Origin of the sequence: Amycolatopsis sp. NPDC005232 (assembly GCF_040607795.1) — a bacterium.
Classification (GTDB): Bacteria; Actinomycetota; Actinomycetes; order Mycobacteriales; family Pseudonocardiaceae; genus Amycolatopsis.
In genome coordinates, this window is sequence record NZ_JBEXHL010000001.1 from 1 (window position 1) to 449461 (window position 449461).

A 449461-nucleotide genomic window follows, 5' to 3' on the forward strand; every position below is an offset into this window, starting at 1 on the left:
TCTCGATCAGGCGGTGCGATCGGCCCCCGGCCGATCCGACCGTCTGATCGAGACGCCGGCTCCAAGGCGATCTCGCACGCCTCGGCGGAGCCGAGGCCAACAAGCAGGGAACATCGACATGAGGCACCCTCACCCCGGTGCGCGCGGCGCGCACCAACACGGAGAACACGGTCGTCCCGCCTTCGGGCCCTTCGGCCGCGAGTTCGGCGACTTCGGATTCGGCCCCGGCGGCCCGATGGGTCGCGGCCGGCGTGGCCACGGTCCCGGCGGACGGCGAAGCCACGGCGGCCCGCGTCGCGGCCGGCGCGGTGACGTCCGCGCGGCGATCCTGACTCTGCTCGCGGAGCAGCCGCGGCACGGTTACGAGATCATCCGCGAGATCGGCGAGCGCAGTGGCGGCTTCTGGAAGCCCAGCCCCGGCTCGATCTACCCGACGCTGCAGATGCTGGCCGACGAAGGCCTGGTCGTGAGCAAGGACGAGAACGGCAAGAAGCTGTTCGAGCTCACCGACGAGGGCCGCGCGGCCGCGGAGCAACAGACCGGCACCCCGCCGTGGGAGCACTTCGCCGAGGACGTCGACCCCGTCGAGGTCGACCTTCGCAAGGCAGGCGCCACGCTCGCGGCAGCAGTCGTGCAGGTGATGCGCGCCGGCAGCCCGAGCCAGCAGGCTCGGGTGGTCGACGTGCTCAACGAGGCCCGGCGCTCGGTCTACTCGATCCTCGGCGAGGTCGAGGAAACCGACGAGTCGCCGGAAGAAGCCGAGTGACCCGGCAGGACGAGGCCGGTGGGCTTGACCCGCGTGTGCACGCGGTAGCCCACCGGCAGCGTCACCCCGTCGGCCGTGCTGACCGTGCGCTTGTGCACGTCGGCCACGGCCCGCGCGGCGACCTGCGCGCTGAACTCGATCTTCAGCACTGACTCCATGGCGGCGTGGTCGACGAACAACCAGCGCGTCGCCACGCGCCGGAGGCTGAAGCCCTCGCCTTCGAAGAACTTCTCGATCTCTACTGGGTCGTAGTGCGGGATGTCCGCCCGAAGCCAGCCGCCGTAGGGCTCGCTCGTCGCGTCGAGGTCCACGATCAGGATCGACCCGCCGGGCCGAAGCACGCGTTCCGCTTCACGCAGCCCCGGCTCGCAGCCGGGGCCGAAGAAGTACGCCGTGCGCGCGTGGACCACGTCGACGCTCGCGTCGTCGACCGGCAGCCGCTGCGCGCGGCCTTCGCGCACTGACACGTTCGGCAGTTCCCGCACGCGCTTCGCCGCGTCGCGCGCCAGCGGTGCGTACGGCTCGACGCCGAGCACCGAGCGCGCGTCGCGGGCGAAGCGCGGCAAGTGGAATCCGTCACCACAACCGAGGTCGAGAACGTCGCGGCCGGTCCAGTCGCACTCCTCGCGCAGGACGCGCCAGATCTCGCCGTCGACGTCCTGCGCGCGGTTCTCCACCTCGTAAGCCTGCTGGTAGTACCAGATGTTGGGGCTCGGCAGGACCTCCGTCGCGCGGGACGGGCGCGAGGAACGGGAGAAGAGACGCACGAACTCCTCCAACGTCGGCGGCCGCGGCCCGGTTCCGGGTTCCGGGGCTCATGGCGAAAAAATCACCGGCACCGCATAGACTTTCCCACTCACCGTGAGGAGGCCGCGATGACCGTCGGTTCGGCCAGTTCAAGTCCGATTCCGGCCGGCCTCCCGTGCTGGATCGAGGTCGCCTGCCGCGACGAAGCGGTGTCGCAACAGTTCTACACGGGCTTGTTCGGCTGGCAGTACGACGTGCGCCGCGACCCCGCGGCGCCCACCGGCCGCTACTGGATCTCGTCGCTCGCCGGCGAGCCGACGGGCGGTCTCTACCAAGCCGGGGCGCAGCGCGAGCCCGGCTGGACGCTGCACGTCTCCGTGCCGCACACCGCGAGCGCGGCCGAGTGGGTGGAGCACCTCGGCGGCCAGGTGACGCTGGGACCGGTCGCGATCCCCGATCGCGGCAACATCCTGCACGCGATCGACGCGGCGGGCGCACCCGTGGTCTTCTGGGAGGCGCCGCAGGACTGGCGGTTCATGACCGGCATCCCCAACACCTTCAGCGGCGCCGACCTCAACGCGCACGACGGCCCGGCGGCCGATCACTTCTACACCAAGCTCTTCAACTACGCGAGCCACCAGATCGGCGACGGCGAGAGCGTCGACTACGCGGAATACCTCATCGAGCACACGCCCGTGCTCTACCGCTACGTGATGGGCCCGGAGTACAGCCGCGACACTCCCCCGCACTGGCTCGTCTACTTCGAGGTCGACCCGGCGCGCGGCTGCGACGCGACGGCGGGGCAGGCGCTGATGCTCGGCGGGGACGTGGTGATCCAGCCGTACGACACGTCCTTCGGCCGCATGGCGATCCTCGCCGACCCGGACGGCGCGGTGTTCGCGGTGATCGACCACTCGCGCACGCTCGACGACGTCGGCCGCGCCGAGGTCGACGACCCTTACGACGACTGAGCTTCACGACAACTGAGCTTTACGACGACTGAGGCCGCAGCAACCCCGTCAGCGCCGCGATCGCGGCGTAACCCCCGGCGACGATCCACATCGCCGTGCCCGGCAGCAGCCCGCCGACGAGCGCGACACCCACCGCGCCACCGGTCTGGCGCGCCGCGTTGAGCACGCCCGCGGCGATGCCTGCCTTGCCGGGCAACGCGTTCATGGCCAGCGACGTCATCGCGGGCATCGCGAGCGAACAGAACCCGAAGACCAGCGAGAACACCACCAGCAGCACCAGCGAGCGCTCGTCCGGCAGCACCGCCATCCCCGCCGCGCCGGCCAGTGCCGTGAGACTTCCGACGACGATCGGCAGACGCGAGCCGAACCGGTGCGTGAGCCGGCCGCTGACGAACGCGTTGAGCCCCACCGCGAGTGTGAGCGGCACGAGGGCGAGCCCGGCGACGAGCGCGCTCAGGTGCCACACGCGTTGCAGGAACAGAGCGAGGCAGAACAGTGTGCCGTAGAGGCAGAAGTTGAACAGGCCGCCGATCGCCGTCGCCACGGCGAAGGCCCGTACGCGCAGCACACCCAACGGCAGCACGGGCGCGGCGATCGCCTTTTCCGCGACCACGAACGCGATCCCGGCTACGACGCCGACTCCGACGAGCACCAGCGTGGTCGCGTCCGCCCAGCCCGCGTGGCCGGCCTCGATGAGCCCGGCGACCACACACGCCAGCGCGGCCGTGCCGAGGACCTGCCCGACGCCGTCGATGCGGGTTTGCCGGCGCGGCGTGGTTTCGGTGACGTACCGGCGGGTCAACGCGATCGCGATCAATCCGACGGGGACGTTCACCGCGAAGACGAGCCGCCAGTCGGCCAGCCCGACCGCGAGGCCGCCGAGCATCGGCCCCGCCGCGAGCCCGACGCCGCTCATGCCGCCCCACACGCCCAACGCGCGGGCCCGGGCGCCGGCCTCGGGGAACTGGTGCACGATCAACGCCAGCGACGACGGCAGCAGCGCCGCCGCGCCGGCCCCCTGCACCGCGCGGGCGGCGACGAGCCACGGCAGGGAATCCGCTGCGGCACAAGCGATCGAGGCGAGCACGAACACCGCGACGCCGATCTCGAAGACGCGCCGCGAACCCCACCGGTCCCCGGCCTCGCCCCACGTGAGCAGGAACGCGGCGAGCGCGACGGTGTAGGAGTCGACCACCCACTGCAGCGCGGCCGTGGACGGTTCGCCGAACTCGGCGCCGATGGCGGGCAGCGCGAGGTTCACGATGGTCGCGTCGAGCGTGATCATCACGAACCCGAGGCACACCGCGGCGAGTGCGAGCCGGGCCGAGGAACGTTCGCGGGTCGAAGCTGGGGTCGAGGCGGTCATGACCTCGAGTGAAACGCGCCGACGCTTCGGTGGTCCACGAACCGTTCGCTACCCCTGGGAGGCCGAAGCTCCCAGCGCAGGTCCGCGGGTCGGGTCGATCAGGGGGGTCAGGCGCGTCACGCGGGGACGAACGCCGACAGCAGCAACCAGGAGACGACGGCCGAGGGCAGCAGCGAGTCGAGGCGGTCCATGATCCCGCCGTGGCCCGGCAGGAGCGTGCCCATGTCCTTGATGCCGAGGTCGCGCTTGATCAGCGACTCGACGAGGTCGCCGAGCGTCGCGGTGAGCACGATGGCCGCGCCGAAGACGGCGCCCTGCCAGGTGTGGCCGTGGAGCATGAGGCTGATCGTGAGGATGCCGGCGACGATGCCGGCGACCATCGACCCGGCGAAGCCCTCCCAGGACTTCTTCGGGCTGATCGTCGGTGCCATCGGGTGCTTGCCGCCGAGCACGCCGGCGATGTAGCCGCCGGTATCGGAGGCGACCACGGCGATGAGGAACGTGAGGACCCGGCCGACACCATCCTCGGGCGGCACGAGCATCGCGGCGAACGCGCCGAACAGCGGCAGGTACGCGCTCGCGAACACCGACGCCGAGATGTCGCGCAGGTAGCCGTCGGCGCCGCCGGGCAGCCGCCAGAGCAGGCAGGCGAGCACCGTGATGACGAACGCCGTGAGCGCGCCCGCGCGGCCGAACGGCCAGGCCAGCCAGATCATCGCCTGGCCGCCGACGAGCACGGGGATCATCGCGACCTTGATGTTCGCGACGCGCTTGAGCACGCCGGCGAACTCGAAGGTGCCGACCCCGATCGCGATCGCGATGACCCCGATGAAAATGAAGCGGACGGTGAGCAGGGAAACGATGATGGCCGCGCCGAGCAGCACGCCCACGCCGATGGCCGCAGGCAGGTTTCGCCCGGCCCGGGAGTCCTTCTTGGCCGGCTCCGGCTGCGCAGCGGGTTCCGGCTGTCCGCCCGGTTCGGGCTTGTCAGCCGGCTCTGGCTGTGGGGTGTGCTCCACCCGCTCTTCTCGTTCCTCGCTCACCTGGCTCATCAGACCTCGAGCAGCTCGGCTTCCTTGTGCTTCACCAGCTCGTCGACCTGGTGCACATAGGTGTCGGTGAGGTTCTGCAGCTCCTTCTCGGCGCGCGCGACCTCGTCCTCACCCGCTTCGCCGTCCTTGGCGATCCGGTCGAGCTCTTCCTTCGACTTGCGGCGGATGCTGCGGATCGAGACGCGGGCGTCCTCGCCCTTGCTCTTCGCGACCTTCACCATCTCCTTGCGCCGCTCTTCGGTGAGCTGCGGGATGACGATGCGGATCACGTTGCCGTCGTTGCTCGGATTCACGCCGAGGTCGGACTCGCGGATGGCCTTCTCGATGGCACCGAGCTGCGTCTGGTCGTAGGGCTTGATCAGCGCCATTCGCGCCTCGGGCACGTTGACACTCGCCAGCTGGTTGAGCGGGGTCATCGCGCCGTAGTACTCGACGACGATGCGCGAGAACATCGACGGGGTGGCCCGGCCGGTCCGCACCGACGTCAGGTCGTCCTTCGCGACGGACACCGCTTTTTCCATCTTCTCCTCGGCGTCGAGGAGGGTCTCGTCGATCACGGCTACTCCCGGTGTTGTGATTGTCGAACCTGTGCTGATCCCAGCAGGTCTAGGCCGACGCCCCGTCGGCGGGGGTGTTGACCAGCGTCCCAATCCTCTCACCACTCACCGCACGGGCGATGTTCCCCTCGGTGAGCAGGTTGAAGACGATGATCGGCATGTTGTTGTCCATGCAGAGGCTGAACGCGGTGGCGTCGGCGACCTTGAGGCCGCGCTCGAGCACCTCGCGGTGGCTGATCTCGTGGAACATCGTGGCGCTCGGGTCGGTCTTCGGGTCAGCGGTGTAGACACCGTCCACGGCCTTGGCCATGAGCACGGCTTCGCAGCCGAGCTCCAGCGCGCGCTGTGCGGCGGCGGTGTCGGTGGAGAAGTACGGCATGCCGACCCCGGCGCCGAAGATGACCACGCGGCCCTTCTCCAGGTGCCGCTCGGCGCGGCGCGGGATGTACGGCTCGGCGACCTGGCCCATCGTGATGGCGGTCTGCACGCGCGTGGGCAGGCCTTCCTTCTCCAGGAAGTCCTGCAGGGCCAGGCAGTTCATCACGGTGCCCAGCATGGCCATGTAGTCGGCGCGGTCACGGTCCATCCCTCGCTGGGACAGCTCCGCGCCGCGGAAATAGTTACCCCCGCCGATCACCACCGCCACCTGCACGCCGGTGCGCGCGACCGCGGCGATCTGGCGCGCAACGGAGTGGACGACGTCGGGGTCGACCCCGATCGAGCCGCCACCGAACATCTCGCCGCCCAGTTTCAGCAGCACCCTTCGGTAGCCACCGTCGACCCGGTCACCCATTTGTGTGTCGCCTCCCGTGCTCACTCGCCGCGGACCCCTTCGTGAGGGAGCATCCTCGGCCGGACCCGACTGTGCCCCGTCCCCGCACCGCGGAGACGGGGCACAGTCGCAGAACTTAGACCCAGTACCTCGCTCAGGCCTGGCCGACCTCGAACCGGGCGAACCGGGTCACGGTCACGCCGGCCTCGTCGAGCAGAGCCTTCACGGTCTTCTTGTTGTCCTTGACCGACGGCTGGTCGAGCAGGACGTTGTCCTTGTAGTACGCGGTGACCTTGCCCTCGATGATCTTCGTGAGGGCCTGCTCCGGCTTGCCCTCTTCGCGGGCGGTCTGCTCGGCGATGCGGCGCTCGTTCTCGACGATCTCGGCCGGCACCTCCTCGCGGGTCAGGTACTTCGCGCGCAGCGCGGCGACCTGCATGGCGGCACCGCGGGCGGCGTCGGCGTCGTCACCGGTGAACTCGACGAGCACGCCCACGGCCGGCGGCAGGTCCGAGCCGCGGCGGTGCAGGTAGGTGGCGGTCTTGCCCTCGAACGCGACCACGCGGCGCAGCTCGAGCTTCTCGCCGATGCGGGCCGAGAGCTCCTGCACGGTTTCGATCACGGGCTTGCCGTCGAGGTCGGCGGCCTTGAGGGCCTCGACGTCGCTGGTCTTGAGGGTCTTTGCGACCTCGACGATCTTCGCGGCGAGCTGCTGGAAGTCGTCGTTCTTGGCGACGAAGTCGGTCTCGGAGTCGAGCTCGATGAGCACGCCGCCATCGCCGGTGACGAGGCCCTCGGCGGTGGCGCGCTCGGCGCGCTTGCCGACGTCCTTGGCACCCTTGATGCGCAGGAACTCGACAGCCTTCTCGAAGTCGCCTTCGTTCTCTTCGAGGGCCCTCTTGCAGTCCATCATGCCGGCGCCGGTCATCTCGCGCAGGCGCTTCACGTCAGCGGCGGTGTAGTTCGCCATCGTGTTGAATCCGTCCGTTTCAGGTACGTGTGAGGTGATCAGCGCCCGGGCGGCCCTGCGCGGGCCGCCCGGACACGGTGGATCAGGAGTTGGCCGGGGCCTGCTCGGTCACGGCTTCGGGGGTCGCCTCGGTAGCGGCCTCGGTGGCCGCCTCCGTCGCGGCAGCCGCCTCGGTGGCGTCCGCGGCTGCGGTCTCCGAGCCGGCGAGCAGCTCCTTCTCCCACTCGGCCAGCGGCTCGTCCGACGCCACGCCCGGCTCCGGCTTCGCGTCGGCCGACGCGCCACCTCGGCTCGAACGGGCCATCAGCCCGGCGGCGGCGGCCTCGGCCACCACCTTGGTGAGCAGCGCGGCCGAGCGGATCGCGTCGTCGTTGCCCGGGATCGGGTAGTCGACCTCGTCCGGGTCGCAGTTGGTGTCGAGGATCGCGACGACCGGGATGTTCAGCTTGCGAGCCTCGCCGACGGCGATGTGCTCCTTCTTCGTGTCGACGATCCACACCGCGCTCGGCACCTTGGCCATGTCGCGGATACCGCCGAGGGTCTTCTCGAGCTTGTCCTTCTCACGGGTGAGCGTGAGGATCTCGCGCTTGGTGAGACCCGCGAAGCCGCCGGTCTGCTCCTGGGCCTCGAGCTCCTTGAGACGCAGGAGGCGCTTGTGCACGGTCTGGAAGTTGGTCAGCATGCCGCCGAGCCAGCGCTGGTTCACGTAGGGCATGCCCACGCGCGCGGCCTCGTTGGCGATGGCTTCCTGAGCCTGCTTCTTCGTGCCGACGAACATGATCGTGCCGCCGTGCGCGACGGTTTCCTTGATGAACTCGAACGCACGGTCGATGTACGTCAGCGTCTGCTGCAGGTCGATGATGTAGATGCCATTGCGCTCGGTGAAGATGTAGCGCTTCATCTTCGGGTTCCACCGACGCGTCTGGTGCCCGAAGTGCACGCCGCTGTCGAGCAGCTGCTTCATGGTGACGACGGCCATTGCCGGAATCACACCTTCTCTGTAGTCGCGCACCCCCGCGGTTCGCGCCGCGGACGTGCTCGTTCGGTTTGTCGCTCGCGGCCGGGTGACCGCTCGCCCTGGTGCTCGTGCCGGCATCCGGACCCCGCGGCTCTCACTTCCGAGAACCCCAGGGACCGCCGGGCGCCGTGCGACTCCTCCGTCCGGACCTCCGCTGGTGTTTCAAGCGGAACCGGCCGGGGCTGCGCGCACGAGCACGCGAAGTCAGCCCAGCGAGTGGGCTGCGGGAAAGATTCTACCCCCTGCCACCAGGGGCGCCCCCACCGGCAGCGCTCCCGCCCGGCGGAGTTGTCCACAACTCGGGCCACCTGTGGACAACTCGCCTTGTTGGCAGGGTGCCGGTCCGGGGGTGCCTCATGATCGAACCCGTGACGACGACCTCGTGTTCCTCGATGCGTTCCTCGATGCCGCGGCCGGGCTTTGCACTGGGGCGTGGCGGTTTGCGGCCGGTGCGTGTTCTGCGTGCTTCGGGCGTGGGCGCTTCTGCTGCGCTCGACGCTCCGGGTGTTCTGGCCGCTTCAGGCGCCTTGCCTGCTTCAGCCGGCGAGCGGGCTTCGGTTGCGCTGGGTGCTCTGCGGATGCCTTGGGTCTCCCGATCCGCTCCACCTGAGCAGTCTCCTCAGCGGGGGCGGCATCGGCGCCCTGCTCCACCGTTGTGGATGCGCTGGCTCGAGGTGCTGCACCGGGCCGTGGCGCGGACCCGGCTCGTGGTGGCCGCCGCGCTGGTGCTGCTCACCGTGTTGCCCGGCGCGTGGGCCGGACGGGCACTCGCGGACGTCCCACCTTCGCCGAATGTCGGCGCGCAAGCGGGACGGTTGGCCTGGCCGCTCACGCCCCGGCCGAAAGTCACCCGGTTCTTCGAACCACCCGCCACGGTCTACGGGCCCGGCCACCGCGGCGTCGATCTGGAAGCCGCTGCGGGGCAACAGGTTCTCGCGGCCGACATGGGCGTCGTGATCTTCGCGGGCCAGGTAGGGGGCCACGGCGTCGTCGCGGTGGATCACGACGGTGGCCTCAGCACGACCTACCTGCCGCTCACCCCGGCCGTGGCCATCGGCGACCAGGTGTACCGCGGCCAGCCGCTGGGGACCGTGGCCGCCGGGCACCCCGGCTGTCCCACCGCCACGTGCCTGCATTGGGGCGCCCGCAAAGGAGAGGAGTACATCGATCCGCTGGCCCTCGTCGGCACGCCGGGCCGAGTCCGCCTGAAACCCTGGGCCGACCCGCACTGACGGGCCCGTGCTCAGGTGCTCGGCTGCTCCGTGAGCTTCGCGCGCAGCCGCATCACGGCGCGGGTGTGGAGCTGGCTCACGCGGGACTCCGTGACGCCCAGGACCTTGCCGATCTCGGCGAGCGTGAGGCTTTCGAAGTAGTAGAGGCTGACCACGATCTTGTCGCGCTCGGTCAGCTGGGCGATGGCCTCCGCGAGCTGGCGGCGGTTGTCCTGGTCGACGAGGACGGCGACGGGGTCGACGGCGCCGTCGTCGGGGATTGTGTCGACAAGCGAGCCGCTGTCCTTGCCGGCCGCGACGAGGTCCTCCAGCGCGACGACGCTGGTGAGCTGGAGCTGGCCGTAGAAGTCGCGCAGGTCGTCGAGGCCGATGTTGAGCTCGGTGGCCAGCTCGGCGTCGGTGGGGGTGCGGTGCAGACGCGCGCCGAGGCGCTCGAGGGCGCGCTCGGCCTCCTTCGCCTTGCTGCGCACGGCGCGGGGCACCCAGTCCTGGGAGCGCAGATCGTCGAGGATCGCGCCGCGGATGCGCTGCATCGCGTAAGTCTCGAACCGCAGCCCGCGCGCGGGCTCGAACTTCTCGATCGCGTCGACGAGGCCGAAGATGCCGGACTGCACGAGATCGCCCACGTCGACGTGCGTCGGCAGGCCCGTGCCCACGCGGCCGGCGACGTACTTCACCAGGGGCGCGTAGTGCAGCACCAGCCGGTCGCGCGACGTCTGGTCCGGCTTGTCGGCGAACTGCTGCCACAAGGCCTGGATGCCCGCGTCGACGTCATGACCGGGGCGCCCGTCCTCGCTGACGGCGCCCTCGCCTCCGGCAGTGCTCACCCCGGCGTCCGTGACTTGCGGCGTGGAGGTCATTGCACGGTCGTTCTCGGCATGCGGCTCAGTATGGTCTCCGTGCTCGTGCGGATGCGCGTGCGCCGGTGGTTCGGCCCCGGGTTTTCCGGCCGAGCCGCCACCGGCCTCGTCAGGCCCGTGGGTGTGCTCGGTCATGGATCGCCTTCAGCCGATCGACGGTCACGTGAGTGTAGAGCTGGGTCGTGGCAAGCGTAGCGTGACCGAGCAGTTCCTGAACGCTCCTGAGATCGGCACCTCCTTCCAGCAGATGGGTCGCGGCCGAGTGACGTAGTCCGTGTGGCCCCATGTCGAGTGCTCCGGGTACCGCGGCCACTGCCTCGTGCACCACGCGCCGCGCCGCGCGCGGATCGAGCCGGCTGCCGCGAACCCCCAGGAAGAGGGCCTGTTCCGACTTCGGGCCGGCCAGTTCCGGGCGCCCCGCGTCGAGCCACGCGGCGAGTGCTTCGGCCGCCGGTACGCCGAACGGCACCGTCCGCTCCTTGTTCCCTTTCCCGATCACCGAGACGACACGCCGCCCGAAATCGACCGCGCCGACGTCCAGACCACACAACTCAGACACTCGGATGCCACTCGCGTACAGCAGTTCGACGAGCGCACGGTCACGCAGCGCAACCGGATCCCGCTGCTCGGCTCCCATCGCGGCCGCCTGCATCAACTCGTCCGCCTGATCGGCCCGCAGCACGCCCGGCAACGTCCGGTGCGCTCGCGGCGCCGCGAGCCGGCCGCCCGGGTCCGCCTTCAGCGCGCCCTGCCGGTGAGCCCACGCGGTGAAGGTCCGCGCCGCCGCCGCCCGCCGCGCCAACGTCGTTCGACCCGCCCCGTCGGCCCGCTGCCCGGCAAGCCACGCGCGCAGCAGCCCGATGTCGAGATCGGCGAGCCCGCGGCTGTCGTCCTCCGCCGCGGTCAGGAACCCCAGCAACGACACCACGTCTCCCACATACGCCCGCACCGTGTGCGGCGACAGCCCGCGCTCCAGCGTCAGATGCCGTTCGTACTCGGCCACCACCGCGCGCTCCGGCCCGGGCAACCCGTCGCGCACCGCCCGCAGATCCGGCCGCTGCGGGCCTTTCCGGTGCCCCGAGACGCGCGGGACCGCGTCCCGGCGGGCGCTCGCTGACGACATGGCGATCACGCTGCGCGAACCACCGCCCGAGGTCAAGCATCGCCACGCCGTTTTCCTCTGTGCCGCATGCACATTCCGCCGCCACGTGGGCTGTGCGCCGTCCGCCGAGCGCCGCGGTCGTTGCCGGTCACCGAGGTGCGAGCGGGTGGTGGGGCGCCGGCCGGGTGCCGCACCACGCGACCGAACAGCCTGTCCGGCGCCAATCAAGGTCCCGCGGACCTGCGCGGATACCGTGCGGGCGTGCAGCCAAGCGCTGCGGCGTCCGGCGCCATCCGGCATCGAGGGGTCCGGGGCCACCTACGAAATTCGGTGCCGTTCGCTGCGGATCGATCCGTGGCCACGCGTAGCCGCGCTCCGTGCGGCCGAGCGCGACGACAAGCGCCGTTCACTTCGGTGCCGCGCGGACGATGCGGCGCCACCCGGTGTCGCCGCGGACGGCGAAGCCGTCGATTTCCAGCTCGGGCAACAGGGCGCGCACGCGGTCGACCGGGACCCCCGATTCGGTGGCGACGTGGTCGGCCGAGCGGCCGGCACGGGGTACGAGTGCCTCGTAGACGCGGAGGGCTTCGGGGGCGAGGACGTCGGTGGGGCGGCGCGGCCGGGGGTTTTCCGGTTCGGCGGCGGGGCCGAACCGGCCGACGGTGTCGACGACCTCGTCGACGGAGGTGACGAGGGTGGCCTTGCAGTCGCGGATGAGGGCGTGGCAGCCGGCGGAGTTGCCGGACTGGACGGGGCCCGGCAGCGCCATCACGACTTTGCCGAGGGCGCCCGCGGTGGTGGCGGTGTTGCGCGCGCCGCTGCGGATGCCGGCTTCGATGACGACGGTGCCGTCGGTGAGACCGGCGATGAGGCGATTGCGGACGAGGAAGCGGTGGCGCGCGGGAGGGGTGCCGGGGGCGTACTCGCTGACGACGGCGCCGCCGTTGTCGGCGATGCGCCTCAGCAGGTCGACGTGTCCGGCCGGGTAGCCGATGTCGACGGCGCAGCCCAACACCGCGACCGTGACTCCCCCGGCGCCGAGGGCACCGCGGTGGGCCGCGCCGTCGATGCCGAGGGCGGCACCGGAGAAGACCGGGACGTCGCGAGTCGCAAGGCCGTGGCCGAACTCGGCGGAGTTGTGTTCTCCGTAGTTCGTCGCGAGGCGCGCTCCGACGACGGCGACCGCGCGGTCGGCTGCCTTCGCGAGGTTCGCGCCGCCGCGGACCCAGAGGGCGAGCGGGGCGGCGACGTTCTCGACTCCGCGGCCGCTCGCGACCGCCAGCGAGAGCAACGGCCACGCCGGCCACTCGTGGTCCTCGGGCACGACCAGACGGGCTCGGGTTTTCGCGGCCGTCTCCAGATCTTGCTCGGCCAGGTCGACTTCGCGTCGGGCCGCGGTTTCGCGGCGGACCTTGTCGGGGCAGTCGCCGCTGCGGACGCGGGCCGCGGCCTCGACCGGGCCGCGCTCGCCCACGAACGCGACCAACGCCGGCGCCGGCGGCTCGGCAACGCGCAGCAGGTAAGCACGGGCGAGGCGTTCTTCGTCGGTCGCGGTGGCGACGGGCTGTTCGGTGGGCAGGGCCGTCATGCCGCACCTCTCAGTCTCACGAGCGACAGCGGGCGCGGCACGAGAACGGCGCGGACGCGGGCGCGATCGCGTTCGGGCGGGTTGTGGGGATTCGGAATGAGACGCAGGTGGCGTTTCACGACGGATTCCTTTCGGGGGCGGGTCATGCGGCGGTCCTTTCGCGGAAGTCGAGCGCGGCGGCGACGTGGTCGGGGGTCGGGTGGGGCGTGGCGGACAGGTCGGCGAGCGTCCAGGCGATACGAAGGCAACGGTCGGCACCGCGGGCCGTGAGGAGGCCGCGGTCGAGGGCGCGGTCGAGCAGGGCGGTGGTGGGCGACGGCAACACGAATTCGCGGCGGAGGGCGGGGCCGGGGACGTCGGAGTTGGCGCGCCAGCCGTGCGTGCGCCAGCGATGGGCCGCGCGGTCGCGGGCGGCCAGGACGCGAGCGCGGACCGCCTCGGACGATTCGGGCTCCGCGGACTGGTGCGCGGAGATGGCGGTCAGCGGACGCAGGCGCACGCGGAGGTCGACGCGGTCCAGCAGCGGCCCCGAGATCCGCCCGAGGTAACGGCGCCGGACGATCGGCGAGCAGATGCAGTCGGTCTCACGCGGCGGCGCGCAGGGGCACGGGTTGGTGGCCAGGATGAGCTGGAAACGGGCCGGGTAGCGGACGGAGCCCTTCACGCGCGAAATGCGGACCTCGCCTTCTTCGAGGACGGTGCGCAGTGAGTCGAGGCGGTGGCCGCTGAACTCGCAGACCTCGTCCAGGAACAGCACCCCGCGGTGGGCCCGGCTGATGGCACCGGGCGTCGCGATGCCGCTGCCACCACCGACAAGCGCCGCGACGGTGATCGAGTGGTGCGGCGCGACGAACGGCGGCACGGTCACCAGCGGCGAAGCCTTCGACAGGGAGCCGTCGATGGAGTGGATGGCGGTGACCTGCAGTGATTCCTCTTGCGACAACGCCGGGAGCAGGCCCGGCAGGCGTTTGGCGAGCATGGTCTTGCCGACGCCCGGCGGGCCGGTGAGCAGCAGGTGATGCCCACCCGCCGCGGCAACTTCCAGGGCCCAGCGGGCTTCTGGTTGGCCGACGACGTCTGCGAGGTCCGGCACTTCCGGTGGTTCGGCTGCGACGGGTTCCGGACTCGACTCGAGTTCGCCTTCGCCCTTGAGCCACGCGACGAGGTCGGCCAGGCGCGAGACGCCGGCGACCTCGATGCCGTCGACGAGCGCAGCTTCGTAGAGCGACTCCGACGGGACGACGGCTCGCTCGTAACCGGCGGCTCGTGCGGCCAGGAGCCCGGGCAGTACTCCGCGGACGGGGCGGATGCGGCCGTCGAGGGCAAGTTCGCCGAGGAGGATGGTGCGGAGGAGTTTTGTCGCCGGGACGGCGCCGTTAGCGGCGAGCACCGCGGCGGCGATCCCCAAGTCGTAGCCAGAGCCCACCTTCGGGAGGTTGGCCGGCGAGAGACCGAGCGTGACTTTGCCGTCGGGCCAAGGCTGGCCGGAGTTGCGGACAGCTGAACGCACGCGATCTTTCGCTTCCCTCAGCCCAGCATCGGGCAGGCCGACCAGGGTCACCCGGCTGAGCCCGCCGCCCAGGTCGGCCTCGATCTCGATCACCCGGCCTTCGATCCCCAGCAGCGCGACGCTCCATGCTTTGGCGATGGGCATCAGGCCACCTCCGCAACGAACTCGGTGTGGCAACGCCCGACATCGAGCCGCCCGCAACACTGCATCTTCGCTGTGAGCAGCACGCGCTCCGTGGAGATATCCGCCCGAGGCGCCGGGGCTGGCGTGAGGTCGTGGTTTCGGGCCAGCGCAACGCGGGGCAACTTCGCGAGGAACCCGGCTCCACGTGAGTCGCGAGGCTCGTCGGAGTGGGTGCAGTGCGGGTTCTGCCGGCGTGGAACGCGGTGGGCAGAAGTGATGGGCATCAGAAGGCTCCCGCGATGTGGTGGACCTGTGGGTGGGCCCCGGCGGGGGCGAAGACGGTCACGACGTCGTAGCGGGTGCGGCACCAGCCGACGCGGTGGGCGCGCAGCCAGCGTTGGGCGGCGCGGTGGACGCGGGTGATCTTTTCGGCCGTCACGGATTCCGCGGGGGAGCCGTAGGCGTTGGTGGCGCGGGTTTTGACCTCGCAGAAGACGACCTTGTCGCCGTCGGCCAGTACTAGGTCGAGTTCGCCTTCGCGGCAGAGCCAGTTGCGGCTGAGCACCACCAGGCCCGCGTTCTGCAGGTGCCGGGCCGCCAGGTCTTCGCCCCAGCGGCCGAACGCGCGGCGCCACTGAGCGCCCGGGTCCGGGCCGTCGTTCATCGCTCCCCCTCGGCCGCGCCGTCGCCGGGCCTTTGCCGGCTGTCACGATGCGTGTGCGACCAACCGTCGCAGAGTGACGAGGGAAGGCGCCACTATCGAAAAGCCGAGCTGTGGACAACTGGGGGGTTGTGGATAACCGTGGCAAGCCTGACGGCAGGCGGCGTGAAAATGTCGGTGCCCGGTGCTAGAGCCAGGAACGCAAAATGGCCACCCGGGCGAACCCGGGTGGCCGGTGAAACCGAGAGGGACCTCAGCCCGAGAAGGGGCCGTCCTCAGGGAGGCGCAGGTCGGGTTTGTCGAGTTCCTCCACGTTGACATCCTTGAACGTGATGACGCGGACGTGCTTCACGAAGCGGGCCGGGCGGTACATGTCCCAGACCCACGCGTCCGACATGCGGACCTCGAAGTACACCTCGCCGCCGCCGTCGCGTACCTGTACGTCGACTGCGTTGGCCAGGTAGAACCGCCGCTCGGTCTCCACCACGTACGAGAACTGGCCGACGATGTCGCGGTACTCGCGGTACAGCGAGAGCTCCATCTCGGTCTCGTACTTCTCGAGATCCTCTGCGCTCATGAAATCCGCGCCCCTCCTCGCGTTCGTCTTGCTGCTCCGGCGGCGGAGCGTTCATTCTTACCCACCGAGCGGGCCAGGGCACGGACCGGCGCGCTCGGGTTTTCCCGAGAACCATTCTCCTCCGCGGCGGCTTCCGAAGCCGCGTTCTCCAGAGCAGCGTAGGTGAGCACGACCGGATGCGGTGGGGTGAGTCCGTGTGCGAGGGCCGCGGTGGCCACATTCGTGTAGGACCAGCGGTGCGCGGGGCTCGGACCGTGCTCGGTGAGAGCCCGCACGTGGTCGGCGGTGCTGTAGCCCTTGTGCACGTCGAAGCCGTAGTGCGGCAGCTCGCCGTGCAGGCCGGCCATGATGCGGTCACGCGTCACCTTCGCGAGCACCGACGCCGCGGCGATGCTGGCCACGCTGCGGTCGCCCTTGATGACCGCGACGTTGGGCGCCGGGATGCCCGGCACCGGGAAACCGTCGGTGAGCACATACCCGGGATGGTCGCGCAGAGCGGCGACCGCGCGCCGCATCCCCTCCAGGTTCATCACCCGGATGCCGAGCAGGTCGACCTGTTCGGACGGGATCACGATCACCGCGTAGTCGAGGGCACGCTTGAGGACCAGGTCGTAGACGCGGTCGCGGGCCTTCGCGGTGAGCAGCTTCGAGTCGGTGAGCTCCGGCAGCCGCGCGCCGTCGCCGGGGCGCAGCACGCAGGAGGCCACCACGAGCGGGCCCGCGCACGCACCGGCGCCGGCCTCGTCCACCCCGGCAACGGGGCCAAGGCCACGGCGTTCGAGAGCACCCTGCAGACCCCAGAAGAGCTCACCGCGCACGACGGCGCGCGGCGGCCGCAGGGGTTCGGCCGGGGTTCGGGGAGCGGGAACGGTCACTGCCAACCTTCTCGGGCGGGGCACCCTAACGGCGCGCCTTGCGCAGGCCCGCCCTCACTCGCCGGCCGACGAACAGCGTGGGCACGGCCGTGGCGAACCCGAGGCCGAGCGGCAAGCTCTCCTGCCACGCCGGGGCACCGAGGGCCACCGGCTGCGCGTTCGCCTGCGGATCGTGGTCCGAGACCCCGCCCCAGCGACCCGGCGGGAAGACGATGATCCGGGCCTTGCCGATCACGTCGCTCACGGGCACGGCGCCGTTGGCACCGCCCTGGCCCTGGTAACGCGAGTCGGCCGAGTTGTTGCGGTTGTCGCCCATCACCCACAGCGTGCCCTGCGGCACCTTGACCGGCGCGAACGAGTCCTGCATCGCGTGGTCGGGGTTCTCCCAGTGGATGTACGGCTCGTCGAGGGCCTTGCCGTCGACGATCACGCGGTTCTGCGGATCGCAGCACTGCACGGTCTGGCCGCCGACGGCGATCACGCGCTTCACGAAGTCGCGCTCGTCCGGCGGGGCGAAGCCCACCAGCGAGCCGAGACCTCGCAGGCCGCGGACGATGACGTTGGTGGATTCCTGCGGCGCGATCTCGTTCTCGGTCCACGCGGGCGGACCCTTGAACACGACCACGTCACCCGGCGAGGGATCCGTGAAGTCGTAGGTGACGCGGTCGACCAGAATCCGGTCGCCCGTGCAGCCGGGGCAGCCGTGAAGCGTGGCCTCCATGGACCCCGAGGGGATCATGAAGACCTTCGCCAGGAAGGCCTGGATCAGGATCGTGAGCACCAGGGCGATCACGATCAGGATCGGCAGTTCCTTCCAGAACGACCGCTTCTTCTGAGGCTTGCCCCGCCGGTGGGAGCCCCGACGCTCCTCGGAACGAGAGTCCTCCGAGCCGTCGGGGTCATCCTCAGCGGCGTTCTGGGGCACGGGGTCGACCACGTCGCCAGGCTACCGGGTACCGCCTTGCCACTCAGGAGGCAGAGGTGGTCTCGCGGTTCTCGCGACGCTCCTTGATCTTCGCCTTCTTGCCACGCAGGTCGCGCAGGTAGTAGAGCTTCGCGCGCCGCACGTCGCCGCGCTTGAAGACCTCGACCTCGGCCAGGTTCGGCGAGTGCACCGGGAAGGTGCGCTCGACGCCCACGCCGAACGAAACCTTGCGCACGGTGAAGGTCTCGCGGACGCCGCCGCCCTGGCGGCGGATCACGACGCCCTGGAAGACCTGGTTGCGCTCGCGGTTGCCCTCGATGACGCGGACGTGGACCTTGAGCGTGTCGCCCGGGCGGAAGTCCGGGATGTCGGAACGCAGGGAGTGCGCGTCCAGCGCGTCCAGGGTGTTCATCGGTGGTCCGTCCTCGTCGATTCGTGTAACTCGGGTACTTCTCCCCGGGCGCGCAGCAATGCTGCTGCAACTACACCAGGGGCTGATGGCGGGCTCGTGAACGAGGCGGTCCACTCACGCCAACCTGTCGATTATGGCAGAGGCGCTGGTGCTCGCTTCGCACGGGGTCTAGCCGAGGTCCTCGCCGAGCCGGTCGAGTACCTCGTGATCTCGGCTGTTCAGACTACCCTCCGGCAACCGGGCCAGGAGATCCGGGCGCCGCAGGGCCGTGCGCTCCAGCGCCTGATCGCGCCGCCAGCGCTCCACGAGCGCGTGGTTCCCGGAGCGCAGGACGTCGGGCACCGCCAGGTCGCGCCACACTTCCGGGCGCGTGTAGCTGGGGCCTTCGAGCAGCCCGTCGGAGAACGAGTCCTCGGCCGCCGACCGCGCGTTGCCGAGCACGCCCGGCAGCAGCCGGACCACGGCCTCCACGATCACGAGCACCGCGGCCTCGCCGCCGACCAGCACGTAGTCGCCGATCGACACCTCGTCCACGGGCATGCGGCGCGCGGCGTCGTCGACTACGCGCTGGTCGATGCCCTCGTAGCGGCCGCACGCGAAGACCAGGTGCTGCTCCCTGGCGTACGCGTGGGCCAGCTCCTGGGTGAACGGCTTGCCCGCCGGCGTCGGGACCACGAGCCGGGTCTCCTGCCCGCAGACCTCGTCGAGCGCCGGGCCCCAGATCTGGGGCTTCATGACCATGCCGGGGCCGCCGCCGTACGGCGCGTCGTCGACCGCGCGGTGGACGTCATGGGTCCACTCGCGCAGGTCGTGCACGCCGATCTCGATGAGGCCGCGGTCGATCGCCCGGCCCAGCAGCGCGGCGCGCAGCGGGTCGAGGTATTCGGGGAAGATCGTGACGACGTCGATGCGCACGCTCACCACCTCCGGTGCGGGGGGAACGGGATCACGTCAGTCCTCGTCCAGCAGGCCTTCGGGCGGGTCCAGCACCACGCGCCCGCCCGCGACGTCGACCGTCGGGACGATCGCGCGCACGAACGGCACGAGCACCTCACGGCCGTCGACGTCGAGCTCCAGCAGCTCCCCCGCCGGCGAGTGGACGACCTCGACGACCTTGCCCACGACCGTGCCGTCGGCCAGCTCGGCGCTGAGGCCGGCCAGCTCGTGGTCGTAGAACTCGTCGGGGTCGCCCGTCGGCGGGAGTGCGGCGGTGTCGATGAGCAGCAACGCGCCGCGCAGGGTCTCCGCGACGTCGCGCGTGGGGACCTGTTCGAAACGCACCAGCAGCCGCCCGCTGTGTTCGCGGGCGGCTGTAATGGTGAGATCCCTCTTGCTGCCGTCACGCAGCTGCGTCGTGACGACCGCACCGACGGCGAACCGCTGTTCGGGCGAGTCCGTGCGCACATCCACCGCGAGTTCCCCGCGGATGCCGTGCGCCTTGGCGATGCGGCCGACTACGACGTCCATCCTGACCGTCCGAGTTCCGCCGCGGGTCAGCGATCGGTGTCGACGACGTCCACACGGACGCCGCGGCCACCGATGCCGCCCATCACGGTGCGCAGGGCGGTCGCCGTGCGACCACCCCGGCCGATCACCTTGCCGAGGTCGTCGGGGTGCACGTGCACCTCGAGCGTGCGGCCACGGCGAGTGGTCAGCAGCTCGACCCGGACCTCGTCCGGGTTGTCGACGATCCCGCGCACCAGGTGCTCGAGGGAGTCAGCGAGAAAACTCACTCGGACTTCTCGCCCTCAGCGGCTTCGGCCTTCTCGGCCTCGGCCTTCTTGGGAGCGGACTTCTTCTTCGGCGTGGTGGCCTCGGCGGAGGGCTCCTCGCCGGCCGCGGCCAGCGCCGCGTTGAACAGGTCCTGCTTGGACGGCTTCGGCTCGGCCACCTTCAGGGTGCCCTCGGCGCCCGGCAGGCCCTTGAACTTCTGCCAGTCACCGGTGATCTCGAGGATGCGCTGGACCGGCTCGGTCGGCAGGGCGCCGACGCCCAGCCAGTACTGGGCGCGGTCGGTGTCGACCTCGATCAGGCTCGGCTCTTCCTTCGGGTGGTACTTGCCGATCGTCTCGATGGCCTTGCCATCCCGGCGGGTGCGCGCGTCGGCGACGATGATGCGGTAGTACGGCGCACGGATCTTGCCGAGGCGCTGCAGCTTGATCTTGACGGCCACGGGTGTGGGTACTCCTCAGTGCTGGTGCAGGGTGGGCGCTCGTCGACCGCGTGGGGACACGATCACAGGTGCCCCGAAACAGGAGCCCCCGAACGGCGAGAGGGTCCGGACGGAAGCGGGCAAGCGAACATTCTGCCAGATGGCTCGAAGTGCCTGCGCAGGGCCTCGGAACAGACCCGGAACGCACCTCAGAACGAGCTGACCCCGAGCGAGCCGAGCAGGATCGCGACCGAGGGCAGGAAGTTGTTCATCGAGTGCGCCACAACGCTTCCCGGCAGCCGGCCCGTGGCGAAGCGCGCGAGACCGATCGGCACGGCGATGACCAGCAGGAGCGTGGTCCGCAGTGGTTCGAGGTGGCTGGCGGCGAACACGGCCGTGGACAGCAGGAAAGCCGCCATGCGACCCCATCGTTCGCTGCGCCACTGCAGCCGCTCCACCGCTCCCCAGAGCAGGCCGCGGTAGATGATCTCCTCGCAGATCGGCCCGAGCAGCCAGAGGTAGACGAACGTCACGATGGCCGCGGACACCGACATCTTCCGGTCGTCCACCAGCGCGCTGATCGCCGACGTCGCGTCGGCCGAGCCCACGATCTCGGTCCACACCCAGGCGCTCAGCGACGTGAGCACCAGCCCGAGCAGGCCGAACTTGAGCCCGATCTTCACGTCGGACCAGCGCCACTCCAGGCGCAGGTCGATCTTGGGTCCGTTGCCGCGCACGACCGTGGCCAGCAGCGCGACGCCCGCGGCGATCATCGCGGGCAGCATCGTGCCCAGCAGCACCGTGCGGATCGGCAGCGGCTGCCCGGCCGGCGGATCGCCCAGCAACGCGCTCACGAACGCGGCCGACGCGATGAGCACGGCTTCCACGAGCAGGAACGCCCCGAAGCCCCACCGGTGCGGCGGGAACTCGCGCGGGGCGCTCACCAGGTCCTCCGGACGGATCGGCGTGGCACCCGGAATCGGTTCCCGGGGCTGGGAAGTAGTCACGCCCGCCCTCCGGTGATCGCTCGGCTCACCGGTCGAGCCTAACCGCCGAGGAGACTTCGCACAGTACTCGGGCGATCACCGGCGAAGGAGGTGTTTCAGCCGAAAACCGTGCCGCGCAGGACGATGTGCGACGGGTGGCGCAGCACCGCGAGGTCCTCACGCGGGTCGGCCGGGTACACGATCAGGTCGGCCGGGGCGCCGTCGGAGATGCCGGGGTGGCCGAGCCACTCGCGGGCGGCCCAGGACGCGCTCGCGAGCGCCTGCTCGCGCGTCATGCCGGCGCGGTGCAGCGCTTCGACCTCGTCGGCGATGAGGCCGTGGGCGACCATGCCGCCGGCGTCGGTGCCGGCGAACACGCGCACGCCCGCCTCGACGGCCGAGGACACCATGTCGGCGACGCCCGCATGCAGGGCCCGCATGTGGGCCGCGTACGTGGGGTACTTCGTGGCCTGGTCGGCGATGCCGGGGAAGTTCTCGATGTTGATCAGCGTGGGCACGAGCGCCACGTCACGGCGGGCCAGCTCGGCCAGCTGGTCGGGGTTCAACGCGGTGCCGTGCTCCAGGCAGTCGATGCCCGCGTTGATCAGCCCCGGCAGGGCGGCTTCGCCGAAGACGTGGGCGGTCACGCGGGCGCCGAGGTCGTGCGCGACGCCGACGGCCTCGGCCAGCACGTCGTCGGGCCACAGCGGCGCGAGGTCACCCTCTCCGCGGTCGATCCAGTCGCCGACGAGCTTGACCCAGCCGTCTCCGTCACGCGCTTGTTCCGCGACGGCCTCGGGCAGCAGCGCCACGTCGTCCAGCTCGATGGCGAAGCCGGGGACATAGCGCTTCGGCAGGGCCAGGTGACGGCCGCACCGGATGATCGTGGGCAGGTCGGCGCGCGCCTGCAGCGGCCGCACGTCGAGCGGCAGACCGCAGTCGCGGATCAGCAGCGTGCCCGCGTCGCGGTCGGTGGCCGCCTGTTCGGCGGCTTCCTCGACCGGCACCGCCCCGCGCGGGCCGAGGCCCGGGTGGCAGTGGGCGTCGACGAGGCCGGGCACCAAGAACCCGCCGGTCGCCAGCGTTTCCGCGTCGGCCACGGGCTCGAACGAGATGCGCCCGTCGGTGATCCAGAGCTCACGCGGCGAGCCGTCGGGCAGGACAGTGCCGGACAGGTGCAGGGCGCTCAATTGTCCGGCGCTCAATTGCTCTTGGGGTCCTTCGGCAGCTTGAACTTCGTCGGGTCGAAGCCCGGCACGTCGTTCATGCCGCCGAGCTGCGACAGGTCGGGCATCCCGCCACCGGTCGGCATGCCACCCGGGGGCAGCATCGGCATGCCGCCGGGGAAGCCGCCGCGGACCTTGGGCTGCGTGGGGCCGCGCCCCTTGCCCTTCTTCCCCTTCTTGCCCTTGCGCGTCTTGCTGCCGCCACCGCCGCCGAAGCCGAAGCGCCCGGCCATCTGGGCCATCATCTTGCGGGCTTCGAAGAAGCGGTTGACCAGGTCGTTGACCTCGCGGACGGAGACGCCCGAGCCGTTGGCGATGCGCAGCCGGCGCGAGCCGTTGATCATCTTCGGGTCGTCGCGCTCGGCCGGGGTCATGCCGCGGATGATCGCCTGCAGCTTGTCGAGGTGCTTGTCGTCGACCTGCGCCAGCTGGTCCTTCATCTGGCCCGCGCCCGGCAGCATGCCGAGCAGGTTGCCGATCGGGCCCATCTTGCGGACGGCGAGCATCTGCTCGAGGAAGTCCTCCAGCGTCAGCTGCCCGCTGGTCAGCTTCGCCGCGGCCTTCTCGGCCTGGTCCTGGTCGAAGTGCTGCTCGGCCTGCTCGATGAGGGTGAGCACGTCGCCCATCCCGAGGATGCGCGAGGCCATCCGGTCGGGGTGGAAGGTGTCGAAGTCCTCGAGCTTCTCGCCGTTGGAGGCGAAGAGGATCGGCTGGCCGGTGACCTCGCGCACGCTCAGCGCGGCACCACCTCGGGCGTCGCCGTCGAGCTTCGTGAGCACCACGCCGGTGAAGCCGACGCCGTCGCGGAACGCCTGGGCCGTGTTCACGGCGTCCTGGCCGATCATCGCGTCGACGACGAACAGGATCTCGTCGGGCTGCACGGCGTCGCGGATGTCCGCGGCCTGCTTCATCAGCTCTTCGTCGACGCCCAGGCGGCCCGCGGTGTCGACCACCACGATGTCGTGCTGCGCGTGCTTGGCCTCTGCGATGGCGCGGCGGGCGACGTCCACCGGGTCGCCGACGCCGTTGCCCGGCTCCGGCGCGAAGGTGACGACACCCGCGCGCTCGCCGACGACCTGCAGCTGCGTGACGGCGTTCGGGCGCTGGAGGTCACAGGCCACCAGCATCGGCGCGTGGCCCTGCTTCTTCAGCCACATCGCGAGCTTGCCGGCGAGTGTCGTCTTACCGGCACCCTGCAGACCCGCCAGCATGATCACCGACGGCGGGTTCTTCGCGAGGTTCAGCCGGCGCGTCTCGCCGCCGAGGATGCCCACGAGCTCCTCGTTGACGATCTTGATGACCTGCTGCGCGGGGTTGAGCGCCTGCGAGACCTCGGCGCCCTTCGCCCGCTCCTTGATCCGGGCGATGAACTCCTTGACCACCGGCAGCGCGACGTCGGCTTCCAGCAGCGCGATGCGGATCTCGCGCGCGGTGGCGTCGATGTCGGCGTCGGACAGCCGGCCCTTGCGAGACAGCGTCTGCAGGGCGGCGGTGAGCCGATCGGAGAGGGTGTCGAACACGGGTGTGCACGCTCCAGCTGGGTCGTCGTTCGCGTACCGGGCATCGCTGGGCGACCCCGGCAACCTCCCAGGGTAGCGGTCCGGGCTCGGCCGCCTCGCGGGTGCGCGAACCTTCGAGAGAAGGTTAGTACGCACATGCGTAATAACTCCATGGGACGTCCTGGGTCAACACAAGAAAATCGCTCGACTCGACGGCGCAAATCGGTAAACATCTGCGTATGACTTCAGCAACGACACCGCGTCCGACGCTGGCCGAACCGGAGGCGGACACCGACGAGAAAGTGCCGTTCAGCCGCATCGCCGCGCTGTTCCGGCCGCACCGGGGACCGATGGCCGCGCTGTTCGTGCTGCTGGTGGTGCAGGCGGGTCTCGGCGTCACCTCGCCGTTCCTGCTGCGCGCGATCCTCGACACCGCGCTCCCCCACCGCGACGCGCTGCTGGTGTCCCTGCTGGCGATGGGGATGATCGCCGCGGCGCTGGGCTCGGGCGCCCTCGGCGTGGCGACGACCGGGCTGTCGAACACGATCGGGCAGCGCGTGATGAACGAGCTGCGCGTGTCGGTCTACGGTCACCTGCAGCGCATGTCGCTCGGCTTCTTCACCCGCACCAAGACCGGCGAGATCCTGTCGCGGGTGTTCAACGACATCGGCGGCGTGGACAACGTGGTCACGACCACCGCGGCCTCGATCGTGCAGAACGGCACCACAGCTCTGGCGATCACCGTCGCGATCCTGATCATGGACTGGCAGCTGGCGCTGCTCTCGCTCGTGGTCGTGCCGCTGTTCCTGCTGTTCACGCTGCGGCTGGGCGGCAAGCAGCGCAAGCTCGCCCGCGGCCGGACCCGGCGGATGGCGCGGCTGACGACGATCGTCGAGGAGTCGTTGTCGGTCACCGGCGTGCTGCTGGCCAAGACCATGGGCAACGAACGGCGGATGCGGGAGCGCTTCGCCGAGGAGTCCCGCGAGGTCGCGGCGCTCGAACGCAGCGCGGCGCTGGCCGGGCGCTGGCAGCGGGCCTCGCGGGTGATGAGCCTGACGATCATCCCGGCGCTCGTGTACTGGGTCGCCGGGCTGGAGCTGGCCGGCGGTTCGGCGCCGGTGTCACTGGGCACCGTGGTGGCGTTCACGAGCATGCTCAACCGGCTGCTCGGACCGGCCACCGCGATGCAGACGGTGAGCCAGAGCGTGGGCGCGGCGAAGGCGCTGTTCGGGCGGATCTTCGAGGTGCTCGACCTGCGCGTGGAGATCGACGACCGGCCGGGGGCGCGGGAGCTGGCCGTGCGCGAGGGCGCGGTGTCGATGCACTCGGTGTCGTTCCGCTACGACGACGACGGCGCGTGGACCCTGCGCGACGTCGACCTCGACGTGGCGCCGGGGACGACCACGGCGCTGGTCGGCTCGACGGGCTCGGGCAAGACCACGCTCGCGTACCTCGTGGCGCGGCTGTACGAGGTGACGGAAGGCCACGTGACCATCGACGGCACGGACGTCCGGGACGTCACGCTCGCGTCGCTGGCCGCGGGAGTCGGGTTCGTGTCGCAGGAGACGTACCTCTTCCACGCGTCGGTCCGGGAGAACCTGCGCTTCGCGAAGCCGGACGCCACCGACGCGGAGATCGAGGAGGCCGCGAAGGCCGCGCACATCCACGACACGCTCGCGAAGCTGCCCGAGGGCTACGACACCGTGGTGGGGCAGCGCGGCTACCGGTTCTCCGGCGGGGAGAAGCAGCGGATGGCGATCGCGCGGATCCTGCTGCGCAACCCGCCCGTGCTGGTCCTCGACGAGGCCACGAGTGCGCTCGACAACCGCACCGAACGCTCGGTGCAGGCGGAGCTCGACCGGCTCGCCGCGGGCCGCACGACGCTGACCATCGCACACCGGCTGTCCACTGTGGAGAACGCGGACCAGATCGTGGTGCTCGACGCCGGCCGGATCGTGGAGCGCGGCACGCACTCGGAGCTGCTGGCGCTCGACGGCCGGTACGCGCGGCTCGTGCGCGGGGAAACCGCCTAATGTGGCGGTATGCAGACCGAAGCCGACACCCGCCGTGCCGACGAGCTGGCCGAGCTGGCCCGCCACGTCCGGGAGGGAGTCGGGCGGCTGAACTGGCGCATGCGCTCGGAGGCGGACTCGCCGTCGCCGGGTCCGACGGTGCTCGCGGTGCTGTCGCGGCTCTACCGCGCGGGCACGCACACGCCGAGCGAGCTGGCCGAGGCCGAGCGGATGCATCCGCAGTCGCTGACGCGGGTGCTGGCTTCGCTGGCGTCTCGCGGGCTGATCACGCGCACCGCGGACCCGTCGGACGGGCGGCGGTCGTTGCTCGACATCACGCACGCCGGGCGGGTGGTGCTGCGGGACTACTCGATTTCGCGGGAGCAGTGGCTGGCGGCGGCGATGGAGCGCGCGTTGAGCCCGACGGAACAACAGCTGTTGCGCATGGCCGCGGATCTGATGGTGCGGATGGCGGATTCCTGAACTCCCCCAGGGGTTCCGGGACGCGGCCGCTCCCCACGGCCGGCCCCGGAACCTAGGCGGAAGGGCTCACCTCCCCGGGAGCCTTCCGCCGCGTGCACGCCAGACGGGTACCCCGTTCCCCGCTCGCCAGACCCCCAGTACCGGGCGAACGCGTTCCGCCTTGCGTTGGGGAGAAGTCTGCCGGGGCACGGGCCGGCGGGGCAGTGTGAAGACCCCCAACCGGAGTTGCGTAGAACTACTCAAGCCGCGGTTCTTCGCCGCGCGCTCGGCTCGGGAACGGGCGCTCGCGGCCTTCTCGGCGGCGGCGCGGGCCGTGGCCGCCACGGTCCTCCGGTGGAGGGGTTTCAGCAACCCGGTGACGCCTTCGGGCTGTTCGCGTGCGGTGGTGTGACAGCTACAAACGGGTGTCGGGCCCCGCGGCTTCGCTCACGCATTCGAACGACGGCCCGGCCTCGGCCAGCGCTTCGGCCGAGCAGCCCACCGCGCACGCCGCCGCCTGGAGCACCTCGGTGACCACCTCGACGTCCACGGACGGCGCGGCCGCCAGGGCCCCGTTTCGCACGTCCACGCGCCGCGCGAGACCGGCCAGTGCGTGCGCGAGCGCGTGCTGCCCCGCGACGAGCTGGGTGACGACCTCGGTGAGCTCCCCCAACGTCGCCGCTTCGCCGTCGGTGCGCAACGAGCCGGCCAGCTCCTCCGCACACGACCTCAGGTGCGCCGCGACCACGGTGGGTGGCAACGAAAGCCTCGGCAGGTTCTGCTCGGACCCCAGCACCCCACACCCCGCCCTCCGCACAGCCGCTCCGGACCCGCGCCATATTGCCACCGGGGCCTGCCTTCGCCAGCGCGACACCCCGATCGTGTGACGGGCGGGTTGGGTAACGGGGCTGGTCAGCCCGTTACGTGCGGGGTCGGGGGTGGGTGGAGGTGTTTACGGGTGTGGACGGTCAGAAGGTCGGGTGATTCGGTGGGATGCGGTTTCTCGCAGGAGCGGCTCGCGTGGGGTGTGCACCCCGAAGCTGGATTGTGTTGACGGCCGGTGAGCCGTTGTCAAGGCGGGAAAGCGTGCCTTGACAACAGCTCGCCGGCCGCAAGAAGGCTTCGGATCGGGGTGCCGGGGCGGGTCTGGGTGCAGGGTTCCGTCGCGTGGATGGGCGGCGGCGGGGAGGGTGAACGCGGCCTGGGTGCGAGATGAGTTGAGCAGGCGGGCGGGGCTCGGGTGGGGGCCAAAGCGCCCCAATGTGGCGTTCGGTGCGTTGAACGCACCGAACGCCACATTGGGTGCGCTCAACGCAACCAACGCCGCATTGGGGCGCGGTCAGCAGGGCGTCAGGTGAGGCGGCGGGCGTAGCCGTCGAGGATCTCGTCGTCGGCAGCGGCGAAGGAACGGCCAGTGGCTTACGTGAGCAGGAGATGGGTTTCAGCGCGCTGTCAGGTTCGAGCGCGGATGGTCGGCCGGTGACGGGCCACAGGAAACCCGTGGCCCGTCTCCGGCTTCACGAAGCGGCAGCCAGGACGGCGTCCTCGACTTTGGCGCGCCAAGGTGAATCGATGGGGCCCGTCGACGGGCTGACGGCGAAGGAGTCCACGACGGCGCCGCCCAGGGTGGTGGCTTTGGCCCAGTGCACGGAGGCGCCCGAGCGGCTCAGGGCGCGGGCGACGCGGAAGAGCAGGCCGATGCGGTCGGTGGCGCGCAGTTCGAGGACCACGGTGTTGGGGCCGCTGGTTTCGTCGTCGAACCAGAGGACCTTGGGCGCGACCACGGACGACGTCATGGTGGCGTAGTCGCGTTCCTTGGCGGCGAGGCGTTGCGTCAGGGGCAGCGTGCCGGCGACGGCGCGGGAGAACTGTTCACGCAGCAGCGTCGAGTCGGGCAGGGAGCCGAATTTGGGTGAGGCGGTGAAGACGCCGACGCGGTCGCGCAGGACGGCGGCGTGGACTTCCAGCGAGTTGAGCGCCAGGACGCCCGCGGCGGGTGCGAGGAGTTCGGCGCGCGACGGGACCGCGAGAGTCACCGTGACGACCTTGCCGTGGGCGGTGATGCGGACCTCGCCGATCCCCGATCGGACGGCTTCGGCCATGAGCTCGCGTTGCGAACTGTCCAGGGGCTCCGGCGCGGTGAAACCCGTGCCATGCAAGGCTTCCTCGCCGGCGGCGACCAAGTCGGCGAGCAACCGGTCCTTCCAATCCGTCCAGACGCCCGGGCCGGTGGCCAGCGAATCGGCGCGCGTCAGGGCGTGGAGCAGGTCCAGCAGCACGACGTCGCCGTCCAGGGTTTTGACGACGCGGGAGACCGTGGCGGGGTCGGCGATGTCGCGGCGGGTGGCCGTGTGCGGGAGCAGGAGGTGATGGCGGACCATCGCGGCCACCGTTTGCACGTCGGCAGAAGGCAACCCGAGGCGCGCGGCCACTTGCGCGGCGATGTCGGCGCCCAGCTCGGAATGGTCGGCGTCGCGGCCTTTGCCGATGTCGTGCAGCAGCGCGCCGATCAGCAGCAGGTCGGGGCGCGCGACCGTAGTGGTCAGGCGGGCGGCCTCGACGCACGCCTGTACGAGGTGCCGGTCCACCGTCCACTGGTGCACAGGCGAACGCGGCGGGAGATCGCGGACCGCGCCCCACTCCGGGAACAGCCGGGCCCACAAGCCGGTGCGATCCAGTGCCTCGACCGCGTCGACCAGGCCCTCCCCCGCGCCGAGCAGCTCGACCAGAGCGTTGCGCGCCTCGTCAGGCCACGGCGCGCGCAGCTCGGGCGCGGAGTCCGCCAGCGTGCGCAAAGTGCCGTGCGCGATGGGTTTGCCCGTGCGCGCCGAAGCAGCGGCGACGCGCAACAGCAGAGCGGGGTCCTTCGCAGGGACGGCGTCGCGGGCCAGCGACACCTCGTCGCCGTGCAGCACCACACCCTCGGCCAACGGGGTGCGCGAAGGCCGACGACCGAACCGCGGCCGGGAAGGTTCCACAGTGGACCGCAGGGCGACGTCCACCGCATAAGCGATCGTCCGCCCCGCCCCGGAAAGCTTGCGCGCCAACGCGAACCGGTCCGCCAGTCCCAGCTCGGCGGCCACGACCTCGGCCTCCGGTGCGCTCAGCACGTCCCGTTCCCGGCGAAGCTCCCGACGCAGCTCTGTGCGCGCGTCGAGCAGCAACGCCTTGGCCGCCAGCAGCTCCTCGCCCGGACGCGCGGTGAGCTGCGCCAACGCCAACGCCTCCAGCACCCCGAAATCCCGCAGGCCCCCGCGGCCGTGCTTGAGATCCGGCTCCGCGGACTGCGCGATCTCGCCGCTGCGCCGCCACCGGGTGCGGACGGAGTCGGCCAGCTCGTCGAGCCGCTTGCGGGCCGTGCGCCGCCACTGATCGCGCGCGGCGGACGCGAGGCGCGCGGTCAGCTCGGCGTCGCCCGCGAGGTGGCGCGCATCCAGCAAGCCCAGCTGCGTCCGCAGGTCCTCCGAAGCGACCTTCAGCGCTTCACCCGGCGTACGCACCGAATGGTCGAGCCCCAGCTTCGCGTCCCACAGCGGATACCACAACGCGTCGGCGAGCTCGCCGACGCGCGGGTTCCCGTTGTGCACCAGCACCAGGTCCAGATCGGAAAACGGCACCAGCTCGCGCCGCCCCAGGCCGCCGACGGCGACCAGCGCGACACCGGGATCAGCGGTGTCCACGCCGGCCGCCGTGGCGCCCTTCGCCAGCCAGAATTCGTACAGGTCCACCAAGGCCGCCCGCAGCGCGGCCGGGCCGTGGCGACCTGTGAGCAGCTGCTCTCGAGCCCGGACCAGTTCACCCCCGTGAGTGCTCACCTAGAGCGCATCCGCTCCGCGCTCGCCGGTGCGCACCCGGATCACGGTCTCGACCGGTGTCACCCACACCTTGCCGTCGCCGATCTTGCCCGTGTGCGCGGCGGAGGTGATGGCGTCGAGGACCTTCTCGACGTTCGCGTCGTCCGTCACGACCTCGATCTTCAGCTTCGCCACGAAGTCCACGGAGTACTCGGCGCCGCGGTAGACCTCGGTGTGGCCCTTCTGCCTGCCGTAGCCCTGGACCTCGCTCACGGTCATGCCGAGCACGCCCAGCTGCTCCAGCCCGGAGCGGATGTCGTCGAGCGTGAACGGCTTGACGATCGCGGTGATGAGCTTCATGCCTTGGTCTCCTCGAGCTTCGCAGGGGCGATGGCGGACTTGACCGGGATCGTGGTCGGCTGGCCGAGCCCGCCGCCCATGCCGGTGAAGTCGTAGGCGCTCTCCGCGTGCTGCGCCTCGTCGATGCCGCTCACCTCGTCCTCGGTGCTGACGCGGAAGCCGCCCGCCTTCTTGATGACGAAGCCGATGATGGCCGTCAGAATGAAGGAGTACCCGAACACCGCGCCCGCCGCGGCCGCCTGCTTGCCCAGCTGGGCGAAGCCGCCGCCGTAGAAGAGCCCGTCGGCGCCGAGGGAGTTGACGCTCGTGGTGGCGAAGAAGCCGATGAGCAGCGTGCCCACGATGCCGCCGACGAGGTGGACGCCCACGACGTCGAGCGAGTCGTCGAACCCGAAGCGGTACTTCAGCGACACGGCCAGCGCGCACAGCACACCGGCGATGACGCCGATCGCGATCGAGCCGAGCGGGCTCACGAAACCACATGCCGGGGTGATCGCGACCAGACCCGCGACGGCGCCGGACGCGGCACCCAGCGTGGTCGGCTTGCCGAACTTCAGCTGCTCTACCAGCAGCCAGCCGAGCACGGCGGCCGCGGTGGCCACGGTCGTGTTGGTGAACGCGACGGCCGCGAGGTCGTTGGCGGCCAGCGAGGAACCGGCGTTGAAGCCGTACCAGCCGAACCACAGCAGCGAGGCACCCAGCAGCACGAACGGCACGTTGTGCGGCCGTCCGGTGTCCTTCGGCCAGCCCTTGCGCTTGCCGAGCACGATCGCGAGAGCCAGACCCGCCGCGCCCGCGTTGATGTGGACCGCCGTGCCACCCGCGAAGTCGAGGGCCTTCAGGTTGTTGGCGATCCAGCCGCCGACGGAGTTCTCACCGAGGAAACCGTTGAACGAGAACACCCAGTGCGCCACCGGGAAGTACACGACGGACACCCAGATCACCACGAACAGCGTCCAGCCCCAGAACTTCGCGCGATCCGCGATCGCACCGGAGATCAGCGCCGGCGTGATGATCGCGAACATCAGCTGGAACATGCAGAAAGCCAGCAACGGCAAGGCGTCCGGGCCTGGCCATGGGACAGCCGGAGCGGAGTCCGTGGCCGCCGCGGCGAAGCCGACCAGCTTGCCGAAGGTGTCCGACAGCCCGGCGAGGTCGAAGTTGCCGACCAGTCCGCCGAAAGCATCGTTGCCGAAGGACATGGAGAAGCCGAAGAGGACCCACAGCACCCCCACCACGGCCAGGGCGATGAAGTTCATCATCAGCATGTTCAAGACGCTCTTCGCGCGGACCATGCCGCCGTAGAAGAACGCCAGTCCGGGTGTCATGAGCATGACCAGCGCGGCGCCGGCCAGCACCCACGCGGTGTCTCCTGCGTTCAGCACAATCGTCCTCCCGTGCCCTGGGTAGATGACCCGGAAGTCTTGGTTCCGGGTGTTTCGCGGGGCGGCGCTGAAGGTTTCGTGGGCGTGAACTGTCGGGTCGCGGTTGTTACGGGAAGGTTTCCCGCCACGCGGGGTGGGGTGTCCGGTTGCGAAACGTCATGGTCGAATAGCCGCATGACGTCGGCCGGACCCGGAAATGACCCACTGCCACGGCGGGTCGTGGACGCACTCCGGTGTTCGGTATGCCTTGCCCCGGTCGAGTTAGCGGGCCGCACGGTGCGTTGCGAAGACGGTCACTCGTTCGACTTGGCGCGCCAGGGTTACGTCAACCTGTTGCACGCACGCATCCCCGCCGGCACCGCCGACACCGTGCCGATGGTCGAGGCGCGTTCGGCGCTCCTGAATTCCGGCGCGTACGCACCGCTGGCCGACGAGCTCGCGCGCGTCGCCGCGCCGGCTGCCACGGGCCTCGTGATCGACGCGGGCGCCGGCCCCGGTTACTACCTCGCGCGCGTGCTCGACGGCGCGCCGGAGGCGACCGGGCTCGCGCTCGACGTGTCCGCCGTCGCGCTGCGCCGGGCCGCCCGAGCGCACGAGCGGCTCGGCGCCGTGGTGTGGAACCTGTGGGAGCCGTGGCCCGTCGGTGACGGCGTGGCTTCCGTGGTGCTCGACGTGTTCTCCCCGCGCAACCCCGCGGAGTTCCACCGCGTGCTCGAACCCGGCGGCGTGCTCGTGGTGGCCGCGCCGCTGCCCGGGCACCTCGCCGAGCTGGGCGACCTCGTGCTGTCCGTGGACGAGCGCAAGGAAGAGCGGCTCGGAACGGCGCTGGGCGACCATTTCGCACGGGTGTCGCGAGTGGACGTGGTGCACACGGCGCCCTTCACCGCGCGCCAGGTGCACGACGTGGTCGCCATGGGTCCCGCCGGTTTCCACCTCGACCGCGACGGGCGTCGCGAACGCCTCGAAGCCGCCGAGGGACGGGACGTGACGCTCGCGGTGGGGGTGAGCGTGTGGCGGAGGCAGCCGTGACGCCGGCCGCGCTGCTGGCCGACGCGACGTGGGTGCGTGCTCGCATCGGCGGCGCCGCGAAGCTGTACGGCTGCGCGGCGCCCGAGGTGATCGGCACGATCTGGTGGTACTCGCTGTCGTCCGTGCTCGTCGCGCCGACGATGGAGTCGCTCGCCGCGGGCGGCGAGGTGCTGGACCCGTCACTGGACGCCGTCGAGCTCGACATCGTGCCCGACGGGCGGTTCCTGGGCTCCCGCTCGACGCGGGCGCTGAGCGGGCCGCTCGGCCCGGCACTCGGCGCCGCACTGAACACGGCCATCACGACCATCGCTTCGGTCACGGGCGCGCGGGCGCGCGCCCTGGGCGCCATCGCGACGGACTCCATCGCCAACCGGCTGTTGTGGGCCTCGGCGCCGCAACTGGCGGCCGACGTCGTGGCATCGACCGGCCTCGACCTGCCCGCGCCGCGATACGTCAGCGTCGGCCGGACGCAGGCCGTGAAACGGGCGTCGTGCTGCCTGATCTACGAAGTCGGCAACCCGAAGTGCGTCAGCTGCCCGCGGCAGACGCCCGAGGAGCGCGACGCCCGGCTGCGCGCGGCCCTCGGCGGATAGGACTCCCCCTCCGACTTGCGCCACAGCGAGTACCGGCTGCGAGAAGCATCGCCACGATGATCAGCACCTTGCGCACATCCGGCCCCGAGTCGAAGATCACCACGAACGGTAAGCGGCCCATCGCCGCGCGGCATCATCAGGAAGAACGGCCCGGGGTCCTCCGAAAGCGCGGCGACCACGCTTCGAGAGGGATGGCCGGTGACCTCCCGGCTGAGTAGCGTGGCCGCTGATGAGTGAACGCACCTGGGGCTTCCGCACCCGCGCCCTGCACGCCGGTGGCACGCCCGACCCCGCCACCGGCGCGCGCGCCGTGCCGATCTACCAGACCACCAGCTTCGTGTTCGAGGACGCCGCCGACGCGGCCAACCTCTTCGCGCTGCAGAAGTACGGGAACATCTACAGCCGCATCGGCAACCCGACCGTGGCCGCGTTCGAGGAGCGCCTCGCGAGCCTCGAGGGCGCCATCGGCGGCGTGGCCACGGCGAGCGGCCAGGCCGCAGAGTTCCTCACCTTCTCCGCGCTGGCCGAGGCGGGTGAGCACATCGTGTCCGCGAGCGGCCTCTACGGCGGCACCGTCACGCAACTCACCGGCACGCTCAAGCGCTTCGGCGTCGAGACGACGTTCGTCAACGGCGGCATCGAGGACTACGCCAAGGCCGTCACCGACAAGACGCGGCTGATCTACACCGAGGTGATCGGCAACCCGTCGGGCGCCATCGCCGACTTGGCCGGGCTCGCGGACCTCGCGCACTCGCACGACATCCCGCTGGTCGTCGACGCGACGCTGGCGACGCCGTACCTGTGCCGCCCGATCGAACACGGCGCGGACATCGTGCTGCACTCGGCCACGAAGTTCCTCGGTGGCCACGGCACCACGCTCGGCGGTGTGGTCGTGGAGTCGGGCCGCTTCGACTGGGGCAACGGCAAGTTCCCGCGCATGACCGAGACCGTCGACTCGTACGGCGGCCTCAAGTACTGGGAGAACTTCGGCGAGTACGCGTTCTGCACGCGCCTGCGCGCCGAGCAATTGCGCGACATCGGCGCGGTGCTCTCGCCGCACTCGGCGTTCCTGCTGCTGCAGGGCGTGGAGACGCTGCCGCAGCGGATGGACGCGCACGTGGCCAACGCGAAGGCCGTGGCCGAGTACCTGAATGCCGACCCGCGCGTGGCCTGGGTTTCATACGCCGGGCTGCCCGATCACGCCGACCACGAGCTGGCGCGCAAGTACCTGCCGGCCGGGCCGGGCGCGGTGTTCTCGTTCGGGGTGAAGGGCGGCCGGGCCTCGGGCGAGAAGTTCGTGGAGTCGGTGGAGCTGCTGTCACACCTGGCGAACGTCGGCGACGCGCGCACGCTGGTGATCCACCCGGCGTCGACCACACACGCGCAGCTGTCGGACGACCAGCTGGCGGCCGCCGGCGTCGGCCCGGACCTGATCCGGCTTTCGGTGGGGCTGGAAGACCTCGAGGACATCCTGTGGGACCTCGATCAGGCGCTGGAACGGGCGGCGGCCGGCAAGGGAGTGGCTTCGGAATGAGTACGGCGGTGAGTTACGACGTTTCGGCCGTGGAGCGGCGGCACATCCTCGGCCGCACGCGGTCGGTGACGGTGATCGGCGCGTCGGCCAACCCGGCGCGGCCGAGCTACTTCGTGGCGACGTACCTGACCTCGTCGACGCGGTATGAGGTCAACTTCGTGAACCCGCGCCTCGACACGCTGCTCGGCAAGCCGGTGTACCCGACGCTGGCCGACGTGCCGGGTGAGATCGACCTGGTGAGCGTGTTCCGCAAGCACGACGACCTGCCGCAGGTGGCCGAGGAGGTCATCGCGGCGGGCGCGCGCACGTTGTGGCTGCAGCTGGGCCTGTGGCACGAGCAGGTGGCCGACCGCGGCCGCGAGGCCGGGCTCGACGTGGTGATGAACCGCTGTGTGAAGATCGAGCACGCGCGCTTCGCCGGCGGCCTGCACCTGGCCGGCTTCAACACGGGCGTGATCAGCTCGCGGCGCCAGGGCGCCCCTTAACGGACGGCCAACGGCACCACGACCACCGCGGCGATCAGCACCACGAACCCGCCGATCGCCACGGGGTTGCCGAAGTTCAGCGTCCAGCCGAGGCCGAAGCGTTTCGGCACGAAGACCGCGTGGTCGGCGCGGTTGACGTAGAGCAGGCCGCCTTTCCAGAAGCGGTCGTCGTCGCGTTCGACGGCGTCGCGGGGCGGCTCTTCGTCGGTCTCCAGGCGGCTGCCGCCCTGGCCGTAGCGGACGGCGAAACCCAGCAGGCCCACGGCACCCACCAACGCCGGCAGGATGATCGGCACCACCGAGACCGACGCCGGGGCCGACCAGATCTGCCCCGCGGCCAGGGCGATCGTCAGGTTGACGCACGCCCCGAACAGCAGCAGCAGGCGCGGCATGGCCTCGATGAAGCGCCGGTGCTGGCCGGCACTGGCCTTCGGGCGCGCCGGGTCGAGGTCGGGCCGGAACCGCGGCGCGACGTAGGCCAGGGCGGAGAACAGCACCGTGAGCCCGGCCTGCACGAACACCAGGCCGAACGCACTGCCCACCGACTTCGCGGCGGTGCGGTCGGGGGTGCCGGAAGCGGTGTAGTGCAGCGTCAACGTCGCGGGCAGGTCCGGGTAACGCACCACGCCGACCACGACCGTCGCGGCGAGCACGAGGATCGCCGGGACCGCCCACAGCCACGGAAACGGCGGCCGCGTGACGCGGGAGGTGTCGGCGGTGACCGTCTGGCGCAGCCCCTGGTACCAGTCCTCCCGCCGCTTGGCCGAGCGGATCACGGCGCGAGCCCGCACGTACGCCGGCGTGACGACCCCCAGCAGCGCCACGACCACGAGCACCGGCACCAGGACCTTCTGCACGACCACGCCCACGATGAGCCCGGCGACCACCAGCGCGGTCCCGGCCACGCCCACCCACCAGCGGTAGATCCGCCGCTGCTCGGCGATCAGCGGGTCGGCCACCCGCGCCGCCGGCACGCGCACCCCGAACGGCACCGTCGGCTTCGCCACCGACGGCATCACCCACGCGCTGACCAGCAACAGCACCGGGACCAGCAGGTCCCGCAGGACGATCACCCCGATCACGCGCGCACCTCCTCGAACGCCCGCAGCGTCGTTTCGCAGTGGCCGAGGACCTCTCGTTCGGTCAGCCCGTGGGCGATCGCCTCGGCCAGCAACGTCTTCAGCCGTGCCTGCCAGTCGGCCGCGAAACCCGCGGTCGAGGCCCGCCGCACCACCGCGCCGCTTTTCCGGGTGATCAGCAGCAGCCCCTCGCGCCGCAGCTGGTCGTAGGCCTTGTTCACGGTGTGGAAGTTGATGCCGAGGTCCACGGCGAGCTGACGCGTCGAGGGCAACGGGTCGCCGTCGGCGAGCTCCCCGGCCGCGATCGCCTCGACCACTCGGTCGTGGATCTGCTGGTAGATCGGGACCTCGCTGGTGAGGTCGACGTCGAGGATCATCGGTGCTCCAGGAAGGTCCGAAGGGCGGTGACCACGCTCGGGTCGAGTACCTGGTCGTTGACCCGTGTGCCGGGCGCGTGCTGGAAGTGGTCCACGGGCAGAGGCCGCGGCAGCGTTCGCAGGGCGGCGGCCAGCGGCGACGTGGTCCAGCAGGGCACTTGGGTGTCTTGCGTTCCGCACGTCAGCAGCACGCGCGGGCCCGGCCGCGCGACCGACGGCGGGTAGACGGCATCGTCGCTGCGGACGAAACGGGTGTTGACCGGGCTGAAGATGGCCTGCTGGAGGAAGGTCGCGAGCTGCGTGCTCATCCCGGTGTAGTCGAGCTCGCGGCCGGCGCGGAAGTCGGTGATCACCTTGCTCAGCGCGGTCTGGTCGGCCGCGGTGACCTGCGCGTCGAGCTGGATCTTCAGCAGGTCCAACAGCCGCAGGTCCTGCGGCGCGAGCAGCACGAGGCTCTTCACGCGGACCCGCCGCGCGACGAGCATCGCCTGCAACCCGCCTTCGCTGTGCCCGACGATCGACACCTCGTCGCGGTCGACCTCGGGCTGCTTGGCCAGCGTCTGTTCGGCGGCGACGGCCTGCCTCGTGAACGTCGGCAGGTCCAGTGCCGCCGGGTCCAGCCCACCGAGGCCCGTGCGGCCGGTGCCGTACTTGTCGAACCGCAACGTGGCCACGCCGTCCTGGTCCAGGGCGTTGGCGAGCAGCTTCAACGTCCCCGGCGTGACCGTGGGCGGCTCGTCGCCATCGCGGTTCGTGGGGCCGCTGCCGGGGATCAGCAGCGCCGCCGGCACCCGCGCGCCCGCCCGGTGCGCGGGGACGTGGAGCGTGCCGTAGGCCGGCACGCCGTCGGACACGAACTGCACTTCCCGGTCGGACGCCGCCACCGTGCCGGGCGCGGCGGCGGTGGCGGTGCCGCCGCTCGCGACCAGTACGGCGGCGGTGAGGAACGCGGTGAGGATCATTGATCTGTTCTACAACTCATAGAACAGATGCGCAAGCCGCGCCGTCCATGCCTGCCTGCGCAGGCACGCCACGCCCGCGGAGGCGACACCTCGCGCAAACCTCGCCGGGTCCGAACACCGGAGATCTCCGCTCGGCGGCCGCCGCGGCTCGAACGCGCGGCCTCGCCGGTCGCCGGACCATGCCCGGCCCAGCCACCAACCGCACGCAACAGACCCGCGCGGGAACCTCACTCCCTCACCCGGCCCGACCCGCGTACGGCCGCGCAAGCCGCGCCGCCCGTCGCGGTCCGCAGCCGGGGCGCCACGGTCCGCGAAGCAGCTCGATCATGGCCAGTCCTGGCGCGAGGGGCTGGTCAGGCCCGTGAGAGGCTGGCCGCATGGCCAAGCCGACCCCGCTGCAAGTCCGGAACTCCCTCGCCGCAGTCCTCATGCTGGCTGGGTTCATCTGGAACGTCGTGACCGGCGGACCGTGGTGGCTCGGGACGATCTTCGCCGTCGGCACGCTGCTGTCGTGTGCCTCGATCTACCTGAACCGGCCCGGCGCGAACTCCTAGAACCTCAGGCCGTCGTTTCGGTGAAGCGCGTGGTGACGGCTTCGCGGCCGCGTTTGGTGAGCTCGCCGTAGAGGCGCAGGCGTGCTAGGCCGCCGTCCGGGTAGATGTCGAGGCGGGCATCGGTGATCTGCGGGCCGTCTTCGAGCGCGAAGCGGTGGCGGGTGTCCGGTTGCAGGCGGGTGCGGGGAAGCAAAGAAACCCAGTCGCCGTCGTCCAGGCGGCCGGAGATCGTGGCCCAGCCCGGCGCGTTGCCCTTGAGGTTGCTCGTGTCGACCTCGGCGAAGCGGACGATGCCGGCGCCGGCGAGGCGTACGGTCACCCAGTCGTTGCCGTTGTCGCGGCGGCGCGCGGTTTCCCAGCCCTCAGCCTGGTGCGCGGCGAGCCCGGGCGAGAACAGGTTGTTGGGCGACGAATAGAACATGTTGCTGCAGCCCGTGACGACGCCGCCGTTGGCCAGCGCGGCGAGGTCGAGCGAGCGCGGGTCCAGCAGCGTCGGGTCGGGCACCGGCGAGCCGTGCACGCGCAAGCGGGCCACGCCGCCGTCCGGGTGCTGCGTGAGGCGGACGTGGGTGAACCGCCGCGGCGAGGAGACCTTGAAGAAGTTCTCCGAGTCACCGACCACCGGTGCGTGGTCCACCAGCGCTTCCCAGTCCACTTCGGACAGTTCGGCGGCGCTCGGGTAGCCGGGCACAGACACCGCTTCCACCGACACGAACGGCGGGTAGTTGCCCTTGAAGAACGCCGTGTCCACCACCACGCCTGACACCACACCGGCGACGCCCAGGCGCAGCACGGCCTGGTCGTCACCCGGTTCGCGGTGCCGGCGCGTCTCCCAGCCGTCGTAGACCTGGCCCTTCGGCCCGAACGTCTCGGCCCGGTGCGCGGGGCGCCACGGGTTGACGAGGTTCTCCTTCTCGGCGAACAGCTCGTCGCTCGCCCACATCACCGTGCCCCCGAAAACGCGGGAAGCGAGGTCCGGCTGGGCTGTCCACTCGGGACGGTCGTGCGACACGTGGTCCTCCATCTCTAGCAGTTCCCCCTGGTCAACAGCTCTCCCCGCGGCTCGTCGCCGGTCACCGGCGAACCCCGCAGCCACGTACCGCGCACCACGCCGGCCAGCGGCCGCTGGTCATACGCGCTCACCGGATTGCGGTGCTTCAGCTCGGCGACGTCGACGACGAACGCCTCGTCCGGCGCGAACACGGAGAAGTCCGCGTCGTAGCCCACGGCGAGGTGGCCCTTGCGCGTCATCCCCACCTGCGCCGCCGGGCGCTCGGCCATCCACCGCACCACGTCGGCGAGGCCGAACCCGCGTTGGCGCGCCTGCGTCCACACCGCGGGCAGCCCCAGCTGCAGGCTGGAGATCCCGCCCCACGCGAGGCCGAAATCGCCGGTGTCGAAGCGTTTCAGCTCCGGCGTGCACGGCGAGTGGTCGCTCACGATCGTGTCGATCACGCCGTCGGCGAGCCCTTGCCACAGCAGTTCCCGGTTGGTCGCCTCCCGGATCGGCGGGCAGCACTTGAACTGCGTGGCGCCGTCGCGGATCTCCTCCGCGACGAAACTCAGGTAATGCGGGCACGTCTCCACCGACAGTGCCACGCCCTCGCGGCGTGCGCTCGCGATCAGCGGCAGAGCGTCCGAAGAGGACAGGTGCAGCACGTGCGCGCGGGCGCCGGTGCGCCGGGCCGCCTCGATCACGTGCGTGATGGCCAGGTTCTCGGCGCCGCGCGGACGCGAGCCGAGGAAGTCGGTGTACTTCTCTCCGTGCGGGTCCGGCGCGGCGTCGATGGCCTCGGAGTCCTCGGCGTGCACGATCATCAGCGCGTCGAACGAGGCCAGCTCGCGCAGCGCCGCGTCCAGGCCCGCGGGGTCGAGCGGCGGGAACTCGTCGACGCCGGAGTGCAGCAGGAAACACTTGAACCCGAACACCCCCGCGTCGTACAGCGGACGCAGATCGCTGATATTGCCGGGGATCGCGCCGCCCCAGAAGCCGACGTCCACGTGCGCGCGCCCCGAAGCCGCCTTGCGCTTCACCTCCAGCGCGGCGACGTCGACCGTCGGCGGCAGGCTGTTGAGCGGCATGTCGACGATCGTCGTGACCCCACCGGCGGCGGCCGCGCGCGTCGCGGTCTCGAAGCCCTCCCACTCGGCACGGCCGGGGTCGTTCACGTGCACGTGGGTGTCCACGAGACCCGGCAGCAGCACCTCGTCGGCCGAGAGCTCGACCACGCGAGTGCCGGCCAGGTCGACGATTCCCTGCTCCAGCACGACAATCCGGCCACCGTCGACCCCCAGCGTCGCGGGGCCCTCACCGGCCGCCGTCACCGCACGTGCGGCGCGCACCACGAGATCCATCTGCGGGCACACTCCTTCTCCCGTCGGCAGGACCGACGGGTTCTTTCACAGTACGGAAAGTATCTTTCGCCAACCGAGATTAACCACGACGCTCTCGCCTCGTCAACGCCTCGCCCTCCACGTTACGGTCACCAGGTGGAGCTAGAAGCCGAGTTCACCAGCGAACCCTTCCAGGGCGAGGGCGCCCCGCCGGAGCACGCCGTGCGCGCTCGGGACGCGGCCCGAGACGCCGGACTCGACACCGACTTCGGTCCACTCGGCACACTCGCTCGCGGCCCGGCCGACCAGCTGATGAATGCGCTGCCGGCCATCGCGCGAGCCGCTCTCGAAGGCGGCGCCACGCGGGTCACGGTCCAGCTGCGCCGCACGGACGAACCCGGGCCGACCCCGCCCGTCGAGCTCAACACCGCGTTGGCCCGGCTCATCGCCGACGTCGAGCGCGAGCTGGGCGCGAAGCTCGGCGACCTCGACCGCCCGGACAAGCAGCGGGCGGTGCGGCTCCTGCGCGAACGCGGCGCGTTCAGCCTGCGGAAATCGGTGTCCGCCGTGGCCGAGGCGCTGGGCGTCACACGCTTCACGGTCTACAACTACCTCAACCGGGAAGTGGACTGACCAGCGCGTTCAACAAAATGTTGACGCCGATGCGAGGGCGCCGTACCGTCGGCAGGCACCAGCTCCCCCGCAGTGAGGAGATCCCGTGCCACTCGCACTCGCCGAGTTCAACACCGCCGACGCAGCCGACGTGCGGCCCGCGCTCACGGCCTGCCTGGCCGTGCCGCGCTGGGTCGACGCGGTGCTCACCGGCCGGCCGTACGCGGACTTCGACGCGCTCCTGACCGCCGCTGAAAAAGCCACTCCCCTGCACCGCGACGAGGTAAGTGCCGCCATCGCCGCCCACCCGCGGATCGGGGAGAAGCCGACGAGCAAGGGCGCCGACGCCGAGTGGTCGCGCTCCGAACAGTCCGGTGTGGACAACGCCGACGAGTTCGCCGCCGCCAACACCGAATACGAAGCCCACTTCGGCCACGTGTTCCTCGTGTGCGCCGGCGGCCGCAGCGGCGTCGAACTGCTCGCGAACCTGCGGTCGCGGCTGGGCAACGACCCCGAGACCGAACTCGACGTGGCGGGCGCGGAGCTGGCGAAGATCGCCGCGCTGCGCCTGCGGAAAGCGATTGACACATGAGCTTGGTGACGACGCACGTCCTCGATACGGCAGCAGGCAAACCCGCCGCCGGCATCGCCGTGCGCTTCGAACGCGGCGACGGCACGCTCGTGGCCTCCGGTGTCACCGACGCCGATGGCCGAGCCCGCGACCTAGGACCCGAGACTCTCGAACCCGGCGTCTACCGGCTGGTCTTCGACACCGGTGCCTACCTCGGGCCCGAGGCGTTCTTCCCCGACGTCACCATCGCGTTCCGCATCACCGACGGTACCGCGCACCACCACGTGCCGGTGCTGCTGAGCCCGTTCGCCTACTCGACCTACCGTGGCAGCTGAAAGGGAGCTGACTGTGGGAATCTCCTTGGGCCCCAACCAGTACGGCAAGGCGGAGGTCCGCCTGGTCACCGTCCGCCGCGACGGTCCGGTGCACCACCTGCGCGACCTCACCGTGTCCACGGCCCTGCGCGGCGACCTCGCCGCGACGCACCTGACCGGCGACAACAGCGCCGTGCTGACCACCGACGCGCAGAAGAACACCGTCTACGCGTTCGCCAAGCAGCAGGACGTCGGCGAGATCGAGGACTTCGCGCTGCGCCTGGGCCGGCACTTCGTGGCCACACAGGAGGCGATCACCGGCGCGCGCATCACCGTCGCCGAGCACGCCTGGGAACGCATCCCCGTCGACGGCCGGCCGCACGACCACGCGTTCAGCCGCTCCAGCGGTGAAAGCCGCACCACCACTGTGACCGTGCACGCCGGCCGCGCGTGGGTGGTGTCCGGTGTGGACGGTCTGACCGTGCTCAAGTCCGGCGGCTCGGAGTTCCACGGCTTCCCGCGCGACGAGTACACGACGCTCGCGGAGACCGACGACCGCATTCTCGCCACCGCCGTCACCGCGCGCTGGCGTTACGACGGCGACCCGGCCGACACCGATGTCGATTGGGCCAAGAACCACCAGGAAATCCGGCGGACGCTGCTACAGGCGTTCGCCACGAAGCACAGCCTGTCGTTGCAGCAGACCCTGTACACGATGGGTGAGGCCGTGCTGCTCGCGCGGCCCGAGGTCGCCGAGGTCCGGCTCTCCCTGCCGAACAAGCACCACTTCCTCGTCGATCTGAGCCCCTTCGGCCTCGAGAACCACAACGAGGTGTTCTACGCCGCCGACCGCCCCTACGGCCTCATCGAAGGCACCGCGGTCCGCGACGAAGCCGAAGAGCCCGGCCCGGCCTGGACCGACGCCGTGCTCTAGCCCCGAATCCCCACCGGGAGAGCACGTGTCAGAACGGCCATCCCGTCATCCCGTCGATGTGCGCCCGAAGTGGCCACAGCTCGTGCTCGGCGGAATCCAGCATGTGGCGGCGATGTACGCCGGCGTGGTGGCCCCGCCGCTGGTGATCGGCGCGGCCGTCGGGCTCTCGCCCGGGCAGCTGAGCCTGCTCATCAGCGCGTCCCTGTTCACCGCCGGCCTCGCGACGCTCCTGCAGACGCTCGGCGTGTGGCGCTTCGGCGCGCGGCTGCCGCTGGTCAACGGCGTCACGTTCGCGTCCGTCGCGCCGATTCTCTCGATCGCACAGCAGCACGCCGGCAACGCGCTGGGCGTCGTCTACGGCGCGACGCTCGTCGGCGGCTTGTTCGTGGTGCTGGCCGCGCCGTTCTTCTCCAAGCTCACGCGGTTCTTCCCACCGGTGGTGACGGGGACCGTCATCACGCTCATCGGCATCTCGCTGCTGCCCGTGGCCGTGCAGTGGATTTCCGCGCAACAGCCGGCGGCACGGCCGAGCGGGCTGCTGCTGGCGGGCGTCACGCTGGTCGCGGTGCTGGTGTTCACGCGGTTCCTCAAGGGTTTCTGGAGCCGGATCGCGCTGCTGCTGGGCCTGGTCGCCGGGACGCTGTTGGCGTGGCCGCTGGGCGAAGTCGACACATCGACACTCAAGCAGGCGCCCGTGTTCGGCATCGCCACGCCGTTCCACTTCGGCGCGCCGGTGTTCGACATCGCGGCGATCGTCTCGATGCTCATCGTGATGCTCATCGTGATGCTCGTCGTGATGGCCGAGAGCACGGCCGACCTGCTGGCGCTCGGCGAGATCGTCAGACGGCCGACCACGAGCCGGACCCTGGCCGACGGCCTGCGGGCCGACGGGCTCGCCACCGCCGTGAGCACGGTGTTCGGCGGGTTCGCGTGCACGGCCTTCGCGCAGAACATCGGGCTGGTGTCGCTGACGCGGATGGTCAGCCGGTACGTGGTCGCGGCCGGCGGCGTGGTGCTGGTGGTGCTTGGCGCGCTGCCGGTGACGGGTGGGATCGTGGCGCTCGTGCCGCAGCCGGTACTCGGCGGGGCCGGGCTGGTGCTGTTCGGCAGCGTGGCGGTGAGCGGCGTGCGGACGCTGGCGAAGGCATCGTTCGAGCATCCCGGCAACGTCGCGATCGTGGCCGCGTCGCTGGGCGTGGGCCTGATTCCCATCGCGGTGCCGGGCTTCTACTCGGGATTTCCGGCGGCGCTGCAGGTGGTGCTGAACTCCGGCATCAGCGCGGGCTGCCTCACGGCCGTGGTGCTGAACCTGGTTTTCGACGAACGGTTGATAGAACGCTCTACCGCCCCGGAGCTATCCTCGGTGCCGTGACAGGCACGAAGGACCGCATCCTGGCCGCGGGCGCGGAGCTCTTCCGCCGCGGTGGCTACACCGGCACGGGCGTGAAGCAGATCGTCGAAAAGGCCGGCGCGCCCTTCGGCTCGCTGTACCACTTCTTCCCCGGCGGCAAGGAGCAGCTCGCCGAAGAGGTCATCCGCACGTCGGGGATGGAGTACGCGCAGCTGTTCGACCTCTTCATCGCCCCCGCGCCCGACGTCGTGAGTGGCATCGAAGCCTTCTTCGCCGCCGGGGTGACCACGCTGCTGGACACCGACTACGTGGAGGGCTGCCCGATCGCCACGGTGGCCTTGGAAGTCGCAACGACGAGCGAACCCCTGCGCCAGGCGACGGCCGACGTCTTCGCCGCGTGGATCTCGGTGGGCACGGCCGGGTTCGCCGCGTTCGGCCTGCCGGCGGAGCAGGCGCGGGTACTGACGATCGCACTGATCACCAGCCTGGAGGGCGCGTTCGTGCTGGCGCGCTCGATGCGGTCGCCGGAACCGATGGCGGTGGCGGGCGCCGCCGTGGTGGATGTGGCCCGCCGGATCCTCGACGAGCTCGGACACGACGGGAAGAAGCACTAGGGGTACTCGGGCGTCCAGCGGGCGGCGCGGATCTTGTCGGCGAGGTGGTCGTTCGCCGGGGCGACGCCGTCCTTCACGGCTTGCTCGGCGACGGCCGTGGCGATCCGCGTGGCGACCTCGGGCACGTCCTCCCACGCCGGCAGCAGCGGTTCGTCCGGGTTGGCGAGGGCGGGTGACGCCTCGCCGAGCGTCTTCGCGGCGACGCGCATCATCGCGTCGGTCACGCGGGTTGCGCCGACGGCCGTGACGGCCAGGCCGATGGCCGGGAAGATGTAGACGTTGTTGCACTGCGCGACGCGGTGCTGCTTGCCGTCGCGTTCCACCGGTGCGAACGGCGAGCCCGTGGCGACGAGGGCGCGGCCGTCGGTCCAGTCGTCCAGCTCCCGAGGAGTCGCCTCGGCGCGGCTGGTGGGGTTGGAGAGCGGGAAGATGATCGGCCGGTCGGTCTTGGCGGCCAGCTCGCGTACGAGGTCCTCGGTGAACGCGCCCGCCGCCGTCGAGAGGCCCAGTAGCACGCCGACGTCGACGTTGTGCACGACGTCGGCCAGCCCGGTGCCGGTCCAGCCGTGGGTTTTGGCGGCCGGCTGGGCGAACCGGCGCTGGCCTTCCGACAGGTCGGTGCGGTCGTCGGTGAGCAGGCCCGCGATGTCGACGACCCAGATCCGCTCGGCCGCCTCCGCGTCGGACAGGCCCTGCGCCACCATCTCCTGGCGGATCATCTCCAGCACGCCGATACCGGCCGAGCCCGCGCCGAGCATCACGATCTGCTGTTGCGACAGCGGCCGCCCGGCCACCTTCGCCGCGCCGTGAAGCGCCCCGACCGCGACGGCGGCGGTGCCCTGGATGTCGTCGTTGAAGGTGAGCAGGCGGTCGCGGTAGCGCTCGAGGATCGGCTGGGCGTGCGCGGTGGCGAAGTCCTCCCACTGCAGCAGCACCTCGGGCAGCTCTTCGCGCACCGCCGTGACGAAGTCCTCGACGAACGCGTAGTACTCGTCGTCGGCGATGCGCCGGCGGCGCCAGCCCAGGTACTGCGGGTCTTCGAGGCGCTCGACGTTGTCGGTGCCCACGTCGAGCATGATCGGCAACGTGCGCGCCGGGTCGATGCCGCCGATGAGCGTGTACAGCGACAGCTTCCCGATGGGGATGCCCATGCCGCCGATGCCCTGGTCGCCCAGCCCGAGAATGCGCTGGCCGTCGGTGACCACGATGACGTCGACCTCTCCGCGGGGCCGGTTCCGCAGCACCTCGCGCAGGTGCTCCCGGTCGGGATACGCCACGTACAGGCCCCGCGGGCGCCGGTAGATCTCGCTGAACCGCTGGCACGCCTCGCCGACGGTGGGCGTGTAGACGATCGGGAGGGTTTCCTCGAGGTGCTCGGCGAGCAGCCGGTAGAACAGCGTCTCGTTGCGGTCCTGCAACCCACGCAGGAACACGTGCTTGTCCAGGTCGGCCGGCTGGCGCGCGAACTCCTGGTAGGTGTGCGCCACCTGCTCGCCGATCGTCTTCTCGGCGAGGGGAAGGAGGCCGAGCAGGCCGAGTTCCCGCCGCTCGTCGTGGGTGAACGCGGTGCCTTTTGTGGTGAGTGGGTCGAAAAGGCGGTCGTGTCCGCGGTCCGGCATGCGCGCTCCCCCGTCTGATCCACATCGGACGTTCCGCGTCGGAGACTACGCCGGGTTCAGGTCCCCGTCAGGTGTTCCGGCCGGACCGGCACCCGGGTGAGCGCCAGGCCCGTCGCGGCGCGGATGGCGGCGACGATGGCCGGGGTGGAGGAGATGGTGGGGGGTTCGCCGACGCCGCGGAGGCCGTAGGGGGCGTGCGGGTCGGGGCGTTCGAGGACGTCGATGGACATCGGGGGCATGTCGAGGACGGTGGGGATGAGGTAGTCGGTGAAGGAGGGGTTGCGGACGCGGCCCGCGTCGACCTGGATTTCCTCCATGACGGCGAGGCCGAGGCCCTGGGCGGAGCCGCCCTGGATCTGGCCGAGGACGGCCTGCGGGTTGAGGGCGCGGCCGACGTCCTGGGCGCAGTCGAGCGCGACCACTTTCACCAGGCCCAGCTCCACGTCCACGTCGACCACGGCGCGGTGGGCGGCGAAGCCGTACTGCACGTGGGCGACACCCTGGCCGGTAACCGGATCCAGCGGATAAGTGGGGCGGTGGCGCCATTCGACCGTTTCGTCGAACGTCGAGGACCCCAGCACCGACGCGAGATCCGCCAGCACCACGCCGTCGGACGCGACGAGCTTGCCGCCGGCCACACGCGTCGACGAAGAAAGCCCGGCCTGGGATAGCAAGCGGGAGCGCACGGCAGCGGAAGCGGCCTGCACCGCGCCGCCGGTCACGTAGCTCTGGCGGGACGCCGAGGTGGAGCCGCCGTTGCCGATGGAGGTGTCCATGGGCAGCACGGTCACCTGCTCCACGCCGAGCTCGGTGCGCACGATCTGCTGCATGATCGTCACGAGCCCCTGCCCGACCTCGCACGCCGCGGTGTGCACGGTGGCCGCCGGTTCGCCGCCGACGAGCTGCAGGCGCACGCGCGCGGTGGAGTAGTCGTCGAAGCCCTCGGAGAAGCAGACGTTCTTGATCCCCACGGCATACCCGACGCCGCGCACCACGCCTTCGCCGTGCGTGGTGTTGGAGACACCGCCGGGCAGGTGGCGCAGGTCGAACGACCGCGAAGCGGGCAACGGCTTGGCGCGCAAGCGTTCCAGCAGCTCGGCGACGGGCGCGGCCGAGTCCACGACCTGGCCCGTCGGCATCACGGCGCCCTCGGTCATCGCGTTGCGGATGCGCAGCTCGACCGGGTCGAGGCCGCACGCGGCGGCCAGCTTGTCCATCTGCGACTCGTACCCGAACGCCGCCTGCACCGCGCCGAAGCCGCGCATCGCGCCACACGGCGGGTTGTTCGTGTAGGCGCCCCAGCAGTCCACCGCCACATTGTCCACTGTGTACGGTCCGACGCCGAGCGTCGCCGCATTGGCCACCACGGCGCCGGTTGACGACGCGTACGCGCCGCCGTCGAGGAACAGGCGCGCGCGGACGTACACGAGCCGGCCGTCGGAGGTGGCGCCGTGCTCGTAGTACATCTTCGCCGGATGCCGGTGCACGTGGCCGTAGAAGGATTCCTCGCGGTTGTAGACCATCTTCACCGGCTTGCCGGTGTGCAGCGCGAGCAGGCAAGCGTGCACCTGCATCGACAGGTCCTCGCGGCCGCCGAACGCGCCACCGACGCCGCCCAGCGTCAGCCGCACCTTCTCGACCGGCAGGCCGAGCGCGGCGACGATCTGCTGCTGGTCGACGTGCAGCCACTGCGTCGCGACGTACAGGTCCACGCCACCGACGGTGTCGGGCACCGCGAGCCCCGACTCCGGGCCGAGGAACGCCTGGTCCTGCATGCCGACCTCGTACACGCCGGACACCACGATGTCGGCCCGCACGTCCTCGGAGCCACGCCGGATCCGCACGTGCCGGACCACGTTGCCACCATCGTGCAACAAAGGCCCGTCGCCCCGCACTGCCGCCTCGGAACTGGTGACGGGCGACAGCTGTTCGTACGTCACCTTGATCCGCTTCATCGCCCGCCGCGCCGTCTCCGGGTGGTCGGCGGCGACGAGCGCCACGGGCTCCCCCTGGTAGCGCACGACCTCGTCGGCCAGCACCGGCTGGTCGGCGTGCTCCAGCCCGTAGCGGTTGACACCGGGCACGTCCTCGTGGGTCAGCACGGCGTAAACCCCTTGCACCGCAAGGGCTTCCGTGAGGTCGATCCCGGTGATCCGCGCGTACGGGTGGGGGCTGCGCAGGGTCGCGCCCCACAGCATGTCCTCGTGCCACAGGTCCGAGGAGTACGCGAACTCGCCGCGCACCTTCACCGTGCCGTCGGGCCTCGGCGCGTCGGCCCCGACGCCGTTGGTGGTGCCGGTGGCCTGCGAAGTGGTGGTGGTGGTGGTCGTCATCGGCCCTCCCGCAGCCGGGTGCTCGCGGCGGCCAGGTCGCGGGCGATCGCGGACTCGTCCTCCTCACGCAGCGTGCCGTGCTCCACCACGGTCCGGCCGCCCACGAGCAGCCGCGCCAACGGTGGGGTCGCGCCCAGCACGAGCGCGGCGACCGGGTCGGTGATGCCCGCGTACTCGAGCCCCGACAGGTCCCACACGGCGAGGTCACCGAGCTTGCCTGCCTCGATCGAGCCCAGTTCGGCGTCGCGGCCGAGGCAGCGCGCGCCGCCCATTGTGCCGAGCCACAGCGCTTCCCGGGTGGTCAGCGCGGTCGGCCCGCCGCGTTGCCGAGCCTGCAGCAGCGCCTGGTGCAGCTCCTCGCCGAGGCCGCCGGACTCGTTGGACGCGGCGCCGTCGACCCCGAGGCCCACGGGCGCGCCGGCGTCCAGCAGGTGCCGCACGGGGGCGATGCCCGCGCCGAGCCGGCCGTTCGACGTGGGGCAGTGCGCCGAGCCCGTGCCGGTAGCGCCGAAGCGGCGGATCGCGTCGGGCGAGAGATGGATGGTGTGCGCGAGCCAGACGTCACCCGCCAGCCAGCCGAGCTTGTCCGCGTACTCGGCCGGCGTGCAGCCGACCTCGGCGAGGCACTGGCGTTCCTCGTCGAGCGTCTCGGCCAGGTGCGTGTGAAGCCGCACGCCCTTGCGGCGCGCCAGGTCCGCCGCGCCGGTCATCAGCCGCTCGGTGACGGAGAACGGTGAGCACGGGCCGACCGCGATCCGCAGGTGTGCGTCGGGCGACGAGTCGTGGAACCGGTCGATGACCGCCTCCGTGCCGAGCAGCGCGGCGTCGGTGCCCTCGACGAGGTTGTCCGGCGGCAGGCCGCCGTCGGACTCGCCGCGGTCCATCGAGCCGCGCACGAGGTGCAGCCGCACGCCGACGCGCTGGCGGGCCGCGACGAGCGCCTCGACCTGGTCACCGCCGTCGCGCGGGAAGACGTAGTGGTGGTCGGCCACGGTCGTGCAGCCGGTCAGCGCGAGCCGCGCCAGCCCGGCAGTGCCGGCGGCGTGCGTGATCTCCGCGTCGAGGCGACCCCAGACGGGGTAGAGCGCGACGAGCCACTCGAACAGCGTGTGGTCGGCCGCCATCCCGCGCGTGGCCCACTGGTAGAGGTGGTGGTGGGTGTTGACCAGGCCCGGCGTGATGAGGCAGCCGGACGCGTCGACGTGCTCCTCGGCGTCGCCGGTGAAGGTGCCTTCGCCGACTTCGGCGATCACGCCGTTGTCCACTAGCACGTACCCCGAGCCGTACTCGGGGCCGCTGACGGTGGCGATCGCGGCGTTCTCGATGACCGTCCTCATGCGACACCACCGTTCACGGCGCCGCCCTTCAGGACAGCGGCGGCGCGGACGGCGTCGAGGATCTTCTCGTACCCCGTGCACCGGCACAGGTTCCCGGCCAGCGCCTCGCGGATCTCCTCGTCGCTGGGCTGCGCCACGCGGTTGAGCAGGTCGTGAGCCGCGACGACGAGACCGGGCGTGCAGAAACCGCACTGCACGGCGCCGTTGTCCACGAAGGACTGCTGCACGGGATCCAGCTTGTCGCCGTCGGCCAAACCCTCGACGGTCCGGACCGAGTGGCCCTCGACCTGGCCGGCCGCCACGAGGCACGAGCACACCGGCACGTCGTCGAGGTACACCGTGCAGGACCCGCATTCACCCTGTTCACAGGCGTTTTTCGAGCCAGGCAGGCCGAGCCGCTCGCGCAGCACGTAGAGCAGGCTCTCGCCTTCCCACACGTCGTCGGCCTCGCGGGCCTCGCCGTTGACGGTCACGTTCACGCGCACGTGCGCTCACTCCCCCGGTGCTCGTCCCAGGCCCAGGTCAGCGTGCGCCGAGCGAGCACGGCCAGGGCGTGTCTGCGGTAGTCCGCGCTGCCGCGGACGTCGTCGATCGGTGCGGCGGCCTCGGCGACGAGTTCGCCGAAGCGCCGTTTGAGCGAGTCGGCCAACGCCGTGGGCGCGTCCCACGGCAGCTCGGCGGCCAGGAACTCCTCGGCCGCGCGGGCCCGGCGCGGGGTGGGCGCGGCGGACCCGACGGAGGCGCCCACCTGGCGCTGCGAAGGCCGCAGGTTCACCGCGAAGGAGCAGACGGCGATCACCATCGCGTTGCGCGTGCCGACCTTCGCGAACTGCTGCGGACCCGCGTGCGCGGGCAGGTGGACGGCGGTGATCAGCTCGTCGGGCTCCAGCGCGTTGCGCTTCACGCCGAGGTAGAACTCCTCCGCCGGCAGCACGCGCGTGCCCCGGACGGACGCGACCTCCACGCGCGCGCCGAGCGCGAGCAGCACCGGGTGCGTGTCGCCGGCCGGTGACGCGGCGCCGAGGTTGCCGCCGACCGTGCCGCGGTTGCGGATCTGCGGCGAACCGACCGTGCGCGAGGCCATCGCCAACGCGGGCAAAGGTTCACCCAATTCCGTAATCACGCGCGAATAAGACACGGCGGCGCCGAGCCGCACCGTTCTGTCTGAAAGAGTGCTGCCCTCAAGAGTGCCGTCCGAAAGAGTGCCGTCCGAAGTGGACCACTCCGCCAGCTCCGCGACGCCGGTGAGATCGAGCAGCGCGGCCGGGCGGCGGTGGTCGAAGTTCAGCTCCACCATCACGTCCGTGCCACCGGCGATCGGCACCGCGTCGGGCCGTTCGGCCTTCACGGCCAGCGCCTCGGCCAGGTCGGCGGGTCGCAGGAAATCCACGCTCGAGCTCCTCCCCACGGGCTGATATCCCAGTACACGCCGAACGCGCCCGCGCGGCAACGGTGCCCCGCCATGAAAGCCGTCCCAGCGGAAGACCACCCGTTTGTGCTTTCCTACAAGCCTGATGACGACCGTGAGAACCCTGCTGGGCCTGCCCGGCCTGCGCCCGCACCCGAGCACCGCCGAGGACCTGCTCGACCACGCCGTCACGCGGATCTACGTGACCGAGCTGCCCGACCCGGGCCGCTACCTGACGGCGGGTGAGCTCGTGCTGTCCGGGCTGCTGTGGTGGCGCGCGCCGGGCGACGCCGAGCCATTCGTGGCGGCGCTCGCGGCCGGGGGCGCCGCCGCGTTGGCCGCGTCGGGCGCCGACGCCGGTGGCATCCCGGAAGACGTCATCGACACGTGCGCGCGCCACGGCGTCCCGCTGCTGGAAGTGCCGCCAGACCTGTCGTTCGCCGTGGTCACCGAACGCGTGGTGCTCGCACTCGCGGCCGCCGCCGACGGGGCGCGCAAACGCTTGCTCACCGCCGCCGCGGAGGACGCGCCGCTGGAAGACCTGCTGGCCCGCGCGGCCGAGGAGCTGGGCACGGCGTGCTGGGTCCTCTCGGGCGTGCCCCGGGTGGTGGCCGGCACGGCGCCGCTGCCGGTGTCGGCGGCCGAGCCCGTGCGCCAGTTCGCCGCCGCCCGCGCCCGCCCGACGGCGGCGGGCGGCCTGACCGTGCTGCCGGTGGAGAGCCGCCACGCGGTGCCGTGGCTGCTCGCCGTGGACGGACCGCTGAGCACCGCGCAGACCGAGCTCGCCGAGGAGCTGGCCGGGCTGGTCGGTTTGGCTCGCGCGCGGTCGCGTCCGTCGCCGGCGCCGCTCGGCGGGAACGTCCGCGCGGTCGCCCTGCGGACCGAGGACAGCGCGGAGGCCCACGACGTCCTCGCCGAACTCCTGGCCACCACCGGGAAAGCCGTCACCCCGACCGGCAGCCGCGACCACACGGAGGCGCTCGCCCTCGTCGCCGACGACGGTTCGTGGCCCGCCGGCTGGGCCAACGACGCCGTGACCGCTCTGTCCACAGTGGAACCTCTGCTGCGCGCGACGCGGATCCTCGCCGGTGTCAGCGATGCCGTGCCCGCGGCGGAATCACGCGGCGCGTTCGAAGTGGCGCGCCACGCGCTTTCCCTTGCGGCGGACCGGGAAGGCGACGTGGTGGTCGTGCCCGCCGCCGCGCTCGGCGTGCACCAGCTCCTGCTCGCCGGCGCGTCCACCGACCTGCGCGCCGCGTTGCGCCGGCGCCTGCTCGGGCCACTGCTCGACTACGACGCCGAGCAGCACTCGGACCTCGTGCGCACCGTGCGCGTGTTCCTCGAGTGCTCCGGCTCCCCCACGCGCGCGGCGAAAACCCTGCACATCCATGTGAACACCCTGCGTTACCGCATCGGCCGCGCCGCCGAGCTGCTCGGCGTGGACCTCACGGACTTCGTCGCGCAGGTCGACGTATACCTGGCGCTGGTTTCGGAGTCCTGAAGCCGGGAAGGGCCTCCGAGGAATTCCTCGGAGGCCCTTCCCGGACCTAACCGGCCAAAACCAGCCGACCTTTGCCAACCACGGCGCGAGATCGCGCCGGTTTCTTCCCGGCCGACATGGTCGGCCCGGGGGGCCGCCCATGTCGGCCGGGAAGGAGCCGGCTCCAAGGCGATCTCGCACGCGTCGGCGGAGCCGACGCCAAATTACAGAGCCTTCGCGGCCCGGTCGGCGACCAGCTTCAGGAACCGGCCCGGGTCGGCCAGCTCGCCGCCCTCGGCCAGCAGCGCCATGCCGTGCAGCAGTTCCGCCGTCTCGGCCAGCGAACCGTCCGCCGGGTTCTCCGCGAACGCCTTGCGCAGCCCGGAGACCAGCGCGTGCTCCGGGTTGAGCTCCAGGACCCGCTTGATCTGCGGCATCTCCTGGCCCATCGCGCGGTACATCTTCTCCAGCGTCGGCGTCATGTCACCCGAGTCGCCGACGATGCACGACGGCGAGGTGGTCAGCCGCGAGGAGAGGCGGACCTCCTTGACGCTGTCGGTGAGCGTCGCCGACATCCACTTGAGCAGGTCCGCGTACTCGGCCTTCTGCTCGTCGGACGTCTCGTCGCCGCCGAGGTCGACCTCGCCCTTGGCCACGGACTGGAACGACTTCTCCTCGAACCCGCCCACGCCGTCGACCCACATCTCGTCGACCGGGTCGGTGAGGATGAGGACCTCGTACCCCTTGGCGCGGAACGCTTCCAGGTGCGGCGAGTTCTCGATCACCGTGCGCGACTCGCCGGTGAGGTAGTAGATGTGCTCCTGGCCTTCCTTCATCCGCGAGACGTAGTCGCGCAGCGAGGTCGGCTTCTCAGCGTGGTGCGTGGACGCGAACGACGAGATCTCGAGGATGGCGGGGCGGTTCTCCGGGTCGTCGAGCAGACCCTCCTTCACCGCGCGGCCGAACTCGCGCCAGAACGTGGCGTACTTCTCGGCGTCCTCGGTCATCATCGTCTTGATCGTGGAGAGGATCTTCTTCTCCAGCCGCCGCCGGATCGCGCGGATCTGGCGGTCCTGCTGCAGGATCTCGCGCGAGACGTTGAGCGAGAGGTCCTGCGCGTCGACGACACCCTTGATGAAGCGCAGGTAGTTCGGCATGAGCGCTTCGCAGTCGTCCATGATGAACACGCGCTTCACGTACAGCTGCACGCCGCGCTTCGCGTCCCGCATGAACAGGTCCATCGGCGCCTGGGACGGGATGAACAGCAGCGCCTGGTACTCGAACGTGCCCTCCGCCTGCATGCGGACGGTCTCGAGCGAGTTGTTCCAGTCGTGGCTGATGTGCTTGTAGAACTCCTGGTACTCCTCGTCGGAGACTTCCGAGGAGGGGCGGGCCCAGAGGGCCTTGCGGGAGTTGACGGTTTCGAACTCCGGGTCGGTGCGTTCTTCGGAGCCCTCCTCGGCGCCTTCCTCCGCGGCCTCAAGGGGGCTGGCCTGCTTGGCCATCCGCACGGGCCAGGTGATGAAGTCGGAGTACCGCTTCACGATCTCGCGGACCTTCCACTCCGACGCGTAGTCGAAGAGGTGGTCCTCGTCGTCGGCCGGCTTGAGGTGCAGCGTCACGGCGGTGCCCTGCGGGGCGTCGGCCACCGGCTCGATCGTGTAGGTGCCCTCGCCCTCGGACTGCCAGCGCACGCCGTCGGCGGTGCCGGCCTTGCGCGTCACGAGGGTGACCTTGTCGGCGACCATGAAGCTGGAGTAGAAGCCGACGCCGAACTGGCCGATCAGGTCCTGCGAGCTTCCGTCTTGCGACTCTTTGAGCTTGCGCAGGAACTCGGCGGTGCCCGACTTGGCGATGGTGCCGATGAGGTTCACGACGTCGTCGCGGCTCATGCCGATGCCGTTGTCGCGGACGGTGAGGGTACGGGCGTCCTTGTCGAGGGTGAGCTCGACGTGGAGGTCCGAGGTATCGGCTTCGAGGTCCTTGTCGCGGTAGGTCTCGAGGCGGAGCTTGTCGAGGGCATCGGAGGCGTTGGAGATGAGCTCGCGGAGGAAGATGTCCTTGTTCGAGTAGATCGAGTGGATCATCAGCTGGAGGAGCTGGCGGGCCTCGGACTGGAATTCGAGGGTTTCGGGCTGTGCTGCTTGAGTCGCCGCTTCTTGAGACATGGTGTCGCGTTTTTCCTTTCCCACCCCACACCAGAAAGACGGCAGCGAGCCTACCTGGGGTGGGTTGCTGTCCTCGCAGGGCGTGTTGCGGGTGCAGGCCCTCGCAGGGGCGTGTTGTGTGGGGTGCAGGCCCTCGCGGGGCGGCTCGCGTCGGGTGAGCACCCCGAAGCTGGGTGCCGGGGCGGGTCTGGGTGCAGGTTCCGCTGCGTGGGTGGGCGGCGGTCGTGAGGGTGGACGCGGCCTGGGTGAGGCGCCGATTCGGGCAGGCGGGCGGCGGTGGGTGGGGCGTCAAAGCACCCCAATGTGGCGTTCGGTGCGTTGAGCGCAACCAACGCCGCATTGGGTGCGGTGAGCGCAACCAACGCCGCGTTGGGGTGCGTTCAGTGGGGCGTCAGGTGAGGCGGCGGGCGTAGCGGTCGAGGGTCGCGGCGTCGAAGGGGAGTTCGGCCGCTTCCAGGGCGCCGCAGTGGAGGCCGCCGAGGAGGTAGTGGGCGAGGGCGGCGGCGGTGGCGGGTTCGTCGAGGACGCCGGACGAGGTTTGGGAGGCGTAGTCGCTGAGGCGTTTTGCCGCGGTGGGGAAGCCTTCGCGGTAGAAGGCATAGGTGGCGGCGAAGCGCGTCGGCAGCTGGTTCGGGTGCAGGTCCCAGCCCTGGTAGAAGCCGTTTTCCAGGGAGCGGCGAACCAGGCGCAGGTGTTCGGCCCAGGCGCCGGGCAGGTCGTCGCCGATCGGCAGGCGGTTGGTGGAGCCGTCGGAGAGGCGTACGCCGGTGCCGGCGGCCGCGACCTGCATGAGGTGCTTCGCGAAGTCGGCGGCCGGGTGGGCCATGCTCTGGTAGGCGGCGCCGATGCCGAGGCCCGCGCTGTAGTCGTAGGTGCCGTAGTGCAGGCCCGAGCAGCGGCCGGCGGCGGCCTGGATGATGCGGGCCACTGCGACCGTGCCGTCGTGGGCGAGGATCGACTGCGCGGTCTCGATCTGTACCTCGAAGCGCAGCGTGCCTTCCGCCAGGCCGTAGGCGACCTCGAGCTGCCCGAGTACGTCGGCCGCCACCGAGACCTGCTCGACGGCGGTCACTTTCGGCAGCGTGACCACGAAGCCGTCGGGGAGGTTGCCGTTGCTGAGCAAACCGGTCAGGAACAGGTCCAGTGTGCGGATGCCGCGCCGGCGCGTGGCGGACTCGAAGCTCTTGAAGCGGATGCCGACGAACGGTGTGCCGCCCGTGGTCGCGAGGGTCTGCCCGGCGGCCAGGGCGGCGGCGTCCTCGGCTTCGTCGCCCGGGTTGCCGTAGCCGTCCTCGAAGTCGATCCGCAAGTCCTCGATCGGCTCGCTTAGGAGCTTCGCGCGCACGCGCTCTGCGACGTCCGCGTCGAGGCCGAGTACGTCGCCGCGCTCGACGAACACCCGCATGGCCTGCTTGCCCCAGTCGGCGACCAGGCGCGTGCGGTACTCCGACGCCGGCACGTACACGGTGTGCACGGGGCGGCGGCCCGGCGGCTCACCGGGGTACAGCGCCGCGACGCGCGCATCGGCCTCGGCCAGGCGCGCGTCGGCGGCGGTGTAAACGTCCTCGGTGAGCCTGCCGTCCCGCATTACTTGATGTGCTCGTAGGCCGGCAGCGTGAGGAAGTCCGGGAACTCGTCGGCGAGCGCGACCTGCTCGAACAGCTCGACGGCCGGGGTGAGCACGTCTTCCTTGACCTCGGCCGACAGCTCGCCGCGGACCTCGGCCACCACGCCGCGCACCAACTCCGCGGTGACGGTGTCGCCGGTGTCGAGCTGCGTGCCGTTCTTGACCCACTGCCAGATCTGCGACCGCGAGATCTCGGCGGTGGCCGCGTCCTCCATGAGGTTGTGGATGGCCGCCGCGCCGTTGCCGCTCAGCCAGGAGGCGATGTAGCGGATGCCGACCTCGACGGCGGCGCGCAGGCCGGCCGCGGTGGCGCTGCCCGGCGTCGAGGCGACGTCGAGGAGCTGGTCGGCGGTGACGCTGACCTCGTCACGGGTGCGCTCGAGCTGGTTCGGCCGGTCGCCGAGAACCTTGTCGAACTCCTCCTTGCAGAGGGCGACCATGCCGGGGTGCGCGACCCAGGAACCGTCGAAGCCGTCGGCCGCCTCGCGCGCCTTGTCGGCGTGGACCTTCTCGAACGCGCCCTCGTTGACCTTCGGGTCCTTGCTCGGGATGAACGCCGCCATGCCGCCGATCGCGAACGCGCCGCGCTGGTGGCAGGTGGCCACGAGCAGCTCGGTGTAGGCGCGCATGAACGGCGCGGTCATGGTCACCGAGTTGCGGTCCGGCAGCACGAACTTCTCACCGGCGTCGCGGAAGTACTTGATCACACTGAACAGGTAGTCCCAGCGGCCCGCGTTGAGGCCCGAGGCGTGCTCACGCAGCTCGTAGAGGATCTCCTGCATCTCGAACGCGGCCGGGATCGTCTCGATCAGCACGGTGGCGCGGACGGTGCCGTGCTCGATGCCGAGGGTCTTCTCGGCGTGGGTGAACACGTCGTTCCACAGCCGCGCCTCGAGGTGGCTTTCCATCTTCGGCAGGTAGAAGTACGGTCCCTTGCCGCGCTTGAGCAGCTCGGCGGCGTTGTGGAAGAAGTACAGGCCGAAGTCGACCAGCGCGCCGACACCCTGGCGGCCGCCGAAGGTGAGGTTGCGCTCGTCGAGGTGCCAGCCGCGCGGGCGGACCACGATCGTGGCGTGCTCGACGTCGTCCTTGAGCGCGTAGCTCTTGCCGCCGCTCTCCAGCGTGATGGTCTCGCGGATGGCGTCGGACAGGTTGACCTGGCCGGACACGACGTTGGCCCAGTGCGGCGTGTTGGCGTCCTCGAAGTCGGCGAGCCACACCTTGGCGCCGGAGTTGAGGGCGTTGATGGTCATCTTGCGGTCGGTGGGACCGGTGATCTCCACGCGGCGGTCGCGCAGCGCCGGCGGCGCCTCGGCGACCTTCCAGTCGCCCTCGCGGATCTCCTTCGTCTCCGGCAGGAAGTCGAGCCGGCCGGTCGCGCGGGCCTCTTCGCGGCGCTTGCCGCGGGCCGCGAGCAGCTCGTCCCGGCGCGCCGCGAAGGCGTCGTGGAGCCCCGCCAGGAAGGCGAGGGCTTCCGGCGTCAGGATCTCGTCGCCGCGCTCCACCGAGCCGCCGAGGACCTGGACTTCAGACATGCGAAACACCCCGAGTCGTACTTTGGATAACGTCCCTACGGTTTTTACCTGACGGACTATAGTTTCTGCATAGCGGAAGCTCAAACGCTCGGAAGAAGAGGACCTGTGAGGAGGACCACCGGTGGCAGCTGAGAAAGGCGGACGGGACGGCGGCGTCCAGTCCCTGCAGCGCGCGTTCGAGCTGCTGGAGCACCTCGCGGACACGGGTGGGGAGGCCAGCCTGTCGGAGCTCGCGACCCTGTCGGGGCTGCCGATGCCGACCATTCACCGGCTGATCCGCACCCTCGTGGATCTCGGGTACGTCCGGCAGAACACGAACCGCCGCTACGCCCTCGGCGCGCGGCTCATCCGCCTCGGCGAGAACGCGAGCATGCAGTTCGGCTCGTGGGCGCGGCCGCTGCTGGTCGAGCTCGTGGAGGAGGTCGGCGAGACGGCCAACCTCGCCGTGCTGGAGCGCGACGAGGTCGTGTACGTCGCCCAGGTGCCCTCCAAGCACTCCATGCGCATGTTCACCGAAGTCGGCCGGCGCCTGCTGCCCCACGGCACCGGGGTCGGCAAGGCGATGCTCGCGCAGCTGCCCGTCGACGACGTCGCGGCGCTTCTGGCGCGCACGGGCATGCCCGCGTACACCGAACACACCTTCACCGACCCTTCTTCGCTCGCCGTCGAGCTCACGCGCATCGCGTCGCAGGGTTACGCGCTGGACGAGGCCGAGCAGGAGCTCGGGGTCCGGTGCATCGCCGTCGCGGTGCCCGGCATGCCGGTGCCCGCGGCGGTATCCGTGTCCGGTCCGTCCGGCCGGCTGACCGCGGACGCGGTGGCGAGCATCGCGCCGGTGGTGCAGAAGATCGCCGACCGGCTTTCGCAGCAGCTGCCCGTCACCTGAGCTCGCCCGCCAGCAGGTCCATCAGCAGGCCGTCGTGGAAGGTGCCGTCGGGGCCGCGTTCGTACTGGCGCAGCAGGCCGACGGGCCGGAAGCCGAGCTTGGTGTAGACGTGCACGGCCTTCTCGTTCGCGGCGGCCGGGTCGATCGTGAGCCGGTGGTGGCCCCGGGCGAACAGGTGCTGCGCGAGCACGCGGATGGCCTCAGGGCCGATGCCGTGGCCGTGGTGGGCCGGGTCGACGGCGATGTCGATGCCGGCGTGGCGGTATTGCGGGTCGAGTTCTTCGGAGCTCTGGATGAGCCCGATGACGTCCCCGTCGCGTTCGATGGCGTAGCTGGAGTAGCCGGTATCCTCCTCGAGGAGGGTTTCGACCTCGGGCTCGGCTTCGCCCCACCACTGCGCGACTTCGGGCGTGGACAGGATTTCCTGGGCGCGCTGGCGATCGTCACGCGTGAGCGGACGCAGGCGGACGCGCGGGCCTTCGATGATCATGACCGGGTTTCCTCTCGTCGGGGGGTGTTCGGGTGACGAGGGGAAACGGGCGGTCCACGCGGGCGTCAATACACACCGCGAGTGTGCGCCGGCGGGGACCGGTGTGTCACCTCAATTGCTGATGACGTGGTCGTCCACCTTCACCGAGTAGCGGACGTCGCTGCCGTTGACGGTGTTGATGGTCGCTGTGAGGCCCGCCCTGGTCGTGCCGGCGCTCAGCTCGCAGCGCATCTGCTGCCCGACTTTCGCGTCGATCGGCCCTGGGCACGTCACCGTGTCCGGCCGCTGCCCTATCGAGCTCTGCAGCGCGTCGGCGATCCCCTTCTCCAGATCGGTCTTCGCCACCCGCCGCGTCACCTCTACGTGCGCGGAACACCCGGCCACCAACGCGATGCCACACACTGCGACCACCAAACGACGCACCACAGCCAGCCTCCTCTAGGCCCAGACGGAACGCGGAACCAAATCGAGCAGATCGCACCGCAAATCCAAGGCGGCGACGAGTTTTTCGGGGTCACGGTGATCGACGAGGCGGTCGTAGACCTCGAAGTTCGCGCCGAACAGGGAGAATCCCCGGAACTGGCGCGGGTCGGTCTTCAAGAAGTGGGTGACCTGCGGGACGAGTACCGCCTGCGCGAAGCGATCGTCGCCGGTGAGCACCTCGTAGCGTTCGTCGAACTCGGGGTCGCCCACTCGAAGGTCGCCGCGTCCGATCGAGTCGTTCACGCGGCTCTCGAGCGCCACTGCCGGGCCCACTTGCAGGGCAGGGCCGAGTTTCGGAGTGCGCACCCACACGGCCCGCGTGTAGTGGATGGCCACGCCGCGTTGGCGCACCTTGAACCTGGCGCCGAGGAAGGGTCGTCCCCGGTGCGTCCCGCTCACGATCTCGTGCGCCTCGAACGCCTCGGGCAGCCGCGCGAACGGATCGGTCGGTGAGAACAGCTCGTCCGCGAAGGAACGCTGCAGATAGTGGTCGCCTTCGTTGTAGTAGGCGCAGTAGGAGTCGTTGCGCTCCTCGTACCGCCAGCCCCGCCGCGGCGCTTCCTGGCCCAACCGCTGCAGCACCGCGGTTTCGGCGCGCTGCATACCGCGGTTGTTCCACACCACGAACCACGTCACCGCGGCCGCGATCAGGAGCGTGCCGCCGATGACGATCACGAGGATGAGCGCTGTGCTCACCGGGTCGGCTCTTGGTCGTAGACGCTGAAGTCGTCGAAATCGTCGTCCGCGGGCGCTGCTCGAGTCGGCTTCGGCGGGGCCGGCGCTGCCGGCCGCGGGGCGCCGAAGAGCTGCTCGTCGGAGTCGAGCACGCGGTCGAGGAACTCTGTACTCCCCAGGCCCCGTCGCACGACTTCGGCCTGCATCCGCGCCGCCGCGGCCTGCGCTTCGCCGATCGCTCGCAGCACGTCCGACGACAGCACAGCGGGATCCGTTTCCCGGGCCCGTTCGCTGAAGGTGACCGACGCGATCGCGCCGCCGGGACCGGCGACCACGGTGACCACGCCGTCCGGTGAGGTGGCGCTGCCCATCGCGTCTTTCAGTTCGTCGGCCACGCGCTGGTATGCCTCGGCCCGCAAGCGGTTGTCGGCCGCGGCCGTGTCGATCGCCTCGATGCGCGCCAGCAGCTGCCGTGCGGTGTCGTTCATGCCGCCTGCTCCGGTTTGACGGTGGTGAGGAACTTCTGGAAGTCGTCGATGACATGCTCGAACTGGTTTTCCAGCAGCGCGGACAGCACGATGTGCAAGACCGCACGCCGCTCCGGGTTTTGCTGGTCTCGCATGACCATGAACACCTGGAACTGCACGAGGTCCACCTGCTTGCCCTTGAGGCCGACGGTCAGCTTCACCGCCTGCGTGAGACCCGGGTTCTCCGCCGAGCCGACCTCGTTGCGTCGTCCGAGCTGCACGCCCGCGGCGCCCGCGCTCCGCAACCGCTCGACGGCCTCGTCACCGATGGCCGTGAGCGGCGCGTCGTCCTCGCGGAGCTCGCCGGTGATCGTGATGTTCGCCGTGAAGCCCTCGCGCGAACTGCCGGTGTTGAGCGCGACGAACGCGGCGTCCGGCGTGCCGACTTCGTCGGGCGGAACGGAACGCCATCCGTCCGGCAGCTCGAAGACGATCGGGACGGGGAGAGTGCCTGCCACTGTGTCTGCTCCGAATCTCTGGTGGTCAGAAGCCAAGGAAGTCGCCCACAGCGCCCGCGGCGTTCGCGATGCCGTGCCCGACGTCGGAGGCCACGTCGGCGACGTCACCGGCCACGTCCTGCACGGTGTCGACGACCTCACCCGGATCGATGCTGAGGTCGAACCCGACCTTGCCACCGATACCCAAGGCCACGCCGAGCGAAGCACCGACGTGGAACTTCCCGTCGTCGCCCATGCCGAACTGGGCGCTCGCCTCGGCCCCGACGCCGGCCCACGCCTCGCCGTGCGCACCGGCGGTGACACCGGCGACCTCGGCGCTCGCGTTGCCCTCGATGCGGCCGCCCGCGAATCCTTCTACGCTGCCCTGCATCCCGGACCAGCCGAGCGATCCCTGGGCGGACGCCTTGGCTCCGACCTCGGCCGAGGCATCGCCCTTGACCGCAACGTGGTCGCCGTAGTGGACCTCACCCTGGGCACTGCCCTTGGCCAGGTACGCCTCGGCGGACGCACCCGCCGTGAGACCCAGCGGGCCCGCACCGGCGTGCGCCTCGGCGCCGGCGCCGAGGGCCGCGCCCTCGATTTTGCCGCTGCCGCCGAAGGTTCCGTCGCCGAACTTCCCCTCCAGCGAGCCGTCGACGAGGTCGACACTCGCGGACGCCGACACGGTGCTTTCGGAGGTGTCGATGCCGAACTTTTCGAGGAGGCCGCCGAGTTTGTCGGTGAGCATGCCGTCGGACTGCGAACCGAATTCGCGGGAATAGTTCTTGCCGCCCTTGTGGTCCTGCCAGCCGCCGGGGTCCTCCTCGACCTTGACCCACTTCTTCTTGTCGGGGTCCCACTCCGTCTTCGTCTCTTTGTCGCGGTGCTCCGCGCCGAACTCGTGAGAATCCCCGAGATCCTTTTTGTACGTGCCGTCGGCCTTCTTCTCGAACCCGAGCTTCTCCGCCGTGGAGCCGCCGGCCTCCTCGAGAGCGGCGCGGGCGGCCCGCAAGATCTGTTCGGCCTGACGAGTCGCGCCCTGGCCAGGATCAGCAAAGGCCGGGACCGAGTACCCGCCGGTGAGGGCCTGGTAGGCGTCCACAATCCACTGCGAGGACGCGGCCCGCGTGGCTGCCTGACCCTGTGTGTACAGCTCGATCGCCCGCTGGGCTTCAGACTGGCTGCGAGTCAGGGCGTCGCCGTAATCGGCGAGGGCATTGGCCCCGGTGCCCAGGACGCCGATGGTGTCGAACCACTTCTTCGGCTCCCGGCCGAAGGTCTCGCGGAACCGGTCACTCGCTTCGCCGGACCACTGCTTCGCGTCAACGCCGGACAGGCCGTCGGAGATCGCGGCCATCTTCTGGATGTTGCGGACGAGATCCTTCAGGTCTCCCGAGATGAAGCGCGGCTCGCCGGGGACGAGGTCCTTCGGGTCGGTCGTATCCCCCAGTTCGGCGGCCATCAGAACACCGGTCCTTCGCGGTCCGCCTCGGTTACGGGGTCAGGGCACTGGACCTCGGACTTCGGACCGGGGAACAGTTCCCGGGAGCGCTCGGGACTCATCACGTCCGGCGGGAGTTCGTCGATCGACCCGCTGATGCGGCCGCTCGCGCCGCCGGTCCACGCGGGACCGAGCTTCTCGCCGTCGTCCGGCTTCGGGTCAACGGAGGTGTGCAGGACCTCGCCGAGTGGGCCGAAGATGCCGCCGCCGGAAGAGCCGCCGAACGCCTTCGCCGCGGTCTTCACGATCGAGTCGCTCGCGGTGTCGTCGGCGCTCGCGTAGCGGACCGCCGCCGTGCGCAGGTCCTCGCCGTGGCCGTGGGCCTTGCCGGTGAGTCCTTCGACGACGGACTCGATGTCCGCGATGAAGCTGCCCCAGCCCGCCTGCACGCCGGGGTGCCCGTAGTTGCCGCTCGGGCCCTGCCACAGCAGGCCCGCAGCGCCCCCGACGACGTCGCCGATCGTGTCGGCGGCGCGTTCGAGCTCCTCTGTTACGGCGTCGAACCCGCCCGTCATCCCCCGTGAACCCCTCGTCCGGCCTGCAACGACGAGTCCACGGTGGCAGAAACTCACGAGGGTTCTGCCCGCTTCGCCGGTTGATCACCTCAACGGGCGAATCCTGTCTCAGCCGAGCAGGGCGTCCACGAACGCGCCGGGCTCGAACGGCGCCAGGTCGTCGGGCCCTTCGCCGAGACCGACGAGCTTCACCGGCACCCCGAGCTCCTTCTGGACCTGGAAGACGATGCCGCCCTTGGCCGTGCCGTCGAGCTTGGTGAGAACGATGCCCGTGACGTCGATGACCTCGGAGAACACGCGGGCCTGGGCGAGGCCGTTCTGGCCCGTGGTCGCGTCGAGCACCAGCAGGACCTCGTCGACCTTCGCCTGCTTCTCGACCACGCGCTTGACCTTGCCGAGCTCGTCCATGAGGCCGGTCTTGGTGTGCAGGCGGCCCGCGGTGTCGACGAGGACCGCGTCGGCGCCTTCGTCGATGCCGCGCTTCACCGCGTCGAACGCGACGGCCGCGGGGTCGGCGCCTTCCTTGCCGCGCACGACCGACGCGCCGACGCGCTCGCCCCAGGTCTGGAGCTGGTCGGCGGCCGCGGCGCGGAAGGTGTCGGCCGCGCCGAGCACCACAGTGGAGCCCTGCGCGACGAGCACGCGCGCGAGCTTGCCGGTGGTGGTGGTCTTGCCGGTGCCGTTCACGCCGGCGACGAGCACGACGGCGGGCTGCTTCTGGCCGTCGACCTCGTGCGGCAGCGCGCGCACGGCGCGAATGCCGTCCGTGGACAGCGAAGCGGTCAGGACCTCGCGCAGCACTTCGCGCGCTTCGGCGGGCGTGCGCACCGCGCGGCGCGACAGCTCGTCACGCAGGCGTTCGACGATCTGGGTCGTGGTGGCCGCGCCGAGGTCGGCGATGAGCAGCGAGTCCTCGACGTCCTGCCAGGAGTCCTCGTCGAGGTCGCCGGCGCCGAGCAGGCCCAGCAGGCTCTGGCCGAACATCGAGCGCGACTTCGACAGCCGGCCGCGCAGGCGATCCAGGCGGCCGGCCGCGGGGTCGATCTCGTCGATCGGGAGGACCGGCTCGATCGGTTCGACAGTGCCGGCGACCGGCGCGGCCGCGGGGCCTTCCGACTCCGGCTCGGGCAGCTTGACGTCGCGCATCGTGCGCTGGTCGGAGTCGCGCGGCACCGCGGCGTCGTCGCCCACGGCGGGCTGGCCGTCGACCTCCGGGCGGTCCTCGACGGGGTGCTCGGCCGGCACCGGTTCCGCGGCAGGGGCAGCCTCGGCCTCACCTCCGGGCGCGAAGGTGATGCCGCCGGACGCGGTGTACCCGCCGCCCTTCGGCTTCTCCTCGACCTTGCGCGTCTGTTCGAGGCTGATCCGCCGCCGACGTGCGATGAGCAGCCCGGACACCAGCACGGCGACCAGGACGACGACGGCGACGATGACGATCCAGAACCAGGTACTCGACACGCACCCATCCTGTCATCTGCTCCGATGCTCCCCCGGACACCCCACCGCGCTGCACCCTTCAGGCCAACGGATCACACGTACAGTTCCGATTCGGCCAAGACTTCACGACGTGGGTTGCGTCACCGCTTCACCCCGACTAAACCACTCCGGATGAAAACCCACGGCTTCCGCGTCCTCGGCCTCCTTTCGGGGACTTCGGTCGACGGCATCGACGTCGCCGTCGCCGAACTGCACGCCGAAGACGGCACCGTGGTCCTCACCCCGCTCGGCGAACTCGACGTGCCCTTCACGGCGGAAACCCGCGAAGCCGTGCTGGCCGCACTGCCGCCCAACCCGAGCAGCGCCGAAGCGCTCACCGTGCTCGACACCCGCGTCGGCCAGGCTTTCGCCGAAGCCGCCGCGCGGGGCATCGCCGAGCACGGGCCCGTGGACGTGATCGCCTCGCTCGGCCAGACCGTCTACCACTGGGTGGAGAACGGCGTGGCGCTCGGCACGCTGCAGCTGGGCCAGCCCGCGTGGATCGCCGAACGCACTGGCACCCCCGTCGTCGCCGACCTGCGCATCCGCGACATCACCGCGGGCGGCCAGGGTGCGCCGCTCGCCAGCACGCTCGACGCGTTGTGGCTGCGTGGCCTAGCCGAGGAGGCGGGCAAACCCGTGGCCGCGCTGAACCTCGGCGGCATCGCCAACATCACCGTCGTCAGCGGCAGCGACACCGTGCTCGCCTACGACACCGGCCCCGCCAACGCGTTGCTCGACCTCGCCGCCGCCCGCGTGACCGGCGGCGAGCAGCACGCCGATGTCGACGGGAAGCTCGCGCTGGCCGGCTCCGTCCGCCGCGACCTGCTCGACCGGCTGCTCGCCGACCCGTACTTCGCCGCAGCACCACCGAAGTCCACCGGCAAGGAGCACTTCCACGGTGACTACCTCGACGCCGCCCTCGCCGGCGTGGCGCCGCTCACGCCCGAAGACCTCCTGGCGACGCTCACCGAGCTCACCGCCGCGACCGTCGCCGCCGAATGCCGGCGCCACCACGCGGCGACGGTCGTCGTGTCCGGTGGCGGCATGCGCAACCCCGCCGTGATGGCGGCGCTGGCGGGTAACCTCCCGGGCGTCACCCTGCGCACCAGCGACGACCTCGGCCTGCCCGGCGCTGGTAAAGAGGCGTACCTGACCGCATTGCTCGGCTGGCTGAGCTGGTGCGGCGTGCCGGCCACGTTGCCGTCCGCGACGGGCGCGCGCGGGCCCCGGCTGCTCGGCGCGCTCACCCCGGGCGCGCACCCCCTGAACCTTCCGGCCCCACTGGGGGGCACCGTGAACCGCTTGCGGGTCACGGAAGTTGGCGCACGACGGTAGGAGAAACCCCATGAACCCAGTCGATCTGGTGATCGTCATCGTGTACCTGGCAGCGATGCCGATCATCGGCGTGCTGGTCGGCCGCAGACAGAAGTCCGCGAACGACTACTTCGTCGGCGAACGCAGCATGCCCTGGTGGGCCGTCACGCTCTCGGTCGTGGCCACCGAGACGTCCACGCTCACCGTGATCTCGACGCCGGGCCTGGTCTTCGGCAGCGAGTTCCTCTTCCTCGAGGTGGCGTTCGGCTACATCCTCGGCCGCATCGTCGCCGCGTTCGTGCTGTTGCCCCGCTACTTCCGTGGCAACTACGTGAGCGCGTACGAGTTCCTCGGGCGCCGCTTCGGGCGCGGGCTGCAGGGCACGGCGTCGGTCACGTTCGTCGTCACGCGCCTGCTCGCCGAAGGCCTGCGGCTGTTCGCCGGCGCCATCCCGATCAAGGCGATCCTCGACCACTACGGCATCCACACCTCGTACTGGCACATCGTGGTGCTGCTGACCGCGCTCACGCTCATCTACGCGTTCGTCGGTGGCATCAAGTCGGTGATCTGGGTCGACGTGATCCAGTGGTCGCTCTACGTCCTCGGCGCGATCGGCGCGGTCGTCTTCCTCTCGACCAAGCTGCCCGACGGCTGGACGTCGATCGCCGCGAGCCAGGGCCGCTTCCAGCTCACCGACTTCACGTCCAACATCATCACCAGCCCGTACGCGTTCATCGGCGCCGTGGTCGGTGGCGCCTTCCTGTCGATGGCCTCGCACGGCGCGGACCAGCTGATCGTCGGGCGGCTGCTGTCGACCAAGAGCCTGCGCGACGGCCAGCGCGCGCTGATCGGCTCGTCGTTCGTGGTGTTCGTGCAGTTCGGCCTGTTCCTGGTGGTCGGCGCGATGCTGTGGGTCTACACCGGCGGCAAGACGGGCGCGACGGCCACGGCGGTCGCGGCCGGGAAGATGTCCGGCGACGACGTGTTCTCCAACTTCATCGTCAACGACCTGCCCGTGGGCCTGGCGGGCCTGCTCATCGCCGGCATCCTCGCCTCCACGATGGGCGCGCTGGCCTCGGCGCTCAACGCACTGTCCACTTCGACCATCGCCGACCTCTACCAGCGCTTCACGAACCGGTCGGTCGAGGACTCGAAGCTGCTGCGCCACGGTCGCATGTGGACGCTGATCTGGGCGGTCGTGTTCGCTATCTTCGCGTCGCTGTTCACCAACTCGAAGGACCCGGTGATCCAGCAGGGCCTCGGCATCGTCGGCTACACCTACGGCGCGCTGCTGGGCTCGTTCTTGCTCGGCCTGATCGTGAAGAAGGCGCGCCAGCCCGACGCGATCGTCGCGTTCGCCTGCTCGGTGGTGGGCATGGCGTTCCTGATCCTGTTCGTCAAGTTCGACAAGGCGACCACGGCCGTGCACATCCAGTTCGGCGCGGCCACGAAGACGCTCGTGCCGCTGGCCACCTACTGGTACACGTTCGTCGGTGTGGTGATCACGATGGTCGTCGGCGGGCTGCTCGCGCTGCGCCACCGCGACGCCGACCCGAACGCCACAGAGGTCGACCTCCCGAAGGAGGAAGTCACCGTCTGATCACCGCTGCGAGATTTTCCCCGATCGGGTGAACCGTCCCGGGGTGGGCGCTCGTGCACCTGACGAGCGCCCGCCACCGGATGGCGGGCCCGGATCAGGCGGGGACGATGAAGCGGATTTCTCTGGCACTGGCGGCGGGTTCGATGATCCTCCTGGGCGGTGCGACGGCGTGTTCGTCGGCCTCCGGGGCCGCGGCGGCCGACCCGGGCGCGGCGAACGCGGCGGCCGGGGCCCAGGCCGGAGCGCCGGCGCAGTCGCAGGCCGAGACCCAGGACGGCACCCCCGAGGTGATCGCGGCCCCCGCGCAGGTGCAGGTGCCGCCGGGCAACAAGCGCGTGGCCACCTTCCACGGCGAGGGCGTGCAGATCTACGGCTGCACCGACGGCGCGTGGACCCTGATCCAGCCCGCGGCCATCATGTCCGACAACGGCAAGGCCGTGGCCCTGCACAGCAAGGGACCGGTGTGGACGTCCACTGTGGACGGCAGCACGGTTGCCGCCACTGCCATGCCCGGCAAGGCCGTGCAGCACACCGACGCGATCCCCGAGATCCTGCTCAAGTCCGACCAGGACACCGGCAAGGGCGTGTTCGGCACCGTCACCTACGTGCAGCGGCTGGCCACGAAGGGCGGCCTCGCCCCGAAGGGCGCGTGCACCACGGGCCAGCAGACTTCCACGCCGTACTCGGCCGAGTACGCGTTCTGGGCCGCGAACTAAAAGCAACAACGGAAAAGGGGCTTCCCGGTCACCCCGGGAAGCCCCTTTTCGCACGTCCGCACTCAGCCCGCGGGCACCGGCTCCTCGTCTTCGGCGCGCAGGCGCTGCGAGATCACCTTCGTGATGCCGTCGCCCTGCATGCTCACGCCGTAGAGCGCGTCGGCGATCTCCATGGTCGGCTTCTGGTGGGTGATGATGATCAGCTGCGACGAGTCGCGCAGCTGCTCCAGCAGCCCGATCAGCCGGCGCATGTTGGTGTCGTCGAGCGCCGCCTCGACCTCGTCCATCACGTAGAAGGGTGAAGGACGGGCGCGGAAGATGGCCACCAGCATGCCCACGGCCACCAGCGACTTCTCGCCACCCGAGAGCAGCGACAGCCGCTTCACCTTCTTGCCCGGCGGGCGCGCCTCGACGTCGACGCCGGTGGCGAGCAGGTCGTTGGGCTGGGTGAGCACCATGCGACCCTCGCCGCCCGGGAACAGCACGCCGAACACGGTTTCGAACTCGCGCGCGACGTCGGCGTAGGCCGAGGCGAAGACCTCCAGGATCTTCTCGTCGACCTGCCGGATCACGGCTTCGAGGTCCTTGCGCGTGTCCTTGAGGTCCTCGAGCTGGGTCGAAAGGAACTTGTAGCGCTCCTCCAGCGCCGCGAACTCCTCCAGCGCCAGCGGGTTGACCTTGCCCAGCAGCGTCAGGTCCTTCTCCGCGCGCTTGGCGCGGCGGGCCTGCGTGTCGCGGTCGTACGGCATGGGCGGCGGCATGGTCACGTCCTCGCCGCGCTCCTTGGCCGCCTCGTACTCGGCCATCTCGCCCGCGCTCGGCGGCACCGGCACGTCGGGGCCGTACTCCTGGACCAGGTCCGCGAGGCCGATGCCGAAGTCCTCGGCGATCTTGGTCTCGAGCGTCTCCAGCCGCAGCCGCTGCTCGGCGCGCAGCACCTCGTCACGGTGCACGGCGTCGGTGAGCTTCTCGAGCTCGCCGGACAGCTCGCGGACCTTGGCGCGCACCGCGGTGAGCGCGGTCTCGCGGGTCTGGCGCTGTGCCTGGGCTTCATCGCGCTCGGCGGCCGCGCGCTGCACGGAGTGTTCGATGCGTTCCAGCGCGAGCTCGCCGGCGTTGACCACGGCGTTGGCGATCGCGGCGCCGCGCTCCCGCGCCTCGCGGGCCTTGGCGGCGCGTTCCCGGGCCTGCTGCTCGGCGAGCGCCGCGCGGCGCAGCGACTCGGCCCGCCCGGCGATGCTGCGCGCCCGCTCCTCGGAGGTGCGCTGCGCGAGCCGCGCCTCCATCTCCTCCTGGCGGACCACGGTCAGCTGGGCCACGGCCTCGTCGCGCTCGGCCGTGTCGGGATCGTCCTCCACCGGCTGCTCAGCGACTGCGGCGAGCCGCTCCTCGAACTCGGCCAGCTGCTCCAGCGCCTGCTCGCGGCTCTGCTCCACCTTCGCGCGCTGCCCGGCGAGGCGCTCGACCTCGGCCTGCGCCGAACGCGCGGCCTGCTGCATCCGGTTCAGCCGCTCCGACGACCGCGCCTTGCGGACCTTCGCGTCACCGAGGGCATCCTTGGCCTGGCCGACCTCTTCGCGCCGGGCCTGCTGCTCGGCGCGGGCGCCTTCCAGCTCGGCGGTGTGGCGCTCCAGCGCACGCTCGGCCGTGCGCAGCCGCTCGCCCGCCTCGTCGACGGCGGCCTGGACCTCGATCACGCTCTCGCGCGCGGCCGAGCCACCGGCGACCCAGCGGGCGCCGAACACGTCACCTTCGCCGGTGACCGCGCGGACGTCCGGGTGGCTCACGACGAGCTGCCGCGCCACTTCCAAGTCGTTGACCAGCGCCAGCTTGTCCAGCGCCTGCTCGACGGCCGGGCGCAGCTGCTCGGGCGCGGTCACGACCTCACGGGCCCAGCGAGCGCCGTAGGGCAGCATCGGCCACGACGACGTGTCCACAGTGGACCCGTAGCTGCCCAGCACGATGCCGGCTCGGCCGGAGTCGGTGTCCTTCAAGTACTTCAGCGCGGTCAGCGCCTGCTCGCCGCCGGCCACGGCCACGGCGTCGGCGACCGGCCCGAGCGCGGCGGCCAGCGCCACCTCGTGGCCCGGCTCCACCGTGAGCAGCGCGGCGACCGACCCCAGCAGGCCCGGCAGCTCGTGCGACGCGCCCAACAGCGCGCCGGCGCCGTCCTTGCGCTTGAGGCCCATCGACAGCGCCTCGACACGCGCCCGCTCCGACGCGATCTCGCGTTCGGCGGAGCGCTCGGCCTTCACCAGCTCTTCGACGCGGGCCTTGGCGGCATTGTTGGCCTCGACCGCGCGGTCGTGGCGCTGCATGAGGTCGGCGTCGTCGGACTCCTCGACGCCGCCCTCGGCCTTGGCCTCTTCGAGCTCCTCCAGCGCGATCTCCGCGCGCTCGGCGGATTCCTGCAGCGACACCGACAGGCGGTCGATCTCGTCGGCGGTGGCGCCGTTCTTGCTGCGCAGTGCCTCGACCTGGCCGGTCAGCTTCGCCATGCCCTCGCGGCGGTCGGCGATGGCGCGCACCGCGGCCCAGTGGGCGCGTTCGGCGGCCTGCACGCGCTGTTCGAGGTCCTCGCGCCGCAGCACCGTCTCGGCCAGCAGCTCCCGGGCCTCCATCACGGCCTCGTTGAGCTCCTGCTCGCGCTCGGCGACCTGCTCGGCCTCGGCCAGCAGCTCCTCGGGGTCGCGCCCGCCCGTCGGGGCCGAGACGTCGGACGACAGGTGGCGCTGGCGCTCCACGGCGAGCCGGACAGTGCCGCGCAGGCGCTCGGCCAGCGCGGAGAGCTTGTACCAGGTCTCCTGCGCGGTCTGCAGTTTCGGCGCGTCCTCGGCGAGCGAGGCCTCCAGCTCCGTCTCCTCGGCGGCCACGACCTCCAGGGCCTGCTCCACCTCGGTGCGGCGCTGACGCGCGGTGCGCTCGTCGGCCTCTTCGCGGGCGATGGCGCCTCGCTGGGTCACCAGGTCGTCGGCCAGCAGGCGCAGACGGGAGTCGCGCAGCTCGGACTGCACCGACTGCGCCTTGCGCGCGATCTCGGCCTGCTTGCCCAGCGGCTTGAGCTGGCGGCGCAGCTCGGTGGTGAGGTCGCCGAGGCGGTCGAGGTTGCCCTGCATGTTCGCGAGCTTGCGCAAGGTCTGTTCCTTGCGCTTGCGGTGCTTGAGGACGCCCGCGGCCTCCTCGATGAAGGCGCGGCGCTCTTCGGGCTTCGACTCGAGGATCGCCGACAGCTGGCCCTGCCCGACGATGACGTGCATCTCGCGGCCGATACCGGAGTCCGACAACAGTTCCTGCACGTCCATCAGACGGCAGCGGTCGCCGTTGATCTCGTACTCGCTCGCGCCGTCGCGGAACATGCGGCGCGTGATGGAGACCTCGGAGTACTCGATGGGCAGCGCGCCGTCGGCGTTGTCGATGGTGAGCGTGACCTCGGCGCGGCCAAGGGGGGCGCGGCCCGCGGTGCCGGCGAAGATGACGTCTTCCATCTTGCCGCCGCGCAGGTCTTTCGCGCCCTGAGTGCCCATGACCCAGCGCAGCGCGTCGAGGACGTTGGACTTGCCCGAACCATTGGGCCCGACCACGCACGTGATCCCTGGTTCGAACCGCAGCGTGGTGGCCGAGGCGAAGGACTTGAAACCCTTCAGCGTCAAGCTTTTCAGGTGCACGTGGTGCTGACCCTTCCGGCCGCGGGTACTGGCTCTACAGTCGGCCAAGGCTACCTGGGCACCCGCCGTGATCGTGGGAGGCCGCCCTCTCCCGGCGCGCCTAGCACAGAACGCAGCGCACCGGCAACCCCTTGTGTCCCACCCGTCACAGCGGTCACCCGGGCGGCGCAATGCGCCTGGCGCTGCCGCTCAGCGCTCGGCGAAGCCCGCCAGACCACCCTTCGCCGGGCTCCAGCGCTCGACGACGTGATCCACACTTCCGGGTGATTCTCCCGACCTCAGGGTGGCCAACAACCGCTCACAGTGGTCTCGACCACCCTCCGCTACCACCTCGACACGGCCGTCGGGCAGGTTGCGGGCGAAGCCGACCAGGCCGAGCTCCAGCGCGCGGCTCCGGGTCCACCAGCGGAAACCGACCCCCTGCACCTGCCCGTGGACCCACGCCGCCAGCCGGATGTGTGTTTCTTCCTCACTCACGCGTCCATCCTGCCCCACGCCACTGGCTGCGGACAGTGACGGGGCAAGTCCCGTACCTGCGCGAATGGGTCACAGGCGGTGATAACCTCCCGGCCGGGGTCCGCGTCCGGCGCCCCGATCCCCCGAACCACTCCGGGGAGCCGGACCGAACCGCGCCACGACTTCCGGCGTCGACCCGGGTGCCGACTCGTCTGTCAAAAGACTGCCGCACCCGACGACGCCGAAAACCGGCGACGACCCGACTGCCTCGACCCGTACAGCGTTGAACCGCATGTATGTAAGGAGCCTGCATGTCCCGTCCCGACGGGCCGGATCCGAGCTCACGCATCTCCGTCGCGCCACCGAAGGCCGCGAGCGGCCTCATGAACCGGGCCGGCTACGCCATCCTCGGCGTGAGCGGCCTCGTGGTCGCCACCGCCTTCGCCGCGGTCGCCGAACTGGCGGGCCCTGGCACCACCACCGCCACGTCCACCACCATCCCCGGCGGCGGCCAGGGCACCCTGCCGGGCAGCTCGCAGGTCGTTCCGGGCAACGCCGTGCCGGGCGCCCCGATGACCGTGACCGGCGAGCCGACCCCGGGCGACCCGACGTCGGTCCCCTCGAGCCCCACGACCGTGGTCTCCACGGGCGCCAACGGCGTGCCGACCACGTCTGTGGTCATCCCACCGCCGAACAACCCACCCGGTCAGCCGGGCAACCCGGGGCACCCGACGGGTGGCAACCCGGTGAGCCCGTCGACGACACCGCGCAGCGACCCGCCGCCGTCGACGCCGACCACCCCCACCACGCCGACGAAGCCGAGCGACCCGACGACCCCCACCGATCCGTCCGACCCGCCGCCGAGCAGCAGCGGTGGCGGAGGTTCGAGCAGCAGCGGTGAGCCGCCGAGCTCACCGCCGGTGTCGTCCTCTTCGGACGTTCGCACGACGGACCCCACCGGCCCGACGAGCTGACAACCGAGCCGGCACAACACGATGGCCGCCCCCGCGGGGGCGGCCATCGTCGTGTTCAGACCTCGAAGCGGTACCCCATCCCGGGTTCCGTGAGCAGGTGCCGCGGGCGTGAGGGCTCCGGCTCCAGCTTCCGCCGCAGCTGCGCCAGGTACACGCGCAGGTAGTGCGACTCCGTCTCGTACGACGGCCCCCACACCTCGTGCAGCAGCTGCTTCTGGGCCACCAGCCGGCCGCGGTTGCGCACCAGCAGCTCCAGCACACCCCACTCGGTCTTGGTCAGGTGCACCTCTTTGCCGTCGCGACGGACCTTCTTCGCCGCCAAGTCGATCGTGAAGGAACCCGTGTCCACCACGGCTTCCGCGCCGTCGGAGCCGGCCACGGTCGAGCGCCGCACGGCGGCCCGCAGCCGGGCGAGCAGCTCGTCCATACCGAACGGTTTCGTCACGTAGTCGTCGGCGCCCGCGTCGAGTGCCTGGACCTTGTCGGCCGAGTCGCCGCGCGCGGACAGCACGATGATCGGCACCGTGGTCCAGCCGCGCAGGCCGGCGATCACCTCGGTGCCGTCGAGGTCGGGCAGCCCGAGGTCGAGCACCACCACGTCGGGTTTGGTCTCGGCCACGGCCTTGAGTGCCGCGGTGCCGTCGTGCGCCGTGATCACCTTGTACCCGCGGGCGTTGAGGTTGATCCGCAGCGCGCGCACGATCTGCGGTTCGTCGTCGACCACCAGCACGGTGGCCGCCTTGTCGGGACTCACGAGCCCACTCCCTCCACAGCCTCGTCAGCGACTGAGCCGGCGGCCTCGTCGATCTTGAGGAGGTCCTTGTCCGGATTCTGCCCGGTGTAGGCGGGCAGCGAGATCACCACGGTGAGACCGCCGCCCGGCGTGTCCTCGGCCCGGATGCTGCCGCCCATCGCCTCGATGAAGCCCTTCGCGACCGACAGCCCGAGCCCCACGCCAGGCGTCGAGTCGCGGTCGCCGCCCAGCCGCTGGAACGGCGCGAACGCCGAATCCGCCGTACCCTTCTTCAGGCCGCGGCCGTGGTCCACGATCCGCAGCTCCACGTACTCGGAGTGCGCGCTCGCCCGCGCCGACACCACGCCGCCGCCGTGGCGCAGGGCGTTGTCCAGGACGTTGGCGATCACCCGTTCGAGCAAGCCGGGGTCGGCCAGCACCGAAGGCAGGCTCACGTCCACGCCCACCTTCACGTCGCGCGAGTTGTCCACGTTGGACAGTGCGTGGGCCACCACCTCGTCGTAGCCCACCGGCCGCAGGTGCGGCGTGACCGCGCCGGTGGCCAGGCGGGAGGAGTCGAGCAGGTTGTCGATGAGCCCGGCGAGCCGGTCGGCCGAGAGCTCGATGGCCTCGAGCAGCTCCCCGGTGTCCTCCTCGGACAGCGACAGGTCGGGCGCGCGCAGACTGCCGATCGCGGCCTTGATGGACGTCAGCGGCGTGCGCAGGTCGTGGCCGACGGCCGAGAGCAGCGTGGTGCGCAGCTCCGTCGCCTCGGCCTTGCGCTCGGCCGCCGCGGCGGCCGCGGCCATCCGCTGCTGGCGCAGCGCGAGCAGCGCCTGCCCGGCCACGGCGTCCAGCACCCGCCGGTCGGCCGCGGGCAGCGCCCGGCCGCGCAGGGTCAGGTGGACGTCGGCGGTCACCGCGATGTCCACGTCGGCCTCGTCCGGGTCGGCGCACGGGAACTGGCCGGCGATCGCGACCTTCTGCCACGCGCCGTTCTTCTTCTCCAGCAACGCGACCGACGTCAGGCCGAAGTTTTCCTTCACCTTCTCCAGCAGCCGCTCGATCGGGTTCGGGTTCGTCAGCACCGTGCGCGCGTACGACGCCAGCAGCGCCGCTTCCGTGCGCGCCCGCGCGGCCTGGCTGCCGCGCCGGGCCGCCGAGGCGACGACGAGGGCCACCAGCACGGCGACCACGATCATCGCCACGAGCGTGACCACGTTCTGCGGACTGTGCACGTTGAGCGTGTACAGCGGTGGCGTGAAGAAGAAGTTGAGCAGGCCCGCGCCGAACACGGCCGCGATCACCGCCGGGCCGAGCCCGCCGACGAGCGCGACGATCACCGTCGCGAGCACGTAGAGGATCACGTCGGTGGAGAACTCAACCGTGTCGCGCAGCAGCACGCCCAAGCCGGTCGCGAGGATCGGCAGCGCCAGGCTCAGCACCCAGCCCACCACGAGCCGCGACGGCGCCAGCGGGCTCGCGCCGAGGCGCGCCCGCAGCCGGCCGCCGGCGTAGGAGTGCGTGACCATGTGCACGTCGATCGAGCCGGACTGCTGCACCACGGCCGCGCCGATGCCCTCGTCGAACAGCCGCGCCACCCGCGACCGGCGCGAGGTGCCGATCACGAGCTGCGTGGCGTTGACCCCACGTGCGAAGTCGAGCAACGCCGTGGGCACGTCGTCGCCGACGACGGCGTGGAACGTGGCTCCGACCTCCTCGGCCAGCGTGCGGCTGCGCGCCATGGCCGTGGGCCCGAGCCCGGACAGCCCGTCGCCGCGCAGGATGTGCACCACCTGCAGCTCCGCGCCCGCGCGCGTGGCGATGCGGCTCGCGCGCCGGATGAGCGTCTCGCTCTCGGGGCCGCCGGTGATGGACACGACGACGCGTTCACGCGCCTCCCACGTGTCGGTGATCTTCTGCTCGGCGCGGTAGCGCTGCAGGGCGACGTCGACCTGGTCGGCGACCCACAGCAGCGCCAGCTCGCGCAGCGCGGTGAGGTTGCCGGGGCGGAAGTAGTTGCCCAGCGCGGCGTCGATGCGCTCGGCCGGGTAGACGTTGCCGTGCGCGAGCCGGCGCCGCAGCGCCTCCGGCGTGATGTCCACGAGCTCCAGCTGCTCGGCCTTGCGCACGACCTCGTCGGGCACGGTCTCCTGCTGCGTGACGCCGGTGATGCGCTCGACGACGTCGTTGAGGCTCTGCAGGTGCTGCACGTTGACCGTGGACAGCACGTCGATCCCGGACTCGAGCAGCTCCTCGACGTCCTGCCAGCGCTTGTCGTGGCGCGCGCCGGGCACGTTGGTGTGCGCGAGCTCGTCGATGATGACGACCTCGGGCGCGCGCTTGAGGACGGCTTCGAGGTCCATCTCGGCGAACTCGTGCCCGCGGTGGCTGACCGTGCGCCGCGGCACGATCTCGAGGCCGTCGAGCAGGTCTGCGGTCTTCTGACGGCCGTGGGTCTCCACGAGGCCCACCACGACGTCGGTCCCGCGCTCCAGCCGGCGGCGGGCCTCGCCCAGCATCGCGAACGTCTTGCCCACGCCCGGAGCCGCACCGAGGTAGATCCGCAGTTCTCCTCGGCGCGGCTTCGGGGTCGTACTCGGTGTGCTCACGCTGTCAGTGTGCTCCTGGCGCAGCGGAATGCGCGGCCAAGTTGAGCAGCAGCACGTTCACCCCGGGGACACCGATCCCGGCGCCCGTGGTGTTCGCCTCGACCAGCTCGCGCACCTTGTCCTCGCTCAGCCCCGTGTTCTTCGCGACACGCGGGATCTGCAGGTCGGCGTACGCGACGCTGATCGACGGGTCGAGGCCGGAACCGGAAGCGGTCACGGCGTCCGCCGGCACCTGGGCCGGGGCGACGTTCTCCCGCTTCGCGATGGCGTCCTTGCGCTCGGTGATGGTCTTCACGAGGTCCTCGTTGAACGGGCCCTTGTTCGACGCGCCCGAGGTGGACGGGTCACCGGGGCCGAGCGCGTCCTTCGACAACGCCGAGGGCCGGTTGTGGAACCAGGGGTCGTGCGCCGGGTCGGCCGCGACCGGGTCGATCCCGATCAGCGACGACCCCACGGCCTGCCCGTTCTGCGTGACGACCGAGCCTTCCGCGTTCGACTCCAGGCCCGGGATCCGCCCGATCGCCCACACGGCGAACGGGTAGATCAGCCCGAGCAGCACCGTCATCGCGATGATGACGCGCAGGCCCGCCCAGGTCTGCTTGACCAATGAGTTCATCAGATTCACCCGATTCCAGGGATGTGGCGCACGATCAAGTCGATCACCCAGATACCGAGGAACGGGCTCACGATGCCGCCGAGGCCGTAGATCAGCAGGTTCCGGCGCAGCAGCGCGGAAGCCGACGACGGCCGGTACCGCACGCCCCGCAGGGCCAGCGGGATCAGGGCGACGATGATCAGTGCGTTGAAGATGACGGCCGAGAGGATGGCCGACTGGGGTGTCGCCAGGTGCATGATGTTCAGCGCGCCCAGCTGGGCGAAGATGGACGTGAACATCGCGGGCAGGATGGCGAAGTACTTCGCGAGGTCGTTGGCCACGCTGAAGGTCGTGAGCGCGCCGCGCGTGATGAGCAGCTGCTTGCCGATCTCCACGATCTCGATGAGCTTGGTCGGGTTCGAGTCGAGGTCGACCATGTTGCCGGCCTCCTTCGCGGCCGACGTGCCCGTGTTCATCGCGACGCCGACGTCGGACTGCGCCAGCGCGGGCGCGTCGTTCGTGCCGTCACCCGTCATCGCGACGAGCCGCCCGCCCTCCTGCTCCTTCTTGATGAGCGCCATCTTGTCCTCGGGCTTGGCCTCGGCGAGGTAGTCGTCGACGCCCGCGTCCTCGGCGATGGCCTTGGCGGTGAGCGGGTTGTCACCCGTGATCATCACCGTCTTGATGCCCATCGAACGCAGTTCCTGGAACCGTTCCTTCATGCCCGGCTTGACCACGTCGGACAGGCGGATGACGCCGCGTACGAACGCGCGTCCGCCGGCCGACTCCGCCACCACCAGCGGCGTGCCGCCCTGCTGGCTGATCTCGTCGACGATCCGCTCGGTCTCGTCCGGCATCGCGCCGCCGCGCTCGCGCACCCACTGGCGCACGGCCGAGGTGGCGCCCTTGCGGACCTCGCGGTCGCCGAGGTCGACACCGCTCATCCGCGTCTGCGCCGTGAACGGCACGAACTCGGCGAGCTTCTCGCTGTCACCGGCCTTGTCGGGCAGGCCGTGGTTCGCCGTGATCAGCTCGATGATGCTGCGGCCCTCGGGCGTGCCGTCGGCGAGGCTGGACAGCCGGGCCGCGCGGGCCAGGTCGTCCATTGTGGACCCGCTGACGGGGATCAGCTCGGTGGCCTTGCGGTTGCCGAAGGTGATCGTGCCCGTCTTGTCGAGCAGCAGCGTCGAGACGTCGCCCGCGGCTTCCACCGCGCGCCCGGAGGTGGCCAGCACGTTGCGCTGCACCAGCCGGTCCATGCCCGCGATGCCGATGGCGCTCAGCAGCGCGCCGATCGTGGTCGGGATCAGGCAGACGAGCAGTGCCGTCAGCACGATCACCGACTGTTCCTTGCCCGAGTACCCGGCCATCGGCTGCAGCGCCACCACGGCGAGCAGGAAGATGATGGTCAGGGTCGAGAGCAGGATCGTCAGCGCGATCTCGTTGGGCGTCTTCTGTCGGGAAGCGCCTTCCACCAACGCGATCATGCGATCCACGAAGGACTCACCGGGCTTGGTGGTGATCTTCACGACGATCCGGTCGGACAGCACCGTGGTGCCACCCGTCACGGCCGAGCGGTCGCCGCCCGACTCGCGGATGACCGGCGCCGACTCGCCCGTGATGGCCGACTCGTCGACGGTCGCGATGCCCTCGACGACGTCACCGTCGCCGGGGATGATCTGGCCGGCCTCGACGACCACCAGGTCGCCGACGCGCAGGTCGACCCCGGGCACGCTCTCCTCCGAGCCGTCCTCGGTCAGCCGCCGCGCGACCGTCTCCTTCTTGGACCTGCGCAGTGACTCGGCCTGCGCCTTGCCGCGCCCTTCGGCGACGGCCTCGGCGAGGTTCGCGAACAGCACGGTCAGCCACAGCCACACCGCGACGAGGATCGCGAACACACTCGGCTCGACGATCGCGAACACCGTGGTGAGCGCCGAACCGGCCCACACCACGAACATCACGGGGTTCTTCAGCTGGTGCTTGGGGTTGAGCTTGCGCAGCGCCTCGGGCATCGAGAGCCAGAGCTGGCGCGCGTTGAACGCGCCCGCCCCGACGCGGCCCGCGTTCTCCGCGTGGTGCTGCTGGTCTTCCAGGGGACTTCGAGGGGTTTCGGTGACTGTCATGCCATCGCCTCCGCAATGGGCCCGAGCGCGAGCGCCGGGACGAAAGTGAGGGCCGCGACGAGGACGATGGTTCCGGTGAGCATCGTGGCGAACAGCGGCCCGGTGGTGGGCAGGGTGCCGGCGGTCTCGGGAACCTTCTTCTGCTTGGCCAGCGAACCGGCGAGGCAGAGGACCGCGATGATCGGGATGAACCGGCCGAGCAGCATGGCGACGCCGAACGAGGACTGGAACCAGTTGCTCGTGGCGGTCAGGCCGCCGAAGGCGCTGCCGTTGTTGTTGGCGGTCGAGGCGTAGCCGTAGAGGATCTCCGACAGGCCGTGGGCGCCCGGGTTGCCCAGCGCGCTCTGCGTGTCGGGCATCGCCAGGGCGATCCCGGCGCCGACGAGCACGAGCGTCGGCATCGCGAGCATCGAGATCGCCGCGGCGGTGACTTCCCGCTTGCCGAGCTTCTTGCCCAGGTACTCCGGCGTGCGCCCGACCATGAGGCCCGCGAGGAACATCGCGATCACGGCCATCACGAGGATGCCGTAGAGACCGGTGCCGACGCCGCCCGGCGAGATCTCGCCGAAGAGCATGTTCAGCAACGGCCCGCCGCCGCCCAGACCCGAAAGGCTGTCGTGCGCGCCGTTGATCGCGCCCGTGGACGTACCCGTTGTCGTATCGGCGAAGATCGACGTGAGGCTCAGCCCGAAGCGTTGTTCCTTGCCCTCCATGTTGGCCCCGGCGGCCAGCGCGGCCGGGCTGTTGGTGAAGGACTCCGCGGTCCAGATCAGGACCAGCATGGCGCCCCAGAGCGCGCCCATCACCGACAGCAGGACGTAGCCCTGCTTCTTGTTCCCGACCAGCTGACCGAAGGTGCGGGTGAGGCTCACCGGGATCACGAGGATCAGGAACAGCTCGATGAGGTTCGTCCACGCGTTCGGGTTCTCGAACGGGTGCGCGGAGTTCGCGTTCAGGATGCCGCCACCGTTGGTGCCGAGCTCCTTGATCGTCTCCTGGCTCGCCGCCGGCGCCAGCGCGATGGTGCTCTGGCTGCCGTCGGGGTTCGTCACCGCGACGCCGGAGTGCAGGCTCTGCACCACGCCCAGCCCGATGAGCACGATGGCGAAGACGAACGCCATCGGCAGCAGCACGCGGATCGTGCCGCGCGTGAGGTCCACCCAGAAGTTGCCGAGGCGGTCGGTCTTCGAGCGGATGAACCCGCGCGTCACCGCGATCGCGACGGCCAGGCCCACGCCCGCCGATACGAAGTTCTGCACGGTGAGGCCCGTCATCTGCACGAAGTGGCCCATCGTCGTCTCGGGGACGTAGGACTGCCAGTTCGTGTTCGCCACGAAGCTCGCCGCCGTGTTGAACGCGACCGAGGGCGACACCGCGCCGCGACCGAGGCTCAACGGCAGCACCGACTGCAGGCGCTGCAGCAGGTACAGCAGGATGATCGACGCGAAGGAGAACCCGAGGACCCCGGACGCGTAGGTCTTCCAGTGCTGCTCGGAATCGGGGTTGACGCGGACGATCTTGTAGAAGACCTTCTCGACCCGCCAGTGCTTCTCGTTCGAGAAGACCCGGGCCATGTAGTCGCCGAGCGGTTTGTAGACCACCGCCAGGGCGACGAGCAGTAGACCGACCTGGAGGAGGCCGGCGCCGACATCACTCATCAGAACTTCTCCGGCCTCACCAGTGCGATGAACAGGTAGACGATCAGGCCCAGCGCCAGCAGTCCGCCGACGATGTTGGCCACGGTGCCGGTGCCGCTCACAGCTTCTCCATCCCGCGCAGCGTCAGGGCTAGGACCACAAACACGCCGATCGTCAGCAAGACGTACAACAAGTCGGCCACAAGGCACCTCTCAAGACAGGTCACCCAGGGCGGGTGACCGTTGGACGTCGCAACTGTGCGGTTGTAGCGCTGCGTGATGGAGACGGTCTGACGCCTCCTTGACGCGGCCTCCTTGGCCATTTACGCGTTCTTGACGCCGGGTGACCCCCGCCACCGCCGTTCGCCTGGTACTCGCAGACGTTCGGTTGATCTTGGGTGGTAACTCGACGTAGTTGGTTAGTGACTGGCATCACAAGACGTAGTGGATCTACGACGGAGCGTGCAATTCGGGCAGACATGGCCCGCGGGTCTGTGTTACACCAGTGTTTCGAATAGTTGTATTACCTAAGCAAAATCACGGAGGCACGCGGATGTGCGGAATCGCCGGCTGGGTTTCCTACGACTCTGACCTGTCACAACGGCAGGAGATCGTCGACGCGATGACGGAGACGATGGCGTGCCGCGGCCCGGACGACCGCGGCACGTGGGTGCGCCGCAACGTCGCGCTCGGGCACCGCAGGCTCGCGATCATCGACCTGCCGGGCGGCCGCCAGCCCATGAGTGTGCGCACGCCCAACGGCGAGATCTCCATGGTCTACAGCGGCGAGGCCTACAACTTCACCGAACTTCGTGAAGAACTCACGAAGCTCGGGCACACGTGGGAGACCGACAGTGACACCGAGGTCGTGCTCCACGGGTACCTGCAGTGGGGCGACGCGGTCGTCGACCACCTGAACGGCATGTACGCGTTCGCGATCTGGGACGAGCGCGACCAGAAGCTCGTGATGATCCGCGACCGGATGGGGATCAAGCCGTTCTACTACTACCCGACGCGCGACGGCGTGCTGTTCGGCTCGGAACCCAAGGCGATCCTGGCCAACCCGCTGGCGAAGCGCGAAGTGGACAGCGACGGCCTGCGCGAGCTGTTGGCGTTCACCAAGCGCCCCGGCTGGTCGCTGTGGAAAGGCATGGCCGAGGTCGAGCCGGGCACCGTCGTCACGGTGTCGAAGGAAGGCATCCGCTCCCGCACGTACTGGAAGCTCGACGCGAAGCAGCACACGGACGACCAGGAGACCACCGTCGCGCGCGTGCGCGAGCTGATGACCGACATCGTCAACCGCCAGCTCGTGGCCGACGTGCCGCGTTGCGTGCTGCTCTCGGGCGGGCTCGACTCCAGCGCCGTCACGGGTCTCGCGGCAGCGCGGCTGGCCGAGCAGGGTGAGCAGCTGCGCACGTTCTCGGTCGACTTCACGGGCCAGGAGGAGAACTTCCAGCCGGACGAGATGCGCGACACCCCGGACTCGCCGTTCATCCGCGACGTCGCGAAGCTCGTCGGCTCGGCGCACCAGGACGTGGTGCTCAACCCGGGTGAGCTGTCCGACCCGGAGGTGCGCCGCACCGTGCTGCGGGCGCGCGACATCCCCGCCGGCCTCGGCGACATGGACACGTCGCTGTACCTGCTGTTCAAGGCGATCCGCGGCGAGTCCACCGTGGCCCTGTCGGGCGAGTCGGCCGACGAGGTGTTCGGCGGGTACCGCTGGTTCCACGACGAGTCGGTGCACGCCGACACGTTCCCGTGGCTGGCCTTCCGCTCGGGCCTGATGACGGAGCGGGAAGCGTTGCTGCGCCCCGAAGTCGCCACGCACCTGAGCCTCGGCGACTACGTGGCCGACCAGTACCGCACCGCCGTGGACAAGGTCGAGCACCTCGACGGCGAGTCGGAGCAGGACGCGCGCATGCGCACCATCTGCAACCTCCACCTGAGCCGGTTCGTGCGGATGCTGCTCGACCGCAAGGACCGCGCGTCGATGGCCGTGGGCCTGGAGGTGCGCGTGCCGTTCTGCGACCACCGGCTCGTGGAGTACGTGTACAACACGCCGTGGTCGCTCAAGACGTTCGACGGCCGCGAGAAGAGCCTCCTGCGGCACGCGACCAAGCACGTGCTGCCGGACTCGGTGCGTGACCGCGTGAAGAGCCCGTACCCGTCCACTCAGGACCCCGGGTACCCGGCCGCGTTGCAGCAGCAGGTGAAGGAAGTGCTGGCGGAGCGCGACAACCCGGTGTTCCAGCTCGTGAGCCGCGAGTGGCTCACGAAGGTGTCCGAAGTGGACCCGGTGACGATTGCGCCGACGCAACGGGTGGGGATGGACCGCGCGCTGGACCTCTACCACTGGTTCGACATGTACTCGCCCGAGCTGCAGCTGGATTGAGTTCCCTTGCTTGACGCCGTGGCCCGCCTCCCCCGCGTCCGGGAGGCGGGCCACGGCTCGTCTTCTCGGGTCGGCGGGTCAGAGTTCGAGGCTGGCGTCCACGTCGGCGCCGTGCACGTCGAGGTCCGCGCCGGTGCCGGTGAGCAGGCGGCGGGCGGCGGCGTTGTCCACGGTGGTCGAGGCGATGAACCTCGCCGCGCCACCGTCGCGCGCGGCTTCGAGCAGCACTTCCGTCACGCGCTTGCCGATGCCGCGCCCGCGCACCGAGCGGCCCAGCCACACACCGGCCTCCACCACGACGGACGAGGGCCCGTGCACGGGCTGCAGGCGCGCCGCCCCGGCCGCACGGCCGCCGACCTCAACGAGCCACGTGGTTTCGATCGCGGTGTCCGGGTCGAGGCAGCGCCGCCGGTGGAACGTGAGAAACGCCTGGCGCCGCTCGGGCGTCCAGCCCGGCGGGCCCTCCACCGGAGGCATCACCTCGAGGGGGTCGGCGTCGGCGACCGCGGCCTCGAGCAGCCGGTGCAAGGCCGGCTCGTCGAGGGGGGTCAGCACGATCTCGGAATCGAAGGCTCCGGTCACGCACGGAGCTTGGCACGAGGATCTTGGTCGCGCGACCCGGTAATACGGCTTACCAACGTCTTCCCGGCTTCGCGGAGCAACCGGACGTACGGGGACCACCGCGCCGGCGCCACGACACCGCCGGTCAGCACCCGTTCCGCCTGGTCGAGGCAGTCCTCGATCAGCGCGTCGTGCAGCGGCCGCCAGAACAGCGGCCAGGTGATCCGGGCGGCGCCGCGCAGGTGCGCCGCGAGCACGTGCCGCAGCTCACAACCGTCCGAAGTGTCCTGCACGAGGAACTCGTGGAAACCGTCGATCCCTTGCGGCGAAGTGAATCGGCAACGGAATGACCGTCCTTCGTGGAAGCTTTCCACGAAGTAGCGCACTGGCCCGTGGCCACCCGGGACACCGGGCGCGACCGGGCCGGCGAACCGCATCGGCGGCCACAGCTCGCCCGGCCACAGCCGATCGCCGGGCGCGCCGAGCGTGTCGAGCAGGGCACCCGCGTCGGCGGCGGACACGGGGAACTCGCGAGCGTGAACGTTGAGCACAGCCATGGGACAGCTCCGTTCTAGAGACTTTCCTCCATAACGTATTAGAGCATAGTCTCCACAACATGGGCAGGCCTCCGGCTTACACGACCGCGCAGTTCCTCGACGCGGCCACCGCACTGTTCGCCGGGGGCGGCGCGCGCGCCGTGACGATGGCCGCCACAGCGAAAGCCACGGGCGCCCCCAACGGCTCGATCTACCACCGCTTCGCCGACCGCCCGGAACTCCTGGCCGCCCTGTGGATCACGACGCTGCGCGACTTCCAGGACGACTTCATTGCCCTGCTGGGTCCGGCCCCCTCAGTGGACGACGCCATCGCCGCCGCCGCCGGCGTCGTCCACTGGTGCCGCCGCCACCCGGCCGGCGCGCACGTGCTGGACGCGGGGAAGCAGGCGTTCTCCCCGGCCGATTGGTCTCCGTCCGCGACCGCCGACCTCGCGCGCGCCGAGAACGAACTGAAAGCCGCGATCAAACACGCCACGGCGACGCTGCCGTCCTCCGTCGGCTGCACCGCGGAAGACGTGGTGCTGGCGCTCGTCGAGGTTCCACGCGCCGTGGTCCACCGCTACCTCACCGGCGGCCGGACGCCACCGCCGAAGGCCGCCGACCTGGTGGCCCACTCGGCCCGCAAGCTGCTCCGTCCCTGACCGCACTCGCTCGCAGGCACCCAATGCACCGAACCTCAGCCGCGTCCGGTTGAGGAAGATTTATCCCCTATTTGAGCCGTAACGACGTTTTGCCCTCATCGTCTTGACCCACATTGTGAACGTGTGCCCATAATTCGGGCCAACTTACCCGGGGAGCCGGGCGGACAGTGTGCAACGTCGCACGAGCGGACGGACAAAACTCTTATGTCGGACACGGCAATCTTGATCAACACGGCGGTCGCGATCATCGCGATCGCCGTGCTGATCGTCAGGTTCAAGCTGAACCCGCTGATCGCACTGGTGATCGGCTGCTGCTATCTGGGGCTCGCCACCGGGCTGGGCGTCGGGAAGACCGTCGACGCCATCAGCTCGGGCTTCGGCGACATCATGGCCGAGATCGGCCTGCTCATCGCCTTCGGCGTGCTCATGGGCGCGATCCTGCGCGATCTCAGAGCGATCGAGCGGCTGGTGGACCGCCTGATGCACGCGGTCGGGCCGAAACGGATCCCGTACGCGCTGGCGCTGACGATCTCCACTTTCCTGCAGTCGATCTACCTGGACGTGCTGCTGGTGATCGCCGCGCCGCTGGCCAAGGGCATCGCGCCCCGGCTGGGCAAGTTCGGCACCGCGCGGATGGCCACCGCACTGGCGATCGGGCTGGAGTGCGGCATCATCTTCACCGTTCCGGGCGTCGGCGCGCTCGCGCTCGCCGGGCTGCTGCACGTGCCCCTGGGCACCTACTTGCTGTACGGCCTGATCGTGGTCATCCCGACGGTCGTCATCGCGATCTTCGTGTCCACTTTCCTGCTCACGCGCGGCTGGTGGAAGCCGGCCATGGACGAGCAGGACGTCGCCGCCTCGGAAACCCCGAAGACCGAACCCGCCGATGACGATGACGATGACCGGGCTCCGACGGGCGCCGAGCCCGTCGCGGGTGGCGGCGCCACAGCCACTCTCGTCGAGACGCGGCAGCGGGCCGAGCCCCGGCTGTTCGTGCTCCTGGCCCCGCTCGTCGTCGCGTTGCTGCTGGTCGCCACCGGAGCCATCGCCGAGATGGCGCACTGGTCGAACCCGGTCGTCGCGCTGCTGTCCACGCCGATGGTGGCCCTGCTGATCGGGCTCGTCGGGACGTGCCTCGTCGGCCGCTGGTACGCCGGCCAGCCCCGGGTGGAGAAGGCGCTCGCGGCCGGGCTGCGCCAGAGCGGGCAGATCCTGCTGCTGAGCGGTGTCGGTGGCTCGCTCGCGGCCGTCATCAAGGCCGTCGGCCTCGGTGACATCCTCGGCAAGTACCTCTCGGCCGGCGCGTGGGCGCCGCTGCTCGTGGTCTGGGTGATCGCCGCGGTGCTGCACATCGCGGTCGGCTCGGTGACGATCTCCGCGATCACCGCCGCGGGCCTGCTCGCCCCGGTGGCACCGGCGCTCGGGATCAACCCGGTACTCATCGCACTCGCCGCGGGCGCGGGCTCGCTCTTCCTCGTGCACCTGACCAGCAACACGTTCTGGCTGCTGCAAGCACTGATGGGCCAGACGACGCGGGGCACGCTGAAGACCTGCTCGGTGGGCGTCTCGATCGCGTCGGTCACCGCGTTGGGCCCGATCCTCGCCCTGAGCCTGGTGCTGTGACCAATACGAGAGAGGACCCGATGACCCAGCTGCCGCTTTCGGGCGTGCGAGTGCTCGAACTCGGCAACTACATCGCCGGACCGACCGCCGGACGGCTGCTCGCGGACTTCGGCGCCGAGGTGATCAAGGTCGAGCGGCCCGGCCGCGGCGACGAACTGCGGAACTGGCGGCTGCACGCGGGCGACACCTCGATGCTGTTCCGCACGATCAACCGCAACAAGAAGTCCGTGGTGCTCGACCTGAAGACCCCGGACGGTCGCGCCGCAGTGCTCGACCTCGTCGGGCACTGCGACGTGGTGATCGAGAACTTCCGGCCGGGCACGCTCGAAGCGTGGGGCCTCGGCCCCGACCGGCTCGAGGAGGCGAACCCCGACGTCGTGCTCGCGCGCATCTCCGCGTTCGGGCAGACCGGACCGCTCGCGCAGCGGCCGGGATTCGCCGCGGTGGCCGAGGCCTTCGGCGGGTTGCGGGAGCTCGTCGGAGAGGCAGACCGGCCGCCGTCACGGGTCGGGGTGTCGATCGGCGACTCGATCGCCGGGCTGTACGCGGCGTTCGGTGTGCTGGTCGCGTTGCGCGAGATCTCGGTGCGGGGCAAGGGGAAGCGCGGCCCGCTACGGGACCGGGTGGTCGATGTCGCGCTGCACGAAGCGGTGTTCTCCATGATGGAGTCGCTCGTGCCCGACCACCTCGCCCACGGCGTGGAGCGGCAGCGGGTCGGTGGCCGGATGGAGGGCATCGCGCCCAGCAACGCCTACCGGTGCGCCGACGGCACGAGCGTGGTGATCGCCGGCAACGGCGACTCGATCTTCGGCCGCTACATGCGGGCCATCGACCGGCCCGACCTCGCCGACGACCCGGGGCTCGCGACCAACGCCGGCCGGTGGGCACGGCGAGACGAGCTGGACCGCGCCATCTCGGAGTGGACCGCCGAACGCAACCGCGAGGAGGTGCTCACGGCCCTCGACGACGCCGCTGTCCCGGCGGGTCCCATCTACACCGCCGCCGACATCTGCGCCGACGAGCAGTACCGCGCCCGCGCCATGATCCAGACGTTGCCGGTCGACGTCGGCGGCGACGAACCGGCCGACGTCGGGTTCCCCGGGATCGTGCCCGTGCTGGGCACACGGTCGCTGCCGGTTCGCTCGGTGGGCCCGGATCTCGGCGCGCACACCCGTGAGGTGCTGCGCGACGTGCTCGGCCGGGGCGACGACGAGATCGAAGCCATCGCGGGAGGACGGGCATGACGCTCCGGGACGTGACACTGCGGGACGGGTTGCAGCTGACGGGCAAGCCGCTCCCGACCGACCACAAGATCGCCCTTGTGCGCGAACTGCTCGCGCTGGGTGTACCCGCCGTCGAGGTGGGCTCGATGGCCCGTCCCGACCTCGTGCCGTCGCTGGCCGACACCCCCGAGGTGCTGGCCGCGCTGACTCCGGCGGAGCTCGCGCGTTGCTGGGTGTGGGTCGCCACGCCGCGGCACGTCGAGAAGGCAGCGGCCGCCGGCGCGGTCAACTTCCAGTACTGCCTTTCCGCTTCGGACGCGCACAACCGGGCCAACCTCGGCCGGTCCACCGAGGACAGTCTGGCGGCCATGCCGGCGGCGGTGGCGAACGCGGGCGGCGGGCGGGTGCAGCTGTGCATCGCCACGTCGTTCACGTGTCCGTTCCGCGGCGAGGTGCACCCGGAGCGGGTGCTCGCGATCGCCGACGATCCGCGGACAGCCGGCGCTGTGGACGTCGTCGTGTGCGACACGCTGGGGCAAGCCGTGCCCGCGCAGGTCACGAGCCTGGTCCGCGAAGTCGCGCGGCGGGGCCGGCGCGTCGTGTACCACGGCCACGACACCTGGGGGCTCGGCGTCGCGAACTCGCTCGCGGCGCTGGCCGCCGGCGCCGACGAGGTCGACGGCGCGCTCGGCGGCCTCGGCGGCTGCCCGTTCGCGCCAGGCGCCAGTGGCAACGCCTCGACCGAGGACCTGTTGTTCGCGCTGCGTCCCGAATGGCTCACGCCGTGCGTGTTCGCTCGCCTCGTGCGCCTCGCCGGGGACCTGCTCGACGAGCTGGGCGAACCGAACCGGTCGCGGGCCGGCCAGGGCGCGCGCACCAGTGCCATGGCCTTCCCGTGGGCACTCTGACCGGCGTCAGTCCGGCATGCGGCCGCCGAGCGCACGGGTGATGCGCTCGGCGTGCTCGACGACGAGGTCGACCCACTCGACGCACTTCTCGTACGGCATCCGCAGCGTCGGGCCCTGCACGACGACCGCGCCGACCAGGTCGGCGGCGGAGTCGAACACGGGCGCCGCGACACCCGACGCGCTGTCGACCCGCTCCCCCACCGTGATCGCGTACCGGTCGGCCGCGGTCTGCTTGATGAGCTTGCGCAGCTCGTCGCGGTCGGTGACCGTGCCGGCGGTCAGCTGAGGCAGCTCGTGGCCCAGCACCTGCTCGGTCAGGTCCGGGTTCCACGCCAGCAGGACGCGCCCCGACGCACCGACCGAGACGGGCGCGATCCGGCCGACCGACATCTCCCGGCGCAGCCCGTGGCGGGTCTCGGCGACGGCGATGCACACCCGGTGCTCTCCCTCCACCCGGAAGAAACACGCGGTCTCGCCGGTGACGTCACGCAGGTCCTTCAGCACCGGGTTGACCACCGCGAGCACGTCGACCTCCCGCGCGGCGGCGGCCGCCCAGTACGCCATCTTCACGCCGATCCGGAACCGGTCGTCGACCCGGTCGAGGAACCCGTGGGCGACGAGGTTCGTCACCAGCCGCTGGACCGTCGAGGACGGGATCCCGGTGGCCTGCTGGATGTCCCGCAACGTCAGCGACGGCTCCCGCAGGGTGAACGCGTTGAGGATCTCGGTGATCTTCCCGAGCACGAGCAGCGGTGTATGGCCGCCCGCGCCACCGGCGAGGCCGGCCTCGTTCTCGTCACGACCAGGCATGGTTCGAACATACGACACGGCAGGGGTGCCGTCCCACCGCGCCGGTTTCAGGGGCCGTTTCAGGGGGCCGTTCGAGGGGATGAGGTCAGAAGCCTGCGGGCAGGTGCGGCGCGTAGTTCTCCTCGAGCCGCTCCAGGTCCTTGTCACTCAGCTCGAGGTCCACGGCGGCGACCGCGTCCGCGACGTGGCCCGGCTTGGTGGCGCCGAAGATCGGGGCCGTCACGGCGGGCTTGTGCAGCATCCACGCCAGCGCGACCTGCGCCCGCGACACCCCGCGCTCCGCGGCGATCTCCGCCACCGCCCGCGACACCAGACGGTCGGCTTCCTCGGCCTGCGAGTAGAGCTTCTGGGCGAACCGGTCGCTTTCGCTGCGCTTCGTCGACTCGTCCCAGTCGCGCGTGAGCTTGCCGCGCGCGAGCGGGCTCCACGGCAGCACGCCGACGCCCTGGTCGAGGCAGAACGGGTGCATCTCCCGCTCCTCCTCGCGCTGGATGAGGTTGTACTGGTCCTGCATGGACACGAACCGCGTCCAGCCCCCGAGGTCGGCGACGTACTGCGCCTGCGCGAACTGCCACGCCCACATCGACGACGCGCCGAGGTACCGCACCTTGCCGGCGCGCACGAGGTCGTGCAGCGCCTCCATCGTCTCCTCGATCGGGGTGTTCACGTCGTAGCGGTGAATCTGGTACAGGTCCACGTAATCCGTGCCGAGGCGGCGCAGGCTGGCGTCGATCTGCGTCATGATGGCGCCGCGCGACAGGCCGGCGCCGCATGCGCCCGGGCCCATCCGGTTGTAGACCTTGGTGGCGATCACGACCTCTTCGCGCCGGGCGAGCTCCCCGAGCAGCTTGCCGGTGATCTCCTCGCTCGAGCCGTCGGAGTAGGTGTTGGCGGTGTCGAACGTGGTGATCCCGGCCTCCACCGCCTCCCGGAAGAACGGCCGCGACTCGTCGAGCCCCAGCGACCACTCGTGGCCTCCCCGGCCCGGGTCGCCGTAACTCATGCACCCGAGGATCACCCGCGAGACCTGCAGGCCACTCGATCCCAACCGGACGTACTCCATCGAAGGCCACTCCTGTCGTGTCGCCGAAAACCCTCGCCGGCGCAGCCTAGCGACGGACGTCGGCCACGGACACCGATCGGCGCTCGTGGCGGGAAAGCTCACACGCCTCGGCGATGTAGAACGCCTCCAACGCATCCGCCGCCGTCGCCGGGCTGGGGAGGTGGCGGGCGGCGACGGAGAGGAACGTCTTCAGCTCGGCCGCGTACGCGGGGCGGAACCGTTCCATGAAGCCCGGGTACGCGGGCCCGGGCAGCGGGGCGAAGCCGGGCTCGGCGGAGTGCAGCGGGGCGCGGTCGTCGAGGCCCACGATGGTGTTGCCGAGGGAGCCGAGGGCCTCGAAGCGGACGTCGTAGCCCGCGCCGTTGTAGCGGGTGAGCGAAACCGTGGCGAGGGTGCCGTCGTCCAGCGTCAAGGTGGCGGCCGCGGTGTCGACGTCGCCCGCGGCGGCGAAGAACTGGTCGCCGCGGTTGGCGCCCAGGGCGTAGACCTCGGTGACCTCGCGGCCGGTGACCCAGCGGATGACGTCGAAGTCGTGCACACCGCAGTCGCGGAAGAGGCCGCCGGAGTGGGGGACGTACTCCGCGGGCGGGGGTTCCGGGTCGAGGGTGGTGGCGCGGATCGTGTGCAGCCAGCCGAGCTCGCCGCTCGCGACGGCGGCGCGCGCGGCCCGGTAACCGGCGTCGAAGCGGCGCTGGAAGCCGATCTGCACCGGCACGTCGGAGCCGACGATGCGGTCGATCACCGCGAGCGTGCCCGCGATGTCCGCGGCCACCGGCTTCTCGCAGAACACCGGCAGGCCGGCGTCGACGGCCTTGACGATGAGTTCCGGGTGCGCGTCCGTTGCCGCGGTGACGACGAGGGCGTCGAGGCCGGCCGCGAACAACGCGTCGATCCCGTCGGCGACCTCGACGCCCAGCTTCGCGGCCGCCGAGCGCGCACGGGCCGGGTCGACGTCGGCGACGACCACCGAGGACACCTCGGCGAAGCTCTTCAGAGTTTCCGCGTGGGCGGTGCCGATCCGGCCGGTGCCCGCAAGTCCCAACCTCATCGTGGCAGTCCTCCTCGTTGTCGTGCGGGGAAACCTCGTGCGGCGAAACGCTCAACGGCGCCCGGTGGTCGAGCGGACCACCAGGGAGGGGTGCAACAGGTGCCGGACCGGCGTCGTACGCTCGCCGCGCACGCGCTCCAGCAGGGCGTCGAAGGCCAGCCGGCCCATCTCGGTACGCGGCTGGTCCACAGTGGTCAGTGAGACGTGCCGCAGCGAAGCCAGCGACGTGTTGTCGTAGCCGACCACGGACACGTCATCAGGCACGCGCAACCCGTTGTCCTCCAACGTGGAGATCGCGCCCACGGCGTTGAAGTCGTTGCCCGCCACCAACCCGGTGGGCAGGTCGGCCCCGTCGTACGTGCTCAGCAGTTCCAGCACGGCCTTCTCCCCCGCCGTGTCGGTGTGCTCGCTGCGCACCACGATCGGTTCGAGCCCGTGCGCCGTCATCGCCCGCCGGAACCCCCGCCGACGCGCGGCGGCACCGGCCGCTCCCCCGCCGTCGAGGTGCGCGATCCGGTGGTGCCCCAGCCCCACCAGGTGCTCGACGGCCAGCGCCGACCCCGCCTCACCGTCGTCGTTCACCGTGTCCACCCCGGCCGCGCGCGAAGTCCGCGACACGAGCACCACCGGACATTGGCGGGCCGCGGCCTCGATCGCCGAAGCGGGCACCACCGGCGACAGCAGGATCAACCCCGCCGGCCGAAAGGACAACAGGCTGCGCAACGCGGCGCTCTCCCGCGAAGGCACGCGCCCACCGGTGTTGAGGATGAGGTCGAACCCGGCCGCCTGCGCCGCCGCGTCGAGACCCTCGACCACGTCGGCGAAAAACGCGTTGCGCAGATCGTTCACCATCACGCCGAGCACGGTCGACGTGCGGCTGGCGAGCGAGCGCGCCATCACGTGCGGCGAGTAGCCCAGCTCGTCGGCCGCCTTCAGCACAGCTTCGCGACGCAGCGCCGAAACATTGGGCGCACCCCGCATCACGAGGGACACGAGCGCGCGCGAAACCCCCGCCCGCGCGGCGACGTCCTCCATGGTGGGCTTCACGATTCGCTTGCCTCTCCGCCGGAACCGGCCGGAAACCGGCCCTTGACTCGGGTGTGGCCGACGCTACAAGCTTGGAGCGCTCTAATCAATAGAGCGCTCCAACGCGCACTGAACGGGCCAACGCCAGTCACCGCACGGAAGTGGGCAGCCATGACCGCGAACATCCGCATCGCCGCCGCACCGATCTCCTGGGGGGTGTGCGAAGTGCCGGGCTGGGGCCGCGTCCTCGACGCGCCGACCGTGCTCGGAGAGATGGCGGAGCTCGGCATCACCGCCACCGAGCTCGGCCCGCCCGGGTACCTGCCACGCGATCCGGCCGAGCTGAAAAAGCTCCTCGGCGGTCACGGTCTCAACCTCATCGGCGGTTTCCTCGCCGTGGTGCTGCACGAAAACCCCGAAGCCGCGCTGGCCGAAGCCGAGGACTCCGCCGCGCTCTTCGCCGCGTGCGGGGCCGAGGTGCTCGTGCTCGCCGCCGCGACCGGGCTCGACGGCTACGACGAACGGCCCGCTCTCACCGACGCCGAGTGGGCCACCCTGATCACCACGGCCGGCCGGATCCGCGACGTCGCGGCCCGCCACGGCCTCAAGACCGTGCTGCACCCCCACGTCGGCACCCACGCCGAGACGCGAGCCGAGGTCGAACGGTTCCTCACCGACTCCGACCTACCGCTGTGCCTCGACACCGGTCACCTGCTGATCGGCGGCACCGATCCCGTCGAGCTGGCGCGGCGGCACCCGGACCGGATCGGGCACCTGCACCTCAAGGACGTGCGCGGTGAGCTGGCCGAAGCCGTCCGCAAGGGCACCGTCGGGTACACCGAGGCCGTGGGCAAAGGTCTGTACGTCCCGCTCGGTGAGGGTGACGTGGACATCGAAGCCATGGTTCGCTTCGTGCACGAAGCGGGCTACGACGGCTGGTACGTGCTGGAGCAGGACACGGCGCTCGACGAGCGCAGCCCCGTGGACCTGCCGAAGCGGGACGTGGCGACGAGTCTGGCCTGCCTCGGGGCGATCGTCGGCCGCCTGGCCGGCTGAGAAGACAACGAGGAAAACGCAGCGAGGAGAGACGACGATGTCCCATCGCTTGAGGCGCGGGGTTTTGAGGCGCACGGTGCCGAAACCGCGCTCGAGGGCCGCCCGGGTCGTGGCGGGGCTGCTGGCCACCGGCCTGCTGCTGTCGGCGTGCACCGGGCCCGCGGCCGAGCCGAAGGCCACGGCCCCCGCCGCGGCACCGGTCGAGTCCGGGCCGCTCAAGGTCGCCGTGATCACCCACGGCACCGCGGGCGACGCGTTCTGGAACGTGGTCAAGAACGGCGCCGAGCAGGCGGGCAAGGATCTGGGTGTGCAGGTCGAGTACGCCTCCGACGGTGACCCGGGAGCGCAGGCCAAGCTGATCGACAACGCCGTCGCCCAGCAGATCGGGGGCCTGGTCGTCTCGATGGCCAACCCCGAAGCCCTGCAGCCCTCGATCGAGGCGGCGGTGCGGGCCGGCATCCCGGTCATCACCATCAACTCCGGTGAGGACAAGAGCGCGGCTTACGGCGCGCTCACCCACGTGGGCCAGAACGAGTCCATCGCGGGCCAGGAAGCCGGCAAGAAGTTCAAGGACCTCGGCAAGAGGAAGCTGCTCTGCGTGATCCACGAAGCCGGCAACATCGGCCAGGCGCAACGGTGTGACGGCGCCAAGGCCGGCTTCGGCGGCGACGTGCAGACGCTGCAGGTGGACATCTCCAACCCCACCGACGCCGAGTCGCGCATCCGCGGCGCCGTGCAGACCGACCCGTCGATCGACGCCGTGCTGACCCTGAACTCGCAGGTCGCCGCGCGGGCCGTGAGCGCGATCAAGTCGGTGGGCTCGAAGGCGCAGGTCGGCACGTTCGACCTCAACTCCGACGTGGTGGCCGCCATCAAGTCGGGCGACGTGCTCTTCGCCGTCGACCAGCAGCAGTACGAGCAGGGCTACCTGCCGGTCATGTTCCTCAAGCTCTACCGCGACAACGCGAACATCGTCGGCGGCGGCAAGCCGGTGCTCACCGGCCCCGACCTGGTCGACAAATCCACTGTGGACAAGGTCGGCCAGTACGTGCAAAGGGGCACCCGATGACGACCCTCGACGAGCGGCTCGTGAAACCGACGCTCATGGACCGGCTGGTGGTCCGGCCGGAGATCGGCGCCCTGCTCGGCGCCGCCGTGGTGTTCCTGTTCTTCAGTCTGGTCACCGAGAAGTTCTTCAGCGCCAGCGGTGCGGCCACCTGGCTCGACGACGCGGCGACGCTCGGCATCATGGCCGTGGCAGTCTCCCTGCTGATGATCGGCGGTGAGTTCGACCTGTCGGCGGGCGTGATGACAGCATCGACCTCGCTGGTCACCGCGATCCTCGCGACCGAGGCGGGCTGGAACGTGTGGCTCGCGCTGCTGGCCTCGCTGGTGTTCGCGCTGGTCGTCGGCGCGTTCAACGGCTGGCTCGTGATGAAAACGGGCCTGCCGAGCTTCATCGTCACCCTCGGCACGTTCCTGGCACTGCAGGGCCTCAACCTCGGCGTGACGCGGCTGGTCACCGGCACCGTGCAGGTCTCGGGCATGCGCTCGACCGACGGCTACGCCTCGGCCGGGTTCGTGTTCGCCTCCACGGTGGACATCGGGGGCACGCCGTTCCAGATCTCCATCGTGTGGTGGATCGGGGTGACGGCGGTGGCCGCGTGGCTGCTTTCGCGCACGCGGTTCGGCAACTGGATCTTCGCCGTCGGCGGCTCGGCGGCCAGCTCGCGCGCGGTCGGCGTGCCGGTGGTGCGCACGAAGATCCTGCTGTTCATGGGTACGGCGCTCGCGGCGTGGCTCGTCGGCTCGATCAACATCCTGCGGTTCGCCAGCGTGCAGGCCAACCAGGGCATCGGGCTGGAGTTCCAGTACATCATCGCCGCGGTGATCGGCGGCTGCCTGCTCACCGGCGGGTACGGCTCGGCCGTGGGCGCGGCGATCGGCGCCCTGATCTTCGGCATGGCGCGCCAGGGCATCGTGTTCGCCGGGTGGGACAGCGACTGGTTCATGCTGTTCCTCGGGATCATGCTGCTGGCCGCGGTCCTGGTCAACAACGCCTTCCGGCGACGTGCGGAAAGGGTCCGGCGATGAACGCTCCCCTGATCGAAGTCAAGGACGTCGGCAAGATGTACGGCAGCGTCGTGGCGCTGCGCGACGTGTCCACAGTGGTCAACGCGGGCGAGGTCACCTGCGTGCTCGGCGACAACGGCGCCGGCAAGTCCACGCTCATCAAGATCCTCGCCGGCGTGCACCAGCACGACCGCGGCGAGTTCCTGGTCGAGGGCGAGTCCGTGCGGTTCACCTCGCCGCGCGAGGCGCTCGACCTCGGCATCGCCACGGTGTACCAGGACCTCGCCGTGGTGCCGCTGATGAGCGTCTGGCGCAACTTCTTCCTCGGCTCCGAGCCGACCACCGGGTTCGGCCCGTTCCGGATGCTCGACCGGAAGAAGGGCCGCGAGACCACCAAACAGGCGCTGGCCGACATGGGCATCGACCTGCGCGACGTCGAGCAGCCCGTGGGCACGCTGTCGGGCGGTGAACGCCAGTGCGTGGCCATCGCGCGGGCCGTGCACTTCGGCGCGAAGGTGCTGATCCTCGACGAGCCCACCGCGGCACTCGGCGTGAAGCAGGCCGGGGTCGTGCTCAAGTACGTGGCGCAGGCGCGCGACCGCGGCCTCGGCGTCGTACTGATCACGCACAACCCGCACCACGCCTACCCGGTGGCCGACCGGTTCCTGCTGCTCAAGCGGGGTGCCGCGCTCGGCTCGTACGAGAAGCCCGAGATCGGCATCGAGGAGCTCACGCGGCAGATGGCGGGCGGTGCCGAGCTGGAGGCCCTGGAACACGAGCTGCGCGCGGTGGAGACGTGAGTCTCGAGGCGCTGACCGTCGGCCGGGTCGGGGTGGACCTCTACCCCGAGCAGAGCGGCGTGCCGCTGGCCGAGGTCGCCACGTTCGCCAAGTCGCTCGGCGGCACCGCGACCAACGTCGCGGTCGCCGCCGCGCGGCTCGGCCGCCGCACCGCCGTGCTCACGAAGGTGGGGCCCGACGGGTTCGGCGACTACGTGCGCCAGGCGCTCACGCGCTTCGGCGTCTCACCGGACCACGTCGGCACCTCGCCGGACCTGCAGACGCCGGTGGTGTTCTGCGAGCTGAACCCGCCGGCCGACCCACCGCTGCTGTTCTACCGCTCCCCCATCGCGCCCGATCTCACGCTGACCGACGCCGACGTGCCGTGGGACGTCGTCCGCGAGGTCCCGCTGTTGTGGGTCACGGGCACGGGCGTCTCCACGGACCCGGCGCGCACGACGCAGCGCAAGATCCTCGAGGCGCGCGGCCGGCGGCAGCACACCGTGGTCGACCTCGACTACCGGCCGATGTTCTGGCCGGACGTCGAGAACGCGCGCGAGGAGATCGGCTGGATGCTCGACCACGTGACGGTGGCCGTCGGCAACCGCGCGGAAGTCGAGGTGGCCGTGGGCACGGCGGACCCGGAGGAGGCCGCGGACCGGATGCTCACCCGTGGCGTGCGGCTCGCGGTGATCAAGAAGGGCGCGGAAGGCGTGCTCGTCGCGACTCCCGAAGGCCGGGCGACGGTGAAACCGCAGCGCGTCGAGGTGGTGTGCGGCCTCGGCGCGGGCGACGGCTTCGGCGGTGCCCTCGTGCACGGGCTGCTGTCGGGCTGGGAGCCGGTGCGCCTCGCGGAGTACGCGAACGCGGCCGGCGCGCTGGTCGCGGCGCGGCTCGCATGCGCCGACGCGATGCCGACCGCCGCGGAGATCGAGGAGCTGCTGTGACGCCGTTGCTGACCGACGAACGCTGGAGCGAGCTGCTGCGCGTGCGGGCCACCGACCCGGGCGCCGTGCGGCGGGCGTACGCGTCGCGGCGGCGGCGCGAGAACCTGTTGTCGGACAAGGGAACCCTGTTCCTCGTCGCCGCCGACCACCCGGCCCGCGGCGCACTCGGCGTGGGCGGCGACCCGCTCGCGATGGCCGACCGCCGGTCGCTGCTCGAACGGCTGCTGGTGGCTCTGGCCAACCCGGCCGTCGACGGGCTGCTCGCCACCCCCGACGTCGTCGAGGAGCTGCTGCTGCTCGACGCGCTGCACGACAAGGTCGTGATCGGCTCGATGAACCGCGGTGGCCTGGCCGGCGCCGACTGGGAGATCGACGACCGCTTCACCGGCTACCACGCCGCGTCGCTCGTCGACTCCCGGCTCGACGGCGGCAAGATGCTACTGCGGCTCGTCGACGACGACCCCGGCACGGTCCCGACCCTGCAAGCCTGCGCCGACGCCGTCACAGAGCTCGCTTCCTACGGCCTCGTCGCCATGGTCGAGCCCCTGCCCTACGCCCGTGCCGAAGGCCGGCTGGTGCTGCAGAAGGACGCCGCGGCGCTGGCCCGGGCCGTCACGGTGGCCTCGGGCATCGGTGTGACGTCGGCGCACACCTGGCTCAAGCTGCCGTCGACCGACGACACCGCCGTGCTCGGCGCCACGACGCTGCCGGTGGTGATCCTGGGCGGGGTGCCCTCCGGCGACCCCGCCGCCGACCTGGCGTCGTGGGGCCGCACGCTGCGGCACGACGTGGTGCGCGGCCTCGTCGTGGGCCGTACCCTGCTCTACCCGCCCGACGGCGACGTCGGGTCCGCCGTGGCAGCTGCCGCGAAGATCCTGGAGGCCGCGAAGTGAGCGCACTGCACCGTCCACACGGGACACTGACCGACGACTCGGACCCGATTCTGCTGACGCCCGAAGGAGCCGGCTGGTCGCACACCGGCCTGCGGGTCCTCAAGGTCGGCCGCCGGCTGCCCCGGATGATCGAGACCGGCGAGTTCGAGGCGTTCGTGCTGCCGCTGTCCGGCTCGCTCACCGTGCGCGTCGACGACGAGGAGTTCGAGCTCGAAGGCCGCGATTCGGTGTTCTCGCGTGTCACCGACTTCGTCTACGTGCCGCGCGACGCCGAGGTCGAGCTGACCTCGGCCACCGGCGCCGAGGTCGCGCTGCCGATGGCCCGCTGCGAGCGCCGGCTGGAGCCGAGGTACGGCGCGGCCGAGGACGTGCCGGTGGAGGTCCGCGGGTCAGGCCAGGCGACGCGGCAGGTCACCAACTTCGGCGTGCCCGGCGTGTGGGACCACGCGGACAAGCTCAATGCGTGCGAGCTGATCACGCCCGACGGCAACTGGTCCTCCTATCCGCCGCACAAGCACGACGAGGCGAGCGAGTGCGAGGTCGTGAACGAGGAGATCTACTACTTCCGCATCGCCGGGCGCGACGGGATCACGCCTTCCCGTGAGGGCTTCGGCCTGCACCGCACCTACACGGCCGACGGTTCGCTCGACGAAGACGTGGCGGTGCGCGACGGCGACGTTTTCGTGATCCCGCGTGGCTACCACGGCCCGTGCGTCGCGGCGCCGGGTTACCCGATGTACTACCTGAACGTGCTGGCCGGGCCCGCCGAAGAGCGTTCGATGGCGTTCTGCGACGACCCCGCGCACGGCTGGGTCCGCGACACCTGGGCCACGCAGCAGCAGGACCCTCGGTGTCCCGTCACCGATTACGAAGGGCGAATCCGGCGATGAGGCTGACGACGGCGCAGGCGTTGGTGCGCTGGCTGCTCGCGCAGCGCTCCGAGACGCTCGACGGCCGCGAGGTGCCGCTGTTCCCCGGTGTCTTCGCGATCTTCGGCCACGGCAACGTTCTCGGCCTCGGCACCGCGCTCGAAGAGCACCGCGCCGAGATCCCCGTCTGGCGCGGGCACACCGAGCAGGGCATGGCGCTCGCGGCCGTCGGCTACGCGAAGGCGGCACAACGGCGCCAGGTCGGCGTGGTCACGTCGTCGATCGGCCCTGGCGCGCTCAACATGGTGACGGCCGCGGGGGTCGCGCACGCCAACCGGCTGCCGGTGCTGCTGCTGCCGGGCGACACGTTCGTCAGCCGCGCGCCCGACCCGGTGCTGCAGCAGATCGAGCCCTTCCACGACGGCACGGCGACGGTGAACGACGCCTTCCGCGCCGTGAGCCGCTACTTCGACCGGATCACGCGCCCGGAGCAACTGCTCGCGACGTTGCCGCAGGTCGCGCGCGTGCTCACCGACCCGGCCGACTGCGGTCCGGTGACGCTGGCGCTGCCGCAGGACGTGCAGGCCGAGACGTTCGACTTCCCGCCAACGCTCTTCGAGCCCGTGACGCACCGGCTGCCGCGCCCGCGCCCGGACCGGCGCGCGGTGACCGAGGCGGCCGGGGTGCTGCGCGCGGCCCGGCGTCCGCTGCTGGTGCTGGGTGGCGGCGTGCGCTACTCGGGTGCGGGCAAGCGCGCGCTGGAGTTCGCCGAGCGGCACGGGATTCCGGTCACGGAGACCACGGCGGGGCGGACGCTGGTGCCGCACACCCATCCGCTGTACGCGGGGCCACTGGGTGTCACTGGGTCGTCTTCGGCGAACGCCGTGGCCGCGACCGCCGACGTGGTGCTCGCCGTCGGCACCCGGCTGCAGGACTTCACCACCGCGTCGTGGACGGTGTTCTCGCCGGACATGCGGCTGGTCACGCTCAACGCGGCCGCGTTCGACGCGGTGAAGCACGGCGCGCTGGCCGTCGTGGGCGACGCCTACGCCGGGCTCGACGATCTGGCCGCACAGCTGGAAAGCTGGCGCGTCGATCCACAGTGGACTTCCCAGGCCGCCGAGGAGCGTGTCAAGTGGGACGCGCACATCGGCTCCTTGCGTTCTGCCGCTTCGGAGATCCCCAGCTACGCGCAGGTCGTCGGTGTGGTCAACGACCTGTCCGAGCCGCGCGACTACGTGATGACCGCCTCAGGCGGGCTGCCCGGTGAGCTGATCGGCGGCTGGCGCGGGTCCGGCGAGGTGAGCATGGACGTGGAGTACGGCTTCTCGTGCATGGGTTACGAGCTCTCCGGCGCGTGGGGCGCCGCGATGGCCCACGACGGCGGCCTCGTGACGACCCTGCTGGGCGACGGCTCGTACCTGATGCTCAACTCCGACCTGTTCTCCGCCGCCTTCGCGGGCCACCCGCTCGTCGCGGTGGTCTGCGACAACGACGGATACGCCGTGATCGCGCGCCTGCAACAGGGCCAGGGTGGCAAACCGTTCAACAACTTCTACGCCGACTGCCGCACCTCCCACGCCGAGCCGCCCCGCGTGGATTTCGCTCGCCACGCGGAATCCCTGGGCTGCGTGGCGTTCTCGGCCTCGTCGGTCGACGATCTCCGGGACGCGTACGCCAAGGCGCGCACGGCCGCCGTCGCCGAGAGCCGGCCCGCGGTGGTCGTGGTGCGCACGCTGCCCGCGGCGTGGACGGAAGCCGGCGCGTGGTGGGAGGTCGGCGTGCCCGAGCACCTGGCGGGCCGCCCGGACTTCGACGCCGCGAAGCCCGGGCAGGTCCGCTACCTGAGCCGCTAGGCCCAGAGCTTCGCCAGCGCGTCGACGTCGAGGACGGTGGCGAACTTCGGGAAGATCGTGCCGGTGAGGAACTCGTGGGTGCCCGGCTCGAAGTCGGCGGTGGCGTCGTCGAGGACGAGGATGCGGTAGTCGCGGTCCATCGCCTCGCGCACGGTGCTGAGCACCACGCCGCTGGTGCTGATGCCGGCCAGCACGAGGGTGTCGACGTCGCGCTCGCGCAGCTGGGTGTCGAGGTCGGTGGTGGTGAACGCGCCGACGCGGATCTTGCGCACCGAGACGTCCTGCGGCTGCGGGCTGAGCCGCTCGTCGATCTGGGTGGCCGGGGCGTCGGCGTGCATCACCGCGCGGCTTTCGGGCGCCACCATGCGGGCGAACACGCTGGTGGACGGGATGGCGTCGAACTCGGCGTCGTCGAAGCCGACGCGGACCCAGCCGACGTGCCCGCCGTGGGCGCGGACGTCGGAGATCGCGGTGCCGACGCGATCGACCAGCGCCTGGTCGTCGGCGACGCGGCTCACGATGCCGGCCTGGTAGTCCATGACGAGCAGGGCGGTGCGGGCCGGGTCGAGCTGTTCGGTCATTTCCGGGTGCCTTTCGGAGGGGGTGGATCGCGCCAGCGTCCGGTCGAGGACGTTGACGAGCAGGAAGACGACGCTCGCGATCACGAGGAACCACGCCAGGTGATGGAGGCCGCCGGTGTCGGCTCGTTGGCCGTAGAAGCCGCCTTGGGCGGCGGAGGAGACGATGGCGCCGAGGTAGCCGAAGGTGCGCAGCAGACCAGCGGACGCGCCCACGTCGTCGGGGTTCGCCTGCCCGTACACCGCGTTCTGGAGCGCGAGGCTGTTGAGCCCTTGCGGGATGCCGAAGATCAGCACGAGCCCGACAATCGTCCACAACGGACTGGCCGGCACCATCGTCAGCAGCAGCACACATGCGACGAGCTGCGCGACCGCAGCGACGAACAGCTTGCCGCGCAAGCCTTGCCGGCGTCCGGTGATCGCCGAGACGACGATGCCGGCGGCGAACATCGGCAGCGTGACCAGGCCCGTGGTGCTCGCCGACAGGCCACGGCCGTCCTCGAGCCACTGGGTGAAGCCGTAGATGAAGCTGTAGGACACGACGTACGCGAGCAGGGCGCGGCCGTACGTGAGCAGCAGCGGGACGTTGCCGCCGAGCACTCGCAGGTCGATGAAGGGGCGGGGGTGGCGCAACTCGTGCACTGTGAAGGCCGCCGCGGCGAGCACGGTGATCACGAGCAGGTACCACGAGCCGGCGTGCGGGTTCATGAGGAACAGCAGCAGCGCGACCAGCGTCGTCGCGAACAAGGCCATGCCGGGGAAGTCGAGGTTCAGCTTGCCCGGGGCGCGTTCGTCGCGCGGGAAGCGCAGCCACCCGAGCACGAACGCCACGACCGCGATGGGAATGTTGACCGCCAGCGTGGCGCGCCAGCCGCCGAGGCCGATCAGCAGCCCGCCCAGCGGCGGGCCGATCACGGCGATGGTCTGCGTGGCGATCGCCAGGATGGTGAGCACGCCGGCGGGGCTGTCCTCGCCCGTGCGGCGGCCCTCGTCGCGGATCAGCCGCATCGCCGCGGGATACCCGGCGCAGGTGCCGAAGCCGAGGATCACGCGGGCGACGATCAGCACCGCCAGGTTCGGGGCGAGCGCGCCGATCACGCCCGCGACCCCGACCAGCGCCGCCGCGGGGAGGAACAGCCGGCGCGGACCGTAGATGTCGATCAGGCGCCCGACCACGGGCTGGCCGACCGCCGTCGCGAGGTACAGCGCGGAGATCAGCCACGCCGTCTGCGAGGGCGGTGCGCCGAACGCGACGCCGATCGGCACCAGCGCGACCGAGACGATCGTGGAGTTGATCGGGTTCAGGATCGCACCGGAGACGAGTGGTGCGATGAGCTTGCGGTTGAACCCGTCGCCCGCGCCGAACCGCTCGCGTGGTTTCACAGGCGCGGTCATTCTTCGACCACGCGCTCCAGCAAGGTCAGTGCCTGGTCCAGGACCTGGCGCTCGGCCTCGGTGAAGCGCTGCTCGAACGCGTTGGCCAGCCACTCTTCCCGGCTCGCGCGGGCCCCCTGGGCGACGGCGCGCCCCTCGTCGGTCAGGAAAAGCAGCTGGCGTCGCGCGTCTTCGGCGTCGGCCTCGCGCCGGATCAGGCCCTGCTCGTGCAGCGCCGCGACCGTCTTGGCCATCGACTGCGGCCGGACCCGCTCCGCACCCGCCAGCTGACTGGCCGACGACGGTTCGGAAATCGCCAGCCGCGCCAGCGCCGACGCCTGCGGCGCGCTCAGTCCACGCACGGACGACGCGTCCTGCATCCGCCGCCGCAACCGGCCGACGAGGATCCGCAGCCGCTGGGCCACGACGTCGGGAGAGCTCTGTTCGTTCACGATAGACAGCCTATACTGATCAGTCTCGGCTGTCTATTTTCTTGATCTACGCCACGTGCTCGTCGAGCCAGGGACGCAGGATCGGGAGCACGACCTTGGCCTGCATGGCGCTCATGTGGTCGAGACCTTCGAGGAGCTCGACCGTCCAGCCGTCCTCTTCGAGGGCCGCGCGGTTCGCGACGAGGGGACCCGCGATGTCGACCGTGACACCACCCCAGCGTTCGCCGTAGTCGATGCGGTCTTCGGCGCCTGCGAAGCACAGGCGAGGACACGTCAGGTGGACGGCGTGGTCGTCGAAGCCTTGCAGGGCCTCGTAAAGCGTGACGAACTGGCGAGTCTGCGCCGTGGACATCGTGAAGTCGACGGAGTCCCAATCGCCCGGTGTCGCGTCGCCGCCTTCCGTGCGGGGCATCGCGTGCGTCGCCAGGGTGACGGCGAGCATCGCGTCGTACGGGCCGTCGAGGGGCGGGTAGCCGCCCATCACCAGGGTGGCGAGACGGTCGGTGCGCAGGGCGAGCTGCAGACCGGCGAGGGCTAGCCAGGAGTAGCCGTAGTAGGCGAAGCTTTCGGCGTTCACAGCTGACGCGATCGCCAGCAGGTCGGCCGAGATTTCGTCCGGCGTAAGGGTTTCCGGGCGTGGATGGGCGAGGGTGTGGCCCTCGTAGTCGAAGGCGATCACGCGGAAGCCCGCGAGACCGTCGATGAGCGAGCGACCCAGCGCGGGGTCGCCGCCCCACTGGCGCACGGACTCGGCCTGCTCGCCTTCCGGCGGGCGCGGATTCACAGGCAGCAGCAACGCGGGTCCGTCGCCGTGCACCTCGACGTCGATCGTGGTTCCGCCGGGCAGCGTGACCATGCGGGCCCCCATCTCTTTACGTTGTAAGCGATTGGAGCCGACGATACTTTACGTCGTATGGAGTTGTCGAGTTCAGAGGTCGAGATACCGGCGGATCTCCTGCACGGCGGCGCGCCCAGCGCGGTTGGCGCCGACGGTGCTGGCCGAGGGCCCGTAGCCCACGAGGTGCAGGCGCGGTTCGGCGACCACGCGTGTGCCGTCCAAGCGGATGCCGCCGCCGGGCGCGCGCAGGTGCAGGGGCGCGAGGTGGTCGATCGAGGCGCGGAAGCCGGTGGCCCAGAGGATCAGGTCAGCGGGTTCGAAGGTGCCGTCGGCCCAGACGACGCCTTCGGGCACGAGGTGGTCGAACATCGGCTTGCGGTCGAGGTACCCGGCGGCCTCCGCGGCCCGCACCTCGGGCGTCACGGCAAGGTCGGTGACGCTCACGACGCTCTGCGGCGGCAGCCCTTCCGCCACCCGCCGCTCCACCTTCGCGACGGCTTGACGGCCCCAGTCCTCGTTGAAGTCCTGGTCGTGCCAAATCGGCGGCCGGCGGGTGACCCAGGTCGTCGACCTCGCGACGGGCCCGATCTCCATCAGCAGCTGCACGGCCGAAGTACCGCCGCCGACCACGACCACGCGGCGGCCGCGGAACTCCTCGGCGCCGGCGTAGTCGGCGGTGTGCAGCTGGCGGCCGGCGAACGTCTCCTGCCCCGGGTAGTGCGGCCAGAACGGGCGGTCCCACGTGCCCGTCGCGCTCACCACGGCGCGCGCGGCCCACGTCTCGGCGGGGGTCTCGACCAGCAGGCGGTCGCCGGTTTTGCGCACGGCCGTGACGTCGACCGGGCGGTGCACGGGAAGGTCGAAGGTCTTCTCGAAACGGCCGAAGTACTCGGACACGACCTCGCTGGCGGGCTTGGTCGTGTCGGGCGTGCCGAAGGCCATGCCGGGCAGGTCGTGGATACCGTGGACCTTGCCGACGACCAGTGAAGGCCAGCGGTACTGCCACGCACCACCGGGCCGTTTGCCGTGGTCGAGGACCACGAAGCCCCTCTCGTTGGCGAGTCCCGCGCGGCGCAGGTGGTACGCCGCCGACAGCCCCGCCTGCCCGGCCCCGATCACCACGACGTCGGTCTCGTGATCCGCACTCATACAACGTTCAACAACTTGGCAGAGCGCGTATTTCGAGCGGTGACTCACACGGCGACGCGGTTGCGCCCCGCGTCCTTGGCTCGGTAGAGGGCGGCGTCGGCCGAGCGCAGCACCTGGTCGAGCGTGTCGCCCGCGTCGGGGTACCCGGCGACGCCGACGGACACCGACAGGCCGCTGACCTGCACGGTCCCTCCGACCACCACACCCAGCTCCCCCACCGCGACGCGCACGCGCTCGGCGATGGCGAGCACGGGCGTGCCGCCGGTGGCCGGCAGCAGCACCACGAACTCCTCGCCCCCGAACCGCCCGACCGTGTCGCTCTGGCGCACGGCGTCCTCGATCGCCACGGCGACGGCGGCGAGGACCTCGTCGCCGGTGAGGTGGCCATAGGTGTCGTTGATGCGCTTGAAATGGTCGAGGTCGATCATCAGGACGGCGAACTCACTGCCCGGCCCCCGCCTCCGGGCCCGGGTGAACTCGCGCGTGGCGAGGTCGTGCCACCCGGCAGTGTTGAGCAGGCCGGTCTTCTCGTCCGTGACGGCGGCGACCTGCAGTTGCTGCTTGAGCAGCAGGTAGCGGTGCAGCAGAAGCAGCGGCGCCACCACGAAGACGACGAGCACGGGTTGCGCCACGAGGGCGAGCGCGGCGAGGCCGCCGAGGCACAGCGTGGCGATCTCGAACGCGTTGTCCTCCCACGTGCCGAGGAGGTCCGTGGCCTGGCGGCTGCCCGTGTAGAGGTAGATCCCGGCGGCGACCAGCGCCATGTTGACCACCTCGAACACGGCCGCCGCCGCGACGAGGGCGAGCATGCCGTGCCACGTGTTGAGGGTCGCGTCGTTGAGGTGGTCGATGGTGAGCACGGAGGACGCCGCGAAGCAGCTGAGCATCGCCCACGCCGTGCTGGCGAGGAACCGGTGCGCGGGCCGCGTACGCACGCTGCGCCAGACCCTCAGCCACAGGTGCAGGTAGAGGACGAGCGCCAGCAACGCCACCCACGCGGGCGGCAACAGGAAAGCGCCCGCGAGGTACCAGACGGAGGTGACGTTGATGTGCGTCTGGCCGCTCATCCACCGGCGCAGCCGCTCGATCCGCCGCGACATCTCGGCCTGCGCGATACCCAGCACGACGAGCGTCGCGAACCACCCGACCTGGACTGTGCCCCCGAAGTCGGTCGCGAACCCGACCACCACGGCCGACACGGCGGCCAGCTCACAAGCCACGGCGTACGCGATCCACCTCCGCCGCGCCACCACCCACATCCCCCAGCGCGACGGCAGGCCGTCCCACTCCCGCCACGCCGCCAGCGCACCCCGGACGCCCCGGGGACCCGCTCCCAGCATCGTGACGCCCCTTCGGCCGACGAGGTGGCCCAGAGTAGCCGGTCAACCCTCCGCCGTCGCCGGACCGGGGGAATTCCCGGAGGTCCTCTGCCCTGCGGACATGGTGGGAGTAGAGCGGGTGGGCAAGGTCTGACTGAGGCCGGCCGTTTTGGCCGGGCGGAGTCGGACAGACCGAAGACGGACTCTTTGCGGTTGCTGGACCTATTACCCGCTCAAGCGGTACTGGACGTACCGCCTTGCGACATCGTTGAGCTGCGGAAATGTACCCTTGTACACCCAGGCCCCCATGATCAACACGGCGAAGGCGGTGACCGCGCGGTCCGGGGCGTCCCGGTACGCGGAGATCTGGTTCGCCCACTCCTCGGCTTGCGCCGGGGTGTGGCCCGCCGCGACGAGCCGCAAGACCAATGCTGCGGTATCGAGCCATGCGGCGCCGATGGTCGACCACGCCCAGTCGACGACCCTGGCTCGTTCTGACACGAGGATGTTGAGGGGGTGAAGGTCGCCGTGTACAAGACTGTCCCCGCGCACAGATTGGATCGCGTGGCGCTCCCATTCGATGAGCTGCTCGATGTGCTTTTGGTCCCACGGGTCGAGGTCGTCAAGCGTCGCCTTGGACAGGCGGCGCCAGGGGCTCATCCATGCCCACTGCTCGGAAGCTGTCTGAAGGTCGAGCCGGCATCGCGCCAGCGACGAAACCATCGCGGCTGCGGATTCGACAACCAGTGGAAGATCGGGTGATCCCGGCCGGAGTTCCGCATGCCGGCCGTTGACGTGCTCAAACCCCAGGACAGACCACCCGTCAGCCTCGACCTCCCACAGAAGACGCGGTGCAACAGCGTGGGGCAGGACAGCATTCACCGCCGCCTCGACCTGTTGCATCCGCGCCCTCCGCGTGCCGGCCACGACACCCTTGACGAAGAACTTTCCCCGTTCCGTCTGGAGAGTCGCCAAAAGATCGGAGTTCCGCCCGTTCGACGGCGACACGGCCGAAGAGACCGAGCCGGCCTCCTTCTCGACCGCGCGACGAACGGCGTCGGGAATTTCCTGCCAATCCTGAACGGCCATCACTATTCCTTCAGGCTAGTTCGACGTAGCTGCGGGCGGCGGATCGTCAGTGCAGCCGTTCTTGCACTGCGAGCACTTCGCGCATTTCCCCGACGAATTGAACCACAGATCACGATCGACCGCGAACCCGGCCGACCGGATGGCGGAGGTCGTGCGATCCATCATCTCGCGAAGGGGGATGCCGCTTCCGTCGGCATCTTCGTCGTCATTGGGGACGTGGTGGATGAAGCTCCCCGCGATGCGGTCGCAGAACTCAGCGTACTCGTGTGTGTACAAAATAAACGTGCGCCAGCCGATGTCGACAGTGTCGCTCGGGGCCAGCGACGCAGAGGTTCGAGCACATGCGCCAAGGAAAGCCAGGGCCTGATCCATAATGCGCGCCGCGTACGCGCGTGACACCACGTTCTCTTTGGCTATCCGATTGGAAAGTCGACCGAATAGATTTTCGGAAACTAGCCCCTGGCCAGTGATATCTTCAACGGCTATTGTCATTGCCATCTCCTCGTTTTGTGATTCTCCGAAATCGCGCAGCCAAGAGCGCGAGAGGCCCGGTCGACGAGCCGATGGAGGGAGTTCTCCCCGTTTTCCCACCGAGTTCGCCCACGTCGCCACTCCGCTACGGCCCGCATTGCGACGCCGATCACGAACGCGGTACCGAACAAGGTCACTACCGCGATCGCGAGCAGCACGCCTAGTAGGCCGAAGTCCACGTTCATCGCTGTCGCCCCCGTGTCGTTGAAGGGGCCGCCCCGGCGGGGGAATGTGCACCCGTTTTGCCGCCGCCCGGAACAACCCTCTCGGGTAGCGTGGTGCTCACAGCGCGTCATGGGAATGGAATCGCCGTCTACAGGCGTCTACAGGGTGGTGAGGCACATGAGCGACCTGGGCCGACGCCTCAAAGCCGCATGCGAGGACGCCGGTGTCAGCCTGTCCGCGCTCGCGAAAAAGACGCACTGGAGCAAGGCACAGCTGGGGCACTTGGAGACCGGCAAGCGTCATGTCAAGCGCGAACACGTGCTGGCGTACGCCCGCGCGCTCAACGTCCCGGTCGACACCCTCTACGGACGCCGACTGGATCCGCTTCGCGTCGCTCACGAGTGGCTGGTGGCCGACACCCCGATGGCGGCGCACAGCACGGCCGGCCGCAGAATCGGCGAGAGCCTGGTCTCCGAGATCGAGCAGCGCGTGATCGATCTTCGCCATCTGGATGACACAGTTGGCGGGGGAGACCTCGCGCCCGTTGTTCATCGTGAGTTGTCTGAGCTGAGGAACGTCGCGCACTGCGCGACCTACTCCGAGGAGATGGGGAGGCGGCTCCTCATCGCCGTTGGCGAGCTGTCGCAGCTCGTGGGTTGGGTGGAGAGCGACGCTGGGCACTACGAGGCCGCGCAGCACGTGTACCTGGATGGCGTCTCCGCCGCGCACGACGCAGGTGACGATGTGCTCGCCGGGCAGCTGCTGTCGTCGCTCTCGTACCAGATTGCGAACGTGGGAGATCCGTCGGACGGCGCGCTGCTGGCCAAGACAGCGGTGAAGGGTGCGGGTGGAGCGACACCCGTTGCGCGCACGCTCCTCCTTGAGCGAGTCGCGTGGGCCACCGCGCGGTCACGAGACGTCGAGAGTGCCCGGCGCGTGCTCGACTTGGTCGACGACGCCTTCGAGGAGCGCTCCGACGGGATTCCCGAGCCCGAATGGGTCTACTGGATGAGCAGGGACGAGATCGACGTCATGGCCGGCCGGTGCTGGATCGAGATGGGCCAGCCGGCGAAGGCGGCCCCGCTTTTGCGGCACGCGATCGAGGGTTACGACACCGACCACGCCCGCGAGATCGCGCTGTACCAGACCTGGCTGGCCGAGTCTTATGCGAAGGAAGGCCAGTTGGACGAGGCGCGGGACGTGATCCAGCGGGCACGCGAAGCCTCTGACCAGATCAACTCGGCCCGGCTCGGGCAACGGGTCGACGAGATCGAACGACTCGTCAGTTAGGGCAGGCGTTCGTCAGAGAGGGTGTCCCGCGAGAAGACGCGTACCCAACAGCTCAAGCGCTACCCGCCGAACGGACGGATTGCCGATGGTCACGAGGCGTCGGCGGCCCCGCCGTCGAATCACTGACCAGAGCAACGCGCGTCGCCCGCCGGCGGGGCGCGAGTAGCGACCCGCCGGCGCTCGTGGGTCAGCGGCGGCGCAGTACCCGGATGATCATGAAGACCACGAACAGCACCGCGGCGCCCGCGGCGACCGGGATGAGGCGTTTGGCAACGGACTGGCCCGCGTAGTCCAGGAGGTCGATGGGTTCGGTTTCGCCGGTCGAGCCGCCGGACGGGACGCTGCGAAGCTGGGGCTTCGAGGCCGGTGAGCCGGCTTCGGCGGTGTCGGCGGCGGATTGTTCGGCGAGGTCGCCCTTCGCGGCCGCTTCGGCAGCCGGAGCGGCCGCGGCCGCCGGCGCGGTCGAAACCGAGCCCGAGCCGGCCGACGCCGCGGCTGAACCAGCCGCACCAGCACTCGCTCCGGAGTCCGTTCGCAGTGAGTCGGCCAGGTTGCCGGCGAAGGTGTCCAGCAGTTTGCCGCCCACCTCCGAGATCAGGCCGCGTCCGAACTGTGCCGGGCGGCCCGTGATCGCGATGTCGCTGGCCACCGCGCCGTGGGTGCCGCCGTCGACGGAGCTCAGGGTCACCGTCACGGTGGCCGCCGCGGTGCCGCCGCCGCGGGAGTCCTTGCCGGAGGCCTTGATGACGACCTTCCTGGCCGCTTCGTCCTTTTCGAGGAACTCGCCGGAGCCCTTGTACAGCAACGAGATCGGGCCCAGCTTGACCTTCACCGTGCCCGTGAAGGAGTCGCCTTCCACCTTCGTGAGCGCTGCCCCCGGCATGCACGGGGCGACGCGCTCGGGGTCGATGACGGCCTGCCAGACCTCCTCGAGGGGCGCTGGGACGGTGAATTCGTGGTCGAGCCGCACGGGCCGACCTCCTCTCCTTCGTCAAAGCCGGTCTCGGCCGAAGCCGATGAGGCCCACCTTACGACCGTCGGCGATCGAAAGGTGGGCCTCATGGACATCAGGCTCCGACAGCAGCCGTCAGGGCACGGCCCGTGAGCACCCGCGCGAGGTGCTGCCGGTACTCGACGTCGGAGTTGCCGTCCGCTGCCGGGCTCGTGCCGTCGGCGGCGTGCGCGGCGGCCGCGCGGATCACGTCGGCGTTCGCCGAAGCGCCCACCAACGCTTGCTCCACGGCGACGGCCCGCACAGGCGTCGAGCCCATGTTCGTGAGCGCCACGCGGGCTTCCTCGATCACACCGCCCTCGGTGCGGACGGTGGCCGCGACCGCGACGATCGACCACGCTTGCGCGACGCGGTTGAACTTCTCGTAGTGCGCCCGCCAGCCCGTGTGCTTGGGCAGGCGAACCTCCACGAGCAGCTCGTCGGGCGCCAGCGCGGTGGTGAAGAAGTCCTGGAAGAACTCCTCCGCCGCCACCGTGCGCCGGCCGTTCGGCCCGGCGATGACCACCGAGCCGTCGAGCGCCACCGCCACGGCGGGCAGGTCACCCGCCGGATCGGCGTGTGCGAGCGAGCCGCCGAACGTGCCGCGGTGGCGCACCTGCGGATCGGCCACCTTGTCGGTCGCCTCCTTGGCCAGCGCCGCGTGCTCGGCGACCAGCGCGTCGCGCTGAACGTCGTAGTGCGTGGTCATCGCGCCGATCACGATAGCGTCGCCGTCCTCGCGCACGCCGCGCATCTCGGCGATGTTGCGCAGGTCCACGAGCGTGGTCGGGGCGGCGAGACGCATCCGCAGCACCGGCAGCAGGCTCTGCCCGCCGGCCAGCACCTTCGCGTCCTCGCCCGCCGCCGCGAGCGCCTGCACGGCCTCGTCCACACTGGACGGAGCCACGTACTCGAACGGGGCCGGGATCACTGGGCACCTCCGGAAGCGTCGATCGAACCGAGGCCGCCGCCGGCCTCCGAGCCGGGTCCGCCGGCTGCCGTGGTTCCGTGCTGGATGGCGTGCCACACGCGCATCGGCGTCAGCGGCATTTCGATGTCGTTCACGCCGAAGTGGCGCACGGCGTCGACCACCGCGTTGACCACCGCCGGCGTCGAGGCGATCGTGCCCGCCTCGCCGACACCCTTGGCGCCCAGCGGGTTCGTCGTCGACGGCGTTTCGGTGCGCGCCGTGGTGAACGACGGCAGGTCCGCCGACGAGGGCAGCAGGTAGTCGGCGAACGTACCCGTGGTGAGCGTGCCGCTCTCGTCGTGCACGGCCTCCTCGAACAGCGCCTGCGCGATGCCCTGCGCGAGCCCGCCGTGCACCTGGCCGTCGACGATCAGCGGGTTCACGACCACGCCGACGTCATCCACGCACACATACGAACGCAGCTTGATCCGGCCCGTCTCCGTGTCCACCTCGGCGGCGCACAGGTGCGTGCCGTGCGGGAAGGAGAAGTTCTCCGGGTCGAACGTCGCGTCGGAGTCGAGCGAGGGCTCGATGCCGTCGGGCAGGTCGTGGGCCGCGAACACAGCCAAGGCGACGTCCTGGATCGTCGTCGACGAGTCCGTGCCCTTGACCGTGAACTTGCCGTTCGCGAAATCCAGGTCGTCCTCGGCGCATTCGAGCATGTGCGCGGCGATCGGCTTCGCCTTCGCCACGACCTTCTCGGCCGCCTTCACGACGGCGACGCCACCGACGGTGAGAGAACGCGAGCCGTAGGTGTCCATGCCCTTGTGGGACGACTGCGTATCACCGTGCAGCACCTCGACGTCCTCGAAGGGCACGCCCAGCTGGTCGGCCACGATCTGGCTCCACGCCGTCTCGTGCCCCTGACCGTGGGCCGAGGCTCCGGTGGCGACCTCGATCTTTCCCGTGGGCAGCACCCGCAGCTGCGCGTACTCCCAGCCACCGGCCCCGTAGTCCAGCGAGCCGAGCACCCGCGAGGGCGCCAGGCCGCACATCTCCGTGAACGTGGAGATGCCGATGCCGAGCTGCACCGGGTCACCCGAATCGCGGCGCTGCTGCTGCTCGCGCCGCAGGCCGTCGTAGTCGAACAGCTCCTTGGCCTTCGCGGTGGCGGCCTCGTAGTTGCCCGAGTCGTAGGTCAGCCCGGCCACGGTGGTGAACGGGAACTCCTCGTGCTTGATCCAGTTCTTCTCGCGCAGCTCCATCGGATCCATGCCGAGCTCGTCGGCGAGCTCGTCCATGATCCGCTCGATCGCGAACGTCGCCTCCGGCCGCCCTGCGCCGCGGTAGGCGTCGGTGAGCGTGGTCGTGGTGAACACGTTGGTGCAAGCGAAGTGGTAGGCGGGGAACTTGTAGATCGCGTTGAACATGAACGCGCCCAGGATCGGCACGCCCGGGCCGACGAGCCCGTTGTAGGCACCCAGGTTCGCGATCAGCTCGACCTTCAGGCCGGTGACCGTGCCGTCGGCGTTCGCGGAGATCGTGATGTCCTGGATCTGGTCGCGGCCGTGGTGGGCGGTGAGGATCGACTCGGAACGCGATTCGTTCCACTTCACCGGTTTTCCGAGCTTGTTGGCCACCAGGACCGTCATCATCTCTTCGGGCAGCACGGCGATCTTGCCGCCGAAGCCGCCGCCGACGTCGGGCGCGATCACGCGCACCTTGTGCTCCGGCAGCCCCAGCGTCAGCGCCGTCATCACTCGCAGGATGTGCGGGATCTGCGTGGCCGACCACATCGTCATCTGCGCGCTCGTCGGGTCGACGACACACGCCCGCGGCTCCATGAACGCGGGAATGAGCCGCTGCTGGCGGAAGCGGCGCTTGACCACGATCTCCGACGACGCGATGGCGTCCTCGACGTTGCCGCCGGTGCCCGCCTCGGCCGAGTCGAAGATCCACAGCGCGTTCTTGTTGGTGCCCAGGTCCTCGTGCACGAGCGGCGCGCCCTCGGCGAGCGCCGCCTCCATGTCGAGCACCACGGGCAGCTCGTCGTACTCGACCTCGATGGCTTCGAGCGCGTCGTGGGCTTCACCGGCGCTGCGCGCCACGACCACGGCGATGCCCTCACCGGCGAAGTTCACCTGGCCATCGGCCAGCACGGGCCGGCGCGGCGCCTTCATGTCCGGCGAGATCGGCCACGCGCACGGCATGCTGACCGAACCGTCCGGGTCCAGGTCCCTGGCGGTGTAGACCGCGACGACGCCTGGTGCGTCCTTGGCCGCCGAAACGTCCAGCGACGTAATCTTCGCGTGCGCCATGGGGCTGCGCAGCACGGCGAGGTGCAGCATGCCCGGCAGCGTGATGTTGTCGGTCCAGCGCGTACGGCCGGTGATCAGCCGCTCGTCCTCCTTGCGGACACGGGCCTTTCCGACCTCGGGCTCGATGGTCGCGGTCATCACTCACCACCCACGCCGACGTGCTTGATCTGTTCGGCCTCGGGTCCGGCGCCCGGGCTCATGTGCTGTGCGGCGTCGCGCACGGCGCGCACGATGTTCTGGTAACCCGTGCAGCGACAGAGGTTCCCCTCGAGGCCTTGGCGCACGGCGTTCTCGTCGGGGTCCGGGTTGTCGGCCAGCAGGTCGATCGACGCCATGATCATGCCGGGCGTGCAGAAGCCGCACTGCAGGGCATGGTTGTCGCGGAACGCCTGCTGCACGGGGTGGAGCCGCCCGTCGCGGGCGAGCCCTTCGACGGTGGTGACCTCGCTGCCGTCGGCCTGGACGGCGAGCACAGAGCAGGACTTAACGCTGTGACCGTCGAGGTGGACGGTGCACGCGCCGCAGTTGCTCGTGTCGCAGCCGACGACCGTGCCCACCTTCCCGACGCGTTCCCGCAGGTAATGGACAAGAAGTGTGCGGGGCTCCACCTCATCGGTGTACTTCGTGCCGTCGACGGTGACGGTGATGCGCATCAAAGGCCTCCAAGAGCAAATGCCCGCCTGACCCGGGTGGGGCCGGCGGGCCGGTTCGGGAACGGCCAAGGTCGATCGTGATCGGCCTCACAGGCGAGCCTGCTACTCCTCTCGCGCGCGGACAAGTCCTGATGTCGTACATCCGGGCCGTGCTCCCGCATTTGCACGCTTATGTGCAGGACCATTCCGCAGATGCGGACCTCCGTTAGAGTGATTTTTCCACCCGGCGGCAAAACTCACCCAAGTCTCAGATGGACGGTCGCGACATGGTCGACTTCTACCTGGGCAAGGGGATTTCCGGTCATTCGCCCACTGCGCGTCGAGTCGCTTGAGAATTGCTCGCGGTTCACCGTACATCCGGGTCCACAGTGAATTTTTTACCGCAGATGCGGATTTTCCAGGTTATTGTCTCCGCAGGTGCGGACTCATGAGAAAGTCCCGCACACCATGGCGTGCGGGACTTTCTGAAAAACGCTCAGTTGTGGATCCGACCGGACAAGGCGGCCAATCGTCGTCCGGTTCCGCTCCAGCGCAGCGAAATGATCTCCGCCGCGATCGACACCGCGGTCTCCTCGGGCGTGCGTGCACCCAGGTCAAGGCCGATCGGCGACGAGAGCCGCTCCAGCTCCGGCTCGGTGATGCCGGCTTCGCGCAGCCGGGAGAACCGGTCGTCGTGGGTCTTGCGCGAGCCCATGGCTCCGACGTAGCCGACGTCGAGCCGCAGCGCGATCTCCAGCAGCGGCACGTCGAACTTCGGGTCGTGCGTGAGCACGGCGATCGCGGTGCGGCTGTCGATGCGGCCGGCCTCGGCCTCGGCGGCGAGGTAGCGGTGGGGCCAGTCGACCACGACCTCGTGCGCGTCGGGGAAGCGGCTGCTGGTGGCGAACACGGGCCGCGCGTCGCACACCGTGACCTGGTAGCCGAGGTAGGCGCCCATGCGCGCCATGGCGGCGGCGAAGTCGATGGCGCCGAACACGAGCAGCCGCGGCGGCGGTTCGAACGAGTTCACGAACACGGCCATGCCCTCGCCGCGACGCTGCCCGTCCGGCCCGTAGCGCAGGGTGCCGGTGCGGCCGCTGGCCAGCAGGCCGCGCGCGTCGTCGGCCACCGCGTCGTCCATGCGCGAAGAGCCGAGCGAACCCTCGACGCGGTCCGGCCACACGACCATGCGCTCGCCGACCAGGCCGGGCGCCTCGTGCTCGACGATCGTGACGATGGCCACGGGCTCGCCGCTGCGCACCGAGGCCACGACCTGGTCCAGCTCCGGCATCGACTCGCGGTCGAGGTGCTCCACGTAGATGTCGATGATCCCGCCGCAGGTCAGGCCCACGGCGAAGGCGTCGTCGTCGGTCACGCCGTAGCGCTGCAGAACGGGTTTGCGGTCGGTGACCACGTCCTGGGCCAGTTCGTACACGGCACCCTCGACGCACCCGCCGGACACACTGCCGGCAACGGTGCCGTCCGGCGCCACCACCATCGACGCGCCCGGTGACCGCGGCGCCGACGAGAACGTGGCCACCACCGTGCCCAGGCCCACCGTCTCGCCCGCCAGCCAGCGGCGGTACACGTCGTCAAGTACGTCACGCATCGGCAATCTCCCCGAGCAATCGTTCCAACGTCGCCAGGCTGTGCCCGGCCAGCAACCGGTCGATGTGGGGCAAAGCGGCCACGATGCCGGACTGGACCGGCGCGTACCCTTCCCGCCCCGCGTGCGGATTAACCCAGAATACGGCGTGCGCGAGCCGGCGCAGCCTGCCGAGCTGCTCGGACAGCAGCATTACGTCGCCGCGTTCCCAGCCGTCGGAGAACACGGTGACCACAGAGCGGCGCGCGATGCCGCGCTGACCCCAGCGGTCGAGGAACACCCGCAGCGTCTCGCCGAGGCGCGTGCCGCCGGCGAAATCGGGCACCGCGTTGCCGGCGGCGAGCATGGCCTGCTCCGGGTCGCGCTGCCGCAGCTGGCGCGACACCCGCGTCATGCGCGTGCCGAGCGTGAAGACTTCGACGCTGGCCGGTGCGGACCGGGTGAGCACGTGGGCGAAGCGCAGCAACGCGTCGGCGTAGGGGCTCATCGAACCGGAGACGTCGATGAGCAGCACCGTTTTCCGCGGGCGCGTGCCGCGGCGGCTGTGGATGAGGCGGATGGGTTCGCCGCCGTCGGCGAGCATGGCGCGCAGCGTGCGGGCCGGGTCCAGCCGGCCGCGGTGGGCGGGGCGGCGGCGCGCCGCCCGGCGTTGCGGCGGAACCGGTTTGAGGGTGGCCAGGAGCTCGCGCAGGTGCTCGCGCTCGGCCTTGGTGAGCTCGGCGAGGTCGCGGTGGCGCAACACTTCGTGGTCACTGGCGGCGACTTTGAGGCTGTCGAGCTCTTCGTCGCTTTCGCCGCTGCCGCCGGTGTCGGAGGTCAGCGGCGCGATGCGGGCGCGCTTCTGCGCGGGGGCGGCCTGGGTGCCGCGGCGGGTCTCGTCGCCGTCGAACCAGCGGGCGAAGGCTTCTTCGTAGCGCGGCAGGTCGTCGGGATCGGAGCACAGCGTGAGCCGGCCGGCCCAGTACAGCTGCGTGGGCTCCGCGATGTCCACCTCCGCGACGGCCGCCAGGTACGCCTGCACGCGGCGCGCATCGCACGCCACGCCCGCCTCGCGCAGGGCCGCCGCGAACCCGGCAAACCCGGCCAGCGGATCGGCGACCTCGGTGTCCATGCCCCCATTGTGCAACGGTTTCCCCCGCGGCGGGATTTCGCCTGCCACGCGCGGGCGCGCACGCCGCCCCTCCCCCGGGACGACGCGCGCGCTCGGCGGCTCCGCGCAGCGACCACCCAAGGTAGCGGGAGGGCGGGCGCACGGAGGCTTGGGGAAAGATCGAGAGCTTCGGGTGCTGGTGGTTCTGGGGCGCGGTTAGGCGCTTCGGTGCCGCGGTTGGCGCGGTTGGCGCGGGGCAGGGCCGGTTCGGTGCCGGAGTTCGGTGCCGGGGTATCAGTACCGGTCGGCTGCCAGGTCAGAGCACGGGGAAGACCGCGGCTGCGCGATCGATCTCGGTCATCCGCACGGTCTTCCTCCTCTCGACTGCTTCTGTCGCGGTGATGGGAAAAGCATGACTCGCGGGTAGTGGTCCGGTCAACGCAATTAACCGTGGGTCCACAGTGGACGGATCGGGCAAGTGCTGCACCACGTTCCCGGAACAGCGGCGCCACGGAAAGCCACTGCTCGCCTCGCGCGAGCACCACTGCGCGGCGCCACCCAACGTGGCAGGTGGCCTCGGCGCTGTCCGAACGCTGCGCCAGCGCAGTCGACGTTCGGGCGGGACACAACAACGCCGCTCTCGCAGAACGGCGCTAACCGCTTCGCGCGGGCATCACCACGCAACGCCACCCAACGCGGCGGGCGGCCTCCGCGCTGTTCGAGTGCTGCGCCGAGGCAGCCGGCACGGGTGCGGCAGGAGAATCGCCGACCTTGCGCCGTGCGGGGGTCACCGCCGCCGCGCACCGCCTGGCGGGCGGCGTGTGGAAGTGACCGTGCGCGAGCCGGTATCGCCGCCGCCGAGCACCCTGGCGAGCGGCCAAGCGGGCGGGCGGCGTCAGGAGAAGAGCGTGTCCAGTTTGGCGCGCACGCGGTCCATGTCCTCGCTGTACTTGAGGACCGCGCCGAGGGTGCGGGCGGCGGTGGCGGCGTCGAGCTCGTCGCGGTCGAGGGCGAGGAGGGCGCGGGCCCAGTCGAGGGATTCGGCGACGCCCGGGGGTTTGAGCAGGTCCATGGCGCGGAGGCGGTGGACGGCGTCGGCGACCTGGCGGGCAAGGGTTTCGCCGATGCCGGGGATGCGGCGGCGCAGAATGGTGATCTCGCGGGCGAGGTCGGGGTGCTCGAGCCAGTGGTAGAGGCAGCGGCGCTTGAGGGCGTCGTGGACCTCGCGCGTGCGGTTGGAGGTGAGCACGACGAGCGGCGGCTGCTCGGCGCGGACCTCGCCGTACTCGGGGATCGTGACGGTGTAGTCGTCGAGCAGCTGCAGCAGGAAGGCTTCGAACTCGTCGTCGGCGCGGTCGATCTCGTCGACGAGCAGCACGCACGGCGCGGTGGTCAGGGCCTGCAGCAGCGGGCGCGCGAGCAGGAACCGCTCGGTGTAGAGCGAGCGCTCGGCCGTCTCGGCGTCGAGACGGCCCCCGTCGGAGGCTTCGAGGGCGCGCAGATGCAGGAGCTGGCGGGGGAAGTCCCATTCGTACAGGGCCTGCGCGGCGTCGATGCCCTCGTGGCACTGCAAGCGCACGAGCGGCAGGTCGAGCGCGGCCGAGAGCGCCAGCGCCAGCGACGTCTTGCCCGTCCCCGGTTCGCCTTCGCAGAACAACGGGCGGCGCATGCGCAGGGCGAGGAACCCGGCTGTCGCCAGTCCCTCGTCGGCGAGGTACCCGGTGGCATCGAGCGCGGCGGTGAGCTCTTCGGGCGAGGCGAGGGACTCGGTCACGCTCCCGATCGTAGGGCTCCCAGCCGCGGTTGCGCCGGTCATCCCGCCGTCTTCGGGGTCCGCCCCAGGTCAGCGGGCCGGTCGACGTCCTGGCCGCTGCCCAGATCCCCGCACTCGACGAGCACGACGTCCTCGCGGCCCCGCAACCAGTCCCGCGCCCCGCGGTCCCCCTGCGCCGACTCGGCGACCTCGCCCCACCACCGCCGCCCGAAAAGCACAGGATGTCCGGGTACGCCGTCGTAGGCGGCCCGGGCGACCGCCGTCGGCGAAGCTCTCGCGACCACGCGCGCCAACGCCGCCGCCGGCACCCACGGCAGGTCCACCAGGTGCACGAGCACCGCCACGGGCGCGCTGTCGGCACCATCCGGGAACTGCCCGGCGAGCGCCGCCAGCCCCGCCTTCAGCGACGCACCCATGCCGCCTTCCCAGCCTTCGGCGTAGATCGCCTGGCTCGGGTCGGGCAGCAGCTTCGTCACGTCCTCCGCCGCGGCCCCCACCGCCACCCGCACAGGGCCGCAGCCGGCCTCGGTCAACGTCCGCAACGCCCGCCGCACCAACGGCTCCCCGTCCAGCTCGACCAGCGCCTTCGGCCCGCCGAACCGCCGCCCCGCCCCGGCAGCGAGCAGCAGCCCGGCCACGCGCGGAGCCGCACCGGTTCGTGGTCCGGCCGGCGCGGCCTCCGTGTCGCCGCGCGCAGCAATCGCCCGGTCGCCGGGCAAGCCTGCCAACGATTCGGTCGATCCACCGGCCGCCGCAACCGGCTCCGCAGTCGGCCGGCGAGCCACTGAGGCCGTTAGCTCGCCGCTCGCAACAGTTGCCCGGTCGGTTGGCCGGCCTGCCAACGATTCGGTGGATCCACCGGCCGCCGCAACCGAGTCCGCAGTCGGCCGGCGAGCCGCTGAGGTCGTTTGCTCGCCGCTCGCAACAGTTGCCCGGTCGGTTGGCCGGCCTGCCAACGATTCGGTCGATTCACCGGCCGCCGCAACCGAGTCCGCAGTCCGCTGGCGAGCCGCTGAGGCCGTTTGCTCGCCGCTCGCAACAGTTGCCTGATCGCCGGGCAGGCCCGCGACGAACTTCGGCGCATTGGCGTTCGTGGTGGCCGCGCCCGGTCGCGCGGTCACGAGTGCTGGAGCCGCACCGGTTCGTGGTCCGGCCGGCGCGGCCTCCGGGTCGCCGCTCGCAGCAATCGAGGCTGCCGGGGCGCTTCGCGCGGAGTCGGCCGGCTTGCGGGCGGCGGCACCCGGCCGGCCGAGAGGTGCGGCGGCGGGAGCGGTGGTGAGCGGGTCAGCCACGGACGGCCTGCGCGGGGCTCGAGCCGGCGAGGTCGGCGGCGATGGCGTGGGCCGTGTCGAGCAGGGGTGGCACCAGGTCTTCGCGGACGGAGTGGGCGGGGGTGCGGCTGGCGTGCGTGGAGATGTTCACGGCGGCGACCGCGCGGCCCTGGCGGTTGCGGATCGGCGCGGCGACCGAGCGCAGGCCCTCCTCGAGCTCCTGGTCGACCATGGCCCAGCCCTGCTCGGCGACCTGCGCGAGCTCGGCCTCGAGGGCGGCGCGGTCGGTGAGAGTGTGGGACGTGAGGCGGTCGAGGTCGGTGATCACGAAGTACGCCTCGAGCTCCGCCGCCGACATGTCGGCGAGCAGCACGTGGCCCATGGACGTGGCGTAGGCCGGGAACCGCGTGCCGACGTTGATGCTCACCGTCATGATGCGCGAAACCGCCACGCGCGCGATGTAGACGATGTCCGGCGGCTCCAGCACCGACACGGAGCTGGATTCCCGCACCAGCGCGGAAAGCCGCTCCAGGTGCGGCTGCGCGACCTCCGAAAGCGACAGGCTCGACAGGTACGCGTACCCCAGATCGAGCACGCGCGCGGTCAGCGAGAAGTACTTGCCGTCGGTGCGGACGTAGCCGAGATCCACAAGCGTGAGCAGGAACCGGCGCGCGGCGGCGCGCGTGAGGCCCGTGATCCGCGCGACGTCGCTGAGCGTCGGGTGCGGTGCCTGGGCGCTGAAGGCCTTGATCACCGCCAGCCCACGCTCCAGCGACTGCACGTGGTGCGCGCCGCGTTCGGCCGGTTCGTCGGAGTCCATGCGGCGAACCCTATCCGGCGTCGGGGACCTGCGCGGTGGGCTCGCCCAGTTCGGCCAGCGTGCGCTGGGCGATGCCCATCGCGGTGTTCGCCGCGGGCACGCCGGCATACACGCCGGTGTGCATCAGGACCTCACGGATCTCCGCGGCGGTGAGGCCGTTGCGGACGGCCGCGCGCACGTGCATGGCCAGCTCGTCGTGGCAGTGCAACGCGGTGAGCGTGGCCAGCGTGATACAGCTGCGCGTCTTGCGGTCCAGGCCGTCGCGCGTCCAGATCGAGCCCCACGCCGCCTCGGTGATGTACTCCTGGAACGGCTTGCTGAACTCCGTGGTCCGGGCCACCGACCCGTCCACGTGCTCGTCGCCCAGCACCTCGCGGCGCACCTTCATGCCCGCGTCGTAACGCTCGCCCGGAACGTCGACCATCACGCTGCCTCCGTGATCTGCTCGAGGATCAGCCGCGTGAACTCCGCGGGCTGCTCGTAGTTGCCCAGGTGCGCGGCCGAGGCGACGACTTCGAACCGCGCGCCCGGAATGCCTTCCGCGATGAGCTTGCCGTGGGGGCCGGGCGGTGTCGCGGGATCGTCGGCGCCGGAGATCACCAGCGTCGGCGTGGTGATCTTCGGCAGGTCGGCCAGCTGGTCCATCCGCTCGATCACGCCGCAGCAGGCCGCGTACCCCTCGTCCGGGCAGTCGGTCATCATCCCGCGCAGGAACGCCATCTCGTCCGGGTGCGACTGCGCGTACGCCGGCGTGACCCAGCGCCCCACACCGGCCTCGGCGATGGCGCCGGTGCCCTCGGCCCGCACCAGCTTCGCGCGGTCCGCCCACCCCTGCGGCGGGCCGAGCTTCGCCGACGTGCAGCACAACGTCAGGCTCCGCAGCCGCTCGCCCGCGTGCACACCCAGCCACATCCCGGTCATCCCGCCGAGTGAAAGCCCGACGAGGTGCGCCCGCTCCACACCCAGATCGTCCAGCAGCGCCAGCACGTCACCGCCCAGATCGGCCAGGTCGTACGGACCGTCCGGCACGGGCGAAGCGCCGTGGCCGCGCGTGTCGTACCGCACGACCCGGTAGCCACGCTCGACGAGCGGCGCCACCTGAGGCTCCCACATGCGGTGGTCGCTGCCGATCGAGTTGGAGAACACCACCACCGGGCCGTCGTCGCGACCCTCGACGACCCGGTGTACCGCCACGCCGCTCACGCCTGTACCTCCAAAGTGGACAGTGAACCGATCAGAGCGCGAAGAAGACCGTCTCACCCTCGCCCTGCAGCCGCACGTCAAAGCGGTAACCGTCTTCGGTCTTCTTCGCCACGAGCGTGTCCCGGCGCTCGGCCGGCAAGCTCGCCAGCACCGCGTCGCCCGAGTTGTCCTGGTCTTCGAAGTAGATCCGCGTGACGACCCGGTTGAGCAGCCCGCGCGCGAACACCGACACGTCGACGTGCCGAGCCTGCTCGCCCTGTTCACCGGGCAGGACACCCGGCAGCAGCGTGAGGACGCGGTACTCGCCGTTCTCGTCGGTGGGGCACCGGCCGAACGCGCGGAAGCCCGAATCGCTGCGGCCCCGCGGGTCGTCCGGGTGGTCGAAGCCGCCCTTCGGGTCGGCCTGCCAGGTCTCGATCATGGCGTCGGGCACGACCGCGCCCGCGCCGTCGGTGACGGTGCCGCGGATCCAGAACGCGCCTTCGGTGCCCTCGGGCACCACGAACGGCCCGTCTTCCCACGGCAACCCGATCGACAAGTACGGGCCGACGGTCTGCGACGGCGTCGCGAGCAGCTCGCCCATCAGTCCTCGTCCTCCTCGTCCTCGAACACCGACTGCTCACTGCCGCGCACGACGATGTCGAAGTCGTACGCCAGCGCCCACTCCGGCACCGTGCGCTCCAGGTTGAAGTGCGAGACCATCCGCTGCCGCGCCTTCTCGTCGGGGATCGAGTTGAAGATCGGGTCCTGCGAGAACAGCGGGTCTTCCGGGAAGTACATCTGCGTGACCAGCCGCTGCGTGAACGCCGAGCCGAACACGGAGAAGTGGATGTGCGCGGGGCGCCAGGCGTTGTCGTGGTTCTTCCACGGGTACGCACCGGGCTTGATGGTGGTGAACTCGTAGCGGCCGTCGCCGTCGGTCAGCGCGCGGCCGAGCCCGGAGAAGTTCGGGTCGATCGGCGACGGCCAGCGGTCGCCGGTGTGGCGGTAGCGCCCACCCGCGTTGGCCTGCCAGATCTCGACCAGCGAGTTGCGGATCGGGCGGCCGTCGCCGTCGAGCAGCCGGCCGGTGACGATGATGCGCTGGCCCTGCGGTTCGCCGTCGTGTTGGCGGGTGAGGTCGTTGTCGAGCTCGCCGAGGCGACCCGGGCCGAGCAGCGGCCCGGTGACCTCGGTGAGCATCTGCGGGAGCAGCACGAGCGGCTGCGACGGGTGGCGCAGCTTCGTGGAGCCGTACCCCGCGAAGTCCAGCGGAGCGTTCGTCCCCTCCGGCTCCCGCGGGTAGCGGGGCAGGCGGAGATCGGTGGGAGCGGCCACAGTTCCTCCGTATCCGGTCGGTGGTGTCGGATCAGTTTTCAGAACAGGGGTGTCACTGGCGTTCGAGGACGACGGCGAGCCCCTGGCCCACGCCGATGCAGATCGCGGCGACGCCGTAGCGCCCGCCCGTCTGCTGCAGCCGGTAGGCGAGCGTGCCGAGGATCCGGCCGCCCGACGCGCCGAGCGGGTGCCCGATCGCGATGGCCCCGCCGTGGACGTTCATGAGCTCGGGGTCGAGCTCCTTCCACTCCTTGAGGCACGCCAGCGACTGCGCGGCGAACGCCTCGTTGAGCTCCACGGCCGCGACGTCGCCCCAGCCGATACCGGCGCGCTCGAGCGCGATCTCGGCCGCACGGACCGGGCCGACGCCGAAGACGTTGGGCTCGACGCCCGCCGCACCCCGGCCGGCGATCCGGGCCAGCGGCGCCTTGCCGAGCCGCTTGCCGGCGGCCTCGTCGCCCAGCAGCAGCGCGGAGGCACCGTCGTTGATCGGCGACGAGTTGCCGGCCGTGACCGTGCCGCCGTCGCGCTTGAACGCGGGCTTCAGCTTCGCCAGCTTCTCGACAGTGGAGTCGGGGCGGATGCCCTCGTCGCGCGTCAGCTCGACGCCCTCGACCGGCACCACGTGGTTGTCGTAGAAGCCCTCGTCCCACGCGCGGGCCGCATTGACGTGGCTGCGCACCGCGAACTCGTCCTGCTCCTCGCGCGTGATGCCGTAGCGCTCGGCGAGGTATTCGGTGGAGTCGCCGTTGGAGATCACGTACTCCTGCGGCATGGCCGGGTTGACCATGCGCCACCCCAGCGCCGAGTTGTACAGCGTCTGGTTGGCAGCGGGGAACGCCTTGTCCGGCTTGGCCATCACCAGCGGTGCGCGGCTCATGGACTCCACACCACCGGCGGCGATCAGCGACGCGTCGCCCACCTGGATCGTGCGGCTGGCCTGCATCACGGCGTCGAGACCCGAGCCGCACAGCCGGTTGAGCGTGCCGCCCGGCACAGTCACCGGCCAGCCCGCGAGCAGCGTGGCCATGCGCGCCACGTTGCGGTTGTCCTCACCGGCGCCGTTGGCGTCGCCGAGCAGCACCTCGTCCACAGTGGACGGATCGAGATCGTTGCGCTCGACGAGCGACTTCAGCACGGTGGCGGCGAGGTCGTCGGGACGCACCTTCGCCAGCGCGCCGCCGTGGCGGCCGAAGGGGGTGCGGATCGCGTCGAACAGGAATACGTCGCTCATTCGCCGGCCTTCTTCAGAGATCGGAGCAGGGTCAGTTCTTCGTCGGTGGGCGCCGGGGTGGTCTTGAGGTCCGCCGACACCTTCAGTTTCCACCCGGTGGCCGCGATCGCCTGCTCGACCTCGATGCCGGGGTGCAGTTCGGTGAGTGTGAGCTCGGCGGTCTCCGGGTCGGGCCGCATGAGGCCGAGGTCGGTGACCACCAGCGTCGGGCCCGCGCCGGGGAGGCCGAGCTTCTCGCGGTCGCCCTTGCCCGTGCCGTGGCCGAACGAGGTGATGAAGTCGACCTTGTCCACGAACGCGCGCGGGCTCTGCCGCAGCACGATGAACACCTCCTTGCAGGAGGCGGCGATCTCGGGCGCACCACCCGCGCCGGGGAGGCGGACCTTCGGGTCGTGGTAGTCGGACCCGATCACGGTGGTGTTGATGTTGCCGAACTTGTCGAGCTGCGCCGCGCCGAGGAAGCCGACGTCGATGCGCCCGGGCTGCAGCCAGTAGTTGAAGACCTCGGGCACGCTCACCACGGCGTCGGCCGTGTCGGCCAGCTCGCCGTCGCCGATCGACAGCGGCAGCCGGGTCGGCTTCGCGCCAAGACAGCCGGATTCGTAGATCAGCGTGAGGTTCGGCGCGTGCGTGCGCCGCGCCAGGTTGGCGGCGGTGCTCGGCAGGCCGATGCCCACGAAGCAGGACATGCCCTCGCCGAGCGCACGCGCCGCGGCGATGCTCATCATCTCGTCGGCGGTGTACTCGCTCATGCCTTCACCCCGGTCAGCTCGTTCAGCCACTTGGTGAACTCGTCGCGGTCGCGTCCGATCAGGTCCCACGCCAGGTAGGCGGAGTTGTCACGCTCGTAGTAGCCCGCGGCGTACGACGGCTTCGCGCCACCCGGCACCTCGGCGACGGCGGTGACGGCCCACGTGGGCAGCACGAGCGCGCCCGGCTTCGGCTCCAGTTCGTCGACGACCTCTTCCACGGTGACCAGCGACCGCTTCGCCGCCAGCACCGCTTCCTTCTGCACGCCGGCGATGCCCCACAGCTGCACGTTGCCCGCGCGGTCGGCGCGCTGCGCGTGCACGATCGTGACGTCGGGGTTGAGCGCCGGGACCGCCGTGAGCTGCTCACCGGTGAACGGGCAGGTGATCGGCTTGATCGTGTCCGTCTGCGCCGGCAGGTCGGTGCCCGTATAGCCGCGCAGAACCGCGAACGGCAGGCCGGACGCGCCGGCGACGTAGCGGTTGGCCATGCCCGCATGGCTGTGTTCCTCGATCTCCAGCGGCACCGGCCAGCTGTGCTGCACGGCGTCGCGGAACCGGTGCAGGGAGCCGACGCCCGGGTTGCCGCCCCACGAGAAGATCAGCTTGCTCGCGCAGCCCGCGCCGATCAGCTGGTCGTAGACGATGTCGGGGGTCATCCGCACCAGCGTGAGGTTCTTGCGCCCCTGCCGGATGATCTCGTGCCCGGCCTCGACCGGGATGAGGTGCGTGAACCCCTCGAGCGCGACGGTGTCCCCGTCGTGCACCAGCTCGGCGACTGCCTCGCCGAGCGACAGCACCCTAGCCATCGCGAGCCTTTCCGTCCTGGATCTCGACCGCGCCCGCCAACACTAAGTGTTCGCATCGCGCACACAAGTTCTTGATATGAACATAGCACGAACCGACACCCCGACGCGAGGCCCCGAAACCCGCCCGAGAACACCCGGAAACACAGAAAGGCTCCTCCCCCAACGATCTCAGGGGAGGAGCCTTCAGCAGGAAATTCAGCCGACCGTGATCAACCGCGACCCGTGGGCCGGCACCGCGGTCGCCGTCCACGAACCCGAGAACGAGCCCAGATCCGCCCGCGCCACCAGGTCACGCACCGCGCGCGAACCCGACAGCCCCAGCGACGACCAGCTCACCGAGATGTTCGCCGCCGAAGAACCCAGGTTGTAGACCGCCACCGCCTGCTTCCCGCCGGGCAGCTGCTTCTTCCACACCTGCAGCGTCCCGCCCGCGACCTGCGCCGGGTACGTACCCGACTGATCGACGGAGATCACCTCGGGGTTCGTGAGGACGCGCACAGCCGAATCGTCCAGGAAGTACACGTCACCACCGACGTACAGCGGCGAAGACGCCATCGACCAGAACGTCATCACGCTCTGCCGCTCGGCGTCGTTCAGCCCGTCCTGGATCCCGCTCCCGGTGTTGTTCGAGATCGGCATCGAGTCCAGGTCCGGCCGGTAGCCGGCGTTGAACACGCCCTGCCACGCCGGCAGGTCGTCCCAGCGCTTCTTCACCGAGCTGTCCCACGAAGACACCGTCTCGCAGTAGCACTCCACATCGGTGTCCACGCGCACGCTGTTCGCGTACGGCGCCAGCCCCGGTCCCGCTTCGCGCGGCACCGGCCAAGCGCTGGCCGTCAGCCACATCGCGCGCCCGGAGCGGTCGATCGCCTTCGACCACGCGGCGATGTCGGGCACGTTGTCCGCCGTCGTGCCGTCGACCTTCAGGAAGTCCACGCCCCACGAAGCGAATTTCGCGACCACGGAGTCGTAGTACTTCTGCGCGCACGGGTTGCTGTAGTCGACCTTCCAGTTGCCGCCCCACATGTTCGACGGCGTGAGCGGCAGCACCACGATGTCGCGCGTGTGGCAAGAAGTCCCGACGATCGGCGCGTTCTTGTCGTAGACCTCCTTGTCGAGCCCGGTCGCCGCGTACAGGCCGATCTTCAGGCCCTTGCCGTGCACGTACGACGCCAGCGGCGCGATGCCGTTCGGGAACCGCCCGGGATCGGGGTCGGCGATCCCGTTGGCGTCGCTGTGGAACACCCAGTCGAAATTCGCGTTCCAGCCCGCGTCGAGGTTGATGTTCGTGTACCCGGCCGACTTGAGCTTGGCCGACACGGCGTCGGCCGCGTCGCGGATGTGCGAGTCGACCAGCCAGCCCGTGCCGTAGGTCGGCCGGGTGGACGACTGGACGCTCCAGCTGCTCCAGCCCATGAACGGCGTCACGAACGTGGTCTTGGCCTGCGCCGCGGGCGCGGCGAGGGTCCCGGTCAGGACGAGGACGGCGGCTACCGTCCACAGTCGACGGAGTGTGGACTTCATCGGTCACGCTCCCGGTGGGGTGGGGGATTACTCCTTCATCCCGCTCGCCGCGATGCCGCGGACGATGAACCGTTGCGCCACCAGGAACATCGCCACGAGCGGGGCGATGGTCACGAGCGCGCCGGCGAACAGGGCGGGCAGGTTGATCGTCTGCGCGGTGAGGAACGTCGAGAGCGCGATCTGGGCCGTCCACGACGACGGGTCCTGCCCGATGACCAGCGGCCACAGGAAGGAGTTCCAGCTCTCGATGAACATCAGCGCGCCGAGGGAGGCGATCATGCTGCCGGAGTTGGGCAGCACGAGCCGGCGGTACACGCCGAGGTACCCGAGTCCGTCGAGCCGGCCCGCCTCCTCGATCTCCGCCGGGAACCGCAGGTAGAAGTTGCGGAAGAGGATCACCGTGAACGCGCTGAACAGGTTCGGCGCGATGATGCCCCACTCCGTGTTCACCCCGCCCATGGCGCCGACGACCACGAACGTCGGCACGAACGTGACCGACTGCGGGATCATCAGCGTCACCAGCACGTAGGTGAACACCGCGCGCCGGCCCGGCACGTTGATGCGCGCCAGCGCGTAGCCCGCCATCGAGCCGAACATCGTGCCCACCGGCGCCGTGATGATGGCGATGACGAACGAGTTGAGCAGCGCATGGGCCATCGGCACCGACGCGTCGGCGAACAGATCGCCGAAGTTCAGCCACGACAGCGGGTCGGGCAGCCACGACCACTCGGGCGAGGCGACCTGCGCGCGCGTCATCAACGCGTTGCGCACCATGATGTAGAACGGCAGCAGGAAGATCAGCACGAGCACGGTGGCCAGCGCGTACTTCGGCACGCGGCCCCAGCCGGCCGGGCGGCGTTCCCGCACCTTCGCCGGCGCCTTGGCGGTCAGCACGGCCATGTCAGTCCTTCTTCCCGAAGCCCACGAACTTCCCCTGCAGCAACGTGATCGCCACGATGATCACCGTCAGCAGGAACGCGCCCGCGGAACCGACGCCGTAGTTCTGGTCGCCCAGCGCGGAGTCGTAGAGGTACACCAGCGGCGGCTTCACAGGCGCGGTCGCCGTGCCCGAAAGACCGGTGCCGAACAGGTTGTAGAACTCGTCGAACGCCTGGAACGCCGCGATGAGGATGAGCAGCAGCACCGCCACCGACGTGTTCCGCAGCTGCGGCAACGTGATGTAGCGGAAGGCCTGCCACTTCGACGTGCCGTCGAGCTCACCTGCTTCGTAGAGCGAAGGCGAGATCGCCTGCAGGCCGGCGAGGAACAGGATCATGTACAGCCCGACCTGCAGCCACAGCCGCAGCGTGACCACCGCGACCCAGTACACCGGCGGGCTCGTCTCCGACAGCCACGCCACGGGGTCGGCGCCGAACAGGCCGCCGATCACGTTCGCGACCCCCGAGGGCAGGCCGTTGAACAGCGCCATCTTCCACACGAGCGCGGCGACCACATAGGACACCGCGCCGGGGATGAGGAACACCGTGCGGAAGAACGCCCTGCCGCGGCGGATGCTGTTGACCAGCACGGCCAGCCCCAGCGACGCGACGAACGTGACCGGCACGATGAACACCGTGAACAACGCGATGATCAGCAGCGAGTCGCGGAACGCGGGGTCGGACAACAGGAACGTGTAGTTGTCGAAGCCGATCCACTTGCCCAGCGAGATCGTGCCGCGCGCGTCGTTGAACGAGAGCAGGAAGCTCCACGCGATCGCGACGTACTTGAACACGCCGAGCCCGATCACCACCGGGGCGGTGAGCAGCGTGAACGCGCCGACCGCGCGCCAGTCCACCTTCCGGCGGCGCCGCTTGGCGGGCGCCGCCGGGGTCCGGGTCGAAGGCGACAGGGCCGCCGGGGACGAGACGGCCATGTCAGTCGAGCTGCTTGTCGACTTCGGCCTGGGCGCGCTTCGCCGCGTCGCCGAGCTCGGCGGCGGGGTCGGCCTGACCGTTGGCGATCTTCGTGGCCGCCTGCAGGAACAGCGTCGCCGACGCCTTGTTCCACAGCCCCGAGTACGACAGCCCGTTCTGCTGCGAGATCGTGACGGCGTCCTTCGCCGCACCGCTGGAGAACTCGGTGGTCTGCGCCGCGACCTCCTTGCGCGCCGGGATGTGGAAGCCGTACTTGACGCACCAGTCCTTCTGCAGGTCGGCCTGCTGGACCCACAGCCAGTTGATGAACTTCTTGGCGGCGTCGAGGTTCTTGCTCTTCGCGTTGGCCAGCTGGTACCAGCCGCCGACGCGCGCGACCTGGCGGCCGGCGTCGCCGAACTTCGGCCACGGCACCACGCCGAAGTCGTCGCCGAGTGCCTTTTTGATGTCCGGCAGCGACCACAGGCCGCCCCACTGCATCGCGGTGGCGTTGTCGGAGAAGGCGCCGGGGTCGGACCAGTCGGTGGGGTAACCCTGCAGCAGGCCACCCGTGTCGTGCAGCTGCTTGAGGCCCGCGATCGCGGCGACGGCCTCGGGGGTGGCGAACGCGATCTTCTTGCCACTGGCGTCGAAGAAGTCGGCGCCCGAGGACCACAGCAGCAGGGTGGCGGCCTCGCCGACACCGTCGGTGCCGACGTAGAGGCCCTTCTGCTTGCTCGTGGTGAGCTTGCGCGTCGCGTCGAGCAGCTCGGCGAACGTCGTCGGGGGCTTGACCCCGGCCGCGGCCAGCACGCTCTTGCGGTAGTACAGCATCATGACGTCGTCGATCGTCTTGACGCCGTAGATCTTGCCCTCGACGGTCGCGGTGTCCAGCGCGGCCTTGGAGAAGTCGCCCTTGACCGGGTCGACGATGTCGTCGAGCGGGGCCAGCAAGCCGTTCTTCACGTTCTGGTAGCGAAAGTCGCCGATCTCGAACAGGTCGGGGGCGTCCGCGGTGAGCATGGCGGAGTTGAGTTTGGTCTCGTAGTCACCGGCGATCCAGCTGACCTTGATCGCGATGTCCGGATTGGCCTTGGTGAACTCCTGCGCGTAGCGCTGCACCGCCTGCTGCGTGCCCGATTCGCCGTACGCGTGGTACCACTGGTTGAGCGTGACCTTCGCCCCGCCCGCGGCACCGGAGTTCTTGTTCAACGGGTCGGAGGTGCAGCCCGCCAGGGCGGCTCCCCCGGCGAACAGCACGGAGCCGACGAGGAAGCTCCTGCGCGACAGGTTTGGGGACGGGGCCATGACTTCTCCTCACAAACGGTCGGACACGAAAAGACTCTGAACGGCGACAGCGGCGGCGCCCCGTGCCCATTCCTCGAACGGCAGCGGCCGGATCACCAGGCCGCACCGCGCGGCACTGCCGAAGGCCTGCTCCGCGAACGTGCGGCGGATCTGGTCCTCGAACAGGTCATAGGTGGCCACACCCTCGCCCGAGACGACGACCCGTTCCGGGCCGAAAAGGTTGACCAGCGCAGCGAGACCGAGCCCGATCGCGTGGCCCGCGGTCGCGAAGACGGCCCGCAACGGCTCGTCCCCCGCCCGCGCCCTCGCGACGGCCTCGTCCAGCGTCAGCGCCGGATCCCCCGCGACCCGGCGCGCACTCGCGACGATCGCCTCGGTCGACGCGATCGCCTCCACACAGCCCGTGCCACCGCAGTGGCAGGCCGGGCCGTCGGCTCCCATGCCGGCGACCGGGACGTGCCCGATCTCGCCGGCCACCCCGTGCGCGCCGCCGACGAGCCGGCCGTCGAGCACGAGGGCGCTTCCTATGCCGGTACCCACGGTGACCAGCGCGAACGACGAGGCGCCGACGCCTTCGCCGAACCACTGCTCGGCCACGGTGAGCGCCTTGACGTCGTTCTCGAGCGTGGTCGCCAGGCCCGTGCTCTCCTCCAGCAACTCGGCCAGCGGCACCTCACGCCAGCCGAGGAAGGGTGAGTAGCGCACGACGCCGGTGTCGCGGTCGACGTCGCCCGAAATCGCGACGCCCAGGCAGTAGGCCCGGTCGCGGAAGCTGGTGGCACCGTCGGGCGCCGAGCCGGCCAGCAGCTCGGCGACGAGGTCGACGAGCGCGCGCACCACGTGGTCCACGTCGTGGCTGGTCAGCGGGTGGTGTTTGGCCACGCGGATCTGGGCCTGCAGGTCGGTGACCACGCCGATCAGGTCGTCGCCGGTGATCTTGACGCCGATGAAGTACTCGCGGTCGGGCCGGATGGCGAGCGGGCTGGCCGGCCGGCCGGCGCCGGGCGCGGTGCGTTCGGCGGAAGCGAGCTCTTCGAGGTAACCGGCTTCGATGAACGGGCGCGCGGCCTTCGTGACGGCGGCCGAGGAGAGGCCCGTGCGGCGGGCGACGTCCACGCGGCTGACCGGACCCTGGGTCAGCACCGTGGTGAACACGGTGGCCGCGGCGGGACTCGTGATCGGCGCCCTTGCCGGTGCACTGCGTGGCATGCGCGGAACCGTACGACGGATAAATTAACTTCGTCAAGAATTTATTTTTCCGCTGGTCATCCCTACGCTCTGACCCATGTCCGTGGAATTCGACGTCGATCACCGGCTGTGGCTGCTGCGAACCCCCGAGTCGGCGTACGCCTTCCGGCTCGACGAAGTCGATCAGCCGCGGCAGGTGCACTGGGGCCCGCCGCTCACGCTGGAGCAGGCGGCGCAGATCGCGAGCCGGCGCAATCCCGTGGACTCGAGCTTCGACGAGCCGGGCGACGACCGGCCCGAGCTGGCGACCGAGGGCGGTGCGTTCTTCGGCGTGGCCGGGCTGTCGGTGCGGTTCGCGGACGGGACGCAGGCCGTGGAGTGGGCGTACGCCGGATACGACACCGCGCACGACGTTGGAGACCGGCTGGTCGTGCGGCTGAAGGATCGGCACTACGGCCTCGTAGCGGAATTGCACTACGCCCTCCGTGGTGACATCGTCGAGCGGCACGTGGTGCTGCGCAACACCGGAACCGAGCCGATCTCCTTGCTACGCACGGATTCCGCGGCCTGGACGCTCCCCCGGCGCGACGCCTACCGCGTCTCCCACACGACGGGTGCGTGGAGCGCGGAAGCCCGGCTGCTGCGGGAAACCCTGCCAGTCGGCGAGACGACGCTGACGAGCCGGCGCGGGGTTTCCAGCCACCAGGCCCAGCCCTGGGTGATGCTCGACGACGGCACCACCACCGAAACGCGCGGCGAAGTCTGGAGCACGGCGCTGGCGTGGAGCGGCAGCTGGCGGATCACCGTCGAGCGCTCGCACACCGGCCGCGTGACGTGGACCGGCGGGTTCGGGCACGAGGGCGTGCAGTGGTCGCTGAACCCGGACGAGACCTGGGAAACGCCCGTGTTCGCCGGGTTGTACGCGGCCGGCGGCTTCGGCGGGGCGAGCCGGCGGTGGCACTCGTACGTGCGCACGTTCGTCCAGCCACACCCCGAAGAGCTGCGCCCGGTCGTCTACAACTCGTGGGAGGCCACGGGCTGGGAGGTCGACGAGCGCGGCCAGCTCAAGCTCGCCGCCATCGCCGCCGAGGTGGGCGCGGAGCTGTTCGTGGTCGACGACGGCTGGTTCGGCGCGCGCACCGGCGACACCGCGGGCCTCGGCGACTGGACCGTGAACCGCGAACGCTTCCCCGAGGGGCTCGGCCCGCTCGTGACCGAGGTGCACCGGCTCGGCATGAGCTTCGGACTGTGGGTCGAGCCGGAGATGGTCAATCCCGACAGCGACCTCTACCGCGCGCACCCGGACTGGGTGCTGCACATGCCGCACCGCGAGCGGACCACGCTGCGCAACCAACTCGTGCTCGACTTCGGCCGGCCCGAGATCGCCGACTGGGCGTACAAGTGGCTGCACCGGCTGGTCGCCGAGCACGGCATCGACTACCTCAAGTGGGACATGAACCGTGCGTTCACGGAGGCGGGTCCCGGCCGCGTCTGGGTCGACCACGTGCGCGCGGTCTACGGCGTGCTCGACCGGCTGCGGGCCGACCACCCGGCGCTGCGGATCCAGGCCTGCGCCGGCGGCGGCGGGCGCACCGACCTGGGGATCCTCGCGCGCACGGACGAGATCTGGGCCTCGGACAACACCGACGCGGCCGATCGCGTCAAGATCCAGCACGGCTTCTCGCAGGTGCTGCCCGCGGGCGCGATGGCCGCGTGGGTCACCGACAGCCCGAACCCGGTGACCGGCCGCGAGACGCCGCTCGAGTTCCGCTTCCACGTCGCGATGGCCGGCGTGCTCGGCCTCGGCGGCGATCTCACGAAGTGGACCGACGACGAGCTGCGCCGCACCGCCGAGCTCGTGGCTCTGTACAAGGAGATCCGGCCCGTCATACAGCACGGCGAGGCCTACCGGCTGGCCGATCCCGCCGTCTCCCCGCTCACCGCGGTGCAGTTCGTGCTCGACGACGACGTCGTGGTGCTGTTCGCGCGGCGCCCGCACGACCACGGCCGGCCGATCGTCACGCCGGTGCTCCAGGGCCTCGACCCGGACGCGGTCTACCACGATGTGGGAACCGGAACCACGCACCACGGAGCCGTGCTGACGACCCACGGCCTGCTCATCGACCTGGCCGGCACTTCCGCCGCGAGCGTGCTCGTGCGGCTGCGGCGCGAACCTCGCTAACGGGCCGCTCCACCCATTAGGCTGCCGACGTGCCCGATCGCCCCCTCATCGCCGTGACGCGCTGGATTCCCGACGACGCGGTGAAGGTCCTCGCCGACGCGGGAGAAGTGCGGGTGTCCGAACTCGACCGTCCGCTCACGCCCGAGGAGCTGCGGTCGTTCGTGGCCGGGGCGTCGGCGATCGTCTCGATGCTGCACGACCGGATCGACGCGTCCGTGGCCGAAGCGGCCGGGCCACAGCTGGCCGTGGTGGCGAACGTGGCCGTGGGCTACGACAACGTCGACGTGCCGGCTCTGGCCGCGCGCGAGGTAACCGTGACCAACACCCCCGGCGTGCTCACCGACGCGACGGCGGACCTGGCGTTCGGGCTGCTGCTGGCCGTCACGCGCCGGCTCGGTGAGGGCGAACGGCTGCTGCGGGCGCGGCAGCCGTGGTCGTTCCACCTGGGGTTCCTGCTCGGTTCGGGGTTGCAGGGCAAAACACTCGGCATCGTCGGGCTCGGGCAGATCGGCCGCGCGATGGCCACGCGGGGAGCGGCGTTCGGGCTGCGGACCGTCTACTCGGGACGGTCGGCGAAACCCGACTTCGACGGCGAGTTCGTGCCGTTCGACGAGCTGCTGCGCCGTTCGGACTTCGTCTCGCTGCACTGCCCGCTCACGCCGGAGACGCGCCACCTGATCGACGCGGCGGCGTTGCGCGCCATGAAACGCACCGCGTACCTCGTGAACACCACGCGCGGCCCGGTCGTCGACGAGGCGGCGCTGGCCGACGCGCTGGAGGCCGGCGAGATCGCGGGCGCCGCGCTGGACGTGTTCGAGCGCGAGCCCGAGGTCGAATCGCGGCTGCTGGAGCGCGACGACGTCGTGGTCATGCCGCACCTGGGCTCGGCGACCGTGGAGACGCGCACCGCGATGGCCGTGCTGGCCGCCCGAAACGTGACCTCGGTACTCGCCGGGGAAGCACCGCTGACGGAGGTCTTGTGTTGATTGTTACCAATCCGACTACAGCCACGGCGGGAACAGTTGCCCGCCGCGGTGACGTCCAGCTGCGTACCCGCCTGCTTCCGGTCGGATTGGTAACGCCGTGACTCGTGTCGTCATCGCCCCGGACAAGTTCAAGGGCAGCCTCACCGCGGTCGCCGCGGCCGAGGCCATCGCCCTCGGAGTGCGCGACGCGCTGCCCGACGCCGACATCGCCGCCTGCCCCGTCGCCGACGGTGGCGAAGGCACGCTCGAAGTACTGGAGAACGCGGGCGGCGAGCTCGTGCGGCTCTCGGTGCGCGGTCCGCTGGAGGATCACGTCGACGCGCGGTACGTGGTGCTCGACGGAACGGCCTACATCGAGTCGGCGCGCGCGTGCGGCATCGAGTTCGTGGACCCGACGCCGGAGACCGCGATGGCGGCGCACACGTGGGGCGTCGGCGAACTGCTCGGCGACGCGCTGTCCCGCGGCGCTTCCCGGCTCGTGCTGACGGTCGGCGGCACCGCGAGCACCGACGGCGGCGCCGGCATGCTGGCCGCGTTGGGCGCCGGGGTCTTCGACGCGTTCGACGCCCCCATCGGCCTCGGCGGCGGCACGCTCTCGCGCATCGCGAAGGTCGAATTGGGCCCGGCGCGCGAACGGCTGGGCACGGTGCCGATCACCGTCGCGACAGACGTGACCAACCCGCTCGTCGGCCCGTCCGGCGCCGCCGCGGTCTTCGGCCCGCAAAAGGGCGCACGGCCGCACGAGGTGACGGAGCTGGACACGGCGCTCGGCCGCTGGGCTCAGGCCCTGGTCAACGCGGGCGCCCCGGACGTTTCGGCGATCCCCGGCGCGGGGGCCGGCGGCGGTGTCGCGGGCGGCGCCATCGCGGGTCTCGGCGCCACGGTCGCGTCGGGCTTCGACCTCATCGCCGGCCTCACCGGCGTCGACACGGCACTGGCCGGCGCCGACCTCGTCATCACGGGCGAAGGGTCACTCGACTCGCAGAGCCTGTCGGGCAAGGCGCCCGCCGGCATCGCCGCCCGGGCCGGTCGCGCGGGCGTGCCACTGATGGTCCTGGCCGGGCGCATCCAGCTCGACGCCGCCGGCCTCGCCAGCCTGGGCGTGGTCGGCAGCAGCGCGCTCATCGACCACGCCCCGTCCCTCGACCACGCCCGCACGCACGCGGCCGAACTACTGCGCGCCCGCGCCAGCGACCTCGTGCGCACCTGGGCTGTGTCTTCGGCCCCGGCTCCGCCGGGGCGGCGAGATCGCTGAGTTGTCTGCCCCGGCTCCGCCAGGGCGTGCGAGATCGCCTTTGAGCCGGCTTCCGGATGGGGCGGTCGGATCGGCCGGGGGCCGATCGCACCGCCCCATCCAGAAGCCGGCGCGATCTCGCGCTGTGGTCACCCGCGTGCCGCTTCGCGTATAAAGCTGAGTTGCTCGGAAGGTCGGTCTCGCCGCTCGCTCCCGACGCTGGCGCGATCTCGCCGCCCCGACGAAGCCGGGGCAAAAATGCCACCCGGGCCAGGTACCCCGCCGACCACAGCGCGAGATCGCGCCGGTTTCTTCCCGCCCGATGTGGGCGGCCCCCCGGGCCGAACATGTCGGGCGGGAAGGAGCCGGCTCAAAGGCGATCTCGCACGCGGCGGCGGAGCCGACGCCAAAGACACAGCGATCTCGCACGCCCCGGCGAAGCCGGGGCCAAAGATTCAGCTCTGCTGCGGAAGAACAGCAAAGGCCACGTCGCCGGTTTCGTCCTGCTGGACGTCGAGGACCTTGTCGTCCAGGAGGGCGGCGGCCTGGGGTTCGAGGAAGACCTTCGCGCCGGCGTCGGTGCCCACGACGCGGTCGCCGTCCTGGGGAGAGGGGGCGACGGAAAGCGCGAGCTGAGCGCCCTCGCCCTCCTGCACGCTCTGGAGGGCGAACCGCAGCCCGCTCTCCTCGGCGCCTTGTTGAGCCGTCAGCGCGGAGATCGCCTCGGCGGCGGCTTCGGTCACGGTCAGCATCTTCGGCCTTCCCTTCGTCGCGGTCGGATGCGATGGGTTTTCACGCTAGGGGCGCCCGTTCGGCAGCGCAGCGTGAGTGGCGCCCTCACCGGGCAGCCGTGGGACCGGTCACAAACACGTTTGAAAACCGGGCGTTCTGCCCACACGCGGGCGCGAGTGCGCGCGGACACCCAAAAACACGGAATAGCCGGCGCGCCGGATGGGCTGAACCAAAGGAGCGGAGTCCCTGTCAGCGGGATCACAAGTGTTCATCGGCTTCATCAGGTTCACAAGTTTGTGAAGCAGAGGTAGCGTCAGGATCATGACCACCACCAGGTGGACGCCCCGGCCGCCGCTTTTCCACCGGGACCCGCAGCGTCACCACGAGGACCACGAGCTCGGCGGACACGCCGCCTGGTACCTCGTCGCCGGCGGCGTCACCACGGGCCTGCAGGCCGTGCTCTTCCTGGTCTTGCGCCCCGAGCTCGGCTCGCAGTGGGCGAACCTGGTGGCCATCGCGCTCACCACGGTCGGCAACACCGAGTTCCACCGCCGCGTCACGTTCGCCGGGCGCGCGAGCAAGGCCGGCCAGCGCCACCTGCAGGACTTCCTCACGTTCGTCTTCTACGCCGGGTACGGCTCGATCGTCCTGGCCACCCTCGACGCGGTGGTCAGCCACCCGACGGCGTGGGACGAAACGGCCAGCCTGCTGGCCGCCAGCTTCATCGGCGGGGTCGTGCGGTTCGCCGTGCTGCGGTGGTGGGTCTTCGCCCACGCCAAGCCCGAAGCGCCCGCCGCGGACCACGACTAACGTCCGGGCAGTGTCGGAAGAGAAGCTCGACCCGCCCCACGGCGAACCACCCAGCATCGGCCCCCACAGCGGTGGCACCGAACCGGACTACCGGTTCACCCTCGCCAACGAGCGGACGTTCCTCGCGTGGCTGCGCACGGCCCTGGGCCTGATCGCCGGCGGTGTCGCGGTCCACCAGCTGGTGCCGAGGCCCGTTGCGATGAGCTCCGTGCTCGCCGGGCTGTGCGTGGTCCTCGCGGCGATACTCGCGGCCGGTGCTTACCCGCGCTGGCGGCGCGTGCAGATCGCCATGCGCGCCGGGCAGCCGCTGGCCCGCAGCTCGATGATCCTGGTGCTCACCGTGGGTGTGTTCCTGCTGATGGCGGCCGCCGTGGTGCTGGTGATCGTGTCGTGAGCCGGCCCTTCGCGAACGGCGCCCAGCCCGAACGCACCGGCCTCGCGTGGCGCCGCACCGCGCTGTCGGCCGCCGCGTGCGCGGTGCTGCTGCTGGGTGCCGCGGTGCGCAACGAAGGCGCGTGGGACATCGTCCCGGCGGCGTTCGCAGCCCTCACCGCGCTGGCGCTCGCGGGGGTCGGCCGGCACCGGGAGCGATCACTCCGCACCGACCCCGAGCCGCCCGCACTGAAACCCGTTCTACCCGCGGTGGTGGCCACCCTCTGTTGTGCAACGGCGCTGTCACTCTTGGTGACGTACTGAGTGGACAGTCCGCACATCCTGCGAGCAGCGAATCGTACTGTGCGTTGACTGGTCTCGATTTTATCAAGACCACTGCTGCTAACGGGGTATTCGTAGTTGAAATCTGGACTGTCGGCCCGCGAGCCGCATAGGGTTACGGAGCGTCGCAACGGGAGCGGCAACTACCTGATCATCCGGAGTAGCTGCGACCGCAACATCACAGAGTGTTGACCCCAAGACCAGCGACGGTCGCAGGGTCGCCGGGGAGACGACCATGACAGCACCGTCGAAGACGTCCCATACCGAAGCAGCCGCCGACGAAGCCGACGTGCCAGGCTACGTCACGCCGGAAACGCTGCCGAGGCCCGCGGGCCGCCTGACGAAGGAAGACCTCGACCCGCTCGTGATCGCCGCCGGCCGGGGAGACCAGCGCGCGATCACCGAGCTGCTCCACGTGCTGCGGCCTGTGGTGGCCCGCTACTGCCGGGCGCGCATGGGCGGGCGCGACCTGTCCTACCTCTCGGCCGACGACGTGGCCCAGGACGTGAGCATGGCCGTCCTCAAGGCCCTGCCCGACTACCAGGACCGCGGCGGCTCGTTCCTGTACCTCGTGCACGCCATCGCGGCCAACAAGGTCGCCGACGCCTACCGCGCCGTCGCGCGGGACCGGTCCGAGCCGGTGCCCGAGCTGCCGGAGCGGCCCCTGTCGGGAACCGGCAACGAGCCCGAGTCGTATGCGCTGCGGCTCGACCTCGGTTCCCGCCTGCAGGAGATGCTCACCCGCCTCGCTCCGCTGCAGCAGGAGATCCTGACCCTGCGCATCATCGTGGGCCTGAGCGCCAACGAGACCGCCGAGACGCTCGGCATCTCCGCCGGCAACGTCCGCGTCACCCAGCACCGCGCGCTCACGAAGCTGCGCGACATGGTGCAGGGCGAAGACTTCTGACGCGTCAACCGAGTCCGTACACGCGTTTCGCCGTGTACTCGAAGACGTCGAGCCGTTCCGGGTCCGTCAGCGGGCCTGTGAGGGACATGGCCGCGTCGAGCACGACCTCGTAGGCCGCCGCCAGCTCGCACACCGGCCAGTCGGTGCCGAACAGCACGCGGTCGGCGCCGAACGAGGTGAAGACGTGGTCGGCGTAGCGGCGCAGGTGGCCCACTTGCCACTGCTGCCAGTCGGCCTCCGTGACGAGCCCGGAGAGCTTGCACGCCACGTTGTCCCGCGCGCCGAGCGACGCGATCCCGTCGGCCCACGGCTGCCACTCCCGCGCCCCGATGGCCGGCTTCGCCGCGTGGTCGAGCACGAGCCGCAGCTCCGGCAGCTGCTCGGCCACCTTCCGCGCCGCCGCGACCTGCGCGGGCGCCACCAGCAGGTCGTACACCAGCCCCGCCGCCCCGACGGCCGCCAGGCCATGCAGCACGTCCGGGCGCAACAGCCACTCCGGGTCGTCCTCGTTCTCGACCTGGTGGCGGATGCCCACGAGCGGGCCCAGCTCCTTCAGCCGCGCCAGCCGGTCGGCGACGTCGGGCGCCGTCAGGTCCACCCAGCCCACCACGCCGGCGATCACCGGCTCGGTCGCCGCGGTGGTCAGGAACTCCTCGGTCTCACCCTGGTCGGGCAGCGTCTGCACCAGCACGGTGGCGTGCACCCCGGCCGCGTGCGTCACCGTGCGTAGATCGTCCACTGTGTACGGACGCCGGATCGGGTCCATCTCCGCGCCGGCGAGCCACGGGTAGTCGCGGCGGGTCGGGTCCCACAGGTGGTGGTGGGCGTCGATCACTGCGGTCCTCCAGACGTCACGGGCCGGCCGACGGCGTCCGCGCGCAGCAGGCCGGCGTCGACGAGGTCGGTCCACAGTACGGCGGGCACGACCTTGGCCGCGCGGCGCGCGTTCACCGCCACCTGCCCGGCGTCGTGCGCGCCGACGACCACCGACACCACGGCCGGGTGCGAAGCCGGCAGCGCGAGCGCGGCCTCGGGCAGTTCGACGCCGTGGCGGGCGCAGATCTCCGCGATCCGGCGTGCCTTCTCGACGAGTTCCGCCGGCGCGGCCGCGTAGTCGTAGATCGCGCCCGGTTCCGCAGTGGCGAGGATGCCCGCGTTGAACACGCCGCCCGCGACCACGCCGACGCCGCGTTCGAGGCACAGCGGCAGCAAGTCGTCGAGCGCCGGCTGGTTGAGCAGGGTGTAACGCCCGGCCATGAGCACGTGGTCGAGGTCGAAGCGGCGGACGAACTCGGTGAGCATCGGCGTCTGGTTCATCCCGGCGCCGACCGCGCCGATCACGCCCTGCTCCCGCAGCTCCAGCAACGCGGGAAACGCGCCGCTCACCGCTTCGGCGAAGTGGTCGTCCGGGTCGTGCACGTACACGATGTCGACGCGGTCGAGGCCGAGCCGGTCGAGGCTCGACTCCAGCGACCGCGACACGCCGTCACGGCTGAAGTCCCAGCGCCGCCGGTAGGTGGCCGGCACGTCGAAGCCCTGGTCGTCGCGCTCGCCCGGAGCCGCGGCGTGGGGTTCGAGCACCCGGCCGACCTTGGTGGAGAGCACGTACTCGTCTCGCGGGTACGCGGCGAGCGCCGCGCCGAGGCGCCGTTCGGAGAGCCCGAGCCCGTAGTGCGGGGCGGTGTCGAAGTAGCGGATGCCCTCGTCCCACGCACGCCGCACGGCCGCGGTCGCCGTGTCGTCGTCGATCGCCTGGTAGAGGTTGCCGAGCTGCGCGCCACCGAGCCCGAGCGGGGAGAGCTTCACGTTCACTCCTTCACCGGAAGTTCCCAGACGAGCCCCAGGGCCGTCGAAGTATCGGACCGGTCGTCGTCCGTGTCGAGCAGCCGGTTGATGCGGATCTGCCACTCGATGTCGGCGGGATCGTCGGCGAGCGCGGCCTTCATGGCGTCGAAGTCGTCGACCTCCACGAAGTGGAACAGGTCGAGTCCGCTGCGCCAGATCCGCCACGTGCGCACGCCGGCGCGCCGCAGCGCCGCGTCGAGCTCGGGCGGGATCACGGCGTGCACGGACTCGTACGCGGCTTCCTGCCCGGGCTTGAGCCGGGTGCGCAGAGCGACTCTTTCAGGGGCCGAGCCGTGGGTCATGAACCCTCCTGACGAGTTACGTGGCACTCTGTGTTCAGAACACCGAAACATCCGAGGTCTCTTGAGGGAGGGCGGTCTCGATGCCCGTCACCGATGTCGCGATCGACAAGATCAAGGACATGATCATCTCCGGGGAGCTCGCGCCGGGCGACCGGCTGCCCAAGGAAGCCGAGCTCGCCCAGCGGCTGGGGCTCTCGCGCAGCTCCCTGCGCGAGGCTGTGAAGGCGTTGTGCCTGATCAGGGTGCTCGACGTGCGCCAGGGCGACGGCACGTACGTGACCAGTCTCGAGCCGAACTTGCTGCTCGACGCCATGACGTTCGTGGTCGACTTCCACCGCGACGACACCGTGCTCGACTTCCTGGCCGTGCGCCGGATCCTCGAGCCGGCCGCCACGGCGCTGGCCGCGCTGCACATGAGCGAGGACGACATCACCGAGCTCGGCGCGCTGCTCGACGAGCTGGCCGACGCGCCGACGGTGGAGGCGCTCGTGGCCAACGACCTGCAGTTCCACCGCAAGATCGCCGATGGCTCGGGCAACCCCGTGCTCTGCTCGCTGCTCGACAGCCTGTCGGGGCCCACGGCGCGGGCGCGGATCTGGCGCGGCCTCACGCAGGAGGGCGCGGTCGCCCGCACGCGTGAGCAGCACACCGCCATCTACGAGGCCATCGCCGCCCGTGAGCCGGAGGTGGCCCGGTCGTGGGCGACCGTGCACGTCGCGGGGGTCGAGCAGTGGCTGCGCAGCACGCTCACGCAGACCGGTACGGACGCCGACAGCCCGGCCGACGACAGCCCCGAAGCCGCCGCCTCCTGAGCGTCGCCGAGGCTCTGTGAGGGGCCCCTCGAGGGACGCTGAATCCCTGAAGGGGCCCTTCAGGGAACGGCGAGAAGGTCGGATGATCACGGCCCAGGCGCCGATCAGGTCTGCGGCTTTCCGCCGGCGTAGCGGCTGATGATCAGGGCGATCAGGATGATGCCGCCGTAGATCGCCTTCAGCCATTCCGCCGGCACCTGCGCGATGCGCAGCAGGCTGTCCACCGACTGCAGGAGCAGCACCCCGGTCACGGCGCCGACGAGCGTGCCCTTGCCGCCGTCGAGCGAGACACCGCCGATCACCGCCGCGGCGAAGACCTGCAGGATCAGGCCGTCACCCTGGTCGGCGCCGAGCGCGCCGACGTAGCCGGTGTAGGCGAGGCCGCCGATCGCGGCCAGCACACCCGCGACGATGAACACCGCCCACGAGATCCGGTCCACCCGGATGCCCGCCGCGCGCGCCGCCTCGCGGTTGCCGCCGATCGCATACAGCGAGCGGCCGACGCGGTGGTAGCGCAGGCCGAGCCCGAACAGCAGGAACAGCACCGCCGCGAGCCACACCGACATCGGCAGCCCGGCGAACGTCGTGGTCGCCAGCGCCGTGAACGCGTCGAGCTGGTCGAACAGCGTCTTGCCGTTGGTGGAGCCGATCTGCGTGCCGCGCAGCACCGTGAGCATCGCCAGCGTGACGATGAACGCGTTGAGCTTGAGCTTCACGATCAGGAAGCCGTTCACGAACCCGATCAGCGCGCCCACCACGGGGATCGCGAGCAGGCCCAGCGCGGCCGGCCAGCCCGTGCCGAAGCCCGAGGACGTCGCCGGGATCACCAGCATCGCGCCGATCGCGGGCGCGATTCCCATCGTCGATTCCAGCGACAGGTCGAACTTGCCCGTCAGGAGCACCAGGGACTCGCCCAGCACCACCAGCGACAGCGCGGCGGCGGCCGAGAGAATGCTGATCACGTTGTCGAATGTGAAAAACGAGTCGCTGATCAGCCCGCCGATCACGAACACGACCACGAGCGCCGGCAGCAGCGCCAGCTCGCGCAGCCACAGCGACTTCCGCCGTTTCGGGGGCGCCGCGGGCAGCGCCGTCTGCGGATCGCTCATCAGCTCAGTCATGGAGCCCGACTCCTTCGATGTCGGCCACGAGGTCTCCGTCGGACCAGCCGGCCTGGTGTTCGGCGACGACGGCACCGGCGCGCAGCACCAGCACCCGGTCGGCCAGGCGCAGGTCGTCGAGCTCGTCGCTCACGATCAGCACCGCCTTGCCTTCGGCCCGCACCCGGTCGACGACCGCGAGCAGGGCCTCCTTCGACTTCACGTCCACACCCGCGGTGGGGTTGATCAGCACGACCACGCGCGGGTCGCTCTCCAGCGCCCGGGCCAGCACGACCTTCTGCTGGTTGCCGCCCGACAGGTCCGCCACCGGCTGTTCCGGCCCGGCCGCGACGATGTCGTACGCGGCCAGGGCTCGGGCCCCGCGGTCGTGACGCGCCTTGGGCGACGCGAACCCGGCCGGGCCCATGCGGTCGAGCACGGACAGCGTGGCGTTGTCCATGATCGAGTGCTCCAGCACGAGCCCCTCGTGGTGGCGGTCGCGCGGCACGCAGCCGATCCCGGCGTGCACCGCGGCCGGGATGTCGCCCGGGGGCAACGGTTTCCCGTCTACCGCCACGGTTCCCGCCGAAGGCAAGCGCAGCCCGTAGACGGTCTCGGCCACCTGGTGCTTGCCGCTCGCGTTGCTGCCGGCCAGCCCCACGACCTCGCCGCGGTGCACCCGCAGCGACACGTCGTGGAAGCCGTCGCCGGACAGCGCGTCGACGGTGAGCACCTCGGCGGCGTCCACGGCCAGCGGGTCGCGGCTCGCCGCGTCGCGCACGGACAGCCCACCCTGCTCGCCGGTCATGGCGTCGACCAGCTGTGGCCGGCTGACGTCGGAGACCGGGGCGGTGAGCACGTGCTTCGCGTCGCGCAGCACCGTGACGGCCTGGCACACCTCGTACACCTCGTGCAGGTGGTGGGAGATGAACAGGAACGTCACGCCGCTGCGCTGCATCTGGCGCATGCGCTCAAAGAGCCGCTCGATGGCCTGGCTGTCGAGCTGGGCCGTCGGCTCGTCGAGCACGATGAACCGCGCGCCGTAGCTCAGCGCGCGGGCGATCTCCACGAACTGGCGGTCCTCCACCGAAAGCTCGCCCGCGGGCGTGTCCACGTCCACGCGGACGTCCCACGAGTCGAGCAGCTCCCGCGCCTGCCGGCGCAGCTTGCGCCAGCCGATGGCGAAGCCGCCGCGCGCCTGCCGGTTGAGGAAGAGGTTCTCGGCCACCGTCAGCTGGGGCACCACCATGGCGTGCTGGTACACGCACGCCACGTGGGCCTTCCAGTCGTCCTGTTTGGACAGCGGCGGCGCGGGTACGCCGCCGAACTCGACGCTGCCGGTGTCCGGAAGGGACAGTCCGGTGAGGATCGACACGAGCGTGGACTTGCCCGCCCCGTTGCGACCGACCAGCGCGTGTGACTCGCCGGCGTGCACGGTGAGGCTCACGTCGTGCAGGGCCACGGTGGGCCCGTAGCGCTTGCCGACGCCGTGGGCACTCACCACCGGCGCGGCCGTCTCGGGGGCGGGCGCGCTCACAGGTTGTTACCCCACAACGCCTTGTCGTCCACGTTGTCCTTCGTCACGACCGGGGCCGGCAGCTGGTCCTCGAGGATGCCGGGGCTGATCTCGACGATCTGCGACCCGTGGTCGGTCGGGCCGGGCTGGAACTTCTCCCCCGCCATGGCCTTCTTGAGCCAGTACATGCCGTACTTGGCGTAGGCGTCGGCCGGCTGCGACACGGTGGCGTCGAGCTCGCCCGCGCGGATCGCCGCGAGCTCCTGCGGGATGCCGTCGTTGCTCACCAGCACCACGTGGCGCGGGTCGCTCGTCGGGAAGAACATGTTCTTGCGCTTGAGCGCCTGCTCGGTCGGCGCGAGGTACGTACCGCCGGCCTGCATGTAGACGCCCTTGATGTCGGGGTTCGCGGTGAGCAGGCTGTCAAGGCCGGAAGACGCCTTGTCGGCTTTCCACTCCGCCGCGATCTCCAGCACCTTGATGTCCGGGTACTTCTGCTTCATGCAGTCGCGGAACGCCGCCGAGCGGTCGCGGCCGTTGACCGAGGCGAGATCACCCATCACCTGCACGACCTTGCCGCTCTTCACGCGCTTGCCGATCTCCTCGCACGCCTTGGTGCCATACGCCTTGTTGTCGGCGCGCACGACCATGGCGACCTTGCCGCCCTCCGGCGCCACGTCGACCGCGACCACCGGCACGCCCTTGTTCTCGGCCTGCTTCAGCCCGGCCACGATCGCGGCGGAGTCGATCGGTGTCACGACCAGGCCCTTCACGCCCTGGTTGAGCAGCGTGCCGATGTCGGTGATGAGCTTCGCCGCGTCGTTGTCGGCGTTCACCGTCGGCAACGCGTCGAGGCCGGTCTCCTTGGCCATCTGCGGCACGTAGTTGTTGTAGGCCTGCCAGAACGGCGAGGTCAGCAGCGGCAGCGTGGCCCCGATCTTCCCGCCGGTGTCGCCACCGCCGCCCGCCGCGGCCGCCGGTTTGTCCTTCGTGGACCCGCACGCGGTCAGGACCAAACCACACGCGGCCGCCGCGGCAGCCAGCCGGATCACCTTCGTACGCACCGCATCCTCCTTGATGACATGCAAACGGGCACTAGTTCTGCACAGGTCCCCGCGGGCGCAGGCCGTGCATGCCGCCGTCGACCGCGAGCGCGGTGCCGGTAGTCGACGCGGACAGCGGGCTGGCGAGGTAGGTGATGGCGCTCGCGACCTCGTCGGCGGTCACGAGCCGGCCCATCGGCTGGCGAGCGGCCAGGGCCGCGCGTTCGGCGGCCGGGTCCGCGGCCGCGTCGAGCAGGCGCCCGACCCACGGCGTGTCCGCGGTGCCAGGGCACACGCAGTTCACGCGGATGCGGTCAGGCAGGTGGTCGGTGGCCATCGCGAGCGTCAGCGACAGCACCGCGCCCTTCGTCGCGGAGTACAGCGCCCGCTGCGGCAGGCCGGCCCACGCGGCGATGGAGCAGGTGTTGACCACGGCCGCCGAAGGCGAGGCCTTGAGGTGCGGCAGGGCGGCGCGCGTGACCCGGACCATGCCGACCACGTTCACGTCGTACACGCGGTGCCACTCGTCGTCGCTGTTGTCCGAGACGTCGCCGGCTGCGCCGATGCCGGCGTTGTTGACCAGCACGTCGATCCGCCCGAAACGCTCGGCGACGGCGTCGATCGCGGCCTTGACCTCGGCGTCGGCCGTGACGTCGCACCGGAAGCCGGCCAGCGGCTCGGGCACGTCGTCGGTCTTGAGGTCCAGCACGGCCACCCGCGCGCCGCGCTCGGCGAGCAGCGTGGCCGTGGCCAGGCCGATCCCCGAAGCGCCGCCGGTGACCACGGCGACCAGGCCGTCGAACTCGCTCACTGGGCGTCCTCCGTCCACTCTGGACCGTCCGGGAAGCGGAAGCGGCGCAGGGTCGCGTCGTGCATCCGCGCGGAGAACCCGGGTGCGGTCGGGGCCAGGTACCGGCCGTCACGCACGACGGCCGGGTCGGTGAAGTGCTCGTGCAGGTGGTCGACCCACTCGATGGTGCGGTCGGTGTCCTCGCCGGAGACGGCCACGAAGTCGAACATCGACAGGTGCCGCACCAGCTCGCACAGCCCGACGCCGCCGGCGTGCGGGCACACCGGAACGCCGAACTTGGCCGCCAGCAACAGGATCGCGAGGTTTTCGTTCACGCCGCCGACGCGCGCGGCGTCGAGCTGCAGCACGTCGATCGCGCCGGCCTGCAGCAGCTGCTTGAACACCACGCGGTTCTGCACGTGCTCGCCGGTCGCGACCTTGATCGGCGCCAGTGCTTTCGCGATGGCCGCGTGGCCCAGGATGTCGTCGGGCGAGGTCGGTTCTTCGATCCAGTACGGGTCGAACGGCGCGAGCTCCGTCATCCAGGACACGGCCGTGGCCACGTCCCAGCGCTGGTTGGCGTCCACGGCGATGCGGATGTCCGCGCCCACCGTCTCGCGCGCCAGCTTCATGCGGCGCACGTCGTCCTCGAGGTTGCCGCCGACCTTCAGCTTGATCATCTCGAAGCCGTCGGCCACGGCCTGTTCGGCCAGGCGCACCAGCTTCGCGTCGGAGTAGCCGAGCCAGCCGGGCGACGTGCTGTAGGCGCGGTAGCCCTCGGCTTCGAGCTTCGCGATCCGCTCCTCGCGGCCGGGTTCGGCGGCGCGCAGGATGTCGAGCGCCTCCTGTTCGGTCAGCGCGTCGGACAGGTACCGGAAGTCCACGAGCGACACCAGCTCTTCCGGCGTCATGCGGGCCGCGAACTTCCACAGGGGCAGGTCGGCCCGGCGCGCGGCGAGGTCCCACGCGGCGTTCACGACCGCGCCGATCGCCATGTGCGCCACGCCCTTTTCCGGGCCCAGCCAACGGAACTGCGAGTCGCCGATCAGGTCGCGCGAGAGCCGGCCGAGCGCGTTGGCGTCCTCCGGCACTTCGCGGCCGACGACGTGTGGCGCGAGCGCGCGGATCGCGGCGGCCTGCACGTCGTTGCCGCGGCCGATGGTGAAGGCGAGCCCGTAGCCGTCGGGGCCGAGGTCGGTGTGGAGCTCGACGTAGGCGGCCGAGTAGTCGGGGTCGGGGTTCATGGCGTCCGAGCCGTCAAGCTCCCGGGACGTCGGGAACCGGACGTCGAGCACCTCCATGCCGATGATCTTCGCCATGTCAGGCCTGCCTCAGGGTCTGGCGCTGGCGGCCGAGGCCGTCGATCTCCAGCTCGACGACATCGCCCTCGCGCAGGTACGGCTTCGGCTCCGGCTGCCCGAGCGCGACGCCCTCGGGGGTACCGGTGTTGATCAGGTCGCCGGGGCGCAGCACCATGAACTGGCTCAGGTAGTGGATGATCTCGGCGACGGTGAAGACCATGTCCTTCGTCGAGGAGTCCTGTACCTTTTTGCCGTTGACCCACGTGCGCAGCCCGAGGTCCTGCGGGTCGGGCACCTCGTCGGCGGTCACGAGCACCGGGCCGAGCGGGTTGAACGTCTCGCAGTTCTTGCCCTTGTCCCACTGCCCGCCGCGGTGCAGCTGGAACTCGCGCTCGGAGACGTCGTTGGACACGACGTAGCCGGCCACGTACTGCAGGGCCTCCTCGACGCTGTCGAGATAGCGGGCCTGCTTGCCGATCACGACGCCGAGCTCGACTTCCCAGTCGGTGCTGGTCGAGCGGCGCGGGATGAGCACGTCGTCGTGCGGGCCGACGATCACGTCGGGGGCCTTCATGAACAGCACCGGTTCCGTCGGCACGGCGGCGCCGGTTTCCTCGGCGTGCCGGCGGTAGTTCATGCCGATGCAGAGAACCTTGCCGGGCGAGGCCAGCGGCGGGCCGACACGCAGGCTCGCGGTTTCCGGGCCGGCGGCGGGCAGCTCGCCGGCTTCGAGCGCGGCGGCGACGCGGGCGAGGCCGTCGGCCGCGAGGAACGCGCCGTCGACGTCGGCCGTGAGGCCGGAGAGGTCGTACAGGGTGCCGTCTCCGGCACGCACGAACGGTCGCTCTTCTCCCGCGGCTCCGAGACGCACAAGCTGCACGGACGTTCCCCTCTCACCACAGCCACATCAAGACATCCGATGTATAGCGCATGGGCGGCGTGGGATCCAGAGGTCTGGAGGATTTGGTGTCAAAATTGATCGGATCTCCCTGGTGGAGACCTATCGCCGATGGTCCCTCCGCCCGAGTGTGGGTTCCCGCCCGTTTTTCCTTGTCACACCGTGTCTTCGGTACCGATTCGGCCGAACCCGTTGAAAACCGCGGCGGGTCGTGAATTGATGGCCCCCGACTCTTCGACCGATGAACGAGGTGCGGATGCCCAAGCGGATCGTGATCTGCTGCGACGGCACATGGGACTCGGCGGACATGGCGGACGTGGTCGACGGCCACACCCCGGCACCGACCAACGTCACGCAGCTCGCACTCGCCGTGGCGCCGGTCGACGAAGCAGGGACCGAACAACGGGCCTTCTACCAGTCTGGCGTCGGCACCAAACGGCAGAAGCTGCTCGGCGGCGCGTTCGGCGTGGGGCTCTCGCGCAACGTCCAAGAGGCCTACCGCTTCCTGGTCCGGACCTACGAACCCGGCGACGAGATCTTCTTCCTGGGCTTCAGCCGCGGTGCGTACACGGCGCGCAGCACGGCCGGGCTCATCCGCAACTGCGGCCTGCTGCGCCGCGAACACGAGCACCGGGTGAAGCAGGCGTACGGGCTCTACCGTGACCGTTCCGACAAGACGCACCCGCGGTCCACCGAGATGGCCCTGTTCCGCAAGACCTACGCGCACGAACCGCGGATCCGCTTCATCGGCGTGTGGGACACGGTCGGCGCGCTCGGCGTGCCGCTGACCGGGTTCTGGCCGTTCGACGTCTTCAACCGCCGGTTCCAGTTCCACGACACGGCACTGAGCTCGACCGTCGACGCCGCCTACCAGGCGCTGGCGATCGACGAGCACCGCAAGCCGTTCACACCGTCGGTGTGGGCGCCTCCCACCGAGGGCGTGACGCGCCACGTGGAACAGGTGTGGTTCGCCGGTTGCCACGGCGACGTCGGCGGTGGCGGACGGACCCAGCACGGCCTCGCCGACGTCACCTTGCGCTGGCTCGCCGACCGAGCGCGGTCGTGCGGCCTGGCGCTGGAACCCGGCCTCGCCACCGAACCCGACGCCCTGGGGCCGATCCACCCGTCCCGCACGGGCTTCTACCGCCTGCTGCCCTCCATGACGCGCGGAATCGGCACCACGGACCCGAAACACGAGTACGTCGCCTCCAGCTCCGTCACCCGCCACAAGCGCGCTACGGACTACGCGCCGCCGAACCTGGTGGGGTACCTGGCGCTGGACGGGCCGGTCATCCAGGTGGAGGTCTGAGCCTCACCCGGGTGCCGGCCCAGGCGGGAGCCGGTAGACCAGCTGCGGGAGCAGCCGGCCCGGAATGGATCCCGAGAGTACGGAGCCGATCCGGACCGCGCCCATCTTCCGGTAGAAGTCCTCGGCGAACGGGTCGGAGCCGATGATGAGCCGCTGAAAGTCCAGCGTGCGGGCCGTGTCCACCGCGTGCTGCCACAACCGGCGGCCGACGCCGGTACCGATGTGGTCAGGCTCGACGAAGAGGCAGGCGAGCTCACCTTCGGGTGCCTGACCGGCCAGGGTGTAGAACCCGACCACGTGCTCGCCGATCTGCGCCACGGTCGCTTTCCCCGCGACCAGGTCGTCGGGTCGGAGGGTCAGCTCGGTTCGGCATGTCTCCAGGAACGCCTCGTCGTAGCCCCAGTGGGCCTTCGACCGCAGCGTGAGCGCGCTGAGGTCGGCGGCTTCATGGCGCTGAGCGGCGCGAAGCAGCATGCCTTTCACTGTGCCTCCGGTGCCACTGGCGATCAAGCCATCACCCGATCTCGGCGAGGTTGCCCGACTTCAGGTCCTCGTCACGCACCTTCATGCGCCCGTCCACCAAGCGCTGCAACGCATCCCCGTCGTCCCACTGGTTCACGTTCATCGCGGCGTGCACCTCGCCCTCGGCGCCGACCCAGAACGCCGTGAAGTCGCGCGCCGCGAGGTCGCCGCGGACGACGAGTCGGTCGCGGTCGAGGTCGGCGAGGCCGCGGTACTCCATGCCGAGGTCGTACTGGTCGGAGAAGAAGTACGGCGAATCCAGGTAGGGCTCGTTCTCCCCCAACAGGTTCCCGGCCACGTGGGCGCCGTGTGTGCGCGCGGTCGCCCAGTGCTCGACGCGCACGCGGTGGCCGTAGCGGGGGTGGAAGTGCGACGCGATGTCGCCGACGGCGTAGACGTCCGGGGCGGCCGTGCGCAGGCCCGCGTCGACCGCAACGCCGCCGTCGTCCGAGAGTTCGAGGCCCGCCGTGTGGGCGAGTTCCACGCGCGGGGCGGCGCCGACGGCCACGAGGACCACGTCGGCGAGCAGCTCCTCACCGCTTTGCAGCCGCACGCCGCGCACGCCGCTCGGGTCGCCCGTGACCTCCGCGACGTGCTCGCCCAGACGCCAGTGCACGCCGTGTTCTTCGTGCAGGGACCGGAAAACCCCGGCCACCTCGGCGCCGAGGACCTTCCCGAGCGGCAGGCGCCCGGGCGCCACCACGGTCACGTCCGCGTCGTGCGAACGCGCGGCCGCCGCGGCCTCGGTGCCGATCCAGCCGGCGCCGATGACCACCACGCGCCGGGCGTCGACGAACGCCGTGCGCAGGCTGAGCGAGTCGTCCAGCGTGCGCAGCGTGTAGAGGCCCGGGAAGTTGCCGCCGGGCGCGGTCAGTGGACGCGGACGGGAACCCGTCGCGAGCACTAGGCGGTCGAAGAGGTGCTCGCCGCCGGCGTCGTCGAGCACGAGGCGCGCGCCGAGCTCCAGGCGGGTGGCGGTGAGTCCGGAGGTGAGCCGGATGGCGTGGGCGTCGTAGAACCCGGCCTCGTGCACCCAATCGGGTTCGTCAGTGGTGCCCAGCAGCACGCCCTTCGACAGCGGCGGCAGCTCGTAGGGCCGGTGCGGGTCCGAACCCATCAGCAGCACGTCGCCGCCGAAGCCCTTCTCCCGCAGGGCGGCGGCAGCCGAGGCCCCCGCGAGACCGGCCCCGACGATCACGATCTTGCGCGGCTGCGCCATCCCGGACATCCCGACCTCCCGCGTCCCCACCACCTGCCGCGTGGACGCTACTCCCGTTGCGCGGACGGCACATCCCAGGCGAACCCGCCACGACAACCCGTCGGTAGGCAATTCGGGTGAACCCGCGTAAGAGCCGCGTGAGGCGCTCGTCCCACCCCCGCACGAAGCACGACCGCAACGCGGAATCGGGAGGGCGAGAGCCGTGACAGACCGGGACGAGTGGTCGATCGGCTGCCGGGATCTGGCGGGCAGGCGCAGGGACGTGACGGTGTTCGTGAGCAGCGACGACAAGATCGTGCTCGTGGCGCCGCCAGGCGAAGCGGCCGTGCTCGGGCCCCTCGACGTCGGACGGCTGAGGGCCGCGCTGCGCGACGCCGTGGTGGCCGTGGCGCAGCACCCGGAGTGACTGTGTTTTCTGCCTCGGCTGTATTTTCTGCCTCGGCTCCGCCGAGGCGGGCGAGATCGCCTTTGAGCCGGCTTCCGGATGGGGCGGTCGGATCGGCCGGGGGCCGATCGCACCGCCCCATCCGGAAGCCGGCGCGATCTCGCTGGTGGGTCGGCCGGAGGGGATGGGTGGGTAGCAGGGCCGTGGTGGGTAGAGGGGGTGGGTGGCTCTGGGCGTGACGCGGTGCACGTCCGGGTCGCCCGGTCGGGTGGTCGGCAGCGCCGTGACCTGGGCGTTCGCCGCGAGGGGACCGTTCGCGACGGCGGGAATCGGAAACTGTCGGGGGTGCCGCGCATCATGGAGGACGTGGCAGCAGACGTCCTCGACCTCTTCTCCCCCGCGACCCGCACGTGGTTCGAGGGGGCGTTCGCCGCGCCGACCGCGGCGCAGGTAGGGGCCTGGCGGGCCGCGCACGCCGGGCAGCACGCCCTGGTGGTGGCGCCCACCGGGTCCGGCAAGACGCTGTCCGCGTTCCTGTGGGCGCTCGACCGGCTGTCGGTGGAACCACCGCCGGCGGAGCCGCGCAAGCGCTGCCGGATCCTCTACGTCTCGCCGCTGAAGGCGCTCGCGGTCGACGTGCAGCGCAACCTGCGCGCACCGCTCGCGGGGATCTCGCAGGCGTCACGGCGGCTGGGGCTGCCGGTGCCGGAGATCGAGGTCGGCATGCGCACCGGCGACACCACGGCTGCCGAGCGCCGGTCGTTCGGCAAGACTCCGCCTGATGTGCTGGTGACCACGCCGGAGTCGCTGTTCCTCATCCTCACGTCGTCGGCGCGGGAGTCGCTGGCGGGTGTGGAGACGGTGATCGTCGACGAGGTCCACGCCGTGGCGGGCGGCAAACGGGGCGCGCACCTGGCGGTGTCGCTGGAGCGGCTCGACGCGCTGCTGCCGAAGCCCGCGCAGCGGATCGGGCTGTCGGCCACCGTGCGGCCGGTGGACGAGGTGAGCTCCTTCCTCGCCGGCGGGCGGCCGGTCACGGTGGTACAGCCGAAGCTCGCGAAGACCATCGAGGTCCGCGTCGAGGTGCCGGTGGAGGACATGGCGAACCTCGACGGGCCGGCGCCGTCGCCGATGGAGCGGCTGGAGAACTTCACGTCGTTGTCGCAGCTGCCTTCCGAGGGCGGCATCGGCACGCAGGAGGAGATCGCGGGCGCCGAGGTGAAGCGGCCGTCGATCTGGCCCGCGGTCGAGGAACGGGTGCTGGAGCTGATCCAGGCGCACCGGTCGACGATCGTGTTCGCCAACTCGCGGCGGCTCACCGAACGGCTCACGGCGCGGCTCAATGAGCTGGCGGCCGAACAGACCGAGCTGCGGGCCGGCGACGCGTTCCCCGCCGAGGCGATCGGGCAGTCCGGGCTCACCACCGGTCCGGCGCCGACGATCGCGCGGGCGCACCACGGGTCGATGTCGCGGGAGCAGCGCACCCACGTGGAAGAGGAGCTCAAGTCCGGGCGGCTGCCGTGCGTGGTGGCGACGTCGTCGCTGGAGCTGGGCATCGACATGGGTGCGGTCGACCTCGTGGTGCAGATCGAGGCGCCGCCCACGGTCGCGTCGGGGCTGCAGCGGGTCGGGCGCGCCGGGCACCAGGTGGGGGCCGTGTCGTCCGGGGTGATGTTCCCGAAGTTCCGCGGCGACCTCGTGTCGTGCGCGGTGGTCGCCGAGCGGATGGCCGCGGGGGCGATCGAGGCCGTGCGGTACCCGCGCAACCCGCTCGACGTGCTGGCGCAGCACGTGGTGGCAATGGTGGCGCTCGAATCGTGGACGGTGCCGGAGATCGCGGCGCTGGTGCGGCGGGCGGCGCCGTTCTCCGCGTTGCCCGACGACGCGTTGCACGCGGTGCTCGACATGCTGGCCGGGCGGTACCCGAGCGAGGAGTTCGGCGAGCTGCGGGCGCGGATCACGTGGGACCGCGTGACCGGTGAGCTGCACGGGCGGCCGGGTTCGCAGCGGCTGGCGGTCACGTCGGGCGGCACGATCCCCGACCGCGGGCTGTTCACTGTGATGACGCCGGGAGCCGACGACAAACCCGGCTCGCGTGTCGGCGAGTTCGACGAGGAGATGGTGTACGAGTCGCGCGTCGGCGACACCATCCTGCTGGGCACGTCGTCGTGGCGGATCACGGACATCACCCACGACCGCGTGATCGTGGTGCCGGCGCCGGGCGAGCCCGCGCGGATGCCGTTCTGGAAGGGCGACGCGGCCGGGCGGCCGCTGGAGCTGGGGCGGGCGCTGGGCGCGTTCGTGCGGGAGCTGTCCACTTCGGACAGCGAGGCGGCGCGGGGCCGGGCCGCGGCGGCCGGGCTCGACCAACGGGCTTGCGACAACCTGCTGGCGTACCTGGAAGAGCAGAAATCGGCGACGCGACACGTGCCGAACGACCGGACAATCCTGCTGGAGCGCTACCGCGACGAGCTGGGCGACTGGCGGATCGTGGTGCACTCGCCGTTCGGGGCGCAGGTCAACGCGCCGTGGGCGCTGGCGATCGCCGCGCGGCTGCGGGAGAACCGGGGTGTCGACGCGCAGGTGGCGCACTCCGACGACGGCATCGTGCTGCGGCTGCCCGACGCGCTCGACGCCGAGGGCGGCGAGGTCACCATCGGCGCCGACGACGTGCTGCTGGACCCGGAGGAGGTCGAGCAGCTGATCGTGGCGGAGGTCGGCGGGTCGGCGGTGTTCGCCGCCCGGTTCCGCGAGTGCGCGGCCCGGTCCCTGCTGCTGCCGCGGCGCGATCCGCGGCGGCGGACCCCGTTGTGGCAGCAGCGGCAGCGAGCTTCGCAGCTGCTGTCGGTGGCGGCGAAGTACGAGCGGTTCCCCGTGGTGCTGGAGGCGATGCGGGAGGTCCTGCAGGACGTCTACGACGTGGGCGGGCTGCGGGAGCTGATGGCCGACGTCCGGGCGCGGCGGGTGCGGCTGGTGGAGGTGGAGACGCCGGCGGCGTCGCCGTTCGCACGGAGCCTGCTGTTCGGTTACGTCGGGATGTTCCTCTACGAGACCGACGCGCCGCTGGCCGAGCGGCGGGCGGCCGCGTTGTCGCTGGATTCCGGGTTGCTGGCCGAACTGCTCGGCACGGAGGCGATCCGCGAGCTGCTGGATCCCGATGCCGTGCGCGAGGTGGAGCGGTCGCTGCAGCGGCTCGATCCCGATCGGCATGCGCGTTCGGCCGAGGACGCGGCCGACCTGTTGCGGTTCCTGGGTGATCTGTCCATTGCGGAGGCTCTGGAACGAGGGATCCAGCCCGAGTGGCTGGAGGAACTGGAAGCCGCGCGGCGGGCGATCCGAGTGCGGATCGCCGGCGAGGAACGGTATCTGGCGATCGAGGACGCCGGGCGGGTGCGCGACGCGCTCGGGGTCGCGCTGCCGGTGGGGGTGCCCGAGGCGTTCACGGAACCGGTGGAGGATCCGCTGGGCGACCTGCTCGGGCGGTACGCGCGGATCCGCGCACCGTTCCCGGCTTCGGCGGCGGCCGCGCGGTTCGGGCTCGGTTCGGCCGTGGTCACGGGCGTGCTGGAGCGGATGACCGGGCAGGGGCGGCTGGTCCGGGGTGAGCTGAGCCCCGTCGGGCACCCGGACACCCACGGCGTGGGGCTCGAATACTGCGACGCGGCAGTGCTGCGGCGGCTGCGGCGAGCGTCTCTGGCAAAGCTGCGGGCGGAAGTCGAGCCGGTGGAGCCCGCGGCACTGGGCCGGTTCCTGCCGTCGTGGCACGGGATCGGCGCGCGGATGCGCTCGGCGCCGACGGCTGACGACGTGCTGTCGGTGGTCGAGCAGCTGGCAGGTGCGCCGTTGCCGGCCAGCGCCGTGGAGTCGCTGATCCTGCCGAGCCGGCTGCCGGGCTACTCCCCCGCGCTGCTCGACGAGCTCACCACGGCCGGCGAGGTCACGTGGGCGGGCTGCGGCGCGCTGTCCGGCGGGGACGGGTGGCTGGCGCTGGCACCGACGGACGTGGCCGACCTGCTGCTGCCGGAGGTCGAGGAGAACGCGCCGTCGAGCCCGGTCCACGAGGCTCTGGTGTCCACTTTGGAGGGTGGTGCACTGTTCTTCCGGCAGTTGGTGGACCGGGTTTCGCCACAGCTGGAGTCGCCGCCGAACGACGGCGACATCGCCGGTGCGCTGTGGGACCTCGTGTGGGCCGGGCTGGTTACGGGCGACACGCTGGCGCCGCTGCGCGCGCAGGTCGCGGGCCACGGCGCGCACAAACCGCGGCGGCAGGCTCCGCGCGGCCGGTATGCGCGGCTGCGGGCGGGGCGCCCGGCGATGCCGTCGCGCACGGGACCGCCGACGGTCGCGGGCCGCTGGGCTCTCACGCCGGCGCGGGAGACCGATCCGACGCGCCGGGCCCACGCGCGCACCGAGGCGTTCCTCGAACGGCACGGCGTGCTCACGCGCGGTGCGCTCGACACCGAACGGGTCACAGGCGGGTTTTCGGGGATCTACAAGGTGTTGCGCGGCATGGAGGACTCGGGCCAGGTCGTGCGCGGGTACGTGGTGGAGGGCCTCGGCGCGGCGCAGTTCGCGGCGAAGGGTGCGGTCGACCGGTTGCGTGCCCTGTCCGGTCCTGCGCCCGGCACGGACGGCTGGTCCGGTTCCCCGGCCCGGGCCGGCAGCGACCGCGCGGTGGTGCTGGCCGCCGCCGACCCCGCCCAGCCCTACGGCGCGGCCCTGCCCTGGCCGGCCGCCACAGGCGACACGAAACACCGCCCGGCGCGCAAGGCGGGCGCCCTCGCGGTCCTCGTCGACGGCGTCCCCGCCCTCTACGTCGAACGCGGCGGCCGATCCCTGCTCAGCTTCACCGAGGACCGCGCCCCTCTCCAAGCCGCGGCGGCGGGCCTCTCCACCGCCGTCCGCGAGGGCTGGCTGGGCCAGCTGGCCGTCCAACGCGCCGACGGCGAACAAGCCCTCACCTCGGAACTCGCCGACATCCTCCGCGAGGCCGGTTTCCGGGCGACACCGAAGGGGCTGCGGTTGCGCGCCTGAGTGCCGTGGGTCCGGACGGACGCCAAAGCCGCGGCAATGCCTGGCAGCCGCAGGCAAGAAGCCGCGACGCCGAAGGCCTGCCGGTGCGCAGTTGTGCTCCACGGGCAACGGCGAAGCCGAAGGCCCCGCTCAGCCTGACCGCCGCATGCGTCGGCCGGCCCCACGGAGGCTGTGGCCGGCCGGCCGCGTGGCGCGGGCTCTGGCCGGCGCCGAGGCGGCACCCGGCGGCGGACGTATCGCCGCGAGCGGCGGAAGGCGTCGAAGGGCTCGTGCTGCGGGGCTGACCAGCGCGGGTGCCGGGTGGGGCGGACCCGGTGGTCATTACACTTCGTCCGGATACCCGGCGGGAAGAAGGACGTTCGATCATGGCGATGCGCGCTCTGCGCTACTTCGGGGACCCGGTGCTCAAGACGGTCTGCGATCCCGTGACGACTTTCGACAAGAAGGTCGAGGCGCTGGTCACGGATCTCATGGACTCGGTGAAGCCCGACGGGCGCGCGGGGTTGGCGGCGCCGCAGATCGGGGTGGGGCTGAGGGTCTTCAGTTACGACGTGGGCGGCCTGACGGGTTACGTGATCAACCCCGAGATCGTCTCGTTGTCGGAGGAGAAGCACGAGATCGACGAGGGCTGCCTGTCGGTGCCGGAACTGTGGTTTCCGACCGTGCGGGCCAAGCACGCGGTGGTGCGGGGCGTCGACCTGCGCAACGAGCCGATCGAGGTCGAGGGGGTCGACGTGCTGGCCCAGTGTCTGCAGCACGAGACCGACCACCTGGACGGCATGCTCTACCTGGACCGCCTGACGCCCGAGCGCAAGAAGCAGGCGCTCAAGCAGGCGCGGGGCAAGGACTGGTTCTGGAACCGCTGAGCACCATCTGCGAAGTGTTCGCGGAAACGTTTTCCACGAACGGCACCACCGGGATTTTTTCACGCTCTTGAATATCGCAAGCGGAATATTCCGCTGAAATGAGAGAAAGGGCAGTGCCGGGGCGGTGCTGATGGCGGCACCCGCGATGGCCGCGCCGCGGGCCGGGGTCTGGCCGACGCCGCGAACAGTGGCCGACTCCAGGCCACCGAACACCTGCTCAGCGCGTTGCCGAGGTCAGTCGATCAAGCCGGAAAAGGCAGCGCGCTGCTGGTCAGTTTCCAGAGCCGGGCCCGGATGAACGGCGTGTTCGGGATCGCGGAAAACGCGAGCGTCGTGGAAATGGCGGAATTCGCCGCGCAAATGCCGCGGTACGGGGTGCCGTGGGTGTTGCGGACCAGGGGTGCCGCGACGCCGGAATTCACGGAGCTCGCGGAAAGCCACGGGCGCACGGTGCAGGATCAGCGTGCGCTTGCAGTTCTCGAGAAGAACACCCCACCATTCGACACAACCCCGCCCGGTGCGACAGTACGGCGCGTCGACGGGGCTCACGCGCAGACGTTCCTCGACGTTTCCGTCGCGGCCACGGGCGTGCTGGCCGACAGTGTGCGCGATCTGCTCAGCGCCGCCGTGCTCGATCTGCCCGCGGCGTCGCCGTATGTGGTCGAGGTGGGCGGTGAGGTCGTGGCCGTCGGGCTCGGGCTGAGGGGCGCGGACCTGGTCGCGCCGTACTTCCTGTTCACGCTGCCCGCACACGCCGGCCGCGGATACGACACGCTGGTGACCGCCCGAATCCTGCACGACGCGTTCGACAATGGCGCACGAGGCGGGCTGCTGGCGATCGACCCGACCAACGAGCAGCTCGCCCGGACACTCGGCTTCCGCACCGTGGACACCTGGACCACCGCCCACGCTTGATCACGCGGAGAAGCGGGTTCAGCCGAAGAACGCCCGAACCCGCTTCTCCCGCCCGGCAACCTCACCCGCACCAATCCGGATCGCCCGCCGCCATCAGTGCTCGACCGCCTTCTGCGCCAATGCGGCGAGCGTCGCGTCGTCGACGAAGGAGCCGTCCCAGACGGCGGTCGCGCGCGTGATCAGGCCGCGCGCGTCGAGCTCGAGCCCGGTGACGCCGTGGGGCACGGGGCCGCGAGAGGTCCACTCGTACCCGCCGCCGAACGCGCCGCCCAGGGTGTGGCGCACGGCCGAGCCCGGGCCGGCGTACGGCAGCAGGTCGCGCGCCGAGGTCAGGAACCGTGTGATCGCGGCCGGGCCCACGAGATACACGTGCGCCGCGACGTCCTCGAACACCGCGTCCTCCGCGAAGAACTGCCGCGGCGACGCGCCGGTGGCCAGCGCGCCGGCGAGGCCGTCGACCACGCGGCGCATCACGGGGGCGGCCGTCTCGCCGACGGTCCCCTCCTTGAAATCCGCCGGAAACGGCTCGCGCTTGCCGCGCACGTAGTCGATGCCGACGTGGCGCCCGTCCCAGTAGTCGACCCAGCGCGCGATCTTGCCGCCCTGCAGGTTGACCACGCCGGTGGCGCGGATCTCGCCGGGCGCGAACAGGCCGGGGGTGTTGGAGAAAAAGACGATCGCGCTGCGGTCGTCGCCAAGGATGCGCGTGGCGTAGGACTTCCCGTCGGCGGGCCACTTCGGCATGTTCTTCGCGAAGAGATCGTGCAGCGACTGCCACGACGGCCAGATCTCGCCGGTCACGGCGTCGAGGTAGTTCATCTGCGCGCGGTTGATCTGCGCCATGGTCGCTTCTGGTTGTTTCCCGGTTTTGGCCAGGAAGTATGCGCTGAGCACCCGCGAGACGCCGGGCGTCGCGTGGGAGGTGTCGACGACCGTGCCGATGCCGGGAACCTGCCGCACACCCCCACCCGAGCCATACCCCCGAGAAGCCGCGCCCGCGGTCCCCGCCGGCAGCACCGTCGCGACAGCCGCCGCGGCCCCGGTGATCGCGGCACCCTTCAGCAACGCCCGGCGACCCAGATTCCGCTCGTTCACCACTACCTCCTCGTGGGCCGCCAACACGGCCATCTCATTCACTTATCTGCATCGAGTTTACGAAAAGTGGACGAGTTGTCGAGGCGCGCCCGGGAACCATCGCCGTACACAAGGGCAGACCACGGCCCGCCGAGGCGGCTCACCCCACCGGGTCCGGCACCGGACCGGCCGTATAGTCCAGAACGTGGCAGCCCGGGAACCCGAAGACGACCGGCAGGGCATCCAGTCGGTCGAGATCGCGATGACGGTCGTGCGCGCCCTCGAGCAGGGCCCGGGTCCCATGAGCCTCAAGCAGGTCGCCGAGGCGAGCGGGATGGCGCCGAGCAAGGTGCACCGCTACCTGGTCAGCCTGTCGCGAGAAGGCCTGGTCGCGCAGTCGCCGAACTCCGGCCGCTACGACCTCGGCCCCGCACTGCGCCGCCTCGGCATGGAAGCGCTGCGGCGCATGGACGAGGTCGAGGTCGTCTCCGAGCACCTGCCGGGCCTGCGCGACCGCACCGGCCACTCCGTGAACCTCGCCGTGTGGGGCGACCACGGGCCGGTCATCGTCGGCTGGCACTACGGCGCCCACGTGCTGCCGATCACCGTGCGGGTCGGCGCGATCCTGCCGCTGCTGACCACGTCGGTCGGCCGCGTTTTCCTCGCCCACCTGCCGGAGACGATCACCGCCCCCGTCCTGCGCGGCGACTTCGACCCCGGCGCGGCACCCGAAGTCCCTTCGCCGGCCCAGCTCACGCGCGTCATCCGCGACGTCCGCCGCTCCGGCGCCGCGGTGACCACAGACGCCATGATCCCCGGCGTCACCACGGTCGCCGCCCCTGTGTTCTCCGAGGCCACGCCGCTGCCGCTGGCCGTCGCCCTCGCGATGCCCGTCGGCCACGCGAGCCCGGAGCAGGTCGCGAGCGCCACCGAGGAACTGCTGCGCACGACCACCGCCGCGTCGGCAGAGCTCGGCGGACGCGGCCCCGCCGCCGGCTGACCCCAGCCCGAATCCTCAGCCACACCACCCAAAAGCACGCCGGTCGTCGCCCGCGCGCGCCCACCCCTGGACACCGTCATCCACTTTTCGTAAACTCGCTCCACATAAGTGAACGAGCCGAAGGAGACTCCAGTGTCCACGCGCATCGTCGCGCCCCAGCCTGAACGCGCCGCGTCACGCGGCCTCACCGACCTCCGCCCGGACCGGGAGTGGTTCCGCTGGTCGGGGCGCCATCCCGTCGGCGCCTTGCTGGTCACCGCGTTCGTCGCGACGCAGATGGCCACGACGGCCGGCTACTTCATGCCGGCCATCGGCCTGCCGGAGCTGCCGTGGCCGTTGCACAACGGGCACGTCGCCGCGCCGGCAACCCCCGAGGGCACGGCCGCGTCGTACTTCGCCGGGCAGTTCATGCACTACTTCAACGGGATCGCGTTCGTGTTCGTCTTCGCGCTGCTCGCGTACCCGAAGCTGCCCTTCCGCGCCACGAACACCGGAAACCTGTTGAAAGCGCTCACCTTCTGCACGATCCTCGCCCTCGTCGCCGCGGGCCTGCTCGCGCCGCTGATCTACCGGCCGGGCACCGGGCTCGGGTTCTTCTCGTTCGGGCACGGCTGGAAGTTCCCGTTCGCGATCCTCGTGTGGCACCTGTTCTTCGGCGTCCACATCGCCGCGCTGCACAACCCCGTGCGCGTCAGGCAGATCCAGCTCGAAGACGCGCGGCGCGAACAGGCCTGATCCGGAAAGGACCTCCACTGTGGACGGCAAGATCGCCCTCGAAGAACACTTCGCCACCGAGGACACGCTCGGCGACTCCGAGCCCTACGCTCCCCCCGCGCTGTGGCCCACGCTGCGCGCCCGCCTGCTCGACCTCGACGGCCAGCGGCTGCGGCTGATGGACGCCCACGGCATCGAGCTGATGCTGTTGTCGCTCAACTCGCCTGCCGTGCAAGGGATCCCCGACGCGGTGAAGGCCGCCGAGCTCGCCCGGCGCGCCAACGACACCCTCGCCGAGCACGTCGCTGCGCGGCCCGACCGGTTCCGCGGGTTCGCCGCGCTGCCGCTGCAGGACCCGGACCTCGCGACGGACGAGCTGCGCCGCGCGGTCACTGAGCTCGGGTTCGTCGGCGCGCTCGTGAACAGCTTCACCGAGCTCGACGACGCCGGCACCGTCACCTACTACGACACCCCCGAGTACCTGCCGTTCTGGGCCGAGGTCGAACGCCTCGGCGTGCCGTTCTACCTGCACCCGCGCAACCCGCTGCCGCAGGACGCTCGCGTGTACGCCGGCCACGAGTGGCTGCTCGGCCCGGCCTGGGCGTTCGGCCAGCAGACGGCGGTGCACGCGCTGCGCCTGGCCGCGTCGGGGTTGTTCGACCGCCACCCCGGTGTCACCATCATTCTCGGTCATCTCGGCGAAGGTCTGCCCTACTCCCTTTGGCGGATCGACCACCACAACAAATGGACCAATGCCTCGCTCCCGTATCCCGCCGCACGGCCGATGACCGAATACTTCACCGAGCACTTCTACGTGACGACGTCCGGCAATTTCCGCACCCAGTCCTTGCTCGCCGCGATGTCGGAACTGAGCGCCGATCGCGTGCTCTTCTCCACCGACTGGCCGTTCGAAAACGTCGACCACGCGGCCGGCTGGTTCGACTCCGCACCCCTGAACGAACCCGACCGTCGCAAGATCGGCAGGGACAACGCACGAGCCCTGTTCCGGCTCCCCTAATGCAAGGCGACAGTTAACTCAAGGCAAGATCACGGTTTAACTCGGACAATCCACGAGTGTGACTTGTTTCGTCCGAGCCCCGTTCCCCGATCGTTCACCCGGCACCGGTTCGAGATTAATTTACCGTCCCTAAGTTCCTGACGCACGTTTCACGACGAAAGCAAAGGGACCATGGACACACCTCTGGCAGTCCGGGCTCGGGGAATCACCAAAAGTTTCGGCGAAGTCGTCGCGCTCGACGAAATCGATCTCGACGTCGCCCAGGGGCAGATCCACGGAGTGGCCGGGCCGAATGGCGCGGGCAAAACCACGCTGCTGGGTCTGCTGCTGGGCCTCGCCGTCGCGGACGAAGGCCGCCTGGAGATCCTCGACTCGCCCGTCGGGCGGACCCTGGACGCTCCCGGCGGCGTCGCCGGGTTCGTCGACGGCCCCGGCCTCTACCCCTCGCTCACCGCGCGGAAGAACCTCGCCGCGCTGGCCGCCCTGCGCGGCGGCGACACCCGCACCGCCGACATCGACGACGCGCTCGCCCAGGTCGGGCTCACCGACGTCGCCGACGACCGTGTGCGCGGCTTCTCCCTCGGCATGCGTCAACGGCTCGGCCTCGCCGCCGCCCTGCTCACCCGCCCGCGGCTGCTCGTGCTCGACGAGCCCGCCAACGGCCTCGACCCCGCCGGCAAGAAGCACGTGCACGGGGTCCTCAAGCGGCTCGCGGCCGAAGGCGCCACCGTCGTGCTGTCCAGCCACCGCATGGACGACCTCGAAGCGCTGTGCTCGGAGGTCACGATCATCGCGACCGGCCGCGTCGTCTTCACCGGCCCGCTGGGCAAGCTCTCTTCGGAGAGCCAGGAGCTCGACTACCGGCTCGTGACTTCCGATCGCGAGTCCGCGGGGAAGCTCGCCGCCGAAACCCCCGGCATCCGGCTCGGCGCCGAGTCCGGAAAGGACAGTGGCGTCCTCGTGGTGCGCGCGCTGGTGCCCGCTCTCGACGACCTCGTGGTGCGCCTCGTCCACGCGGGCGTGGCCCTTCGCGAGCTCGCGCCCGTGGTGTCCCCGTTGGAAGCCGCGTTCCTCGCCCTCACCGAATCCGAAGAGGCGCCCGAAACCGCGTCTCAGCAGCAGGAGTCCGCTCGATGACCGCGACCCTCACCGAACCCGGCACGCCGGGCACACCGGAAACCCCGACCGCACGCGAAGCACCTGCCTCGGTGGCCCGCGGCTACCGTTTCGAGCTGGTCAAACTCGTCTCCCAGTGGCGCGTCCGCCTGCTGGTGCTCGCCTGCTGGATCGCCCCGGCGCTGTTCGTCGCCGCGGTGAGCCAGCAGAGCGACCTGCCCGTGGACACCGTCTTCGGCCGCTGGATGAACGCCACCGGCTGGGCGGGTTCGCTCGTGATGCTCGGGTTCGCCGGCAGCTACGCGCTCCCCCTGCTCACGTCGGTGGTCGCCGGTGACGTGTTCGCGTCCGAGGACCGGCTCGGTACCTGGCGGCACCTGCTGGTGGCCGTGCGGTCGTACCGGCGGATCTTCGTGGCCAAGGTGCTGGCCAGCCTCACCGTGATCTTCGTACTCGTGGCCGGCCTGGCCGTGTCCAGCATCGTCGGCGGTGTGCTCGGCGCCGGCAACCATCTGCTCGTCGGCCTCGACGGGCACCTGCTCTCCCCCGGCGCCGCCGCCGGTCACGTGCTGCTCGCTTGGGTGTGCGCGCTGGCCCCGACGCTCGCGCTGGCCGCGGTCGGGCTGCTCGGGTCCGTCGCGCTGGGCCGGTCGCCGATGGGCCTGCTGCTGCCCGCCGTCGTCGCGCTCGGGATGGCGGTCGCTCAGCTGCTGCCGCTGCCGGTGGCCGTGCGGCTCGCGCTGCCGACGTACTCGTTCATCGCGTGGGAAGGGCTGTTCACCAGTCCCGCGCAAGCCGGGCCGCTGCTCGTCAGCATCCTCGTCTGTCTCGTGTGGACAGTCGTGGCGACCGCGCTGGCCTACTTCATGTTCCTGCGCCGCGATTTCACCAACCTGAGTTACGACGGCTCTGCCCGCCGCACGATCACCGCCGGCGCGCTGCCGCTGGTCGGGCTGATCGTGGTCGCCTTCGCGGTGATCGCCGTGGCCACGCCGTCGCTCGGCTCCGGCGTGACGCAGGACAAGGTGCAGCAGTCGCTTTCGACCACGTTCGCGCACCTCTACCGCCTGCAGACCGACGAACTGCACCGCCCCGCCGTGACCGAAGCCCAGCTCGGCGTCACGTCGGAGTGCCAGAAGGGCGGCGGCCTCGTCGCCCAGGAAGGACCGGGCAACGACTGGCGGTGTGTCGTCTCTTGGCATCTCCCCGGCGTCGAAGCGACTGGTCAGGCCATCTACCAGCTCGACGTCACCTCAGACGGGCGGTTCGTCGCCGACGGCGACGGGCCGAAGGAAGTGAACGGCTACTTCCAGGTGCGGACCCCGATCGGGGACCAACCCAACCCGCTGTGGCAGTTCGACGCCAGCGTCGAACTGCTGTCCAACACCCCGAAGGGATGACCCCATGCAGGTAACACGCCGCCGCAGGCGTGCAGGGAGAGCCAGGTCCGGCACCGGCAGATCGCGTCAGATCCGCCTGGTCACCGCCGGAACCGCCACGCTCGCCCTGGTCGTGACGGGCTCCGGCATCGGCACCGCGTCGACGCAGGAGTTCGGCCAGCAGCATGTCGGCCAGAACACCAAGGACGGGCTGGTCGTCTCGAGCGACCAGTACCTCGACCCGATCGGCGACCGGCTGGTCGTGAACGACGGCAAGATCATGGCGTCGAAGATCAGCCCGGACGGCACGCACCTCGCCGCGCTGACCACCGACGGCGACGCCGCGCTGACGATCGTGGACCTCAAGAGCTACAAGGTCCAGCAGCTGATCGGCACCTCGGCGAAGGTGAACCTCAAGATCGCCGGCAGCGACGTCGGCCAGGAAGGCCCGTCGTACTCCCCCGACGGCAAGTTCCTGTGGCTCGCCCAGACCGACGGCTACACCAAGTTCTCGGTGAACGCCGACGGCTCGCTCGCCAACCCCGTCTCCGTCAAGATCCCCGCCGACGGACCCAAGCACGCCCTGGTCGCCCAGGCGGTGTTCTCGCCCGACGGCGCCGTCGTGTACGCCGCCGTGAACGGCCAGAACCGCGTGGTCGCCATCAACGCGTCGACCGGCGCCGTCCAGCAGAGCTGGAACACCGGCATCGCGCCGCGCGACCTCGTGCTGGTGGGCAACAAGCTCTACGTCAGCAACGAGGGCGGCCGGATGCCGCTTCCTGGTGAGACGACGATCAACTCGTACAACACCCAGGTGCCGGCCGACCCGTTCACGGGTGCCTCCACCACCGGCACGGTTTCGGTGATCGACACCGCGAAGCCGGCCGCCGCCGTGGGGACCATCAACGTCGGGCTCCACCCGACAGCGGTGTACGCCAGCAACGGCACGGTGTTCGTCGCGAACACGTCGAGCAACAACGTGTCCGTGATCGACTCGGGCAAGGACAAGGTCACCCAGACCATCGCGACCCAGCCGTGGCCCGAGGCCACGGTCGGGTACGAGCCCGACGGCATCACGCTCACCAAGGACGGGCACCTGCTCGTGACGCTCGGCCGCGCCAACGCGATCGCCGTCTACAAGTACGCCAGCCCGAAGGAGCCGGCCAGCTACATCGGCCTGCTGCCCACGGACTACTTCCCGACCGCGATCGCCACGGTGGGCAAAGACATCGTCGTGTCCAACACCCGCGGCATCGACGCCCAGCGCCCGACCACGGCCGCCGGGCACGGCACGCACGACACGACGTCCAGCGTGCAGCGCTTCCAGCTGCCCGACGACCGGACGATCAAGTCGTACACGCCGAAGGTGTTCAAGCAGAACGGCTGGACGAACAACGCCGTCCAGGTGGCGAACGGCAAGAACAAGAAGCCCGTGCCGGTGCCGGCTCGCCTCGGCGACCCGTCCCCGATCAAGCACGTGTTCCTGCTCGTCAAGGAGAACCGGACCTACGACCAGGTCTTCGGTGACATCCCGCAGGGCAACGGTGACGCGGCGCTGGCACAGTTCGGCGAGAACGTGACGCCGAACCAGCACGCGCTCGCGCAGCAGTTCGGGTTGTACGACAACACGTACGACATCGGCACGAACTCCGCCGAGGGCCACAACTGGCTCATGCAGGCCGACGACCCGGAGTACACCGAGTCCTCGGCCGGCGAGTACCTGCGCAGCTACGACACCGAGGACGACGTGCTGGGCCACCAGGCCTCCGGCACGCTGTGGTCGGGCGCGGAGGCCGCGGGCAACACCGTCCGCGACTTCGGCGAGTTCCAGCAGTTCCTGACCAAGCCTTCGGGCGCGTCGTGGCAGAACCTGTACTGCGACAGCAAGAATATGGCCGCGACGGGTGAGCCCAGCGCCTACCCGCTCGTGTCGTCGTCGCCGATCCCGTCGCTCAACGACGTGTCGGTGCACGGCTTCCCGAAGTTCGACACCAGCGTGCCGGACGTCTACCGGGAGCAGATCTGGCAGCAGGACTTCGAGAAGAACGGTCCTGCGAACCTGAACATGTTCTGGCTGTCCAGTGACCACACCGGTGGTCCCGCGAACGCCGCCGCGCAGGTCGCGGACAACGACCTCGCCGTGGGCAAGATCGTCGACACGATCTCGCACAGCCAGTACTGGAAGGACTCCGCGATCTTCGTGGTCGAGGACGACTCCCAGGCCGGGCTGGACCACGTCGACGGGCACCGGGCGCCGATCCAGATCATCAGCCCGTACGCCCAGCAGGGTGTCGTGGACAGCACTTACTACTCGCAGATCACGATGGTTCGCACGATCGAGCAGATCCTCGGGATCCAGCCGATGAACCAGAAGGACAGCGCGGCCACCCCGATGGCGAGTGCGTTCACGAGCAAGCCGAACCTCACGCCGTTCAACGCAGTGGCGAACCGCACGTCGCTCACGGGCGGCCTCGCGACGCAGCCGTCGTGCGGTCCGGACGTGGTGGCTCCGCAGTTCGCGTCCGTCCAGCCCGACACCGCGGTGCCGGCGGACAAGCAGCAGGTCGCTTCGCAGTGGTCGGCGTGGCAGAAGAACCAGCGCCTCACCGGTCCGAACGCGACGGCGGACTACGCCAACCCCGCGCAGATGAACCACTTCACGTGGTACCAGACGCACGGGTTCAAGACCCCGTACCCCGGCGAGAACAAGGTCTTCTCGCCGGATCAGGTGCCGGGTGCGTACATCCCGTCGGCCGAGTCCGACGGCTGAGTCACTGATTGAGTCATGACACGGGCCCCTGGCCGGCATCACCGCCGGCCGGGGGTTCGTGCGTTCGGGACAGGAATCCCTGGCGATTCGGGCAGCCGTGCCCCGGTGCGGGCCCGGCGCTGGTAACGATGGGGGGATGACCGATCCCGTCGTCACCACCCCGTACGGCCGGGTGCGGGGCAGCGTGCGCGAAGGCGTCACGCGGTTCCTCGGCATCCCTTACGCGGCCGCGCCGTTCGGTGAGGCGCGGTTCCGGGCGCCGCGCGCCCGAGGCGTGGGACGGCGTGCGTGACGCGCTCGAGTTCGGGCCGACCGCGCCTTCGGTGCCGTTGCCGGGTTCGTTCCTCGCGGAGCCGGTGGTCGAGGGGCCGGCCTGTCTCAACCTCAACGTGTGGACGCCCTACCCGGACGCGGCCGGACTGCCGGTGCTGGTGTGGCTGCACGGCGGCTCGAACGTCACCGGTTCGTCGGCGATGCCGATCTACGACGGCGCCGCCTTCGCGCGGCGCGGGGTCGTGTTCGTGTCGGTGAACTTCCGGCTCGGCGCGGAAGGCTTCGCGCTGCTGCCGGACGCGGTCGCGAACCGCGCGCTGCTCGACCAGGTCGCGGCGCTGGAGTGGGTGCGCTCCGGCATCGCGGCGTTCGGCGGGGATCCGGACGCGGTGACGTTGTTCGGCACGTCGGCGGGCGCGGGCGCGACGCTGGCGCACGTGGCGATGGACCGCGGCCTGTTCCGGCGGGCGATCGTGCAGAGTGCCAGCGCGCGGGCCGCGCTTTCCGCGTCCGACGCGCTTCTGGTCACCGGCGAGATCGCCCGCGCGGCCGGCGTGGAGCCGACGGCGGCGGGGTTCGCGCGCGTCGAGCCGGAGCAGCTTGCCGCGCTGTCGACGGCGGCCGTCGCGGACCTCACGGCCGACCTCGACCCCGCTCGCTGGGGTGCGACGACCGTGGCCGCCGCGCAGCCGTTCCTGCCGGTGGTGGACGGGGAGGTACTGGCCGAACCGCCGTTCGACGTGGTCGTGCGCGGCGGTGGGGTGGATCTGTTGATCGGGACGAACGCCGACGAGCTGCTGGCGCTGGCCGGCGCGTCACTTCCGGGCGGTGTTTCGCACTCGGACGTGACGGAGCTGCTGGGGCGGCTGGGTCTTGCGGTCGAAGCCGCTCCTGAAGGGACCACGCCGGTCGAGCTCTACGCCGACGTGCTGACCGACTCCCTGTTCCGCCGTCCGGTCGCGGAGATCGCCCGGGCGCGGCCGGCTTTCGTGTACGAGTTCGCGTGGCCCTCGCCGTTGCCCGGAGTGGGCGCGGCGCACGGGCTGGAGCTGGGGTTCGTGTTCGGCAACCTCGGGTTGTCCGGTCTCGAAGGGCCGACGCCGCCGCGTGAGCTGGCGGATCGGGTGCAGGCGGCGTGGGTGGCTTTCACCACGACCGGTGACCCGGGGTGGCCGCGGCACGGCGAGGACGGAGGGGTGTTCGTGTTCCGGGCCTGACGGCCTCTGAAAAACCACGCGTTCGCGCGGGTGTGGATCGCCGTTACTGTCGGGTGCATGTCCGGCGCCGTGCTTCTCGCCGTCGACGAGAACGCGGATGCGCTGCGTGACGTCGACCGGGAACTGCGCGAGCGCTACGCGCGCCACTACCGCATCGTGAGCCTGGGCTCGGCGCAGGAAGCGTTGGCGCTGCTCGAAGAACTCGCCGCGGATCGTGAAGACGTCGCGCTCGTCCTTGCCGGTCAATGGCTTTCCGGTACGACGGGCAGCGAATTGCTGGCCCAGGCGCGCCGGCTGCACCCGCACGCGAAACGCGGGCTGCTGATCGCCTGGGGCGAATGGGGAGACCGGGCCACGGGCGAGGCGATCTTCGACGCGATCGCGCGCGGGCACATCGACCACTATGTGCTCAGGCCGCTGGCCGCGCCGGACGAGGTGTTCCACCACGCGATCTCGAACCTGCTGCTCGAATGGACCGAGCTGCGGCGCACGTCGCCCTACACGATCCACGTGGTCGGCGACTCCTGGTCCGGCCGGGCCTACCAGCTGCGGGAGGTCCTCGGGCGGTGCGCGATCCCGCACTCGTTCTCCCTGGCGGACTCGAACGAAGGACGTGCCCGCATCGCCCAGGCCGGGCCGGGCGAGCTCCCGATCGTCGTCTTCCCCGACGGCACGGTCCTGCGCAACCCCACCGACGCCGACATCGCCGTGGCCTCGGGCGCGCCGGTCAACCCGGACCGCATGGAGTTCGACCTCGTGATCATCGGGGCGGGCCCGTCCGGGCTGTCAGCGGCCATGTACGGCGCGTCGGAAGGATTCGGCACGCTGGTCGTCGACGAGGGCGGGCTCGGGGGCCAGGCGACGTCCAGTTCGCTGATCCGCAACTACCTCGGTTTCCCCCGGGGCGTCAGCGGCCGCCGGCTGGCGCAGCAGGCGTACGACCAGTCGTGGGTGTTCGGGGCGAAGTTCGTGTTCATGCAGCGGGCGGCCGAGCTGCGGCGCGAAGACGAGCTCTCGATCACGCTGTCCAACGGCACGCGGGTGCGGTCCCGCGCGGTGCTGCTCGCGCTGGGCGCCACCTACCACCGGCTGGGTGTGCCGGCCCTCGAGGCGTTGAACGGGGCCGGCGTCTACTACGGCGGTCCGGCTTCGGAAGCGCCCGGTGTCACCGACCGCGAGGTCTACGTCGTCGGCGGCGGGAACTCGGCCGGCCAGGCCGCGCTGTACCTGGCGCGGTACGCCGGCCAGGTCAAACTCGTGATCCGCGGTGAGTCGCTGGGGTCCGGCATGTCGCACTACCTCGCGCGGGAAATCGAGGTCACGCCCCGGCTCAGCGTCCGCCTCGCCACCGAGATCGTCGACGGAGGCGGCACCGGCTGGCTCGACCACCTCGTGCTTCGCGACCGCCGGACCGGCCGCTCGGCCACCGCCCCCGCCGACGCCCTCTTCGTCATGATCGGCGCGCACCCCCACACCGACTGGCTGCCCCCGGAGGTCGAGCGCGACGACCGCGGCTTCATCGTGACCGGCCCGGACCTGCGCGCCTGGCCGCTCTCGCGGGACCCGTTGCCACTGGAGACGAGCCTGCCCGGCGTGTTCGCGGCGGGCGACGTGCGGCACGGTTCGGTGAAGCGGGTGGCGTCGGCGGTGGGAGAGGGCTCGGTCGCGATCCAGCTGCTGCACCGGATGTTCGCGGCTGAGGCGTTGCGGCCGCGGGGACGTCCGCAGGAACCGGTGGAGCCGGTCGGGCGGTGAACCGTCTACTGTGGAGTGTTCCGCGCGGTGAATTCGCGGAACAACCGCACCAGCTCTCGCGGCTGCTCCTCCGGCACCCAGTGCCCGGCTTCGGCCACGACAGCGCCGGTGACGTCGTCGGCCAGCCGGGAGACCGACGCCTCGACCTCGGCGCCCCGGCCCCAGCCGCTCGCGCCACCGACGGCGAGCACCGGCACGGCGATCCGCTGTTCGGCGGCGCGCGCGGCGTTGTCGCGGGCGTCCTGGTCGATCGCGCGGTAGTACTCGAACCCCGCGCTCAACGCCCCGGGCTGCGTGTAGGTACGCAGGTATTCGGCGCGGTCGGCGGGGGTGATCACGTCGGCGCGGTGGCCGTAGTGGTCGTAGAACCAGCCGAGGTAGAGGTCTTCGCGCCCGGCGATCAGCGCTTCGGGCAAGCCGGGCGTCCGGTGGAACTCGTGGTGCCAGCGGCGGCCGCCCTGGTTGATGCCGGGACTGCCGTCGCCGGGGATCGCGACGTCGACGATGGTCAGGGTGCGCACGGGGCCGGGGAACTGCGCGGCGAGGGCGTAGGCCACGAGCCCGCCCCAGTCGTGCCCCATCACGTGGAACCGGCCGGCCCGCAGCTCTTCCCGCATCAAGCGGTCGATGTCCGACGCGACCGTGCGCGTGTCGTACCCGCCGGCGGGCCGCGAGGAGTCGCCGAGCCCGCGCAGGTCGGGGGCGACGATCGTGAAGTCGCCGGCGAGCAGGGGCAGCACGTGGCGCCAGCAGAACCACGTCTGGGGCCAGCCGTGCAGGAGCACCACGGGTTCCCCGTGCCCGGCCGTGACGTAGTGCAGGCGCACGTCGCCCAGGTCGGCGTGGTGGTGGGTGAGGCCGGTGGTCATGCGCGTTCCCCCTCGTCGGCCAGCCGGTAGGTCTCCGGTGCCAGCCGCAGCGCCACGAGCGTGACGACGGCCGTCAGCGCCACGAACGCCGAGATCGCGACCGTGGTGCCCAGGGATTGCAGCAGGGACAAGGAAAGCAGGGGCACGAGCCCGCCGAGCGCACCGGTGACCTGGTAGGCGATCGACGCGCCGGTGTAGCGCACCCGAGAGGGGAACAGCTCGGACAGGAACGCGCCCTGGGCCCCGTAGAGCACGCTCCAGGCGACGATGCCGGCGGCGAACGAGAGCACCACCGGCACCGCGGAACCCGTGTCCAGCAAGGGAAAGAACGCGAATGCCCAGCCGGCCATGAGCACCGCGGACACCGCGTAGAGCGGTCGGCGGCCCACGCGGTCGGACAGCGCGCCGGAGCCGAGGATCACCGGCACGGTGAGCACCGCGCCGATCACGGTGCCGTAGAGACCGTAGGAGCTGGGGATCTTCTTCAGGCTCACGTACGCCAGCCCGACGGTGGTGAAGACGTAGTAGCCGCCGAAGGACACCACCGTCACGCCGATCGCGAGCAGCAAACGTGCCCAGTGGCGGCGCAGGACCTCGGCCACGGGTGACTTCGCGGTGCTCTGGCGCACCTGCATCTGCTGGAACACCGGGGATTCCTCGACGGTGCGACGCAACACGACACCGATCACGATGAGCACGAAACTGAGCAGGAACGGGATCCGCCAGGCCCAGCTCGCGAAGCGGTCGCTGCCGGCGAGGCCGACGGTGCCGAGCACGACGCCGTTGGACAGCAACAAGCCCAGCGGTGAACCGAGCTGCGCGAAGCTCGTCGCCCAGCCGCGGCGGCCCTTCGCCGTGTGCTCTCCGATGAGCAGCACGGCGCCGCCCCACTCGCCGCCGACCGCCGCGCCCTGCAGCACGCGCAAGACCACCAGCAGTAGCGGCGCCCAGTACCCGATGGCCTCGTACGGCGGCAGGACACCGATCGCGACCGTGGCGCCGCCCATGATCACGAGCGTCAGCATCAACGTGCGTTTGCGGCCGATGCGGTCACCGAGGTGGCCAAACAACGCGGCCCCGAGCGGGCGGGCGAGGAAGCCGACGGCGAACGTCGAGAGCGCGAGCAGGGTCCCGACGCCGGGCGCGGCGGCCGGGAAGAACTGCTGGTTGAAGACCAGCGCGGCGACCGTGCCGTAGACGATGAAGTCGTAGAACTCCAGCGTGGTGCCGATCATGCTGGCGGCGACGACCTTGGCCGGGGCCGAGCCGGGCGGTTCGTCCTCGCCGGGTCTGTGTGGCGTGGGGGCCATGGAGGATTCGGGGTTCATGGTCGGTCTCCTCGTCGAGTACCGGCGATCTAGTGGGGGGTCGAATCGGAGTAGCCAGTGGTGCCGTGGGCGGGGTCGCGCATCGAGGCGAGCAGCTGGGCCGCGGAGTGGGCCATGATCTCGTCGAACGTGGCCTGGATCCGGGCGGGTTCGCGCGAGCGGATGGCGTCGACGAACACCAGGTGGTCCTCCGCGGCCATCAGCGGAAGGACCAGCGATTCGCCCATGCCGGCGTGGACCGAGAGCATCTGGGTCACGAGGTGCTCCCACGCCTGGGCGAGCGTGTTGTTGCCGGACAGCTTGCACAGCAGCCGGTGGAACTCGAGGTCGAGGCGGATGCGGTCTAGGAACGTGCCGGTGCGGGCGCGGTGCATCTCGTCGACGTGCCGCTCGAGCTGGTCCGCGTAGTCGTCCCACAGCGGTGAGCGCGCGATCGCCACGGCCGCGCGCCCTTCCAGCGCGGCGCGCACGTCGTAGATCTCGGTGATGTCGGCGGGGCTGAGCCGGCGCACGAACGTGCCGGTGCGCGGCCGCTGCACCACCAGACCCTGGTCGTGCAGCTCGCGCAGCGCCTCGCGGACGGTGCCGCGGCTGACCTGGAACCGTTCGCTGAGCGCGTTTTCGACCAGCGCGCTGCCCGCGCCCAGCTCGCCGGAGGCGATTTCGGCGCGGAGGCTGTCCACGAGCTGCTGGCGCAGCGTCCGCCGTTCGAGGAGCCCGCTCATCGGGTGTTCCCGTGGTAGGCGCTGTTCGTGTTGACGCTGTAACTCTTCTCCGCCGACCAGCCGCCGTCGACGGGCAGCACGGCTCCGGTGATGAAGCCGCTTTCCGGGCCGGACAGGAAAGCGACGGCGTCGGCGACGTCCCGGGCCGTGCCGCCCGCGCCGAGCGGCACGACGGCGGTGAGCGAGTCGACGAAGTCCTGGTCGTGGTAGTAGCTCTCGGTCATCGGCGTGCGGATCGTGCCCGGCGCGACCACGTTCACGCGGATGCGGAAGCGGCCCAGATCCGTGGAAAGGTTGCGGGACAGGCCGATGACGCCGTGTTTGCTCGCGGAGTAGGCCGGGCGGTTGCTGATGCCCGTGAGGCCGGCGACCGAGGCGATGTTCACGATGGCGCGGGGTGTTCCGTCCTTTTCGGACACCGCGCGGCGGGCGAACTCACGGCAGGTGAGGAAGGTGCCGGTGAGGTTGGTCGCGAGCACGTCGTCCCACTCGGCCAGCGTGATGTCGAGGATGTTGACGATTTCGCGAACGCCGCCGCTGTTCACGAGCGTGGCCACGGTGCCGAGCTCACTTTCGGCCTCGGCGAAGGCGGCGGCGACGGAACCTTCGTCGCGCAGGTCGCAGTGCAGGCCGAGGTGGCGCTGCCCCGGGCCGCGGGGCAGCTCGGCGGCGGCCGCGACGGCGTCACCGCGGTCGACGAGCACGACGTCGTCTCCGCGCGCTGAGAGGCGGGCGCCGATCTCGCGGCCGAAGCCGCCGGCTCCGCCGGTGACGAGGGTGACGGTCATTTCGCCTCGCTCTCGAACTCGGCGATGCCGAGCACGCGTTCGTATTCGGCCAGCGGCATCAGGGTGCTGAGGACGCCGCGAGTGGACCCCTCGTCGCGGATCGCCCGCAGGACCGTGCGGGCGGCCTGCGCGTACGCGAGCGTGGTGGACAGGCACATGATCGCGATCTTGTAACCCAGCTCGCCGAGCTCGGCCGTGTCCCGCAGCGTCCAGGGCCAGACCTCGAACGCGTCGAACAGCAGCGGGACGCCGGGCAGCAGCTTCGGCAGCCGGCGCACCTGGTCCTCGGACCGGACATCCTCCACCATCACCAGGTCGGCGCCCTCCTCGGCGAACGCCTCTGCCCGCCGGAGGGCTTCGGCCTCGTCGCCGAGGGCGAGCGCGTCGGTGCGGGCGATGATGAGGAAGTCGGGGTCGGTGCGGGCCTTCAAGGCCGCGCGCAGCCTCGCGATGGCGTCGTCGAAGGGGACGATCCGGACCCCCTCCATCGCACCGCAGCGCTTGGGCAGGTCCTGGTCCTCGAGGTGGATGCCGGCGACGCCCGCCGCCTCGAACTCGCGCACCGTACGCGCGACGGCGTGCCTGTCGCCGTACCCGGCATCGGCGTCGGCGAGAACCGGGAGCGCGACCGAACCCGTCACCCAGCGTGCCCGCTCGGTCATCTCGTGCCGGTCGGCGAGCCCGACGTCCGGCCGCCCGAGCAAGCCCGCGGAGGCCGCGTTGCCGGACAGGTAAACGGCCTCGAACCCCTCGTCCTGCGCGATCCGCGCCGCGAGCGCGTCATGACACCCGGGGGCCACCACACATCCGGGCCGCGCGAGGAGCTCTCGCATCCGCGCTCGAACGGCGCGAACTTCGTGATCACTGCTGGTCACCATGGGGCTCACTGTCATTGCTCGACGGTGAGGCAGTCAACTGTCGATTGTCGGACGATGGACATCGGCAGGGTGGTGACCGCGGAGGTGGTCAGTGGCGGCCGGTTTCACGCGTCGCCGCGGTTCCCAGGCCCTGTTCGTACGCGCCGAAGCCGAACCGAACTCCGTGTAGAAGTCCACGATCTCGTCCAACAGTGGCCGGTTGGCCGCGGGCTAACAAGCCCGCGCTGTATTGATCTTTTCTTCAGACGTGAGGAGTGAGCGAGTACTCGTTGCCCTCGGGATCCGTGGCGTCGGCGGGCTCGCTCGGCGCCGGCGTGCGCAGGGCGGGGCGAAGGCGGTTGCGGCCGCGTTGGGGCTCCGTCGAGAGCAGGAACTCGATCGCCGGTCCGCGGGCCGAGGGGCTGCGCAGGCCGGTGATCTCCGCGTGGGTCGACGTCACCGGCCATCCGATCAACGCCGACCAGAAGGCGGCGAGGCGGGCCGGGTCGTGGGAATCGACGACGAGCGCGGCCAGTGCGCCCGTGTCGGCGTACTCGGGCCGGGGCTCGAGTACGCAGAACTCGTTGCCCTCAGGATCGGCGAGGACGACCCAGGGCACGTCACCCTGACCGACGTCCAGGAGGCGCGCACCGAGCATCCGGGCGTGCGCCACCACCTCACGCTGGCGGTCGAGGGTGCGGCTGGACAGGTCGAGGTGGAGCCGGTTCTTGTGCGTTTTGGCGGCCGTCTCGGGGACGAAGGCGAGGGCGAACTCGCAACCGTCGGTGTCCGGGGGCCGTACGACCGGGCCGTCCTGGCGCCAGCCGAGCAGCGCGGCCCAGAACCCGGCGAGGGCGAGGGGCCGCGCTGCGTCGACGGTGAGGCGATCGACGGTGAAGCTGTCGACCGGCCGGCTGGGCGTGCTCATGAGCCGACGGTAGCGGCGACCACCGACAGGAACCGGGGAAGCTTCCCCACTTTCCGGTTCTAGCGGGTGGCCAGCCGCAGCAAGGCCCAGAGTTGGGCGGCCAGGTCGTGGCCGCCCGAGGAGACGACGGCGGTCGGGGCGGCGCGGCCCCACAGCCAGAGGTAGACGTTGGCCGGGTCGCCGCTGACGAGTTCGTCGGCGGACTGGGCCTCCTCGGGCGAGCAGCGCCACGCGTCCATGGTTTCGGGGCCGGCGCGGGCGATCCAGCTGTGCCCGCCGGTCCGGATGCCGACGGTGCCGTGGCGGGTGCCGGTGAGGCCGAGCAGGGCGAGCTTGTGGCCGAAGTACAGGGTGAGGGCCTCGTCGACGCCGTCGGTGGCGAGGTCGGCGGGCACAGCCGGGTGGTCGACGCCGGCGGCGCGCTCGGCGTCGACGCGGTGGACGAGCGTTTCGTGGAGCGTGCGACGGCGCCAGAAGCCGTAGGTCGGGTCGGCAGCCCACCAGGTGGCCGCGTGGTCGGCCGGGTCGTGGGCGGCCAGTTCGGCGATCAGTACGTCGCGGCCCGAGGCGTAGTACTCCGCGACCGTTTCGTCCTGGCGCGGCATGCGCTGCCACTGCGCGGGCTTGTGGCCCTCGCGCAGCCAGCCGAGGGTGACGCGGTGGACGCTGCCGACGTGGCGCAGCAGCTCCCCCAGCGTCCAGCCGGGGGCCGTGGGCACCGGCGCCTCGGCCGACGCCGCGTGCGCCACCTCCCCCAGCACGCGCGCTTCGATCTCCAGCGCTTCGAGCAACCGGCCGTGGTCGACCGGACCGAGCTCACGCGACATGGGCTTGGCCGGAGATGGGCAGGCCGTGGACGAGCCGGCGGACCAGCTCGAGGAACAGACCGGTGGCGCGCAGCAGGTTCGCGGCCGACTCGGCCGTGACCTTTCCGGTGATGCCGGCCTCGGCGGCCGCGCGCGTGGCCGAGTTGGCCGCGAAGAAGGCAGACCACTCCTGCAGCTCCGGCGCCACGGCGTCGAGCAGCACCCAGCCGCTGGCGGGACGGCCGCGGCCCCGGCGTGGCCGACCGCGCACGGCGAGCACCGCGGCCGCACCGCGCAGAGCCGAGAGGTAGGCGCCGATGAACCGCTCGGCGGGATCACGTTCGTTTTCGGCGTCGGCCAGACCACGCTTGGCCTGGGCGAGCAGGGTGGCCGCCGCCGGGGGTGCCGGCGGGCGCAGCGACAGGGGCAGCTGGGGCTGCCCGGGGTCAGGGGACACGACCGAGACGGACATGACGACCCTCCTCCCGCTCGGGCGAGTCCGGCAGGTACCCGGCTGCGGGGCGCTTCCCCCGCCCCTCGCCGGGCACCTGCCGGTGAACACTCACCGGATGTCGAACGTCTGTTCGAACGATTTCCAGAGTAACCCCCGGTGCCGCGTTCTCTCAACCCCGCCGGTGGAATCCGGGGACGTGGTGCGGGACACGGTGCCGTTGGCGTGATCTCATAACCGGATGAGCTCCCTCGACCATCCCGCCGTCGCCAAGGTCACAGCCGCCCTGAGCGAAGCAGGCCAGCAGGCCGCCGCCGAGGGTGTGCGCGTGCTGCCGGCCGAGGTCCGCACCGCGGCCCAGGCCGGCGAAGCGCTCGGGGTCGAGGTCGGCGCGATCGCCAACAGCCTCGTGTTCCGCGCCCGCACGGCCGGTGGCGAGGAGACGGCCCTGCTCGCCCTGACCTCCGGCGCGCACCGAGCCGACCCGGCCCGCCTGGCCGCGCTCGCCGGCCTCGCCGAGGTGGGCAAGGCCGACGCGGACTTCGTGCGTGAGCACACCGGCCAGCCCATCGGCGGCGTCGCCCCCGTCGGGCACCCCCGGCGGCTCGTGACACTCGTGGACACGGCCCTGCGCGCGTACGACGAGGTGTGGGCCGCGGCCGGGCACCCGAAGTCGGTGTTCCCGACGACGTTCGACGGGCTCGTCGAGCTGACCGGGGGCACCCCGGGCGCGCTCGCGGCGGGAGTGGAGGATGGACAGCCGTGACCGCCATGTCCTCCGGGTGTTCCCGATACGTGCAGTTGTCCGCGGACGAGTTCCGCACACGCCTGCCCGAAGCCCTGGCCATCTACGTGAAGGCCATGCAGTACCCCGAAGGCACGGCCGAGCAGCGTGCGCCGATGTGGCTCACCCACGCGTTGCGCGAGGGCTGGCGCTGCGTGGCCGCCCTCGACGCCGACGACGTGCTGCTCGGCCTCGCCTACGGGTACAAGGGCCGCGCCGGGCAGTGGTGGCACGAGCAGGTGCGCCACGGCCTCACCCGCCGCTCCGGCCCCGAGGAGGCCGAGCGGTGGATGAGCGACTACTTCGAGCTCACCGAGATCCACGTGCGCCCCGAGAGCCAGGGCAAGCAGATCGGCGAGGATCTGCTGCGCCGGCTGCTCGATGGCGTCCCGAACGCCCACGTGCTGCTGTCCACGCCCGAAGGCACCAGCCGGGCGTGGAAGCTGTACCGGCGCACCGGCTTCCTCGACGTGCTGCGCGACTACCAGTTCACGGGCGACCCGCGTCCGTTCGCGATCCTCGGCCGTCCGCTGCCGCTCGACCCGAAGTAGGTTCCGGGCGCCAGTAGCCGACGGCCAGCGCCGCGGTCAGGAGAGCCGCGCCGCCCCAGGCCTGCGGGCTCAGGTGCTCGTGGAGGAAGGCGACGGACAGGATCGTCGCCGTGAGGGGTTCGAGCAGCGCCGAGAGCGCGCCGAGCACAGGGTGGGCCGTGGTGAGGCCCTTGAAGTACGCGGCGTACGCGAGCGCCGTCGGCACGACGCCGAAGTAGACGGCGACGAGCAGCACGTCGGACCGGGCGGGCAGTGCCATGCCCAGCGTGAGAGCGGCCGGGGCGAGCAGGAGGCCGCCGGTGAGGCAGCCGTACGCGGTGGTGGCCAGGGGGTCGTCGACCGGGCGCGTGGTAAGGACGGCGAACCCGGCGGCCGCAGCGAGGGCCAGGACGATGGCTGCTTTGGACGTTTCGACGTGCGGCTCCCAGGACAGCAGCACCAGGCCGATCAGCGAGCCGACGACCGACAGCACGGTCCAGGACCGCGGTGCCCGGCGCTTCCGGATCGCCGTGGCGATGGTGAGCATGACAGGCGCGGCGCCGATGGTGGTCATGGTCGCCGTGGCGACCGACCCGAGCGCGACGGCGGCGAAGTAGGTCGTCTGGAAGAACGCGAACAACGCGCCGACGACGAGCACGCGCCTGATTTGCGTGCGCGTTCGCGGAATCCCCTTGCCGGACAACGCGATCGCCGCCGCACCCCCCAGCAGCAACCGATACGCGGCGACGGCCAGCGGGTGCAACCCGGCGAGCTGCCCGAGCAACGACCCGGCCAACCCCCGGTCCCCCACAACACCCCGGCGACGACGAGCGCGACCGACCCGCGGGCGCGCTCGGACAGGACAACAGACATGGACAACGCTCCAGCGTCGAAGGATTTCGGACATCGACGACACGGGGCGGTTTTTCGTGCAGTTTCGTGCAGCACTGATCAGCCGCGGAGTCCTGTGGCGGACTCACGCGGCGGACACCACCCCGCTCAGCGCGCGGGGGGCGGGGTGACGAGGAAGATCCGGTGCACGGGCGGGAGTCTAGGGGCAGCGGCGATGGTGGGGCCATGGGTTTTGGGGTGGAGGAAGGGAAGACGGCACTTGTAGCCCTATTGCAAGGCCACCACCCGCGGCGGACATCCCCCGCCCTCCCCGAGGGGGCGCGCCCATGTCCATTCTATCGGCCCCCGCCGACAAAACCCGGCGTCGAGCCGATCTGGGGCCGAGCTGTCCACAACTCGAGGCAGCTGTGGACAACTCGGGAACTCGTTACTGTGCAAGGAGAAATCCGACCGGCTGAATAGGGAAGACCAGCGATCGTCCGGCCCTGAGCCAGCCGCCGAAGTCAGCTCGTCGAAACCAGCCGCTCCCACAGCGTGTTCAGCTCGAGGAAACCGACTGCTCCCGCACTTCGCGAACATGCGCGGAGTGCGGGAGCGGGGAAGCGACTCAGTTCAGCAAAGCCAGCTGCTCCCGCAACGTGTCCAGCCCCATCCCGCCCATCTCCAGCGCCCGCGTGTGGAACTGCTTGATGTCGAACGCGTCCCCCAGCCGCCGGCGAGCGTCGTCGCGGGCGGCGAGCCAGAGGCGTTCGCCGAGTTTGTACGCGGGGGCCTGGCCGGGCCAGCCGAGGTAGCGGTCGATCTCGTCGCGGACGTGGGCCTGGTCGGTGATGGTGCGCGTGAGCAGGAACTCCAGGCCGAGGTCCGGGGTCCAGCGCGATCCCTCGTGAAAGCCCGTGCCGCGCGGGATTTCCAGTTCCAGGTGCATGCCGAGGTCGACCACGACGCGGGCGGCGCGGAACAGCTGCTCCGAAAGCATCCCCAGCAGGTTGCCGTCGTCGGAGAGGTAGCCGAGTTCCTGCATGAGGCGCTCGGAATACAGTGCCCAGCCCTCGCCGTGGGCGGAGATGAAGGTCATGAGCCGCTGGTACTTGTTGAGTGACGCGGCCTGGTTGACAGCCGTCGCGATCTGCAGGTGGTGGCCCGGCACGCCCTCGTGGTACACAGTGGACACTTCGCGCCAGGTGGTGAACTCGTCCTTGTCCGCCGGCAGCGACCACCACATCCGACCCGGACGAGTGAAGTCCTCGCTCGGCCCGGTGTAGTACGCGCCGACGCCACCGCCCGGCGGGGCGATGCGGCACTCCAGCGCCATCAGCCGGTCGGGGATGTCGAAGTGCTTGCCGCGCAAGGACTTCAGGGCCTCGTCGGACAGCGACTGCATCCAGGCCTCGAACTGCGGACGCCCCTGAACGCGGTAGCGCGGGTCGGCGTCGAGCGCCGCGGCGGCTTCCGCGACGGACGCGCCCGGACGGATCCGCTCGGCCACCGCGCGCATCTCGGTGTCGATGCGGGCGAACTCGTGCCAGCCCCACTCGTACGCCTCGCGCAGATCCAGCTCGGCACCGATGAAGTAGCGCGACCACAGCCGGTAGACGTCCTCGCCCACGGCGTCCTTGGCCGGGGCCCTCGGCGCGAGCTCGGCGCGCAGGAAGCCCGCGAACTCCGCGAACGCCTCGTCGGCCGCGCGGGCGCCCGCCCGCAGGTCGCCGGACAACGCAGCACCCACCTCGCCGGCGCTGCCCACGAGCCCGGTGAAGAAGCTCGGCCCCTCGCCGAGGCCGGCGTAGGTCTCGCACTGCTCGGCGACTTTGCCCACCTGCCGCAGCGCCGACACGCGCCCCGCGTCGGCCGCGGTCAGCAGCGAAGCGCGCACCCCCGCGAGTGCGTCGGGCACCTTCTTCAGGCGGGCCGCGATGTCGGCCCACTGCTCGGGCGTGTCCATCGGCATCAGGTCGAACACCATGCGCAGGTCCTGCACCGGACTCGCGATCACGTTCAGCGCGGCGACGTCGAGGCCGGCGTCGTGGATCTCCACGTCCAGGCCCACGCGCTCGGTGAACACCGCCTTCGCGACCCGCTCCCCCGCGTCGGCGGGCTCGGCGGCGGTGACCTCCGCGAGCGCCTTCGCCGCGAGCGCGGCCCGGGCCGCGTGGCCGGCGGGCGAGTAGTCGGTGAGCTGGTCGTCGTACCCCGCGACGCCGAGCATGGTGGCAGCGACCGGGTCCACGGCCGCGTAATCGTCGACGTACCGGTCGGAAATCCCGTGCACGCTGTGTTCGGTGGAAGCCATGGGCCGAACCGTACCGGCCTGGGCCCTGCCGGGGGTACGGACTTACGCGCGCGCCGGCACGAGCCCGAGGCGCGTCACCACCTCGCGCGTGGCCTTGGAGCGGTTGAACGTGTAGAAGTGCAGATCCGGCACGCCTTCGGCGATCAGTTTCTCACCCAATTCGGTGACAGCGTCGATCCCGGCCGCGCGGAACGCCTTCGGGTCGTCCGAAAGGGGTTCCAGCCGGTCGAGCAGCCGCTGCGACGCGGGCGCGCCGGAGAGCTTGATCGTGGTGTGCAGGGTGCGCAGCGTGGTCAGCGGCATGATGCCGGGCAGCACCAGCGCGTCGCAGCCCGCGGCGGCCACGCGGTCGCGCAGCCGCAGGAAGTCCTCGGCCTCGAAAAACAGCTGTGCGATGGCGAAATCGGCCCCGGCGCGGAACTTCCGCACGAGGTACTTGGTGTCCGACTCCAGATCCGGCGACCGCGGGTGGCCGTAGGGGAACGCCGACACGCCGACGCAGAAGTCGCCCAGTGAGCGGATGAGCTCCACCAGCTCCTCGGCGTAGGTCAGGCCTTCGGGGTGCGGCACCCAGTCGCCGTAGACCTCGCCGGCCGGGTCGCCGCGCAGCGCGAGGATGTTGCGCACGCCGACGGCCGCGTACCAGCCGATCACGTTGCGCAGCTCCGACACCGAGTGGTCGACCGCGGTCAGGTGCGCCATCGGGCAGAGCGTGGTCTCGGTGGCGACGCGGGCGATGCTGCGGATCGTGCCGTCGCGGCTCGAGCCGCCCGCGCCGTAGGTGATCGACATGTACGCCGGGTCGAACGGCTCGAGCTCCCGGATGGAGCGCCACAGCACAGCCTCGTCGGCCTCGTCGCGGGGCGGGAAGAACTCGATGGAGAACCGGGGCCCGTCCCCCTGCAACCGCTCGATCACCGACGTCATGAAAGGACATGTTAGTGGGCGGAACCGGACGCTGGGAGCCGCGGCGCGTGGCCTTGGCCACGGGTACCGTCGGACTCGCACCCTCCGGCGAGGAGCCAGTCATGAGCCGCGAAGACGACACCGCCTGGGACGAAGACGTGCGAGTGGCCGTGTACCAGGCCTTCGCCGCCCACGGACGCGCGCCCACAGCACCGGAGCTGGCCGACGCGGCCCACGGTTCGCTCGCCGTGGCCAAGCAGGCGCTGCACCGCCTCGCCGACGCCCGCCACCTGGTCCTCGACGAGTGCGAGCACGTGGTGCTGGCCCACCCGTTCGCGGCGATTCCGCTGGGTTTCTCCGTGATGGGCGAGCGCACGCTGTGGTGGGGCGGCTGCGCGTGGGACTCGTTCGCGATCCCGCACCTGGTGCGCGCCGAGCCCGAAGTGCTGATCGCCACGCGCTGCCCGTGCTGCACTGAGCCCACGGCCCTCGTCGTGAGCCGCGAAGCGCCGCCGGAAGGGCCGCAGGTCGCCCATTTCCCCGTGCCGACGGCCCGGATGTGGGACGACGTGCGCCACACGTGTTCCGTGCAGCGCCTGTTCTGCGGCGAGTCCTGTGTGGACGAATGGACCGAGCGCACGGGGATGGAGAAGGGCGCCGTGCTCGACCTCCCGGCTCTGTGGCGCCTGGCCGAAGGCTGGTACGCCGGGCGGCTGGAGTACGGCTACCAGCGCCGGGAACCGGCCGAAGCCGCCGCGTACTTCACCGCCGCCGGGCTGCCCGGCGAGTTCTGGACCGGCTGAGCGGGCCTGACGTCGCGACTCACCCGTTCGACCGGGTGAGCCGAGACCGCGGGCGGTTTCCGGCCGCGCTCGCCTGGCCCCGGAGATCCCGCATCACGTCGGCGGGCGGGACCCGGCCGCCGATGCCCACCACCAGGACGACGCCAGGCCGGGGGGCCTGAGCACACGCGGGCCCACCGTGACCGGTGCGAGGGCGGTCAGCCGCATCCGGCGTCTCGTGCGCCACATCGGGGGCACCCGGCGCGACCGGCCGAGCCCGCGCCCCGGAGAATGGCGGCATGGACGCGCCCGGTTTCGACGACGATCTGCCTGCCCACGTCGAGCGTGCGCTGACCGCGTTCCTCGACCGTGCGGGCGACGAGATCGTGCGCACGGAGCCGAGCGTCGCGGCGGGCATCGACGTGCTGTCGGGCTTCGTGATGTGCGGCGGCAAGCGCATCCGGCCGACGTTCGCGTGGTGGGGCTGGCGCGGAGCCGGCGGGGCGGCCTCCGGGGAAGCCGCCGAGGGCGCGCTGCAGGTCGTGGCGAGCCTCGAGCTGATCCAGGCGTGTGCGCTGATCCACGACGACCTCATCGACTCCTCCGACTCGCGCCGCGGCAACCCGACCGTGCACGTCGCGTCGGCCAAGGTGCACGCCGACCACGGCTGGCTGGGATCGCCCGCGACGTTCGGGCTGGCCACGGCGGTGCTCGTCGGCGACCTCGCGCTCGCGTGGGCCGACGACATGTTCGCCGAGGCCCCGCTTCCCGCCCAGACGCTGGCGAAGGCCCGCCCGGCCTGGCGCGCCATGCGCACGGAGGTCCTCGCGGGCCAGTACCTCGACGTCCGCACGCAGGCCGTCGGCGACGCGTCGCCCGAGGCCGCGCTGCGCATCGACCGGCTGAAGACCGCCGCCTACACCGTGCAGCGCCCGCTGCACCTCGGCGCCGCCCTCGCCGGGGCCGACGACCGGCTCGTCGACACGCTGCTCGAGTTCGGCGGCGACGTCGGCGTGGCGTTCCAGCTGCGCGACGACCTGCTCGGCGTGTTCGGCGACCCGTCCGTGACCGGCAAGCCCGCGGGCGACGACCTGCGCGAGGGCAAGCGCACCCTGCTCGTAGCCCTGGGCCTGCAGCTGGCCGACGAGCGGGGCGACCGCACCGCCGCCAAGGTGATCGCCGGCGCCATCGGCAAGGCCGACCTGTCCAACACGGCCGTCGACGCCGTGCGCGAAGCCCTGACCGGCGTCGGCGCCGTCGACGCCGTGGAACACCGCATCGACGACCTCACCGCCTCGGCGATGGCCGCCCTCGAGCGCGCGCACCTGGCCGAGCCGGCTCCGGCCGCGCTGGCCGACCTCGTCGGCAAGGCGACGCGGCGGACCTCGTGACCAAGACCGTCTCCGGACCCACCGACCACGTGGTGGTGGTCGGAGCGGGGCTGGCCGGTCTTTCGGCGTCGCTGCACCTGCTCGGCGCGGGCCGCCGCGTGACGCTGCTGGAGCAGGGCAAGGTGCCGGGCGGGCGCGCCGGGCAGCAGGACTTCGGCGCCAACGCCGTGGACACCGGCGCGAGCGTGCTGACCATGCCGGAACTGGTGGAGGAGGCGCTGCACGCCGTCGGCGAATCGCTGGCGGACACGTTGCCGCTCACCCAGCTCGACCCCGCCTACCACGCCCGCTTCGCCGACGGCAGCACGCTCGCGCTGCGCACCGACGGCGACGCGATGGAGGCCGAGATCCGCGCGTTCGCCGGCCCCGCCGAGGCCGCCGGTTACCGCGCGCTGCGGCGCTGGCTCACCGACCTGTACGCGGCGCAGAAGGACCACTTCATCGGCGCCAACTTCGATTCACCGCTCGACCTCGCGCGCCCGGAGCTGGTGAAGCTCGCCGCGCTGGGCGGGTTCGGGCGGCTCGGCCCGAAAGTCGCGCGGTTCCTGCGCGACGAACGCGTGCGCCGGCTGTTCTCCTTCCAGGCGCTCTACGCCGGACTGGACCCGGCGCGGGCGCTCGGCGCGTACGGCGTGATCGCGTACATGGACACCGTCGGCGGCGTCTACTACCCGCGCGGCGGCATGGGCGCGGTCGCGCGCACGATGGCCGCGGCCGCTGCGAAAGCGGGCGCCGACCTGCGTTTCGGCACCGAAGCGGCGTGGCTGGAACGCGTGTCGTCGCGGGTGCGGGCCGTGCGCACCCGCTCGGGCGAGCGGATCGAGTGCGACGCGGTGGTGCTCGCCACCGAGCTCGGCACCGCGTACCGACTGCTGGGCGCCCGGCCCAGCCGGGTGCTTCCGCTGCGTTACTCGCCTTCGGCCGTGGTCCTGCACGGGCGCGCGAAACGGTCGTGGCCGCAGCTCGGGCACCACACGATCTTCTTCGGCCGCGCCTGGGACCGGACGTTCGCCGAGATCGTGCGCGAAGGCCGGCTGATGAGCGATCCCTCGCTGCTCGTCACACGTCCCACCGCGACGGAACCGGGGCTGGCGGGCGACGGCGGCGAGATCGTGTCGGTGCTCGCGCCCGCGCCGAACCTGCGCCGCGGCCGCATCGACTGGCCGCGCGTCGGCCCCGCCTACCGCGCGGAACTGCTGCGCACGCTGGAATCCCGCGGGCTCACGGGGTTCGCCGACGAGTTCACCGTCGACGAGGTCGTGACCCCCGCAGATTGGGCCGCGCGCGGAATGTCCGCGGGCACACCGTTCTCGCTGGCCCACACGTTCACCCAGACCGGCCCGTTCCGCCCCGCCAACCTCGTGCGGGCCGCGGGCAACGTGGTGCTCGCCGGCAGCGGCACCACCCCCGGCGTCGGCATCCCGCCGGTGCTGATCTCCGGACGTCTCGCCGCGGAAAGGATCACCGGCCGGTGACAGAACTGGACGCCGCCGGCATCTCGGACCCCGGCCTGCGCGCCGCGTACACCGAATGCCGCCGCATCAACGCCCACCACGGCCGCACGTTCTTCCTCGCCACCCGGCTCCTGCCGGCGCGCGCCCGGCCGGCCGCGCACGCGCTGTACGGCTTCGCGCGCATGGCCGACGAGCTCGTGGACAACCCCGAACCCGGCACCGATCCCAAGGCGGCACTGGACAACGTGGCCGGGATGGTCGACGAGGTCTACGACGGGGGCGCGCCCGCCGATCCGGTACTGGCCGCGCTCGCCGACACCGTGCGCCGCTACGGCATCCGGCGTGAGCTCGTGGACGCGTTCCTGCACTCGATGCGGATGGACCTCACCGTCACCGAGTACGCCACGTACGCGGATCTGGCGGAGTACGTCCACGGTTCGGCGTGTGTGATCGGGCTGCAGATGCTGCCGGTGTTCGGCACCATCGGTCCCTTGGCGGAAGCCGAACCCGGCGCCGCGGCGCTCGGGGAAGCGTTCCAGCTGACGAATTTCTTACGGGATATCGGCGAAGACCTCGACCGCGGCCGGCTTTACCTTCCGGCGGAAGAACTTTCGGTGTTCGGCGTGGATCGCGAACTGCTGGTGGAAGCACGACGGAGCGGGCTGCCCGACCCGCGCGTGCGGCGCGCGCTCGCCGTCGCGGTATCGCGCGCCCGCGCGGTGTACCGGCGCGCCGAAGCCGGAATTCCGTTGCTGCGTCCCGAATCCCGGCCCTGCGTGCGGACGGCGATCACGCTGTACGAAGGCATCCTCGACGAGATCGAAGCGCTGGACTACGACGTGCTCAACCGGCGCGCGGTCGTCGGCAAGGGCCGCCGGCTGGCCGTGGCGTTGCCGCAGCTGCTCACCGTGTGGGCCCGCGGCCGCGTGCGTAGGCTCTGAGCCATGACTTCCGCTTCGAACCGGCGGCTGCGAATCGGGCTCCAGCTCCAGCCGCAGCACGCCGACTACGACACCATCCGCCGCACCGCCTCGGCGGCCGAGGACATCGGCGCCGACATCGTCTTCAACTGGGACCACTTCTACCCGCTCTACGGCGATCCCGACGGCATGCACTTCGAGTGCTGGACCATGCTCGGCGCCTGGGCGGAGTCGACGTCCCGGGTCGAGATCGGCGCGCTGGTGACGTGCAACAGCTACCGCAACCCGGAGCTGCTCGCGGACATGGCCCGCACCGTCGACCACATCTCGGGCGGCCGGCTCATCCTCGGCATCGGCTCGGGCTGGTTCGAGAAGGACTACGACGAGTACGGCTACGAGTTCGGCACCGCCGGCGGACGCCTCGACAACCTCGCCGAGTCGCTGCCGCGCATCGAATCCCGCCTGGGCAAGCTGAACCCGGCGCCGACGCGCAAGATCCCCGTGCTCATCGGCGGTGGCGGCGAGAAGAAGACCCTCAAGCTCGTGGCCAAGCACGCCGACATCTGGCACGGCTTCGGCGACCCGGAGGTCGTCGAGCGCAAGGTGAAGATCCTCGACCAGCACTGCGCGGACCTCGGCCGCGACCCGCTCGAGATCGAGCGCTCCTGCGGTGTGCAGGGCGACCCGGACGAGCTCGGCCCGAAGCTCGTCGAGCTGGGCGTGAGCACGTTCACGGTGGGCGTCGGCGGTCCCGACTACGACCTCACGGCCCTCAAGAACTGGGTCGCCTGGCGCGACAAGCAGAACGGCTGACACGCGAAGTTCGCCGAAGGCCTCCTCGCGCGAGCGGGGAGGCCTTCGGGCGTTTCGGACAGAACCTTCGGACAGCGGACACGGCGGCCGCCGGCAGGCCGTGATCGATCACCCCGCGTGGTCGGACCGGCGCGGAGCGAATCAGGCGAAAGCCTAGAAAGCCATGGCCTGGGCGCGCCGCTTCACCTCGGTGCCGTGGCTCGTCCGCAGCGCGTTGACGGGTGTCATGCCCGGCAGCGTGTCGTCGGCCGCGAAGAGCCAGCGCAGCATCTCGGTGCGGCTGAACCCCGAGTCCGCGAGCACCGTGATGGTGCCCGCCAGGCCCTTGACCACTCCGTCTTTGACGAAGAAGTCACTGGGCACGCACAGGTCGCCTTTGCGGCGCACGGCGATCAGATGACCGTCGCGCAGCATCTGGCGCACTTTGTTGGACGAGATCCCGAGCACGGCCGCCACCTGATTCAGGGGAAGGACGGTGACAGCGGAGTCGAGGACGTCATCGGCGACAGGAATCCCACTCACACGTGACACTGTGCCACATTCGACCGCTTCCCCGACTGGTACGCACGGGTGACCCGCCGCCTCACCTCACCCGTGCGGGCGTGGTTCCGTACGATAGCCAGCCGTGACACGCACGCACCCCAGCCTCGTCGGCACGCTGCTCGAACGCCGCTACCGCGTGGACAGGCTGCTCGCCCAGGGCGGGATGTCGTCGGTCTACCGGGGGATGGACACCCGGCTGGACCGCGCGGTCGCGATCAAGATCATGGATCCCCGCTTCGCCGACGACCGCTCGTTCGTGGACCGTTTCGTGCGCGAAGCGCGTTCGGCCGCCCAGCTGCACCACCCGAACGTGGTGGCCGTGCACGACCAGGGCTTCGACGTCCCGCCCGGCGAGGACGCGGGGCTCGCGTTCCTCGTGATGGAGCTCGTGGACGGCGGGACGCTGCGCGACCTGCTGTCCGAGCAGGGCAAGCTCGACGTCGCGCTCGCGCTGAGCATCGCCGAGCCCGTGCTGTCGGCCCTGGCCGCCGCGCACGCCGCCGGGCTGGTGCACCGTGACGTGAAGCCCGAGAACGTGCTCATCGGCCGCAGCAGCGGCGCTCTGTCGGGCGGCGTGGTCAAGGTCGGCGACTTCGGCCTGGTGCGCGCGGTCGCCAGCGCGGGCACCACGAGCTCGAGCGTCATCCTGGGCACCGTCGCCTACCTCTCGCCCGAGCAGGTCACCACGGGCGTCACAGGGGCCCGCGGCGACGTGTACTCGGCCGGGATCCTGCTGTACGAGATGCTCACGGGCCAGGCGCCCTACACCGGCGATACGGCCCTGTCGGTCGCCTACCGGCACGTGAACGACGACGTGCCGCGCCCCAGCGAGCTGCGGCCCGACCTGCCGTCCGCGCTCGACGACCTCATCCTGCGCGCCACCCGCCGCGACTCCGAGCTGCGCCCGGCCGACGCCGGCGTGTTCCTGGCCGAGCTGCAGGCCGTGCGCACGGAGCTGGGCCTGCCGGTCGTGCCGGTGCCCGTGCCCCCGCCGCCGGACGGCGACCGCATGTCCGACACCGAGCGCACCATGCCGCGCATCCCGGTGACCGAGCAGACGATGCCGGTCTCGGGTCCGCAGGGCACGCGCGCGCTGACCCGGGCGGTCCCGGTCGGGGCGCCGCCGTCGCCGCCCGCGGGCCAGCCGATGCCGACGCAGCAGGTCGCGGTGCCCCCGCCGGCCACCCCGCCTCCGCCGCGGCGCCCGCGTCCGCCGGCCGACGAGCCGAAACCGCGCGACCGGCGGAAGATGTTCGCCCTGATCGCAGTGGGCGTGCTGGTGCTGGGCGGGCTGATCGGGGCGTTCGCCTTCATCCTCAGCGAGTCGGCGCCCACCACGTCGGCCGTGCCGAAGCTCGTGGGCCTGACGCAGGCCGAGGCCGGCGACAAACTGCGCGCGGCGAACCTGACGCCGCAGTACAGCCAGGAGTTCAGCAACACCGTGCCGGCCAACACCGTGGTCAAGGTGACGCCGGTCGAGGGCACGCAGCTGGAGAAGGACGCGAACGTGTCCGTCGTCGTGTCCAAGGGCAAGCCGGTGGTGCCGAACATCCAGGTCGGCACCTCGCTGGCCGACGCGACGAAGGCGATCCAGGGCCAGCAGCTCAACGTCACGCAGGGCACACCGGCGTTCAGCGACACCGCGCCCCAGGGCACCGTCGTGAGCGTGAGCCCCGCGGCCGGCACGCCGGTGAACATCGGCGGCCAGGTCACCGTGGTCCTGTCGAAGGGCCCGGAACCGCTCCCGCCGGTGCCCGACGTCACGGGCCGGCCGAAGGACGAGGCGTTCCAGCTGCTGCAGCAGGCCGGGTTCCAGCCGGTGGACGGCGGCGAGGAGTTCTCGCAGACGATCCCCGCCGGCGGCGTCACCCGGACGGACCCGCCGGCGAACACGCCGGGCAGCAAGCAGGTGAGGGTCTTCGTCTCCAACGCCGTGCAGGTGCCCGACGTGCGGTTCAAGCAGTTCGACGAGGCCGAGAAGATCCTCAAGCAGGCCGGGCTCGACGTCGACAAGCAGGGCGGCGGCGGTGGCCGCGGCCACGGTGGTGGCGGCTTCAACTTCGTCTTCCAGCAGGACCCGCAACCGGGTTCGCTGGTGCCGAAGGGCACGAAGGTGAAGATCCAGGGCTTCGGCGGATGATCGGCAACCGAGGCCGCGTCACGGGCGCCGTCGGCCCCGGCCTGATCGGTGAGGTGCTGCTCAGCGTCCGCGGCGGCACCGAGGCCTTGAACGCCTACGCGGCCGACCCCGAGGTGAGCTTCCCGACCGGCACTCAGGTCCTTGTGGTGGATTTCGAACCCCCGCGAACGGTTTACGTGGAACGGTGGCAACCGCTGAAGCCTTAGCGGCGTCGAAGAGCTACCAACAACCGAAAATCGGGCTGCGAGGGGTTACGGAAATCTGGCTGATCGTCGTGATCGCGGCGGTAGCCGTGATCCCCGGCTTCCAGACCGCGCGGCGGCTCTCGCTGGACACACGCGGCGTCAACCTGCAGGTGTCCTGCGTGACCAAGCAGGGCCTGCCCGTGACCGTGCGCGCGGTGGTGAACTGCATCGGGGCGACGGCAGTTTGAACCAAGACTGCCTCCATCGCCAACGCCGCCCGCCGCTTCCTCGACCAGCAGAAGGGCATGAACGACACCATCCACGAGCTGTTCTCGGGCCACCTGCGCTCGATCGTGGGCGGGCTGACCATCGAGGAGATGATCCACGACCGCGACGCCCTCACCGGCGAGGTCCGCCAGTCGTCGGCCACGGAGATGATCAAGCTGGGCCTGATCGTCGACTCGCTGCAGATCCAGGAGATCGACGACGAGTCCGGCTACATCAACAACCTGGGCAAGCCGCACGCCGCGGCCATCGCGGCCTCGGCCCGGATCGCCGAGGCGCAGCGCGACCAGGAGGCCACGCAGGCCGAGCAGGTGGCCGCCGCGCAGAAGGCGGGCGCGATGCGGGAGAGCCAGATCAAGCAGGCCGGCTACCAGGCCGAGGTCGACCAGGCCAAGGCGAAGGCGAAGGCGAGCCAGTCGGGCCCGCTGGCCGAGGCGACGGCGCGGCAGGAGGTCGTGGTCCAGGAGACGCGGGCAGCCGAGCTGGAGGCGGCGCCGGCCGAGCAGCGGCTGCAGTCGCAGGTCCGCAAGCCGGCCGACTCGAAGGCGTACGAGACGCGCACGACGGCCGACGCCGACCGCGACGCCCAGATCGCCCGCGCGCAGGCCGAGGCCAAGGAGACCGAGCTGCGGGCCGCGGCCGACGCGACGGGCGTGAAGACGGCCGCCGAGGCGGAGGCGCAGGCCACGAAGGCCCGGGCCGAGGCGCCGGCGGGGGCCACCCGCGCCACCGGTGAGGCCGAGGCGGCGGCCGCCCAGGCTCGCGGTCTGGCGGAGGCGGAAGCCGCGAAGGCGCGGGGTCTCGCGGAGGCCGAATCGGCCCGGGCTCGCGGTCTGGCGGAGGCCGAATCCATCAAGGCGCGGGCCGCGGCACTGGCGGAGAACCAGGAAGCTGTGGTAGCACAGCAGCTGGCCGAACGTTGGCCGGAAATCGTCGAGGCCGGCGCGAAGGCGTTCGGTAACGTCGACCACATGGTGGTCCTGAACGGCGCGGACGGGATGTCGGACATGTTCACCAAGGCGTTGTCGCTCGGCGGAACGGGCCTCGGCCTTGCCCGCCGGCTGATGGACGCCATGGGCAGCCCCTCGAAGCCTTCGGCCACCACGGGCTCGGAGCAGGCGCTGTCCAACGGCGACCTCTCCCCGCGCGAGTAGCCCATGAGCTTCTTCACGGACGGTCCTCGTGAACGCCCCCTGTTCCCCGTGCGGGAGCAGGAGCTGTTCGGCTACGAGGGCCGTCCGTGGATGGGCCCGCCGAACGACCACATCGTCCCGGCGCTCCTGCCGTGGGCGCGGCCGCTCGGCCGTTCCGAACGCACGATCGTCGCCCTGCGCGGCATCGAGGTCTGGCCGGAAGCCCTGACGCTGCGCCTGGCGGTGTACTCGCGAGACAGCCTGCAGGAGGGCCGCAGCGGCTCCCTCATCGACCACCGGCGGATCCCGGACTACAACGCGCTGCTCGTCGGCGTGCTGTACCCGGACGGGAGCCGGGGCAGCTCCGAGTCGATCTCGGTGCCGTCGGCTTCAGAGCCCGCGCAGCCGGTCCTGCGCGCCGTGGGTGGCGGCGGGACGCAGTTCCACCTGGACCACCAGATCTTCTTGTGGCCATTGCCGGGGGACGGGCCGTTCACGCTGGTGATCCAGTGGCTCGACCGGGACATCAAGGAAACGCACACGGAGCTGGACGGGGCGGCGATTCGGGCGGCGGCGGCCGACGCCGGGGAGTTGTGGCCGGGGCTGCCGAAGCGGCCGGGTCATGGGGTGGCGTTGCGGCGCGCGGCGACGGCGTTGGCGGGTGAGGGTGGGGCTCCTCCTTCGGCTTCGGCGGACGAGGGTGTCCCGCCGGTGCGGTCAGCCGGGTCCGCCGGGTCGCTGCCGCGCCGTTCCGGCACCGGTTCCGACAGCGGCGAACCCCTTCCCCTCGGCGACGCTGCCGCACCTGGCGAGCCCTTCCCCAACCGCAACGCCTTTGGCGCTGCCGAGGGCCGCGGCCCGGCAGCCGCACCCCGCGCCGCCGGCCCTACCTCCAGCAGCGGTTTCGACAGTGTGGCGACCACCCAGCCCGTGACCGCACCCGGCGAGCCTTCGCCTCCGCGGTCTCCCTCGGTGCTGCTCCCGCACTTGGCCGAAGCGTCTCTGCTCCCCCGCCGCAACGTCGCCCTCGGTCCCGACCGCCCGACGCAGCGTCCACCGGGCACGGCCGCGCCCCTCCCCCGACGCACCCCCAGCACCCGCGCCGACAGCACGCCCACCGCACACCCTCCGGCCGGCCTCGCCGCGCTGCTGGCGCAGTCCGCACTCCCGGCAGGAGCACCTGAGCAGCCACCTCAGTCACTCGGCGAGCCCGCACCGCTTCCCCCACGCAGCACCGACGTCGGCGACAGCCCCACGATCGCGCTGGCCATTCCCGAAGCAGCCGGGCCGCTGCCGCAACCGGCACCCCCGCGCACGGCCGGTGAAGGCTCGCCACTCCCCCAGCCGTCCCAGCCGCCGATCCCAGCCGCCGAGGCGCCCACCGTGGCGCGCCCCTTGCCGTTGCCGCAGCCGTCCCGGCCTGCGAAGCAGGAGAAGCCGGCCCGGGGTGGGTGGGCGCGGCGGCGGGGTGCGCGTGACCCGGGTGAGTGAAACCGCGGGTCGTTAGCGCCCGCGAAACACGGTGACCACCCTCCCGTCATGTCAAGGTGGTGTCGTGGGGCGCATCCCACTCCTGCCCAGCCGCACGAGGACGGTCGCGATGGTTCGTACCCCGCTCAGCCCGCTCGACGTCGCGTTCCTGTGTCTTGAAAGCGAAACCGCGCCGATGCACATGGGTGCGGTACTGGTGTTCACCTCTCGCGGGCGAGCCGACGGCGCGGAGCTCGCGGCACTGCTCGCGTCGCGCGCGGAGAAAATGCCTCAGCTGCGCCGAAAAATGCGCACCGAGCTGTTTCCGCCCGGTTCAGCGACTTGGTCGGATGATCCGGATTTCGTTGCGGCGCACCACATCCACCACCACGAGCTGAGCACGCTGTACGACCCCGACCCGCTCACGGACTTCGCCGCGCAGTGGATCGCCGAGCCACTCGACACGAGCCGTCCGTTGTGGGATCTGACCGTGGTGACCGGACTGCCCCAGGGTGGTTTCGCCGTGTTGCTCAAGCTGCACCACGCCCTCACTGACGGCGAAGGCGCGTACGCGGTGACCGTCGGGCTGCTCGACGGCCTGGCCGTTGCGGACCGCACCCTCGCCCGTGCGTCCGGACCGGCGCCGATCCCGCGGCCACGTTCGGCGCTGCACAGCGTGAAAGACAGCGTGAAAGACACCCTCGCGCACGCCGGGCAGACGGCCGGGATCGCGACGTCGCTCGTCCGCGCGGCGCGGCCGCCCCTGTCGCCCGTGTCGGCGCCCCCGTCGGCCGAACGGCGCCTGGGGTTCGTGCGGCTGCCCACCGCCGACATCCGCCGCATCCGCCGCGCGCACGGCGGCACGGGCAACGACGTCGCGCTCGCCGTGCTGGCCGGCGCGCTGCGCGAGTGGCTGGTCAACCGCGGCAAACGCGCCGACGGGCGCACGCTGCGAGCGCTGATCCCGGTGAGCGTGCGCGGCCGTTCGGGCGGTCAGGTCGGCGGCAACAAACTGTCCGGCTACCTGTGCGACCTGCCGATCGGCGAGGACGACCCCGTCGAGCGCCTGAGCCTGGTGCGCCGCGCGATGACCCGCAACAAGGCCGCCGGCCCGGCCCGCGGCGCCGGCGCGTTCCCGCTGCTCGCCGACCGCGTGCCCACGGTGCTGCACCGCCTCGGCACCAAAACGGCCGGGCTGGCCGCGCCGCTGCTGTTCGACCTGGTCGTGACCACCGTGCCCCTGCCGGCCGCGCGCCTCACCCTCGCGGGCGCGCCCCTGGCTCAGGTGTACCCCTTTGTGCCGCTGGCCCCGCGCCACGCCGTGGGCATCGCCGTCGCCACCTACCGCGACGGCGTCCACATCGGACTCCAGGCGAACGCCGAGGCCGTCCCCGACCTCGGCGGCCTGCGCGACGCGGTGCTGAAGTCCACCGCGGTGCTGCTGAACACCGTTTAGGGACTCAGCCCCGCAGCATCTCCGCCACGAGGAACGCCAGCTCGAGCGACTGCTGAGTGTTCAGCCGCGGGTCGCAGGCGGTTTCGTAGCGGCCGGAGAGGTCGACGTCGGAGATTTCCTGGGCGCCGCCGAGGCATTCGGTGACGTCTTCGCCCGTGAGTTCCACGTGGATGCCGCCCGGGTAGGTGCCGAGCTTGTGGTGCACCTCGAAGAAGCCCTGCACCTCGTCGACGATGCGGTCGAAGTGGCGGGTCTTGTAGCCGGTGGATGACTCGTGCGTGTTGCCGTGCATCGGGTCGCACTGCCAGATGACCTTGTGGCCCGAGGCCTCGACCTTCTCGACGATCGCGGGCAGCACCTCGCGGACCTTGCCATTGCCCATGCGCGAGATGAGCGTGAGCCGGCCCTCCTCGTGGCGCGGGTCGAGGCGCTCGACGTACTCCAGCGCCTGCTCGGGCGTGGTCGTCGGGCCGATCTTGAGGCCGATCGGGTTGGACAGCAGCTCCGCGAACGCGATGTGCGCGCCGTCGAGCTGGCGGGTGCGCTCGCCGATCCACAGGAAGTGCGAGGACAGGTTGTACAGCTTGGGGTTGGCCGCGTCGGCGTTGTCCAGGCGCAGCAGGGCGCGCTCGTAGTCGAGCAGCAGGGCCTCGTGGCTGGCGAAGATCTCGGTGGACTGCAGCGACGTGTCGGTGACGCCGCAGGCGTTCATGAACCGCAGGCCGCGGTCGATCTCGTTGGCCAGTGCCTCGAAGCGCTGCGCCGCCGGGGAGGCCGACACGAAGTCCTTGTTCCAGTCGTGCACCTGGTGCAGGTCGGCCATACCGGCGCCGGTGAGGGCGCGGACCAGGTTCATGGCGGCACCCGCGTTGGCGTACGCGCGGATCATGCGGCCCGGGTCGGGCACGCGCAGCTCGGGCTTGGGCACCAGCGAGTTGATGATGTCGCCGCGGTACACGGGCAGGCCCAGCGCGTCGGTGGCCGCCGAACGGGGCTTGGCGTACTGGCCGGCGATGCGGCCCATCTTCACCACGGGAAGGCTCGCGCCGTAGGTGAGGACCACGGCCATCTGCAGCAGCGTGCGCAGGTTGGCGCGGATGTGGGGCTCGGTGTTGGACTCGAACGTCTCGGCGCAGTCGCCGCCCTGCAGCAGGAAGGCTTCGCCGCGCGCGACCATCGCGAGCCGGCTCTGCAGCCGGTCGATCTCGGCCGGCACGGTGATCGGCGGCACGCTCTCCAGCACGCCCCGGACGCGCTTGGCCAGCTCGACGTCAGGCCACTCGGGCTGCTGGGCGGCGGGCAGGGCCAGGGCCGCGTCGAGGCGCGAACGCAGCTCGGGCGGAAGCGGCGGGAGCTCGGGAAGCGTGTCGACGGGAACGTCCACTGTCCAGTTCACGGCTCCCAGGATAAGGTTCGCCGCCCGCGTGGTTCCGGGAGGGCGGCGCGGGTCACACGTCCGGTTCGTCCTGGCAGGTACAGCGCGACGGGCCGGCGTGACGAGAAATCTGCTTCACGTTTCGCTCGCCGCCGAGAGCGGGCTCCGGGAGAACGGGGACCCGTCCGCCCGGAGCTGGGCCTCAGCTGCGCACCGTCAGCTTCTCGATCGAGCCCGACGGCTTTCCCGTACTCGGCGACGTGCCGTGGTTGGCGATGTACACGTCGTCGCCGTCGATCGCGAGGCCGGTGGCCTGGGCCAGGGCGGCGGACGCGAGCACGGTCTTCTCGCCGTTCTTCTCGATCCGCGTCAGCACGCCGTCCGAGGCGCGGCGATGCCGTCCTTGGCGAAGGTCACCACGAGCAGCCGGCCCTCTCGACGGTCAGCGGAGACCACCGTGTGTGCCGGGAAGTTCACCCGCGCCAGGTCACCGGTGAAAAACAGGCCCCCAGCGCGCCATTGCGCTGGGGGCCTGCAGAACGTGGGGCCTGCAGAACGTGGGGCCCGGAGGACGAGGGGTCAGACCACCGCGAGCGGCAACGCCGTCGGGTGCACCGGCGCCGGCAGGTCCGAGTCGCCCATGAGGAACGCGTCCACGGCGTTGGCCACAGACCGCCCCTCGGCAATGGCCCACACCACCAGCGACGCGCCGCGGTGGGCGTCGCCGCAGACGAACACGCCCGGCGTCCCGGTCTGCCAGTCGGCGCCGCACGACAAAGTGCCGCGCCGCGTCAGGGAAAGGCCGAGACCGTCGAGCAGCGGCATCCGCTCCACGCCCTCGAAGCCGATCGCCAGGAGCACCAGGTCGGCGGGCAGCACCTCGACCTCGTCGCTGGTCGGCACGACCTCGCGCCGGCCCGTCTCCGGGTCCTTCATCACGCGGACCTGCTGCAGCTCGAGGGCCTTGACGTTGCCGGCGCCGTCGTCGACGAACCGCTTCACGGCCACGGCGAACTTGCGCTCGCCGGCCTCCTCGTGCGCCGGGTAGGTGCGCAGGATGTAGGGCCACGTCGGCCACGGCGAGCGGTCGTCGTCGCGGCTCGTCGGCGGCACGGGGTACTGGTCCAGCTGCGTCACCGACAGCGCGCCCTGGCGGGTGGCCGTGCCGTAGGAGTCGGCGCCGGTGTCGCCACCGCCGATCACGACCACGTGCTTGCCGGCCGCGTCGATCGGCGACGGGCCGTCGCCCTCCACGAACCGGTTGGCGGGCACGAGGTGCTCCATCGCGAGGTGGACACCACGCAGCTCCCGGCCCGGCGTGGTCTGGTCGTCGCGGCCGCGCAGCGCGCCCACGGCGAGCACCACGGCGTCGTACTGCGAGCGCAGGTCCTCCACCGTCAGGTCCACGCCGACCTCGCAGCCGGTGACGAACCGTGTGCCTTCCTTGCGCAGCTGCGAGAGGCGCCGGTCGAGGACCTTCTTCTCCATCTTGAACTCGGGGATGCCGTAGCGCAGCAGGCCGCCGAGGCGGTCGTCGCGCTCGAACACCGTGACCTCGTGGCCCGCGCGGGTGAGCTGCTGCGCGGCGGCGAGCCCGGCCGGCCCGGAGCCGACCACGGCAACGCGGCGGCCCGAGGACACCTCCGACACCTGCGGCTGCACGTATCCGGATTCCCACGACTGGTCGGCGATCGTCGCCTCCACCCGCTTGATGGCCACCGGCCCGCCCGACAGCGGCGAGATCGACAGCACGCAGCCGGCCTCGCACGGCGCCGGGCACAGCTTCCCGGTGAACTCTGGGAAGTTGTTGGTGGCGTGCAGCCGGTCGCTCGCCGCGGCCCAGTCGCCGCGGCGGACGAGGTCGTTCCACTCCGGGATCAGGTTGCCGAGCGGGCAACCCGAGCCACCGGAGTGGCAGAACGGGATGCCGCAGTCCATGCAGCGCGAGGCCTGCGTGCGCACGGTTTCGTTGCGCTGCGCCGGTTCGACGTCGGCGTAGACCTCGCCCCAGGAGGCGAGACGGTCCTCTTTGGACCTCTTCTTCGGCTCTTCGCGCCGGTTCTTCATGAAACCCGCTGGGTCAGCCACGAGCGGCCTCTGTTTCCCGCGGGATACCCGCACCCAGTCGGCCGTCGTGGCCGGTTGCACGATTATCAGCCACGAGCGGCCTCCATGATCGCTTCGTCGACGTCGCGGCCGTCAGCGCGAGCTGCCTTCGCCGCGTCGAGGACCCGCTGGTAGTCGCGCGGCATCACCTTGGTGAAGGCCGCCGAACGCCGCGTCCAGTCGCCGAGGAGCGACGCGGCCACCGCCGAGCGGGTCAGGTCGTGGTGCTGCTGCACGATCTGCTTGAGCCACGCCAGGTCCTCGGAACCCGGCACGGACAGATCCACCATGTCACCGTTGACCTTGGCGCGGTCGAGGTCGAGCAGGTACGCGGTGCCGCCGGACATGCCGGCCGCGAGGTTGCGGCCCGTCGGGCCGAGCACCACGGCGCAGCCGCCGGTCATGTACTCGAAGGCGTGGTCGCCGACGCCCTCGGCGACGACCGTGGCGCCGGAGTTGCGCACGCAGAAGCGTTCGCCCACCTGGCCCCGCAGGAACATCTCGCCGGCCGTGGCGCCGTACGCCAGCGTGTTGCCCGCGATCGTCTGGCGCTCGGCGGCGAACACCGCTTCGGGGTCGGGCCGCACGATGATGCGGCCGCCCGACAAGCCCTTGCCGACGTAGTCGTTGGCGTCGCCGACCATGTCGAGCGTGATGCCGCGCGGGAGGAACGCGCCCAGCGACTGCCCGGCCGAACCGGTGAGCAGCACGTGGATCGTGTCCTCGGGCAGGCCTTCACCGCCGTAGCGGCGGGTGATCTCCGAGCCCAGCAGCGTGCCGACGGTGCGGTTCACGTTGCGCACCGGCAGCTCGAGGCGCACCGGGTGCGCGTCTTCCAGCGCCGCCTCGGCGAGCTGGATGAGCGTGCGGTCCAGAGCGTGCTCCAGGCCGTGGTCCTGCGCCCGTACGCGCCGCTTCGCCCCGCCGTACGGAGTTTCGGTCGGCACCTCGAAGATCGGCTTCAGGTCGAGCCCGGCCGCCTTCCAGTGCGCCTGCGCCTCGGCCGTGTCGAGCACCTCGGCATGCCCGATGGCCTCGTCGAGCGTGCGGAAACCCAGCTGTGCCAGCGTTTCCCGCACCTCCTCGGCCACGAACTCGAAGAACTTCACGACGTGCTCGACCTGGCCGGTGTACCGCTTGCGCAGCTCGGGGCTCTGCGTCGCGACGCCGACCGGGCACGTGTCGAGGTGGCACACGCGCATCATCACGCAGCCCGCGACGACGAGGGGGGCCGTCGCGAAGCCGTACTCCTCGGCGCCGAGCAGCGCCGCGATCACCACGTCGCGCCCGGTCTTCATGGCGCCGTCGACCTGCACGGTGATGCGGTCGCGCAAACCGTTGAGCAGCAACGTCTGCTGGGTCTCGGCGAGGCCGATCTCCCACGGCGTGCCGGCGTGCTTGAGCGAGTTCATCGGCGAGGCGCCGGTGCCGCCGTCGTGCCCGGAGATGAGCACCACGTCGGCGTGGGCCTTGGAAACGCCGGCCGCGACCGTGCCGACCCCGAGCGAGGACACCAACTTCACGTGGACGCGGGCCTGCTCGTTGGCGTTCTTGAGGTCGTGGATCAGCTGCGCCAGGTCCTCGATGGAGTAGATGTCGTGGTGCGGCGGCGGCGAGATCAACCCGACGCCGGGCGTCGAATGCCGCGTGCGCGCGATCCACGGGTACACCTTGTTCGGCGGCAACTGGCCACCTTCACCCGGCTTCGCGCCCTGCGCCATCTTGATCTGGATGTCGCTGGCGTTCACGAGGTACTCGCTCGTGACGCCGAACCGGCCACTCGCGACCTGCTTGATCGCGCTGCGGCGCTCGGAGTCGTAGAGGCGCTCCGGGTCCTCGCCGCCTTCACCGGTGTTGGAGCGCCCGCCGATGCGGTTCATCGCGATGGCGAGCGTCTCGTGGGCCTCGGCCGAGATCGAGCCGTAGGACATGGCGCCGGTGTTGAAGCGCTTGAGGATCGCCGCGGCGGGCTCCACCTCGTCGAGCGGCACGGGCTCGCGCACGCTGTCGCGGAACTTGAACAGCCCGCGCAGCGCGCCGCCCTCGCGGTAGAGGCGGTGCACCTCTTCGGTGTAGGAGCGGTACACCTCTTCGCGCCCGGTCTTCGACGCGTGCTGCAGCAGGAACACCGTCTCCGGGGTGAACAGGTGCAGCTCGCCCTCGCGGCGGTAGGCGTACTCGCCGCCGGTGTCGAGTCCACGGTGGACACGGTCGGTCGGGTTGTCCGGGTAGGCGCGGCGGTGGCGCACCGCGACCTCCTCGGCCAACACGTCGAGCCCCACGCCGCCGAGCTTCGACGACGTACCGGTGAAGTACTCGTCGAGCAGGTCCTGGCTCAGGCCGAGCGACTCGAACACCTGCGCCGCCGTGTACGCGCCGACGGTGGAGATGCCCATCTTCGACATGATCTTCAGGACGCCCTTCACGAGCGCCTGCACGTAGTTGCGGATCGCCTTGCCCGACTCGATCCCCGTGACCGCGCCCTGGGCGATCATGTCCTCGATCGTCTCGAACGCGAGGTACGGGTTCACCGCGGCGGCGCCGTAGCCCAGCAGCACGGCGATGTGGTGCACCTCGCGCGCGTCGCCCGTCTCCACGACGAGCGCGACGCGCAGGCGTTCCTTGGTGCGCACCAGGTGGTGGTGCACGGCGGAGACCAGCAGCAGCGACGGGATCGGCGCCATCCGGTGGTCGGAGTCGCGGTCGGACAGCACGAGCGTGCGCGCCCCGGCGGCGATCGCCTCCGACGCCTCACGGCGTACTCGCTCGATCGCGGCGGCCAGCGCCTCGGCCCCGCCGTCCACTTCGAACAGTCCGGAAAGGACACTGCACGCGAAGCCCGGCAGGTCGCCGTCGTCGTTGACGTGGATGAGCTTGGCGAGCTCGTCGTTGTCGATGACGGGGTACGGCAGGTTCAGGTGCCGGCACGACGCGGGGCCGGGCGCGAGCAGGTTGCGCTCCGGGCCCATGATGCGCGCCATCGAGGTCACAAGCTCTTCGCGGATCGCATCGAGCGGTGGGTTGGTGACCTGCGCGAAGTTCTGCTTGAAATACTCGTACAGCAGCCGCGAACGCTTCGACAGCACGGCGACCGGGGTGTCGGTGCCCATCGAACCGATCGGCTCGGCGCCCTTGGCGGCCATCGGCGCCAGCAGGATCTTGAGCTCTTCCTCGGTGTAGCCGAAGGCGAGCTGGCGGCGCAGCACGGAGTCGTGGCTCTGCACCACGTGGTCGCGGTCGGGCAGCTCGGCCAGCTTCAGCAGCCCGGCGTGCAGCCAGCCCTCGTACGGCTGTTCCGCGGCCAGCGCCGACTTCACCTCGTCGTCGGAGACGATCCGGCCGGCCTCGGTGTCCACGAGGAACATCCGGCCCGGCTTGAGGCGGCCCTTCGCCACGACGTCGCCGGGGGCCACGTCGAGCACGCCGGCCTCGCTGGCGAGGACCACGCGACCGTCGACCGTCTGCCACCAGCGCGCCGGACGCAGGCCGTTGCGGTCGAGGACCGCGCCGACCAGCGTGCCGTCGGTGAACGTGACACAGGCCGGGCCGTCCCACGGCTCGATCAGGCTCGCGTGGAACTGGTAGAACGCGCGCCGCGCCGGGTCCATTGTCGCGTGGTTCTCCCACGCCTCCGGGATCATCATCAGGACGGCGTGCGGCAGCGACCGGCCACCGAGGTGCAGCAGCTCCAGCACCTCGTCGAACGACGCCGAATCCGACGCCTCGGGCGAGCAGATCGGGAACAGCCGCGTGAGGTCGCCCGGGATCAGGTCGGACTCCAGCAGCGCCTCGCGGGCGCGCATGCGGTTGCGGTTGCCGCGCACGGTGTTGATCTCGCCGTTGTGCGCCACGAACCGGAACGGGTGCGCGAGCGGCCACGACGGGAACGTGTTGGTGGAGAACCGCGAGTGCACCAGGGCGATCGCGCTCTCGAGCCGCTCGTCGGTGAGGTCGGTGAAGAACGCGGGCAGCTGCGCGGTGGTGAGCATGCCTTTGTAGACGATCGTGCGCGCCGACAGCGACGGGAAGTACGTGCCGCAGTCCGAGGCCACGCTCTCGTGCTCCACGCGCTTGCGCAGGCAGAAGACCAGCCGTTCGAGCTCCAGCCCGGCTTCCCCGCCCGGCGACGCGACGAACAGCATGGCGAAGTGCGGCATCACCGAACGCGCCGTGGGACCGATTCCGGCCCGGTCCGCGTCGACGGGGACCTCGCGCCAGCCGAGGACCTCGAGGCCCTCCTCGGCGGCGATGCGTTCGGCCAGCCCGACGGCCTTGCGGCGCTGCTCGGCGTCGCCGGGCAGGAACGCGATACCGGCCGCGTAGGCACCCGCTCGAGGCAGGGCGAAGCCGGCTTCGGCGCGCAGCAGCTCGTCGGGCAGCTGCAGCAGGATGCCCGCGCCGTCACCACTCGTGGGTTCGGCGCCCGCGGCGCCACGGTGCTCGAGGTTCGCCAGCGCGGTCAGCCCGTCGGCGACGATGCCGTGGGAGCGGCGCCCTTTGATGTCGGCCACCATGGCCACACCGCAGGAGTCCAGCTCGGTCGCCGGGTCGTAGAGACCCTGCTTGCCGGGAATGGCGGAGAAGATCATGGAAAAGGGACCTCCTTCGTCGTCTACGTGCGAGGCCGGCGGACCGGCCGTGGGAAGCGCACGGGACGACGATGGCCCGCTTGTTAGCGCGACTTTAACACCTGGGAAACACCGGAGCAGCACCTCAGAGCGCCCCGGACGGCGGTGAACGGTAACGATCTGGCTGCGCGGAACGACGTAATTCCTGATGACACCCAGGTCGTTCGCTTAGCTAACTATCGGATCTGGGCGGTTGCCGTCAAGTGTAACCGGGCTTTTACGCATCCGGCCTGACACAGCCGTTTCCGGCCGTTTTCCTGGGGTCTGCCCGGCTCGCGCGACCACCTGTGTGACCGATGCCGCTCGCCGGTGAAACGTGTTAGCGTCCGCCGCATGATCCTCGATCGGTTCCGCGTCACGGACAAGGTCGCGGTGGTCACCGGCGCCGGTCGCGGCATCGGCGCGGCCACCGCCGTGGCGCTCGCCGAGGCGGGCGCCGACGTGGTCATCGCCTCGCGCACCGAGTCCCAGCTGAACGAGGTGGCCGCCGGCGTGGCCGCGGCCGGGCGCCGTGCGCACGTGGTGACGGCCGACCTGTCCGACCCGGCGGCGGCCGGCGCGCTGGCTTCGGAAGCCCTGGCCGCTTTCGGACGGCTTGACATCGTCGTCAACAACGTCGGCGGCACGTACCCGAGGCCGTTCACCGAGTCGACGACGGACTTCCTCGAGGAAGCGTTCCGGTTCAACGTCGCGACCGCCCACGCACTGACCGTCGCCGCGACCCCGGCACTGCTCGAAAGCGGCGGTGCGGTCGTCAACATCTCGTCGATCATGGGCCGCGTGCAGGGCCGCGGCTTTCTCGCCTACGGCACGGCGAAGGCCGCGCTGTCGCACTACACGCGGCTGGCCGCCGTGGACCTCGCGCCGAAGGTGCGCGTGAACGCCATCTGCGTCGGCTCGGTGCTCACGTCGGCACTGGAACTGGTGGCGGGCAACGAAGAGATCCGCGTGAAGATGGAGAACGCGACCCCGCTGCAGCGCATCGGTTCCGCGGAGGACGTGGCTTCGGCGGTGCTGTACCTGGCTTCGCCGGCCGGCGCGTACGTGACGGGCAAGGTGCTCGAAGTGGACGGTGGGCTCCAGGCGCCGAACCTCGAGCTCGGGCTGCCGGACCTCTGATCGTCCTTTGTAGACACTTGTCCTATTTGTCGGATTTCGATTTCCTATCCGGTGGATTTCCCGAAACACCCCACGCTGGGTGATCACTTCCTGCCATAGTGTTCGTCGACCGACGATCACGGGGAGGGAATCGGTGTCGGACTTCGACGTACACACCGACGTCATGCGCGAGTACGCGGACGTCGTCGACGGGCTGCACGCCCAGGTCGGCAAGATCAAGGACTACATGCGCACCACCGCGTGCGACAAGTCGGGCTTCACCGGCCTGTTCGCTTTGCTGCAGCCCGTGGTGGACCTGGTGGGCAACCTCTACGGCAGCACCCTCGACTTCGGCGACAACCGGCTCACCTCGCTGAGCCAGGGCGTCCGCTCCGCCGCCGACTCCTACGACCACCACGACGGCCAGGTCGCCGCGGTCCTCAAGGAGTTCGGCATCGCGATCGACGAGGTCGGCGCGAAATGACCACCCACCACTGACTCCGACCACCACCGAGGGGGAACGACATGGCCAGGCACAGCCACCCGGGCGGGTCCGGCGGAACGACGCACCACACGCCGACGCACCCTGCCCCGCCGCAGCAAGGGCACCCGAACACACCGCCACAGCACCCGAGCACACCTCCGAATCGGCCGGGTTCGCCGCCGCAGCAGCACACCCCCGGCCCTCCGGCCGGAGGACACAGTGGCTCACCCCAACCACACGGTGAAGAGGATGGTCCTCGCGTAGCTCCCGGAGGTGGTGGTCCGTGGCCCCCGCCCAACCCTCCCCACGGCGGTTCCGGCGGTCCGCCCAACCCTCCTGGTCCCGGCGGGCACGGCGGATCCGGCGGTCCGCCTCCGGAACCGCCCGACGATGACGATGATGAAGAGGAAAAGCCTAAGAAGAAGAAAGAAGAGGACGAAGACGACGACTCGGACGACGACGACTCCGACGACGGGGGCGATTCCCCGTCGTCGTCCGGCGGGGATCCCGGCGCCGCGCCGGCAACGTCGCCGAGCGGGTTCGACGAGGGCAGCTCGATCAGCGAACAGCTCCAGCCGCCCGAGGACACGTCCGGCGAGGACATCCAGGACCTCGTCAAGGAAGCCGGCGTGGAGGTCATGGCGGTCGAGTGGATCTTCCAGCAGATCACCGGCCAGACGCTCACGCAGATGTTCATCGAGCCGATCACGGGTGACTTCTCGAAGATCTCCGCCGACGCCGAGGCGTGGCGCAACATCGCCGAGGCGATGAAGGCGTTCTCGACCGTGATGGTGGGGAACGAGAAGATCCTCGGCGACAGCTGGTCGGGCCCGGCATCACTGGCGCACAAGGCGTACGTGGACCTCGGGTGGCGTGCGGGGCTGGCCGCGGAGGCCGGGATCGCGGAGCTGATCGCCAAGGGGTTCGAGCTGCTGTCGGACACGTCGCAGAAGCTGGCGGCCAAGGCGCTCGACCTGTTGAAGAGCCTGATCGACCGGCTGCTGGTGATGGCGGCCGAGGCGTGCGTGCCGATCGCGGGGTGGATCGCCGACGCGATCACCGGGCTGTCGGAGATCCTGCCGCTCATCAACTCGCTGATCTCGATCATCGACATGATCAAGGACATCGTGCAGAAGGTCGGCGACCTGTGGAACTCGGTGAAGGACATCGGGTCGCAGCTCGCGAAGATCAAGGACGTCGGCAGCGTCTCCGACGTGATCGACATCGGCAAGGGCATCGCGGGCGACGTCGGCGACATCAAGGACAACGCCTCCGGTATCGCCGGCGACGTGGGCGACATCAAGGACTCCGTGAAGGACGGCGTCGAGGAGTCCCGCGGCAACCACGAGGACAACAAGGACTACTGGGACAGCCGCAAGAGCAGCCGGACCCCGGCGCACTCCGGCAGCGGCCGGATCAGCGGCCGCATCGACGACTGAGAGGACCCGCCGTCATGTCACGGCCCACCCCCGCGCAGGACGCGTGGAAGACGCCGGAGATCCGCGAGGCGGAATCGGCGCTCGACAGCACCGTGAGCAAGTCGCGGCAGTTGCTGAAGGACCTCGAGAAGATCCGCCTGAAGCCGCTGCCGCAGACCGACTCCCCCGAACGCATCGAGGCGCTCAAGACCGCCGCGTCGAAGCCCGACGCCCCGGCTGCGCTGCGCCTGGTCAAGCGCAAGGTCGACGCGGGCGAGCTGACGTGGAAGGACGTCGCGTCCGGCAAGGCCTTCGCCGACCCCGAGGTGCGTGCCCTGGCCGACGCCAAGCTCGGCGACGCGAAGGACATGTACGAGGAGATGCAGGAGGGCTTGTCGCCCGAGGAGGTCCTCGAAGCCCGCACAGGCTCGCGCGACTTCCTCGCCGACTCGAACCGCTCGACCTACCCGGCCGCCGCGGAGGAGCCGAAGGGCTTCTCGACGGACGACCCGCTGGCGAGCAGCGCTTCACCGTCGAGCCCGGCTCCGCCGCCGCCCGGCCGCCACAGCGCTCCCCCGCCGGACGACGACTTCGCCGACCCGCTGGCCGACCGCAAACCGCCGGCACCGCCCGCGCCTCCGGCACCGCCTTCGCCGCCTTCGCCCGGGCCGGACCAGGGCCGGCACACCGCACCCCGGCACGAGGACCCGCGCTCGCGCTTCACCACCCCGGACGACGACGAGTTCACCAACCCCCTCGCCGGCCGCGGCACCCCGAAGCGCCAGGACCCGCCCTCCCCGCGCCGCCCTCGCGGCGAAGACCGCTCCGCCGGAGACGACGACTACTTCGGCGGCTCCCCGCTCGGCTGACCCCGCCACGCACGAGGTCCCCGGCTCGACTTCGAGCCGGGGACCTCGTGCGTGGTGAAAAACCGAGGGTCAGGACTTCTCAGGCTTGTCCGAATCCGAACCGGAGGAAGCGGACCCGGCGTCGACTGTGATTTCGTCGCGGGTGTCCGCGTCGGGTTCGGACGGTGGGGCGGCGGTGTCCGAAGCGGACTCCGACGGGGAAGACTCGGCCGCTTCCGCAGAGTCCGCAGAGCCCGAAGCTTCAGCAGGCTCCACGACCGCGTCACGTTCGTCCCCGCGGCTGTGCAGCGTCTCGGGCAGCTCGCGCGGGCCCTTCTTCTTCGCCAAGATCATGAACGTCACCGCGCCCAGGAACACGAGGATCGCGACCCAGACGTTCACACGCAGGCCGAGGATGTGGTTGGCCGTGTCGGTGCGCATGAGTTCGATCCAGCAGCGGCCGAGGGTGTAGCCGGCCACGTACAGGGCGAACGCGCGGCCGTGGCCGAGCTTGAAGCGGCGGTCGGCCCACACGACGACGAGCGCGACGAGCAGATTCCAGATCAGCTCGTACAGGAAAGTCGGGTGCACCGGGCTGTCTGCCAGCGGCACGTGGCCTACGGCGACACCGGTGAGGGCATCGGGCAAGCCGGTCGCCGGGTCGATGCGCTGGTAGATCTCCAGGCCCCACGGCAGGTCGGTGTGCGCGCCGTAGAGCTCTTGGTTGAAGTAGTTGCCGATGCGGCCGATGGCCTGCGCCGTGACGATGCCGGGGGCGAGCGCGTCGGCCAGCGCCGGCAGCGGGATGCCCTTGCGGCGGCAGGCGATCAGGGCGCCGACACCACCGAGGGCGATGGCACCCCAGATGCCGAGGCCGCCGTCCCAGATGGCGAAGGCGTTCCACGGGTTCTTGCCGGCCGTGAAGTACAGCTCGGGGTCGGTGATCACGTGGTAGAGGCGGCCGCCGACGAGGCCGAACGGCACCGCGAACACCGCGACGTCGATCACGGTCCCCTTGGTGCCCCCGCGCGCGGCCCACCTGCGCTCTCCCCACCAGATCGCCACGATGATGCCGGCGATGATGCACAGTGCGTAGGCACGGATCGGGATGAACCCCAGGTGCCACACACCGCGGTCGGGGCTCGGGATCGTGGCCAGGAAGGCTGCCGAGGCGGAATACACGCGGTCACCGTAGCGCGTCAATGCTCCGGTGTGGTGAGGGCGCCGCCGAAGGGTTCGTGAAGGACCGGTCACGGTCCGGTCGCGACGATGACTACTCGTAGCCACCCGGCTGCAGAGCGGCGAGGTACCCGGCCATCAAGGCCCGCGCGACCTGGCCGACGGCGGCGTCCTCGGGCAGGAACACCTCGTCGTGCAGGCTGGGCGCGCCGGCGGTGTCGCCGAGGCCGACGAACAGCATCAGCCCGCGGGTACCGGTGCCGCAGTAGTGGGCGAAGTCGTCGGCGCCGAAGGAGCGGAAGTCCACGTCGACGTCGGCACCGCCGTCGAGCAGCCAGGTCTGGGCGGCCGCCGCGAGCGCCGGGTCGTTGACCAGCACGGGCTCGCACGGGCTGATCTGCAGGTCGGCGGTGCAGCCGTACGCGCGGGCGGTGGAGTGCACGATCTCGGCCAGCACCTCCAGCGCGTGTACGCGGTCGGTCGCGCGCATGAGCCGCAGCGAGCCGAGCGCGGTCGCGGTGTTCGGGACGACGTTGGCGGCCGTGCCGGCGTGGATGCGCCCCACCGTGCAGACGGCGCCGTGCACGGGGTCGATCCGGCGGCTCGCGAGCTGCTGCAGGCTCACCACGAGCTGGCTCAGCGCGAGCACCGGGTCGCGCACGAGGTGCGGGTACCCCGCGTGGCCGCCCTGGCCGTGGAGCACGATCTCGAACTCGTCGGTCGACGCGTTCACCGGACCGGGCGCGGCCGAGACGACGTTGTGCGCCAGCCGCGGCTGCACGTGGGCGCCGATGACGGTGTCGACGCCGAGCTCCTCCAGTGCGCCCGACTCGACGATGTCCAGCGCGCCCGAAGGCGCGGTCTCCTCGCGCGGCTGCAGCACCGCGACCAACCTCCGCGGCACGCCGACGCGCCGCGCCGCCCGGCAGACGGCGACCAGCGCGGCCAGGTGCACGTCGTGGCCGCACGCGTGCATCAGTCCGGAGTCCGAGGCCCACGCCGCACCCGTGCGCTCGACGATCGGCAACGCGTCCATCTCCGCCCGCAGCGCGACGGCTGGGCCGGCGTGCTCGCCGGGCAGCTCGACCAGGCGTCCGGTCTTGGCGACGCGCATGCCTTCGCCGGCGCCCAGCGCGGCGGCCGCCACGCGCGCGGTGTCCTCCTCGTCGCCGGACGCGCGCGGGTCGGCGTGGAGCCGGTGGCGCAGCTCGACGGCATCCGGCAGCTCGTCGGCGAGAGCGGCACGCCAGCGCGCGGCCAGGTCGGTCATCGGGGCTCCAGGCGGTAGATCCGGGTGGCGTTCTCGTGGCCGGCGAGGCGGACCAGGCGCTGTGCGTCTACTTCGGACAGTGCGCCGGCGGCCAAAGCGGACCGCAGGAAGTCGGAAAGTCCTTGGCGGAACAGGGTTGTGCCGAGGTGGTAGAGCTCCGCGAGGCCGAACGCGTCGGTCGAGAACAGCAGCTTGCCGAACGGCGCGAGCTCCAGCGTCTCGGCCAGGATCGCCGGCGCGCGGAAGCCGGCGTTGTGCGTGATGAGGCCCGTGTCCACGAAGACGTGCTCGAAGACCTGCGCGAGGTAGGCGGCGCTGCGGTGGAACGGGTAGTTGTGCAGCAGCAGGATCGGCACGCCCGTCTCGCGCGTGGCACGCAGGAATCCGGTGAGCAGCAAGGGATCGCACCGGTGCAGGTCCACGTCGGAATCGCCGTAGCCCACGTGGAACTGCACGGGCAGCCCGAGGTCGATACCCGTCCAGACGAGGTGGCGGTGCAGCACCTCGTCGGCCAGGCGCAGCCCCAGCCCGGCCCCGAAGCGCGAGAGCCACCGCCCGGCCGCGTCGACCACCTCGACGGCGTCGGGCCGCTCACCCGAGAGCCCCAGCCCCACCCGGTACGCGGCGATCGACTTCACCCCGACGGCGTGCTTCGCCCGTTTTTCCAGCTCCGCCTCGAAGTCCGCGGCGAACCGGCTCGCGGTCGTGCCGGCGCACACCACGTCCTCGGCGACCTGCTCGAGCCGCACCACGTCGTGGGCACGGGCGCCGGCGAGGCGGGCGAACTCGGTGGTGCCGGTGAGCTCATCGGGCTGGAAACCGCCGTCGAGTAGGAAGTCGGTGGTCCCCGTGCCGCGCAGGAACCGCCGGTTGACCTCCTCGGCTCCCAGCTCCGCTCGCCGTGCGAGGTACTCGTCGGCCGGCGCGTGCTTCGGCAGGTCGAGCACCGGCGCGCACCGCTCGCGCACGGCGAGCCCGATGAGCGAGTCGAACAGCGACGTTCCCAGCGGCGACACCGCGTCGGCCTCCGTGAGCATCCGCTCGAAGCCCTCGCGTTCCACCTCGCCCGTCACCACGCCGTGGCAGTGGTGGTCCACCAGTGGCGCCTCCGCGACGAAGTCCAGCACCTCGCTCATCGGCCTCCTTCGGTGACGCCCAGCCTTTCCCCCACCCTACGGGCGAAGCCGGGCGCCGCGAGGACCAAGACCACGGCCAGCACGAGCACCGCGCCCGCCGCGACGGGGAACCAGCGGGCCGGGCCCTCGGTCGGGTAGGGGACGACGTTGACGTACACCGTGTAGCCCAGCAGCGCGAGCGCGCCGAGAGGGAAGATCAGGTGCCACCACGGGACGTGCATGCGGCGGCGCACGAAGAGCAACAGGATGGCGCCGAGGGTGGTCAGCAGGTAGATGACCAACAGGATCAACGTGCCGATGGATCCCGACCACGCGAAGGTGTCCGCCGCCGTCGCGCCGAAAAAGACGGCGCACACGACGATGATCAGCGCGGCCGCCAGGGCGACGGTCGTGACGGCAATGACCGGTGTGCCCTTCGGTGACGTGCGGCCGATGCCGCGGCCGTCGAAGGCATCGCGGCCCAGGGCGAAGAGCAGGCGCGAGCCGCCGACCACGCAGGCCAGGCAGCAGCCGAACGCGCTGATCGCGGCGCCCACGCTGATCACGTCACCGGCCCACGAGCCGACGAACGTGCTGCCCAGGTCGCCGAGCAGGGAGGGCGAGTCGTGGAAGGCCTGGGCGTCGGAGCGGAACGCCATCATCTCCACGGCCGTCACGATCACGAAAAAGGCACCGCCGAAGATGGCCGTGCCGAGGATGGCTCGCGGGATGTTGCGGCGCGGGTCGCGGGTCTCCTCGCCGAGCGTCGCGGCGGCTTCGAAGCCCGCGAAGGACAGGAAGCCGAACACGGCGCCGAGGAACACGCCGGACAGGCCTATGTCCGGCGTGAAGGTGAACACGGACATCGTGAAGTGGGCGTCGTTGGGTGCGTTGCCGGCGATCAGGCGGACCAGGATCACGGCGGTGACCAGGAGGATCACCGCGATCGTCGCGCCCTCCACGGCGAGCAGCGTCGACGTGCCGCGGCGCGCGGGCGCCACCGCGAGCAGCCAGCTGCCGACGAGCGCGACGCCCGTGAGCACGAACGGCCCCCACCAGGGCGGGTTCGGCCAGATCCCCACCTGCGTGAGAAACGCCGTGCCGAGCGTGCCCGCGGCGGAGCTCGTGACCACGGCGTAGAAGGTGTACGTGCCGAGCAGCCCGATGCCGGACACCACGCCGGCGCGCGGGCCGAGCGTCGCGCCGACGAACGCGTAGACCGAGCCCGCGTGGTGGTAGTGCTGGCAGAGGCGGACGAAGCCGTAGGCGACCAGCAGCACGCCGGCGGCCGAGAGCAGGAAGGCCAGCGGCACGGCGCGCCCGGCGGCGGCCGCGGTCTGCTGAGGGTTGATGTTGGCGGCCATACTCGGCGCCATGAGCGCCACGGACAGGCCCACGGCCTGCCACACCGACAGGGTGCGCCGCAGCGCTGGACGGGTTTCGACGATGTCTGACACGATGCGCTCCTTCGTCCGGAAGCAGCAGGTGGTCCCACGGCCGCCGAGGACGACGGCGTGAACTACACAGTGAACATCGCGGGGGCAGGATGAGCCAGCTCGATCGGGTTGAACTTTCCAGGCGGGGTGCCGAGGAGGCTGCGCTGCTGGGCCGTTCGGGGGTCGAGCTGGTGGCGCTGACCTTCGTCGACAACTCCGGCATCTCCCGTGTGAAGGCGGTGCCGGTGAGCCGGCTCGCCGAGGCCGCGGCCTGGGGCGTGGGCGCGTCGAACTCGTTCGACTTCTTCCTGTGCACGGACACGATCACGTCGGGCGCGTACTCGCTCGGCCCCGTCGGCGACCTGCGGCTGCACCCGGACCTCGACGCGCTCACGGTGCTCGACGCGCAGCGGGGGTGGGCGTGGGCGCCGGCCCTGCGCTACGACCAGGAAGGCGAGCCGCACCCGCAGGACTCGCGGGCGCTGGCGGCGACGGCGGTGGCAAAGCTGGCCGGCCGCGGGTACTCGGCGCGGATGGCGTTCGAGCTCGAGTGGGTGGTCGCCGGGCCGGGCGGGGCGCCGGTGGCGGGGCCCGCGTACGGGTTTTCGCGGCTGGCCGAGCAATCGGCATACGTGCGGGATCTGGTGTCTGCTTTGGACAGTCAGGGCCTCGGCGTCGAGCAGGTGCACCCGGAATACGCGGCGGGGCAGTTCGAGGTTTCCGTGGCCGCCGACGATCCCGTGCGGGCGGCGGACGTCGCGGTGCTGGCGCGGGAGACGATCCGCGCGGTGGGGCTGAATTACGGGTTGAAAACGTCGTTCACGCCGAAGTTCGCGCCCCGCGGCGTGGGCAACGGCGGGCACGTGCACTGCAGCCTGTGGGAGGGCGAGCGGAACCTGTGCGCCGGCGGCGCCGGGGTGTTCGGGCTGACCGAGGTCGCCGAGTCGTTCGCCGCCGGGATTCTCGGGCGGTTGCCGGCGTTGCTGGCCGTCGGGGCGCCGTCGGTCGTGAGCTACCTGCGGCTCGAACCGCATCACTGGGCCGGGGTGTACACCGCGTGGGGCCTGGAAAACCGGGAAGCACCGCTGCGGTTGGTGCGCGGCCCGGCGGGGAAACGCGACACGGCCGCGAATTTCGAAGTGAAGTGTTTTGATCTCACGGCCAACCCGTATCTGGTCGTGGCCGCGTTGCTGTTCGCGGGAATCGCGGGACTCGATTCCGCCGTGCGGTTGCCGGAGCCGGTGGAGGTGGATCCGGGGACGTTGTCGGCCGGGGACGCCGCCGCCGCGGGAGTGGTGCGCCTCCCCCGCTCACTGGAGGAGGCCGTGGCCGCGTTCGTCGCCGACGACGTGCTGAAATCGGCCTTCGGCGCGGAACTGGCGACGACGTTGATGGACGTGCGCCGCGGCGAGATCGACGAACTGGGTGGGCTCGACGCCGAAGAGCTGTGCGACGTGATGCGCTGGCTCCACTGAGTTCAGCCGAGCAGGCCGGCGACTTCCGTACGCAGCTGCGGCAGCTTCGCGTAGAGCTTGTCGCCCGGGCATTCGGTGTTGTAGTAGTCGCGGTGACCCTTGATCTCCTCGACGGGGATGCCGTACTGCTCGCAGACGTAGGCGATGAAGACGACCAGCGAATCCCACTGCGCTTGCGGCGGTTCGACCGACGTGTACGTGCCTTCGTTCTCGATGCCGATCGCGTTGTCGTTCTGGCCCGGGCAGTGCGCGGCGCGCACGATCTGGTTGCCGTTGCGCAGCGCGTCGAGGCTGCCGTGGCGGCCTTCCATGCGGTAGCCGCCGCGGGAGATCGTGAAGTGCTGACCGGTGTCGGACCAACCGTTGTTGTCGATGTGGTCGGCCTGGTCGTCGCGCGCGACCTGAAACGCGTGGGCCAGCGAATAGTCCGTGCTGTTGGGGCACGCGATGTGGTGCACGAGCACGCGGTTCGCCGGGTGGTCGAGCGTCGTCAACGGATCGGCGGGCGGCCGGGCGCCCCATTCGGCGCAGCTGTAGATGCGCGGCTCTTGTTGTTGGCTTTGCCCGGCTGCTCGGGCAAAGCCAGGCAGGATCAGGCCCGCGGCGGTCGCTGCGGTGAGGCCGGCGGCGCCACGGAGGAACGAACGCCGAGGGAGGTGGGTGAAGGTCATGCCGCGAGCGTCGGCGGTTGGTGTACATGATCCGTACAAATGGCCGCCCGGCACAGCCCCCGCTCCCTCGTCAGCCGCCGCTCGTCACTGCGACCCCGTCGCCGCCACCGTCGCGCTGAGGGGTTCGAGTGCGGCGATCAGCTCGTCGAGTTCCGCGGGAGAGAGGGTGTCGTAGGGCGCAGCGGCGAGTTCGTCGGTGAGGGTTTCGATGCGTTGCTTGGTCTCGCGCCCCGCGTCGGTGAAATGGCCCTCCGCGTCGACGAGGCCGCGTGAGCGCAGGCCGGCCATGACCGCGGCCAGCCGAACCTTCGGCAGGTGCTGGACACGCCCGAAGGATTCCGGCGGGTGGATGCCCATGTCGAGCGCGGAGAGCACGTGGGCCTCCGCGCCGCCGATGCCCGCGCCGACGAGGGCGGCGATGTGGCCGTCACCGCGATGTTCGCGGAGCATGGTCGCCGAGTGCCACAGGCGGGCGACGGGATCGGTGGGCACCGGGAGGGCGCGCATGCCGGCGAACATCACGCGGCCCGCGGTGGGCGTGTTGACCGCCGCCTGGGTCGTCAGCTCGGCGGCGCGTACCAAGCCCGGCGAGGAAGCCAGCTCCTCACCGAGGATCCGGCGCAACGAGGCCGCGCTGCCTCGCTCGCGCGCGGCGAAGGAGGCCTCGGGCGGGATCGTCTCCCACGCACTCGGGATGTGCCGCGCGACCTCGCCGTCGGCGAAGTTGTAGAAGGCCGCGTGCACGACCTGCGCCGGCACGCGCCCCAGCGGTGCGGCGCGGCTGGCGAAGTAACCGTCCCAGTAGGTGCGGTGGCCGAGCGCGGCCAGCTCGTCGTTGCACTCGTCGGACAAGAAGGTGACCAGGCAGATCGGTTCGAGCAGGTCGAACATGCGACGGGCGGTGCGGGTCATGGCCCGCATCCTGCCAGCGGCAGGTGGCCCCGCGGAGCAGACCGCCGAAGTCAGGCCCGGGCCGGAGCCCGGCGCACGCCTTCCGCGAGCTCCTCCGCCAGCTTCCGCACCCCGTCGACACTGCCCTCGGCCGCGGCCGTGACCAGGGCCGACCCGACGATCACCGCGTCGGCGAAACCGGCCACCTGGGCCGCCTGGTCGCCGGAGCGGACGCCGAGGCCGACGCCGATCGGGAGGTGCGTGTGGGCCCGCGTGCGGCGGACCAGGTCCTCCGCGTGCACGCCCACCGCGTCGCGGGCGCCCGTGACGCCCATGACCGCCGTGGCGTAGACGAAGCCGGACGACGCGGCGGTGGTGAGCGCCAGGCGCTCCTCCGACGAAGACGGCGCCACCAGGAAGATCCGGTCCAGACCGTGGGTCTCGGACGCGGCCGTCCACTCGGCGGCCTCGTCGGGGATCAGGTCCGGTGTGATCATGCCCAGCCCGCCGGCCGACGCGAGGTCGCGCGCGAAGCGGTCGACGCCGTAGCGGTGCACGGGGTTCCAGTACGTCATGACCACGGCCTTGCCGCCGCGCGCCGACACCGACTCGACGACCTCGAAGAGCCGCTTGAGCTTGAACCCACCGGCCAGCGCCGACTCGGCGGCGGCCTGGATCGTGGGCCCGTCCATCACCGGGTCGGAGTACGGCACGCCGATCTCGAGCAGGTCCGCACCGCCGTCGATCGTGGCGGCCAGGAGGTCCTTCGAGCCGTCGACCGACGGGAATCCGGCGGGCAGGTAGCCGACCAGCGCGGCCCTGCCTTCCGCACGCGTCGCCGCGAACAGGTCGTCGAGCGCGCTCACTGGTCCTCCCCGTCCACGAGGCCGAACCACTTGGCCGCGGTGTCCATGTCCTTGTCGCCGCGCCCCGAGAGGTTCACGACGATGAGGCCCTCGGGCCCGAGCTCACGGCCGAGCACCAGAGCGCCGGCCAGCGCGTGGGCCGACTCGATCGCCGGGATGATGCCTTCGGTGCGCGAGAGCAGCCGGAACGCGTCCATGGCCTCGGCGTCGGTGACCGGGCGGTACTCGGCGCGGCCGGAGTCCTTGAGCCACGCGTGCTCCGGGCCGACACCCGGGTAGTCGAGCCCGGCCGAGATGGAGTGCGACTCCACGGTCTGGCCGTCCTCGTCCTGCAGCAGGTACGACATCGCGCCGTGCAGGTTGCCCGGGCTGCCCTTGGTGAGCGTGGCGCCGTGGCGGTTGCCGTCGATGCCCTCGCCACCCGGCTCGAGGCCGACCAGCCGCACCGACGGGTCGTCGTAGAAGCCGGAGAAGATGCCGATGGCGTTGGACCCGCCGCCGACGCACGCGGCGACGACGTCGGGCAGGCGGCCGGCCTGCTCCAGGATCTGCTCGCGCGCTTCCTCGCCGATGACCTTGTGGAAGTTGCGCACCATCATCGGGAACGGGTACGGGCCCGCGGCGGTGCCGAAGATGTAGTGCGTGGTCTCGGAGTTGGTCACCCAGTCGCGCAAGGCCTCGTTGATCGCGTCCTTGAGCGTGCGGGACCCGGTCTTGACCGAGACGACCTCGGCGCCGAGCAGCTTCATGCGCGCGACGTTGAGCGCCTGGCGCTCGGTGTCGACCTCGCCCATGTAGACCAGGCATTCGAGGTCGAGCAGCGCGCACGCGGTGGCCGTGGCCACACCGTGCTGGCCCGCGCCGGTCTCGGCGATCACGCGCTTCTTGCCCATGCGCTGGGTGAGCAGTGCCTGGCCGAGCACGTTGTTGATCTTGTGCGAACCGGTGTGGTTGAGGTCCTCGCGCTTGAGGAACACCCGCGCACCCCCGGCGTGCTCACCGAAGCGCTTGGCCTCGGTGAGCAGCGACGGGCGGCCCGCGTAGTCCTTGAGCAGGCGGCGCAGCTCACCGGTGAACTCCGGGTCGCGGCGCGCCTTCTCGTACTCGGCCGCGACCTCGTCGACGACGCCGATCAGCGCTTCCGGCATGAACCGGCCGCCGTACGGGCCGTAGTAGCCACGCTCGTCCGGGTCGTGCTTGCTGTGCTCCTCGGTCACCGCGACGGCCTCGGGCAGGCGGGGTGCGAACCGGCGGTGACGAGCTTCACCAACGCGCCCTTCGGGTCACCGGAGGCCACCAGGCCCTCGCCGACCAGCACGGCGTCGGCACCCTGGCCGGCGTAGGACATCAGGTCACCCGGGCCGCGGACGCCGGACTCGGCAACCTTGAACACCTCGAACGGCAGGCCCGGGGCGAGGCGGGAGAACACGTCCCGGTCGACTTCCAGCGTGTGCAGGTTGCGGGCGTTGACGCCGATCACCTGGGCACCGGCTTCGAGGGCGCGGTCGGCCTCTTCGGCGTTGTGGATCTCCACGAGGGCGGTCATGCCGAGCGACTCGACGCGGTCGAGCAGCGCGGCCAGCGCGTTCTGCTCCAGCGCGGCGACGATCAGCAGCACCATGTCCGCGCCGTGCAGGCGCGCCTCGTGCACCTGGTACGGGCTGACGACAAAGTCCTTGCGCAGCACGGGAACGTCGACCGCCGCGCGCACGGCGTCGAGGTCGGCGAGCGAACCGCCGAAGCGGCGCTGCTCGGTGAGCACGCTGATCACGCGCGCGCCGCCGTCCTCGTAGTCCTTGGCCAGGGAGGCGGGGTCGGGAATCACGGCGAGGTCGCCCTTGGAAGGGCTGCGCCGCTTCACCTCGGCGATCACGCCGATGCCCGACTCACGCAGGGCGGCCATCACGTCTCGGGGCGCCGGGGCCTTGGCCGCGCGGGCCTTCAGCTCGTCGAAGGGCAGCACGGACTCGCGCACGGCGAGGTCCTCCCGCACACCGGCGACGATGTCTTCGAGCACGCTCACCGGGCGCACCCGTCCGTCGGCGAATTCATCGATCCCATCGCAAGTTCGCTCACAAAAACCTTCCCCTTCCCGCCGAAACGATGCTAACCCCCGCTCGAAGACCGGCCCGTTCCGGGTGCACGCCTTGCTCCGAATGCGCTTCGGTATCCGGCGCTCACCTGCTCGCGGTGGGGTCCTCACCCTCGGAAAGCGCCTCCCACAGCTCGATGTCCGGATCACGCTTGGCGCGCTGGGCGCCCGGCGCCGCGTACCGGGTGCCGAGCCGCCGCGCGGCGCCCGCACCCTTGACTGCGACCAACCCCGCGACGACGAGGAGAATTCCGCCCAGCACGGCCAGCCCGCGGCCGAGAAGCATCTCCGTGACGGGCAATCCGGGCGCCCAGTCGCTGAACTTGACGCCGTTCACGCCGGTCCAGACGCCCGCGAGGCCCGCCAGCGCCAGCACCAAGCCCAGGATCCGCCGTGCCCAGCCGCCGGTCGCGATCACGCCCGCGACGCCGGCCAGCGCCAGCAACGCCAGCGGCACAAGCGCCGTGGCCCGCTGCTCGCCGTCTTCGGTGTAGAGCTGCGTACCGAGCACGCCGCCGTCGCGGAACTCGGCGAACCACGCGAGCTTGGAGGCGCCCCACAACGCGAGCGCGCCCAGCAACAGGCCGACGACGATCATCCACAGTGGACGGCGCGAGGGCTTGGCCTCGGTCTGTTCCGGCGCGGACTGCCGCGGGCCCGCTGGTTCCGGCACTGCTTGCTCAGACACCGGCGGAGTCCTCGGCTGGATCGAGCTCGCCCGCGGGGACCATGGTCTGGGCCGCCGCGACGGCCGAGAGCACCGTGCGCGCCTTGTTGAGCGACTCGGTGTCCTCGTAGTCGGCCACGGAGTCGGCGACCACGCCGCCGCCGGCCTGGACGTAGGCCACGCCGTCGCGCATCAGGGCAGTGCGGATGGCGATGGCCGTGTCGGCGTCGCCCGCGAAGTCGAGGTAACCGACGACGCCGCCGTACAGGGCACGGCGCACGGGCTCGAGCTCCTCGATCAGCTGCATCGCGCGCACCTTGGGCGCGCCCGAGAGCGTGCCCGCCGGGAAGCATGCGGTGACCGCGTCGAACGCCGTCTTGCCCTCGGCCAGCTCACCGGTGACGGTGGACACGATGTGCATCACGTGGCTGTAGCGCTCGATCTGGAAGAAGTCGACCACGTGCACGCTGCCGGGGCGGCAGACCTTGCCCAGGTCGTTGCGTCCGAGGTCGACGAGCATGAGGTGCTCGGCGCGTTCCTTCTCGTCGGCCAGCAGGTCCTTGGCCAGCTGCGCGTCCTCTTCCGGGTCGGCGCCGCGCCAGCGCGTGCCCGCGATGGGGTGCGTGGTCGCTCGGCCGTCGCGCACGGTGACCAGCGACTCGGGGCTGGAGCCGACGATGTCGAAGCCCTCCAGCCGCAGCAGGTACATGTACGGGCTCGGGTTGGAGTTGCGCAGCACGCGGTAGACGTCGAGCGCGTCGGCGCCGGTCTCGATCTCAAAGCGTTGCGAGGGCACGACCTGGAACGCTTCGCCGGCCTTGATCGCTTCCACGGCCTTGTCGACGGCGGCGTGGAAGTCTTCCTTCGTGCGGCGGCGCTTGAACTCCGGCGCAGGCCGGTCGAACGTCGCGACGGTGGGCGGCGCGGGCACGCGCAGCTGCTCGGTCATCGCCGACAGGCGCTCCAGCGCGCTGTCGTAGGCGGCGTCCACGCGCTCGGGCGAGTCGTCCCAGTTGACCGCGTTGGCGATCAGCGTGACGGTGCCCTCGTGGTGGTCGAACGCCGCGAGGTCGGTGGCCAGGAGCATGGTCAGCTCGGGGATGTCGAGGTCGCGCTCGGCGAGCTCGGGCAGCTTCTCCAGCCAGCGCACGGCGTCGTAGCCGATGTAGCCCACCATGCCGCCGGTCAACGGCGGCAGGCCCGGCAGCGGCTCGGTGTGCAGCGCCTCGACGGTGGCGCGCAGCACCTGCAGCGGGTCGCCTTCGGTGGGCAGGCCGACGGGCGGCGTGCCGGTCCACACGGCCTTGCCGTCGCGCACGGTCAGCGCGGCCGGGCTGCGCACGCCCACGAACGACCAGCGCGACCACGACTTGCCGTTCTCCGCCGACTCGAACAGGAACGTGCCGGGCCGGTCGGCACCGAGCTTGCGGTAGATCCCGAGCGGGGTCTCCCCGTCAGCGAGGACCTTGCGCACCACGGGGATCACGCGGCGGCCTTCGGCGAGGGCGCGGAACTCGGCGCGCGAGGGGCTGACCGGGCCGGGCCCGGTGGATTTGCCGGCTGCTGAGCTGACCATGGGCCCCATTGTGCCGCGCGGGCCTCGGCGGACCTTGGGCGGCCCTTGAATTCAGCACCTGTTGAATTCAAGGGGGCGACGAGTCATAGTGGACCCGTGAGCACCGAAGACACTACCTCCCGCAGGCGTGGCCGCCGGCCCGCCGGGCAGGACACCCGGACGGCCTTGATCGAAGCCGCGCGCGCGGTGTTCGCGGAACACGGCTACGAACGCGCCACCGTGCGCGCGATCGCCGCGCGCGCCGGCGTCGACGCGGCCATGGTCAACCACTGGTTCGGCGGCAAGGAGGGCCTGTTCGCCCAGGCCGTGCTGGAGCTGCCGTTCTCGCCGCACGAACTGCTCGCGACCCTGCGCGACGGCCCCGACGACAAGCTGGGCGAACGGATCGTCCGCGTCTTCGTCACCCGCTGGGACGGCGCCGGCGGCGACACGTTCCAGGCGCTCATCCGCAGCGTCGCGGGGCACGAGCTGGCCGCGACCGTGCTGCGGGACTTCTTCTCGCTGTTCTTCGCCGAGGTGATCGGCCACATCGGCTCCGACCAGCCCGGCCTGCGGACCACGCTGTGCGCCTCGCAGGTCGTGGGGCTCGGCATGGTCCGCTACATCGCCCGCTTCGAGCCGATCGCGTCGGCCGAGGTCGAAACGCTCGTCACGGCGATCGCGCCGAACCTGCAGCGGTACCTGACGGGCGATCTCGGGCTCTAGGTCCAGCGCGTGGACACCGCCTGCATCGAGACTGCCTCCGCTCCGGGCACGAACAGCACCATGCGGTTGCCCTCCCCCGCCAGGAAGCCGTACTCGCCGGCGTCCTGACCGGCGCGCAGCAACGCGTACTCGCGCGACAAGCCTCGCGATGGCCGCAGCCGCGGCTTGGTGCCGTCGGCGAACGTCGCACGGGTGACACCGGGCTCGCCGAAGTCGAGCGTCGCGGCACGCCAGCCGGTGCGGACCACAGCACGGCGACGGCGCCACCCCCGCACGGCGAACCCGGCCGACGTGAAGGAGCCGATCAAGCCGGCGACGACCAGCCCGTACTCGATGGTTTCCTCGAGCGGGTGGTGGGGAGCGTCCGGAAAGTACGCGGTGTCGGGACCGGCCGGGTCGTAGACGGCGACGTCCCGAGCGCCGGTCTCGGCTGCGGCCCAGTCCTGCGCCACGCCGAGCCCGCCGCCGCCCACGAACATCCCGAGGCACGTCACCGCGCCCGCGACAGCCCACGCCGTCCGCCGGATCAGGCCGGCGAGCACCCGCCAGGCACCGTCCGGACGAGCGTTGTCGCCGGGTGGCAGCCACGGCTCACCGTCCGCGGGCGCGGTCCGGGCCGACGGCCACGCCCGGGCCGCCGCCCGCCGCTCCCGCTTGCCGATGGGGCGTCCGCCGATCGGCCGGTCCCTCGGACTCATCGGATCGTCCGTTCCGACCGGTTCAGCGGGATCACGGCGGGTCGCGCCACCACCTCCACACGGCCGGGAAAAACCAAGCACACCAACGGATACACCTTCCGTTTGCAAGCAGCAGGAACACTCATCGCCATCGCGTGCTGACCGCCTGCACCACGACCCCGTCCGCCCCCGGGACGAGCAGGACCATGCGGGTGCCGGCGCCGGCCAGAAAGCCCCGGTGCTTTCCGGTGCCGAAGCGCGCGTACGTGCGAGACAGGCCGCGGACCGGCCGCAGCCGCAGGCGGGTGCCGTCGGTGAACGTGGCGCGGGCGACGCCGGGCTCGCCGAAGTCGAACTTGGCCGCGCGCCACCCGGTCTGCCGCACGGCGCGCCGGCGACGCCACCACAGTCCGGCGAACCCGATGGCAGTGAGCGCACCGACCATTCCGGCGAGAGTCAGCCCGTCGGCGACCCATTCCCCGGTGGGGTCGAGGAGGTCGTCGCCGGGGATCCACACGACGTCGGGGGCGTCCGGGCTGTAGGTGACCTGGACCCGGTCGCCCACGAGGTGGATGTCGCCCTTCCGCTGGTACAGCGCGACCCGATACTGGCCGCCCGGCTCGGGGTAGTCGAGCACGAAGTAGGTGTCATAGCCCTCTACGACGTTGCCGTAGACCGTGAGATCGCGTTGGTGCGCGGCAGCGGCGCGATCCTCCTCGGCGACGAACCGGTCCACCCCCGCGGCCACCGCGCCGACGCATACGACGGCAGCCCCGAGGAACAGCGCCACGCGCCCGGCCATCCGCTCGAGAACCCGTGCGCCGCCCTCGGGCCGCGCGTTGTCCCCGGGCGGCAGCCACGGCTCACCGTCGCCGGGCACCCCACGCACCACCGGCCACCTCGGCTCGCCGCGCCGCTTCTTGCCCGCGGGACGTCTGCCGGGGCTCATCGGGCTGCGGTCCGGCGCGAGCCGCGCGACACGCGCAGCGGGATCGCGTACGGCAGCGGACCGCTGGGGCCGTACGGCAACACGAGTACGAGCGCGCGGCCGGCGCCGGAGACCCACCCTTCGACCGGACGGGTTCTCAGGAATGAGTAGCGGCCACGGAGTGCCGCGACAGTTCGTGCGGCGAGGTGCGCGCCACCGCGGAAGTCGAGGCGCAGCAACTGATAACCACCCGAGGAGTCGACCACCGTCGCTGTGACGGGCTCCCACCCGTCGCGTCGCGCGGCCGTGCGCCGGCGGGCCCAGCACACCGCGAACGCCACCATCAACGGGCAAGCGAGCACGGCGACGAGCAGCGGGATAACGAGGACCCCCATCCACCCGTCGTCGAGGTTCTCCTCGTCGGCGGTCCGCATGTCCCGCGGGTCGGCCGGGTCGTAGAACACTCGCACGCGATCACCCTGGGCGTACGCGCGATCGGAGGAGCGGGCGACCACGGCCTCGTCGAGGACGTCGCCGACCTCGTAGTCCACCGTGATGGTGGGCGTTCCGTCTCCGCCGCGGGGCGTGTGCACGCCGACCACCGTCCCGGCCACCTCGGTGCCGTGGGCCAGCAGCCGGTCCGCGCTGACCGTGAGCACGGAAATCCCCGCGAAGGTGCCGGCCACCACCAGGAACCACACCACCGCGGCCACCGCCGCCCGCCGGAACCGGCGGCGCAGCAAGCGATTCCACGCTTCGGCGGCGGCCGGTTCGGGGTGGGGCCGGTCTTGGTGGGTGCGGTCGGGTTGGATTTGGTCGGGCTGGGTTCGGTCGGGCCCCCGCGCGGCGCGTTGCCGCCGGGCTTGTTCGCGCTGCGCGACGCGGTTGCGTTTTGCACGGGGCCGTCTCGCGGGTTGGTCTTCGGCGTCGTCGAGGGGCGGCCCGGATCCGTCGCTGTTTTCGGTGGTCATCGTGCTCGTTTCCTGGTCGAAGGGATCGCGGTCCAGCCCTTGCCGCCGATCTGCCTGATGGGGACGGCATACAGGCCCGCGGCGCGCGGACCGTGGTCCGTCACCAGCGTCATCTGCCGCCCCGCCCCCGCGATCCACCCCATCGTCTGAGGCTTGCCGAGGTACTCGTAACGCCCGCGCAGTCCCGAAACGGTCATCACGATCATGCGTTCGTGCCTGGAGGTGAGCAAAAGGGTCTCGTTGCCGTCACTGTTGCCCAACTCGAACGTCTTGGCGGGCCGCCAGCCCGAACGGCGTGCCGCCCGGAGCCGGCGGGTCCAGGTCACGGCGAACACGAGCGCCCACGGGCAGTAGATCGCCGCGAAGACGACCAGCAGGACCACGCCGTCGTTCCAGTAGCCGGCCCACCCTCCGTCCGCCGCCGCTGCCACGGCCACCGCCCACAGCGCGGCGGCTCCGAGGGCACGCCAGATGCGCAGCCGCACAACCCGGTTCAACGCGGCCGGGTCCGGTCCCCCGCTCATCGGTTGCGTTCCCGATGCGGCGAGGTGATCGGGGACCAGCCGGAGCTGCGGTTGAGGGGGATGGCGTAGAGGCCGTTGCCGCGTGGGGCCACGAGGACCAGGCGTTGGCCTTCGCCGGCTACCCAGGCGGAAACGGGTTCCTTGGCGAAGAACTCGTACCGACCGCGCAGCAGCGTGACGATGCGGGCCGAAGTCCGTTCGCGGCCGGCGTGGTTCAGGACGTACGTGCCGTCGCCCAGGGACGTGACCTTGACCGGTCGCCAACCGGAGCGGCGCGCGATCCGCCGGCGCCGGACCAGGACCACCGTGTACACGACGGCCCAGGAGAACGCGCCCAACTCGAGGACGACCACGACGATCGAACCCCCGGCCCAGGCGTCGTCGCCGTTGGGCTCGTCCGCGGTGCGTACATGCGACGGATCGGCCGGGTCGTAGTACACCGTCAAGACTTCGCCGACGTAGTAGCGGTTGCCGGAGTCGAGCTTGATCCCGCCTTCGACGCCCGGTGCCAAGTAGTCCACGACGATGTAGGGCCCACCTCGCGCGTCGTTATCCACGACGACCACTCGCGCGGGCACCTTCACCCCGCCGGTGAGCAGCCGGTCTGCCCGGCCGACCAGCAGCGCCACGCCGGCGAGGGACGCCGCCACCACGAGAGCCCACAGCGCGACAACGCCGAGAGCGCACCGGATCCGCGAGCGCACGGCACGGTTCAACGTCACCGGGTCCGGCTTCGTCGGCCGCCCGGTGCGGGCTAAGAGAGGTTCGTCGTCTTCTTGGCGCGGGGGGTCGCCCGCGCCGGTCATCCCCAGATCCATCAGGAAAGGGTACGACCGGGAAATCCCGTTCCACCAGGGAAAAAGCTGCGATGCAGAACACCGAGGGGGAAGGCAACCGAGAGTGCCGGTCGAGCGTGTTGACGGTCCCCCGGCGCGGCGTGGATCGAACGCCCGCAAGGCCACCACACGCGGCCCGCCACGGCGGGAACCGGTGGGCAGCACCAGAAGGAACAGCCGGCCCGACCCCGCGACCTTCGCGCCGGCCCGGCCGGCGGTTTCCGCCAGATCCACCAGGAGAGAGTGCGACCGGGTAATCGCGCTCCGCCACAGAATTCTCGTGAGTTCAGGCGAGCGTCCACTTCGTGTTGGACGTCAGGCGAAGCGGGATCGCGTACGGCTCGCCATTGCGGGGGCCGACGGGCAGGACCAGGACGAGCGTGCGGCCGGAACCGGAGACCCACACCTCTCGCGAGCCACGGCGGCGGAGGAACGCGTACCGGCCGGGCAGGACGGAGGTGGTCTTCGCCTCGATGGTGACGTGGCCGGGGAGGGCGAGTTTCAGCGTGTGGAACACCTCCGGGGCGTCGGGCCGCAGGTGTGGAGGCAGGACGATCGCCGTGGCGAGGTACCAGGGCGAGCCCCGGCGGCGGGCCCAGCCCACCGCGTAGGCGATCTCGATCGGGATGGCGGCCAGGCCCGTGACGGTGGTGAGGAGGAAGGCCCACATGGCCCAGTCGTTGAGGTTCACGTCGTCGCGCAGGCGTGCGGTGTGCGGGTCGGCGGGATCGTAGAACACCGGCACGGTCTCCCCGGCGACGTACTTGTGGTCGGAGATGTGGTCGATCGCGGCCCGCAAGGTCACGCCGGCGACCGCGTAGTCGACGGTCACGACCTCGCTGTTCACAGCAGTCACCTCGCCGTCCGTCCGGGCGCCGTGGGTCAGGAGCACTTCGCCGGGGAGGCTCGTCAGCGGGAAACCGACGCATGCGGCGAGCAGCACGGCCAGCCACGCCGCGGCGGTCCACACCGAACGCCGGAACCGGCGATGGACCACGCCGTCCCACTTCGCCCACTCACGTTGTTGCGCCTCGAGCTGTTTGGCCAGCCGGCGTTCGCGGGCGTTCCGAGGCCGCGCCGGCCCGCTCATCGGCGCCGCTCGACCCGGTGGAGGCGGATCACGGACGGCGTGGTGCGGTCCGTGCCACGTGGGACGACCACGACCAGGCGCTTGCCCTCGCCGGAGAACGGGCTGGTCTGGCCGGCGACGATCCCGTGCCCCGGGTCGTGGTGCACCAGGACGGATTCGCCCTCGGTGCGGGTGGTGCCGTCGTCGTTGGTGAGGCGGACCTGTTCGTGGCCGCCGTCCGCCGAAAGAAGCTGATCGTTGTTACCGCCGCGGCGTTCGCCCCGGTCGGTCCTCCCCAGGTCCATCTGGAGAGCGTACGGCCGGAAAATCGCACTCCACCAGGGAAAAAGCTGCGATCGAAAACACCGGCGCCGAAGGCAACCGAACGGGCTCCTCCGGCGTTTCCACTCAGCCGCGCAGGGCCACGGCCGGCACGGCGTAGGGCGCTTCGCCGCGGCCATGGCGGAACAGGACCACCGACGCGGACCCGGTGCCGCCCAGCCAGGCGGGGCGGTCGGTGTAGGTGCGCAGGAAGCGGGCGCCGTGGGTGGACGGCACGACGCGCAGGCGCACGGCCTCGCCGGAAAGCAGGCGCACGTGCAAGTACGGCGGGTTCACGCCACGGCCGGTGCTGGGCGCGAGGACGACGGTGGCCGTGCCCTCCTGCCAGCCCGTGCGGCGCACGGCGAAGGAGCGGCGGGACCAGCCGACGGCGCCCACCGCGGCCACGACGCAGCCCAGCAGGACCATGCCGAGGCCGACCCAGGCGAAGCCCAGGCCGTTCTCGCTCAGGCCGTCCTCGGTGGTCGTGCGGGCCCGCGCGCGGTCGGCCGGGTCGAAGACCACCGTGACGCGCTCGCCCGGGGTGTAGGCGTCGGTCGAGCTGCGGTCGACGCGTTCGGTCACCGGCCGGCCGTCTGCGCGGAAGGACACGTCGATCCAGCGCGTGCCCTTCGGCGGGGAGGCGACCGAAACGACCGTCCCCGGCACACGCGTGCCGGTCGCCAGCAGGGTGTCCGCCGAGTGGAGGACGCCCAGCACGGCGACCAGGCCGGCCGCGAAAGCCAAGCACCACAGCGCCGCGAGCGCCCACGCCCGCCAGGCGACAGCACGCAGCCGCCGCGTCTCGCGGATCAGGTCGGCGGTCAGCGCGCCAGCAGCACGAACACCAGCGCGAGGACGCCCGGCAGCACCTGCACCAGCAGGATCCGCTTCGAGGCCGTCGCAGCGCCGTACAGGCCGGCGACAATCACGCAGGCCAGGCCGTAGAGCTTGAACTGGAAGCCCGTCGGGTCGGTCGCGATGAGGCCCCAGATCAAGGCCGCCGCGAGGAAACCGTTGTAGAGCCCCTGGTTCGCGGCAAGCGCCTTGCTCTCCTGCGCGAACGCCTCGGTGGTGCCGAACGCAGCGCGAGCGCGCGGGGTCGTCCAGAGGAACATCTCGAGCACCACGATGTAAACGTGGATGAGGGCGACCAGCCCCACCAGCACGTTCGCGACAACCGTCACGGGGTGTTCTCACTCTCGTCGGCGAGGAGCAGGCGCTCCGCGGAGTCGAAACAGGTGTGGGTGCCCGTGTGGCAGGCCGGGCCGGTCTGGTCCACGCGCAGGAGCACTGTGTCACCGTCGCAGTCGATCCGCACTTCGCGCACATGCTGGACGTGGCCCGAGGTCTCGCCCTTCACCCACAGCTCCTGGCGGCTGCGGGACCAGTAGGTCGCGCGCCGGGTGGTGAGGGTGGATTCCAGGGCCTCGTCGTTCATCCAGGCCATCATCAGCACGTCGGACGTCGAGTGCTCCACGACGACGGCCGCGATCAGGCCGTCGGAGTTGCGCTTGAGCCGCTGGGACAGGTCCGCGTCGAGGCTCATCGGACGACGACCCCGCCTTCGCGCAGGGCGCCCTTGACGTCACCGATCTTCAGCTGTCCGAAGTGGAACACGCTCGCCGCGAGCACCGCGTCCGCACCGGCCTCCACCGCGGGCAGGAAGTGGTCGACGGCGCCCGCGCCGCCGCTGGCGATCACCGGCACGCGCACCGCGCGCCGGACCATCTCGATCAGGGAGATGTCGAAGCCGGACTTGGTGCCGTCGGCGTCCATCGAGTTGAGCAGGATCTCGCCGACGCCCAGCTCCTCGCCGCGCGCGGCCCACTCGACCGCGTCGATACCCGTGCCGCGGCGCCCGCCGTGGGTGGTCACCTCGAAGCCCGACGCCGTCGGCTCGCCGCCCTCGGGCACGCGCCGCGCGTCGACCGACAGCACGATGCACTGGGCCCCGAACCGGCGCGACGCCTCGCGCAGCAGCTCCGGGCGCGCGATCGCGGCCGTGTTGATGCTCACCTTGTCCGCGCCCGTGCGCAGCAGGCGGTTGACGTCGTCGTTGGAGCGCACGCCGCCGCCGACGGTCAGCGGGATGAAGACCTGCTCTGCCGTGCGGCGGACCACGTCGAAGGTGGTCTCACGGTTGCCCGACGACGCGGTGACGTCGAGGAAAGTCAGCTCGTCGGCGCCTTCGTGGTCATACAGCCGGGCCAGCTCCACCGGGTCGCCGGCGTCGCGCAGATCGGCGAAGTTGACGCCCTTCACCACGCGACCCGCGTCGACGTCCAGACACGGGATCACCCTCACCGCCACAGCCATGCCACCAGCGTAGCCGTCCACCTGCGACGGTCCGCCCGCCCGGTCGGCGCACCGGCGGTCAGAGAACCGGCGGCGTCCAGTCCCACAGGGGCGCGGCCTGGCGCCGGATCACCGACGCGGGCATCAATGGCACGGTCACCGCCAGCAGCGCGTGCAGCCACCACGCCGACGACGTGTCGGCCACCGCCTTGCTGCGCGCCTGCTTCGTGACGTACGCAGCACGTGGGCGGCGCGCGGCGTCGTACGCGGCGAGCGCCTCGGGCGCTGGGTGGGCCCGCAGCGATGCGGCGAGGACCACGGCGTCCTCGATCGCCTGGCAGGCGCCCTGGCCGAGGTCCGGCGGCACGGCGTGAGCCGCGTCACCGAGCAGCGCGACGCGTCCGCTCGTGAACGCGGGCAGCGGGTCGAGGTCGAGGATGTCGTTGTGCAGCACGGCGCCCGGCCGCGTCGCCGCCACGAGCTCGCGGGCCTCGGCCGGCCAGTCAGCCACGCGGCGGGTCACCTCGGCGTGCTCGCTCGGGTAGCGCACGCCGGGTGTGGACTCGGAGGCGCCGAGCGCCCAGCAGGCGCGGTCGCCGGGCAGCGGGTGGATCATGAAGTACGCGCCGCGGCCCATGGTGAAGCTGCCGCGCACCGGCGGCGCCGCGCCCGGTTCGGTGACGCCGCGCCAGGCCGTATAGCGAAACCCTGGTTCGGGTGCGGCAGGGAATGCCCGGCAGCGAAATCCACTGTGGACACCGTCGGCGGCCACGACCACGTCCGCGTCCACTTCGGATGGATCAGTTACTTCAATCCCTGTGCGCACCAAGGTTTCCGGAAACTCCGCAAGCAAAGCCGAGTGCAGCTCCGCGCGGTGGAACGCGGCGAGCGGCTCGTCCCGCCCCTCCCGGAACCGGCGCAGGAACCGGCCCGACGACGTCCGCAGGGTGCCCGTGACCTCCGACTGCGCCGAGTGCTTCCGCACCCGCTCCCCGATCCCCAGCGCGTCGAGTGCCCGCATCGCGTTGGGCGCCAGGGAAAGCCCGGCCCCGATCTCCCGCAGCTCGGGCGCGCTCCAGCACCGTGACCTCGTGTCCGGTGCGGCGCAACGCGATCGCGGCCGTCAGCCCGCCGATCCCACCGCCCACCACCACGGCCTTCACTTCGGCTCGCCGGCTTCCGCGAACGCTTCGGCCAGCCACGCGAACGCCGCGTCGGCACTGCGGACGCGCGCCGCCCGGGCGCCGTCGCGTTCGAGCAGCTCGATGCCGGCGTTCGTGATGTCGCGGAACGAGCCCAGCGTGGCGATGCGGCGACGGATCACGCGTTGCCACGCGTCGTCGTCCACGCGGTAGTAGGCGGTGCGCTCGCCGCGGCCGAGCCGTTTGCCGACCAGCCCGGCGTCGAGCAGCAGCCGCAGGTTGGTCGTGAGCGACGCGCGGCTCGCGCCCACCGCCTCGGCCAGCCGCGCCGCCGACTGCTCCGGCGGGTCGCACGCCATCAGCCAGCCGAGCACGCGTCCGGCGATCGGCGGCAGGCCGTACTCCTGCGTGAGAAAGCCCGCGACCCGCTCGACCCACTCGAGCACGTCGTCGTCCATGCGTGTCAGCATAGGCTAGTCACCACTGAAATTCGCTCGGAATGCATCAGAACGGGCCCCTCGCGCGTCTGAGAGAGCGTGACCACCAGCTTCGACGAGTTCGTGGCGGAGCGCCTCGACGGACTCCTGCGCTACGCGACCGTCCTCACCGACGATCCGCACCTGGCGCAGGACATCGTGCAGGACGTGCTGCTGCGGGCCCAGGAGCGCTGGGCGAAGATCGACTCGCCGCCCACCTACGTGCGCCGGATGGTCACCAACGAGTACCTGTCCTGGCGGCGGCGCGCGGTCCGGCGCGTGGTGCCGTCGAGCCACGAGGTGCTCGACGCGATCAGCCCGCCGACGGCCGACCCGTCGGTGGCCTACGACGAGCGTGACGAGATGCTGGCCCGCCTCGCGACGCTGCCGCGCAAGCAGCGCGCGGCGCTGGTGTTGCGCTACTACGAGAACTACTCCGACGAGGAGATCGGCGACCTCCTCAGATGCGCCACCTCCACCGTGCGAAGCCAGATCTCGCGCGCGCTCGCGACCCTGCGCGCCACGGCGTACCCCTTGCCCACCGCCCTGACCACCGGAGCCGGAGAATGAGCCAGCCCGCCCGCGACACCGAGACGCTGCTGCGCGACAGCCTCGAACGGCTCGCCGAACGCGCTCCCGACGGTCATGAAGTCCGCAACGCGCTGGTCCGCGCCCGCCAGTCGAGGCGCAGGCGGCCGAGGTTGGCGCTGGCCGCGGTGGCTGCTGCAGTGGTCGCGGTGACGGTCGGGGTGTCGGTGGTGGCCACGTGGCCCTCGCAGGTGCCGCCTGCCGCGAGTGAGCCGGTGCTGGGGTATGCGCCGGGGTGGTTGCCTGATGGGTTCACGGAGCAGTACCGGTCGGCCGGGCCGGAAAGGGCGCCGCAGGTGCGTCGGTGGTTCGCCGGGCCGAGCCGGATCGAGCTGACGGCGTTCTCGACGAAGGATCCCGAATGGTCCGCGACCGCGCTGCGCATCGCCGCGGTGCGTGACCAGGTGCTGGTGCACGGGCGGGTCGCGATGCTGACCGGGTCGACGACGTCGGCGGTGCTGACTTGGTCGCCTGATGAGACTCACGTGCTGCGGGCCGAGGTCGATGCGGTGCCGTCGGCGAAGGCGGTCGCGCAGCGGATCGCGGACGATGTTTCGCAGAGCCGGCCGATCCCGATTCGGGGAGAGGCGCGGTTCGGGCCACTGCCGGCCGGGCTTCGGGAGACGGCGACGACGGTGAGCGGGATGAGTGCCGGGGAAGCGACGACGACGTTGGAGGCTGCGCCGGTGCGGGTCACGGTGGGGGCGGCGTCGCCCGGTCTCGGCGGGTCGGTCCCGGTCACGGTCCGCGGTGTCCCCGGCGCCGCCGCGGCGGACCTGGTCACGGTGCGCCTGGCCTCCGGCCGCTGGCTCACCGTCTCCGGCAAGGTGCCGCGCGCTGAGCTGGTCGCGGTCGCCGGCGCTGTGGTGGTCGATCCGTCGCCTGACTACGGCTGGATCGGGTCCTGAATCCGGCTACTGTGGACACATGCCTACGGAGCCGGACCGGTTCGCCGGTGAGAAGTACGTCGTGCTCACCACGTTCCGCCGCGATGGGCGGGCTGTCCCCACTGCTGTGTGGTTCGGCCTCGACGGCGACGAGCTGCTGGTCTATTCCGAGCGGAAGGCGGGGAAGGTCAAGCGGCTTCGCAACAGTGGCCGGGTGGAGGTCCAGGCCAGTGACGTCCGCGGCCGTACCCACGGCCCGACTGTCGCCGGCACCGCCCGGCTGCTCGACGACGCCGGCACCGAGCGGGTGCGAAAGGCGATTCGGCGGCACTACCCGTTGGTCGGGCCGGTGTCGATGTTCTTCAGCAAGCTCCGCGGCGGCCCGCAGCGCACGATCGGGATCGCCGTGAAGCTCGACGAAGGCTGAGTGCCCTGGCAAGGGCTCGCCGCCACCACTCACCGCGCACCGCTCATCCGGCGTCGATCAGCTCCGCGGCCAGCTTCGCCGGGTCGTGCCCCGGCTCCACGCCCTCGACCAGCACCACATCACCCACCAGGTGGTCGGTGCGCAGCGGCAGGATCTCGCGGTAGTCGGGCGAGTCGTACCAGCCCCGGGCCCGGCCCAGGTCCGGGAAGGCGACCACGACGATCGGCCCCGGCCACACCCCCTCGACGACCTGCGCTTGTGCTCCGTGCACCAGGAACCGACCCCCGAACGGGTCCAAAGTGGACTGGATGCGGCGCAGGTACTCACCCACCTGGGGGTGGATCACACCAGGCTGGCGAAGGTGGGCGATGGCGTAGGCGGTCATCTCGGTCTCCTCGGTCGGATCGGTCCCTGTCGAGAACCGATCCTGCCGAGAAGACGTAACCACGTCGATTACCCGCGGGGTAATGCCTAGCGGACGGCGGCCAGTGCCTCCGGCAGGGTGAAGGCGCCGGCGTAGAGGGCCTTGCCGACGATGGCGCCTTCGATGCCGTCGCAGGCCAGGCCGGCCAGTGCCCTGAGGTCGTCCACACTGGACACCCCGCCCGAGGCGATCACGGGGGCGTCGGTGCGGGCGGCGACTTCGCGGAGGAGGTCGAGGTTCGGGCCCTTGAGGGTGCCGTCCTTGCTGACGTCGGTGACGACGTAGCGGGCGGCGCCGTCGCGGTCGAGGCGTTCCAGGACTTCCCACAGGTCGCCGCCGTCGGAGGTCCAGCCGCGGGACGCGACGCGGTGGCCGGCCTCGGTGATGCGGACGTCCAGCCCGATGGCGACGCGGTCGCCGTACGTGGTGACGACCTTGGCGGTCCAGGAGGGGTCCTCGAGGGCGGCGGTGCCCAGGTTCACGCGCCGCGCGCCGGTGGACAGGGCGGCTTCCAGCGAGGCGTCGTCGCGGATGCCGCCTGAGAGCTCCACCTGGACGTCGAGGCGGCCGATCACCTCCGCCAGCAGCTCCCGGTTCGAGCCCTTGCCGAAGGCCGCGTCGAGGTCGACGAGGTGGATCCACTCGGCGCCGTCGCGCTGCCAGGCGAGCGCGGCGTCGAGGGGGCTGCCGTAGGACGTCTCGGTCCCGGCCTCGCCCTGGACGAGTCGGACGGCCTGGCCATCGGCCACATCAACTGCGGGAAAGAGCGTGAAAGTCACCGCGACAGCGTAAAGGCGCCGGTCACGGTGCCGGACCACCGGGCCGACCTACCGCACCGAACCAGGCCGGACTAGAGAGTGGCCAGCCAGTTGCGCAGCAGCTTCGCGCCCGCGTCGCCCGACTTCTCGGGGTGGAACTGCGTGGCCCACAGCGGGCCGTTCTCCACCGCCGCCACGAAGTCCTCGCCGTGGTTGGCCCAGGTCACCTTGGGCTGCTGCCCGGCAAGGCCGGACTCCAGCTCCCACTCGCGCGCCGCGTACGAGTGCACGAAGTAGAAGCGCTCCTCCGGGTCGACACCGGCGAACAGCTGCGAGTCCTCGGGCGCGCGCACGGTGTTCCAGCCCATGTGCGGCAGCACGTCGGCGTGCAGGCGCTCGACGGTGCCGGGCCACTCCCCCGTGCCCTCGGTCTCCTCGCCGTGCTCGACGCCGCGACTGAAGAGGATCTGCATGCCCACACAGATGCCGAGGACGGGACGGCCGCCGGCCAGGCGCTTGCCGATGATGCGGTTCCCGTGCACGTCGAGCAGCCCCGCCATGCAGGCGGAGAAGGCTCCCACCCCGGGCACGAGCAACCCGTCGGCCTCGAGCGCGGCATGCGGGTCGGCGGTGACCTCCACCTCGGCGCCCGCGCGCGCGACGGCGCGTTCGGCTGAGCGGAGGTTGCCGGAACCGTAGTCGAGAATCACCACACGAGACACACGTCAAGCCTAGTCCCGGGGCGGGAGCGCACGTCAGCCGCGGCGGAAGGAGTAGACGTCCGTCACGGTGTTGCAGGGCGCGGGCGGCACGACCTCCACGCGCAGGGTGCCGGTCGGCGCGTCGTAGTCCACGCCTTCCGGGGTGAACGCGCCGGCGCAGGTGCTCGACAGCGGCAGCTGGCCGAGCTCCTTCACGCGCGCCCGGACGTCGTGGCCGGTGAGCGCGTGGGGCAGGTCGACCTGCAGGAGCTGGTAGCTCGTCGGGTACAGGTCGTTGTTGGAGTCCGACGTCGCGCACAGCAGGCGCGTCGCCGAGACGAAGTCGCAGCCCTGGGCCGCCCGGATCGGGTGGTCGAGGCGGATCCGCGCCGCGAGCGGCAGGTCGCCGGCCACCCGCGGGGCGCGGCGGTTGAGGAACGGCGTGGGCGAGACGAACAGCTCAGTCGCGTCGCCGAGCGCGCCCGAGACGAGCCACTGGCCGTCGGGGCTTACGGCGACCTGGGCGTTGGCGTTGGGAGCGGGTTCGTCGGCCGCGAGCGGGTGCACGAACTCCGTGGTCTGCCCGGACGGCGAGGTGACCAGGTACATCTTCGACACCGGCGGGTTGGTGACGGTGTCCTGGTAGACGTCGAAGGTATAGCCGCGCAGGGAGTCCGGGTCGCCGACGTGGCCCCAGCCCTCGTCCTTCAGCGGCTGCGGGATCGTGGTGCCGTTGCGGTAGACCGTCTGCGGCGCCTGACCCGGCAGCCGCAGCGTGGTGATGCCTTCGCCGCTGACGGAGTTGGCGACGGAGACCTTCCCGGTCTGGCGCCAGCCGCCGAGGGAAGCGGCGGGGCTCGCCGTGGCAAGGGAAGCGCAGCTCAGAACAGCCGCGGCGGACAGTACAAGGGCTTTCGCCGCCAACGTCGACAGACGCATGGTTCGCTCCTTCGCGAACGTGACCTTGGCGGCGGCCCGCAAATTTTTGCACGCGCCCCCGTTTCACCGGAGGCCCCGCTGGGTATTCACCCGTTCGGCTGAGGCGCCGCCGGCGCCCCCGGACGAGGGAAGAGGAAGACATGTCCGAGTCGGACCTCCTCTGCCAGATGTTCGAAGCGTGGCGGGACGACATCAACAGCGTGCCGTTTCCGCAGTTCACGACGCTGGTGATCCCTCCGCAACCCTCCCGCGCCCACGTCGACGCATGTCGTTCTCGTGACGCTCGCAAAGAGAACGTGATGAATCCCACGCACTGGAACCGGGGTCATCTGTGATTTCCTGCTGGCACCGCGTCGACGCGAGCCAGTAGGAGCAGCCGATGAGCAAGAACCCGGATCCACACGACTTCCTCGATCTCGACGCAGGACTGGCCGAGGAGGATCGGGCTATCCGGGACGCGGTCCGCGACTACGCCCGCGACCAGCTCCTCGACCACGTGGCCGAGTGGTACGAGTCGGGCTCGCTCCCCGCGCGTGACCTGGCCAAGGGCTTCGGGCAGCTCGGCCTGCTGGGCATGCACCTCGACGGCTACGGCTGCGCCGGCACGAGCGCGGTGGCCTACGGCATCGCGTGCCGCGAGCTGGAGGCCGTCGACTCCGGCCTGCGCAGCTTCGTCTCCGTGCAGGGCTCGCTCGCGATGTTCGCGATCCACCGCTGGGGCAGCGAGGAACACCGGCAGGAGTGGCTGCCGAAGATGGCCGCCGGCGAGGCGCTGGGCTGCTTCGGCCTCACCGAACCCGACGCCGGCAGCGACCCGGGCAGCATGCGCACCCGCGCGGTGCGCGACGGCTCCGACTGGGTGCTCAACGGCACGAAGATGTGGATCACCAACGGCACCGTCGCCGACGTGGCGGTGGTCTGGGCGCAGACCGACGAAGGCATCCGCGGCTTCGTGGTCCCGACGTCGACGCCTGGCTTCACCGCCAACGAGGTGAAGCACAAGCTTTCGCTGCGCGCGTCGCTCACGGCCGAGCTCGTGCTCGACGGCGTGCGGCTGCCGGAATCCGCGGCGTTCCCGGAGGTACGTGGCCTGCGCGGCCCGCTGTCCTGCCTCAACGAAGCGCGCTACGGCATCCTGTTCGGCGTCGTCGGCGCCGCCCGCGCCTGCTACGAAACGGCGCTGGACTACACGCTCACGCGCGAGCAGTTCGGCAAGCCGCTGGCGAGCTTCCAGCTCACGCAGCGCAAGCTGGCCGACCTGCTGGTCGAGGTCAACCGCTCGGGCCTCGTCGCACTGCACATCGGCCGGCTGAAGGACGCCGGCGAGCTGCACCACAACCACGTGAGCTTCGGCAAGCTGGCCAACGTCCGCTCGGCGCTCGACGTCGCCCGCACCGCCCGCTCCATGCTGGGTGCCAACGGGATTTCGCTGGAGTACCCGGTGATGCGGCACATGGCGAACCTCGAGACGGTGCTCACGTACGAGGGCACCGAGGAGATGCACGCGCTGTCGCTGGGCCAGTCGGTGACGGGCATCGCGGCGTTCCGCTGACCGTCCGGAGTGGACGGGTCGCCGGGACCCCCAGCCCCGGCGACCCGAGACTCACGGTCGCAGGAAGTCCTTGAGGGACAACGCGATCGAGCCCGCGTCGAGGCCGTGCGCGAGGTCGTGGTCGGCCCGCTTCCCGTAGGTGCGGACCTCCGTGTCGCGCAGCGTGCCGAGCGACAGCAGGCGGTGCGGAACGTCTCGCAGCGCTTCGCTCACGTGGTAGGCCGAAGTGCCCTTGAGGTACGGCTCCACGAGCACGATGTCGGCCACGTCCCCCACAGCGGCACGCAGCCCCGCGGCGTCGAACGGGCGGATCGTCGACGCGTACAGCACCGTCACGTCGAGGCCTTCGCTCGCGGCGAGCACCCGGTCGAGCATCGGGCCCACGGCGAGCACGACGCCGTTGCTGCCGCTGCGCACCCGCTGGAACCCGACGCCGAGGTGCGGTTCGGCGTTCTGGTCGGCCGAGAGCCGCAGGTACACGCGGCTGTCGCCGGGCACGGAGTCGAGCAGCAGGCGGCGGGCCTCGTCGGGGTGACCGGGCACGTGGACGTACCAGCACGGCAGGGAGTCGATCAGCGCGACGTCGCCCGGCGACTGGTGCGTGCGTCCTTCGGCCGGCATGTCGTAGGACGAGCCGTAGGACACGAGCACGGCGCCGGCGTCCTGGTGGACCAGGTCGAGCTTGATCTGCTCGAACGCGCGCTCCACGAGGAACGACGAGAACGTGTGGATGATCGGGCGCAGGCCGGCCAGCGCGAACCCGGCGCCCGTGCTCACGAGCAGCTGCTCGCGGATGCCGACGTTCACCACCCGGTCCGGGTGCCGCCGCGCCGCACCGGCGAGCTGGGCGGCGGAGATGTCGGCGAGGACGACGGCGACGTCCGGGTCGGCGTCCACGATCTCCTCGGTGGTGGCGAGGAAGGTTTCGCGCATGTTCAGCGTGGTCGGCATGTTCGTCAGCCCTTCGGTTCGACGACGGCGACCACGGCGAGCGGGCGCCCCGGGTGTTCGGTGGTGAACGCGTCGTAGAGCGCCTCGTGGTCGCGGCCGGAGACGGTGCGCGTGGCCCAGCCCTCGACCTCGAACCGGCGCGCGATGCCGCCGGGCCAGCCGTGTGTGGACGACTGGTTGTCCACGACCACGGTGGTCAGGTTGTCCAGGCCCAGGCGCGCGGCGACGACGATCGCCTCGGAGTTGGTGCCTTCGTCGAGCTCGGCGTCGCCGACGAGTGTCACCACGCGGCCGGCGTAGCCGCGCGCCCGCAGGCCCAGCGCGGTGCCGAGGGCGATCGGCAGGCCGTGGCCCAGCGAACCGCTGGAGATCTCGACGCCGGGCGCGCGTTTGCGGTCCGGGTGGTGGCCGAGCCGTGAGCGGGCCGAGGACCAGTCGGCGAGCTCGGCCTCGTCGAGGAAACCCTTGACGGTGAGCACGGCGTAGTAGGCCATCGGTCCGTGCCCCTTGGAGAGCAGGAACCGGTCACGGCCGGGGTCGTGGAAGTTTTCGGGCGAGATGTCGAGCACGCGGTCGTAGAGCACCCAGAGAACGTCTACTGTGGACTCCGCCGCGGCCTGGTGCTTGTCGTCGCCGGTCATCAGCGAAATCAGCCGGGGCAGATCCGCGTATGCCGTTGCTGTGGTGGTCATGTTCCCACCGTGCAACCTCGACCAATGTCTAGGTCAAGCGCTAACCTGGACCAATGACGAGGTTGGCGGAGCACTTGAGCATCGGGCAGGTCGCCGAACGCAGCGGCGTCCCGCACACGGCCCTGCGGTTCTACGAGGACAAGGGACTCATCACGTCCGAGCGCTCGGCCGGCAACCAGCGCCGCTACCCGCGTTCGGTGCTGCGGCGCATCGCCTTCATCCGGGCCGCGCAGCGCGTGGGCCTTTCGCTGGAGGACATCAGCGGCGCGCTGGCCACGCTGCCCGACGACCACGCGCCCACGAAAGCCGACTGGGCGCGGCTCTCACGCGAGTGGCAGTACGAGCTCGACGCGCGCATCGACGCCCTGCAGCGCCTGCGCGACCGCCTCACCGGCTGCGTCGGCTGCGGTTGCCTCTCGCTGCGCAGCTGCAGCCTGTACAACGCCGACGACGAGCTGGCCCGCTTCGGCCCCGGCGCGAGCAAGCTGCGGCCGGTTTCCGAGGGCGGCATCTGAGCTTCCCCGCGGCCGAATTTCCGTTGTGGTACGGGCGCGGATGTGGGTCACTTGAGCCGTTATGGATGAGAAACACATGATCCGCGTCTCGAAGCGGCTGTCCCGCCACCTGCGCCACGAACCCGAGTCGATCGGCCTCACGCTCGACGCCGCCGGCTGGGTCGGGGTCGACGAGCTGCTGGCGGCGCTGCGCGCCCACGGCGTGCGGGTGAGCCGGGCCGAGCTGGCGGAAGTGGTGGAGCGCAGCAACAAACAGCGCTTCGCCCTCGACGGGAGCGGAACGAGGATCCGCGCGAACCAGGGGCACAGCGTCAGCGTCGAGCTGGGTCTGGAGCGCATCGCTCCGCCCGAGGTGCTCTACCACGGCACCGCGACGCGCTTCCTGCCCGCGATCTACACCGAAGGACTGCGGCCGATGCGCCGCCACGCCGTGCACCTGTCGGCCGCCGTCGAAACCGCGCTCGCGGTCGGGGCCCGGCACGGTCGTCCGGTGGTCCTTCGCGTTGCCGCGGGCGAAATGGCCGCTGCCGGACACGAGTTCCAGCGCAGCGCGAACGGCGTGTGGCTGACCGCGGCCGTCGCGCCGGAGTACCTGACCGAGAACTAGTCGTGGTGCCGGCGGGGCCGGCCGAGCAGCCGGCGGCCGACGTCGACGAGCTCGCGGCGCAGGCTTTCGTCGTCGAGCTGAGCGATGTCCGGCGAGCCGCCCGTCATGGCGAGGCCGGTGAGCGTGACCAGTGCAGCCACCCGTGAGGAGATGTCGGGCTCGGGCCCGGCCAGGATGTCGATGAGGGCGTTCTTGAAGCCCTCCATCCCGCGCGTCGAGTTCTCGATCGCGCGGTTGATGCCAGGGTCACTGGAGAACAGCGCGACGAGCACGCGGTGGCGCACCACCAGATCCACGAAGCCCTCGAGCAGGTAGTCGACCTGCGTACCGCGGCGGCGCTGCTTCGCGGCCTCCGACACGATGTGGTCGAGCTCGCGGATGGCGGGCGCCGCGACGGCTTCGGTGATCTCCGCCTTGGTCTTGAAGTGGTAGTACACGGCCGCCTTGGTCACCCCGAGCGCGTCGGCGATCATCTGCAGCGACGTGCCCTCCACGCCGTGTTCGGCGAACAGCCGCAGCGCGGTGCCGAGCAGCCGCGTCCGAGTGTCCTCTGCCGGGGCGGCGGTAGTCATCGTTCCTCCTCGTCAAGCCCAGGAAGCGTACGTGACTGCTTGTCGATCGGCAAACCGAGATACTTGCCGATCGACAAGCAACCTCCTAGCCGTGCGGCTAGTCACATACTTGCCGATCGGCTTGGCAGCCTCCTTGCCGATCGGCTAGCTTCGGGATCACTGGTTCGTGTGACGAAGGCCCTATCCGGGCGAAACGGAGAAACACTCGTGGCGACATTTCTGTACCGGCTCGGCCGGTTGTCGTTCCGGCGCCGCGCTCTCGTCGCGGCCGTGTGGGCGGCCGTGCTCGTGGCGCTCGGCATCGGCGCGCTCACGCTGTCCGGCCAGCTCTCGGACTCGGTGACGATCCCCGGGACCGAGTCACAGCAGGCGATCGACCAGCTCCAGGCGAAGTTCCCGCAGGCCGCGGCCGGTGGCGCGACCGCGCGGGTCGTGATCGCGGCCCCGCAGGGCCACACCGTGACCGATGCCGCCGGCAAGGCCGCGGTCGAGTCGACGGTGGCGAGTCTCAAGACGGCACCGAAGGTCTCGAGCGTGGCCGACCCGTTCCAGGCGAAGTCGATCTCACCGGACGGCCGTGTCGCGCTCGCCCAGGTGAGTTACCGGGTCAAGGGCTTCGAGCTCACGGACAGCGACCGCCAGGCGCTGCTCGACAGCGCGAACAGCGCCAAGCAGCGCGGTTTCGAAGTCGAGTTCGGCGGCGACGCGGTGCAGGCGATGCCCGCGACCGGCGCCACCGAGGGCCTCGGCGTGGCCGTCGCGGCCGTCGTGCTGATCATCACGTTCGGGTCGCTGCTGGCCGCCGGCATCCCGTTGCTCACCGCGCTGATCGGCGTCGGCATCGGCATGGCGGGCATCATGCTGGCCTCGGGTTCGCTCGAGCTGAACTCCAACACCCCGGTGCTGGCCCTGATGATCGGGCTCGCCGTGGGCATCGACTACGCGTTGTTCATCGTCTCCCGCTACCGGCACGAGCTCAGCATCGGGCGAGATCCCGAGGAGGCCGCGGGCCGAGCCGCGGGCACGGCCGGGTCCGCGGTGGTGTTCGCCGGGCTCACCGTGATCATCGCCCTGGCCGGGCTCACGGTGGTCGGCATCCCGTTCCTCGGCCAGATGGGCATCGCCGCGGCCGCGACCGTCGCGATCGCCGTGCTCATCGCGCTCACGCTGCTGCCGGCCATCCTCGGTTTCGCCGGTACCCGGGTCATGGGCGGCCGGATCCGCTTGCGCCGCAAGACGGACAAGGCTTCTCACGGCGAGCGCTGGGCCCGGTTCGTCGCCCGGCACCGCTGGCCCGTGCTGCTCACGGCGCTCGCCGGTCTCGTCGTGGTCGCCATCCCGGCGCTGAGCATGCAGCTCGGCCTGCCCAACGACAGCACCGCGGCGCCCGATTCCACGCAGCGCAAGGCCTACGACCTCGTGAGCGAGAGCTTCGGTGCCGGCGCCAACGGCCCGCTGCTCGTCGTCGTCGACACCGGTGTGAACCACGACCCAGAGTCGCTGAAGCAGGCCGTCGCGGGCATCAGCACGCTGCCCGACGTGGCCGGGGTGACGCCGCCGCGCGTGAACGCCGACGGGGACACGGCGCTGCTGACCGTGATCCCGAAGAGCGGGCCGAGCAGCAAGCAGACCGAGGACCTGGTGGCGGCGATCCGCTCGCAGTCCGAGGCGCTGCACGAGACCACCGGCGCGAGCCTCGCCGTGACCGGCCAGACGGCCGCGAACATCGACGTGTCCGAGAAGCTGTCCGACGCGATGATCCCCTACCTGGCGCTGATCGTCGGGCTCGCGTTCATCCTGCTGATGCTGGTGTTCCGCTCGATCGTCGTGCCGTTGAAGGCGACGCTCGGCTTCCTCGGCTCGGTGGTCGCGACGTTCGGCGCCGTGGTCGCGGTGTTCCAGTGGGGCTGGCTGACCGACCTGCTCGGCGTCGCCTCGACCGGGCCGATCATGAGCATGCTGCCGATCCTGCTCATCGGTGTCCTCTTCGGACTCGCGATGGACTACCAGGTGTTCCTGGTGACGCGGATGCGCGAGGAGCACGTGCACGGCGCCGACCCGCAGGAGGCCATGGTCACCGGCTTCCGCCACGGATCGCGCGTGGTCACGGCCGCGGCCCTGATCATGATCAGCGTGTTCGCGGGCTTCGTGCTGGCGGAGTCGACACTGATCCAGTCGATCGGCTTCGCGCTCGCGTTCGGCGTGCTGGTGGACGCGTTCGTGATCCGGATGACGATCGTGCCGGCCGTGATGTCGCTGCTCGGGCGCCACGCCTGGTGGCTGCCGCGCGGTCTGCACAAGGTGCTGCCGAACGTCGACGTGGAGGGTGAGGGCCTGGCCAAGGCGCTCGAAGCGTCCGACTCCCGAGGCAGCCACGGTGACGACGAGCGCGAGCCCGCCCGCGTGTGAAGCCGCGCCGTCCGCCTGGCGGGTCGCTCAGCCGACCAGCCAGGCGACAGCGCCGCCGATCGCCAGCAGTGCCGCGACACCCAGGGCCACGGCGATGAACTTCGCCGTTTTCCACGTGGAGTAGACGCCACCGGCCAGGAAGCCGGCCAGCGCCAGCAGCAGGATGGCGACAATCTCTTTGCTCACGAAGCTCAGCGTGCCACACGACCTCCACCCGCCCAGGACTGGGCAGCGAGGCCGCCGCGCCTTCCGATGCGGGGTCGGCGTCGATCACGTGACCCACGTCTCCCTCGTTGTGCGACCCCCTGGGCATCGCGTTCGGCGGCGCGACGTGGCAAGCTCTCCGGGTGAGCGGAGCCGCCGATGCCGAGATCGTCCTGACGCCGCTGGACGAGCAGGCCCTGGTCCGGCTGCTCGATGTCGCGGTCGAGGGCGCCGACCCGCTCGAAGTGTTGCCGCCGATGGACGGCCCACCGGGCTGGACACCCGAGCGGCGTGAGGCGTTCCTGGTGTTCCACCGCCGGAATTCGCTCGACCCGGAGACGGCGACCACCTCCGCCTGGACCATCCAGGTCGGCGGCACCATCGTCGGTGGCGCGCGGCTGCACCCCGTCCACCGTGGCAAGTCGGTCGAGATCGAGGCCCAGGTCTGGGTCGCCCGCTGGGCCCGGGGCCGCGGGATCGGCAAGTGGGTCACCGAGACCCTGATCGACGCGGCCCGCGAAGGCGGCGGGGGCCGGTACGTCGCTTCGACCACCACGGACAACAAGGCGGCACAACGCCTGATGAAATCCGTCGGTGCGAACCTCGACCTGCACGACGACGGCGTCGACTCGCACCTCGAGATCTAGTCAGGCGTTGTACCGACCCCAGGAGAGCTTTTCCTAGAGGACGCCCTTCGTGGACGGGATCCCGCCCGCGCGCGGGTCGGGTTCCGTGGCCGCGCGCAGAGCCCGTGCGACGGCCTTGTACTCCGCCTCCGCGATGTGGTGCGGGTCGCGGCCGTGGATCACGCGCACGTGCAGCGCGATCTGCGCGTGGAACGACAGCGAGTCGAACACGTGGCGGGTGAGCACGAACGGGTAGTTGTTGCCGATCGTGAACGTGTTGAACTGCTCCGGCTCGCCGACGTGCACGCAGTACGGCCGGCCCGAGACGTCGATCGCCGCGTGGGCCAGGGTCTCGTCCATGGGGATCCATGCGTCGCCGAAGCGGCGGATGCCGCTCTTGTCGCCCAGGGCCTGGCGCAGGGCCTGGCCCAGGACGATGGCGGTGTCCTCGACGGTGTGGTGCGCGTCGATGTGGATGTCGCCGGTGGCCTCGACCTTGAGGTCCAGCGAGCCGTGCACGCCGAACGCCGTGAGCATGTGGTCGTAGAACGGCACGCCGGTGGAGATGTCGACCTGGCCGGAGCCGTCGAGGTCCAGCTGGACCAGGATCGACGACTCCTTGGTCGTGCGTTCCACCTTGCCGATGCGGGTCATCGCGGTACTTCCTTACTCGCCTCGAGGAACGCGTCGTTCTCTTCCGGGGTGCCGATGGTCACGCGCAGGTGGCCTTCGATGCCGACGTCGCGGATCAGCACGCCGTGGTCCAGGTAGGACTGCCAGCTCGCCTTCGCGTCCGCGAACTGTCCGAAGAGGACGAAGTTCGCGTCGCTCGGCACCGGGGTGAACCCTAGGCCCAGCAAGGCTTCCACCACGCGGTCGCGTTCGGCGGAGAGCTTGTGGACGGTGGCGAGCGTGGCGTCGGCGTGGCGCAGGGCGGCGCGCGCGGCGGCCTGCGTGAGCCTGGACAGGTGATACGGCAGGCGCACAAGCTGCAGGGCGTCCACGATGGCCGGCGCGGCCGCGAGGTAACCCAGCCGTCCGCCGGCGAAGGCGAACGCCTTGCTCATGGTGCGCGAGACGATCAGCTTCGCCGGATACTCAGTGATGAGCTGGACCGCGCTGGGCTGCGAGGAGAACTCGGCGTAGGCCTCGTCCACCACGACGATGCCCGGCGCGGCTTCGAGGACCCCGCGCAGCTGTTCCAGCGGGATCGACCCGCCAGTGGGGTTGTTCGGGCTCGTCACGAACACGATGTCCGGCTGCCGCTCGGCCACCAGCTCCGCGGCGCGCGCGGTGTCGAGCGTGAAGTCGGGCCGGCGCGGCACCGGCACCCACTCCGTGCGCGTGCCGGAGGAGATGATCGGGTGCATCGAGTACGACGGCTCGAAGCCGAGCGCGCTGCGGCCCGGCCCGCCGAAGGCCTGCAGGATCTGCTGCAGGATCTCGTTGGACCCGTTGGCGGCCCACACGTTCGCCTCCGAAAGCACCACGCGCGTCGACACCGTGAGGTAGTCGGCGAGCTCGGTGCGCAGCGCGACGGCGTCGCGGTCCGGGTAACGGTGCAGCGAAGCGGCTTCGGCGCGCACGGCCTCGGCCACGTCCGCCACCAGGTCGGGCGGCGGCGGGTATGGGTTCTCGTTGGTGTTGAGCCGCACGGGCACGTCGAGCTGCGGTGCGCCGTAGGGGCTCTTGCCGCGCAGGTCCTCGCGCAGCGGCAGGGCGTCGAGAGTCACCTCGGCGCCGGGCACGGCCGGGGTCGCCTCGGTCATCGGCCCTCCCCCGCGAACCGCGCGGTCACGGCTTCGCCGTGGGCGGGCAGATCCTCGGCGTCGGCCAGCGCGACGACGCGACCGGCGACCTCGCGCAGCGCGTCCTCGCTGTAGTCGACCACGTGGATGCCCTTGAGGAAGCTCTGCACCGACAGGCCTGAGGAGTGCCGCGCGAAGCCGCCGGTGGGCAGCACGTGGTTGGAGCCGGCGCAGTAGTCGCCGAGCGACACCGGCGCGTAGGCCCCGACGAACACCGCGCCCGCGTTGCGCACGCGGCCGGCGACCTCCCGGGCGTGGGCGGTCTGGATCTCGAGGTGCTCGGCGGCGTAGGCATCGACCACACGCAGACCTTCGTCCACAGTGGACACCAGGATGATGCCGGACTGCTTGCCGCCCAGCGCCTGCCCGACGCGTTCGCTGTGCTTGGTGGCCGCGACGCGCTCGGCGAGCTGCTTGTCCACGGCGTCGGCGAGCTCCTCCGACGTGGTGACCAGAACGCTCGCGGCGAGCGGATCGTGTTCCGCCTGGCTGATCAGGTCGGCCGCCACGTGGACCGGGTCGGCCGTCTCGTCGGCGAGGATCGCGATCTCGGTGGGCCCGGCCTCGGAGTCGATGCCGATCACGCCGCGCACGAGGCGCTTGGCGGCGGTGAGGTAGATGTTGCCCGGCCCGGTGACGATGTCCACGGGCGCGAGCTCGGCGCCGTCGGTGTCCGTGCCGCCGTAGGCGAGCAGTGCCACGGCCTGCGCGCCGCCGACGGCCCACACCTCTTCGACGCCCAGCAGCGCGGCGGCCGCGAGGATCGTCGGGTGCGGCAGGCCGCCGAAGGCCGCCTGCGGGGGCGAGCAGACCACCAGCGAGCGCACGCCCGCGAGCTGCGCGGGGACGACGTTCATGACCACGGTGGACGGGTACACGGCCAGCCCGCCCGGCGCGTACAGCCCGACGCGCTCCACCGGCACCCAGCGCTCGGTGACCGTGCCGCCGGGGACCACCTGCGTGGTCACGTCCTGGCGGCGCTGGTCGGCGTGCACCTTGCGGGCGCGGCTGATCGACTCCTCGAGCGCGGCGCGCACCTGCGGGTCCAGCGCTTCGAGGGCCTGGGTGAGCTCGCCCACGGGCACCCGCACGGTCGCCGGGCGGACCTTGTCGAACTGCTCGGTGTATTCGAGGGCGGCCTCCACACCGCGGTCGCGGACCGCCTCCACCACCGGCCGAACGTGATGCAGCGCCGCGTCCACGTCGTATTCGGCGCGCGGCAGGGCGGCGCGCAGTTCGGCGGCGGTCGGGACCTGCCCGCGCAGGTCGGTGCGGTTCAGCATGGTGACCAGGGTACGAGGTGGCTCTCGGGCTTCGGGCAGGGATACTCGGTGGTGACGACTTGTCCCACGATGAGGGAGTGCCCTGTGCCGCGGATCGCGTTGTGCCAGCTCAACTCGGGCGACGATCCGGAGGACAACCTGAAACTGGTTCGCTCCGGCGTCGAGGCCGCGGCGGCGGACGGCGCCCGCGTCGTCGTGTTCCCCGAAGCCACGATGGCACGCTTCGGCCGGCCCCTGGGGCCGGTCGCGCAGCCGCTGGACGGGCCGTGGGCCTCGGCCGTGTCGGCGATCGCGGACGAGCACGGGGTGCTGGTGGTGGCGGGGATGTTCACGCCGGCCGAGGACGGGCGGGTGCGGAACACGCTGCTGATCACCGGGCTCGGGCAGCGGCTGGGGTACGACAAGATCCACCTGTACGACGCGTTCGGGTTCGCGGAGTCGGACACGGTGGCGCCGGGTGAGACCCCTGTGACGTTTGAGGTCGAGGGGACGGTGTTCGGGGTGGCTACGTGTTACGACATGCGGTTTCCGGAGTTGTTCCGGAGTCTTGCCGATGATGGCGCGGACATCGTGCTGGTCCCCACCTCTTGGGGTGCTGGGGACGGGAAGCTGGACCAGTGGCGGGTGTTGGTGCGGGCGCGGGCGTTGGATTCCGGGTGCTGGGTCGTGGGGTGTGGGCAGGCTGATCCGGCTGCTTCGGGGATCGAGGTGAATCCGAAGGCGCCGACGGGGATCGGGCATTCGGTGGTGGCGGATGGGTTCGGGCGGGTGCTGGTGGAGTTGGGGGATGCGCCGGAGATGGTTGTGGTGGAGGTGGATCCTGCGGTGGCGGGGAAGGCTCGGGGGGCCACTGGGGCGTTGGCGAATCGGAGGCTTTAGAGGTCGTTCGCGGTCTTGGTCCTCGCAGGGCGCGTTGCGTGAGGCTGTGCGGGGGATGCGGTCCTCGCGGGGGCGTGTTGCGTGGGGTGTGCACCCCGAAGCTGGATTGTGTTGACGGCCGGTGAGCCATTGTCAAGGCGGGAAAGCGTGCCTTGACAATGGCTCGCCGGCCGCAAGAAGGCTTCGGATCGGGGTGCCGGGGCGGGTCTGGGTGCAGGGTTTCGTCGCGTGGGTGGGCGGCGGTTGTGAGGTGCCGCGCGTGGCCTGAGTGGGTGGTGCGTCGGGCAGGCGGGCGGCGGTGAGGTGGGGCCAAAGCGCCCCAATGTGGCGTTCGGTGCGCTGGGCGCAACCAATGTGGCGTTCGGTGCGCTGGGCGCACCCAATGTGGCGTTCGGTGCGCTGGGCGCACCCAATGTGGCGTTCGGTGCGTTGAGCGCAACCAATGCCGCATTGGGGGCGAGGGGAGAGCCGAGGCCGGGGGCGTTAGCGGAGCAGGCCTTCGCGGATGGCCACTCGGACGAAGCCCGCGCGGCGGCGTTCGCCCGTTTTGTCGCGGATGCGGTCCAGGTAGGAGCGCACGGTGCGGACGCTGATGTTCAGGATCTCGGCCACGTCGACGTCGCGTTCGCCGGCGGCGACCAGGCGCAGGACTTGCCTTTCGCGTTCCGACAGGACGATCTTGGGGCCCGCGTGGCGGTCTTCGCTGTCCTGGATGATCATGCCGGCGAGGGTGGGCGAGACGTAGGCGTTGTCCTGGGCGATGGTGCGGATGGCGCGCAGGAGCTCGTCGCCGTCGACGTCCTTGGAGAGGAAGCCCTTGGCGCCGGCCTGCATGGCGCCGAGGACTTCGGGCTGTTCGGCGTGGGCGGAGACGACGAGGACCTTGTGGCCCATGTGGCCGACCTCGAGGACGGCAGCCGCGTCCTGGACGCCGCGCAGTTTGAGATCGAGGACGACGACGCTGCCGGCAGGCTGCTCCTGCACGGCGAAGCGGGCGACGGAGTCGGCGACGGCGCCGAGCTCGATGTCCGGGGCTTCGGTCAGTACCCGGGCGACGGCGTCGCGGTAGAGCGGGTGGTCTTCGATCACGCCGACGCGGATCCGGTCGATCCCGGCCGGCTCCTCCGCGGCGCCTCCCCCAGCGTCGGTCATCTCACGAAGTCCTTCCCGCGCCGCCCACCAGGCCCCGCCGGATGGCTTCCTTCACCAGGCCCGGCCGGCGGCGTTCGCCTGTCTTGTCGCGGATGCGGTCGAGGTAGCCGCGCACGGTGCGGACACCGATGTCGAGAATGGCGGCGATGTCGATGTCCCGCTCGCCCGCCGCGACCAGGCGCAGCACCTGCTCCTCGCGGGGCGAGAGCTCCATCTCCGGCCGCGTCACCGGCCGCTCGGTGTTGTCCTTGATGATCATTCCGGCGACCACGGCCGACACGTACGAGCCGCCCTCGGCCACCGCGCGGATGGCGGTCAGCAGCTCGTCGATGTCCACGTCCTTGGACAGGAACCCCTTGGCCCCGGCGGAGATCGCGGCGAGCACCTGCTCCGACTCGGCCTGCGCCGAGACCACGAGCACGTGGTGCCCGAGCTCGCACACCTCCAGCACGGCGGCCGCGCCCGCGACACCCGGCAGCCCGAGATCGAGCAGCACGACCGAGCCCGGCGGCTGGCGTTCCACGTGAAAGCGCGCGACGGAGTCGACGACCGCCCCCAGCTCGATGTCCGGCGACTCGGCGAGCACCCGCTCCACCGACCGCCGGTACAGCGGGTGGTCTTCGATCACCGCCACCCGGATCCGGGCGGACTGCGTCTCTTCGGCGCGTGGCCGTTCCTCTGTCATGTGCACCGACTCGCTCACCCCGTTCCACCCGACGGCACCGGCTGCCCGGCCGTGGCCGGATCCAGCGCGGGTCCTGTCGGCACCAGTGCCAGGAGACCGCTCGCGAGCGCTTGCCTGGCCACGGAACCGTAACCGAGCGAGGCGAGCGCCGGGGCGGTCGCGACCGGATATTTTCTCCCCAGGTCCGTGACCAGGTAGGTCGTGCCGGAACCGGTGTCGGAGACGACCGCGCCACCCGAGGGCGGCACGTACACCTCGTCGGCCACCCGGGCGTCGCGCCGCGTCGTGACCGGAAGCGCGCGCCCGCCCGGAGGCACGGGCACATCGGCGGAGACGAAGATCCGTCCACCCTGCGCGCACAGCGTCACCGACGAGCCGGTGATCGGCGCCTTGCCGGGGATCCGGTCCGGGTAAGCGGCCGGGTCCGCGCCGCCGGCCCGGGAAGCCGCGACCTTCGGCACCGCGGCGACGTCGGCCGCGCGGACACGCACCGGCGCCGGATTGCCCTCATACGCGGAGTCGTTGCCGGGCGTGGTGACGAGCAGGCTCGCCTCCGTCTGGCCGACGGGCTCGAGGCCGGCGGAGTGCACGAGGTAGTACGAAGTCGCGTCGCCGGCGCTGGCCATGGCGTCGACCACGGCGAGGACCTCGCCCACGCGGGTGTTCACCCCACCGACGAGCGGACCGGGGCCGCCCGCGCCGGGAACGGCGATCTCGCCGAGGTCGCGTCCGGCCGGCACGGTGTCGATCCACCGCGACGACACGGCGATGGTCGGGTAGCTGTCGAACTGCAGCGCGGCCGCGGCTTCGTCGCTGAGCTGGTAGCGGCGCCCGTCGGTGACGAGGTAGCGCTGGCCTACCGGCAGCCGGACGATCACGCCCGAGCCGCGCGGCAGCTCCGTTCCCGCGGCCGGCGCGCCGAGCACCACCGCCACGAGAGGTTCGGCCGACGCGGGCGCGTCCTGCGTCGTGCGGCTGCAGCTGGTCCACGACGCCGAGACGAGCGCGGTCGTGGCCGGCAGCGAGTCGGGGGCGCCGGAGATGCCGATCTCCGTGCCGCGCGGGGCGGCGCCGAGGTCGGTGGAGGACACGGACACGGTCGCGTCGCCGTTGCCGCCCGCGAGCAGGCGGGCCGAGGCGTAGTTGAGGACGGGGTGCACCGCGCCGTCGGCGCCGAGCACGAACCGCGCGCCCGTGCCCTCCTCGACGATCACGTGCCCGCCGGCCAGCCAGTCTTTGCCGCCCGAGGGGTTGAGCAGGCCGATCACGCCGAACACGGCCGTCACCAGCAGCGCGGCGGCCAGGCCCAGCACCGTGCCGAGCACGAGCCTGCGGCTGGGCGACACGGGGTGGTTGGCGTCGGCGGCCACGAGCGCGGAGACGAGCCTGCGCCGGAGGAACTGGTAGGCCTGGATCTGGTCCCGCTGCGTCCACACGCTGCTTCGGCCCCCTGCCCTTCGCGCTTCTTCCGGGCGCGAGCGTAGGAGCGCCCGGGCGCGGAGGACGAGGGTAATTTTTACGCCCACGCGACGGTGTGTGGAGCGCTAGCGTCGCCGGTACCGCCCGGGGAAGGGGACACCTGTGTCCGTGTCAGCACCGCCGGCGCCGGCGGCCGTGACTGTGCCGGCTTCGCGGGCCGGCACCGCCGCGTTGCCGTGGCTGCTGCCGGTCCGGCCGCTGCAGGCCGCGCTGTGGGAGCTCGCGGCGATCGCGGTGCTGCTGGCGTTCGCCATGGACGGCGTAGCGCAGCCGGTGCGGATCGCCGTGGCCGCGGTCGCGGGGGTGCTGGTGCTGACCACGTCGGTGCGCGTCGGCGGCCGCCACTTCGCCGCGTGGGCCGGCGCGTGGCTCGGCTACCGGCTGCGGCGTCACGACAGCCGCCGCGACAGCCCCGATCCGCTGCACCGCGTCGCCGGGCCCGTGCGGGTGCGCCAGCACGTGGACCGCGCCGGCAACCGCTTCGGCGTCGCCGAGGTCGACGGCGACTGGAGCGCCATCGTCCGCCTCACGCCCGGCGCGAGCGAGCCCCCGGCCGAGGGGCTGCTCGCCATCCTGCGGAAGTCCTTCCACGGCACCGACATCCCGCTCGCCGCCGTGCAGTTGCTCACCTGGGCCGTGCCCCGCGGCGCGCAGGTCTACCGCGCGCGCTGGCTCGCCGTCCGCTACCGCCCCGAAGACGCCCCCATCGCCGCCCTCGCCCGCGGCGGCGGCGAGCTCGGCGCACTGCGCAGCACGGCCAGCGCGGCGCTGAGCCTGATGGTCGCGTTGGCCGAGGCGGGCTATCCGTCCACTGTGCTCGAAGCCGGCGAACTGACCGCGGAACTACGCGTCGCCCTCGGCGTCCCCGCTTCACCGGTACCCCTGGAAACCGACGGCGACGGCTGGCGCGCCTGGTCCTGGGCCGGCGCCACCCAGTCCTGCTACCGCCCCCGCTCGACGCGCGACCTGCCCCGCATCCTCGGCCTCTCCGTGCCGGAAGCCGCGTTCACCGCCACGTCCGCCACCCTGCGCCGCACCCCGGGCGGCCGCGAACGCATCGACGTGACGCTGCGAGTGGGGGCCCGGTCGGGTGCGGAAACGCCGGTGGTGCAAGGAGTTTCGGCCGTTCCGCTGCATGGCGGTCACGAAGCGGCGGTCCGGCGGACGCTGCCGCTCGCGCTGACCTGATCGCGGGTCATTCCGACGCCGGTCACCGCCGCGGCGGCCAGCAGCGCCACCGCGATCCAGCACGCGGTGGGCGCGCCCGCGGAGAAGAACACGCTGCCGAGAGACGCGACGCCCAGCGTGGCGCCCAGTTGCTGCACCGCGTTGAGCAGGCCGGCGGCCGAACCCGTTTCCTCGGGCCGCACGCGGCGCAGGGCCACGGTGAAGAACGGCACGGTGAACAGCCCGATCCCCAAGCCGCCGACGGCGAGGGGCACCAGTGGTGACCAACCGGCCGCGAACGCCGCCGCCAGGCCCGCCACGCCGGCCGCCAGGAGGGCGAGGCCGGCGAACAACAACCGCCCTCCGAAACGGGGCACGAGGTAGGTGCCGGCCACCCACGAGGACACCGCGAGGCCGGCCGACCAGGGCAGGAGCGTCAGACCGGCCGTGCGGGGGCCGGCGTGTTGGGCGACCTGGAGGTGGAGCACGACGACCTGCATGAGGCCGTTCATCACCGCGAAGAACAGCACGGAAGTGAGCAGCGCGGCGGGAAAACCCGCGTCGCGGAAGAGGCCGGCTTCGACGAGGGGGCTGCGGTCGCGGCGCCAACGCTGGTGAAAGCCGAACACCACGAGCAGCACCAAGCCACCCGCGAAGGTCCCGATGTGCCAGCCGGCCACGAGCGGGTAGACGACCAGGCCCGCACCCGCCGCGACGAGTGCGGTGCCGACGAGGTCCAGGCGCGGCCGTGCCGAAGCCCGGTCTTCCAGCAGCAGCCCAGCGGCCACGAACACCGCGAGCCCCAGTGGCACCGTCACCAGGAACACCGCGCGCCACGACCAGGCCTGCGTGAGGACGCCGCCGAGGACCGGGCCGCACACGGCGGCGAGGCCCATCACGGGACCGATCGCGCCGAGCGCCTTGGCGCGGTCCGGGCCGTCGAACATCGCGCGGATGAGGCCGATGGTCTGCGGGATCACCAGCGCGGCCGCGGCGCCCTGGATCGCGCGGAACACCAGCAGCAGCACCGGCGAAGGCGCGAGCGCGCACGCCGCCGACGCCGATCCGGAGCACCCGGCGCCGGCCCGCGATGTCGCCGAGGCGGCCGCCGGTGACGAGCAGCAAGGCGAACGGCAGGGTGTACGCCGCACTGTACCAGCTGATCGTGGTCGCCGGGCCGCCCAGCTCGGCGTGGATCGCGGGTGCGGCGACCTGGACGATCGTCGCGTCGAGCAGGTTCATCGCCTCGGCGACGAGCAGGACGGCGAGTGCGGCCCAGCGGTGGTGGTTCGACATGCCACCGAGCTTGGGGACAGCAGTGAGATCGTTCCAGCCACAAGACGATTTGTGGACAAAGATTCCACGAATGCTCGATCGAGCGCAGAATCACTCCATGCTTGACGACCTCGACCGCGCTCTCGTCCACGCCCTCCAGCTCGACGGCCGCGCCCCGTTCGCCCGAATCGGCGCGGTGCTGGGCGTCTCGACGCAGACCGTCGCGCGCCGCTACCGGCGGTTGCGCGCGGAGGCGGGCCTGCGCGTGGTCGGGCTCGCCGACCCGCACCGCACCGGGCAGGCGCAGTGGCTCGTGCGGCTGACCGTGGTGCCCGGCGTGGCCCAGCGCGTCGCCACGGCCCTGGTGCGCCGCACGGACACGACGTGGGTGAAGCTCGCCGGCGGCGGCACCGAGATCTGCACGATCGTCGTCACGCCGACCGACCGCGACCATTCCCTGCTGCTGCGCGACATCCCGCGCACGGCGGGCATCACGGGCGTCTCCGCGCACCGGATGCTGCACACCTACCTCGGCGGCCCGTCCGCGTGGCAAGGCCGCGTCGACGGGCTCACCGGCGAGCAGCGAGCGCGGCTGGCCCAGGAAGTCAGCCCCGGCCCGGTCGAGCTCACCGAAGCCGACACGCCGCTGTTCACCGCACTCGGCCAAGACGGCCGCGCCGGCCAGGCCGAGCTGTCGGCCGCCACCGGCCGCTCCCCCGCCGTCGTCGCGCGGCGGCTCGCGGACCTGCGGGCGGCCGGCGCGTTGTTCTTCGACGTCGAGATCGACGCGGGCCTCTTCGGCGCCACCACGCAGGCGCTGCTGTGGATGGCCGTCGCACCGGCCGATCTCGACGCCGTCGGCACCACGCTCGCCCGGCACCGCGAGCTCGCGGTCGTCGCCGCGACGACCGGTCCCACCAATCTGCTCGCCCATGCCCTGTGCACCGACGCGTCCGACCTGCACCGTTATCTCACGCAACGCCTCGGCGCGATCGACGGCATCCGCACCTGCGAGACGGCTCCGGTGCTCCGGACGCTCAAGTCCGCCAGCCCGATTGGCACTCCGTTCGGCGGCCGGATCGGCCCTTCTGAGAGTGCCACTGGCCGGTTAGGGTCGAGCGCATGACGCTGGACCTCGCGGTGGCCAACGCGGCCGCCTTCTGGACGATCGTCGCCGAAAGCCGCGGCCACGCCGTGACGACGCGGCCCGGGTTCGTCTGCGTGCACAGCAGCGAGCGCAGCGGCACGCGGATTGTCCTGCGGACCGCGACGCCGAGTCCCGACGACGTCGCCGAGCTCACCGAGCTGGCCAAGAACGCGCCGACAGTCCTGGTCGAAGACGCGTACGGCATTGTCGACATGTCGCCGCTGGGTCTCACCGCGCGGCAGCTGCCCGTGATGACCCGCACCGGCCCCGGCTTCGGCGAGCTCAGCGCCCTGCGCGTCGACACCCCGGACCTGCTCGCGACGGTGGAAAACGTGGTCGTCCACGGCTTCCCGCTCGAACGCCACCAGCCCTACGTCCGCGGCGAGGTCTTCCCGCCCGCCCTGCTGGCACGCGACGGTGTCAGCACCTGGCTCGTGACCCGCGATGACGAACCCGCCGGCGCCTGCCTCGTCATCGACGACGGCGCCGCCGTCGGCCTCTACTGGGTCACGACCCTTCCGGCCCACCGTTCCCGCGGCGTCGGCCGCGCCCTCATGCACACCGTGCTGTCCGAAGTGGACGGACGAACCGTCACCCTCACCGCCGCCAAACCCGGCAAACCGCTCTACGACTCCCTCGGCTTCACGACGGTCGGCTCGGCCACCTGGTGGGCCTAGGTAGGTTGGCGCCATGACCGTGGGCAGTGCCTTCTGGATCGCCGCCGCCCGCGCTCGCGAGTCCGAGCGCGCGGACCGGCTCTTCGACGACCCCTTCGCCCGGGAACTGGCCGGAGAGCGCGGCTTCGCGACGATGGCTGCCTCCGAACGCGCCACCGGCGGCGAGAACCCGTACCTCCCCGTCCGCGTCCGCTGGTTCGACGACCTGGCCACGGCGGCACGGGACGTAAGGCAGATCGTGCTGCTGGGCGCGGGCCTGGACACCCGCCCGTATCGGCTGGACCTGCCGGCCACGCTCGACTGGTACGAAGTGGACCGTGCGGAAGTGTTCGCCACCAAGGAACCCGTCCTCGCGCAGGCCACCGCGAGGTGCCGGCGCCACACCGTCGCGGCCGACCTCACCACCGACTGGGCCACGCCTCTGCTCGACGCGGGCCACCAACCCGGCGCGCGAACCCTGTGGCTCGCCGAGGGGCTGTTCTTCTACTTCGCCGAAGACCAGATCGTCACGATGCTGAAGACCGCGGCACAGCTGTGCGCGCCGGGCAGCCGCTTAGCCGCCGACGTCTCCGGCACCACCGGCCTCGACTCCCCCGCCATGCAGCCCTACCGCAAGTGGTGCGCCGACAACGGTTTCCCACCACCGTTCGGCTCCGACGACCCGGCCGCGCTGTGCCGAGCCGGCGGCTGGACCCCGGACCACCTCACCGCCCCCGGCGCCGCGGACGCCAACCACGGCCGCCTCCACTCCCAGCCCGAAGGCGTCGTCCCCGGCCGAACCCATTTCCTGACCGCGACGACCTAGCCACGCACGGCTTCGTACACCCCCGCGATCATCCCCACGAACGGCACCAGCGCCAGCAGCACCAGGAACTCGGATACGTCCAGCAACCGCGACCAATACGGCGACCGCACGCCCTTCGCCACCCGCGTCGCGTACACCAGGCAGACCACGGCGGCGATCAGCATCGCCGCGCCAGCAGCAAGAAGCAGCGTGCGGTTGTCGTCCGCGATCAGCCACGCGCCGGCCGTGAGCACCGTGACCACGCCGAAACCGGCCAGCGCCAGGCGTTGCAACCGGCCCGCGTATGAACGCGAACGCTGCACCCAGGCCACGCCCACCAAAGCCGCCAGCCCCGCCTCCCACGGCCCGCCGGAAGCGGCGAGCGTCACTGCCGAAGCCACCACGACGAGACCCAAGGCCACGAGCAACGCCGTCAGCAACATCTGCGCATACGTGGTCCGGCCGATGACCTCCGCGCCGAGGGACGGCTGTTCGTCGGCCCGGAAGGATTCCATGTCGTCCGGCACCCGCGGCAGCGGCAGCCGGCCCAGGCGCAGCGCGAGCATCGGCGCCACGGCCGCCAACGCCGTCGCCAAGACCGCCGCGACAGCCGCCGCGGCGACCGGCTTCACCCCGGACAGCAACACCACGCCGGTCGTCAGCGCACCAAGACCGGCCGAACCCGTGATGGCCACGAAAATCGGCAGCCGGTCGGCCACCGACACCGCGGCCAGCACGCTGTACACCGTCACCGCGGCCAAACCGGCGGCCAACGGACCGGCCGACAGGGAGAACACGCCATGCGGCGGCAGGATCGACATCCCCGCCAGCAGTGCGACGAACACCCCCGCCACCGCACCGGCCGCACCCGCGCCCGAGTCACCGTAGGCGCGGCTCAACGCCCCGCCGCCGAGCAGCAGGATCAGCGACAACAGCCCCGTCGCGATCGGCGCCAGCACGCTGCCCGCCGTCGACGCCTGAACCAGCAGCCCACCGGCCGCCAGCAGCACCACGGCCGCCGCGATGCCCGCGCGCCGCGCGATGCGAGGGCCCCACGCGGTGGACGCGGCGTCGCCGACGCTGGCGATCGAGTCCACGACGTCGTCGAACAGCAGCGGACCACGCGGACGTTCTCGCGGAGTCAGGTGCAGCACCTCACCGTCGCGCACCTGCGCGGCGGCCACCGTGAGCCCGAGCGCGAGCGGCGCGCCGCCGAGCCGCGAGAGCACCCACCCCGGGTGCTCGGCCGCGGCCTGACCCGTGGCACCGGCGAGCCGCACGAGTTGCGGCACGAGCTCCGCGAACGTGCTCTGCTGCGGCAACGCGACGTCCACGCGGGCGCGCGGCGTCACGATCGTCACGCGCCGGGTGGACCCGGCCAGGGCCGGAGCGCTCACTGCACGGACCTGGACGCCTCGATCACCGGGGCGAACTTCGCACTGCTCGCCTCGGCCAGCTTCTGCAGGCCCGCGTTCACCGCCTCGAGCACGATCTCCGACAGGTTGCGCGCGTCGTACTCGCGGATCGCGCGCGGGTCGATGTCGATGGAGGTGAAACGGCCGTCGCCACGCAGCGACACCGTGACTTCGTTCTGCCGCGAAGCCGCCTTGACCTCCATGGCCTCGACCGAGCGCTGGATGCGCTGCACCTCTTCGGTCTGCCGGCGGACCTGCGCCAGCAGCTCGTCCATGTCCGGCACGGCGTACGGGTCGGTCACAGCTGTTCTCCTTCTCCTGCGGGGTGGTTGCGGCGGACGTGCACGCCGGCGACGAATCGGCGGAAGTCGGGCGTGAGGCGTTGCGCCGCCTCGGGTTCGGCGGTGAAGACGAGCTCGAGCACCACGCGCGCGATCGGCCCGTCGGCACCCGGCACGGTGAGGAACACCTGTGTCTGCACCAGATCCGTGCCCTCGCCGGTGCGCAGGCGCAGCACCTGCGTGAGCCCGGGTGCGGTGGCGTCGCCGACGTCGTGGCGGCTCACCACGTCGAGCAGCGCCATGGTGCGGCCCAGGCGTTCCACGGCCTCGTCGGCGATCTCGGCCAGCGTCGCCGGGTCGGGGCGCTGGCGCACGCCGAGCGTGATGTTGGGCGTGAATCCCGCTTCGGGGTGCACAGCGACGAACGCGACGCCCGGCGCGCCCGCCCCCGCCGGGTCGAGCGGCATCCACCCCTCGGGGACGTCGAAACCCAGCGGGAGCGAGACGGTTTCAGGGACAGTCACAGTGTTTTCACCAAGATCCCACGTAGTTCACGGCGTCGTCCCACGTGTGGCCGACGTAGTCCGCCGCCTCGTTCGCGGCGCTGCCGACGGCGTCGACCGCCGCGCCGCCGTACTCGCCGATGGTGTGGCCCAGCTTCGGCAGGTCGATGTCGATCTTGGCCCCCACGCCCGCGCCGAGGCCGAGCGCGACACCCGCCTTGAAGTTCACCTTGATGTGCCCCGCGTCGTACACGGCCTGGCCGTCGAGCTGCGCGCCGAGGCCGTACTGCAGCGTGCCGTTGGCGCCGACCCCGACACCCGCGACGTCGGCCGAGACCTCGCCTTCGACCTTGCCGCCGACGAACGCGTTGCCGTGCAGCCCCAAGCCGTGGGCACCCAGCTGCGCCGAACCGCTCACCTCACCGCCGGCGAAGACCGAGGCCTTCCCCTGGGCCTCCGCGACGCCGTACTCGAGCTTGCCGTCCACGTCCTTGTCGAGCGCGGCGAGCTGGGCGTGGCCCGAGGCCTTGGCGTCCCAGCCTTCGGAGGTGATCTTCCCGTCGTACTCGGGAGAAAAGCCGTCCTGGTCGTGCTTGGTCTTGAGGTAGGTGATCTCGGTGTTCTTGAACGCCTTGTCCTTCAAGGTTTCCGGCTCCGGCCGACCGAACGGCGTGTCGGCCTTCTTCGGCGCGCGCGTGCCCTGCAGGCCGTCCCAGGTGAGTTTCTTCCAGCCGGAGTTGCCGAACCACGAGGGCACGGTGCGCGGCCGGCTGCGCCCGTCGAGCGGTTCGCCGTTGAGCCAGCTCAGCGCGCCCGTGCTCCACTTGCCCAGCTCGTGTTCCAGCCGGCCGACGCCCTCGGGCGGGAAAAGCTGTGCCAGCGCTTCGGAAAGCTCGTCGGCCACCTGTTTCGCCATCGCGACGGCCTGCTCGCCGAGCTGGCGCGCGGCGGAGATGAACGCGCCGACCGCGTTGGGATTGGCGGTCTTGGCCTGGCTGGTGAGCTGCGCGCCGTACTGGTCGAACTGCGCGAGCACGGAGTCGAGCGCCTGGCGGGCCCACTGCAGCAGCTGCGCGGCCTTCGCCAGCCGCTGCGCCTGGTCGGCCAGCAACGTGGCGTCCTCGGTCAGCTCGTCGGCCGACTTCTGCGCGGCCGTGGCGTAGGCGGTGTAGGCGGCGCCGTCCCAGTCGGTGTGCAGGTCCTTGGCCGCCTGGGAAATCTCGGTCGCCTTGCCGGACACCGTCGACGCCTGCGTACCGCACTGCTGCGACGCGGTGTTCAGCGCCGCCGGGTCGCCCGTGACGCGGCGCTGGTACTCGAGGAGCACCTGCCGGTAGGACGACAGGACCGAGCTGACGACCCCGGAGGCGTCGACGGCCATGGCCTAGGCGCCCTTCGCGTCGATGTCGACGTGCTGCTGGAAGTGCTGGCCGTTGTAGGTGAGGTCGAGGTCGATGTCGAGGTCCTGGCCGGCGGGCGCCTCGACGGTCGACTGGCCGGTGGACAGGTCGGTGTGGATCACGACCTCTCCTGCGCCGGCGGGGGCGATCGGGCTGACGGTGCCGCCCGCCGGAGCGGTGGGCGCGGTGGGCTGGATCGGCGTCGTGCTCGGCGCCGAAGTACTCGGGTCGACGGCGATCCAGCTGTTCGACGGGTCGAGCGGGGTGCCATTGGCCGTCACCGGCGTGGTCGGGGTGGTTCCTGTGGTCCCGGCCAGCGCGGGCGGCGTGTAGTTGGTGAACGGCGGCTGCCCAGCCGGCGCGGTCGCCCCGCCGCCCACACCACCGCCGGTGCCGCCGGCGATCGCCTGCTGCCCGGCCGCGCTCGCCACCGACGGCGGCGCCTGCGGAGCCGTGACCGGGGTGCTCGACACGGCCGTGTTGCCCGTGGCTCCGGCCGCGGCGGCCGAACCGGCGTCACCACCGTGGAACAGCTTCTCGATCTCGCCGATGATCTGCGCGACCTGCGTGATCTGGTTCGCGAGGTCACCCGCGCCGAGCGCCTTGAGCAGCGCGCCGATCGCCGTGATGAACGCCTTCAGAGAAGCGCTCGTGGCCGTGGACAGTGCCACCGCGGCGCCGTAGGTCCACCAGTTCGACATGAGCGACGCGACGGTGGGGTTCACCGCCGAGACCACCGAACGGTAGGCCTCCTGCGCCGTCTTCACGAGCGTGCCCGACACGCCGAGCAGCTGCGCGCCCTTCTCGATCACGCCGATGATCTTCGTGAGCTGGTCGAGCGAATCGGTGACCTTCTTCAGCGCCGACTCCGACGCGGTGCCGGACCAGACCTTGCCCAGCTGGTCGGCCGCCTTGCTCAGCTCGGTGTAGAGCGATGCGAACTCGCTCGCCTTGTGCAGCAGGTCGAGCACGTGCTTCGCGATCTGCTCCGGCTGGCCGGTGACGATCTGCGGCAGCGTGGTGATCGGGCCGCCCGAGGACGCCGTGGCGTCCATCGCGCTGGAGTTCGGGAATGTCAGCATCGGACCTCACTTGCTCGGGAGTCGGGAGTCAGACGGATGCGGGCCGGTAGACGCTGAGCTTGGCCAGGCCGCCGAGGCCGGGGTCGACGAGTCCGTGGTTGTAGAGGGCGCCGCCGTCGCCGGCCACGCCGATCACCGGGCCGGAGTCGGCGAACAGCAGGGGTTCGACCACCACGACGTCGCCCGCGTGCACGCCGCCGGGCACGTCGCCGAAGGTGCGCGCGGTGCCGGCGTAGACCTCGATCAGGCCGACCCGGGCCTGGTTGTCGGCGTCTCCGGCGAGCCAGTCGTTGAAGTCGGCGACGCCGTGGAAGCGGGCGTCGGTGATCGGGTGCTCGCCCAGCTTGCCGAGGTCGGCGTCGCCGAGGTAGCGCAGCACGTTGCCGACGGAGCTCGGCTCGCCGTGGGCGCCGGCACTGTCGTTGATCGCGATGGTGGCCAGCTCGCCGGCGTGCGGGGTGCCCCAGATCGACGACGAGGGCGCTGCCGTCGTCGAGGTGCCGCCGCCGTAGCCGCTCGCCGCGGCCTCATCGGCCGCCTGGTAGGCGTCGGCGCTGGTCTTGACCAGGCCGTTGATCTGCTGCAGCAGCTGCAACAGCGTGCGCACGGCCGTGACCTGGGTCGACTGCAGCGCCGAGTTGGCCGCAGCGACGGCGCTGCCGAAGGCCGCGAACGACGTCGGCTGGACCACGAGTTTCTCGAGGTCGGCGACCGCGTTGATCCCGTGGGCGACGATGCCGCCGACGTTGCCCACGATCGAGCGCATGGCCTCGGGTTCCGCCCGGTACTCGCCCGCGGTGACCATGGCTCTCCTTCCTGGGTGCGGCGTGTCGCCTCCCCCGTGAGGGTGGCCTCGGCAGAGCGTAAAAGCGCTCCCGGGAGCGAGCGGACGGCAAAAGTACCCACCAGGACGGCCGCGGTGGTGGCGAAAATACGGGGTATGAGCCCGTCGGTCGACCGCCTGGACCTGCTCGGCGAGCAGCCCGGGGAGATCATGCTGCAGTCCCCGCCGATGCTTCCCAAGAGCGGCTCGGGCGGGCTGGTCCAGCTCATGATGTTCCTGCCGATGATGCTCGGCATGGGCGCGATGTCGTTCGTCTACATCGGACGCGACGGCGGGGTGATGACCTGGATTTTCGGCGCTCTGTTCGTGACCGCGATGGGCGGCATGGTCGTGATGTCGCTCGGGCGCGGCGGGATGGCCAAGAAGGCTCAGATCAACGAGGAGCGCCGCGACTACCAGCGTTATCTCGCGGGCCTGCGCACGAAGGTGCGCGCGGTCGCCGACGAGCAGCGCGCGGCGCTCATCGCGCAGCAGCCCGACCCGGCCGACCTGTGGGCGTACGTGGAGACGGGCCAGTACTGGGATCGCCGCCGCGGCGACCGGCACTTCGCGCTGGTGCGCGCGGCCACCGGCCCGCAACCGCTCGCGACGCCGTTGCGCGCGCCGCAGACGGTGCCCCTGGAGGACCTCGACCCGGTCTCGTCGACGAACCTCAAGTACTTCATCCGCACGTACTCCACTGTGGAGGGCCTGCCGGTTTCGGTGTCGCTGCGCTCGTACGCGGCGACGACGCTCTCGGGCCGGCGCCCCGAGGTGCTCGGGATGACGCGTTCGCTGCTGGCGCAGCTGGTGACCTTCCACTCCCCCACCGACCTGCGCGTCGCGTTCTGCGTGGCCCCGGACCGGCGGCACGACTGGGAGTGGGCGAAGTGGCTGCCGCACGCCACCGCGCCCGCCCTGACCGACGCGACGGGCCGGCGCCGGCTCGTGGCGTCCGGCCCGGTGGAGCTGGCCGAGCTGCTGGGCCCGGACCTGGGCGACCGTCCCGCGTTCACGCGCCGGCCGGGCACGCCGCAGGACCTCCCGCACGTGGTGGTCGTGGTCGACGGTGGCGGCACCCAGGGCGAGCCGCGGCTGCTCGCCGAGGAGGGCCGGCTCGGGATCACCGTGCTGGAGGTCGGCGGCGAACAGCCGCGCGCCGCGTCGAACGAGCAGCTGCTGAGCCTGCACGTGGCCCCGGACCAGCTCGGCATGGTCGTGCTCGACGGCGGCACCGAGGCACGGCTGGGTTTCCTCGGCACACCCGACCAACTCGACCGTGGCGCGGCGGAGGCGCTCGCGCGCACGCTGACGCCGCTGTACCAGGGCACGGCGGTGGTCAGCGAGAAGCCCATGTCGGCGACGTTCGGACTGGCCGGGCTGCTCGGCATCGGCGACCCGCGCGACACCGACACGACCGTGACGTGGGCGCCACGCGCGGCCCGCGACCGGCTGCGCATTCCCCTGGGCGTGAACCCCGAGGGCCGGTCGGTGGAGCTGGACTTCAAGGAGTCGGCCGAGGGCGGCATGGGCCCGCACGGGCTGGTGATCGGCGCGACGGGCTCGGGCAAGAGCGAGCTGCTGCGCACGCTCGTGACCGCGCTGGCCGTGACGCACTCGTCGGAGAAGCTGAACCTGGCGCTCATCGACTTCAAGGGCGGCGCGACGTTCGCGGGCATGACCGGGCTGCCGCACGTGTGCGCGGTGATCACCAACCTGTCCGACGACCTCACGCTCGTCGACCGCATGGCCGACGCGTTGAACGGCGAACTGTTGCGGCGCCAGGAACTCCTGCACTCGGCCGGCAACTACGCGTCGGTGCGCGACTACGAGAAGGCGCGCGCCGACGGGGTGCCGCTGCAGCCGTTGCCGTCACTGCTGGTGATCATCGACGAGTTCTCCGAGCTGCTTTCGTCGCGGCCGGAGTTCATCGACCTGTTCGTGGCGATCGGGCGGCTGGGGCGTTCGCTGGGGATCCACCTGCTGCTGGCTTCGCAGCGGCTGGAGGAGGGCCGGCTGCGCGGGCTCGATTCCCACCTGTCGTACCGGATCGGGCTGCGGACGTTTTCCGCTTCGGAGAGCCGGGCCGTACTCGGGGTGGCCGATGCGTATCAGCTGCCGCCGGTGCCCGGGTCGGCGTATCTGAAGTCCGACAACGACACTTTGACGCGGTTCAAGGCTGCTTACGTGTCCGGTGAGCTTCCGCCGCGAAGCACGATCGTGCGTGAGGACGGGCAGCAGGTGGGGGTGCTGCCGTTCACGTTCGAGGCGGTGGAGGTGCCGTTGGCCGCGTCGGTTCCTGTGGCCGGGACGGTCGAGAAGGGCACCGGGGAAACCATCATCGGCGCAATGCTTTCCCGTCTGGAAGGCCGCGGCCCGGAGGCCCACCAGATCTGGCTGCCGCCGTTGTCCGAACCACCCACCCTGGACCAGCTCCTGCCACCACTGGGCGACGACCCGTCCCGCGGCCTGTGCCCCCTCGGTTGGGGCGGCAACGGCAAGCTGACCATCCCCGTCGCCCTGGTGGACAAACCCTTCGAACAACGCCGCGACATGCTCTGGGCCGACTTCTCCGGCGCGGCCGGCAACGCCCTGGTCGTGGGCGCACCGCAAAGCGGCAAGTCGACTTTGCTGAAGTCCGTCGCGGCGATGCTCGCGTTGACCCACACCCCTTCGGAAGTGCAGCTTTTTGTGCTGGACATGGGCGGCGGCGCCTTGGCACCGATCGCCGGCCTGCCCCACGTCTCGGGTTACGCCACGCGCCGTGATGCCCAGCGCTGCCGGCGCGTGGTGGCTGAGCTGACGACGTTGCTGGAGCAGCGCGAGGAGTTCTTCGCGGCTCAGGGTCTGGAGTCGATGGCCGCGTTCCGTTCTCGGCGTGCTGATTTGGTCGAGAGCACCGACGGCCGAGAGTTCGGCGACGTGTTCCTCCTCGTGGACAACTGGACCACGATCCGGCAGGAGTACGAGCAGCTGGAGGAACAGATCACCGGGCTTGCCGCGCGGGGTCTGGGTTTCGGGATCCACGTGATCGTGACGGTGAACCAGTGGATCGGCGTGCGCGCCCAGCTGCGCGACGCCATCGGTACACGCTTCGAGCTGCGGCTGGGTGATCCGGCTGATTCGTCGATCGATCGCAAGGTGGCTCTGAACGTTCCCGCTGATCGGCCTGGTCGTGGTCTGACTGGCGAGAAGCTGCACTTCCTGGCTGCGCTGCCTCGGGTGGATGGTGACCAACGGCCGGAGACGATCGGTGCGGGTGGCCTGGATCTGGTTCGTCGGGTGACTGCCGCGTGGCCTGGTTCTCGTGCTCCGCAGGTGCGTTTGCTGCCTTCGGAGGTGCCCCTCGAGTCGCTTCCCTCGGCGCCTTCCGGACGGGTGGTCCTGGGCATCGCCGAGTCGACCCTGCGGCCGGTTCACCTGGACTTCTCTTCGGATCCCCATTTCCTGGCATTCGGGGATGTGGAGTCGGGCAAGAGTTCTCTTTTGCGGGCCATCGCGTCGGGCATCTCTGCCGCGTTTACTCCTGACCAGGCACTGATGCTGGTCGGCGACTACCGGCGGGGTCTTTTGGGCGCCGTGGACCAGCCTCATCTGTTGGGCTACGCGGGCGCCGAGAACACCTTGACGGACCTGGTGGGCCAGTGTGCGACGGCGATGCGGAACCGGCTGCCAGGTCCGGATGTGACTCCGGAGCAGCTGCGTTCGCGGTCTTGGTGGCGGGGGCCGGATCTGTATGTGTTGATCGATGACTACGAACTCGTGGCTACTTCGGGGAAGAATCCGTTGTTGCCGTTGCTGGAGTTCCTGCCGCAGGCCCGGGACATCGGCCTGCATTTGATCATCGCCCGCGCTTCCGGTGGGGCGGGGCGGGGTCTTTACGAGCCGGTGCTGCAACGCGTGCGCGAACTGGGCTCGCCGGGGTTGATCATGTCTGGCACGAAGGAAGAGGGGCCGTTACTGGGTGACGTGAAGCCTTCGCCCCAGCCCCCGGGCCGGGGGACGCTGGTGTCGCGTCGGCATGGGACGGGGCTGGTGCAGGTGGCGTGGACGAAACCGGTGGAGTCGTAGGGCCGGAGCCAGCCCCGCCCAGGACTCGGAGCAGGGCCAGCTCGCGTCACATTGCCGGACCGTCCAGCGCGTCGCGGAGATCGAGCAACTCGCGCTGGACCTCGTCGGCGGGCTCGAACGGCACTCCCGCTCGGTCAAGTATCACGAGGCAGACACCGAGAAACCCACGGGTGAGCTCACGGTACATGCGGTTCGCGACCACCGAACTCGCCAACAGCCGCTGGACGAACAACGCCAGCGCCGGCGGGTCGATACTCCAGAAGTCGTTCGCACACATCCCGAAGCCTGCCGCCGCGAGGTCGAGGTTCTCGTTCGCCGCGAGCATCTCGGCCATGCCCATGAAGAATTTGCCGATCTGCAGCGCGGGGCTCCAGACCTCCTCGTCACCGACGAAAAAGATGTAGCTCATCGTGGGACTCCATGTAAATGGTCACAACTGGGCGCGCGCCGAGACGTCAGTCCGCCGACGGCTTCTGCTTCAGAAATTCGGAGTACAGCGGTCTGTGCGGCCAACGCAGCCAGTCCGGCCAACGGAACTCACTCATCACTACCCCCGAACAAACGCCTTCGCCAGAACCAACGATACGGACCCACACAACCGCGAATCCCTGCGCGCCCCTCACCGCGGGTCACCTCTGAGGCAAGATCGTCCACGCCTACGACCACGATCTGCCGGTGGCACAACGCTGTCAGCACCCTACTTCCGTCGGTCCGAGACCCGACTGAAGTAGGTTATCAAGTTTCCACATGCCGCCTACGTTGGTGAAATCATTTCATCGACGTGGAGGGGCTTACATGCGTTTCGCGAAGGCAGTGGCCGTGGTGGCCGGGGCGGCCGCGGTGTTCGGCGTCGTGTCGGCGGGGGCGGCGAGCGCGGCCGGGCCGCGGATCATCGGTGGGGAGACCGTGAGCTCGGCGCCGTGGGGTGCGCAGGTTTTCTGGGACGACGCCACGGACTTCGGCGGCTTCGAGTGCTCCGGCACGATCATCGCGGCGCAGTGGGTGCTCACCGCGCAGCACTGCCTGAACGCCCCCGGCATGCATGTGAAGGTCGGCAACGTCGCGCTCGGCCAGGGCACCGAGGCAGCCGTGGACCAGCAGAAGGCCTCGCCCGACGGGGACATCGAGCTGCTGCACCTGTCGTCCGCGGTGGACGCGACGTTCATGAAACTCGGCGACGCTGATCCGGAAACCGGTGCCACCAACCAGATCTACGGCTGGGGCCGCACCGAGGGCAACAACCCGCCGTCGGACACCCTGAAGACCGCCGACGTCAAGGTCACGGGCCAGGGCACCGACGCGTTCAACGGCACGGCCATCACCAGCGAGGGTGTCACGGGCGCCTCCTGGCACGGCGACTCCGGCGGCCCCCAGCTCGCCGACGGCGTGCAGGTCGGTGTGTGCTCCACGGGCGAAAACTCCGGCAGTGACAAGAATGGCACCCAGAACTACGCGAGCGTCGCCGCGAGCCGCGACTGGATCAAACAGACCGCGGGCGTCTGACTCCGTTGCAATAACGAGCCGCCCGCCGCGTCGGGCGGCTCGTTATTGCGATGCGCCGGCCGGGCCGGTTCGGCACACTCGATCCCGTGCTCACCGCCGAGATCGCCGTGGACGTCCTGTCCCGTCTGCAGACAGCCGGCTGTCACGTCTGGATCGCCGGTGGCTGGGGCGTCGATGCCTTGCTGGGCCGCGAAACCCGCGTGCATTCGGACCTGGAACCTGCTGCACCGGTTCGAGGAGGAGCCCACGGTTCTCGCGGCACTGAACGACTTCACGGAGTCCGAGGACTTCCGCCCGGTGCGCTTCGTCCTCACCCGCCCCGACGGAGCGGCCCTCGACCTGCACCCGCTGCACTTCGAGGCCGACGGCTCCGCCACCCAATCCGCCGACTCCGCGGGCGGCCTCTTCCGCTATCCGACGGACTGCTTCGTCACGGGGACGATCGGCGGCGTCACCGTGCCATGTGTCTCGGCGGCGCAGCAGCTGAGATTCCACACGGGCTACGAACCGCGGCCCCACGACCTCGCCGACGTCGCGGCCCTGCACGCGGCCTTCGGCCCCGCGAAGTAGCCGTCAGCTCAACAACCCCAGCAGCGCCTGCTTGTCCGGCTTTCCCGAGGCCGCAACGGGAACCCCGTCGATCACCGTCACAGAAGACGGTACGGCGGCCTCCCCCAGCGAAGACGCGACCACGCCACGCAGAGCGGCCACGTCAGGGACACGACCCGGTGCCGCGACGACAAAAGCATGCGCCGCCTCGCCGGTGGAAGGGTCGGGAGCCGCCACGACGTACGCCTGGTCCACGTCGGCGTGCGAGGCGAGGGCGCGTTCGATCGGGCCGGCGTAGTGGATGACCGCGTTGACGATCACGACGTCGCGGGTCCGGCCCGTCAGGTGGAGGAAGCCGGCAGCGTCGACGTGGCCGATGTCCTGGGTGCGGACCCAGCCGTCGCGCAGGACGTCGGCGGTCTGGGAAGGATTGCCCCAGTAGCCCGAGAACTGGCCGGGCGACCGGACGAAGATCTCGCCCGAAGCGCCGGCCTCAACGTCAGTCCCCGAGGAGTCGCGCACGGAGATCTCGACGCCCGCGCAAGGGCGGCCCGCGGAGCCCAGGGCGTCCGGGAACGCGGCGACGTCGGCCGGCGTCAGCACGGTCAGCTTGCCCACCTCGGTCTGGCCGTACGCCTGCTGCATTCCCGGCCCCACGCGGGAAAACGCCTCCGCCATCAGGCCCGGAGCGACGGGTGAGCCGGCCACCACCAGCATCCGCACGGAACTGACATCCACCGACGAAGTCCGCAGCACGTCCAGGATCCGGTACAGCCGCGGCACCGTCGTCAGAGCCGCCGTGATGTCCAGCCGGGGCAGGATCCACGGGAAGTCGGGCAGCTCGGAAGGGATCACCACCGTCCCGCCGGCCAGGAGGCACGAGCGCAGGTGCGTGATCATCACCGCGCTCGTCAAGGTGCCGAACAGCAGGAAACGCCGGTACCGCGCGGCCAGATCCGCGGGCGTCTCCTCAGGACGTTGCTCGATCCCCTGCGCCGTCAGCGCTTCGAAGCTGTAGGCCACGCCCTTCGGCAACCCCGTGCTGCCGCTGGTGAACACCACCCAGCCGATGTCGGACGGCCGCCCGGCCGGCACGGGTTCCTCGAACACCGACAACAACTCCGGCCCGACCCGCAGGATCTTCGCCCCCGCCGCCGTCGCGCGCAGTTCCGGCGTCTCGGAGGCCTCGTCGACGACGACTGCCGCCAGGTCGCCCACCACCGCCCGCAGGTGCGTGACCGGCAGGCCGGCCCGGATGCCGACGGTGCGGCACCCCAGCGTCTGCGCGGCGATCTGCGCGGCCCACCCCTCGGGCGTCACGGCGGTGGCGACCCCGACGCCGTCACCGCGCGAGACGCCCGCACCCCGCAGGGCGGCGACGAAGCGGCCGATCAGGTCGCGCGCCTCACCCCGCGTGACCTTCCGCGGGCCGTGCTCGAACGCCACCGCGTCCGGCTCCGAATCGAGCGCGTCCAGCACCGCCTGCGGAAAGACCATCGCACCGTCCTTTGTCCGACCCGGAAAACGCAGGACCATCCCTACCCGAAAGATCTCAGAATTCCGTCAGAGCGTGCACTCTCGGTGAGCGCAGCGAAAGCGCCACTCCCGCCGCCACCACCACGATCAGCCCCGCCGCCGCGGACAGCGTCCAGAAGTCCGGCCGGACGATCGACTGGCCGCGCAACGCCTGCCACGTCACCAAAGCGAGCACGCCCGCGTAGCCGGCGACCGCGGTCCACACCAGCCGCCGGCGCACGACGTCGGACGACAGCACCGGGTACCGCCGCGCGAGCGCCGCGAGGCCCAGCGCGATCAGCGGCAGCGCCTGGATCGCGTGGATGCCCACGAAGTGCGGGATCCGCAGGTCCCCGCCGGCGGTGCTCCAGCCGAGCACGGGCAGCCCCGGCCCGCCGTCCGCCAGACCGACCGTGTGCCCGCCGATCGTCGGCGGCCGCTCCCCCGCCGCCTTCATCGCCTGCTGCGCCGGTGTCGGCGAGAACATCAGCAACGCCAAGCCCATCCCCACGGCCGCCAGCGCCGTCCCCCACCGCAGCGCCGACGCGAGAGCGCGGTCCGGCAGCTTCTGGAACAGCAGCAGCACGACCACGGCGGCCGTCGCGCCCCACGCCGTGAAGGCGCCGGTGGCGACGAAGTTGTTGATCGTGACGTCGGACGGTGTCGCGTGATTGAAGTGCAGCGCCCGTCCGCGGACCACGACCTGCCACACGAGCAAGGCCATGTCCGTGCCGATGCCGACGGCGAACACCGTGCCGATCCACCACCCGGCCCGCCGGCCGCGCCGCAGCAGCGTGAGCAGCCACGCGAGCGTCAGCGCGTACATTCCCACCGACACCGCGAACTTGAACGGTTTCGCCCACAGCGGCGCGTTGACGAGCGTGCGATCATCGAACAACAGTCCCAGTGCCGACACCACCAACAGCAGCGCCATCGCCCCCGCGAGCACCACGAGCGGCCGGTGCGGCCGATCCTTGACCATTCCCCCGAAATTCATGGTCACCAGGGTTGCGCGGGCGCCGGCGGAGGGCACTGGAGACCGCCCCCGTCCCCGGGGTGGGGAGCGCCCCACCCCGTGTAGGTAATAGTGCCGTCAACGCGACCGGCAGTTGTGCCGTTTGACCACACCTCCTCATTTTCTAGCGTGACATTCACAACGCGCGGGCAGGGGCAAGCCTCTCGCGCACCGGGATCTTCCGCGAGAGGGAAGGAGGTGGCCCGTCATGTCCAGTCCGGGATTCCAGGCAGATTCCGCTGCGATGACGCGCGCCGTCCAGGGCTTCGAGGAAACCGCGTCGAACGCGAAGACGACCATGGCCAGCTTGGAGTCGGAGCTCACCGAGACTCTGCGCAACTACAAGGGCGACCAGGCCGTGGCGTTCTGGGACCTGCAGCGCCGGCTCCAGGAGAAGATGACGGCCGCCGTGAAGGAGCTCGACACCATGTCGCAGCTCGTGCACACGAGCCACACGAACTACAACACCGGCGACTCGGACGTGCACCAGAGCTTCCAGAGCGTCGGCCACAACCTCGAGGGCGCTTCGGTGATCCCTCGCCTCAACCTTTGAGTCACGGAGAGGATCGGCAAGATGGCTGACGTCGTCGAAATCAACTTCGCCGCGCTGCAGTACAGCTCGGCGTCGCTGGCCGCCAAGGCCAAGGCACTGACCTCGCAGCTCGAGCAGCTGCACCAGAACCTCCAGCCGATCACGGCCACGTGGTACGCCTCCGGCAGCTCCGCCGGTGAGGCCGCCCGTGCGGCCGAGACGCGGCTGCGGCAGGCCACCGCCGACATCGTCGCGATCATCGCGCAGTTCGGCGGCAAGGTGGGCGACGCCCACGACCTGCAGTCGCAGCTGGAGAACCGCAACCAGGGTCTGTTCGCCTGATCCGCTCCCGACGTCGGTCGGCCGGTGCGGGAAACCCCCCGCTCGCACCGGCCGGCCGGCTTTCCAGCGTCCGTTATGCACGAGAGGGTCGGGACCGATGCACGACCAGTCGTACTACGTTCACCTCGAATCGCTGAAGGACTTCGTGCGGGAACTGGAAACCCAGATCCACGCGATGTCCAAGCCCAACGACTTCCTCAGCACGCTCGGCGACCACCCGCTGCTGTTCGGGGAGTTCGGGGAAGCCGGCTCGCTCGTCGACGCCCACCGCGCCGCCGTCGCGGAGATGCGGGGGCTGCTCGAACAGGTCCGCAGCGCGATCACCTTCGCGCAGGACGTGACCACCACCGTCGCCGACGGTTACGAGCAGGCGGACCAGTCGGTGGCCGGCGACCTGCACCAGTCGGGCAGCGAGACCGGCCTGCTCGATCCGCTGCTTTCGCTGCTGGGCCTCGGGTCCGGCGGCTCGAACAACTCCGGGGGGACGGACGCATGAGCGGGGCGCACACCAACTTCGCCGCGTACACGCACCAGCAGCTGTACGCGATGCTGCAGGCCGGTGACCCCAGCAGCGCCCAGGCCGCGGCCGACCAGTGGAACTCCACCGCGATCGGGCTGCACGAGCAGGCCGAGAACCTGTCGAAGGAGCTGTCGGACTTCTCGGGCGAGTGGACCGGCGGCGCGGCGGACCAGTACTCGCACATGATCACCGACCTCGTCGGCGGCATCCGCAAGGTCGCGCAGACCGCGCAGGGCATGCAGCACATGCTCGAGGACGCGGCCGACGCGCTCGTGAAGGCCAAGGCCGAGATGCCGCCGCCGGTCTCGGTGCCCGATGTCTCGCCCGGCCAGGTCGCGCTGGCCGTGAACCCGCCGTTGCTGCCGTCCGACTCGTCGCCGGCCACTCTCGCCGCCGCGGCCCAGCAGCGGCAGCAGGCGATCGCCGACGTCGAGGCGCAGCAGCAGGCCGCGAACGCCGCGGGTTCCGCGCACGCCAAGGCGATCGTGGTCATGACCAACCTGGCTACGAACTACACCACCGCCGAGGACTCGATCCCCGTCTCGCCCAACGCGGTCGACACGCCGGCCGCTCCCCCGGCCGGCGGCGGCGCGTCCGGTGGCGGTGCGACCGGCAACGGCCTGGCCGACCCGGGTGTCGTCGTCGGCACCCCGGACGACTCGCACCCGCTGCCGGCCGACGGCTCGGTGGCGGGCGCACCGGGGGCTCCGGGCTCGGATCCGGCGACTTCGGGCGGCCCGCTGTTCGGCGATATGTTCACCGCGGGTCTCGCGGCGGCTTCGGCGGCGGCGTTCGGGCGGTTCGGCTCGATCATGCCGAAGGTGCCTTCGTGGGCGTCCGGAAAGGACTCCGACGACAAGAAGGACGAGCCTGCGGGCACGAAGCTGGGTGGCGGCGCGGGCACCGAAGGCGGTGCCGGCGGCGGCATCCCGATCGGCGGCGGTGACGCGCCTTCGCTCGACGGCGGCGGAATCCCCGGCGGCGGCGGCCTTTCCGGCGGCAGCGACGCCCCGGCGGCGCACTCCGGCCTCGCGGGCGACGGCGGCGCGTCGAACGTCCTCAGTGGACTCGCGGGCGGCGCGGCCGGTGCCGCGGGCGCGGCGGCGAAGAGCGCGATGCCGATGATGCCCATGATGCCCATGGGCATGGGAGCCGGTGGTGACATGGGTTCCGGACGACGGATCCCGGCGTGGCTCGTGGAGACAGAGAACGTGTGGGGCCAGCAGGCGCCCGTGGCTCCGTCGGTGATCGGCGAAGAGCCGGAAACCTACTGATCGGGAGGACGGCTCGGTGACTGCTGCAGTGGACTCCGGGGGTTACCGGGTCGCTCCCGCCAAGCTCGACGCGGCCGCGGCGGACCTGGGCGGCCGCGCGGGCGCGCTCGAGACGGCACAGAAGGCCGTGGCGGGGGTTTCCGTGCCCGCCACGGCGTTCGGCCAGGTGTCCGCTTCGGCGGACTGCGCCGCCACGTTGAAGAAGACGTTGTCCGAGCTCGGCGAGAAGATCGACGGTCAGGTGCAGCGCGCGAAGGTGCTGCAGAACGGGCTCACCGCGTCGGCCGCGGGCTACCGGCGCGCGGACGAGCAGGTGGCGGCTTCGTACCGGTCGTTGCTGCCGGAGGATCCACTGCCGGCGGTGAGCGGCCCCGCCGGGGCGGCGGCGAGCGGGACGTGGGCTCAGGACATCGCGGCGAACCGCACCAAGGTGTCCGACGCGCTGACTTCGGAGCAGACGCACCTGCAGCAGCTTCAGTCTTCTGGCGCCAGCGCCGACGACATCGCGAGCTCGCAGCGCAGGATCGCGCTGTACCAGGACATCCTGGCCAATAATCGCCAGATCCTGCGGTTCGACCCCGCGGCCGACGGCCGGATCGCCGAGCTGGTGGGCTCGATCCAGCCGGGGACGCGCAACGTCGGGCTGTTCGTGCCGGGCGTGAACACGCGGCTGGACAACTTCCAGGGCTACGCCGACCTCGGCCGCAGCCTGGTGGCCGCCGACCCGACGGGCCGCACGGCGATGGTCGTGTGGGCCGACGGCGACTTCCCGCAGAACCCCCTGGTCGAGGGCCCGGACGCGAGCTACGCGCAGACGATGGCCCCGGACCTCAAGACCTTCGGCGACGAGCTGCGCGGCCAAGTCGACGCCCAGACCGGCGGCGCCGCGACCATCACCGCCATCGGCCACAGCTACGGCGGCGCGACCGTCGGATTGGCCGACTCACAAGGCCTGGCCGTCGACCGCGTGCTGCACGTCGAGTCGGCGGGCATGGGCCACGGCGTCTGGAGCCCGGCCGACCTGCCCGCGAGCCAGGCGGGCGTGCAGCGCTTCTCGATGACGGCGCCGCTCGATCCCATCGTGCTCGCCCAGGGCAACGCCTGGGGTGCCGAGTGGACCGGCATCGGCCACGGCGCCGACCCCGACACGTTCCCGGGCGTCACCGACCTCACGACAGGCAACGACGCGGCTGGCAACGAGCTCTGGGGCCTGTCCTCGCACAGCGACGTGCTCAAGCCCGGCTCCGACTCGTGGACCAACATCTACGGTGTCCTCACCGGCGGTGCGCTCACGACGGTGCCGGGGGTGCAGCGATGACCCTCTCGCTGCTGGCCCACGAGCTCACGGCCGTCATCGACGACGTCGCCGCCACCTTCGGCCCCGACGTGACCCCCACGGTCGCCGGCGAGCTCGACTGCGACCCCGCCCACCCGGGCACCCTGGTGTGCTGGCAGTACGGCGTCCGCCTCGACCACTGCGGCGACGCGGAACACCGGCTGGCGGAGTCCGTGCTGCCCTCGCTGGAAGCCGCGGGCTGGTCCGCACACGACCGCAGCACCCCCCGCGAACTCATCGCCCGCTTCAACCGCGACGGCGCCGACTTCACCGTCCACGTCGCCCGCGCCGGCGGCGGAGTGGCGATCATCGGCTCGACGCGCTGCGTGGTGCCGGTCTGAATCACCGGGCGTCACACCGACGCCGCCGAGCTAACGCAGCCAGCGCAGGGCCGCTTCGGCGGTGTCTTCGGGTGTGCGGTTGAAGGCGATGGCCGCGGCGGGCGCGAGGCGGTGGACGAGGTTGACGACCTGCTCGAAGAGTTCCAGCAAAGGCTCGTAACCGCGGATGCCGCCGCCGATGATGACGCAGGCGTAGTCGGCTCGGGTCAGAGCGGATTCGATGGCGGACAACGGATTGTCGTCCGGAGCGACGAGGCAGAGGTCGGACTCCAGGCCGTGGGTCGCGAAAGTGGCCTGGCCGCGCGCGATGGCGGCCTGGACCGGGGCGGGGTCCCAGCCGTCGAGCCGGGTGGGGTCCAAGCCGATGACCAGGACGCGACCTTGAGACACGGGAATCAAGCCCCGAACCGGGAAGCGCGCCACGAGCGGCGGCGGCCACGGCGCACGGTGGCGACGGCGAGGCCCGCGGCGGCGGCCAGGACAACTCCGCCGAGGGCGATGGCGGCGGCGGGGATGTCCACGCCGGCGTCAGCGGGGACCGGCGCAGGGACAACAGCAGGCAAAGCGACCGGAGCGACCGAGCCGCCCGGGCCCGCGACGGAAGCGGGCAGCGTCGACGAGACGGCGGCATAGGCGTCCACCACGCCCCAACCCCGGCGAGGGTCGTGGCCGCCCGACGGAGGGCGCGAGGCCGTCAGTGTCAAGCGGGTCACGACCTGGTCGCCCGTGAAATCCGGGTGGGCGGCGCGCACCAGGGCGGCGACGCCGGCGACGTACGCGGCGGCCAGGCCCGGGTCCGTCACCGGCCAGCGGTGCGCGACGGCGCCGCCCGCGCCGGCCGAGGTGCTGACGAGGTCGGCGCCCGGGGCGGCGACGCCGAGGTAGTCGCCGGCTTCGGTCTGGACCGGCGCGCCCGCCTGGTTCGTGGAGCCGACGGCGAGTACGCCCGACGAAGCGGTGGGATAGGTGTGCGCGCCCTGCTGGGTGGCGGCCGCGGCGGAGACCACGACGGCGCCGCGGGAATGGGCGCGCGCGACCGCCGCGGCCAAAGCCGGGCTGTCGAAAGCCGCCGGCACCGCGATCAGCAAAACCCCCGCGCCCCGGTCGAGGGCCGTGTTCATGGCGCCCGCCAGTGCGCCCGGGTCGCCGCCGTCGTGGGACGAAGCGTCGACGTATTGCAGCGGCAGGAGCTTCGCGCCCGGTGCGACGCCGACGAAAGTCGTTTCCCCCGAAGGCTGCGCGGCGACGATCCCCGCGGCGATGGTGCCGCGGCCGTCGCAGTCGGACGGGGCCGTGCCGGGGCCGGTGAGGACCTGGCCGGGCGCGAACTGGCCGTTCTGCGCGTCGACGCCGGTGCCGATCACGGCCACCACCTGGCCGTCTCCGCGGGTGAGCGGCCACAGGCGCTGCGGGTCGACGAGCCGCTGGCCCCACGACACGGCGCCGGTGTAGGTGCCGGACGGGTTCGCGCACGCCCCCACCGCGCTCGCGGACCCGGCGACTCCGACGGAAGACAGGGAAGACACGGCCACGAGACCGGCCACGGCGAAGACGGCTGGCCACCTCACCGCGGCACCCTCCCGGAGAATCTCGCTGTCCGACAACGGGATTCTAGTCGAGCGGGCGCCGCGGCAACAGGTTCAGCGCAGGTCCATCCCGAGGTCCAACGCGGGCGAGGAGTGCGTGAGCGCCCCCACCGCGAAGTAGTCCACACCGGACTCGGCGTAGGCCTTAGCACGGTCGAGGGTGAGGCCACCAGAGGATTCCAGCCGCGTTTTCGGCGAAACGGCGTTGCGCCGTTCCACGGCCTTCGCGCAGTCCTGCGGCGTGAAGTTGTCCAGCAGCACCTCGTCGGCGCCCGCGGCGAGCGCCTCCTCCAGCTGCGCCAGGTTGTCGACCTCCACCTCGCACGCCAGTTCCGGCGCGTGCTCGCGCGCCGCCGCCAGCGCGGCCGTGACGGAACCCGCCGCGACGACGTGGTTGTCCTTGATCAGCACGGCGTCGCCCAGACCCATGCGGTGGTTCACGCCGCCACCGCAACGCACGGCGTACTTCTCCAGCAGCCGCAGGCCCGGCGTCGTCTTGCGGGTGTCGCGGATCGCCGTGCCCGAACCCTCCACTTCGGACACCCACCGGGCGGTCGCCGTCGCGATGCCCGAGAGGCGGCAGACGAGGTTCAGCGCCGTCCGCTCGGCCGTCAGGAGGCCGCGCACTGTGCCCCGCACCGCGAGTGCGGGCTCGCCCGCCGCCACCCGCGATCCGTCGGGCCGGCTGGACACCACTTCGTAGTCCGAACCCAGCACCGCGTCGAACACCGCCAGTGCCACGGGCAGCCCGGCCACGACACCCAGCGAACGCGGGGTCAGCTCGGCAACCGCGCGCGCGTCGGCCGGGACCGTCGACGCCGTGGTGGCGTCCGGCCCGTACCGCAGGTCCTCTTCGAGCGCCGTGGTCACCACGCGGCGGACGTCGGCGACCTCGAGCCCCGCCTCCACGAGGGCGCGTGAGACGGCGTCGGAAAACGGGAACAACTCGGTCATGCCACACCTTCCAGAGCGATCGGGTCGGCCAGCACGGGCTGGCCGGAGGGGCTGAGCCGGATGAGCTGGCTGCGCCGCCAGCCCTCTGCCCGCTCGGGAAAATCGGACCGCACGTGGCAGCCGCGCGATTCGGTGCGCCGCGCCGCGGCGGCGAGAAGCGCCTGCGCCACCACGGTGAGCGCCGCGTCCTCCACGGCCGCGTGCGTCCACAACGGACTGTCCTGCGTGGACAGGTCCAGCACGGAACCCGCCGCCGCCAGGCCGTCGGCGTCGCGGCCGATCGCGGCGTAGCGGCTCATCACGCGCTGCAAAGCGTCACGCTCGGCCGCCGGCGCCGACGTCCGCGAGGGCAAGCGCCCACGCGACGGGTCCGGCAGCAGCCCGGCCGCGAGGTCGGCGGCCACGGCCTGCGCCACGCGGTGCCCCACCACGAGACCTTCGAGCAGGCTGTTGGACGCCAGCCGATTGGCCCCGTGCAGCCCGGTGCGGGCCACCTCGCCCGCCGCGTACAGCCCGGTGACGCTCGACCGTCCATCCACAGTGGTCACCACACCACCGCACGCGAAGTGCGCCGCGGGTGTCACCGGGATCGCGTCCACGGCCGGGTCGAGGCCCAGCACCGCGCAGGCCGCGTGCACGGTCGGGAACCGCCTCGCGAAGCCGGAAATGCCGGTGGCGTCGAGGAAAACGTGGTCGTCGACCCCGCCCGGCGCCAGCCCCATCCGCCGGGTGATCGCGGCCGACACGACGTCGCGCGGCGCCAGGTCGCCCAGCGGGTGCACGCCGGCCATCACCGACTGGCCGGCGCCGTCGACGAGCGTGGCTCCCTCACCGCGAACGGCCTCGGTGACGAGCGGGCACCGGCCACGAGCCCCCGGCGTGTAGAGCACCGTGGGGTGGAACTGCACGAACTCGACGTCGGCTACGGTCGCACCCGCCCGCAAGGCAAGGGCAAGACCGTCGCCGGTCGCGATCTCCGGGTTGGACGTCGCCTGGTAAAGCTGGCCGAAACCGCCGCTGGCCAGCAGCACGGCCGAAGCTCGCACGACGCCGGGCACGCCGTCGCGGTCCAGCACGGTCACGCCCGCCACCTCGCCCACGGGCGTGAGCAACGCGTCGACCGCGATGTGGTGCTGCAGCACCGGCACGCGCCGGTCGCCCGCCTGCGCCACCAGCGTGCGCTCCACCTCGGCGCCCGTGGCGTCGCCGCCCGCGTGGATCACGCGGAACGCGCTGTGGCCACCCTCTCGAGCGCGCGCCAAGCCTTCGGCACCGGCGTCGAACTGAGCGCCGCTGGCCCGCAGCCACTCCACGGCCGCCGGGCCGCCGTCGAGGATCGATCGTGCCGCGTCCTCGTCGCACAGGCCGGCGCCCGCGGTGAAGGTGTCTTCGGCGTGCTTCGCGACCGAGTCGTCGCGGTCGTGCTCGCCTTCCAGCACCACCGCGACGCCGCCCTGGGCCCAGCGCGTGTTGCCGTCGGACACCGCGGCCTTGGTCACCACGAGCACGTGCAGGCCGAGCTCCTGCGCCCGCAGCGCAGCCGTCAGCCCGGCCACCCCGCTGCCCACGACAACGAGGTCTGCACGGGCTTCCCAGACCGGGGTTTTCGCCTGTGAAGCGTTAACCGGGGTGGTCATTCGCCGCCGCCGGGCTGCCCGATCTCGATCATCCGCTGCACCGAGGCCCGCGCCCTGGCGGCGGTCTCGAGGTCCACGTGGACCTCGTCCGCGCCTTCGCGCAGGCTCCGCAGCAGCGCGGCGGGCGTGATCATCTTCATGTACCGGCAGGACGCCCGGTCGTTCACCGCGCGGAAGTCGATCTCCGGCGCGGCCTTGCGCAGCTGGTGGATCATGCCGATCTCGGTCGCCACCAGCACCGAGCGGGCCTTCGTGTCCCGAGCCGCGTGAACCATGTCGCCGGTGGACAGGATCTTCACCCGCTCCGGCGCCACCACGCCCTCGCCCGCGAGGTAGAGCGCCGACGTCGCGCAGCCGCACTCGGGGTGGATGAACAGGTCGGCGTCGGGGTTCTCCTCGGCCCGCGCGGCCAGCTCGGCCCCGTTGATGCCGGCGTGGACGTGGCACTCGCCGGCCCAGATGTGCATGTTCTGCCGGCCCGTCACGCGCTTCACGTGCGCGCCGAGGAACTGGTCGGGAAGGAAGAGAACTTCCTGGTCAGCGGGGATCGAAGCCACCACGTCGACCGCGTTCGACGACGTGCAGCAGATGTCCGTCTCCGCCTTCACCTCGGCGGTGGTGTTCACGTACGACACCACGACCGCGCCCGGGTGCTCGGCCTTCCAGGCCCGCAGCTCGGCGCCGGAGATGGAGTCGGCGAGCGAGCAGCCGGCCCGCGCGTCGGGGATCAGCACCGTCTTCTGCGGCGCCAGGATCTTCGCGGTCTCGGCCATGAAATGCACGCCGCAGAAGACGATCGTGGACGCGTCGCTGCTCGCCGCGATGCGGCTCAGCGCCAGCGAGTCGCCGGTGAAGTCGGCGATGTCCTGGATCTCCGGGACCTGGTAGTTGTGCGCCAGCAGCACCGCGTCGCGCTGACGAGCGAGCTCGCGCACCTCCTCCGCCCAGTCCGCGTTCGCCTCGACCCCGCCGTACGGAGTCAGGTTCTGCTCAACCGTGGTGGTCATGTGTGGCCCTCCTGGACCGTCGACGGGTTTTCGCCTTATAATCGAAAACCGTGCGAAGTCATCTTAACACCCAGACCCCCTTGGCCCACGAGGTTCTGGGAGCGGTCCTGCAAGTGCGCTCGGACACACTGCGCGTGCTCCTGTGGCGCCGCGCGCTCGACCCGCACCTGGGCCGCTGGTCGCTCCCGGGCGGCCGGCTGCGCCCCGACGAGGACGTCGAAACGTCCATCCGCCGCCAGCTCGCCGAGAAGGTCGACGTGCGCCAGCTCAAGCACGTGGAGCAGCTCTCGGTCTTCAGCGCGCCTGACCGCGTGCCGGGGCCGCGCGTGGTCGCCACAGCGTTCCTCGGGCTCGTGCCGTCAGACGTCGACCCGGAGATCCCCGAGGACACGCAGTGGCACGACGTGACCGCGCTGCCGCGCACCGCGTTCGACCACGAGGCGATCGTGCTGCGCGCCCGCGACCGGCTGCGCTCGAAGCTCAGCTACACCAACCTCGGCTTCGCCCTGGCGCCCGAGCAGTTCACGATCTCAGCTCTGCGCGGGCTCTACTCCGCCGCGCTGGGCTACCGGGTGTCGGCGACGAACCTGCAGCGCGTGCTCTCGCGCCGGGGACTCCTCGTGCCCACCGGGGACACCGCGTCACCCGGTCGGGCCGGCGGGCGCCCGGCGGCGCTGTTCTCCTTCGCGGGCAAAGGGATGCAGATCACAGACCCGTTCGCAGTCCTCAAGCCGCCGCCGAAAAGGTGATGGACTGCGAGCGTGCCCCGGTACCCGTACGGTGGACGCGTGACCGAGCCGGAGCAGGAGCAGAACCCCAGTGGGACGGCGACACTGCCGTTGTTCCCACTGCAGACCGTACTGCTCCCCGGTACGCACCTGCCGTTGCACATCTTCGAGCCGCGCTACCGCCAGCTGACCGCCGACCTCGTGGGCGGCGCCGTGCCGGGGCGCGAGTTCGGCGTGGTCGCGCTGCGCGCCCCGCTCGTGCGTGAGGTACGTGGTCTGGACCACGTGTACGACGTGGGCTGCAGCACCGTGCTGCGCGAAGCGAAGCGGCTGCCCGACGGGCGCTACGACGTGGTCACCAAGGCCGCCCGCCGCTTCCGCCTGCGCGAGCTCGACTGCACGTCGGCGCCCTACCTGATGGGCGTGGTCGACTGGCTGCCCGACGACGCCGTGCCGGCCAGCGCGGTCGAACCGGGGCAACGACTCGGCGAAGTCGCGCGCGCGGCCCACCGTCGCTACTGCGAGGCCGCCTGGCACGACGACGACTGGAGCACGCCGGACGACGACGCCGACGTCAACGAGCTCGCCTACCAGCTCGCCGCCGACTGCCTGTTGCCGCTGGAAGACCGCCAGCTGCTGCTGGAGGAGACGCACCCGTTGCGGCGCCTGCGTATCGTCTGCCGGTTGCTCACGCGCGAGGCGTGGTTTCTGGACACGCTCAGCGCCGTGCCGCTGCCGCCGACCGAGTTCGCCGACTTCTCGAAGCCGGCGAACCTCAACTAGCGCCTCAGCCGAGGCGACGGCCCAGGTCCTCGCGGCCGTTCCACGCCGCGAGCAGCGCGTAGACGAGCGAGGTCACCAACGGGGCCGCCAGCCAGATCCACCCGGACTCCAGCTGCGGCGGCGCCGAGATCACCGCGCCCAGCGCGGGCGCCGTGTCGATGGCGTACTTCGAGTTCACGAACGCCACGCCGACCTGCGTGCCGAGCCAGCCGGCCAGCGCGGCGCCCCCGGCGGCGGCCACGAACACGACCGGGCCCCGGCGTTCGCGCATCAGCCACACGATCACGCCGATCAGCAGCCCCGTGGCCAGTGCCAGAAAGCCGTAGATGGCGAGGTCGTCGAAGCGGTGCCAGCTCTCCAGCTCCAGCGGCACCCGCTGCCCGTCGGCGGTGACCACGCGCTCGCGCTGCGGCGGCGCCATCAGCGACCACAGCCAGCCGAGCGGGATGCCGAGCAGGCCTGCCGTCGACAGCACGCTCACGGCCGGCAGCAGGTCGGCCTTCACCACGACCTTCGGCCGCGCGCGGTGCGGTGGGAAGAGGTTCGGCACCGACCAGGCGTCGGCCACGGCGGACGACCGGTGTGCTGCCTTGCCCGCGGAATCGACCACCCCGGACTCCCTCCCTGCGTTTGTGCGGACCGAGCGTAACCGGTCAGCACCCGCGGTCAACCACTGGCGGTCTCGCCGTGCCTGCTGCACCGCGCCGTCCAGCCGACGGGCGTCACCTGCACCACCATCCGGCGGGCGCAGAACACGCAGAACCGCGGCGGTTCGAGCGCCGTGCGCGGGTTGTGGCAGGCGTCGTGATCGGCGCCGCCGGGCGACGCCTGTCCACAGTGGACGCAGTAGGCGGGTGGGTCAGAGGCTGTCACTGAGGGCCTTGACCGGCATCTTCAGCTCGTCGAGCATCTTCAGGTCCGCGCTCGCGGGCCGGCCGAGGTTCGTCAGGTAGTTGCCGACGATGATCGCGTTGATCCCGCCCAGCATGCCCTGCTCCGCGCCCAGGTCGCCCAGGGTCAGCTCGCGGCCGCCGGCGAAGCGCAGCATCGTGCGCGGCATGGCGAGCCGGAACGCCGCGACCGTGCGCAGGGCGTCCTTGCCTTCGACGATCTCGAAGTTCTCGTACGGCGTGCCCGGCTGCGGGATGAGGAAGTTCATCGGCACCTCGTGCGGGCTCAGCTCAGCGAGCTGCACGGCGAACTCCGCGCGCTGCTCGACGGTCTCCCCCATGCCGATGATGCCGCCGCAGCAGACCTCCATGCCGGCCTCGGCGACCATCCGCAGGGTGTCCCAGCGCTCTTCCCACGAGTGCGTGGTCACGACGTCCGGGAAGTGCGAGCGCGCCGTCTCGAGGTTGTGGTTGTAGCGATGCACGCCCATCTCGACGAGCTCGTCGACCTGCTCCTGGGTGAGCATGCCGAGCGAGCACGCGATCTGGATGTCGTTGCCGTCGGCACGGATCGCCTGCACGCCCTCACGGACCTGCGACAGCAGCCGCTTGTCCGGACCGCGCACGGCGGCGACGATGCAGAACTCGGTCGCGCCCGTCTCGGCGGTCTGGCGCGCGGCCTTGACCAGGCCTGGGATGTCGAGCCACGCCGAACGCACCGGCGACGGGAAGCGGCCCGACTGCGAGCAGAAGTGGCAGTCCTCGGGGCAGCCGCCGGTCTTGAGGCTGACGATGCCCTCGACCTCGACCTCCGGGCCGCACCAGCGCATGCGCACCTCGTGCGCGACCTGCAGCGCCTCGCCCAGCCGTTCGTCGGGCAGCCGGAGCACGGCCAGCACCTGTTCTTCAGACAATCCGACCCCGCGCTCGAGCACCTGCTCGCGCGCGACGGCCAGCACGTCCGAAATGTCCTGGGCCGGCTTTCCCGCCACTGCGGTCACGACGTCTCCTGTCTGTCGAACTTCTGCACGGGCGCGCTCTGGAGTCATGGTGCCCGAGAGCCCGCCGTATGGGCTGCGACGCCCGTCACTTATTCACGGAAGCGGTCCGCGTGAAAGCCTCCGGATCGAACTCCCCGCCGAACCACGGCGAGAGCCCGGCGCGCGCCCGTTCCACGAACGTATCGTGATCCGTCGGCGCCAGCCCCCCGGGCAGCACCCCGAGCAGGGGTGCCCCTGCCGCGGTGGGCAGGTCGTGCAGGTTCTCCACGGACGCGAGATCCGGCTCGGCCGGCCACGCGCCGACCACCACACCCACGACGTTGAGGCCGCGTCGCGTGGCGACCTCAGCGGTCAGCGCCGTCGCGTTGAGCGTGCCGAGGCCCGGCTGGGCCACGATCACGATCGGCGCGCCGAGCGCCCACGCGACGTCGGCCAGCCCGCTGCCGTCGGCGTCGAAGCGCACCAGCAGGCCACCGGCACCCTCCACGAGCGTGAGGTCGTGCTCGGCGTCGAGTGCGGTGGCGGCTGCCGCGATCTCGCCAGGGCCCAGCGTCGGCAGGCCGCTGCGCCGCGCCGCCGCCTCCGGGGAGAGCGGGTCGGGGTAGCGCCGCAGCTCACGCGTGGTCACGCCCTTGCCGGCCAGGCGCACGACCTCGTCGAGGTCACCCGCCTCGCCCGGCACGACCCCCGTCTGGGCCGGCTTGAGCACCGCGACGCGCTGCCCTTGCCCGAGCGCCAGCGCCGCGATCGCCGCCGTGGTGATCGTCTTGCCGACCTCGGTCCCGGTCCCCGTCATCACCAGCATGGTCACGGGCCATCAACTTAGTCACCCGCACCCGGTGCGCACCACGTCCGGGTGGGATCACCCACGATGTGGGGTGACCGGCGTCCCCGCCGCCACGAACGCGCCCGCCACCGGGTCGGACAGGTAGACCTGCGCCGCGCCGACGTCGAAGTACAGGCCTGTGAGGAGAAGCTCGCCGCGGGCTTCGGCCTCGGCGACCAGCGGGTACGCGCGCAGGTGGTCGAGCTGCTGCAGCACGTTGTGCAGGGCCAACCGGTCGGGTTCCCGGGCGGGAAGCTCGCCGCCGAGCGTGACCGGGCCGCCGCGGCGCAGACTGGGCTCAGCGTGGCGCAGCCAGCCCTCCAGTGCCGTGCCGGCCGGCGGCCCGTCGGCGAGCGCGCCCATCGCGCCGCACGAAGAGTGCCCGCACACCACGATCTCGCGCACGTGCAGCACCCCCACCGCGTACTCGACGGCGGCGTTCATCGACGGGTCGGCCTGCGCGGGCGGCACGAGGTTGCCGATGTTGCGGACGGTGAACAGGTCGCCCGGCCCCGACGTGGTGATCAGGTTGGGCACGATGCGCGAGTCGCCGCAGGTGATGAACAGCGTGTGCGGACGCTGGCCGTCGGCGAGGCCCGAGAGCGTCTCCTTCAGCAGCGGCGCGGCACGGCGCTGGAACTCCGTGGCACCGCGGTGGGTCCGCTGGCCGGGCAGGCGGACGTCGACGGCCTGCCAGTCGGACCACGGCGCGAGCCAGCGCGGCACGGCGCCGGCCGCAGCCGTGCGCCGCAGCGTCGGGGTGCCCTCCTTGCCCTTGCCGAACCACGGGTGGCCGACCTCGTCGACGACCACGGTGCCGCCGGCCCGTTCGTGGGCCTGCTGCCAGCTCGACAGGCTTTCGAAGGCGGCGTGGTCGAGGTAGTCGGCGACCAGCTCGAGGGTCACGACCGTGCCGGGCGGGACGGCGCCGAGCACCTTCGACAGGCGCGGCACGGACAGGAACGTGAGCACGCCCTCCACGACCACGCGCCACTCGTCGCCGTCCCGCTCCGCGTGGACACCGGACCACACCGTGCGGCGCAGCATGAGGGCCACGGCCAGCACGATCCCGGCGACCACACCCGTGAGCAGGTCGAACACCACCACCCCGGCGAGCGTCACGAGGTAGAGCGCGAGGTCGCCGTGGCGCAGGACCTGTCTGAGGTGGCCGGGGTTCACGAGCTTCACGCCGACGTGCACGAGCAGGCCGGCGAGCGCGGCCAGCGGGATGTTCCCGATCAGCCCGGCGAGCGCGACGACGAAGACCAGCACCCACACGCCGTGCAGGATGGCGGACGCGCGGGTCTTGGCGCCCGCGGCGACGTTGGTGGAGCTGCGCACGATCACGCCGGTCACCGGCAGGCCGCCGAGCGCGCCGGACACGAGGTTGGCCGCGCCCTGGCCCACGAGCTCGCGGTCGAGGTTCGCGCGCGGGCCGGTGTGCAGCTTGTCCACGGCGACGGCCGAGAGCAGGCTCTCGACGCTCGCGATCAACGCGATGGTCACCGCCGCCAGCGCGACGTCGGTCCAGCCGTCGCCGGGCAGCTGCGGCGCGAAGCGGATCTGCAGCAGGTCGCCGGGCAGCTCCACGCGCGGCAACGTCATGCCCGCGACGAGCGAGATCACCGTGGCGAAAGCGATCGCCGCGAGCGGCCCGGGCACCCTGCGCACGGCGGCGGGCAGGCGCGGCCAGACCACGAGGATCACGATGGTGAGCAGCCCGATCACCGCCGCCGCGTCGTGGTGGGCCACGACCTGCGCGGGCAGCTCGGCGATGTTCTCCAGCGCGGAGCTCTGCGCCTGCCCGCCGAGCACGACGTGGAGCTGGCCCAGCACGATCGTCACGCCGATGCCGGCGAGCATCCCGTGCACGATGGCCGGCGAGATCGCCAGCGCCGCCCGCGCGATGCGGCTCAGGCCCAGCAGCACCTGCAGCGCACCGGCGAGCACCGTGATCAAGCAGGTGACGGCCCACCCGAAGGTGGCGATCGTTTCGGCCATGATCACCGTCAGGCCGGCCGCGGGCCCGCTGACCTGCAGCGGCGAGCCACCCAGCGCTCCGGCGACCACACCGCCGACCACAGCGGCGATCAGCCCGGCGACGATCGGCGCCCCGGACGCGAGCGCGATGCCCAGCGACAGCGGCACGGCGACGAGGAAGACCACGAGCGAGGCGGGCACGTCGTGGCGAAGCACGGCAAGTCGGCTCATGATCACCAGGTAACCCGATTGTGGGTTAAATGTCCGCTATGCCCCACCTGATGGCATGAATTTTTATCGGACACCCACTTTCGGGTTGCGCGGGAGCTCGAACGCTGGCCGGTGCGGGTGTGCACCGGCCCAGTCGGTCAGTGGGCTGGTCGGTGAACTGGCCGGCCTCGCCTAACGGTCAGTGGGGCTGCTCCCGGCCGGCCTGCCCAGGGTCGAAGCCGGCGTGGCCGAAGCGACCGCGCACGCTGAGGCACTGGATGGATCGGGGTCCGGCCAGGCAGTGCCGAGCCGCTCAGTGCCCGGCCGGGTCACGCTCCAGCCGGCCGGTGCCGTGTTGTCCAGGCGACCGGTTCCCTGCCGACCAGCGCCGGGTCGATCGGCGCCCGGCCGGGCAGGACCAAGCCGGGCCAGGCGCCGGCGGTCAGTGCACCGTCGAGCCGGCCAGGACGAAGCTGCGGTGAGCTGCGTCCAGCAACGAGACCTGGGCGGCGCCGACATCGAAGTACATGCCCGTCAGCGTCAGATCGCCGGCGGCCAGGGCGTCGGCCACGACCGGGTGGGTGCGGAGGTGGTCAAGTTGCTGGACGACGTTGTGCAGCGCCAGCTGGTCGCACTCGGCGGCCGGGCGCCGGCCGTCGAGCAGCAAGGCCGCCTCCGAAGCGCGGCGGCGGAGGGTGGGTTCGCCGTGGCGCAGCCAGTTGCCGAGGCGCGTGAGGCCCTCGGGGGCCTGCCCGAGGAGCGCCTTCATCGCGCCGCACGAGGAGTGGCCGCACACCACGATCTCGGGCACCTTGAGCACCCCCACGGCGTACTCGACGGCCGCGCCCACCGAGGAGTCGGTGCCATCGCCGGCGGCGGGGACGAGGTTGCCGATGTTGCGCACGGCGAACAGGTCGCCCGGTCCCGACGTGGTGATCAGGTTGGGCACAATCCGCGCGTCGCCGCAGGTGATGAAGAGGGTGTGCGGCTGCTGGCCGTGCGCGAGGCCGCTGAGGGTGTCGCGCAGCAGTGGCGCGGTGCGGCGTTGGAACTCCGACGCGCCGCGGGACAACGGCGAGGCACCGTCGCGCGGTCCGGGCAGCGAAACGTGCTCGGCCTGCCACTGCGACCACGGCGCGAGCCACCGCGGCAGCACGCGCGCCGCGAGGCTGCGTCGCACGGTGGGCTCGCCGGAGCTGCCGCGGCCGTACCAGGGGTGCCCGATCTCGTCGACGGTCACCGTGCCGCCGGCTTTCGCGTGCGCCTGCTGCCAGCCGCGCAGGCAGTCGAACGCTGCGTGGTCGAGGTAGTCCACGAGCAGCTCCAGCGTGACGTCGGCGCGCTCGGGTACGCCGGCGAGCACCTTCGTCAAGCGGGGCACCGAAAGGAACGTGAGCGCGCCCTCGATCACCACGCGCGTGCCGCGCTCGCCCGTCTCCACGTGCACGCCGGAGTGGACCATCCGCCGCAGCATGAACGCAAGCGCCAGCAGCACGCCGGCCGCGACGCCGGTCAGCAGGTTCACGAACACCGCGCCGACGAGCGTCACCGCATACACCGCGAGGTCGCCGTGGCGCAGCACTTCCTTCAGCGCCGGGAGGTTCACGAGCTTCGCGCCCACGTACACGAGCAGCCCGGCCAGCGCGGCCAGCGGGATGTAGCGCAGCACGCCGGTGAGCAGCAGGCAGAACCCGAGGATCCAGCACGAGTGCAGCAGCGCCGACGCGCGGGTCTTCGCGCCGGCCTCGTAGTTGGTCATGGTCCGCACGATCACGCCGGTCACGGGCAGCCCGCCGAGCGCGCCGGACGCGACGTTGCCGGCGCCCTGGCCGATGAGCTCACGGTTGAGGTCCGTGTGGCGCCCGCCGCGCAGCTTGTCGATGGACACCGCGGAAAGCAGGCTCTCCAGGCTCGCGATGAGCGCGACCGTGACGGCCGCGAACGCCACGCCGCTCCAGCCGCCGGAGGGCAGCTGCGGCACAAACCCGAGTGACGGCAGCGCAGCGGGCAGGTCCACGCGCGGCAACGACATCCCGGCGGCGACGGACAGCCCTGTCGCGACCGTGACGGCGGCCAGCGGCCCCGGCACCTTCCGCACCGGCGCCGGCAGCTTCGGCCACACCAGCAGGATCGCGACGGTGAGCACGCCGATCAGCACGGCCTGGTCGTGGTGGCCGACGATCTGCCCGGGCAGCGCCGCGAGGTTCGCGAGCGCGGAGCCCTGGGCCCGGCCGCCGAGCACCACGTGGAGCTGGCCGAGCACGATCGTCACGCCGATGCCGGCCAGCAGGCCGTGGACGATCGCGGGTGAGATGGCCAGCGCGGCACGGGCGAAGCGCAGGAGCCCGAAAAGGATCTGCAGCAGGCCGGCGCCGACGGTCACGGCGCAGGTGACGGCCCAGCCGTAGGTGGCGATGGTGTCGGCGAGCACCACGGTCAGGGCCGCGGACGGCCCGCTGACCTGCAGGGCCGACCCGCCGAGCAGGCTCGCGACCAGGCCGCCGACGACGGCGGAGACGAGGCCTGCGAGGAGCGGCGCGCCGACAGCGAGGGCGACGCCGAGAGAGAGCGGCACGGCCACGAGGAAGACGACCAGCGAGGCCGGCACGTCGTGGCGCAGGATGTTCTGGAGGGTCCGGTTGGCTTGGGCGCGGCGCGACGGGGGTCCGGTGTCGTGCTCGCCACGAACGATCTCGATCATGGCGACAGGAAAGCGGAAAAAGATCGAAAAGTCCGCTACGCGAACAATCTTCAGGTTTGCTTGTGAACCGGAGAACTAGGACGTTTCCGGCAAAGCTCACCAATCCGTCAGATACTCACGAAGCGGCCCAGACCTGATCGCGTGGAAACCCCAGAGTTCCGGCAACTTTACGTGACTCACGGTATACAGCCCGTTTCTTATGGCCGCGGTCACACTCGACCGGGTGAATTCAGGCTTTTTCAGCCGCCGCGAGCATCGCGCCGGTGATCACGGCCAGGTCCGCGTCGTCCGTGACGTACGGCGGCATCGCGTACACGAGGTCGCGGAACGGCCGCAGCCACGCGCCCTCCGCCGTCACGATGTCGGTGGCCACGCCGAGGTCGACCTCGTGGTCGAGCTGCAGCACGCCGATCGCGCCGAGCACCCGCACATCGCACACGTTCGGTAGGTCCCACGCCGGCTCGAGACCACGCCGCAGCCCATCCTCGATCCGCGAGACGTCCCCGCGCCACCGGCCCTCGGCCAGCAGCCCGAGCGACGCGTTGGCGACGGCGGAGGCCAGCGGGTTGCCCATGAACGTCGGCCCGTGGGCCAGCACCGGCAGGTCGCCGCGCGCGATGCCGGCGGCGATCTCGGGCGTGCACAGCGCCGCGGCCATCGTGAGGTAGCCGCCGGTGAGTGCCTTGCCGAGGCACAGCACGTCGGGCGTCACGCCGGCGTGCTCGGCCGCGAACATCCGGCCCGTGCGCCCGAAGCCGGTGGCGATCTCGTCGAACACCAGCAGCACGTCGTGCTCGCGCGTGAGCTCGCGCAGCGCGCGCAAGTAGCCGGGGTGGTGGAAACGCATCCCGCCCGCGCCCTGCACCACGGGTTCCACGATCACCGCGGCCAGCTCGTGCGCGTGCTTCTCCAGCGCGGCGGCGAGAGTGTCCACATAGGACTGGTCAACCGGCGCGTCGAAGCCGGCCGGCGGCTCGGGCACGAACACCTGCTCCGGCAGGACTCCGCGCCACAGCGAGTGCATGCCGCCGTCGGGGTCGCAGACGCTCATGGGCGTGAACGTGTCACCGTGGTAGCCACCGCGCCACGTGAGCAGCCGCCGCTTCTCCGGCAACCCGCGCGAACGCTGGTACTGCAGGCACATCTTCACGGCGACCTCGACCGAGACCGAGCCGGAGTCGCACAGGAACACGTGCTCGAGGCCCTCGGGCGTGAGGTCCACAAGGGTCTTGGCGAGCGTGATCGCCGGCTCGTGCGTGAGGCCGCCGAACATCACGTGGCTCATCCGCCCGGCCTGCTCGGCCAGCGCCGCGTCGAGCACCGGGTGCCGGTAGCCGTGCACCGCCGCCCACCACGACGACATGCCGTCGACGAGCTCACGGCCGTCCGCCAGCTTCAGCCGTGCCCCGCCCGCCTCGGAGACGAGCAGCGGCGCCACCCGTCCCGGCATCGGCGCGTACGGGTGCCACACGTGCGCGGCGTCGAGGGCGAGCAGGTGGTCGGCGCTGGAGTCCACGCGCCGACCCTACGTGCCGCCGCGCTCAGCGAAGCAGCACGGGCAGCGTCTTGATGCCGTGCACCAGCGGGCTCGTGCGGTAGACCAGCTCCTCCTCCGGCACGGCCGCTCGCAGCTGCGGGAACCGCGCGAGCAGCGCCGTGAGGGCGATCTCCGCCTCCATGCGCGCCAGCGGGGCGCCGACGCAGTAGTGGATGCCGTGGCCGAAGGCGAGGTGGCCGCCGGTCGCGCGCGTGACGTCGAGGTCGGCCGGGTCGGGGAAGCGCCCCTCGTCGCGGTTGGCGGCGAGCAGCGAGACCTGCACGAACTCGCCCGCGGGGATCTTGTGGTCGCCGACCTCCACGTCCTCGACGGTGTAGCGGAGGGTGGCGATGTTGATGGGCCCGTCGAAACGCAGGAACTCCTCGACGGCGCCGGGCATCAGCGACGGGTCCGCTACCAGCTTCGCGCGCTGCTCGGGCGCGCGCAGCAACGCCAGCACCGCGTTGCCGATCAGGTTCACGGTGGTCTCGTGGCCCGCGACGAGCAGCAGGAAGGCCATCGCGACGAGCTCTTCCTCGCTCAGCGAATCGCCTTCGTCGGTGGCCTGCACGAGGCCCGAGAGCAGGTCCTCGCCTGGTTCGGCGCGCTTCTGCGCGACCAGCCCCACGAGGTAGGTGTGCATGGCCACCGCGGCCGCCTGCATCTCGTCGAGGTCGCCCGCGCCCAGCAGGATGTTGGACCAGCCGGTGAACTCGCCGCGGTCCTCCTCTCGCACGCCGAGCAGCTCGCAGATCACGGTGATCGGCACCGGGCCCGCGAACGCGGCCATGAGGTCGACCTGCTCGTGGTCGGCCATCGCGTCGAGCAGCTCGGTGGTGATCTGCTCGATGCGCGGGCGCAGCCCGGCGATCGCGCGCGGCGTGAAGGCCTTGTTCACGAGCTTGCGCAGCCGTGTGTGGTCCGGCGCGTCGGTGTTGAGCATGTGCGCGCCGAGCAGCTGGCCGAAGGACCGGTTGATGTTCTCGCCCCCGGCCTTCGCGATCATCAGGTCGTAGGCGCCGCGGTTGTCCTTGCTCACCCGCGGGTCCGCGAGCAGCGCCCGCGCCTCGTCGTAGCCCGTCACGAGGTACGACGGGGTGCCGTGCGGCATGCGGATCGGGCACACGGCGCCCTGGTCGTGAAACCGCCCCAGCGTCTCGTGCGCGTGCTGCATGAACTTGTCGTCGATCACGGGAATTTCTTCGACGGCCACTTCGCCCCCAAGGTTTCCGTCTGACTGGTCACGTGCTTCCCAGTATGCCCACGCGCCGGTGTGCTGTGTGGCGCTCGCGGGCAGGATGGGTTTCCGTGCGCTACCGACCCATCTCCCCCGACGTGCTGGCCGCCGAGCTGACCGAGCGCGTCGCGGCCCTGCCGCACCGCCGGCTGGCGGTCGCCGTGGACGGCGCCGACGGTGCCACCGACACCGCGGGTCTCGCCGACTCGCTCGTGGACCCGTTGCGGCTGCTGGGCCGCGCCGCGGTGCGCGTGCCCGCGCGCGGGTTCCTGCGCCCGGCGTCGCTGCGCTTCGAGCACGGCAAGCGCAACCCCGACGCGCGCTACACCGACTGGCTCAACCTCGGCGCCCTGCGCCGGGAAGTCCTCGACCCGCTCGCAGGCGTTGGCAGCGGCGAGGTGCTGCCGGCGCTGTGGGACACCGAGCGCGACCGCGCCACGCGGATGGCTCGCGTGCCCGTGCCGGAAGGCGGCGTGGTCCTCGTCAACGGCGAGTTCCTGCTCGGCGCCGGCCTCGCGTTCGACCTCGTGGTGCACCTGTGGCTCTCCCCCGCCGCGCTGCACCGCCGCCTGCCCGGCGACGACGCGTGGGCGCTGCCCGCGTACGAGCGCTACGAGTCGGAGGTCGACCCGGGCGCGCTCGCCGACGTCACGGTCCGCGTCGACGACCCGCGCCACCCGGCGGTCTACGAGCCCTAGCTAGTGCACGGCGGCGACCGGATCGCCGTCCAGCAGGCCGGACAGGCGCTGCGCCATCGTGTCCCAGCGCCAGTTCTCCGCGACCCACGCGCGCCCCGCCTCGCCCATCCGGCGGGCCCGCACGGGGTCGGCCAGGAGGGCCTCGAGGGTGTCGCGCAGCTGGCCGACGTCGCGGCCGTCCACGACATGGCCGGTCACCTCGTCGAGCACCGCCTCGGGCGCGCCGCCCGACGTGCCGGCCACCACGGGCAAGCCGGTCGCCGACGCCTCCAGGTAGACGATCCCCAGCGCCTCCACGTCGAGCCCCTTGCCGCGGGTGCGCGCGGGCATCGCGAAGACGTCGCCCGCGTTGTAGTGCGCCGGCAGCTCGGCCCACGGCACGGAGCCGGTGATGACCACGTTGTCGGCCACGTCGAGGTCGGCGACGAGCTCCGTGAGCCGCTTGCGGTACGGACCGCCGCCGACCAGCAGCAGCACCACATTCGGCACGCGCTTGCGCAGCTCCGGCAGCGTGCGGATGAGCATGTCCTGGCCCTTGCGCGGCACGAGCCTCGACACGCACACGACCGTCGGCCGGTCGCCCAGGCCGTGGCGGGCGCGGATCTCCTCGCGCGCCCCCGCGTCGGGCGCGAACAGCGTCGTGTCGACGCCGGACGGCAGCATCTCGAGCCCCGCCATCGGCCCGAACGCCGCGCCGAAGCGGCGGCGCGTGTACTTGCTGACGTAGGTGAGCACGTCGACCGTGTCGCCGATGCGCCGCAGCGCCTGGCGCGAACCCGGCAGCATCGACCAGCCGACCTCGTGCCCGTGCGTGGACGCGACGACCCGCCTCGCGCCGGCCTGGCGCAGCGGGTGCCCCAGCAGCGCCAGCGGCGCGGCCGCACCGAACCACACGGCTTCGCAGTCGCGGGCCCGCATGATCTGCTTCGCGCGGCGCAGCACGTCGGGCGTCGGCAACATCAGCGACGTCGGGTGCCGCACGACCTCGAACGGCGCCTCGGCGTCGAAGTCGACGTGCGAGCCGGCTTTCCCTTCCCACGACGGCGCGTAGACCACCAGGTCGTCGGCCGGGAGCCGCGTGGCGAGCGAGTTGAGGTAGTTCTGGATCCCCCCGGGCCGCGGCGGGAAGTCGTTGGTCACGAGCAGCGTCCTCAGCACACGGGCAGGCTACTGGGCACGCTCGCCGGCGCTGTGGCCCACCAACGACCACGGGGCGGCACCGCGTGTGCGGTACCGCCCCGTGGTCAGGGAAGGGTTGCTGCTCAGCTGCTGGGGCGGCGGGCGCCCACGTACTGGCTCTGCAGCGGCGAGATCTTCACGACGTCGCCGGTGGTCGGAGCGTGCACCATCTTGCCTTCGCCGATGTACATGCCCACGTGGGAGACCGGGGTGTAGTAGAACACCAGGTCGCCCGGCTGGAGCTGGCTGCGCGGGATCGGGGTGCCGAAGGTCGACTGCTCCCGGCTCGAGCGAGGCAGCGTGATGCCCGCCTGCCGGTAGGCCCACTGCATCAGGCCCGAGCAGTCGAACGTGCTCGGCCCGGTGGCGCCCCACACGTAGGCGTCGCCGAGACGGCTCAGCGCCGCGTCCACGGCCGCCTGGGCCGCGGGCCCGGGCGCCTTGATGTTCACCGGCGGGGCGCTGCCCTTGTCGCCGCGCAGGGCCTGGTCCAGCGTGGACAGCGCGGGCTCGGTCTTCTTGAGCTGGTCGATCTGGTCCTGGAGCGTCTTCTGCTTGGTCTTGATGTCGTTCGCCAGCTTCGCGGCCGCGTCACGGGCGTCCGTCGCCCGCTTGGCGGCGTCGGCGGCCAGCTTCGTGGCGTCCTGAGCCTGCTTCACGGCACCGGCCAGCGCGTCGAGCGCGGCGTCCTTCTGGGACGCGATCTGGTCCAGAGCGGAAGAGCGCTCGAGGAACTCCTGCGTCGACGTGCCCGCGAGCAGCGCCGAGAGCTTGTTCATCTGCACGCCGCTGAGGAACGAGGCGCCGGCGAACTTGTCGACGTCGACGCGGTAGAGCTTCTCGTTGTTCTCGGCCTGCTGCGCGGACTTCTTCGCGTTCTCGACGTCGCTGTTGGCCTTGTCGAGGTCCTTCTGGCGGGCCGCTTGGTCGTCCTGGGCCTTGAGAAGGTCCTCGTTGGCCTTTTCGGCCTGAGAGGCGAGGTCGCGGTACTTCGCGAGGGCGTCCGAACCGGAGTCGGGCGGGGTCTGGAGGGCGGGGATGGGAGCTGCGATGGCCGTGGCCGAGGGCTGGGCGATGGTGACCATGGCGATCACCGAAGCTGCCGCGAGGGCACCTGACACCACGCGCTTCACTGGATGCGACTGCACGGTCGCGCGTGTCTCCTTTGCTGTCGGGCCGCCGTCGGAACCGCGTGACGCCGAAGAGGTCGGGGGCCCTCTTCCCTGCGTCCACCCCGCGCGTTCCGGCCGCGTTTCACTGCAACAGCCTCACGCGCACGGTGTGGTTCCGGTGTTGGCTCCCCGACAAAGCCTTTTCCGGCGGCGATCTCGCGTCGCCGTCTTGCCGACGGCTGCTGGCCACGAGATCTCGGACAGGTTACGAAAAGACCGTCACCGCGTCCACCGGGCCCCACATAAAAACTCTCCGTAGTTCGCCGAAACACCATCGGACCAGCGAGGGAGGGTTTGTGTGATCGCGGTCATACTCTGTGGTGTCTAAATTGCGTGAATTCGCTACCGACCGTTCATCTGACTAGATCGACCACTCGTCGCGCCGTTATCACCCAGAAGTGTCACGCTGGCTTACGTTCGGGCTCCGAAACCAAGCGCAGCCGGGGCACCATCCCCGCCTCGGCGAGCGCGTCGACGGCTCGCCGTTCGTCCGCGTCCCACGCCAGGGCGACCGGCGGGCCGAGCAGCACGCTCACCACACAGTCGTGGCACGCGTGGCCCCGCACTGCGCAGCGGTCGCAGTCGACGACCAGCGTGTCGAGGTCCGCCGGATCGACGTCGCTGAGATCGACACTGTCGAGGTCTACGTCGCCGAAATCAACGCTGCAGAGATCGAGGTCGCGGTCGGCCGGTTCGTCGAAGTCGGTCCAGTCGGGCGGGTGGTGGTTCGTGTTCTCGGTCACGGGAGGCTCCTCACCGCAAGTTGGCTGTCGTGCTTCCTGGGACGCACGGTAGGAGCCACCACCGACAGTTTCCGTCCCGTCGGCCTCAGCCGTCCCCCGGACGGGTCTCAGACGCGGCTCAGGCGGCTGACCAGCACCGCCGAGGGCGCCGCGTGGGCACCGGTCGCGCGGACCGAGTCGGCGACCGCCCGGTCGGACGTCGCCACGACCATCGGCCGGCCCTTCGGCTCGGCCGCCACGATCGAGCGGATCACGTCGTCGGCCAGCACGCCGCGGTCGGAGAACAGCACGCGCACACCGCGCGGCACCGACGCCGGCACGGACAGCACGCCTGCCCCGTCGAACACCACCGTGACCTCGGCGCTCGTGCGCGCGGCGAGGGCGGAGAGCTGGTGGATGAGCCGGTCGCGCTGATCGGCCAGCGCCAGCTCGGGGTAGCCGGTCTTGGTGACGTTGTAGCCGTCGACGATGAGGTGCACGTTGGGCAGCGCGAGGTAGCGGTCGAGCGCCCCGACGTCCTGCACGCGCCCGCCCGGGCCGAGCCCCGACGTGGCGCCGCGCACCATGTCGGCGGGCCGCGCGCCGCGGTCGCTCAGCATCAGCTCGCGGCGCAGGCCGGTCACGGCGCCGTCGATCGTGTCGACGAGCAGCGCCAGGCGCACCTCGTCGGCTTCCCGGGCCTCACGAGCCGACTGACGGGCGATCTCGGCGTCGGCGACCGCCCGCTCCGCCCGTGTGCGCTCGGCCGCCACGCGGCGACGCTCGCGGTCCAGCTGCGTCGTCAGGGCGTCGATCTCCTCGGCCTTCGCCGTGCCTCCGCGCGCGAGTTCGGCGCGCGCCTGCTCGGCGGCATCGCGGGCCTGCCGCAGCTGCACGCCCTGCTCACGCAGCCGGCGCAGCAGCTTCTCGACCTCGGCCTCGCGCTCGCCGCGGGCGGCCTCCACGGCGCCGCGCGCCTGGTCCAATTCCCCGCGCAGCTCGGCGAGCTCCGCCTCGAGCTTCTGGTTGCGAGCCAGCGCGGCGTCGCGTTCGGCCCGCAGCGCCGTCTCTTCAGCGTTCTTCGCGACGAGCCGCACGCGCCCGGCCGCGCCCGACTCCCCCAGCAGCACGGCGGCGGCCGCGCCGACGACGGAATCGGCGGCGTTGGGGTCCAGCGCGTCGGTGCGGTGCTCGCGCAGCCACTCGATCACGGCGGTGCGGAACTGCGCGGAGTCGCCCAGCGCGGCCAGCAACGCGGCGCCGCCGAGCTTCGCCCGCTTCGCGGGCGCGAACTTCGCGACGGGACGCAGCTGCCGCGGCACGTCGGTGGGCGGCAGCTTCGCGACGGCGGTGGCCGCCAGCTCGGCGATGCGCTCGCGCACGGCGTCCGGCAGGCCCGTCCAGGAAGCGGGCTCCGGCGCCGCCGTGTCGGCCTCGGAGATCTCGGCCGCCCCGGTCTCGGCCGGCACCGCGGTCGCGTCAGCCCGCGCCGGTACGGCCGAGGGGCCGACGGCGTCCTCGGGTGCGACCGGATCCACGGGCTGGGGGTGCATTGGTCCAGGGTAGGCCCCGGGGCCGGATCGCGCGCCGCTGGTCACCGGACGTGGGAACCACCCCACCAGGCACCCGCGCCACACCCGTCACACGGATCGCGCCGTCCGGGATTGTCGGTGGGCGGTCCTAAAGTGCGCGATCATGGACACCCGACCGCGGCCCGGCCAGGCTCAGCTGGCCTTCGACGAGCTCGGCACCCCGTTGCGGGACATCACGTTCGTCGTCTTCGACCTCGAGACCACGGGCACGAAGCCGGGACCGGACGCGATCACCGAGATCGGGGCCGTGAAGGTGCGCGGCGGTGAGGTGGTGGCCGAGTTCGCGACGCTGGTGAACCCGGGTTCACCGATCCCGCCGCAGGTGGTGGAGCTCACGGGCATCACGCAGGCGATGGTCTACGACGCGCCGCGCATCGAGCGCGTGCTGCCCGCGTTCCTCGAGTTCATCTCCGGCGCGGTGCTCGTGGCCCACAACTCGGGGTTCGACACGGGCTTCATGCGGGCCGCCTGCGAGGGTCACGGCTACGTCTGGCCGCGGGCCACGGTGATCTGCACGGTGAAGCTCGCCCGGCGCGTGATCCCGCGCGAGGAGGCGCGCAGCTACCGGCTCTCGAACCTGGCGATGCTGCTCGGCTCCCGCACCCGGCCCACGCACCGCGCGCTCGACGACGCCCGCGCCACCGTCGACGTGCTCCACGCGCTGCTGGAGCGGGTCGGCAACGTCGGCGTGCACACGGTCGAAGAACTCGTGGACTACCTGCCCGAGGTGACCACCGCGCAGCGGCGCAAACGCCACCTCGCGGCTGACCTGCCGGCGCGGCCCGGCGTGTACCTGTTCCGCGGCCCGCGTGAGGAGGTCCTCTACGTCGGCACGGCGCGGGACCTGCGACGGCGCGTGCGGCAGTACTTCACGGGGTCGGAAAGCCGCGGGCGCATCCGCGAGATGGTGGCGCTGGCCGAACGCGTGGAGGCCATCGAGTGCGCCCACTCACTGGAGGCCGAGATCCGCGAGCTGCGGCTCATCGCGGCTCACCGGCCGATGTACAACCGGCGTTCGAAGAACCCGTACCACGCGTGGTGGGTCGGGCTCACCGACGAGGCCTTCCCGCGCCTGTCCGTGGTCCGGCTGCCGCGCGAAGGCACCCTCGGCCCCTTCCGCAGCCAGGCCGACGCCCGCACGGCCGCCGACACGCTCGCGGGCGCCGCCGGGCTGCGCACGTGCACGATGCGGATTTCGGCCCGCGGCGGCTCCGCGACCCCGTGTGTGCTGGCCGAGCTGGGTCGCTGCGGCGCGCCGTGTGCCGGCCGCCAGAGCGTGGACGACTACTCCCCTGCCGTCACGGCCGCGCGCGACCTCATCTCCGGCCACGACGGGCGTCCCCTGAAGATCGCCGCGGCCCAGCTCGACCGGCTCTCGGAGGGCCGGCACTACGAGCAGGCCGCACGCCACCGCGACGAGCTGGCGGACCTCGTGCGTGCCGTCGGCCGGTCACACCGGCAAGCCGCGCTCGCCGACATCGCGGAACTCATCGCCGCCAACCCGGACGGCAACGGCGGCTGGGAGCTGTCGGTGATCCGCCACGGCCGCCTGGCGTCCGCTGGCGTCGCCCGCCGCGGAGTGCCGCCGATGCCGGTGGTGGAACACCTGGTCGCCGCCGCGGAAACCGTGCTGCCCGGCGAAGGGCCGTTGCGCGGCGCGTCCGGAGAAGAAGTCACGGTGCTGCTGCGCTGGCTCGCCCGGCCCGGCGTGCGGCTCGTGCGCACCACACGGCCCTGGGCCGAACCCACCGCCGTCGCCGGCTGGCGTGGGTGGCTCGACCTCGCGGCCGGTGCGCGGACGCTGGAACGGGTGGCGGGGTGATGAAGGCTACGATCAGCGCTCGTCGAGTACCGCCAGGGAGTGGAGGAACGCTGTGATCACGGCGATCGTGCTGATCAACGTAGAGGCCGAGGAGATCCCGCAGGCCGCACAGGCGATCGCGGACCTCGAAGGGGTCAACGAGGTCTACTCGTGCGCCGGTGACGTCGACCTGATCGCCACTGTGCGCGTGAAGGCCCACGAGGACCTCGCCGACCTCATCCCCGGCCGCATCGGCAAGGTGAGCGGCGTGCTGGACACCGTCACGCACATCGCGTTCCGCTCGTACTCACGGGCCGACACGGACTCCGCGTTCGAGATCGGCGTCGAAGGCGCCTGATCGTTTATGTAAAAGGCCCTGCGCTGCGAACAACTTCGGACAACACGGCTCCAGACAACGACGGAGGCCCCTCCACCCGCCTGGGTGAAGGGGCCTCCGTCGTAGGGAGAGCTAGTGCTTGGTCCCGACCTCGTGCGACTCGGACTCCGAGCTTTCCAGCTCGGCGTGCCCGTTGCCGTGCGACGCCCGCTCGAGAGCGGCCGACTCCTCCGGCGGGTCCGGGGTCCAGATCGAACCCGGAACGGCGTGCCCGGCGGTGCCGAGCTTGTTCATCTTCTTCGGCACTGCGGCGCCCTGATACTCGAGCGGGACCGCGTGGCCGTGGCTGTCCACGCCGGCCAGCGGCTGGTGGACCTCGATGAACTCACCGTGCGGCAGTCGCTTGATGATGCCCGTCTCCACGCCGTGCTCCAGCACCTCGCGGTCGGCCCGCTGCAGACCCAGGCAGATCCGGTAGGTGATGTAGTAGGCGATCGGCGGCACGATCAGCACGCCGATGCGGCCGGCCCACGTGGTGGCGTTCAGGGAGATGTCGAACTGGTCGGCGATGATGTCGTTGAAGCCCGACAGCTCGATGACCAGGAAGAACCCGAGCGCCATCATGCCCAGCGCGGTGCGGACCGGTGCGTCGCGCGGCCGCTGCAGCAGGTTGTGCGCCGCGTTGTCCTTCGACAGCTTGCGTTCCAGGAACGGGTACGCCAGCAGCAGCCCGATCAGCAGCGGCATGCCCACCGCGCCGGGGAAGAACACCGCCGGGATCGTGTAGTTCCCGAGGTAGACCTCCCACGCGGGCCAGATGCGCAGCATTCCGTCGGCCCAGGCCATGTAGAAGTCCGGCTGCGACCCGGCCGACACCATCGACGGGTTGTACGGCCCGAAGTTCCACACCGGGTTGATCTGGAACAGGCCGGACATCAGCGCGATGACACCGGTGACCAGCGTGAAGAAGGCGCCGCCCTTGAGGGCGAAGTACGGCATGATCCGAACGCCGACGACGTTGGTCTCCTTGCGCCGCACACCCGGGAACTGCGTGTGCTTCTGGTACCAGACCAGCGCCAGGTGCACGCCGACGAGCGCGAGCATGATGCCTGGGATCAGCAGAATGTGCAGTGTGTACAGGCGCGGGATGATCTGGTCGCCCGGGAACTCGCCGCCGAACAGCGCCCAGTGGATCCAGGTGCCGATGACCGGCACCGAGAGGACGATGCCCGACAGGGTCGCGCGGATACCGGTACCGGAGAGCAGGTCGTCCGGGAGCGAGTAGCCGAAGAAGCCCTCGAACATGCCCAGGACCAGCAGCAGGCCACCGATGATCCAGTTGGCCTCACGCGGCTTGCGGAACGCGCCGGTGAAGAAGATCCGGAACATGTGGATCATCATCGAGGCGACGAAGATCAGCGCGGCCCAGTGGTGCAGCTGTCGCACGAACAGGCCGCCGCGCACGTCGAACGAGATGTCCAGCGTGGTGCGGAACGCCTGCGACATCTCGACGCCCTGCAGGTTCTGGAAGCTCCCGTGGTAGGTGACTTCCTGCATGGAGGGGTCGAAGAACAGCGTCAGGTACACACCCGAGAGCAGGATGATGATGAAGCTGTACAGCGCGATCTCGCCCAGCAGGAACGACCAGTGCGTGGGGAAGACCTTGTTCATCTGGTGACGCAGGCCCTTGGCCAGCTTGTACCGCTGGTCCGCGTTGTCCGCGGCCTCGCCGAGGTGTTGCTCGAGCGCGCTCGTGCCCTTGGTGGGCGTGGTCAGTGAGCTCATGACTTACGCTCCCAAAAGGCCGGACCGATGGCCTCGTTGAAGTCGCCCCGTGCGATCAAGTATCCCTCTGAGTCAACCGTGATCGGCAGCTGGGCCAGCGGACGCGTCGCCGGGCCGAAGATGGGCTTGGCGTAGTGCAGGGCGTCGAACTGCGACTGGTGGCACGGGCAGAGGATGCGGTTCGTGCGCTGCTCGTACAGGGAGGTCGGGCAGCCGACGTGGCTGCAGATCTTCGTGTACGCGTAGTAGTCGCCGAAGTTGTAGTCCTCCTGGCCCTTCCGCTTCACCACGCGCGCGGCGTCGGTGGGGCGCAGCCGGATGAGCATCACCGGGTTGTCGACGCGGGTCAGCGCGGCGGCCAGCGCCTCGCGGTTGCCCGCCTCGGTCTTGCGGTACGGGAACACCGTCTCCATGCCGCCGGCGTCGAGGTCTTCGACGCGGAGCAGCGTCACGCCCTTCTCGACGTCGTCGTCCAGGCTGCCGGAGTTGGCGCGCAGGTACACGACCTCACCCGGGTGCTGCGGCTGCCAGCCGGTGTGCCACAGCGAGTTCTCGTTGTCGGTGTCCTTCCACGGGTCCTTGATGAAGGACGCCAGCGGCAGGGCCGCGATCGCGAGACCCAGCACACCGGCACTCGCACCGGCGGTGCGCTTGATCAGCGACCGGCGGGCGATGGTGCTGCGGGACCCGGCGTCGGCCAGGTGCGCGAGGATCGTGGCGCGGTCGACCTCGGCCGACGGGCCGTCGCTGCGCTGCTGCACCGCGGTCTCCTGCGGCACGAACTTCTTCGTGTACAGAATCACGCCGATGCCGAGCGCGAGCACCGCGATGCCGAGCGTGACGCCCAGCGCCGGGGTGTACAGGCTGTAGGTGGCGTGCCCGCTCACGTCGCTCGGGTCCTTGTACTCCCACCAGTGCGGCCAGGCGACGACCACGACGAACGCCAGGCCCGCGAGCGCGGACAGGGCGAACCAGAACGCGACGAGCCGCTGCCCGCGGCGTTCGGCGCGGGTGTCCTTGACCGGCCACGGTTCCGGGTAGTCGACGATCTCGACGCCGTCCAGCTGACCGCCCAGCTTGAGCAGCTGGTCGCGGTCCATCTCGGCCAGTTCCGCCTCCGAGGGCGGCTGGGGCCCTTCGGCACTCATGCCTTCGATCCAATCCACAGTGTGATGCCCACGAGCGCGGCAATTCCGACGACGAAAGCGATAAGGCCTTCGGAAGCGGGACCGAACCCGCCGAGGCCGTTACCACCCGGGTTGTTGTTGCCGTCTGACACCGACTTTACATAAGCGATGATGTCTTTCTTCTCCTCCGGGTTGAGCTGCCGGTCGGAGAATTTCGGCATGTTCTGCGGCCCCGTGAGCATCGCGTCGTAGATCTGCTCCTCGGTGGCCGGGTCGAGGTTCGGCGCGTACTTGCCCGCCGACAGCGCGCCACCACGACCGGTGAAGTTGTGGCACGACGCGCAGTTGAGGCGGAACAGCTCGCCACCACGGGCCGGGTCGCTGCCGCGCAGCGCGGCACCGGTCTCGTCGGGGCGCTGCGCGCCGCCGCCGTGGGCCTGCACGAAGGCGCCGACGGCGTCGATCTCGCTCGGCGTGAGCTTCGGCGGCTTGCGCTCGATCTGCGCCTCCTGGCGCGCGGCGGGCATGCGGCCGGACGAGGTCTGGAAGTACACGGCCGCGTCGCCGACGCCGATGAGGCTCGGACCGCGGTCCTGCACGCCCTCGAGGTTCTTGCCGTGGCACTCGATGCAGGTGTTGTTGTAGACCTGCTCGCCCTGCCGCAGCAGAGCCGGGTCGCCCTGGGCCTGCGCGGTCTGGGGCTCGGGCGCGAACACGGCGTACAGGGCGCCGGCTCCCACCAGCGCGACACCGAGTGCGAGCAGGCCGGCGAAACGCCTGCGCAGCTTCGAACGCGCGCGGAACCGGCGCTCCGGGGACTTCTTGCTGGTGGTCATCTTGCGGCAACCCTTGCTGTCAGTTCAGGCCGATGGTGGTGGCGGCGGGCGGGATCAGGGGAGGATGTAGATCACCGCGAAGAGGCCCACCCACACGATGTCGACGAAGTGCCAGTAGTACGACACGACGATCGCCGAGGTGGCCTGTGCGGGCGTGAACTTGCTGAGCTTGGTGCGGATCAGCAGGTACACGAACGCGATGAGCCCGCCGATCACGTGCAGGCCGTGGAAACCGGTGGCGAGATAAAACACCGTGCCGAACGGGCCGGACGGGATCGTCAGCCCCTCGTTCACCAGGTTGTGGTACTCGTTGGCCTGGCCCGCGACGAAGATCGCGCCCATGATCAACGTGACGATGTACCAGCGCCGGAGCCCGTAGACGTCCCCGCGCTCCGCGGCGAACACGCCGAACTGGCACGTCAGCGAGGACAGCACCAGGATCACCGTGAACGGGATCGCGTACGGGATGTTGAGGTGGAATTCCTCGCCGTGCAGGGGCGGCGGCCAGGGTGCGCCGGCCGCGTTCTGCGCCTTGACGGTGAAGAACATGGCGAACAGTCCGGCGAAGAACATCAGTTCGCTGGACAGCCACACGACTGTGCCGACGCTGACCATGTTCGGCCGGTTCAGCGAGTGGACCCGCTGGCTGATGGTGGGAGCTGCCGTTGTCACGGATCGCATTATGTCCTCCCGCGCGGGCACCCCGCCCTTCGGGTCCACGGCGGGTCGTGGGAGCTTCGCATCACACCCGAACCCGGCACAGGCAGGAGCTACTCGTGAGGTTGCTCGGTCGGCTTCGTGACCTGGCCCGAAAGCGCGAAAGTCCCGGTCTGACGCCTGATGCGCCCGGTTTGGTGATCGTCGCGGAGGCGTTCGACCCCGCCGTGGCCGACTCGGCGGTGCTCGCGAATTCACCCGGCTGGGTCGCATCCGCGCCCGCCGTCTTCGTCCACCACCTGAGCCTGCCGCCCGATCGCGTGGCCGAGGCAGCGGCGATCCTCGCGCAGGACGGGTGGGAGCTGCGCGAGCAAGGCCCCGACGGTGACCGAGTGCTGGTCCACGCCCTGCGGGTGCAGGTGCTCGACGCCCTGCACTGCGCCCAGGAACGCTCGCGGATGGCCGGTCTGGCGCAGCGCCTCGGCGGCGACGCGCTCGGCTGGGACGCCCGGCAACCGGGTGAGTCGCCCACCGCGTCCGCGTGAGATGCATCTCGGCCGATACGATCGCGAAGTTCCACCCGTGACGAGACGGAGGCGTGCTCAATGGGCGAGCAGACGAAGCGGATTCTGGTGTTCAGCCACAAGGCCGAGGTCCGCGACGCGATCATCAACGCCGTCGGCCGGCGGCCCGCCGCCGACCTGGGCCGCGTGGAGTACGTCGAGGCGGCCGGGATCGCCGACGTGCTGTCCGAGGTGGACGCCGGCACCGTCGACCTCGCGATCCTCGACGGCGAGGCGCAGCCCACCGGCGGCATCGGCCTGACCCGCCAGCTCAAGAACGAGATCACCGACTGCCCGCCGATCGTGGTGGCCGTGCGGCGCAAGGACGACCGCTGGCTCGCCACCTGGTCGCAGGCCGACGCCGTGCTGGTGCACCCACTCGACCCGCTGACCGCGGCGGAGACCGTCGCCGGCGTGCTGCGCGCCGGGCGCGTGCCCGCCGTCAACGGCTGAGCCGGGGATGGGCACCACCCCGGTCCCCCACACCTGGTCCGGCCTGCTGACGCAGCTGATCGGGCGCTCGGACCTGTCCGCCGACGACACGGCGTGGGCCATGGACCAGATCATGTCCGGGGAGGCCACGCAGGCGCAGATCGCCGGGTTCGCGATCGCGCTGCGCGCCAAGGGCGAGACGCCGGAGGAAATCTCCGGCATGGCCGAGGCGATGCTGGCGCACGCGCGCCGCATCGAGCTGGACGCGCCCGCCGTCGACATCGTCGGCACGGGCGGCGACCGGTCCAACTCGGTCAACATCTCCACGATGGCGACGATCGTCACAGCGGCCGCGGGCGCGCCCGTGGCCAAGCACGGCAACCGCAGCGCTTCGTCGAAGTCGGGCGCGGCCGACGTTTTGGAGACGCTCGGCGTCGCGATCGAATTGCCGCCGGACGCGGTGCACCGGTCGTTGCGCGAGATCGGCATCGGCTTCTGCTTCGCGCCCGCGTTCCACCCGGCGTTCCGCCACACCGGCCCGCCGCGGCGGGAGCTGGGCGTGCCGACGACGTTCAACCTGCTCGGCCCGCTCACCAACCCGGCGCAGCCGCGCAGCGCGCTGATCGGCTGCGCGTACGCGGACAAGACCCGCGTGCTCGCGGAAGTGTTCGCACAGCGCGGTTTCTCGGTGCTCGTGGCCCGCGGCGACGACGGCCTCGACGAGATCACCACCACCACGACCACGTCGGTCTGGGTGGTCTCGGACGGCACCGTGACCGAACGCAGCTTCGACCCGAGCGCGCTCGGCATCCCGCGCGCCACGGCCGAGGACCTGCGCGGCGGCGACGCGACGGCCAACGCCGAAGTGGTGCGCCAGCTCGTGGCCGGCAAGACCGGTCCGGTGCGCGACGCCGTGGTGCTTAACGCGGCGGCCGCGCTCGCCGCGTTCCGGGGCTTCTCCGGTTCGCTGGAGGACGATCTGGCCATCGGGCTGGAGCAGGCCAACCGCGCCATCGACTCCGGCGCGGCGGCGGCCCTGCTGGAGCGCTGGATCACGTTCTCCTCGGCGTCTCGCTGACCCGACCACCCCAATGTGGCGTTGGTTGCGTTGAGCGCACCCAATGAGGTTTTCTCAGTAGGGCTGGTGGGGTGCGTGTTGTCTTGAGGTGAGGCGTGGGGCCCCTGGTAGGACTGGATTTGCGAAGATCAAATCCTAAAATTCCCGAGGCCCCACGTGATCACCCATGGTGCCACGCTAGATGTGGCACGCGAACTGGCCCTGTTCGTTGCCGATGTGCTGCGCGCGGAACGACACCGGCGGGGCACCCGCCGCCGCACGCGGGCCTTGACCCCCTACCGGCAGGCGCTGCTGGTCCTGCGCTGGTTCCGCGACGCCACCCCCGTGCACCGGCTCGCCGCCGATCACCAGGTCAGTGTCGCCACCGCCTACCGCTACCTGCACGAAGCCATCACCGCGCTCGCGGCGCAGGCCCCGGACCTGCACCAGGTCCTGCAACAACGCCAGGCCGGCGGGGACACTCACGTGATCCTCGACGGCACCCTGATCCCCACCAGCCGCATCGCGGCGACCACCGTCAAAACCAAGGGTAAGAACCGCGGGGCGACGGTGCACCTGTGGTACTCCGGCAAACACCGTGCCTTCGGCGGGAACATCCAATTCCTGGCCAGCACCGACGGATTCCCACTCTGGGTCTCACCCGTGCTGCCCGGCTCCCGCAACGATCTTTCCGCCGCCCGTGACCTCGGCATCGTCGGCGCCCTGACCGCCTCGGCAAGCCAAGGCCTGCCGACACTGGCTGATCGGGCCTACCACTCAGCCGGGATCGGGATCCTCACACCATTCAAAAAACCCGCAGGCCAACCACCCCTCGCCACCGACCAACAGACCTACAACCTGCTCCACAGCCGACTACGCTGCCTCGGCGAACGCGCCGCCGCCATCCTCAAAACCCGCTGGACAGCCCTACGACGCATCACCCTCTGCCCCAAACGCATCGGCACCATCGTCCAAGCAGCACTCGTCCTCACCCACCACCAACACCACGGCCGCTACTGAGAAAACCTCAATGTGGCGTTCGGTGCGCTCAACGCACCGAACGCCACATTGGGTGCGTTGAGCGCAACCAACGCCACATTGGGGGCGGGCGGGACGAGAGGTCCGGGGTGGAGAGAGGGCGTCCGGAGGGTTGGGACAGTCGTCCTGAAAACGCCTGTTTTCTCCTGGTGGGGAGCCCAGGCGCCCGGCCACGTAGGCTTGACGGGTGCTCGCCGTAGTTCCACCACCAGTCACCGTCCGGGTCCCGGCCAAGGTCAACCTGCACCTGGCCATCGGTGACCTGCGCGAGGACGGCTACCACGACTTGGTCACCGTCTTCCAGGCGTTGTCGCTCACGGACGAGGTGACCGTCGCGGCCACTGACGACCCGGGGCTCGAGGTCTTCGGCGAGGGGGAGGGGTCGGTGCCCACCGACGCCACCAACCTCGCCTGGCGCGCGGCCCAGGAGCTCTCCACCTACGCCGGCCGCGCCGAGGGCGACGACCCGAAGGTGCGGATCGTGCTGCGCAAGGGCATCCCCGTCGCCGGCGGTATGGCGGGCGGGAGCGCCGACGCGGCGGCGACGCTCGTCGGCCTGGCCTCGCTGTGGAAGCTCGACGTGACGCGCGACGAGCTGGCCGCCATCGCGGGCAAGCTCGGCAGCGACGTGCCTTTCGCGCTCTACGGCGGCACCGCGCTCGGCACCGGCCGCGGTGAGCAGCTCGTGCCCGTGCTCTCGCGCCACACGTTCCACTGGGTGCTCGCGTTCGACACCGAAGGCCTGTCGACGCCGAAGGTGTTCGGCGAGCTCGACCGCCTGCGCGCCGAAGGCAACCCGCCGCGCATCGGCTCGCACACCCCCGTCGTCGAGGCCCTCGCGTCGGGCGACCCCCGTCAGCTCGCGCTGCTGCTGGGCAACGACCTACAGGCGGCGGCCGTGTCTCTACGTCCTGGCTTGCGCCGCACGCTGCGCGCGGGCGTGAACGCGGGTGCGCTGGCCGGGTGTGTTTCCGGCTCGGGGCCCACGTGCGCGTTCCTCTGCGCCGACGCGCAGGCCGCCGTCGAGGTGGCGGCCGAGCTGTCCGGCGCCGGCGTGTGCCGAACCGTGCGCGTCGCCCATGGCCCGGTGCCTGGCGCCCGGCTGGTCGGCGGCGACGACGCACCCCGTGGCACGCCACCGCGTGTGCACGCCTGAACATCTGTCCATTGTGGAAAGGATCGGCTGAATCGGATGGCCAACCTGGTCAACCTGGAGTCGGTGAGCAAGTCGTACGGGGTGAAACCGCTGCTGGACAGCGTTTCTCTCGGCGTCGCCGCCGGACAGCGCATCGGCGTAGTCGGTCTCAACGGTGGTGGCAAGACCACGCTGCTGGAGGTGCTCGCGGGTCTGAGCGAACCGGATTCCGGCCGGGTGAGCCATGTTCGTGACCTGCGCATGGCCGTCGTCACCCAGCGCACCGAGCTGCCTTCGGGCAGCACGGTCGGCGACGTCGTGCTCGAACGCTATGGCGCGGAACATGAATGGGCCGCCGACGCGCGCGTCCGGTCTATTGTGGACGGACTCGGCATCACGGCGATCGGTCTCGACACCCCGACCGCGAACCTCTCCGGTGGCGAACGCCGTCGCGTCGCGCTGGCCGCGGCCCTGACCGGCGAGCTCGACCTCGTGGTGCTCGACGAGCCCACCAACCACCTGGACGTCGAAGGTGTCCGCTGGCTGGCCGACCACCTGCTCGCGCGCCGGATCGCCGTGGTGGTCGTGACCCACGACCGGTGGTTCCTCGACACCATCGCAAGCCTCACGTGGGAGGTCACCGGAGGGCGCGTCGAGCAGTACGAAGGTGGTTACGCCGACTGGATCTTCGCGCGCGCCGAGCGGGCGCGCCTGGCCGCGACGGCCGAGGAGAAGCGGCAGAACCTGGCGCGCAAGGAGCTGGCGTGGCTGCGCCGCGGCCCGCAGGCGCGCTCGTCGAAGCCGCGTTACCGCGTTGAAGCCGCCGAGGCGCTGATCGCCGACGTGCCGCCGCTGCGCGACTCGGTGGAGCTGATGGCGTTCGCCAAGCGCCGCCTCGGCAAGACGGTGCTGGAGCTGGAAGACGTGTCGTTCAGCGTCGGCGACCGGACGCTGCTCGACCACGTGACGTGGCGGATCGGGCCGGGCGACCGCGTGGGTCTCGTCGGCGTGAACGGGTCCGGCAAGACCTCGCTGCTCAAGCTGCTGGGCGGCGACGTCGCTCCCGAGACGGGGCGGCTGGTCGAGGGCAAGACGGTCGCGCTCGCGCACCTGCGCCAGGAGCTCGACGACCTGCCGGCCGACCTGCGTGTGCTGCAGGCGATCGAGCAGGTGGCCGGGCGCGTGGTGTTCGGCAAGCAGGAGATGACGGCGTCGCAGCTGGGCGAGAAGCTGGGCTTCCCGGCCGAACGGCAGTGGACGCCCGTCGGCGACCTGTCTGGTGGCGAGCGGCGCCGGCTGCAGCTGTGCCGGCTGCTGATGGCCGAGCCCAACGTGCTGCTGCTCGACGAGCCCACCAACGACCTGGACATCGACACCCTGCAGCAGCTCGAAGACCTGCTCGACGGCTGGCCCGGCACGATGGTCGTGGTCTCGCACGACCGCTACCTCGTCGAGCGCGTCTGCGACACGACCGTGGCCCTGTTCGGCGACGGCCACGTGACGAACCTGCCCGGCGGAATCGAGGAGTACCTCAACCGCCGCACGAAGCTGCAGGCGGCGACGCCGGGGCGCGGGGCGTCGGCGGCTCCGGAGAAGGCCGAGGCCAAGCGCAGCAACGCGGAGATCCGGGCCGCGCAGAAGGAGCTCGGCCGGCTGGAGCGCAAGCTCGACCAGCTGGCCAAACGCGAGGAGAAGCTGCACGCGGCACTGCTCGAGGCGGCCACGGACCCGGACAAGCTCATCGCGTTGAACACGGAGCTGAAGGGCGTGCACGCGGAGAAGGAAGACGTCGAAGCGCAGTGGCTGGAGACGTCCGAAGCGCTCGAATGACGGCTTGATCCGCGGCCTGATCGACGCTGTTCACGCCGCCGCAGGCGAGCGTTGACAACAAGACAGTAATCTGTCGCGCATGAGTCGGTTCGTGGACACGCTCGTCGAGACGGCGACGGGGCGGGGTCAGCAGCGCGGCATGGTCACGGGCGAGCCCAAGGAGCCGGTTCGCCGGACGTGGGCCGAGGTCCACGACCAGGCCAAGAAGATCGCCGGTGGGTTGGTCGCGGGCGGGTTGAAGCCAGGGAGCGCGGTCGCCGTGCTGGCCGCGGCGCCGGTGCTCATCGCGCCCACCGTGCAGGCCGTGTGGCTGGCCGGCGGCAGCGTGACGATGCTGCACCAGCCGACGGCGCGCACGGACCTCGCCGAGTGGGCCGAGGACACGGTCAAGGTGCTGGGGATGATCGGCGCCGGGCTGGTGGTGCTGGGCGAGCCGTTCGACCAGCTCGCGCCCGTGCTGGCGGAGAAGGGCATCGAGCACCGCCTGATCACCGAGCTGGCCGAGGCCGAGCCGCTGGCCGAGGTCGTGCCCACCGACGAGGGCGCCACCGCGTTGCTGCAGCTCACCAGCGGTTCGACGGCCGACCCCAAGGCTGTGCGCATCACCTACGGCAACCTCTACACCAACGTCAAGGCCATGGTCGACCGCGCGGAGTTCGACTTCGAAGTCGACGTGATGGTGTCGTGGCTCCCGACGTTCCACGACATGGGCATGGTCGGCTTCCTGACCGTGCCGATGACCTTCGGCGTGGAGCTGGTGAAGATCACGCCCGTCGAGTTCCTGACCGGCCCGCTGATCTGGCCCGAGCTGATCTCCAAGTACAACGGCACCACCACGGCCGCGCCGAACTTCGCGTACGCCATCGTGGGCCGCCGAATGGCCCGCGTCGAGGACGACAACGCCTACGACCTGTCCAAGCTCCGCATCGCGCTCAACGGCGCCGAGCCGATCGACGAGACGGCCGTCCAGACCTTCGTCGACGCGGGCGCCCGCTTCAAGATGCCGGCCGAGTGCGTGTTCCCGGCGTACGGCATGGCCGAGGCGACTCTCGCGGTGTCTTTCGCGCCGCTGTTCACCGGTCTCACCCTGGACGTCGTCGAGGCCGACGCCCTGGAGGCGGACGACCGTGCCGTCCCGGTCCCTGAGGGCGACTCTCGGCGCGGCACGGACGCGGTGCGCTCCTTCGCCGTGCTGGGCCGTCCGCTGGACGGCCTGGAGGCGAGCATCGTCTCAGCGGACGGTTCGCTGCTGGGCGATCGCGAAGTCGGCGAAATCCGCCTCCGCGGCCCGGCCGTCACCCCGGGCTACCTCACCGTCGACGGCCCCCTCGACACCCAGGACGCCGACGGCTGGATGAAGACGGGCGACCTCGGTTACCTCATCGACGGCCAGATCGTCATCTGCGGCCGCCGCAAGGACGTCATCATCATGGGCGGCCGCAACCTGTACCCCACCGACATCGAACGCGCGGCCACGTCGGTCGAGGGCGTGCGCGCCGGCAACGCCGTCGCCGTCCGCCTCGACGCGGGCAGCCGCCGTGAACGCTTCGCCGTCGTCGTGGAGTCCAAGCTGGCCGGCGACGCGGACGCCGAACGCGCGTTGTCGAAGCAGGTCGCCGCCCGCGTCCGTGATGCCGTGGACATGCGCCCGTTCGCCGTGGTGGTCCTGCCGGCCGGCAGCCTGCCCAAGACGCCCTCGGGCAAGGTCAAGCGCGCGGCGACTGCGGTGCAGTACGCGGACAAGATCGCGCACAACGCGGACCACTGACCTCGGCTTCGACCGGCAACGCAGGCAGACACGGAACCGGCCCACTCACCACAGTGAGCGGGCCGGTTCCGTGTTCTCGGGGCTTGGGAAGTCCGGAGGGCGGGGTTGTTTCAGGAAGAAAGGACAAACGCAGGCCGGGAAAGCGCCGCGGGGGAACGACGCCGTCAAGGCCGGAAAGACCTACCGGTCCTGGAAGGACTCGGCGTTCTCCGTCACCTCCGGACGCGGGGCCCGGGAGGCGGTCGCCTCGTGTTCGTCGCGCGCGCCGGGCACGGCGGGAGCGCGCCGGCCGGACAGGTCGGCCAGCTGTTCCTCCACGGTGTCCAGGAACTGGTCGACTTCGCGTTCGTCGTAGCCGCGCTTGCCGATCAGCGGCTTGTTGAACATGACGTGGTGGACTTCGGCCGCGGTCAGGTCGTCCTCTTCGGCGATCGTTTTCGCGATGCGCCGCACGAACTCGTCGACCTCCTGTTTGGCATAGCCACGGCGGCCGATCGGGGCGTTACCGAAGGTGACCTCGGTGAGGTCCTCGGCGGTGAACGACATGAAACATTCTCCGATTCAGGGTCGGTGTGCGGACTCCCGCATTCCGTCCTAACCGGTCACCGAGGCACCGGGAACCCCGAGCGCGTCGGGACGACTCGATCAGGGCCCCATAAGCCGCCCATCGAGTGAGGAAAAACTACGCAGCGCCACTCTTGATCACTAACAGAGAGCAACCGGCTGATCAGCCTGCGTGGAACTCGTTCTGGGCCGCGGTGAGCCCCTTGGCCACGAGCGCCTCGGCGGCGTCGGCGGCCACGGCGACCTCGAACGGGAGCTCCTTGCGCTCGACCGCCGAGAAGTCCTTCAGCACGAAATCGGCGGGATCCTGGCGGCCCGGGGGGCGGCCGATGCCGAAGCGCACGCGGTAGTACTCACGCGTGCCGAGCGACTTGGTGATCGAACGAAGGCCGTTGTGCCCGTTGTCGCCGCCGCCGAGCTTGAGCTTCAGCGCGCCGAACGGCACGTCGAGCTCGTCGTGCACCACGACGACGCCCGAGGGCTCGACCTTGAAGAACCGGGCGGCGCCGACCACGGGCCCGCCGGAGAGGTTCATGAACGAACGCGGCTTCACCAGCACCACGCGACGGCCCGAAAGCCGCCCCTCCAGCACCTCGGCGCCGCTCTTGTGCGCCTTGAACTTGCCCCCGATGCGGGTGGCCAGCTCGTCGAGCACCATGAAGCCGACGTTGTGGCGGTTGCCGGCGTACTGGGGCCCGGGATTACCGAGGCCGGCGAGCACGATCAGCTCGCCGGCCCCAGGCAGGTCTTCACTCACGGAAGTGAGTTTATTCGGCGTCCCCGGCGGGAGCCTCGCCGCCTTCGGTGGCGGCCTCTTCGCCGGCGGTCTCTTCACGCTGCGGCTCGTTCACGGCCACGACCAGCGCTTCGCTGTCGGTCACCAGGTTCGCGCCCTGCGGCAGCGTGAGCTGCGCGGCGGTGATCTGGGTGCCGATCTCGAGACCCTCGACCGAGACCTCGATCTGGTCCGGGATGTGCAGCGCCTCGACCTCGATCTGCACGACGCCGAGGTCCTGGTTCACCAGGCCACCCGGGCCGGCGGTGCCGGTGACGACCACCGGCACGTCGACGGTGACCTTCTCGCCGCGGCGAACCACGAGCAGGTCGACGTGCTCGATGTAGTTCTTCAGCGGGTGCACGACGATGGTCTTGGTCAGCGCCAGCTCGCTGGAGCCCTCGAGGTCGAGGGTGAGCACGGCGTTGCTGCCGTTCTCACGGACGACGCGGGCGAACTCGAGGGCCGGCAGCGCGAAGTGCCGCGGGTCCGAGCCGTGCCCGTAGAGGACCGCGGGGATCTTGCCGGCGCGACGGGTGCGCCGCGCGGCGCCCTTGCCGAACTCGGTGCGCGGCTCGACGGAAAGACGTACCTCGGACACGGTGTAGCACTCCTTCAAATCACAATTCGGTGCAGCAGGTGGCGGCGGGGATCGTCGATCTCTGCTCGGGGCGGTGTTCACAAATCAGCGTTCAAAATCGGCTGCATACGGCGGCGAGTTTCCAAGCGTGCACATTCCACGGGGCTTCTCGAGCCGCCGCGTCGATCACGCTGGGCACCACAGGGTGCACCCGCCTCGCCGAGACAACTCGAGAAGTGTAAACCCTCGTTCGACAAGGAGGTTGCGGTGGGTGGCCCCGCACGACTAAACCTTGGGTCGGCCGGCGGGCGACGACTCGATTCCGGTGGTGCAGGCGCGTGCCGCGGGCATGGGATGATCCCCGCGGAAAAGAGGGGCGAGAATGCGGGCTCGATGGATCGCCGCGGCGGTCGTATTACTGGGTGGGGTGCTGGCGGGTTGTCAGGTCGCGGTGACGGGTTCGGCGGGGGTTTCCGCCGCTGACCAGCAGATAGCCGACCGGCTGGCGGATCAGCGAGCTGCCGTGGACGCCGCGTTGGACGCGCTGGGCAAGGCGCCCGCGCTGGAGCTCGACACCACGGTGAAGGACGCGTCGGGCAAGCCGATCGGTCTCGGTTTCCGCATCACGCGCGATGGTGACGGGTTCGGCGCGCTGCCGTTCGAAGGTCACGTGGTGCAGGTCACCGAGCTCGGGGACGATCTCTACCTCTCCGCCGACGCCGACTACTGGAAGTCGCACGGCCTCGAGGAAAACAGCACGCAGTTCGGTGCCGGCTGGGTGCACACCGTCGGTACGGAGCTGCCGATGGACCCCGGCGCGCGGTTCGCCCCGGACAAGCTCGTGACCGGGCTGGTCAAATCGTTGTCGAGTCTCAACCAGACGGCCGACCCGGTGAAGCGCAAGCTCGAGGACGGCACGGAGGTCTACCAGCTCGGCGGCGGCCTCGGCGCGCTGCAGGTGACCACCGCGCAGCCCTTCCGCGTGGTCTCGTTCGCGCCGGCGCTGCTCGACCCGCTGGGTGGCCCGAAGCTCGGCACCGGGTTCCAGGTGAAGGCGCTGACCGGCGACGCGCTCAAGAAGTTCCACACCGACTTCGACAACACGGTCGGCGGGCTCGGACAGCCGTTCGACGGGCTCGCGCAGTCGAGCGTGGTGGTCACCAACGACCGCCTCGACTGCAAGGACTTCGTCGGCTCGTGCACCGCCACCGTCGACGTGACCAACAGCGTCGTCGGCAACAGCTCGGGCTCGAAGCCCGTGGTGCACGTGACGCTCACGATCGACGTCAGCGCCGATTCGCTCGGCTCGAAGACCTGCACCACGCAGGGTGACGCGGCGGCCGACGCGACCATCACGATGTCGTGCTCGGTCAAGTTCTCGCTGCCCAACCGCACCGCCAGCTACCAGGTGCTCGCGAAGCCGACGGCCGTCGGCGAGGTGCACGTGCCCTTCGACGCGAACGCGGTGAAGGCCGAGCTCGCGAAGTCGTTCGCCCTGCTCGGCGCCTGACCTGCACGCCTACCGCGGGGTGCGTTGGTTTCGTTGAAGTAGTGGATCTTCCGTTCGTACCCTCGACGTCGTCGAGGTGTCCTCAGGAGGAGCGGAAGATGAGCAAGCTGGTGGTGTTCGGCGCGACGGGGTACGCCGGTGGCCGGATCACGGACGAGGCGCTGCGGCGCGGGCATGCGGTCGTCGGGGTGGCGCGCAAGGCCGAGGGCTTGCCCGCCGACGTCGAGGCCCGTGCGGGCTCGATGCACGACGCCGGGTTCGTCGCCGACGTGACGAAGGGGGCCGACGTGATCGTGATCGCGACCCCGGGCCGGGTGAACGACGAGGGGCAGAAGCTGCTCGACGCGTTGCCGACGCTCGCAGACGCGGCCCGCGCGGCCGGTGCGCGGCTGTCGTTCGTGGGCGGTGCGGCCTCGCTGCTCGTGGCCGAGGGTGGCCCGCGGCTGCTGGACACGCCGGACTTCCCGGACGCGTACAAGCCCGAGGCGAGCAGCCACGCCGAGGTTCTGGTCGCCCTGCGCGAGCTGCCCGGCGACGTCGAATGGTTCTACGTGAGCCCGGCCGCGGAGTTCGGCGCGTGGAACGCCGGCGAGCGCACGGGGTCGTTCCGCGTGGGTGGCGAGGTGCTGCTGTCCGACGAGGAGGGCCGTTCGCAGATCGGCGGTGACGACTTCGCGATCGCGTTCGTGGACGAGATCGACGAGCCGCGCCACAGCCGGGCGCGCTTCACCGTCGCGTACTGACGGCGGACGGGGCCCCTCGAAGCCGAGGGGCCCCGGCTCGGGTCAGCCCGGGGAGCCGACGGTGCAGAAGAACTTCGTGGCGTGGGCCGGGTCGAGGGCGTTCGTGACGAGGTTCCAGACGTTGAGGTCATACGCCTCGCCGATGTGGCCCACCGGGTCGAACGGACACGTGTCCTGCACGTATTCGTTCACCACACCCGGCTCGCGCACGAACGACGTGTCGGTGGGGGTCACGAGCTCGTCGTACCGCGAGGTGATCACGGTGTACTTCACGTCGGCCTGCGCGATGGGACCGGTGGTCAGCTTCTTCACGGCGGCGCCGTCGGTGATCAGGTCGTCGCAGGCGGGGCAGCCGAGCGTGGACAGGGCCTTGCCGACGGCGTCGCGCTCGCCCTGCCCGAGCAGGTACGCGAGCTTGGTGAGGCCGGCGAACGTGGTCCCGTGCGTGGGCGGCGCGATGGACACGACCGAGCCGATCTTGTCCGCGATGCCCTGGGTCTTCGTGACGTAGAGGGACTGGAAGCCGCCCTCGGAGTGGCCCACGATGTCCACTTGCGACGCCCCGGTCTCGGCGAGGACCTGGCCGATGAACTGCTTGATCTCGCCCGCCGAGTCGGCGATCGGGCGCAGGCCGCCGACCACGGGGAAGGCCGGGTAGGCGCCATAGGTCTGGCTGAAGGTGCAGTAGCCCTTGGCCGCGACGGCCGACTGCAGGAAGTTGAGGTCCTCGTAGTAGGTGGCGCCCAGGCCGTGGAGGAAGACCACGGGCCGGGGGTGCGCCGCGCTCGGGCGGCACGACGGGTCGTTGTTGCCGCCGGCCGCCTGCGCGGGCGCGGCGGTGAACGCGGCCGCCACGAGCGCCACGGCGGCCAGCACAGCCGCTTTGGTCCGCAGTTTCCTCATGGAGAAGGGTCCTTCCTCACGGTCACCGGCGGCGTTGCCGGTGGTTCAGGGGGTGGGGTAGAGCGCGTCGGCCAGCGCGGCGTGGCGCCGGGCGGCGACGTCCCTGCGGATCTTGAGGGTCGGGGTCAGCTCACCGGACTCGACGGAGAACGGCTCGGGTACGAGCGCGAAGTCCCGGTTTCGCTCGGGCGGAGAATAGCGTGCGTTCACCGACTCCACGTCACGGGCGATGACCGAGCGCAGTCGCTCGTCGGTGTGCCAGGCGTGTTCGTCCGGATTGATCCCGGTTTCCGCGGCGAGCGCCGGCAGCTGCCGCAGGGTGTCGACGTCGCCGGGGCTCGGGGCTTGTCGTGGACCGGGATTTGGCTGTATGTCGGGGATTTCGGTGCCGAGGACGGGGACCGTGGAGATCCGCCCGGGCTGGTCCGCGAACGCCGCGACACCGCTGTGCGCTTGACATCGAATACCTCCCGGTATTGGATACCTGAAGGTATTGAGTTGGCTTCGTGAAAGTCAAGCCCTTGATCAGGAGGATTCACCCTGATGCCCGCACCGGGTCGCACGCGGCCGACGCGCGCTGAAACGCGCCGCCGAATCCTCGACGCGGCGTTCCAGGTCTTCGGCGACCGGGGCATCGCGGCCTCGAAGCTGACCGAGGTCGCGGCCGCCGCCGGCCTGACGAAGGGCGCGGTCTACTCCAGCTTCGCGTCGAAGGACGAACTGGTGCTGGCGTTGATGGAGGAGCACGCGGCGCACCGGCTTTCCGCCAGCCTCGAGAGCTTCGCCTCCGCCGGCACCGGCGCGGCCGGCCTCGCTGACGTCGCGGCGGTGTTGATGCACGAAATGCGCACGGATGCGGTGTGGCACCGGCTGTTGGCGGAGTTCTTCGCCCTGGCGCACCACGACGCTGACCGCAGGCTTGCCTTGCGCGACCGTCGCCGCGCTGTCCGGCGGACGATCGCGGCCGCGTTGGAGCGCTTGGCTTCGGGGTTCGGCTTCTCCTTGCCGTTGCCGGCCGAAGAGTTCGCGGTGATCCTGCTGGCGCTGAGCAACGGCCTGGCCGTGGAAGGGGACATCGACGAGGAAGCCGTCCCCGAGGGCCTGCTGGGCCGCGTCCTGACGTTGATCGCCGGCGACGCGGTGGCTGCCGTGCGTTCCGCGGCGGAAAGCGTGGCCAGGGACTGAAAACCGCGTCCGCTGCGTTGCCCGGGACCGCTCCCGAAGCGCACGGTTACCGTCGCGCGCATGACTGAGCCGCTCGGAAGCCACGCCACTGATCGCGAACTGCCGTGCTCTGGACGGCGCGAGGTCCGGCTGTGACGCGCCGCGATGACGTGGCTCGGCGGCTGCGCGGGATTCTCCGTCCCTCCACCGGAGCCGTGCGGGCGCAGCGGGATCTGGGTGACGAGCTTGCTTCCGAATCCGCGGCCGCCGCCGAGAGAGCGGGCGGAACCGGCGAAGAGCCCGGCCATCGCGACATCGACGAAGCCGAGGGAGGCATTGTCTCCCACTACGTTTCGGGCCCCTCCGAGGTTCGGCACCCCGGTTCCGGTCGGGACCCGGCGTCGGCAGACCAGGCCGGCCACAGCGAGCGAGAGTCAGCCGGAGGATCCCGCAGCCTTGACCTCAGTGCGCACGCCGAACAGCTGCTGCGAAAGCGCATCGTCGTCCTGAGTGCCGAGATCGACGACGCGATCGCCAACACGATCACCGCGCAGCTGCTGCTCCTCGAGGACGCGGACGCGACTGCCGACATCACCTTCTTCATCAACTCGCCCGGTGGCTCCGTCACGGCCGGCATGGCCATCCTCGACACGATGAACCTCGTCAAGCCGGACGTCGCCACCTGCGCCATGGGGCTGGCCGCCGGCATGGCACAGCTGCTCGTGTCGAGTGGCACTCCCGGCAAGCGGTCCGCCATCCCGCAGGCCGTGGTCGCGTTGAGCCTTCCTCAGCTACAGCCGGATCCGTCGCCGGTGCGGCTCGCTCTGCTCGACAAGTGGACCAGCGAAGTCGTGGGGTTGATCGCGGCCGGCAGCGGCCAACCCGTCGAGCGAGTTCGCGCGGATGCCGAGCGGCAGCGGCGATTCACCGCGGCCGAGGCCCTCGTGTACGGCTTGGTCGACCGGGTGACGGAGAACCGCGCACGGGGATGATCGAGCTGTGGATCACCGGGTGGTCAACGGCCGCGCAACCGAGCGACCACCGGTGCCAGCGTCTCCATCATCGAGTCGAACACCGTGATGTACGAAAACCCGTATCGTTCCCGGCGCTCGACGAGCTGCGTGACGATTTCGTCGACAGTCCCGAGCAACAGCTGCGGAGCTTCGAGGAGCTCGTCGACGCCGGGTTCCGGGTCTGTCAACGCCTGCCATTCCGCGGCGGCGGCGCGGCGATCATCGGTCACGACCACCCGCTGGACCAGCATGTTGTACTCGATTTCCCGACCTCCCGCGAGTGATCGGAAGTACGCCACCCGCGCATCCATCGCCGAAGCCGGATCCAGCACGAACGTCCCCGGCGGCTTGCCCGGCGCCTGGCGCAGACCGGCGAACCCCACGATGTCCGCATCCGACGCCGCCAGCGACAGCACCCCGTCGCTGTTGCCCGCGATCAGCAGCGGCGGAAGATCCGCGCCGAGCCGAGAACGCAGCTCGGACAAGCCATCTCGCAGGTACGCGATCCGATCGGCCGCCTTCAGCCACGGCAACCCGGCCTCGTCGAACTCCGACTTCATGTGGCCCGAACCCAGCCCCAGTTCCAACCGCCCACCGGTCAGGACCCAGGTGTTCGCCACATCTCGCGCGAACAAGGCCACGTTGTAGAACGGCAGGTTCGACACCAACGTCCCCACACGCGGTCGAGAAGTGGCGGCCGCCGCGGCCACCAGCGCGGGAAACGGCGCGGGGCGGCCGGCGCCCAAGTGGTCGGGCACGCTGATCGCGTCGTACCCGAGCTCCTCGGCCCGCCGGCACAAGCCGACGAACGACGAATCGACAGTCCGCAGACTGACACCGAACTTGAAGTTCCCCATGACGCACGAACCTAGCCGCGCCACGCCACGCGGCACACACAGTTTCGCCGCCGGCGGATCGAAATCCACCGACGGCGAAAAGGAAAACCCAAAACTCTCAGGCAGCCCCGTCGAACAACGAAGTCACCGAGCCATCCTCGAACACCTGCTGAATCGCCTCCGCCAGCATCGGCGCGATCGACAGCACCGTCAGCCCCGGGAACCGCTTTTCGTCGGGGATCGGCAGGGAGTTCGTCACGATGACCTCCCGCGCCTTGCACTGCGAAAGCCGCTCGGTGGCGGGGTCCGACAAGATCCCGTGCGTCGTGGCGATGACGACGTCTGCGGCGCCTTCTTCGATCAAAGCCTCCGTGGCCTTCACGATCGTGCCACCGGTGTCGATCATGTCGTCGATCAGCACGCAGAGCTTGCCCTGCACCTTGCCGACCACGCGGTTGGCCACGGCCTGGTTCGGCTTGTCCGGGTCGCGCGTCTTGTGGATGAACGCGATCGGCCGGTCGCCCAGCTGCTGCGCCCACTTCTCCGCCAGCCGCACACGGCCGGAGTCGGGCGAAACGACCGTGATGTCGGCGTCGCCGTAAGTCGCCTTGATGTGGTCGGCGAGGACGGACTGCGCCATCAGGTGGTCGACCGGGCCGTCGAAGAAGCCCTGGATCTGGGCGGTGTGCAGGTCGACGGTCATGATCCGGTCGGCGCCCGCGGTCTTGAACAGGTCGGCGATGAGCCGGGCCGAGATCGGCTCGCGGCCCTTGTGCTTCTTGTCCTGCCGCGCGTACGGGTAGAACGGCATGACCACGGTGATCCGCTTGGCGGAGGCGCGCTTGAGCGCGTCCACCATGATCAGCTGCTCCATCACGTACTCGTTGATGGGCGTGGTGTGCGCCTGGATCACGAAGGCGTCCGTACCGCGCACCGACTCCTCGAACCGTACGAACAGCTCACCGTTGGCGAACGTGTGCGCGGTCTGCGGGGTGATGGTCACGTTGAGGTGCTTGGCGACCTCTTCCGCGAGCTCCTGGTGCGCCCGGCCGGAGAAGAGCATCAGATTCTTCTTCGGCGTACCTTGCTTCGGACTCATGCTGGCGACTCCCCGTCGTTTCCTGCTTCCGACACGGACACGGCGGTGTCCTCACTCGCGGCGAGCGCGGCTTCCGCCGCCTCCGCCGCGGGCGTGCCCGGCCTGCGCCGGACCGCCCAGCCCTCGACGTTGCGCTGGGGCCCCGCCGAGAGCGCAAGTGCACCAGGCGGCACGTCCTCCCGGATCACCGCACCCGCTCCACTGTAAGCGCCGTCACCGATCCGCACCGGCGCCACGAGCGTGTTGTCCGCACCGAGTCGCACGTGGGAGCCCACGACGGTCTGGTGCTTGTTCACGCCGTCGTAGTTCACGAAGACGCTGGAGCAGCCGATGTTGCTGTGGTCGCCGACGGTCGCGTCGCCCACGTAAGTGAGGTGCGGCACCTTCGTGCCGGTGCCGATCTGCGCGTTCTTCGTCTCCACGAACGCGCCCAGCTTGCCCTTCGCGCCCAGCTTGGTGCCGGGCCGCAGGTAGGTGTACGGGCCGACGTTCACGCCGTCGCCCAGCTCGGACTGGTCGGCGTGCACGCGGACCACGGACGCGCCGGCCCCGACCGTCACCGAGGTCAGCGTCGTGTCCGGGCCGACCACGGAGCCCTCGCCGATCGACGTGGTGCCCTTGAGCTGCGTGTTCGGCTCAAGCAGCACATCGCGTGAGAGCGCCACGTCCGCTTCGATCCACGTGGTGTTCGGGTCGGTCACGGTCACGCCCTCGCGCTGCCAGCGGCGCACGATCCGGCGGTTGTACTCGGCGCCCAGCGTCGCCAGCTGCACGCGGTCGTTCACGCCCTCGGTGACCCACGGGTCGTCGACCACCAGCGCACCGACGCCCTTGCCGTCGTGGTGGGCGATGCCCAGCACGTCGGTGAGGTACAGCTCGCCCTGCGCGTTGTCCGTCGACAGCCGCGAGAGACCGTCGGTGAGCACCGCGGCGTCGAACGCGTAGACGCCCGAGTTGATCTCCGTGATCTCGTGCTGCGCCGGCGTCGCGTCCTTGTGCTCGACGATCGACTGGACCACGCCCGCGTCGTCGCGCACGATCCGGCCGTAGCCGGCCGGATTCTCGACCACGGCGGTGAGCACGGTGACCGCGTTGCCCGAGCCGGTGTGCTCGGCCAGCAGCGCGGCGAGGGTCTCGGCGTCGAGCAGCGGCACGTCGCCGTAGCTCACGAGCACGGTGCCGGTGAGGCCGGCGGGCAGCTCGTGCAGCGCGCACGACACGGCGTGGCCGGTGCCCTTCTGCTCGGCCTGCACAGCCGTGGTGACCTCGCGGCCCAGCACTTCGCCGACGCGCGCCAGCTCGGCACCGACGGCTTCACGGCCGTGGCCGATCACCACCACCAGGTGTTCGGGGTTCAGTCCGGCCGCGGCGCGGACGGCGTGTTCCACCAAGGGGCGCCCGGCGATCGGGTGCAGCACCTTCGGGGTGGACGAACGCATGCGGGTGCCCTCACCCGCGGCGAGGATCAGCGTGCTCAGCGGGCCGCTCAACGAGACTCCCAACAACGATTTACCGGCTCGTTCCGACGGGCAACGATCCTACGTGGGCTCCTCGGCGCCCCACGAGGGGTCGGCCGGGATGCTCTCCGCGGGCCAGCTCGCGCCGGCGTCGCCCGCCATCGAATTCGCGGAGGCGACCTGGTTGCCCCCACCGCGTTTTGCTTCGTACATCGCCGCGTCCGCGCGCGCGAGCACCTGCTCGGCCCGCTCCTGCGGCCGCAGCGACACCAGCCCGATGGACAGGGTGACGCCGTGCGAAAGGTGGTGCGGCAGCTCCGCCACCGACTTCACGGCGCGCCCCAGCGCCATCTTCGCGGCCGACGCGGGCGCGCCCGGCAGCAGGACGATGAACTCGTCCCCGCCGTAGCGCGCGACAACGTCGTCGCCGCGCAGGGCGTCACGCAGCGTGCTCGCGACGACGCGGAGCACGTTGTCTCCCTCGGCGTGCGACTGCTTGTCGTTGACGCCCTTGAACCCGTCGAGGTCCACGAGCGCGACGGCGAGCGGCTGCGCGTCGGCCGACGACGCCAGCGCGCGCAGGCGTTCGTCGAGCGCGCGGCGGTTGGGCAGGCCGGTGAGCGGATCCTGCAGCGCCTGCTGCGTGATCGCACCGTGTTCGGCCGACAGCCGTTCGTGTTCGCGGCGCGCGTTGAGCGTGGCGATCTGCGACTCGCGCAGCGTCCACATCTCGGCCTCGAGCGTGGTCGCGTAGTCGATCAGTGACTTGCCGGCGCCCGACGCGTAGTCCGGCGTGGTGTCGAGCCGCGCGAGCTCGCGGGCGATGTTGAGGCGCATCGACGGCTGGGAGATGTCCTCGGACATCGCCTTGCGCGTCTCGCGCAGCACGTCGAGCGCTTCTTCGCGGCGCCCGGCGCGGTCGAGGCAACGCGCGAGAGCGATGGCGACGATCTCCTGCTCGTGCGGGAAGTGGTGGCCGTGGCGCATCTGGTTGAGGCGGTCGACGTGTTCCGCGGCCGGGTTGTGCAGCGCCAGCGCCGAAGCGAGCACGCCCACCTGGTCCACGGCCGAGACGCCGGCCTTGCGCGGGAACAGCGATTCGGCGAACGGACCCTCGGCCGCCACCGCCATCGACGCGGCGGTGCGGAACTTCTCCGCCGCCTCGTCGTACTGCTCGATGCGCTCCAGGCGCAGACCCCAGCCCACCAGCATTTTCACGCGGTTCATCAGCTGCAGCGTGATCTCGTGGGGGCTCGCGCTCTCGCGGATCGCCTGGTGGGCGCGGCTGATGACCTCTTCGGCCGCCTCGTACACGCCCAGCTGGTTGAGCACGATCCAGCAGTCGATGAGCGCCATCGACTGCATGCGGTTCCAGTTGCGCACGCCGACCTGGCGGTCGGGGATCGTGGAGTCGTCGAGGATCGCGAGCGCGCGGGCGATCTCGGTGAGCGCGGCGTCTTCCTGCGCGGCCAGCACCAGCCGGCGCCCGCGCAACGCGTGCGCGTCGGCGCGCAGCAGCGACAGGCCGTGGCGGCGGGTGTGGGCGAGCATCTCGTCGAGCCGCGGCTCTGCTTCGGCGGCCAGCCCGCGCGTGACCAGGCGGGCGAACGCCGACGCGCGCAGCAGCTGCGCGACCAGCGTCGGTTCGCCGCGGCGCAGCGTTTCCTCGAGCAGCCCGTCCATGATCTCGACGATCTCGAGTTGCTTGTCGAACTCCTGCCGCTGGACGGCGGCGATCAGCTCACGCGCGCGGCCGACCAGCCACGCGTCGGACATCTCGACGAGAGTCGGACGCCGGGCGGTTCCGGGGTCGATCGCTCCATCGCTCAGCCGCCCCACACCCCCATCGCCTCGCTGTCTCGCCTCGGGTTGGTCACACGCCTGCTCCGCCGCCAGGATTCGAACCTGAACTGTCAGAACCAAAATCTGAAGTGCTGCCGATTACACTACGGCGGATCGATCCTGGTCAGGATAGCGATGATCGGCGACAGTGGTGGCGGGAGGGTGAAGCGCCCGCGCCCGGGGTACTTCACGAGTTGAACCGCGCCGGATCGGAACAGACATTTCGGGCCTCCCCAGGGCTCGAAACCTCCTGTACCGTAACTTACGGCATCGTAGGTTAGGTCACCCTTCGCAGGGCTCGTAGGAAGAAGTGAACTGTATGACGGCCACCCTCGACCGTTCCCAGCCAGCTGGAGAGCCGCCGGCCCCGAAGGGCCCCAAGCCGATCGTCGAAGGTCAGCGCGGCATCGGCGTGCAGCTTTCCGTGTACTTCGGCGTGCTCGCGCCGCTGGTGGCCCTGCTGGTCGCCGTCCCATTCGCATGGGGCTGGGGACTGACCTGGGTCGACGTCGCGCTGTTCGTGGTGTTCTACGGCGTCAGCGGCCTGGGCATCACCGTCGCGTACCACCGGTACTTCACCCACGGGTCGTTCAAGGCCAAGCCGTGGCTGCGTGTGGTGATGGCCATCGCCGGCAGCGTGGCCTTGCAGGGCCCGGTGATCACCTGGGTGGCCGACCACCGTCGTCACCACGCGTTCTCCGACCGCGACGGCGACCCGCACTCGCCGTGGATGTTCGGCACCTCGCCGGCCGCCATCGCCCGCGGTTTCTGGCACGCGCACATGGGCTGGTTGTTCGAGCGTGACACGAGCAACCAGGCCCGCTTCGCGCCCGACCTGGTGAAGGACTCGGCCATCCGGAAGGTCGACGACCTGTTCTGGCTCTGGGCGCTCCTGTCGCTGACGCTGCCGGCGCTGCTGGGCGGCCTCATCTCGTGGTCGTTCTGGGGCGCGCTCACCGCGTTCTTCTGGGCCGGCCTCGTGCGCATCTGCGTGCTGCACCACGTGACCTGGTCCGTGAACTCCATCTGTCACATGATCGGCGAACGCCCCTTCGCGGCGCGTGACCGCTCGGCCAACTTCTGGCCGCTGGCGATCTTCTCCTTCGGCGAGTCCTGGCACAACCTGCACCACGCAGACCCGACCTCGGCCCGCCACGGCGTGAAGCGCGGCCAGATCGACATGTCGGCCCGCCTGATCTGGATGTTCGAGAAGTTCGGCTGGGTGCACGACGTGCGCTGGCCGACTCCGCAGCGGCTGGCGAGGATCGCTTCCGAGGGCTGAGTCTTTCTGTTTTCTTTGCGGACCACCGGTTTTCGGTGGTCCGCTTTTATTTGCGGGCTGGTTCGACCGGGCCGGGCTTCACCGCTCCGGATCGCGTTGGGTGGCGAGCCGGGCGGCGCGCGCATACCCGTGGACCAGCGGCCGGGTGTCGTCCTTGCGCCACGCCAGCGCGAGGCGGCTGGGGGACACGCCGCGCACCGGGAGGGCGACGACGTCGCCGCGGGTGAGCAGGGGCGCGTTGCCGGCGGCGATGAGGCAGACGCCGCGGCCGTCGACGAGGGCCTCGTAGGTTTCGTCCGCGCTGCTGATCTCCGCGCCGATCACGGGGGCGCGGCCGCCGCGGGCTTCCGGGGCGAGCCAGTAGTCGCGCAGCGGGCCGGCGTCGGCGGGCAGGGCGAGGAACGGTTCGTCGAGCAGGTCGGTGAAGTCCACTGTGGACTGAGCGGCGAGCGGGTGGGCGGCGGACATCGCGACCAGCCGGGGTTCCTCGGCGACCACGACCCAGCTGTAGCGTTCGGCGCCCGGCACCGGGAGCCACACGAAGGCGACGTCGGTGGAGCCGTCGGCGAGCCCCGCCGTGGAGTCGTGCCAGCCGACCTGGCGGAGCGTGAGCCGGGCGTTCGGGTGCTCGTCGGTGAACCTCGACCGGATCGCGGGCAGCATGCCGCCGCGGCCGGGGCTAGTGCTCATGCCGACGACGAGCGTGCCGCGTTGCTCGGCCTTCGCCTGCGTGACGGCGTCGTGCGCCGCGTCCCACTCCGCGAGCACCCGGCGCGCGTGCGGCAGCAAGGCCTCGCCCACCGGCGTCAACCGGACCTCGCGGCGGTCGCGATCGAACAACGGCGCCCCTAGCTGGCGTTCGAGCATGCGGATCTGCTTGCTCAGTGCGGGCTGGGAGACGTAGAGCCGCTCGGCCGCGCGCGTGAAGTGGAGCTCTTCGGCGGCCGTGACGAAGTACCGCAGATCGCGGCCGTGCACGTCCATAGCCAATGGTTATCACAGCAGGTCTTGGACCCGCGAGCGAATTTCGCCCAGAGTCGGTGGCAGCGAAAGGGGCTCAGGACATGAACAAGGTTTGGCTGATCACCGGCGCGAACAGCGGCTTCGGCCGCGCGCTCACCGAGGCCGCGGTGGCGGCCGGCGACGTGGTGGTCGCGGCGGCGCGGCGCACCGAAACGCTGGCCGACGTCGTCGCCGCGCACCCGGACCAGGTGGAGGCCGTGACGCTCGACGTCACGGACCTCGCGGCTGTCGACGCCACCGTCTCGTCGGTGATCGCGCGCCACGGTCGGCTCGACGTGCTGGTGAACAACGCCGGCCGCAGCCACGTCGGCGCGTTCGAGGAGACCACCGACGAGGAGCTGCGGTCGCTGTTCGACGTGCACGTCTTCGGCCCCGCGGCCCTCGTGCGCGCCGCGCTGCCGCACATGCGCGAGCGGCGTTCCGGCGCGATCGTGCAGATGAGCAGCATGGGCGGGCAGCTGTCGTTCGCGGGGTTCTCGGCCTACAGCGGCACGAAGTTCGCGTTGGAGGGGCTGTCGGAGGGGCTCGCCGACGAGGTGGGCCGCCTGGGGATCAAGGTGCTGATCGTGGAGCCGGGCGCGTTCCGCACCGGTCTGTGGGGCAGCACGAGCCGCAGCGGCGAGATCGACGACTACGCCGATTCGGTCGGCCCCACGCGCCGCCTCGTCGTCGACGCCGACGGCACGCAGGCCGGCGACCCCGCCAAGGCCGCCGCCGCCATCCTCACCGCGCTCGACGCCCCGGACACCCCGCGGCGCCTGGCCCTCGGCGCGGACGCCGTCGACGCCATCGGCGGCCACCTCGACCAGGTGCGCGCCGATCTGACGGCCTGGGAGGGCCACGCGCGCGACACCGCGTTCGCCTGAGCGCACCGCGTCTTCGCCGGCGGCTCGTGTCGTGCCCAGCCATGCGGATTACGCACGCCCGGGTTGACTGATCTTCGCTTCCGGCATGGCTCCGCGTGGTCCTACCGTTCGGGAAAGTGCTTGAGCAGAAAGGCTTTCCCGTGCGCGCAGCCACCCTGACCGCTTTCGGTTCCCCGCTCGTCGTCGGCGAGGTTCCCGATCCGCCGGACGGCGAAGTGCTCGTCGAGGTCCTCGCGACGATCGTGCCCCCGTACGCCGCCGAAGTGTTCAGCGGTGAACGGCGGTATCCACTCGAACCGCCCGTGGTGCCCGGCATCGGGGGGATCGGGCGGGTGCGACGCGTCGGGGCGGACGCGACCAAACTGACTCCGGGTGACCTCGTGTGGTGCGACTCGACCGTTCGCGCCCGCGACGACGCCCTCACCCCCGATATCACGCTGCAGGGCTGGAGCTCCCGCGGAGAGGGCGGCGCGCGCCTGTCGCGGTACTTCCACGACGGCGCGTTCGCCGAGCTCATGCGCGTGCCCACTGAAAACGTCCATCCGCTGCCCGCCGGCGTGGATCCCGTGCGGTGGGCGGCGCTGGGCGTGCACGTGATCCCGTATGGCGGACTGCTCGCGGGCGGGCTCGCGGCCGGAGAGACGGTGCTGGTCAGCGGCGCGACCGGCAATCTGGGCAGCTGCGCGGTGGCCGTGGCCCTGGCGATGGGTGCCGGCCGCGTCGTGGCGCCGGGCCGCAACCGGGCGGTGCTCGACCTGCTGGCCGACCGGTTCGGCACGCGCGTGCGGCCGGTCGAGCTCTGCGGCGACGCCGACACGGACCGTGCCGCGATGAGCGCGAACGGTCCCGTCGACCTCGTGCTCGACCTCCTCCCGCCGCGGGCCCCGGCGTCCGTCGCCCGCGCCGCCGCGATGACCGTGCGCGAACACGGCCGCGTGGTGCTGATGGGCGGTGTCGGCATGCTCGGTGGCGCGGATCTGTCCCTGCCGTACCCGTGGCTGATGCGGAACTCGGTGACGGTGCGGGGCCAGTGGATGTACCCGCGCGCGGCCAACGTCGGGATCATCCGCCTCGTCGCCTCGGGTGCGCTCGACCTGGCACCGGAGCGGGTGACGCGGTTCGGATTGGCCGAGGTCGAGAAGGCTGTCGCGCACGCCGCCGCTTCGGGCGGCGCCTTCTCACGAACGGTGCTCACTCCGATGGCGTGACACGCTGCGGCTACCCTGCTGCGCATGGCGGGGAGACGAAGGGCGAAGCGCGAAGCAGCGGTTACCGGCGCGCGACCGGCGGCGCCGGTGACGCGCGTCCGCATGACTGGCAGCGAGCGCCGGCAACAGCTGCTCCTCGTCGCACGCGCGTTGTTCGCGGAGAAAGGTTTCGACGGCACCTCGGTGGAAGAGATCGCCTCCCGCGCGAACGTCTCGAAACCCGTGGTCTACGAACACTTCGGCGGCAAGGAAGGCATCTACGCGGTCGTCGTGGACCGCGAAACGCAGCTCCTGCTCGACCGCATGGTCAACACCCTCCACGGCGGCCACCCGCGCGTCATGCTCGAACAAGCGGCGATCGCCCTGCTCAGCTACGTCGAGGACTCCCACGACGGCTTCCGCATCCTCGTCCGCGACTCCCCGGTGGCCAGCTCCACGGGCACCTTCTCCACCGTCCTGAACGACATCGCGGGCCAGGTCGAACACATCCTCGCCCAGCAATTCGCGGCGCGCGGGTACGAGGAGAAGCTGTCGGCGCTGTACGCGCAGGCTTTGGTGGGAATGGTGGCGTTGACGGGCCAGTGGTGGCTGGACGCGCGCAAGCCCAAGCGGGATGAGGTGGCGGCGCATCTGGTGAACTTGGCTTGGAATGGGTTGTCGCATTTGGAGCACAAGCCGAGGTTGCTGGGCTGAGCTGGGGACTTGTCCGAACGGCGCCGGTGCTTGACGATCATCCGATGAAGACTTTCCGGGAAGCCGTCGAGACCAAAGACCTCGAGGCCGCGATCGCGTTGTTCGCCGAGGACGCCGTGTTCCGCAGCCCCGCCGTGCACCGGCCCTACCAGGGGCGCGAGCAGGTCGCGGCGATCCTGCGCGCCGCGTTCGCGGTGTTCGAGGACTTCGGCTACCAGCGGGAACTGAAAGACGACCACGGCCACGCCCTCGTCTTCACCGCGCGCGTCGGTGACCGTGAAGTGGAGGGCTGCGACTTCTTGCGCACCAACGGAGCCGGCGAAATCGACGAGCTCGTCGTCATGGTGCGCCCGCTGTCGGGGCTCAACGCGCTGGCCGCGGCGATGCAGAAGCAGCTCGGCTAGAGCACGCCGCGCGCGTGCAGGTCGTCGAAGATGAGCTGCACCACCGCGGACACCCGGGGACGGTCCTCGAAACCCAGCCAATCGAAGGCGGCGATCTCGCTCGAAGCCGCCAAGGTGCCGGAAAACGTGCCGGTGTAACAGGTCATCCGCACCACCGTGCCCGCCGAACGCCCGTCCGCCTGCGCCTCCCACACGCCGGCGGGCGCGAGCGACGACGGGTCCAGCGCGACCGACAGCTCCTCCGCGATCTCCCGCACCAGCGCCTCGGCGTCCGACTCGCCCGGCTCGCGCTTGCCGCCCGGCAGGTACCACGTGTCCTTGCCCGAAGACACCGCCGCGAGCACGCGGCCGTCCACCACGTGCAGCCACGCGAGTTTGTCGATCATCCCAGCGCCGCAAGGGTTTCGGCCGTGGTGAGCACCGTGCCGAGCCGCGGGAAGATCTTCGTGGTCGACGATTCGTGTGACACGTCCGAAAGGCCCGTCATCGCGTCGGACACGGCGATCACGGCGTACCCGTGGTCCGCGGCGGCGCGCAGCGTCGACTCCACGCCGAACTCCGTCGCGATGCCGCCGAACACGACGGTGCGCACGCCCGCGTCGCGCAGGTGCGCGTGGAGATCGGTGTTGTAGAAGCCGCCGATCGTGGCCTTGACCACGAGCTTTTCGCCGTTGCGCGGCTTCAGTTCCGGGATCACGTCGCTGCCCGGCGCGCCCTCGGAGCCCGGGCGCATCGCCTGGATGATCACGATCTGCGCGCCGGCTTCGGAAAACGCGTCGCGCAGGCGCACGGCGTTGGCGGCGGCCTCGGGACCGGCGAACGGCGTCGTCGGCATCGCGACGATCCGCTCCTGGAAGTCGACGAGCACGAGCGCCGTCGACGCGGGGTCGATCTCAGTCATACGGCAGATCCTAGGCCGATCCCGGTACGGTCGGTGTTCGTCCACTGGGGAAAGGATCTTCGTGATGAACCGGGAAGTAGTGGTCACCGGCGGTGGCACGGGAATCGGCTACGCGATCGCGGAGGCGTTCGCGCGCGCCGGCGACCGCGTGACGATCACCGGCCGCCGCGAGAGCGTGCTCGCCGAGGCCGCGGCGCTGCTCGGTGCGAAGGCGGTCGCGTTCGACGCCGCCGATCACGAGGCCGTCGAGGCGGCCTTGCCGGAATTGCCGGAACGCGTTGACGTGTTGGTGAACAACGCCGGCGGCAACACCGATTTCCTCCGCGACGACAACATCGACCTCGCCACCCTGAACACCGCCTGGACGGCCAATTTCCGCGCCAACGTCTTCACCGCCGCCTTGGTCACGGCGGGTTTGCGCGACCGTATCGCCGACAACGGCCGAATCATCACCATCGGGTCCATCGCCGCACACACCGGCGCCGGTTCGTACGGCTGGGCCAAGGCCGCCGTCGAGGCGTGGAACTCCGATATCGCGCGGGTTGTGGGGCCACGGCGGATCACCGCGAACGTGGTCGCGCCCGGCCTGATCGTGGACACGGAGTTCTTCCACGGCAAGCTCACCGACGAACGCCGCGGCCGGCTGGTCGCCACCACGATGAACAAACGAGAGGGCCGTCCGGAAGACATCGCCCAAGTCGTGGAATTCCTCGCCGGTCCCGGCGCGGGCCACGTGACGGGCCAGGTGGTCCACGTCAACGGCGGCGCCTACCAGGGCTCTTAAGGGCCCGGGGTGACGCGGAGCAATTTGTCATCCGATCCGTTCGAGGTGGTCACGTAAAGCGCGCCGTCCGGCGAGGAACGGACGGCGCGCAACCGCCCGAACCGGTCGTCGAATTCCGGCGGAAGAGTCACCGAAGTGACATTCGCCGCGGCATCCAGGTGCAGTAGCAACAGTTTCTGGCCTTTCAACGCCACCACGGCCAACGCACCTTCATTGGCGCCCCACTGAGGTCCGGTCAGGAACGCGTCACCGGAGGTCGCCTCGGTGATCTCCCCGGAAGTCCAGAGTGGACGGACCGCGTCGGGGAACCGCGTCAGGTCCGTCATCGGCACGCTCTCGTCGTACGAAGAATCCGTCCCGCCCTTCGACGGATCCCACCCGTAGTTGGCGCCGGGCCTGATCAAGTTCACCTCGTCGTCGAACGTCGGCCCGTGCTCGGAAGTCAGTACCTGCCCGGTCCCGGGCCGGATCGCGACGCCCTGGATGTTGCGGTGCCCGTAGGTGTAGATCCGCCGCTCACGCGGATCCGTCGAAGCGAAGAAAGGGTTGTCCGGCAACGCTTCCCCGGTCTTCGCGTTGATCCGCAGCACTTTCCCGCCCAGGCTGTGCCGGTCCTGCGCGAGCGTCGACCGCGCCGTGTCCCCGGTCCCGACGAGCAGCGCGCCGTCCGGAGCCAGCGTCGGCCGGCAGCCGGAATGCCGGCCGCTCGGGTTCACCGGCAGCCCGGTCAGCAGATCCCGCACCTTCGACGCACTGGCCCCATCGGGCGCGAGCCGCCACGTGACCAGCCGGACGTCGACCGCCCGGCCGCCCTCCTGATGCGTCTGACACGTCGTGAACTCCCGCGACGAAGCGAAATCGGCCGCGAGCACCATCCCCATCAACCCGCCCTCACCCTGCACGAGGACGTCGGAGAAATCAGCGCGCACCTCAGTGGTCCGCCCACCTCGGATCAACGCCAGCTTGCCCGGACGCTGCGGCACCAGCAGTGAACCGTCCGGCAGGAACCCGACGTCCCATCCGTGCTCGAGCCCGCCCGCCACCTCCTCGACACGGAACCCGGTGGCGGACGCCGCCGAAGGCGCGCTCGTCAACGGCGGCGGCGCACTCGCCGCCCCCGAACAAGCGGCAGCGAGCACCGCGACCGACGCGAGCAGCACGACTCCGGGCAGGCGCATACCACCCAGCATGCCCGACAAAAGCGACGTTCGCGTCTCAATCGCCGGGCCGGACCAGCCCCGACTCGTACGCGAACACCACCGCGTGCACCCGGTCGCGCAGGCCCAGCTTGGCGAGGACGCGCCCGACGTGGGTCTTCACCGTCGTCTCGCCGATGAAGAGCTTGCCCGCGATCTCGCCGTTCGACAGCCCGCGAGCGATCAGTCCGAGCACGTCCTTCTCCCGCTCGGTGAGCGAATCCAGCTTCGCCGACTCGACGGGCCGCCCGGCCAGGTAGCGGTCGAGCAGCCGCCGCGTGACCGACGGCGACACCATCGCGTCGCCGCGCAGCACACCGCGGATGGCCACCAGCATCTCGTCCGACGGCGCGTCCTTCACCAGGAACCCGCTCGCGCCGGCGCGCAGGGCCGAGTAGGCGTATTCGTCGAGGTCGAACGTCGTGATCACCAGCACCCGCACGTCCGGCAGGGCGGCGCAGATGCGCTCGGTCGCGGCGACGCCGTCGAGCACCGGCATGCGCACGTCCATCAGCACCAGGTCAGGTCGTCGTTCGCGGGCGATCCGCACGGCCTCCTCGCCGTCGCCCGCCTCCGCGACGACGTCGAGGTCCGGCTGGCTGTCCACGATCATCCGCAATCCGACGCGCACCAGCTCCTGGTCGTCGCAGATCAGCACGGACGTCATCGCGCCGCGCCTGTCCGCAGCCTCGCGAGCACGCGGAACCCGCCGTCGGGCAGCGGGCCCGTCTCGAGCTTGCCGCGGTAGAGCTCCACGCGCTGCGCCATCCCGGCCAGCCCGCGCCCCGACGACGGCAGCCCGGCCGCCACGGGCTCGCGGCCCCCGGTGTTCGTCACCTCGACCAGCACCTCGGTGCGCGTGAACTCCACGCGCACCCGGGCGGACGCGTCGGCGGGAGCGTGTTTGAGCATGTTGGTCAGCGCCTCCTGGACGATCCGGTACGCCTGCAGCGCGGCGCCCGTGGGCAGGTCGGTGGCATCACCGGTCACCTCGAGCTCGACGTCACGCCCGGACTGCTCCACGAGAGTGCGCAGCTCGTCGAGCGTCGGCTGCGGCGTGCGCGCGGGCTCGCCGGCGTGCATCACCTCGAGCAGCCGCCGCAGCTCCGCGAGCGCACCGCGCCCGGTGCGGCTGATGGTGTCGAGCGTGCGGTCCACGGCGTCCGGGTCCTGGTGCCGCGCGAGCTTCGCGCCTTCCGCGTTGAGCACGATCACGCTCATGCTGTGGGCGAGCACGTCGTGCAGCTCGCGCGCGATGCGCGTGCGCTCCTCCGCGACGGCCGCGCGCGCCTGCGCCTGCCGCTCCGACACCGCGAGGTCCGCGCGCAGCCGTTCCTCGTCGGACAGCTGCTCCTTCGCGCGGAAGAACTCACCGAGCGCCCACGCGGCGATGTGCAGCGGCAGCACTCCGACGATCGTCAACGTCGGGTACTGCGTCGCGACGCCCCACGTGGCCCCCCACATCCAGTCGAGGCCCAGCACGGCCGCCGCGATCACCGCCGCGAACCGGCGGTCACCCTTCTTGACCAGCGTGAACAGCACCACCGCCATCGCCAGCTCACTGCGTCCGCGGTCGAACGCCCACACCTCGTTCGTGTAGATGGCCACCACCCCGGCGATGATCAGCACCGCCGTCGTCCGCGGCCACCGCCGTCGCACGAGCAGCGGCAGCAGGAACGCCAGCGGCACCAGCCGCAGGGACCAGTCGCCGGCCGCGATGTTCGGCCCGAGCAGCACGAAGACGGCGTACAGCGGCAGGTCCAGCGTCCAGCGCTGCCTGCGCACCCACATCACCAGTGCTCGCACGTCTCCGAACGTAACGCTCGCCGGCCGCTCGCCGCGTCCTTCCGCGGTATGCCTCGCCTCCTCCGATGGGACGACCCACGCGGCCCGATCGGCCGATCCGCGGCCACGGCCGGCGTCCCTAGTTTCGGATTCATGTCGATCACCACGGAGTTCTTCCGGCACCCCATGCTGACGGGTGCTGTCGCGGCGAGTTCAGGGTTCCTGGCCACGGCCATGACCCGAGGCCTGGGTCTCGAGGGCGCCTCTTCGGTCGTCGAGCTGGGACCGGGGACGGGGGTGTTCACGTCGGCGGTGCTGGCGTTGCTGCCGGCGTCGGCGTCCTTCACGGCTGTGGAGATCAATCCCCGGCTGGCCTCTTCGCTGCGTTCGCGGTTCCCCTCGGTCTCGGTGGTGTCCGGCTCGGCTTCCTCGGTGGGTTCCCTGGGGCTGGCTCCACCGGACGTCGTGATCTCCGGCCTGCCCTGGACGGCCATGCCTTCTTCGCGACAGCAGGACATTTTGGACGCGGCCTGCTCGATCCTGTCCCCGCGCGGCTGCTTCACGACCTTCGCCTACGCGCACACCGCCTGGACGCCGCCGGCCCGCCGCTTCGCCCGCCTGCTGCGCAGCCGCTTCTTCGTGGTCGAGCGGACTCCGGTGGTGTGGCGGAACTTGCCGCCGGCGTACGTGTATCGGGCCGCTTTGCCGGTTTCCGCTGGGGTTTCCCGTGAACGCTCTGCTGCACCCGCTTCTTGACGCACCCGCGGTGGTCGTCTACGTCGTGTGTGCCTTGGTGATCACGGCGGAAACGGCTCTGCTGCCGGGAATCGTGCTGCCGACACTGTCCACTTTGCTGCTGATGGGTTTCCTGGTGCAGCGGGGGACCTTGTCCTGGTGGGTGGCTTTGGTGGTGTGCGTTTGTGCCGCTGTTCTCGGCGACCAGGTCGCGTACTGGGAGGGGCGGATGTTGGGCCCGCGGCTGCGCTCTTCGCGGCTGGGGCGCCGGGTTGGCGCGGCGCGCTGGGACCGGGCCGAGTCGGTGATCGTGCGGTTCGGCGTGCCGGCGGTGGTTTTGGGCCGGTGTTTGGCTGGGGTGCGGACGTTGGTGCCCCGCGTCGCCGGATCGGCTGGGCTGCCTTATCGGCGGTTTGTGGTGGGCAGTGTTTGTGCCGCGGTCATGTGGGCGGGGGTGGAGTTGCTGGCGGGACAGTTGGCGGGGTGGGTTGTGCCGTAAGCAAAGCCGCCGTTTCCGCGTCCGCCGGCAGGAACGTCTCCAGGCTCAGCTCCGCGATCGTCACGTCGACGGCCGTCGTGAGGCGGGTGATGGCGGTGATCAGGTGGAGGTCGCCCAGGGAGGTGGACAGCTGCAGGGGGACTGCGAAGCCGAGGTGGTCCGGCGAAGGCGGCGAAGGCGCGGGTAGGTACGACGTCAGCTCCGCCAGCAACTCGGCCTGACGCGGATCCGGCAGGCCCTGGCGGGGGCGTTCGAGCACGTGTTGCGCCCAGTCGGCGAAGTTGTGGATGCGCGGGGCCATGCCGTCGGGGTGGAGGGCGAGGCGCAGGACGTTCACGGGCGGCGCCAGCAGGTCCGGCGAGACGCCCTCCGTCAGGAGAGTGAAGGCGTCGTTCGCGGAGACCAGGGTGCCGTAGCGGTCGATGATCAGCGCCGGGTACGGGCGGTGGCCGTCGAGCAAGGCCGTCAAGGAATCGAGGACGGGGGCCAGCCGAGGGTCGTCCAGCGGCGTCTCGGCGTAGCGCGGGGCGAAGCCGGCCGCCAGGAGCAGGGCGTTGCGTTCGCGCAGGGGCAGGCCGAGGGCTTCGGCCACGCGGACGACCATGCCGCGGCCGGGAGCCGAACGGCCACGTTCCAGGAAGCTCAGGTGTCGCTGCGTGGTGCCGGCGGCCAGGGCCAGGTCGAGCTGGCTGAGGCGGCGGCGGGTGCGGGCGTCGCGCAGCGCGGTAGCGAAGGCCGGGTCCATGGGGGCCAGGCAAGCAGAACCCGCGCCATTCCTTCAAGGGAATTGCCGCCGGAGCCGGGGCGGAACAATCTCGACCCCATGCACTACGGACTCCTCCTGCCCGCCGGGCAGGCCCAGCTTCCCGTCACCGCCGTCGTCGAGCTCGCGCGCGAGGCCGAGCGCCTCGGCTTCGACTCCGTCTGGGCGGGCGATTCGCTCGTCCGCGCGCGGGCCGAGCCGCTCACCTTGCTGACCGCCGTCGCGCAGGCCACCGAGCGCGTGACGGTGGGGACCGCCGCGCTGTTGCCCGCGTTCCGTCAGCCCGTACAGGCGGCGTGTGCGATCTCGACCCTCGACCAGCTCTCCGGCGGCCGCCTCGTGCTCGGCCTCGGCGCGGGGTTCCCCGGCTTCAGCGAGCCGGAGTTCGACCTGGTCGGCGTGCGGTTCAAGACGCGCTTCTCCCACCTCGACGACGTCGCCCGCCTCTGGCGCGACCTCTGGACCGGCACGCCCCGCTCGTTCCACGGCAAGGTCCTCCACCACGACTGGCTCCCCGACGTCCCCGCGCCCTCCCGCCCCGGCGGCCCCCCGCTGTGGCTCGCCGGCGCAACGCCGTCCGCCCTCCGCCGCACGGCCGACCTCTACGACGGCTGGCTGCCCTACCCACCCGACCCCGCCGACTACGCCCGCGGCCTCACCACCATCCGCTCCCTCTCCGACCGCCCCATCACCCCGGCGCTCTTCGCGACGGCCTTCATCGCCGACGACCCCGCCCGTGGCCGCCAGTCGCTGGACACCTACTGCCAAGCCACGTACGCCCGCCCGCTGTCAGTGATCGGCACCATCCAGACGATGCTCACGGGCCCGGTCGAGACCGTCGCGGCCGGCTTGCGCGAGTACGAACTCGCTGGTGCAGACCACATTCTGATCCGCATCGCCGCCCTGGACGCCGACGTGGTGGCCGACCAGCTGCACCTGCTGGCCGGACTCTTGCCGACCAATTTCCGCAACACTGAACCACCGAGCGCCTTCCATCCGTGTCGTGAATGGATCCCCACCCGGGAGATCCGTTGACACGAAAGGAAAGCGATGAAGATCACCGGAGACCCAGACTGGAACCGCGATGCCACCCGGGCAGCGATTGTGCCCGTTCGAGTGAACCCCTGAACCAGCGCCCAGGTCCCCGCCGTGTCACCCGCGGACTCGATCACCGGGATCCGTTGCCACGGAAAGGAAGTTCAGTCATGACCACTCCTCACGTCTTCCGCGCGGGCGCGCCCGCCAACCTCGCGACGTTGCGCTCGCTGCGGGAGCTGCCGGGTAGGTGGATGGGCAAAGGGTTCAACCTGATCTTGCGCCCGGACAAGCACGACGAACAGCCGTTCTTCCTACAGCTCAGCGCGACGCAAGAGACGATCGAGTTCGCGCCCATCGGTGCTCCGGTGCCGAACCGCGGTTCGGCGCAGGACGACATCTTCTTCCGTGGCGTGCACTACACACAGCAGATCGCGGACGCGGCCACGGGCGGTGCGCTGCACTTCGAAACGGGCATGTGGCTCGACGTTCCGGCCACCACCGCGCCGGCCGCTCCCGAGACCGTGACCAGGCTCGCCACCATCCCGCACGGGGATGCCTTGCTGGCGCAGGGAGAACCGCTGGCCGTGTCAGGCGGGCCGCGCATCGATCCGGTGGATTCGACGCCCATCACGACTAGCACGGGCAAACCGGTCACCGACGACAAATACCTGGCGCCGTTCAAGAACACCGCGCTGCCCGTCGGCATCCCGGCCGAAGCGGTGCTGAACCCGAACGTGCTGCTCACCGACGCGATCAAGGGCCAGAAGATCACCGAAACCGTGGTGCTACCGCTCTCGACCACCGACGCGATCGGCGGCACGGCCGGCGGCATCCAGAACATCCCGTTCGTGGTGGCGAACGCCAACGCCACCAGCATGACGGCCGTGTTCTGGATCGAGAAGGTCGAGGACCCGGTGCTGGGCCACTTCCTCCAGCTTCAGTACACGCAGACGATCATCCTGCGCTTCCTCGGCATTGACTGGCCGCACATCAACGTCGCGACGCTCATCAAGCAGTAAGCGGCACTCCGGCCGGCCGGCGGCAAGGACTCCAGCCGGCTGGAGACACCGGCCGGCTCAAGGCAAATGCGCCGCCAGCCCATCCAGCACCCGCGCCAGCCCTGCTTCGAACAGCCGATCCTGCCGGTCCTCCGCATGCGGCGTCTCGGCTTCCACGATCACCCGCGTGAACCGTGGGTAGAGGCCGCTGCCGACGATCGTCGGGCCGTACTCGCCTTGCTGGTCCATCCATTGAGCGTGCGTGAGGCCGGAGCGGTGGGCGGCGGCGCGGTCGCCGAGTTCGCCGAGGACGTGGCCCAACACGAAGGCCGACAAGGTGCCCAGATTGGCGAGCATGTCGTCGGTCGAGAGGTCGAGGCCGTCGAACGCCGACAGCGACAGTTCGAGCCACCGCAGGCTGTTCGGCCCGTGGTTGGTGCGCCCGGAGGACAGGCCGGCCAGCCACGGGTGCCGCAGCGCCAGGCCGCGCTGTGCGCGGGCGATCGTGGCGAGGTCGGTGCGCCAGGGCCCGCTCAGCCGCGTGCCGGCGAGGGAACCCATGACCTCGTCGACCATCAGCTCGAGTACATCGTCCTTTTTGGACACATAGCGGTACAGTGAGGTCGTACCGGCGCCCAGCGCCGAGGCAATGCGCCGCATCGAGACGGCGTCCAGGCCCTCGGCGTCGGCGAGCTCGATGCCCGCGCGCGCCACGTCGGCGCGGCTGTGGGCGGGGCGGGGGCCGCGAGTGCCGTGTTCGGGGCGCATCCAGATCACGGGGTAGTCCGCCACCGCCCGGGCCTCCTCGTCGACTCGAAGAACACGCTATTGCGCACACCGTACCCAGTTCGGTATACCAGGAACACTGTAACCGGGTTTTGGGGGACGGACATGGACTACGACGTCGTCGTGGCCGGTGCGGGGCCGGTCGGCCTGATGCTCGCCGCGGAGCTGAGGCTGGGCGGCGCCAGTGTGAAGGTCCTGGAGCGCGAGACGGAACGACCGCCGACGCGGTACGGCTCCATGGGTGCCCGAGCCCTCAACGCCCCCAGCGTCCACGCGCTGCACCTGCGCGGGATTCTGCCCCAAGTCGAGGCCGCCGCCCTGTGGTCGTTCAACGGGCAAGCCCCGCAACAAGAACAACCACAAGAAGACATCTTCGTCGGCCACTTCGCCGGCATCGGCATCCGCGCGAGTCGCCTCAAACCGGACGCGCAGCAGGAGTTCCTCGGTGCCGGCGTGATCGCCCAAGCCGATCTCGAGGCCATCCTCGAAGACCACGCCGCCCGCCTGGGCGCGCACGTCGAAAGAGGCACCGAACTCGTCGGCTTCGAAGACGGCACCGTCCACACCACAGCCGGCACGATCACCACGAACTGGCTGGTAGGCGCCGACGGCGGCCGCAGCACCGTCCGCAAGCTCGCCGGCTTCGAGTTCCCCGGCGAAGACCCCGTGTTCACCGGCCGCCAGGCGATCGTCGAGCTCGACGACCCGGCGGAACTCGCCGCGGACGGCTGGCAGCGCACCGAAAACGGCTCCTACACCGTCGGCGGCTGGGCCCCCGAAGCCGGCAACGCGCTGCGCATCCACACCGTCGAATTCACCGCCCCTGCCGACATCGGCCCCGTCACCCGAGAAGAACTACAGGCCAGTCTCCGGCGCACCACCGGCACCGAAGTCAAGATCACCAAGCTCCACCAAGCCACCCGCTACTCCGACACCACCCGCCAAGCCGCCACCTACCGGCAGGGCAACGTCCTCCTTGCCGGCGACGCCGCCCACGTCCACTCGCCGGCCGGCGGCCAAGGCCTCAACGTCGGCCTCGGCGACGCCACCAACCTCGGCTGGAAGCTCGCCCTCGTCGCCCGCGAGCAGGCCCCCGAAACACTCCTGGACACCTACACCGAAGAGCGCCACCCCATCGGCGCCTGGGCCCAGCGCTGGAGCATGGCCCAAACCGCCCTCACCCAGCACCGCGGCGCCCGCGCCGACGCGCTGCGCGAAGTGATCACCGACCTCCTCGACACCCCCGACGGCGCCACCCACGTCGTCAACCGGATCAGCGGCACCTGGCAGCACTACGACGAAGGTCCCAACCCGCTCCTCGGCCACCGGGTCCCCGACCTCCCACTGGACGACGGCACCACCCTCGCCACCCACTTCCGCGCGGGCAAAGCTGTCCTCCTCGACGCGGGCGCCAACGCCACAGCCACGGCCGCACCCTGGTCAGACCGCCTGACGATCACCACCGCCAGGCCCACCGCGTTCCCCGACCAGCCCCTCGCGGCCTTCATCCGCCCCGACGGTTACGTCGCCTGGGTGAGTCCCGGCCAAACCGACCTGCGCGCCGCCCTCACCACGTGGCTAGGTCGCCCCCGGACTGTCGGTGCCCCGACGTAGTCTGGAAGACGTGACCGACGCTCCACTGTCCGGACTCCTCCAAGCCATCCTCCCCGACCCCGCCCTGCGCGGGGTCGTCGAACGCGCCGGCGCCCCGCTGCTCGAGCTGCAGGGCGCCGTGACCGCACGTCAGCTGGTCGCCGCCGCGCTCGCCGAAGACGAATCCAGAGGCGGCGCGGGCCGCCACGTGCTGGCCGTGACCGCCACCGGCCGGGAGGCCGACGAGCTCACCGCCGCCCTCGAAGCCCTGCTCGGGCGCGAGAAGGTCGTCGACTTCCCCTCGTGGGAGACGCTGCCCCACGAGCGCCTCTCGCCGCGCGCCGACACTGTCGGGCGCCGCCTCGAGGTGCTGCACCGCCTGCACACGGGCGACGACGAGCTCAAGGTCGTCGTCTCCACCGTCCGCAGCCTGATCCAGCCCATGGCCCCCGGCCTTGGCTCGCTGGACCCCGTCGACCTGGTCGTCGGCGAGGAGCAGAGCTTCGAAGGCCTGCTGGAGCGCCTGGTCGAGCTCGCCTACACCCGCGTGGACATGGTCGAGAAGCGCGGCGAGTTCGCCGTGCGCGGCGGCATCCTCGACCTGTTCGGGCCCACCGCGCAGCACCCCGTGCGCGTGGAGTTCTGGGGCGACGAGGTCAGCGAGATCCGCGCGTTCGCGGTCTCCGACCAGCGCTCCCTGCCGGGCGAGATCCTGCACGTCACCGCGCCGCCGTGCCGCGAGTTGCTGCTCACCGCCGACGTCAAGGCCAAGGCCGCGGAGCTCGCCGTCACCTATGAGGCAGACGCTCAGCTGGCCGAGATGCTCACGAAGCTCGCCGACGGCATCCCCGTCGAAGGCATGGAAGCCCTCATCCCGGTGCTGTGCGCCGGCGAGCTCACCCTGCTCACCGACGCCCTGCCGCGCGGCAGTCACGTGCTGCTCGCCGACCCGGAGAAGATCCGCGCCCGCGCCCACGACCTCGTGCGCACCGGCCAGGAGTTCCTCGAAGCCTCGTGGACCACGGCCGCGGCGGGCGGGCAAGCGCCCATCGACCTCGGCGCTTCGGCCTACCGCGACCTGGCCGAGATCGCCGAGCACGCGCAGGACACCAAGCGCGCCTGGTGGACGATCACCCAGCTGAGCAGCGAAGACCCCGACGTCTACGGCGTCGGCGTCGAGGCCGCGCCCGCCTACCGCGGCGAGTTCGACCGCGCGATGACCGACCTGCGCGCCCACGTGGCCGCCGGCGGCACTGGCGTGCTCGTGGTCGCGGGCCACGGCACGGCCAGCCGCGCCGTCGAGCAGCTCACCGCGGCCGAGGTCCCGGCCGCGCTGGCCGGCGAAGGCATCACCGAGGCCCCGCGCGCCGGCGTCGTCACCGTCACCTGCGGCGCCCTCGTCGACGGCTTCGTCTCACCCGAGCGCGCCCTCGTGGTGCTCTCGGAAGCCGACCTCACGGGCCGCGGCGCCAACGCCGGAGCGTCCACAAAGGACCTCAACGTCAAGATGCCGTCGCGGCGGCGCAACGCCGTCGACCCGCTGGCCCTGAAGGCCGGCGACTACGTCGTGCACAACCAGCACGGCATCGGCCGCTTCGTCGAGATGGTGCAGCGCACCGTCGCCGGCGCCACGCGCGAGTACCTGCTGTTGGAGTACGCGAGTTCCAAGCGCGGCCACCCCGGCGATCGCCTGTTCGTGCCCACCGACCAGCTCGACGAGGTCTCCCGCTACGTCGGCGGCGAGCTGCCCACGCTCAACAAGCTCGGCGGCTCCGACTGGAAGAACACCAAGGCGCGCGCCAAAAAGGCCGTCAAGGAGATCGCGGCCGAGCTCGTGCAGCTCTACGCCGCCCGCCAGGCCGCGCCCGGCCACCCGTTCGGCCCCGACACGCCGTGGCAGGGCGAGCTCGAAGACGCGTTCCCGTTCACCGAGACCAACGACCAGCTCGCCGCCATCGACGAGGTCAAGGCCGACATGGAACGCGGCGTCCCCATGGACCGCGTGATCTGCGGCGACGTCGGCTACGGCAAGACCGAGATCGCCGTGCGCGCCGCGTTCAAGGCGGTGCAGGACGGCAAGCAGGTCGCCGTGCTCGTGCCGACCACGCTGCTCGCGCAGCAGCACCTGAACACCTTCACCGAGCGCATGCAGTCGTTCCCGGTCACCATCAAGGGCCTTTCAAGGTTCACGCACAAGGCCGAGTCCGACCAGGTCCTGGAGCAGCTCGCCGAGGGTGAGGTCGACATCGTCATCGGCACGCACCGCCTGCTGCAGACCGGAATCCGATACAAGGATCTCGGCCTCGTGATCGTCGACGAGGAGCAGCGCTTCGGCGTGGAGCACAAGGAACACATCAAGGCGCTGCGCACCCACGTCGACGTGCTCACGATGTCCGCCACCCCGATCCCGCGCACGCTGGAGATGTCGCTCGCCGGCATCCGCGAGATGTCCACCATCCTCACCCCGCCGGAAGACCGGCACCCGATCCTGACGTACGTCGGCGGCTACGACGACAAGCAGGTCGGCGCCGCCGTCCGCCGCGAGCTCCTGCGCGACGGCCAGGTCTTCTACGTCCACAACCGCGTCTCCTCCATCGAGAAGGCCGCCAAACGCATCCGCGAGCTGGTGCCCGAAGCGCGCGTCGTGACCGCCCACGGCCAGATGAACGAGGACAAGCTCGAAAAGATCATCCAGGGCTTCTGGGAAAACGAGTACGACGTGCTCGTCTGCACCACGATCGTCGAAACCGGCCTGGACATCTCCAACGCCAACACCCTCATCGTCGAACGCGGTGACCTGCTGGGATTGGCCCAGCTCCACCAGCTGCGCGGACGCGTCGGCCGCGGCCGCGAACGCGGCTACGCCTACTTCCTGTACCCGCCGGAAGCGCCGTTGACGGAGACCGCCCACGACAGGCTCGCGACCATCGCGCAGAACACCGAGCTGGGCGCGGGCATGGCCGTTGCGATGAAGGACCTGGAGATCCGCGGCGCGGGCAACATCCTCGGCGCCGAACAGTCCGGCCACATCGCGGGCGTCGGCTTCGACCTGTACGTGCGCCTCGTCGGCGAAGCCGTCGAAGCCTTCCGCCGCCACGCCGGCGCCGAGCCTTCGGAGGAAGAGGAACTCGCCGAAGTCCGCGTCGACCTCCCCATCGACGCCCACATCCCCCACGACTACGTCGAAGGCGAACGGTTGCGCCTGGAGGCCTACCGCAAAATCGCGGCCGCGCCCGACACCGCGGGCCTCGACGCCGTGCGCGAAGAACTCATCGACCGCTACGGCCTGCCGCCCGCCCCCGTCAACCGTCTGCTCGCGGTGGCCGCCTTCCGCCACACCTGCCGCGCGGCGGGCGTCACGGAGGTTGCGGTGCAGGGCAACACCATCCGCTTCGCGCCATTGCCACTGGCCGATTCGCAAATGGTGCGGCTGAAACGCTTGTATCCCAAGGCGCTGTACAAGGCGGTGACCAACACCGTCTCCGTGCCCAAACCCACCGAAGGCCCGGCCGGCGGCCGCATGGGCGCGCCGACGCTGCGCGATGTCGAACTGCTCGAGTGGTGCACGAAGCTCCTGGCGCAGCTCACGAAAGCCCCCGCGCCCGTGTGACGCTGTACGCGGCTGGGCACAGCGCGACCTTTGGGCGAACCGCCAGCGGAAACGTTGGAGTGGAACCGGTTTCGACCGTACGCTTCCTCGCATGGACGACCGCTATTCGACTGTGCGCAGCCGCCAGCTCGGTGTCCGTCTGCGAGAGCTGATGGAAGAGCACCACTGGGGAGTGCGGGAAATGGCGCGCCGGTTGGACTGGCCGCCCACCCGCATCTCCAACATGTTCAACGCGCGGCGTGGCAGCAAGTACATCGATGTGGTCAAAATGCTCACGCTCATGGGCGTGATTGGCGACGAGGCCACGGAGGTCTACGCCCTCTGCGAGGACCTCGACGAGCCCGGGTTGCTGGAGACCTACCTGAACCTGCCGGTGCAGGTTCAGACCTTGGTCTGGCACGAGGAGCGCGCCACGGCGATCTCGTCCTATCAAGGCTCAATCGTGCCGGGCCTGCTGCAAACACCCGACTACGCCCGCGCGCTGATCACGGAGACCGGCAACGTTCCGAAGCAGGATGATGTCGATGAACGAGTCTTCGCTCGAATGTCGCGGCAGGTCATCCTGACCAAGAGCCCGAAAGTGAACTTTGAGTTCTACCTGCATGAGTTCGTGCTGCGGTTGCCGGTCGGGCGATCGGATAGAGCTGTGATGTCGGGCCAGCTTCATCAGCTGCTGCAGCTTTCGGTGCGCTCGAACATCACCATCCGGATTGTGCCTGCGAGCGCCGGTGGCCATCCGGGAGTGGCGGGCCATTTCCAGCTGATCGACTCTGACCTGTTCAAACCCGTCGCGTACATCGACAGCGAGATCACATCGCTGTTTCTTGAAAAGGCAGAGGAGATCAAGGTGTACCGAGGTGTCCTGAAGCGCCTTGGTGAGGTCGCGCTCGGTGAGGCAGAATCGAGGGAGCTTGTCGCCAGCTTGGCGACAGACCTCTACTCACCTGGAGCGCGGCAGGATGTTCCTCGATTGGCGTAAGAGCAGCTACAGCTCGAACGGTGGCGATTGCGTCGAGGTTGCGGCTGACCGCGAGGTGCTCGTCCGGGATACGAAGGACCGCGAGGCGGGCCACATCACTGTCACCGCGGCTGCCTGGCGTGAGTTGCTCAGCCGCCTGAGCTGAGCTGGAACATCGGCGGCTCACCTGTTGCCAGCTGTAAACGGACTTCCTCTTTCGGCGTAGGCACCGCGCCCGCGTCGGCCATCGGCAGGGGTCGCGGGTGTCGCGGCACGCGTGAGCCCGAGCCGCCGCCGCGGCCGGGGTACACGAGCAGGCCGTGTTCGGGGTCGGGGACGGCGTCGAGGGCGGCCGTCACCGCGGGGAGGCCGCGGAACCGGTCGCGTTGCGCCTCCGTGGCGAACTCGATCTCGAGCGTGACGCCCCAGCGGTGGACGTGCCACGTCCACTGTTCGGCGCCATGGGTCAGGGCGGCTTCGGTGAGGTTGTCGCCGTGCGCGCGTTGCCAGCTGTGCGCTGCGAACTCCCCGTCGAGAACCTCGATCGACAACCACGAGTCCATTTGTCGACAATAACGCTTCGCGCACCCCGATGGTGTTGCGTTTCGGGGGCGGCGGTGTGAGAGGGTATGGCCTGTGATGCGGATCATGGGGCGCCTCGGCTCGAAAAAACGGTCTAGCAGCGCGCTGGTGGGTGTCGTTGCCAGTGGCCTGCTGCTCGCCGGGTGCGGCGCCGGGCCCAGCCAGGTGGGCACCGCGGCCGTCGTCGACGGCCAGGTCACCACCATCGACGAGGTGCAGGGCCTGATCGACAAGGCCCTGAAGGAACAGCCGTACGCGCAGCAGCTCGCCGCGCAGCACAAGCTCGACCTGGTGGGCCGGGAGATCGTGCGCCAGCAGCTGCTCCACGCCGTGGTGCAGAAGGCGGCGCAGAAGGAAGGCCTCGTCGCCGACCAGGCCACCATCTCCGCCGCGCTGTCGCAGGGCGACCCGCTCGCCGGCGAAATGCCGGAAAGCCTCGCGCAGGACCAGCCCGCGGCCGTGACGCAGCTCGTGCAGCGGACGCGTGACCACCGCGAAGCGCTCACCGACGCGTACCTGGAGCAGCAGCTCGCGGTGAAGTACCTGCCGAAGCTGTCGGTCACGCTCGACTACATCGTGATCGGCGGGCCGTCCGCTGATGGCCAGGCGCCGTCGATCGACCCGGCCGATTCGAAGGCCGAAGCCTTGGCGAAGGCGCAGACGTACGCGGCCGACCCGGCCGCCGTGCAGGGGGATGTGGCGAAGGGTGAGCAGGCCGGCGTCGGGGAGCCGCTCGCGGCGCTGGCGTCGCCCGCGGATGCCGGCTCGGTGCTGTTCGGCTCGGAGCCGAACACCGTCATGGCGTTCCAGCCGAACCCGAGCCAGCTGCCGACCGAGTGGCTCGTCGCCATCGTGAAGCAGCGCTCCACCGACAAGCCCGTCTCGACCGACCAGCCCCAGCAGCCGACGCCCGACCAGATCGGGGCGATCGGGGTGCGGATGCTGCAGCCGTACCTGAGCCAGGTCGACTACAAGATCAACCCGCGCTACGGCGTGTGGGACACCGTGGGCATGGACCTCGCGGCCAACGCGAACAGCTTCCAGGGTCTTCTTCTGCCGGTCCGGGGTAGTGCTCCGGCTCAGCAGTGAACTCAGCAGTGAGCGGGTCGGTTGTCGTCGTCGCGCACGGGGCGACGGTGCCGGCCGAAGCGGTCGGTTTGGTGCGTGGCGCCGTTGTGTATGCGGCTTCGGACGTTGACGCTGCGCAGTTCGGCCTGACACCGGTTCCGGCGGGAATCACGGGCGACTTCGTGTTGATCACGGCTTCGGCGTCGTCGCCGGAAGCGGCCGCGCTGGTGGCCGCGGGTGCGCGCGTGATCGAGGCTCCGGTGGCGCCGCTGGTGGAAGCCGCCGAGGTCATGGACCGCCTGCGCTCGCCCGGCGGCTGCCCGTGGGACGCGGTGCAGACGCACGAAACGCTCCGCCAGTACCTGGTCGAGGAGACCTACGAGCTGCTCGACGCCATCGAGGAAAACGACCGCGAGGCCCTGCGCGAAGAGCTCGGCGACGTCCTCCTGCAGGTGCTCTTCCACGCCCGCCTGGCCGCGGAGGACGCCGAGGATCCGTTCACGATCGACGACGTCGCGCGGGCGTTGACGGCGAAGCTCGTCGGGCGGCACCCGCACGTGTTCACCGACGCGGCGAAGGTGGCCACGGTCGACCAGCAGAACCTGAAGTGGGAAGAGCTCAAGCAGGCGGAGAAGCAGCGCCGCTCTATTGTGGACGGTGTCGCGCTCGGCCAGCCCGCCATCGCGTTGGTCGCCAAGCTCGGGCAACGCAGCGGGCGGGCGGGGATTCCGCTGGACCTGTTCCCGGCCGGCTCGGACCCGGCCTCGCAGCTGTTCCGCACGGCGGCCACGGCGCGCCGGGCGGGCACTGACCCGGAGGGTGAGCTGCGGGCCGTCGCGAAGCAGTTCGCGAGTGACCTCCGGGCGGCGGAGGAAGCGGCGCGGGACGCGGGCGTGGAACCGTCGACGTTGGAAGCGGACGGCTGGCGCAAGTTCTGGCCGTAACGGGCATTTCGGGTTTTCTTTTTGGGTGACACGGTGGTGCGGTGGGCGCCTGTTCGGCCACGCTGTGTGCCCTGGGCGGTACGTCACGCAGTGATCGCGCGCACTCCCGCGTGCCTTCTGTCCCGGGTGGACCGACGATGGTGGTTGGTCGGTCGTCGGTGGAGGAGTTGGGTATGAGCGTGCTGGACGGGATTCTCGAGGGTGTCCGGGAGGATCTGGAGGACCGCAAGCGGTCGACGTCGCTGGCCGACCTGCAGGCGCGCGTCCGCGATCTGCCGCCGACGCGGGATCCGCTGCCGGCGTTCCGCGCGCCCGGCGTGTCGATCATCGCCGAGGTGAAGCGCAAGAGCCCGAGCAAGGGCGCGCTCGCCGACATCACCGACCCGGCCGCGCTCGCGGGCCAGTACGAGCAGGGCGGCGCGGCAGCCATCAGCGTGCTGACGGAGCGTCGCCGGTTCGGCGGGTCGCTGGCGGACCTCGAAGCCGTGCGGGCGCGCGTGGACGTTTCGGTGCTGCGCAAGGACTTCATCGTGGAGCCGTATCAGCTGTGGGAGGCGCGGGCGTTCGGGGCGGATCTGGCGTTGCTGATGGTCGTCTCGCTGGAGGGTTCGCTGCTCGACGACCTGTACGGCCTCGCGGTGGAGCTGGGCCTGACGCCGCTCGTGGAATCGCACACTGCCGGTGAGCTGGAGCGCGCGGTCGCTTGTGGCGCGCAGGTGCTGGGGATCAACGCTCGTGACCTCACGACTCTCGAGGTCGACCGGACCGTGTTCAAGGAACTCGGCCCGCAAATCCCGGCCGACCGCGTGCGCGTGGCGGAGTCGGGCGTGGCCGGCCCGGGCGACGTCGCGGAGTACCGCGGCTGGGGCGCGGACGTCGTCCTGGTCGGCGAGGCGCTGGTGCGCTCGGGCGACCCGGTGACGTCCGTCCGCGACTTCATCCAGGGTTAGGGCTTCAGGACGATCCGGCCGAAGACCTCACCGTCGTCCATCTTCCGGTGGGCCAGTGCGGCTTGGTCGAGCGGCAGGATCTCGTGGACGACGCCTTGGAACGTTTCGTCGTTGAACTGCTCCAGGCGCACTTTTTGTAGCGCCTCGCGGGGCACGGTGTCGGCGCTGAAAGTCATGAACGACAGGGACTTCCGGAAGTTCTGCAGGAGCTTCGCGGCGAAGTCGCCGGGTGGCATCCCGCCGACCACGCCGACCACGACGAGGCGGCCGTTGGGGTTGAGCTTGTCGAAGAAGTCCGGCAGGTTCGGACCGGCGATCAGGTCGATGATGACGTCGTACTTGCCTTCGCCGGTCCCCGCGCGGTCCAGGACTTCCGTCGCGCCAAGTTTCTTGAGGCGCTCACCTCGCTCTTGGTTCGAGGTCGTGACGGCCACGTTCTTGGCGCCGCTTCGTGCCGCCAGCTGAACCGCCGACACCCCGATGCTCCCGGCCGCCCCGCGCACCAGCACGGACTCGCCGGCCTCGAAGTGCGCGTGCGCCAGCGCGAAGTGCGCGACGCCTCCCGAGGTGCCGATGGCCACGGCGTCTTCGCTGGTCAGGGCCTCGGGGATCGGCAGGAAATCGCTGGCGACCGCCTTCTCGGCGTACCCGCCGCCCGTGCCGGTGAACGCCCACACCCGCCGGCCCTTCAGACTCTCGTCGACGCCGGCCCCGACCGCGACGACCGTCCCGGCGACTTCGCTGCCGGGGATGTGGCCGGGTTTGAAGCCGTAACTGCCGAGCGTGCCGCGCCGGATCACGGCGTCGACCCCGCCGACCCCGATGGCCTCGGCCTCGATCAGCACCTGCCCTGCCCCGGGCGTGGGCTCCGCTGCCTGGATGACCCGCAACCCCTCGGGCGGCCCGAACTCCTTAATCGCCACTGCTTTCACCTGCGTGTTCTCCTCTCGATCTCGCCGCCGACGCTAACGGACGGGGGCGTCCGTTTCGGCTAAAGTGAGAGCGTGACGGCTCGTTTGCCTCAGACCTCACCCCCCGACTCCTCGGTCTCGGGGGGTGCTGCTTCGCCCGCGGATGCGTCGCGCACCCTCCGCTCCGACGCCCGCGACAACCGCGACCGCATCCTCACCGCGGCCCGCGAGGTCTTCGCCACCGAAGGCCTCGACGTCCCGATGCGCGAAATCGCCCGCCGCGCCGGCGTCGGCCCCGCCACGCTCTACCGCCACTTCCCGACCAAGGAAGACCTGGCGGGCGCGGCTTTCGCGGACCAGCTGCAGGTCTGCCGGCAGATCATCGACGAGGGCCTCGCCACCCCCGACCCGTGGCTCGGCTTCTGCCTGGTGATCGAAAAACTCTTCGACGTCCACGCCCGAGACCGCGGCTTCACCGCGGCCTTCCTCTCGCGCTTCCCGCGCGCCTTCGACTTCACCACCGCCCGCGACTCCGCCCTCACCTCGATCGCCGAACTGGCCCGCCGCGCCAAAACCACGGGCCACCTCCGCCCCGACTTCGTCGTCGACGACCTCGTCCTGGTCCTCATGGCCAACAACGGCATCCACGCCACCTCGCCCGCCGCCCGTGTCGCGGCTTCACGTCGCTTCGCCGCCCTCGCCATCCAGGCCTTCCGCGCTACCCCGCAGCTGTCGCCACTGCCGCCGGCGGCTCGCCTGCCTCTGCACCCGGTGGTGTGACCACGGCGGCGCTGGTCGACGGCTGTCGCTGCTTCACCTCGCATCGCCGTGCTGGCGGTCCAGGCCTTTCGCGCCGCTCGTCAGCTGTCACCGCTCCTGCCGGATGTTCGCGTGCCTGTGCACCCAGTGGTGTGACCACGGCGGCGGGTTCGCCTCCGCCGCCCGCCGCGTTTGCACTGCCGGAGTCCCGCGGCGCTGTGACCGAGCCGGAGCAGTTCGCCGCCCTGGCCATCCAGGCCTTCCGCACCACCCCACAGCCGGCACCACTGCCGCCCGCGACCGCATTCCCCTCCACCCAGTGGTGTGACCCAAACCACACAACCACGAGAACCGTGCGATGATTCGCGGCGTCTTGCCTGATGTGAAGCACCAGAAGCCCGCGCCAGAGGTGGACGAGGAGCAGCTCGTCCGCCGGACTGCGCGGGGCGATCGGGCGGCGTTCGAGGAGTTCTACCGTCGCACGGCGCCCTGGTTGGCGGTGCGGTTGAGGCGCCGCTGTGCGGATGAGCAGGTTGTCGCCGAGGTCATGCAGGAGACGTACCTGGCGGTGTGGCGGGCGGCCGGGTCGTTCGCGGGGGCGGCGGCCGGCGGGTCGGCGGTCGGGTGGGTGTGGACGATCGCCGTGAGAAGGCTGGTTGACGCGTTTCGGCGGAGGGCGCAGCACTCGCAGGTGCCGACCGTGACCCAGGTCGACGTCACCGCGCCGGCGGCGGAGGAGGAAGCGCTCAAGGGCACCGTCGGCGACGAGGTGGGCGACGCGTTGCGCACGCTGGCCCCCGAGCTGCGGCAAGTCCTGCAGGCGATGGTGCTCGACGGGCTGTCCGTCCGCGAGACCGCCGTGCTGCTCGGGCTGCCGGAAGGAACTGTGAAGACGCGGGCGCGCCGCGCGCGGATCGCCATGCGAGAGGCACTGACATGAAACACGTCCCGGATCGGCTCCTCACCGGCTACCTCGAAGGCGCCACGCTGCCGGGCGACGAGGAGTGGGCCGCCGAGGCCCACCTCGAGACGTGTGCCGTCTGCCGCGCTCGGCTCGCACAGCTGTCCACATCCGACCCGCTGGTCACCGAAGTCTGGAATGGACTCCAGGCCCAGCTCACCACCAAGCCGCAACGCGTACCCAGCCGCTTCAGGATCCGTAGCTGGGCGACCCCGGTGATGCTGCCGTGGCTGGTGATGACGGTGCTGGTGGCGGTCGTGGCCGTGCTGCTCGACCGCGGGTTCCAGGGCAACCTGTCGTTCGTCCAGATTTTCGCGCCGGTGCTGCCGGTGCTGGGCGTCGCGGCGTCGTGGTCACGTGGCCTCGACCCGGCGTACGAACTGGTCGCCGCCAGCCCGCGGGCTGGTCTGGACCTTGTTCTTCGCCGCACCACGGCGGTGCTGGTGGCCGTGGTTCCCGTGCTGCTGGTCGCGGGTTGGCTCACCGGCACGAATCTGGGGCTGGCGCTGCTACCGAGCCTCGCGTTCACCACGGGAACCCTGGCGCTGGGCGGGCTCATCGGCGTGAGCCGGTCGGCGTTGGTGCTGGTGGCCGCGTGGATCGCGGTGCTGGTGCTGCCGACGTTGGCCAAGGGGTCTTCGTTCGCACTGCAACCGGGATCGCTCCCGGTCTGGGGCGGGATCTTCGCGTTGACGGCCGTGGTGGTGGTGTTCCGTCGGAGCGCTTTCACCCGGCTCAGCGCGCACCACTGAGGGAGGAAGGGGACAATGGACATGCGGGCAGTCGAAGCCGCTGAGGTCGCTCCGTCGACCTATGCCTGGGAAATCCAGGCGGAAGCGCTGAAAGTACGGGTGGGGCGGCGGAAAATGGCCGTCGATGGCCTGGATTTGTCCCTGGGCAAGGGAGTCCACGGCCTGCTCGGGCCCAACGGGGCCGGCAAGACCACGCTGATCAGAGCGCTGGCGACAGTGCTCCGGCCGGCGGAAGGCGGGCTGGCGCTGCTCGGTGAGTCGGTCGGGGGACACATCGACCAGCGCCGCCTGCGCCGGCGGATCGGGTACCTGCCGCAGACGTTCGGGTACTACAAGCGGTTCACCGTGCGGGAGTTCGTCGAGTACCTGGCGTGGTTGAAGGAGATGTCCAAACAGGACATCCCCGCCGCCGTGCAGCGCGCGGTCGAGCGCGTGGGCCTCGCCGACCGCGCCGACGACAAGCTCAAAACCCTGTCGGGCGGCATGGTCCGCCGCGTCGGCATCGCGCAGGCTATCGTGAACGACCCGCAGATCCTGCTGCTGGACGAGCCCACCGCGGGCCTCGATCCGGCGCAGCGCGTGCGGTTCCGCGAGCTCATGGCGCAGCTCGGACAGGACGCGTGTGTCGTCGTGTCGACGCACCTGGTGGAAGACGTCGCCACGGCGTGCACCGACGTGGTGCTGTTCGCCGAGGGCAAGCTCGTCTTCCAGGGCACGCCCGACCAGCTGGCGGCCGCGGGCACTCCCGAGGACATCGGCGACAGCCCCATCGAGCGTGGTTATTCGGCGCTGCTCAACCACGACCGGGGGAGGGGTTCCTGGTGAGCGTGCTGCGCACCGAGGCGAGGCGGACGATCGCGCCGTGGCTCCTGTTCGTGCTCCTGGCTGTGGGGCTGGGGTTCTTCTTCCTGTTCAGCGGGCCGTGGTGGAAGGACGCCGACGCCTGGAACCTCCAGTGGACGCCGTCGATCCTGTGGTCGCGCTACCTGCTTTCCCTGCTGTGGCCCATCATCGTGTGCGCCGCCGCGATCCAGGGGATGCGCGACCGCCGGTCCGGAATGGACGAACTGCTGGCCACGACTCCGCTGCCCGTCGCGCGGCGCACGGCGAAGGTCGGGCTCGTGATCGGACTGTCCGCTGTGGTCGGTTACCTCGTGATCGTCGCGGTCGGGCTCGGGCAGGTGATCGCGAACGACGGGATGTTCACGTTCACGTGGGTGCTGCCGTTGCTGGTGGGCGTCGCTTCGGTGGTGGCGGGTGCCGCCGTGGGGCTCGCCGTCGGCCGGCTGCTGCCGCACCCGCTGACGGCGCCTGCGGCCGGGGTCGTGGCGCTGGTGGTGGGCGTGCTGCTGCAGGTCGCCGGCGAACGCGGGAGCGCGGTGCAGCAGACGGTGCCCAACCGGATCGCGCTGCTCTCGCCCGCGGGTGCGCAGCCGCGCAGTGCTTTCGTGGACCCGGTTCTCTCGGTGTCGATCGGTCAGCTGTGCTGGCTGCTCGGCCTGGCGGCGACGGGGTTCCTGGTGCTGGCGACCCGGCGGTGGTTCGCGGTGCTGCCGGCCGTCGTCGGGCTGGCCGTCGCCATCCCGATCTTCCCGGCCGCGGCCGCCGACAACTTCGTCGACAACCCCAGCGCCGCCGCGCCCGTGTGCGAAGGTCCGGTGTGCGTCACCACCCTGCACGCCGAGTGGCTGTCCACTGTGGCCGGACCGGGCAAGGACGCCTTGGCCCTGCTGGCGAAGCTGCCTTCCGCGCCGACGCGCATCGTCGAAACGACAACACCGGTGAACATCTCCCACGGCCCCGGCGACCCGTCCACGCTCGTCGTCCGCCGCGACGATTACGCGCTGCGTGACGTCTCCGGCCACGATCTCGAGTACGAGCTCCTCGCGATCGCCCCCTACTGCTCCGGCCCGCCGACCGGCACGCAGGCGAGCTACATCATCGCCGCCTGGCTGCTCGGTGATCCGGGCGCGCCGCCCCACGCCGACGTCTACGGTGCCTGGCTGACCACACCGATGCACGACGTGGGGGCGCAGTTGCGCGCCCTGCCCGCTTCCGAGCAGTTCGCGCGCGTTTCCGCGGCGTACCAGGCCGAGCAGACCTGCTCCGGCGACCCGTACGCCTTGCTGACCGGGGCGACCCGATGAGGTGGCTGACGCTCTACGCCCGCTCGCGCCGCTTGCCCGCGTCCCTCGCGGCGCTGGTCCTGTGCCCGATCGCGATCCGGATCCTTGCCGGCGCCGACTGGTCCGTGCTGTCCGCCTCGCTGGCCCTCGGCGCGGCCATCGCCGTCGCGGCCACCGGGCTCTCGGGGCAGGACGTGGACCTCGACCGCACGGCCGCGTTCGGCTGGTTCCCGCGGCGGCTCGTGCACCTGGTGCTGCTGGGCCTTGTGGCGGTCGGCGTCCTGCTCCTCGTGCGCGCCTCCGTGGTCCCGGCCTCCGTCATCGTGCGCGACGGCCTCGGCCTCGTCGGCCTGGCCGGCCTGGCCGCGTTCGCCTTCGGCGGCCAGTTCGGGTGGACGCTGCCCTTGCTGTGGCTCGTGCTCGCACTCTTCGCGCCGCCCGACCCGGCCGGCCTGTCCCACGTGCTGGCGTGGCCCCTGCAGCCCTCGGACGTCGCTGTCTCATGGTGGCTCGCGGGCGCTCTTTTCCTGGCGGGCGCTGGCGTGTACTCGGCGGCGGGGGCGCGCCGCTGAGCCTTGGGGGACCGCCGGTTGCCGTACCCGCACGAGGGGCGGGTGCGGCAACCGGCTGTTACTCGCCCTGATCACGACCGAAGCGATCGGTGGCGGCGACGATCGCCGCGGTCATGCTGCCGCCGCCGTGACCGGTGTCGTCGAGAACCACGAGCTCGCTTCCGGGCCAGGCCCGGTGCAACGCCCAGGCTGTGCTGAGCGGACCGCTGACGTCGTAGCGCCCGTGGATCAACACGGCGGGAATCCCGTGGAGCCGCTCGATGTCACGCAACAGCTGCCCGTCGTCCAGAAAACAGCCGTGGGACCAGTAGTGGGTCACGATGCGGGCGAAGGCCAGCTGAAACGCCGGGTCGGCGATCGACAGGCGCGGTGCGGCGTCGGGGGCCAGCGACATGTGCGTGTCCTCCCACTCGCACCACCCGTGTGCGGCCTTGGCGCGGACCTCGGGGTCGGGGTCGTGGAGCAGCCGGTTGTAGGCGGCTGACAGGTCGCCGTCGCGTTCGGCGGCGGGGACGCCATCGCGGAACTTTTGCCACTCGCGCGGGAAAACGCGGCCCATGTCACGAGTGATCCAGTCGGTGTCGCGGCGGTCGCCATTGGTCACGGCCGCGAGCACCAATTCGGTCACGCGCTCCGGATGTGCCTGCGCGTAGGCGAGAGCGAGCGTGACGCCCCACGAGCCACCCCACACGAGCCAGCGCTCGATTCCCAGGTGGACCCGCAGGGCCTCGATGTCGGCGACGAGGTGCTGGGTGGTGTTCGCAGACAGGTCGACGACCGGGTCGGTCGCCGATGGAGTGCTGCGCCCGGAGTTGCGCTGGTCGAACAGGACCACGCGGTAACGGTCCGGGTCGAACAGGCTCCGCGCTCTCGGAGAGCTCCCCGAGCCGGGACCACCGTGCAGCGCGACGGCCGGCTTGCCGTCGGGGTTGCCCGACACCTCCCAGCACAGCGAATGGCCGTCGCCGACCGCCAACATGCCTGACTCGTGTGGCTCGGTCGAGGGGTAACGCCCGTCTTCGGATTTACTCGCCATGCAGGCATGATCGCGCACCGGTGCCCGGCGCGAGGGCGAAAGTGTGAACGCACTGTTCGCCCCCACGGACGGGCTGCTTCGGCGTTGAACCCCCGAATCCCCGCGGCTGAATTACTGGCGCTGAATTCCCAACGCCGGCCCCGTGCACCCCTCGCGATGGCAAAGCCCCACCCTCCCGGGTGCCGCCCTAGATCCATTCCGGCGCACACCGACTGTTCGACCTTGGCGGTCTCGACCTGCTGAAAACCCAGCCGCAGCAGGACCTGGCGGCGAGCATGATCGCGTACTGGACCGCCTTCGCCCGGACCGGCGACCCGAACCACGCCGGAGCACCGAGGTGGGCCGCCGGAACGGCGCACGGGCGGCTTCAGCTGGTGCCGAACCAGATCCGGCCCGTGGACGCGGCGGCCGAGCACCAGTGCGGGTTCTGGTCGACGATCCGGTAGCGGCCTCAGACGTTGCGGTTGTTCGGCTTCATCTCCAACGGCGGCACATCGGCGTTGTCGATGCCCATGCTGATGATGCGTTCCGGGTGGAGCCGGATGACCGCTCCGTCGAGGTGCCCGTCCGGCGCGAACACGTCGGTCAGCACCTCCGCGCGGCCGCGGATCTCCAGGCAGCGCACGCGCATCGGGTTCAGCGACGGCCGGTCGTCCACCACGAAGGCGGCGCGGCCGTTGGCGGCGACGTTGCGGTACTTGCGGCTCTGCGTCAGGTGGTAGCCGGTGATGTCGATGGCCTTGGCGTCAGCGTTGTAGGTGAAGCCCACGGGACTGACCTGCAGGGTCCCGTTCGGCTGCTGCGTGGCTAGCCGCCCGAGACCCTGCGTGGCGAGGTAGTCGAGTTCTGCTGAGGTGAACATGCACTCCACCGTGCAAGTTCAACCCCACTTGAAGTCAAGCGAACAGGCCGTCGCCCCAGTTCGAGGTGGACGTCAGGCCCGGCGGAACCGCGAAGTGCGCCGAACCCGTGTGCTGCACGTACTCCATCATCGCGTCCTTCGACGACAGCGCCTGCTGCATGGGCACGTACTGCTTGCGCGTATCGCGGTTGAAGGCCAGGAAGAACAACCCGGCTTCGAGGTGGCCGACGCCGTCGGAACCGTCGACGAAGTTGTAGCCACGCCGTAAGATCCGAGTCCCGTTCAACGTCTGGTGCGACGCCAGGCGGATGTGCGCGTCGTCGGCGATCAGGGGCACGCCGCCCTCGCCGCGGACGCCCAGGTCGACCTCGTCGAACTCCGCCGTCTGGCCCAGCGGCGCGCCGGAACCCTTGGTGCGGCCGACGATCTGCTCCTGGCCCTCCAGCGGCTCGCGGTCCCACGTCTCGATGTGCATCCGGATCCGCCGCGCCACCAGGTACGAGCCGCCAGCCATCCAGGCCTGGCCGTCGCCGGCCACGGCCCACACCTCGTCGCGCAGGAAATCGGTGTCCTCGGACTTGATGTTGTTGGTGCCGTCCTTGAACCCGAACAGGTTGCGCGGCGTGGCCTGCTCGCGCGACGTCGACGAGCTGCGCCCGAAGCCGAGCTGCGACCAGCGCACCTCCGTGACGCCGAAGCCGAGCCGCGCGAGGTTGCGCACGGCGTGCACGGCGACCTGCGGGTCGTTGGCGCACGCCTGGATGCACAGGTCACCGCCGGTGCGCGCGGGGTCGAGCTTGTCCTTCGGGAACAGCGGCAGGTCGATCAGCTGCGCCGGCCGCTTCGCCGCGAGCCCGAACCGGCCGTCGAACAGCGACGGGCCGAAGCCGATCGTCAAGGTCAGATCGGACGCCGGCAGGTCCAGCGCCTCGCCCGTGTCGCCGGGCGGGGCTTCGGCCGCGCCGCCGACGGCGCCGTTGGGCACGACCTCCTGCCCGGCCGTCATCCGCCGCGCCGCCGAAGTCCACGTGCGCAGCAGCTGCCGCAGCTCGCCGACGTCGGTCGTGGTCACGTCGAACGCGGCGAAGTGCAAGTTCTGCTGGGTCGGCGTGACGATGCCGGCCTGGTGCTCGCCGTGGAAGTCCACAGTGGTCACCGCGGCCTGTGCGGTGGAGCCACCCATCCTGTCGATGCCGACCCCGGCCGCCGCTCCCGCGCCGGCCAGGGCGACCCCCGCTCCCGCCAGGCCGAACAGCTTCCTACGGGAGACGCGGGTGCCCTCTTCGTTCACTTCGACACAACCTCCGCGACCTTGCTCAGCGGCTCGCTCAGCGCGTCGACCGCCGAGGCGAACGCCTTGATCTCGTCCTGCGACAGCTGGTTGTAGTACTTGAACCCGTCACCCACGCGCGTCTTGTCCAGCAGCGCCTGCACGTTGGCGAACTGCTTGTCCAGAGTGGACACCAGGGCCGGGTCGCGCTCCTGCAGGATCGGGCGCAGCGAAGCGATCGCGCCCTTCGAACCGTCCACGTTGGCCTGGAAGTCCCACAGGTCCGTGTGTGAGAACGTCTCTTCCTCGCCGGTGATCTTGCCGGTGGCGACCTCGTCGAGCAGGCCCTTGGCACCGTTGGCGAGGTCGAGCGCGCTCAGCTGCAGCGTCTTGGTCTTGGTGACCAGGTCCTTGACGTCGGTGAGCAGCTTGTCGGCGACCTGCGGGCTGTCCGGCTGCAAGCCGGTGACCCACAGGTCCTTCTCCAGCCGGTGGAAACCGGTGAACTGCTGGCCCGACTCGAGGTCGGCCTCGCGCACGTCGATCAGCGGGTCGAGATCGCCGAACTTCTCCGCGACGGGCTCGATGCGCTCGTAGTACACGCGCGTGGTGGCGTACTCGGCCTTGGCCTCGTCGACCTTGCCGGCCTTGACGAGGTCGACGAACTTCTGCGTCTCGGTCTCGAGCGCGGCGGTGTTGTTGGCGACGTAGGTGGCGTAGCTCATGGTGGCTTCGGCCTTCTGCGCGTTGGTGTCGGTCTGCTTCTGCGCGCCGCCGGTGATGGTGAAGTCGCCGCGGATGCCGTTGCCGACCATGCCCGGCTTGCACGCCGTCTGGTACTTGCCGGCCTCGGGAACCTCGACGATGAGCCGGCGGTTGAGGCCGGGGGCGATGTTCTCGACCTCGCCCATGATCCGGTCGCCCTCGGCGTAGAGGTAGAACTCGGTGACCTTGGTGCCCTTGTTGGTGATCTCGAACGTCACGTTGCCCGCGTTGGCGGTGTTCACGGCGACGGCGCACGTGCTGTCGGAGGCCTCGACCTTGATCGGGCCCGCCGCGCCGGAGCCGCTCGACGCGGAATCGGTGCTGTCACACGCGGACAGGGCCACGAGGGCGCCGACTCCGGCCAGCACGGCCAGTGGGGTTCTGGGAGAAAGGGGCACGGTCACTCCTTGACAGCGGCCGCAGCGGCTTCAGCCGTGACGGTTTTCTTCTTGGTGGGCTTGAGGAAGAGCGGGAGCACGATCACGACGTAGGCGACCCAAGCGATCGCCTGCAGCACGGTGGTCTGCTGTGAGTAGTTGAAGATCCCCTTGAGCAGCGCGCCGTACCAGGAGGTTTCCGGCAGCGCGCTCGACGCGTCGAACGCGAGGGTGGTCAGGCCCGGGATGAAGCCGGCTTCCTGAAGGTCGTGCAGGCCGTAGCCGAGCACGCCGGCGGCGACGAACACCAGCAGAACACCGGTGACCGTGAAGAACTTCGCGAGGTTGAACCGCACGGCGCCGCGGTAGAGCAGGTATGCGATCACGATCGCGGCGGCGATGCCGACCACGAACCCGATGAGCGGCTGGATCGTGTCCGACTGCGCGGTCTGCACGGCGGAGTAGAAGAACACGGCCGTCTCGAGGCCTTCGCGGCCGACTGCGAGGAACGACAGCAGCAGCACGGCGGCGGGGCCGACGTTGAGCGCATCCTCCATCTTGCCGCGCAGCTCCGCGGCCATCTGCTTGGAAGCCTTGCGCATCCAGAAGATCATCGCCGTGACGAACGCGACCGCGACGATCGAGAGGCTGCCGCCGAGCAGCTCCTGGTGCTCGAAGCTCAGCTGCGCGGTGCTGTAGGTCAGGATCGCGCCGACGGCGACCGACAGCAGCACCGCGGCACCCACGCCCGGCCACACGAACTTCAGCGCGTGGCGCCGGTCCGTCTTGACCAGGAACGCCACCAGGATGCTGACCACGAGGGCGGCTTCGAGCCCCTCACGCAACCCGATGAGCGCGCTCGAAAACACCACTGCTCAGCCCTCCTCCGCATACCTGACCTGATGTTTTTAGGTAAGGCTTGCCTGTAAGTCCAGAGGAGCGTACGCCCGAGACCCCCTGAGTGATCGGACAAAACGGATCACCCGGGCGGGTTAGGTTAGGGTAACCGCAGGTCAGCGGGGTGAACGGCGGATCCATAACGAATTGTGTGATGTGGGCGGCTGGGGCTGGGAGTTAACCGTCCGCTTGCCTTTTGTGAGGTGGAACCGCATCGGGGAGTGTTCGATCGGCCCCTGGCTGTGTCCGACTTGGGACGCCTGGCGCGAGGCGTTTCGTGATCACCCGATGTGGCGTCACGCGAAGGTGGGAGAAGTAACCTGTCCGGGTGGCCGATACCACTCAGACGACGTCTCCGCCTCGTCGCTACGTCAGCCGGATCGCGTTGTCGCTGGGGCTGGTGCTCACGGGGATCGTGCTGGTGGTGACGATCGGGGTGCGTAACCCGGCTCCTTCGGCCGCTCCGCCCGTTCCTGCCGCGACGTCGTCGTTCTCGGTGCCACCGCAGCGTCCCCAATCGGGTGCTACGGCTCCGCGTGCCGGTTTGGCCGCCCCGCCCGACCGTCCGACGGAATCGGACCAGGCGGAGCTGGACGCGTGGGCCGCGCGCGTGGCGGGCAAAACTCAGCTGTCCGCTCGGGTTCTCGCCGCGTACGGCCGCGCGGAAATGTGGATGCGCCGCCAGAAACCGGCTTGCCACCTGTCCTGGGCGACCCTCGCCGGCATCGGCCATCTGGCCACGCCTTCGCTGACCGTGTCTTCCTCGGGTGACATGACTCCCGCTGTCGTCGGCGCTTCCGTCGGCGCGGACACCGACTCCGGCGCCCTCGACGGCGACCGCAAAGCCGACCACGAACTCGGCCCGCTGCACTTCACTCCGGCGACGTGGAAGAAGTACGCCGAACGCGCCAACGGCGACGGCAAACCCGCCAACCCCCAGAACATCGACGACGCCGCCTTCACGGCCGCCCGCTACCTCTGCTCCGGCGGCGACGACCTCGGCACCCCCACGGGCTGGTGGCGCGCGATGCTGTTCTACAACGCTTCAGTGGACTACGTGCAGAGCGTGTTCTCCGCTGCGGATTCTTACGCCGCGGCGAGCGTCGCTCCCTGACCGCGGGTCGGGAAGACAGGCCCCCGCCCTCCCAAGGGGGGCGTCCCCGAACCCAGTCTACCGAGGTCAGCGGCCCGGAAACGGGTTTCGCGGAATCTGTGGACAACCTCGCGGGCGAGAGCCACGGTGTGGATAAGTCGGCGAGTTGGCAGGGTGTCGCAGTCGCGCCATGCCAATGCGGGCGCTTCACTGGCGCCGGCGCCTCAGGCGTGGGCGGTGATCCGCGTGCCCTTGAGGGCCTTCGCCGGTCGCGGCGCGGCGGGCGTGGCGGGCGAAGCAGCGGCGGCGCGCTGGCGGCGGCCGGCCGGGAATCGCGCGTCCAGCTCGACGATCACCGGCGAGAGCGCCGCCAGCAGCAGGACGGCAAGGCCGGCGTAGACGGCGATGAAGGTGAAGACGTTCATCTCGAGCTCCTCGGGTCGTTCTCCGTGATGACTCAAGATTCGCCCACGAGGAGGGTCCGCCGGATCAGCCGACCGGCCGAGCGGCGGCGCCGAAAGGCCACACCCGCGCAACCGATGACCAGCCGGAAGACCGAGCCTGACAGCGCCGATCGGGAAAGGCGCGGAGCCCGAACAGCCCGTCAGCGATCCTGCAACGTGATCCGCGCCGTCACTTCCGCGATCGCCTCCAGGTACTCCGGCACGGGGTTCATCGCCGAAGCCATCCGCAGTTGCGCCAGCGCCTCGGCCAACCGGCCGAGGCGCTGGAGGGTCCGCCCGAGGACGAAGCGGGCGTAGTGATCCGTCGGATCCAGCTCGAGGACTCGCGTGAACGCGCGTTCCGCCCGGCGCAGCTGCGCGGAGTGGAAATACGCGCGGCCCGCGAGGAGCTGGACGCTCGGTTTGTCCGTCTCGTCGAGCAGGGGTTCGAGCGCCTTGAGCGCGTCGAGCGGGCGGTGGCGTTCGACCAGATCCTCGGCCTGGCGGAAGGCGCGGAAACGGTCTTCGCCGGTGGGCTCTGGTGCTGCTGCGGCGTCCGTCATGGTCACTCCGACGATACCGCTCCGGAGGGCCTCGCACGAGGCGGCGGACGGGTCGTGGTGCACTGTCCTGCCATGAGCAGCGGACAGGAACCCGGCTACCTGGGCCTGGCGCCCTACCTCTACTACACCGACGCGACGGCGGCGCTGGAGTGGCTGACCAGGGTCTTCGGCTTCCGGGAGGAAGTGCGGTTCGAGGACGCGTCCGGGGAGGTCTTCCAGGCGACGCTCTGCGCGGGCACCGGAACGGTCCAGCTCGCCGGCGTCGGTTCCGAGTACTGGGCGGCCAAGGGCGCCGAGGGACCGGTCGGGCAGCTCAACATCATCTACGTGACCGACGTCGACGCGCAGTACGAGCGCGTGCGTTCGGCGCTGGGTGAGGACGCCGAGCCGGAGCCGCCGCAGGACCAGCCGTACGGCGCGCGCGTGTTCACGGTGGCGGATCCGGGGGGCAACAGCTGGACGTTCTGGCAGCAGACGTCGGAGACCGTCGAGCTGCCGTCCGGGTGGCGTGAAGTGCGGCCGGAGGGCTCGGAAGGCCACTGACGGGCACTGAGCGGAATGGCCGTGCCTCCAACGGGTGAAAGCCGCGGACGGCTACTCTGGGCGGCGTCACCGCAGGCACGACCCACTGAGGAGCATGGCGTGGCTCTCATCGAGCAGGTAGGCGCGCGCGAGATTCTGGACTCGCGTGGCAACCCGACCGTCGAGGTGGAGGTGGCGCTCGACGACGGCACGTTGGCGCGGGCCGCTGTCCCGTCGGGTGCGTCCACCGGCGAACACGAAGCAGTCGAGCTGCGTGACGGGGACACCGGTCGCTACAACGGCAAGGGCGTGGAGCGCGCGGTCGCCGCGGTGCTCGACGAGATCGGTCCGGACCTGGTCGGCGTCGACGCCGTGGATCAGCGGATCGTCGACCAGAAGCTCGTGGACCTCGACGGCACGCCCGCGAAGTCGCGCCTGGGCGCCAACGCGATCCTCGGCGTCTCGCTGGCCGTCGCGAAGGCCGCCGCCGAGTCGGCCGAGCTGGAGCTCTTCCGTTACCTGGGCGGGCCGAACGCGCACGTGCTGCCCGTGCCGATGCTCAACATCCTCAACGGTGGCGCCCACGCCGACACCGACGTGGACATTCAGGAGTTCATGATCGCGCCGATCGGCGCCGAGTCGTTCCGCGAGGCGCTGCGCTGGGGCACCGAGGTCTACCACGCGCTCAAGGGCGTGCTGAAGGGCCGCGGCCTGTCCACCGGCCTCGGCGACGAGGGCGGCTTCGCGCCGAGCCTCGGCAACAACCGCGAGGCGCTCGACCTGATCCTGCAGGCCATCGAGAAGGCCGGCTACGCGCCGGGCCGCGACGTCGCGCTCGCGCTGGACGTCGCCGCCACCGAGTTCTTCGCCGACGGCGCCTACACGTTCGAGGGCACCAAGCGCAGCGCCGAACAGATGTCGGCCTACTACGCCGAACTGCTGCGCGACTACCCGCTCGTGTCCATCGAGGACCCGCTGAGCGAGGACGACTGGGACGGGTGGGTCCAGCTGACCGCCGAGGTCGGCGACAAGGTTCAGCTCGTGGGTGACGACCTGTTCGTCACCAACCCGGACCGCCTCGAGGAGGGCATCACCCGCCGCGCCGCCAACGCGCTGCTGGTGAAGGTCAACCAGATCGGCACCCTGTCGGAGACGCTGGACGCGGTGTCGCTGGCCACGTCGTACGGCTACAAGTCGATGATGAGCCACCGCTCCGGCGAGACCGAGGACACGTTCATCGCGGACCTCGCGGTCGCCACGGGCGTCGGCCAGATCAAGACGGGCGCCCCGGCGCGCGGCGAGCGGATCGCGAAGTACAACCAGCTCCTGCGCATCGAGGAGACTCTGGCGGACGCCGCGCGCTACGCCGGCGATCTCGCCTTCCCGCGGTTCACCGCGGAGGCCTGAGGGTTTCCATGGCCGACCGGGGGAGGGCGCGCAGCCGCCGCGGAGGCCGAGCCGACGGCGCCGGGTCCACGCGGACGCGGCGCGCCGAGGGAGGCGGGTCCACACGGGCCCGTCGCCCCGCGTCGGCCCGGCGTCGGACGGCGGAGGCTTCGTCAGCGGAGACGACGAGGGCTCGGCTACGCCGTGGCCTCGCGGCGAAACGCGCGTCGGGCGCGGCCAAGGTGCTCGGCATGTCGACCACCCGGCGCGCGGCCGTGGTGGCGATCGTCGTGTGTGCGCTGGCGTTCACCGTCGCGGTGCCGCTGCGGACGTACCTGAGCCAGCGGTCGGAAGTGCGTGACCAGGAGGCGCAGCAAGCCCAGCTGCAGAAGGAAGTCGACGTCCTGCGCGACCGCAAGGCCCAGCTGAGCGACCCGGCGCAGATCGAGGCGGAGGCCCGCCGGCGGCTGCGGTACGTGAAGCCGGGGGAGACGCCGTACATCGTGCAGCTGCCGGAGGACCAGCCTTCCGCGCCGCCTCCCGCGGCCAACCCGGCGGCGGTTCCGCAGGGGTCTTGGTACGAGAAGCTGTGGGACTCGGTTTCCGGTGGGTGACGGTCTGGTTTTGGGTTGAGCGGCGGGGTGCCTTCGGGTACCCCGCCGTTTCTCTTTTGCGGCTTGCCTAAGCTATCGAAAATCGATAGATTCCCATCGTAACTCGATGGGAGGTTGGCCTGTGGGAAAGCTGGCAGTGAACGCGCTGCGCACGGTGCTCGCGGTGGTGCTCACCGGAACCGTGCTGATCCAGGTGCTGATGGTGTGGGTGCTGGTCACCGGGAGCGACCCGGAGGACGGGACGCTGCCGCTGACCGCGTTTCGCCTCCTCGCGATCCTGGGCCTGGGGACGGTGCAGGTCGCCGTGGTCAGCGTGTGGCGGCTGGTGACGATGGTGCGCCGCGGCACCGTGTTCTCCCACGCCGCCTTCCGCTACGTCGACACCGTCATCGGCGCGATCGTGGCGGCGGCCCTCGTGTGGTTCGCGGTCACGGCCATCAACGCACCCGGCCAGCGCGACGACCCCGGCGTCACCCTCATCATGGGCGGGATCGGCGTCGCCATCCTGGGCGTCGCGCTCATCGTGCTGGTCCTGCGGATGCTCCTCACCCAGGCCGTCGCGCGCGACGTCGAGGCGACGCAGCTGCAGGCCGAGCTCGACGAGGTGATCTGATGCCCATCGTCGTCGACATCGACGTGATGCTGGCCCGGCGGAAGATGTCGGTCGGCGAGCTCGCGGACCGCGTGGGGATCACACCGGCGAACCTGGCGGTGCTGAAGAACGGCCGCGCCAAGGCAGTTCGCTTCGCGACCCTGGCGGCGCTTTGTGAGGTGCTGGAGTGCCAGCCGGGTGACCTGCTGCGCTGGGAGTCGGAGGACGACGCGGGGGACGACGCGGGGGGCGACGCGAGGGGCGACGCGGGGGGCGAGGTGTCTCGGGTGGGCGAGAAAACGCCTGGTGTCAGTGGGTTGTGACACGGCACGTGGATCGCGTGGACACGCCATAACGCCCGCGATCCCCGCCGCGTCTGGTCTCGCTTGTCTACTCATCGGACGCCGCCGCCGAGACCACAGGCCCCCGCCCTCCCAAGGGGGGCGTCCCCATCCCATTCTACCGGCGGGGGCCGGCGAAAACGGCGGTCGAGGCCGTGAGGGGCCGAGTTGTCCACAGGGGAGTCGAGTTGTGGATAAGTCGGGGGGTCAGGCGGAGGTGGCGGAGGGGCCGGGCGTCGGCGGCACTAACCTGGGGGCGTGAACAGCAGCAACCGCAGCACGGAAACCCCCCGCTTCGAGCCGGTCTCCGATGCAGACCGGGAGATCATCAAGGAGCAGCTCGGGCGGCCGCCGCGTGCGTTGCGGGCGGTGGCGGCGCGGTGTCCGAGCGGGCACCCGTCGGTGGTGCAGACGAGCCCGCGGCTCGAGAACGGCACCCCGTTCCCCACGCTCTACTACTTGACGTGCCCGCGGCTGACGTCGCTCGTCGGCACGTTGGAGGCGTCCGGTGTGATGAAGGAGATGACCGCGCGGCTCGAGACCGACCCGGAGCTCGCCGCGGCGTACCTGCGCACGCACGAGACCTACCTCGCCGAGCGCGACGCCATCGAGTCCCTCGGCACGCAGGTCACCGCCGGTGGCATGCCGGGGCGCGTGAAGTGCCTCCACGTCCACCTCGCCCACACCCTCGCCGCCGGCCCGGGGGTCAACCCTTTCGGTGACGAGACCCTCGCCTGGCTCCACACCCAGGGCTGGCCCTCGGGCGAGTGCGCCGCAGCCGAAGAGGGGTAACGCTTCCGTCTCGTGTGCAGATAGTCCGGACAGGCGGGCAGTTACTGCATCTGTGGGTTCCCGTACGGGTGACCCGCCGCCAAGCTGAGTACGGAATCTTCACACGACGTAGGCAACCATCGGGCTCATCACCGGGTGACCCCGAGGAGGGTTCGGACCATGCGGGCGCCACGCGGACTCGGGCACATCGCCCGGAAGCTCCGCAATGGACCCCACGGCGACGCCCCTCGCGATGAGGCTTCGGCCGAAGTCGAGGCGAGCGATGTGGACGGTCGCGGCCACGCCCTCGGCGAGGAACCCTCCATTGCGGAGACCGCCAACGAGGGCCGTGAAGAAGCCGAAGACGCGGCCGTGCACACCTTGCGCGAGGCGAATGGCCCGGACGACGCCGCCGACAACAACGAGCACCCGGCTGATGACGAAGGTGCGCCGGGCCCGGGGACCGCAGCCGAGGCTGAAGATCTGGCTCGGATCGCCGGACGCGAATCGGATGCGCCAGACGACGACGTCCTAGAGGGCAGCGCCGAAGCCGGAACGGCCGAACCTAAGGCGGCAGACGACGCCGAGGCGCGAGGGCCTTGGGCCGAAGCCGCCGAAGATGCCGGGGCTGAAGGAGCCGCAGCAGTCGACGAAGCTGCAGTGCGAGTCGAAACAGCTGAAGCTGCGCGTGCCGACGAAGGCAAAGCAGCCCAGGTCGAGCTGCGCGAGGTGGAGCCGGCTCAAATCGAGGTAGCCGACGAGGCTGCGGTTCACGTCGACGCAGCCGGGGTTGCTCGTGCTGGAGAAGGCGAGCGAGCTCAGGCCGAGCCCGGTGACGGCGAAGCAGCTCGAGCCGAAGCGATTGACGAAGCAGACGTGCAGGTCGAAGCCGCTGACGCCGCGTGCGGCGACGAAGGCGAAGTAGCTTGGGTCGAGTCAGGTGGCGACGACGCGGCTCATATCGAGGTGGCTGGCGAAGCTGCGGTGCGAGGCGAAGCAGCTGAAGCCGTGTGCGCCGACGAAGGGCAAGGAAGTCAGGCCGCGGCGCGTGAAGGTGGCGCGGCTGAAGCCGAAGCGCACGGCGAAGCTGCGGCCCAGGGTGAGGGAGTTGGAGCTGCGAGCGCTGGGGAGGGCGAAGCGGCCCAGGCTGAAGCGGGCGAAGTCGACGAAGCTCACGCCGAGGTAGCCGGCGGAACCGAGGTCGTGGCACCCGATGCCGAGCCAGAGGCGCAGGTCGGTGTGGCTCAAACCGAAGCAGGCGAAGTAGCCGGAGCCGGTGAAGAAGGCGAAGTCGGAGCCGCTGCCGAGGTCGGCGAAGTAGCCGAAGTCGGCGAAGCGGCCGGAGCGATTGAAGAAGACGGAGCCCGAGCCGTTGACGAAGTAAGCGAAGCGGGCGAAGCAGAAGCAGCGGAAGCTGAAGCTGACGCCGAAGAAGGCCAAGACGGACCCCGCCGCTGGTCAAGGCCGACCCAAGCCCCACCGAGTCACAGCCGGCGGCCCCTGCGGATCGCCACGAGGAAAGCCCGGTACCGCAGCCGAAAGGTCACCGCAAAGCACCGAAACGCGTTCTCCATCGCCGTCGGGATCCTGGCGGTCGTGCCGGCGATCGCCGTAACACTGGCCATCGGGGCGTGGACGGCCGGTCTGCCGACGACCCACACCAAAGACGTAGCCCTCGAGCAGGGTTACGACCCCCAGAACCCCCAGGTGGAAAAGGTCGCTGTCGACGGCAGCCTGCCCGACTCCCCCGTCCCGTTGCCGCTGCCGGCGTACGAGTTGCCCACCGGGCCTCTCGGCATCCCGACCACAGCCCTCGCCGCCTATCACAATGCGGCCGACATCCTGGCCCACGAACAGCCGATCTGCCACATCGACTGGGCGCTGGTCGCCAGCATCGGGCGGATCGAGTCCAACCACGCGCGGGGTGGGTACGTCGACGCGGCGGGCACGGCGCTCGAGCCGATCCTCGGCCCGGAGCTCAACGGGACCGGGCCCTTCGCGGCGATCCCCGACACTGACGGCGGCGTGCTGGACCACGACACCGTCTGGGATCGCGCGGTGGGGCCGGCGCAGTTCATCCCTGCGACGTGGCGCGAGTACGCGTCCGACGGGAACGGTGACGGCGCCGCAGACCCCGAGAACCTGTTCGACGCCTCGCTGGCCACGGCGCGCTACCTCTGCTCCGGCGGCCTGGACGTCGCGAACCCGGACCAGCTGCGCACGGCGATCTACCGCTACAACAACTCCGACGTGTACGTGAACACCGTCATCCTCTGGGCCGAGGCCTACCGCAACGGCGTCGCGCCGCTGCCGGACAGTCAGATTCCGGTCGGGGCGCCGAATGCGGGCGTGAACCCGCCGCCGCCGGCTGTGCCGCCGCCACCGGTGTCCAGTACGCCGCCGAGTGGGCCGCCGCAGACGTCGTTGCCGCCGACCGGCACCAGCAGCAACACCTCGACCGACACCACGACCACTACCACCACCACGCCGACCTGCGAATCCAGCACAACGCAGGACAGCACACCGCCGAGCAGCACCACCACGACCACGACGACCACCACGAGCCTCCCGCCGTGCGGCCCGCCGAGCTCCACGCAGCCCGACGACACCAGCACCACGCCCAGCACGACGAGCGACGCCCCAGCGTCCTGACCTCGACCCAGTAAGGTCGACGCCATGCCTCGTGTAGCCGCGATCGACTGTGGGACCAACTCCATCCGCCTGCTCGTCGCCGAGCTGACGCCGCGCCACGACGGCACGGTGGACCTGCGCGACCTGCACCGTGAGATGCGCATCGTGCGCCTCGGCCAAGGCGTTGACGCCACCGGGCGCCTGGCGCCGGAAGCGCTGGAGCGGACGCGAAAAGCCCTCGCCGACTACACGATCGCGGCGCGGCGCAAGGGTGTCGAAAAAATAAGGATGGTCGCCACCTCCGCCACGAGGGACGCCAGCAATCGCGACGAGTTCTTCGCCATGACGCGCGAGACGCTCGGCGTCGAGGCCGAAGTGATCAGCGGCGACGAGGAAGCGCGGCTGTCCTTCACCGGCGCGGTCGGGGAGCAGGACCCGGACGACGGTCCGTTCTTGGTCGTCGACGTCGGCGGCGGCTCGACCGAGCTCGTCCTCGGCACGTGGGACGGGCAGCGCGCCGAGGTGCTCGCGGCCAAGTCCGTGGACATCGGCTGCGTGCGCATCACCGAGCGCGACCTCAAGGGTGACCCGCCCACCGACGAAGAAATCGCCCGGGCGAAAACCACCGCCGAGACCATCCTCACCGAGGCCTTCGACGTCGTCGACGTGGTCAAGGCGAAGACCTGGATCGGGGTCGCCGGCACGGTGACCACGTTGTCAGCGGTCTCGCAGGAGCTGCCCGAATACGACTCCGAACGCACGCACCTGTCGAAGCTTTCCCACGCCGAGATCGACCACCTCGCGACGAGCCTGCTGGCGGCCGACCGGGCCACCCGCGCGGCCAACCCCGTGATCCATCCGGGCAGGGTGGACGTGATCGGCGGGGGTGCGGTGATCGTGCAGGTGCTGGCCGAGCAGCTCGCGAAACGCGGTGGTCCGGACCAGCTGATCGTGAGCGAACACGACATCCTCGACGGAATCGCGCTGTCCCTCGCCTGAGTGGAGCAGCGCGGACACGCACGGTGATCAACACGACCATGGTCGTGCTCTGCCCGGGTGAGCGACAAGGTTGTCACTCTTTTGCAACCGAGCGATCTGGTTACAAACCGCCAATAGCCAGATAACCTCCATCTCACTTTTCGGGAACATGAGATGGAGGGGAACGATGCGTCGTTCACGCAGGCTCTGGGGAGCCGCCGCGGTGGTGACAACCTTGTCATTGGTCCTGGCCGCGTGTGGTGGTGGCTCCAGCAGTAGCGGGTCGTCCGGCGAGGTGGATCCCAACGGGACCTTCACCGTCTACGGCACCGAGCCGCAGAACACGCTGATCCCCACGAACACCAACGAGCTGGGTGGCTCGAAGGCCGTCGACGCGATGTTCGCCGAGCTGGTCGCGTTCAAGGGTGACAACGCGCAGCCCTACAACCAGATGGCCGAGTCGATCACCACGACCGACTCCAAGGTCTTCGACATCAAGATCAAGCAGGGCTGGAAGTTCCACGACGGCACCGAGGTCAAGGCGAAGAACTTCGTCGACGCCTGGAACTACGGCGCCTACTCGCCCAACGGCCAGATCAACAGCACGTTCTTCGAGAACATCCAGGGCTACGACGACGTCCACCCGGCCGACGACAACGCCAAGCCGACCACGGACAAGATGTCCGGCCTGGTCGTGAAGGGCGACTACGAGTTCCAGGTGACGCTGAAGGCGCCGTTCTCGGTCTTCGCCACCAAGATCGGCTACACGGCCTTCGCGCCGCTGCCCGACGTGTTCTTCAAGGACCCCAAGGCTTTCGCGCAGCACCCGATCGGCAACGGCCCGATGAAGTTCGTCAGCCGCACGCCGAACGTCGACATCAAGCTGACGCGCAACGACGACTACAAGGGCCAGGACAAGGTCAAGTTCAAGGACCTGGACATCAAGATCTACGCGAGCCAGGAAACCGCGTACCAGGACCTGCTGAGCAACAAGCTCGACTTCATCGAGACGCTCCCGCCCTCGGCGCTGGCCGGCAGCAAGTACAAGACCGATCTCAAGGACAACCTGGTCATGGGTCACCTGCTTGGCATCAGCACCATCGCCGTGCCGTACTACGTGCCCGGCTACGACAACCTCGACCTGCGCAAGGCCATCTCCATGGCGATCGACCGCACGCAGATCACCAAGACCGTCATGAATGACACCTACGTGCCGGCCGACGGCTACGTCTCGCAGGGCATCGAGGGCTACCGCCCGGCCGTGTGCGAGTTCTGCAAGTTCGACCCGACGGCGGCCAAGGCGGCGTTCGCGAAGTCCGGCTTCAAGGGCAAGCTCACCATCGCGTCCAACGCCGACGGTGGCCGCAAGGAGCCGCTGGTGGCCGCGTGCAACAGCATCAAGAACGTGCTCGGCGTCGAGTGCGACTTCGTGCCGGCCACGGACTTCGGCCAGTGGCGCAGCATCGTGACGGGCCACAAGCTGACCGGCATGGGCCGTTCGGACTGGTCGGCCGACTACCCGTCGATCGAGGACTTCCTGAACCCGATCTACCGCTCGGGTGCCTCGTCGAACGACTCGGTCTACACCAACCCGGCCGTCGACCAGCTCCTGGAGCAGGCCGACTCCACGCCGGACAAGGACGCCGCGATCAAGATCTACCAGCAGGCCGAGGACGCCATCGCCAAGGACCTGCCCTCGATCCCGGTCTGGGACGAGAAGGGTGTGGCCGCGAAGTCCAAGCACACCAAGACCGTGACGCTCGACTTCCGGCGCCGCGCCGACTACTCGTCGGTCGAGGTCACCAAGTGACGCGCTGAGAAGACGTCCCATCACCAAGGCAGCCGCGGACCGTCTCAAAAGGACGGTCCGCGGCTCGCCCGGCGCGCACTCCTAGGAACTGACGCATGATTCGCTACGTCCTGCGACGCCTGCTCCAGCTGATCCCGGTGTTCTTCGGAACGACCTTCCTGATCTACGTGCTGGTGTGGGCCGTCCCGGGTGATCCCTTCTCCGGCAAGTGCGGTCAGACGGCCTGCCCCCAGGCCTACGTCGACCTGATGACCGAGAAGTTCCACCTGAACGACAACCTGATCCTCCAGTACCTCAAGTACCTCGGCAGCCTCTTCACGGGCGACTGGGGCGAGACCTTCAACGGCACCTCCGTCGGCGAGCTGATCGCCACCTCCTACCCGATCACGCTGCGCCTGGCGCTCGTCGCGGTGCTCATCGAGGCCGTGATCGGCCTGACCGCCGGCGTGCTGACCGGCTTGCGCGGCAAGGGTTTCCTCGACAACCTGGTGCTCGTCTCCACCACGTTCCTCATCTCGCTGCCGGTGTTCGTGACCGCGATCGTGCTGCAGCTCGTGCTCGGCACCGAGCTCGGCATCATCGACACGAGCGTGTCGGACAACCCGGGCTTCGGCGAGCTGATCGTGCCCGGCATCGCGCTGGGCAGCCTCTCGATGGCCTACGTCGCGCGGCTCACGAGAACGTCGATCGCGGAGAACCGCCATGCGGACTACATCCGCACGGCCATCGCGAAGGGCCAGCCCAACAGCCGCGTGGTCGGCGTGCACCTGCTGCGCAACTCGGTGATCCCGGTGCTGACGTTCCTCGGCACCGACCTGGGCGCGCTGATGGGCGGCGCGATCGTGACCGAGGGCGTGTTCAACATCAACGGCCTGGGCGGGCTCATCTTCCGCGGCATCCAGAACCGCGAGAGCGCCACCGTCGTGGGCGTCGTGGTGCTGCTCGTGCTCGTGTACCTGCTGATGAGCCTGATCGTGGACCTGCTGTACGCCGTTCTCGACCCGAGGATCCGCTATGACTGACCCCAACCTCGTCGGAGGCACGGCTGTCGACGCGGCGGAGCTGTCGCGCATCGACGACTCCGCGACCGAAGCGAAGAAGCCCCGCAGCCTGTGGGGTGACGCCTGGCGCCAGCTGCGCCGCAAGCCGGCGTTCGTGATCTCCGCGGTGATCATCGTGTTCATCGTGCTCATCGCGGTCGCGCCGGGCCTGTTCGCGCACGGTGACCCCGGGATGGGCGACCTGACGAAGGCCAACCAGGGCCCGTCGTCCGACGCCTGGTTCGGCTACGACAACCAGGGTTACGACGTCTACACCCGCACCATCTACGGCGCTCGCGCGTCGCTGCTGGTCGGGGTGTTCGCGACGATCCTGACGGTGGTGTTCGGCTCGCTGGTCGGCATCCTCGCCGGCTACTACGGCCGCCTGATCGACAGCCTGCTCTCGCGGCTCGGCGACATCTTCGCCGGCCTGCCGTTCGTGCTCGGCGCGATCGTCATCCTCACCACGTTCAACGCGCCCGGCTCCAACCCCGGCGCCGTGACGATCATCGTGCAGGTCGTCTGCTCCATCGCGGTGCTGACCTGGCCGGTCGCCATGCGCATCATGCGCTCGGCGACGCTGGTCGCGAAGCAGCTCGACTACGTGAAGGCCGCTCGTGCGCTCGGCGCCAGCACGCCGCGCATCGTGTTCCGGCACCTGCTGCCCAACACGCTCGCGCCGGTGCTGGTCTACGCCACCATCGCGCTCGGCGCGGCCATCGGCGCCGAGGCGACGCTCGCGTACCTCGGCATCGGCGTGCGGCCGCCGGTGATCTCGTGGGGCGTGATGATCAGCGACTCGCGCGACTACTTCCGTGCCGACCCGCACATGCTCTTGTTCCCCGGTGCGTTCGTCACCATCACCGTGCTCGCGTTCGTGATGCTCGGTGACGGGATCCGCGACGCGCTCGACCCGAAGTCGAGGTAGCGGCCGATGACCGATACACGCAACGATCTGCTGCTCGAGGTCGAAGACCTCCAGGTGGAGTTCCGCACGTCCGACGGCGTCGCCAACGTGCTCAACGGCGTGAGCTACTCCGTGCACGCCGGCGAAACCCTTGCGGTGCTGGGTGAATCCGGCTCCGGCAAGAGCGTGACCGCGCAGACCATCATGGGCATCCTCGACATGCCGCCGGGGGTGATCACTGGCGGTTCGATCCGCTACCGCGGCGAGGACCTCCTCACGGCCACGCCCGAGCGGCGGCGCGAGCTGCGCGGCACCGAGATCGCGATGATCTTCCAGGACGCGCTTTCGGCGCTGAACCCCGTGTTCACCGTGGGGTTCCAGATCGAAGAACAGCTGCGCGTGCGGCGGGGCATGTCCAAACAGGACGCCCGCAAGCGCGCGATCGAGCTGCTGGACCTGGTGCGCATCCCGGCCGCCGCGCGGCGGGTGAAGGACTACCCGCACCAGTTCTCGGGCGGCATGCGCCAGCGCGCGATGATCGCGATGTCGCTGGCGCTCGACCCCGTGCTGCTGATCGCGGACGAGCCGACCACGGCGCTCGACGTGACCGTGCAGGCCCAGATCATGGACCTGCTGGGCGAGATCCAGCGCGAACGGCAGATGGGGCTGGTCCTCATCACCCACGACCTGGGCGTGGTCGCGGAGGTCGCCGACCGGATCGCCGTGATGTACGCGGGCCGGATCGTGGAGCAGGCCGACGTGCACGAGCTGTTCAAGTCACCGGGCCACCCGTACACGGCGGCGCTGATGGACTCGTTGCCGCGCCTGGATCTCAAGGGCCAGACGCTGGAGACGATCAAGGGGCTGCCGCCGAGCCTGCTCCACATCCCTTCGGGCTGCCCGTTCCACCCGCGGTGCAAGCGGGCGGAGCAACGCTGTTCGGAGGAACGGCCGTCGTTGCACAGTCTCGGGTTCGGCCGGGTCAGTGCGTGTCACTTCGCCGAAGAGGTGGTGGAAAGCCGTGTCTGAGCCGATTCTCAGCGTGCAGGAGCTGGTGAAGCACTTCCCGGTGCGCCAGGGCGTGCTGTTCAAACGCACCGTCGGGCACGTCAAGGCCGTCGATGGTGTCTCGTTCGACCTGGCGCCGGGCGAGACGCTCGGCGTGGTGGGCGAGTCGGGCTGCGGCAAGTCGACGCTCGCGCAGGTGCTGATGCGCCTGGAAGAGCCGACCGCGGGCGGGGCGACGTTCGAGGGCCGCGACATCTTCAAGCTGAGCGGCGGTGAGCTGCGGCGGCTGCGGCGCGAGATCCAGATCGTGCTGCAAGACCCGTACACGTCGCTGAACCCGCGGATGACGGTCGGTGACATCATCGGCGAGCCGTTCGAGATCCACACCGAGGTGGCGCCGAAGGGTTCGCGCGCGCAGAAGGTGCGCGAGCTGCTGGACGTGGTGGGGCTCAACCCCGAGCACCTCAACCGCTACCCGCACCAGTTCTCGGGCGGGCAGCGCCAGCGCATCGGCATCGCGCGGGCGCTCGCGCTGCGGCCGAAGGTGATCATCTGCGACGAGCCGGTGTCCGCTTTGGACGTCTCCATCCAGGCGCAGGTGATGAACCTGCTCGGCGACCTGCAGACGGAGTTCGGGCTGTCGTACGTGTTCATCGCGCACGACCTGTCCGTGGTGCGCCACCTCGCCACGCGCGTGGCTGTGATGTACCTGGGCAAGATCGTGGAGATCGGCACCGAGGACGAGATCTACGAGCGGCCCTCGCACCCGTACACGCAGGCGCTGCTCTCGGCCGTGCCCGTGGCCGACCCGGAGGTGCGTGGGCAGCGGCAGATCATCCGGCTCGAGGGCGACCCGCCGAGCCCGCTCGACCCGCCGTCGGGCTGCCGGTTCCGCACGCGGTGCTGGAAGGCGCAGGACATCTGCGCCACGGAGGTGCCCGAGCTCTCGCCGCGCACCGACGGGCACCTCTCGGCGTGTCACTTCGCGGAAGCCCGGTCCGTGGTGCCCTGACTTTAGTCGGGTTCCTCCGCTTGGCGATTGCTGCAACGTGTGTCCGGTATGTACGTTGCATTGTCGGTTTTCGCGTTGGAGGAGGACTCGTGAAAAGACCCAGACTGCTTCTCGCCGTGTTGGCGGTACCCCTGCTCGGTGCGGCTTCCTTCGTGCCGGTCGCGTCGGCGGGGGTGTCCGGCCCGGTCACGGAGTTCACGGTGCTGGCGCGTTCGGACGTCGGCGCCGCCGTGGCCGCGGTCGAGGCCGCCGGCGGGACGGTGGTGGCCCGGAACGACGCCGTCGGGCTGATCACGGCTTCGGCGCCGGCTTCGGGCTTCGTGGCGCGGGTGTCTTCCAGCAGCGCGGTGTTCGGCGCGGCCCGGTCGAAGGCGATCGGCTCGGCGCCGCGGGACGGCAAGAAGGTGAAGCACGACGCGGTCGAGAAGGAGGGCCGGGGGAAGGCTTCCGGTGCCAAGCGTGGCGCTTCTGGTACAGACCCGCTGGACGACCAGCTCTGGGGCCTGAAATCCACCCGGTCGGACCTCGCGCGCACCGTGCAGCCCGGTGACAAGCGCGTGAAGGTCGGCATCATCGACACCGGCATCGACGCCAGTCACCCGGACATCGCGCCGAACTTCGACCGCGCCGACTCGCGCAACTTCACGCGGGACATCGTCGCGGACGTGAACGGCGCCGTGGTGGACGGTCCGTGCGAGTACCGCGGCTGCGTCGACGCGATAGACCACGACGACAACGGCCACGGCACCCACGTCGCCGGCACGATCGGTGCGGCGGTGAACGGCTTCGGCGTCTCGGGCGTCGCGCCGGGCGTCTCGCTGGTGAACATCCGCGCCGGCCAGGACTCGGGCTTCTTCTTCCTCCAGCCGACCGTCGACGCGCTGACCTACGCCGGTGACGCGGGCATCGACGTGGTGAACATGAGCTTCTACACCGACCCGTGGCTCTACAACTGCCGCGCGAACCCGGCCGACTCCGCCGAGGAGCAGGCCGAGCAGCGCACCGTCATCGAGGCCACCACGCGGGCGCTGAACTACGCGCACCGCAAGGGCGTTTCGATGGTCGTCGCCCTCGGCAACGAGCACACGGACCTCGGCGCGCCGCTGCCCGACGCGACCAGCCCGGACTACCCGAGCACCGCGGCGCACCCGCGTCAGATCGACAACGCGTCCTGCCTGTCGATGCCGACGGAAGGCCCGCACACGATCGGTGTCGGCGCGTTTGGTCCCTCGCAGGCGAAGGCGGACTACTCCAATTACGGGACCGAGCAGATCTCGGTTTCCGCGCCCGGTGGGTATTTCCGGGACGGCTTCGGGACGCCTTGGTTCCAGAAGGTGGAGAACGAAATCCTGTCGGCTTACCCGCGCAATGTGGCTGTGGTCGAGGGGAACGTCGACGAGGCCGGCAACGTGACTCCGGCCGGGGTCGCCGCGGGTGTGCAGAAGGCCGTCGCTCGTGACGGCCGGGTCGGCTACTACCAGTGGCTGCAGGGGACTTCGATGGCGACGCCGCACGCTGCCGGTGTGGCTGCGTTGATCGTTTCCGAGTACGGGAAGAAGTCGGGTTCCGGCTTCGGCATGGACCCGGATGCGGTGCAGCGCGTTTTGGAGGGGACGGCTTCGCCGGTCGCGTGCCCGGTGCCGCGGACGGTGGACTACCTGGACGAGGGCCGGGACGCGTCGTTCACGGCCACTTGTACGGGGAATGCTTCGTTCAACGGGTTTTACGGGCATGGTGCGGTGGATGCCTATGCGGCTGTGACGCATGGGGCCAAGTACGTGAAGCAGTAGTTCTCGCGGTTGACGGCCCTGTGTCAAGGTTCTCGCGCCTTGACGCAGGGCCGTTTTGCGCCAAGTGGTGAATCGCGAATAGGGGCATTGACACCGCAAACCGGCGCGCCCAACGATGGGGCGGCGCGTCGAGTGCCGCGCCTGGGGGGTGGGGGCTGTGCGTTGTGGTGGGTGGGCCAAGGTGGCCGTGGTCGGGATCGTCGTGGCGGGGCTCCTGGCCGGGGCCGGGGCGGCGAACGCCGCGACGACCGTGCCGATTTCCGCGCCCGGAGGGTATGCGAGTGATCCGTCGAGTACGCCGGCCGCGGGGAAGCACACGCGGGCGCTCGGGGCGGCGGTCACCGTGCCGGCCGGGGAGACGCGGTACGTCAGCAGCAAGCTGAACGTGGACGACGCCGCGCAGGTCACAGAGGTTTCGCACCTCGTGTACTGCCGACGGCCCGGGCAGACGGTGAACGCGGCGCAGCTGGTGAGCGGGCAGAACGTGCTCGCGAACACCGCGACGACGTTGCTCACACGCGGATTCGTGACGGCGCCGGCGGACAGCGCGCTCACCTGTGCGGTGTATGCGCAGTTCGTGAACCACGCGGCGAACGTCAGCGGGCACATCTCGGTGCTCGCCTCTTCGTACCTGCAGGACGTCGACGGGCCCATCGCGGCCGTGAAGCAGACGTTCAACGGCAAGGTGCTGGTGAACTCCTCGGCGACCGCGAACTCCGTGTCGTTCACCGCGCCCGCCGGGGCGAAGGTCGTGCAGGCGATCGGGGACGTGAACATCACCGTTTGCTACAACGCGGACAACGGCCTCTGCCAACGTTCGGCCGGCGCGCGGATGGACGGCGCGAACTCGCTGGTGGGTACGCAGCTCGTGGTGAACCAGCTCGACGTGAACGGCAACCCCTGCAACACCACGACCAACGGACCGCTGGCGGGCGTGACCGTGACGAACACCGTCCACCACTTCAAGATCAACACCTGGGTGACGAACGTTCCGATCGTCGCGACGTGTTCGCGCGACTTCGTGGTGTACACCAGGGTCACGGCCAACGCGGCGCACAACTCGTTCCTCATCGAGGCCAACAACGAGAGCGTCGGCGCGGCTTTCGTGCCCTGAGCCGAGCGCTGCGGCCACCGGCGGGCGGTTGCACACTGGCGGCATGCGCATCGGCATCGGCATTCCCAACACCATCCCCGGCACCGACGCCCGGCTGCTGCTCGACTGGGCACGGCGGGCGGAGGCTCGCGGGTTCGCTTTCGTGTCCACGATCGGGCGCGTCGCGTATCCGTCGTGGGATTCGTTGACCGCGTTGGCCGGCGTCGCGGGGGCGACCACGGAGATCGGGCTGCTGACGAACGCCGTGCTGGGGCCGACGTACCCGGACGCCGTGCTGGCGAAGGTGGCCGGAACCGTGGCGGCGCTGTCGGGCGGGCGGTTGACGCTCGGCCTCGGCGTGGGCGCGCGGGAGTCGGACTACCTCCCGGTGGGGCTGGATTTCGCTTCGCGTGGCGCGGCTTTCGACCGGCAGCTCGGTTACCTGCACCGCGCGTGGCAAGGCTCGCCGGTCGAAGCCGGCGACTTCCCGGGCGAGACCCGGCCCGTGGTCGGCGACGTGCCGGGCATCCCGCTCCTCATCGGCGGGCACAGCAAACGCGCGGTCCGCCGCACCGTCGACCACGCCGCCGGCTGGACCGGCGCCGGCGGCGGCCCCTCGCGCGCCGAGCCGACGGTGAAAGAAATCCGGGCGGCGTGGTCCGCCGCCGGCCGACTTGGTGAGCCGAGGTTGCTGGGCCTGGCGTACTTCTCGACTTCTTCGGGTGACCGTGGTGACGCCTACCTGCGCTCCTACTACGCCTACGCGGGCTCCCACGCCGCCACCATCGCCGACGGCGCGGTCCGCACGCCGGACCGGATCCGGGGGATCGTGCGGGAGTTCGAGTCGGCGGGGCTGAACGAGCTGACCTTCACGCCGACCGTCGCGGAGGTGGCGGAGGTTGACCGGTTGGCCGATCTCGTCCTGTGAACCGCCGAGCACGACCCCGGGGCCATGAAAGCGGGTGTGAACTCGCCGGCCTGAATCCCATCACCAGCTGAAGCGGTATGCGCGGCAAGCGCCGGCGGTTCTGGATCAAGAACCGCCGTGAGATCTGCGGTTGGCGTTGATCTGCTCGCGGTTGGCCATCGCCCACTCCGCGAGTGCCATGACCCGCGGAACGAGCGTCCGGCCGAGTTCGGTCAGGGCGTACTCGACGCGTGGCGGGACCTCCGCGTAGGCGGTCCGCGTGACCAGGCCGTCTTCTACCAGGTGCTTGAGCGTCAGGGTGAGCATTCGCTGGGAGACGCCGGTGACGGCCGTGTGCAGGTCGCCGAACCGGAGGGGGCCGGTGCGCAGGGTGCCGATCACGAGCAGGCTCCACTTGTCGCCGATGCGGTCCAGGACCTCGCGGACCGCACCGCCGTCGGGGATTTCCGGTGTGAGCTTCGCCATAAGCGGGGCTCCTTTCCTGGACACATACATCGCTGTGCCTTTTGTAACCGGTCCCCGTTGCGCCGACTATCCAGCGACAACTGGCAGCGGAAGGGGGAATTCGGTGAACATCGCACTGTGGGTCGTGCAGGTTCTGCTCGCGGCGGTCTATCTTGCCGCCGGTGGGCTCAAGGTCGTGCGGCCGCGTGAGCAGCTGGCCGCGTCGGGGAACCTCGACTGGATGAAGGACGCGTCGGACGTCGGGGTGAAGGCGGTCGGCCTGGTGGAGATCCTCGGCGCGTTCGGGGTGATCCTGCCGTGGCTGACCGGGGTCGCTTCGGTGCTCACCCCGGTCGCCGCGGTCGGGCTGGTGGTGGTGCAGGTCGGTGCGCTTCGGGTGCACGTGGTGCGCGACGAGCGCCGGCCGTTGCCCGCCAACGTGATCCTGCTGCTGCTCGCCGCCTTCGTGGCGGTCGGCCGCTTTCCGGGCTGAGAAAAGCGTGGGGCACGGCCGAATGCGACCGTGCCCCACCAAACGGCTACCGGTTCGAAGCCGACTTCACGAACTTCCCCAGATCCTTCGACTGCTGGATCCGCGTCGGTTCGTGCACGTACATCATGTGCCCGGCCGGGTAGTAGGCCGTCTCGATGTTGTCGCGCAGTTCGTCCGGGATCTGCAGGTGGGCGAGCACGTGCTCGGACGCGAAGTACGCCGTGGCGCCGTCGTAGTGACCGAACGCGACGTGGACCTTCAGGTGCGGGTTCGCTCGCATCGCGGCGCTCACGGAGTCCACAACGGACACGAACCGGCCCTCGAAGTCCTTGTACGACCACGCCTTGAAGACATCGCCGGACAGGATCTCGTACGGCAGGTCGTTCTTGTACCCGAGCTCGTCGCGGATGTAGTGGTTGAAGCCGGCCGAGTACGCGCCGATGATGCGCGAGATCGACGCGTCGTCGCTCATGTGCTCGCGGCCGCCGTCGACCTCCCACGTGGTGAACCGGCCGTCCATGCGCCCGACGAGCAGGCCGCGGTCGCGCAGGAGCTCCGTGAAGAAGCGCACGTGCTCGATCCGCAGGTTGACCCGGTCCACATACGACTCCGAAAGCCCCGTCAGCGAAGCCAGTGTGGCCACGGTCTCCGCGCGGTCCTGAGTGGACAGCCGCGCACCGCGCGCCAGGGCCCACGGCAGTTCCTTGGCCGCGAAGTCCTCGGCGTCGGCCAGGACGTCGTCGAGGGGGCGGTCGCCGTGGAAGCCGTGGTAGTGCGCGATGGCCGCGTAAGTGGGCACGTAGAGCGAGTACGGCAGGTCGTTGCCCTCGTGGAAGCGCAGCGTGCCCATGTCGAGCACGGACGAGATGAGCAGCAGGCCGTTGAGGTACAGCCCGTAGCGGTCCTGCAGGTGCCCGGCCAGCGCGGCCGCGCGCAGCGTGCCGTACGACTCGCCGGCGAGGAACTTCGGCGACAGCCAGCGTCCGTTGCGCGAGACCCACAGCCGGATGATCTCGGCGACCGAGTCGATGTCCTCCTGGAACCCCGTGTAGTCCTTCGACTCGCCGCCCTCGGTCACGCGCGAGTAGCCCGTGGAGACCGGGTCGATGAACACGAGGTCGCTGTGCTGGAGCAGGGTCTCGCTGTTGTCGTCGAGGCCGTACGGGGGCGCGACCAGGTCGTCGACGTCACCCGAGAGCACCCGCCGCGGGCCCAGCAGGCCCATGTGCAGCCAGATGCTGGACGAGCCGGGGCCGCCGTTGAACGCGAACGTGACCGGGCGCGAGCCCGGCTCGGCGTCGTCGAGCGTGTAGGCGGTGAGGAACACCTCGGCCTTGGGCTTGTGGCCCTCCGACTTGCCGTCCTTCAGCACCTCTTGGCGCAGCACCACGCGCCCGGCCTGAGCGGTGTAGGCCAGTTTGCGGCGTTTGACCGTGAGCGTGTGGTGCGTGGTGACGAGGTCGTCGACGGGCTCCGGCGGCTTCTCCGCCGTGTCCGGCTTTTCGGGGGTCTCTTCGGTGGTGTCCGACATGGACCCAACTTAGCCAACCGGACTGGGGACGGCTGTGGAAAGCTGGCGGAATGCGCTGGCCCGTCACGATTCCCGAGGCCCGCGAGGTCCAGGACGCGCTCCGCGGCCGCGTGGACCTCACCGACGCCTGCCCGGCGCCGGCGACGGTGACCGGCCTCGACGTCGCCTACGACCCGGCCGGCACGCGCATCGCGGCGGCCGCGGTCACGCTGGCCCTCGACGACCTGCGCGTGGTCGAGGAACGCGTGATCACGGGCCGGGTCACCTTCCCATACGAGCCGGGCCTGTTCGCCTTCCGCGAGCTGCCGCCGCTGCTCGACGCCATCGCGGCGCTCACGCACCCGCCCGAGGTATTCGCGTGCGACGGCCACGGCCTCGCCCACCCGCGGCGCTTCGGGCTCGCGTGCCACCTCGGCGTGCTCACGGGGATCCCGGCGTTCGGCGTCGGCAAGACGCGGCTCGTCGGCACGCACGCGGAGCCCGGCCCGGAACCCGGCGACACCGCGCCGCTGCTGGACGGCGACGAGCAGCTCGGCGCCGTCGTACGCACGGGGCCCGGTGTGAAGCCGGTTTACGTGTCCGCGGGCCACCTGATCAGCCTCGACCACGCCTGCCGGCTGACGTTCGCGTTGACCCCGCGCTACCGCCTGCCCGAGACGACGCGCGCAGCCGACCACCTGTGCCGCGCGGCTCTGGCCGGCCGCTGATGGACACGCTCGCGGAGCTCGACGCCGCCGTCACCGGGTGCCGCGCGTGTCCGCGGCTGGTGGCGTGGCGGGAAAAGGTGGCGGTCACCAAGCGGGCCGCGTACCTCGACGACGAGTACTGGGCCAAGCCGGTGCCCGGCTTCGGGCCTTCGGACGCGGCGCTGGCCGTGGTCGGGCTCGCGCCCTCGGCGCACGGCGGCAACCGCACCGGGCGGATGTTCACCGGCGACCCGTCGGGCGACTTCCTGTTCCGCGTGCTGCACGAGGTGGGGCTGGCGTCGCAGCCCACGTCCACCGACAAGCACGACGGCCTCACCCTGCGCGGCACCCGGCTCGTCTCACCCGTCCGCTGCGCGCCGCCCGAGAACAGGCCGACGCCGGCCGAGCGCGACACCTGCCGCCACTGGCTCGCCGACGAGCTGAGGCTCCTGCACCCGACCTTGAAGGCCGTCGTGGTGCTCGGCGCGTTCGGCTGGCAGGCGCTGCTGCCGGTGCTCGCCGAGGCGGGCCGGCCGGTGTCGTCGCCGCGGCCGGCGTTCGGGCACGGGACCGTCGTCGAGCTCGGTGGCTTACAGCTGCACGGCTGCTACCACGTGTCACCCCGTAATGTCCAGACGGGCCGTGTGACTCACGCGATGGTGTGTGACGTGTTCGCCTCCGCGGCCAGGGCCGCCGGCCTCTTCTGAATCGTTACCGCCTGCATGGCGACGCTGGTCACAGCAGGGCGGGGTACCCGAGCGATACGGCTCGGCAAGTGCGACTATGGAGTCATGGCTGCTAAGTCGGAACCGACTCGGATCCTCATCCTCGGTGGTGGTTACGTCGGCCTGTACACGGCGTACGGGCTCCAGAAGATGCTGCGCGCCAACGAGGCCTCCGTGACCGTCGTTGACCCTCAGCCGCACATGACCTACGCGCCCTTCCTGCCCGAGGCGGCGGCCGGCGCGATCGAACCCCGTCACGTGGTGGTGCCCCTGCGCCGCGTGCTCAAGCGCTGCCACGTGCTCACCGCGCGCGTGACGAAGATCGAGAACGAGCGCAAGGCCGTCACGGTCGAGGCCGCCGACGGCCACATCGAGACGCTGAACTACGACGTGCTCGTGGTCGCGCTCGGCGCCGTCGCCCGCATCCTCCCGATCCCGGGCCTGGCCGAGCAGGGCATCGCCTTCAAGACCATCGGCGAGGCCATCTACCTGCGCAACCACATCATGACCAAGCTCGACGAGGCGGCGAGCACGCTCGACCCCGAGCTGCGCAAGCGCCTGCTGACCTTCACGGTCGTTGGCGGCGGCTTCGCCGGCATCGAGGCGCTGGCCGAGCTCGAGGACATGACCCGGTTCGCGGTGGAGAACTACTACCCGAACATCAAGCCCGCAGACATCCGCTGGGTGCTCGTCGAGGCCGCCGGGCGGATCCTGCCCGAGGTCCGCGAGACGCTCGGTGTGTACACGGTGCAGCAGCTGGAGAAGCGCGGCATCGAGGTCTACCTGTCGACCGCGGCGAAGTCGTTCGAAAACGGCCACGTCGTGCTCTCGGACGGCACCGAGTTCGACACCGAGACGCTCATCTGGACGGCCGGCGTGAAGGCCAACCCGGTGCTCGCCGACTCCGACCTGCCGCTCGACAAGCGCGGTCGCGTCGAGGCCACTGCCGCGATGCAGGTCGTCGGCCACCCCGAGGTGTGGACGGCGGGCGACAACGCCGCGATCCCCGACCTCTCGCGCACCGAGCAGGACCCGACGGCCACGTGCCCGCCCAACGCGCAGCACGCCGTGCGCCAGGCGACGCTGCTGGCCAAGAACATCATCAAGGTCCTGCGCGGCGGCCAGCCGAAGGACTACTTCCACAAGAACCTCGGTGCGGTCGCCAGCCTCGGCCTGCACAAGGGTGTCGCCGACGCGCTGAACCTGAAGATCAAGGGCTTCCCGGCCTGGCTCTTCCACCGCGCGTACCACCTCAAGGCGATGCCGACGTGGAACCGCAAGACCCGCATCCTGTTCGACTGGATGCTCGGCGGCCTGTTCCGCCGTGAGGTGATCTCGCTCGGGCAGATCAACAACCCGAAGGAAGAGTTCGCCCGGGTTTCGAAGGGCTGAGTTCGTTCCTCTGCTGAAGCCGGACCTCCTGTCGGGAGGTCCGGCTTCTCGCGTTTTCGGTTACTGGACGAGGCGGTAGCGCGCCATCATGCAGTCGTCTTCGTGGTCGAGGATGTGGCAGTGCCAGACGTAACCCTGGAGGTCCATGTCCATGTCGTGCTCGGCCATGGTCATGCCGGACATCGCGTGCCGGGCCGGGGTGAACGTCGCGTCCGGGTCGAAGCCGAGCTCGTCGGCCGTCGGGAAGTGCGCGAGGAAGCGCGTGACGGTGTTCTGCGGGCAGTTCACGGTGTCCTTCGGCCCCGCCTCCCACGGCGCGGGCGGCTGGGGTGCGCCGAGGAGGAACTCGTCCGGCGGCGGCGCCCACTCCGTGTGCATCGGCGGGCGCGGGTTCGCCAGTGAGTAGGCGACCGGGTCGAACATCTGTCGGTTGAGCAGGTGCAGGTTCACCAGGTGCAGGTGTACGGGGTGGTCCTCGATGGTGAGGTTCACGACCTCCCACAGCTCCGTGGTTCCCTGGCGCGGCATGGCGATCGGATCGTCCTCGAAGCACAGGTTGTTGAGCGACATGCCGACCGGCGGCCAGCGCGTGAGCTTGAGGTCCTGGGTGAGCGTGACGACGCGGCGACGGTCGGGTGCCGACGGCTTTTGCGTGACGCGCAGGCGAGTCGGCAGCGCCTGCTGGTGACCTTTCGCGCCGGTGCTGGTGAAACGCACGACGTCGGGCAGTGGCTGCGCGCCCGTGACGAGGGCGATGAGCGCGGCTTCGCGTTGGTCGTTGACGAGGTCGACGTGTTCGCCCTTTTCGAGGTCCGAGAAGTCGACCACGAGGTCGGCGCGCTCGCCGGGCGTGAGGCGGACGTCGGTGGTGACGACGGGGGCGTCGAGCAGGCCGGCGTCGTTGCCGATCACGTGGAACGGGCGGCGGTCGCGGAAGAACAAGTGGTACGCGCGGAAGTTCGACGCGTTGAGCACCCGGAACCGGTACTGGCCGCGGGCGACGTTCGTGTACGGCGAGACCTTGCCGTTGACCGTCATGCGGTCGCCGATCTGGCCGCCGTCCCAGTGACCCTGCGGGACGAGGGTCAGGGTGCGGTAGTTGAGCGAGCCGTCGGCGTGGAAGCGGCGGTCGGCCAGGATCAGCGGTAGTTCGAACTCGCCGCTGGGCAGGTGCCACGCGTTGGTGCGGTCGCCGGTGTCGCCTTCGTCGCGCAGGAGGTACATGCCCGCGAGTCCCGCGTGGACGTTCAGGCGCGTGAGGCCCATGCCGTGGTCGTGGTACCAGAGGCCGGCGGCGGGCTGGCGGTTTTCGTGGCGGTAGGTGCGGTGCTCGCCGGGGAGGAAGACGTCCATTGGGTGGCCGTCCATCTCGGGCGGCGTGACGGCGCCGTGCAGGTGGACCGAAGTGTGGGGTTTGACGCGGCTTTCCTCGGACGCGCCGTCGAGGGTGGGGTCGACGTCTTCCGCGAAGAGGTGCCGGCCGAGCTTGTTGTCGAACGTCAGCTCGAGGCGCTGGTTCGCGTGGGCCTCGATGGTGGGTCCGAGGTATTCGGCGCCGCCGTAGGACCAGGTGGGCGCGGGGGCGAGGTCGCGGTGGAAGCGGTGGGTTGACTCGGCCATGGCGAGGCGGTGGTCGCCGCGGATGGTCTGCGGGACCGGGAGCTCGTCGACGTAGGGCGGGAGGTCGGGCGAGGGGAAGGTGCGGAGGTCTACGTCGGTTTGCGCTCGGGCCGCGGTCGCCGGGATGGCCGCGGTGGCTGCCGTGGCTGCGGTCGCTTTGAACAGCCGTCGACGGGAGATGCCTTCTGCCATGGGAGGTTCCTGTCCAAGTGATAGTGAGCTATCAGTTGGTAGTGTAGGGCATGCCCCCGCAGCCGCTGCGTGCTGACGCCGCCCGAAACGCCCGCCGCATCGTCGACGCGGCCTACTCGGTCTTCGCCGCCGGCGGCGTCACCGTGCCGATGGAGGAGATCGCCGCCGCGGCCGGCGTCGGGGTCGCGACGTTGTACCGGCGGTTCCCGCACAAGCAGGACCTGGTGCGGGCGGTGCTGGAAGCGCGGTTCGACGAGGTGATCGTGCCGGTGCTGTCTCGCGCTGCTTCTGCGGCTCCGCGAGACGGTGTCTATCTCGCGTTGGAAGCCGCGGTGGGTCTGGCGGCGGTTGAGCAGCCGTTGTTCGCCGCGGCCAACAACGTGGGCGCGTTGACGATGGATCTGGCTTGGCGGTTCTTCTCGCCGGTGGCTGCCCTGGTGGCCGCCGGCCAGGCCACGGGGGTGTTCCGCGCGGACCTGGTGGCGGACGACGTCCCGCGGCTGGTGTTGATGCTGGTGGGGACGTTGCCGTCGTTCCCCGCCGGCGCTTCGGAGGGGTGGCGGCGGTATCTGGACCTGCTGATGGACGCCCTCGCGCCCGCAGGCGCTTCGGAGCTCGCGCCGGCGTCCGCTGTGGCGGATCACACGCCGCGCATCTGACGGGCCGCCGGGGTCCCGCTAAGGTGTTCGTGCCCCCGTAGCCCAATTGGCAGAGGCAGTCGACTTAAAATCGACCCAGTGCGGGTTCGAACCCCGTCGGGGGCACTGCCTCCCCGCCTGCTCGGCGCGATCGGACCGGGTGGCCGGTCATGGACGCACGGTGACGATGGGGAAGTCCCGCGGCGTTCCTCGGCGGGACTTCCCCGGTTGCTGGATTCGAGGAGAACCCGGCGTTGCGGCTAGCAGGCCTTCAATGAGCTGACTCGGTCGTTGAAGTTGTATTTCGGTCCGAGTGGGCCCTGCCATTCGACGGAGATGCGCAGCGACTGACCCTGGTAGTTGCTGTTTTCCCAGAGGCACCAGATTTCCGTCGTCCGGTGGCGCCGTCGTTCTCCCATACGCAGAAGCTGTCGTCGTCGCAGTCGGCCACTTCGCCATGTTCCCAATCGGGTCGGAAGACCTCAGGAATAGTGCGCGCATGAGTGTCCACTGTGGCCGCGAATGACCTCAGCCAATCGGGTCGGGGTCAGGGAAGTATGCCGCTCGCGAAGCCGACGAAGTGGTGACCCACCCTAGGAAGTCGAGGGGCCACGGCTCGCGAACACGCGGGTAAACGTGTCCAGAAGCTTGCGGGGTCCCGAGATCTTCACCAGGCCGCACTTGATGGCCTGCACCAGCTCCAGGTAGGACGGCAGGTCCTCGGGCTGGAGGGTGATCACGAGGTCCGCGCCGGAGGGGGCGGGGCCGACGCCGGCGTCGAGTTTGCCGTTGGTGACGATGGCGTGGACGGCGAAGTCGGGGGTGTGGATTTCCCAGGACGCGGTGACGTCGGTAGCGCCGGAGGGGTCGAACGCGGCGCGGAGTGACATGGCGAGGGATTCGGGCGTGACGATCTCGCCGGGGCGGGGTTCGCCGAGTTGGGTTGTGCCCCAGCGGCCGAGGGCGTGGATGGCCGGTTCGAGCTCGTGGCCGAGTGGGGTGAGGGCGTAGACGACGCCGCGGCGAGGTGAGGGCGCGATCTGGCGTTCGACGATGCCGGACTGTTCGAACTCTTTCAAGCGCGTGGCCAGCACGTTGGACGGGATGCCGGGCAGGCCGTCGAGGAGATCGGTGTAGCGGCGCGGGTGGATGGCCAGGTCGCGGATGATCAGCAACCCCCAGCGTTCGCCGACGAGCTCCAGGGCTCGCGCGAGGCCGCAGTACTGCCCGAAATCGCGCCGTTTCATGTGTTAAGTGTAGCACCGTCCCGACATGAGATTGAACTTTTCCACAAGCACTGTACTTGCAAAAATGAAGTGAGCGGATTACCGTCCTCGGCGTGGCCATGAAGGGGCCACGGAACCTGAAGGGGAACAACGATGACTGCTCTGCAGAACGCGACGGTGTGCGTGACAGGTGCGAACGGTGGGCTCGGGTCCGCGTTCGTCCAGGCCGCGCTGGATCGGGGTGCGGCGCGCGTGTATGCGGCTGCCCGCAAGGAGAAGGCGTGGGGCGACGAGCGGGTCGTGGCCGTCGACCTGGATCTGACCGACCGGGGCTCGATCGCGCGGGCCGCGGCGAAGCTGGGCGACACCACGATCCTCGTCAACAACGCGGCGATCTTCCCGCACAGCGACCTGCTGACCGCCCCGATCGAGGAGATCGAGGAGGTGTTCGAGGCCAACCTGCTGGGCCCGCTCGTCCTGACCCGCGAGTTGGCGCCGGCGCTGCGCACGGCCAAGGGCGCGCTGCTCAACGTGGGGTCGGTGCTGAGCTGGTTCGCCATCGGCAAGGCGCACAGCGTTTCCAAGGCCGGGCTGTGGATGGCCACCAACGCCCTGCGGCTCGAACTCGCGCCCGACGGCGTGCAGGTCCTCGGGGCCTTCTTCGGCCCGACCGACACTCCGATGCAGGCCGGCAACGACACCAGCGGCATGAACAAGCCGGCCGACGTCGTCAGCGCGATCTTCGACGCCCTCGAAGCCGGCGAGCACGAGGTGCTCGTCGACGACATGACGAAGAAGGTCCACGCTGGACTCGCGGCAGACGTCACGGCGCTCTACCCGGCGCTGGCCGGTAGGTGACTATGTCCACTTCAGACAGAAGAGTGCTCGTCACGGGAGCGGCCGGTGGCACTGGAGGGGCCGCCGTCCGCGAGGCCCTGGCGCTGGGGCTGACGGTGCGGGCGATGGTGCGCACGCTCGACGACCGCGCGCGGGCGTTGGCCGACCAGGGGGCGGAGGTCGTCGTCGGTGACTTCCAGGACATCACCACGCTACGGCCCGCGCTCGAGGGCACGGACGCCGCGTATTTCGTCCACCCGATGCGGCCGGGCCTGATCCAGGCGACGGTCAACTTTGCCCAGGCGGTGAAGGAAACCGGCGGCCCGCCCGTCCTCAACCTCTCGCAGCGCAACACCAGCCGCGAGTCCACGGGGATCTCGACGCGGGAGACGAACCTGTCGCAGGAAGTGTTCACCTGGTCCGGTGTGGACGTCGTCCACCTGCGCCCGACGATGTTCCTCGAATGGTTCCTCTACCCGTGGATCCTGCCGAACCTGCGCAAGGGGAAGCTGTGGATGCCCGCGGGGGCGGGCACGTCGTCGATCGTCGGCACCGAGGACCTGGGGCGCGCGATCGCCGCGCTGCTGAAGGAGCCGAGCGTCCACATCGGTCGGACGATCCCGCTGTCCGGCCCGGCTGAGCTCGGCCAGGCGCAGATGGCGGCCGAGCTGTCCGACGCGCTGGGCCGGGAGATCGTCTACGAAGACTGTGACCTGGACGAGTTCGTCGCCACGATCGCCGCGTTCGGCGTGCCCGAGTACCTGGTCGGGTCGATTCGCGGAATCATGATCGACTACCGCGCCGGACGGCTCGGCGGCGCCGACGACACCATCGAAAAGCTCACCGGGCGGCGGCCGATGTCCGTCGCCGAGTTCGCCCGCAAACACGCCGCCCTGCTGAACGGAGCCGAGTGATGGTTGAAGTCGTGGACACTTTCGTCGAGCGGAACCGGAAGTTCGCCGAGACGCGGTTCGATCCCACGTTGATCATGCGGCCGAGTCTGCTGACGAGCGTCATCAGCTGTTTCGACCCGCGGGTCGACCCCGCTGTCGTGCTCGGCGCGGAGCCGGGGGAGATCGGGGTGCTGCGCAACGTCGGCGGACGCGTCACGCCGGACACGATCGAGCAGCTGGTGATGTTGCAGCACCTGGCCGCGGCCGCGGGGGCGGGTCCCGGTGGGTGGAACGTCGTCGTGCTGCAGCACACCGGCTGCGGCATCACCCTGATCCAGGACCGGCCCGGCCTGCTGGCTCCGTACTTCGGGTCGCCTGAAGCCGAGCTGCCCGACGTCGCGGATCCGCGAGCGGCGGTGGCTCGGGACGTGGCGTTGCTGAGGGCCGAGCCTCGCCTGCCCGGGTATCGGGTGTCGGGTCTTGTTTACGACGTCGGTACCGGTTTGGTGGAAACCGTCGTCGGGCCGTAGGCGACCATCCACTGTGGACCAGCTGATGCCGGCTCGTTGACGAACGGGGGTCCGTTGTCAACGAGCCGGCATCTCGGTCAGCAGGTTCGCCGTACTACTTCTTGGCGGCGGCGACCTTCTTGCGCGCGGGGCGCTTGCGGGCCGGCGCGGAGGGCTTGGCGGCTTCGAGCTCGGCCTGCTCGTAGGCGCTCACGACGTCGGACGGGATGCGGCCGCGCTCGGAGATCTGGTAGCCGTTTTCGTTGGCCCACGCGCGGATCGTGCGCGAGCGCTCGCGGTCGGCCGGGGTGGCCGCGGTCGGCTGCCCCGCGGCGACGCGCACCTTGCGGCCGCCGGTCTTGCGGCCCACGCCGATATAGCGCGCGAGCTCGTCGCGCAGGGCGGCGGCGTTGTCGTCGGACAGGTCGATCTCGTAGCTGACACCGTCGAGTCCGAAGGGGACTGTCTGGGTGGCCGGGCTGCCGTCGATGTCGTCCAGCATTTCGACGAGAACCTTCTGGGCCATGAGTGCTCCTTGAAATTGGCGTGCATGCTGACCGTGACCAGGCGCACGAATGTGGCGATCGATTGTGATCGTAGCATCGAATGGTCGAGGAAATGCAGGCGCCGAAACTGTGCGGAAACTCCCGGTGCGGTCGAGGCGGTGCCGGGGGTCAGGAAACGTCGACGGAAGGTGACCAGAAGGCCTCGAACTGTTCCGTCACGCCGCAGTACTGGCCGGCGCGGCGTTGCGCTTCGAGGTCCGCGAAGCTGTCCATTGTGGGGTCAGGGCCGGCGTAGCGGGCCGGGTCGAGCTTCTTGCGGTTCTTGCGCGCGAGGTGGCGCGGGGCGCCTTCATGGATGAAAACCGCGGCGATCGCGACGGCCTTGGCGGCCATCATGCCTCCGCCGGACGGGGTGGGCGGTCCGCAGTAGATCAAAAAGTCGGCCACGCCGCAGACGCGGATGAACTCTTCCTTGGTGCAGTGCGCGGCCCAGTCCGCCGCGGCGTCCTCGCCGTATTGAGCGGTCCACTGCGCGGTCAGTCGTCGAGTCGTGGAGAGCACGACCGCTCACATTACTGGCACAGGAACAGGTTTCCGCCGAGATTGCCATCTCAGACGGAGGCGACCAGCGCGCAAGCCATTCCGAGGCTCATGCCCGTCCGCGACAACGCGCGGGTCGGGTCCATGTGCCACGACGGGACCGAGCGGGCGGCTTCGAGGAGGAACCACGCGGCCGCGGCGAAGGTGATGGGTGTCCACCAGCCGTGGCCCATCGCGGGCATCGTGAGCCACGGGCCGTGGTCGCCGGAGTGCGGCATGGCGGTGAGCATGAACAGCATCGTCGCGATGGTGGCGAGGTGGTGCAGGCGCCGGGTCGTGAGGGACCAGCCGAGGGTGAGCAGGAGGACGGCCTGCCAGCCGGCGGCGGGGATGGGGGCGCCGACGGGGGAGGTCATGGCGATCATCGCGGCGCAGAGGACGAGTTCGGCCACGGAGTCGGTGCGGGTCGGCGACCGGAGCGGCGGAGGGTCGTTGGCGGGCAACGCGGCGTTGGCGGGCAACGATGAACCCGCGGAGAGCGGTGCCTGGCCACGGTGGACATCCACTGGAGACCCACGCCACTCGGCAGCGTCCGCCGGCAGAGCGGCAACCCCACCTCGAAGGTGTGCGAGCGGCGCCCACGCCAGCGCGGCGAACGCGGCCGTCAGCAGCCAGGACACGGACGCCGGCACGAGAGGGGTTCCTTCCGCCGAAGCGAGTGAAGCGAGTACCCGGTAGACCACGCACAGTCGCGATTCGTGACAACCAACGGGAAATGCCCCCGGACGAGACAGGAATTGTCGAAAACGGAAGGGCAGCGCCGGTGCCCCTCGGGCCTGCCGGCCGTGACCTGCGTCTCAAGGGCGCGTGACGTAAGGGAGCCGACGTGAGCAGGCCACCTGGTGTTCGCGTTGGCTCAAACAGCCGTGAATAGCGTCCGGGGCGCTCGAGAATTCTCCCTGGAAACCTGAATGAGGTAGACCATGCGCGAAAACCAGGTGGGCCCGAACCGACGGTCCTTCCTGCGGAACGCGGGACTCGCCGGCGTCGGCGCCACGGCGCTGGGTGCGCTCGGCGTCGCGCCGGCCGAGGCCGACACCGCGAACACCGCAAACAGAGGCAGCGGCAGATGGAACCCGGACGGCGAGAGCCTCCAGTTCACCGTTGCCGTGATGCCGGACACTCAGTACCTCTACTGGGGCAGCCAGAACAGCATCAACGCGGAGCCGCAGGCAGCCTCGTTCCGGTACGTGATCGAGAACAGCGGCACGCCGAACAACAACATCGTGTTCATGGCGCACCTCGGTGACGTGACGCAGGACGCCGACGTCACGTCGTTCCAGGCCGTGGACCAGACGTTCAAGATCCTCGACAAGGCGAACGTCGCCTACAGCGTGCTCGCCGGCAACCACGACGTGTCCGGTGACGACACGCGCGGCACCACGCCGTACCTGCAGACGATGGGCCCGCAGCGGTTCAAGAACCAGAAGTCCTTCCTCAGCTCGGACGCCAGTGGCTACAACACCGCCCACACCTTCCGCGCCGCCGGGCGCGAGTGGCTGCTGCTGGCCATGGACTGGCGCACGTCGGCCGCGGGCTTCGCCTGGGCCAACGACGTGATCAAGAAGAACCCGCACCTGCCGGTGATCCTGACCTGCCACGAGATCGTCGCGCCGACCTACGGCGACGAGGTGTACCCGTACGAATCGGGCGACGCCGAGAACAACGCGGCGGTCACCGGCTACGGCCAGACCGTGTGGGACCAGCTGATCAAGAACAACGACCAGATCTTCCTCACCCTCAACGGCCACTACTGGCCGTCGGGCCGCATGACGAAGCAGAACGCCGCCGGCAACGACGTGCACCTGCACATCACGAACTACCAGAACCGCTACATGAGCGGTGGCGGCATGCTGCGCCTCTACCACTTCGACCTGCAGCGCAACACGATCGACGTCGAGACGATCGCGCCGTGGATCCTCGAGAAGGACCCGGCGAAGCGCAACAAGATGGAGGTGCTGGAGTCGCGGCTGACCACTTCCGTCGACCTGTTCTCGATGCCGTTCGACTTCGAGCAGCGCTTCTCCGGCTTCATCCCGGTGCCCGTGCGCTCGGCGCGGCCGGCGAACAAGGTGCTCGTGCCGGGCACTCTGGCGTACTGGCGTTTCGACAACGTCGGTGCCAACGGCAGCGCCGTCACCGCGAGCCAGAAGGTGCGCGACCTGTCCGGCCACGGCAACGACCTCGCGCTCGCGTCGGTGGCCGGCACCGCCCCCGACGCGCTGACCTGGTCCGACGACCACCACCCCGACCAGCCGGGCCACGCCAGCCTGCGCTTCGTCGGCGGCAAGAACCCGCTGCACGGCGCGTACCTCAGCACCGCCGCGAAGGCGCCGCTGAACACCGAGACGTTCAAGCACGGCTACACCATCGAAGCGTTCGTGAAGATCCCGCGCGACTGGGACGGCGGCAACAACGGCAACATGCCGGTGCTGGTCCGCCGCGGCGCGGCCGGCGACGCGGGCAAGCACGGCAAGAACACCGACCCGAAGGAGCCGGTGGCCCAGCTCATGACCACGAACAACGGTCGTGAACTGCAGTTCAACTGCTACCCGCTCAGCCAGACCTACCCGACCACCAACTGGAGCCACGGCATGCCCGAGGACCAGTGGTGGCACCTCGCCGTGGTCAACGACGGCCACCACACCAAGGCCTACATCGAAAGCTCGCCGGTCGCGGACAACCCGTCGACCGACTCGATCGGCATCGCCTCGCTCGGCCTCACGTGGCTGCTCGGCGGCCACGAGTACGGCGGCGCGATCGACAACGTGTTCCACGGCTGGATCGGCGACGTCCGCATCGTGAACCGGGCTCTGCGCCTGGACGAGTTCATGACCAAGTGATCCACCGGCAGCGGGTGGTCATCGGCGCCCGCCCGCTGCCGTCCTCGGTCAGGAACTCCTTGCGGCGGCGAGGAAAGCTCGGATCAGGGCCTGGTCCTTCACGCCGCGGGCGGACTCGACGCCGCTGGAGACGTCCACTCCCCACGGCCGCACCGTGGCGACGGCGTCGGCCACGTTGTCCGGGGTGAGGCCGCCGGCCAGCAGCCAGTCGCCGTCGGGCGTCTCGGCCGACCAGTCCCAGGTCTCGCCCGAACCCGCGTCGGGGGAGTCGAGCAGGAGCAAGTCCTCGCCGTATTCGCCGACGGCCGGGACCTCGCTGTGCTTCAGCGACGTGGCACGGATCAGCCGCACGGGCAGATCGCGCAACGCTGCGAAGTCGGCCGGCGAGTACCCGGAGCCGTGCAGCTGAACGGCCCGGATCCCCGTCTCGGCCACGGCGTCGCGCACCTGCGGCACCGGCACGCCCTTGAACACGCCGACCGTGAGCACCTCGCCGGGCACACCCGCCGCGAGTTGCGCGGCCTCGGCCCGGGTGACCTGCCGAGGGCTCTCGCACAGCAGGAATCCCACGGCGTCGGCTCCCGCTTCGACCGCGCACGCCACGTCGGCCGCTGTCTTCAGGCCGCAGATCTTCACGAACACGCCCCGACCCTAACCTCCGCCGGCCGGTGACGAGCGGGCATCACGCGCGCACCGCATCGCCAGACGTGACGGATCGGACGCCCGGGCGGCGGCGGGGATGTGATTATGGGTCGACTTCCGCCCGACGAAGGAGCTCGCACGATGGTCACGGGTCCGCTCGGCAAGGCCCACTCCGGTGGATACGACGAGGGCCGGCAGCTGTACGGGATGACTGCCGCCTCGATCCGGCGCTGGCGCTGGAAGCGGGCCGCCGCCGTCGCCGGGACCGGTTCGGCCAGGTACGCGAAGATCGGCGACTCCATCAGCGCCGGCCAGGGACTCCAGCCCGCCACGCAGTCGCCGCCGGTGGTGATGGGCGACATGCTGGCGGCTCGGGGCTTCCCGGTGCGGGGTGCGTCGGTGATCCTGAACCCACGGACCATGACGGCGGATTCGAGGCTGACGTTCACCGGGTCCTGGTCCGAGTTCGCGCCGGGTGCGCTGACGACGTTCGCCTCGTCCGCGACGAGCGGCGGCTCCGTCTCCCTCACCGCATTCGTCGCGGAGGCCGGCGACTACCTGGCTCGCGTCATCACCACACAGGACTCGCGCGAGTGCACGATCGCGATCGACGGTGGCGAACCCGGCCCGGTCCGGCTGAGCAGTGCGGCAGGCCTGACGACACACCTCGTCGCGCTCCCCAAGCTGGCCGCCGGACGGCACACCGTCACGGTCACCGTGGCTGGCGAGGCCGGTGAACTACGGGTCGGCAGCATCGGGATCGAAGCGCTCGACGGCATCACGATCGGCGACTTCGGCATCTCGATGTCGACGACCACGGACTGGGTCGCCGGTGGCGAGGCGTACTCGGCGCTGAACCACGTGGTGGCCTGGTCGCCGGATCTGGCCCTGATCGCGTTGATGACGAACGACGCCAACGAACAGACGGCGGTCGCGCCGGACCGGTACGCGGCCAACCTCGAGACGATGGTGTCCGCGCTGGAGAACACCTGCGACGTGGTCCTCGAGGCACAGATCCCCGGCGATCCGGCGTGGGTCGACTTGTCCCCGTATCGCGACGCCGTGTACGACGTGGCGAATGCTCACGGCGTGCCGGTGCTCGACCTCTTCGATCGCTGGGGCAGCTACGCAGCCGCGGCCGGTGCGGGGTTGATGAACGACGCCTTCCACCCGAACGCGGCCGGTGCGGCGGACATCGCCGCGGCGGAGTTCGGCGCGGTTTCGGCCTGAGGGACGCGGGTGGGCCGGTGCCGTCGATCAGCCGGCTCGGCCGCATTGGTTCGTGACGGTGGGCCACCGCCGCCCGGTCCTCGGGTCCGCTGGACAACGGCGAGCGGGGATGTTGTCCTGTGGGACAACGCACCGGGAGGCGGCATGACAGCAGCGCAGCTCGCGGCCGGGCTGGCCGAGGTCTCGCAGCACGTGCTCGCGTCCAGCGGCGATCCCGACGAGGTCACCCAGGCCTGCACGCAGGCGTTGCGCCCGCACCGGCTCGTGGTGCATTCGCGGCGAGCGCGGCTTTCGACCCGGTTGGAGCACCTCTCGGCGGGCCCGATCTCGCTCAACCGCCTGCGCTACGGCGCCGATGTCACGGTCGCGCCCGCCGTGCCCGAAGAGGACAACTTCCTGCTGACGCTGCCCGTCGCCGGGTCGGCGAAGTTCACCTACGGCCGCGACACGGCCGAGCTCGCGCCGGGGCGGCCCGCGATCGTCGGGCCGTACCGCGAGTTCAAGCTGGACATCGACAGCGCGTTCGACCAGCTGATCGTGCGGATGGACCGGCGCTGGGTCGAGAGCACGGCCCGCCGGATCCGCGGCGTGGCCACGGCGGGACCGGTGAACCTCTCGCTGTCGCTGCCGGAGCAGCCCGCGTTCCTGTACCGGCTGCTGGAGAGCGTGGTCAGCCTGCCGACGCTGGGGCCGAGCGTCGCGCGGCCGGAGGTGGGGCAGCAGCTGGGTGAGCTGGTGATCGAGTCGTTCCTGCTCACACAGCTGCGCGAGGAGGAAGCCGAGCCCGGCCGGGTGCCGTCGGCGCAGGTCAGGCGGGCGATGGAGTACCTGCTCGACCACCTCGCCGAGCCGATCAGCCTCTCGGAGGTCGCGCGGCAGAGCGGGACGAGCCTGCGCAGCCTGCAGGCCGGGTTCCGGCGCGACCTCGACACGACGCCCGGGCAGTGGCTGCGCGATCAGCGGCTCGACCGGGCCCGCCGCCTGCTCGCGGCCGGTGAGCCGGGGACCACGACCGTGACCGGCGTCGCGGCGGAATGCGGGTACTTCCACCTGGGCGAGTTCGCCGCGCAGTTCAAGGCGCGGTTCGGGGTCACGCCGTCGGCCGTGCTGGGCCGCCGCTGACGGTTGCGCGAATCCGATGCTCGTGCGTCGCTTCACCGATAGTCGTGCCCGCTCGCCGACAGCAGCATGTGCCGTACGCACTCAGGCGGTGAGAACGGAGCGGCGGATGCGATTCGTACTGGTGCACGGAGCGTGGCACTTCGGGGAGCTGTGGGACCCCGTCCGCAAGCACTTGGAGGACGCGGGCCACGAGGTCCACACCCCGACGGCCGGCGGCCTCGGCGAGAACGACGACAAGCGCGTCGACCTGCGCGGTGCCGCGGCGCCGATCGTCGACTACATCCGGGAGCACGACCTGACCGACGTCGTGCTGGTCGGGCACAGCTGGGGCGGTTACGTGATCTCCCGCGTGGCGATCGAGCTGCCCGAGCGGATGCGGCGGCTGGTCTACTTCGCCGCCTTCGTGCCGGCGCACGGCCGGGCGCTCGTCGACGAGATCCCGCCGCACCTCGTCGCCGCGCTCCAGGCGAGCTACGACGAACGCACCGACGGCGGTGTCGTGCTGCCATTCCCCGTGTGGCGCGACGCGTTCTACGGCGACGCCTCGGCGGAGGAGGCCCGGCGCGTGTACGACGTGCTGCGCCCGCAGCCGTGGAGCGCCTTCACCGACCCGGCCGACATGACGGGCTGGGACAAGGTGCCGCAGGCGTTCAGCTACCTGGCGCCGTCCGAGGACAACGACATCACGCAGGGCGAGTGGGGGCGCCACCCGCGGCTGTCCAACCGGCTCGTGATGTTCCGGCTGATCGGGATGGAGGGCAGCCACGAGGTGCTGCTGGCGAACCCCGAGCTGACGGCGCGCAAGTTCATCGAGGCGGGGCGGGACTGACCGTCCTGTGAGGAGTGAAGTGACGAGTGAGCTGATCGTGGTCGCGACCCTGCGCTGCCCCGCGGCGAAACCCTGACCCACGTGTACGAAACTCAGCGAAGGAAGGCTTGATGCGCACCGGATCGCAGTACCTGAGCGCCATCGACGACGGGCGTCGCGTGTACCTCGACGGAAAGCGGGTTGGCGGGGTGGCCCGGCACCCGGCGTTCGCGCCGATCGCGAAGACGGTGTCGGAGCTGTTCGACCTCGCCGCCGACCCCGCTTCCGGGATGACGCGGCCCGGCCCGAACGGCGAGGTGGTGAACCGGCTTTTCACCGCCCCGCGCAGCCGCGAGGACCTCACCGCGTTCCGCGAGGCCGCCACCACGTGGGCGTGCCACACCCACGGCTGGGTGGGCCGCAGCCCGGACCACGTCGGCGCGTTCCTGGCCGCGTTCGCCTCGCACCCGGACGTGTTCGGCGACTACGCGGCCAACGTGACGGCGTTCCAGAAGCGCGTCGTCGAGGAGGACCTGTACCTGTCCTACGCGATCATCCCGCCGCAGGTTTCGCGCGCCACCACGGCGAGCGCGTGGGACGGCGACCTCGTGCAGGTCGGCGTCGCCGAGGAGCGCGCCGACGGGATCGTGGTGCGGGGCGCGCAGATGCTGGCCACGGGCGGGCCGGTCGCCGACGAGATCCTGGTGTCGTGCATCAAGCCGCTGACGCCGGAGGACACGGACTTCGCGCTCAGCTTCGTGCTGCCTGTGGACACCGAAGGGCTGAAGCTCTACTGCCGCCGCCCGTACGCGCCCGCCGCGACCAGCCACTACGACTACCCGCTCACCACGCGCTTCGACGAGACCGACGCGTTGCTGGTCTTCGACGACGTTTTCGTGCCGTGGGACCGCGTGTTCGTCTACCGCGACGTCGCCGGCGTGCGCAACCAGTTCTTCGAGACGGGCGCGCACGTGCTCGGCAACTGGCAGGCGCAGATCCGGTTTTCGGTGAAGCTGCAGTTCCTGGCAGGCCTTGCGCGCAAGGTCGCGGCGGTCAACGGCGTCGACAAGTTCCCGGGCGTCGTGGAGAAACTCGGCGAGCTGGCCAGCCTGGTGTCCCTTGTGGAGTCCGCTGTCCTCGCCGCCGAGTACACCGCCGAACCCGACTCGGCCGGCCTTTGGCGCCCCGGCAGCCGCGCGCTGTACGGCGCCATGGGCCTGCAGTCAGAGCTGTACCCCCGCGTGCTGGCCATCCTCCGCGACCTCGTCGGCGGCGGTGTGCTGCAGGTCCCCTCCAGCGTCGCCGATATGACCAGCCCGGAGACGCGCGCGGACATCGACCGCTACATCTACAGCCCGGGCACCCCGGCCGCCGACCGCGTGAAACTGTTCAAACTCGCGTGGGACGCCGTCGGCAGCGAGTTCGCCGGCCGCCACCACCAGTATGAGCTGTTCTACGCCGGCGCGCCCTTCGTGGTGAAGGGCTACTCCTTCCGCAACTACGGCTTCGACGGCCCATTGTCCGAAGTGGACCGTTTCCTGGCCGGCTACTCCGAGGAGAGCCAGTGAGCAAACCCGAACGCGAGTTCTTCCCGGTCACTGATGTGGATTTCACGGTCTGCAAGGGCGATGACCCACTCATTACCGAACGCGTTCTGTCCACGGACGAGGCCTCTGGTGTGGCCACGCGCATCCTGCGGTACGCGCCGGGCGCCGACTCGTCACCGATGGGCGTCCAGACGCACGATTTTTGGGAGGAGGTCTACATCCTGGAGGGTTCGTTCACTGACCTCACCCTGGGGAAGACGTTCACTGCCGGTATGTACGCCTGCCGGCCCCCGGGCATGCCGCACGGCCCTTGGCGCACCGACGAGGGTGTGCTCACCTTCGAGGTCCGCTACCGCGCATGACCACCATGCCTCCTGACTGCACTCCCGGTTCCGGCCCGGTTGATGCGTTGGCGATGCGGACGGCGATGGGCCGGTTCGCGACTGGGGTCGCGGTGGTGACTACCAGCGTCGGCGATGTTCCCCACGGGATGACGGTGAACTCGCTGACGTCGGTGTCGCTGTCCCCGCCGTTGGTGCTTGTGTGCCTGACGACCGGTGCGCGCACTACCGAGGCTGTCGTGTCGGCGGACCGCTTCGCGCTGAACGTTCTGTCGACCCGGCAGGAACAACTCGCGCTACGTTTTGCTCGGCGCGGTGAGGACCACTTCTCGGGTTTGCCGGTGAAAACGGGGGCGCATGAGGTTCCGGTGATCCCGGATGCTCTGGTGCACCTGGAGTGCTCGGTTTATCGCGCGTTGACGGCTGGTGATCATCAGGTTGTGATCGGTGAGGTCTTGAAGGTTTGTTCGCGGGGAGGGGAGCCGTTGGGGTTTTTGGGCGGGCGGTTCAGTGATGTGGTGGACCGGGGGCACGAGCCGGTGCCTTGGTTCTTCTGAGGCCGGACGGGGTTGGCTGGTGATGTGACGGGAATTGATCTACCGTCAGTGGGTGGCGCCGTTTCCGTATCGCACCTTCACGACCTGTGGGTTGGGTGAAGCGCGTCGGTTTGAGTTGTGGGAGCAGCACAACGAGGAGACGTTGGTGCGTCTGGCATGTCGGACGCTTTCGCAGGAGTCGTTCGCCGGCTGGGAGACCTCGGTGCGGGTCGGCGAGTTCAAGATCGCGAACATCACCGCGACGGCCCACGTCGTGGAGCGCGATCGGCGGCTGATCCGGCGCGACGAGAGCGACCGGGTGGCGCTGTACCTCACCCTGTTCGGCGAAGCGTTCTTCTACCACGGCAAGGGGATCCAGCTGCAGCAGCCGGGCATGCTGCTGGTGTGCGACCTGGACCAGCCGTTCCTGCGCGGATTCGCCAAAGGGCTGCGCGAGTACGTGCTGATGGTCCCGAAACCCACGTTCGAGGAGCTCACCGGCCGCGCCGTGCCGTCGGCGCCGATGACCCGCCGGTTCTCTCTCACCGACACCACCGGCAGCCCGGCCGCGGAGCTCGCGCGCCTCCTGCGTGACGTGCTGGCCGCGCCGGTGCAGGCCGGGCCTGGCACCGAAGCCCGGATCCGCACCCTACTGACAGACCTGGCCGAAAAGGACCGCCGCCCGCTGGCGGCCGAGCACCGCCGCCGCGTGCTGGCCCACATCGACGAGCACCTGGCCGACCGCGAGCTCACGACCTCGACGGTCGCGGCCGCCGTCGGGCTCAGCAATCGTCAGCTCACGCGGGTGTTCAGTGAGGGCGGTGGCGTCGGCCGGGTGATCCGGGAGCGGCGGCTGCGGTCGGCCTACGAGCAGCTCACCGCTGATCCGGGCGCACCGATCTCGCGCGTCGCGCACGCGTGCGGGTTCGCGTCCCATGCGCACTTCTCCCGAGCGTTCCGGGAGCGCTACGGCGTGCCGCCCTCGGAGATCCGCGCCGTTTGACCGGGTCGGCCGTCTTCTTGCCCGGCCCGGCCGTCGCGCGGGCGCCCACCACGCGCCGCCGCGATGCTGGTGTTCGGTACGCGAGAGAGGACACCCATGAGTGAAGCGGTTTCGCCCGGCCAGGCCGGGCTCGAAGAAGGCCTGGTCGAGCAGGTCGTGGCGTCGTTCGCGGACGCGCCGAGCGCCCGGTTGCGAGAGGTGATGACCTCGGTCGTGCGCCACCTGCACGCGATCGTGCGGGAGACGCGGCTGACCGAGCAGGAGTGGAATTCGGCGATCGAGTTTCTCACGCAGACCGGCCACATCACCGACGACCGCCGCCAGGAGTTCATCATGCTCTCGGACGTGCTGGGCGTTTCGATGCAGACCGTCGCCGTGAGCAACCAGCTCTTCGGCAACGCGACCGAGGCGACCGTGTTCGGGCCGTTTTACCACGAGGGTTCGCCGGAAGTGCCCAACGGCGGCGACATCGCGGCCGGCGCGCACGGGCAGCCGTGCTGGGTCGAGGGCACGGTCACCGACACCGACGGGAAGCCGCTGCCGGGCGCGCGGCTCGAGGTGTGGGAGAACGACGAGGACGGCTATTACGACGTCCAGTACACCGACGGCCGCGTGTCCGGACGTGCCCACGTCTTCACCGACGAGAACGGCAACTACCGCTTCTGGGCGCTCACGCCGACGCGCTACCCGCTGCCCGTCGACGGCCCGGTCGGCCGCCTGCTCGAAGCCGCCGGCCGCTCGCCGTGGCGCGCCGCGCACCTGCACTTCATGGTTACCCACGAGGGCCATCGTCGGCTCGTCACGCACATCTTCGTGCAGGGCGACGACTTGTCCGACGTCGTGTTCGCCGTGCGGGAGTCGCTGGTGCTGCCGTTCGACCAGCAGCCCGTGGGTACGCCGGCACCGGACGGGCGCGACCTCGGCGACGCGACTTGGAGCCGCGTGCGGTTCGACGTGGTGTTGGCGCCGGAGGAGTAGGCGGGTCCGACCCGGACGGGCACGCCGCTTTCCCGAACCTCCCCGTCGCTCCGGGGATCGGGTGTGTTCGGGCCGGGGCGCCTGTCACGGTCATAGGCATGCGATTGCGCTCGGTGAACCGGAAAGCCGTGTGGCGAGTGGCGTTGACCGCCGTCCTCGGCTTGACGCTCGCGGCCGGGAACGCCGGCGCGGCCACGCCCGCTCCTGGGGCGCGATCCGCGGCCACGCAGCCGCCGGACGTTGCCGTGCCGCCTCCTGGTTCGGTGTACGCGTCTTGGACCCGCTCGCACGACGAGCTCGCGGTCCTGGTGCCGAGGCCGCGTCCGTCCGATGTGTCCTCGCCGCGGGCCATCGTCACGGCGTTGCACGAGTCGCTGAACGGTCCGAAGGGAACGTGGAACAGCGATCGGCTGCGCTCACTCGTCGTGCCCAACGCGGTGTTCATGTCGCTGGGGCAAACCGAGGCCGGCGCGACGACGATCAGCAACAATTCGCTCGCCGACTTCCTGAAGGCCGTGCAGGACGTGCACAGCCAGTCCGGTTGGTACGAGTACGTCACCAAGATCATCGACGTGTCGACGGTGGCGAAGAGGGGCGGCGAGCTGGCGATCGTCCACTACGCCGGCACCGCGTCGACCACGCCCCACGGTAAGCCCGTGGAACGAGGTGAATCCCAGGCTTCTTTGATGTTCGACGGCGTCCGTTGGTGGGTTGTCAGCGACACGTGGTGATGGGCGGGGAAACCTCGGAGGCCTGCGCTCAGATCCCCACCCGGCGACGGTAATAGTCATGGGCGAGCTCCCGGATCTCGGCCACGACCCGCTCATCTCCGCGGGGGTCGAGGCTGAACGCGAAGTCCCACAGCGCGCCGACCATCTCGATCGCGATCCGGCAGCTCATCGCGTCGACCGGCTCGCCTTTGAACTCCGAGGCCTTCTGCTGCCACAGCTCGGTGAGCGTCTCGCGGTAATGGGCGTGGATGAGGACGACGTTGTCCGAGGCGTGCCGGTCGAACCACAGCTCGCGTAGGCCCGGCCATTTCGCGAAGTGCTTGCGGTACGAGGTGATGTTGGCGTCGAGCAGGTCGTGGAACGAGTCGTAGTGCTTGCCGTGCACACGTTTGACGGCCGCGAGCAGGTCTTGCATGTACTGGGCGGCGACGGCGGCGATCACGGAGTCGACGTCGGGGAAGTAGTGGTAGATCGTGGCCGCCGAGGTGCCGGCACCGTCGGCGATGGCGCGCAGCGTGACTTCGGGGCTGTGCGGACCGTGTTGGTCGATGAGTTTCGTGGCCGCTTCGACGATCTTCGCGCGGCGGGCTCGCCCGCGTTCCTGAGGGGGCAGCTGCTGCTGCCACGGCTGCTGCCCGGCGGTCACGCGGCGAGTTTACACAGCTGGAGTGCTTGACACGGCCGCCTTGCGTGGCTGAAACTCAAACTCGATTCGAGTTCGAGTATGGAAGGTGCGGTGATCAGTGGACGTCTACGAAGCGCTCTACACCACGCGGGTCATGCGGCGGATGAAGCCCGACCTGATCTCGCTGGAGAGCCAGTGCCGCATCCTCGACGCCGCGATCCGGGCGCCCAACGGCGGCAACGCCCAGCCGTGGCGGTTCGTGGTCGTCGACGACCCGGGGTTGAAGGCCAAGCTCGCGGACGTCTACGCGCGGTGCCGCGAGCGCGAGTACGCCGACCTCGTGGCTGGTCGGCTCGGCGTGCTGAAGTACGAGGAACGCGACGAGTGGTGGGACACCATGCGGACGCAGATCAAGCGTTCGGGTGACTACTTCGGGGAGCACTTCGCGGAAACGCCGTTGCTGGTCTTCCTGTTCACGGCCGAAGCGCATTACGGCGCCAACGTGTTCCCGGCGGTGTGGAGCGCGATGCTCGCCGCGCGCGCCGAAGGTATCGGCGGGGTGCTCAGCACGTTGCTGCGGTTCGAGGAGTCCGCGGTGTGCGAGTTGCTGGGCGTTCCGGCCGACGAGGGCTGGAGCCTCGGCGCGATGCTGGCGTTCGGCTACCCGCTCGGCCGCTGGGGCGTCGCGGCGAAGCGCCGCCCGGTGCACGAGGTGGCGCGGCGCAACGGCTGGGACGGGCCGTTCGGCGTGGCGGTCCCGGAACCCTTGTGGCCGCCGGAGTCCTGAGGTTTCGCGGGGGTTTTCGGTCGCCAGGGGGGCCTGGTCGTTCGGAGGCAAGCTGTGCGGTTCAGAGCTCTGGTCCTGTCCTTTTTCGCGGTTCTCGTCGACGGGTTCGACACGGCCGCGCTGTCGTTTTCCATCCCGTCGCTGGCGCACGAATGGCACGCGACGGCCGCGGCGTTCACGCTGGCGATCGTGGCCACGAACGTCGGCACGGTCGTCGGCTACCTCGCGGCCGGCCGGCTGTGCGCTCGCTTCGGCCGGCGGGCCGTGCTGCTGACGGGCGTCGGCCTGTTCGCCGTCGGCACGGTGCTGACGGCGATGGTGCTGCCGGCGCACTCCATGGCGTTGCTGGCGGTGATGCGCCTGGTGTCGGGCCTCGGCCTCGGTGCCGTGCTGCCCGCCGCGGTGTCGTTCGCGGTCGAGCACTTCCCTCCGGCGCACCGCTCACGCGTCTCCGTCGCGGTCACCCTGGGCCTCGCCGCGGGCGCCACCCTCGGCGGCTTCTTCGGCGGCAAGCTCATCACCGCCCTCGGCCCGACGGGCGTCTTCTGGCTCGCCGGCGCGGCGACGGTGCTGGTGTTCTCCGCGATGCTCGTCGGCCTGCCGTCCGCGGTCGCCGTCGCCGTGTCCCCCCGCGGGGCCTCGGTCCTGCGCTTGTTCGGCACCGAACTGCGCGCGAACACCGGCTTGTTGTGGGCGTACTCATTCCTGGTGTTCGCCTCGTCGTACACGCTGATCTCGTGGGCGCCGACCCTGCTGACGAGCTACGGGTTCACCCGCACGCAAGCCCCGCTGGGCCTCGCGTTCGTCAGTCTGGGCGGCATCATCGGCGGGTTGGTGCTCATCCCGGTCGCTGCCCGGATCGGGATCATGCGCGCCCTGGTGGTGCTTCCCGCGCTCGGCGTGGCTTTCATGATCGTTGCCGGTGTGGCGCATTTGTCTGGCGCGGCTCTCTTGCTCGTCCTCACCGCTGCCGGGGTCGGGATTATCGCGGGCCACATCGGGCAAACGGCGCTGGCTGTCGCGTTGTATGACCTCGACGCTCGTACTACTGGTGTTGGATGGTCCGCAGCGTTGGGCCGGCTCGGTTCCGTTGCGGGTCCGGCGGGCGCCGGGTTGCTGCTGGCGTTGGCGTTGTCGGCGGGCTCGATTTTGCTACTGGCGACGGTTCCCGCGTTGATGGCGATTGGGTGCGCGTTTGTGTTGTGGAGACGGAATCGGGATTCGCAGGCGGTAAGGGTGGCAGCTACAGAGTCGAGAGTTTGATCGACGTGGCAGGCTGCCGTTTCGGCTTTTCCGAACCATCTGCTTGCCGTCGCCCGATGCCATCTACCCAGTAGGCGGCGGGTGGCAAAAATGCTCGCTCCTCTCAACCCCTTCCCTCGACCTTTCCTCGGCCGGCCCCCGATAAAATGTAAGGACACGGTTCGGGGTTGCTTGTCAAGGTATTCTTTCCAGTCTTGACAATTGACCCCGAACTGTAGTGCCAATGAAAATTCGGGGAGCCATCTGAAGGTTTATCTTTTGATCTTTAAAGAAGAAGGCAAAAGATCAAAAGAAGGATGCACATGGCTAGCCCCGCTGCGCTCAATGGTTAGAAGAAGGTGCTTCGCCGGGGGCCGGCCGGGGAAAGGTTAGCCGGAGAAACCGACGGCTTTGTTGGGTGGTTGAATTGGGTAGACGGAAAAGAAAAGGACCCGCACCGGGTTGCATGGGTGGCTGGCTGGTGCAGGCGTCCTCTGCTGATCAAACCACCCCGAGGACCGCCGCCACGCCCACGCTGACAATCACCCGCCCAGGTCACGCGCCCTGCACCAACCTGAACCCCACAACAACCCATCCACCCCACTCCCTGCGCTCACTGGCTGACAATTCCTGCGCTTCACACCCTCCGAATGTGCTTTCGTGGTCCCACAACGCAGCCCGGGAGAACGCGCATGGACACCGAACACGAGATCGATCGGCTGATCCGCCTCCTGGACTCCGACACCCTCGACGCGAACGCCATGGGCGCCGCCGATGCGCAGTGGGACCTGACCGCCCTCGGCCGCGAGACCGACGTCGTCGCGCCGTTGCTCCGCGCTCTGCCGAACTTGGGCTCGTTCGCCCAGTTGTGTGCCGTCGAGATCTTCCAGGAGTTGCACGACACTCGCGCGATCGGTGCGTTGATCGAGTTGCTGGCCGGGGACGACAGCACCGTGCGGGAGTGGGCGGCGGGAGCGTTGGCTGACTTGCGCGCAACGCAGGCAGTGCCGGCCTTGAGGCGCGCGTGGGAGACGAGCAAGGCGCGGGGTGACGACCCCGGCGATGGCGAGCCGTGGGGCCTGCGCTTGGCGCTGACCTCGCTCGGCGCCCGAGTGCCCGTGACGCCGGCGTTGGCACCGGCGGCACGAGTCGGCGACGTGGAGGCGTGGCCGTCGGCGCGGTTGGGGGAGGTGCTCGATCAGCTGGCTGTGCGCGACCAGGTGACGTTGTCCTTCGGGTTGTGGCGAAGCGAGGACGACGGCCACTTCTACAACGAGGGAGACTTCGGCTACCACGCCGAACTCGACTTCACGCGGCCGTGGCCCGAGCTGGTGCGACAGGCGCACCACCGGGCCCGGGAGAGCGCGCATCGGGTGGCGCCGCGAGACGACCTGTTCGCGGCGATCAGCTGGATCGCTCAGACCGATCTGGGCCACGGGGCCCGACGGTAAGCGCAGAGCGAGTATGACCGTTCAGGCATGGCGGGGGCGCGGATCGGCATTGGACGGGTATGGCTCGGGCGGCGACGATGGGTGGACCATCACCGCTGGTCAGAGGCGGTGGAATCGAGGAGGACGTCCGTGGGAACACCACGCAGCACCTACGCCCCCACCGATCCGCACGCGTTGAAGTTCCGGCGGGCGTTGCGGCATTTCCCGAGTGGCGTGTCGGTGGTGACGGTCGTCGACGGGGACGGCGGGGTGCACGGGATGACGGCGAGCTCGTTCGCGTCGGTGTCGCTGGATCCGGCGTTGTGCGCGGTGAGTGTGAACAAGCCGGGGCGGATGCATCAGTTGCTGCACGGCACGGATGGACACTTCGGGCTCAGCATCCTGGGCCAGGACCAGGGGGCGATCGCCGATTTCTACGCGCGCCAGCCGTGGAGTGTGGCGGTGGACGTGGAGATGGATCTGCACGGCGGGTGCCCGACGGTGGGTGGTGCGCTGGCGTGGTTCGTGTGCCGGAAGTGGGCCGCGTACGACGGTGGGGACCACACGATTTTCGTGGGCGAGTCGCTGGACTACGGGTCGACGTCGCGGGAGGACCTGCAGCCGCTCGTCTGGCACAAGTCGGCGTATCACGACCTTGGTGACCAGCTCGAACGGCCCAGGGTCACGAAGCAGGGCTGAACCGGCGCGTCACCTGCACGGCCTCGGCCACGAGCTTGTCGATCAGCGCGCTCGCCGACGGGGTGGGCTTGCTGGAGGCGGGCATGGTGATGCCGACGCTGTGGCCGATCGGCTCGAGCGACAACGGCAGGCGCGCGATCCCCGGGTCCTCTTCGGTGATCAGGCGCGGCAGCGCGGCCACGACGTCGGTGTCGCGCAGCAGCTGGCGCACGGTGAGGAACGAAGTCGCCTCCACGCGGTTGGCGGGCAGGAGCACGTCGTTGTTGTGGAACAGCTCCTCGAGCTCACGCCGCAACGCCGTCTCCGGGCCGGGCAGGATCCACGGGTACTCGGCGACCGTCGCGAGGTCCACGGTCTTCGCGCCGGCCAGCGGGTGCGAGGCGCGGACCACGAGGACCACAGACTCGTCGTAGAGCTTGCGGCGGAGGAACCCCTCGTCGGAGATCTGCGTGAGCCGCCCGACGATCAGGTCGAGCCGGCCCGCGCTCAGCTCCACCAGCAGCGACTCGGGGGTCCCGTCGCGCACGGCCACGGTCAGGTTCGGCCGTTCCGCCTTCAACGCGGCGATGGCCCGCGGGAGCAGGACGTTCGAGCCGAACAGATGAGTCCCCACCACCACGGTGCCGCGTTCGGCGCCGGCCAGCTCCACGACGTGGCGGGCGGCCTGCCGGGCCTGGGCGAGGATCGCGCGCGCGTGCTCGGTGAAGGCCTCGCCGTAGACGGTCGGCGTGAGGCCGCGCGGGCCGCGCTGGAACAGCTCGACCTCCAGGATCTCCTCGAGCTCCCGTAGCCCCCGCGTGGCCACGGGCTGGGTCACGTGCAGCTCGGCGGCCGCGCCGACGATCGTGCCGCGCCGCGCGATGGCGTCGAGCAGCACCAGGTGGCGGAACTTCATCCGGCCGTCGAGCAGGCGCGGCAGCTCACGAGGGGTCATAACGAGCCACTATAGCCATATGCACATATCAACTTAAGGCTTTGGCATTTGTCAGGCATAGCTGGAGGTAGCGACGATGAGCAGGGACCACAGCCACGCGGGAAGGCGGACATGACGGTGCTCAAGAGCTTCGTGGACGGGCGGTTCACCGACAGCGGTGGTGACCTGTTCGACAAGGTCAGCCCGGTCGACGGGACCCTCGTCGCCCAGGTCGAGGAGGCCGACCAGGCGGTGGTCGACCGCGCGGTGCGCGCCGCACGGGCCGCCCTCGACGGCGCGTGGGGTCGCACCTCCGACGCCGGCCGTGCGCAGGTGCTCAGGAAGATCGCCGACCGCATCGACGAGCGGTTCGACGACCTGCTCGCGGCCGAGGTCGCCGACACCGGCAAGCCCCTCGACCTGGCCCGCCGCCTCGACGTCTCGCGCGCCGCCGCCAACTTCCGGGCCGCCGCCGACACGATCGCGTCGGCCGGGCTCGACTCGTTCCTCACCGAAGGCCCGGCCGAGCGCGCGCTGAACTACGCGCTGCGCAAGCCGCTGGGCGTGGTCGCGGTCATCGTGCCGTGGAACCTGCCGCTGTTGCTGCTGACCTGGAAGGTCGCGCCGGCGCTGGCCGCGGGCAACGCCGTGGTGGTGAAGCCGTCGGAGGAGACGCCCTCGAGCGCGACGCTGCTGGCCGAGCTCATCACCGAGGCCGGCGCCCCCGACGGCGTGTTCAACGTCGTCCACGGCTTCGGCCCCGGCTCGGCGGGCGAGTTCCTCACGGGCCACCCGGGCATCGACGGTGTCACTTTCACCGGCGAATCCCGCACGGGCTCGGCGATCATGCAGGCGGTGGCGCCGCGCGTGCTGCCGGTGTCGTTCGAGCTCGGCGGCAAGAACGCGGCTGTGGTGTTCGACGACGCGGACCTCGGCAAGACCGTCGACGGCCTCGCCCGCTCGACGTTCACCAACACCGGCCAGATCTGCCTGTGCACCGAGCGGATCTACGTGCAGCGCGGCATCTTCGACGAGGTCGCCGCCGGGCTCGCGGAACGCGCCGAGGCCCTGCGCTTCGGCCGACCGGACGATCCGGACACCACCACGGGACCGCTGATCTCGCGCCAGCACCGCGAGAAAGTCCTCTCCTACTACGAGCTCGCCGAGCAAGAGGGCGCGAAGCTCCTCGCCGGCGGCGGGATCCCGGACCTCGGCCCCGATCTCGAAGGCGGTGCCTGGGTGCGCCCCGCGTTGTGGACCGGGCTCGACAACGCCCACCGCGTGTTGCGCGAGGAGATCTTCGGCCCGGTCGCGGCGCTCGTGCCGTTCGACACCGAGGACGAGGCGATCCGCCTGGCCAACGACAGCGACTACGGCCTCGCCGCCGCCGTGTGGACGACGAACCTCGAACGCGCCCACCGCGTCGCGGGCGCCATGCGGGTCGGCATGTCGTGGGTCAACACGTGGTACCTGCGCGACCTGCGATCGCCCTTCGGCGGCAACGGGCTTTCGGGCATCGGCCGCGAAGGCGGCGTGCACTCGCTGCACTTCTACACCCAGCCGACCAACGTGTGCGTGGCGCTGTGAACGCCCGGGTCGACGCGGCGATCGACACCGCGGTCTCCCGCCTGCAGCGGGCCGAACGTGATCGCACGCCCGTGCAGCCGGTGCGCGACTTCATCGGCGAAGACGACGTGGACGCCGCCTACGAGGTGCAGCGCCGGATCATCGCGGACAAGGTCGCGAGCGGCCGTCGCGTGGTCGGCCGCAAGATCGGGCTGACGTCGGAGGCGGTGCAGCGCCAGCTCGGCGTCGACCGGCCCGACTTCGGGGTGCTGCTCGACGACATGGTGTTCGGTGACCGCGCGGAGATCCCGCTCGACCGCTTCTGCCAGCCGCGCGTCGAAGGCGAGGTCGCGTTCGTCCTCGGCGCCGACCTGCCGGACGGCGCCACCGTGGTCGACGTCCTGCGCGCCACCGACTTCGTGCTGCCGGCCATCGAGATCGTCGACTCGCGCGTGGCCGACTGGAACATCCGGATCACGGACACGGTGGCGGACAACGCGTCCAGCGGCGCTCTGGTGCTGGGCACGCGGCCGGCCAAACTGTCCGAAGTGGACCTCGCCGGGCTCGGCATGGTGCTGGAACACCGCGGGGAGCCGATCTCGACCGGCGTCGGCGCGGCTTGCCTCGGCTCGCCCGCGGTCGCTGTCGCGTGGTTGGCGCAGGAGGTCGCGCGCCGTGGCGAGCCGCTGCGGGCGGGGGAAGTGGTGCTGGCCGGCGCGTGGGGACCGATGGTGCCCGTGACGGCGCCCGGGAGCTACGTCGCCCGGTTCGAAGACATCGGAGAGGTCCGCGTCGGGTTCACCGCCGGGCCGGACGGAGGGAAACGCGCATGAGTACCCCGGTGGCGATCATCGGGTCGGGCAACATCGGCACCGACCTGATGTTCAAGGTGAAACGGCTTTCGAGCGAGCTCGAAGTCGCGGCGATGGTCGGGATCGACGCCGCCTCCGACGGGCTCGCGCGGGCGCGCCGGCTCGGAGTCGCGACGTCGCACGAAGGCGTGGCCGGGCTCGTCGCCCTGCCCGAGTTCGCCGACATCCGGCTGGTCTTCGACGCGACCTCGGCCGGAGCGCACCGGCACAACAACGCGGTCCTGAGCGCCCACGGCAAGCAGCTGGTGGACCTCACGCCCGCGGCCATCGGGCCGTACGTGGTGCCGACCGTGAACCTCGACGAGCACCTCGGCGCGCCCAACGTCAACATGGTCACCTGCGGCGGCCAGGCGACGACGCCGGTCGTGGCCGCGGTTTCGGCGGTGGCACCGGTGGCGTACGCGGAGATCGTGGCGACGATCGCGGCGAAGTCCGCCGGTCCGGGCACGCGGGCGAACATCGACGAATTCACCGAGACGACCGCGCGGGCGCTGGAAACCGTCGGCGGCGCCGGACGCGGCAAGGCGATCATCGTGCTCAACCCGGCCGACCCGCCGATCACCATGCGGGACACGGTGTTCTGTCTCGTCGAGGAATCCGAAGTGGACGAAGCCGCCGTCAGCGCGTCCGTCGAGGCGATGGTCGCGCAGGTGCAGGACTATGTGCCGGGTTACCGGCTCAAGCAGCGGGTGCAGTTCGACCGGGTCGACGAGCCGTTCCTGCCCGCGCTCGGGCGCTCGTTCCGCGGGGTGAAGGTTGCGGTGTTCCTGGAGGTCTCCGGCGCCGGGCACTACCTGCCGGAATTCGCCGGAAACCTCGACATCATGACCTCGGCCGCGCTGCGGACCGCGGAACGGCTCGTGCAGGTCGCCGCGGAAGGAGCCCTTCGATGACCGGCAAGCTCTACGTGCAGGACGTGACGCTGCGCGACGGCATGCACGCCATCGCCCACCGCTACAGCGTCGAGCAAGTGCGCACGATCGCCGCCGCGCTGGACGCGTCGGGCGTGGCGGCCATCGAAGTCGCGCACGGCGACGGGCTGGCCGGGTCGAGCGTGAACTACGGCCACGGCGCGGCCACCGACGCGGGCTGGATCGCCGCGGCCGCCGAGGTGGTGAAGAACGCGAAGCTCACCACGCTGCTGCTCCCGGGCGTCGGCACGATCGAAGACCTGCGGGCCGCGCGTGACCTCGGCGTCGGCAGCGTCCGCATCGCCACGCACTGCACCGAGGCCGACATCGCGATCCAGCACATCGGCTGGGCCCGCGACAACGGCATGGACGTCGCCGGGTTCCTGATGCTGAGCCACATGAACTCGCCCGAGGACCTCGCCAAGCAGGCGAAAATCATGGAAGACGCGGGCGCCCACTGCGTCTACGTCACCGACTCCGGCGGCCGCCTGACCATGCGGGACGTCGCCGCGCGGACCGACGCGTACCGCGAAGTCCTCGACGCGGGAACGCAGATCGGCATCCACGCGCACGAGAACCTGTCGTTGTCGGTGGCCAACAGCGTCACCGCCGTCGAGCACGGTGCCTACCGCGTCGACGCTTCGCTGGCCGGGCAAGGTGCGGGCGCGGGGAACACGCCGATCGAGGCGTTCATCGCCGTCGCCGACCTGCTCGGCTGGGACCACGGCTGCGACCTGTTCGGCCTGCAGGACGCGGCCGAGGACCTCGTCCGTCCACTTCAGACTCGCCCGGTGCGCGTGGACCGCGAGACGTTGACGTTGGGCTACGCCGGCGTCTACTCCAGCTTCCTCCTCCACGCCGAACGCGTCGCCGGCCGCTACGACCTCGACGTCCGCGCGATCCTCCTCGAAGCCGGCAAGCGAGGCCTCGTCGGCGGCCAGGAGGACATGCTGGTCGACGTCGCGCTCGACCTCGTGGCCACCCGAGAGGCGGCCCCGGCGTGATCGAGGACTTCGCGGCGCGGCTCGACGAAGCCGCCACCACCCGCAAGCCGTGTGCACAGCTGTCCACGGACCACGAACTGTCGTTGGACGACGCCTACGCCGTTCAGCGAGAGTTGGTCGAACGCCGCATCGCCCGGGGAGAGCGCCACTTCGGTGTCAAGCTCGGCTTCACCAGCAAGGCGAAGGCCGCGCAGATGGGCGTCGACGACGTGATCATCGGCCGCCTCACCTCGGGCATGGTCCTGGCCGACGGCGACGAGCTCGATCTGAACGCCTTCATCCACCCTCGCGCCGAGCCCGAGGTCGCGTTCCGGCTCAGCCGCGACGTCGAGCCGGGCGAAGTGCCGGGCCCCGATCTCGTGGACGCCGTCGCCCCCGCGATCGAGGTGATCGACTCCCGCTACCGCGACTTCAAGTTCTCCCTCGCCGACGTGGTCGCCGACAACACCTCGGCCGCCGCGTTCGTGCTCGGCCAGTGGCAGCCGCTGAAAGCCGGCCTCGACAACCGCGGCGTGGTGTTCGAAGTGGACGGACGCATCGCCGGCGCCGGCTCGACCGCCGCCATCCTCGGCGACCCGCTGCGTGCCATTCCCGCCGCTGTCCGCATGGCTCAGCGCTACGGCCTCCCGCTCACCGCGGGCACGGTCCTGCTGGCCGGCGCGGCAACTTCCGCGGTCGCGCTCACGGCAGGCACCCACGTCAGTGCCACCGTCTCCGGCCTCGGCCGGGCCCGCTTCTCCGTCGCAGAACAGGGAGAACCCCGATGACCGAAGCCAAAACGCTCGCGGACAAGGCCAAACCCCGCGGCCGCTTCCCCCACGTGAAACGCGCCGGCGACTTCGTGTTCGTCTCCGGCACGAGCAGCCGCCTGCCGGACAACACGTTCGCGGGCGCCCAGGCCGATGAGTTCGGCACCACGACGCTCGACATCCGCGTGCAGACCGCCGCCGTGCTCGACAACATCGCCGACATCCTCGGCTCCGTCGGCGCGAGCCTCGCCGACGTCGTGCAGGTCACCAGCTACCTGGTCAGCATGAACGACTTCGGCGGCTACAACGAGGTCTACGGCCGCTACTTCGACGAGAACGGCCCGACGCGCACCACCGTCGCCGTGCACCAGCTGCCGCACCCGCACCTGCTCATCGAGATCCAGGCCGTCGCCCACGTGCCGAGCGAACGCACCGAAAGGAACTGATCACCGTGACCGACATCAATCCCGTCTTCAACTTCGCCGCGTGGGTGTCCGAACACCAGCACCTGCTCAAGCCGCCGGTCAACAACAAGCCGATGTGGGAACGCACGGGCGATTTCATCGTGCAGGTCGTCGGCGGGCCCAACCAGCGGACCGACTTCCACGTCGACCCGTACGAGGAGTGGTTCTACCAGGTCAAGGGCAACATGCACGTCAACGTCATGACCGACAAGGGCCAGCAGACGGTCAACGTGCGCGAGGGCGACATGTGGCTGCTGCCCGGCAACGTGCCGCATTCGCCGCAGCGTCCCGAGGCCGGCTCGATCGGTGTCGTGATCGAGCGCGTCCGCGAAGAGGGCACGCTGGAGAAGTTCCAGTGGTACTGCCTCAACTGCGAACACCTCGTGCACGAGGTCGAACTGCAGGTGCGTGACATCGTCGAGGACCTGCCGCCGGTGTTCGAGCAGTTCTACAACGACGAGTCCCTGCGCAAGTGCGCCAACTGCGGCACGGTGCACCCCGGAAGGTCCGCGCTCTGATGCCACAGGTGATCGACGTCCACACGCACTACGTCCCGCGCGGCTGGCCGCAGCTGGGCGAAGACGGCACGGGCCAGGAGAGCACTCTGCCGTGGCTGCGCGTCGAAAACGAGCGCGAGGCGACCATCATGGTCGGCTCGCGCGAGTTCCGGCGCATCCTCGCCAACTGCTGGGACGCCGGCGAGCGGCTGCGTGAGATGGGCGAGGACCAGGTCGACGTGCAGGTCGTCTCGCCGACACCGGTGTTCTTCTCCTACGACCGCACGCCCGCCGAGGCCGTGCGGATCGCGAAGGTCTTCAACGACCTCGCGCTGGAGATCTGCGAGCCGGCCTCCGGACGGCTGCTGCCGTTCTGCCAGGTTCCGCTGCAGGACCCGGATCTCGCGTGCGAAGAGCTCGACCGCTGCATCGCAGCCGGTCACCGTGGCGTCGAGATCGGCAACCACGTGGGCGATCGCGACCTCGACGACGCCGGCATCGTCATGTTCCTGCAGCACTGCGCGGCCAAGGGCGTGCCGGTGTTCGTGCACCCGTGGGACATGCCGAGCTCGCCGCGGCTGGGCCGCTGGATGTCGCAATGGCTCACGGGCATGCCCGCGGAGACGCACCTTTCGCTGCTGGCGATGATTCTCGGCGGCGTGTTCGACCAGGTACCCGAGACGCTCAAGATCTGCTTCGCGCACGGCGGCGGCTCGTTCGCGTTCTGGCTCGGCCGGCTCGAAAACGCCTGGCACGAGCGCCACGACGTGATCGGCGGCTCGGCGAACCCCCCGTCGAGCTACCTCGGCCGGTTCTCCGTGGACAGCGTGGTGTTCGACCCGTCGGCGCTGCGGCTGCTGGTCGACGTCCTCGGCGTGGAGAACATCCTGCTCGGCAGCGACTACCCGTACCCGCTCGGCGAACGGCCGGTGGGCCAGGTGGTGCGAAAAGCACAGTTCCTGTCCGAAGCCGAACGCGACCTGTTGCTCGGCGGCAACGCCGCGCGGTTCCTGTCCCTGCCCGAGGAGGTCAAGAGATGACCGCGTACAACTCCTACCTCAAGGCCGATGTGCTGCACACGCTGCAGGAGCCGGTGACCGACCTGGAGGGCGAGCGCTCGTTCCTCGTGGTGTGCCAGGTGCAGGAACTGTACTTCGGCCTGATCACCACCGAGCTGCGGTTCGCCGCACAGCACTTCCGGGACGGCGAGACCCCCTCGGCCGCGGCGGCCCTGCGGCGGGCGGCGGACCACTTCGTGGGCCTCAACGCGTCGTGGAAATCGCTGGAGTGGATGACCGTCGGCGACTTCCTGCCGATCAAGAACGGCCTCGGCTCCGTCCACGGCAAGTCTTCGTCGCTGCAGTCGTGGAAGTACCGCGAGCTGGTGTTCCTGCTCGGCATCCGCCCGCACGCGCTGGCCGACCCGGTGTCGTCGATGCCGGACGAGCACTCGTCACTGCTGACGACCCTGCGCGAGCCGAGCGTTTACGACGAGGCGCTCGCGCTGCTGAACCGGCGTGGACTGTCCATCCCGGACTCGATCGCGAAGCGTGACCCGCAGGAAGAACACGAGTTGCACCCCGACGTGGTGCGCGCGTGGACCACGGTCTTCTACGGCGGCGACCCCGCGCTGGCGGACCTGCGGTTCTGCGGTGAGGCCCTGATGAAGATCGCGGAGGGCTACGCCGAGTACAAGCACCTGCACCTCGTGGCCACGCGCCGCTCGTTCGGCCACCGGCCCGGCTACTACGGCTCCAGCGGCCTCGACTGGCTGGCGCAGACGGCGATCGAGGTGCCGTTCCCCGAGTTGTGGTCCATGGACCCGGAAGATTCCTGACTGGAGAAAACCCTTGTCGGACTTGACGATCCTCGCGCTGTCGGGAAGCCTGCGCAAGGATTCCCTCAACACGCGCCTGCTCACGGCGGTCACGCAGCTCGCGCCGCCGGAGCTCACCTTCGACGTCTTCGGTGACCTGGCGGCGATCCCGCCGTTCAACGAGGACGACGAACACCCGGCCCCGCCCGCCGTCGCGCAGCTGCGACGCCGGATCCGCGCGGCCGACGGGGTGCTCATCGCCACCCCGGAGTACAACGCGGCCATGCCCGGTGTGCTCAAGAACGGGCTGGACTGGCTTTCCCGCCCCGTGGACGAAGGTCCGGTGCTGGAACGCAAGCCCGTCGCGATCATCGGCGCTTCGCAAGGGCCGCTGGGCACCATTCGCGCGCAGCTGAACCTGCGCTCGGTGCTGCACAAGATGAACGCCGACGTGGTGGGACAGCCCGAGTTCGTGCTGCCCCACGCCCACCAGGCCTTGGCCGACGGCGAGCTGCCCGCGGGTTCGCCGTCACTGGCGATCCTCACCGCCGTGGTCGACGGCCTGGTCGACCTGATCGAACACCGGCGCGCCCTGGCCTCGCTAAGTCGGTGAAGCGCTTTCTTTCTCGCCCGAACAACCCCCGTCGCCCGAACAACCCCCGTCCCCTGAACAACGGAGTTCCCCCATGACCCAGTTGTCCCCGCCGCCCCGGCAGATGAGAAAGAACATCCTCGTCAGCGTCGCCGGTTCGGCCATCGAGTGGTACGACTTCTTCATCTACGCGTCGGCTTCGGCGCTGGTGCTGAACAAACTGTTCTTCCCGTCGGTCGATTCCGTCGCGGGCACGCTGCTCGCGTTCAGCACGTTCGCCGTCGGGTTCCTGATCCGGCCCGTGGGGGCGGCCGTATTCGGGCACTTCGGTGACAAGTTCGGCCGCAAGCCGGCGCTGGTCACGGCCATGATGATCATGGGCGCGGCCACGACGGCGATCGGCTTGCTGCCGTCGTACGCCACCCTCGGTGTGGCCGCGCCGATCCTGCTCGTGGTGCTGCGCCTGGTCCAGGGCCTGGCGCTGGGCGGGCAGTGGGGTGGTGCGGTGCTGCTGGTGACGGAGTGCGCGCCCGAGGGCAAACGCGGGTTCTACGGCAGCTTCGCGCAGCTCGGGGTGCCGATCGCGTTGATCTTCTCCAATGTGATGTTCCTGATTCTCTCGGCCGCGCTGTCGCAGGACGCGTTCCTGGCGTGGGGCTGGCGGATCCCGTTCCTGCTGAGCATCCTGCTCATCGCGGTCGGGCTCTACGCGCAGTCGCGGGCGTCGGAAACCCACGCGGCGCCTTCGGAGGAATCGGCGCAGCGGCGCGCGCCGCTGCTGGAACTGCTGCGCTCGCACCCGAAGCAGATCCTGCTCGCCGCCGGCGCGACCGTGATCAACGGCGGCGCGTACTACCTGCTCACGGTCTACATCCTGTCCTACGCCACGCAGGCCCTGCGCCTTCCGCGTGGCACGATCCTGGTGGCGGTGCTGATCTCCGCCGTTGCCTCGGGGTTGACGATCCCGGCGGCCGCGGCGTTGTCCGACCGCATCGGCCGCCGCAAGGTGTTCCTGAGCGGTGCGGCGGGGCTGGCGGTGTGGGGCTTCCCGATGTTCTGGCTCGTGAACACCGGCTCACCCGTGCTGATCACCGTGGCGCTCGTCATCGCGCAGGTCATCTTCAGCCTCACCTACGGCCCGTGTCCGGCGTTGTTCTCCGAGATGTTCGGCGCCCGCGTCCGCTACTCGGGTGTCTCGGTGGGCTACCAGATCGGTGCGGTCGCCGGCGGTGCGCTGGCGCCCATCATCGCCACCTCGCTGTTCGCCGAGTTCCACACGGCCAACGCGATCGCTCTGTACCTGGCGCTGATGGCCGCGGTGTCGTTCGTGGCGGTGTTCCTGGTGACGGAATCCGTCCGTCGCAAGAAGACAGTCGCCACCCCGCTCGCCGCCCCGGTGGACTGACGAGCTGCCGGCGGGCGGCGCGCACACCGCGCCGCCCGCCGGGTCTCAGCTCAAGCGCACCAGGGCGCTGCCCTCGGCGGTCTGCTCGCCGAGCTGGTTGCGCGCGGACAACGCGATCAGCACGTCACCGTTGTCCCGCACCTCGGTCACCTTGCCGCCACACCAGACGGTGTCGCCGAAGATGTCGGGGCGGCGCAGGCGCACGGAGAACTCCCGCAGCGAACCGGCGTCACCCATCCAGTTCAGCACGGGGTGCGCCATCCAGCCGCACTTCTGCGGGCCGTTGTTGTACGCGCCGGGCATGCCGATCTCCTTGGCCACCTCGGGGTCCTGGTGCCCGAGGCTGGGCAGCACACGCTCGCTGAAGTACGTGGGGTCGTAGTTGTTCGGCAGCCGCTCCGGCTCCTCGACGGCCCACGTGCGGTACAGCCACGAGATCTCGCCCGCCTTGTAGCCGGGCGAGCCGATGCAGCCGGCGTAGTACGCCGTCATGGTGATCTGGTCGATCGGGCCCTTCACGACCTCGGGCACCACGTCGCCGACCTGAACCTCGGCCGGGTTGTGTGGCGCCGTGCCCCGACGTGCCTCCGCGATCGCCCAGCGGCGGATCTCCTCCAGCTCCTCGTCGCGGTAGACGTGCCGGTCGCGGGCCTGGTACGACAACCCGCCGGACGCCGCGGCACGCGGCACGCGGAACGTGCTGGCCAGCGCCTCGGCCAGCAGCACCCCGTCGCTCTCGCGGCGGTACTCGGTGTGCACGCGCTGGATCGCGAACCGGTCGGCATGGCGGCCACTGTGGACGGTCACCTTCCCCAGCCGTGCCTTCGGCAGAATCCGGTCGCCGCGGTGGATCGTCTCGTGGAACACCCACTCCGTGCCCGCGTAGATCGGCTGCACGCCGGGGAAACCGAGGCCGACGGCGCCGTCGTAGCTGGAGTACAGGAAGGTCGGCGGGGCGATCACACCGCCGTGCGGGCTCGCCGCCGCGTACTGCTCGTCGTGGAACAGCGGGTTGTGGTCGCCCAGACCCCAGGCGTAGTGGCGGATGGTGTCCAGCGTCGCCTCGTTGTTCCACGGCTCGACGCGGATCTCCTGGCCTTCGAGCGCTGCCGCCTCCGACAGCATCTCATCGGTGATCTCGGTGCTGAACTCAAGACGCGTGGTGGCCATTGGTGCTCGCCCCCTCTTCCTCGAAGTCGTTCTCCCAGGCCGCCCACAGCTTGTAGCCGACCTTGCCCCAGCCCGACACGCCCAGCACGAGAAACGCGATCTGCAGCGACTCGCGTAGCTGCTCGCCGGTCAGCCCGGCGCGCTTGGCCGCGCGCAGGTGGTTGATCGCGCCGCCGGCGTTGCTCACGGCCAGGTCGAACATGACCAGCAGCAGCTCCTTCATCGCGAGCGAGAGCCCGTCGGCGTGCTGGGTGTAGATCCGCTCGCGGATGTCGGTGTAGTCGCCGGCGAACCCCTCGTCCATCGCGAACATCGTCGAGATGGCGGGCGGGATGTTGCCCAGCGACTCCTGGTAGTGCTGCAACCTGTCTTGTGCGGTCATGCTCTTCCCTTCAGCCTTCATTTCCGCCCGATCGCGTCGATCGCGCGGACCCCGTCCGCCAGCACGAGCACGGGGTTGAGTTCTACAAAGGACACCGGCTGGTCGGCCAGCGCCGTGAACAAGGTGGTGATCGCGGTGTTGAGTGCCTCGACGTCACTCGCCGCCTGGCCGCGGTAGCCGGACAGGAGCACGCCGAGCCGGGACTCGCACAGCGTCGCCAGCCGTTGCCCGGCGGGCCAGCCGTGCCAGAGCACGACCTGGTCGTCGAGCAGCTCGGCGTTGACGCCACCCGGGCGGAGCACGGCGGACAGGCCGTACTCCGGGTCGCGCACCACGGCCACCAGCACTTCCTGCCCCGCGCCGACGCCTTGCTGCACCACGACGTCGTCGCCGTGTTCGGCGCACACATTCGCGACCCGCTCGTACGCCGCCGTCAGGTCGTCCTCGCCGCGCACCACCGCGACGGCGCCGAGCTCGGACCGGTGCGCGATCGTCTGCCCGGCCGCCTTGACCGCCACGGGGTAGCCCCAGCGTCTTGCGGCCTCCGCCGCGGTCTCCGGATCGGGTGCGGAAACCCAAGGGGCCCAGGGGAAATCCGCAGGCAGCAAGGCGGCGATGTCCGGCAGGCCGAGGTACCCTGTCAGGTCTTCGGCGGGTTCGGCCGCGGCTTGCGCACCCGCGTCACCCGCCAGCAGGCCCAGCGCTTGCACCGCCCGTTCCGGCGTCGGGACCACGGCCACCCGCGCCGCGGCGAGCCGCGCGAGGAGGGCTTCCGGGATCGGGTCGTCCTCGCTGAGGTGACTGAGCACGACGGGACTCGCGGTAGGGGACCGGGCGGTGAGGACCTCGGTCAGCAGCTCACGATCGTGCGCGAGGCTCGATTCGACCGCCACGACGACGTCCGATTCCGGCGCTTCGGACAACGTGGCCACCGTCCGCGCGAACGTCTCGGTCTCGCCGAGGAACGGCACGTCCATGGGGTTGTGCAGCTCGACCCGATCGGCCAGCACTTCCTGCAGCTGCCGTCGCGTCGCCGTACCCAACGCCGGCAGCGACAACGCCGGTGCCTGCTGCACGCGGTCGGCCAGCACCACCGCCCCCGCTCCCGACACCGACGCGGCGGCGATCCGCGGCCGCGCGGGCAGCTCGCCGACCACCTGCGTGGTCACCAGGCAGTCGGCCAGCTCGGCGATCCCCGGCACCCGCACGAACCCGGCCTGCTTCAGCACCGCGTGCGAAATGTCGCTGGACCCGACCACCCGCCCGGTGTGCCCGCCGGCGGCGAGCTGCCCGAGGTCGCTGTCGGCGATCTTGACGAGGAACACCCGTTTCCCGGTACGCGCGATGGCTTCCGTGGCCGCGGGCAGCCAGTCGAGGTCCGTGATGGCTTCGAGGAACAGCCCGACCGTGCGCACGTCGTCGCGGGCCAAGACGCCGACGAGCAGTTCGAGGGCGCCGACGTCGAACTCGTCCCCGGTGCTGAACCAGTGCGCGATGCCGCCGCCACGGCGCAGAATCGACATGAGCAGCCCGTTGCCGCTCGCGCCGCTCTGCGTGATCATCGCGACCGAACCCGCGCGCGCCGGCCCGCGGCCGAGCACGCTCGAGAAGTTCAGGTGCGCGCCGGAAACCACGCTCATCGTGCCCACGCAGTTGGGGCCGATCACCCGCAGCCGCCGGTCGGGCGAGGCCAGGAACCGGTTGAGCTCCTGGCGGGGCGCGCTGTCCGGGCGCTCGAAGCCGCTGCCGATCACGACCGCGACCCGCACACCGCGGCTGTCGAGGTCGTGCAACGCGCTCGGCACCTGGTCGGCGGGCAGATTGACGATGGCGGCCTCGGCCGCGTCGACGGGGAGGTCGAGCACGGCCGGCACCGCCGGGTAACCGCCGACGACGGAGTGGCGTGGGTTGACGACGAACACGTCGCCCGTGAACCCGTAGCGGCTGAGGTAGGCCAGCGGCCGGCCCGCGGGCTTGGCCGGGTCGGCCGACGCGCCGACGACGACCACACTGCGGGGCGCGGTGACGAGGTCGACGAGCGCGCTCCCGGTGGCGAGCTCCGCCATCACGCGGCCCCGGTCACGGTGCCGGTCCACGCGCGCCGCAGCACGCCCAGCACCGCACCGGCGTCGGGAACTCGCTTGGGGTTGAAGAACAAACCACGGTCCTGCATGACTTCCCCGGCCACCCGCTCCAGGTCGGACTCGGCGAGGCCGGTGTCCGCCAGCGTTCGCGGCACACCGGCGCGCCGCTGCACGGTCGCGGCCAGCACCGCCGCGCTGCCCGTCTCCCCGAGCCCTTCGCCGAGTGCGCGAGCCAGGATCGCCTGCTTGGCCTCGGTGTGGTCGTGGTTGTACTCGAGGACGTACGGCAGCATCACGGAGTTCGCCACCCCGTGCGGCACGCCGTACGCGGCGCCGAGCACGTGGCAGACGGCGTGGTGCAGGCCGACCCGCGCGTTGCTGATGACCAGGCCGCCGATGGCCGCGGCGGTGAGCGCGTCGTCCAGCAGGTCGACGGGCAGCGGTCCGGTCGCGCCGCCGATCCGGGGCAACGTCTCGGCGAACCGCCGCGCGCCTTCGGCCGCCAGCGCGTCCGTGAACGGCGACGCGGACTTCGAGTACAGGGCCTCGGCGCAGTGGGCGAGCCCGTTCATGCCGGTGGTCAGGAGCAGCTCGGCCGGGATGTCGGTGAACAGCTCGGGGTCGTACACCACCACGCGCGAGGCGACCTTCTGGTCCCAGAACACGCGCTTGATGCCGCGAGCGTCCGTCGCGCCGCCGCCGGGCGTGACTTCCGCGCCCGACAACGTCGTCGGGATGGTGAGGACGGGGATCTTCGGCTGGTTGAGCTGCACGTGCTTCAACACGTCGGGCGGCGTGAACGTGCTGCACTTGGCCTCGAGCGGAAAGCCTTCGGCCAGCAGGATGGAAAGCGCTTTCGCGGTGTCACTTACGCTGCCGCCGCCGACGGCCACCAGCGCGTCGGGCGGGTCGTCGCGCAGCTGCCGCGCCATCGCCTCGGTGTCGGTGATCGGCGCGTGCGGCGCGATCTTGCCGAACTCGTGCCGGACGTCGAAGCCGCGCAACGCTTCGCGCGTCGCCTGCCCGGCGGCCGACGCGAGTGAACGTGGACTGCCCACGAGGCACACCGAACGGGCGGACAGAGCGGTGAGCTCGTCCGGCACCGTCGCGATCGTGCCGGCCCCCACGGTGAGCACCTGCCTTGCCTGGTCGTAACGGAACACGCGGTTCAGCTCCTTTCCCCGGGCCGGTCGGTCCGGAAACGTGCCAGTGCGGCTTCGTCGATCTCGAACCCGAAGCCGGGTTCGGCAGGCACCCGCAGCACGCCGTCCCGGATTTCGGGCGGGGTGACCACGAGGTCGCCGTCCAGGTTGAGCAGGTAGGCCAGCTCGGCCGGGTGCTGCGCGGTCACGGGGCTGGCGGCGGCGAACGCGGCGCTCGTGTACGTGCCGATCGCCGAGTCGCCCTGGCTGCCCACGATCGCCTGCGCGCCGACGGCCGCGCAGAACTCGCGGATCCGCGTTGACGCGCGAATTCCCGTTCGGGCCAGCTTGATGCTGATCATCGTGCAGCGCCGGGCCAGGATCTCGGTGGCGACCTCACGCGGCGTCGTGCAGCTCTCGTCGCCGAGTACGGGCACGGTCGTCTTGGCGACCACATCGGCGCGGCCGAGCACGTCCTCGGCCGGGCACGGCTCTTCGATCCACGCGAGCCGATGGTCCTTTGTGGACTCCAGAAAGGTCATCGCGTCGGCCGCGGAGTAACCGTGGTTGGCGTCGACGTAGATCAACGCATCGGGGTGCTCTTGGCGCAGCTGCGCGACCAGTCGCATGTCACGGTCAAGGTCCAGGCCGACCTTGACCTTGTAGCTGGTGATGCCGTGTTCCGCGCGCAGCGCCGCGGTCTCGGCCACGACCTCGTCGATCGTGCCGGCGCCGAGGATCGCGGTGCAGCGGACCTCCGGTGCGTAGCCGCCGAGCAGGTCGTGGCAGGACACGCCGAGCGTCTTGCCCAGCGCGTCGAACATCGCCAGCTCCACCGCGCCGCGGGCGGTCGGGTTGCCGGCGAGGTGGCGCAGCCGGTGGCCGAGCTCTTCGGTGCCGAGCAGGTCGAGCGACTGCGCGGCCGGCGCGATCATCGTGTCGATCACGTGCGCGATCGACACGGTGGTCTCGCCGTAGATCATCGGCCGGGGGATGGCCTCGGCCAAGCCGACGACACCGTCGGCCGTGCGCACGCGCACGAGCAGGTGCTCGGCGTGGGTCAGCCGGCCCGTCGCGAACTTCACCTCGTGTTTCAGGGGAATCCGGAACGGGATGACGTCGATCGAGGAGATCTTGCTGGTAGTCACCTGTCGCACACCTCCGGGGGAGTTTTCACAGGAACGCGTTCTCGATGACCGAGCGGGTGAGCACCGCGGCGGCCGGGCCCCGCTCGACCTCGCGGCCGAGGTTGAGCACCAGCACGTCGTCGCACAGCTCCCGCACGACCGTGAGGCTCTGCTCGGCGATGACCACGGCCATGTCCGTGGTGCGCGCGAGCCGGGTCAGTGACTCGACGAGCCCGCTGACCGCGATCGGGGACAGGCCGAGGGAGGGTTCGTCGAGCAGCAGCACCCTCGGCTGGGACACCACGGCCCGCGCGACGGCCAGCGACTGCTGCTGGCCACCGGAAAGCCGGCCGGCCGCGCGGCGGCGCAGGTCGCGCAGCACGGGGAAGAGCTCGTACGCGAACTCGGTCCGTTCCGTGCGCTTCGCCCGGCCCCGCACCCGCAGGCAGCCCGCGTGCAGGTGCTCTTCCACGGTCAGCTCGCCGAAGAGCTCACGCGACTCGGGGACGAACGCGAGCCCACGACGGGCGCGGTCCCACGCCGGCACACCGGTCAGGTCTTCGTCGCCGAGCCGGATGGTCCCGGCGTGCGGCGTGACCACGCCGGACAAGGCCTTGAGCAGCGTGCTCTTGCCCGCGCCGTTGGCGCCGACGATGCCGAGGTACCCACCCGGGGCGACCTCGAAGCCGAGGTCGTGCACCACCGGGATCAGCCCGTAACCGGCGTGGATCCCCTGAGCGGAGAACGTCATCGCAGTGCTCCTTCGGCTCCGGGGCCGATATAGGCGGCGAGCACGTCCGGGCGCCGCAGCACCTCTTCCGGGCCGCCGTCGGCGAGGATCTCGCCCTCGGCCAGCACCACCGTGCGGTCGGCGACCCGCCGGACGAAGCCCATGTCGTGCTCGACGAAGATCACCGTCGCGTCCGAGGACCGGACGTAGTCGAGCACGCGGTCGGCCACCATTTCCTTGTCCTCCACAGGCATTCCGGCACTGATCTCGTCGAGCAGCAGGAGCTCCGGCCGGCTCATCAGCGCGCGGCCGAGGTCCACCAGCCGCCGTTCGGGCGCCGAGAGCAAGTCGACGTTCACCGCGGCCTGGTGCTCGATCTTCAGCTGCGCCAGCACTTCGTGGGCCCGGTCGACAAGTCGCTTCTCGTCGGCCAGGAAGCCGCCACCGCGCAACACCGCGCCGAGGAACCGGCTGCGCCCCGCGAACGCCCCCGTGGCCAGCTGGTCGAGCACCGGCAGGCCGGCCACGAGCCGCGAGTCCTGGAAGGTGCGTCCGATGCCCAGCCCGGCCCGCCGCCACGCACCCACGCGCGTCAAGTCGGCGGAGCCCCGCGTGGTCCGCAAGGTGATCGCGCCCCCGGTCACGGGGACCAGGCCACTGATCGCGTTGAACAGCGTGGTCTTGCCCGCGCCGTTGGGTCCGACGAGCCCGGTGACCGAGCCGCGCTCCACGGAGAAGCTCACACCGCCCACCGCGACCAGCCCACCGAAGCGGACGAATACGGAGTCGAGGTCGAGGATCGCGTCAGCCACGGCTGCCGCCCGACGAGCGCAGGTTCACCAGCGAGCGCAGCCCACCGGGCCGCAGCACGAGGATCACGAACAGCAGGCCCGCGTTGAGGTAGCTGCCGAAACTTCCGCTGCTGGGAAGGAACTGCTGCACCACCACCATGATCAGCGCACCCGTGACCGTGCCCCACACGCTGCCGACGCCGCCGATCACGATCATCGTGAGCAACAGCAATGTCAGCTCGAGCGTGAAGTTCGTCGGCGTGATGAACGTGAGGACCGCGCCCAGCAGCACGCCGCCGAGCCCGCCGAGCAGGCTGCTGAACGCGAACGCCAGCATCCGTGTGAGCGGCACGTTCACGCCCATCGTCGCGGCGGCCTTCTCGTCGGTGCGCACGAGGGCGAACGCGCGGCCGATCTTCGAGCGCGTCATGCGCTGTACCACGATCAGCGCGACCGCCGCGAACACCACGGCGACGAGGTAGGCCTGATCGCCGCCGAGGTCGACGAGGATCCCGTTGTCGCCCTGCGTGGGTGGCCACAGCTGGATCGCGAGCAGCGCGGCCTGGGAGAACGCGAGCGTGAGCAGCGCCAGGTACAGGTCGCGGGTGCGGATGATGGCGACTCCGATGATGGTGCCCGCCACTGTCGCGGCCACGGCGCCGATGATCAGTCCGCCGACCGGGCCGAAGCGAGGCTCGGAAACCGCGTACCCGTACGCACCCAACGCCATGAACGCGTTCTGGCAGAAGGCGAACTGCCCCGCCTGTCCGAGTACGACCGTGTACCCGAGCGCGGACACCAGGTACGCCGCGAACAGGCCCACCACGGTCTGGATGTACCCGCCGCCGACGTCGGCCCACACGGCGACGACCACCGCGACGAGCACGACCCCGGCCGTGGTCCACAGCGAACCGACGTAGCGCTTCTCGCCGGCCGGCGACGTCACCGTGCTGGGCGTCGGCACGCGCAGCCGGCCGAGCCACTTCTCCACCGGCAGCGCGGAATCGCGGACGGCGGCCCGCACTCGGCGGGGGACATTGACAGTGGTCATGCGCGTGCTCCGAACAGTCCGGTGGGCCGCGTCAGCAGGATCACGAGCATCACGCCGAGCGACACGAAGGCGCTGTAGCTCGCCCCGATCGACCCCGACACGACCGACTGCACCACCCCGATCAGCACCCCGCCGACGGCGGCGCCCGGCAGGCTGCCGAACCCACCGAGGACCACGGCGGCGAAGCTGTCGAACGTGTACTGCTGCCCGAGGTCCGGGGACAGCAGGTAGGTCGGGAAGATCAGCGCGCCGCTCAGCGCCGCGAGGCCGCCGCCGACGCACCACGCCAGCGTGGAGACCCGCGCCGGGTTCACGCCGACGACCGTGGCGCCGAGGCGGTTGCTCGCGACCAGCCGCATCCGCAGGCCGGCCGACGTGCCGCGCAGCACCAGCGTGAGCCCGGCGACGAGCACGAGGCTCACCACCATGAGCACCACGTCGCTCGCCGACCAGCCGAGCCCCGGCACGATCGGCGAGCGGCCCGCGTACGGCGTCATCGTCTTGGCCTCGGCCCCGAACGACGACAGGAACAACCCGCCGGCGACCTCGGTGACCGCGATCAGCACGATGATCTGGGCGAGCAGGCTCGCGCCGCGCAAGGGGCGCAACGCGATCTGGTCGACGACCACACCCGACGCGACGCCCGCGGCGACGGCGCCGAGCATGACCACCCACGCCGGGAACCCGTGCGAGCCGAGCTCCCACGCGACGTAGCCGCCGAGCACCATCTGGCTGCCGTTGGCGAAGTTGACCACGCCGGTGGCGCGGTAGACGAGCGTGAAACCGAGTGAGACGAGGGCTAGGGCGAATCCGTTGACGATTCCGGTGCCGAAAGTGGCGGTGGTGACCATCGATCAGTCCTCACTGGGGCCAGGTCAGTTCGCGGTGAGCTGGTTCTGGGTCGTGTCGCTGCCGAAGAACGAGACCTTGCCGCCGGAGATGCCGTAGAAGTTGGTGCAGGAGTTGCCCTTGTGCGAGGTCGTGGAGAACGCGATGGGGCACGGCAGCTCGGGCGTCGAGAACGGCTTCATCGTCTCCAGGCCGGTGACCAGCCCTTCGGGGGTGGTGTCCTTGGCGTTGCGCAGCCCGGCGATGAACGCCTTGGCCGCCGCGTAGGCCTGCACCGTCCACACGATCGGCTCGGTGGTCGGGTGCTCGGCCTTCCACGCCTTCATGAAGTCGGCCGTGCACGGGTCCCCGACGGGACACGCCAGCGGGGTCAGCGCGTAGTAACGCACCTTCGGGTCCGACTTCGCGAGCTGGTCGAGCGAGGTGTTGGACCCGGCGAACGTGACCAGCGGCAGGTAGGTGGCCTGGTGGATCTCGGCGTTGATCACCGCGGCCATCGGCGGCGCGGTGATGCCGAGCAGCACGGCGTCGACGCCGGCGTCCTTCAGACCCTGCACCTGGCTGGTGGCGTCGGTGGCGTTGGCGGCGATCTTCTGCGTGGAGTCGACGGTGAGGCCGTACTTGGCGAGCGCGTCCTTGGCGCCGGACAGCGCGGCGTCGCCGTACGCATCGGACTCCACCATCATGCCGATCTTCTTGGCGCCCATGGAGTTCACGAGCTTCGCGATGCCGGTGGCGACGTCGTTGGAGGAGAACGCCGGGGCGAACGTGTACTTGTTGAGCGGCGAGGTGAGCTGCGGGTTGATGCTGCCCGGTGTGTAGAACGGGGTTTTCGTGCTGCTCGCGACCTGCATGGTCGAGAGCGCGGTGGGCGTGAAGGCGGGCCCGTAGAGCACCGAGACCTTGTCCTGCGTGATGTACTTGCGCGCCACCGTGACGGCGGTCGCCGGGTCGCTGGCGTCGTCGGCGTAGAGCAGTTCGACGGAGTGGCCGTTGACGCCGTTCTTGGTCAGGTCGGTGAAGGCGAGCTTGGCGGAGTCCTGGTAGACCGCGTCGAACGCGGCGTCGGCCCCGGTGAGGCCGAACTGCACGCCGATCTTGATGCCGTCGCTGCTCGACCCGCTCGAGCCGCAGGCCGTGAGCATCGCGGCGGCGGTGGCGACGGCGGCCACCAGCGCGAGTTTTCGGTGCCGCCTGGGAAAAGTCATCATCATTCCTCCGCGTCATTGGTTCGGATGATTCGAGACGACGACGCCGGCGGCGGCGGGGACCAGATCCGCAGGAGGCGCACTGTGAGTGCAGATTTTTACTGTCAACTCAGCCCAGTGTCAAGGCTCTCACCGTTGATCTTTGCGCCGGTCAGTGGCATACCTCCTGCTCATGTGGGATGCAACGGTCGTTGCGGAATCGACATCGGGGCCGATTTCGATCTTGGTTTGGAGTGGTTGTTGTTTTACTGGTTGAACTGAGGGTAAAACTTGTAGAGTGGCGTTTCACCGTCCGATCGAGTTCCGCCAACCCGACCCCCGCAGGCGCAGGAGCGACACATGGCCTCACCCCCCGAGCAGTCCGACGAGCCGCGCAGCACTTCGGAGGGCGTGCACATCGGCTCGAAGCTGCGCGAATGGCGCCACGAGAGCCGGACGACGCTCACGGAGGTGTCCGAGGCGGTCGGGCTTTCCGTCGGCTACATCAGCCAGGTCGAGCGCGGGCGCGCGAACCCGTCGCTGGAAGCGCTGAAGCGGCTGGCCGACGTGCTCGGCCACACCGTCGGCGAGCTGTTCAGCAACGAGGCGCCGCCCGCGAACCCGTTGCGATATTCGGTTTCCAAGAGCGGGCAGCGCAAACGCATCCAGTACCCGGGCTCCGGGATCATGAACGAGCTGCTCAGCCCCGATCTGCAGCACCAGATGGAAGTGGTGTGGGTCGAGGCGCCCGTGGGCGCGACCAGCGGCGGGCACCCGCATTCGCACGTCGGCGAGGAGTGCGGCATCGTCCTGTCCGGCGTGATGATCTTCTGGATCGGCGACGACGAGGTGAAACTCGAAGCGGGCGACGCGATCTACCTCGACTCGACGGTGCCACACCGTTGGCACGTCGGGGAAGGCGAACCGCTCAAGGCGGTCTGGCTGATCACGCCGCCCACGTTCTAGTGTGGGGCGGCTCGTTACGTGTGAAACGTTCATTCACTTCGGATTCGGTGATGGAAACAATGGATCAGCATCTGATCGTGGATGATGGTGGGGCTTGCTGGCGATCGTTCGAAAGGCTCGCGCGTGTCCACTGCTCAGCCGACTGGCTCGTCCGGCGCTGTTCTTGACGTCCGTGAACACGAGCATGCCGACGTGCTGGCCCGCGTCGAGCGTGCGTTGGACGTGCGGCTGCACCGGGCGTCGGTGGTCTACGGGGAGTCGGGAGCGACGGAGGGGTTCCAGACGGACAGGGATACCTGGCTCCGGGTTGAGCGACGGGGGCTTTGGCGGATCAGCAGCGCGTCCTGGGTCGGGTTGGAAGCGGCCGCGACGATCCGAGGGGTGAAGAAGCCCGAGTGGTTCCAAGGTGCGACGTGGGCCGATCCAGGACGTGAGGTGGTATGGCGCGCGGACGAGGTCGAGTTCATCGCAGCCCCGGTCGTGGGTGATTTGGCCGCCGCGGCCGGCCTTCCGGATGCGTGGTGGACGACGGTACGGGAGTCGTTCGCCGCGCTCGCGGTCCACCAGACGGATCGGGTCGGGATGGCTCAGGCACACTTCACCAAGCGGGTCGCCGAGGTGTTTCCTGGTGTGGACACCGTGGTGGACGAGTGGAAGACCGCTCACGCCGATGTGCACTGGCGCAACTTGTCGACTGAGGGACACCTGATCGACTGGGAAGACTGGGGTCAGGCGCCACGTGGGCTCGACGCGGCCACGTTGTGGCAGTCGTCGTTGCCGGACTCTGCGCTGGCGGCCCGGGTGCAGCGCGAGTTCGCGGAGGACTTGGGGACGCGGTCGGGTCGGTTGGCTCAGCTGTTCGTGTGTGCGAACGCGATCCGGATTGCCCGCCGTCGCGGGCAGCCGACGCCGTTGTCGGGGCCCGCGACGGTGGAAGCGGAGCGGTTGCTCAGAGAGTTGGAGGCGTAGCTCAGGCGCCGCCGCTGAGGGCTGCGAAGCCCGACGCGAGTTCCTCGGTTAACTCCGCACACAGCCCCGCGTCCAGGAGCGGACCGGCGACCGCGTGAGCGTCAATCCCGGTCGACCGGGACACCTCGTCAAGGTTGACAGGTACTCCGGACAGCAGCAGGTGGAGGGCAGGCTCGGCGGCAGTTGCGAAGGTCAGTCGCTTTCCCGCTCCGAGCACGTCAAGGGTGTCGGTGCCGTACTCGAAGTGCGGCGGGAAGTCCGTCATGCACACCACGTCGGTGACGGAACCGAACACGCCCAACGTGGTGACGTGGCGACGGGACGGCCGTTCACGTTCTCGAGCAGCCAGGTATTCGGCCTGCGGGTGGCGGGCCGTCACGGCGGGCACGGCCCAGAACAGCCGCCTTACTTCCGCCTCCTGGCTTTCCGGAGTGCCCCAACGGTCGAGGTCAAGGCGGAAGATCTCTCGCTCGCGGGAGCGGTCTGCGACCCAGCTGAGCCAGTCGACGCCGGTTCGTTTTACGAAGCCGAACGTGGCGTGCAGGCTGTAACCGTCGCCTCGCTGCGCTCGGGTGGCTTTGTGCCAGTAGCCGCGGGGAATGTGCATGACGTCGCCCGTCTTCATGGTGCCGGACCACAGGACGTCGGCGGGTGGTTCCGTCGCCCGTTCGGTATCGCGGTACATCGGGGCTATGCGTGACGTCTCCCGCACCTCCCATGACTTTTCGCCGCCGAGCTGGACCACGATGACGTCGTGGTCGTCCCAGTGCATGTTGAACCCGGCGGCGTCGTGGGTCGTCAGGTACACGTTGACCTGGACGAGTTCTCGCGACCACCACTGCATCGCCTGGCATGTGACTTCCATCGTGGGGTCGAACGTGTCGAGAGTGTCCAGCACGATCGTGCAGCCGGACTTCATGAGCTGTCCGAGTCGGTCCATGCGCGCCATGGTTCTGCTCGGCCCGCGCCGGGTGGCGACGTCGGCGAGGTAGCGGTCCGGGTGAATCTCTTCGCCGTTCTGAAAGCACCGGAACTGCGGCGATGACAGCGGCCGGCGCATGATCGTGTCCAGCAGCCGGCCAGGCGTGAGCAGTCGTGAGCACAGCGCCGGTTCGGCCATGCTGCCGTAGGCGAAGTCTTGCCCGAGGGGGTGCGGCCCGCTCCAGCCAAGCGCCTTCTCGATCGCCGTGACGAGGTGGTGATCCATGATCTTCCTTCCGGGATGGGGCGGCAGATCGGCGCCGAGGCGTCCGATCTGCCGCCCCGGGAACAACTTCGTCAGATCACTCCGGGATGTTCAGGCCGTCGCCACCAGCGTCACCGTGACCGTCGCCCCCTCCCGACGTGGACGGATCTCCGTGGGACAGATCGAGGCGGTCACGCGGTGCGCCCAGATCCCGGGCACCGATGAAGAGGCCGGCTTCTTCCATTGTTTCGTTCCCTTCTTTTTGGGGCTACCAAGTTTCGCGCACTCGAATAGATCCGGACAGGCCCGTTCGAGCGGTGATCGCAATTACCGTGCGCATATACGTTGCAGATTTTTCTGGCAGGGTAAAGGAAACGTACCTCATGTGGACCACCGTCAAGTGGTAAACCATCCGCTGTTCTTGTTCGCTCTCCTGGCCCTAGGTGGCGGCACAGGCCGAGGAATCCTTTTTGGAAGTTCGGGGAGGCGTTCGGGCGGAGCCACGACCACGGGTGCGCGGGGCGGATCTTCGACCGCCAGGGCTTCGTAGTCAGGGTCGATCGTGGGCCAGATGGGCTCTGTGGGAACGCTGTCGGCGAGCCAATGAGGCGGTGGCTGGTCCTGACTCTTCACTGGGCAGCCATCTTCCGACGTTGATGTAGATGACCACGTGAACCAGTCGATATACCGAGCCGCCAGGGCGCGGTGGTTTGTTGGAAGCAGAATCCATCGGCCCGTTGCCTCAATGGGGACTCGATCAGACCGGCGCCGACTCCGGCGTCGACCATCCCTGTAGCGCTCCCAGAACCGTTGCACTTCAAGGAGGACGCGCTGCACCTGCCATTCATTGCCGGGTTGGTAATCAAGCTGCTTCGGCTCTCGAAACCAGGTCGTCGTTCCGCCCCGAAGCCGCGTAGGCGGGAGCGGCACGTAGCTGCCATGGGGAAGGAGATCAATCGACACCAAGTTGCTCAAGCCCGGCAACAGCGTCGCACCCTTCGTGACGAATACCCGTGTTCCGAAGGGGTCGCGCACGATCCGGCTGTCCGTTATGGACTTGCCGCCGTGCTGAAGCGCAAATGACAGGTATTCGGAGGGCACTTGGAGCTCGTCGAAGTCCTCGCCAACGCGGGCCAGGATGCTGTACGGCGCCACCGTCCACCATGACCGCACTTGCCGAGGGTTTCGATACGAGTGCCGAAACACCGACACCGGGCCGAGACCCGGCACCTTCTGGTCGTTGTGGCCCACGGTGAAGGTGTGTCCATCCCAGACAGGGTCGAAGATGGCGGTGGTGGGCTTCAGCGATCGGTTGAGCCATTTCTGATCAGAGTCCTTGATCGTCGAGCAGGCGAGTGACTGGAACGCGATGGGGTCGAGCGGCATGTCGGGGGCTGTCTCCTCGACCCCATCGCGAGACTGAGGGCACAACACGGAGGCAGCCGAGGATCCTGAGCCAGATTCCAGCGCGGCGCGGACCAGCCCGGAATCCCGTTCGCTGCTCGAACGACCGGAGGTAAAGCCGGGCGGACCAGACCTGCCGGCATGCGGCGCACAGCGGTTTCGGCTCATCGGTCATCGCCGCTGCGGGGAAGTCCGCCGAACACAAGCCCCGGTAGAAGCCTGTCCGCGAACGCAGGCCCAGCGCCATAGCGTCGGAATCGACAAGGTGGTCCTCGGATCCGTCGCCGTCGGTCATCCGGGCCGGTCGGTCGAGAGGGGAGTTGGTCATCGGACTCCTCCGTCGGGACAACCGGGGCGTTTCCGCGCCGGTCACTCAGCGTTTTGCCCCCTACACACTTCCGCCGGTGCCGCTGAATTCGGAACGACGCGGATCATGACTTCCCCTGCCTTCTTCTGCCTTCTGCCCTCCGTTGGTCGCCCGACGGCATGGTTCCGCCCTACTGTGGGAGGAGCTCGACAGGGGGGGACTAAATGGTCGACGAAGAGTTACCGCGGACCCGACTCGCCCAGGTGATGAAGCAGCAACACATGACGCTGCGTGACCTGCGCGACCGGTACGAAGCGATAACCCGCACCGAACTGTCCGAGCGCCAGGCTTACCGCTGGTGCAACGGAGATTTGAAAGGCCAGCCCTACGCCCACGCGCAGGCCGCCCTGGAACAGATGTTCGGAGAATCGACCGCTCAACTGCTCGGCCCGCCACACGGCAGCGGTCTGGTCGTGCAGGCTCGTCCCCTCGCACTGGGCGCCGGAGCGCTCGATCGCGAACGGTCCGACTGGCAACGTCAGGTGATCGCGGAGAGCGCCCTCCGCGCGCGCGATTTCCTGAGCAGGATGGAGGTAACCAACGTGGGTTCAGATACCCTCGACCAACTCACCGACGACGTTCGTCGATTGACGGTCGCATACCAGCAGCAGCCGCTGGAAACCCTGCTCGCCGACATGAGCGACACCCAGCGGAAGGTCTTCGAACTGCTGGAGGGGCGACAACGCCCGGCCCAAGCCCGAGACCTCTACCTACTGGCCGGTGTTGCCTCTGGCTTGATGGCGCGCGCTGCCCACGACACCGGAGCTTCCGACTCGGCCCTGACACACGCGCGGGCGGCGTTCGCGTCGGCTGATAATGCTGGTCACGACGGGCTGAAAGCCTGGGCCAAAGGCTTGCAGTCGCTGATTGCCTACTGGGCCGGTCGGTACAACGACTCGGTGAAGTACGCGCAGCAGGGTGCCGAATTCGCCTACCGCAGTCAGAACACGTCCGCTGTGTGGCTCGCGTCCGGCGAGGCTCGGTCGCTCGCCGCGCTGGGCCGGTACGAGGACGCCCAGCGCGCTGTCGAGCGGGCGACCGACGCCCGCGACCGCGTCCGCCGCGACGATCTCGACGAGCTAGGCGGCTTCTGCACCTTCAGCCGCCCGCGCCAGCTCTACTACGCCGCCGAAGCGCTGTCGTGGAGCGGCAGGGGTGCCGTCGACCAAACGGAGCGGTTCGCCGTCGAGGCGATCGATGCCTACGAGGCCGCGGACCCTGGCGAGCGGGCGTTCGGAGACGAGGCAGGCACTCGATGTGCGCTCGCCATCGCACGCATCAGCCGCAACGAGTTCGAAGGCGTTGCCGACGCGATGCACGCCGTGTTGCAATTGCCGACTGCTCAGCGGACTCACGGCGTGGTGGTAGCGGTACAGCATGTGCAACGCCACCTTGCGCAGGTGTCAACCGAGAGCCGCATCATGAACGAGCTGGGAGACTCCATGCAGACCTTTACCTCCCAACGATTGGCCTTGACTCAGTGAGTGCGCATGAACTCGACGACGCCGACACCGCCGTCATTCCTCTCGCAGGGCAGCTGACCCGGCTTCGGGAGTTCCGTTCATCCGACGGGGTCGACGCGTTCGCCATCGTCGGCGACGACCGCGTGACTCAGTTCCTGTCGTTCGACAGCAGGAGCCGGGAGGCCGCGCAATCGATGATCGACGGCGCCGTCGAGCGCGCCAGAGTCATGCCGAGGAACGAGTACTACCTCGGGATGACCCAGCTCGAAGACGATCGCCTTATCGGCTTCTGTCGTCTCGGACTGACCGGCGTGCGGGCGGCGCAACTCGGCTACGCGGTCATCGCTGAGCACTGGGGTAAGGGCTACGCCACCGACGCCGTGCGCAGCGCCCTCGACTTCGCGTTCGGTCCGCTGGACCTCCACCGGATTACAGCTGCCATCGGGCCCGACAACGCCGCTTCGCAGGGCGTCGTGGAACGGCTTGGGTTCACACGTGAAGGCGTACTTCGCGATCACGTGTTCACGAACGGCGCGTGGCGCGACTCAGTCCTCTACTCGATCCTCGCCGGAGAATGGCCCGAGCCGAAATCCGATTGAGCCCTAGGTGAACAGCGGTGAGCGGCAAGGAACGACCGAGCACCGCGGAGAGCGCCGACACATGCACCCACCTCGTGCCTGGGCGTGTGAAGCGGCTGTGCATTGTCCGCGACAACGCGCGGCAACAGGAGGTGGATACCGCCCTCGGGACGGAACTCTTGCCGGCGGACTGGGTAGAGGATTCGTGGCTGAGTTTGAAAGCCGCGAAGAAGCTGTGGGGCAGCTTCTTCGCGGCCGGTGTATCAGCGTCGGGTGCGGTTCGCAGGTTTGCTCACTCGCGCTTGGTAGCTGAGGCCAACGTTTCAGTCCGTGCCCGACTCCATGGCGGCACTGTCCAGGAGTTCGACGTCGTCGGTCTTGCCGCGGGAGGCGATCGCCTGGGCACCGCCCTCCGGCATCGCGCCGATCAGGCCCGTCGAAGCGGCCTGCGCGGCGCCGATGAGGGCCGGGTGGGAGCCGCTGCCGACCATCCCCAGCCCCGCGTACTGCTCGAGCTTCGCGCGGGAGTCGGCGATGTCGAGGTTGCGCATGGTCAGCTGGCCGATGCGGTCGACCGGGCCGAACGCGCTGTCCTCGGTGCGTTCCATCGACAGCTTGTCCGGGTGGTAGCTGAAGGCCGGCCCGGACGTGTCGAGGATCGAGTAGTCCTCGCCGCGCCGCAGGCGGAGCGTGACCTCGCCGGTGATGGCCGTGCCGACCCAGCGCTGCAGCGACTCGCGCAGCATCATGGCCTGCGGGTCGAGCCAGCGGCCCTCGTACATGAGGCGGCCGAGGCGGCGGCCTTCGTTGTGGTAGCTGGCGACGGTGTCCTCGTTGTGGACCGCGTTGACGAGCCGCTCGTACGCCGCGTGCAGCAGCGCCATGCCCGGCGCCTCGTAGATGCCGCGGCTCTTGGCCTCGATGATGCGGTTCTCGATCTGGTCGGACATGCCGAGCCCGTGGCGGCCGCCGATCGCGTTGGCTTCCAGCACGAGGTCGACGGACGTCGCGAACTGCTTGCCGTTGATCGACACCGGCCGGCCCAGCTCGAAGCCGATGGTGACGTCCTCCGGCTCGATCTCGACGCTCGCGTCCCAGAACCGCACGCCCATGATCGGCTCGACGATCTCGATGCCGGTGTCGAGGTGCTCCAGCGACTTGGCCTCGTGGGTGGCGCCCCAGATGTTGGCGTCGGTGGAGTAGGCCTTCTCGGTGCTGTCGCGGTAGGGCAGCCCGTGGGCCACCAGCCACTCCGACATCTCCTTGCGGCCGCCGAGCTCCGTCACGAAGTCCGCGTCGAGCCACGGCTTGTAGATGCGCAGGGCGGGGTTGGCCAGCAGGCCGTAGCGGTAGAACCGCTCGATGTCGTTGCCCTTGTAGGTGGAGCCGTCGCCCCAGATCTGGACGTCGTCTTCGAGCATCGCGCGCACCAGCAGCGTGCCGGTGACCGCGCGGCCGAGCGGCGTGGTGTTGAAGTAGCTGCGGCCGCCGGAGCGGATGTGGAACGCGCCGCACGTCAGCGCCGCGAGCCCCTCCTCGACCAGCGCCTCCTTGCAGTCGACCAGCCGCCCGAGCTCCGCGCCGTACGACGTCGCACGCCCCGGCACCGACTCGATGTCGGGCTCGTCAGCCTGCCCGATGTCGGCGGTGTAGGTGCACGGCACGGCGCCTTTGTCACGCATCCACGCCACCGCAACGGACGTGTCGAGGCCACCGGAGAACGCGATGCCGACCCGCTCGCCGACGGGAAGGGAAGTGAGCACCTTGGACATGGGTATGATTATGCATCAGGATGTATGACTGTGCATAGTCGGGGCGGGAAGTCGTGACGCAGATCGCTCCGGAGAGCCTCGCGGACCTGGGCCGACACCGAAGACGGGTGCCACCCCCACGAAGAGGATGACACCCGTCCTTCAGCACAAACCCTCAGGCCTCACCCACGCGGATCGAACGGAATCCCCGCCGGCAGCGAAGCTGCCAAGAGGTCGTTGTACCGCGCGTCGTTGATCTTGATCGTCGCCGAGCCGAAGTCGGCGGACATCAGCTTGTCGCGCAGGGCCGTGGACGGGTAGCCGTCGTAGCCGACGAGCGGGGGGTAGCGCCAGTTGTGGTAGTGGTTCTCCGGCGGTTCGTCGTTGTCGTTGGCCAGGCGGAAGAAGTGCGTGCCCAGGCCGTCCTTGTGGTAGACGACCTTCGGGTGTGAGCCGTCGAAGCGGACCTGCGAGCGCGGGTACGTGACCTGGCTGCTGTGCTGCGTGGTGGTCACGAACTCGACCTGGTTGCTCGCCTGGTTGATCCAGGAGATCACGTGCTCCCAGTCGTGGCGGTGGCCGCCGAGGCCGCTGCCGGCGACGGCCTGGTCCTTCTCGAAGTAGCTGGCGTAGACCACTGCGCACCAGCCGTTGTTGCACTTCGAGCGGGAGTAGGTCTGGGAGTTGTCGAGGTCGGACTGGTCGCGGCAGCTGCCGTTGACCGCGCCGGTGGTGTTGAGGCCCGGGGCGAGCGTGCCGTCCGGGCCGATGGCCGGCGTGGCGTAGCAGCCGTCGCCGTCGTAGTCGTACGCGGGCGAGAACGACTGGTCGTAGCCGCCGGCGTTCTGGGGGAGGTTGTGCGGGGGATCGGCGTACGCAGCGGCCGCCGGGATCACCAGCGCCAGCACGGTGGCGCCGAGGACCGCACCGAGCCGTTTGAAGGTTCGCATAAAGGTCGACCTTCCGAATGGGGACAGGGCGTTGATCATGCTGGCGCACCCGGCCCCCGGGGAGAAGGAGTTGGACCCGAAAAGCCCGCGACGAAGGTGGGTCGCGGGCCTTTCGGGCCGGTGAACTCTCACTCCGCGCGCAGAGATTCCACCTTTGTGATCTGGCGCAGCAGCGGAATCGTGCACGCCGTCACGACAAGAACCGCCGCCACGGCCGCGCCCGCCATGCTCGCGATCAAGTCGCCGTCGAGCTTCAACGGGATGTCCGCCGCGCGCAGGATCGGCAATGTCAGCCCGGTCCCCGTGAGAACCGCCAGCACCACCCCGATCACCACGGGCAGCGCCGTCTGCGCGAACGAACTGCGGGCCAGCACGCCCAGCGGAACACCCGAAGCGGCCAACGCGGCCAACGCCCGGCGCCGCTCGGTGATCTGCTCGACGGCCAGCATCAGCAGGCTCAACGCCGCCACCGCGAGCACGAACAGCGACGCCGTGAGCAGCACCGCCCGGATCGTGCCCAGCACACCGGTCGGCGCGCTCGCGCGCTCGTCCGTGTCCACGTCGACGTGCCAGGTCAGGCTCGCGACGGCGGCCGCCACGCGGTCGCCCAGCTCCGCGGTGGTCCCCGGACCCTTGACGAACACCGTGGTCAGCTCCACCGGCACCGGAAGGCCCGCGATGGCGCCGTCGGTCACCAGCAGCGTGCCGTCGAGGTTGCGCGCGGCCGAGCTCGCCGGCACCCGCACCACGCCCGAAGGGACAGCCCACTGAGGACCGCCGGTATCCGAACTGGACTCCGTGAAGCGCACCGAACCCGTCGGCACGGGGGCGTCGCCCACGGAGAACACCGAACCGTCCACACAGGACGGAAGCTCCGCCCGCAACGCCAGTGCGGCACAGGACCCGATCTCCACACTGGTCCACTGGTCACCTGCGACCGCGGATGAGCGCCGGATCGTGCCCACCTGCGTCAGCCCGGCGACGCCCGAAACGCGTTGCTGCGCCTCGGCGGCCGTCGCCTTGTCCGCGAGCACGCTCACGTGCGCCGCGCCCGCCCACGACAGATCCGTCTTGGCCTCGGCAGCGTCCTGCGCGAGCAGGGAGTTGAGCACCACCTGCAGCAGGATGCTGCCGGCCACCACCACGACCAGCCCTGAAACGACCCGGCTCGGCGTGCCGCTGTCGAGCTGCAGCCGCCGCACCGCGAGCTGCCACGCGGGCGGCCCGCCGTGCAGCCGGCTCGCGATCCCCTCGACGATCCACGGCAGTAGCACGGTCACGCCCACCAGCAGGAACGCGGAACCCCCGGTGAGCGCGATCAGCACGCTGTCGCTGCTTTGTCCTGGCTCGGTCGCGTACGCCGTGCCGACGAGCAGCACGCCGACGCCGGTGATCACCCAGCGCCACCACATCCGCCGGCGCACGGGCTTGCCCTGGCGCACCACGCCGAGCGGCTCCACGATCGTGCGCCGCAGCCCGAACAGCGCCGCCCCGACGGCCAGCGCGGGCACGAGCACCACCACCAGCACCGCGAGCGGCCACGGCGGCACGAAGTCCTCGCCGAACACGCGGTAGCCGAACAGGTCCAGCGAACCGAGCGTCGGACGCACCGCGAGGAACAGCCCCACGCCGAGCACCAGGCCGATCATCGCGCCCAGCAACGACTCCCCGGCCGCGACCCAGCGGATCTGCCGCGCGTCCACGCCGAGCAGCCGCAGCGCCGCCAGCCGCTGGTCGCGCTGCGCCGCACCCATCCGCGACGCCGTGGTCACGAAGATCAGCAGCGGCAGCAGCAGCGCGATCACCACCGGCAACAACGCGACGAGCATCGTCGTCGCCACCGCGATCCGCGGTGGCTCCCCGCCGCCGAAGCCATAGACGGTCTCCACGTCCGGGCTCGACTTCGCGTCGGCGACCGTGGTGCCGTACCACGCGGTGATCTCGCCGGCGTCGACGAGCCCGGGCTTGGTGATCGTGCCCGACGGCGCCGTGGGAAGACGGGCACGCAGCCCGGCGCCGTCCGGCCCGGCGAGCAGGCGCGCGAGCTCGGGCGACACGATGAGCTCACCCGGTTTCGGCACCGCGCTCAGCCCGGGTGGTACCGGCGCGTGCGGCCCCTCGGCAGCGACCGAGTGGATGTCCACGAACTGGTTGCCCCGGATCGCCGACCACTTGACGACGTACAGCGGGTCGACGCCGGGCTTCGGCTGCGTGATCTCGGCGGTCGCTGCCGCGCGGTCCTCCCGCGCGCCGACGACCGAGCTCACCGACGCCGCCGGCAGCAGCACCGCGACGACGAGCCCGATGCCCACCGCCGTCATCGTGAGGCGCAGCAGCGCCTGGCCCGACATCCGGCCGCCCCCGACGGCCAGCCGGAGGCCGAGAAGGAGGTTCGCGATCACTGCGCGAACTCCCGATCCGCCACGCGCCCGTCGCGCACCACGATCTCGTGGTCCGAGTACGCGGCGACGCGCGCTTCGTGCGTCACGAGCACGACGGCCGCGTTGGTCTGCCGCGCGGCCTCGGTGAACATGCGCATGACCTTCTCGCCGTTGAGCGAGTCGAGCGCGCCCGTCGGCTCGTCGGCGAAAACCACCTTCGGCTGGGTCACCAGCGCGCGGGCCACGGCGATGCGCTGCCCCTGCCCGCCCGAGACGTCGCCCGGGCGCTTGTCCGCGACGTCGGACACCTGCAGCCGCTCGAGCCACTCGCGCGCGACGCCCTCTGCCTTGCGCCGCCCGACCTTCGCCAGGCGCAGCGGCAGCGCGACGTTCTCCAGGCACGTCAGCTCCGGCACGAGCTGCCCGAACTGGAACACGAAGCCGAACTCCGTGCGCCGCAACGCACTGCGCTCGCGGTCGCTCATGGCGACGAGGTCGCGGCCGCCGTAGGTGATGGTGCCGGCGTCGGGGCGGACGATGCCGGCGAGGCAGTGCAGCAGCGTCGACTTGCCGGAGCCCGACGGGCCCATGATCGCGAGCACCTCCCCGGCCGCGACGGACACGCCGGCGCCGCGCAGCGCCTGTGTCGGGCCGAACGCCTTCTCCAGACCATCGGCGACGAGCAGTGGTTCCGTCATGACCGCACCTCGCTCGCCAGTTCGTCGAGGCGCGCGGCCGTGAGCTCGAGCCAGCGCAGGTCGGCTTCGAGGTGGAACAGCGCGTGGTCGCAGATCAGCTGCGTCGCGAGGTCGCCCTCACGCTTGCGGCGGGTGAGTTCGCGCATCATTTCGAGGTGCTTGCTGCGTTGCGCGTCCAGCACGGTCGTGGCGCTGCGGCCGGACAGCAGCGCCAGCACGACCTTGGTGTAGAGCGTGTTCTGCAGGTACGGCTCGGGGTTCTCCGGCGTCGCGAGCCAGTGTTCGACGTCGGTGATGCCGGCGTCGGTGATCGTGTAGCGCTTGCGCTCCGGCCCGTCGCCGGCCTCGACCCCGGCGACCTCCACGAGGCCGTTTTTGAGCAGGCGCGAGAGTGTGGCGTAGACCTGCCCGTAGGCGAGCGGCCGGTCTTGGCCGAACTGTTCGTCGTACGCGCGTTTCAGGTCGTATCCGTGCCTCGGTCCTGGCTCGAGCAAGGCGAGCAGGGTGGTCCCCACTGACATGTCTGGTCCCCTTCGGAAGATCGCTATACATCGAGACTATACATCGCATGTATACGCAGGTGATCGGGGTGTGTCCGATTTGCTCAGTGGCGGTGCGTGAACGGCTTGGTGACGCCCAGGTGGACGGCCCTCGTGGTGCCGGGGACCACCGTGAGTGGCCGTGTGAGCTGTGTGTAGGCTTCCGCATCGCTTGACTGGGTGGATTCTCACCTGATTGGTGGCCGTCGTGATCGGGGTGTGTTTTCTCACGCGGCTCCGACTTTCTGGTTCGGGCTTGGATGGGAGAACAGATGCAGGTCAGGTCAGGTCTGGTGCGAGGCGGGATCGCGGCTGCCGCCGCGGCCGTCGCGCTGATGGCGGCCGCTCAGGGCGCCACCGCGGACACCGGCGCGAAGGCTGAAGACGGCGCGGCCAGTGGGCGTCTCGTCCCGGGCGCGTTCACCAACGGCTTCGGTGTCAACCTGAACGAGAACGGCAAGGACCACTACTACGACACGGTCCTGTTCGGTCTCAAGCTCTCCGACGGCAGCATGCTGAAGCTGTACTGCGTCGAGATCGAGACGAACATCGACGAGCAGCAGGACATGCTCGAGACGCCGTGGGACAAGTACCCGAACCCGGACTCGCCGTTCAACAAGAACAACGCGAAGATCAACTGGGTCCTGCACCACGGCTTCCCGACCGAGGACCTCAAGGGCATCGAGGCCGAGCTGAAGGGCGTCACGCTGCACGACGGCCTGTCGCAGGCCGAGGCCATCGCCGCCACGCAGGCCGCCGTCTGGCACTTCAGCGACGGCAAGGAGATCGACCGCGACAAGCCGGTGCAGTACGGCAACGCGGACAACGGCGCCGACGTGCTCGCGCTGTACGACTACCTGACCGGCAGCGACAACGTCGGCATCGGCCAGCAGCCCAAGCCGACGCTGAGCATCACCCCGGCCTCGGCCAAGGGCGAAGCCGGCACCAAGATCGGCCCGTTCACCATCGCCACCACCGGTGACATCACCGACCTCACCTCGCAGCTGCCCGACGGCGTCAAGCTCACCGACGCCGACGGCAAGGCCGTGACGGAGGGCGAGGTCAAGGACGGCACCAAGCTGTACCTCGACGTTCCCAAGGACGCCAAGGCCGGCACCGCCGAGCTGGCGCTCAAGGCCGTCGGCCACCTCGACACCGGCCGCCTCTTCGTGGGCGAGAACTACGCCAAGCACCCGGCGCAGTCGCTGATCGTCGCGGAGTCGCAGAAGACCACGGTCGACACCTCGGCCACCGCCACCTGGACCGAAGCCGGCGTCACCCCGCCGACCACCCCGGCGGCGCCCGCCACCACCCCGGCCGCCCCGGCCGGCGGCTCGGCACCCCTGGCGAACACCGGCGTGGACGCCTCGCTGCCCATCGGCATCGGCGCGGCCCTCGTCCTGGCCGGCGGCGCGATGCTGGTGCTGGTGCGCCGTCGTCGGAGCAACGCCTGAGTGTTTTAGCTGAACGAAGAAGCGGGGCCGGTCCATTGTGGACCGGCCCCGCTTTCGTCTTGCCGGGTTCGCCGGTGCCTAGCCGACGATCACCTCGGTGATCACACTCTCGCTCGCCACCAGGCGCACGCGGTTGTGCAGCATCGCCGCGTCGCGGGCGTGGGCGCCCGGCTGCTGGATGAGGAAACCGTGGCGGATCAGCTTGATCACGGCCTTGCGGATCGGCATCCCGACGACGTCGGACGGGCGGAAGTTCGGATCTCGCGGTGGTCCGCCGTCGCGGATGCCCTTGTGGCCCATGGGGCCACGGTACTCAGAGCCGGTCCGCGTCGACGATGGCTTTCGTGAAGTCCGAAGGGGCCTCCTGGGGGACGTTGTGGCCGATGCCGGGCAGGAAGCGGTGGTCGTAGGGGCCCGTGAACTGCTTGCGGTAGCCCGAGCCGTCGGCGGCGGTGCCGTCGAAGTCGCTGGCGACGGTGATGGTGGGCAGGGCGATCTTGGGGCTCTGCTGGAGCTGGGCTTCGAGGCGGTCGTACTGCGGTTCGCCGTGGGCGAGGCCCAGGCGCCAGCGGTAGTTGTGCACCACGATGGCCACGTGGTCCGGGTTGGTGAACGACTGCGCGGTGCGCTCATACGTCGCGTCGTCGAAGTGCCACTTCGGGGAGACGGTCTGCCAGATGAGCTTGTTGAACTCGTCGGTGTTGCGCGTGTAGCCGAGCACGCCACGTTCGGTCGAGAAGTAGTACTGGTACCACCAGCCGAGCTCGGCTGCGGGGGGCAGCGGGTCGCGCTGCGTCTTCAGGTTGGTGATGAGGTACCCGCTCACGAGCACCAGCGCCTTGCACCGCTGCGGCCACAGCGCGGCCACCGCGCCGGCCGTGCGCGAGCCCCAGTCGAAGCCGCCGATCACGGCCTTCGGGATCTTCAGCGCGTCCATCAGCGCGATGACGTCGGCGGCGACGGCGGACTGCTGGGCGTTGCGGAACGTCGAACCCGAGTGGAACGTCGTGGTCCCGTATCCGCGCAGGTACGGCACGATCACGCGGTAGCCCTGAGCCGCCAGCGCGGGCGCGACGTCGACGTAGCTGTGGATGTCGTAGGGCCACCCGTGCAGCAGGAGCACCACCGGTCCGTTCGCGGGGCCGGCCTCCGCGTAGCCGATGTTCAGCACGCCGGCCCGCACCTGCTTGAGCGGCCCGAAGGACGTGTGCCCAGTGGCCGCCGCGGCCGGAGACGCGACGCCGGCGACCGATGCCGTTGCCACGCCGGCGGCGAGTACCTGCGAAAACTGTCTCCTGCTGATCATCCGAAAACACTCCTGAGCTCGAAACCTTTTTCCGCGTTGTGACGGTAGGCAGTGGCGGGGTGGCTTCGCGCCCGTCAGGTGACGCCGTGGGTGTACGTCATCCCTCGCGGCGCAGCGCGGCACCCAGCTCGCCGCGGGCGCTGATGCCGAGCTTCGGGAAGATCCGGTGCAGGTGCGTGCTCACGGTCCGGTGCGACAGGTACAGCCGCTGCCCGATCTCCCGGTTCGTGAGCCCCTCCGCGGCCAGCTGCGCGATGTTCAGCTCGTGCGCCGTGAGGTCACCCAGCGCGTCCGGCTCGCGGTCCGGCGTCGCCTCGCCCGCGGCACGCAGCTCGCGAGCGGCCCGTTCGCCCCATGCCGTGACGCCGAGTGCGTCGAACGTCTCCCGCGCCGCCCGCAGTACGGGCCGCGACTCCGCCGCGCGACGACGCCGGCGCAGCCACTCGCCGAACGCGAGCTGCAGCCGTCCGCGTTCGAGCGGCCAGCCCGTGAGATCGGCCTGCAACGCGACGCGGAACAGCTCCTCCGCGTCCTCGTCGGAGGCGAGTACGGCGCGGGCGTAGCGCAGGCCGTGGTGCAGCGCGGGGGACGTCGTCGGGGCCTGTTCGAGCTCGGTGATCAGGCCGCGCACCACGTCGGCGCGATCGCAGTGGACGGCCGCCTCCGCCAGCTCGGCGACCACGTAGCAGCGCAGCGCCAGCTGGTACGCGGCGTCTGCGGGATCGAAGACGCGCAACAACGCGGCCACGGCGTCCGCGTGCCGGCCCGCGCCGAGGGCGGCCAGACCGCGGGCGAGCTGCACCGTGGCCAGCACCGGGCGCGCGCCCGCCGCGAGGCCCACGCGTTCGGCCTCCGCGGCGAGCTTCTCGGCCAGATCGTGGTCCCCGCGCAACGCCGCGATCTCCGCCTGCACCGCCCTGGCCAGGCCGACCATGTACGGCTGGCGCGTCTCGTGCGCCAGCCGGCCGGCTTCTTCCGCGGCGGGCAACGCGGCCGCCAGGTCGCCGAGCCGGGCGTGGCTCCAGGCCTGCACGGCCAGCGCGCGGCTCAGCAACCCGAGCCGGCCTTCGGCGCGGAGACCCGGTTGCGCGGCCAGGGAAAACCGCGCCGCGAGATCGAACGCGCCGACCTGCAGCGCCGCGCTGCCGAGGAACCGGATCACGGTCGGATCGGTGGTGCGGTCCGCCAGCTCCCGCAACGCGGCCACCACCTCCGCCCCGCGCGCCAACGGCGTCACGTACGCCGCGATCGCCACCATCCGCGGGTCGGCCGGGTCGACGGGCAGCTCGTCGGCGATCGCGGTGATGCGTTGGCGCGCCGGCGCGCCGGG

At 70.6% G+C, this 449461-nt stretch carries 438 protein-coding genes, 2 tRNA genes and 6 pseudogenes (1 of these 446 cut by a window edge); 195 read left to right on the forward strand and 251 right to left on the reverse strand.

The genetic code is table 11. The annotated features are described in order from the left end of the window. Positions 1-118 precede the first annotated feature (118 nt). The gene (locus ABZU76_RS00005) at positions 119-766 is read left to right on the forward strand and encodes a PadR family transcriptional regulator (RefSeq protein ID WP_354863480.1); all 648 of its coding nucleotides are present in this window, start codon (positions 119-121) and stop codon (positions 764-766) included. On the opposite strand, the gene ABZU76_RS00010 is transcribed toward ABZU76_RS00005, so the two are convergent. Next, positions 709-1533, reverse strand: coding sequence for a class I SAM-dependent methyltransferase (locus ABZU76_RS00010; RefSeq protein WP_354863482.1), 825 nt, complete (start codon positions 1531-1533; stop codon positions 709-711). The two genes, ABZU76_RS00005 and ABZU76_RS00010, sit on opposite strands and share 58 nt — an antisense overlap. Before the next feature lie 108 nt (positions 1534-1641). Here ABZU76_RS00010 and ABZU76_RS00015 point away from each other — a divergent pair, with 108 nt between their 5' ends. Continuing rightward, positions 1642-2484: a VOC family protein gene (locus ABZU76_RS00015; RefSeq protein ID WP_354863484.1), complete on the forward strand. Its 843-nt coding sequence runs from the start codon at positions 1642-1644 to the stop codon at positions 2482-2484. Positions 2485-2503: 19 nt separating this feature from the next. Here the strand turns inward: ABZU76_RS00015 and ABZU76_RS00020 are convergent, their stop codons facing one another. From ABZU76_RS00020 to rpsB, 6 genes are all read right to left on the reverse strand, one after another. Further along, entirely contained in the window at positions 2504-3850 is a 1347-nt protein-coding gene (locus ABZU76_RS00020; RefSeq protein ID WP_354863486.1) for a DHA2 family efflux MFS transporter permease subunit, read from the reverse strand. Positions 3851-3966: 116 nt separating this feature from the next. Then, positions 3967-4902: a phosphatidate cytidylyltransferase gene (locus tag ABZU76_RS00025; protein WP_220237814.1), complete on the reverse strand. Its 936-nt coding sequence runs from the start codon at positions 4900-4902 to the stop codon at positions 3967-3969. Next, a complete protein-coding gene (frr, locus tag ABZU76_RS00030) occupies positions 4902-5459 on the reverse strand; it encodes a ribosome recycling factor (protein WP_285969478.1) in 558 nt (185 codons plus the stop codon). The genes ABZU76_RS00025 and frr overlap by 1 nt, the downstream gene beginning before the upstream one ends. 49 nt (positions 5460-5508) lie before the next feature. After that, the gene (gene pyrH, locus ABZU76_RS00035) at positions 5509-6252 is read right to left on the reverse strand and encodes a UMP kinase (RefSeq protein WP_220237812.1); all 744 of its coding nucleotides are present in this window, start codon (positions 6250-6252) and stop codon (positions 5509-5511) included. A 133-nt stretch (positions 6253-6385) separates the two neighbouring features. Then, positions 6386-7201: a translation elongation factor Ts gene (gene tsf / locus ABZU76_RS00040; RefSeq protein WP_354863489.1), complete on the reverse strand. Its 816-nt coding sequence runs from the start codon at positions 7199-7201 to the stop codon at positions 6386-6388. 82 nt (positions 7202-7283) lie between these two features. Continuing rightward, positions 7284-8180, reverse strand: a complete 897-nt coding sequence (rpsB, locus tag ABZU76_RS00045) for a 30S ribosomal protein S2 (RefSeq protein WP_354863491.1) — start codon at positions 8178-8180, stop codon at positions 7284-7286. Positions 8181-8878: 698 nt separating this feature from the next. Here rpsB and ABZU76_RS00050 point away from each other — a divergent pair. Continuing rightward, complete coding sequence (locus tag ABZU76_RS00050; RefSeq protein ID WP_354863493.1) at positions 8879-9451, forward strand: M23 family metallopeptidase; 573 nt, start codon at positions 8879-8881, stop codon at positions 9449-9451. A gap of 11 nt (positions 9452-9462) precedes the next feature. Here the strand turns inward: ABZU76_RS00050 and ABZU76_RS00055 are convergent, their stop codons facing one another. The 16 genes from ABZU76_RS00055 to ffh form a co-directional block, all read right to left on the reverse strand. Then, positions 9463-10311 (reverse strand): FliA/WhiG family RNA polymerase sigma factor, encoded by an 849-nt coding sequence (locus tag ABZU76_RS00055; protein WP_354863495.1) that lies wholly within the window; start codon positions 10309-10311, stop codon positions 9463-9465. A gap of 109 nt (positions 10312-10420) precedes the next feature. After that, the gene (locus ABZU76_RS00060) at positions 10421-11434 is read right to left on the reverse strand and encodes a tyrosine recombinase XerC (protein ID WP_354864701.1); all 1014 of its coding nucleotides are present in this window, start codon (positions 11432-11434) and stop codon (positions 10421-10423) included. A gap of 385 nt (positions 11435-11819) precedes the next feature. Next, positions 11820-13001 carry a DNA-processing protein DprA gene (gene dprA / locus ABZU76_RS00065; protein WP_354863497.1) on the reverse strand — a complete coding sequence of 394 codons (1182 nt, stop codon included), beginning with the start codon at positions 12999-13001 and terminating at the stop codon, positions 11820-11822. A 142-nt stretch (positions 13002-13143) separates the two neighbouring features. Next, positions 13144-14655: a YifB family Mg chelatase-like AAA ATPase gene (locus ABZU76_RS00070; RefSeq protein WP_354863499.1), complete on the reverse strand. Its 1512-nt coding sequence runs from the start codon at positions 14653-14655 to the stop codon at positions 13144-13146. Between the two features lie 262 nt (positions 14656-14917). Continuing rightward, entirely contained in the window at positions 14918-15298 is a 381-nt protein-coding gene (locus ABZU76_RS00075) for a YraN family protein (RefSeq protein ID WP_220237805.1), read from the reverse strand. Positions 15299-15548: 250 nt separating this feature from the next. Then, on the reverse strand, positions 15549-15872 hold the full coding sequence (locus ABZU76_RS00080; RefSeq protein WP_003096226.1) for a DUF2469 domain-containing protein: 324 nt from the start codon (positions 15870-15872) through the stop codon (positions 15549-15551). Further along, positions 15869-16747: a ribonuclease HII gene (locus tag ABZU76_RS00085; RefSeq protein ID WP_354863501.1), complete on the reverse strand. Its 879-nt coding sequence runs from the start codon at positions 16745-16747 to the stop codon at positions 15869-15871. Before ABZU76_RS00085 ends, ABZU76_RS00080 begins: the two co-directional genes overlap by 4 nt. 25 nt (positions 16748-16772) lie before the next feature. Next, positions 16773-17684: a signal peptidase I gene (gene lepB / locus ABZU76_RS00090; protein ID WP_354863503.1), complete on the reverse strand. Its 912-nt coding sequence runs from the start codon at positions 17682-17684 to the stop codon at positions 16773-16775. Positions 17685-17715: 31 nt separating this feature from the next. Next, positions 17716-18084 carry a 50S ribosomal protein L19 gene (gene rplS, locus ABZU76_RS00095; RefSeq protein ID WP_220237803.1) on the reverse strand — a complete coding sequence of 123 codons (369 nt, stop codon included), beginning with the start codon at positions 18082-18084 and terminating at the stop codon, positions 17716-17718. A 168-nt stretch (positions 18085-18252) separates the two neighbouring features. Continuing rightward, on the reverse strand, positions 18253-18999 hold the full coding sequence (gene trmD / locus ABZU76_RS00100; RefSeq protein ID WP_354863506.1) for a tRNA (guanosine(37)-N1)-methyltransferase TrmD: 747 nt from the start codon (positions 18997-18999) through the stop codon (positions 18253-18255). Between the two features lie 36 nt (positions 19000-19035). Next, positions 19036-19551, reverse strand: coding sequence for a ribosome maturation factor RimM (rimM, locus tag ABZU76_RS00105; protein WP_354863508.1), 516 nt, complete (start codon positions 19549-19551; stop codon positions 19036-19038). Positions 19552-19577: 26 nt separating this feature from the next. After that, positions 19578-19817: an RNA-binding protein gene (locus ABZU76_RS00110; protein ID WP_003103110.1), complete on the reverse strand. Its 240-nt coding sequence runs from the start codon at positions 19815-19817 to the stop codon at positions 19578-19580. Continuing rightward, the gene (rpsP, locus tag ABZU76_RS00115) at positions 19814-20257 is read right to left on the reverse strand and encodes a 30S ribosomal protein S16 (RefSeq protein ID WP_220237800.1); all 444 of its coding nucleotides are present in this window, start codon (positions 20255-20257) and stop codon (positions 19814-19816) included. The genes ABZU76_RS00110 and rpsP overlap by 4 nt, the downstream gene beginning before the upstream one ends. Positions 20258-20445: 188 nt before the next feature. After that, positions 20446-21243: a type II CAAX endopeptidase family protein gene (locus ABZU76_RS00120; RefSeq protein WP_220237799.1), complete on the reverse strand. Its 798-nt coding sequence runs from the start codon at positions 21241-21243 to the stop codon at positions 20446-20448. A 95-nt stretch (positions 21244-21338) separates the two neighbouring features. After that, positions 21339-22412 carry an amidohydrolase family protein gene (locus tag ABZU76_RS00125; protein WP_354864703.1) on the reverse strand — a complete coding sequence of 358 codons (1074 nt, stop codon included), beginning with the start codon at positions 22410-22412 and terminating at the stop codon, positions 21339-21341. Positions 22413-22423: 11 nt separating this feature from the next. After that, positions 22424-23968: a signal recognition particle protein gene (gene ffh, locus ABZU76_RS00130; RefSeq protein WP_354863511.1), complete on the reverse strand. Its 1545-nt coding sequence runs from the start codon at positions 23966-23968 to the stop codon at positions 22424-22426. Between the two features lie 218 nt (positions 23969-24186). Here ffh and ABZU76_RS00135 point away from each other — a divergent pair, with 218 nt between their 5' ends. Both ABZU76_RS00135 and ABZU76_RS00140 read left to right on the forward strand, forming a co-directional pair. Then, positions 24187-25980, forward strand: a complete 1794-nt coding sequence (locus tag ABZU76_RS00135) for an ABC transporter ATP-binding protein (RefSeq protein ID WP_354863513.1) — start codon at positions 24187-24189, stop codon at positions 25978-25980. Between the two features lie 9 nt (positions 25981-25989). After that, complete coding sequence (locus ABZU76_RS00140; RefSeq protein ID WP_354863515.1) at positions 25990-26442, forward strand: MarR family transcriptional regulator; 453 nt, start codon at positions 25990-25992, stop codon at positions 26440-26442. 394 nt (positions 26443-26836) lie between these two features. Here the strand turns inward: ABZU76_RS00140 and ABZU76_RS00145 are convergent, their stop codons facing one another. The 4 genes from ABZU76_RS00145 to ABZU76_RS00160 form a co-directional block, all read right to left on the reverse strand. After that, complete coding sequence (locus ABZU76_RS00145; protein ID WP_354863517.1) at positions 26837-27217, reverse strand: hypothetical protein; 381 nt, start codon at positions 27215-27217, stop codon at positions 26837-26839. 721 nt (positions 27218-27938) lie between these two features. Next, positions 27939-30236, reverse strand: a complete 2298-nt coding sequence (locus ABZU76_RS00150; protein ID WP_354863519.1) for a [protein-PII] uridylyltransferase — start codon at positions 30234-30236, stop codon at positions 27939-27941. Continuing rightward, positions 30237-30575: a P-II family nitrogen regulator gene (locus ABZU76_RS00155; protein WP_220237793.1), complete on the reverse strand. Its 339-nt coding sequence runs from the start codon at positions 30573-30575 to the stop codon at positions 30237-30239. It abuts the gene before it with no gap. Further along, complete coding sequence (locus tag ABZU76_RS00160) at positions 30572-31960, reverse strand: ammonium transporter (RefSeq protein WP_354863521.1); 1389 nt, start codon at positions 31958-31960, stop codon at positions 30572-30574. The genes ABZU76_RS00155 and ABZU76_RS00160 overlap by 4 nt, the downstream gene beginning before the upstream one ends. Before the next feature lie 174 nt (positions 31961-32134). On the opposite strand from ABZU76_RS00160, the gene ABZU76_RS00165 reads away from it, so the two are divergent. From ABZU76_RS00165 to ABZU76_RS00180, 4 genes are all read left to right on the forward strand, one after another. Then, on the forward strand, positions 32135-32989 hold the full coding sequence (locus tag ABZU76_RS00165; RefSeq protein WP_354863523.1) for a putative RNA methyltransferase: 855 nt from the start codon (positions 32135-32137) through the stop codon (positions 32987-32989). After that, a complete protein-coding gene (locus ABZU76_RS00170; RefSeq protein ID WP_354863525.1) occupies positions 32971-33582 on the forward strand; it encodes a (2Fe-2S)-binding protein in 612 nt (203 codons plus the stop codon). Before ABZU76_RS00165 ends, ABZU76_RS00170 begins: the two co-directional genes overlap by 19 nt. A 229-nt stretch (positions 33583-33811) precedes the next feature. Next, positions 33812-35116: an O-acetylhomoserine aminocarboxypropyltransferase/cysteine synthase family protein gene (locus ABZU76_RS00175; RefSeq protein WP_354863527.1), complete on the forward strand. Its 1305-nt coding sequence runs from the start codon at positions 33812-33814 to the stop codon at positions 35114-35116. Positions 35117-35124: 8 nt separating this feature from the next. After that, the gene (locus ABZU76_RS00180) at positions 35125-35601 is read left to right on the forward strand and encodes a CoA-binding protein (RefSeq protein WP_354863529.1); all 477 of its coding nucleotides are present in this window, start codon (positions 35125-35127) and stop codon (positions 35599-35601) included. Here ABZU76_RS00180 and ABZU76_RS00185 read toward each other — a convergent pair. The 3 genes from ABZU76_RS00185 to ABZU76_RS00195 are packed head-to-tail and all read right to left on the reverse strand — an operon-like array spanning position 35598 to position 38019. Continuing rightward, positions 35598-36683 (reverse strand): DUF5808 domain-containing protein, encoded by a 1086-nt coding sequence (locus ABZU76_RS00185; RefSeq protein WP_354863531.1) that lies wholly within the window; start codon positions 36681-36683, stop codon positions 35598-35600. The two genes, ABZU76_RS00180 and ABZU76_RS00185, sit on opposite strands and share 4 nt — an antisense overlap. After that, positions 36680-37057 carry a GntR family transcriptional regulator gene (locus tag ABZU76_RS00190; RefSeq protein WP_354863533.1) on the reverse strand — a complete coding sequence of 126 codons (378 nt, stop codon included), beginning with the start codon at positions 37055-37057 and terminating at the stop codon, positions 36680-36682. Before ABZU76_RS00190 ends, ABZU76_RS00185 begins: the two co-directional genes overlap by 4 nt. Beyond that, on the reverse strand, positions 37054-38019 hold the full coding sequence (locus ABZU76_RS00195; RefSeq protein WP_354863535.1) for an alpha/beta fold hydrolase: 966 nt from the start codon (positions 38017-38019) through the stop codon (positions 37054-37056). Before ABZU76_RS00195 ends, ABZU76_RS00190 begins: the two co-directional genes overlap by 4 nt. Positions 38020-38396: 377 nt before the next feature. On the opposite strand from ABZU76_RS00195, the gene ABZU76_RS00200 reads away from it, so the two are divergent. After that, positions 38397-38573 carry a hypothetical protein gene (locus tag ABZU76_RS00200; RefSeq protein WP_354863537.1) on the forward strand — a complete coding sequence of 59 codons (177 nt, stop codon included), beginning with the start codon at positions 38397-38399 and terminating at the stop codon, positions 38571-38573. A gap of 4 nt (positions 38574-38577) precedes the next feature. On the opposite strand, the gene alc is transcribed toward ABZU76_RS00200, so the two are convergent. Next, positions 38578-39597: an allantoicase gene (alc, locus tag ABZU76_RS00205; protein WP_354863539.1), complete on the reverse strand. Its 1020-nt coding sequence runs from the start codon at positions 39595-39597 to the stop codon at positions 38578-38580. A 2-nt stretch (positions 39598-39599) separates the two neighbouring features. Further along, positions 39600-40928 (reverse strand): allantoinase AllB, encoded by a 1329-nt coding sequence (gene allB, locus ABZU76_RS00210; protein ID WP_354863541.1) that lies wholly within the window; start codon positions 40926-40928, stop codon positions 39600-39602. Between the two features lie 135 nt (positions 40929-41063). Here allB and ABZU76_RS00215 point away from each other — a divergent pair, with 135 nt between their 5' ends. The 6 genes from ABZU76_RS00215 (at position 41064) to ABZU76_RS00240 (ending at position 45303) form a co-directional block, all read left to right on the forward strand. Further along, positions 41064-41540 carry a helix-turn-helix domain-containing protein gene (locus ABZU76_RS00215; protein ID WP_220237783.1) on the forward strand — a complete coding sequence of 159 codons (477 nt, stop codon included), beginning with the start codon at positions 41064-41066 and terminating at the stop codon, positions 41538-41540. Positions 41541-41625: 85 nt separating this feature from the next. Beyond that, positions 41626-42111 (forward strand): 2-oxo-4-hydroxy-4-carboxy-5-ureidoimidazoline decarboxylase, encoded by a 486-nt coding sequence (uraD, locus tag ABZU76_RS00220; RefSeq protein ID WP_354863543.1) that lies wholly within the window; start codon positions 41626-41628, stop codon positions 42109-42111. Further along, the gene (gene uraH, locus ABZU76_RS00225) at positions 42108-42425 is read left to right on the forward strand and encodes a hydroxyisourate hydrolase (protein ID WP_354863545.1); all 318 of its coding nucleotides are present in this window, start codon (positions 42108-42110) and stop codon (positions 42423-42425) included. Before uraD ends, uraH begins: the two co-directional genes overlap by 4 nt. Positions 42426-42438: 13 nt before the next feature. Next, on the forward strand, positions 42439-43338 hold the full coding sequence (gene pucL, locus ABZU76_RS00230; RefSeq protein ID WP_354863547.1) for a factor-independent urate hydroxylase: 900 nt from the start codon (positions 42439-42441) through the stop codon (positions 43336-43338). A 25-nt stretch (positions 43339-43363) separates the two neighbouring features. Further along, a complete protein-coding gene (locus ABZU76_RS00235; protein ID WP_354863549.1) occupies positions 43364-44710 on the forward strand; it encodes a nucleobase:cation symporter-2 family protein in 1347 nt (448 codons plus the stop codon). After that, positions 44707-45303, forward strand: coding sequence for a TetR/AcrR family transcriptional regulator (locus tag ABZU76_RS00240; RefSeq protein ID WP_354863551.1), 597 nt, complete (start codon positions 44707-44709; stop codon positions 45301-45303). The genes ABZU76_RS00235 and ABZU76_RS00240 overlap by 4 nt, the downstream gene beginning before the upstream one ends. Here ABZU76_RS00240 and ABZU76_RS00245 read toward each other — a convergent pair. Genes ABZU76_RS00245 through ABZU76_RS00265 form a run of 5 tightly spaced genes read right to left on the reverse strand, consistent with a single transcriptional unit; the run spans position 45300 to position 51982 of the window. Further along, positions 45300-46922 carry an NAD-dependent malic enzyme gene (locus ABZU76_RS00245; RefSeq protein WP_354863553.1) on the reverse strand — a complete coding sequence of 541 codons (1623 nt, stop codon included), beginning with the start codon at positions 46920-46922 and terminating at the stop codon, positions 45300-45302. The two genes, ABZU76_RS00240 and ABZU76_RS00245, sit on opposite strands and share 4 nt — an antisense overlap. 56 nt (positions 46923-46978) lie before the next feature. Next, complete coding sequence (pucD, locus tag ABZU76_RS00250; protein WP_354863555.1) at positions 46979-49255, reverse strand: xanthine dehydrogenase subunit D; 2277 nt, start codon at positions 49253-49255, stop codon at positions 46979-46981. After that, a complete protein-coding gene (locus ABZU76_RS00255; protein WP_354863557.1) occupies positions 49252-50592 on the reverse strand; it encodes an 8-oxoguanine deaminase in 1341 nt (446 codons plus the stop codon). The genes pucD and ABZU76_RS00255 overlap by 4 nt, the downstream gene beginning before the upstream one ends. Then, a complete protein-coding gene (locus tag ABZU76_RS00260; RefSeq protein WP_354863559.1) occupies positions 50589-51077 on the reverse strand; it encodes a (2Fe-2S)-binding protein in 489 nt (162 codons plus the stop codon). Before ABZU76_RS00260 ends, ABZU76_RS00255 begins: the two co-directional genes overlap by 4 nt. Continuing rightward, the gene (locus tag ABZU76_RS00265) at positions 51068-51982 is read right to left on the reverse strand and encodes an FAD binding domain-containing protein (protein ID WP_354863561.1); all 915 of its coding nucleotides are present in this window, start codon (positions 51980-51982) and stop codon (positions 51068-51070) included. The genes ABZU76_RS00260 and ABZU76_RS00265 overlap by 10 nt, the downstream gene beginning before the upstream one ends. A 124-nt stretch (positions 51983-52106) precedes the next feature. Here ABZU76_RS00265 and ABZU76_RS00270 point away from each other — a divergent pair, with 124 nt between their 5' ends. Then, positions 52107-53501: a helix-turn-helix domain-containing protein gene (locus ABZU76_RS00270; RefSeq protein WP_354863563.1), complete on the forward strand. Its 1395-nt coding sequence runs from the start codon at positions 52107-52109 to the stop codon at positions 53499-53501. Positions 53502-53704: 203 nt separating this feature from the next. Here the strand turns inward: ABZU76_RS00270 and htpG are convergent, their stop codons facing one another. The 3 genes from htpG to aceB all read right to left on the reverse strand — a co-directional run bounded on the left by htpG (position 53705) and on the right by aceB (position 58810). Then, positions 53705-55648 carry a molecular chaperone HtpG gene (gene htpG / locus ABZU76_RS00275; RefSeq protein WP_354863565.1) on the reverse strand — a complete coding sequence of 648 codons (1944 nt, stop codon included), beginning with the start codon at positions 55646-55648 and terminating at the stop codon, positions 53705-53707. 391 nt (positions 55649-56039) lie between these two features. Continuing rightward, the gene (locus tag ABZU76_RS00280) at positions 56040-57236 is read right to left on the reverse strand and encodes an aldolase (RefSeq protein ID WP_354863567.1); all 1197 of its coding nucleotides are present in this window, start codon (positions 57234-57236) and stop codon (positions 56040-56042) included. Further along, complete coding sequence (gene aceB, locus ABZU76_RS00285; RefSeq protein ID WP_354863569.1) at positions 57236-58810, reverse strand: malate synthase A; 1575 nt, start codon at positions 58808-58810, stop codon at positions 57236-57238. The genes ABZU76_RS00280 and aceB overlap by 1 nt, the downstream gene beginning before the upstream one ends. A gap of 121 nt (positions 58811-58931) precedes the next feature. On the opposite strand from aceB, the gene ABZU76_RS00290 reads away from it, so the two are divergent. After that, positions 58932-59696 carry an IclR family transcriptional regulator gene (locus tag ABZU76_RS00290; protein WP_354863571.1) on the forward strand — a complete coding sequence of 255 codons (765 nt, stop codon included), beginning with the start codon at positions 58932-58934 and terminating at the stop codon, positions 59694-59696. On the opposite strand, the gene ABZU76_RS00295 is transcribed toward ABZU76_RS00290, so the two are convergent. The 8 genes from ABZU76_RS00295 to ftsY all read right to left on the reverse strand — a co-directional run bounded on the left by ABZU76_RS00295 (position 59689) and on the right by ftsY (position 65782). After that, the gene (locus tag ABZU76_RS00295; RefSeq protein WP_354863573.1) at positions 59689-60186 is read right to left on the reverse strand and encodes a GNAT family protein; all 498 of its coding nucleotides are present in this window, start codon (positions 60184-60186) and stop codon (positions 59689-59691) included. The genes ABZU76_RS00290 and ABZU76_RS00295 overlap by 8 nt on opposite strands. A gap of 111 nt (positions 60187-60297) precedes the next feature. After that, the gene (locus tag ABZU76_RS00300) at positions 60298-60612 is read right to left on the reverse strand and encodes a DUF4333 domain-containing protein (RefSeq protein WP_354863575.1); all 315 of its coding nucleotides are present in this window, start codon (positions 60610-60612) and stop codon (positions 60298-60300) included. Positions 60613-60624: 12 nt separating this feature from the next. Then, positions 60625-61365, reverse strand: coding sequence for a hypothetical protein (locus tag ABZU76_RS00305; RefSeq protein ID WP_354863577.1), 741 nt, complete (start codon positions 61363-61365; stop codon positions 60625-60627). Next, positions 61362-61832, reverse strand: coding sequence for a YbaB/EbfC family nucleoid-associated protein (locus tag ABZU76_RS00310; RefSeq protein ID WP_354863579.1), 471 nt, complete (start codon positions 61830-61832; stop codon positions 61362-61364). The genes ABZU76_RS00305 and ABZU76_RS00310 overlap by 4 nt, the downstream gene beginning before the upstream one ends. Further along, complete coding sequence (locus ABZU76_RS00315) at positions 61829-62329, reverse strand: hypothetical protein (protein ID WP_354863581.1); 501 nt, start codon at positions 62327-62329, stop codon at positions 61829-61831. Before ABZU76_RS00315 ends, ABZU76_RS00310 begins: the two co-directional genes overlap by 4 nt. A gap of 25 nt (positions 62330-62354) precedes the next feature. Further along, positions 62355-63770 carry a putative T7SS-secreted protein gene (locus ABZU76_RS00320; protein WP_354863583.1) on the reverse strand — a complete coding sequence of 472 codons (1416 nt, stop codon included), beginning with the start codon at positions 63768-63770 and terminating at the stop codon, positions 62355-62357. Continuing rightward, positions 63770-64324, reverse strand: coding sequence for a hypothetical protein (locus tag ABZU76_RS00325; protein WP_354863585.1), 555 nt, complete (start codon positions 64322-64324; stop codon positions 63770-63772). The genes ABZU76_RS00320 and ABZU76_RS00325 overlap by 1 nt, the downstream gene beginning before the upstream one ends. Positions 64325-64432: 108 nt before the next feature. Further along, positions 64433-65782 carry a signal recognition particle-docking protein FtsY gene (gene ftsY, locus ABZU76_RS00330; RefSeq protein ID WP_354863587.1) on the reverse strand — a complete coding sequence of 450 codons (1350 nt, stop codon included), beginning with the start codon at positions 65780-65782 and terminating at the stop codon, positions 64433-64435. A gap of 150 nt (positions 65783-65932) precedes the next feature. Between ftsY and ABZU76_RS00335 the strand changes: the two genes are divergently transcribed. Genes ABZU76_RS00335 through ABZU76_RS00345 form a run of 3 tightly spaced genes read left to right on the forward strand, consistent with a single transcriptional unit; the run spans position 65933 to position 69433 of the window. Next, positions 65933-67138, forward strand: coding sequence for an anhydro-N-acetylmuramic acid kinase (locus tag ABZU76_RS00335; RefSeq protein WP_354863589.1), 1206 nt, complete (start codon positions 65933-65935; stop codon positions 67136-67138). 10 nt (positions 67139-67148) lie between these two features. After that, complete coding sequence (locus ABZU76_RS00340) at positions 67149-68717, forward strand: sodium:solute symporter (RefSeq protein ID WP_354863591.1); 1569 nt, start codon at positions 67149-67151, stop codon at positions 68715-68717. Positions 68718-68770: 53 nt separating this feature from the next. After that, positions 68771-69433, forward strand: coding sequence for a DUF3455 domain-containing protein (locus tag ABZU76_RS00345; RefSeq protein ID WP_354863593.1), 663 nt, complete (start codon positions 68771-68773; stop codon positions 69431-69433). A 62-nt stretch (positions 69434-69495) separates the two neighbouring features. Here the strand turns inward: ABZU76_RS00345 and smc are convergent, their stop codons facing one another. Then, entirely contained in the window at positions 69496-73098 is a 3603-nt protein-coding gene (gene smc / locus ABZU76_RS00350; protein WP_354863595.1) for a chromosome segregation protein SMC, read from the reverse strand. A 189-nt stretch (positions 73099-73287) separates the two neighbouring features. Beyond that, the gene (locus ABZU76_RS00355; RefSeq protein WP_354863597.1) at positions 73288-73575 is read right to left on the reverse strand and encodes an acylphosphatase; all 288 of its coding nucleotides are present in this window, start codon (positions 73573-73575) and stop codon (positions 73288-73290) included. A gap of 290 nt (positions 73576-73865) precedes the next feature. Between ABZU76_RS00355 and ABZU76_RS00360 the strand changes: the two genes are divergently transcribed. Then, a complete protein-coding gene (locus ABZU76_RS00360) occupies positions 73866-74528 on the forward strand; it encodes a hypothetical protein (protein WP_354863599.1) in 663 nt (220 codons plus the stop codon). 55 nt (positions 74529-74583) lie between these two features. Here the strand turns inward: ABZU76_RS00360 and ABZU76_RS00365 are convergent, their stop codons facing one another. The 7 genes from ABZU76_RS00365 to ABZU76_RS00395 are packed head-to-tail and all read right to left on the reverse strand — an operon-like array spanning position 74584 to position 82550. Further along, positions 74584-75282: a response regulator gene (locus ABZU76_RS00365; protein WP_220237754.1), complete on the reverse strand. Its 699-nt coding sequence runs from the start codon at positions 75280-75282 to the stop codon at positions 74584-74586. Further along, the gene (locus ABZU76_RS00370) at positions 75279-77873 is read right to left on the reverse strand and encodes a sensor histidine kinase KdpD (RefSeq protein WP_354863602.1); all 2595 of its coding nucleotides are present in this window, start codon (positions 77871-77873) and stop codon (positions 75279-75281) included. Before ABZU76_RS00370 ends, ABZU76_RS00365 begins: the two co-directional genes overlap by 4 nt. A gap of 4 nt (positions 77874-77877) precedes the next feature. Continuing rightward, positions 77878-78489 (reverse strand): potassium-transporting ATPase subunit C, encoded by a 612-nt coding sequence (locus ABZU76_RS00375; RefSeq protein ID WP_354863603.1) that lies wholly within the window; start codon positions 78487-78489, stop codon positions 77878-77880. A 5-nt stretch (positions 78490-78494) separates the two neighbouring features. Then, the gene (kdpB, locus tag ABZU76_RS00380; protein WP_354863605.1) at positions 78495-80591 is read right to left on the reverse strand and encodes a potassium-transporting ATPase subunit KdpB; all 2097 of its coding nucleotides are present in this window, start codon (positions 80589-80591) and stop codon (positions 78495-78497) included. After that, positions 80588-82249, reverse strand: a complete 1662-nt coding sequence (gene kdpA / locus ABZU76_RS00385; protein ID WP_354863607.1) for a potassium-transporting ATPase subunit KdpA — start codon at positions 82247-82249, stop codon at positions 80588-80590. Before kdpA ends, kdpB begins: the two co-directional genes overlap by 4 nt. Further along, entirely contained in the window at positions 82249-82350 is a 102-nt protein-coding gene (gene kdpF / locus ABZU76_RS00390; protein ID WP_354863609.1) for a K(+)-transporting ATPase subunit F, read from the reverse strand. The genes kdpA and kdpF overlap by 1 nt, the downstream gene beginning before the upstream one ends. Then, positions 82347-82550: a hypothetical protein gene (locus tag ABZU76_RS00395; protein ID WP_354863611.1), complete on the reverse strand. Its 204-nt coding sequence runs from the start codon at positions 82548-82550 to the stop codon at positions 82347-82349. Before ABZU76_RS00395 ends, kdpF begins: the two co-directional genes overlap by 4 nt. A 230-nt stretch (positions 82551-82780) precedes the next feature. On the opposite strand from ABZU76_RS00395, the gene asnB reads away from it, so the two are divergent. Beyond that, a complete protein-coding gene (gene asnB / locus ABZU76_RS00400) occupies positions 82781-84619 on the forward strand; it encodes an asparagine synthase (glutamine-hydrolyzing) (protein WP_354863613.1) in 1839 nt (612 codons plus the stop codon). Between the two features lie 78 nt (positions 84620-84697). On the opposite strand, the gene ABZU76_RS00405 is transcribed toward asnB, so the two are convergent. Then, a complete protein-coding gene (locus ABZU76_RS00405; RefSeq protein WP_354863615.1) occupies positions 84698-85201 on the reverse strand; it encodes a GNAT family N-acetyltransferase in 504 nt (167 codons plus the stop codon). Next, entirely contained in the window at positions 85198-85737 is a 540-nt protein-coding gene (locus tag ABZU76_RS00410) for an SRPBCC family protein (protein WP_354863617.1), read from the reverse strand. Before ABZU76_RS00410 ends, ABZU76_RS00405 begins: the two co-directional genes overlap by 4 nt. A 59-nt stretch (positions 85738-85796) precedes the next feature. On the opposite strand from ABZU76_RS00410, the gene ABZU76_RS00415 reads away from it, so the two are divergent. The 4 genes from ABZU76_RS00415 to ABZU76_RS00430 all read left to right on the forward strand — a co-directional run bounded on the left by ABZU76_RS00415 (position 85797) and on the right by ABZU76_RS00430 (position 90132). Further along, the gene (locus ABZU76_RS00415; protein WP_354863619.1) at positions 85797-86378 is read left to right on the forward strand and encodes a TetR/AcrR family transcriptional regulator; all 582 of its coding nucleotides are present in this window, start codon (positions 85797-85799) and stop codon (positions 86376-86378) included. A 204-nt stretch (positions 86379-86582) separates the two neighbouring features. Then, entirely contained in the window at positions 86583-88001 is a 1419-nt protein-coding gene (locus ABZU76_RS00420; RefSeq protein ID WP_354863621.1) for an SLC13 family permease, read from the forward strand. 20 nt (positions 88002-88021) lie between these two features. After that, the gene (locus ABZU76_RS00425; RefSeq protein ID WP_354864705.1) at positions 88022-89245 is read left to right on the forward strand and encodes a CoA transferase; all 1224 of its coding nucleotides are present in this window, start codon (positions 88022-88024) and stop codon (positions 89243-89245) included. Beyond that, positions 89242-90132, forward strand: coding sequence for a hydroxymethylglutaryl-CoA lyase (locus ABZU76_RS00430; RefSeq protein WP_354863623.1), 891 nt, complete (start codon positions 89242-89244; stop codon positions 90130-90132). Before ABZU76_RS00425 ends, ABZU76_RS00430 begins: the two co-directional genes overlap by 4 nt. A gap of 6 nt (positions 90133-90138) precedes the next feature. Here the strand turns inward: ABZU76_RS00430 and ABZU76_RS00435 are convergent, their stop codons facing one another. The 4 genes from ABZU76_RS00435 to ABZU76_RS00450 form a co-directional block, all read right to left on the reverse strand. Beyond that, a complete protein-coding gene (locus tag ABZU76_RS00435; RefSeq protein WP_220237741.1) occupies positions 90139-90942 on the reverse strand; it encodes an IclR family transcriptional regulator in 804 nt (267 codons plus the stop codon). An 85-nt stretch (positions 90943-91027) separates the two neighbouring features. Continuing rightward, the gene (locus tag ABZU76_RS00440; protein WP_354863625.1) at positions 91028-92005 is read right to left on the reverse strand and encodes an aldo/keto reductase; all 978 of its coding nucleotides are present in this window, start codon (positions 92003-92005) and stop codon (positions 91028-91030) included. Positions 92006-92051: 46 nt separating this feature from the next. Then, positions 92052-93053: a Gfo/Idh/MocA family oxidoreductase gene (locus ABZU76_RS00445; RefSeq protein WP_354863627.1), complete on the reverse strand. Its 1002-nt coding sequence runs from the start codon at positions 93051-93053 to the stop codon at positions 92052-92054. Between the two features lie 51 nt (positions 93054-93104). Next, complete coding sequence (locus ABZU76_RS00450; protein ID WP_354864707.1) at positions 93105-94103, reverse strand: LacI family DNA-binding transcriptional regulator; 999 nt, start codon at positions 94101-94103, stop codon at positions 93105-93107. Positions 94104-94250: 147 nt separating this feature from the next. Here ABZU76_RS00450 and ABZU76_RS00455 point away from each other — a divergent pair, with 147 nt between their 5' ends. The 8 genes from ABZU76_RS00455 to iolD are packed head-to-tail and all read left to right on the forward strand — an operon-like array spanning position 94251 to position 102552. Further along, on the forward strand, positions 94251-95135 hold the full coding sequence (locus tag ABZU76_RS00455; RefSeq protein ID WP_354863629.1) for a sugar phosphate isomerase/epimerase: 885 nt from the start codon (positions 94251-94253) through the stop codon (positions 95133-95135). A 37-nt stretch (positions 95136-95172) separates the two neighbouring features. Continuing rightward, complete coding sequence (locus tag ABZU76_RS00460) at positions 95173-96204, forward strand: sugar ABC transporter substrate-binding protein (protein WP_354863631.1); 1032 nt, start codon at positions 95173-95175, stop codon at positions 96202-96204. Beyond that, complete coding sequence (locus ABZU76_RS00465) at positions 96201-97229, forward strand: ABC transporter permease (RefSeq protein ID WP_354863633.1); 1029 nt, start codon at positions 96201-96203, stop codon at positions 97227-97229. Before ABZU76_RS00460 ends, ABZU76_RS00465 begins: the two co-directional genes overlap by 4 nt. After that, the gene (locus ABZU76_RS00470; protein ID WP_354863635.1) at positions 97226-98008 is read left to right on the forward strand and encodes an ATP-binding cassette domain-containing protein; all 783 of its coding nucleotides are present in this window, start codon (positions 97226-97228) and stop codon (positions 98006-98008) included. Before ABZU76_RS00465 ends, ABZU76_RS00470 begins: the two co-directional genes overlap by 4 nt. Then, complete coding sequence (gene iolC, locus ABZU76_RS00475; protein WP_354863637.1) at positions 98005-98934, forward strand: 5-dehydro-2-deoxygluconokinase; 930 nt, start codon at positions 98005-98007, stop codon at positions 98932-98934. Before ABZU76_RS00470 ends, iolC begins: the two co-directional genes overlap by 4 nt. Then, positions 98931-99827 carry an aldolase gene (locus tag ABZU76_RS00480; RefSeq protein WP_354863639.1) on the forward strand — a complete coding sequence of 299 codons (897 nt, stop codon included), beginning with the start codon at positions 98931-98933 and terminating at the stop codon, positions 99825-99827. The genes iolC and ABZU76_RS00480 overlap by 4 nt, the downstream gene beginning before the upstream one ends. After that, positions 99824-100717: a 5-deoxy-glucuronate isomerase gene (gene iolB / locus ABZU76_RS00485; protein WP_354863641.1), complete on the forward strand. Its 894-nt coding sequence runs from the start codon at positions 99824-99826 to the stop codon at positions 100715-100717. Before ABZU76_RS00480 ends, iolB begins: the two co-directional genes overlap by 4 nt. Further along, positions 100714-102552 carry a 3D-(3,5/4)-trihydroxycyclohexane-1,2-dione acylhydrolase (decyclizing) gene (gene iolD / locus ABZU76_RS00490; protein WP_354863643.1) on the forward strand — a complete coding sequence of 613 codons (1839 nt, stop codon included), beginning with the start codon at positions 100714-100716 and terminating at the stop codon, positions 102550-102552. Before iolB ends, iolD begins: the two co-directional genes overlap by 4 nt. Here the strand turns inward: iolD and ABZU76_RS00495 are convergent. The 7 genes from ABZU76_RS00495 to ABZU76_RS00525 all read right to left on the reverse strand — a co-directional run bounded on the left by ABZU76_RS00495 (position 102549) and on the right by ABZU76_RS00525 (position 109843). Beyond that, positions 102549-104525: an MFS transporter gene (locus tag ABZU76_RS00495; protein ID WP_354863645.1), complete on the reverse strand. Its 1977-nt coding sequence runs from the start codon at positions 104523-104525 to the stop codon at positions 102549-102551. The genes iolD and ABZU76_RS00495 overlap by 4 nt on opposite strands. After that, positions 104522-104956 carry a MarR family transcriptional regulator gene (locus ABZU76_RS00500; protein WP_255637639.1) on the reverse strand — a complete coding sequence of 145 codons (435 nt, stop codon included), beginning with the start codon at positions 104954-104956 and terminating at the stop codon, positions 104522-104524. The genes ABZU76_RS00495 and ABZU76_RS00500 overlap by 4 nt, the downstream gene beginning before the upstream one ends. A gap of 46 nt (positions 104957-105002) precedes the next feature. Continuing rightward, a complete protein-coding gene (locus ABZU76_RS00505; protein WP_354863647.1) occupies positions 105003-105824 on the reverse strand; it encodes an alpha/beta fold hydrolase in 822 nt (273 codons plus the stop codon). A gap of 60 nt (positions 105825-105884) precedes the next feature. Continuing rightward, positions 105885-106943 carry an NAD(P)-binding domain-containing protein gene (locus tag ABZU76_RS00510; protein ID WP_354863649.1) on the reverse strand — a complete coding sequence of 353 codons (1059 nt, stop codon included), beginning with the start codon at positions 106941-106943 and terminating at the stop codon, positions 105885-105887. Positions 106944-106987: 44 nt separating this feature from the next. Continuing rightward, positions 106988-108283 carry a GGDEF domain-containing protein gene (locus ABZU76_RS00515; RefSeq protein ID WP_354863651.1) on the reverse strand — a complete coding sequence of 432 codons (1296 nt, stop codon included), beginning with the start codon at positions 108281-108283 and terminating at the stop codon, positions 106988-106990. 204 nt (positions 108284-108487) lie between these two features. After that, a complete protein-coding gene (locus ABZU76_RS00520) occupies positions 108488-109351 on the reverse strand; it encodes a phosphotransferase (protein WP_354863653.1) in 864 nt (287 codons plus the stop codon). 15 nt (positions 109352-109366) lie between these two features. Then, the gene (locus tag ABZU76_RS00525) at positions 109367-109843 is read right to left on the reverse strand and encodes a hypothetical protein (RefSeq protein ID WP_354863655.1); all 477 of its coding nucleotides are present in this window, start codon (positions 109841-109843) and stop codon (positions 109367-109369) included. A gap of 381 nt (positions 109844-110224) precedes the next feature. On the opposite strand from ABZU76_RS00525, the gene ABZU76_RS00530 reads away from it, so the two are divergent. Further along, on the forward strand, positions 110225-111337 hold the full coding sequence (locus tag ABZU76_RS00530; RefSeq protein WP_354863657.1) for a helix-turn-helix transcriptional regulator: 1113 nt from the start codon (positions 110225-110227) through the stop codon (positions 111335-111337). 187 nt (positions 111338-111524) lie between these two features. Here ABZU76_RS00530 and ABZU76_RS00535 read toward each other — a convergent pair whose 3' ends face one another. The 21 genes from ABZU76_RS00535 to ABZU76_RS00635 all read right to left on the reverse strand — a co-directional run bounded on the left by ABZU76_RS00535 (position 111525) and on the right by ABZU76_RS00635 (position 133955). Beyond that, entirely contained in the window at positions 111525-112307 is a 783-nt protein-coding gene (locus tag ABZU76_RS00535; RefSeq protein ID WP_354863659.1) for an SRPBCC family protein, read from the reverse strand. Positions 112308-112404: 97 nt separating this feature from the next. Continuing rightward, positions 112405-113259, reverse strand: coding sequence for a xanthine dehydrogenase family protein subunit M (locus ABZU76_RS00540; RefSeq protein WP_354863661.1), 855 nt, complete (start codon positions 113257-113259; stop codon positions 112405-112407). Then, positions 113256-115694, reverse strand: coding sequence for a molybdopterin cofactor-binding domain-containing protein (locus ABZU76_RS00545; protein ID WP_354863663.1), 2439 nt, complete (start codon positions 115692-115694; stop codon positions 113256-113258). The genes ABZU76_RS00540 and ABZU76_RS00545 overlap by 4 nt, the downstream gene beginning before the upstream one ends. After that, positions 115694-116209 carry a (2Fe-2S)-binding protein gene (locus ABZU76_RS00550; protein WP_354863665.1) on the reverse strand — a complete coding sequence of 172 codons (516 nt, stop codon included), beginning with the start codon at positions 116207-116209 and terminating at the stop codon, positions 115694-115696. The genes ABZU76_RS00545 and ABZU76_RS00550 overlap by 1 nt, the downstream gene beginning before the upstream one ends. A 475-nt stretch (positions 116210-116684) precedes the next feature. Further along, the gene (locus ABZU76_RS00555) at positions 116685-117797 is read right to left on the reverse strand and encodes an XdhC/CoxI family protein (protein ID WP_354863667.1); all 1113 of its coding nucleotides are present in this window, start codon (positions 117795-117797) and stop codon (positions 116685-116687) included. Next, complete coding sequence (locus ABZU76_RS00560) at positions 117790-118905, reverse strand: VWA domain-containing protein (protein ID WP_354863669.1); 1116 nt, start codon at positions 118903-118905, stop codon at positions 117790-117792. The genes ABZU76_RS00555 and ABZU76_RS00560 overlap by 8 nt, the downstream gene beginning before the upstream one ends. 874 nt (positions 118906-119779) lie before the next feature. Then, positions 119780-120700, reverse strand: coding sequence for a MoxR family ATPase (locus ABZU76_RS00565; protein ID WP_354863671.1), 921 nt, complete (start codon positions 120698-120700; stop codon positions 119780-119782). Then, positions 120697-121296, reverse strand: coding sequence for a nucleotidyltransferase family protein (locus tag ABZU76_RS00570; RefSeq protein ID WP_354864710.1), 600 nt, complete (start codon positions 121294-121296; stop codon positions 120697-120699). The genes ABZU76_RS00565 and ABZU76_RS00570 overlap by 4 nt, the downstream gene beginning before the upstream one ends. Positions 121297-121942: 646 nt before the next feature. Further along, positions 121943-122749, reverse strand: a complete 807-nt coding sequence (locus ABZU76_RS00575) for an IclR family transcriptional regulator C-terminal domain-containing protein (RefSeq protein ID WP_220237721.1) — start codon at positions 122747-122749, stop codon at positions 121943-121945. 10 nt (positions 122750-122759) lie between these two features. Then, on the reverse strand, positions 122760-123173 hold the full coding sequence (gene pcaC / locus ABZU76_RS00580; protein ID WP_220237720.1) for a 4-carboxymuconolactone decarboxylase: 414 nt from the start codon (positions 123171-123173) through the stop codon (positions 122760-122762). Beyond that, on the reverse strand, positions 123173-123952 hold the full coding sequence (pcaD, locus tag ABZU76_RS00585) for a 3-oxoadipate enol-lactonase (protein WP_354863674.1): 780 nt from the start codon (positions 123950-123952) through the stop codon (positions 123173-123175). The genes pcaC and pcaD overlap by 1 nt, the downstream gene beginning before the upstream one ends. Before the next feature lie 31 nt (positions 123953-123983). Further along, the gene (gene pcaG, locus ABZU76_RS00590; protein ID WP_354863676.1) at positions 123984-124535 is read right to left on the reverse strand and encodes a protocatechuate 3,4-dioxygenase subunit alpha; all 552 of its coding nucleotides are present in this window, start codon (positions 124533-124535) and stop codon (positions 123984-123986) included. Then, positions 124535-125269, reverse strand: a complete 735-nt coding sequence (gene pcaH / locus ABZU76_RS00595; protein WP_220237717.1) for a protocatechuate 3,4-dioxygenase subunit beta — start codon at positions 125267-125269, stop codon at positions 124535-124537. The genes pcaG and pcaH overlap by 1 nt, the downstream gene beginning before the upstream one ends. A 52-nt stretch (positions 125270-125321) precedes the next feature. Beyond that, the gene (locus tag ABZU76_RS00600) at positions 125322-126503 is read right to left on the reverse strand and encodes a thiolase family protein (protein ID WP_220237716.1); all 1182 of its coding nucleotides are present in this window, start codon (positions 126501-126503) and stop codon (positions 125322-125324) included. Then, the gene (locus ABZU76_RS00605) at positions 126500-127255 is read right to left on the reverse strand and encodes a CoA-transferase subunit beta (RefSeq protein WP_354863679.1); all 756 of its coding nucleotides are present in this window, start codon (positions 127253-127255) and stop codon (positions 126500-126502) included. Before ABZU76_RS00605 ends, ABZU76_RS00600 begins: the two co-directional genes overlap by 4 nt. Continuing rightward, positions 127252-128061 (reverse strand): CoA transferase subunit A, encoded by an 810-nt coding sequence (locus tag ABZU76_RS00610; RefSeq protein ID WP_354863681.1) that lies wholly within the window; start codon positions 128059-128061, stop codon positions 127252-127254. The genes ABZU76_RS00605 and ABZU76_RS00610 overlap by 4 nt, the downstream gene beginning before the upstream one ends. Positions 128062-128256: 195 nt before the next feature. Then, the gene (locus tag ABZU76_RS00615) at positions 128257-129585 is read right to left on the reverse strand and encodes a glycoside hydrolase family 27 protein (RefSeq protein ID WP_354863683.1); all 1329 of its coding nucleotides are present in this window, start codon (positions 129583-129585) and stop codon (positions 128257-128259) included. Between the two features lie 27 nt (positions 129586-129612). After that, positions 129613-130485, reverse strand: coding sequence for a carbohydrate ABC transporter permease (locus ABZU76_RS00620; RefSeq protein ID WP_354863685.1), 873 nt, complete (start codon positions 130483-130485; stop codon positions 129613-129615). A gap of 1 nt (position 130486) precedes the next feature. Next, the gene (locus ABZU76_RS00625) at positions 130487-131458 is read right to left on the reverse strand and encodes a sugar ABC transporter permease (protein ID WP_354863687.1); all 972 of its coding nucleotides are present in this window, start codon (positions 131456-131458) and stop codon (positions 130487-130489) included. Between the two features lies 1 nt (position 131459). After that, positions 131460-132746 carry an extracellular solute-binding protein gene (locus tag ABZU76_RS00630; protein WP_354863689.1) on the reverse strand — a complete coding sequence of 429 codons (1287 nt, stop codon included), beginning with the start codon at positions 132744-132746 and terminating at the stop codon, positions 131460-131462. Between the two features lie 9 nt (positions 132747-132755). Next, positions 132756-133955 carry an ROK family protein gene (locus ABZU76_RS00635; RefSeq protein WP_354863691.1) on the reverse strand — a complete coding sequence of 400 codons (1200 nt, stop codon included), beginning with the start codon at positions 133953-133955 and terminating at the stop codon, positions 132756-132758. Positions 133956-134031: 76 nt separating this feature from the next. On the opposite strand from ABZU76_RS00635, the gene ABZU76_RS00640 reads away from it, so the two are divergent. The 3 genes from ABZU76_RS00640 to ABZU76_RS00650 all read left to right on the forward strand — a co-directional run bounded on the left by ABZU76_RS00640 (position 134032) and on the right by ABZU76_RS00650 (position 138357). Next, positions 134032-136116 (forward strand): alpha-galactosidase, encoded by a 2085-nt coding sequence (locus ABZU76_RS00640; protein WP_354863693.1) that lies wholly within the window; start codon positions 134032-134034, stop codon positions 136114-136116. A gap of 29 nt (positions 136117-136145) precedes the next feature. Then, on the forward strand, positions 136146-137102 hold the full coding sequence (locus ABZU76_RS00645) for a D-glycerate dehydrogenase (protein WP_354863695.1): 957 nt from the start codon (positions 136146-136148) through the stop codon (positions 137100-137102). Between the two features lie 97 nt (positions 137103-137199). Continuing rightward, positions 137200-138357 (forward strand): glycerate kinase, encoded by a 1158-nt coding sequence (locus ABZU76_RS00650; RefSeq protein WP_354863697.1) that lies wholly within the window; start codon positions 137200-137202, stop codon positions 138355-138357. Positions 138358-138791: 434 nt separating this feature from the next. Here the strand turns inward: ABZU76_RS00650 and ABZU76_RS00655 are convergent, their stop codons facing one another. Beyond that, complete coding sequence (locus tag ABZU76_RS00655; RefSeq protein ID WP_285969590.1) at positions 138792-139088, reverse strand: iron-sulfur cluster biosynthesis protein; 297 nt, start codon at positions 139086-139088, stop codon at positions 138792-138794. 301 nt (positions 139089-139389) lie between these two features. Between ABZU76_RS00655 and ABZU76_RS00660 the strand changes: the two genes are divergently transcribed. The 4 genes from ABZU76_RS00660 to shbA all read left to right on the forward strand — a co-directional run bounded on the left by ABZU76_RS00660 (position 139390) and on the right by shbA (position 141499). After that, entirely contained in the window at positions 139390-139878 is a 489-nt protein-coding gene (locus ABZU76_RS00660; protein WP_354863699.1) for a GtrA family protein, read from the forward strand. 55 nt (positions 139879-139933) lie between these two features. After that, complete coding sequence (locus ABZU76_RS00665) at positions 139934-140272, forward strand: DUF202 domain-containing protein (protein WP_354864712.1); 339 nt, start codon at positions 139934-139936, stop codon at positions 140270-140272. Then, positions 140269-140574 carry a DUF202 domain-containing protein gene (locus tag ABZU76_RS00670; protein ID WP_220237707.1) on the forward strand — a complete coding sequence of 102 codons (306 nt, stop codon included), beginning with the start codon at positions 140269-140271 and terminating at the stop codon, positions 140572-140574. The genes ABZU76_RS00665 and ABZU76_RS00670 overlap by 4 nt, the downstream gene beginning before the upstream one ends. 253 nt (positions 140575-140827) lie before the next feature. Next, the gene (gene shbA / locus ABZU76_RS00675) at positions 140828-141499 is read left to right on the forward strand and encodes an RNA polymerase sigma factor ShbA (protein ID WP_354863701.1); all 672 of its coding nucleotides are present in this window, start codon (positions 140828-140830) and stop codon (positions 141497-141499) included. 4 nt (positions 141500-141503) lie between these two features. Here the strand turns inward: shbA and ABZU76_RS00680 are convergent, their stop codons facing one another. Genes ABZU76_RS00680 through ABZU76_RS00690 form a run of 3 tightly spaced genes read right to left on the reverse strand, consistent with a single transcriptional unit; the run spans position 141504 to position 143646 of the window. Then, positions 141504-142334, reverse strand: coding sequence for an amidohydrolase family protein (locus ABZU76_RS00680; RefSeq protein ID WP_354863703.1), 831 nt, complete (start codon positions 142332-142334; stop codon positions 141504-141506). Then, a complete protein-coding gene (locus ABZU76_RS00685) occupies positions 142331-143311 on the reverse strand; it encodes an aldo/keto reductase (RefSeq protein WP_354863705.1) in 981 nt (326 codons plus the stop codon). Before ABZU76_RS00685 ends, ABZU76_RS00680 begins: the two co-directional genes overlap by 4 nt. Continuing rightward, positions 143308-143646, reverse strand: a complete 339-nt coding sequence (locus ABZU76_RS00690) for an L-rhamnose mutarotase (RefSeq protein ID WP_354863707.1) — start codon at positions 143644-143646, stop codon at positions 143308-143310. Before ABZU76_RS00690 ends, ABZU76_RS00685 begins: the two co-directional genes overlap by 4 nt. 80 nt (positions 143647-143726) lie before the next feature. On the opposite strand from ABZU76_RS00690, the gene ABZU76_RS00695 reads away from it, so the two are divergent. After that, positions 143727-144458, forward strand: coding sequence for a FadR/GntR family transcriptional regulator (locus tag ABZU76_RS00695; RefSeq protein ID WP_354863709.1), 732 nt, complete (start codon positions 143727-143729; stop codon positions 144456-144458). A gap of 104 nt (positions 144459-144562) precedes the next feature. On the opposite strand, the gene ABZU76_RS00700 is transcribed toward ABZU76_RS00695, so the two are convergent. Genes ABZU76_RS00700 through ABZU76_RS00725 form a run of 6 tightly spaced genes read right to left on the reverse strand, consistent with a single transcriptional unit; the run spans position 144563 to position 151088 of the window. Further along, entirely contained in the window at positions 144563-145579 is a 1017-nt protein-coding gene (locus tag ABZU76_RS00700; protein ID WP_354863711.1) for an ABC transporter permease, read from the reverse strand. Beyond that, a complete protein-coding gene (locus ABZU76_RS00705) occupies positions 145572-147095 on the reverse strand; it encodes a sugar ABC transporter ATP-binding protein (protein ID WP_354863713.1) in 1524 nt (507 codons plus the stop codon). The genes ABZU76_RS00700 and ABZU76_RS00705 overlap by 8 nt, the downstream gene beginning before the upstream one ends. Then, entirely contained in the window at positions 147092-148126 is a 1035-nt protein-coding gene (locus tag ABZU76_RS00710; protein WP_354864714.1) for a sugar ABC transporter substrate-binding protein, read from the reverse strand. Before ABZU76_RS00710 ends, ABZU76_RS00705 begins: the two co-directional genes overlap by 4 nt. Before the next feature lie 43 nt (positions 148127-148169). Continuing rightward, entirely contained in the window at positions 148170-148928 is a 759-nt protein-coding gene (locus ABZU76_RS00715; RefSeq protein WP_354863715.1) for an SDR family oxidoreductase, read from the reverse strand. Further along, positions 148925-150226: an enolase C-terminal domain-like protein gene (locus ABZU76_RS00720; protein WP_354863716.1), complete on the reverse strand. Its 1302-nt coding sequence runs from the start codon at positions 150224-150226 to the stop codon at positions 148925-148927. The genes ABZU76_RS00715 and ABZU76_RS00720 overlap by 4 nt, the downstream gene beginning before the upstream one ends. Before the next feature lies 1 nt (position 150227). Beyond that, positions 150228-151088: a fumarylacetoacetate hydrolase family protein gene (locus ABZU76_RS00725; RefSeq protein WP_354863718.1), complete on the reverse strand. Its 861-nt coding sequence runs from the start codon at positions 151086-151088 to the stop codon at positions 150228-150230. Between the two features lie 259 nt (positions 151089-151347). Between ABZU76_RS00725 and ABZU76_RS00730 the strand changes: the two genes are divergently transcribed. Then, on the forward strand, positions 151348-152415 hold the full coding sequence (locus tag ABZU76_RS00730; protein ID WP_354863720.1) for a DUF2235 domain-containing protein: 1068 nt from the start codon (positions 151348-151350) through the stop codon (positions 152413-152415). A gap of 3 nt (positions 152416-152418) precedes the next feature. Here the strand turns inward: ABZU76_RS00730 and ABZU76_RS00735 are convergent, their stop codons facing one another. After that, the gene (locus ABZU76_RS00735) at positions 152419-152889 is read right to left on the reverse strand and encodes a GNAT family N-acetyltransferase (protein WP_354863722.1); all 471 of its coding nucleotides are present in this window, start codon (positions 152887-152889) and stop codon (positions 152419-152421) included. Between the two features lie 40 nt (positions 152890-152929). Beyond that, on the reverse strand, positions 152930-154156 hold the full coding sequence (locus tag ABZU76_RS00740) for an FAD-dependent oxidoreductase (RefSeq protein WP_354864716.1): 1227 nt from the start codon (positions 154154-154156) through the stop codon (positions 152930-152932). 202 nt (positions 154157-154358) lie between these two features. Here ABZU76_RS00740 and ABZU76_RS00745 point away from each other — a divergent pair, with 202 nt between their 5' ends. The 4 genes from ABZU76_RS00745 (at position 154359) to ABZU76_RS00760 (ending at position 161356) form a co-directional block, all read left to right on the forward strand. Further along, positions 154359-154562 carry a hypothetical protein gene (locus ABZU76_RS00745; RefSeq protein ID WP_220237697.1) on the forward strand — a complete coding sequence of 68 codons (204 nt, stop codon included), beginning with the start codon at positions 154359-154361 and terminating at the stop codon, positions 154560-154562. 336 nt (positions 154563-154898) lie between these two features. Next, positions 154899-159575 (forward strand): ATP-dependent helicase, encoded by a 4677-nt coding sequence (locus ABZU76_RS00750; protein WP_354864718.1) that lies wholly within the window; start codon positions 154899-154901, stop codon positions 159573-159575. A 365-nt stretch (positions 159576-159940) separates the two neighbouring features. After that, the gene (gene def, locus ABZU76_RS00755) at positions 159941-160441 is read left to right on the forward strand and encodes a peptide deformylase (protein WP_354863724.1); all 501 of its coding nucleotides are present in this window, start codon (positions 159941-159943) and stop codon (positions 160439-160441) included. A 294-nt stretch (positions 160442-160735) separates the two neighbouring features. Beyond that, complete coding sequence (locus ABZU76_RS00760) at positions 160736-161356, forward strand: GNAT family N-acetyltransferase (RefSeq protein ID WP_354863726.1); 621 nt, start codon at positions 160736-160738, stop codon at positions 161354-161356. Positions 161357-161449: 93 nt separating this feature from the next. On the opposite strand, the gene ABZU76_RS00765 is transcribed toward ABZU76_RS00760, so the two are convergent. Continuing rightward, positions 161450-162451 carry a hypothetical protein gene (locus tag ABZU76_RS00765; RefSeq protein ID WP_354863728.1) on the reverse strand — a complete coding sequence of 334 codons (1002 nt, stop codon included), beginning with the start codon at positions 162449-162451 and terminating at the stop codon, positions 161450-161452. Between the two features lie 184 nt (positions 162452-162635). Here ABZU76_RS00765 and ABZU76_RS00770 point away from each other — a divergent pair, with 184 nt between their 5' ends. From ABZU76_RS00770 to ABZU76_RS00805, 8 genes and pseudogenes are all read left to right on the forward strand, one after another. Beyond that, on the forward strand, positions 162636-163430 hold the full coding sequence (locus tag ABZU76_RS00770; RefSeq protein ID WP_354863730.1) for an IclR family transcriptional regulator: 795 nt from the start codon (positions 162636-162638) through the stop codon (positions 163428-163430). Between the two features lie 132 nt (positions 163431-163562). Further along, positions 163563-164165: a hypothetical protein gene (locus tag ABZU76_RS00775; protein ID WP_354863732.1), complete on the forward strand. Its 603-nt coding sequence runs from the start codon at positions 163563-163565 to the stop codon at positions 164163-164165. Positions 164166-164184: 19 nt separating this feature from the next. Then, the gene (locus tag ABZU76_RS00780; RefSeq protein WP_354863734.1) at positions 164185-165162 is read left to right on the forward strand and encodes an amidohydrolase family protein; all 978 of its coding nucleotides are present in this window, start codon (positions 164185-164187) and stop codon (positions 165160-165162) included. Between the two features lie 171 nt (positions 165163-165333). Next, positions 165334-166299 carry an ABC transporter ATP-binding protein gene (locus ABZU76_RS00785; protein WP_354863736.1) on the forward strand — a complete coding sequence of 322 codons (966 nt, stop codon included), beginning with the start codon at positions 165334-165336 and terminating at the stop codon, positions 166297-166299. Then, positions 166296-167678, forward strand: coding sequence for an ABC transporter permease (locus ABZU76_RS00790; protein WP_354863738.1), 1383 nt, complete (start codon positions 166296-166298; stop codon positions 167676-167678). The genes ABZU76_RS00785 and ABZU76_RS00790 overlap by 4 nt, the downstream gene beginning before the upstream one ends. Before the next feature lie 4 nt (positions 167679-167682). Next, positions 167683-170427: an alkaline phosphatase family protein gene (locus tag ABZU76_RS00795; protein WP_354863740.1), complete on the forward strand. Its 2745-nt coding sequence runs from the start codon at positions 167683-167685 to the stop codon at positions 170425-170427. Positions 170428-170563: 136 nt separating this feature from the next. After that, a pseudogene (locus ABZU76_RS00800) lies at positions 170564-171917 on the forward strand (carboxylesterase family protein). Between the two features lie 57 nt (positions 171918-171974). Continuing rightward, on the forward strand, positions 171975-173672 hold the full coding sequence (locus ABZU76_RS00805) for an FAD-dependent oxidoreductase (RefSeq protein WP_354863742.1): 1698 nt from the start codon (positions 171975-171977) through the stop codon (positions 173670-173672). Positions 173673-173677: 5 nt separating this feature from the next. Here ABZU76_RS00805 and ABZU76_RS00810 read toward each other — a convergent pair whose 3' ends face one another. From ABZU76_RS00810 to ABZU76_RS00845, 8 genes are all read right to left on the reverse strand, one after another. Further along, entirely contained in the window at positions 173678-174541 is an 864-nt protein-coding gene (locus tag ABZU76_RS00810; protein WP_354863744.1) for an alpha/beta hydrolase, read from the reverse strand. After that, a complete protein-coding gene (locus ABZU76_RS00815) occupies positions 174538-175869 on the reverse strand; it encodes an MFS transporter (protein WP_354863746.1) in 1332 nt (443 codons plus the stop codon). Before ABZU76_RS00815 ends, ABZU76_RS00810 begins: the two co-directional genes overlap by 4 nt. Positions 175870-175898: 29 nt before the next feature. Further along, positions 175899-176594: a GntR family transcriptional regulator gene (locus tag ABZU76_RS00820; protein WP_354863748.1), complete on the reverse strand. Its 696-nt coding sequence runs from the start codon at positions 176592-176594 to the stop codon at positions 175899-175901. Then, positions 176591-177382 carry an SDR family oxidoreductase gene (locus tag ABZU76_RS00825; RefSeq protein ID WP_354863750.1) on the reverse strand — a complete coding sequence of 264 codons (792 nt, stop codon included), beginning with the start codon at positions 177380-177382 and terminating at the stop codon, positions 176591-176593. The genes ABZU76_RS00820 and ABZU76_RS00825 overlap by 4 nt, the downstream gene beginning before the upstream one ends. Beyond that, complete coding sequence (locus ABZU76_RS00830; protein ID WP_354863752.1) at positions 177379-178215, reverse strand: isocitrate lyase/PEP mutase family protein; 837 nt, start codon at positions 178213-178215, stop codon at positions 177379-177381. Before ABZU76_RS00830 ends, ABZU76_RS00825 begins: the two co-directional genes overlap by 4 nt. Before the next feature lie 286 nt (positions 178216-178501). Further along, positions 178502-179167 (reverse strand): VOC family protein, encoded by a 666-nt coding sequence (locus ABZU76_RS00835; RefSeq protein WP_354863754.1) that lies wholly within the window; start codon positions 179165-179167, stop codon positions 178502-178504. A 59-nt stretch (positions 179168-179226) separates the two neighbouring features. Then, positions 179227-179994 (reverse strand): maleylpyruvate isomerase N-terminal domain-containing protein, encoded by a 768-nt coding sequence (locus ABZU76_RS00840; protein ID WP_354863756.1) that lies wholly within the window; start codon positions 179992-179994, stop codon positions 179227-179229. Next, entirely contained in the window at positions 179984-180445 is a 462-nt protein-coding gene (locus tag ABZU76_RS00845; protein WP_220238062.1) for an SAV_6107 family HEPN domain-containing protein, read from the reverse strand. The genes ABZU76_RS00840 and ABZU76_RS00845 overlap by 11 nt, the downstream gene beginning before the upstream one ends. A gap of 220 nt (positions 180446-180665) precedes the next feature. Here ABZU76_RS00845 and ABZU76_RS00850 point away from each other — a divergent pair, with 220 nt between their 5' ends. Both ABZU76_RS00850 and ABZU76_RS00855 read left to right on the forward strand, forming a co-directional pair. Continuing rightward, the gene (locus tag ABZU76_RS00850; protein WP_354863758.1) at positions 180666-181190 is read left to right on the forward strand and encodes a YbaK/EbsC family protein; all 525 of its coding nucleotides are present in this window, start codon (positions 180666-180668) and stop codon (positions 181188-181190) included. After that, a complete protein-coding gene (locus tag ABZU76_RS00855; protein ID WP_220238060.1) occupies positions 181187-181759 on the forward strand; it encodes a GNAT family N-acetyltransferase in 573 nt (190 codons plus the stop codon). Before ABZU76_RS00850 ends, ABZU76_RS00855 begins: the two co-directional genes overlap by 4 nt. Here the strand turns inward: ABZU76_RS00855 and ABZU76_RS00860 are convergent. The 3 genes and pseudogenes from ABZU76_RS00860 to ABZU76_RS00870 form a co-directional block, all read right to left on the reverse strand. Next, positions 181698-182611: pseudogene (locus ABZU76_RS00860) on the reverse strand (EamA family transporter). The gene ABZU76_RS00855 and the pseudogene ABZU76_RS00860 overlap by 62 nt on opposite strands. A gap of 586 nt (positions 182612-183197) precedes the next feature. Beyond that, positions 183198-184883, reverse strand: coding sequence for a DUF885 domain-containing protein (locus ABZU76_RS00865; RefSeq protein ID WP_354863760.1), 1686 nt, complete (start codon positions 184881-184883; stop codon positions 183198-183200). A gap of 42 nt (positions 184884-184925) precedes the next feature. Beyond that, positions 184926-185810 (reverse strand): methylenetetrahydrofolate reductase, encoded by an 885-nt coding sequence (locus ABZU76_RS00870; RefSeq protein ID WP_220238058.1) that lies wholly within the window; start codon positions 185808-185810, stop codon positions 184926-184928. 101 nt (positions 185811-185911) lie between these two features. Between ABZU76_RS00870 and merB the strand changes: the two genes are divergently transcribed. The 5 genes from merB to ABZU76_RS00895 all read left to right on the forward strand — a co-directional run bounded on the left by merB (position 185912) and on the right by ABZU76_RS00895 (position 191149). Further along, on the forward strand, positions 185912-186592 hold the full coding sequence (gene merB / locus ABZU76_RS00875) for an organomercurial lyase (protein WP_354863762.1): 681 nt from the start codon (positions 185912-185914) through the stop codon (positions 186590-186592). 278 nt (positions 186593-186870) lie between these two features. After that, entirely contained in the window at positions 186871-187962 is a 1092-nt protein-coding gene (locus ABZU76_RS00880) for a polyprenyl synthetase family protein (protein WP_354863764.1), read from the forward strand. Next, positions 187959-189437 carry a phytoene desaturase family protein gene (crtI, locus tag ABZU76_RS00885; RefSeq protein ID WP_354863766.1) on the forward strand — a complete coding sequence of 493 codons (1479 nt, stop codon included), beginning with the start codon at positions 187959-187961 and terminating at the stop codon, positions 189435-189437. Before ABZU76_RS00880 ends, crtI begins: the two co-directional genes overlap by 4 nt. Beyond that, positions 189434-190357: a phytoene/squalene synthase family protein gene (locus ABZU76_RS00890; RefSeq protein ID WP_354863768.1), complete on the forward strand. Its 924-nt coding sequence runs from the start codon at positions 189434-189436 to the stop codon at positions 190355-190357. Before crtI ends, ABZU76_RS00890 begins: the two co-directional genes overlap by 4 nt. Before the next feature lie 3 nt (positions 190358-190360). Beyond that, entirely contained in the window at positions 190361-191149 is a 789-nt protein-coding gene (locus tag ABZU76_RS00895; protein ID WP_354863770.1) for an LLM class F420-dependent oxidoreductase, read from the forward strand. Between the two features lie 153 nt (positions 191150-191302). Here ABZU76_RS00895 and ABZU76_RS00900 read toward each other — a convergent pair whose 3' ends face one another. Beyond that, the gene (locus tag ABZU76_RS00900) at positions 191303-191671 is read right to left on the reverse strand and encodes an Rv2175c family DNA-binding protein (RefSeq protein WP_354863772.1); all 369 of its coding nucleotides are present in this window, start codon (positions 191669-191671) and stop codon (positions 191303-191305) included. 103 nt (positions 191672-191774) lie between these two features. Between ABZU76_RS00900 and ABZU76_RS00905 the strand changes: the two genes are divergently transcribed. The 6 genes and pseudogenes from ABZU76_RS00905 (at position 191775) to ABZU76_RS00930 (ending at position 198361) form a co-directional block, all read left to right on the forward strand. Continuing rightward, entirely contained in the window at positions 191775-193832 is a 2058-nt protein-coding gene (locus tag ABZU76_RS00905; protein ID WP_354863774.1) for a PASTA domain-containing protein, read from the forward strand. Beyond that, positions 193829-194038 (forward strand): hypothetical protein, encoded by a 210-nt coding sequence (locus ABZU76_RS00910; RefSeq protein WP_354863776.1) that lies wholly within the window; start codon positions 193829-193831, stop codon positions 194036-194038. Before ABZU76_RS00905 ends, ABZU76_RS00910 begins: the two co-directional genes overlap by 4 nt. After that, positions 194017-194265, forward strand: a complete 249-nt coding sequence (locus tag ABZU76_RS00915) for a hypothetical protein (RefSeq protein WP_354863778.1) — start codon at positions 194017-194019, stop codon at positions 194263-194265. Before ABZU76_RS00910 ends, ABZU76_RS00915 begins: the two co-directional genes overlap by 22 nt. A gap of 15 nt (positions 194266-194280) precedes the next feature. Beyond that, positions 194281-195456, forward strand: a complete 1176-nt coding sequence (locus tag ABZU76_RS00920; protein WP_354864720.1) for an SPFH domain-containing protein — start codon at positions 194281-194283, stop codon at positions 195454-195456. Positions 195457-195459: 3 nt separating this feature from the next. Beyond that, positions 195460-196077: pseudogene (locus ABZU76_RS00925) on the forward strand (hypothetical protein); the annotation flags it as partial. Between the two features lie 958 nt (positions 196078-197035). After that, positions 197036-198361 (forward strand): wax ester/triacylglycerol synthase family O-acyltransferase, encoded by a 1326-nt coding sequence (locus ABZU76_RS00930; RefSeq protein WP_354863780.1) that lies wholly within the window; start codon positions 197036-197038, stop codon positions 198359-198361. A gap of 4 nt (positions 198362-198365) precedes the next feature. On the opposite strand, the gene ABZU76_RS00935 is transcribed toward ABZU76_RS00930, so the two are convergent. From ABZU76_RS00935 to gltB, 4 genes are all read right to left on the reverse strand, one after another. Beyond that, positions 198366-199757: a class II 3-deoxy-7-phosphoheptulonate synthase gene (locus ABZU76_RS00935; protein WP_220238047.1), complete on the reverse strand. Its 1392-nt coding sequence runs from the start codon at positions 199755-199757 to the stop codon at positions 198366-198368. Positions 199758-199938: 181 nt separating this feature from the next. Next, the gene (locus ABZU76_RS00940) at positions 199939-200112 is read right to left on the reverse strand and encodes a hypothetical protein (protein ID WP_354863782.1); all 174 of its coding nucleotides are present in this window, start codon (positions 200110-200112) and stop codon (positions 199939-199941) included. Between the two features lie 203 nt (positions 200113-200315). Beyond that, positions 200316-201824, reverse strand: coding sequence for a glutamate synthase subunit beta (locus tag ABZU76_RS00945; protein ID WP_354863784.1), 1509 nt, complete (start codon positions 201822-201824; stop codon positions 200316-200318). 65 nt (positions 201825-201889) lie between these two features. Next, positions 201890-206431: a glutamate synthase large subunit gene (gltB, locus tag ABZU76_RS00950; RefSeq protein WP_354863786.1), complete on the reverse strand. Its 4542-nt coding sequence runs from the start codon at positions 206429-206431 to the stop codon at positions 201890-201892. Between the two features lie 372 nt (positions 206432-206803). On the opposite strand from gltB, the gene ABZU76_RS00955 reads away from it, so the two are divergent. The 4 genes from ABZU76_RS00955 (at position 206804) to ABZU76_RS00970 (ending at position 210339) form a co-directional block, all read left to right on the forward strand. Then, complete coding sequence (locus tag ABZU76_RS00955; protein ID WP_354863788.1) at positions 206804-207589, forward strand: SDR family oxidoreductase; 786 nt, start codon at positions 206804-206806, stop codon at positions 207587-207589. 133 nt (positions 207590-207722) lie between these two features. Continuing rightward, the gene (locus tag ABZU76_RS00960; RefSeq protein WP_354863790.1) at positions 207723-208052 is read left to right on the forward strand and encodes a hypothetical protein; all 330 of its coding nucleotides are present in this window, start codon (positions 207723-207725) and stop codon (positions 208050-208052) included. Between the two features lie 629 nt (positions 208053-208681). Then, positions 208682-209491, forward strand: coding sequence for a hypothetical protein (locus tag ABZU76_RS00965; RefSeq protein WP_354863792.1), 810 nt, complete (start codon positions 208682-208684; stop codon positions 209489-209491). Positions 209492-209505: 14 nt separating this feature from the next. Next, positions 209506-210339, forward strand: a complete 834-nt coding sequence (locus ABZU76_RS00970) for a hypothetical protein (protein WP_354863794.1) — start codon at positions 209506-209508, stop codon at positions 210337-210339. A 69-nt stretch (positions 210340-210408) separates the two neighbouring features. Here ABZU76_RS00970 and lgt read toward each other — a convergent pair whose 3' ends face one another. The 4 genes from lgt to ABZU76_RS00990 all read right to left on the reverse strand — a co-directional run bounded on the left by lgt (position 210409) and on the right by ABZU76_RS00990 (position 215339). Then, entirely contained in the window at positions 210409-211500 is a 1092-nt protein-coding gene (gene lgt, locus ABZU76_RS00975; RefSeq protein ID WP_354863796.1) for a prolipoprotein diacylglyceryl transferase, read from the reverse strand. A gap of 91 nt (positions 211501-211591) precedes the next feature. Then, positions 211592-212767, reverse strand: coding sequence for an amidohydrolase (locus ABZU76_RS00980; protein ID WP_354863798.1), 1176 nt, complete (start codon positions 212765-212767; stop codon positions 211592-211594). Further along, positions 212764-213903, reverse strand: a complete 1140-nt coding sequence (locus ABZU76_RS00985) for an amidohydrolase family protein (protein WP_354863800.1) — start codon at positions 213901-213903, stop codon at positions 212764-212766. The genes ABZU76_RS00980 and ABZU76_RS00985 overlap by 4 nt, the downstream gene beginning before the upstream one ends. Further along, a complete protein-coding gene (locus ABZU76_RS00990) occupies positions 213900-215339 on the reverse strand; it encodes an APC family permease (protein WP_255637674.1) in 1440 nt (479 codons plus the stop codon). The genes ABZU76_RS00985 and ABZU76_RS00990 overlap by 4 nt, the downstream gene beginning before the upstream one ends. Before the next feature lie 89 nt (positions 215340-215428). On the opposite strand from ABZU76_RS00990, the gene ABZU76_RS00995 reads away from it, so the two are divergent. Next, positions 215429-216793, forward strand: coding sequence for a glutamine synthetase family protein (locus tag ABZU76_RS00995; RefSeq protein ID WP_354863802.1), 1365 nt, complete (start codon positions 215429-215431; stop codon positions 216791-216793). A 2-nt stretch (positions 216794-216795) separates the two neighbouring features. Here ABZU76_RS00995 and ABZU76_RS01000 read toward each other — a convergent pair whose 3' ends face one another. From ABZU76_RS01000 to ABZU76_RS01030, 7 genes are all read right to left on the reverse strand, one after another. Continuing rightward, a complete protein-coding gene (locus ABZU76_RS01000) occupies positions 216796-217464 on the reverse strand; it encodes a peptidoglycan recognition family protein (protein ID WP_354863804.1) in 669 nt (222 codons plus the stop codon). An 84-nt stretch (positions 217465-217548) separates the two neighbouring features. Then, positions 217549-218376 carry a MarR family transcriptional regulator gene (locus tag ABZU76_RS01005; RefSeq protein ID WP_354863806.1) on the reverse strand — a complete coding sequence of 276 codons (828 nt, stop codon included), beginning with the start codon at positions 218374-218376 and terminating at the stop codon, positions 217549-217551. Between the two features lie 50 nt (positions 218377-218426). After that, positions 218427-219221: a tryptophan synthase subunit alpha gene (gene trpA, locus ABZU76_RS01010; RefSeq protein WP_354863808.1), complete on the reverse strand. Its 795-nt coding sequence runs from the start codon at positions 219219-219221 to the stop codon at positions 218427-218429. Then, a complete protein-coding gene (gene trpB, locus ABZU76_RS01015) occupies positions 219218-220438 on the reverse strand; it encodes a tryptophan synthase subunit beta (protein WP_354863810.1) in 1221 nt (406 codons plus the stop codon). The genes trpA and trpB overlap by 4 nt, the downstream gene beginning before the upstream one ends. Further along, complete coding sequence (gene trpC, locus ABZU76_RS01020; protein WP_354863812.1) at positions 220435-221244, reverse strand: indole-3-glycerol phosphate synthase TrpC; 810 nt, start codon at positions 221242-221244, stop codon at positions 220435-220437. The genes trpB and trpC (ABZU76_RS01020) overlap by 4 nt, the downstream gene beginning before the upstream one ends. A 154-nt stretch (positions 221245-221398) precedes the next feature. After that, the gene (locus tag ABZU76_RS01025) at positions 221399-221911 is read right to left on the reverse strand and encodes a Trp biosynthesis-associated membrane protein (RefSeq protein WP_354864722.1); all 513 of its coding nucleotides are present in this window, start codon (positions 221909-221911) and stop codon (positions 221399-221401) included. An 82-nt stretch (positions 221912-221993) separates the two neighbouring features. Continuing rightward, entirely contained in the window at positions 221994-223556 is a 1563-nt protein-coding gene (locus ABZU76_RS01030) for an anthranilate synthase component I (RefSeq protein WP_220238032.1), read from the reverse strand. Between the two features lie 96 nt (positions 223557-223652). Between ABZU76_RS01030 and ABZU76_RS01035 the strand changes: the two genes are divergently transcribed. After that, complete coding sequence (locus tag ABZU76_RS01035; RefSeq protein WP_220238031.1) at positions 223653-224261, forward strand: TetR family transcriptional regulator; 609 nt, start codon at positions 223653-223655, stop codon at positions 224259-224261. On the opposite strand, the gene ABZU76_RS01040 is transcribed toward ABZU76_RS01035, so the two are convergent. The 14 genes and pseudogenes from ABZU76_RS01040 to ABZU76_RS01105 all read right to left on the reverse strand — a co-directional run bounded on the left by ABZU76_RS01040 (position 224258) and on the right by ABZU76_RS01105 (position 233485). Next, positions 224258-224959 carry a hypothetical protein gene (locus ABZU76_RS01040; RefSeq protein WP_354863814.1) on the reverse strand — a complete coding sequence of 234 codons (702 nt, stop codon included), beginning with the start codon at positions 224957-224959 and terminating at the stop codon, positions 224258-224260. The genes ABZU76_RS01035 and ABZU76_RS01040 overlap by 4 nt on opposite strands. Positions 224960-225080: 121 nt before the next feature. After that, entirely contained in the window at positions 225081-225887 is an 807-nt protein-coding gene (locus tag ABZU76_RS01045) for a hypothetical protein (RefSeq protein ID WP_354863816.1), read from the reverse strand. Beyond that, entirely contained in the window at positions 225884-226837 is a 954-nt protein-coding gene (locus ABZU76_RS01050; protein ID WP_354863818.1) for a DUF3592 domain-containing protein, read from the reverse strand. The genes ABZU76_RS01045 and ABZU76_RS01050 overlap by 4 nt, the downstream gene beginning before the upstream one ends. Then, positions 226834-227361, reverse strand: coding sequence for a hypothetical protein (locus ABZU76_RS01055; RefSeq protein WP_354863820.1), 528 nt, complete (start codon positions 227359-227361; stop codon positions 226834-226836). Before ABZU76_RS01055 ends, ABZU76_RS01050 begins: the two co-directional genes overlap by 4 nt. After that, positions 227358-228179 carry a DUF3592 domain-containing protein gene (locus ABZU76_RS01060; RefSeq protein ID WP_354863822.1) on the reverse strand — a complete coding sequence of 274 codons (822 nt, stop codon included), beginning with the start codon at positions 228177-228179 and terminating at the stop codon, positions 227358-227360. Before ABZU76_RS01060 ends, ABZU76_RS01055 begins: the two co-directional genes overlap by 4 nt. Before the next feature lie 304 nt (positions 228180-228483). After that, the gene (locus tag ABZU76_RS01065; RefSeq protein WP_354863823.1) at positions 228484-229287 is read right to left on the reverse strand and encodes a DUF3592 domain-containing protein; all 804 of its coding nucleotides are present in this window, start codon (positions 229285-229287) and stop codon (positions 228484-228486) included. Then, complete coding sequence (locus ABZU76_RS01070; protein WP_354863825.1) at positions 229284-229571, reverse strand: hypothetical protein; 288 nt, start codon at positions 229569-229571, stop codon at positions 229284-229286. The genes ABZU76_RS01065 and ABZU76_RS01070 overlap by 4 nt, the downstream gene beginning before the upstream one ends. A gap of 103 nt (positions 229572-229674) precedes the next feature. Then, the gene (locus ABZU76_RS01075; protein WP_354864724.1) at positions 229675-230523 is read right to left on the reverse strand and encodes a DUF3592 domain-containing protein; all 849 of its coding nucleotides are present in this window, start codon (positions 230521-230523) and stop codon (positions 229675-229677) included. Continuing rightward, entirely contained in the window at positions 230412-230774 is a 363-nt protein-coding gene (locus ABZU76_RS01080; protein WP_220238022.1) for a DUF1304 domain-containing protein, read from the reverse strand. Before ABZU76_RS01080 ends, ABZU76_RS01075 begins: the two co-directional genes overlap by 112 nt. Next, the gene (gene hisI / locus ABZU76_RS01085; RefSeq protein ID WP_220238021.1) at positions 230771-231136 is read right to left on the reverse strand and encodes a phosphoribosyl-AMP cyclohydrolase; all 366 of its coding nucleotides are present in this window, start codon (positions 231134-231136) and stop codon (positions 230771-230773) included. Before hisI ends, ABZU76_RS01080 begins: the two co-directional genes overlap by 4 nt. Then, complete coding sequence (gene hisF / locus ABZU76_RS01090) at positions 231133-231906, reverse strand: imidazole glycerol phosphate synthase subunit HisF (protein ID WP_354863828.1); 774 nt, start codon at positions 231904-231906, stop codon at positions 231133-231135. The genes hisI and hisF overlap by 4 nt, the downstream gene beginning before the upstream one ends. Positions 231907-231964: 58 nt before the next feature. After that, entirely contained in the window at positions 231965-232906 is a 942-nt protein-coding gene (locus tag ABZU76_RS01095) for an FAD-dependent monooxygenase (RefSeq protein ID WP_354863830.1), read from the reverse strand. Between the two features lie 31 nt (positions 232907-232937). Continuing rightward, positions 232938-233087: pseudogene (locus ABZU76_RS01100) on the reverse strand (FAD-dependent oxidoreductase); the annotation flags it as partial. After that, positions 233045-233485, reverse strand: a complete 441-nt coding sequence (locus tag ABZU76_RS01105; RefSeq protein ID WP_354863832.1) for a transcriptional regulator — start codon at positions 233483-233485, stop codon at positions 233045-233047. The gene ABZU76_RS01105 and the pseudogene ABZU76_RS01100, both read right to left, overlap by 43 nt. A 78-nt stretch (positions 233486-233563) precedes the next feature. On the opposite strand from ABZU76_RS01105, the gene ABZU76_RS01110 reads away from it, so the two are divergent. Genes ABZU76_RS01110 through ABZU76_RS01120 form a run of 3 tightly spaced genes read left to right on the forward strand, consistent with a single transcriptional unit; the run spans position 233564 to position 235405 of the window. Beyond that, a complete protein-coding gene (locus tag ABZU76_RS01110) occupies positions 233564-234073 on the forward strand; it encodes a SigE family RNA polymerase sigma factor (RefSeq protein WP_220238017.1) in 510 nt (169 codons plus the stop codon). Further along, positions 234070-234999: a hypothetical protein gene (locus ABZU76_RS01115; RefSeq protein ID WP_354863834.1), complete on the forward strand. Its 930-nt coding sequence runs from the start codon at positions 234070-234072 to the stop codon at positions 234997-234999. The genes ABZU76_RS01110 and ABZU76_RS01115 overlap by 4 nt, the downstream gene beginning before the upstream one ends. A gap of 19 nt (positions 235000-235018) precedes the next feature. Beyond that, positions 235019-235405 (forward strand): PPOX class F420-dependent oxidoreductase, encoded by a 387-nt coding sequence (locus ABZU76_RS01120; protein WP_354863836.1) that lies wholly within the window; start codon positions 235019-235021, stop codon positions 235403-235405. Positions 235406-235448: 43 nt separating this feature from the next. Here ABZU76_RS01120 and ABZU76_RS01125 read toward each other — a convergent pair whose 3' ends face one another. From ABZU76_RS01125 to ABZU76_RS01140, 4 genes are all read right to left on the reverse strand, one after another. Next, positions 235449-235790 (reverse strand): DUF1330 domain-containing protein, encoded by a 342-nt coding sequence (locus ABZU76_RS01125; protein WP_354863838.1) that lies wholly within the window; start codon positions 235788-235790, stop codon positions 235449-235451. Between the two features lie 86 nt (positions 235791-235876). Continuing rightward, positions 235877-236608, reverse strand: coding sequence for a bifunctional 1-(5-phosphoribosyl)-5-((5-phosphoribosylamino)methylideneamino)imidazole-4-carboxamide isomerase/phosphoribosylanthranilate isomerase PriA (gene priA, locus ABZU76_RS01130; protein ID WP_220238013.1), 732 nt, complete (start codon positions 236606-236608; stop codon positions 235877-235879). 71 nt (positions 236609-236679) lie between these two features. After that, positions 236680-237300, reverse strand: coding sequence for an imidazole glycerol phosphate synthase subunit HisH (gene hisH, locus ABZU76_RS01135; protein ID WP_354864726.1), 621 nt, complete (start codon positions 237298-237300; stop codon positions 236680-236682). Positions 237301-237342: 42 nt separating this feature from the next. Next, positions 237343-238227, reverse strand: a complete 885-nt coding sequence (locus tag ABZU76_RS01140) for a hypothetical protein (RefSeq protein ID WP_354863840.1) — start codon at positions 238225-238227, stop codon at positions 237343-237345. Between the two features lie 140 nt (positions 238228-238367). Between ABZU76_RS01140 and ABZU76_RS01145 the strand changes: the two genes are divergently transcribed. Then, complete coding sequence (locus tag ABZU76_RS01145) at positions 238368-238562, forward strand: hypothetical protein (protein WP_354863842.1); 195 nt, start codon at positions 238368-238370, stop codon at positions 238560-238562. A gap of 44 nt (positions 238563-238606) precedes the next feature. Beyond that, positions 238607-239779: an acyl-CoA dehydrogenase family protein gene (locus ABZU76_RS01150; protein ID WP_354863844.1), complete on the forward strand. Its 1173-nt coding sequence runs from the start codon at positions 238607-238609 to the stop codon at positions 239777-239779. A gap of 51 nt (positions 239780-239830) precedes the next feature. Here the strand turns inward: ABZU76_RS01150 and ABZU76_RS01155 are convergent, their stop codons facing one another. Together ABZU76_RS01155 and ABZU76_RS01160 are read right to left on the reverse strand one after the other, a co-directional pair. Then, a complete protein-coding gene (locus tag ABZU76_RS01155; protein ID WP_354863846.1) occupies positions 239831-240730 on the reverse strand; it encodes a transketolase in 900 nt (299 codons plus the stop codon). 5 nt (positions 240731-240735) lie between these two features. Next, positions 240736-241422, reverse strand: coding sequence for a thiamine pyrophosphate-dependent enzyme (locus tag ABZU76_RS01160; protein WP_354863848.1), 687 nt, complete (start codon positions 241420-241422; stop codon positions 240736-240738). Positions 241423-241475: 53 nt separating this feature from the next. On the opposite strand from ABZU76_RS01160, the gene soxR reads away from it, so the two are divergent. Next, a complete protein-coding gene (gene soxR / locus ABZU76_RS01165) occupies positions 241476-241937 on the forward strand; it encodes a redox-sensitive transcriptional activator SoxR (protein ID WP_354863850.1) in 462 nt (153 codons plus the stop codon). A 61-nt stretch (positions 241938-241998) separates the two neighbouring features. Further along, positions 241999-242544, forward strand: a complete 546-nt coding sequence (locus ABZU76_RS01170; protein WP_354863852.1) for an RNA 2'-phosphotransferase — start codon at positions 241999-242001, stop codon at positions 242542-242544. On the opposite strand, the gene ABZU76_RS01175 is transcribed toward ABZU76_RS01170, so the two are convergent. Then, positions 242541-243116: a TetR family transcriptional regulator gene (locus tag ABZU76_RS01175; RefSeq protein WP_285969279.1), complete on the reverse strand. Its 576-nt coding sequence runs from the start codon at positions 243114-243116 to the stop codon at positions 242541-242543. The two genes, ABZU76_RS01170 and ABZU76_RS01175, sit on opposite strands and share 4 nt — an antisense overlap. 207 nt (positions 243117-243323) lie before the next feature. On the opposite strand from ABZU76_RS01175, the gene ABZU76_RS01180 reads away from it, so the two are divergent. Then, positions 243324-245525 (forward strand): MMPL family transporter, encoded by a 2202-nt coding sequence (locus ABZU76_RS01180; protein ID WP_354863855.1) that lies wholly within the window; start codon positions 243324-243326, stop codon positions 245523-245525. Between the two features lie 27 nt (positions 245526-245552). Here the strand turns inward: ABZU76_RS01180 and ABZU76_RS01185 are convergent, their stop codons facing one another. Continuing rightward, the gene (locus tag ABZU76_RS01185) at positions 245553-245711 is read right to left on the reverse strand and encodes a hypothetical protein (protein WP_220238003.1); all 159 of its coding nucleotides are present in this window, start codon (positions 245709-245711) and stop codon (positions 245553-245555) included. 161 nt (positions 245712-245872) lie between these two features. On the opposite strand from ABZU76_RS01185, the gene ABZU76_RS01190 reads away from it, so the two are divergent. After that, on the forward strand, positions 245873-246376 hold the full coding sequence (locus ABZU76_RS01190; RefSeq protein ID WP_354863857.1) for a GNAT family N-acetyltransferase: 504 nt from the start codon (positions 245873-245875) through the stop codon (positions 246374-246376). Between the two features lie 33 nt (positions 246377-246409). On the opposite strand, the gene hisB is transcribed toward ABZU76_RS01190, so the two are convergent. The 3 genes from hisB to hisD are packed head-to-tail and all read right to left on the reverse strand — an operon-like array spanning position 246410 to position 249446. Beyond that, positions 246410-247009 (reverse strand): imidazoleglycerol-phosphate dehydratase HisB, encoded by a 600-nt coding sequence (gene hisB, locus ABZU76_RS01195; RefSeq protein WP_354863859.1) that lies wholly within the window; start codon positions 247007-247009, stop codon positions 246410-246412. Then, positions 247006-248124 (reverse strand): histidinol-phosphate transaminase, encoded by a 1119-nt coding sequence (locus ABZU76_RS01200; protein ID WP_354863861.1) that lies wholly within the window; start codon positions 248122-248124, stop codon positions 247006-247008. The genes hisB and ABZU76_RS01200 overlap by 4 nt, the downstream gene beginning before the upstream one ends. Then, positions 248121-249446, reverse strand: a complete 1326-nt coding sequence (hisD, locus tag ABZU76_RS01205) for a histidinol dehydrogenase (protein WP_220238000.1) — start codon at positions 249444-249446, stop codon at positions 248121-248123. Before hisD ends, ABZU76_RS01200 begins: the two co-directional genes overlap by 4 nt. An 84-nt stretch (positions 249447-249530) precedes the next feature. Here hisD and ABZU76_RS01210 point away from each other — a divergent pair, with 84 nt between their 5' ends. Further along, the gene (locus tag ABZU76_RS01210; protein WP_354863863.1) at positions 249531-250325 is read left to right on the forward strand and encodes a carbon-nitrogen hydrolase family protein; all 795 of its coding nucleotides are present in this window, start codon (positions 249531-249533) and stop codon (positions 250323-250325) included. A gap of 483 nt (positions 250326-250808) precedes the next feature. On the opposite strand, the gene ABZU76_RS01215 is transcribed toward ABZU76_RS01210, so the two are convergent. Genes ABZU76_RS01215 through eccB form a run of 3 tightly spaced genes read right to left on the reverse strand, consistent with a single transcriptional unit; the run spans position 250809 to position 253598 of the window. Then, positions 250809-251477 carry a response regulator transcription factor gene (locus tag ABZU76_RS01215; protein WP_354863865.1) on the reverse strand — a complete coding sequence of 223 codons (669 nt, stop codon included), beginning with the start codon at positions 251475-251477 and terminating at the stop codon, positions 250809-250811. Between the two features lies 1 nt (position 251478). Beyond that, positions 251479-252162 carry a response regulator transcription factor gene (locus tag ABZU76_RS01220; RefSeq protein ID WP_354863867.1) on the reverse strand — a complete coding sequence of 228 codons (684 nt, stop codon included), beginning with the start codon at positions 252160-252162 and terminating at the stop codon, positions 251479-251481. Between the two features lie 14 nt (positions 252163-252176). After that, entirely contained in the window at positions 252177-253598 is a 1422-nt protein-coding gene (gene eccB, locus ABZU76_RS01225; RefSeq protein WP_354863869.1) for a type VII secretion protein EccB, read from the reverse strand. Between the two features lie 151 nt (positions 253599-253749). Here eccB and ABZU76_RS01230 point away from each other — a divergent pair, with 151 nt between their 5' ends. Continuing rightward, positions 253750-254829 carry a type VII secretion protein EccE gene (locus ABZU76_RS01230; RefSeq protein ID WP_354864728.1) on the forward strand — a complete coding sequence of 360 codons (1080 nt, stop codon included), beginning with the start codon at positions 253750-253752 and terminating at the stop codon, positions 254827-254829. On the opposite strand, the pseudogene ABZU76_RS01235 reads toward ABZU76_RS01230, so the two are convergent. After that, positions 254784-256104: pseudogene (locus tag ABZU76_RS01235) on the reverse strand (MFS transporter). The gene ABZU76_RS01230 and the pseudogene ABZU76_RS01235 sit on opposite strands and share 46 nt — an antisense overlap. Before the next feature lie 97 nt (positions 256105-256201). Between ABZU76_RS01235 and ABZU76_RS01240 the strand changes: the two are divergent. Genes ABZU76_RS01240 through ABZU76_RS01250 form a run of 3 tightly spaced genes read left to right on the forward strand, consistent with a single transcriptional unit; the run spans position 256202 to position 258712 of the window. Further along, positions 256202-257209 carry an AsnC family transcriptional regulator gene (locus ABZU76_RS01240; protein WP_354863871.1) on the forward strand — a complete coding sequence of 336 codons (1008 nt, stop codon included), beginning with the start codon at positions 256202-256204 and terminating at the stop codon, positions 257207-257209. Beyond that, complete coding sequence (locus ABZU76_RS01245; RefSeq protein ID WP_354863873.1) at positions 257206-257907, forward strand: GNAT family N-acetyltransferase; 702 nt, start codon at positions 257206-257208, stop codon at positions 257905-257907. The genes ABZU76_RS01240 and ABZU76_RS01245 overlap by 4 nt, the downstream gene beginning before the upstream one ends. Before the next feature lie 13 nt (positions 257908-257920). After that, positions 257921-258712, forward strand: coding sequence for an SAM-dependent methyltransferase (locus ABZU76_RS01250; protein ID WP_354863875.1), 792 nt, complete (start codon positions 257921-257923; stop codon positions 258710-258712). Here the strand turns inward: ABZU76_RS01250 and eccD are convergent. The 6 genes from eccD to ABZU76_RS01280 are packed head-to-tail and all read right to left on the reverse strand — an operon-like array spanning position 258709 to position 264177. Next, a complete protein-coding gene (gene eccD, locus ABZU76_RS01255; RefSeq protein WP_354863877.1) occupies positions 258709-260088 on the reverse strand; it encodes a type VII secretion integral membrane protein EccD in 1380 nt (459 codons plus the stop codon). The genes ABZU76_RS01250 and eccD overlap by 4 nt on opposite strands. After that, on the reverse strand, positions 260085-260408 hold the full coding sequence (locus ABZU76_RS01260) for a YbaB/EbfC family nucleoid-associated protein (RefSeq protein ID WP_220237990.1): 324 nt from the start codon (positions 260406-260408) through the stop codon (positions 260085-260087). Before ABZU76_RS01260 ends, eccD begins: the two co-directional genes overlap by 4 nt. Next, positions 260405-260911, reverse strand: coding sequence for a hypothetical protein (locus tag ABZU76_RS01265; protein WP_354863879.1), 507 nt, complete (start codon positions 260909-260911; stop codon positions 260405-260407). Before ABZU76_RS01265 ends, ABZU76_RS01260 begins: the two co-directional genes overlap by 4 nt. Before the next feature lie 7 nt (positions 260912-260918). Continuing rightward, positions 260919-262271 (reverse strand): hypothetical protein, encoded by a 1353-nt coding sequence (locus tag ABZU76_RS01270; RefSeq protein WP_354863881.1) that lies wholly within the window; start codon positions 262269-262271, stop codon positions 260919-260921. A 3-nt stretch (positions 262272-262274) separates the two neighbouring features. Beyond that, positions 262275-263372: a hypothetical protein gene (locus ABZU76_RS01275; RefSeq protein ID WP_354863883.1), complete on the reverse strand. Its 1098-nt coding sequence runs from the start codon at positions 263370-263372 to the stop codon at positions 262275-262277. A gap of 28 nt (positions 263373-263400) precedes the next feature. Beyond that, positions 263401-264177: a WXG100 family type VII secretion target gene (locus ABZU76_RS01280; protein WP_354863885.1), complete on the reverse strand. Its 777-nt coding sequence runs from the start codon at positions 264175-264177 to the stop codon at positions 263401-263403. A 135-nt stretch (positions 264178-264312) separates the two neighbouring features. On the opposite strand from ABZU76_RS01280, the gene eccCa reads away from it, so the two are divergent. Further along, positions 264313-268266, forward strand: a complete 3954-nt coding sequence (gene eccCa / locus ABZU76_RS01285; RefSeq protein ID WP_354863887.1) for a type VII secretion protein EccCa — start codon at positions 264313-264315, stop codon at positions 268264-268266. 46 nt (positions 268267-268312) lie between these two features. On the opposite strand, the gene ABZU76_RS01290 is transcribed toward eccCa, so the two are convergent. Then, the gene (locus tag ABZU76_RS01290) at positions 268313-268675 is read right to left on the reverse strand and encodes a DUF6086 family protein (RefSeq protein WP_354863889.1); all 363 of its coding nucleotides are present in this window, start codon (positions 268673-268675) and stop codon (positions 268313-268315) included. Positions 268676-269061: 386 nt separating this feature from the next. Between ABZU76_RS01290 and ABZU76_RS01295 the strand changes: the two genes are divergently transcribed. Further along, positions 269062-269769: a trypsin-like serine protease gene (locus ABZU76_RS01295; RefSeq protein WP_354863891.1), complete on the forward strand. Its 708-nt coding sequence runs from the start codon at positions 269062-269064 to the stop codon at positions 269767-269769. A gap of 159 nt (positions 269770-269928) precedes the next feature. Continuing rightward, positions 269929-270339, forward strand: a complete 411-nt coding sequence (locus ABZU76_RS01300) for a hypothetical protein (protein WP_354863893.1) — start codon at positions 269929-269931, stop codon at positions 270337-270339. A gap of 3 nt (positions 270340-270342) precedes the next feature. Here ABZU76_RS01300 and ABZU76_RS01305 read toward each other — a convergent pair whose 3' ends face one another. Beyond that, positions 270343-271815: a long-chain fatty acid--CoA ligase gene (locus tag ABZU76_RS01305; RefSeq protein ID WP_354863895.1), complete on the reverse strand. Its 1473-nt coding sequence runs from the start codon at positions 271813-271815 to the stop codon at positions 270343-270345. A 55-nt stretch (positions 271816-271870) separates the two neighbouring features. After that, positions 271871-272830, reverse strand: a complete 960-nt coding sequence (locus ABZU76_RS01310; RefSeq protein WP_354863897.1) for a hypothetical protein — start codon at positions 272828-272830, stop codon at positions 271871-271873. Between the two features lie 226 nt (positions 272831-273056). On the opposite strand from ABZU76_RS01310, the gene ABZU76_RS01315 reads away from it, so the two are divergent. From ABZU76_RS01315 to ABZU76_RS01340, 6 genes are all read left to right on the forward strand, one after another. Then, the gene (locus tag ABZU76_RS01315) at positions 273057-273401 is read left to right on the forward strand and encodes a WXG100 family type VII secretion target (protein WP_220237978.1); all 345 of its coding nucleotides are present in this window, start codon (positions 273057-273059) and stop codon (positions 273399-273401) included. A gap of 21 nt (positions 273402-273422) precedes the next feature. Then, positions 273423-273722 (forward strand): hypothetical protein, encoded by a 300-nt coding sequence (locus tag ABZU76_RS01320; protein ID WP_220237977.1) that lies wholly within the window; start codon positions 273423-273425, stop codon positions 273720-273722. A gap of 97 nt (positions 273723-273819) precedes the next feature. After that, the gene (locus tag ABZU76_RS01325) at positions 273820-274218 is read left to right on the forward strand and encodes a hypothetical protein (protein ID WP_220237976.1); all 399 of its coding nucleotides are present in this window, start codon (positions 273820-273822) and stop codon (positions 274216-274218) included. Beyond that, on the forward strand, positions 274215-275516 hold the full coding sequence (locus tag ABZU76_RS01330; protein WP_354863899.1) for a WXG100 family type VII secretion target: 1302 nt from the start codon (positions 274215-274217) through the stop codon (positions 275514-275516). The genes ABZU76_RS01325 and ABZU76_RS01330 overlap by 4 nt, the downstream gene beginning before the upstream one ends. A 16-nt stretch (positions 275517-275532) precedes the next feature. Beyond that, positions 275533-276834, forward strand: coding sequence for an alpha/beta hydrolase (locus ABZU76_RS01335; protein WP_354863901.1), 1302 nt, complete (start codon positions 275533-275535; stop codon positions 276832-276834). Beyond that, on the forward strand, positions 276831-277193 hold the full coding sequence (locus ABZU76_RS01340) for a hypothetical protein (protein WP_220237974.1): 363 nt from the start codon (positions 276831-276833) through the stop codon (positions 277191-277193). The genes ABZU76_RS01335 and ABZU76_RS01340 overlap by 4 nt, the downstream gene beginning before the upstream one ends. Before the next feature lie 30 nt (positions 277194-277223). Here the strand turns inward: ABZU76_RS01340 and ABZU76_RS01345 are convergent, their stop codons facing one another. The 5 genes from ABZU76_RS01345 to nadA form a co-directional block, all read right to left on the reverse strand. Beyond that, a complete protein-coding gene (locus ABZU76_RS01345; RefSeq protein WP_354863904.1) occupies positions 277224-277583 on the reverse strand; it encodes a hypothetical protein in 360 nt (119 codons plus the stop codon). A gap of 5 nt (positions 277584-277588) precedes the next feature. Continuing rightward, positions 277589-278761 (reverse strand): S8 family serine peptidase, encoded by a 1173-nt coding sequence (locus ABZU76_RS01350; RefSeq protein WP_354863905.1) that lies wholly within the window; start codon positions 278759-278761, stop codon positions 277589-277591. Positions 278762-278833: 72 nt separating this feature from the next. Further along, positions 278834-279733, reverse strand: a complete 900-nt coding sequence (gene nadC / locus ABZU76_RS01355; protein WP_354863907.1) for a carboxylating nicotinate-nucleotide diphosphorylase — start codon at positions 279731-279733, stop codon at positions 278834-278836. After that, positions 279730-281370, reverse strand: coding sequence for an L-aspartate oxidase (locus tag ABZU76_RS01360; protein ID WP_354863909.1), 1641 nt, complete (start codon positions 281368-281370; stop codon positions 279730-279732). Before ABZU76_RS01360 ends, nadC begins: the two co-directional genes overlap by 4 nt. Then, positions 281367-282377, reverse strand: coding sequence for a quinolinate synthase NadA (gene nadA / locus ABZU76_RS01365; RefSeq protein ID WP_354863911.1), 1011 nt, complete (start codon positions 282375-282377; stop codon positions 281367-281369). The genes ABZU76_RS01360 and nadA overlap by 4 nt, the downstream gene beginning before the upstream one ends. Before the next feature lie 113 nt (positions 282378-282490). Between nadA and ABZU76_RS01370 the strand changes: the two genes are divergently transcribed. Together ABZU76_RS01370 and ABZU76_RS01375 are read left to right on the forward strand one after the other, a co-directional pair. Continuing rightward, positions 282491-283126 (forward strand): NUDIX domain-containing protein, encoded by a 636-nt coding sequence (locus ABZU76_RS01370; protein ID WP_220237968.1) that lies wholly within the window; start codon positions 282491-282493, stop codon positions 283124-283126. Positions 283127-283165: 39 nt separating this feature from the next. Then, the gene (locus ABZU76_RS01375) at positions 283166-283888 is read left to right on the forward strand and encodes an LON peptidase substrate-binding domain-containing protein (protein ID WP_354863913.1); all 723 of its coding nucleotides are present in this window, start codon (positions 283166-283168) and stop codon (positions 283886-283888) included. A 4-nt stretch (positions 283889-283892) separates the two neighbouring features. Here ABZU76_RS01375 and ABZU76_RS01380 read toward each other — a convergent pair whose 3' ends face one another. The 8 genes from ABZU76_RS01380 to ABZU76_RS01415 all read right to left on the reverse strand — a co-directional run bounded on the left by ABZU76_RS01380 (position 283893) and on the right by ABZU76_RS01415 (position 294246). Further along, a complete protein-coding gene (locus ABZU76_RS01380) occupies positions 283893-284498 on the reverse strand; it encodes a DUF2567 domain-containing protein (protein WP_354863915.1) in 606 nt (201 codons plus the stop codon). Positions 284499-284554: 56 nt separating this feature from the next. Beyond that, positions 284555-284761 (reverse strand): hypothetical protein, encoded by a 207-nt coding sequence (locus ABZU76_RS01385; protein ID WP_285969315.1) that lies wholly within the window; start codon positions 284759-284761, stop codon positions 284555-284557. Further along, positions 284748-285779, reverse strand: a complete 1032-nt coding sequence (gene bioB, locus ABZU76_RS01390; protein WP_220237964.1) for a biotin synthase BioB — start codon at positions 285777-285779, stop codon at positions 284748-284750. The genes ABZU76_RS01385 and bioB overlap by 14 nt, the downstream gene beginning before the upstream one ends. 85 nt (positions 285780-285864) lie before the next feature. Continuing rightward, complete coding sequence (gene bioD, locus ABZU76_RS01395) at positions 285865-286584, reverse strand: dethiobiotin synthase (protein WP_354864730.1); 720 nt, start codon at positions 286582-286584, stop codon at positions 285865-285867. Between the two features lie 57 nt (positions 286585-286641). Next, positions 286642-288816 (reverse strand): bifunctional SulP family inorganic anion transporter/carbonic anhydrase, encoded by a 2175-nt coding sequence (locus ABZU76_RS01400; RefSeq protein WP_354863918.1) that lies wholly within the window; start codon positions 288814-288816, stop codon positions 286642-286644. Positions 288817-289237: 421 nt separating this feature from the next. Then, positions 289238-291496: a bifunctional SulP family inorganic anion transporter/carbonic anhydrase gene (locus tag ABZU76_RS01405; RefSeq protein WP_354863920.1), complete on the reverse strand. Its 2259-nt coding sequence runs from the start codon at positions 291494-291496 to the stop codon at positions 289238-289240. Between the two features lie 229 nt (positions 291497-291725). After that, positions 291726-293012 (reverse strand): adenosylmethionine--8-amino-7-oxononanoate transaminase, encoded by a 1287-nt coding sequence (locus ABZU76_RS01410; RefSeq protein ID WP_354863922.1) that lies wholly within the window; start codon positions 293010-293012, stop codon positions 291726-291728. Between the two features lie 25 nt (positions 293013-293037). After that, positions 293038-294246: a cytochrome P450 gene (locus ABZU76_RS01415; RefSeq protein WP_354863924.1), complete on the reverse strand. Its 1209-nt coding sequence runs from the start codon at positions 294244-294246 to the stop codon at positions 293038-293040. Between the two features lie 95 nt (positions 294247-294341). On the opposite strand from ABZU76_RS01415, the gene ABZU76_RS01420 reads away from it, so the two are divergent. Further along, positions 294342-294968 (forward strand): uridine kinase, encoded by a 627-nt coding sequence (locus ABZU76_RS01420; RefSeq protein ID WP_354863926.1) that lies wholly within the window; start codon positions 294342-294344, stop codon positions 294966-294968. On the opposite strand, the gene ABZU76_RS01425 is transcribed toward ABZU76_RS01420, so the two are convergent. The 4 genes from ABZU76_RS01425 to ABZU76_RS01440 all read right to left on the reverse strand — a co-directional run bounded on the left by ABZU76_RS01425 (position 294969) and on the right by ABZU76_RS01440 (position 299594). Next, positions 294969-296126 (reverse strand): glycosyltransferase family 4 protein, encoded by a 1158-nt coding sequence (locus ABZU76_RS01425; RefSeq protein WP_354863928.1) that lies wholly within the window; start codon positions 296124-296126, stop codon positions 294969-294971. Positions 296127-296230: 104 nt separating this feature from the next. After that, complete coding sequence (locus ABZU76_RS01430) at positions 296231-297295, reverse strand: NlpC/P60 family protein (RefSeq protein WP_354863930.1); 1065 nt, start codon at positions 297293-297295, stop codon at positions 296231-296233. Between the two features lie 425 nt (positions 297296-297720). Continuing rightward, entirely contained in the window at positions 297721-297912 is a 192-nt protein-coding gene (locus tag ABZU76_RS01435) for a hypothetical protein (protein ID WP_220247473.1), read from the reverse strand. Between the two features lie 257 nt (positions 297913-298169). After that, positions 298170-299594: an NYN domain-containing protein gene (locus ABZU76_RS01440; RefSeq protein WP_354863932.1), complete on the reverse strand. Its 1425-nt coding sequence runs from the start codon at positions 299592-299594 to the stop codon at positions 298170-298172. Positions 299595-299736: 142 nt separating this feature from the next. On the opposite strand from ABZU76_RS01440, the gene ABZU76_RS01445 reads away from it, so the two are divergent. Then, positions 299737-301455 carry a DEDD exonuclease domain-containing protein gene (locus ABZU76_RS01445; protein ID WP_354863934.1) on the forward strand — a complete coding sequence of 573 codons (1719 nt, stop codon included), beginning with the start codon at positions 299737-299739 and terminating at the stop codon, positions 301453-301455. 52 nt (positions 301456-301507) lie between these two features. Next, positions 301508-301792 (forward strand): Lrp/AsnC ligand binding domain-containing protein, encoded by a 285-nt coding sequence (locus tag ABZU76_RS01450; protein ID WP_220237955.1) that lies wholly within the window; start codon positions 301508-301510, stop codon positions 301790-301792. Positions 301793-301903: 111 nt separating this feature from the next. Here the strand turns inward: ABZU76_RS01450 and ABZU76_RS01455 are convergent, their stop codons facing one another. The 4 genes from ABZU76_RS01455 to ABZU76_RS01470 are packed head-to-tail and all read right to left on the reverse strand — an operon-like array spanning position 301904 to position 306200. Further along, entirely contained in the window at positions 301904-303556 is a 1653-nt protein-coding gene (locus ABZU76_RS01455) for a cytochrome bc complex cytochrome b subunit (RefSeq protein WP_354863936.1), read from the reverse strand. Next, a complete protein-coding gene (locus tag ABZU76_RS01460; protein WP_354863938.1) occupies positions 303553-304704 on the reverse strand; it encodes a ubiquinol-cytochrome c reductase iron-sulfur subunit in 1152 nt (383 codons plus the stop codon). Before ABZU76_RS01460 ends, ABZU76_RS01455 begins: the two co-directional genes overlap by 4 nt. Continuing rightward, entirely contained in the window at positions 304701-305519 is an 819-nt protein-coding gene (locus ABZU76_RS01465; RefSeq protein WP_354863940.1) for a c-type cytochrome, read from the reverse strand. The genes ABZU76_RS01460 and ABZU76_RS01465 overlap by 4 nt, the downstream gene beginning before the upstream one ends. A 54-nt stretch (positions 305520-305573) precedes the next feature. Beyond that, positions 305574-306200 carry a heme-copper oxidase subunit III gene (locus ABZU76_RS01470; protein ID WP_285969328.1) on the reverse strand — a complete coding sequence of 209 codons (627 nt, stop codon included), beginning with the start codon at positions 306198-306200 and terminating at the stop codon, positions 305574-305576. A gap of 95 nt (positions 306201-306295) precedes the next feature. Here ABZU76_RS01470 and ABZU76_RS01475 point away from each other — a divergent pair, with 95 nt between their 5' ends. The 7 genes from ABZU76_RS01475 (at position 306296) to ABZU76_RS01505 (ending at position 313999) form a co-directional block, all read left to right on the forward strand. Beyond that, entirely contained in the window at positions 306296-306721 is a 426-nt protein-coding gene (locus ABZU76_RS01475) for a hypothetical protein (RefSeq protein WP_354863942.1), read from the forward strand. Positions 306722-306781: 60 nt separating this feature from the next. Beyond that, on the forward strand, positions 306782-307192 hold the full coding sequence (locus tag ABZU76_RS01480) for a hypothetical protein (RefSeq protein ID WP_354863944.1): 411 nt from the start codon (positions 306782-306784) through the stop codon (positions 307190-307192). 7 nt (positions 307193-307199) lie between these two features. After that, positions 307200-308249: an anthranilate phosphoribosyltransferase gene (trpD, locus tag ABZU76_RS01485; protein ID WP_354863946.1), complete on the forward strand. Its 1050-nt coding sequence runs from the start codon at positions 307200-307202 to the stop codon at positions 308247-308249. A gap of 156 nt (positions 308250-308405) precedes the next feature. Beyond that, positions 308406-309248, forward strand: coding sequence for a transposase family protein (locus ABZU76_RS01490; protein ID WP_354863948.1), 843 nt, complete (start codon positions 308406-308408; stop codon positions 309246-309248). A gap of 205 nt (positions 309249-309453) precedes the next feature. Further along, positions 309454-310422, forward strand: coding sequence for a 4-(cytidine 5'-diphospho)-2-C-methyl-D-erythritol kinase (locus tag ABZU76_RS01495; RefSeq protein ID WP_354863950.1), 969 nt, complete (start codon positions 309454-309456; stop codon positions 310420-310422). Positions 310423-310458: 36 nt separating this feature from the next. Next, the gene (locus ABZU76_RS01500; RefSeq protein ID WP_354863952.1) at positions 310459-312231 is read left to right on the forward strand and encodes an ABC-F family ATP-binding cassette domain-containing protein; all 1773 of its coding nucleotides are present in this window, start codon (positions 310459-310461) and stop codon (positions 312229-312231) included. Positions 312232-312310: 79 nt separating this feature from the next. Then, positions 312311-313999 carry a fatty acyl-AMP ligase gene (locus tag ABZU76_RS01505; protein WP_354863954.1) on the forward strand — a complete coding sequence of 563 codons (1689 nt, stop codon included), beginning with the start codon at positions 312311-312313 and terminating at the stop codon, positions 313997-313999. A 180-nt stretch (positions 314000-314179) separates the two neighbouring features. On the opposite strand, the gene ABZU76_RS01510 is transcribed toward ABZU76_RS01505, so the two are convergent. The 3 genes from ABZU76_RS01510 to ABZU76_RS01520 all read right to left on the reverse strand — a co-directional run bounded on the left by ABZU76_RS01510 (position 314180) and on the right by ABZU76_RS01520 (position 315939). Beyond that, on the reverse strand, positions 314180-314545 hold the full coding sequence (locus ABZU76_RS01510) for a DivIVA domain-containing protein (RefSeq protein ID WP_220244318.1): 366 nt from the start codon (positions 314543-314545) through the stop codon (positions 314180-314182). Positions 314546-314726: 181 nt separating this feature from the next. Beyond that, positions 314727-315320 (reverse strand): aminoacyl-tRNA hydrolase, encoded by a 594-nt coding sequence (gene pth, locus ABZU76_RS01515; RefSeq protein WP_354863956.1) that lies wholly within the window; start codon positions 315318-315320, stop codon positions 314727-314729. 10 nt (positions 315321-315330) lie between these two features. Further along, the gene (locus ABZU76_RS01520) at positions 315331-315939 is read right to left on the reverse strand and encodes a 50S ribosomal protein L25/general stress protein Ctc (RefSeq protein ID WP_354863958.1); all 609 of its coding nucleotides are present in this window, start codon (positions 315937-315939) and stop codon (positions 315331-315333) included. Between the two features lie 361 nt (positions 315940-316300). On the opposite strand from ABZU76_RS01520, the gene ABZU76_RS01525 reads away from it, so the two are divergent. Then, a complete protein-coding gene (locus ABZU76_RS01525) occupies positions 316301-317428 on the forward strand; it encodes a hypothetical protein (RefSeq protein WP_354863960.1) in 1128 nt (375 codons plus the stop codon). A 98-nt stretch (positions 317429-317526) separates the two neighbouring features. After that, positions 317527-318171 (forward strand): NAD(P)H-binding protein, encoded by a 645-nt coding sequence (locus ABZU76_RS01530; RefSeq protein WP_354863962.1) that lies wholly within the window; start codon positions 317527-317529, stop codon positions 318169-318171. Positions 318172-318213: 42 nt separating this feature from the next. On the opposite strand, the gene ABZU76_RS01535 is transcribed toward ABZU76_RS01530, so the two are convergent. Together ABZU76_RS01535 and ABZU76_RS01540 are read right to left on the reverse strand one after the other, a co-directional pair. Further along, positions 318214-319074, reverse strand: a complete 861-nt coding sequence (locus tag ABZU76_RS01535) for an alpha/beta fold hydrolase (protein ID WP_354863964.1) — start codon at positions 319072-319074, stop codon at positions 318214-318216. 45 nt (positions 319075-319119) lie between these two features. Then, positions 319120-319284: a hypothetical protein gene (locus tag ABZU76_RS01540; RefSeq protein WP_354863966.1), complete on the reverse strand. Its 165-nt coding sequence runs from the start codon at positions 319282-319284 to the stop codon at positions 319120-319122. 333 nt (positions 319285-319617) lie between these two features. On the opposite strand from ABZU76_RS01540, the gene ABZU76_RS01545 reads away from it, so the two are divergent. Next, positions 319618-320259, forward strand: a complete 642-nt coding sequence (locus ABZU76_RS01545) for a TetR family transcriptional regulator (RefSeq protein ID WP_354863968.1) — start codon at positions 319618-319620, stop codon at positions 320257-320259. 131 nt (positions 320260-320390) lie between these two features. Continuing rightward, positions 320391-321230, forward strand: coding sequence for an ATP-dependent Clp protease proteolytic subunit (locus tag ABZU76_RS01550; protein ID WP_354863970.1), 840 nt, complete (start codon positions 320391-320393; stop codon positions 321228-321230). A 23-nt stretch (positions 321231-321253) separates the two neighbouring features. Here ABZU76_RS01550 and ABZU76_RS01555 read toward each other — a convergent pair whose 3' ends face one another. The 5 genes from ABZU76_RS01555 to ABZU76_RS01575 all read right to left on the reverse strand — a co-directional run bounded on the left by ABZU76_RS01555 (position 321254) and on the right by ABZU76_RS01575 (position 326599). Then, positions 321254-322108 carry a TIGR03621 family F420-dependent LLM class oxidoreductase gene (locus ABZU76_RS01555; RefSeq protein ID WP_354863972.1) on the reverse strand — a complete coding sequence of 285 codons (855 nt, stop codon included), beginning with the start codon at positions 322106-322108 and terminating at the stop codon, positions 321254-321256. Positions 322109-322205: 97 nt separating this feature from the next. Next, positions 322206-323186 (reverse strand): ribose-phosphate diphosphokinase, encoded by a 981-nt coding sequence (locus ABZU76_RS01560; RefSeq protein WP_220244310.1) that lies wholly within the window; start codon positions 323184-323186, stop codon positions 322206-322208. Further along, positions 323183-324676 (reverse strand): bifunctional UDP-N-acetylglucosamine diphosphorylase/glucosamine-1-phosphate N-acetyltransferase GlmU, encoded by a 1494-nt coding sequence (gene glmU, locus ABZU76_RS01565; RefSeq protein ID WP_354863974.1) that lies wholly within the window; start codon positions 324674-324676, stop codon positions 323183-323185. The genes ABZU76_RS01560 and glmU overlap by 4 nt, the downstream gene beginning before the upstream one ends. 48 nt (positions 324677-324724) lie before the next feature. Beyond that, positions 324725-326419, reverse strand: a complete 1695-nt coding sequence (locus tag ABZU76_RS01570; RefSeq protein ID WP_354863976.1) for a GGDEF domain-containing protein — start codon at positions 326417-326419, stop codon at positions 324725-324727. 108 nt (positions 326420-326527) lie between these two features. Then, a tRNA-Gln gene (locus ABZU76_RS01575) sits at positions 326528-326599 on the reverse strand. A 205-nt stretch (positions 326600-326804) separates the two neighbouring features. On the opposite strand from ABZU76_RS01575, the gene ABZU76_RS01580 reads away from it, so the two are divergent. After that, positions 326805-327767 (forward strand): acyl-CoA desaturase, encoded by a 963-nt coding sequence (locus ABZU76_RS01580; RefSeq protein WP_354863978.1) that lies wholly within the window; start codon positions 326805-326807, stop codon positions 327765-327767. A gap of 78 nt (positions 327768-327845) precedes the next feature. Here ABZU76_RS01580 and ABZU76_RS01585 read toward each other — a convergent pair whose 3' ends face one another. Next, on the reverse strand, positions 327846-328751 hold the full coding sequence (locus tag ABZU76_RS01585) for a LysR family transcriptional regulator (protein ID WP_354863980.1): 906 nt from the start codon (positions 328749-328751) through the stop codon (positions 327846-327848). 80 nt (positions 328752-328831) lie between these two features. On the opposite strand from ABZU76_RS01585, the gene ABZU76_RS01590 reads away from it, so the two are divergent. The 4 genes from ABZU76_RS01590 (at position 328832) to ABZU76_RS01605 (ending at position 331961) form a co-directional block, all read left to right on the forward strand. Further along, a complete protein-coding gene (locus ABZU76_RS01590; RefSeq protein WP_354863982.1) occupies positions 328832-329656 on the forward strand; it encodes an oxidoreductase in 825 nt (274 codons plus the stop codon). A 140-nt stretch (positions 329657-329796) separates the two neighbouring features. Further along, a complete protein-coding gene (locus ABZU76_RS01595; RefSeq protein WP_354864732.1) occupies positions 329797-330864 on the forward strand; it encodes a zinc-binding alcohol dehydrogenase family protein in 1068 nt (355 codons plus the stop codon). Between the two features lie 102 nt (positions 330865-330966). Then, the gene (locus ABZU76_RS01600) at positions 330967-331557 is read left to right on the forward strand and encodes a TetR/AcrR family transcriptional regulator (RefSeq protein ID WP_220247130.1); all 591 of its coding nucleotides are present in this window, start codon (positions 330967-330969) and stop codon (positions 331555-331557) included. 44 nt (positions 331558-331601) lie between these two features. Beyond that, the gene (locus tag ABZU76_RS01605; protein WP_354863984.1) at positions 331602-331961 is read left to right on the forward strand and encodes a nuclear transport factor 2 family protein; all 360 of its coding nucleotides are present in this window, start codon (positions 331602-331604) and stop codon (positions 331959-331961) included. Here the strand turns inward: ABZU76_RS01605 and ABZU76_RS01610 are convergent. Together ABZU76_RS01610 and ABZU76_RS01615 are read right to left on the reverse strand one after the other, a co-directional pair. Further along, the gene (locus tag ABZU76_RS01610; RefSeq protein ID WP_354863986.1) at positions 331958-332347 is read right to left on the reverse strand and encodes an NUDIX domain-containing protein; all 390 of its coding nucleotides are present in this window, start codon (positions 332345-332347) and stop codon (positions 331958-331960) included. The two genes, ABZU76_RS01605 and ABZU76_RS01610, sit on opposite strands and share 4 nt — an antisense overlap. Next, positions 332344-332862 (reverse strand): isochorismatase family protein, encoded by a 519-nt coding sequence (locus ABZU76_RS01615; protein ID WP_354863988.1) that lies wholly within the window; start codon positions 332860-332862, stop codon positions 332344-332346. The genes ABZU76_RS01610 and ABZU76_RS01615 overlap by 4 nt, the downstream gene beginning before the upstream one ends. Positions 332863-332926: 64 nt before the next feature. On the opposite strand from ABZU76_RS01615, the gene ABZU76_RS01620 reads away from it, so the two are divergent. Beyond that, complete coding sequence (locus ABZU76_RS01620; RefSeq protein WP_354863990.1) at positions 332927-333646, forward strand: SDR family oxidoreductase; 720 nt, start codon at positions 332927-332929, stop codon at positions 333644-333646. Here the strand turns inward: ABZU76_RS01620 and ABZU76_RS01625 are convergent. The 3 genes from ABZU76_RS01625 to ABZU76_RS01635 are packed head-to-tail and all read right to left on the reverse strand — an operon-like array spanning position 333643 to position 336633. Beyond that, the gene (locus ABZU76_RS01625) at positions 333643-334824 is read right to left on the reverse strand and encodes a PQQ-dependent sugar dehydrogenase (RefSeq protein WP_354863992.1); all 1182 of its coding nucleotides are present in this window, start codon (positions 334822-334824) and stop codon (positions 333643-333645) included. The genes ABZU76_RS01620 and ABZU76_RS01625 overlap by 4 nt on opposite strands. 37 nt (positions 334825-334861) lie before the next feature. Continuing rightward, a complete protein-coding gene (locus tag ABZU76_RS01630) occupies positions 334862-335509 on the reverse strand; it encodes a response regulator transcription factor (RefSeq protein WP_354863994.1) in 648 nt (215 codons plus the stop codon). After that, positions 335506-336633, reverse strand: a complete 1128-nt coding sequence (locus ABZU76_RS01635; RefSeq protein ID WP_354864734.1) for a histidine kinase — start codon at positions 336631-336633, stop codon at positions 335506-335508. The genes ABZU76_RS01630 and ABZU76_RS01635 overlap by 4 nt, the downstream gene beginning before the upstream one ends. A 147-nt stretch (positions 336634-336780) precedes the next feature. Here ABZU76_RS01635 and ABZU76_RS01640 point away from each other — a divergent pair, with 147 nt between their 5' ends. Then, positions 336781-337383: a methyltransferase domain-containing protein gene (locus ABZU76_RS01640; protein WP_354863996.1), complete on the forward strand. Its 603-nt coding sequence runs from the start codon at positions 336781-336783 to the stop codon at positions 337381-337383. After that, positions 337355-337861, forward strand: coding sequence for a DedA family protein (locus ABZU76_RS01645; protein WP_354863998.1), 507 nt, complete (start codon positions 337355-337357; stop codon positions 337859-337861). The genes ABZU76_RS01640 and ABZU76_RS01645 overlap by 29 nt, the downstream gene beginning before the upstream one ends. On the opposite strand, the gene ABZU76_RS01650 is transcribed toward ABZU76_RS01645, so the two are convergent. Beyond that, a complete protein-coding gene (locus ABZU76_RS01650) occupies positions 337803-338606 on the reverse strand; it encodes a helix-turn-helix transcriptional regulator (RefSeq protein ID WP_354864000.1) in 804 nt (267 codons plus the stop codon). The two genes, ABZU76_RS01645 and ABZU76_RS01650, sit on opposite strands and share 59 nt — an antisense overlap. A 78-nt stretch (positions 338607-338684) precedes the next feature. Between ABZU76_RS01650 and ABZU76_RS01655 the strand changes: the two genes are divergently transcribed. Together ABZU76_RS01655 and ABZU76_RS01660 are read left to right on the forward strand one after the other, a co-directional pair. Beyond that, positions 338685-339659, forward strand: a complete 975-nt coding sequence (locus tag ABZU76_RS01655; protein ID WP_354864002.1) for an LLM class flavin-dependent oxidoreductase — start codon at positions 338685-338687, stop codon at positions 339657-339659. A 170-nt stretch (positions 339660-339829) separates the two neighbouring features. Next, complete coding sequence (locus ABZU76_RS01660; RefSeq protein WP_354864004.1) at positions 339830-340681, forward strand: heme-binding protein; 852 nt, start codon at positions 339830-339832, stop codon at positions 340679-340681. 57 nt (positions 340682-340738) lie between these two features. On the opposite strand, the gene ABZU76_RS01665 is transcribed toward ABZU76_RS01660, so the two are convergent. Then, positions 340739-341452 carry a TetR/AcrR family transcriptional regulator gene (locus tag ABZU76_RS01665; protein WP_354864006.1) on the reverse strand — a complete coding sequence of 238 codons (714 nt, stop codon included), beginning with the start codon at positions 341450-341452 and terminating at the stop codon, positions 340739-340741. A gap of 99 nt (positions 341453-341551) precedes the next feature. Between ABZU76_RS01665 and ABZU76_RS01670 the strand changes: the two genes are divergently transcribed. The 4 genes from ABZU76_RS01670 (at position 341552) to ABZU76_RS01685 (ending at position 347773) form a co-directional block, all read left to right on the forward strand. Next, positions 341552-343060 carry an FAD-dependent monooxygenase gene (locus tag ABZU76_RS01670; protein ID WP_354864008.1) on the forward strand — a complete coding sequence of 503 codons (1509 nt, stop codon included), beginning with the start codon at positions 341552-341554 and terminating at the stop codon, positions 343058-343060. A 25-nt stretch (positions 343061-343085) separates the two neighbouring features. Further along, positions 343086-346649 carry a transcription-repair coupling factor gene (mfd, locus tag ABZU76_RS01675; RefSeq protein ID WP_354864736.1) on the forward strand — a complete coding sequence of 1188 codons (3564 nt, stop codon included), beginning with the start codon at positions 343086-343088 and terminating at the stop codon, positions 346647-346649. A 91-nt stretch (positions 346650-346740) separates the two neighbouring features. After that, positions 346741-347628, forward strand: a complete 888-nt coding sequence (locus tag ABZU76_RS01680) for a helix-turn-helix transcriptional regulator (RefSeq protein WP_354864010.1) — start codon at positions 346741-346743, stop codon at positions 347626-347628. Further along, on the forward strand, positions 347609-347773 hold the full coding sequence (locus ABZU76_RS01685; protein WP_354864012.1) for a DUF397 domain-containing protein: 165 nt from the start codon (positions 347609-347611) through the stop codon (positions 347771-347773). The genes ABZU76_RS01680 and ABZU76_RS01685 overlap by 20 nt, the downstream gene beginning before the upstream one ends. On the opposite strand, the gene ABZU76_RS01690 is transcribed toward ABZU76_RS01685, so the two are convergent. Next, positions 347757-348170 (reverse strand): hypothetical protein, encoded by a 414-nt coding sequence (locus ABZU76_RS01690; RefSeq protein ID WP_354864014.1) that lies wholly within the window; start codon positions 348168-348170, stop codon positions 347757-347759. The two genes, ABZU76_RS01685 and ABZU76_RS01690, sit on opposite strands and share 17 nt — an antisense overlap. 127 nt (positions 348171-348297) lie before the next feature. Here ABZU76_RS01690 and ABZU76_RS01695 point away from each other — a divergent pair, with 127 nt between their 5' ends. The 3 genes from ABZU76_RS01695 (at position 348298) to trpC (ABZU76_RS01705) (ending at position 351151) form a co-directional block, all read left to right on the forward strand. Further along, positions 348298-349278, forward strand: a complete 981-nt coding sequence (locus ABZU76_RS01695) for a hypothetical protein (RefSeq protein ID WP_354864016.1) — start codon at positions 348298-348300, stop codon at positions 349276-349278. Between the two features lie 8 nt (positions 349279-349286). Continuing rightward, entirely contained in the window at positions 349287-350201 is a 915-nt protein-coding gene (locus ABZU76_RS01700; RefSeq protein ID WP_354864018.1) for a MazG family protein, read from the forward strand. 173 nt (positions 350202-350374) lie between these two features. After that, positions 350375-351151, forward strand: a complete 777-nt coding sequence (gene trpC, locus ABZU76_RS01705) for an indole-3-glycerol phosphate synthase TrpC (RefSeq protein WP_354864020.1) — start codon at positions 350375-350377, stop codon at positions 351149-351151. Here trpC (ABZU76_RS01705) and ABZU76_RS01710 read toward each other — a convergent pair. Beyond that, entirely contained in the window at positions 351148-352083 is a 936-nt protein-coding gene (locus ABZU76_RS01710) for a zinc-binding dehydrogenase (RefSeq protein WP_354864022.1), read from the reverse strand. The genes trpC (ABZU76_RS01705) and ABZU76_RS01710 overlap by 4 nt on opposite strands. A gap of 189 nt (positions 352084-352272) precedes the next feature. On the opposite strand from ABZU76_RS01710, the gene ABZU76_RS01715 reads away from it, so the two are divergent. From ABZU76_RS01715 to ABZU76_RS01740, 6 genes are all read left to right on the forward strand, one after another. Continuing rightward, the gene (locus tag ABZU76_RS01715) at positions 352273-352842 is read left to right on the forward strand and encodes a helix-turn-helix domain-containing protein (RefSeq protein ID WP_354864738.1); all 570 of its coding nucleotides are present in this window, start codon (positions 352273-352275) and stop codon (positions 352840-352842) included. A gap of 361 nt (positions 352843-353203) precedes the next feature. Next, on the forward strand, positions 353204-353761 hold the full coding sequence (locus tag ABZU76_RS01720; protein WP_354864740.1) for an RNA polymerase sigma factor: 558 nt from the start codon (positions 353204-353206) through the stop codon (positions 353759-353761). After that, on the forward strand, positions 353758-354534 hold the full coding sequence (locus ABZU76_RS01725; RefSeq protein WP_354864024.1) for a zf-HC2 domain-containing protein: 777 nt from the start codon (positions 353758-353760) through the stop codon (positions 354532-354534). The genes ABZU76_RS01720 and ABZU76_RS01725 overlap by 4 nt, the downstream gene beginning before the upstream one ends. Positions 354535-354555: 21 nt before the next feature. Further along, positions 354556-355359: an ABC transporter ATP-binding protein gene (locus ABZU76_RS01730; RefSeq protein ID WP_354864742.1), complete on the forward strand. Its 804-nt coding sequence runs from the start codon at positions 354556-354558 to the stop codon at positions 355357-355359. Continuing rightward, positions 355356-356681: a hypothetical protein gene (locus ABZU76_RS01735; protein ID WP_354864026.1), complete on the forward strand. Its 1326-nt coding sequence runs from the start codon at positions 355356-355358 to the stop codon at positions 356679-356681. Before ABZU76_RS01730 ends, ABZU76_RS01735 begins: the two co-directional genes overlap by 4 nt. Next, positions 356678-357232: a hypothetical protein gene (locus ABZU76_RS01740; protein WP_354864028.1), complete on the forward strand. Its 555-nt coding sequence runs from the start codon at positions 356678-356680 to the stop codon at positions 357230-357232. The genes ABZU76_RS01735 and ABZU76_RS01740 overlap by 4 nt, the downstream gene beginning before the upstream one ends. A gap of 58 nt (positions 357233-357290) precedes the next feature. Here the strand turns inward: ABZU76_RS01740 and pip are convergent, their stop codons facing one another. Further along, positions 357291-358268, reverse strand: coding sequence for a prolyl aminopeptidase (gene pip, locus ABZU76_RS01745; RefSeq protein ID WP_354864030.1), 978 nt, complete (start codon positions 358266-358268; stop codon positions 357291-357293). Positions 358269-358507: 239 nt separating this feature from the next. On the opposite strand from pip, the gene ABZU76_RS01750 reads away from it, so the two are divergent. Then, a complete protein-coding gene (locus ABZU76_RS01750) occupies positions 358508-358714 on the forward strand; it encodes a carboxylesterase family protein (RefSeq protein WP_354864744.1) in 207 nt (68 codons plus the stop codon). 5 nt (positions 358715-358719) lie between these two features. Here ABZU76_RS01750 and ABZU76_RS01755 read toward each other — a convergent pair whose 3' ends face one another. The 4 genes from ABZU76_RS01755 to efeU are packed head-to-tail and all read right to left on the reverse strand — an operon-like array spanning position 358720 to position 362414. Next, the gene (locus ABZU76_RS01755) at positions 358720-359130 is read right to left on the reverse strand and encodes a PPOX class F420-dependent oxidoreductase (protein ID WP_220244283.1); all 411 of its coding nucleotides are present in this window, start codon (positions 359128-359130) and stop codon (positions 358720-358722) included. A 34-nt stretch (positions 359131-359164) separates the two neighbouring features. Continuing rightward, positions 359165-360421, reverse strand: a complete 1257-nt coding sequence (gene efeB, locus ABZU76_RS01760) for an iron uptake transporter deferrochelatase/peroxidase subunit (protein WP_354864032.1) — start codon at positions 360419-360421, stop codon at positions 359165-359167. Further along, a complete protein-coding gene (efeO, locus tag ABZU76_RS01765) occupies positions 360418-361569 on the reverse strand; it encodes an iron uptake system protein EfeO (protein WP_354864034.1) in 1152 nt (383 codons plus the stop codon). Before efeO ends, efeB begins: the two co-directional genes overlap by 4 nt. Beyond that, positions 361566-362414 carry an iron uptake transporter permease EfeU gene (efeU, locus tag ABZU76_RS01770; protein ID WP_220244280.1) on the reverse strand — a complete coding sequence of 283 codons (849 nt, stop codon included), beginning with the start codon at positions 362412-362414 and terminating at the stop codon, positions 361566-361568. Before efeU ends, efeO begins: the two co-directional genes overlap by 4 nt. Before the next feature lie 425 nt (positions 362415-362839). Between efeU and ABZU76_RS01775 the strand changes: the two genes are divergently transcribed. Then, positions 362840-363553 (forward strand): murein transglycosylase, encoded by a 714-nt coding sequence (locus ABZU76_RS01775; RefSeq protein WP_354864746.1) that lies wholly within the window; start codon positions 362840-362842, stop codon positions 363551-363553. 203 nt (positions 363554-363756) lie between these two features. On the opposite strand, the gene ABZU76_RS01780 is transcribed toward ABZU76_RS01775, so the two are convergent. Together ABZU76_RS01780 and ABZU76_RS01785 are read right to left on the reverse strand one after the other, a co-directional pair. After that, positions 363757-363957: a hypothetical protein gene (locus ABZU76_RS01780; protein ID WP_220244279.1), complete on the reverse strand. Its 201-nt coding sequence runs from the start codon at positions 363955-363957 to the stop codon at positions 363757-363759. 179 nt (positions 363958-364136) lie between these two features. Then, positions 364137-364538 carry a tetratricopeptide repeat protein gene (locus ABZU76_RS01785; protein WP_220244278.1) on the reverse strand — a complete coding sequence of 134 codons (402 nt, stop codon included), beginning with the start codon at positions 364536-364538 and terminating at the stop codon, positions 364137-364139. 72 nt (positions 364539-364610) lie between these two features. Between ABZU76_RS01785 and ABZU76_RS01790 the strand changes: the two genes are divergently transcribed. From ABZU76_RS01790 to ABZU76_RS01815, 6 genes and pseudogenes are all read left to right on the forward strand, one after another. Then, positions 364611-365081, forward strand: a complete 471-nt coding sequence (locus ABZU76_RS01790) for a VOC family protein (RefSeq protein ID WP_354864037.1) — start codon at positions 364611-364613, stop codon at positions 365079-365081. Positions 365082-365180: 99 nt separating this feature from the next. Further along, entirely contained in the window at positions 365181-366467 is a 1287-nt protein-coding gene (gene eno, locus ABZU76_RS01795) for a phosphopyruvate hydratase (protein WP_220244276.1), read from the forward strand. 230 nt (positions 366468-366697) lie between these two features. Next, positions 366698-367060, forward strand: coding sequence for a septum formation initiator family protein (locus ABZU76_RS01800; protein WP_220244275.1), 363 nt, complete (start codon positions 366698-366700; stop codon positions 367058-367060). Between the two features lie 121 nt (positions 367061-367181). Next, positions 367182-367673, forward strand: coding sequence for a DUF2975 domain-containing protein (locus ABZU76_RS01805; protein ID WP_354864038.1), 492 nt, complete (start codon positions 367182-367184; stop codon positions 367671-367673). After that, positions 367673-367882: pseudogene (locus ABZU76_RS01810) on the forward strand (helix-turn-helix transcriptional regulator); the annotation flags it as partial. The gene ABZU76_RS01805 and the pseudogene ABZU76_RS01810, both read left to right, overlap by 1 nt. A 369-nt stretch (positions 367883-368251) precedes the next feature. Next, complete coding sequence (locus ABZU76_RS01815) at positions 368252-368785, forward strand: DUF501 domain-containing protein (RefSeq protein WP_354864040.1); 534 nt, start codon at positions 368252-368254, stop codon at positions 368783-368785. 99 nt (positions 368786-368884) lie between these two features. On the opposite strand, the gene ABZU76_RS01820 is transcribed toward ABZU76_RS01815, so the two are convergent. The 3 genes from ABZU76_RS01820 to ABZU76_RS01830 all read right to left on the reverse strand — a co-directional run bounded on the left by ABZU76_RS01820 (position 368885) and on the right by ABZU76_RS01830 (position 370204). After that, entirely contained in the window at positions 368885-369193 is a 309-nt protein-coding gene (locus ABZU76_RS01820) for a hypothetical protein (protein ID WP_354864781.1), read from the reverse strand. Between the two features lie 102 nt (positions 369194-369295). Next, on the reverse strand, positions 369296-369538 hold the full coding sequence (locus ABZU76_RS01825; protein WP_354864783.1) for a hypothetical protein: 243 nt from the start codon (positions 369536-369538) through the stop codon (positions 369296-369298). A 162-nt stretch (positions 369539-369700) separates the two neighbouring features. Then, entirely contained in the window at positions 369701-370204 is a 504-nt protein-coding gene (locus ABZU76_RS01830; protein WP_354864785.1) for a hypothetical protein, read from the reverse strand. Positions 370205-370351: 147 nt separating this feature from the next. Here ABZU76_RS01830 and ABZU76_RS01835 point away from each other — a divergent pair, with 147 nt between their 5' ends. The 10 genes from ABZU76_RS01835 (at position 370352) to ABZU76_RS01880 (ending at position 381961) form a co-directional block, all read left to right on the forward strand. Next, the gene (locus tag ABZU76_RS01835; protein WP_354864748.1) at positions 370352-371416 is read left to right on the forward strand and encodes a lytic transglycosylase domain-containing protein; all 1065 of its coding nucleotides are present in this window, start codon (positions 370352-370354) and stop codon (positions 371414-371416) included. Between the two features lie 24 nt (positions 371417-371440). Next, positions 371441-372394, forward strand: a complete 954-nt coding sequence (locus ABZU76_RS01840) for a Ppx/GppA phosphatase family protein (protein ID WP_354864042.1) — start codon at positions 371441-371443, stop codon at positions 372392-372394. Between the two features lie 166 nt (positions 372395-372560). Next, a complete protein-coding gene (locus ABZU76_RS01845) occupies positions 372561-374183 on the forward strand; it encodes an ABC transporter substrate-binding protein (protein ID WP_354864044.1) in 1623 nt (540 codons plus the stop codon). Positions 374184-374278: 95 nt separating this feature from the next. After that, positions 374279-375205, forward strand: coding sequence for an ABC transporter permease (locus tag ABZU76_RS01850; protein ID WP_220244268.1), 927 nt, complete (start codon positions 374279-374281; stop codon positions 375203-375205). Then, positions 375198-376151 carry an ABC transporter permease gene (locus ABZU76_RS01855; protein WP_220244267.1) on the forward strand — a complete coding sequence of 318 codons (954 nt, stop codon included), beginning with the start codon at positions 375198-375200 and terminating at the stop codon, positions 376149-376151. The genes ABZU76_RS01850 and ABZU76_RS01855 overlap by 8 nt, the downstream gene beginning before the upstream one ends. Before the next feature lie 6 nt (positions 376152-376157). Next, entirely contained in the window at positions 376158-377159 is a 1002-nt protein-coding gene (locus ABZU76_RS01860) for an ABC transporter ATP-binding protein (RefSeq protein ID WP_354864047.1), read from the forward strand. Then, on the forward strand, positions 377152-378150 hold the full coding sequence (locus ABZU76_RS01865) for a dipeptide ABC transporter ATP-binding protein (protein WP_354864049.1): 999 nt from the start codon (positions 377152-377154) through the stop codon (positions 378148-378150). The genes ABZU76_RS01860 and ABZU76_RS01865 overlap by 8 nt, the downstream gene beginning before the upstream one ends. Positions 378151-378239: 89 nt before the next feature. Next, positions 378240-379940 (forward strand): S8 family serine peptidase, encoded by a 1701-nt coding sequence (locus ABZU76_RS01870; RefSeq protein WP_354864051.1) that lies wholly within the window; start codon positions 378240-378242, stop codon positions 379938-379940. A gap of 181 nt (positions 379941-380121) precedes the next feature. Continuing rightward, the gene (locus tag ABZU76_RS01875) at positions 380122-381054 is read left to right on the forward strand and encodes a hypothetical protein (RefSeq protein ID WP_354864053.1); all 933 of its coding nucleotides are present in this window, start codon (positions 380122-380124) and stop codon (positions 381052-381054) included. A 43-nt stretch (positions 381055-381097) separates the two neighbouring features. Next, positions 381098-381961, forward strand: coding sequence for an LLM class flavin-dependent oxidoreductase (locus tag ABZU76_RS01880; protein WP_354864055.1), 864 nt, complete (start codon positions 381098-381100; stop codon positions 381959-381961). A gap of 105 nt (positions 381962-382066) precedes the next feature. Here ABZU76_RS01880 and ABZU76_RS01885 read toward each other — a convergent pair whose 3' ends face one another. Next, positions 382067-382426: a helix-turn-helix domain-containing protein gene (locus tag ABZU76_RS01885; protein ID WP_354864057.1), complete on the reverse strand. Its 360-nt coding sequence runs from the start codon at positions 382424-382426 to the stop codon at positions 382067-382069. A gap of 103 nt (positions 382427-382529) precedes the next feature. On the opposite strand from ABZU76_RS01885, the gene ABZU76_RS01890 reads away from it, so the two are divergent. Beyond that, complete coding sequence (locus ABZU76_RS01890) at positions 382530-382898, forward strand: DoxX family protein (RefSeq protein ID WP_354864059.1); 369 nt, start codon at positions 382530-382532, stop codon at positions 382896-382898. Between the two features lie 46 nt (positions 382899-382944). Here the strand turns inward: ABZU76_RS01890 and ABZU76_RS01895 are convergent, their stop codons facing one another. Beyond that, positions 382945-384429, reverse strand: a complete 1485-nt coding sequence (locus ABZU76_RS01895; RefSeq protein ID WP_354864061.1) for a peptidase S10 — start codon at positions 384427-384429, stop codon at positions 382945-382947. A gap of 50 nt (positions 384430-384479) precedes the next feature. On the opposite strand from ABZU76_RS01895, the gene ABZU76_RS01900 reads away from it, so the two are divergent. The 3 genes from ABZU76_RS01900 to ABZU76_RS01910 all read left to right on the forward strand — a co-directional run bounded on the left by ABZU76_RS01900 (position 384480) and on the right by ABZU76_RS01910 (position 387232). After that, positions 384480-385136, forward strand: a complete 657-nt coding sequence (locus ABZU76_RS01900; protein WP_354864063.1) for an endonuclease V — start codon at positions 384480-384482, stop codon at positions 385134-385136. Continuing rightward, a complete protein-coding gene (locus ABZU76_RS01905) occupies positions 385136-385822 on the forward strand; it encodes a uracil-DNA glycosylase (RefSeq protein ID WP_354864065.1) in 687 nt (228 codons plus the stop codon). The genes ABZU76_RS01900 and ABZU76_RS01905 overlap by 1 nt, the downstream gene beginning before the upstream one ends. Positions 385823-385906: 84 nt before the next feature. Continuing rightward, the gene (locus tag ABZU76_RS01910; RefSeq protein WP_354864067.1) at positions 385907-387232 is read left to right on the forward strand and encodes an NAD(P)/FAD-dependent oxidoreductase; all 1326 of its coding nucleotides are present in this window, start codon (positions 385907-385909) and stop codon (positions 387230-387232) included. 60 nt (positions 387233-387292) lie between these two features. Here ABZU76_RS01910 and ABZU76_RS01915 read toward each other — a convergent pair whose 3' ends face one another. Continuing rightward, positions 387293-389044, reverse strand: coding sequence for a multicopper oxidase domain-containing protein (locus ABZU76_RS01915; protein WP_354864069.1), 1752 nt, complete (start codon positions 389042-389044; stop codon positions 387293-387295). A gap of 50 nt (positions 389045-389094) precedes the next feature. Between ABZU76_RS01915 and ABZU76_RS01920 the strand changes: the two genes are divergently transcribed. Next, positions 389095-389703, forward strand: coding sequence for a TetR family transcriptional regulator (locus tag ABZU76_RS01920; RefSeq protein ID WP_354864071.1), 609 nt, complete (start codon positions 389095-389097; stop codon positions 389701-389703). Between the two features lie 31 nt (positions 389704-389734). Continuing rightward, a tRNA-Leu gene (locus tag ABZU76_RS01925) sits at positions 389735-389808 on the forward strand. 145 nt (positions 389809-389953) lie between these two features. Here the strand turns inward: ABZU76_RS01925 and ABZU76_RS01930 are convergent. Both ABZU76_RS01930 and ABZU76_RS01935 read right to left on the reverse strand, forming a co-directional pair. After that, positions 389954-390193 carry a peptidase inhibitor family I36 protein gene (locus tag ABZU76_RS01930; RefSeq protein WP_354864073.1) on the reverse strand — a complete coding sequence of 80 codons (240 nt, stop codon included), beginning with the start codon at positions 390191-390193 and terminating at the stop codon, positions 389954-389956. 82 nt (positions 390194-390275) lie between these two features. Continuing rightward, a complete protein-coding gene (locus ABZU76_RS01935) occupies positions 390276-390929 on the reverse strand; it encodes a helix-turn-helix domain-containing protein (protein ID WP_354864075.1) in 654 nt (217 codons plus the stop codon). Between the two features lie 132 nt (positions 390930-391061). Here ABZU76_RS01935 and ABZU76_RS01940 point away from each other — a divergent pair, with 132 nt between their 5' ends. Genes ABZU76_RS01940 through ABZU76_RS01950 form a run of 3 tightly spaced genes read left to right on the forward strand, consistent with a single transcriptional unit; the run spans position 391062 to position 393168 of the window. Next, the gene (locus ABZU76_RS01940; RefSeq protein ID WP_354864077.1) at positions 391062-391766 is read left to right on the forward strand and encodes an SDR family oxidoreductase; all 705 of its coding nucleotides are present in this window, start codon (positions 391062-391064) and stop codon (positions 391764-391766) included. 2 nt (positions 391767-391768) lie between these two features. Further along, positions 391769-392659 (forward strand): NmrA family NAD(P)-binding protein, encoded by an 891-nt coding sequence (locus ABZU76_RS01945; RefSeq protein ID WP_354864079.1) that lies wholly within the window; start codon positions 391769-391771, stop codon positions 392657-392659. Further along, positions 392659-393168 (forward strand): carbonic anhydrase, encoded by a 510-nt coding sequence (locus ABZU76_RS01950; RefSeq protein WP_354864081.1) that lies wholly within the window; start codon positions 392659-392661, stop codon positions 393166-393168. The genes ABZU76_RS01945 and ABZU76_RS01950 overlap by 1 nt, the downstream gene beginning before the upstream one ends. Positions 393169-393262: 94 nt before the next feature. Here ABZU76_RS01950 and ABZU76_RS01955 read toward each other — a convergent pair whose 3' ends face one another. From ABZU76_RS01955 to ABZU76_RS01965, 3 genes are all read right to left on the reverse strand, one after another. Beyond that, a complete protein-coding gene (locus ABZU76_RS01955) occupies positions 393263-393673 on the reverse strand; it encodes an Lsr2 family protein (RefSeq protein ID WP_285972437.1) in 411 nt (136 codons plus the stop codon). A 148-nt stretch (positions 393674-393821) separates the two neighbouring features. After that, positions 393822-394214, reverse strand: coding sequence for a hypothetical protein (locus ABZU76_RS01960; protein ID WP_354864083.1), 393 nt, complete (start codon positions 394212-394214; stop codon positions 393822-393824). A gap of 50 nt (positions 394215-394264) precedes the next feature. Then, positions 394265-394885, reverse strand: coding sequence for a DUF5134 domain-containing protein (locus ABZU76_RS01965; RefSeq protein ID WP_354864085.1), 621 nt, complete (start codon positions 394883-394885; stop codon positions 394265-394267). A gap of 291 nt (positions 394886-395176) precedes the next feature. Between ABZU76_RS01965 and ABZU76_RS01970 the strand changes: the two genes are divergently transcribed. Continuing rightward, positions 395177-397096 (forward strand): LamG-like jellyroll fold domain-containing protein, encoded by a 1920-nt coding sequence (locus ABZU76_RS01970; RefSeq protein WP_354864087.1) that lies wholly within the window; start codon positions 395177-395179, stop codon positions 397094-397096. A gap of 48 nt (positions 397097-397144) precedes the next feature. On the opposite strand, the gene ABZU76_RS01975 is transcribed toward ABZU76_RS01970, so the two are convergent. Next, on the reverse strand, positions 397145-397738 hold the full coding sequence (locus tag ABZU76_RS01975) for a phosphoribosylanthranilate isomerase (RefSeq protein ID WP_354864089.1): 594 nt from the start codon (positions 397736-397738) through the stop codon (positions 397145-397147). A gap of 141 nt (positions 397739-397879) precedes the next feature. Here ABZU76_RS01975 and ABZU76_RS01980 point away from each other — a divergent pair, with 141 nt between their 5' ends. The 9 genes from ABZU76_RS01980 (at position 397880) to ABZU76_RS02020 (ending at position 406034) form a co-directional block, all read left to right on the forward strand. After that, the gene (locus ABZU76_RS01980; RefSeq protein ID WP_354864091.1) at positions 397880-398968 is read left to right on the forward strand and encodes an SGNH/GDSL hydrolase family protein; all 1089 of its coding nucleotides are present in this window, start codon (positions 397880-397882) and stop codon (positions 398966-398968) included. A gap of 144 nt (positions 398969-399112) precedes the next feature. After that, a complete protein-coding gene (locus ABZU76_RS01985; RefSeq protein WP_354864093.1) occupies positions 399113-400090 on the forward strand; it encodes an AraC family transcriptional regulator in 978 nt (325 codons plus the stop codon). 106 nt (positions 400091-400196) lie between these two features. Next, positions 400197-400919 (forward strand): alpha/beta fold hydrolase, encoded by a 723-nt coding sequence (locus ABZU76_RS01990; RefSeq protein WP_354864095.1) that lies wholly within the window; start codon positions 400197-400199, stop codon positions 400917-400919. Positions 400920-401029: 110 nt separating this feature from the next. After that, a complete protein-coding gene (locus ABZU76_RS01995) occupies positions 401030-402466 on the forward strand; it encodes a 4-hydroxyphenylacetate 3-hydroxylase N-terminal domain-containing protein (protein ID WP_354864097.1) in 1437 nt (478 codons plus the stop codon). Further along, complete coding sequence (locus ABZU76_RS02000) at positions 402463-402807, forward strand: cupin domain-containing protein (protein ID WP_354864099.1); 345 nt, start codon at positions 402463-402465, stop codon at positions 402805-402807. The genes ABZU76_RS01995 and ABZU76_RS02000 overlap by 4 nt, the downstream gene beginning before the upstream one ends. Further along, complete coding sequence (locus tag ABZU76_RS02005; RefSeq protein ID WP_354864101.1) at positions 402804-403343, forward strand: flavin reductase family protein; 540 nt, start codon at positions 402804-402806, stop codon at positions 403341-403343. The genes ABZU76_RS02000 and ABZU76_RS02005 overlap by 4 nt, the downstream gene beginning before the upstream one ends. 52 nt (positions 403344-403395) lie before the next feature. Beyond that, the gene (locus ABZU76_RS02010) at positions 403396-404325 is read left to right on the forward strand and encodes a helix-turn-helix domain-containing protein (RefSeq protein WP_354864103.1); all 930 of its coding nucleotides are present in this window, start codon (positions 403396-403398) and stop codon (positions 404323-404325) included. Positions 404326-404421: 96 nt separating this feature from the next. Beyond that, positions 404422-405303, forward strand: a complete 882-nt coding sequence (locus ABZU76_RS02015; RefSeq protein ID WP_354864105.1) for a dioxygenase — start codon at positions 404422-404424, stop codon at positions 405301-405303. 98 nt (positions 405304-405401) lie between these two features. After that, positions 405402-406034, forward strand: coding sequence for a hypothetical protein (locus ABZU76_RS02020; RefSeq protein WP_354864107.1), 633 nt, complete (start codon positions 405402-405404; stop codon positions 406032-406034). A 28-nt stretch (positions 406035-406062) separates the two neighbouring features. Here ABZU76_RS02020 and ABZU76_RS02025 read toward each other — a convergent pair whose 3' ends face one another. Beyond that, on the reverse strand, positions 406063-406680 hold the full coding sequence (locus ABZU76_RS02025) for a TetR/AcrR family transcriptional regulator (RefSeq protein ID WP_354864108.1): 618 nt from the start codon (positions 406678-406680) through the stop codon (positions 406063-406065). 97 nt (positions 406681-406777) lie between these two features. Between ABZU76_RS02025 and ABZU76_RS02030 the strand changes: the two genes are divergently transcribed. The 4 genes from ABZU76_RS02030 (at position 406778) to ABZU76_RS02045 (ending at position 410817) form a co-directional block, all read left to right on the forward strand. Then, on the forward strand, positions 406778-407446 hold the full coding sequence (locus ABZU76_RS02030; protein WP_354864110.1) for a nitroreductase family protein: 669 nt from the start codon (positions 406778-406780) through the stop codon (positions 407444-407446). A gap of 54 nt (positions 407447-407500) precedes the next feature. Next, complete coding sequence (locus tag ABZU76_RS02035) at positions 407501-408709, forward strand: MFS transporter (RefSeq protein WP_354864112.1); 1209 nt, start codon at positions 407501-407503, stop codon at positions 408707-408709. Positions 408710-409380: 671 nt separating this feature from the next. Further along, entirely contained in the window at positions 409381-410139 is a 759-nt protein-coding gene (locus tag ABZU76_RS02040) for a HEAT repeat domain-containing protein (protein ID WP_354864114.1), read from the forward strand. A 129-nt stretch (positions 410140-410268) separates the two neighbouring features. Then, positions 410269-410817: a flavin reductase family protein gene (locus ABZU76_RS02045; protein WP_354864116.1), complete on the forward strand. Its 549-nt coding sequence runs from the start codon at positions 410269-410271 to the stop codon at positions 410815-410817. Here ABZU76_RS02045 and ABZU76_RS02050 read toward each other — a convergent pair. Next, positions 410801-411751, reverse strand: coding sequence for a LysR substrate-binding domain-containing protein (locus ABZU76_RS02050; protein ID WP_220244226.1), 951 nt, complete (start codon positions 411749-411751; stop codon positions 410801-410803). The two genes, ABZU76_RS02045 and ABZU76_RS02050, sit on opposite strands and share 17 nt — an antisense overlap. A gap of 111 nt (positions 411752-411862) precedes the next feature. Between ABZU76_RS02050 and ABZU76_RS02055 the strand changes: the two genes are divergently transcribed. From ABZU76_RS02055 to ABZU76_RS02105, 11 genes are all read left to right on the forward strand, one after another. Next, on the forward strand, positions 411863-413317 hold the full coding sequence (locus tag ABZU76_RS02055) for a 2-hydroxymuconic semialdehyde dehydrogenase (RefSeq protein WP_354864118.1): 1455 nt from the start codon (positions 411863-411865) through the stop codon (positions 413315-413317). After that, entirely contained in the window at positions 413314-414129 is an 816-nt protein-coding gene (locus ABZU76_RS02060) for a fumarylacetoacetate hydrolase family protein (RefSeq protein ID WP_354864120.1), read from the forward strand. Before ABZU76_RS02055 ends, ABZU76_RS02060 begins: the two co-directional genes overlap by 4 nt. Continuing rightward, positions 414126-415061 (forward strand): acetaldehyde dehydrogenase (acetylating), encoded by a 936-nt coding sequence (locus tag ABZU76_RS02065; protein ID WP_354864122.1) that lies wholly within the window; start codon positions 414126-414128, stop codon positions 415059-415061. The genes ABZU76_RS02060 and ABZU76_RS02065 overlap by 4 nt, the downstream gene beginning before the upstream one ends. Further along, positions 415058-416083, forward strand: a complete 1026-nt coding sequence (gene dmpG, locus ABZU76_RS02070; protein ID WP_354864124.1) for a 4-hydroxy-2-oxovalerate aldolase — start codon at positions 415058-415060, stop codon at positions 416081-416083. The genes ABZU76_RS02065 and dmpG overlap by 4 nt, the downstream gene beginning before the upstream one ends. After that, a complete protein-coding gene (locus ABZU76_RS02075; protein ID WP_354864126.1) occupies positions 416080-416850 on the forward strand; it encodes a fumarylacetoacetate hydrolase family protein in 771 nt (256 codons plus the stop codon). Before dmpG ends, ABZU76_RS02075 begins: the two co-directional genes overlap by 4 nt. Then, positions 416847-417278 carry a RidA family protein gene (locus ABZU76_RS02080; RefSeq protein ID WP_354864128.1) on the forward strand — a complete coding sequence of 144 codons (432 nt, stop codon included), beginning with the start codon at positions 416847-416849 and terminating at the stop codon, positions 417276-417278. The genes ABZU76_RS02075 and ABZU76_RS02080 overlap by 4 nt, the downstream gene beginning before the upstream one ends. A 5-nt stretch (positions 417279-417283) precedes the next feature. Then, positions 417284-417814, forward strand: coding sequence for a 3-hydroxyanthranilate 3,4-dioxygenase (locus ABZU76_RS02085; RefSeq protein ID WP_354864130.1), 531 nt, complete (start codon positions 417284-417286; stop codon positions 417812-417814). Beyond that, positions 417814-418833: an amidohydrolase family protein gene (locus ABZU76_RS02090; protein ID WP_354864132.1), complete on the forward strand. Its 1020-nt coding sequence runs from the start codon at positions 417814-417816 to the stop codon at positions 418831-418833. The genes ABZU76_RS02085 and ABZU76_RS02090 overlap by 1 nt, the downstream gene beginning before the upstream one ends. Beyond that, positions 418830-419630 carry a tryptophan 2,3-dioxygenase family protein gene (locus tag ABZU76_RS02095; RefSeq protein ID WP_354864134.1) on the forward strand — a complete coding sequence of 267 codons (801 nt, stop codon included), beginning with the start codon at positions 418830-418832 and terminating at the stop codon, positions 419628-419630. The genes ABZU76_RS02090 and ABZU76_RS02095 overlap by 4 nt, the downstream gene beginning before the upstream one ends. 13 nt (positions 419631-419643) lie before the next feature. Continuing rightward, a complete protein-coding gene (locus ABZU76_RS02100) occupies positions 419644-420222 on the forward strand; it encodes an NAD(P)H-dependent oxidoreductase (protein WP_354864136.1) in 579 nt (192 codons plus the stop codon). 73 nt (positions 420223-420295) lie between these two features. Continuing rightward, positions 420296-421606: an MFS transporter gene (locus ABZU76_RS02105; protein ID WP_354864138.1), complete on the forward strand. Its 1311-nt coding sequence runs from the start codon at positions 420296-420298 to the stop codon at positions 421604-421606. A gap of 45 nt (positions 421607-421651) precedes the next feature. Here ABZU76_RS02105 and ABZU76_RS02110 read toward each other — a convergent pair whose 3' ends face one another. From ABZU76_RS02110 to ABZU76_RS02155, 10 genes are read right to left on the reverse strand one after another with little or no spacing between them, the layout of a single operon-like run. Beyond that, positions 421652-422776, reverse strand: a complete 1125-nt coding sequence (locus ABZU76_RS02110) for a MaoC family dehydratase N-terminal domain-containing protein (RefSeq protein ID WP_354864140.1) — start codon at positions 422774-422776, stop codon at positions 421652-421654. Next, complete coding sequence (locus tag ABZU76_RS02115) at positions 422757-423158, reverse strand: hypothetical protein (RefSeq protein WP_220244213.1); 402 nt, start codon at positions 423156-423158, stop codon at positions 422757-422759. The genes ABZU76_RS02110 and ABZU76_RS02115 overlap by 20 nt, the downstream gene beginning before the upstream one ends. 17 nt (positions 423159-423175) lie before the next feature. Then, positions 423176-425254, reverse strand: coding sequence for an acetate--CoA ligase family protein (locus tag ABZU76_RS02120; RefSeq protein ID WP_354864142.1), 2079 nt, complete (start codon positions 425252-425254; stop codon positions 423176-423178). Beyond that, complete coding sequence (locus ABZU76_RS02125; protein WP_354864144.1) at positions 425224-426405, reverse strand: iron-containing alcohol dehydrogenase; 1182 nt, start codon at positions 426403-426405, stop codon at positions 425224-425226. The genes ABZU76_RS02120 and ABZU76_RS02125 overlap by 31 nt, the downstream gene beginning before the upstream one ends. Before the next feature lie 5 nt (positions 426406-426410). Further along, complete coding sequence (locus ABZU76_RS02130) at positions 426411-427532, reverse strand: enolase C-terminal domain-like protein (RefSeq protein WP_354864146.1); 1122 nt, start codon at positions 427530-427532, stop codon at positions 426411-426413. Between the two features lie 25 nt (positions 427533-427557). Next, positions 427558-428262, reverse strand: a complete 705-nt coding sequence (locus ABZU76_RS02135; protein ID WP_354864148.1) for an ABC transporter ATP-binding protein — start codon at positions 428260-428262, stop codon at positions 427558-427560. Continuing rightward, on the reverse strand, positions 428259-429053 hold the full coding sequence (locus ABZU76_RS02140) for an ATP-binding cassette domain-containing protein (RefSeq protein ID WP_354864150.1): 795 nt from the start codon (positions 429051-429053) through the stop codon (positions 428259-428261). Before ABZU76_RS02140 ends, ABZU76_RS02135 begins: the two co-directional genes overlap by 4 nt. Next, positions 429046-430083, reverse strand: coding sequence for a branched-chain amino acid ABC transporter permease (locus ABZU76_RS02145; RefSeq protein ID WP_354864152.1), 1038 nt, complete (start codon positions 430081-430083; stop codon positions 429046-429048). The genes ABZU76_RS02140 and ABZU76_RS02145 overlap by 8 nt, the downstream gene beginning before the upstream one ends. Further along, positions 430080-430934: a branched-chain amino acid ABC transporter permease gene (locus tag ABZU76_RS02150; protein ID WP_220244206.1), complete on the reverse strand. Its 855-nt coding sequence runs from the start codon at positions 430932-430934 to the stop codon at positions 430080-430082. The genes ABZU76_RS02145 and ABZU76_RS02150 overlap by 4 nt, the downstream gene beginning before the upstream one ends. A 24-nt stretch (positions 430935-430958) precedes the next feature. Continuing rightward, positions 430959-432140, reverse strand: coding sequence for an ABC transporter substrate-binding protein (locus tag ABZU76_RS02155; protein WP_354864155.1), 1182 nt, complete (start codon positions 432138-432140; stop codon positions 430959-430961). A 339-nt stretch (positions 432141-432479) separates the two neighbouring features. Here ABZU76_RS02155 and ABZU76_RS02160 point away from each other — a divergent pair, with 339 nt between their 5' ends. Next, positions 432480-433085: an XRE family transcriptional regulator gene (locus ABZU76_RS02160; RefSeq protein WP_220244204.1), complete on the forward strand. Its 606-nt coding sequence runs from the start codon at positions 432480-432482 to the stop codon at positions 433083-433085. A gap of 81 nt (positions 433086-433166) precedes the next feature. Further along, positions 433167-434054: a hypothetical protein gene (locus ABZU76_RS02165; protein WP_354864157.1), complete on the forward strand. Its 888-nt coding sequence runs from the start codon at positions 433167-433169 to the stop codon at positions 434052-434054. A 1-nt stretch (position 434055) separates the two neighbouring features. Here ABZU76_RS02165 and ABZU76_RS02170 read toward each other — a convergent pair whose 3' ends face one another. Together ABZU76_RS02170 and ABZU76_RS02175 are read right to left on the reverse strand one after the other, a co-directional pair. After that, the gene (locus tag ABZU76_RS02170) at positions 434056-435327 is read right to left on the reverse strand and encodes a cupin domain-containing protein (protein ID WP_354864159.1); all 1272 of its coding nucleotides are present in this window, start codon (positions 435325-435327) and stop codon (positions 434056-434058) included. A 309-nt stretch (positions 435328-435636) separates the two neighbouring features. After that, a complete protein-coding gene (locus ABZU76_RS02175) occupies positions 435637-436626 on the reverse strand; it encodes a hypothetical protein (RefSeq protein ID WP_354864161.1) in 990 nt (329 codons plus the stop codon). A 549-nt stretch (positions 436627-437175) separates the two neighbouring features. On the opposite strand from ABZU76_RS02175, the gene ABZU76_RS02180 reads away from it, so the two are divergent. Beyond that, positions 437176-438495: a hypothetical protein gene (locus ABZU76_RS02180; protein WP_354864163.1), complete on the forward strand. Its 1320-nt coding sequence runs from the start codon at positions 437176-437178 to the stop codon at positions 438493-438495. Next, entirely contained in the window at positions 438492-439073 is a 582-nt protein-coding gene (locus ABZU76_RS02185) for a GNAT family protein (RefSeq protein WP_354864165.1), read from the forward strand. The genes ABZU76_RS02180 and ABZU76_RS02185 overlap by 4 nt, the downstream gene beginning before the upstream one ends. A gap of 302 nt (positions 439074-439375) precedes the next feature. On the opposite strand, the gene argG is transcribed toward ABZU76_RS02185, so the two are convergent. The 5 genes from argG to ABZU76_RS02210 form a co-directional block, all read right to left on the reverse strand. Next, positions 439376-440824: an argininosuccinate synthase gene (gene argG, locus ABZU76_RS02190; protein ID WP_354864167.1), complete on the reverse strand. Its 1449-nt coding sequence runs from the start codon at positions 440822-440824 to the stop codon at positions 439376-439378. A gap of 161 nt (positions 440825-440985) precedes the next feature. Then, entirely contained in the window at positions 440986-441753 is a 768-nt protein-coding gene (locus tag ABZU76_RS02195; RefSeq protein ID WP_354864169.1) for an NPP1 family protein, read from the reverse strand. 128 nt (positions 441754-441881) lie between these two features. Beyond that, positions 441882-444155, reverse strand: coding sequence for an FtsX-like permease family protein (locus tag ABZU76_RS02200; RefSeq protein WP_354864171.1), 2274 nt, complete (start codon positions 444153-444155; stop codon positions 441882-441884). After that, a complete protein-coding gene (locus tag ABZU76_RS02205) occupies positions 444152-444832 on the reverse strand; it encodes an ABC transporter ATP-binding protein (RefSeq protein WP_354864173.1) in 681 nt (226 codons plus the stop codon). The genes ABZU76_RS02200 and ABZU76_RS02205 overlap by 4 nt, the downstream gene beginning before the upstream one ends. Beyond that, on the reverse strand, positions 444829-445353 hold the full coding sequence (locus tag ABZU76_RS02210; RefSeq protein WP_220244197.1) for a PadR family transcriptional regulator: 525 nt from the start codon (positions 445351-445353) through the stop codon (positions 444829-444831). Before ABZU76_RS02210 ends, ABZU76_RS02205 begins: the two co-directional genes overlap by 4 nt. A 290-nt stretch (positions 445354-445643) precedes the next feature. Here ABZU76_RS02210 and ABZU76_RS02215 point away from each other — a divergent pair, with 290 nt between their 5' ends. Beyond that, positions 445644-446825 (forward strand): thioester domain-containing protein, encoded by a 1182-nt coding sequence (locus tag ABZU76_RS02215; protein WP_354864176.1) that lies wholly within the window; start codon positions 445644-445646, stop codon positions 446823-446825. A 78-nt stretch (positions 446826-446903) separates the two neighbouring features. Here ABZU76_RS02215 and ABZU76_RS02220 read toward each other — a convergent pair whose 3' ends face one another. The 3 genes from ABZU76_RS02220 to ABZU76_RS02230 form a co-directional block, all read right to left on the reverse strand. Beyond that, positions 446904-447125: a hypothetical protein gene (locus tag ABZU76_RS02220; RefSeq protein ID WP_354864178.1), complete on the reverse strand. Its 222-nt coding sequence runs from the start codon at positions 447123-447125 to the stop codon at positions 446904-446906. A gap of 13 nt (positions 447126-447138) precedes the next feature. Then, positions 447139-448131 (reverse strand): alpha/beta hydrolase, encoded by a 993-nt coding sequence (locus ABZU76_RS02225; RefSeq protein WP_354864180.1) that lies wholly within the window; start codon positions 448129-448131, stop codon positions 447139-447141. A gap of 97 nt (positions 448132-448228) precedes the next feature. Further along, on the reverse strand, positions 448229-449461 hold the final stretch of the coding sequence (locus ABZU76_RS02230; RefSeq protein ID WP_354864182.1) for an AAA family ATPase. The gene runs 1416 nt beyond the window's last position; 1233 of the gene's 2649 nt are visible here — the last part of the coding sequence; the start codon falls outside the window, past its right edge; its stop codon occupies positions 448229-448231.

Excerpts from the sequence above, each read along its gene's own strand:
- ABZU76_RS00005 (WP_354863480.1), top strand. The coding sequence starts at position 119 with ATGAGGCACCCTCACCCCGGTGCGCGCGGCGCGCACCAACACGGAGAA.
- ABZU76_RS00015 (WP_354863484.1), top strand. The coding sequence starts at position 1,642 with ATGACCGTCGGTTCGGCCAGTTCAAGTCCGATTCCGGCCGGCCTCCCG.
- ABZU76_RS00020 (WP_354863486.1), bottom strand. The coding sequence starts at position 3,850 with ATGACCGCCTCGACCCCAGCTTCGACCCGCGAACGTTCCTCGGCCCGG.
- ABZU76_RS00025 (WP_220237814.1), bottom strand. The coding sequence starts at position 4,902 with ATGAGCCAGGTGAGCGAGGAACGAGAAGAGCGGGTGGAGCACACCCCA.
- pyrH (WP_220237812.1), bottom strand. The coding sequence starts at position 6,252 with ATGGGTGACCGGGTCGACGGTGGCTACCGAAGGGTGCTGCTGAAACTG.
- tsf (WP_354863489.1), bottom strand. The coding sequence starts at position 7,201 with ATGGCGAACTACACCGCCGCTGACGTGAAGCGCCTGCGCGAGATGACC.
- rpsB (WP_354863491.1), bottom strand. The coding sequence starts at position 8,180 with ATGGCCGTCGTCACCATGAAGCAGCTGCTCGACAGCGGCGTGCACTTC.
- ABZU76_RS00050 (WP_354863493.1), top strand. The coding sequence starts at position 8,879 with ATGCGCTGGCTCGAGGTGCTGCACCGGGCCGTGGCGCGGACCCGGCTC.
- ABZU76_RS00055 (WP_354863495.1), bottom strand. The coding sequence starts at position 10,311 with ATGACCTCCACGCCGCAAGTCACGGACGCCGGGGTGAGCACTGCCGGA.
- ABZU76_RS00060 (WP_354864701.1), bottom strand. The coding sequence starts at position 11,434 with ATGTCGTCAGCGAGCGCCCGCCGGGACGCGGTCCCGCGCGTCTCGGGG.
- dprA (WP_354863497.1), bottom strand. The coding sequence starts at position 13,001 with ATGACGGCCCTGCCCACCGAACAGCCCGTCGCCACCGCGACCGACGAA.
- ABZU76_RS00070 (WP_354863499.1), bottom strand. The coding sequence starts at position 14,655 with ATGCCCATCGCCAAAGCATGGAGCGTCGCGCTGCTGGGGATCGAAGGC.
- ABZU76_RS00075 (WP_220237805.1), bottom strand. The coding sequence starts at position 15,298 with ATGAACGACGGCCCGGACCCGGGCGCTCAGTGGCGCCGCGCGTTCGGC.
- ABZU76_RS00080 (WP_003096226.1), bottom strand. The coding sequence starts at position 15,872 with ATGAGCGCAGAGGATCTCGAGAAGTACGAGACCGAGATGGAGCTCTCG.
- rplS (WP_220237803.1), bottom strand. The coding sequence starts at position 18,084 with ATGAACACCCTGGACGCGCTGGACGCGCACTCCCTGCGTTCCGACATC.
- rimM (WP_354863508.1), bottom strand. The coding sequence starts at position 19,551 with ATGGACGTCGTAGTCGGCCGCATCGCCAAGGCGCACGGCATCCGCGGG.
- ABZU76_RS00135 (WP_354863513.1), top strand. The coding sequence starts at position 24,187 with ATGACTTCAGCAACGACACCGCGTCCGACGCTGGCCGAACCGGAGGCG.
- ABZU76_RS00140 (WP_354863515.1), top strand. The coding sequence starts at position 25,990 with ATGCAGACCGAAGCCGACACCCGCCGTGCCGACGAGCTGGCCGAGCTG.
- ABZU76_RS00155 (WP_220237793.1), bottom strand. The coding sequence starts at position 30,575 with ATGAAGCTCATCACCGCGATCGTCAAGCCGTTCACGCTCGACGACATC.
- ABZU76_RS00165 (WP_354863523.1), top strand. The coding sequence starts at position 32,135 with ATGACGTCGGCCGGACCCGGAAATGACCCACTGCCACGGCGGGTCGTG.
- ABZU76_RS00175 (WP_354863527.1), top strand. The coding sequence starts at position 33,812 with ATGAGTGAACGCACCTGGGGCTTCCGCACCCGCGCCCTGCACGCCGGT.
- ABZU76_RS00190 (WP_354863533.1), bottom strand. The coding sequence starts at position 37,057 with ATGATCCTCGACGTCGACCTCACCAGCGAGGTCCCGATCTACCAGCAG.
- ABZU76_RS00195 (WP_354863535.1), bottom strand. The coding sequence starts at position 38,019 with ATGATCCTCACCGCGTTCCTCACCGCCGCCGTACTGGTCGCGAGCGGC.
- ABZU76_RS00200 (WP_354863537.1), top strand. The coding sequence starts at position 38,397 with ATGGCCAAGCCGACCCCGCTGCAAGTCCGGAACTCCCTCGCCGCAGTC.
- alc (WP_354863539.1), bottom strand. The coding sequence starts at position 39,597 with ATGGAGGACCACGTGTCGCACGACCGTCCCGAGTGGACAGCCCAGCCG.
- allB (WP_354863541.1), bottom strand. The coding sequence starts at position 40,928 with ATGGATCTCGTGGTGCGCGCCGCACGTGCGGTGACGGCGGCCGGTGAG.
- uraH (WP_354863545.1), top strand. The coding sequence starts at position 42,108 with ATGAGCTTGGTGACGACGCACGTCCTCGATACGGCAGCAGGCAAACCC.
- ABZU76_RS00245 (WP_354863553.1), bottom strand. The coding sequence starts at position 46,922 with ATGCCGGACCGCGGACACGACCGCCTTTTCGACCCACTCACCACAAAA.
- pucD (WP_354863555.1), bottom strand. The coding sequence starts at position 49,255 with ATGACGACCACCACCACCACCACTTCGCAGGCCACCGGCACCACCAAC.
- ABZU76_RS00255 (WP_354863557.1), bottom strand. The coding sequence starts at position 50,592 with ATGAGGACGGTCATCGAGAACGCCGCGATCGCCACCGTCAGCGGCCCC.
- ABZU76_RS00270 (WP_354863563.1), top strand. The coding sequence starts at position 52,107 with ATGACGACCGTGAGAACCCTGCTGGGCCTGCCCGGCCTGCGCCCGCAC.
- htpG (WP_354863565.1), bottom strand. The coding sequence starts at position 55,648 with ATGTCTCAAGAAGCGGCGACTCAAGCAGCACAGCCCGAAACCCTCGAA.
- ABZU76_RS00280 (WP_354863567.1), bottom strand. The coding sequence starts at position 57,236 with ATGCGGGACGGCAGGCTCACCGAGGACGTTTACACCGCCGCCGACGCG.
- aceB (WP_354863569.1), bottom strand. The coding sequence starts at position 58,810 with ATGTCTGAAGTCCAGGTCCTCGGCGGCTCGGTGGAGCGCGGCGACGAG.
- ABZU76_RS00295 (WP_354863573.1), bottom strand. The coding sequence starts at position 60,186 with ATGATCATCGAAGGCCCGCGCGTCCGCCTGCGTCCGCTCACGCGTGAC.
- ABZU76_RS00310 (WP_354863579.1), bottom strand. The coding sequence starts at position 61,832 with ATGAACGACACCGCACGGCAGCTGCTGGCGCGCATCGAGGCGATCGAC.
- ABZU76_RS00320 (WP_354863583.1), bottom strand. The coding sequence starts at position 63,770 with ATGGCCGCCGAACTGGGGGATACGACCGACCCGAAGGACCTCGTCCCC.
- ABZU76_RS00325 (WP_354863585.1), bottom strand. The coding sequence starts at position 64,324 with ATGACGGGCGGGTTCGACGCCGTAACAGAGGAGCTCGAACGCGCCGCC.
- ABZU76_RS00335 (WP_354863589.1), top strand. The coding sequence starts at position 65,933 with ATGAAAACCCACGGCTTCCGCGTCCTCGGCCTCCTTTCGGGGACTTCG.
- ABZU76_RS00340 (WP_354863591.1), top strand. The coding sequence starts at position 67,149 with ATGAACCCAGTCGATCTGGTGATCGTCATCGTGTACCTGGCAGCGATG.
- ABZU76_RS00360 (WP_354863599.1), top strand. The coding sequence starts at position 73,866 with ATGTCCCGTCCCGACGGGCCGGATCCGAGCTCACGCATCTCCGTCGCG.
- ABZU76_RS00375 (WP_354863603.1), bottom strand. The coding sequence starts at position 78,489 with ATGAACTCATTGGTCAAGCAGACCTGGGCGGGCCTGCGCGTCATCATC.
- kdpB (WP_354863605.1), bottom strand. The coding sequence starts at position 80,591 with ATGACAGTCACCGAAACCCCTCGAAGTCCCCTGGAAGACCAGCAGCAC.
- kdpA (WP_354863607.1), bottom strand. The coding sequence starts at position 82,249 with ATGAGTGATGTCGGCGCCGGCCTCCTCCAGGTCGGTCTACTGCTCGTC.
- ABZU76_RS00395 (WP_354863611.1), bottom strand. The coding sequence starts at position 82,550 with ATGGCCAAGGAGGCCGCGTCAAGGAGGCGTCAGACCGTCTCCATCACG.
- asnB (WP_354863613.1), top strand. The coding sequence starts at position 82,781 with ATGTGCGGAATCGCCGGCTGGGTTTCCTACGACTCTGACCTGTCACAA.
- ABZU76_RS00410 (WP_354863617.1), bottom strand. The coding sequence starts at position 85,737 with ATGGCTGTGCTCAACGTTCACGCTCGCGAGTTCCCCGTGTCCGCCGCC.
- ABZU76_RS00415 (WP_354863619.1), top strand. The coding sequence starts at position 85,797 with ATGGGCAGGCCTCCGGCTTACACGACCGCGCAGTTCCTCGACGCGGCC.
- ABZU76_RS00420 (WP_354863621.1), top strand. The coding sequence starts at position 86,583 with ATGTCGGACACGGCAATCTTGATCAACACGGCGGTCGCGATCATCGCG.
- ABZU76_RS00425 (WP_354864705.1), top strand. The coding sequence starts at position 88,022 with ATGACCCAGCTGCCGCTTTCGGGCGTGCGAGTGCTCGAACTCGGCAAC.
- ABZU76_RS00430 (WP_354863623.1), top strand. The coding sequence starts at position 89,242 with ATGACGCTCCGGGACGTGACACTGCGGGACGGGTTGCAGCTGACGGGC.
- ABZU76_RS00435 (WP_220237741.1), bottom strand. The coding sequence starts at position 90,942 with ATGCCTGGTCGTGACGAGAACGAGGCCGGCCTCGCCGGTGGCGCGGGC.
- ABZU76_RS00440 (WP_354863625.1), bottom strand. The coding sequence starts at position 92,005 with ATGGAGTACGTCCGGTTGGGATCGAGTGGCCTGCAGGTCTCGCGGGTG.
- ABZU76_RS00445 (WP_354863627.1), bottom strand. The coding sequence starts at position 93,053 with ATGAGGTTGGGACTTGCGGGCACCGGCCGGATCGGCACCGCCCACGCG.
- ABZU76_RS00455 (WP_354863629.1), top strand. The coding sequence starts at position 94,251 with ATGACCGCGAACATCCGCATCGCCGCCGCACCGATCTCCTGGGGGGTG.
- ABZU76_RS00460 (WP_354863631.1), top strand. The coding sequence starts at position 95,173 with ATGTCCCATCGCTTGAGGCGCGGGGTTTTGAGGCGCACGGTGCCGAAA.
- ABZU76_RS00465 (WP_354863633.1), top strand. The coding sequence starts at position 96,201 with ATGACGACCCTCGACGAGCGGCTCGTGAAACCGACGCTCATGGACCGG.
- ABZU76_RS00470 (WP_354863635.1), top strand. The coding sequence starts at position 97,226 with ATGAACGCTCCCCTGATCGAAGTCAAGGACGTCGGCAAGATGTACGGC.
- iolD (WP_354863643.1), top strand. The coding sequence starts at position 100,714 with ATGAGGCTGACGACGGCGCAGGCGTTGGTGCGCTGGCTGCTCGCGCAG.
- ABZU76_RS00495 (WP_354863645.1), bottom strand. The coding sequence starts at position 104,525 with ATGACCGCGCCTGTGAAACCACGCGAGCGGTTCGGCGCGGGCGACGGG.
- ABZU76_RS00505 (WP_354863647.1), bottom strand. The coding sequence starts at position 105,824 with ATGGGGGCCCGCATGGTCACGCTGCCCGGCGGAACCACGATCGACGTC.
- ABZU76_RS00510 (WP_354863649.1), bottom strand. The coding sequence starts at position 106,943 with ATGAGTGCGGATCACGAGACCGACGTCGTGGTGATCGGGGCCGGGCAG.
- ABZU76_RS00515 (WP_354863651.1), bottom strand. The coding sequence starts at position 108,283 with ATGCTGGGAGCGGGTCCCCGGGGCGTCCGGGGTGCGCTGGCGGCGTGG.
- ABZU76_RS00520 (WP_354863653.1), bottom strand. The coding sequence starts at position 109,351 with ATGGCCGTTCAGGATTGGCAGGAAATTCCCGACGCCGTTCGTCGCGCG.
- ABZU76_RS00525 (WP_354863655.1), bottom strand. The coding sequence starts at position 109,843 with ATGACAATAGCCGTTGAAGATATCACTGGCCAGGGGCTAGTTTCCGAA.
- ABZU76_RS00530 (WP_354863657.1), top strand. The coding sequence starts at position 110,225 with ATGAGCGACCTGGGCCGACGCCTCAAAGCCGCATGCGAGGACGCCGGT.
- ABZU76_RS00545 (WP_354863663.1), bottom strand. The coding sequence starts at position 115,694 with ATGACCGCGACCATCGAGCCCGAGGTCGGAAAGGCCCGTGTCCGCAAG.
- ABZU76_RS00550 (WP_354863665.1), bottom strand. The coding sequence starts at position 116,209 with ATGCGCATCACCGTCACCGTCGACGGCACGAAGTACACCGATGAGGTG.
- ABZU76_RS00555 (WP_354863667.1), bottom strand. The coding sequence starts at position 117,797 with ATGCGTGACGTACTTGACGACGTGTACCGCCGCTGGCTGGCGGGCGAG.
- ABZU76_RS00560 (WP_354863669.1), bottom strand. The coding sequence starts at position 118,905 with ATGGACACCGAGGTCGCCGATCCGCTGGCCGGGTTTGCCGGGTTCGCG.
- ABZU76_RS00565 (WP_354863671.1), bottom strand. The coding sequence starts at position 120,700 with ATGACCGGCGCAACCGCGGCTGGGAGCCCTACGATCGGGAGCGTGACC.
- ABZU76_RS00575 (WP_220237721.1), bottom strand. The coding sequence starts at position 122,749 with ATGGACTCCGACGAACCGGCCGAACGCGGCGCGCACCACGTGCAGTCG.
- pcaC (WP_220237720.1), bottom strand. The coding sequence starts at position 123,173 with ATGGTCGACGTTCCGGGCGAGCGTTACGACGCGGGCATGAAGGTGCGC.
- pcaG (WP_354863676.1), bottom strand. The coding sequence starts at position 124,535 with ATGGGCGAGCTGCTCGCGACGCCGTCGCAGACCGTCGGCCCGTACTTG.
- ABZU76_RS00600 (WP_220237716.1), bottom strand. The coding sequence starts at position 126,503 with ATGAGCGACGTATTCCTGTTCGACGCGATCCGCACCCCCTTCGGCCGC.
- ABZU76_RS00605 (WP_354863679.1), bottom strand. The coding sequence starts at position 127,255 with ATGAGCGAGTACACCGCCGACGAGATGATGAGCATCGCCGCGGCGCGT.
- ABZU76_RS00610 (WP_354863681.1), bottom strand. The coding sequence starts at position 128,061 with ATGGCTAGGGTGCTGTCGCTCGGCGAGGCAGTCGCCGAGCTGGTGCAC.
- ABZU76_RS00615 (WP_354863683.1), bottom strand. The coding sequence starts at position 129,585 with ATGAAGTCCACACTCCGTCGACTGTGGACGGTAGCCGCCGTCCTCGTC.
- ABZU76_RS00620 (WP_354863685.1), bottom strand. The coding sequence starts at position 130,485 with ATGGCCGTGCTGACCGCCAAGGCGCCGGCGAAGGTGCGGGAACGCCGC.
- ABZU76_RS00625 (WP_354863687.1), bottom strand. The coding sequence starts at position 131,458 with ATGGCCGTCTCGTCCCCGGCGGCCCTGTCGCCTTCGACCCGGACCCCG.
- ABZU76_RS00630 (WP_354863689.1), bottom strand. The coding sequence starts at position 132,746 with ATGGCCCCGTCCCCAAACCTGTCGCGCAGGAGCTTCCTCGTCGGCTCC.
- ABZU76_RS00635 (WP_354863691.1), bottom strand. The coding sequence starts at position 133,955 with ATGCCACGCAGTGCACCGGCAAGGGCGCCGATCACGAGTCCCGCCGCG.
- ABZU76_RS00640 (WP_354863693.1), top strand. The coding sequence starts at position 134,032 with ATGTCCGTGGAATTCGACGTCGATCACCGGCTGTGGCTGCTGCGAACC.
- ABZU76_RS00655 (WP_285969590.1), bottom strand. The coding sequence starts at position 139,088 with ATGCTGACCGTGACCGAAGCCGCCGCCGAGGCGATCTCCGCGCTGACG.
- ABZU76_RS00660 (WP_354863699.1), top strand. The coding sequence starts at position 139,390 with ATGACCACCACCAGGTGGACGCCCCGGCCGCCGCTTTTCCACCGGGAC.
- shbA (WP_354863701.1), top strand. The coding sequence starts at position 140,828 with ATGACAGCACCGTCGAAGACGTCCCATACCGAAGCAGCCGCCGACGAA.
- ABZU76_RS00690 (WP_354863707.1), bottom strand. The coding sequence starts at position 143,646 with ATGACCCACGGCTCGGCCCCTGAAAGAGTCGCTCTGCGCACCCGGCTC.
- ABZU76_RS00695 (WP_354863709.1), top strand. The coding sequence starts at position 143,727 with ATGCCCGTCACCGATGTCGCGATCGACAAGATCAAGGACATGATCATC.
- ABZU76_RS00700 (WP_354863711.1), bottom strand. The coding sequence starts at position 145,579 with ATGACTGAGCTGATGAGCGATCCGCAGACGGCGCTGCCCGCGGCGCCC.
- ABZU76_RS00720 (WP_354863716.1), bottom strand. The coding sequence starts at position 150,226 with ATGGCGAAGATCATCGGCATGGAGGTGCTCGACGTCCGGTTCCCGACG.
- ABZU76_RS00730 (WP_354863720.1), top strand. The coding sequence starts at position 151,348 with ATGAACGAGGTGCGGATGCCCAAGCGGATCGTGATCTGCTGCGACGGC.
- ABZU76_RS00735 (WP_354863722.1), bottom strand. The coding sequence starts at position 152,889 with ATGCTGCTTCGCGCCGCTCAGCGCCATGAAGCCGCCGACCTCAGCGCG.
- ABZU76_RS00740 (WP_354864716.1), bottom strand. The coding sequence starts at position 154,156 with ATGGCGCAGCCGCGCAAGATCGTGATCGTCGGGGCCGGTCTCGCGGGG.
- ABZU76_RS00750 (WP_354864718.1), top strand. The coding sequence starts at position 154,899 with ATGGAGGACGTGGCAGCAGACGTCCTCGACCTCTTCTCCCCCGCGACC.
- def (WP_354863724.1), top strand. The coding sequence starts at position 159,941 with ATGGCGATGCGCGCTCTGCGCTACTTCGGGGACCCGGTGCTCAAGACG.
- ABZU76_RS00760 (WP_354863726.1), top strand. The coding sequence starts at position 160,736 with ATGAACGGCGTGTTCGGGATCGCGGAAAACGCGAGCGTCGTGGAAATG.
- ABZU76_RS00785 (WP_354863736.1), top strand. The coding sequence starts at position 165,334 with ATGGACACACCTCTGGCAGTCCGGGCTCGGGGAATCACCAAAAGTTTC.
- ABZU76_RS00790 (WP_354863738.1), top strand. The coding sequence starts at position 166,296 with ATGACCGCGACCCTCACCGAACCCGGCACGCCGGGCACACCGGAAACC.
- ABZU76_RS00795 (WP_354863740.1), top strand. The coding sequence starts at position 167,683 with ATGCAGGTAACACGCCGCCGCAGGCGTGCAGGGAGAGCCAGGTCCGGC.
- ABZU76_RS00805 (WP_354863742.1), top strand. The coding sequence starts at position 171,975 with ATGTCCGGCGCCGTGCTTCTCGCCGTCGACGAGAACGCGGATGCGCTG.
- ABZU76_RS00810 (WP_354863744.1), bottom strand. The coding sequence starts at position 174,541 with ATGACCACCGGCCTCACCCACCACCACGCCGACCTGGGCGACGTGCGC.
- ABZU76_RS00815 (WP_354863746.1), bottom strand. The coding sequence starts at position 175,869 with ATGAACCCCGAATCCTCCATGGCCCCCACGCCACACAGACCCGGCGAG.
- ABZU76_RS00820 (WP_354863748.1), bottom strand. The coding sequence starts at position 176,594 with ATGAGCGGGCTCCTCGAACGGCGGACGCTGCGCCAGCAGCTCGTGGAC.
- ABZU76_RS00825 (WP_354863750.1), bottom strand. The coding sequence starts at position 177,382 with ATGACCGTCACCCTCGTCACCGGCGGAGCCGGCGGCTTCGGCCGCGAG.
- ABZU76_RS00830 (WP_354863752.1), bottom strand. The coding sequence starts at position 178,215 with ATGCGAGAGCTCCTCGCGCGGCCCGGATGTGTGGTGGCCCCCGGGTGT.
- ABZU76_RS00835 (WP_354863754.1), bottom strand. The coding sequence starts at position 179,167 with ATGAGCACGCCCAGCCGGCCGGTCGACAGCTTCACCGTCGATCGCCTC.
- ABZU76_RS00840 (WP_354863756.1), bottom strand. The coding sequence starts at position 179,994 with ATGTCGCGTGAGCTCGGTCCGGTCGACCACGGCCGGTTGCTCGAAGCG.
- ABZU76_RS00845 (WP_220238062.1), bottom strand. The coding sequence starts at position 180,445 with ATGTCCGTCTCGGTCGTGTCCCCTGACCCCGGGCAGCCCCAGCTGCCC.
- ABZU76_RS00850 (WP_354863758.1), top strand. The coding sequence starts at position 180,666 with ATGAGCTCCCTCGACCATCCCGCCGTCGCCAAGGTCACAGCCGCCCTG.
- ABZU76_RS00865 (WP_354863760.1), bottom strand. The coding sequence starts at position 184,883 with ATGGCTTCCACCGAACACAGCGTGCACGGGATTTCCGACCGGTACGTC.
- ABZU76_RS00870 (WP_220238058.1), bottom strand. The coding sequence starts at position 185,810 with ATGACGTCGGTGATCGAGCGGTTGCAGGGGGACGGGCCCCGGTTCTCC.
- merB (WP_354863762.1), top strand. The coding sequence starts at position 185,912 with ATGAGCCGCGAAGACGACACCGCCTGGGACGAAGACGTGCGAGTGGCC.
- ABZU76_RS00880 (WP_354863764.1), top strand. The coding sequence starts at position 186,871 with ATGGACGCGCCCGGTTTCGACGACGATCTGCCTGCCCACGTCGAGCGT.
- ABZU76_RS00895 (WP_354863770.1), top strand. The coding sequence starts at position 190,361 with ATGACTTCCGCTTCGAACCGGCGGCTGCGAATCGGGCTCCAGCTCCAG.
- ABZU76_RS00910 (WP_354863776.1), top strand. The coding sequence starts at position 193,829 with ATGATCGGCAACCGAGGCCGCGTCACGGGCGCCGTCGGCCCCGGCCTG.
- ABZU76_RS00930 (WP_354863780.1), top strand. The coding sequence starts at position 197,036 with ATGGTTCGTACCCCGCTCAGCCCGCTCGACGTCGCGTTCCTGTGTCTT.
- gltB (WP_354863786.1), bottom strand. The coding sequence starts at position 206,431 with ATGATCTTCTCCGCCATTCCCGGCAAGCAGGGTCTCTACGACCCGGCG.
- ABZU76_RS00955 (WP_354863788.1), top strand. The coding sequence starts at position 206,804 with ATGATCCTCGATCGGTTCCGCGTCACGGACAAGGTCGCGGTGGTCACC.
- ABZU76_RS00970 (WP_354863794.1), top strand. The coding sequence starts at position 209,506 with ATGTCACGGCCCACCCCCGCGCAGGACGCGTGGAAGACGCCGGAGATC.
- ABZU76_RS00980 (WP_354863798.1), bottom strand. The coding sequence starts at position 212,767 with ATGACCGACCTGGCCGCGCGCTGGCGTGCCGCTCTCGCCGACGAGCTG.
- ABZU76_RS00985 (WP_354863800.1), bottom strand. The coding sequence starts at position 213,903 with ATGAGCGAGGTGCTGGACTTCGTCGCGGAGGCGCCACTGGTGGACCAC.
- ABZU76_RS00995 (WP_354863802.1), top strand. The coding sequence starts at position 215,429 with ATGAGCCAGCTCGATCGGGTTGAACTTTCCAGGCGGGGTGCCGAGGAG.
- ABZU76_RS01000 (WP_354863804.1), bottom strand. The coding sequence starts at position 217,464 with ATGACCTTCACCCACCTCCCTCGGCGTTCGTTCCTCCGTGGCGCCGCC.
- ABZU76_RS01005 (WP_354863806.1), bottom strand. The coding sequence starts at position 218,376 with ATGACCCGCACCGCCCGTCGCATGTTCGACCTGCTCGAACCGATCTGC.
- ABZU76_RS01025 (WP_354864722.1), bottom strand. The coding sequence starts at position 221,911 with ATGATCGTCGTCGGCCTGTTGCTGGGCGCGCTCGCGTTGTGGGGCGCC.
- ABZU76_RS01030 (WP_220238032.1), bottom strand. The coding sequence starts at position 223,556 with ATGGTCAGCTCAGCAGCCGGCAAATCCACCGGGCCCGGCCCGGTCAGC.
- ABZU76_RS01040 (WP_354863814.1), bottom strand. The coding sequence starts at position 224,959 with ATGAGTCCGAGGGACCGGCCGATCGGCGGACGCCCCATCGGCAAGCGG.
- ABZU76_RS01045 (WP_354863816.1), bottom strand. The coding sequence starts at position 225,887 with ATGAGCCCCGGCAGACGTCCCGCGGGCAAGAAGCGGCGCGGCGAGCCG.
- ABZU76_RS01050 (WP_354863818.1), bottom strand. The coding sequence starts at position 226,837 with ATGACCACCGAAAACAGCGACGGATCCGGGCCGCCCCTCGACGACGCC.
- ABZU76_RS01055 (WP_354863820.1), bottom strand. The coding sequence starts at position 227,361 with ATGAGCGGGGGACCGGACCCGGCCGCGTTGAACCGGGTTGTGCGGCTG.
- ABZU76_RS01060 (WP_354863822.1), bottom strand. The coding sequence starts at position 228,179 with ATGGATCTGGGGATGACCGGCGCGGGCGACCCCCCGCGCCAAGAAGAC.
- ABZU76_RS01065 (WP_354863823.1), bottom strand. The coding sequence starts at position 229,287 with ATGAGCGGGCCGGCGCGGCCTCGGAACGCCCGCGAACGCCGGCTGGCC.
- ABZU76_RS01070 (WP_354863825.1), bottom strand. The coding sequence starts at position 229,571 with ATGGACCTGGGGAGGACCGACCGGGGCGAACGCCGCGGCGGTAACAAC.
- hisI (WP_220238021.1), bottom strand. The coding sequence starts at position 231,136 with ATGAGCCTCGACGCGGACCTGTCCCAGCGGCTCAAGCGCAACTCCGAC.
- hisF (WP_354863828.1), bottom strand. The coding sequence starts at position 231,906 with ATGGCTGTGGCGGTGAGGGTGATCCCGTGTCTGGACGTCGACGCGGGT.
- ABZU76_RS01095 (WP_354863830.1), bottom strand. The coding sequence starts at position 232,906 with ATGCGGGCACTCGACGCGCTGGGGATCGGGGAGCGGGTGCGGAAGCAC.
- ABZU76_RS01105 (WP_354863832.1), bottom strand. The coding sequence starts at position 233,485 with ATGGACGACGACGTGCTCGAGTGGGTCGAGCGGGTCGCGGGCTTTCTC.
- ABZU76_RS01115 (WP_354863834.1), top strand. The coding sequence starts at position 234,070 with ATGAGCCAGCCCGCCCGCGACACCGAGACGCTGCTGCGCGACAGCCTC.
- ABZU76_RS01120 (WP_354863836.1), top strand. The coding sequence starts at position 235,019 with ATGCCTACGGAGCCGGACCGGTTCGCCGGTGAGAAGTACGTCGTGCTC.
- ABZU76_RS01125 (WP_354863838.1), bottom strand. The coding sequence starts at position 235,790 with ATGACCGCCTACGCCATCGCCCACCTTCGCCAGCCTGGTGTGATCCAC.
- ABZU76_RS01140 (WP_354863840.1), bottom strand. The coding sequence starts at position 238,227 with ATGCGTCTGTCGACGTTGGCGGCGAAAGCCCTTGTACTGTCCGCCGCG.
- ABZU76_RS01145 (WP_354863842.1), top strand. The coding sequence starts at position 238,368 with ATGTCCGAGTCGGACCTCCTCTGCCAGATGTTCGAAGCGTGGCGGGAC.
- ABZU76_RS01150 (WP_354863844.1), top strand. The coding sequence starts at position 238,607 with ATGAGCAAGAACCCGGATCCACACGACTTCCTCGATCTCGACGCAGGA.
- ABZU76_RS01155 (WP_354863846.1), bottom strand. The coding sequence starts at position 240,730 with ATGCCGACCACGCTGAACATGCGCGAAACCTTCCTCGCCACCACCGAG.
- ABZU76_RS01160 (WP_354863848.1), bottom strand. The coding sequence starts at position 241,422 with ATGACCACCACAGCAACGGCATACGCGGATCTGCCCCGGCTGATTTCG.
- soxR (WP_354863850.1), top strand. The coding sequence starts at position 241,476 with ATGACGAGGTTGGCGGAGCACTTGAGCATCGGGCAGGTCGCCGAACGC.
- ABZU76_RS01170 (WP_354863852.1), top strand. The coding sequence starts at position 241,999 with ATGGATGAGAAACACATGATCCGCGTCTCGAAGCGGCTGTCCCGCCAC.
- ABZU76_RS01175 (WP_285969279.1), bottom strand. The coding sequence starts at position 243,116 with ATGACTACCGCCGCCCCGGCAGAGGACACTCGGACGCGGCTGCTCGGC.
- hisB (WP_354863859.1), bottom strand. The coding sequence starts at position 247,009 with ATGACCCGCATCGGCAAGGTGGAACGCACGACCAAGGAGTCGTCGATC.
- ABZU76_RS01200 (WP_354863861.1), bottom strand. The coding sequence starts at position 248,124 with ATGACCGAGGCGACCCCGGCCGTGCCCGGCGCCGAGGTGACTCTCGAC.
- hisD (WP_220238000.1), bottom strand. The coding sequence starts at position 249,446 with ATGCTGAACCGCACCGACCTGCGCGGGCAGGTCCCGACCGCCGCCGAA.
- ABZU76_RS01215 (WP_354863865.1), bottom strand. The coding sequence starts at position 251,477 with ATGACCGACGCTGGGGGAGGCGCCGCGGAGGAGCCGGCCGGGATCGAC.
- ABZU76_RS01220 (WP_354863867.1), bottom strand. The coding sequence starts at position 252,162 with ATGACAGAGGAACGGCCACGCGCCGAAGAGACGCAGTCCGCCCGGATC.
- ABZU76_RS01240 (WP_354863871.1), top strand. The coding sequence starts at position 256,202 with ATGCTTGACGACCTCGACCGCGCTCTCGTCCACGCCCTCCAGCTCGAC.
- ABZU76_RS01245 (WP_354863873.1), top strand. The coding sequence starts at position 257,206 with ATGACGCTGGACCTCGCGGTGGCCAACGCGGCCGCCTTCTGGACGATC.
- ABZU76_RS01250 (WP_354863875.1), top strand. The coding sequence starts at position 257,921 with ATGACCGTGGGCAGTGCCTTCTGGATCGCCGCCGCCCGCGCTCGCGAG.
- ABZU76_RS01270 (WP_354863881.1), bottom strand. The coding sequence starts at position 262,271 with ATGGCCGTCGACGCCTCCGGGGTCGTCAGCTCGGTCCTGTCGTCCTAC.
- ABZU76_RS01275 (WP_354863883.1), bottom strand. The coding sequence starts at position 263,372 with ATGCTGACATTCCCGAACTCCAGCGCGATGGACGCCACGGCGTCCTCG.
- ABZU76_RS01280 (WP_354863885.1), bottom strand. The coding sequence starts at position 264,177 with ATGGTCACCGCGGGCGAGTACCGGGCGGAACCCGAGGCCATGCGCTCG.
- eccCa (WP_354863887.1), top strand. The coding sequence starts at position 264,313 with ATGAGCCCGTCGGTCGACCGCCTGGACCTGCTCGGCGAGCAGCCCGGG.
- ABZU76_RS01290 (WP_354863889.1), bottom strand. The coding sequence starts at position 268,675 with ATGAGCTACATCTTTTTCGTCGGTGACGAGGAGGTCTGGAGCCCCGCG.
- ABZU76_RS01295 (WP_354863891.1), top strand. The coding sequence starts at position 269,062 with ATGCGTTTCGCGAAGGCAGTGGCCGTGGTGGCCGGGGCGGCCGCGGTG.
- ABZU76_RS01305 (WP_354863895.1), bottom strand. The coding sequence starts at position 271,815 with ATGGTCTTTCCGCAGGCGGTGCTGGACGCGCTCGATTCGGAGCCGGAC.
- ABZU76_RS01310 (WP_354863897.1), bottom strand. The coding sequence starts at position 272,830 with ATGAATTTCGGGGGAATGGTCAAGGATCGGCCGCACCGGCCGCTCGTG.
- ABZU76_RS01315 (WP_220237978.1), top strand. The coding sequence starts at position 273,057 with ATGTCCAGTCCGGGATTCCAGGCAGATTCCGCTGCGATGACGCGCGCC.
- ABZU76_RS01320 (WP_220237977.1), top strand. The coding sequence starts at position 273,423 with ATGGCTGACGTCGTCGAAATCAACTTCGCCGCGCTGCAGTACAGCTCG.
- ABZU76_RS01325 (WP_220237976.1), top strand. The coding sequence starts at position 273,820 with ATGCACGACCAGTCGTACTACGTTCACCTCGAATCGCTGAAGGACTTC.
- ABZU76_RS01330 (WP_354863899.1), top strand. The coding sequence starts at position 274,215 with ATGAGCGGGGCGCACACCAACTTCGCCGCGTACACGCACCAGCAGCTG.
- ABZU76_RS01340 (WP_220237974.1), top strand. The coding sequence starts at position 276,831 with ATGACCCTCTCGCTGCTGGCCCACGAGCTCACGGCCGTCATCGACGAC.
- nadC (WP_354863907.1), bottom strand. The coding sequence starts at position 279,733 with ATGACCGAGTTGTTCCCGTTTTCCGACGCCGTCTCACGCGCCCTCGTG.
- ABZU76_RS01360 (WP_354863909.1), bottom strand. The coding sequence starts at position 281,370 with ATGACCACCCCGGTTAACGCTTCACAGGCGAAAACCCCGGTCTGGGAA.
- nadA (WP_354863911.1), bottom strand. The coding sequence starts at position 282,377 with ATGACCACCACGGTTGAGCAGAACCTGACTCCGTACGGCGGGGTCGAG.
- bioD (WP_354864730.1), bottom strand. The coding sequence starts at position 286,584 with ATGCTGGTGATGACGGGGACCGGGACCGAGGTCGGCAAGACGATCACC.
- ABZU76_RS01400 (WP_354863918.1), bottom strand. The coding sequence starts at position 288,816 with ATGAGCCGACTTGCCGTGCTTCGCCACGACGTGCCCGCCTCGCTCGTG.
- ABZU76_RS01405 (WP_354863920.1), bottom strand. The coding sequence starts at position 291,496 with ATGATCGAGATCGTTCGTGGCGAGCACGACACCGGACCCCCGTCGCGC.
- ABZU76_RS01440 (WP_354863932.1), bottom strand. The coding sequence starts at position 299,594 with ATGCACCCCCAGCCCGTGGATCCGGTCGCACCCGAGGACGCCGTCGGC.
- ABZU76_RS01445 (WP_354863934.1), top strand. The coding sequence starts at position 299,737 with ATGGACACCCGACCGCGGCCCGGCCAGGCTCAGCTGGCCTTCGACGAG.
- ABZU76_RS01455 (WP_354863936.1), bottom strand. The coding sequence starts at position 303,556 with ATGAGCTCACTGACCACGCCCACCAAGGGCACGAGCGCGCTCGAGCAA.
- ABZU76_RS01460 (WP_354863938.1), bottom strand. The coding sequence starts at position 304,704 with ATGAGTGCCGAAGGGCCCCAGCCGCCCTCGGAGGCGGAACTGGCCGAG.
- ABZU76_RS01465 (WP_354863940.1), bottom strand. The coding sequence starts at position 305,519 with ATGACCACCAGCAAGAAGTCCCCGGAGCGCCGGTTCCGCGCGCGTTCG.
- ABZU76_RS01470 (WP_285969328.1), bottom strand. The coding sequence starts at position 306,200 with ATGCGATCCGTGACAACGGCAGCTCCCACCATCAGCCAGCGGGTCCAC.
- ABZU76_RS01480 (WP_354863944.1), top strand. The coding sequence starts at position 306,782 with ATGGGCGAGCAGACGAAGCGGATTCTGGTGTTCAGCCACAAGGCCGAG.
- trpD (WP_354863946.1), top strand. The coding sequence starts at position 307,200 with ATGGGCACCACCCCGGTCCCCCACACCTGGTCCGGCCTGCTGACGCAG.
- ABZU76_RS01500 (WP_354863952.1), top strand. The coding sequence starts at position 310,459 with ATGGCCAACCTGGTCAACCTGGAGTCGGTGAGCAAGTCGTACGGGGTG.
- ABZU76_RS01505 (WP_354863954.1), top strand. The coding sequence starts at position 312,311 with ATGAGTCGGTTCGTGGACACGCTCGTCGAGACGGCGACGGGGCGGGGT.
- ABZU76_RS01510 (WP_220244318.1), bottom strand. The coding sequence starts at position 314,545 with ATGTCGTTCACCGCCGAGGACCTCACCGAGGTCACCTTCGGTAACGCC.
- ABZU76_RS01525 (WP_354863960.1), top strand. The coding sequence starts at position 316,301 with ATGCGGGCTCGATGGATCGCCGCGGCGGTCGTATTACTGGGTGGGGTG.
- ABZU76_RS01530 (WP_354863962.1), top strand. The coding sequence starts at position 317,527 with ATGAGCAAGCTGGTGGTGTTCGGCGCGACGGGGTACGCCGGTGGCCGG.
- ABZU76_RS01535 (WP_354863964.1), bottom strand. The coding sequence starts at position 319,074 with ATGAGGAAACTGCGGACCAAAGCGGCTGTGCTGGCCGCCGTGGCGCTC.
- ABZU76_RS01545 (WP_354863968.1), top strand. The coding sequence starts at position 319,618 with ATGCCCGCACCGGGTCGCACGCGGCCGACGCGCGCTGAAACGCGCCGC.
- ABZU76_RS01555 (WP_354863972.1), bottom strand. The coding sequence starts at position 322,108 with ATGGGGAACTTCAAGTTCGGTGTCAGTCTGCGGACTGTCGATTCGTCG.
- ABZU76_RS01560 (WP_220244310.1), bottom strand. The coding sequence starts at position 323,186 with ATGAGTCCGAAGCAAGGTACGCCGAAGAAGAATCTGATGCTCTTCTCC.
- ABZU76_RS01570 (WP_354863976.1), bottom strand. The coding sequence starts at position 326,419 with ATGTCCGACGCGTGGCTGGTCGGCCGCGCGCGTGAGCTGATCGCCGCC.
- ABZU76_RS01580 (WP_354863978.1), top strand. The coding sequence starts at position 326,805 with ATGACGGCCACCCTCGACCGTTCCCAGCCAGCTGGAGAGCCGCCGGCC.
- ABZU76_RS01585 (WP_354863980.1), bottom strand. The coding sequence starts at position 328,751 with ATGGACGTGCACGGCCGCGATCTGCGGTACTTCGTCACGGCCGCCGAA.
- ABZU76_RS01590 (WP_354863982.1), top strand. The coding sequence starts at position 328,832 with ATGAACAAGGTTTGGCTGATCACCGGCGCGAACAGCGGCTTCGGCCGC.
- ABZU76_RS01600 (WP_220247130.1), top strand. The coding sequence starts at position 330,967 with ATGACTGGCAGCGAGCGCCGGCAACAGCTGCTCCTCGTCGCACGCGCG.
- ABZU76_RS01605 (WP_354863984.1), top strand. The coding sequence starts at position 331,602 with ATGAAGACTTTCCGGGAAGCCGTCGAGACCAAAGACCTCGAGGCCGCG.
- ABZU76_RS01610 (WP_354863986.1), bottom strand. The coding sequence starts at position 332,347 with ATGATCGACAAACTCGCGTGGCTGCACGTGGTGGACGGCCGCGTGCTC.
- ABZU76_RS01615 (WP_354863988.1), bottom strand. The coding sequence starts at position 332,862 with ATGACTGAGATCGACCCCGCGTCGACGGCGCTCGTGCTCGTCGACTTC.
- ABZU76_RS01620 (WP_354863990.1), top strand. The coding sequence starts at position 332,927 with ATGAACCGGGAAGTAGTGGTCACCGGCGGTGGCACGGGAATCGGCTAC.
- ABZU76_RS01625 (WP_354863992.1), bottom strand. The coding sequence starts at position 334,824 with ATGCGCCTGCCCGGAGTCGTGCTGCTCGCGTCGGTCGCGGTGCTCGCT.
- ABZU76_RS01630 (WP_354863994.1), bottom strand. The coding sequence starts at position 335,509 with ATGACGTCCGTGCTGATCTGCGACGACCAGGAGCTGGTGCGCGTCGGA.
- ABZU76_RS01635 (WP_354864734.1), bottom strand. The coding sequence starts at position 336,633 with ATGTGGGTGCGCAGGCAGCGCTGGACGCTGGACCTGCCGCTGTACGCC.
- ABZU76_RS01640 (WP_354863996.1), top strand. The coding sequence starts at position 336,781 with ATGTCGATCACCACGGAGTTCTTCCGGCACCCCATGCTGACGGGTGCT.
- ABZU76_RS01650 (WP_354864000.1), bottom strand. The coding sequence starts at position 338,606 with ATGGACCCGGCCTTCGCTACCGCGCTGCGCGACGCCCGCACCCGCCGC.
- ABZU76_RS01655 (WP_354864002.1), top strand. The coding sequence starts at position 338,685 with ATGCACTACGGACTCCTCCTGCCCGCCGGGCAGGCCCAGCTTCCCGTC.
- ABZU76_RS01660 (WP_354864004.1), top strand. The coding sequence starts at position 339,830 with ATGACCACTCCTCACGTCTTCCGCGCGGGCGCGCCCGCCAACCTCGCG.
- ABZU76_RS01670 (WP_354864008.1), top strand. The coding sequence starts at position 341,552 with ATGGACTACGACGTCGTCGTGGCCGGTGCGGGGCCGGTCGGCCTGATG.
- ABZU76_RS01680 (WP_354864010.1), top strand. The coding sequence starts at position 346,741 with ATGGACGACCGCTATTCGACTGTGCGCAGCCGCCAGCTCGGTGTCCGT.
- ABZU76_RS01685 (WP_354864012.1), top strand. The coding sequence starts at position 347,609 with ATGTTCCTCGATTGGCGTAAGAGCAGCTACAGCTCGAACGGTGGCGAT.
- ABZU76_RS01690 (WP_354864014.1), bottom strand. The coding sequence starts at position 348,170 with ATGGACTCGTGGTTGTCGATCGAGGTTCTCGACGGGGAGTTCGCAGCG.
- trpC (WP_354864020.1), top strand. The coding sequence starts at position 350,375 with ATGAGCGTGCTGGACGGGATTCTCGAGGGTGTCCGGGAGGATCTGGAG.
- ABZU76_RS01725 (WP_354864024.1), top strand. The coding sequence starts at position 353,758 with ATGAAACACGTCCCGGATCGGCTCCTCACCGGCTACCTCGAAGGCGCC.
- ABZU76_RS01730 (WP_354864742.1), top strand. The coding sequence starts at position 354,556 with ATGCGGGCAGTCGAAGCCGCTGAGGTCGCTCCGTCGACCTATGCCTGG.
- ABZU76_RS01740 (WP_354864028.1), top strand. The coding sequence starts at position 356,678 with ATGAGGTGGCTGACGCTCTACGCCCGCTCGCGCCGCTTGCCCGCGTCC.
- pip (WP_354864030.1), bottom strand. The coding sequence starts at position 358,268 with ATGGCGAGTAAATCCGAAGACGGGCGTTACCCCTCGACCGAGCCACAC.
- ABZU76_RS01755 (WP_220244283.1), bottom strand. The coding sequence starts at position 359,130 with ATGTTCACCTCAGCAGAACTCGACTACCTCGCCACGCAGGGTCTCGGG.
- ABZU76_RS01780 (WP_220244279.1), bottom strand. The coding sequence starts at position 363,957 with ATGAACGTCTTCACCTTCATCGCCGTCTACGCCGGCCTTGCCGTCCTG.
- ABZU76_RS01785 (WP_220244278.1), bottom strand. The coding sequence starts at position 364,538 with ATGACGGACGCCGCAGCAGCACCAGAGCCCACCGGCGAAGACCGTTTC.
- ABZU76_RS01790 (WP_354864037.1), top strand. The coding sequence starts at position 364,611 with ATGAGCAGCGGACAGGAACCCGGCTACCTGGGCCTGGCGCCCTACCTC.
- ABZU76_RS01800 (WP_220244275.1), top strand. The coding sequence starts at position 366,698 with ATGTCGACCACCCGGCGCGCGGCCGTGGTGGCGATCGTCGTGTGTGCG.
- ABZU76_RS01840 (WP_354864042.1), top strand. The coding sequence starts at position 371,441 with ATGCCTCGTGTAGCCGCGATCGACTGTGGGACCAACTCCATCCGCCTG.
- ABZU76_RS01845 (WP_354864044.1), top strand. The coding sequence starts at position 372,561 with ATGCGTCGTTCACGCAGGCTCTGGGGAGCCGCCGCGGTGGTGACAACC.
- ABZU76_RS01850 (WP_220244268.1), top strand. The coding sequence starts at position 374,279 with ATGATTCGCTACGTCCTGCGACGCCTGCTCCAGCTGATCCCGGTGTTC.
- ABZU76_RS01855 (WP_220244267.1), top strand. The coding sequence starts at position 375,198 with ATGACTGACCCCAACCTCGTCGGAGGCACGGCTGTCGACGCGGCGGAG.
- ABZU76_RS01860 (WP_354864047.1), top strand. The coding sequence starts at position 376,158 with ATGACCGATACACGCAACGATCTGCTGCTCGAGGTCGAAGACCTCCAG.
- ABZU76_RS01880 (WP_354864055.1), top strand. The coding sequence starts at position 381,098 with ATGCGCATCGGCATCGGCATTCCCAACACCATCCCCGGCACCGACGCC.
- ABZU76_RS01885 (WP_354864057.1), bottom strand. The coding sequence starts at position 382,426 with ATGGCGAAGCTCACACCGGAAATCCCCGACGGCGGTGCGGTCCGCGAG.
- ABZU76_RS01895 (WP_354864061.1), bottom strand. The coding sequence starts at position 384,429 with ATGTCGGACACCACCGAAGAGACCCCCGAAAAGCCGGACACGGCGGAG.
- ABZU76_RS01900 (WP_354864063.1), top strand. The coding sequence starts at position 384,480 with ATGCGCTGGCCCGTCACGATTCCCGAGGCCCGCGAGGTCCAGGACGCG.
- ABZU76_RS01905 (WP_354864065.1), top strand. The coding sequence starts at position 385,136 with ATGGACACGCTCGCGGAGCTCGACGCCGCCGTCACCGGGTGCCGCGCG.
- ABZU76_RS01910 (WP_354864067.1), top strand. The coding sequence starts at position 385,907 with ATGGCTGCTAAGTCGGAACCGACTCGGATCCTCATCCTCGGTGGTGGT.
- ABZU76_RS01915 (WP_354864069.1), bottom strand. The coding sequence starts at position 389,044 with ATGGCAGAAGGCATCTCCCGTCGACGGCTGTTCAAAGCGACCGCAGCC.
- ABZU76_RS01920 (WP_354864071.1), top strand. The coding sequence starts at position 389,095 with ATGCCCCCGCAGCCGCTGCGTGCTGACGCCGCCCGAAACGCCCGCCGC.
- ABZU76_RS01935 (WP_354864075.1), bottom strand. The coding sequence starts at position 390,929 with ATGAAACGGCGCGATTTCGGGCAGTACTGCGGCCTCGCGCGAGCCCTG.
- ABZU76_RS01940 (WP_354864077.1), top strand. The coding sequence starts at position 391,062 with ATGACTGCTCTGCAGAACGCGACGGTGTGCGTGACAGGTGCGAACGGT.
- ABZU76_RS01945 (WP_354864079.1), top strand. The coding sequence starts at position 391,769 with ATGTCCACTTCAGACAGAAGAGTGCTCGTCACGGGAGCGGCCGGTGGC.
- ABZU76_RS01950 (WP_354864081.1), top strand. The coding sequence starts at position 392,659 with ATGGTTGAAGTCGTGGACACTTTCGTCGAGCGGAACCGGAAGTTCGCC.
- ABZU76_RS01955 (WP_285972437.1), bottom strand. The coding sequence starts at position 393,673 with ATGGCCCAGAAGGTTCTCGTCGAAATGCTGGACGACATCGACGGCAGC.
- ABZU76_RS01970 (WP_354864087.1), top strand. The coding sequence starts at position 395,177 with ATGCGCGAAAACCAGGTGGGCCCGAACCGACGGTCCTTCCTGCGGAAC.
- ABZU76_RS01980 (WP_354864091.1), top strand. The coding sequence starts at position 397,880 with ATGGTCACGGGTCCGCTCGGCAAGGCCCACTCCGGTGGATACGACGAG.
- ABZU76_RS01985 (WP_354864093.1), top strand. The coding sequence starts at position 399,113 with ATGACAGCAGCGCAGCTCGCGGCCGGGCTGGCCGAGGTCTCGCAGCAC.
- ABZU76_RS01990 (WP_354864095.1), top strand. The coding sequence starts at position 400,197 with ATGCGATTCGTACTGGTGCACGGAGCGTGGCACTTCGGGGAGCTGTGG.
- ABZU76_RS01995 (WP_354864097.1), top strand. The coding sequence starts at position 401,030 with ATGCGCACCGGATCGCAGTACCTGAGCGCCATCGACGACGGGCGTCGC.
- ABZU76_RS02005 (WP_354864101.1), top strand. The coding sequence starts at position 402,804 with ATGACCACCATGCCTCCTGACTGCACTCCCGGTTCCGGCCCGGTTGAT.
- ABZU76_RS02015 (WP_354864105.1), top strand. The coding sequence starts at position 404,422 with ATGAGTGAAGCGGTTTCGCCCGGCCAGGCCGGGCTCGAAGAAGGCCTG.
- ABZU76_RS02020 (WP_354864107.1), top strand. The coding sequence starts at position 405,402 with ATGCGATTGCGCTCGGTGAACCGGAAAGCCGTGTGGCGAGTGGCGTTG.
- ABZU76_RS02040 (WP_354864114.1), top strand. The coding sequence starts at position 409,381 with ATGGACACCGAACACGAGATCGATCGGCTGATCCGCCTCCTGGACTCC.
- ABZU76_RS02050 (WP_220244226.1), bottom strand. The coding sequence starts at position 411,751 with ATGACCCCTCGTGAGCTGCCGCGCCTGCTCGACGGCCGGATGAAGTTC.
- ABZU76_RS02055 (WP_354864118.1), top strand. The coding sequence starts at position 411,863 with ATGACGGTGCTCAAGAGCTTCGTGGACGGGCGGTTCACCGACAGCGGT.
- ABZU76_RS02065 (WP_354864122.1), top strand. The coding sequence starts at position 414,126 with ATGAGTACCCCGGTGGCGATCATCGGGTCGGGCAACATCGGCACCGAC.
- dmpG (WP_354864124.1), top strand. The coding sequence starts at position 415,058 with ATGACCGGCAAGCTCTACGTGCAGGACGTGACGCTGCGCGACGGCATG.
- ABZU76_RS02080 (WP_354864128.1), top strand. The coding sequence starts at position 416,847 with ATGACCGAAGCCAAAACGCTCGCGGACAAGGCCAAACCCCGCGGCCGC.
- ABZU76_RS02090 (WP_354864132.1), top strand. The coding sequence starts at position 417,814 with ATGCCACAGGTGATCGACGTCCACACGCACTACGTCCCGCGCGGCTGG.
- ABZU76_RS02095 (WP_354864134.1), top strand. The coding sequence starts at position 418,830 with ATGACCGCGTACAACTCCTACCTCAAGGCCGATGTGCTGCACACGCTG.
- ABZU76_RS02105 (WP_354864138.1), top strand. The coding sequence starts at position 420,296 with ATGACCCAGTTGTCCCCGCCGCCCCGGCAGATGAGAAAGAACATCCTC.
- ABZU76_RS02110 (WP_354864140.1), bottom strand. The coding sequence starts at position 422,776 with ATGGCCACCACGCGTCTTGAGTTCAGCACCGAGATCACCGATGAGATG.
- ABZU76_RS02115 (WP_220244213.1), bottom strand. The coding sequence starts at position 423,158 with ATGACCGCACAAGACAGGTTGCAGCACTACCAGGAGTCGCTGGGCAAC.
- ABZU76_RS02135 (WP_354864148.1), bottom strand. The coding sequence starts at position 428,262 with ATGACGTTCTCCGCTCAGGGGATCCACGCCGGTTACGGGCTGATCCCG.
- ABZU76_RS02145 (WP_354864152.1), bottom strand. The coding sequence starts at position 430,083 with ATGACCACTGTCAATGTCCCCCGCCGAGTGCGGGCCGCCGTCCGCGAT.
- ABZU76_RS02150 (WP_220244206.1), bottom strand. The coding sequence starts at position 430,934 with ATGGTCACCACCGCCACTTTCGGCACCGGAATCGTCAACGGATTCGCC.
- ABZU76_RS02155 (WP_354864155.1), bottom strand. The coding sequence starts at position 432,140 with ATGACTTTTCCCAGGCGGCACCGAAAACTCGCGCTGGTGGCCGCCGTC.
- ABZU76_RS02160 (WP_220244204.1), top strand. The coding sequence starts at position 432,480 with ATGGCCTCACCCCCCGAGCAGTCCGACGAGCCGCGCAGCACTTCGGAG.
- ABZU76_RS02165 (WP_354864157.1), top strand. The coding sequence starts at position 433,167 with ATGATGGTGGGGCTTGCTGGCGATCGTTCGAAAGGCTCGCGCGTGTCC.
- ABZU76_RS02175 (WP_354864161.1), bottom strand. The coding sequence starts at position 436,626 with ATGCCGCTCGACCCCATCGCGTTCCAGTCACTCGCCTGCTCGACGATC.
- ABZU76_RS02180 (WP_354864163.1), top strand. The coding sequence starts at position 437,176 with ATGGTCGACGAAGAGTTACCGCGGACCCGACTCGCCCAGGTGATGAAG.
- argG (WP_354864167.1), bottom strand. The coding sequence starts at position 440,824 with ATGTCCAAGGTGCTCACTTCCCTTCCCGTCGGCGAGCGGGTCGGCATC.
- ABZU76_RS02195 (WP_354864169.1), bottom strand. The coding sequence starts at position 441,753 with ATGCGAACCTTCAAACGGCTCGGTGCGGTCCTCGGCGCCACCGTGCTG.
- ABZU76_RS02205 (WP_354864173.1), bottom strand. The coding sequence starts at position 444,832 with ATGACGGAACCACTGCTCGTCGCCGATGGTCTGGAGAAGGCGTTCGGC.
- ABZU76_RS02210 (WP_220244197.1), bottom strand. The coding sequence starts at position 445,353 with ATGTCAGTGGGGACCACCCTGCTCGCCTTGCTCGAGCCAGGACCGAGG.
- ABZU76_RS02215 (WP_354864176.1), top strand. The coding sequence starts at position 445,644 with ATGCAGGTCAGGTCAGGTCTGGTGCGAGGCGGGATCGCGGCTGCCGCC.
- ABZU76_RS02220 (WP_354864178.1), bottom strand. The coding sequence starts at position 447,125 with ATGGGCCACAAGGGCATCCGCGACGGCGGACCACCGCGAGATCCGAAC.
- ABZU76_RS02225 (WP_354864180.1), bottom strand. The coding sequence starts at position 448,131 with ATGATCAGCAGGAGACAGTTTTCGCAGGTACTCGCCGCCGGCGTGGCA.